Annotated in this window: 420 protein-coding genes and 1 riboswitch (1 of these 421 cut by a window edge); of the genes, 226 read left to right on the top strand and 194 right to left on the bottom strand. The window is 73.9% G+C overall.

All coding sequences use genetic code 11. The features are described from left to right. Positions 1-3 precede the first annotated feature (3 nt). The 3 genes from AMOR_RS07120 to AMOR_RS07110 form a co-directional block, all read right to left on the bottom strand. Positions 4-861 carry a class I SAM-dependent methyltransferase gene (locus AMOR_RS07120; RefSeq protein WP_248360060.1) on the bottom strand — a complete coding sequence of 286 codons (858 nt, stop codon included), beginning with the start codon at positions 859-861 and terminating at the stop codon, positions 4-6. Positions 862-997: 136 nt separating this feature from the next. Next, the gene (locus tag AMOR_RS07115; RefSeq protein ID WP_248360059.1) at positions 998-1771 is read right to left on the bottom strand and encodes a hypothetical protein; all 774 of its coding nucleotides are present in this window, start codon (positions 1769-1771) and stop codon (positions 998-1000) included. Positions 1772-2017: 246 nt separating this feature from the next. Continuing rightward, positions 2018-4000, bottom strand: coding sequence for a hypothetical protein (locus tag AMOR_RS07110; protein WP_248360058.1), 1983 nt, complete (start codon positions 3998-4000; stop codon positions 2018-2020). Between the two features lie 390 nt (positions 4001-4390). On the opposite strand from AMOR_RS07110, the gene AMOR_RS07105 reads away from it, so the two are divergent. Then, the gene (locus AMOR_RS07105) at positions 4391-5272 is read left to right on the top strand and encodes an NAD(P)-dependent oxidoreductase (RefSeq protein WP_248360057.1); all 882 of its coding nucleotides are present in this window, start codon (positions 4391-4393) and stop codon (positions 5270-5272) included. A 120-nt stretch (positions 5273-5392) separates the two neighbouring features. On the opposite strand, the gene AMOR_RS07100 is transcribed toward AMOR_RS07105, so the two are convergent. From AMOR_RS07100 to AMOR_RS07070, 7 genes are all read right to left on the bottom strand, one after another. Next, the gene (locus AMOR_RS07100; RefSeq protein ID WP_248360056.1) at positions 5393-5890 is read right to left on the bottom strand and encodes a Crp/Fnr family transcriptional regulator; all 498 of its coding nucleotides are present in this window, start codon (positions 5888-5890) and stop codon (positions 5393-5395) included. Between the two features lie 288 nt (positions 5891-6178). After that, positions 6179-7222, bottom strand: a complete 1044-nt coding sequence (locus tag AMOR_RS07095) for an alpha/beta fold hydrolase (protein ID WP_248360055.1) — start codon at positions 7220-7222, stop codon at positions 6179-6181. Between the two features lie 85 nt (positions 7223-7307). Beyond that, a complete protein-coding gene (locus AMOR_RS07090; RefSeq protein ID WP_248360054.1) occupies positions 7308-7775 on the bottom strand; it encodes a hemerythrin domain-containing protein in 468 nt (155 codons plus the stop codon). Positions 7776-7973: 198 nt separating this feature from the next. Continuing rightward, positions 7974-8654, bottom strand: coding sequence for a class I SAM-dependent methyltransferase (locus AMOR_RS07085; protein ID WP_248360053.1), 681 nt, complete (start codon positions 8652-8654; stop codon positions 7974-7976). 122 nt (positions 8655-8776) lie between these two features. Further along, the gene (msrA, locus tag AMOR_RS07080; RefSeq protein WP_248360052.1) at positions 8777-9433 is read right to left on the bottom strand and encodes a peptide-methionine (S)-S-oxide reductase MsrA; all 657 of its coding nucleotides are present in this window, start codon (positions 9431-9433) and stop codon (positions 8777-8779) included. Further along, complete coding sequence (gene msrB / locus AMOR_RS07075) at positions 9430-9903, bottom strand: peptide-methionine (R)-S-oxide reductase MsrB (RefSeq protein ID WP_248360051.1); 474 nt, start codon at positions 9901-9903, stop codon at positions 9430-9432. Before msrB ends, msrA begins: the two co-directional genes overlap by 4 nt. A 406-nt stretch (positions 9904-10309) precedes the next feature. Further along, positions 10310-10882, bottom strand: coding sequence for a flavodoxin family protein (locus AMOR_RS07070; protein ID WP_248360050.1), 573 nt, complete (start codon positions 10880-10882; stop codon positions 10310-10312). 208 nt (positions 10883-11090) lie between these two features. On the opposite strand from AMOR_RS07070, the gene AMOR_RS07065 reads away from it, so the two are divergent. The 3 genes from AMOR_RS07065 (at position 11091) to AMOR_RS07055 (ending at position 13527) form a co-directional block, all read left to right on the top strand. Then, positions 11091-11636 (top strand): hypothetical protein, encoded by a 546-nt coding sequence (locus AMOR_RS07065; protein ID WP_248360049.1) that lies wholly within the window; start codon positions 11091-11093, stop codon positions 11634-11636. Positions 11637-11916: 280 nt separating this feature from the next. Then, positions 11917-12480: an efflux RND transporter periplasmic adaptor subunit gene (locus AMOR_RS07060; protein WP_248360046.1), complete on the top strand. Its 564-nt coding sequence runs from the start codon at positions 11917-11919 to the stop codon at positions 12478-12480. A 723-nt stretch (positions 12481-13203) separates the two neighbouring features. After that, complete coding sequence (locus AMOR_RS07055) at positions 13204-13527, top strand: hypothetical protein (RefSeq protein ID WP_248360044.1); 324 nt, start codon at positions 13204-13206, stop codon at positions 13525-13527. A 104-nt stretch (positions 13528-13631) separates the two neighbouring features. Here the strand turns inward: AMOR_RS07055 and AMOR_RS07050 are convergent, their stop codons facing one another. Beyond that, positions 13632-13853, bottom strand: a complete 222-nt coding sequence (locus AMOR_RS07050; protein WP_248360042.1) for a hypothetical protein — start codon at positions 13851-13853, stop codon at positions 13632-13634. A 20-nt stretch (positions 13854-13873) separates the two neighbouring features. On the opposite strand from AMOR_RS07050, the gene AMOR_RS07045 reads away from it, so the two are divergent. From AMOR_RS07045 to AMOR_RS07020, 6 genes are all read left to right on the top strand, one after another. Beyond that, on the top strand, positions 13874-14236 hold the full coding sequence (locus AMOR_RS07045; protein WP_248360040.1) for a response regulator: 363 nt from the start codon (positions 13874-13876) through the stop codon (positions 14234-14236). Positions 14237-14251: 15 nt separating this feature from the next. Further along, on the top strand, positions 14252-14851 hold the full coding sequence (locus tag AMOR_RS07040; RefSeq protein ID WP_248360037.1) for a c-type cytochrome: 600 nt from the start codon (positions 14252-14254) through the stop codon (positions 14849-14851). A gap of 12 nt (positions 14852-14863) precedes the next feature. Beyond that, positions 14864-15163: a DUF5666 domain-containing protein gene (locus AMOR_RS07035; protein WP_248360036.1), complete on the top strand. Its 300-nt coding sequence runs from the start codon at positions 14864-14866 to the stop codon at positions 15161-15163. A 310-nt stretch (positions 15164-15473) separates the two neighbouring features. Next, positions 15474-17753 carry a copper-transporting P-type ATPase gene (locus tag AMOR_RS07030; protein ID WP_404800948.1) on the top strand — a complete coding sequence of 760 codons (2280 nt, stop codon included), beginning with the start codon at positions 15474-15476 and terminating at the stop codon, positions 17751-17753. After that, positions 17722-18057 carry a DUF2933 domain-containing protein gene (locus tag AMOR_RS07025; RefSeq protein WP_318653852.1) on the top strand — a complete coding sequence of 112 codons (336 nt, stop codon included), beginning with the start codon at positions 17722-17724 and terminating at the stop codon, positions 18055-18057. The genes AMOR_RS07030 and AMOR_RS07025 overlap by 32 nt, the downstream gene beginning before the upstream one ends. After that, positions 18054-18725 (top strand): methyltransferase family protein, encoded by a 672-nt coding sequence (locus AMOR_RS07020; protein WP_248360034.1) that lies wholly within the window; start codon positions 18054-18056, stop codon positions 18723-18725. The genes AMOR_RS07025 and AMOR_RS07020 overlap by 4 nt, the downstream gene beginning before the upstream one ends. A gap of 26 nt (positions 18726-18751) precedes the next feature. Here the strand turns inward: AMOR_RS07020 and AMOR_RS07015 are convergent, their stop codons facing one another. Then, entirely contained in the window at positions 18752-19192 is a 441-nt protein-coding gene (locus AMOR_RS07015) for a response regulator (protein WP_248360033.1), read from the bottom strand. A gap of 281 nt (positions 19193-19473) precedes the next feature. Between AMOR_RS07015 and AMOR_RS07010 the strand changes: the two genes are divergently transcribed. The 3 genes from AMOR_RS07010 (at position 19474) to AMOR_RS07000 (ending at position 21054) form a co-directional block, all read left to right on the top strand. Next, a complete protein-coding gene (locus tag AMOR_RS07010; protein ID WP_248360032.1) occupies positions 19474-20082 on the top strand; it encodes a hypothetical protein in 609 nt (202 codons plus the stop codon). A 24-nt stretch (positions 20083-20106) separates the two neighbouring features. Next, entirely contained in the window at positions 20107-20556 is a 450-nt protein-coding gene (locus tag AMOR_RS07005; protein ID WP_248360031.1) for a hypothetical protein, read from the top strand. A 174-nt stretch (positions 20557-20730) separates the two neighbouring features. After that, positions 20731-21054 carry a hypothetical protein gene (locus AMOR_RS07000; RefSeq protein ID WP_248360029.1) on the top strand — a complete coding sequence of 108 codons (324 nt, stop codon included), beginning with the start codon at positions 20731-20733 and terminating at the stop codon, positions 21052-21054. A gap of 255 nt (positions 21055-21309) precedes the next feature. Here the strand turns inward: AMOR_RS07000 and AMOR_RS06995 are convergent, their stop codons facing one another. From AMOR_RS06995 to AMOR_RS06985, 3 genes are read right to left on the bottom strand one after another with little or no spacing between them, the layout of a single operon-like run. Continuing rightward, on the bottom strand, positions 21310-23145 hold the full coding sequence (locus AMOR_RS06995) for a nitrite/sulfite reductase (protein WP_248360027.1): 1836 nt from the start codon (positions 23143-23145) through the stop codon (positions 21310-21312). A 43-nt stretch (positions 23146-23188) separates the two neighbouring features. Then, complete coding sequence (locus AMOR_RS06990) at positions 23189-23422, bottom strand: hypothetical protein (RefSeq protein ID WP_248360025.1); 234 nt, start codon at positions 23420-23422, stop codon at positions 23189-23191. Between the two features lie 7 nt (positions 23423-23429). After that, complete coding sequence (locus tag AMOR_RS06985) at positions 23430-24767, bottom strand: YeiH family protein (RefSeq protein ID WP_248360023.1); 1338 nt, start codon at positions 24765-24767, stop codon at positions 23430-23432. 427 nt (positions 24768-25194) lie between these two features. Between AMOR_RS06985 and AMOR_RS06980 the strand changes: the two genes are divergently transcribed. Next, positions 25195-26478, top strand: a complete 1284-nt coding sequence (locus tag AMOR_RS06980; RefSeq protein ID WP_248360021.1) for a trans-sulfuration enzyme family protein — start codon at positions 25195-25197, stop codon at positions 26476-26478. 94 nt (positions 26479-26572) lie between these two features. Here AMOR_RS06980 and AMOR_RS06975 read toward each other — a convergent pair whose 3' ends face one another. Next, entirely contained in the window at positions 26573-27826 is a 1254-nt protein-coding gene (locus tag AMOR_RS06975; protein WP_248360019.1) for an MFS transporter, read from the bottom strand. Between the two features lie 446 nt (positions 27827-28272). Here AMOR_RS06975 and AMOR_RS06970 point away from each other — a divergent pair, with 446 nt between their 5' ends. The 12 genes from AMOR_RS06970 to AMOR_RS06915 all read left to right on the top strand — a co-directional run bounded on the left by AMOR_RS06970 (position 28273) and on the right by AMOR_RS06915 (position 42326). Then, positions 28273-29772, top strand: coding sequence for an OprO/OprP family phosphate-selective porin (locus tag AMOR_RS06970; protein ID WP_248360017.1), 1500 nt, complete (start codon positions 28273-28275; stop codon positions 29770-29772). A gap of 40 nt (positions 29773-29812) precedes the next feature. After that, positions 29813-30904, top strand: coding sequence for an ABC transporter substrate-binding protein (locus AMOR_RS06965; protein ID WP_248360015.1), 1092 nt, complete (start codon positions 29813-29815; stop codon positions 30902-30904). A 194-nt stretch (positions 30905-31098) separates the two neighbouring features. Next, positions 31099-31863, top strand: coding sequence for an ABC transporter permease (locus AMOR_RS06960; RefSeq protein WP_248360013.1), 765 nt, complete (start codon positions 31099-31101; stop codon positions 31861-31863). A gap of 11 nt (positions 31864-31874) precedes the next feature. Beyond that, positions 31875-32672 (top strand): ABC transporter permease, encoded by a 798-nt coding sequence (locus AMOR_RS06955; RefSeq protein WP_248360011.1) that lies wholly within the window; start codon positions 31875-31877, stop codon positions 32670-32672. Between the two features lie 27 nt (positions 32673-32699). After that, complete coding sequence (locus AMOR_RS06950) at positions 32700-33518, top strand: ABC transporter ATP-binding protein (RefSeq protein ID WP_248360010.1); 819 nt, start codon at positions 32700-32702, stop codon at positions 33516-33518. A gap of 53 nt (positions 33519-33571) precedes the next feature. After that, positions 33572-34447, top strand: a complete 876-nt coding sequence (locus tag AMOR_RS06945; RefSeq protein ID WP_248360009.1) for a nucleotide-binding protein — start codon at positions 33572-33574, stop codon at positions 34445-34447. Positions 34448-34461: 14 nt separating this feature from the next. Then, the gene (locus AMOR_RS06940) at positions 34462-35868 is read left to right on the top strand and encodes a nitrogenase component 1 (RefSeq protein WP_248360008.1); all 1407 of its coding nucleotides are present in this window, start codon (positions 34462-34464) and stop codon (positions 35866-35868) included. Positions 35869-35870: 2 nt separating this feature from the next. Further along, positions 35871-37277: a nitrogenase component 1 gene (locus AMOR_RS06935; protein ID WP_248360007.1), complete on the top strand. Its 1407-nt coding sequence runs from the start codon at positions 35871-35873 to the stop codon at positions 37275-37277. Positions 37278-37289: 12 nt separating this feature from the next. Continuing rightward, a complete protein-coding gene (locus tag AMOR_RS06930; RefSeq protein ID WP_248360006.1) occupies positions 37290-38519 on the top strand; it encodes a radical SAM protein in 1230 nt (409 codons plus the stop codon). Next, entirely contained in the window at positions 38516-39304 is a 789-nt protein-coding gene (locus AMOR_RS06925; RefSeq protein ID WP_248360005.1) for an SDR family NAD(P)-dependent oxidoreductase, read from the top strand. The genes AMOR_RS06930 and AMOR_RS06925 overlap by 4 nt, the downstream gene beginning before the upstream one ends. Before the next feature lie 55 nt (positions 39305-39359). Then, positions 39360-41042, top strand: a complete 1683-nt coding sequence (locus AMOR_RS06920) for an MFS transporter (protein WP_248360004.1) — start codon at positions 39360-39362, stop codon at positions 41040-41042. Positions 41043-41078: 36 nt separating this feature from the next. Continuing rightward, positions 41079-42326, top strand: a complete 1248-nt coding sequence (locus AMOR_RS06915) for a radical SAM protein (RefSeq protein WP_248360002.1) — start codon at positions 41079-41081, stop codon at positions 42324-42326. A 67-nt stretch (positions 42327-42393) separates the two neighbouring features. Here the strand turns inward: AMOR_RS06915 and AMOR_RS06910 are convergent, their stop codons facing one another. Beyond that, positions 42394-44085, bottom strand: a complete 1692-nt coding sequence (locus AMOR_RS06910) for a sigma-54 interaction domain-containing protein (protein WP_248360001.1) — start codon at positions 44083-44085, stop codon at positions 42394-42396. Positions 44086-44269: 184 nt separating this feature from the next. On the opposite strand from AMOR_RS06910, the gene metK reads away from it, so the two are divergent. Both metK and AMOR_RS06900 read left to right on the top strand, forming a co-directional pair. After that, entirely contained in the window at positions 44270-45415 is a 1146-nt protein-coding gene (gene metK / locus AMOR_RS06905) for a methionine adenosyltransferase (RefSeq protein WP_248360000.1), read from the top strand. A 277-nt stretch (positions 45416-45692) separates the two neighbouring features. Then, on the top strand, positions 45693-46340 hold the full coding sequence (locus AMOR_RS06900; RefSeq protein ID WP_248359999.1) for a hypothetical protein: 648 nt from the start codon (positions 45693-45695) through the stop codon (positions 46338-46340). Positions 46341-46412: 72 nt separating this feature from the next. On the opposite strand, the gene AMOR_RS06895 is transcribed toward AMOR_RS06900, so the two are convergent. Together AMOR_RS06895 and AMOR_RS06890 are read right to left on the bottom strand one after the other, a co-directional pair. Then, entirely contained in the window at positions 46413-47282 is an 870-nt protein-coding gene (locus AMOR_RS06895) for an alpha/beta fold hydrolase (RefSeq protein WP_248359998.1), read from the bottom strand. 230 nt (positions 47283-47512) lie between these two features. After that, positions 47513-47926 (bottom strand): hypothetical protein, encoded by a 414-nt coding sequence (locus AMOR_RS06890; protein ID WP_248359997.1) that lies wholly within the window; start codon positions 47924-47926, stop codon positions 47513-47515. A gap of 325 nt (positions 47927-48251) precedes the next feature. On the opposite strand from AMOR_RS06890, the gene AMOR_RS06885 reads away from it, so the two are divergent. The 7 genes from AMOR_RS06885 to AMOR_RS06855 all read left to right on the top strand — a co-directional run bounded on the left by AMOR_RS06885 (position 48252) and on the right by AMOR_RS06855 (position 53368). After that, positions 48252-48857 carry an RNA polymerase sigma factor gene (locus tag AMOR_RS06885; protein ID WP_248359996.1) on the top strand — a complete coding sequence of 202 codons (606 nt, stop codon included), beginning with the start codon at positions 48252-48254 and terminating at the stop codon, positions 48855-48857. Positions 48858-48934: 77 nt separating this feature from the next. After that, positions 48935-50227: a DUF190 domain-containing protein gene (locus AMOR_RS06880; RefSeq protein WP_248359995.1), complete on the top strand. Its 1293-nt coding sequence runs from the start codon at positions 48935-48937 to the stop codon at positions 50225-50227. 283 nt (positions 50228-50510) lie between these two features. Further along, positions 50511-50930: a thioredoxin family protein gene (locus AMOR_RS06875; RefSeq protein ID WP_248359994.1), complete on the top strand. Its 420-nt coding sequence runs from the start codon at positions 50511-50513 to the stop codon at positions 50928-50930. 9 nt (positions 50931-50939) lie between these two features. Then, positions 50940-51641 (top strand): cytochrome c biogenesis protein CcdA, encoded by a 702-nt coding sequence (locus tag AMOR_RS06870; protein ID WP_248359993.1) that lies wholly within the window; start codon positions 50940-50942, stop codon positions 51639-51641. A gap of 17 nt (positions 51642-51658) precedes the next feature. Further along, complete coding sequence (locus tag AMOR_RS06865) at positions 51659-52753, top strand: permease (RefSeq protein WP_248359992.1); 1095 nt, start codon at positions 51659-51661, stop codon at positions 52751-52753. 18 nt (positions 52754-52771) lie between these two features. Next, positions 52772-53005 carry a thioredoxin family protein gene (locus AMOR_RS06860; RefSeq protein ID WP_248359991.1) on the top strand — a complete coding sequence of 78 codons (234 nt, stop codon included), beginning with the start codon at positions 52772-52774 and terminating at the stop codon, positions 53003-53005. A gap of 117 nt (positions 53006-53122) precedes the next feature. Next, positions 53123-53368 carry a hypothetical protein gene (locus AMOR_RS06855; RefSeq protein ID WP_248359990.1) on the top strand — a complete coding sequence of 82 codons (246 nt, stop codon included), beginning with the start codon at positions 53123-53125 and terminating at the stop codon, positions 53366-53368. Between the two features lie 17 nt (positions 53369-53385). Here AMOR_RS06855 and AMOR_RS06850 read toward each other — a convergent pair whose 3' ends face one another. The 3 genes from AMOR_RS06850 to AMOR_RS06840 all read right to left on the bottom strand — a co-directional run bounded on the left by AMOR_RS06850 (position 53386) and on the right by AMOR_RS06840 (position 57380). Next, positions 53386-54342 carry a YeiH family protein gene (locus AMOR_RS06850; protein ID WP_248359989.1) on the bottom strand — a complete coding sequence of 319 codons (957 nt, stop codon included), beginning with the start codon at positions 54340-54342 and terminating at the stop codon, positions 53386-53388. A gap of 82 nt (positions 54343-54424) precedes the next feature. Further along, positions 54425-55810 carry a sensor histidine kinase gene (locus tag AMOR_RS06845; RefSeq protein ID WP_248359988.1) on the bottom strand — a complete coding sequence of 462 codons (1386 nt, stop codon included), beginning with the start codon at positions 55808-55810 and terminating at the stop codon, positions 54425-54427. Between the two features lie 130 nt (positions 55811-55940). Then, on the bottom strand, positions 55941-57380 hold the full coding sequence (locus tag AMOR_RS06840; protein ID WP_248359987.1) for a sigma-54 interaction domain-containing protein: 1440 nt from the start codon (positions 57378-57380) through the stop codon (positions 55941-55943). A 178-nt stretch (positions 57381-57558) separates the two neighbouring features. On the opposite strand from AMOR_RS06840, the gene AMOR_RS06835 reads away from it, so the two are divergent. From AMOR_RS06835 to AMOR_RS06800, 8 genes are all read left to right on the top strand, one after another. Then, positions 57559-59001: a tetrathionate reductase family octaheme c-type cytochrome gene (locus AMOR_RS06835; protein WP_248359985.1), complete on the top strand. Its 1443-nt coding sequence runs from the start codon at positions 57559-57561 to the stop codon at positions 58999-59001. Then, entirely contained in the window at positions 58998-61256 is a 2259-nt protein-coding gene (locus AMOR_RS06830) for a cytochrome b/b6 domain-containing protein (protein ID WP_248359983.1), read from the top strand. Before AMOR_RS06835 ends, AMOR_RS06830 begins: the two co-directional genes overlap by 4 nt. An 11-nt stretch (positions 61257-61267) precedes the next feature. Next, positions 61268-61792: a YeeE/YedE thiosulfate transporter family protein gene (locus AMOR_RS06825; protein WP_248359981.1), complete on the top strand. Its 525-nt coding sequence runs from the start codon at positions 61268-61270 to the stop codon at positions 61790-61792. Between the two features lie 22 nt (positions 61793-61814). Beyond that, on the top strand, positions 61815-63131 hold the full coding sequence (locus AMOR_RS06820) for a YeeE/YedE thiosulfate transporter family protein (RefSeq protein ID WP_248359980.1): 1317 nt from the start codon (positions 61815-61817) through the stop codon (positions 63129-63131). 2 nt (positions 63132-63133) lie between these two features. After that, positions 63134-63544, top strand: a complete 411-nt coding sequence (locus AMOR_RS06815) for a hypothetical protein (RefSeq protein WP_248359979.1) — start codon at positions 63134-63136, stop codon at positions 63542-63544. 29 nt (positions 63545-63573) lie between these two features. Then, positions 63574-64131 (top strand): DUF6125 family protein, encoded by a 558-nt coding sequence (locus tag AMOR_RS06810; RefSeq protein ID WP_248359978.1) that lies wholly within the window; start codon positions 63574-63576, stop codon positions 64129-64131. A 21-nt stretch (positions 64132-64152) separates the two neighbouring features. Then, entirely contained in the window at positions 64153-64296 is a 144-nt protein-coding gene (locus AMOR_RS06805) for a hypothetical protein (protein WP_248359977.1), read from the top strand. Between the two features lie 112 nt (positions 64297-64408). Continuing rightward, complete coding sequence (locus tag AMOR_RS06800) at positions 64409-66331, top strand: PKD domain-containing protein (protein WP_248359976.1); 1923 nt, start codon at positions 64409-64411, stop codon at positions 66329-66331. A gap of 80 nt (positions 66332-66411) precedes the next feature. On the opposite strand, the gene AMOR_RS06795 is transcribed toward AMOR_RS06800, so the two are convergent. From AMOR_RS06795 to AMOR_RS06760, 8 genes are all read right to left on the bottom strand, one after another. Further along, on the bottom strand, positions 66412-67194 hold the full coding sequence (locus AMOR_RS06795; RefSeq protein ID WP_248359975.1) for a hypothetical protein: 783 nt from the start codon (positions 67192-67194) through the stop codon (positions 66412-66414). Continuing rightward, complete coding sequence (chrA, locus tag AMOR_RS06790; protein WP_248359974.1) at positions 67191-68369, bottom strand: chromate efflux transporter; 1179 nt, start codon at positions 68367-68369, stop codon at positions 67191-67193. Before chrA (AMOR_RS06790) ends, AMOR_RS06795 begins: the two co-directional genes overlap by 4 nt. A gap of 79 nt (positions 68370-68448) precedes the next feature. After that, the gene (locus AMOR_RS06785) at positions 68449-69402 is read right to left on the bottom strand and encodes a chromate resistance protein ChrB domain-containing protein (protein ID WP_248359971.1); all 954 of its coding nucleotides are present in this window, start codon (positions 69400-69402) and stop codon (positions 68449-68451) included. Between the two features lie 180 nt (positions 69403-69582). Next, on the bottom strand, positions 69583-70635 hold the full coding sequence (locus AMOR_RS06780) for a DMT family transporter (protein ID WP_248359969.1): 1053 nt from the start codon (positions 70633-70635) through the stop codon (positions 69583-69585). A gap of 89 nt (positions 70636-70724) precedes the next feature. Continuing rightward, positions 70725-73193 (bottom strand): arylsulfatase, encoded by a 2469-nt coding sequence (locus AMOR_RS06775; protein ID WP_248359967.1) that lies wholly within the window; start codon positions 73191-73193, stop codon positions 70725-70727. 122 nt (positions 73194-73315) lie between these two features. Continuing rightward, on the bottom strand, positions 73316-75682 hold the full coding sequence (locus AMOR_RS06770; protein ID WP_248359965.1) for a tetratricopeptide repeat protein: 2367 nt from the start codon (positions 75680-75682) through the stop codon (positions 73316-73318). Positions 75683-75688: 6 nt separating this feature from the next. Further along, positions 75689-76195: a QcrA and Rieske domain-containing protein gene (locus AMOR_RS06765; RefSeq protein WP_248359963.1), complete on the bottom strand. Its 507-nt coding sequence runs from the start codon at positions 76193-76195 to the stop codon at positions 75689-75691. 8 nt (positions 76196-76203) lie between these two features. Continuing rightward, the gene (locus AMOR_RS06760; protein ID WP_248359960.1) at positions 76204-77544 is read right to left on the bottom strand and encodes a cytochrome b N-terminal domain-containing protein; all 1341 of its coding nucleotides are present in this window, start codon (positions 77542-77544) and stop codon (positions 76204-76206) included. A gap of 197 nt (positions 77545-77741) precedes the next feature. Between AMOR_RS06760 and AMOR_RS06755 the strand changes: the two genes are divergently transcribed. The 7 genes from AMOR_RS06755 to AMOR_RS06725 all read left to right on the top strand — a co-directional run bounded on the left by AMOR_RS06755 (position 77742) and on the right by AMOR_RS06725 (position 84290). Then, positions 77742-78326 carry a hypothetical protein gene (locus tag AMOR_RS06755; protein ID WP_248359957.1) on the top strand — a complete coding sequence of 195 codons (585 nt, stop codon included), beginning with the start codon at positions 77742-77744 and terminating at the stop codon, positions 78324-78326. A 325-nt stretch (positions 78327-78651) separates the two neighbouring features. Next, a complete protein-coding gene (locus AMOR_RS06750; protein ID WP_248359955.1) occupies positions 78652-79728 on the top strand; it encodes an MlaE family ABC transporter permease in 1077 nt (358 codons plus the stop codon). A 2-nt stretch (positions 79729-79730) separates the two neighbouring features. Next, positions 79731-80483 carry an ABC transporter ATP-binding protein gene (locus AMOR_RS06745; protein WP_248359952.1) on the top strand — a complete coding sequence of 251 codons (753 nt, stop codon included), beginning with the start codon at positions 79731-79733 and terminating at the stop codon, positions 80481-80483. 10 nt (positions 80484-80493) lie between these two features. Continuing rightward, entirely contained in the window at positions 80494-81447 is a 954-nt protein-coding gene (locus AMOR_RS06740) for an MlaD family protein (RefSeq protein ID WP_248359950.1), read from the top strand. Continuing rightward, on the top strand, positions 81447-82061 hold the full coding sequence (locus AMOR_RS06735) for a PqiC family protein (RefSeq protein ID WP_248359947.1): 615 nt from the start codon (positions 81447-81449) through the stop codon (positions 82059-82061). Before AMOR_RS06740 ends, AMOR_RS06735 begins: the two co-directional genes overlap by 1 nt. Positions 82062-82379: 318 nt before the next feature. Beyond that, entirely contained in the window at positions 82380-83708 is a 1329-nt protein-coding gene (locus AMOR_RS06730; protein WP_248359944.1) for a hypothetical protein, read from the top strand. 18 nt (positions 83709-83726) lie between these two features. Further along, positions 83727-84290: a hypothetical protein gene (locus tag AMOR_RS06725; RefSeq protein WP_248359941.1), complete on the top strand. Its 564-nt coding sequence runs from the start codon at positions 83727-83729 to the stop codon at positions 84288-84290. An 81-nt stretch (positions 84291-84371) separates the two neighbouring features. Here AMOR_RS06725 and AMOR_RS06720 read toward each other — a convergent pair whose 3' ends face one another. Then, entirely contained in the window at positions 84372-85481 is a 1110-nt protein-coding gene (locus AMOR_RS06720) for a glucose 1-dehydrogenase (RefSeq protein ID WP_248359938.1), read from the bottom strand. A gap of 307 nt (positions 85482-85788) precedes the next feature. Here AMOR_RS06720 and gnd point away from each other — a divergent pair, with 307 nt between their 5' ends. From gnd to AMOR_RS06700, 4 genes are read left to right on the top strand one after another with little or no spacing between them, the layout of a single operon-like run. After that, on the top strand, positions 85789-86802 hold the full coding sequence (gene gnd, locus AMOR_RS06715; RefSeq protein ID WP_248359935.1) for a phosphogluconate dehydrogenase (NAD(+)-dependent, decarboxylating): 1014 nt from the start codon (positions 85789-85791) through the stop codon (positions 86800-86802). Beyond that, positions 86799-88166: a glucose-6-phosphate dehydrogenase gene (zwf, locus tag AMOR_RS06710; protein WP_248359932.1), complete on the top strand. Its 1368-nt coding sequence runs from the start codon at positions 86799-86801 to the stop codon at positions 88164-88166. The genes gnd and zwf overlap by 4 nt, the downstream gene beginning before the upstream one ends. After that, positions 88166-88867 (top strand): 6-phosphogluconolactonase, encoded by a 702-nt coding sequence (gene pgl, locus AMOR_RS06705; protein ID WP_248359929.1) that lies wholly within the window; start codon positions 88166-88168, stop codon positions 88865-88867. Before zwf ends, pgl begins: the two co-directional genes overlap by 1 nt. Positions 88868-88908: 41 nt before the next feature. Next, on the top strand, positions 88909-89892 hold the full coding sequence (locus AMOR_RS06700) for an aldo/keto reductase (RefSeq protein WP_248359927.1): 984 nt from the start codon (positions 88909-88911) through the stop codon (positions 89890-89892). 17 nt (positions 89893-89909) lie between these two features. On the opposite strand, the gene AMOR_RS06695 is transcribed toward AMOR_RS06700, so the two are convergent. The 7 genes from AMOR_RS06695 to AMOR_RS06665 all read right to left on the bottom strand — a co-directional run bounded on the left by AMOR_RS06695 (position 89910) and on the right by AMOR_RS06665 (position 104907). Then, positions 89910-91577 carry a c-type cytochrome gene (locus AMOR_RS06695; RefSeq protein ID WP_248359925.1) on the bottom strand — a complete coding sequence of 556 codons (1668 nt, stop codon included), beginning with the start codon at positions 91575-91577 and terminating at the stop codon, positions 89910-89912. Between the two features lie 11 nt (positions 91578-91588). Then, positions 91589-92224 carry an SCO family protein gene (locus tag AMOR_RS06690; protein ID WP_248359923.1) on the bottom strand — a complete coding sequence of 212 codons (636 nt, stop codon included), beginning with the start codon at positions 92222-92224 and terminating at the stop codon, positions 91589-91591. A 64-nt stretch (positions 92225-92288) separates the two neighbouring features. Next, positions 92289-93158, bottom strand: coding sequence for a LolA-like protein (locus tag AMOR_RS06685; RefSeq protein WP_248359921.1), 870 nt, complete (start codon positions 93156-93158; stop codon positions 92289-92291). Between the two features lie 52 nt (positions 93159-93210). Beyond that, the gene (locus tag AMOR_RS06680) at positions 93211-93720 is read right to left on the bottom strand and encodes a hypothetical protein (RefSeq protein WP_248359919.1); all 510 of its coding nucleotides are present in this window, start codon (positions 93718-93720) and stop codon (positions 93211-93213) included. Between the two features lie 10 nt (positions 93721-93730). Next, on the bottom strand, positions 93731-101929 hold the full coding sequence (locus AMOR_RS06675; protein WP_248359917.1) for an Ig-like domain-containing protein: 8199 nt from the start codon (positions 101927-101929) through the stop codon (positions 93731-93733). A gap of 27 nt (positions 101930-101956) precedes the next feature. Continuing rightward, positions 101957-103411: a multicopper oxidase domain-containing protein gene (locus AMOR_RS06670; RefSeq protein ID WP_248359915.1), complete on the bottom strand. Its 1455-nt coding sequence runs from the start codon at positions 103409-103411 to the stop codon at positions 101957-101959. An 11-nt stretch (positions 103412-103422) separates the two neighbouring features. Further along, entirely contained in the window at positions 103423-104907 is a 1485-nt protein-coding gene (locus AMOR_RS06665; RefSeq protein ID WP_248359912.1) for a multicopper oxidase domain-containing protein, read from the bottom strand. Between the two features lie 22 nt (positions 104908-104929). Between AMOR_RS06665 and AMOR_RS06660 the strand changes: the two genes are divergently transcribed. Then, entirely contained in the window at positions 104930-105076 is a 147-nt protein-coding gene (locus AMOR_RS06660) for a hypothetical protein (protein ID WP_248359910.1), read from the top strand. A 604-nt stretch (positions 105077-105680) separates the two neighbouring features. Here the strand turns inward: AMOR_RS06660 and AMOR_RS06655 are convergent. After that, positions 105681-106760, bottom strand: coding sequence for a sigma-54 interaction domain-containing protein (locus AMOR_RS06655; RefSeq protein WP_248362471.1), 1080 nt, complete (start codon positions 106758-106760; stop codon positions 105681-105683). A 271-nt stretch (positions 106761-107031) separates the two neighbouring features. On the opposite strand from AMOR_RS06655, the gene AMOR_RS06650 reads away from it, so the two are divergent. Beyond that, a complete protein-coding gene (locus AMOR_RS06650) occupies positions 107032-107673 on the top strand; it encodes an NADPH-dependent F420 reductase (RefSeq protein ID WP_248359907.1) in 642 nt (213 codons plus the stop codon). Positions 107674-107678: 5 nt separating this feature from the next. On the opposite strand, the gene AMOR_RS06645 is transcribed toward AMOR_RS06650, so the two are convergent. From AMOR_RS06645 to AMOR_RS06625, 5 genes are all read right to left on the bottom strand, one after another. Continuing rightward, a complete protein-coding gene (locus AMOR_RS06645) occupies positions 107679-108335 on the bottom strand; it encodes a hypothetical protein (RefSeq protein WP_248359904.1) in 657 nt (218 codons plus the stop codon). Between the two features lie 135 nt (positions 108336-108470). Next, positions 108471-109769, bottom strand: a complete 1299-nt coding sequence (gene chrA / locus AMOR_RS06640) for a chromate efflux transporter (RefSeq protein WP_248359901.1) — start codon at positions 109767-109769, stop codon at positions 108471-108473. A gap of 174 nt (positions 109770-109943) precedes the next feature. Then, the gene (locus tag AMOR_RS06635; RefSeq protein WP_248359898.1) at positions 109944-111413 is read right to left on the bottom strand and encodes a DegQ family serine endoprotease; all 1470 of its coding nucleotides are present in this window, start codon (positions 111411-111413) and stop codon (positions 109944-109946) included. Between the two features lie 72 nt (positions 111414-111485). Then, entirely contained in the window at positions 111486-112871 is a 1386-nt protein-coding gene (locus AMOR_RS06630) for an ATP-binding protein (protein ID WP_248359895.1), read from the bottom strand. Next, positions 112868-113530, bottom strand: a complete 663-nt coding sequence (locus tag AMOR_RS06625; protein WP_248359892.1) for a response regulator — start codon at positions 113528-113530, stop codon at positions 112868-112870. Before AMOR_RS06625 ends, AMOR_RS06630 begins: the two co-directional genes overlap by 4 nt. A gap of 203 nt (positions 113531-113733) precedes the next feature. Between AMOR_RS06625 and murJ the strand changes: the two genes are divergently transcribed. The 8 genes from murJ (at position 113734) to AMOR_RS06585 (ending at position 124512) form a co-directional block, all read left to right on the top strand. After that, positions 113734-115425 carry a murein biosynthesis integral membrane protein MurJ gene (murJ, locus tag AMOR_RS06620; protein WP_248359889.1) on the top strand — a complete coding sequence of 564 codons (1692 nt, stop codon included), beginning with the start codon at positions 113734-113736 and terminating at the stop codon, positions 115423-115425. 364 nt (positions 115426-115789) lie between these two features. Further along, positions 115790-116233, top strand: a complete 444-nt coding sequence (locus AMOR_RS06615; protein WP_248359886.1) for a cytochrome c — start codon at positions 115790-115792, stop codon at positions 116231-116233. Next, entirely contained in the window at positions 116230-119844 is a 3615-nt protein-coding gene (locus AMOR_RS06610; RefSeq protein WP_248359883.1) for a nitrate reductase subunit alpha, read from the top strand. The genes AMOR_RS06615 and AMOR_RS06610 overlap by 4 nt, the downstream gene beginning before the upstream one ends. 11 nt (positions 119845-119855) lie before the next feature. Next, positions 119856-121343, top strand: a complete 1488-nt coding sequence (narH, locus tag AMOR_RS06605) for a nitrate reductase subunit beta (protein WP_318653851.1) — start codon at positions 119856-119858, stop codon at positions 121341-121343. Between the two features lie 3 nt (positions 121344-121346). Next, the gene (gene narJ, locus AMOR_RS06600; RefSeq protein ID WP_248359880.1) at positions 121347-121871 is read left to right on the top strand and encodes a nitrate reductase molybdenum cofactor assembly chaperone; all 525 of its coding nucleotides are present in this window, start codon (positions 121347-121349) and stop codon (positions 121869-121871) included. Then, positions 121868-122560: a respiratory nitrate reductase subunit gamma gene (gene narI / locus AMOR_RS06595; protein ID WP_248359878.1), complete on the top strand. Its 693-nt coding sequence runs from the start codon at positions 121868-121870 to the stop codon at positions 122558-122560. Before narJ ends, narI begins: the two co-directional genes overlap by 4 nt. Beyond that, positions 122557-123066 carry a QcrA and Rieske domain-containing protein gene (locus tag AMOR_RS06590; RefSeq protein ID WP_248359876.1) on the top strand — a complete coding sequence of 170 codons (510 nt, stop codon included), beginning with the start codon at positions 122557-122559 and terminating at the stop codon, positions 123064-123066. The genes narI and AMOR_RS06590 overlap by 4 nt, the downstream gene beginning before the upstream one ends. 15 nt (positions 123067-123081) lie before the next feature. Continuing rightward, positions 123082-124512 carry a cytochrome b N-terminal domain-containing protein gene (locus tag AMOR_RS06585; RefSeq protein ID WP_248359874.1) on the top strand — a complete coding sequence of 477 codons (1431 nt, stop codon included), beginning with the start codon at positions 123082-123084 and terminating at the stop codon, positions 124510-124512. Between the two features lie 93 nt (positions 124513-124605). On the opposite strand, the gene AMOR_RS06580 is transcribed toward AMOR_RS06585, so the two are convergent. Further along, a complete protein-coding gene (locus AMOR_RS06580) occupies positions 124606-124947 on the bottom strand; it encodes a carboxymuconolactone decarboxylase family protein (protein ID WP_248359871.1) in 342 nt (113 codons plus the stop codon). Positions 124948-125302: 355 nt separating this feature from the next. On the opposite strand from AMOR_RS06580, the gene AMOR_RS06575 reads away from it, so the two are divergent. After that, positions 125303-125818, top strand: coding sequence for a MarR family winged helix-turn-helix transcriptional regulator (locus AMOR_RS06575; RefSeq protein WP_248359869.1), 516 nt, complete (start codon positions 125303-125305; stop codon positions 125816-125818). A gap of 34 nt (positions 125819-125852) precedes the next feature. Here AMOR_RS06575 and AMOR_RS06570 read toward each other — a convergent pair whose 3' ends face one another. Next, positions 125853-127751, bottom strand: coding sequence for a chloride channel protein (locus tag AMOR_RS06570; RefSeq protein WP_248359866.1), 1899 nt, complete (start codon positions 127749-127751; stop codon positions 125853-125855). Positions 127752-127854: 103 nt separating this feature from the next. Here AMOR_RS06570 and AMOR_RS06565 point away from each other — a divergent pair, with 103 nt between their 5' ends. The 5 genes from AMOR_RS06565 to AMOR_RS06545 all read left to right on the top strand — a co-directional run bounded on the left by AMOR_RS06565 (position 127855) and on the right by AMOR_RS06545 (position 133958). Then, positions 127855-130116 (top strand): alpha,alpha-trehalose-phosphate synthase (UDP-forming), encoded by a 2262-nt coding sequence (locus tag AMOR_RS06565; RefSeq protein WP_248359863.1) that lies wholly within the window; start codon positions 127855-127857, stop codon positions 130114-130116. Next, positions 130113-130916: a trehalose-phosphatase gene (otsB, locus tag AMOR_RS06560; RefSeq protein ID WP_248359860.1), complete on the top strand. Its 804-nt coding sequence runs from the start codon at positions 130113-130115 to the stop codon at positions 130914-130916. Before AMOR_RS06565 ends, otsB (AMOR_RS06560) begins: the two co-directional genes overlap by 4 nt. Beyond that, the gene (otsB, locus tag AMOR_RS06555; protein WP_248359857.1) at positions 130913-131704 is read left to right on the top strand and encodes a trehalose-phosphatase; all 792 of its coding nucleotides are present in this window, start codon (positions 130913-130915) and stop codon (positions 131702-131704) included. The genes otsB (AMOR_RS06560) and otsB (AMOR_RS06555) overlap by 4 nt, the downstream gene beginning before the upstream one ends. 149 nt (positions 131705-131853) lie before the next feature. Next, complete coding sequence (gene groL / locus AMOR_RS06550; RefSeq protein ID WP_248359854.1) at positions 131854-133464, top strand: chaperonin GroEL; 1611 nt, start codon at positions 131854-131856, stop codon at positions 133462-133464. A 47-nt stretch (positions 133465-133511) separates the two neighbouring features. Continuing rightward, positions 133512-133958, top strand: a complete 447-nt coding sequence (locus AMOR_RS06545; protein ID WP_248359852.1) for a CBS domain-containing protein — start codon at positions 133512-133514, stop codon at positions 133956-133958. Between the two features lie 4 nt (positions 133959-133962). Here AMOR_RS06545 and AMOR_RS06540 read toward each other — a convergent pair whose 3' ends face one another. Further along, complete coding sequence (locus AMOR_RS06540) at positions 133963-135093, bottom strand: SDR family oxidoreductase (protein ID WP_248359849.1); 1131 nt, start codon at positions 135091-135093, stop codon at positions 133963-133965. A 59-nt stretch (positions 135094-135152) separates the two neighbouring features. Between AMOR_RS06540 and AMOR_RS06535 the strand changes: the two genes are divergently transcribed. Genes AMOR_RS06535 through AMOR_RS06520 form a run of 4 tightly spaced genes read left to right on the top strand, consistent with a single transcriptional unit; the run spans position 135153 to position 140038 of the window. Beyond that, positions 135153-136466: a lipopolysaccharide biosynthesis protein gene (locus AMOR_RS06535; protein WP_248359846.1), complete on the top strand. Its 1314-nt coding sequence runs from the start codon at positions 135153-135155 to the stop codon at positions 136464-136466. Beyond that, positions 136463-137704 (top strand): O-antigen ligase family protein, encoded by a 1242-nt coding sequence (locus AMOR_RS06530; RefSeq protein ID WP_248359843.1) that lies wholly within the window; start codon positions 136463-136465, stop codon positions 137702-137704. Before AMOR_RS06535 ends, AMOR_RS06530 begins: the two co-directional genes overlap by 4 nt. 43 nt (positions 137705-137747) lie before the next feature. Continuing rightward, a complete protein-coding gene (locus tag AMOR_RS06525) occupies positions 137748-138905 on the top strand; it encodes a glycosyltransferase family 4 protein (RefSeq protein WP_248359841.1) in 1158 nt (385 codons plus the stop codon). Next, a complete protein-coding gene (locus AMOR_RS06520) occupies positions 138902-140038 on the top strand; it encodes a glycoside hydrolase family 55 protein (protein WP_248359839.1) in 1137 nt (378 codons plus the stop codon). Before AMOR_RS06525 ends, AMOR_RS06520 begins: the two co-directional genes overlap by 4 nt. Here AMOR_RS06520 and AMOR_RS06515 read toward each other — a convergent pair. The 9 genes from AMOR_RS06515 to AMOR_RS06475 all read right to left on the bottom strand — a co-directional run bounded on the left by AMOR_RS06515 (position 140013) and on the right by AMOR_RS06475 (position 151256). Beyond that, positions 140013-141233: a glycosyltransferase gene (locus AMOR_RS06515; protein WP_248359837.1), complete on the bottom strand. Its 1221-nt coding sequence runs from the start codon at positions 141231-141233 to the stop codon at positions 140013-140015. The genes AMOR_RS06520 and AMOR_RS06515 overlap by 26 nt on opposite strands. Positions 141234-141248: 15 nt before the next feature. Continuing rightward, positions 141249-142322 (bottom strand): polysaccharide export protein, encoded by a 1074-nt coding sequence (locus AMOR_RS06510; protein WP_248359835.1) that lies wholly within the window; start codon positions 142320-142322, stop codon positions 141249-141251. Further along, positions 142319-142771: a low molecular weight protein-tyrosine-phosphatase gene (locus AMOR_RS06505; protein WP_248359833.1), complete on the bottom strand. Its 453-nt coding sequence runs from the start codon at positions 142769-142771 to the stop codon at positions 142319-142321. The genes AMOR_RS06510 and AMOR_RS06505 overlap by 4 nt, the downstream gene beginning before the upstream one ends. 13 nt (positions 142772-142784) lie before the next feature. Continuing rightward, positions 142785-145055 (bottom strand): polysaccharide biosynthesis tyrosine autokinase, encoded by a 2271-nt coding sequence (locus AMOR_RS06500; RefSeq protein ID WP_248359831.1) that lies wholly within the window; start codon positions 145053-145055, stop codon positions 142785-142787. Beyond that, complete coding sequence (locus AMOR_RS06495; protein ID WP_248359829.1) at positions 145052-147043, bottom strand: polysaccharide biosynthesis protein; 1992 nt, start codon at positions 147041-147043, stop codon at positions 145052-145054. Before AMOR_RS06495 ends, AMOR_RS06500 begins: the two co-directional genes overlap by 4 nt. A gap of 231 nt (positions 147044-147274) precedes the next feature. Further along, entirely contained in the window at positions 147275-148483 is a 1209-nt protein-coding gene (locus tag AMOR_RS06490) for a DegT/DnrJ/EryC1/StrS family aminotransferase (protein WP_248359826.1), read from the bottom strand. 18 nt (positions 148484-148501) lie between these two features. Further along, a complete protein-coding gene (locus AMOR_RS06485; protein WP_248359823.1) occupies positions 148502-149563 on the bottom strand; it encodes a GNAT family N-acetyltransferase in 1062 nt (353 codons plus the stop codon). Positions 149564-149583: 20 nt separating this feature from the next. Continuing rightward, complete coding sequence (locus AMOR_RS06480) at positions 149584-150579, bottom strand: hypothetical protein (protein WP_248359820.1); 996 nt, start codon at positions 150577-150579, stop codon at positions 149584-149586. Next, entirely contained in the window at positions 150579-151256 is a 678-nt protein-coding gene (locus AMOR_RS06475; RefSeq protein WP_318653850.1) for a sugar transferase, read from the bottom strand. The genes AMOR_RS06480 and AMOR_RS06475 overlap by 1 nt, the downstream gene beginning before the upstream one ends. A gap of 239 nt (positions 151257-151495) precedes the next feature. Between AMOR_RS06475 and AMOR_RS06470 the strand changes: the two genes are divergently transcribed. The 4 genes from AMOR_RS06470 to AMOR_RS06455 all read left to right on the top strand — a co-directional run bounded on the left by AMOR_RS06470 (position 151496) and on the right by AMOR_RS06455 (position 159398). Continuing rightward, positions 151496-152812: a nucleotide sugar dehydrogenase gene (locus tag AMOR_RS06470; protein ID WP_248359818.1), complete on the top strand. Its 1317-nt coding sequence runs from the start codon at positions 151496-151498 to the stop codon at positions 152810-152812. A 70-nt stretch (positions 152813-152882) separates the two neighbouring features. Next, positions 152883-154076 (top strand): glycosyltransferase family 4 protein, encoded by a 1194-nt coding sequence (locus AMOR_RS06465; protein ID WP_248359815.1) that lies wholly within the window; start codon positions 152883-152885, stop codon positions 154074-154076. 249 nt (positions 154077-154325) lie between these two features. Further along, entirely contained in the window at positions 154326-156746 is a 2421-nt protein-coding gene (locus tag AMOR_RS06460) for a right-handed parallel beta-helix repeat-containing protein (protein ID WP_248359812.1), read from the top strand. 156 nt (positions 156747-156902) lie between these two features. Beyond that, positions 156903-159398: a hybrid sensor histidine kinase/response regulator gene (locus tag AMOR_RS06455; protein ID WP_248359809.1), complete on the top strand. Its 2496-nt coding sequence runs from the start codon at positions 156903-156905 to the stop codon at positions 159396-159398. 39 nt (positions 159399-159437) lie between these two features. Here AMOR_RS06455 and AMOR_RS06450 read toward each other — a convergent pair whose 3' ends face one another. Next, complete coding sequence (locus tag AMOR_RS06450; RefSeq protein WP_248359806.1) at positions 159438-159884, bottom strand: universal stress protein; 447 nt, start codon at positions 159882-159884, stop codon at positions 159438-159440. Positions 159885-159928: 44 nt separating this feature from the next. Further along, positions 159929-160519, bottom strand: a complete 591-nt coding sequence (locus tag AMOR_RS06445) for an HPF/RaiA family ribosome-associated protein (RefSeq protein WP_248359803.1) — start codon at positions 160517-160519, stop codon at positions 159929-159931. A 710-nt stretch (positions 160520-161229) separates the two neighbouring features. Between AMOR_RS06445 and AMOR_RS06440 the strand changes: the two genes are divergently transcribed. Together AMOR_RS06440 and AMOR_RS06435 are read left to right on the top strand one after the other, a co-directional pair. Next, positions 161230-161634 (top strand): archease, encoded by a 405-nt coding sequence (locus AMOR_RS06440; RefSeq protein WP_248359800.1) that lies wholly within the window; start codon positions 161230-161232, stop codon positions 161632-161634. A 103-nt stretch (positions 161635-161737) separates the two neighbouring features. After that, the gene (locus AMOR_RS06435) at positions 161738-161968 is read left to right on the top strand and encodes a hypothetical protein (protein ID WP_248359798.1); all 231 of its coding nucleotides are present in this window, start codon (positions 161738-161740) and stop codon (positions 161966-161968) included. On the opposite strand, the gene AMOR_RS06430 is transcribed toward AMOR_RS06435, so the two are convergent. Further along, positions 161952-163073 carry a site-2 protease family protein gene (locus AMOR_RS06430; RefSeq protein ID WP_248359796.1) on the bottom strand — a complete coding sequence of 374 codons (1122 nt, stop codon included), beginning with the start codon at positions 163071-163073 and terminating at the stop codon, positions 161952-161954. The genes AMOR_RS06435 and AMOR_RS06430 overlap by 17 nt on opposite strands. A gap of 167 nt (positions 163074-163240) precedes the next feature. Between AMOR_RS06430 and AMOR_RS06425 the strand changes: the two genes are divergently transcribed. Beyond that, positions 163241-164599 carry a nicotinate phosphoribosyltransferase gene (locus tag AMOR_RS06425; RefSeq protein WP_248359794.1) on the top strand — a complete coding sequence of 453 codons (1359 nt, stop codon included), beginning with the start codon at positions 163241-163243 and terminating at the stop codon, positions 164597-164599. Here the strand turns inward: AMOR_RS06425 and AMOR_RS06420 are convergent. Continuing rightward, entirely contained in the window at positions 164596-165135 is a 540-nt protein-coding gene (locus AMOR_RS06420) for a pyridoxamine 5'-phosphate oxidase family protein (RefSeq protein WP_248359792.1), read from the bottom strand. The two genes, AMOR_RS06425 and AMOR_RS06420, sit on opposite strands and share 4 nt — an antisense overlap. 354 nt (positions 165136-165489) lie before the next feature. On the opposite strand from AMOR_RS06420, the gene AMOR_RS06415 reads away from it, so the two are divergent. Then, complete coding sequence (locus tag AMOR_RS06415; protein ID WP_248359790.1) at positions 165490-166788, top strand: universal stress protein; 1299 nt, start codon at positions 165490-165492, stop codon at positions 166786-166788. Between the two features lie 16 nt (positions 166789-166804). Here AMOR_RS06415 and AMOR_RS06410 read toward each other — a convergent pair whose 3' ends face one another. The 6 genes from AMOR_RS06410 to ppsA form a co-directional block, all read right to left on the bottom strand. Then, positions 166805-168181, bottom strand: coding sequence for an alpha/beta family hydrolase (locus tag AMOR_RS06410; protein WP_248359788.1), 1377 nt, complete (start codon positions 168179-168181; stop codon positions 166805-166807). Positions 168182-168288: 107 nt separating this feature from the next. Beyond that, positions 168289-169782 (bottom strand): metallophosphoesterase family protein, encoded by a 1494-nt coding sequence (locus AMOR_RS06405; protein ID WP_248359784.1) that lies wholly within the window; start codon positions 169780-169782, stop codon positions 168289-168291. 35 nt (positions 169783-169817) lie between these two features. Further along, a complete protein-coding gene (locus AMOR_RS06400; protein ID WP_248359781.1) occupies positions 169818-170252 on the bottom strand; it encodes a universal stress protein in 435 nt (144 codons plus the stop codon). 95 nt (positions 170253-170347) lie between these two features. Next, positions 170348-172102: a DNA polymerase/3'-5' exonuclease PolX gene (gene polX, locus AMOR_RS06395; RefSeq protein ID WP_248359780.1), complete on the bottom strand. Its 1755-nt coding sequence runs from the start codon at positions 172100-172102 to the stop codon at positions 170348-170350. Positions 172103-172119: 17 nt separating this feature from the next. Continuing rightward, a complete protein-coding gene (locus AMOR_RS06390) occupies positions 172120-172830 on the bottom strand; it encodes a phosphoribosyltransferase family protein (protein ID WP_248359778.1) in 711 nt (236 codons plus the stop codon). Positions 172831-172860: 30 nt separating this feature from the next. Beyond that, on the bottom strand, positions 172861-175296 hold the full coding sequence (gene ppsA, locus AMOR_RS06385) for a phosphoenolpyruvate synthase (RefSeq protein ID WP_248359776.1): 2436 nt from the start codon (positions 175294-175296) through the stop codon (positions 172861-172863). 239 nt (positions 175297-175535) lie between these two features. Between ppsA and AMOR_RS06380 the strand changes: the two genes are divergently transcribed. From AMOR_RS06380 to AMOR_RS06370, 3 genes are all read left to right on the top strand, one after another. Continuing rightward, on the top strand, positions 175536-176474 hold the full coding sequence (locus AMOR_RS06380; protein ID WP_248359774.1) for a ribose-phosphate diphosphokinase: 939 nt from the start codon (positions 175536-175538) through the stop codon (positions 176472-176474). An 80-nt stretch (positions 176475-176554) separates the two neighbouring features. Beyond that, on the top strand, positions 176555-177250 hold the full coding sequence (locus AMOR_RS06375) for a metal ABC transporter ATP-binding protein (RefSeq protein WP_248359772.1): 696 nt from the start codon (positions 176555-176557) through the stop codon (positions 177248-177250). Then, positions 177240-178007 carry a metal ABC transporter permease gene (locus AMOR_RS06370; RefSeq protein ID WP_248359770.1) on the top strand — a complete coding sequence of 256 codons (768 nt, stop codon included), beginning with the start codon at positions 177240-177242 and terminating at the stop codon, positions 178005-178007. The genes AMOR_RS06375 and AMOR_RS06370 overlap by 11 nt, the downstream gene beginning before the upstream one ends. A 52-nt stretch (positions 178008-178059) precedes the next feature. On the opposite strand, the gene AMOR_RS06365 is transcribed toward AMOR_RS06370, so the two are convergent. Next, entirely contained in the window at positions 178060-178914 is an 855-nt protein-coding gene (locus AMOR_RS06365) for a hypothetical protein (protein ID WP_248359768.1), read from the bottom strand. 118 nt (positions 178915-179032) lie between these two features. Between AMOR_RS06365 and AMOR_RS06360 the strand changes: the two genes are divergently transcribed. Genes AMOR_RS06360 through AMOR_RS06345 form a run of 4 tightly spaced genes read left to right on the top strand, consistent with a single transcriptional unit; the run spans position 179033 to position 182353 of the window. Continuing rightward, positions 179033-179671: an RNA polymerase sigma factor gene (locus AMOR_RS06360; RefSeq protein ID WP_248359766.1), complete on the top strand. Its 639-nt coding sequence runs from the start codon at positions 179033-179035 to the stop codon at positions 179669-179671. Between the two features lie 8 nt (positions 179672-179679). Then, complete coding sequence (locus AMOR_RS06355) at positions 179680-180246, top strand: hypothetical protein (protein WP_248359763.1); 567 nt, start codon at positions 179680-179682, stop codon at positions 180244-180246. A gap of 2 nt (positions 180247-180248) precedes the next feature. Beyond that, complete coding sequence (locus AMOR_RS06350) at positions 180249-180707, top strand: hypothetical protein (protein ID WP_248359761.1); 459 nt, start codon at positions 180249-180251, stop codon at positions 180705-180707. Next, the gene (locus AMOR_RS06345; protein ID WP_248359759.1) at positions 180704-182353 is read left to right on the top strand and encodes a hypothetical protein; all 1650 of its coding nucleotides are present in this window, start codon (positions 180704-180706) and stop codon (positions 182351-182353) included. The genes AMOR_RS06350 and AMOR_RS06345 overlap by 4 nt, the downstream gene beginning before the upstream one ends. A gap of 30 nt (positions 182354-182383) precedes the next feature. Here AMOR_RS06345 and AMOR_RS06340 read toward each other — a convergent pair whose 3' ends face one another. Beyond that, positions 182384-183499: a helix-turn-helix transcriptional regulator gene (locus AMOR_RS06340; RefSeq protein ID WP_248359757.1), complete on the bottom strand. Its 1116-nt coding sequence runs from the start codon at positions 183497-183499 to the stop codon at positions 182384-182386. 214 nt (positions 183500-183713) lie between these two features. Between AMOR_RS06340 and AMOR_RS06335 the strand changes: the two genes are divergently transcribed. From AMOR_RS06335 to AMOR_RS06325, 3 genes are read left to right on the top strand one after another with little or no spacing between them, the layout of a single operon-like run. Next, on the top strand, positions 183714-184295 hold the full coding sequence (locus AMOR_RS06335; protein ID WP_248359755.1) for a hypothetical protein: 582 nt from the start codon (positions 183714-183716) through the stop codon (positions 184293-184295). A gap of 38 nt (positions 184296-184333) precedes the next feature. Further along, on the top strand, positions 184334-185050 hold the full coding sequence (locus AMOR_RS06330; RefSeq protein ID WP_248359753.1) for a response regulator transcription factor: 717 nt from the start codon (positions 184334-184336) through the stop codon (positions 185048-185050). Beyond that, positions 185047-186468 (top strand): sensor histidine kinase, encoded by a 1422-nt coding sequence (locus tag AMOR_RS06325; RefSeq protein WP_248359751.1) that lies wholly within the window; start codon positions 185047-185049, stop codon positions 186466-186468. The genes AMOR_RS06330 and AMOR_RS06325 overlap by 4 nt, the downstream gene beginning before the upstream one ends. A gap of 27 nt (positions 186469-186495) precedes the next feature. On the opposite strand, the gene AMOR_RS06320 is transcribed toward AMOR_RS06325, so the two are convergent. Further along, positions 186496-186720 carry a ChaB family protein gene (locus tag AMOR_RS06320; protein WP_248359749.1) on the bottom strand — a complete coding sequence of 75 codons (225 nt, stop codon included), beginning with the start codon at positions 186718-186720 and terminating at the stop codon, positions 186496-186498. A 277-nt stretch (positions 186721-186997) separates the two neighbouring features. Here AMOR_RS06320 and AMOR_RS06315 point away from each other — a divergent pair, with 277 nt between their 5' ends. Genes AMOR_RS06315 through fbp form a run of 7 tightly spaced genes read left to right on the top strand, consistent with a single transcriptional unit; the run spans position 186998 to position 194081 of the window. Continuing rightward, positions 186998-187657, top strand: coding sequence for a phosphoribosyltransferase (locus AMOR_RS06315; protein WP_248359746.1), 660 nt, complete (start codon positions 186998-187000; stop codon positions 187655-187657). Between the two features lie 39 nt (positions 187658-187696). Further along, a complete protein-coding gene (acsA, locus tag AMOR_RS06310) occupies positions 187697-189457 on the top strand; it encodes an acetate--CoA ligase (protein WP_248359743.1) in 1761 nt (586 codons plus the stop codon). After that, a complete protein-coding gene (gene pdhA, locus AMOR_RS06305) occupies positions 189454-190455 on the top strand; it encodes a pyruvate dehydrogenase (acetyl-transferring) E1 component subunit alpha (RefSeq protein WP_248359741.1) in 1002 nt (333 codons plus the stop codon). The genes acsA and pdhA overlap by 4 nt, the downstream gene beginning before the upstream one ends. Positions 190456-190459: 4 nt before the next feature. Further along, positions 190460-191440, top strand: coding sequence for an alpha-ketoacid dehydrogenase subunit beta (locus tag AMOR_RS06300; protein WP_248359739.1), 981 nt, complete (start codon positions 190460-190462; stop codon positions 191438-191440). Beyond that, entirely contained in the window at positions 191433-192638 is a 1206-nt protein-coding gene (locus AMOR_RS06295; RefSeq protein WP_248359737.1) for a dihydrolipoamide acetyltransferase family protein, read from the top strand. The genes AMOR_RS06300 and AMOR_RS06295 overlap by 8 nt, the downstream gene beginning before the upstream one ends. Then, positions 192635-192886, top strand: coding sequence for an acyl carrier protein (locus tag AMOR_RS06290; protein WP_248359735.1), 252 nt, complete (start codon positions 192635-192637; stop codon positions 192884-192886). Before AMOR_RS06295 ends, AMOR_RS06290 begins: the two co-directional genes overlap by 4 nt. Positions 192887-192938: 52 nt before the next feature. Then, a complete protein-coding gene (gene fbp / locus AMOR_RS06285; protein ID WP_248359733.1) occupies positions 192939-194081 on the top strand; it encodes a fructose-1,6-bisphosphate aldolase/phosphatase in 1143 nt (380 codons plus the stop codon). A gap of 3 nt (positions 194082-194084) precedes the next feature. Here fbp and AMOR_RS06280 read toward each other — a convergent pair whose 3' ends face one another. Then, positions 194085-195773 (bottom strand): AMP-binding protein, encoded by a 1689-nt coding sequence (locus tag AMOR_RS06280; RefSeq protein WP_318653849.1) that lies wholly within the window; start codon positions 195771-195773, stop codon positions 194085-194087. Positions 195774-196206: 433 nt separating this feature from the next. Here AMOR_RS06280 and AMOR_RS06275 point away from each other — a divergent pair, with 433 nt between their 5' ends. Then, positions 196207-197577: a sigma-54 interaction domain-containing protein gene (locus tag AMOR_RS06275; RefSeq protein ID WP_248359730.1), complete on the top strand. Its 1371-nt coding sequence runs from the start codon at positions 196207-196209 to the stop codon at positions 197575-197577. 198 nt (positions 197578-197775) lie between these two features. On the opposite strand, the gene AMOR_RS06270 is transcribed toward AMOR_RS06275, so the two are convergent. After that, positions 197776-198942, bottom strand: a complete 1167-nt coding sequence (locus AMOR_RS06270) for an NAD(P)/FAD-dependent oxidoreductase (protein WP_248359727.1) — start codon at positions 198940-198942, stop codon at positions 197776-197778. An 86-nt stretch (positions 198943-199028) separates the two neighbouring features. Between AMOR_RS06270 and AMOR_RS06265 the strand changes: the two genes are divergently transcribed. Further along, on the top strand, positions 199029-199304 hold the full coding sequence (locus AMOR_RS06265; RefSeq protein WP_248359725.1) for a DUF6132 family protein: 276 nt from the start codon (positions 199029-199031) through the stop codon (positions 199302-199304). Positions 199305-199311: 7 nt separating this feature from the next. Here AMOR_RS06265 and AMOR_RS06260 read toward each other — a convergent pair whose 3' ends face one another. From AMOR_RS06260 to AMOR_RS06230, 7 genes are all read right to left on the bottom strand, one after another. Further along, complete coding sequence (locus AMOR_RS06260) at positions 199312-200445, bottom strand: methyl-accepting chemotaxis protein (protein WP_248359722.1); 1134 nt, start codon at positions 200443-200445, stop codon at positions 199312-199314. 201 nt (positions 200446-200646) lie between these two features. After that, positions 200647-201567 carry a thioredoxin-disulfide reductase gene (gene trxB, locus AMOR_RS06255; protein WP_248359720.1) on the bottom strand — a complete coding sequence of 307 codons (921 nt, stop codon included), beginning with the start codon at positions 201565-201567 and terminating at the stop codon, positions 200647-200649. Between the two features lie 12 nt (positions 201568-201579). Then, positions 201580-201915 (bottom strand): thioredoxin family protein, encoded by a 336-nt coding sequence (locus AMOR_RS06250; RefSeq protein WP_248359718.1) that lies wholly within the window; start codon positions 201913-201915, stop codon positions 201580-201582. 206 nt (positions 201916-202121) lie between these two features. Beyond that, a complete protein-coding gene (locus AMOR_RS06245) occupies positions 202122-202307 on the bottom strand; it encodes a hypothetical protein (RefSeq protein WP_248359717.1) in 186 nt (61 codons plus the stop codon). A 144-nt stretch (positions 202308-202451) separates the two neighbouring features. Beyond that, a complete protein-coding gene (locus tag AMOR_RS06240) occupies positions 202452-203174 on the bottom strand; it encodes a DUF5714 domain-containing protein (protein ID WP_248359715.1) in 723 nt (240 codons plus the stop codon). Further along, a complete protein-coding gene (locus AMOR_RS06235; protein WP_248359713.1) occupies positions 203171-204523 on the bottom strand; it encodes a radical SAM/SPASM domain-containing protein in 1353 nt (450 codons plus the stop codon). Before AMOR_RS06235 ends, AMOR_RS06240 begins: the two co-directional genes overlap by 4 nt. A gap of 17 nt (positions 204524-204540) precedes the next feature. After that, positions 204541-205194, bottom strand: a complete 654-nt coding sequence (locus tag AMOR_RS06230; RefSeq protein ID WP_248359711.1) for a methyltransferase domain-containing protein — start codon at positions 205192-205194, stop codon at positions 204541-204543. 138 nt (positions 205195-205332) lie between these two features. Here AMOR_RS06230 and AMOR_RS06225 point away from each other — a divergent pair, with 138 nt between their 5' ends. Both AMOR_RS06225 and AMOR_RS06220 read left to right on the top strand, forming a co-directional pair. Next, positions 205333-205602 carry a rhodanese-like domain-containing protein gene (locus AMOR_RS06225; protein WP_248359709.1) on the top strand — a complete coding sequence of 90 codons (270 nt, stop codon included), beginning with the start codon at positions 205333-205335 and terminating at the stop codon, positions 205600-205602. A 238-nt stretch (positions 205603-205840) separates the two neighbouring features. Then, complete coding sequence (locus AMOR_RS06220; protein ID WP_248359704.1) at positions 205841-206053, top strand: zf-HC2 domain-containing protein; 213 nt, start codon at positions 205841-205843, stop codon at positions 206051-206053. Between the two features lie 23 nt (positions 206054-206076). Here AMOR_RS06220 and AMOR_RS06215 read toward each other — a convergent pair whose 3' ends face one another. Then, positions 206077-206913 (bottom strand): sigma-70 family RNA polymerase sigma factor, encoded by an 837-nt coding sequence (locus AMOR_RS06215; protein WP_248359701.1) that lies wholly within the window; start codon positions 206911-206913, stop codon positions 206077-206079. 181 nt (positions 206914-207094) lie between these two features. On the opposite strand from AMOR_RS06215, the gene AMOR_RS06210 reads away from it, so the two are divergent. From AMOR_RS06210 to AMOR_RS06180, 7 genes are all read left to right on the top strand, one after another. After that, the gene (locus AMOR_RS06210) at positions 207095-208435 is read left to right on the top strand and encodes a TolC family protein (RefSeq protein WP_248359698.1); all 1341 of its coding nucleotides are present in this window, start codon (positions 207095-207097) and stop codon (positions 208433-208435) included. Then, positions 208432-209442, top strand: coding sequence for an efflux RND transporter periplasmic adaptor subunit (locus AMOR_RS06205; RefSeq protein WP_248359695.1), 1011 nt, complete (start codon positions 208432-208434; stop codon positions 209440-209442). The genes AMOR_RS06210 and AMOR_RS06205 overlap by 4 nt, the downstream gene beginning before the upstream one ends. After that, positions 209439-212792, top strand: coding sequence for an efflux RND transporter permease subunit (locus AMOR_RS06200; protein ID WP_248359692.1), 3354 nt, complete (start codon positions 209439-209441; stop codon positions 212790-212792). Before AMOR_RS06205 ends, AMOR_RS06200 begins: the two co-directional genes overlap by 4 nt. Before the next feature lie 120 nt (positions 212793-212912). Continuing rightward, on the top strand, positions 212913-213167 hold the full coding sequence (locus AMOR_RS06195) for a YgaP family membrane protein (protein ID WP_248359689.1): 255 nt from the start codon (positions 212913-212915) through the stop codon (positions 213165-213167). A 266-nt stretch (positions 213168-213433) separates the two neighbouring features. After that, the gene (locus AMOR_RS06190; protein ID WP_248359684.1) at positions 213434-213643 is read left to right on the top strand and encodes a hypothetical protein; all 210 of its coding nucleotides are present in this window, start codon (positions 213434-213436) and stop codon (positions 213641-213643) included. A gap of 243 nt (positions 213644-213886) precedes the next feature. Then, positions 213887-214078, top strand: a complete 192-nt coding sequence (locus tag AMOR_RS06185) for a hypothetical protein (RefSeq protein WP_248359682.1) — start codon at positions 213887-213889, stop codon at positions 214076-214078. 119 nt (positions 214079-214197) lie between these two features. Then, positions 214198-214956 carry a class I SAM-dependent methyltransferase gene (locus tag AMOR_RS06180; RefSeq protein ID WP_248359679.1) on the top strand — a complete coding sequence of 253 codons (759 nt, stop codon included), beginning with the start codon at positions 214198-214200 and terminating at the stop codon, positions 214954-214956. Positions 214957-215029: 73 nt separating this feature from the next. On the opposite strand, the gene AMOR_RS06175 is transcribed toward AMOR_RS06180, so the two are convergent. Both AMOR_RS06175 and AMOR_RS06170 read right to left on the bottom strand, forming a co-directional pair. Next, entirely contained in the window at positions 215030-215857 is an 828-nt protein-coding gene (locus tag AMOR_RS06175) for a tetratricopeptide repeat protein (RefSeq protein ID WP_248359676.1), read from the bottom strand. Between the two features lie 5 nt (positions 215858-215862). After that, positions 215863-216702 carry a substrate-binding domain-containing protein gene (locus AMOR_RS06170; protein WP_248359674.1) on the bottom strand — a complete coding sequence of 280 codons (840 nt, stop codon included), beginning with the start codon at positions 216700-216702 and terminating at the stop codon, positions 215863-215865. A gap of 83 nt (positions 216703-216785) precedes the next feature. Between AMOR_RS06170 and AMOR_RS06165 the strand changes: the two genes are divergently transcribed. The 3 genes from AMOR_RS06165 (at position 216786) to AMOR_RS06155 (ending at position 222790) form a co-directional block, all read left to right on the top strand. Beyond that, positions 216786-219086 (top strand): efflux RND transporter permease subunit, encoded by a 2301-nt coding sequence (locus AMOR_RS06165; protein WP_263009837.1) that lies wholly within the window; start codon positions 216786-216788, stop codon positions 219084-219086. Positions 219087-219256: 170 nt separating this feature from the next. Beyond that, positions 219257-222298 carry a hypothetical protein gene (locus AMOR_RS06160; RefSeq protein ID WP_248359672.1) on the top strand — a complete coding sequence of 1014 codons (3042 nt, stop codon included), beginning with the start codon at positions 219257-219259 and terminating at the stop codon, positions 222296-222298. Between the two features lie 186 nt (positions 222299-222484). Then, complete coding sequence (locus AMOR_RS06155; RefSeq protein WP_248359670.1) at positions 222485-222790, top strand: hypothetical protein; 306 nt, start codon at positions 222485-222487, stop codon at positions 222788-222790. 45 nt (positions 222791-222835) lie between these two features. Here AMOR_RS06155 and hpnI read toward each other — a convergent pair whose 3' ends face one another. From hpnI to hpnJ, 13 genes are all read right to left on the bottom strand, one after another. After that, positions 222836-223999, bottom strand: coding sequence for a bacteriohopanetetrol glucosamine biosynthesis glycosyltransferase HpnI (hpnI, locus tag AMOR_RS06150; RefSeq protein WP_248359668.1), 1164 nt, complete (start codon positions 223997-223999; stop codon positions 222836-222838). After that, the gene (hpnK, locus tag AMOR_RS06145) at positions 223996-224877 is read right to left on the bottom strand and encodes a hopanoid biosynthesis-associated protein HpnK (protein WP_248359666.1); all 882 of its coding nucleotides are present in this window, start codon (positions 224875-224877) and stop codon (positions 223996-223998) included. Before hpnK ends, hpnI begins: the two co-directional genes overlap by 4 nt. Before the next feature lie 2 nt (positions 224878-224879). Beyond that, a complete protein-coding gene (locus AMOR_RS06140) occupies positions 224880-225644 on the bottom strand; it encodes a phosphorylase family protein (RefSeq protein WP_248359664.1) in 765 nt (254 codons plus the stop codon). Next, complete coding sequence (locus AMOR_RS06135) at positions 225641-226441, bottom strand: carotenoid biosynthesis protein (RefSeq protein WP_248359662.1); 801 nt, start codon at positions 226439-226441, stop codon at positions 225641-225643. The genes AMOR_RS06140 and AMOR_RS06135 overlap by 4 nt, the downstream gene beginning before the upstream one ends. A gap of 9 nt (positions 226442-226450) precedes the next feature. Then, complete coding sequence (gene shc / locus AMOR_RS06130) at positions 226451-228463, bottom strand: squalene--hopene cyclase (protein ID WP_248359660.1); 2013 nt, start codon at positions 228461-228463, stop codon at positions 226451-226453. Continuing rightward, positions 228460-229416, bottom strand: coding sequence for a phytoene/squalene synthase family protein (locus tag AMOR_RS06125; RefSeq protein ID WP_248359658.1), 957 nt, complete (start codon positions 229414-229416; stop codon positions 228460-228462). Before AMOR_RS06125 ends, shc begins: the two co-directional genes overlap by 4 nt. After that, positions 229413-231089, bottom strand: a complete 1677-nt coding sequence (locus AMOR_RS06120; protein WP_248359657.1) for a phytoene desaturase family protein — start codon at positions 231087-231089, stop codon at positions 229413-229415. The genes AMOR_RS06125 and AMOR_RS06120 overlap by 4 nt, the downstream gene beginning before the upstream one ends. Beyond that, a complete protein-coding gene (gene fni / locus AMOR_RS06115) occupies positions 231086-232153 on the bottom strand; it encodes a type 2 isopentenyl-diphosphate Delta-isomerase (protein ID WP_248359655.1) in 1068 nt (355 codons plus the stop codon). Before fni ends, AMOR_RS06120 begins: the two co-directional genes overlap by 4 nt. Next, positions 232150-233166 carry an adenosyl-hopene transferase HpnH gene (gene hpnH / locus AMOR_RS06110; RefSeq protein WP_248359652.1) on the bottom strand — a complete coding sequence of 339 codons (1017 nt, stop codon included), beginning with the start codon at positions 233164-233166 and terminating at the stop codon, positions 232150-232152. The genes fni and hpnH overlap by 4 nt, the downstream gene beginning before the upstream one ends. Continuing rightward, positions 233151-234176, bottom strand: coding sequence for a hopanoid-associated sugar epimerase (gene hpnA / locus AMOR_RS06105; protein WP_248359650.1), 1026 nt, complete (start codon positions 234174-234176; stop codon positions 233151-233153). The genes hpnH and hpnA overlap by 16 nt, the downstream gene beginning before the upstream one ends. Positions 234177-234180: 4 nt before the next feature. Beyond that, positions 234181-236127 carry a 1-deoxy-D-xylulose-5-phosphate synthase gene (dxs, locus tag AMOR_RS06100; protein WP_248359648.1) on the bottom strand — a complete coding sequence of 649 codons (1947 nt, stop codon included), beginning with the start codon at positions 236125-236127 and terminating at the stop codon, positions 234181-234183. Between the two features lie 145 nt (positions 236128-236272). Continuing rightward, positions 236273-237283 carry a lysylphosphatidylglycerol synthase domain-containing protein gene (locus AMOR_RS06095; RefSeq protein ID WP_248359646.1) on the bottom strand — a complete coding sequence of 337 codons (1011 nt, stop codon included), beginning with the start codon at positions 237281-237283 and terminating at the stop codon, positions 236273-236275. Beyond that, positions 237280-238728 (bottom strand): hopanoid biosynthesis associated radical SAM protein HpnJ, encoded by a 1449-nt coding sequence (gene hpnJ / locus AMOR_RS06090; protein WP_248359644.1) that lies wholly within the window; start codon positions 238726-238728, stop codon positions 237280-237282. The genes AMOR_RS06095 and hpnJ overlap by 4 nt, the downstream gene beginning before the upstream one ends. Positions 238729-238893: 165 nt before the next feature. Between hpnJ and AMOR_RS06085 the strand changes: the two genes are divergently transcribed. From AMOR_RS06085 to AMOR_RS06075, 3 genes are all read left to right on the top strand, one after another. Next, positions 238894-239643 (top strand): hypothetical protein, encoded by a 750-nt coding sequence (locus AMOR_RS06085; protein ID WP_248359643.1) that lies wholly within the window; start codon positions 238894-238896, stop codon positions 239641-239643. 14 nt (positions 239644-239657) lie between these two features. Further along, positions 239658-240674, top strand: a complete 1017-nt coding sequence (locus AMOR_RS06080) for a DUF3187 family protein (protein WP_248359641.1) — start codon at positions 239658-239660, stop codon at positions 240672-240674. A gap of 222 nt (positions 240675-240896) precedes the next feature. Then, complete coding sequence (locus tag AMOR_RS06075) at positions 240897-241244, top strand: response regulator (protein ID WP_248359638.1); 348 nt, start codon at positions 240897-240899, stop codon at positions 241242-241244. Between the two features lie 74 nt (positions 241245-241318). Here AMOR_RS06075 and AMOR_RS06070 read toward each other — a convergent pair whose 3' ends face one another. Continuing rightward, on the bottom strand, positions 241319-241603 hold the full coding sequence (locus AMOR_RS06070; protein WP_248359635.1) for a hypothetical protein: 285 nt from the start codon (positions 241601-241603) through the stop codon (positions 241319-241321). Positions 241604-241735: 132 nt separating this feature from the next. Further along, entirely contained in the window at positions 241736-242245 is a 510-nt protein-coding gene (locus tag AMOR_RS06065) for a ferritin-like domain-containing protein (RefSeq protein WP_248359632.1), read from the bottom strand. A gap of 176 nt (positions 242246-242421) precedes the next feature. Here AMOR_RS06065 and AMOR_RS06060 point away from each other — a divergent pair, with 176 nt between their 5' ends. Then, a complete protein-coding gene (locus AMOR_RS06060) occupies positions 242422-243345 on the top strand; it encodes an alpha/beta hydrolase (RefSeq protein ID WP_248359630.1) in 924 nt (307 codons plus the stop codon). On the opposite strand, the gene AMOR_RS06055 is transcribed toward AMOR_RS06060, so the two are convergent. Both AMOR_RS06055 and AMOR_RS06050 read right to left on the bottom strand, forming a co-directional pair. Continuing rightward, positions 243342-244544, bottom strand: a complete 1203-nt coding sequence (locus AMOR_RS06055; RefSeq protein WP_248359628.1) for an acyltransferase family protein — start codon at positions 244542-244544, stop codon at positions 243342-243344. The genes AMOR_RS06060 and AMOR_RS06055 overlap by 4 nt on opposite strands. 4 nt (positions 244545-244548) lie before the next feature. Next, the gene (locus tag AMOR_RS06050; protein WP_248359626.1) at positions 244549-245001 is read right to left on the bottom strand and encodes a universal stress protein; all 453 of its coding nucleotides are present in this window, start codon (positions 244999-245001) and stop codon (positions 244549-244551) included. Positions 245002-245347: 346 nt separating this feature from the next. Here AMOR_RS06050 and AMOR_RS06045 point away from each other — a divergent pair, with 346 nt between their 5' ends. Beyond that, entirely contained in the window at positions 245348-245806 is a 459-nt protein-coding gene (locus tag AMOR_RS06045; RefSeq protein ID WP_248359624.1) for a CBS domain-containing protein, read from the top strand. Between the two features lie 12 nt (positions 245807-245818). On the opposite strand, the gene AMOR_RS06040 is transcribed toward AMOR_RS06045, so the two are convergent. Beyond that, positions 245819-246553: a universal stress protein gene (locus AMOR_RS06040; RefSeq protein WP_248359622.1), complete on the bottom strand. Its 735-nt coding sequence runs from the start codon at positions 246551-246553 to the stop codon at positions 245819-245821. Then, complete coding sequence (locus AMOR_RS06035) at positions 246546-248984, bottom strand: Lon protease family protein (RefSeq protein ID WP_248359620.1); 2439 nt, start codon at positions 248982-248984, stop codon at positions 246546-246548. Before AMOR_RS06035 ends, AMOR_RS06040 begins: the two co-directional genes overlap by 8 nt. A gap of 165 nt (positions 248985-249149) precedes the next feature. Between AMOR_RS06035 and AMOR_RS06030 the strand changes: the two genes are divergently transcribed. Next, positions 249150-249530, top strand: coding sequence for a DUF1841 family protein (locus AMOR_RS06030; RefSeq protein WP_248359617.1), 381 nt, complete (start codon positions 249150-249152; stop codon positions 249528-249530). Between the two features lie 8 nt (positions 249531-249538). Here AMOR_RS06030 and AMOR_RS06025 read toward each other — a convergent pair whose 3' ends face one another. Further along, entirely contained in the window at positions 249539-250519 is a 981-nt protein-coding gene (locus AMOR_RS06025; protein WP_248359614.1) for a CBS domain-containing protein, read from the bottom strand. Positions 250520-250564: 45 nt separating this feature from the next. On the opposite strand from AMOR_RS06025, the gene crcB reads away from it, so the two are divergent. Genes crcB through AMOR_RS06010 form a run of 3 tightly spaced genes read left to right on the top strand, consistent with a single transcriptional unit; the run spans position 250565 to position 252977 of the window. After that, positions 250565-250945: a fluoride efflux transporter CrcB gene (crcB, locus tag AMOR_RS06020; RefSeq protein ID WP_248359612.1), complete on the top strand. Its 381-nt coding sequence runs from the start codon at positions 250565-250567 to the stop codon at positions 250943-250945. 33 nt (positions 250946-250978) lie between these two features. Further along, positions 250979-251905, top strand: a complete 927-nt coding sequence (locus tag AMOR_RS06015) for an ABC transporter ATP-binding protein (protein ID WP_248359609.1) — start codon at positions 250979-250981, stop codon at positions 251903-251905. Next, complete coding sequence (locus AMOR_RS06010; protein ID WP_248359606.1) at positions 251898-252977, top strand: ABC transporter permease; 1080 nt, start codon at positions 251898-251900, stop codon at positions 252975-252977. Before AMOR_RS06015 ends, AMOR_RS06010 begins: the two co-directional genes overlap by 8 nt. 44 nt (positions 252978-253021) lie before the next feature. Here the strand turns inward: AMOR_RS06010 and mobA are convergent, their stop codons facing one another. Continuing rightward, a complete protein-coding gene (gene mobA / locus AMOR_RS06005) occupies positions 253022-253627 on the bottom strand; it encodes a molybdenum cofactor guanylyltransferase (protein ID WP_248359603.1) in 606 nt (201 codons plus the stop codon). A gap of 75 nt (positions 253628-253702) precedes the next feature. Here mobA and AMOR_RS06000 point away from each other — a divergent pair, with 75 nt between their 5' ends. After that, the gene (locus tag AMOR_RS06000) at positions 253703-254041 is read left to right on the top strand and encodes a tetratricopeptide repeat protein (protein ID WP_248359600.1); all 339 of its coding nucleotides are present in this window, start codon (positions 253703-253705) and stop codon (positions 254039-254041) included. Further along, the gene (locus tag AMOR_RS05995) at positions 254038-254853 is read left to right on the top strand and encodes an enoyl-ACP reductase FabI (RefSeq protein ID WP_248359598.1); all 816 of its coding nucleotides are present in this window, start codon (positions 254038-254040) and stop codon (positions 254851-254853) included. Before AMOR_RS06000 ends, AMOR_RS05995 begins: the two co-directional genes overlap by 4 nt. Before the next feature lie 93 nt (positions 254854-254946). Here the strand turns inward: AMOR_RS05995 and AMOR_RS05990 are convergent, their stop codons facing one another. The 4 genes from AMOR_RS05990 to AMOR_RS05975 form a co-directional block, all read right to left on the bottom strand. Next, complete coding sequence (locus AMOR_RS05990) at positions 254947-255603, bottom strand: MBL fold metallo-hydrolase (protein ID WP_248359596.1); 657 nt, start codon at positions 255601-255603, stop codon at positions 254947-254949. 77 nt (positions 255604-255680) lie between these two features. Next, a complete protein-coding gene (gene erpA / locus AMOR_RS05985) occupies positions 255681-256013 on the bottom strand; it encodes an iron-sulfur cluster insertion protein ErpA (protein ID WP_248359593.1) in 333 nt (110 codons plus the stop codon). 159 nt (positions 256014-256172) lie between these two features. Further along, positions 256173-256883 carry an SDR family oxidoreductase gene (locus tag AMOR_RS05980; protein WP_248359590.1) on the bottom strand — a complete coding sequence of 237 codons (711 nt, stop codon included), beginning with the start codon at positions 256881-256883 and terminating at the stop codon, positions 256173-256175. 2 nt (positions 256884-256885) lie between these two features. Continuing rightward, positions 256886-257443: a cob(I)yrinic acid a,c-diamide adenosyltransferase gene (locus AMOR_RS05975; protein WP_248359586.1), complete on the bottom strand. Its 558-nt coding sequence runs from the start codon at positions 257441-257443 to the stop codon at positions 256886-256888. A gap of 79 nt (positions 257444-257522) precedes the next feature. Here AMOR_RS05975 and AMOR_RS05970 point away from each other — a divergent pair, with 79 nt between their 5' ends. The 3 genes from AMOR_RS05970 (at position 257523) to AMOR_RS05960 (ending at position 261057) form a co-directional block, all read left to right on the top strand. Further along, on the top strand, positions 257523-258863 hold the full coding sequence (locus AMOR_RS05970; RefSeq protein ID WP_248359584.1) for a hypothetical protein: 1341 nt from the start codon (positions 257523-257525) through the stop codon (positions 258861-258863). After that, on the top strand, positions 258860-259273 hold the full coding sequence (locus tag AMOR_RS05965) for a PCC domain-containing protein (RefSeq protein ID WP_248359582.1): 414 nt from the start codon (positions 258860-258862) through the stop codon (positions 259271-259273). The genes AMOR_RS05970 and AMOR_RS05965 overlap by 4 nt, the downstream gene beginning before the upstream one ends. Positions 259274-259968: 695 nt before the next feature. After that, positions 259969-261057, top strand: a complete 1089-nt coding sequence (locus AMOR_RS05960) for an HNH endonuclease (RefSeq protein WP_248359580.1) — start codon at positions 259969-259971, stop codon at positions 261055-261057. A gap of 27 nt (positions 261058-261084) precedes the next feature. Here AMOR_RS05960 and AMOR_RS05955 read toward each other — a convergent pair whose 3' ends face one another. After that, positions 261085-261855 carry an HAD family hydrolase gene (locus tag AMOR_RS05955; RefSeq protein WP_248359579.1) on the bottom strand — a complete coding sequence of 257 codons (771 nt, stop codon included), beginning with the start codon at positions 261853-261855 and terminating at the stop codon, positions 261085-261087. A 120-nt stretch (positions 261856-261975) separates the two neighbouring features. Between AMOR_RS05955 and AMOR_RS05950 the strand changes: the two genes are divergently transcribed. The 3 genes from AMOR_RS05950 to AMOR_RS05940 all read left to right on the top strand — a co-directional run bounded on the left by AMOR_RS05950 (position 261976) and on the right by AMOR_RS05940 (position 266205). Then, positions 261976-262959 (top strand): diguanylate cyclase, encoded by a 984-nt coding sequence (locus tag AMOR_RS05950; protein ID WP_248359576.1) that lies wholly within the window; start codon positions 261976-261978, stop codon positions 262957-262959. A 214-nt stretch (positions 262960-263173) separates the two neighbouring features. Next, positions 263174-264721, top strand: a complete 1548-nt coding sequence (locus AMOR_RS05945; RefSeq protein ID WP_248359574.1) for an ATP-binding protein — start codon at positions 263174-263176, stop codon at positions 264719-264721. Beyond that, positions 264718-266205, top strand: a complete 1488-nt coding sequence (locus AMOR_RS05940) for a sigma-54-dependent transcriptional regulator (RefSeq protein WP_248359571.1) — start codon at positions 264718-264720, stop codon at positions 266203-266205. Before AMOR_RS05945 ends, AMOR_RS05940 begins: the two co-directional genes overlap by 4 nt. 285 nt (positions 266206-266490) lie before the next feature. On the opposite strand, the gene AMOR_RS05935 is transcribed toward AMOR_RS05940, so the two are convergent. The 3 genes from AMOR_RS05935 to AMOR_RS05925 form a co-directional block, all read right to left on the bottom strand. Continuing rightward, entirely contained in the window at positions 266491-267252 is a 762-nt protein-coding gene (locus AMOR_RS05935; protein WP_248359567.1) for a hypothetical protein, read from the bottom strand. Next, the gene (gene galU, locus AMOR_RS05930; protein ID WP_248359564.1) at positions 267249-268118 is read right to left on the bottom strand and encodes a UTP--glucose-1-phosphate uridylyltransferase GalU; all 870 of its coding nucleotides are present in this window, start codon (positions 268116-268118) and stop codon (positions 267249-267251) included. The genes AMOR_RS05935 and galU overlap by 4 nt, the downstream gene beginning before the upstream one ends. Before the next feature lie 83 nt (positions 268119-268201). Next, positions 268202-268555, bottom strand: a complete 354-nt coding sequence (locus tag AMOR_RS05925) for a TraR/DksA family transcriptional regulator (protein WP_248359562.1) — start codon at positions 268553-268555, stop codon at positions 268202-268204. A gap of 97 nt (positions 268556-268652) precedes the next feature. Here AMOR_RS05925 and AMOR_RS05920 point away from each other — a divergent pair, with 97 nt between their 5' ends. Next, positions 268653-269543, top strand: coding sequence for a hypothetical protein (locus AMOR_RS05920; RefSeq protein WP_248359558.1), 891 nt, complete (start codon positions 268653-268655; stop codon positions 269541-269543). A gap of 52 nt (positions 269544-269595) precedes the next feature. Here AMOR_RS05920 and AMOR_RS05915 read toward each other — a convergent pair whose 3' ends face one another. The 9 genes from AMOR_RS05915 to AMOR_RS05875 form a co-directional block, all read right to left on the bottom strand. Continuing rightward, a complete protein-coding gene (locus AMOR_RS05915; RefSeq protein ID WP_248359555.1) occupies positions 269596-270411 on the bottom strand; it encodes an ABC transporter ATP-binding protein in 816 nt (271 codons plus the stop codon). Then, entirely contained in the window at positions 270408-271454 is a 1047-nt protein-coding gene (locus AMOR_RS05910) for a FecCD family ABC transporter permease (protein WP_248359552.1), read from the bottom strand. The genes AMOR_RS05915 and AMOR_RS05910 overlap by 4 nt, the downstream gene beginning before the upstream one ends. After that, positions 271451-272392, bottom strand: coding sequence for an ABC transporter substrate-binding protein (locus AMOR_RS05905; protein ID WP_248359549.1), 942 nt, complete (start codon positions 272390-272392; stop codon positions 271451-271453). Before AMOR_RS05905 ends, AMOR_RS05910 begins: the two co-directional genes overlap by 4 nt. Next, on the bottom strand, positions 272389-273960 hold the full coding sequence (locus AMOR_RS05900) for an MXAN_6577-like cysteine-rich protein (protein WP_248359546.1): 1572 nt from the start codon (positions 273958-273960) through the stop codon (positions 272389-272391). The genes AMOR_RS05905 and AMOR_RS05900 overlap by 4 nt, the downstream gene beginning before the upstream one ends. Continuing rightward, entirely contained in the window at positions 273957-275906 is a 1950-nt protein-coding gene (locus tag AMOR_RS05895) for a TonB-dependent receptor plug domain-containing protein (RefSeq protein ID WP_248359543.1), read from the bottom strand. The genes AMOR_RS05900 and AMOR_RS05895 overlap by 4 nt, the downstream gene beginning before the upstream one ends. Positions 275907-275971: 65 nt before the next feature. After that, positions 275972-276155, bottom strand: a riboswitch (cobalamin riboswitch). Positions 276156-276301: 146 nt separating this feature from the next. Then, positions 276302-276619: a ComEA family DNA-binding protein gene (locus AMOR_RS05890; protein WP_248359540.1), complete on the bottom strand. Its 318-nt coding sequence runs from the start codon at positions 276617-276619 to the stop codon at positions 276302-276304. Then, positions 276616-276867, bottom strand: a complete 252-nt coding sequence (locus AMOR_RS05885; RefSeq protein ID WP_248359538.1) for a hypothetical protein — start codon at positions 276865-276867, stop codon at positions 276616-276618. The genes AMOR_RS05890 and AMOR_RS05885 overlap by 4 nt, the downstream gene beginning before the upstream one ends. Before the next feature lie 174 nt (positions 276868-277041). After that, on the bottom strand, positions 277042-277857 hold the full coding sequence (locus tag AMOR_RS05880; protein ID WP_248359536.1) for an ABC transporter substrate-binding protein: 816 nt from the start codon (positions 277855-277857) through the stop codon (positions 277042-277044). Between the two features lie 8 nt (positions 277858-277865). Next, positions 277866-278177, bottom strand: coding sequence for a DUF3467 domain-containing protein (locus AMOR_RS05875; RefSeq protein ID WP_248359534.1), 312 nt, complete (start codon positions 278175-278177; stop codon positions 277866-277868). Positions 278178-278265: 88 nt separating this feature from the next. Here AMOR_RS05875 and AMOR_RS05870 point away from each other — a divergent pair, with 88 nt between their 5' ends. Genes AMOR_RS05870 through glpK form a run of 3 tightly spaced genes read left to right on the top strand, consistent with a single transcriptional unit; the run spans position 278266 to position 282066 of the window. After that, entirely contained in the window at positions 278266-279654 is a 1389-nt protein-coding gene (locus tag AMOR_RS05870; protein ID WP_248359532.1) for a GAF domain-containing sensor histidine kinase, read from the top strand. A gap of 31 nt (positions 279655-279685) precedes the next feature. Then, positions 279686-280567, top strand: a complete 882-nt coding sequence (locus tag AMOR_RS05865; protein WP_248359530.1) for an alpha/beta hydrolase — start codon at positions 279686-279688, stop codon at positions 280565-280567. 20 nt (positions 280568-280587) lie between these two features. Continuing rightward, positions 280588-282066, top strand: coding sequence for a glycerol kinase GlpK (gene glpK, locus AMOR_RS05860; protein ID WP_248359528.1), 1479 nt, complete (start codon positions 280588-280590; stop codon positions 282064-282066). A 47-nt stretch (positions 282067-282113) separates the two neighbouring features. On the opposite strand, the gene AMOR_RS05855 is transcribed toward glpK, so the two are convergent. From AMOR_RS05855 to radA, 3 genes are all read right to left on the bottom strand, one after another. Next, positions 282114-282389: a hypothetical protein gene (locus AMOR_RS05855; protein WP_248359526.1), complete on the bottom strand. Its 276-nt coding sequence runs from the start codon at positions 282387-282389 to the stop codon at positions 282114-282116. A gap of 122 nt (positions 282390-282511) precedes the next feature. Then, a complete protein-coding gene (locus tag AMOR_RS05850; RefSeq protein ID WP_248359523.1) occupies positions 282512-283339 on the bottom strand; it encodes a hypothetical protein in 828 nt (275 codons plus the stop codon). Positions 283340-283418: 79 nt separating this feature from the next. Further along, the gene (radA, locus tag AMOR_RS05845) at positions 283419-284807 is read right to left on the bottom strand and encodes a DNA repair protein RadA (protein ID WP_248359520.1); all 1389 of its coding nucleotides are present in this window, start codon (positions 284805-284807) and stop codon (positions 283419-283421) included. A gap of 181 nt (positions 284808-284988) precedes the next feature. Between radA and AMOR_RS05840 the strand changes: the two genes are divergently transcribed. Next, positions 284989-285918, top strand: a complete 930-nt coding sequence (locus AMOR_RS05840; protein ID WP_248359518.1) for a hypothetical protein — start codon at positions 284989-284991, stop codon at positions 285916-285918. Between the two features lie 33 nt (positions 285919-285951). On the opposite strand, the gene AMOR_RS05835 is transcribed toward AMOR_RS05840, so the two are convergent. Next, on the bottom strand, positions 285952-286104 hold the full coding sequence (locus AMOR_RS05835; protein ID WP_248359515.1) for a lmo0937 family membrane protein: 153 nt from the start codon (positions 286102-286104) through the stop codon (positions 285952-285954). A 202-nt stretch (positions 286105-286306) separates the two neighbouring features. Here AMOR_RS05835 and bioB point away from each other — a divergent pair, with 202 nt between their 5' ends. The 3 genes from bioB to AMOR_RS05820 are packed head-to-tail and all read left to right on the top strand — an operon-like array spanning position 286307 to position 288858. Continuing rightward, positions 286307-287386 carry a biotin synthase BioB gene (gene bioB / locus AMOR_RS05830; protein ID WP_248359511.1) on the top strand — a complete coding sequence of 360 codons (1080 nt, stop codon included), beginning with the start codon at positions 286307-286309 and terminating at the stop codon, positions 287384-287386. 2 nt (positions 287387-287388) lie between these two features. After that, on the top strand, positions 287389-288564 hold the full coding sequence (bioF, locus tag AMOR_RS05825) for an 8-amino-7-oxononanoate synthase (RefSeq protein WP_248359508.1): 1176 nt from the start codon (positions 287389-287391) through the stop codon (positions 288562-288564). A 54-nt stretch (positions 288565-288618) separates the two neighbouring features. Further along, positions 288619-288858, top strand: coding sequence for a DUF2905 domain-containing protein (locus AMOR_RS05820; protein ID WP_248359505.1), 240 nt, complete (start codon positions 288619-288621; stop codon positions 288856-288858). A gap of 16 nt (positions 288859-288874) precedes the next feature. Here AMOR_RS05820 and AMOR_RS05815 read toward each other — a convergent pair whose 3' ends face one another. The 7 genes from AMOR_RS05815 to AMOR_RS05785 form a co-directional block, all read right to left on the bottom strand. Continuing rightward, the gene (locus tag AMOR_RS05815; protein ID WP_248359503.1) at positions 288875-289246 is read right to left on the bottom strand and encodes a hypothetical protein; all 372 of its coding nucleotides are present in this window, start codon (positions 289244-289246) and stop codon (positions 288875-288877) included. A gap of 65 nt (positions 289247-289311) precedes the next feature. Then, positions 289312-289815, bottom strand: a complete 504-nt coding sequence (locus AMOR_RS05810) for a hypothetical protein (RefSeq protein WP_248359500.1) — start codon at positions 289813-289815, stop codon at positions 289312-289314. After that, positions 289812-293060 (bottom strand): serine/threonine-protein kinase, encoded by a 3249-nt coding sequence (locus tag AMOR_RS05805; RefSeq protein WP_248359498.1) that lies wholly within the window; start codon positions 293058-293060, stop codon positions 289812-289814. Before AMOR_RS05805 ends, AMOR_RS05810 begins: the two co-directional genes overlap by 4 nt. After that, positions 293057-293629 carry an RNA polymerase sigma factor gene (locus AMOR_RS05800; protein ID WP_248359495.1) on the bottom strand — a complete coding sequence of 191 codons (573 nt, stop codon included), beginning with the start codon at positions 293627-293629 and terminating at the stop codon, positions 293057-293059. Before AMOR_RS05800 ends, AMOR_RS05805 begins: the two co-directional genes overlap by 4 nt. A 195-nt stretch (positions 293630-293824) precedes the next feature. Beyond that, positions 293825-293989 (bottom strand): DUF1049 domain-containing protein, encoded by a 165-nt coding sequence (locus tag AMOR_RS05795; protein WP_248359492.1) that lies wholly within the window; start codon positions 293987-293989, stop codon positions 293825-293827. A 2-nt stretch (positions 293990-293991) separates the two neighbouring features. Next, positions 293992-295203, bottom strand: coding sequence for a threonine ammonia-lyase (locus AMOR_RS05790; protein ID WP_248359489.1), 1212 nt, complete (start codon positions 295201-295203; stop codon positions 293992-293994). A 109-nt stretch (positions 295204-295312) separates the two neighbouring features. Next, positions 295313-295840, bottom strand: a complete 528-nt coding sequence (locus tag AMOR_RS05785) for a helix-turn-helix transcriptional regulator (protein ID WP_248359486.1) — start codon at positions 295838-295840, stop codon at positions 295313-295315. Positions 295841-296321: 481 nt separating this feature from the next. On the opposite strand from AMOR_RS05785, the gene AMOR_RS05780 reads away from it, so the two are divergent. After that, entirely contained in the window at positions 296322-296696 is a 375-nt protein-coding gene (locus AMOR_RS05780; protein WP_248359484.1) for a hypothetical protein, read from the top strand. 53 nt (positions 296697-296749) lie between these two features. On the opposite strand, the gene AMOR_RS05775 is transcribed toward AMOR_RS05780, so the two are convergent. After that, the gene (locus AMOR_RS05775; protein ID WP_248359481.1) at positions 296750-297136 is read right to left on the bottom strand and encodes a tautomerase family protein; all 387 of its coding nucleotides are present in this window, start codon (positions 297134-297136) and stop codon (positions 296750-296752) included. 23 nt (positions 297137-297159) lie between these two features. Between AMOR_RS05775 and AMOR_RS05770 the strand changes: the two genes are divergently transcribed. Further along, positions 297160-297861 (top strand): DUF6920 family protein, encoded by a 702-nt coding sequence (locus AMOR_RS05770; protein ID WP_248359478.1) that lies wholly within the window; start codon positions 297160-297162, stop codon positions 297859-297861. A gap of 9 nt (positions 297862-297870) precedes the next feature. On the opposite strand, the gene AMOR_RS05765 is transcribed toward AMOR_RS05770, so the two are convergent. From AMOR_RS05765 to AMOR_RS05750, 4 genes are all read right to left on the bottom strand, one after another. Then, on the bottom strand, positions 297871-298152 hold the full coding sequence (locus tag AMOR_RS05765) for a YciI-like protein (RefSeq protein ID WP_248359475.1): 282 nt from the start codon (positions 298150-298152) through the stop codon (positions 297871-297873). Positions 298153-298188: 36 nt separating this feature from the next. Next, on the bottom strand, positions 298189-301824 hold the full coding sequence (gene dnaE, locus AMOR_RS05760) for a DNA polymerase III subunit alpha (protein ID WP_248359472.1): 3636 nt from the start codon (positions 301822-301824) through the stop codon (positions 298189-298191). Between the two features lie 80 nt (positions 301825-301904). After that, positions 301905-302216: a hypothetical protein gene (locus AMOR_RS05755; RefSeq protein WP_248359469.1), complete on the bottom strand. Its 312-nt coding sequence runs from the start codon at positions 302214-302216 to the stop codon at positions 301905-301907. A 149-nt stretch (positions 302217-302365) separates the two neighbouring features. Beyond that, entirely contained in the window at positions 302366-302797 is a 432-nt protein-coding gene (locus AMOR_RS05750; RefSeq protein WP_248359466.1) for a hypothetical protein, read from the bottom strand. Between the two features lie 208 nt (positions 302798-303005). On the opposite strand from AMOR_RS05750, the gene AMOR_RS05745 reads away from it, so the two are divergent. Both AMOR_RS05745 and AMOR_RS05740 read left to right on the top strand, forming a co-directional pair. Then, positions 303006-303500, top strand: a complete 495-nt coding sequence (locus AMOR_RS05745) for a phosphate-starvation-inducible PsiE family protein (protein ID WP_248359464.1) — start codon at positions 303006-303008, stop codon at positions 303498-303500. A 187-nt stretch (positions 303501-303687) separates the two neighbouring features. Beyond that, positions 303688-304191 (top strand): GNAT family N-acetyltransferase, encoded by a 504-nt coding sequence (locus tag AMOR_RS05740; RefSeq protein WP_248359461.1) that lies wholly within the window; start codon positions 303688-303690, stop codon positions 304189-304191. Between the two features lie 362 nt (positions 304192-304553). On the opposite strand, the gene AMOR_RS05735 is transcribed toward AMOR_RS05740, so the two are convergent. The 3 genes from AMOR_RS05735 to AMOR_RS05725 form a co-directional block, all read right to left on the bottom strand. Further along, positions 304554-305438 carry a hypothetical protein gene (locus tag AMOR_RS05735; protein WP_248359458.1) on the bottom strand — a complete coding sequence of 295 codons (885 nt, stop codon included), beginning with the start codon at positions 305436-305438 and terminating at the stop codon, positions 304554-304556. Between the two features lie 36 nt (positions 305439-305474). Next, complete coding sequence (locus AMOR_RS05730; RefSeq protein ID WP_248359455.1) at positions 305475-306356, bottom strand: alpha/beta fold hydrolase; 882 nt, start codon at positions 306354-306356, stop codon at positions 305475-305477. Positions 306357-306420: 64 nt separating this feature from the next. After that, the gene (locus tag AMOR_RS05725; protein WP_248359453.1) at positions 306421-306921 is read right to left on the bottom strand and encodes a hypothetical protein; all 501 of its coding nucleotides are present in this window, start codon (positions 306919-306921) and stop codon (positions 306421-306423) included. A gap of 322 nt (positions 306922-307243) precedes the next feature. Here AMOR_RS05725 and AMOR_RS05720 point away from each other — a divergent pair, with 322 nt between their 5' ends. Beyond that, entirely contained in the window at positions 307244-308185 is a 942-nt protein-coding gene (locus AMOR_RS05720; protein ID WP_248359451.1) for an NAD(P)-dependent alcohol dehydrogenase, read from the top strand. Positions 308186-308323: 138 nt separating this feature from the next. Then, on the top strand, positions 308324-309073 hold the full coding sequence (gene sfsA / locus AMOR_RS05715) for a DNA/RNA nuclease SfsA (RefSeq protein ID WP_248359448.1): 750 nt from the start codon (positions 308324-308326) through the stop codon (positions 309071-309073). Between the two features lie 35 nt (positions 309074-309108). Here the strand turns inward: sfsA and AMOR_RS05710 are convergent, their stop codons facing one another. The 5 genes from AMOR_RS05710 to AMOR_RS05690 all read right to left on the bottom strand — a co-directional run bounded on the left by AMOR_RS05710 (position 309109) and on the right by AMOR_RS05690 (position 312294). Next, on the bottom strand, positions 309109-309297 hold the full coding sequence (locus AMOR_RS05710; RefSeq protein WP_248359445.1) for a hypothetical protein: 189 nt from the start codon (positions 309295-309297) through the stop codon (positions 309109-309111). A gap of 149 nt (positions 309298-309446) precedes the next feature. Further along, entirely contained in the window at positions 309447-309848 is a 402-nt protein-coding gene (locus AMOR_RS05705) for a (2Fe-2S) ferredoxin domain-containing protein (protein WP_248359443.1), read from the bottom strand. Between the two features lie 104 nt (positions 309849-309952). Beyond that, positions 309953-310687 carry an oxygen-binding di-iron domain-containing protein gene (locus tag AMOR_RS05700; protein WP_248359440.1) on the bottom strand — a complete coding sequence of 245 codons (735 nt, stop codon included), beginning with the start codon at positions 310685-310687 and terminating at the stop codon, positions 309953-309955. A gap of 267 nt (positions 310688-310954) precedes the next feature. Continuing rightward, a complete protein-coding gene (locus AMOR_RS05695) occupies positions 310955-311557 on the bottom strand; it encodes an ACT domain-containing protein (RefSeq protein WP_248359438.1) in 603 nt (200 codons plus the stop codon). A 272-nt stretch (positions 311558-311829) separates the two neighbouring features. Continuing rightward, entirely contained in the window at positions 311830-312294 is a 465-nt protein-coding gene (locus tag AMOR_RS05690; protein ID WP_248359435.1) for a nuclear transport factor 2 family protein, read from the bottom strand. Between the two features lie 183 nt (positions 312295-312477). Between AMOR_RS05690 and AMOR_RS05685 the strand changes: the two genes are divergently transcribed. The 8 genes from AMOR_RS05685 to AMOR_RS05650 all read left to right on the top strand — a co-directional run bounded on the left by AMOR_RS05685 (position 312478) and on the right by AMOR_RS05650 (position 319945). Beyond that, positions 312478-313206 (top strand): DUF4253 domain-containing protein, encoded by a 729-nt coding sequence (locus AMOR_RS05685; protein ID WP_248359432.1) that lies wholly within the window; start codon positions 312478-312480, stop codon positions 313204-313206. An 87-nt stretch (positions 313207-313293) separates the two neighbouring features. Further along, positions 313294-315045: a hypothetical protein gene (locus AMOR_RS05680; RefSeq protein ID WP_248359429.1), complete on the top strand. Its 1752-nt coding sequence runs from the start codon at positions 313294-313296 to the stop codon at positions 315043-315045. Positions 315046-315172: 127 nt separating this feature from the next. Beyond that, positions 315173-315676, top strand: a complete 504-nt coding sequence (locus tag AMOR_RS05675) for a GreA/GreB family elongation factor (RefSeq protein ID WP_248359427.1) — start codon at positions 315173-315175, stop codon at positions 315674-315676. Beyond that, a complete protein-coding gene (locus AMOR_RS05670; RefSeq protein WP_248359425.1) occupies positions 315673-316203 on the top strand; it encodes a YceI family protein in 531 nt (176 codons plus the stop codon). The genes AMOR_RS05675 and AMOR_RS05670 overlap by 4 nt, the downstream gene beginning before the upstream one ends. 92 nt (positions 316204-316295) lie before the next feature. Continuing rightward, positions 316296-317732, top strand: a complete 1437-nt coding sequence (locus AMOR_RS05665; protein ID WP_248359423.1) for an MBL fold metallo-hydrolase — start codon at positions 316296-316298, stop codon at positions 317730-317732. A 61-nt stretch (positions 317733-317793) separates the two neighbouring features. Further along, a complete protein-coding gene (locus AMOR_RS05660) occupies positions 317794-318234 on the top strand; it encodes a hypothetical protein (protein ID WP_248359422.1) in 441 nt (146 codons plus the stop codon). Between the two features lie 211 nt (positions 318235-318445). Continuing rightward, positions 318446-319120: a hypothetical protein gene (locus AMOR_RS05655; protein WP_248359420.1), complete on the top strand. Its 675-nt coding sequence runs from the start codon at positions 318446-318448 to the stop codon at positions 319118-319120. Between the two features lie 78 nt (positions 319121-319198). Next, positions 319199-319945: a hypothetical protein gene (locus AMOR_RS05650; RefSeq protein WP_248359418.1), complete on the top strand. Its 747-nt coding sequence runs from the start codon at positions 319199-319201 to the stop codon at positions 319943-319945. A gap of 44 nt (positions 319946-319989) precedes the next feature. Here AMOR_RS05650 and AMOR_RS05645 read toward each other — a convergent pair whose 3' ends face one another. Both AMOR_RS05645 and AMOR_RS05640 read right to left on the bottom strand, forming a co-directional pair. Then, a complete protein-coding gene (locus AMOR_RS05645; protein WP_248359415.1) occupies positions 319990-320310 on the bottom strand; it encodes a hypothetical protein in 321 nt (106 codons plus the stop codon). Further along, positions 320303-320770, bottom strand: a complete 468-nt coding sequence (locus AMOR_RS05640; protein WP_248359413.1) for a carboxymuconolactone decarboxylase family protein — start codon at positions 320768-320770, stop codon at positions 320303-320305. Before AMOR_RS05640 ends, AMOR_RS05645 begins: the two co-directional genes overlap by 8 nt. 241 nt (positions 320771-321011) lie before the next feature. Between AMOR_RS05640 and AMOR_RS05635 the strand changes: the two genes are divergently transcribed. Further along, positions 321012-322946, top strand: coding sequence for an acetate--CoA ligase (locus AMOR_RS05635; RefSeq protein WP_248359410.1), 1935 nt, complete (start codon positions 321012-321014; stop codon positions 322944-322946). Between the two features lie 18 nt (positions 322947-322964). On the opposite strand, the gene AMOR_RS05630 is transcribed toward AMOR_RS05635, so the two are convergent. Beyond that, positions 322965-324248, bottom strand: coding sequence for a multidrug effflux MFS transporter (locus AMOR_RS05630; RefSeq protein WP_248359407.1), 1284 nt, complete (start codon positions 324246-324248; stop codon positions 322965-322967). A 44-nt stretch (positions 324249-324292) separates the two neighbouring features. Continuing rightward, on the bottom strand, positions 324293-324778 hold the full coding sequence (locus AMOR_RS05625; protein WP_248359403.1) for a DUF4126 family protein: 486 nt from the start codon (positions 324776-324778) through the stop codon (positions 324293-324295). 302 nt (positions 324779-325080) lie between these two features. Here AMOR_RS05625 and AMOR_RS05620 point away from each other — a divergent pair, with 302 nt between their 5' ends. From AMOR_RS05620 to AMOR_RS05610, 3 genes are all read left to right on the top strand, one after another. Then, positions 325081-326055, top strand: a complete 975-nt coding sequence (locus AMOR_RS05620; protein WP_248359400.1) for a histone deacetylase family protein — start codon at positions 325081-325083, stop codon at positions 326053-326055. A gap of 132 nt (positions 326056-326187) precedes the next feature. Then, positions 326188-326388, top strand: coding sequence for a hypothetical protein (locus AMOR_RS05615; RefSeq protein WP_248359398.1), 201 nt, complete (start codon positions 326188-326190; stop codon positions 326386-326388). A 14-nt stretch (positions 326389-326402) separates the two neighbouring features. Further along, positions 326403-326633: a hypothetical protein gene (locus tag AMOR_RS05610; protein WP_248359396.1), complete on the top strand. Its 231-nt coding sequence runs from the start codon at positions 326403-326405 to the stop codon at positions 326631-326633. Between the two features lie 15 nt (positions 326634-326648). On the opposite strand, the gene AMOR_RS05605 is transcribed toward AMOR_RS05610, so the two are convergent. The 3 genes from AMOR_RS05605 to AMOR_RS05595 all read right to left on the bottom strand — a co-directional run bounded on the left by AMOR_RS05605 (position 326649) and on the right by AMOR_RS05595 (position 328845). Further along, positions 326649-327386 carry a type IV pilin protein gene (locus AMOR_RS05605; protein WP_248359393.1) on the bottom strand — a complete coding sequence of 246 codons (738 nt, stop codon included), beginning with the start codon at positions 327384-327386 and terminating at the stop codon, positions 326649-326651. Positions 327387-327511: 125 nt separating this feature from the next. Beyond that, positions 327512-328282 (bottom strand): anti-sigma factor family protein, encoded by a 771-nt coding sequence (locus AMOR_RS05600; protein ID WP_248359390.1) that lies wholly within the window; start codon positions 328280-328282, stop codon positions 327512-327514. Continuing rightward, the gene (locus tag AMOR_RS05595; RefSeq protein ID WP_248359388.1) at positions 328279-328845 is read right to left on the bottom strand and encodes a sigma-70 family RNA polymerase sigma factor; all 567 of its coding nucleotides are present in this window, start codon (positions 328843-328845) and stop codon (positions 328279-328281) included. Before AMOR_RS05595 ends, AMOR_RS05600 begins: the two co-directional genes overlap by 4 nt. Positions 328846-329379: 534 nt before the next feature. Between AMOR_RS05595 and AMOR_RS05590 the strand changes: the two genes are divergently transcribed. The 3 genes from AMOR_RS05590 (at position 329380) to AMOR_RS05580 (ending at position 331193) form a co-directional block, all read left to right on the top strand. Further along, positions 329380-329850 (top strand): c-type cytochrome, encoded by a 471-nt coding sequence (locus tag AMOR_RS05590; RefSeq protein WP_248359386.1) that lies wholly within the window; start codon positions 329380-329382, stop codon positions 329848-329850. A gap of 147 nt (positions 329851-329997) precedes the next feature. Then, complete coding sequence (locus AMOR_RS05585) at positions 329998-330384, top strand: hypothetical protein (protein WP_248359384.1); 387 nt, start codon at positions 329998-330000, stop codon at positions 330382-330384. Between the two features lie 68 nt (positions 330385-330452). Further along, the gene (locus tag AMOR_RS05580; RefSeq protein ID WP_248359382.1) at positions 330453-331193 is read left to right on the top strand and encodes a PH domain-containing protein; all 741 of its coding nucleotides are present in this window, start codon (positions 330453-330455) and stop codon (positions 331191-331193) included. 33 nt (positions 331194-331226) lie between these two features. Here the strand turns inward: AMOR_RS05580 and AMOR_RS05575 are convergent, their stop codons facing one another. From AMOR_RS05575 to AMOR_RS05550, 6 genes are all read right to left on the bottom strand, one after another. After that, positions 331227-331397: a hypothetical protein gene (locus AMOR_RS05575; RefSeq protein WP_248359379.1), complete on the bottom strand. Its 171-nt coding sequence runs from the start codon at positions 331395-331397 to the stop codon at positions 331227-331229. 110 nt (positions 331398-331507) lie between these two features. Beyond that, positions 331508-331873: a VOC family protein gene (locus tag AMOR_RS05570; protein ID WP_248359376.1), complete on the bottom strand. Its 366-nt coding sequence runs from the start codon at positions 331871-331873 to the stop codon at positions 331508-331510. Between the two features lie 90 nt (positions 331874-331963). After that, positions 331964-333448 (bottom strand): amidase, encoded by a 1485-nt coding sequence (locus tag AMOR_RS05565; RefSeq protein WP_248359373.1) that lies wholly within the window; start codon positions 333446-333448, stop codon positions 331964-331966. A gap of 102 nt (positions 333449-333550) precedes the next feature. Beyond that, complete coding sequence (locus tag AMOR_RS05560) at positions 333551-333880, bottom strand: hypothetical protein (RefSeq protein WP_248359370.1); 330 nt, start codon at positions 333878-333880, stop codon at positions 333551-333553. Beyond that, complete coding sequence (locus tag AMOR_RS05555; RefSeq protein WP_248359367.1) at positions 333877-334404, bottom strand: RNA polymerase sigma factor; 528 nt, start codon at positions 334402-334404, stop codon at positions 333877-333879. Before AMOR_RS05555 ends, AMOR_RS05560 begins: the two co-directional genes overlap by 4 nt. Further along, complete coding sequence (locus tag AMOR_RS05550) at positions 334401-334865, bottom strand: DUF6249 domain-containing protein (protein WP_248359365.1); 465 nt, start codon at positions 334863-334865, stop codon at positions 334401-334403. The genes AMOR_RS05555 and AMOR_RS05550 overlap by 4 nt, the downstream gene beginning before the upstream one ends. Before the next feature lie 190 nt (positions 334866-335055). On the opposite strand from AMOR_RS05550, the gene AMOR_RS05545 reads away from it, so the two are divergent. Further along, a complete protein-coding gene (locus AMOR_RS05545; protein WP_248359362.1) occupies positions 335056-335739 on the top strand; it encodes a hypothetical protein in 684 nt (227 codons plus the stop codon). A 4-nt stretch (positions 335740-335743) separates the two neighbouring features. On the opposite strand, the gene srmL is transcribed toward AMOR_RS05545, so the two are convergent. After that, on the bottom strand, positions 335744-336883 hold the full coding sequence (srmL, locus tag AMOR_RS05540; protein ID WP_248359359.1) for a PheS-related mystery ligase SrmL: 1140 nt from the start codon (positions 336881-336883) through the stop codon (positions 335744-335746). Positions 336884-337225: 342 nt separating this feature from the next. On the opposite strand from srmL, the gene AMOR_RS05535 reads away from it, so the two are divergent. Next, on the top strand, positions 337226-337780 hold the full coding sequence (locus AMOR_RS05535; protein WP_248359356.1) for a DUF2059 domain-containing protein: 555 nt from the start codon (positions 337226-337228) through the stop codon (positions 337778-337780). A 7-nt stretch (positions 337781-337787) separates the two neighbouring features. Here the strand turns inward: AMOR_RS05535 and AMOR_RS05530 are convergent, their stop codons facing one another. Then, on the bottom strand, positions 337788-338213 hold the full coding sequence (locus AMOR_RS05530; RefSeq protein WP_248359353.1) for a DUF488 domain-containing protein: 426 nt from the start codon (positions 338211-338213) through the stop codon (positions 337788-337790). Positions 338214-338232: 19 nt separating this feature from the next. After that, on the bottom strand, positions 338233-338613 hold the full coding sequence (locus AMOR_RS05525; protein ID WP_248359351.1) for a hypothetical protein: 381 nt from the start codon (positions 338611-338613) through the stop codon (positions 338233-338235). Between the two features lie 27 nt (positions 338614-338640). Between AMOR_RS05525 and AMOR_RS05520 the strand changes: the two genes are divergently transcribed. Next, entirely contained in the window at positions 338641-339327 is a 687-nt protein-coding gene (locus tag AMOR_RS05520; protein WP_248359349.1) for a hypothetical protein, read from the top strand. Between the two features lie 113 nt (positions 339328-339440). Further along, on the top strand, positions 339441-339869 hold the full coding sequence (locus AMOR_RS05515; RefSeq protein WP_248359347.1) for a CBS domain-containing protein: 429 nt from the start codon (positions 339441-339443) through the stop codon (positions 339867-339869). Between the two features lie 64 nt (positions 339870-339933). Here the strand turns inward: AMOR_RS05515 and AMOR_RS05510 are convergent, their stop codons facing one another. The 3 genes from AMOR_RS05510 to AMOR_RS05500 form a co-directional block, all read right to left on the bottom strand. Beyond that, positions 339934-340356 (bottom strand): nitrate reductase cytochrome c-type subunit, encoded by a 423-nt coding sequence (locus AMOR_RS05510; protein WP_248359345.1) that lies wholly within the window; start codon positions 340354-340356, stop codon positions 339934-339936. Positions 340357-340367: 11 nt separating this feature from the next. Then, positions 340368-342998, bottom strand: a complete 2631-nt coding sequence (gene napA / locus AMOR_RS05505; RefSeq protein WP_248359342.1) for a nitrate reductase catalytic subunit NapA — start codon at positions 342996-342998, stop codon at positions 340368-340370. A 162-nt stretch (positions 342999-343160) separates the two neighbouring features. Beyond that, on the bottom strand, positions 343161-343646 hold the full coding sequence (locus tag AMOR_RS05500) for a MarR family winged helix-turn-helix transcriptional regulator (RefSeq protein ID WP_248359339.1): 486 nt from the start codon (positions 343644-343646) through the stop codon (positions 343161-343163). Between the two features lie 115 nt (positions 343647-343761). Between AMOR_RS05500 and AMOR_RS05495 the strand changes: the two genes are divergently transcribed. Then, on the top strand, positions 343762-344820 hold the full coding sequence (locus AMOR_RS05495) for a branched-chain amino acid aminotransferase (RefSeq protein WP_248359335.1): 1059 nt from the start codon (positions 343762-343764) through the stop codon (positions 344818-344820). A 22-nt stretch (positions 344821-344842) separates the two neighbouring features. Here the strand turns inward: AMOR_RS05495 and AMOR_RS05490 are convergent, their stop codons facing one another. Together AMOR_RS05490 and alr are read right to left on the bottom strand one after the other, a co-directional pair. After that, complete coding sequence (locus AMOR_RS05490; RefSeq protein WP_248359333.1) at positions 344843-345430, bottom strand: phosphatase PAP2 family protein; 588 nt, start codon at positions 345428-345430, stop codon at positions 344843-344845. Positions 345431-345583: 153 nt separating this feature from the next. After that, entirely contained in the window at positions 345584-346765 is a 1182-nt protein-coding gene (gene alr / locus AMOR_RS05485) for an alanine racemase (protein WP_248359331.1), read from the bottom strand. Positions 346766-346984: 219 nt separating this feature from the next. On the opposite strand from alr, the gene AMOR_RS05480 reads away from it, so the two are divergent. Then, positions 346985-347518, top strand: a complete 534-nt coding sequence (locus AMOR_RS05480) for a hypothetical protein (protein ID WP_248359328.1) — start codon at positions 346985-346987, stop codon at positions 347516-347518. A gap of 111 nt (positions 347519-347629) precedes the next feature. On the opposite strand, the gene AMOR_RS05475 is transcribed toward AMOR_RS05480, so the two are convergent. The 5 genes from AMOR_RS05475 to AMOR_RS05455 form a co-directional block, all read right to left on the bottom strand. Beyond that, positions 347630-347881 carry a hypothetical protein gene (locus tag AMOR_RS05475; RefSeq protein ID WP_248359325.1) on the bottom strand — a complete coding sequence of 84 codons (252 nt, stop codon included), beginning with the start codon at positions 347879-347881 and terminating at the stop codon, positions 347630-347632. Between the two features lie 300 nt (positions 347882-348181). Continuing rightward, complete coding sequence (gene glgX, locus AMOR_RS05470; protein WP_248359323.1) at positions 348182-350317, bottom strand: glycogen debranching protein GlgX; 2136 nt, start codon at positions 350315-350317, stop codon at positions 348182-348184. Positions 350318-350422: 105 nt separating this feature from the next. Further along, entirely contained in the window at positions 350423-351739 is a 1317-nt protein-coding gene (locus AMOR_RS05465) for a UDP-glucose dehydrogenase family protein (RefSeq protein ID WP_248359320.1), read from the bottom strand. Positions 351740-351764: 25 nt separating this feature from the next. Next, on the bottom strand, positions 351765-352895 hold the full coding sequence (locus AMOR_RS05460; RefSeq protein ID WP_248359317.1) for a CgeB family protein: 1131 nt from the start codon (positions 352893-352895) through the stop codon (positions 351765-351767). Next, positions 352892-354019 carry a CgeB family protein gene (locus AMOR_RS05455; RefSeq protein ID WP_248359314.1) on the bottom strand — a complete coding sequence of 376 codons (1128 nt, stop codon included), beginning with the start codon at positions 354017-354019 and terminating at the stop codon, positions 352892-352894. Before AMOR_RS05455 ends, AMOR_RS05460 begins: the two co-directional genes overlap by 4 nt. A 238-nt stretch (positions 354020-354257) precedes the next feature. On the opposite strand from AMOR_RS05455, the gene AMOR_RS05450 reads away from it, so the two are divergent. The 9 genes from AMOR_RS05450 (at position 354258) to AMOR_RS05410 (ending at position 366127) form a co-directional block, all read left to right on the top strand. Next, positions 354258-355376: an NAD-dependent epimerase/dehydratase family protein gene (locus AMOR_RS05450; RefSeq protein WP_248359312.1), complete on the top strand. Its 1119-nt coding sequence runs from the start codon at positions 354258-354260 to the stop codon at positions 355374-355376. After that, complete coding sequence (locus AMOR_RS05445) at positions 355373-356434, top strand: NAD-dependent epimerase/dehydratase family protein (RefSeq protein WP_248359310.1); 1062 nt, start codon at positions 355373-355375, stop codon at positions 356432-356434. Before AMOR_RS05450 ends, AMOR_RS05445 begins: the two co-directional genes overlap by 4 nt. Continuing rightward, the gene (locus AMOR_RS05440; protein WP_248359308.1) at positions 356435-357403 is read left to right on the top strand and encodes an MDR/zinc-dependent alcohol dehydrogenase-like family protein; all 969 of its coding nucleotides are present in this window, start codon (positions 356435-356437) and stop codon (positions 357401-357403) included. Further along, entirely contained in the window at positions 357400-358413 is a 1014-nt protein-coding gene (locus AMOR_RS05435) for a Gfo/Idh/MocA family oxidoreductase (protein WP_248359306.1), read from the top strand. The genes AMOR_RS05440 and AMOR_RS05435 overlap by 4 nt, the downstream gene beginning before the upstream one ends. A 4-nt stretch (positions 358414-358417) precedes the next feature. Continuing rightward, positions 358418-359752: a glycosyltransferase family 4 protein gene (locus AMOR_RS05430; RefSeq protein WP_248359305.1), complete on the top strand. Its 1335-nt coding sequence runs from the start codon at positions 358418-358420 to the stop codon at positions 359750-359752. Further along, positions 359749-360843, top strand: coding sequence for a CgeB family protein (locus AMOR_RS05425; RefSeq protein WP_248359303.1), 1095 nt, complete (start codon positions 359749-359751; stop codon positions 360841-360843). The genes AMOR_RS05430 and AMOR_RS05425 overlap by 4 nt, the downstream gene beginning before the upstream one ends. Before the next feature lie 3 nt (positions 360844-360846). Then, complete coding sequence (locus AMOR_RS05420) at positions 360847-361920, top strand: AI-2E family transporter (protein ID WP_248359300.1); 1074 nt, start codon at positions 360847-360849, stop codon at positions 361918-361920. Continuing rightward, complete coding sequence (locus tag AMOR_RS05415; RefSeq protein ID WP_248359298.1) at positions 361917-364043, top strand: sensor histidine kinase; 2127 nt, start codon at positions 361917-361919, stop codon at positions 364041-364043. Before AMOR_RS05420 ends, AMOR_RS05415 begins: the two co-directional genes overlap by 4 nt. A 278-nt stretch (positions 364044-364321) precedes the next feature. Further along, on the top strand, positions 364322-366127 hold the full coding sequence (locus AMOR_RS05410) for an ABC transporter ATP-binding protein (RefSeq protein ID WP_404800947.1): 1806 nt from the start codon (positions 364322-364324) through the stop codon (positions 366125-366127). Positions 366128-366186: 59 nt separating this feature from the next. Here AMOR_RS05410 and AMOR_RS05405 read toward each other — a convergent pair whose 3' ends face one another. Beyond that, positions 366187-367026: a metal-dependent hydrolase gene (locus AMOR_RS05405; RefSeq protein WP_248359295.1), complete on the bottom strand. Its 840-nt coding sequence runs from the start codon at positions 367024-367026 to the stop codon at positions 366187-366189. Between the two features lie 557 nt (positions 367027-367583). On the opposite strand from AMOR_RS05405, the gene AMOR_RS05400 reads away from it, so the two are divergent. Continuing rightward, the gene (locus AMOR_RS05400; RefSeq protein ID WP_248359294.1) at positions 367584-368492 is read left to right on the top strand and encodes an RNA polymerase factor sigma-32; all 909 of its coding nucleotides are present in this window, start codon (positions 367584-367586) and stop codon (positions 368490-368492) included. Positions 368493-368627: 135 nt separating this feature from the next. Here the strand turns inward: AMOR_RS05400 and AMOR_RS05395 are convergent, their stop codons facing one another. The 6 genes from AMOR_RS05395 to AMOR_RS05370 form a co-directional block, all read right to left on the bottom strand. Further along, entirely contained in the window at positions 368628-369392 is a 765-nt protein-coding gene (locus AMOR_RS05395) for an SDR family NAD(P)-dependent oxidoreductase (protein WP_248359292.1), read from the bottom strand. Positions 369393-369543: 151 nt separating this feature from the next. Further along, the gene (locus AMOR_RS05390; RefSeq protein ID WP_248359290.1) at positions 369544-369900 is read right to left on the bottom strand and encodes a hypothetical protein; all 357 of its coding nucleotides are present in this window, start codon (positions 369898-369900) and stop codon (positions 369544-369546) included. 87 nt (positions 369901-369987) lie between these two features. Next, positions 369988-371544, bottom strand: coding sequence for a sensor histidine kinase (locus AMOR_RS05385; protein ID WP_248359285.1), 1557 nt, complete (start codon positions 371542-371544; stop codon positions 369988-369990). Beyond that, the gene (locus tag AMOR_RS05380; RefSeq protein ID WP_248359282.1) at positions 371541-372215 is read right to left on the bottom strand and encodes a hypothetical protein; all 675 of its coding nucleotides are present in this window, start codon (positions 372213-372215) and stop codon (positions 371541-371543) included. The genes AMOR_RS05385 and AMOR_RS05380 overlap by 4 nt, the downstream gene beginning before the upstream one ends. Next, entirely contained in the window at positions 372212-373630 is a 1419-nt protein-coding gene (locus AMOR_RS05375) for a BamA/TamA family outer membrane protein (protein WP_248359279.1), read from the bottom strand. The genes AMOR_RS05380 and AMOR_RS05375 overlap by 4 nt, the downstream gene beginning before the upstream one ends. Positions 373631-373954: 324 nt before the next feature. Next, positions 373955-375925 (bottom strand): serine/threonine-protein kinase, encoded by a 1971-nt coding sequence (locus AMOR_RS05370; RefSeq protein WP_248359276.1) that lies wholly within the window; start codon positions 375923-375925, stop codon positions 373955-373957. Between the two features lie 161 nt (positions 375926-376086). Here AMOR_RS05370 and AMOR_RS05365 point away from each other — a divergent pair, with 161 nt between their 5' ends. The 12 genes from AMOR_RS05365 to ldhH all read left to right on the top strand — a co-directional run bounded on the left by AMOR_RS05365 (position 376087) and on the right by ldhH (position 391505). Beyond that, positions 376087-377322: a DUF4912 domain-containing protein gene (locus AMOR_RS05365; protein WP_248359273.1), complete on the top strand. Its 1236-nt coding sequence runs from the start codon at positions 376087-376089 to the stop codon at positions 377320-377322. Continuing rightward, entirely contained in the window at positions 377323-378921 is a 1599-nt protein-coding gene (locus tag AMOR_RS05360) for a glycoside hydrolase family 57 protein (protein WP_248359270.1), read from the top strand. A 115-nt stretch (positions 378922-379036) separates the two neighbouring features. Next, positions 379037-380719, top strand: a complete 1683-nt coding sequence (locus AMOR_RS05355; RefSeq protein WP_248359267.1) for a LytS/YhcK type 5TM receptor domain-containing protein — start codon at positions 379037-379039, stop codon at positions 380717-380719. After that, entirely contained in the window at positions 380716-381417 is a 702-nt protein-coding gene (gene btsR, locus AMOR_RS05350) for a two-component system response regulator BtsR (protein WP_248359264.1), read from the top strand. Before AMOR_RS05355 ends, btsR begins: the two co-directional genes overlap by 4 nt. 114 nt (positions 381418-381531) lie before the next feature. Further along, positions 381532-382416, top strand: a complete 885-nt coding sequence (locus AMOR_RS05345; protein WP_248359260.1) for a helix-turn-helix transcriptional regulator — start codon at positions 381532-381534, stop codon at positions 382414-382416. Positions 382417-382457: 41 nt separating this feature from the next. Continuing rightward, positions 382458-383318: a substrate-binding domain-containing protein gene (locus AMOR_RS05340; protein WP_248359257.1), complete on the top strand. Its 861-nt coding sequence runs from the start codon at positions 382458-382460 to the stop codon at positions 383316-383318. A 17-nt stretch (positions 383319-383335) separates the two neighbouring features. Continuing rightward, positions 383336-384034, top strand: coding sequence for an ABC transporter permease (locus AMOR_RS05335; RefSeq protein WP_248359254.1), 699 nt, complete (start codon positions 383336-383338; stop codon positions 384032-384034). Then, entirely contained in the window at positions 384031-385125 is a 1095-nt protein-coding gene (locus AMOR_RS05330) for an ABC transporter ATP-binding protein (protein ID WP_248359251.1), read from the top strand. The genes AMOR_RS05335 and AMOR_RS05330 overlap by 4 nt, the downstream gene beginning before the upstream one ends. Positions 385126-385350: 225 nt before the next feature. Next, positions 385351-386781 (top strand): FAD-binding oxidoreductase, encoded by a 1431-nt coding sequence (locus tag AMOR_RS05325; RefSeq protein WP_248359248.1) that lies wholly within the window; start codon positions 385351-385353, stop codon positions 386779-386781. Positions 386782-387036: 255 nt separating this feature from the next. Next, complete coding sequence (locus tag AMOR_RS05320; protein ID WP_248359245.1) at positions 387037-388701, top strand: L-lactate permease; 1665 nt, start codon at positions 387037-387039, stop codon at positions 388699-388701. 45 nt (positions 388702-388746) lie between these two features. Next, positions 388747-389298 carry a LutC/YkgG family protein gene (locus AMOR_RS05315; protein ID WP_248359243.1) on the top strand — a complete coding sequence of 184 codons (552 nt, stop codon included), beginning with the start codon at positions 388747-388749 and terminating at the stop codon, positions 389296-389298. After that, positions 389295-391505 (top strand): L-lactate dehydrogenase (quinone) large subunit LdhH, encoded by a 2211-nt coding sequence (ldhH, locus tag AMOR_RS05310; protein ID WP_248359241.1) that lies wholly within the window; start codon positions 389295-389297, stop codon positions 391503-391505. The genes AMOR_RS05315 and ldhH overlap by 4 nt, the downstream gene beginning before the upstream one ends. Positions 391506-391533: 28 nt before the next feature. Here ldhH and AMOR_RS05305 read toward each other — a convergent pair whose 3' ends face one another. Beyond that, positions 391534-391734: a hypothetical protein gene (locus AMOR_RS05305; protein ID WP_248359239.1), complete on the bottom strand. Its 201-nt coding sequence runs from the start codon at positions 391732-391734 to the stop codon at positions 391534-391536. Beyond that, a complete protein-coding gene (locus AMOR_RS05300; protein ID WP_248359237.1) occupies positions 391724-392191 on the bottom strand; it encodes a phosphate-starvation-inducible PsiE family protein in 468 nt (155 codons plus the stop codon). Before AMOR_RS05300 ends, AMOR_RS05305 begins: the two co-directional genes overlap by 11 nt. A 336-nt stretch (positions 392192-392527) precedes the next feature. On the opposite strand from AMOR_RS05300, the gene lysS reads away from it, so the two are divergent. The 11 genes from lysS to AMOR_RS05245 all read left to right on the top strand — a co-directional run bounded on the left by lysS (position 392528) and on the right by AMOR_RS05245 (position 404427). Continuing rightward, the gene (gene lysS / locus AMOR_RS05295; protein ID WP_248359235.1) at positions 392528-394069 is read left to right on the top strand and encodes a lysine--tRNA ligase; all 1542 of its coding nucleotides are present in this window, start codon (positions 392528-392530) and stop codon (positions 394067-394069) included. A gap of 27 nt (positions 394070-394096) precedes the next feature. Continuing rightward, entirely contained in the window at positions 394097-396058 is a 1962-nt protein-coding gene (locus AMOR_RS05290; RefSeq protein WP_248359233.1) for an ABC transporter permease, read from the top strand. Positions 396059-396061: 3 nt separating this feature from the next. Continuing rightward, positions 396062-396742: an ABC transporter ATP-binding protein gene (locus AMOR_RS05285; RefSeq protein ID WP_248359231.1), complete on the top strand. Its 681-nt coding sequence runs from the start codon at positions 396062-396064 to the stop codon at positions 396740-396742. Between the two features lie 98 nt (positions 396743-396840). Further along, the gene (gene bamA / locus AMOR_RS05280; protein ID WP_248359228.1) at positions 396841-399237 is read left to right on the top strand and encodes an outer membrane protein assembly factor BamA; all 2397 of its coding nucleotides are present in this window, start codon (positions 396841-396843) and stop codon (positions 399235-399237) included. 29 nt (positions 399238-399266) lie between these two features. Further along, positions 399267-399854, top strand: a complete 588-nt coding sequence (locus tag AMOR_RS05275; RefSeq protein WP_248359225.1) for an OmpH family outer membrane protein — start codon at positions 399267-399269, stop codon at positions 399852-399854. Positions 399855-399858: 4 nt separating this feature from the next. Next, a complete protein-coding gene (gene lpxD, locus AMOR_RS05270) occupies positions 399859-400917 on the top strand; it encodes a UDP-3-O-(3-hydroxymyristoyl)glucosamine N-acyltransferase (RefSeq protein WP_248359222.1) in 1059 nt (352 codons plus the stop codon). Continuing rightward, positions 400914-401384 (top strand): 3-hydroxyacyl-ACP dehydratase FabZ, encoded by a 471-nt coding sequence (fabZ, locus tag AMOR_RS05265; RefSeq protein ID WP_248359218.1) that lies wholly within the window; start codon positions 400914-400916, stop codon positions 401382-401384. Before lpxD ends, fabZ begins: the two co-directional genes overlap by 4 nt. A gap of 19 nt (positions 401385-401403) precedes the next feature. Beyond that, a complete protein-coding gene (gene lpxA / locus AMOR_RS05260) occupies positions 401404-402177 on the top strand; it encodes an acyl-ACP--UDP-N-acetylglucosamine O-acyltransferase (protein ID WP_248359216.1) in 774 nt (257 codons plus the stop codon). Positions 402178-402180: 3 nt separating this feature from the next. Further along, entirely contained in the window at positions 402181-402987 is an 807-nt protein-coding gene (locus AMOR_RS05255; RefSeq protein ID WP_248359213.1) for an LpxI family protein, read from the top strand. Then, entirely contained in the window at positions 402987-403274 is a 288-nt protein-coding gene (locus tag AMOR_RS05250) for a DUF167 domain-containing protein (RefSeq protein ID WP_248359210.1), read from the top strand. The genes AMOR_RS05255 and AMOR_RS05250 overlap by 1 nt, the downstream gene beginning before the upstream one ends. A 61-nt stretch (positions 403275-403335) precedes the next feature. Continuing rightward, positions 403336-404427, top strand: coding sequence for a radical SAM/SPASM domain-containing protein (locus AMOR_RS05245; protein WP_248359207.1), 1092 nt, complete (start codon positions 403336-403338; stop codon positions 404425-404427). Positions 404428-404503: 76 nt separating this feature from the next. On the opposite strand, the gene AMOR_RS05240 is transcribed toward AMOR_RS05245, so the two are convergent. After that, a complete protein-coding gene (locus tag AMOR_RS05240) occupies positions 404504-407023 on the bottom strand; it encodes an outer membrane protein (protein ID WP_248359205.1) in 2520 nt (839 codons plus the stop codon). 590 nt (positions 407024-407613) lie between these two features. Here AMOR_RS05240 and hemE point away from each other — a divergent pair. Genes hemE through hemH form a run of 3 tightly spaced genes read left to right on the top strand, consistent with a single transcriptional unit; the run spans position 407614 to position 411056 of the window. After that, entirely contained in the window at positions 407614-408654 is a 1041-nt protein-coding gene (gene hemE / locus AMOR_RS05235) for a uroporphyrinogen decarboxylase (RefSeq protein ID WP_248359202.1), read from the top strand. A gap of 10 nt (positions 408655-408664) precedes the next feature. Further along, positions 408665-410041, top strand: a complete 1377-nt coding sequence (gene hemN / locus AMOR_RS05230; RefSeq protein WP_248359199.1) for an oxygen-independent coproporphyrinogen III oxidase — start codon at positions 408665-408667, stop codon at positions 410039-410041. 22 nt (positions 410042-410063) lie between these two features. Further along, positions 410064-411056 (top strand): ferrochelatase, encoded by a 993-nt coding sequence (gene hemH / locus AMOR_RS05225; protein ID WP_248359197.1) that lies wholly within the window; start codon positions 410064-410066, stop codon positions 411054-411056. A 15-nt stretch (positions 411057-411071) separates the two neighbouring features. Here hemH and AMOR_RS05220 read toward each other — a convergent pair whose 3' ends face one another. Then, the gene (locus tag AMOR_RS05220) at positions 411072-412940 is read right to left on the bottom strand and encodes a DUF4388 domain-containing protein (RefSeq protein ID WP_248359194.1); all 1869 of its coding nucleotides are present in this window, start codon (positions 412938-412940) and stop codon (positions 411072-411074) included. Between the two features lie 96 nt (positions 412941-413036). On the opposite strand from AMOR_RS05220, the gene otsB (AMOR_RS05215) reads away from it, so the two are divergent. From otsB (AMOR_RS05215) to AMOR_RS05120, 20 genes are all read left to right on the top strand, one after another. Further along, entirely contained in the window at positions 413037-413828 is a 792-nt protein-coding gene (gene otsB / locus AMOR_RS05215) for a trehalose-phosphatase (RefSeq protein ID WP_248359190.1), read from the top strand. After that, positions 413825-415390 (top strand): exodeoxyribonuclease VII large subunit, encoded by a 1566-nt coding sequence (gene xseA, locus AMOR_RS05210; RefSeq protein WP_248359187.1) that lies wholly within the window; start codon positions 413825-413827, stop codon positions 415388-415390. Before otsB (AMOR_RS05215) ends, xseA begins: the two co-directional genes overlap by 4 nt. 21 nt (positions 415391-415411) lie before the next feature. Then, entirely contained in the window at positions 415412-415684 is a 273-nt protein-coding gene (xseB, locus tag AMOR_RS05205; protein WP_248359184.1) for an exodeoxyribonuclease VII small subunit, read from the top strand. Between the two features lie 23 nt (positions 415685-415707). After that, on the top strand, positions 415708-416106 hold the full coding sequence (locus AMOR_RS05200) for a response regulator transcription factor (protein WP_248359181.1): 399 nt from the start codon (positions 415708-415710) through the stop codon (positions 416104-416106). A 98-nt stretch (positions 416107-416204) separates the two neighbouring features. Further along, the gene (locus tag AMOR_RS05195; RefSeq protein WP_248359178.1) at positions 416205-417089 is read left to right on the top strand and encodes a polyprenyl synthetase family protein; all 885 of its coding nucleotides are present in this window, start codon (positions 416205-416207) and stop codon (positions 417087-417089) included. Positions 417090-417107: 18 nt separating this feature from the next. After that, positions 417108-419018 carry a 1-deoxy-D-xylulose-5-phosphate synthase gene (gene dxs / locus AMOR_RS05190; protein WP_248359175.1) on the top strand — a complete coding sequence of 637 codons (1911 nt, stop codon included), beginning with the start codon at positions 417108-417110 and terminating at the stop codon, positions 419016-419018. Further along, positions 419015-419770 carry a TlyA family RNA methyltransferase gene (locus AMOR_RS05185; RefSeq protein WP_248359172.1) on the top strand — a complete coding sequence of 252 codons (756 nt, stop codon included), beginning with the start codon at positions 419015-419017 and terminating at the stop codon, positions 419768-419770. Before dxs (AMOR_RS05190) ends, AMOR_RS05185 begins: the two co-directional genes overlap by 4 nt. Positions 419771-419928: 158 nt before the next feature. Then, positions 419929-420444 carry a ribosome maturation factor RimP gene (locus AMOR_RS05180; RefSeq protein ID WP_248359170.1) on the top strand — a complete coding sequence of 172 codons (516 nt, stop codon included), beginning with the start codon at positions 419929-419931 and terminating at the stop codon, positions 420442-420444. Positions 420445-420448: 4 nt separating this feature from the next. After that, positions 420449-422110, top strand: coding sequence for a transcription termination factor NusA (gene nusA, locus AMOR_RS05175; RefSeq protein ID WP_248359168.1), 1662 nt, complete (start codon positions 420449-420451; stop codon positions 422108-422110). A gap of 5 nt (positions 422111-422115) precedes the next feature. Further along, positions 422116-422382, top strand: a complete 267-nt coding sequence (locus AMOR_RS05170) for a YlxR family protein (RefSeq protein ID WP_248359165.1) — start codon at positions 422116-422118, stop codon at positions 422380-422382. An 11-nt stretch (positions 422383-422393) separates the two neighbouring features. Beyond that, on the top strand, positions 422394-425231 hold the full coding sequence (gene infB, locus AMOR_RS05165; protein ID WP_248359163.1) for a translation initiation factor IF-2: 2838 nt from the start codon (positions 422394-422396) through the stop codon (positions 425229-425231). A 65-nt stretch (positions 425232-425296) separates the two neighbouring features. Then, complete coding sequence (locus AMOR_RS05160; protein ID WP_248359161.1) at positions 425297-425749, top strand: DUF503 domain-containing protein; 453 nt, start codon at positions 425297-425299, stop codon at positions 425747-425749. Then, the gene (rbfA, locus tag AMOR_RS05155) at positions 425746-426153 is read left to right on the top strand and encodes a 30S ribosome-binding factor RbfA (RefSeq protein ID WP_248359159.1); all 408 of its coding nucleotides are present in this window, start codon (positions 425746-425748) and stop codon (positions 426151-426153) included. Before AMOR_RS05160 ends, rbfA begins: the two co-directional genes overlap by 4 nt. Positions 426154-426156: 3 nt before the next feature. Further along, positions 426157-427101, top strand: a complete 945-nt coding sequence (gene truB / locus AMOR_RS05150) for a tRNA pseudouridine(55) synthase TruB (protein WP_248359157.1) — start codon at positions 426157-426159, stop codon at positions 427099-427101. Positions 427102-427213: 112 nt separating this feature from the next. Further along, positions 427214-427483 (top strand): 30S ribosomal protein S15, encoded by a 270-nt coding sequence (gene rpsO, locus AMOR_RS05145; protein WP_248359155.1) that lies wholly within the window; start codon positions 427214-427216, stop codon positions 427481-427483. A 270-nt stretch (positions 427484-427753) separates the two neighbouring features. Then, positions 427754-429916, top strand: a complete 2163-nt coding sequence (gene pnp / locus AMOR_RS05140) for a polyribonucleotide nucleotidyltransferase (RefSeq protein ID WP_248359153.1) — start codon at positions 427754-427756, stop codon at positions 429914-429916. Between the two features lie 25 nt (positions 429917-429941). Continuing rightward, positions 429942-430391: a dUTP diphosphatase gene (dut, locus tag AMOR_RS05135; RefSeq protein ID WP_248359150.1), complete on the top strand. Its 450-nt coding sequence runs from the start codon at positions 429942-429944 to the stop codon at positions 430389-430391. An 18-nt stretch (positions 430392-430409) separates the two neighbouring features. Further along, complete coding sequence (purB, locus tag AMOR_RS05130) at positions 430410-431729, top strand: adenylosuccinate lyase (RefSeq protein ID WP_248359147.1); 1320 nt, start codon at positions 430410-430412, stop codon at positions 431727-431729. Between the two features lie 164 nt (positions 431730-431893). Next, positions 431894-433210 carry a sensor histidine kinase gene (locus AMOR_RS05125; protein WP_248359144.1) on the top strand — a complete coding sequence of 439 codons (1317 nt, stop codon included), beginning with the start codon at positions 431894-431896 and terminating at the stop codon, positions 433208-433210. Then, positions 433185-434597 carry a sigma-54-dependent transcriptional regulator gene (locus AMOR_RS05120; protein WP_248359141.1) on the top strand — a complete coding sequence of 471 codons (1413 nt, stop codon included), beginning with the start codon at positions 433185-433187 and terminating at the stop codon, positions 434595-434597. Before AMOR_RS05125 ends, AMOR_RS05120 begins: the two co-directional genes overlap by 26 nt. A 12-nt stretch (positions 434598-434609) precedes the next feature. Here AMOR_RS05120 and AMOR_RS05115 read toward each other — a convergent pair whose 3' ends face one another. Next, positions 434610-435704, bottom strand: coding sequence for a hypothetical protein (locus AMOR_RS05115; protein ID WP_248359138.1), 1095 nt, complete (start codon positions 435702-435704; stop codon positions 434610-434612). A gap of 198 nt (positions 435705-435902) precedes the next feature. Between AMOR_RS05115 and AMOR_RS05110 the strand changes: the two genes are divergently transcribed. Both AMOR_RS05110 and AMOR_RS05105 read left to right on the top strand, forming a co-directional pair. Next, entirely contained in the window at positions 435903-437450 is a 1548-nt protein-coding gene (locus tag AMOR_RS05110; protein WP_248359135.1) for a DUF3943 domain-containing protein, read from the top strand. Between the two features lie 59 nt (positions 437451-437509). After that, entirely contained in the window at positions 437510-438031 is a 522-nt protein-coding gene (locus AMOR_RS05105) for a hypothetical protein (RefSeq protein WP_248359132.1), read from the top strand. Between the two features lie 3 nt (positions 438032-438034). Here the strand turns inward: AMOR_RS05105 and AMOR_RS05100 are convergent, their stop codons facing one another. The 3 genes from AMOR_RS05100 to AMOR_RS05090 form a co-directional block, all read right to left on the bottom strand. Next, positions 438035-439858, bottom strand: coding sequence for a sensor histidine kinase (locus AMOR_RS05100; protein ID WP_248359130.1), 1824 nt, complete (start codon positions 439856-439858; stop codon positions 438035-438037). A gap of 109 nt (positions 439859-439967) precedes the next feature. Next, positions 439968-440699 (bottom strand): alpha/beta fold hydrolase, encoded by a 732-nt coding sequence (locus AMOR_RS05095; RefSeq protein WP_248359128.1) that lies wholly within the window; start codon positions 440697-440699, stop codon positions 439968-439970. 4 nt (positions 440700-440703) lie between these two features. Continuing rightward, entirely contained in the window at positions 440704-441672 is a 969-nt protein-coding gene (locus AMOR_RS05090) for a phosphoribosylaminoimidazolesuccinocarboxamide synthase (protein ID WP_248359127.1), read from the bottom strand. Between the two features lie 29 nt (positions 441673-441701). Here AMOR_RS05090 and AMOR_RS05085 point away from each other — a divergent pair, with 29 nt between their 5' ends. Next, positions 441702-442490: an RNA methyltransferase gene (locus AMOR_RS05085; RefSeq protein WP_248359125.1), complete on the top strand. Its 789-nt coding sequence runs from the start codon at positions 441702-441704 to the stop codon at positions 442488-442490. Here AMOR_RS05085 and AMOR_RS05080 read toward each other — a convergent pair. The 5 genes from AMOR_RS05080 to sigJ all read right to left on the bottom strand — a co-directional run bounded on the left by AMOR_RS05080 (position 442487) and on the right by sigJ (position 446601). Beyond that, the gene (locus AMOR_RS05080; protein ID WP_248359123.1) at positions 442487-442801 is read right to left on the bottom strand and encodes a hypothetical protein; all 315 of its coding nucleotides are present in this window, start codon (positions 442799-442801) and stop codon (positions 442487-442489) included. The genes AMOR_RS05085 and AMOR_RS05080 overlap by 4 nt on opposite strands. A 90-nt stretch (positions 442802-442891) precedes the next feature. Beyond that, positions 442892-444010 carry a S1C family serine protease gene (locus AMOR_RS05075; RefSeq protein WP_248359121.1) on the bottom strand — a complete coding sequence of 373 codons (1119 nt, stop codon included), beginning with the start codon at positions 444008-444010 and terminating at the stop codon, positions 442892-442894. 126 nt (positions 444011-444136) lie between these two features. Continuing rightward, complete coding sequence (locus tag AMOR_RS05070) at positions 444137-444463, bottom strand: hypothetical protein (protein WP_248359118.1); 327 nt, start codon at positions 444461-444463, stop codon at positions 444137-444139. Between the two features lie 481 nt (positions 444464-444944). Next, positions 444945-445514: a DoxX family protein gene (locus AMOR_RS05065; protein ID WP_248359115.1), complete on the bottom strand. Its 570-nt coding sequence runs from the start codon at positions 445512-445514 to the stop codon at positions 444945-444947. Positions 445515-445716: 202 nt separating this feature from the next. Continuing rightward, entirely contained in the window at positions 445717-446601 is an 885-nt protein-coding gene (gene sigJ / locus AMOR_RS05060; protein ID WP_248359111.1) for an RNA polymerase sigma factor SigJ, read from the bottom strand. Between the two features lie 130 nt (positions 446602-446731). On the opposite strand from sigJ, the gene AMOR_RS05055 reads away from it, so the two are divergent. Together AMOR_RS05055 and AMOR_RS05050 are read left to right on the top strand one after the other, a co-directional pair. After that, positions 446732-447034, top strand: a complete 303-nt coding sequence (locus AMOR_RS05055; protein ID WP_248359108.1) for a hypothetical protein — start codon at positions 446732-446734, stop codon at positions 447032-447034. Between the two features lie 184 nt (positions 447035-447218). Continuing rightward, positions 447219-447848 carry an HAD family hydrolase gene (locus tag AMOR_RS05050; RefSeq protein ID WP_248359105.1) on the top strand — a complete coding sequence of 210 codons (630 nt, stop codon included), beginning with the start codon at positions 447219-447221 and terminating at the stop codon, positions 447846-447848. A gap of 7 nt (positions 447849-447855) precedes the next feature. On the opposite strand, the gene AMOR_RS05045 is transcribed toward AMOR_RS05050, so the two are convergent. The 5 genes from AMOR_RS05045 to AMOR_RS05025 all read right to left on the bottom strand — a co-directional run. Next, positions 447856-449358 carry an OmpA family protein gene (locus AMOR_RS05045; RefSeq protein WP_248359102.1) on the bottom strand — a complete coding sequence of 501 codons (1503 nt, stop codon included), beginning with the start codon at positions 449356-449358 and terminating at the stop codon, positions 447856-447858. An 85-nt stretch (positions 449359-449443) separates the two neighbouring features. Beyond that, positions 449444-450388, bottom strand: a complete 945-nt coding sequence (locus AMOR_RS05040; protein ID WP_248359099.1) for an HD-GYP domain-containing protein — start codon at positions 450386-450388, stop codon at positions 449444-449446. Then, entirely contained in the window at positions 450385-450750 is a 366-nt protein-coding gene (locus tag AMOR_RS05035) for a response regulator transcription factor (protein ID WP_248359097.1), read from the bottom strand. The genes AMOR_RS05040 and AMOR_RS05035 overlap by 4 nt, the downstream gene beginning before the upstream one ends. Positions 450751-450788: 38 nt before the next feature. Further along, positions 450789-451442, bottom strand: a complete 654-nt coding sequence (moaD, locus tag AMOR_RS05030; protein ID WP_248359095.1) for a molybdopterin converting factor subunit 1 — start codon at positions 451440-451442, stop codon at positions 450789-450791. 72 nt (positions 451443-451514) lie between these two features. After that, positions 451515-451712, bottom strand: partial view of a thioredoxin family protein gene (locus AMOR_RS05025; protein WP_248359093.1) — the 3' end only. 222 nt of this gene lie beyond the right edge of the window; the window shows 198 of its 420 coding nt (coding positions 223-420); its start codon lies off the right edge, out of view; it ends in the stop codon at positions 451515-451517.

Here is a 451712-nt window from a genome sequence, read left to right as displayed (position 1 = left end):
CGACTACGTCGTCGCGACCAGCAGCTCCTCCGAGTTGTTCGGTGGACGAAGGCCATCCATCCTGCCCGCGAAGTAGCGCTGGGTCAGAGCAGCGGCCGACACGTGATGGACGTCTCGAAAGCCGGCTTCGCGGGCCAGCGCGAGCATCTCCGTCGGCCTGAAGAAGCTGATGAAGGGCGTGCCGTTTGCTCGCGCGCCCTCCGCAGCCCGCTGAAGCCCGGGACGAACTTCTGGGTCCGCGAGCTCCAACGGCAGCAAGAACGACATGGCGAGCGTGGAGCCCGGCGCGAGCGCCGCGACCTGGCGCAGCGTGGCCGCGATCGCGTCCTTGGTCAGGTACATGCTGACGCCGGTGGAGGCCACGACCGCCGGCCGTCCGGCATCGAAGCCCGACGTCGCCAGCCGCTCCCACCACGCGTCGCCGGCCTCGAAGTCGACCGGCACGAGCCGCAGAAACGACGGGATGCCGAAGCCGAGGTCGACGAGGCGCTGGCGCTTCCACGCCTGAGGACCGGGTCGATCGACCTCGAACACGCGCAATCGGGAGGCGAGGTCCGGTCGACGCTGGGCGAAGGTGTCCAGTCCCGCTCCGAGGATGACGTACTGCCCGACGCCGCGCGCAGCTTGTTCCGCGACGAGGTCTTCGATGAAGCGGCCACGGGCCACGATGGAGGCGCGGAAGGGCCTCGTGAACGGGCTCATGTCTGGACGGTTGCGCCATCCGTCTGGCGGAGCCGCTAGCTTCAGGCCGACCTCGTCTTCGAGCACGTGCGGCGGCGGATCGGCTTGGACGTGTAGGGCCCGCCACAAGGCCACCCGCACCGCCGTGCTGTCTGCTTCAGCGTCAGGCTTCTCAGGCATGGCGTTCCTTCCTCTATATCGTCGGTAGCGAGGGGCTCGCTCCCACGCTCGAAGAACGACTGGGAGCGCACGTCCGCGGGCGCGCTCCACTCGGCGAGGCGAGGGGCAGACGTCGACCCGGGAAGGCACGCTCCGCTCAGTTCGCGTTCGCGAAGGACTCGAGTACCCGCCGGAGCCTTCCGCCTTCCACTGCGTGAACCTCGGTCCCCACGCCGCCGCATTCCGTGCAAACGGCGACCGAAATGCTCAGGTAGCTGCGCCCGTCGAGCGTGAAGCCGCTGGGCACCTGCATCGTGAACGGCCCTGCCATCGCCCCCACTTCACCGTGCGAGACTGTCACCCAGGGGCCCCCCTCGGCGTCGCCATCGACCTTCAACCGGACCAGGATCGGTCCGCCGTCCAGCTCCGACCAGGAAAACGCCTCGAAGATGGACGGTTCGAATGAGCGTCCGTCGAGTGCGTCCTTCCACCGGCTCGATGCCATCTCGACGGCCCTGCCGGTCGAGATTGCCTGGCGGAGCCTGGCTCGGGTCGCTTCGTCCGTTATCGCGTGAGGCTCTACCTGCCGGTAAGCGCCCCGCGCTCCGATGACGCCGAGTGCGTAGGTCCCCTTGCAGCGCTCGGCTCCCACCAGGACGGTGCAATCACCGTTCCCCGTCCCCACCGCACCGACTCTTCCGGTCGTCACCGAGCAGGTCGTCGAGTCCTTCTCCGACAACAGAAGAACAGGGGTCGCGGCGGCGTAGCTGCCGAAGAGACACTGCTCACTCTCAACCGTCGCTGGATCACTCGCATTCGCCGGCTCGGCGTAGGTCAGCAGCTCGAACCGGTGGACCGGCTGAGAGGAAGGCTTCGCCGCGCACCCCGCGCCCGCGCCGAGCACGAGAACCACCACGAGCATCCTGGACAACGCGTCCCCCTGGAACCGCACCGTGCAGTCCGGCGCGTGCGCGCATTCTATGTCTCGTCCGGAGATCGTGGCGATCCGAACGCCACCGGTGGTGGACGCGATCGAATTGCGGGCGCGCGGCAGTTCGACGCCGCGCTGCTCCGCCGCGCCGGCGCCCGGCTCGATCCGGCGACTCCGGTGCGGGTGGAGCGGGGCGCGCTGCCGGTGGGGGGCCGCCGCCGTTCGCCTCGCGGGGTGCTTCCGGGCTCACCATGCGAGCCGCGCCGCCCGCAGCGACACGTCCGGCGGTGGCGCCCCGGGTCCCTGCCAGGTCTGGTCCCGCCAGACGATCACCGGCGGTCCGTCGTCGGGCGACAGGAGAATCGGGCAGTCGAGCACGTGGCCCTCCAGCGGCGCGCCGGTGACGTCGAGCCCGAAGCCCGAGGGCGGGATCTCGGGGCGCGCGTCGGCGCCGAGCGCGAAGGCGCGGATGCCTCCCCACCCGTAGTCTGGCGACCCATAGGGCGACGAGAGCTGGAACGCCGCGAGGTACCGGGTGCCGTCGAACGCGACCGCCGCCCCCGTTCGCGCGCCGTGGTCGGACCCGGAGATCGTGAACCCGTGCGCCGTCGCGGGGCCGTCCCGCAGCGCGCCGCTCGCGTCGATGCGGGCGCCGGCCAGGTCCGCGAATGGCGTGTCGAAGAACGGATCGTGGTGACCGAGCGACGCCTGCCACGCGACGAGCCATCCCGCGCCGTCGCTGGCGACGGCGGGGAGGGTCTGGCCGGCGTCGAGCGGGCTCGAGACGTCGATGGGCGCCGCGTCGAGCGGCGCGCCGTCGGGCCCGAGGCGCAGGGCGCGGATCGCGGGCGAGCTCCCGAGGACGGGTGTCCAGGCGAACGAGCTCTCCTCCCACGCGACGAGCGAGCCGCCCGGTCCCGCGGCGATCGCCGGGAACCGGATGAACTCGCCCTCGTACAGCAACCGAGGCGCCGAGACGGTACCGTCGCCGGCGACGTGCACGCCCCAGAGCGCCTGGTACGCGGTGCTCGTGCTCTGGACCAGCACGACCTGGAACCCGCCGCCGGACGCGCCTGCGGCGGCCACGTCGCCGAGGGAGCCGCCGCCCAGCGTGGCGGCATCGACGATCGGGAACCCGGCCGCGGCGTCCAGCCCGGCGCCCGACGTGTCGAAGCGCCGGCCGTAGACGGCGGTGGACCCGGTGTTCAGGTCCGCCACCGCGAGGAGGAACCGCGTGCCGTCGAAGGCGACCGCGGGGACCCCGAGCACGCGTTCGATCGCCGTCACGTCCGACAGCGTGCCGCCGTCCAGGGACATCATCACCGCGCGCAACGGCGGACTGGCGAGGTTCGCGTTCCAGAACGAGCCCAGGATCTTCCCGGCCGCGGCCGCGAGCGCCGGGCAGCGGGAGGACTGGCTTCCGCTCTCGCTGAAGAGGACATGCGCCTCGCCCAGCCCCCGGGACGCGCCGCCGACCGTGTAGCCGGCGAGGTCGATCACCGTCGGGGGCATTCCGGAGCCGTCGTCGATGGACGACTTGACCAGCCCGACCCCGGAGGCGAGCCAGTCCGTCTCGGCGACGGAGGCGGATCCCTGGCCGCCGCCCGACGCGTAGGCCGTGACCTCGACGCGCGTCAGGACCCGGACCGCCTGCGCGAAGCGGCCGGCCGGCACGGTGACGTCCTCGAAGCCGCCGACCTGGACCGTCTCGCGGACGTCGAAGGCGTCCGGCTGGCCGTCGTCGTCCACGTCGAGCCCCAGGTCGACGCGCGAGCAGGAGGCCACCTCGTACGAAGCGCCGACCGTCACCGGGAACCGGAGCACCGTCACCTCGCCGACGCCGGGCAGCTCGGACGAGGTCCCGATGCTCACCACGCCGCCGGGCGTGACGGCGAGGAGCGACCCCGCCTGCTCCGCCGCGGGATCGTCGGCGTCGCGCTCGAGCACGACCGCCGCCTCGCGCGCGCCGACCTGGCGCGTCCCGGCCACCCACCGGCGATGGCGGCGCGCAATGTCGCCGGGCACCGAGGACGAGCCGTCCGCCGGCACCAGCTGGTAGACCCACGCGTCGCCCGGGGCGAGCGGGAACAGGTTCGACACGTCGCCAGGGCCCGACGCCGGGGCGGGCTCCGCGCGGCACGCGCCGCTTCCGCCGCTGCTGCTCTTCGAGCATCCGAGGACGGCCGCGAGCACCACGGCCGCGAGCACCAACCTCGTCCGGGCGATCATGACCTTCCCCCTCGTCGATCGACTGGTTGATCGAACGCACGATCCCCATGCCGCTGCAATGCCCCGCACGCGTCCGGGTCTCCGCCGCTAGGCACCGTGCCGCACCCGTCGCGGGAGCGGCTTCGCGCCGCGGTAGAAGCGTCGAATGCGCCGAACAGGAATGGTCCGGGACGCGGCCGCTCGGATGGATCGGCGGAACTCTCGGTTCCGCAGCACGGACGCCATCCTGAGATTCTTCGATCGGAATGGTCCCGGACGCGGCCGCTCGGGCTGATCGGCGGAACTCTCGGTCGGAACCCTGGACCAGATCCAGTTTGGGAGAGCCCAGGCGAGCCAGGAGCCTTATCCTCTCCGCCGCCACACACGCCACGGAGGCATCGGGAGAAGACGATGAGCGAGCAGGGCACGACGGCAGCAGAGCAGGTGGCGTTCCTCGGCACCGGCCTCCTCGGCGGCAACTTCGTCCGCGCGTTGCGCCGGCGCGGCGTGCCGGTGCGGTGCTGGAACCGATCGCCGGAGAAGGCCCGCGCCCTCGCCTCCACCGGCGCGGTGGCCTGCGACGACCCGGCGGACGCGGTCCGCGGCGCGGCGCGCGTCCACCTCGCGCTCTCGGACGACGCCGCGGTGGACGACGTCCTGGACCGGATCTGCCCCGGCCTCGCGCCCGGGGCGATCCTCGTCGATCACACCACCACCTCGCCGGCGGGGACGATCGCACGCGCCGCGCGGTGGGAGGCCCTCGGCGTCCCCTTCCAGCACGCACCGGTGTTCATGGGGCCGCAGAACGCGCTCGAGGGCACGGGGCTCATGCTCGCGTCCGGGCCGCGCGCCCGCTTCGAGGCGCTCGCGCCGGCCCTCGCGCCCATGACCGGGCGGCTGGAGTGGCTGGGCCCGCAGGTCGATCGCGCGGCGGCGCTCAAGCTCGTCGGGAACTGCTTCCTCATGGCGATGTCGGCAGGACTCGTCGACGCGCTGGCCCTCGGGAAGTCGCTCGGCGTCCCGCCCGCCGAGGCGGGTGCGCTCTTCGAGCTCTTCAACCCGGGCACCACCGTCCCGGCGCGCGTGAAGCGGATCCTCGCGGCGCGCCACGACCGTCCCTCCTGGACCCTCGACATGGCGCGCAAGGACGCGCGGCTCATGACCGAGGCCGCCGGGCCCGGCGCGGCGGCCCTGATGTTGCTCCCCGTCATCGCCGCCGCGATGGACCGCGCGATCGGCGAGGGGCTGGGCGGGCAGGACTGGATGGTGATCAGCCGCGGCGTGACCGGGTAGCGCGCCTCCCCGTGAAGCGTCCGGCGATCGGGAAGCCATCCGCCGCTCGGCTCGGCGAGCCCGCGCGTCCGGATCAGGAGGTCGCGCGAGCGGCCTTTGGGGCCTTGGCCCAGGCCAACGTCAGGTATTCGTGAAGCCCGCCTCGGGTTCACCGCGGCTCCGCGGCTCCAGGTCGACGACGAACAAGCGCTCGTTGGCGATGCGCAGACGCCGGCTCAGCTCCCTCGCGATGTTCATCTGGATGAGCGCGAACTGCTCCAGATCGGCCTGGTAAACACGGAAGAGGTCCGCGTTCGTCAAGCGGATGGCCGAGCAGTCCTCGAGCGCAATCACCGACGCGCTGCGCGGGGACATGTCGATCAGCGCCATCTCGCCGAAGCAATCGCCGGCGTTCAGATCGCGGAGGTGGTGGTCGACTCCTTCCCAGCGCTTCACCACCGCCACTCGGCCCGACTCCAGGACGAACATCGCGTTCGCGGCCTCTCCCTCGTGGAAGAAATGAGCGCCGGCCGGAACCTCCACGTTCACGGTGCCCCCCAGGAGAACCTCCAGCGCCCGCGCCTGGATCGCGCCGAAGATGGGCGTGCACTGGAGCAGCTCGATGCGGCGATCGTCCATGACGGTCCTCGTCAGCCTCGACTAAGCGCTGTGGGCGTGGAGCGGGGGGCTTCGATGGGCCAGGCTCTCGCCGGAGGTCGTTGAACATCGACCGCGCGTCCTCGCCCGGGCCTTCCACCGAGCGGCGCAGAAGTGGCGCCCGGCCGGAACCTCGTGGAGGAGACGGGCACGCGACCTGCCGTCGGGCCCCTGGCCACGAGGGGGGCCGCGCCACCCGAACACGTGACCGGCCGCGGCGCTGCCACGGTTCGGCGCGCGGTCGTCGCGCGTCGAACCGGTGCGTCGAGATCAGGAGGCCGCGTGAGCGGCCTGCCCGGAGGGCACGGGCGGGCGCGGAATGCCGGCGAGGATTGGCCGCACCAGCTCCACCATCGCTGCATTGAATTTCGCCGGCTCGTCGACGAACGGCTCGTGCTTGGACGCCTCGAACCACACGAGTCCCTTGGAGGGCGCGGTCAGCGCCTCGAAGTAGGCGACGCTGGTCTCGGGTGGCACCCAGTGATCGTGGCGCCCGAGGAGAAAGAACACGGGCATCTGCAACGCGGGAGCCCGCTCCAGGAGGTTCAGCGCCGAGACCTCGGCCCACATGGCGTCGAGCGAGAAGCGGAAGCCTCGCACGAGGCCGGGCAGGTCGAGGATGGAGGATTCCGGCGCACCGAGGAGGACGCGACCGAACTTCCAGAGGGCCCTCGCGGTCAGGTCTCCCTCGACGCGCTGCAGCCACGTGCGCTGCGTCCACAGTCTCCTGGCGTCGTGAGGCGGCGGGCCGATCGCGCGGAGCGCCTTCAACGCCTTGCGGTCGTCGCGACGCTGCGCCTCCGCGAGCACGAACGCGTACGACAGCGCCTCGCCTGCCGCCCAGTCACCGATCTGTCCGCTCCCGGCGTAGGCGGCCACCTTCTCCGGGAAGCGTCCGGCGTAGAGCACGCCGAGCGCCGACCCCCAGGAATGCCCGAAGATGGCGACCCGCTCGTGCCCGACGCGGGCGCGCACGGCCTCGACCAGTTCGTCGAGGTCGCTGATGAACTGCTCAACCGTCATCGAGGACCTGGGGATCCCGCGGTCGAACGACTTCGCGGCGCCGCGCTGATCCCAGTAGACGACGGTGAAGGTCTTCTCGAGCGCCGCGTTGAAGTGGCGGAAGAGCGCCGTCTCGCTCAGGCCGGGCCCCCCATGCAGGAGGATCAGCGGCGGATTCGTGACGCTCTCGCCACGGATCATCACCCACTGATCGAGCCCGCCCAGGCGGAGGTAGCGGATCTCGGCGATGCTGCCCGGCACGGGCTGGCCCCGCGGGCCACGGAACGGCGCGGTCTCTCCAGGGCGTCTCATGCCATTCCTCCCGGTGCGGCCGTTGGCGAGTAGGCACCTTCCGCCGAAGGTTCGCTGGTGCACGACCGGGGAAGGACGGGCCCGCTCAGTGGGAGTGCGCGTGGATCTCGCCGCCAACCGCCCGCTCGAAGTCGTCGGCGGTCTCGTAGCGGCGCTCGAGGATCGGGAGCAGCACCGCCTCCTCTTCCTCGAAGTGCGCCTCGATGAGCCCGAACAGCCGGTCGGCGCTGCGCGCGAACCAGACCACATCGGGAGCGGTGGACCCGGCATTGACGGCGAGATCCTCGATCCAGCGGTCGATGATCGCGTGCTCGTGGCGCATGGTGGCGGTGAAGGGCGCGCGGCCGCCGACCATCGAGTCCAGCAGCGGATAGAACTTCACTTCCTCCCAGCTCGCGTGCGGCCTGATCTCCTCGTCGAGGAACAGCACCGCGCGATCCATCGTGACTCTCGCCGCCTCTCGAGACGCGCCATGCAGGCCTCCGACTCCGGCCTTGTGAATCTCGAGCTGCTTCCTCAGCGCCGCATGGCCGTCGAGGAAGCCCTGCGTCACCTTCGTGGTCTCGGGCATGGCCAGCCTCCGTTTCCCTGTCTTTCCTCGTTATCGTGCCGGGGCCGCCGCGCGACGGGAGAACGGCCAGCGACGACCTCGGTATCCAATCGGGATCGGGGCCCCGAGGGGCCGACGCCTCAGGCCGGGTCGCCCGACGAGGGATCATCGTTGCGCTCGGCGGCCTCGTGAGCCTGCGAGCTACCTGGGCGCGCCGAGCCGCGAGCCGGCTGGCCGCGCTCCAGGCGCGGTGAGCGTCCGAGGCGTCGCGGCGAGCGCCACGACGACGCCGCCGTACCGGCCGACCTCGCTGCACGTGAAGCCGGCCTCCTCGAGGAGCGCCGGGAGGCGGCCGCGCATGTTCTCCGCGACGTGCTCGAAGAGGCCGAGCGGCCAGAGAACGGCGCGCAGCATCGCGTTCCGCGGGGCGCCGAAGTCCACGAGGACGAGCGCGCCGCGGGGCGCGAGCGCGCGGCGCCATTCCCGGAGCGCCGCCCGCTTCGTCGGGCCGTCGAGGTGGTGGAACATGAGGCTCGACACGACGACATCGAAGGAGCCGTCCGGGAAAGGCAGCGCGTCCGCCGAGCCGCGCAGGAGCTCGGCCGTCACGCCCGCAGCCCGGAGCTTCGGTTCGGCCTGGGCGAGCATGGCCGGATCGGGATCGATTCCCACGAGGCGCGCCGGCTTCGCCTCACGGAGCTCGGCCAGCAGCGCGCCGGTTCCGCAGCCCACGTCGAGCACTCGCTTGCCGTCGAGCGCGCCGAGCGCGCGCAGCTCGAACGCGCGGAAGCGCTCGCCGAAGCCCATGAGGCGGCTCAGGCGATCGTACGACGGGGTGAGGAACCGGAACCTCGCGCCTGGGATGAAGTGATGGGACGGCATCTTTCGCTCCCGTTCCGGCAGCCGGGAAGACGTACACCGTCCGGAGGTCTCGTTCCCGACCGCGGTGGCCCTGAGCACCGAGCAGGGCTCAGGACCCCGGTCGCCACTGCTTCCACCACCGCTCACCTCGCGCGCGGGCGATGCGGAGCCGGGCAGGACCGGTACCCATGCCGCTCGTCCCACTGCTGGTGATAGCTCTCCGCGATCCAGAACGGGCCGGCTGGAGCGATCTCCGTCGTGATCCGGTCCGCGAGGCGGGCCTGTTCGGCGTCGCGGGAGGCGAGCGCCGCCGCCTGCTGCTCCGGCCCGAACGTGAAGATCGCGGAGCGGTACTGGTGCCCGCGATCCGGTCCCTGCCGGTCGCCCGACGTCGAGTCGTGCGTCTCCCAGAAGACCCGGAGCAGCTCGGCGTACGTCACCTGGGCCGGATCGAACTCGACGAGTACGGCCTCGGCGTGTCCGGTCCGGTGTGCGCTCACCGTCTCGTACGTCGGGTCCTTCTCTCTTCCGCCCGTGTAGCCCACCGCGGTCGCGACGACGCCCGGCACCCTCCGGAAGCGCTCCTCGACGCCCCAGAAGCAGCCCTGAGCGAAGACCGCGAGCTCGCGACCGGCCGACGGGACGAGCGGCGTGCCCTGGCCGACGTTGCCCGGTCGCGTCCCGACGCTCGGGTTTCCGATCACGTCGCCGCCCGCGCCCCCCGGTCTGGGCTGCGAGACGACCTTCACGATGGAAACGCCCGCGATCGCGAGGGCGGCGAGGAGCAGCGCCGGCTTCAAGGGTACGCCCTCCCATCCTGCGCGGTCGTCTGGAAGAGCTTCAGGTACTCGCCGTAGCCCTCCGCGGCGAGCCGCTCGACCGGGACGAACCTCAGGGCGGCCGAGTTGATGCAGTACCGCAGCCCGGTGGGCGGCGGCCCATCGTCGAACACGTGCCCGAGGTGCGAGTCCGCGACGCTGGAGCGGACCTCCGTGCGCGGGATGAACAGGAGGTGATCCTTGCGCGTCGTGATCGCAGAGGGAGCGATCGGTCGAGTGAAGCTCGGCCAGCCGGTGCCGGACTCGAACTTGTCGAGCGAGCTGAAGAGTGGCTCCCCCGAGACGACGTCCACGTAGATCCCGGTCCGGTGCTCGTCCCAGTACGCATTCCGGAACGGCGGCTCGGTGCCCTCGTGCTGCGTGACCTGGTACTGCTCCCGCGTGAGCCGCGTACGCAGCTCGTCGTCGGACGGCTTCTCGAAGGTCGGCATACGCGCCGTCTCCTGCGCTCCAGCCGAGCGCTCGCCGGGCTGGACCTCGGCGCCGCCCGCGTGAGCGATGCCCAGGAGGCAAGCCGCCCCGAGGACCACCCCACGCGCCCTACCCGAGTACCGCGCGCTCATGGCGTCACGTCTCGTAGATGCTCTGGATACGTGCCGCGCGCCAAGACAGTTGGGCGCGAGGGTCCTCGCAGCGCGCACGTGCGGACGAGGAGGCCCTGACGGAGGACAACGTGGCGGGCGACGCGGAGGCATTCGAGCGCCTGTTCCGTCAAAGCCGCGCTGCCTTACATGTCCGGTCGGGTCCTGGACTGGGTTGCGGTCCGCTGTGAAGCGGTTCTCGACGATCGCGAGGAAGGTGAGCGCCAACCACGCATGGAGCGGGGCCTGGCTCTCGTCAGCGGACCTTCTTCAGCAGCCACGCCATGTTCTCACCAAGCACCTTCATCGTCCGGAGCCCCTCCTCGTCCTTCTCCACGTCCCCCTTCTCGAGGCCCACGCCGACGTTCCAGTACGACGAGCCGGGCACGATCATCTGATTGATCGTGAAGAAGTGGTTCATCGTGTCGAAGGCGTGGATCGAGCCGGCGCGCCGGACCGCGACCACCGCGGCGCCGACCTTGCGGCGGAACAGGTCACCGTTCGACTTCGCGACGAAGCCGCAGCGGTCGATGAGCGCCTTCATCTCCGTGGTCACGTCGGAGAAGTAGGTCGGTGAGCCGAGCAGGATCCCGTCGGCCGCGCGCATCTTCTCGATGCACGCGTTGACGAGATCGTCGTCCCTCGAGCAGCGCCCGTCCTGCAGCGTCCGGCACCGGCGACAACCGGTGCAGCCGCGGAGCGGCTGGCCACCGATGTTCACCACCTCGGCGGCGATGTCCTCGCGCTCGAGCTCGTCGAGGACGCGGCGGAGCAGGATCGCGGTGTTGCCGTCCTTCCGGGAGCTGGCGTTGAATGCGACGACTCTCATGGGCCGCGCAGGAAAACACATCTCCGCGCCGGCGTCATGAGTCTTCCTTCGTGATGGACGGCGCGACGCCTCGTCATCGAATGCCTGGCGAAGGCCCGACCGCGACCAGCGTGCGAAACGCGGACGGGTCGTTCACCCTCTCGGGCAGCCGCGGGATGACGTCGCGAGCGCAGACTGCGCCTCTCACGCACGAAAGGACAGGCAACCCATGACTCGATCGCTCCTGGCCACCGTCGTCTTCGCGCTCACGGGCACCGCTTGCATGGCAGGGCACGCCGCGTCCGCGGCAACGCCCGAGCCCGCCGCGACCGCTCCGCCGTCCGCCGGCGCCGCGATGGGTGGCGGGATGGCAGGCATGTGCCCGATGAGCGTTCCTGGCACGAAGGTGTCGGCCGCGGACACCGCCACCGGCGAGGCGCTGACGTTCACGACGACGCCAGACCAGGCCGCCGCGCTCCGCGAGAGGGTGCACGCAATGGCGGACATGCACAATCGCCAGCACGCCTCCGGTGAGACCGGGCACGGTGGGATGATGGGCGGGATGATGGGAGGCGGCATGGGCGGGGAAGAGATGGGCGGCATGCCGCCGCCGTCGCGTGCGGCCGTCGAGGATCTCCCCGACGGCGCGAGGATCCAGGTGACGCCGAACGACCCCGCCGATCTGCAGAAGCTGCAGTCCGCCGTGCGCAGTTACGCGCAACACATGGAGCAGCAGGGATGCGGGATGATGGATCATCCGCAGCACGGATCGTGAAGATCGTCGGACCGGGGTGCGATTCCGGCTCGGTCCCGTTTGCGCGTCCAGACGGAGCGCACCCGAGCACGGACGAATGGACCGACCGCGCATGCGGTCGTGCGCCTCCCTGAGCCGCTGGATCGGGCTGACCTCTGACGCCCACGCCCGCCGCCGCCGCGCCCTCGAGGCGGCTCGTGCCGCGTCCGGCGAGGCGGGTGCACAACTCGCGCGTGCGCTCGCGACGCTCACCACCAGCGAGCGGCGTGGCTCCGCACCTGCTGCGATCGTCATCTCGCCAGTGCCCGGCCGCATCCTGCGGGTCGTTCGGGAGAGCGCAGGACCGGTCGCCGCGGGAACGCCCCTCGTCGAGGTGGGCGATGTGAGCCGGCTGGAGGTCGTCGCCGACCTGCTGTCGAGCGACGCCGCAAGGGTCCGCGTCGGCGCGACGGGGCGCGTCACCGGGTGGGGAGGCAAGCCGCTGGCGGTCCGCGTCCGAACCATCGAGCCGGCCGCCTTCACGAAGGTGTCCGCGCTCGGGCTCGAGGAACAACGGGTCCACGTCGTACTCGATCTCGCGGAGCAGCCTCCGCCGGAGCTCGGCCACGACTACCGCGTCGATGTCACGGTCGTCGTGCGAGAAGACAAGGACGTCCTGCGCGTTCCGGCAACCGCGCTGTTCCGGGATCGCGATCGATGGGCGCTGTTCAAGCTCGAAGGGGGACGTGCGCGCCTCGTGCCGGTCGAGATCGGAGCGTCGGACGGCGAGTGGACCGCGGTCACGAACGGTCTCGTCGAGGACGCCACGGTCATCACGCAGCCGGCCGATTCGATCGTGGACGGCGCGCGCGTGGCACCGCGGTAGCGGTGCTCGCGAGCCACCAGAGAGATGCCCGCTGCGCGGCGCGCTCAGGCTTCATCGGGGCGCTGTCGCCCGCGTGAAGGAGCCCGCAGCAGCGAGCGAGATCCTGCGTCGCCGAAGAGCTCGCGAGTTCGACGCCATCGGTGCGGCCGTGAGGAGCGGGAGGGCCGGAGATCGTAACGCGGGCCATCACACCGTGATCAAGCGTACCAGCCCGGATCGCGCAACCTGACGTAAAGCAGGGGAGGGACGCAAGGCACGGGGATTGCTCTTCGGCTTCGGGCCCGGCCCCCGCGTGACTCGGGTGAGTCTTGGAGCCGTTCCCCTCCTTGGAACGGCGGCGCGGAGGCCGGGTCTTCGCGCCGGAGGTCGAGCGGCAGGTGGATGCTCTTCTTCGGTCAGCTGCGCCTCAACCGGCACTGGACGGCCGGTGTGCGCGGCGCTCGCGGCCGCACCCACCGGAGTCCTGCGAGGACGTGGTCGCGACATCCGGTCCGCGCGCTCCAGGAAGGCTGACGAGGAACGCCGCCGTGCGCGCCGGTGCGCGCCTGCTCGGGGCGCGGAGCGTGACGAAGACGGTCACGATCTGATGGCCCCGGAATGTCCGATGAATGGCGGCCGCGAAGAAAACTCGCGCCGAATCCTTCGTCCGACGTCGCTGCCCGTGGTGGCACAGGCGCTGCAAATCGAGAGCGCAAACCAGAAGCACACTGGAGAGAGAAGATCATGAAATTCCGCCTCCCGATCTCGCTTGCCGCCGCCGTCCTCGCCCTCGGAACCAGCGTCGCCTACGCGAGTCCGACTCCCTCCAGCACGGACGAGGCTCGCGCCCTCGTGCGCACCACCCGCACGGCGGACGTGGAGGAGAACACCGCGAATGCGCAGCGGCACGCCGAGGAGATGATGAAGGGCAAGGACCACCAGGCCGCCTGGGACGCGACCCACTCATCCGCCAACGGCGAGAAGATGGCGCTGCGCGGCCGGAGGCACGTCGACGCGATGATGCAGGGCAAGGATCACGAGGCCGCGCGCGACGCGGCCAGCCGGTAAGCGCTGCGAGGAAACCCCCCGGTCCAGCAGCGCGCAGCCCGTCGTCGGTCGGCGCTGGCTCCCCTTCAGCCGCCCGAGGACGGGCTGCGATGTCCTCGCGGCGCTTACGCTCCCTTCACCATACGCCGATCCACTCGCGCATCCTCCGGATGCTCGACCTCGCCACGACGCAGGCGGCTGCGCTTCGCGGGCTGTTCGTCGTGGCGCCGGACGACCGTGAGGAGGAGGTGAGAGCGCAACGCGGCGCCGCCCATGCGCAGCAGTGGCCCTGCCGTCGCGAAGCCGGCGCCATGAACGACGCCGCGGCCCACCGCGAACGTCAGCACGACCGCCGCGAGGGTCTGAGATGGAACGGGCGCGCATCTTCGTCGTCGACGACAAGGAGAACATGCTGAAGCTGGAGTTCGACCTCGTCGTGACCGACCTCGGGATGCCAGGGGTGGACCGGTTCGAGGTGCCCAGGACGGTGAAGTCGAGGGCGCCCGACACGGAGGCCATCATGATGACGGCGTACGCGAGCGTGCAGGACGCCGTCGACGCGATGAAGCAGGGGGCCTACGACTACCTGCAGAAGCCGTTCGACCCCGACGACGCCTTGCTGGTCGTCGCGCGAGCGCTCGAGCGGCGGCGCCTCCGCGTGCAGACCAGGAGCTCCGGCGCGAGCTCTACGGGCTCCGCTCGGATGACTTCAAGGAGCGGTGACGGATGAGGCAGGAGCGCGGGAATGGCTAGGTTCCTGGCAGGGGTCGCGGCCGCTCTCGTGATCCTGGTGGGGGGCGGCGCGGTCTTGCTGCTCCGCGGCGGACTCTCCGCTCGGCCGCCGCCGTCCGGCTTCGAGGTCGCCCTCGCGCGAAAGGTGCGGCTTCTCGCGATGCCGTCGCGAGCGCGCGACCAGCGGAATCCGCTCGCCGCGAGCGAGCGGATCCTGACGGAGGGGCGCGCCCACTTCGCGGATCACTGCGCGAGCTGCCACGGAAACGACGGAAGCGGCCGGACCGATCTCGGGAAGAACCTGTATCCGCGCGCGCCCGACCTCAGGGCGCCCGCGACGCAGGACCTCACCGACGGGGAGCTGTTCTACGTGATCGAGAACGGAATCCGGTTCACCGGGATGCCAGCGTGGGGCGGCGCCGCCAAGCCGGAGGAGAGCTGGAAGCTCGTCCACTTCGTCCGGCACCTGCCTCGGCTCACCGACGCCGAGCGGGCCGACATGGAGCGACTGAATCCCAGATCCCCGGAGGAGTGGCGCGAGCTCGAGGACGAGGAGCAGTTCCTGCGCGGCGGCGAGCCTCCGCCGCGCGAGCAGGGCGGGCATCATCACTGAACGGAGACTGAGATGAAGAGGTGGTTGGAGGGAGCGCTCGTCGCGACGGCGCTCATCGGTGGCTCGGCGCTCGCCCACGAGGGCGGAGCGCACGTCCGTGGCGTCGTGAAGGAGATCAGCGCGGAGCGGCTCGTGGTCGACACGCCTTCCGGGGAGGCGGTCACGGTCGCGCTCACGCCGGAGACCCGGATCACCCGCGGCACGGTCACGATCCACGCAGCCGACGTCCACCCAGGCGACCGGGCGGTCGTCCATGCGAAGCGCGGCGCCGGACAGCTCCAGGCGACCGACGTGAAGCTGGGTACGCCGTAGTCGCGCGTCTACGTCACGCCGTGACGAAGGACGTCACGCTGCGCTTGCGCCGGCTCTCCCGCGCGAGAGCGTCCGCGAGAGACTCGAGAACCAGGAAGGTGTGATGCAGCGAGCCGACTCGCGCTCCCGGCTCCATGCCAGGACCGACGCGAGGCGGCGCCTCACCGTCCTCTTCCGGGCGTCGCGACGCGTTGGCAGGAACAGTGCACTGCCGGACCTCGGGAACCCTCATGCATGAGAGGGAGCGCACATGCACGAGCGCACGAACGATGAGCTCGACAGGGCGCCGCTTCACCGAGCGGCCGTCCGCATGACCGATCCGGGCGCGCAGGCGCCTCAACTCCCGCGGGCCAGCCAGACGACGGTCTACGTGTGCCCGATGCACCCGGACGTGAAGCAAGCCGGTCCGGGCACGTGCTCGAAGTGCGGGATGGCGCTCGAGCCGACCGTGCCCGCACCGAAGCCGCTTCCGACCGAGTGGGTGTGCCCGATGCACCCGGAGATCGTGCGAGCTGCCCCGGGCTCCTGTCCCATCTGCGGCATGGCGCTCGAGCCGAGGACCGCGACGGCCGAGGAAGAGAATCCAGAGCTGCGCGACATGTCTCGTCGGTTCTGGCTCGCGACGTTCTTCACCGTTCCGCTGCTCCTGATCGCGATGGGCATGTACATCCCCGCCGTCGAGCGGCTGCTTTCGTCGCTCATGGGGATGCGCACTCGAACCTTGCTCGAGCTCGCTCTCGCGACACCGGTCTGCTCGTGGTCGGCGTGGCCGTTCTACGTCCGCGCGGCGCGGTCGGTGAAGAACCGCAGCCTGAACATGTTCACCCTGATCGGGCTCGGCGTGCTCGTCGCCTATGCATACAGCGTCGTCGCCGCGCTTCTCCCCGGCATCTTCCCGGCGAGCTTCCGCGACGAGGCTGGCGAGGTCGCGGTCTACTTCGAGGCAGCCGGGGTGATCGTCACGCTCATCCTGCTCGGGCAGGTGCTCGAGCTGCGCGCTCGCAGCCAGACGAGCGCGGCCATCCAGAAGCTCCTGGGCATGGCGGCGAAGTCGGCCCGACGGATCCGCGACGACGGAAACGAGGAAGACGTGCCGCTCGACGACGTGCGCGTGGGCGATCGCCTGCGCGTGCGCCCCGGGGAGAAGGTCCCCGTGGACGGGCGCGTCCTCGAGGGGACGAGCTCGATCGACGAATCGATGGTCTCGGGCGAGCCGATCCCGGTCCAGAAGCAGCCGGGCGACAAGGTCGTGGGCGCGACCGTCAACGGCACCGGCTCGCTCGTCATGCGCGCAGAGAAGGTCGGGGCCGAGACCTTGCTCTCGCGCATCGTCGCGATGGTCGCGGAGGCGCAGCGAAGCCGCGCGCCGATCCAGAAGCTCGCCGACGTCGTCGCGGGGTACTTCGTTCCGACCGTCGTCGCCATCGCGGTCGTCACGTTCGCGATCTGGAGCGTCGTCGGGCCCGACCCGCGCATGGCCCACGCCCTCATCAACGCGGTCGCGGTGCTCATCATCGCCTGCCCGTGCGCGCTCGGGCTCGCCACGCCGATGTCCATCATGGTGGCGACCGGCAAGGGCGCGACGATGGGCGTGCTCTTCCGGAACGCCGAGGCGATCGAGGTCATGCGCAAGGTGGACACGCTCGTGGTGGACAAGACGGGCACGCTCACCGAGGGCAAGCCCAGGCTCGTCACGGTCCTGCCCGTCGCGGGCCTCGACGAGCGGACGCTGCTTCGCCTCGCGGCCACGCTGGAGCGCGGCAGCGAGCACCCGCTCGCGGCCGCCATCGTGAAGGGGAGCCAGGAGCGCGGGGTCGCGCCGGGAAACGTCTCGCGGTTCGAGGGCATCACCGGCAAGGGCGTGCGCGGAGCCGTGGAGGGCCGCACCGTGGCGCTGGGGAACCGCGCCCTGATGGCGGACCTCGGGATCGAGCTGGGCTCCTTCGCCGACGAGGCCGAGGCGCTCCGGACCGAGGGGCAGACGGTCGTGTTCGTCGCCGTCGAGGGCCAGCGGGCGGGGCTGCTCGGCGTCGCCGATCCGATCAAGGAGAGCACGCCGGAGGCGATCCGTGCCCTGCACGACGAGGGCATCCGCATCGTGATGCTCACCGGCGACAGCCGGACCACGGCAGCGGCGGTGGCGCGCACGCTCGGGCTCGACGACGTGGTGGCCGAGGTCTTGCCGGACCAGAAGGTCGACGTCGTCAAGCGGCTCCAGGGCGAAGGTCGGTTCGTCTCCATGGCCGGCGACGGGATCAACGACGCGCCCGCGCTCGCACAGGCGCAGGTCGGGATCGCGATGGGCACCGGCACCGACGTGGCCATGGAGAGCGCGCCGGTGACCCTCGTGAAGGGCGACCTGCGAGGCATCGTCCGGGCGCGGCGCCTGTCGCGGAGCACGATGCGCAACATCAAGCAGAACCTGTTCTTCGCGTTCGTCTACAACGCGGCCGGCGTGCCGATCGCGGCTGGCGTGCTCTACCCGTTCTTCGGCCTGCTGCTGTCCCCGATCATCGCGGCCGCTGCCATGAGCTTCAGCTCGGTGTCGGTCGTCAGCAATGCGCTGCGACTACGGCACGCCGCGGCGTGAAGGGGGAGAAGCCATGAGACGAGCCACTCCAGGCGTCGCGACCGCGGGTTCGACTGCGCGCCCGCGGCGCTCTCCCTTCCGGATCCCAGTCTGGCTGGGCTTCTGCCTGTTCCTTGCGATCGCGCTGTTCTTCCTCTGGGAGGAACACAGGGCGCACCTCCTCGGCGCGCTTCCGTTCGTCCTCCTCCTGCTCTGCCCGCTCATTCACCTCTTCGTGCACCGGGGACACGGCCACGCCGGCGGCGCCCATCTGGAGCACGGAGGCCGCGGGCAGAGTGAGCGAGGACTGGGGGGCATCCCATGAACCACGACGCGCCGGCGTACGGGCTGTGGTCACTGGTCATCATCAACTCGGCGATCTTCATCCTCTTCGCCTTCAGCTTCTTCAAGCCGAAGACGAAGCGCGACTGGCGCACGTTCGGCAGCTTCTCCGCGTTCATCGTGGCGCTCTTCGTCGAGATGTATGGCTTCCCGCTCACGATCTACCTGCTGTCGGGCTGGCTCACGCGGAGGTTCCCAGGCGTCGATCCGCTCGGCCACGACTTCGGGCACCTCTGGTACACGCTCCTCGGGTCCAGGGGTGACCCGCACTGGAACCCGATCCACATCGCGAGCAACGTGCTCATCGTCGCTGGGTTCTTCCTCCTGTCCGCGGCGTGGAGCGTGCTCTTCCGCTCGCAGCGGGAAGGCACGCTCGCGACGACGGGGCCGTATGCCTACGTGCGTCACCCGCAGTACGTCGGCTTCATCGTCATCATGATCGGCTTCCTCCTCCAGTGGCCCACGATCGTGACGCTGGTGATGTTCCCCTTCCTCGTGACCGTCTACGTGCGGCTCGCGCATCGAGAGGAGCGCGAGGTCCGCGAGGCGTTCGGCGGGGTGTGGGACGAGTACGCGTCGCACACTCCACGGTTCATCCCGCGGCCGCGCCGGCCGAGACCGGCCGGCGGGGAGTGGAGCGCGCATGGCTAAGCGGTCGCACGGACGCGCCCCGGCGATCATGCTTGCCAGGAACTCTGTCCATCGCGAGCGCGATGAAGCTCCTCGCGCAGCCGCTCGATCTCGGCGCGCAGGGCCTTACGGTCGATGGCGCGCTGCAGCGCCCGCGTCACACTATCGGGATCGAACGCGTCCGGGAGACACTCGAGAACGCCGCACGCTCGGAGGTCCTCGCACCGCTCACCTTCCCGAGCGCCCGCCACCAGGATGACCTCCGCGCCGGGCGAGGTCGCCTCGAGCGTCGCTGCGAATGGAGCCGCCCCTGAAGCCGCGACATGAACGTCGGAGAGGACGACGTCGAAGCGCTCGGCCGTGAGCCAGGAGAGCGCTTCGGCTTCGTCCTCGGCGAGCGACAGGTCGCAGGAGTCCTCGAGTACACGCGACAGGAAGCGGCGCGCCCAGCGATCTCCGTGAATGATGAGCACGCGAGGAACGGTCATCGGGGACCTCCGCTACTGAGTGCTGCAATCGCCGCGCCGCTCCTTCCCGGCGACCGGAGATCCGTCTCGCCTGATGCCCGCGGCGCAACGCACGCGCAGCGGCGCGCCCTTCTCGCGAGCTCGAAAGCAGTCGGCACATCGAGGACCAGGTCGCACGGTCGCTGCCGTTGGCAAGGAGACTGCATTTCACCATTGGGGGAAAGCCCATGAGTGAGAGAGCGCAGCCGGAACGCGCGAGTCACGACCCCGGCGAAGGGCCGCCTCGGTCGTGGGCCGGCACCATGCGGACGGGGGAGAACGGCCACGTCGACTGGTCCCTGCACCGGTCGCTTCGCGCACGCGGATTCGGCTGGGGCGCACTGGCCGGCGCGCTGCTCATCGGCGTCTACGCGGGGACGCTGGCCGTCGCCAACTCCCTCGAGCACCTCCTCGACGAGCTCGTGCGCCTCGAGTTCTGGATGGTGCCTCTCGTGCTCGGCTTCTCGCTGCAGGTGGGCCTCTTCGCCTATGCGCGGGGCGCGGCGCGAGCAGGGCACTCGACGGCGCACGCGCGCGGCGTCGTCGCGTCCGGTGGGGCAAGCACGCTCTCGATGGTCGCCTGCTGCGCCCACCATCTCGGCGATGTACTCTCGGTCATCGGAGTCGCCGGCGCGGTCACGCTGCTTGCGACGTACCAGACCGTGTTCCTCCTGGTCGGCGTGCTCTCGAACTTCGTGGGTCTCGTCTACGTGCTCGGCTTGCTACGGCGACACGGGCTGTTCCCCGGCCGGACATCACTGCTCTCCCTCGCGCTTCGCTGGCCCGTGGACAGAGCCCTGCTGCCGGCCATCGTCCTCGCCGCCGTCGTGCTCATCGCTGCGCTGTTCGCCGGATGGGCTGCTTCATCCTGATGCCCGTGGGCGGAGGAGGTAGACATGTCCATTCGAGGAGCGATCGGTGCTTCGCGAGCCGCTGCAGGCGCGGTCTTCGCGCTTGCAGTCGTCAGCGCCCACCCCCTGGCGAGCGGAGTCGCCCGTGCCTCGGCGGTCGAGTCGGACACCGCGAGCCAGATCATCGGTGTGACCAGGGAGAGCGCGGGCGCCGTCACGGTGACGGTGACGCCACGAAGGCACGCTGAAGGACGACTGTTCGTCGACATCGCGGTCACCACTCACACCGTCAATGATCTCGACAAGCACGACCTGATGAAGAGCGTATCTCTCGAGGTCGAAGGGAAGAGCATTGCACCGACGTCGGCTCCAGGCCTTCGAGGCCATCACAGTCGTGGTCAGCTCGTCTTCCCACTCGAGACATTGCCCCGCTCGTTCGCCATCACGATCCGCGGGCTGGATGAGCCGGCGGTGCGGGTCCTGTCGTGGCCGTGAAGCAGCTTGATGCCCGTGTGACGGAGACGGTCACGATGTGATGGCGCCGGAATGTCGGATGAACGGCGGCCGCGAGAAAGTCCGCGCGATCCCGCATCCGACGTCGCTGCCCGTGGTGGCACAGGCGCTGCACACCGAGAGCGCAAACCAGAAGCACACTGGAGAAAGAAGATCATGAAATTCCGCCTCCCGCTCTCGCTTGCCGCCGCCGCGCTCGCCCTCGGAACCGGCGTCGCCTACGCAAATCCGACCCCGTCCAGCACCGACGAGGCTCGCGCGCTCGCGCGTATCACCCGCACGGCGGCCGTGGAGGAGAACACCGCCACCGCGCAGCGGCACGCCGAGGAGATGATGAAGGGCAAGGACCACCAGTCCGCCTGGGATGCGACCCACTCGTCCGTCAACGGGGAGAAGATGGCGCTCCGCGGCCAGAAGCACGTCGATGCGATGATGCAGGGCAAGGATCACGAGGCCGCGCGCGACGCGGCCAGCCGGTGAGCGCTGCGAGCACACCCTCCACTCGCGCAGCGTGCAGCTCGTCGTCGGTCGGCGCTGGCTCCCCTTCTGCCGGCCGACGACGGGCTGTGTCGTCCATCCGGTCGAAGCTCCGCAACCTGACATCCACGAGAGCCAGGACAACCAGCACGCGTTCTCGGAGACGTGCTTCCGGCGCGGTTGAGGGCTACGCCTGTCTCGCGGCGAGCGGCGGATTCTTGCACGGAGCGGCTCGCTCGGCGCACCGCGACGGTGAGGCTACGCCGCGCACTCTCCGGCCTGGGACTCCGGACGGAACTCCTCCGAAGCGCCCGGCTCCACGAAGTCCTCCGGCCGAGCATCCTCGACCTGGAGGTCCTCCAACGCGGCGAGGACCTCCTTCGCCCGATCGAGCGCGCGCGCGAAGAACGGGCCTGCGCCCTCTCCGTCGCGGCGCTCCGAGACGTACAGCGCCGTGAGGCGCGTCACGACCTCCGGGATACGCCGCGCCGGCACCTTGCCCGCGAGCCGGCCGAAGGTCGCGCCGGAGTCGCCGACGTGGCCGCCGAGCAGGATGAAGTACTGCGGCACCGCGCGGCCGCCGAGTCGACGTGCGCTGCCCTGGAGCCCGATGGCCGCGAGGTGGTGCTGGCTGCAGCCGTTCGGGCAACCCGAGACGCTGAGGGGCAGCCTCACCGCGAGCACGTCCGGTGCGAGCGTGCGCCGGACCTCGCCTTCGACGAGCCGGGAGAGCGCGCGCGTGCGCGTGACGGCAAGCCGGCAGACGTCCGCTCCGGGGCAGGCGACCACGTCGGCGGCGCTGCCCGCGCCGTCCCGGCCGAGCCCGGCGGCAGCGAGGCGAAAGAACAGCTCTCCGATGTCGTCCGTCCGGATCCACCGCAGCAGGAGGTGGCCTCCGCTCGTGAACCGGGCCGAGCCGTCGCCGTACGCCTCTGCGAGGCCGGCGACCGCTTCCAGCTGCGCGGCGGTCGCGTCGCCCTGCGGCAGCGAGACGGTCACGACGGAGTATCCGGCCTGCCGCTGGGCGTGCACGTTCGTCCTGCGGAACGTCTCCAGGGCGTCTGGTGCGGGGGCGGTCATGACATCGACGGGCGGCGGCTCCCCGGGCCCCGCGAGCCGGGCGGCGCGGACGCGGTCCGCGATTTCGACGGGCGTCGAGGGCGCCGGCCGGGCAGGCCGGGGCATCGCCTCGGCGGGCGGATGATCCGCATCGAATGGCAGCGCCGGCGCACCCTCCGCGCGCACGCGCTCCAGCTCCGCCACGACGAGGCTCCGGAACGTCTCGAACCCGAGGGAACGGACGAGGAACTTGAGCCGGTTCCGCTGCTTGTTCACCCGGTCGCCGCGCGCGTGGAAGACGCGGACGACCGCCTCGCCGAGCGCCAGGATGTCGCCGGCTGGCAGGAACTCGAAGAGCGGGGTGCCCGTCGTGCAGAGCGACGACGTGCCGCCCGCGACGGTGACGAAGAAGCCGCGCGGCGCCGTTCCACCGCTGGTCCGGAGCCGCGCGCGGAACCCGAGGTCCTGGATCGCGGTCGCGACGTGGTCGTCCACGCACCCCTCGAACGCCACCTTGAACTTGCGGGGCAGTGCGTTCCCGAGCGGGTGACGGAGGAAGTGACGCGTGAACGCCTCGGCGTAAGGCGTCACGTCGAACACCTCGTCCGGGGAGACGCCCGCGCGCGGGCAGGCGACCACGTTGCGGACGGCGTTCCCGCCGGATCCAGAGGTCGTGATGCCGGCCTCGGCGAGACGCCGCATCGCCGGCTCGAGGTCTGCGGGCCGGACGAAGTTCAGCTGGAAGTTCTGGCGCGTCGTCACGTGCCCGAACCCGCGCGAGAATCGGGTCGCCACCTCGGCGAGGGCGCGGAGCTGGTCGGCGCCGACGGCGCCCTGGGGCAGCTTGATCCGCAGCATGTGGACACCGTCCTGCCGCTGCCCGTAGGCGCCCCGGGCGACCCGGTAGGCGCGCCACGCCTCCGCGTCGATCTCGCCACGCTCGAAGCGTCCCAGCGTCTCGACGAACGCCGCGATCTCGGCGTCGTCCGCGAAGGAGGCGCGGTCGCGCCCCTGCGGATGGATGGCTGCGGTCATGCGATCCCCTCGGGCGCGCGGCGCCCACCGAGCTGCGGCTCCGTCACAGGAACCCCCACTGCCGGACGTACTCGACGAAGATCCGGTACTCCCGGTCGGCGAACCCGAGCGCCCGAAGCTTCGCCTTCGCGTCTTGCGCCTCGATCGCGCTGGAGTCGGCGACGGTCCGACCGCGCTTGCAGCGAACCGAGAAGCCCAGGGCGGTCAGCGCTCGCGCCAGCTCGGACGCACGGCGGCCGACGGCATCGACGTCGACGTGCGTGACGTGATCGACCACGGTCCCCTCACTTCACTGCAAGCCAGTAGGCGTCGAACACGTGCGTCGAGAGCCAGTAGCCGAGCGGCACGTTCACGAGGACGCCGAGCGCGAACGCTGCGAACGGCCGCCACCCGAACCGGGTGAGCTCGCGGAAGCGGGTGGTGAAGCCGATGGACAGGAACGTCCAGGTGAACGCCCACCCGCGCAGGTTCTTGAGCGGCCCGATCGCGTCCTTCGAGAACCGGGTGCCGACGTTCGAGTCGAAGCTCGCGAGGATCACGGTCACGACGAGCGACGCGACGAGGAAGCCCAGGATGAACTTCGGGAACCGGCGCCAGATCTCGCCGAGGCCGACCTTCTCTGCCTCGCCTGCGCTCTTCCGGTCCCAGCGCGTCACGGCGAGGAACGCCACCACGATCGCCCAGATGCCGACGAACATGTCGCGGCCGACCACCTTCATGAGCGTGAACGTCTTCACCGCGCGCTCGTCCCCGATCGTCGCGGCCGCCGCGTACCCGGCCGCGTCGGCGAACTCGGACGTCCCGACCCACGCGCCCGCGACTCCGGGCGCGAGCCCGAGCGCCCGGCACGCGAAGGGGAGGGCGAAGATCATCGCCACCGCCCACAAGATCACCATCGAGATCGCGACGGAGACGTGGCTCTTCTCCGCGCGACACGCGCCCCCGATGGCGATCGCAGCGGACACGCCGCAGATGGAGCCGCCCGCGCCGAGCGTCGCGCCGAAGCGCGGGTCGAGCCCGAACAGGCGCGTCGCCGCGAGGTAGATCGCGACGAAGGTCGTCACGGCGACGATCGTCGCCTGCACGATCGCCAGCGGACCTGCCTGTACGATGATCGTGAAGGGCAGCGTCGCGCCCATGAGCACGATGCCGACCTTCACGTAGAACTCGGTGCGAAGCGCCGACTGGAACCAGCCGGGAAGGGTCACGAGGTTTCCGAGCACCATCCCGACGGCGAGCGCGAGCAGGGGGGTCTCGAGCTGCCACTGCTTCAGCAGCGCGTTCGACCCGAGCGCGGTCACCACGATCGAGAAGGCGAAGAGGAGTGCGAAGCCGGCCGCGTACTTCGCCACGTCCCACCCGATCACGAGCGACGCGACGGAGAACGCGGCGAGGAACACCGCGAAGAGCGCGAGCGGCCCGACCGGGTTCGCCCCGAGCGCGCCGAGGAGCTTGCCGCTCTCCGACCACGTCGGGAACGATAGTGCGGTCGTCGAGATGGCGTGCGCGGCGCCGAGGAAGAAGGCGAGCGTCACGCCGAGGACGAGCCCCAGCGCGATGATGATCGCCCAGGTGTCCTCGCGGCGGTGCCACGGGAGGACGGTCGTCGTTGCGTTTGACATGCAGCTCTCCTGCAGCGGCGCGCGTGCGCCGCACGGTGCGGTGTGGAGGGAACGCGACGGGCTCGGGCGCTGCGGTCGCCGGCGGCTCAGCCGCGCATTCGCGCGGGAGGCGCCGGCCGGCGACAGGTACACTTCACCCGTCGTGAGCGCGCGTCGTATCGCGGAGCAGCAGAGCGCATGATCGACTGCATCCTAGATGACGGACGGAGTTCCTGTCAAACGGAGAACGGATGAATGTCCGGTGTGGCGGACGGTCGGCGGTGCGTTCGAGGATTCGCCTCTACCAGGCTCGCGCCCGGACGTTCGGCGGCCTCCGCCATCGCGGCCGTGCGAGACGGCGCGCCCGTTTGTGTTCACCGCGGCGACCGGCTAGGTATGTCCGCTTTCGCGCGGCAGCCGCCGCATCGCATCGCGCCGAGGTCCTCACATGTCCGCCGAAGACGTCCACCTCGACTCCAACGTTCCGGGAAACCCGGCCTACCACTTCACGATCCTGCCCGCCGGGTCGCCGGCGAAGGTCGGCTGGACGAAGCGGGCACCGCTCGTCGCCGCCGCGCGGCTCGGGACGCAGTGCGTCCACGCGGGCGTTCAGCCCGATCCCGCGTACGGCGCGGTGATGCCGCCCATCTACCAGACGTCCACCTTCGCGTTCCGCGACGTCTGCACGAACGCGGGCTACGACTACACACGGAGCGGCAACCCGACCCGCGCGGCGCTGGAGGAGGCGATCGCGCTGCTCGAGGGCGGCAGCGGCGCGACCTGCACGAGCACCGGCATGAGCGCGGTGGTGGTGGCAGTGAACCTGCTGCCGCACGGCAGCCACCTCCTCTGCACGGTCGACTGCTACGGCGGGACCTTCCGCGCGCTCGAGCACGCGAAGGCGGCGTACGGGCTCGAGGTCACGTACCTCGAGCTCGCGGACCTCGCGGCGGTCGAGAAGGCGATGCGCCCGAACACGCGCATGGTCTGGATCGAGACGCCATCCAATCCGCTGCTGCGCCTCACCGACATCCGGGCGGTGAGCGCGATCGCGCGCGCCCACGGCGCGCTCACCGTGGTGGACAACACGTTCCTCTCGCCCGTGCTGCAGCAGCCCTTCCGGCATGGCGCCGACCTGGTGGTCCACTCGACCACGAAGTACCTGAACGGCCACAGCGACGTGGTCGGCGGCGCCGTCGTCGCGGCGCCAGGCCAGACGGCGCTGCTGCAGCGCATCCAGAGCATGAACAACCTGCTCGGCACGTCGCAGAGCCCGCACGACGCCTTCCTCGTCCTGCGCGGCCTCAAGACGCTGCTCCTCCGGATGAAGGCGCACGAGGCGGGCGCGCGCCTCGTCGCGGAGTACCTGGCGGCGCACCCGGCGGTCGCGAAGGTGTTCTACCCCGGGCTCCCGGGGCACCCACAGCACGCGCTCGCCTGCTCGCAGCAGGCGGGCTTCGGCGCGATGCTCAGCTTCGAGCTCCGGGACGGCCGGCCGGACCGGGTGGAGCACGTGCTCCGGACGCTCCGCTGGTTCACGCTCGCGGAGAGCCTCGGGGGCGTCGAGAGCCTCGTCGCGCACCCGGCGTCGATGACGCACGCCTCGATGACACCGGAGGCGCGGCTCCGCGCCGGGATCACCGACAGCGTGATCCGGCTCTCCATCGGCATCGAGGACCCCGCGGATCTCGTCGGGGACCTCGAGCAGTCGCTGGGAACGCTGCCGGGCTGACGGAGGCGGGGCATGACGCGGCGCCCGTCGCGTGGGGTGCCGGCGTCACGGATCCTACCGCCAGGAGAGGGCGCGTTCCCGCGCCGCCGCCGGATCAGCCATCGCGTGACACGGAGCCGCCGGCCAGCGAACAGGGCTGCACCTGCGCGGCACGCAGAGGCGCCGGCGCTGCCGTCGCGGAGCCTCGCCTCCCGGAGACGAAGGCCAGCGCGGCGACGATCGCGGCGAGCACGAGAAACACCGGCTGAAGGCCGATGAGATGGCCGAGCGCGCCGCCGACGGCGCTCCCGGTCAGGGCGCCGGCCGGCCCGAACAGCGCCTCGAGCCCCGCGGTGCGGCCGCGCCCCAGCCTCGTCCCGAGCGTCGCGAACCGGCTCAGGGTGGAGATCTGCAGGACGCCGAGGCCTGACCCGAGAAGAAGCCCGCCGGCGAGGAGCGTGCCGAGCGCTCGGCCGAGGCCGAGGACGAGCAGCCCGCACGCGATCCCGCCGAGACAGGTGCGGCGGAGGCGCGTGACGCCGACCCTGCTCACGAGCGCGCCGAGCAGGAACAGGGCGGCGATGAACGCGCCACCCTGCGCGACGAGGAGCTGGGTGGCCTCGCGCGGACCTGCGTGGAGCGCCTGGATCGCGATCACGACGATGAAGAACGTATAGAAGGCGTTCACCGCCTGGACGCAGAAGTCGTCGAGGCACGCGCCGCGGAGCTCCGGCTCGTCCCCGAGCAGCGCCAGCTGGCCCAGGACGTCTCGCAGCGAGACGCGACGCCGCGGATCTCCGCGGACCGCGTAGCGGTCGAGGATGACGGGCGCGGCGACGAGGCTCACGGCGAACAGCCCACCGATGATGCCGTAGGTCGCCGGATACCCGAGGACCTTCGCGGCGCCAGCGGCGAGCACCGGGCCGGCGAGCGCCATGCCGGTCATGTGCGTGCCACGGTACCAGCCCGCCTTCGCCTCGCCCACCGTGGCGAGCTGCTGCATGAACACCGCGTTGAGCGGCACGAACCGTGTCGGCATGCAGAAGCTCGCGACCGTCGTGCAGGCGAGGAGGAACCACGGCGACGGGACGAGCGGGACGGTGAGGTAGGTCACGCCCGCGACGATCGTCCCTGCCAGGAAGAGGGGCCTCGGGCCGAGCTGGTCCACGAGCGCGCCCGCGGGCAGGCTCATGAGGAGCAGCCCGATGGACTGCCCGCTGGCGATCAGCCCGAGGACGGTCTCGCTCGCCCCGAGCTCGAGCGCGTAGAGCGAGGTCGCGACCCGGGCCATCCCCACGCTGACGCCCATGACGGACGTGACGGCAGCGAAGAGGACGAGGAACCGATTCCGCTCCCACGAGGCGCGCACGCGGGCGGCCGGTGCACGCGCGGTACCAGCGAGAGACGAGACGCGTCGAAGGACCGTGGAGGCGACGATCCGTCCAGCTGGGGAAGCGCCTCGCGGGCTCGGGGGTGCGAACCTCGGCTCGTCTCGTGGCGTGGACGCGTGTCGCCCGGCCGTGACCGGTGCTGGGCGCCCGTGACGGCAGCTGGGATCACCCGTGACCCGCCCGAGGCCGACGGCGAGAGCTCCACGCGATGTCGGCGCGTCGAGCCCCCCGCGCGCCCGTGAGCGCAGCTCCGCAGGCTGGGGCGGCGAGCCCGTCTGTAATGGCGGACATGCGTCCCCCGCCTTCGGTCGTGACTGCCGGTAGGTGAAGCGTCGGCGTGCCGTACGCGAGCCCTGCGCACGCGCGTTGCAGAAGGGGCGAGGCGACGCGCAGGCAAACCTTCTCGACGCCGGGAGCACCGCACATGATTCGACGCGCCGCACTCACGCTCGCGACCTTCCTGCTGGTCGGGCGCGCCAGCGCCGAAGGCCCTTCCGCGCCCGCGTCTGCGCGTCCGGCGGTGGCGCAGGTGTCGACGACGCCGGCGGTCCTGACACCGCCCGAGCCCAGGCCGGCGGACCTGCGCTCCGAGCTCGACGCGCTCGAGAAGACCGTCGCGCTGCTCGAGGCGCGTCTCGACCCGGGCTCGGGTGAGACGCCCACGCGCGCCGACGTCCAGGGCGTCCAGGCCGACCTCGAGAACTTCAAGTACCAGGTCCAGCGGGACCGCGAGACGAAGAGCGCGCTCAGCAACCGGAACCTGACCATCTCCGGGACGGTCCAGGCCCGCACCTCGTACTACTCGCGGGACATCACCTCGCCGGTGCCGTCGAGCATCGCGAACACGTCCGTCAACAACCCGGCGCTGCTCGAGAACCGGAGGACGTCCTTCGACGTTCCCGCCGCGATCGTCGCCTTCAACGGCCTGCTCTACCGCGACTACGAGCAGGCGCGGAACCTCGGCTTCAGCGTGGGCGTGAACGCGGTCCCCTCCGCCGGCGCGAACACGAACTTCCTGTCGCTGCTCGACGCGAACGTCGCCTACCAGGCCCTGCCGACGATCGAGAACGACGGCGATCGGCTCTCGTTCACCCTCGGCCAGCAGCTGCTCCCCTTCGGCCTCGAGTCGAACACCACCGAGGAGCTGAAGCCGGTCATCAACAACGCGCTGTTCGTCGGCCAGACCGGCCTGGGCGCACGGCAGATCGGGCTCATCGCGCGCGCCGAGTTCTTCTCGCAGTACGACTTCGGCTACAACTACCGGCAGGCGGCCCTCGCGGTCGCGCTCGGGATCGTGAACGGCAACGGTCCCAACCGCGGGGACGAGAACGCGTTCAAGGACATCGTCGGGCGCGTCGCCTTCACGGTGCCCGCCGAGTACAACTCGTGGCTCCGCGAGCTGCGCGTGGGGGCGTCGGCGTACATCGGCCGCGCCACGCTGAACGACGGCTACAAGACGCCGGCGATCCTCGGAACGGGCGCCAAGAACCGCTTCGGCCTCGACGTCTACTACAGCCACTTCCCGTTCGGCCTGACGTACGAGTACGTCCGCGCCCGAGAGAAGGTCGTCACGCAGGCGAGGACGGATACCTCGGCCGCCCAGGTCGGGACCTTCGATCGCGCCGGCCACACCGTCACCGCCTTCTACAGCTTCGGCGAGCAATTCCTGCGGAGCATCAAGACGCAGGGCAAGTTCGACGACTGGTGGCCGAAGACCTTCCAGCCCTTCGTCCGGTACGACCGCTGGGAGGCCGACGACCGGACCCCCGGCTCCGCCAACGAGGTCTACACCGCCGGCCTGAACGTCTTCTTCGCGGAGACGACCAAGGCACAGCTCAACGTGAACCGGCGCATCCAGCACGTCGTCGCGGCCGAGAACGACAAGTCCGCGGAAGTGCTGCTCCAGCTCCAGTTCGGCTTCTAGCGCGACACCACCCCCCTCGCTCCGGAGGAACACCACACCCATGCGCACCAGCATCCTGGCTCTCGTCCTCACGCTCCTATCCATCGCCGCGCCCGACGTCGCGCCTGCCGCGGACCGGCCGACGGTCGTCCGGATCGGCGTCGCCGCGGTGGGAACCGGCGGCCGTCCCGTCTCGGGCTGGTCGTACTCCTCCGTCGTCGCAGCGAACGGCTCGCTCGAGAACGAGCTCAAGCCGGACGGCATCGAGGTGAGGTGGATCTACTTCTCCGGCGCCGGCCCGGCGGTGAACGAGGCGCTGGCGAACGGCCAGCTCGACTTTGCGTTCGAGGGTGACCTGCCGTCCCTCGTGGCCCGCGCCGGCGGCCTGCGCACGAAGGTGATCCTCGCGCACACGCGGTTCGAGCCGACCTACGTGGCGGTCCCCGCCGACTCGCCGGCCCGTACGCTCGAGGACCTCAAGGGGAAGCGGGTGGCGGTGTTCAAGGGGACGAACCTCCAGCTCGCGCTGTACCGGGTGCTCGAGAGCAAGTCGCTGAAGGACTCGGAGTTCAAGCTGATCAACATGTCCACGAACGACGGCAACGCGGCGCTGCTGTCGAAGGACATCGACGCCCAGGTCTCCGGGTCCGACGTCTTCCCGCTCGTGGAGCGCGGTGTCGCGCGCATCGTCTACTCGACGCAGGGCGACCCCAGGCTGGGCCGCGTGAGCCACCTCCTCGTCACCGAGGAGTTCGCGGCGCGCTACCCCGCCGTCGTGCAGCGGGTCGTGAACTCCGTCCTACGCGACGCTGCATGGCTCGCGGACGAGGCGAACCGCGCGCGGGCCTACCAGATCTGGACCAAGAGCGGGTTCGGCCTGCCGGCCTGGAAGGGCGACTGGGACTCCTTCGTGCTGCGCGACCGCGCGTCGCCGCTGCTCGACGAGTTCTTTCGTGTCCAGTACCGGCGCCTCCTCGACGCGGCGCGCGGGCTGCGGCTCGTCCGCAAGGACTTCGACGTCGACCAGTGGCTCGACGCGACGTACCTGAACCGCGGACTCGCGGAGCTGAACCTCGCGCGCGTCTGGCGCGAGCTGGACTCCGACGGCAAGCCGAAGGCGCCGCCCACGGGGGCGTCGGCGGCCGCCCGCTGAGCGCCGCCGACGCGCCGCACGCCCGGCCCTCCACCCTCCACGTCGACTCGAAGCCGGAAAAGGGAGCGATCATGTTCTCCGACCTCACCGCCAGCGCACTCCTCGATCGAGAGGTCACGCCATCCCGTGGCGAGGAGCCGCGCGCGCCGAGTGCGGGCGCCGGGCCTCACGCGCTCGCTACGGTCTTCAGGGCTGTGGCGCCGCGTGCCGTCGCGGTCGGGGCGGCGGCGGTGGTTCCCGCGATGTTGCTCGGGCTGTGGCAGCTCTCGGCGGATCGGGAGTGGGTCTCGACCCTCGTGCTGCCGCCGCCCGCGGTGGTCCTCGAGACGTTCCGCGGGCTGTGGGCGGACGGGACGATCCTGGCCAACCTGCATGTGAGCGCCGTCCGCGTCGCGAAGGGCTTCGCGATCGGCACCGCGAGCGGGCTCCTCGTCGGGGGCACGCTGGGCCTGTCGACGACGTTCCGGGCGTACGTGCGGCCCACCTTCATGTCCATGTACCAGGTGAACGTCCTCGCGTGGATCCCGCTGCTCATCCTGGTGTTCGGGATCGACGAGCCGCTCAAGACCGCGGTGATCACCTGGTCTACGGCGCTGCCGGTCACCATCAACACGATGCAGGGCATCGCCGGGATCCCCTGCAAGTGGTTCGAGCTCGCGCGCGTCTCCCAGCTCGGGCGCGGCGAGGTGGTGTCGCGGATCGTGATCCCGGCCGCGCTGCCGTCCTTGTTCACCGGGGTCCGGAGCGGCCTCGGCGCGGCCTGGATGTCCCTCGTCGTCGTCGAGCTCGTGGCGTCGAGCGAGGGGGTCGGGTTCATGGTGGTCTGGGGGCGCCAGCTCTTCCAGCTCGACGTGGTGCTCGCAGCCATCGTCGTCATCGGCCTCGTCGGGCTCTCCCTCGACCTCGTGCTGTCCGGCCTGGAGCGCCGCCTTCGCCGGTGGCACCGGGCGGCGTTCTGAGGAGACCGACCATGGCCACCGTATCCCGTGCCGTCGCGCTTCCCCTGCAGGACCGCCGAGCGCTGGCGCTGCCGCTCGTCGTCATCGCCGCGTGGTCCGTCGCGAGCAGCGCGCGCCTCGTGAACCCGGACCTCGTGCCCTCGCCCGCGCTCGTCGCGAGGACCGCATGGACGGAGCTCACGGTGCCGAACTTCTGGTCCGGCGTCGCCGCGAGCCTCGGCCGCACCGCGTGCGGCTTCACGCTCGCTGCGGCCGCAGGCGTGATCCTCGGGACGGTCCTCGGCGTGTCGCGCTGGGCCGATCGCCTCGTCGGCCCGAGCTTTCACGCGTACCGCCAGGTCGCGGTGTTCGCCTGGATCCCGCTCCTCTCCGCCTGGTTCGGCGGCGGCGAGTCCACCAAGATCGCCTTCGTCGCCGTGGCGGCGGTGACCCCCGTGGTGATCAACACCTTCGAGGGCGTGCATGCCCTGCCGCGCGAGCACGTCGAGCTCGCGCGTGTCCTGGAGCTCGGGCGCCTGAAGTTCGTCACCGGGCTCCTCCTTCCGTACGCTGCGCCGCAGATCCTCACCGGCCTGCACCTCGCCCTCGTCACCGCGTGGCTGGCGACGTTCGGGGCGGAGTTCTTCCTCCAGATCGCCCCCGGCGCGTCCCGCACCCTCATCGAAGGCCGCGCCCTCGGCCGGATGGACCTCGTGCTGGTGGGCATCGCGGTGAACGGGCTCATCGGCTTCGGCCTGACCACCGCGATCGGCGCGGTCGAGCGCCACGTCCTCCGCTGGCGCCCCGCGCGTCCGGCGACGAGCGCCTGAGGACGGCGCGCCCCAGGAGCCTGCCCCATGACCACCACGACCATCGCCCGCCGCGTTCTCCAATCCGCCGCCCCCGAGGCGCCACCCATCAAGGCCACCGGCATCGGGAAGAGCTTCAACGCGAACGGGAACGAGGTCGTCGCGCTGCGAGGCGTGGACGTCGACGTCCGGCCCGGTGAGTTCCTCTCGATCATCGGCGGCAGCGGCTGCGGCAAGAGCACTTTCCTCCGGATCGTGGCGGGGCTCGAGCGGAACGACGCCGGCACCGTCACCGTGGACGGCGCTCCGATCAGCGGACCCTCGCTGGAGCGGGGCATCATGTTCCAGGACAGCCGGCTCCTGCCGTGGCTCACGGTCGAGCGGAACGTCGGCTTCGCCCTCGGCCGGCTCCCGAAGGCGGAGGCACGCAGGCGGATCGCCGAGGCCATCGAGGTCGTCGGGCTCTCCGGGTTCGAGAAGGCCTACCCCCACCAGCTCTCGGGCGGCATGGCCCAGCGCGCCGCGATCGCCCGGGTGCTCGTGAACAAGCCCCGGGTCCTCCTGCTCGACGAGCCATTCGGCGCGCTCGACGCCCTCACCAGGATCCAGATGCAGCAGGAGCTGCTCCGGATCTGGGAGGTGGAGCGGTCCACCGTCGTCCTCGTCACCCATGACATCGACGAGGCGGTCTATCTCGGGGACCGGGTCGCCGTCATGTCGAACCGCCCCGGGACGATCCGCAAGCTCGTCCACGTCGATCTGCCGCGCCCGCGCGACCGCAGCTCCGGCGCGTTCGTCTCGGTCCGCAAGCGGATCTACGGCGAGTTCTTCACGGCCGCGGAGTCCGACATCGAGTTCGAGATCTGAGCCCGGATCCGGCCCGGACCCGACGCCCCTCCACCGCCAGGAAAGACGCGCAAATGACCGACCGACCGCAGCACATCGCCATCTACGGAAAGGGTGGCATCGGCAAGTCCACCACCACCTCCAACCTCGCGGCGGCGCTCGCCGACGCCGGGCGCCGCGTCATCCAGATCGGCTGCGATCCGAAGAGCGACTCCACGAGCACGCTGCGCGGAGGCACCTACCTGCCCACCGTGCTCGACGCGACGCGCGACGGCGGGAGGATCCAGCTGTCGGACGTCTCCCGCGTCGGCTTCGGCGGGGTCCTCTGCATCGAGGCGGGCGGTCCCGTGCCGGGCGTGGGCTGCGCGGGGCGGGGCATCAACGCGGCGATCGAGCTCCTCCGCGAGCTCCGCCTCTTCGAGGAGTTCAAGCCCGACGTCGTCCTCTACGACGTCCTCGGCGACGTCGTCTGCGGCGGTTTCGCGGTGCCCATCCGCGAGGGCCTGACGGACCGCGTGTACGTCGTGTCGTCGGCCGACTTCATGGCCATCTACGCCGCCAACAACCTCTTCCGCGCCATCGCCAAGTACGCGCCGTCGGGCGGGGCGAGGCTGGGCGGCATCATCGCCAACAGCATCTCCCAGCCGTACGCCCGATCGCTCATCGACGACTTCGCCGAGACGACGGGGACGCGGGCCGTCCAGTACGTCCCCCGATCCACCACCGTCGCGCAGGCCGAGCTGTGCGGCCAGACCGTCATCGAGGCGAGCCCGCGCTCGCCCCAGGCCGACGTCTATCGCCAGCTCGCGAGCAAGGTGCTCGCCGACACCACCGCGGTGATCCCGAGACCGCTCGCGGTGAACGACCTGCGCGCCTGGGCCCGCAAGTGGGGGAACGTCCTCCTCGAGAGCGAGCAGGGCATCGTCGCGGCGAAGGCCGCGGGGATCTGAGCGGAGAGGGCAACATGACCATCTCGATCCAGCAGCGCACCGCCCCCGTCCGCGAGAAGCGTACCGGCGACATCGGAGCCTTCGCCGGCGCGATCGGCGCCCTGGCGCGCGAGGGGGAGGCTGGGCTCGCCCAGCGTGTCCGCACCTTCGCCCAGGACCGCCCGAGCGATCTCCAGCGTGCCCTCGACCTCCTCCGCACCATCGAGGGCCTGGGCCTCGTGATCCACGGCCCGGCGGGCTGCGCAGCGACCCTGCACGCCGACGGGCCGGCGACCCCCTGGATCGTCACCGGGCTCACCCAGCGCGACTCGATCATGGGCGGCGACGCGAAGCTGCGCGACGCCATCCTCCGCCTGCGCCGGGAGCATGCGCCGCGGGCGATCGCCGTCCTCGCGACCCCCGTGGTGGCGATCAACAACGACGATCTGGAGTCCGTGGCGGCCGAGCTGCGCGAGGAGCTGAACGTCCCCATCGCGCCCGTGTACACGGACGGCTTCCGCTCGAAGCTCGGCAGCACCGGGCACGACGTGACGGTGCACGCCCTGGTGAAGCACCTGCTCCCGCACCGGCACGGCGGCGCCGGTGATCACGTGAACCTGATCGCGCTCGCCGAGGGCCAGGAGGAGCTGGCCCACCTCCGCGCGCTGATCGGCGAGGTCGGCGTGGCCGCCGGGTCGTTCCCGCGCCACGCGCCGGTGGCGAGCCTCGGCGAGGCGGTGCACGCGCGCCTGTCGGTCTCGATCGACCCCGACGAGTCGGAGTACGCCGGGGAGGCGCTCCGGCAGCTGCGCGGTGTCCCGTACCTCGAGTCGCCGCCGCCCGTCGGGATCTCGGGCACGACGCGGTGGCTGGCGCGGATCGGCGCGGCCACGGGCCAGGAGGCGCAGGCGGCGGCGGTCGCGGCGCGGCACGCCCGCGCGCTCGCGGGGGTGCGCGCGAGCCTGGCGCGTCACGCGGGCGCGCGGGTGTTCGTGAACCTGCCGGCGTCCGCCGCGCTCGCCGCGGCCGAGCTCCTGCGAGAGCTGGGGCTCTCGCTGTCCGGGCTCTCGGTCCCGTCCGTCGGGCCGCGCCACCTCTCGCGCCTGAAGGAGCTCGCGGCGGGCCAGCCCGACCTCCCGGTGCTGGTCGGGGAGGGGCAGGCCTTCGAGGAGGTGAACCTGCTGCGATCCCTGCGGCCGGCGCTCTGCATCACGCGTGGGAATGCCGCGGTTCACGCGCTCCGGCTCGGCATCCCCGTCCTCGATCTGCAGCGCGTGCCGCTCCTCGGCTACGCCGGCGTGGAGCGGGTCGCGGCGGCCATCGCACGACGGCTCGCGAATCCCGGCTTCGCGCGGTTCCTCGCCGACGGCGGGGAGGGGAGCTACGCCGCCGGCTGGCTCTCGAAGAGCACCCACTGGTTCATCAAGCACGAGGTGAAGTGACGATGCCCATTCACGAGGATCGCAGCGGCTGCGCGCTGCACGGTGCGCTGCGCCTGCTCGAGGCCGTCGCTGGCATCGTGCCCGTCCTGCACGCGAGCCCGGGGTGCGGCGTCGGGGCCCGGACGTCGACCGAGGCGTTCGCGGGCGGACACGGCGAGCTCTCGACGGGCACCCAGGAGCTCAGCGCCACCGTGCTGCAGGAGAAGCAGGTCGTCTTCGGCGGCACGGCGCGCCTGCGCGAGCAGATCAAGAACACCGTCAAGGTGCAGGACGGCGAGGTGTACGTCGTCGTCACCGGCTGCGTTCCCGAGATCGTCGGCGACGATGTTCCGGCCATGGTGAAGGAGGCGCGTGATCAGCGCTTCCCGGTGCTCGGCATCGCGACCCCCGGGTTCAAGGGGCACGGCTGGAGCGGCGCCGCCGCGGCGGCGCGATCGCTGCTGGACCAGCTGCCCGGGCTCTTCCCCGACGACGCCCGCGGGCCCGCTCCCGACGTGAACCTCCTCGGCGTGGTGCCGGGCCAGGATCCGACCTGGGACGGCGACCTCCTCGAGCTCGAGGCCGTCCTGGGCGAGCTCGGCCTGCAGACGAACCGCCTCGTCGGCCTGGACCAGGGGCTCACCGCGTGGCGGCAGGCGCCGCGGGCACGAGTGAACGTGGTGCTCTCGCCCTGGGGCCACGCGGCCGCCGAGCTCCTCGCGGATCGGAATGGCACGCCGGTGGTCGATCTCGGCTGGGTCCCGGTCGGCAGCCGGGACGCGGGTCTCCTCCTGGAGCGGATCGCCCAGGCGCTCGGGCTCGATCCCTCCGCCGTCGAGGCGGCGCGCGCGGGGCTCGACCGCAGGCTGCGCCACTTCCTGAGCCGGGCGAGCGCGAGCCTGCTCCTCGGCGACGTGCTGGAGCGCGTCGCGGTCGTGGGAGGCACCGCGGGCGCCGTGGGGCAGGCGCGGTTCCTCGCCGGCACCCTCGGGCAGCAGGTCGAGCGCGTGATCGTCACCGACGAGCCGCCCGCCGAGCGCCGCGCGTCGATCCTCGAGGCGGTGCAGGCCGTCGCCGGTCCCGGAGCCGCGGTCGCGTTCCTGGCGAGCCGGCGCGAGATCGAGGCCGAGCTGCGCGCCGCCGCGCCTGAGCTGGTGCTCGGCAGCGCCCTCGAGGCGGCGGTCGCCCGCGAGCTCGGCGCCGCGCACGTCGAGACCGCGGCGCCGCTGCGCGCCTCGGCGGTGCTCCGGCGGAGCCACGCCGGCGTCGACGGCGCCCTCCACCTCGTCGAGAGCATCCTGTCGGCCGTGCGGCGCGCCCGGAGCGAGCCCGGTGCGCGCGGCGCCCCGGCGGCCGCGCTGCACGAACCCGAACTGCACCGGCGGCACGGGCCGCCGGCGCTCGAAGTCGTCCACGTCCCCCACGCCTGAGGAGCAACGTCCATGTCCAGCCTGAAGGAAGCGCAGTACCGCGAGCTCGAGCTGAAGGCCCACGTCAGCCAGGAGGGCATCACCTTCGACCCCGCGATCTTCGACCACGCCGACGTGGGCGGAGAGCACCAGGAGCAGGTCCACTGCCTCTTCGAGTACGACACCGACACGCACGTCGGCCTCGAGCTGCCCCCGTACCTCGTCCTGCCGCACGGGCTCGTCGCGCTCTTCAACTACAACCGCCGGTCGCCGAACCGGCTCGAGCGCGACGGCAAGCGCTTCTTCCTCGTGCGCCGCGACGGCGAGGCCATTCCGGTCGAGTTCGCGAAGCGGCCCCGTTACTACCGCCAGGAGACCTCGGACGGCACGCAGATGCGGACCGTCGCGGTGCACAACACCGACGGCGTCGTGTTCGTCGCCTACAGCAACGAATGCTCGCTCAAGTCCACCGGCAAGGACTGCCTCTTCTGCAACATCAACGCGACCCGCGACACCTACGGCGACGCCGAAGGGGTCCGGTGGAAGTACCCGCGCCAGATCGGCGAGACGATCGCCGCGGCGTACGCCGAGGGCGCGCGCCACCTCACGATCAGCGGGGGCTTCGTCCCGGAGCGGCGCGAGGTGGACTACTACCTGGACGTCGCCGAGAGCATCAAGGAGCAGACCGGCCTCGAGGACTTCAACGGCACCGCCTGCATCGGCGCGCCGCAGGACCTCAGCATCATCGAGAAGTACAAGGAGGTCGGCTACCGCACCCTCGCGATCAACATCGAGGTCTGGAACGAGCACTTCTTCCGGGCGTACTGCCCCGGCAAGGAGCAGCTGTGCGGCGGCCAGAAGCACTGGATCGCGGCGCTCGAGCACGCCGTCGGCGTGTTCGGTCGCGGCCGGGTGCGCTCGAACATGGTGGGCGGGCTCGAGAGCAAGCAGTCGACGCTGGAAGGGATCGAGGCGCTGACGGCGAAGGGGATCATCGCGATCTCCCCGGCGTGGTTCCCGAACCCCGGCTCGGCGCTCGAGGGGCATCGGTCACCGGAGCCGGAGTGGCACCTCGACGTCGCGAGAAAGACCGTCGCCCTCTACCGGAAGGTCGGCTTCACCTGGGACCAGATCTACGACGCGAACGCGGCGCCGACCACCCTCGTCCACGACATCTACCGCATCGAGGAGGGGCGGCTCCCCGCACCACGAAAGGCCCAGGCGACCGGGACGGTGCGGCCGGCGACGGAGGTGCGCCCGTGACCGCGCGCACGTCCGGCCCGATCCTCGTGACGGGTGGCTCGAGCGGGATCGGCGCGGCCGTGGCGCGGCTGTCGGTGGCCCGGGGCTGGCCGGTCGTCATCACCTACCGGTCGCAGCAGGCGGCAGCCGCGGCGCTGGTCGCGGAGCTCCGGGACGCGGGCGGCGAGGCCCACGCGCTCGCCGCGGACGTGGCGAAGGAGGGGGACGTGGTCCGGCTGTTCGCCGAGGTGGACGCGCGCTTCCCGGGGCGGCCGCTCGCCGGCCTCGTGAACAGCGCCGGGATCGGGGGGCGGCACGGGCCGGTGGGCACCTTCACCGGCGAGGATCTGGCGGCGCTCTGGGCGACCAACGTCACCGGCACGATCATCGCCAGCCGCGAGGCGGTGGCCCGGTTCTCCCGGAGCGGTGCCGGCGCGATCGTGAACGTGTCCTCGATGGCGGCCACCATCGGCGGCCGGCCGGGCGCGTCCGCCTACGCCGCGTCGAAGGCGGCAGTGGACACCTTCACGGTCGGGCTCGCGAAGGAGGTGGCGGCGCGCGGCATCCGCGTGAACGCCGTCCGACCGGGCTTCACCGACACCGCGATGACCCGCCGCGTGACCGACGATCCGGCGGCGCTCGCCGCGATCGCCGCCACGATCCCGGCGAACCGGATCGCGACGGCCGAGGAGGTGGCGCGCCCCATCGTGTGGCTCCTCTCGGACGAGGCCTCGTTCGTCACCGGAGCCCGGCTCGACGTCTCGGGCGGCGGGTTCGTCATCGGCGGCCGACCCCTGGAGGCCTGAGCGAGGCGACCGCGGCCCGCTACCGCGGGAGCGCGAGGGCCTCCGCACGACGGTCATGGAACCCGATGCCCTGCCATTCCACCTCGAGGTCGACGCGCCGCTCGTCGCGGACGCGGCCCCCGAACGCGCGGCGCGCGGCACGCCGGTCGCCGCGGGGTTCGTCGTGCTGAACGTGCTCGCGGGCACGGCGTCGGGCGTGATGCAGCTCGCGGTCCCGCTGCACGCGGTGCGACTCGAGGCCACGAACGCGGAGATCGGCGCGCTCAGGGCGATCGCCGGACTCGGGATGCTCCTGCTCGTCCTGCCGGTGGGCTTCCTGGTGGATCGCTTCGGCCCGCGGAAGGTGTTCCGGGTGGGCGGCGTCGCCGGCGCCGCCGTCGCTGCCGCGATCGCGTTCGCCGACAAGCCGCTCGCGCTGATCCTGCTGATGGGGACGGAAGGGCTCCTCGGGCCGCTGCGCTTCACGGCGCTGAACGCGGCGTTCTTCTCGTGCCTGGGGACGATCGGGCGCGAGAAGGCGGGGTGGTTCAAGGGCTCGATGTCGATCGGCCTCACCTTCCTCGGGCCGCTGGTCGCCGGATTCCTCGCCCGGAGCGCGGGGTTCCGCGCGGTATTCGGCGTCGTCGTGGCCCTGCAGCTCCTCAGCGCGGTGGTCGTGTCGCTGCTCGTGCTCGACGACCGGGGCCCGCGCGCCGCGCCGCCGGCCCGAGGGTTCCGGGATCAGCTGGCCGAGCTCGCCTCGGTCCTGCGCGAGCGGTCCATCCGTCCCGTCGTCGCGGCCGAGATGCTGGGCGCGGCGTGCTTCTCGGCCTTCAGCGCGTTCGTCGTGGTCGTGGCCGTGCGCGAGCTCGGCGCCGGCCCGCTTGCCGCCTCGCAGATCCTCGTCATCGAGGGAGCGGCCTTCATCCTCACGTCCTTCCTCGCGGGCGGGCTGGCGGCCCGTCGGGTCGCGCTGCGGCGCCTGGCCGGGGCGATCGCCGCGGCCGGCGCGCTCGGGACCGCGCTTGCGCCCGGACCGGCCGCGCTCGCGGCCGCGGGCGCGGTCCTCGGCGTCGGCCTGGGGCTCGTGCACGTCCTCGTCTCCTCGCGCCTCGGCGAGCTGCGCGGGGCGCGGGGCAAGATCTCCAGCCTGTTCCAGGCGTCTGCCGGCCTGGGCATCACGGTCGGCCCCCTCGCCTGCGCGCTCGCGAGCCGAGCGGTCCCCGCGCACGCCGTCCTCGTGATCTTCGTACCCTTCTTCCTCGTCCTGGCCTTCACCCCCCACGAAGCAAGGAGCAGAACCATGGCGCTCGAGAAGAACCAGATCCCGCAATACCTGCACGAGACCCCTCTCATCGTCCTCTCGACGGTCGACGAGACGACCGGCCCGGCGACGCGCGTGCTCGCCTCGTTCGCCGCTGACGGCCTCACGGTCTACTTCTCCACGAGCCGGAGCTCCGAGAAGGTGCGGCACCTCGGCGTGAACCGGCACGTCGCCGTCCTCTTCCAGCACGACCGACAGGAGCTGCCGAGCTTCCGCAACGTGGAGATCCGCGGCGAGGCCGAGCCCGTGTCGGACGAACGCGAGCGCGCTCGCGCCATCCAGCTCATCGGAGCGCGGAACCCGCGCTTCAGGGAGCGGGCGGAGAAGGGCGAGCTCGGCGACAGCGCCCTGTTCCGCGTGACGCCGCGCTTGGTGAAGGTCGTGGATCTCTCCCAGGGGCGCGGGCCGTCCGCCGTGACCCGCTTCGCCGTCTGAACCGCTTCCCCCGGCCCCAGCCGCACAGGAGCAGACATGAGCGCCACTGCCAACCGCATCACGGAGCTGAAGGCGAAGCTCTGGAACGAGCTCGTCGTGAAGACCGACGTCGTCACCGACGGCGTGGCGGTCGAGCCGCAGGCGCTCCGCGCGCTCCGGCTCGGCTCCGACGTGAAGGAGCAGATCCAGTGCCTGTTCGTGATGGACTTCGAGCCACACGAGGGCGACCTCCCGGCCGAGTTCGTCACCCCGCACGGCCTCGACGTGCCCGTCCGCTGGAACCCGCGCTCCCGCTACCGGATCGCCCTGGACGGCAGCACGTTCATCCTCGCGGACGGCGAGCACGAGGTGTTCCCGATCTCCTTCCACCCGCGTCCGGGCTTCTACTCGCGGAAGACGTCGGACGGGAAGCCGATGTCCACCATCGCGATCGCCAGCCCGGACCAGCACGTCTTCGTCGTCTACAGCAACGAGTGCTCGTACAAGGACCGGGGCGAGGACTGCCTCTTCTGCAACATCAACTACACGAAGAGCGAGTTCGGGGAGCGGCAGGGGCTGAACCACTGGAAGACGCCACGCCAGATCGGCGAGACCATCGCCGCGGCCGCCGAGGAGGGGCTCTACCGGCACCTCACCGTGACGGGCGGCGTGATCCCCGAGCGGCGTGAGCTGGACTACTACCTCGACGTCGCGGAGGCGATCCGCGCCGCGACCGGCCAGGAGCGGTTCAACGGGACCGCCACCGTCGCCGCGCCCCTCGACCTCACGAACCTGGATCGCCTCGAGGAGGCCGGCTTCCGCACCACGGCCATGAACCTCGAGATCTGGGATCAGCGGATCTACGAGGTGATCTGCCCGGGCAAGGCTCGCGGCTCGGGAGGATGGGCGCACTGGGTCCGGGCGCTGGAGTACGCCGTCGGCGTCTTCGGGCATGGCCGCGTCCGCTCGAACTTCGTCGCCGGCATCGAGCCGAAGGCGCGGACGCTGGAGGGGCTCGAGGTGCTCGCCTCGAAGGGCGTGGTCGGCACCTTCACCGTGTGGTGCCCGAACCCGGGGTCGGAGCTGCGCGGTCACCGCGCGCCGGAGCCGGCCTGGTACCTCGACCTCGCGGAGAAGCTGGTCACGATCTGGAAGCGGAACGGCATCACCTACGAGCACGTGTACGACGCGAACGCGTCGTCCGTCGGGATCCAGCACGACCTGTACCGGATCCAGGACGAGCTGTTCCCGGTCTTCGAGGACGCGAGAAGGCGTCCGGCGACGAGCGGGGCGGGCCGCGGGTGAGCCAGGGCGGGCGCCGCGCGGCGCTCGCGGCAGCGGTCGCTCCGGCGCGGCGCCCCGGCCGGCGTGGTCACTCGCCGGTCGGGGCGGCGCCGCGGCGGAACCGCGTCCAGTCGATCCGGAGCTTCCGCATCCGCGCGCGGAGCGTGTGCGGGTTCACGCCGAGCAGCGCTGCGGCGCCCCCGGACCCCTCGATGCGCCCCGACGTCGCGAGGAGCGCGCGCTCGATGTGCTCGATCAGCACGGCCTCGAGCGGCCTCACGGCGTGGCCGACCGGGGCCGTCCCGGGCTCGGGCTGGACCCGCGCGTCCTGCGGGGCGGGGCGCACGGGAGCGCTCCCCTCGTGAGGCCGGCCCGCGACGCCGACGCCGACGCCGTCCGCCGCGGGCGGCGCGGCGAGCGCCTGTGCGACCTCGAGGCAGCGGCCACCGCCGAGCAGCGCGGCGCGCTCGATGACGGCCGCGAGCTCGCGCACGTTGCCCGGCCACGGGTGGTCCCGGAGCAGCGCGATGTCCTCCTCCGTCGGCACGGCCGGCGCGCCGAACAGCCGCTCCCCGGCGAGCGCCGCGAAGTGCGTCGCGAACAGGCCGATGTCGTCCCTGCGAGCGCGCAGCGGCGGCAGGTGGATGGGGAACACGTTCAGCCGGTACCAGAGGTCGCGGCGGAACTGTCCCGTGGCGACCATCTCCGAGAGGTCCCGGTGCGTCGCGGCGACGATCCGCACGTCGACCGATCGCGGCGTCTGACCTCCTACGCGCTCGAACGTCCCGTCCTGGAGCACGCGCAGCAGCCGCACCTGCGCCGCGAGCGGGAGCTCGCCGATCTCGTCGAGGAACAGCGTCCCTCCGTCGGCCCGCTCGAACCATCCCCTGCGCGTCGCGACCGCGCCCGTGAAGCTGCCCCGCTCGTGGCCGAAGAGCTCGGAGTCGACGAGCTCCGTCGGGATCGCGCCGCAGTTCACGCGCACGAGCGGACCGGACGCCCGCGCGGAGCGCTCGTGGATGGCGCGCGCGACGACCTCCTTCCCCGACCCGGTCTCGCCCATGATGAGGACGGGCACATCCGCCGGCGCGGCGCGGACCACGAGATCCATCACCGCGCGGAGCCCCTGCCGCTCGCCGACGATGGCGCCCTCCGCGGCGTCCGGCCGGAGGGCGCGCGGCGCGCCGGCAGGACCGGACGCGCGTGCACGGGCGACCCCCGACGGCCGGGGCGCGTCGCCCTCGCCGAGGCTGCGCTCGAGGAGGAACCCGAGCGGCTCGAGCAGGCGCTCCGCGATGGCGACGTGCTCCGGGGTGAACTCGGCCGTCGCCGTGCCCACGAAGGCCGCGGCGCCGATCGGCTCCCCCGCGGCCTCGAGCGCGCCGAGGAGGAACCGGCCCTGGAGCCCCGGGGGGAGGAGCGTGCCCGCGCCGGTGAGCCGGGCCGGGCGCCCGGACGCGACGCGCGCTTCCAGGAAGAGCCTCCGCGCGCGCTCGAACGGGATCGCCGGCTCGCCCTCGGCGGGAGGCCGCGCGCCCGGCGCCACCGCGACGCGCACGAGCGACTCGCCCTCGGCGCGCGCGATCAGGAGGGCGCGGATCGGGAGCACGCTGCCGGTGCGCGCGAGGATGCGCTCCAGGATCTCGGCGCGCGACGTCGATCGAGAGACGTCGCGCCAGAGCTCGAGGACGAGGGCGTCGTGCAGGTGGGATCCCCTCGGCTCCGGAGCGAGCCGGGGCGCGCCGGTCGCGCCCCGTGCACGGTCGGCGGTATGGGACATGGACGGATGGTAGTCCGTTATAACGGACAGCACAAACTCCATCGAACCTCCAGCGGGTGGTGATCGCCGTGGCTTCACCGAACGCATGAGGCCGTAATCCGTCATGCTTGACAGGTCATCCGTTTTTGCGGATAAGCGCCTCATCCGCACGCACCGTGCGCCCAACCACCTCGGAGGAAGATCGATGCCCAGGCGCCACCTGTTCACCAGCGAGTCCGTGTCCGAGGGCCACCCCGACAAGGTCGCGGACCGGATCTCCGACGAGATCCTCGACGCGCACCTTCGAGAGGGCGCGCGGGCGCGCGTGGCGATCGAGACGCTCGTCACGACGGACCGCTGCGTGGTGGCGGGTGAGGTGCGGGGGCCCTCGGTCGGCGTCGAGGAGATCGCGCGCCGCGCCGTCCGCGACATCGGGTACGAAGCGGAAGGGTTCTCGTGGCGGACGCTCCGGTTCGAGTCGCACGTCCACGCGCAATCGGCGGAGATCGCCCAGGGGGTGGACCGCGAGGATGGCGAGGAGGGCGCGGGCGACCAGGGCCTCATGTTCGGGTTCGCCTGCCGCGAGACCCCTGAGCTGATGCCGGCGCCGCTCCAGTACGCGCACCGGATCCTCGAGCGCTTCGCGGCCCGGCGGAAGGCGGGCGACGCCGATCTCGGCCCCGACGGCAAGTCCCAGCTCACCCTGGAGTACGAGGATGGAAGGCCGGTGCGCGTCCACACCGCCGTCGTCTCGCACCAGCACTCGAGGCGCCTCTCGAGCGCCGCGCTCCGAGACCTCGTCGACGGAGTGCTGCGGGAGGTGCTTCCCGGCGGATGGCTCGACGCGCAGACGCGCGTCCTCGTGAACCCCACCGGCTCCTTCGTCCACGGCGGACCTGCGGCCGATACGGGCCTCACGGGCCGCAAGATCATCGTGGACACCTACGGTGGCGCGGCGCCGCATGGTGGCGGCGCGTTCTCCGGGAAGGATCCGAGCAAGGTCGATCGGTCCGCCGCGTACGCCGCGCGGTACCTCGCGAAGAACGTGGTCGCGGCCGGCCTGGCGGACCGCTGCGTCATCCAGCTCGCCTATGCGATCGGCGTCGCGGAGCCGCTCGCGCTCTACGTCGACACCCAGGGTACCGGGACGGTCCCGGAGGACCGGATCGCGGCCGCGATCCGGACCGCCGTCTCGCTCACGCCGCGCGCGATCCGCGAGCGCCTCGGGCTTGCCCGCCCGATCTACGCGCGCACGTCGGCGTACGGCCACTTTGGTCGGACGCCGCAAGCCGACGGCGGGTTCTCGTGGGAGCGCGCGGATCTCGTCGAGGCGCTGCAGCGCGCGGCGTGACGAGGACGGCGGATGCGCTCGCCGGGGCGCGGCGGGACGGCCGTCGAGGCGAGAGCACGCGGGGCGGGCGGAGGGGGCGCCCGCGGCCGCACGACCCGCGGGACTAGGCGATCCCAAGATGGCGCTCCGCGGCCAGAGGCACGTCGACGCGATGATGCAGGGCAAGGATCACGAGGCCGCGCGCGACGCGGCCAGCCGGTGAGCGCTGCGAGCGCACCCTCCACTCGCGCAGCGCGCAGCCCGTCGTCGGTCGTGCTAGCCTCGCCGGGGGGCAAGCATGCGGACAACGTTGGCTACGCTTCGGCGCCGCGGGGATGCGGGCTCCGGGTCGCGACGGCTGAGAGCTGCGGCCGTCTTCGCGGCGTTGCTCCTTGCGGTAGCCGGCTGTGCGACCGGGACGCTCGATCAGAGCCGTCACCACCTCATCACCGCCGGCCTTGGATCCGCCTCGCTGGATGGGGGCCCGCTCGACCTGCATGGCAGCTGGGCCGTGCACGGCGCCTATGACTATCGGCTGACGGAACCAGATGGCTGGCTGGCGGTCTCCGCGCGGATGGTGACGTACGCCGTACTGGGGTCGAGCGTGACGGGTGAGGGGGTCACGCGCCCGTGCGATCTCTTCTGGGCGAGCGCCGGTCCCGCGATCGGCCTGCAGGTCCCGGCCAATTATCCGATTTCACTCGTGGGTGACGCGGGTGTCGCGCTCGCGCACGTATCGAGGAAAGGATGTTCCGATCCGGGACGGAACACCACGACCACCGCCGGCGTCCCACAGCTTGGATTCGGCCTGCTGATGGGAATGAGCCCACATGCGGCATGGAAGCTGGGCGGGCGCTACGTTCGGCTGCCGCTCGACGACGTCGGGGTGGGTTCGGAGCCGAGGTGGGCCAGCGCAGGCGAGCTCTCGCTCGTTCTCGCCTTCTGACGACGACAGCTTGGGTACCAGTCCTCCCTCTCCCCCCGGCGGAGCCGGGGGAAGAGGGCGCGTCTGCGCTGGCTAGTGCGTCAGCGGAGCGCCTTCGGACGGCACGGAGACGTACCGCTCGCCGGACTGGATGAACTGGAGCAGATCGGCGTTGAACTCATCGGCGCGCGTGGTGGCGAGGCCGTGCGGGGCGCCCGGGTAGATCTTCAGGGTCGCGTTCTTCACGATCTTCGACGAGAGGAGCGCCGACGCGACGATCGGAACGATCTGATCGTCGTCGCCGTGCGCGATCAGCGTCGGCACGTCGAACTTCTTCAGGTCCTCGGTGAAGTCCGTCTCGGAGAACTGCTTGATGCAGTCGTACTCGCCCTTGATCCCGCCCTGCATCGACTGGAGCCAGAACGCGTCGATGACGCCCTGCGAGGCCTTCGCGCCCTTGCGGTTGTAGCCGTAGAACTGCATCGGGAGATCCTTGAAGAACTGCGAGCGGTTCCCGAGGGTGGCCGCGCGGAGCTGATCGAAGGCCTCGCGCGGGAGGCCCTTCGGGTTCGCGGCCGTCTTGAGCATCAGCGGTGGGATCGCGCCCAGCAGCACGATCTTCGCGACGCGCTCCGTGCCGTGGCGGCCGATGTAGCGGGTGACCTCGCCGCCGCCGGTGGAGTGGCCGACCAGGACGATGTCTCGCAGGTCGAGCGCCTCGATGAGCTCCGCGAGATCGTCCGCGTACGTGTCCATGTCGTTGCCGGTCCACGGCTGGCTCGAGCGGCCGTGACCGCGGCGGTCGTGGGCGACGACGCGATGTCCACGCTCGCCCAGGAACATCATCTGCGCGTCCCAGGCGTCCGCGGTGAGCGGCCAGCCATGGGAGAACACCACCGGCTGTCCCGAGCCCCAGTCCTTGTAGAAGATCTCGGTCCCGTCCCTCGTCGTGATCGTGCTCATGGCCCCGGCTCCTGCTGCGGCTCCACGCCGCTGTCGAAGACGCGCTCCTCCCGTTCGACCGAGGAGCGCGTCGGGTGGTGCTGCCTGGTGCACGCGTGCGCCACCCGAGCTTGTGTGCGACGACCGTGCTGCGCCGCGGACTCCGCGCGACTTCTTGGGGCATCGGGCGGGCGGGCATCCGCTTCGCGTCGGCTCCGTCCGGCGGAAGGAAGCTCGAGCGAAGCGGATCTTCACGTGCACGAGCAAGGCGCGCTCGCGTCCGTCCCTCCGAGCTCGTCGAGGGTCTGCCGAGCCCTCGCGAGCGGCCCGCTCATGCGCTCGAGCACCTCCGGGGCGATCTTCGTCTGGAAGCACTCCCGCTCGCGCAGGTCCGCCACGATCGCGATGGTCCGCAGGACGTGGCGCCCCGCGCTCCCGGCCTCCACCGCGCGCCGCACCATCCGCTCGGCGCACGGCTCACAGCCGGCCGCGATGACGACTGCGATCGGGATCAGGTCCTCGAGCTTCGGTCGATCGACGTCCTTCTGCGGCTGCGCGCGGCGGTGCGGCGACTCGACGGTCGCGCAGCGCGCTCCGGCTCCCGTGGTGTCGCTCCGTGAAGAGTCCGTCGGGCAGCACCGGGTCTCGAGGGGGTCCGAGGTCATGGCTTCCTCCGTGGTCACGGGACCCGACCACCCGCGGCGTCCTCGCCGGAAGCGCTGGTCCCGTCCCCCGAGACGGATGCGCGGCGCGCGGAGATACATCTGCCCGCGACGCCGGACGTCGCCGCGGGCCTGTGTATCGTTTCGGGCCGCCGCCTCGTCGGAGGTGATGGGCCGATCGGGAGGAGGCGTCACGGTGTCGATCGCGTGTGGTGCGAGGAGCCGCCGGGCTTCCGTCTGCCAGGACGAGAAGGAGCCGCACCGTTGCCGGGGCGAACGGACCGGGGCCTCCGGTCGAGCCGCGGGCGGGGTGGTAGGATCGATCGGGATGAACGGACCGGATCGAGAATTCCGCGCCCTCTACGAGGAGCTCGCGCCGGGGATCCGACGCTACCTGTCGCGGCTCGTGGGCGCCGCCGAGGCGGAAGATCTCACGCAGGAGGTGTTCGCCCGGGCGCACCGCGCCCTGCCGACCCGCAGGGGCGATTCGCTGGTCTCGACGTGGCTCTACCGCATCGCCACGAACGCGGCGATCGATCGACTGCGCGCCGCATCGCGCCACGAGGTCCCCGTCGCCGCGACCGCGGAGTCGCCGGTCGAGGAGGAGCACGAGCTCGTCTCCGGGGGCGGCGCCTGCGAGGCGCAGGACGCGGACAGCCACGTCATCCGCAAGGAGATGCGCCACTGCATCCTCGATCTGGTGGATCGCCTCCCGCCTGCGTATCGCGAGGTGATCCTGCTCGGCGAGCTGCGAGACTCGAGGGACCAGGAGATCGCCGACGCCCTCGGGATCACGCTCGAGGCTGCGAAGATGCGGCTGCACCGTGCCCGGGCGGAGCTCAGGAAGCTCCTCGGGGCGAGCTGCGAGCTCTATCGCGACGAGCGGAACGAGCTCGCCTGCGACCGCAAGCCGCCGGGCGGATCCCGGCGGTGACCGTCCACGGCGGCCGTCCCGCCGGAGTCGTTCACCTGGTACGGGCGCCCGCGCGCGATCCCGCCTAGAGAAGGCGCATGGACACCCTCGGGAAAGCCAAGCGGGTCCGCATCTACGTCAGCGAGGACGACCGCGCGGACGGGAAGCCGCTGCACCTCGCCATCCTCGAGCTCCTGCGGCGCGAGAACGCGCAGGGCGCGACGGTCTTGAAGGGCGTCGAGGGCTTCGGCGCGACCGGGCGGATCCACGTGAGCAACCTCGCCGACGTCGCGTGGCAGCTGCCGGTCATCGTCGAGTGGATCGATCGCCCCGAGCAGGTGGAGCGCCTCGCGCCGCGCATCAAGACGCTCGTCCAGCACGGGCTCATCACGGTCGACGACACCGACGTGCTCCTGTTCGAGCCGCACCCGGTGCGCGACCTCGCGGCCACCGCCGTCGCCGGCGACGTGATGAGCCGCGAGGTGGCGTCGGTGACCCGCTCGACTCCGGTGCGCGAGGTCGTGGAGCTGACGGTCGGGAAGACCTACCGCGCCGTTCCGGTGGTGGAGAACGGCCGCCCGGTCGGCATCGTCACGAACGGCGATCTCGTCCACCGGGGCGGCCTCGGCGTCCGGCTCGACCTCCTCGCGAGCCTCGACAAACCCGAGGTGCACGACCTCCTCGAGCGGCTGTCGCAGCAGAACCGCACGGCAGGAGACGTGATGACGCCGGACCCGGTGACGGTGGCGGTCTCGGCGCCGCTGCCGGCCGTGGCCGAGCTGATGGTGCGGCGGCGGCTCAAGCGGCTCCCGGTGATCGACGCCCGCGGCGCGCTGGTCGGGATGGTGAGCCGCGTCGATCTCCTCCGGACCGCCGGCGTCGGCTTCGGACGAAAGGAGCCGGTCGCGCGCGAGCTGGGGCTCGACGGCGATCAGCCGCTGTCGCGCGTCATGCGTCGCGACGTGCCGACGGTCGATCCGGAGTCGCCGCTGCCCGAGGTGTTCCAGGCGGTGACCTCGACGCGCCTGAACCGCGCGCTGGTCGTGGACGCCGACCGCCGGCCGGTGGGTCTCGTCACCGACGCCGAGCTGCTCGAGCGTGTCACGCCCGCGCTCCGCCCCGGAGCGATCCGCTCGCTCATGCAGCGCCTGCCGTTCCGGCACGGAAAGGGCGAGGAGTCCGCCGCGGCGCACACCCGCGGCCGGACCGCCGCGGAGGTCATGACCCGCGAGGTCGCGACGGTCCGCGAGGACGTGCTGCTCTCCGAGGCGGTCGCGACGATGCTCCGCGGCGAGAACAAGGTGCTCGCGGTCACGGACGCGGACGGACGGGTCGTCGGGATCGTGGACCGGGCGGACCTGCTGCACGGGCTCATCCCGCAGGGCCGGTGAGGACCCCGGGCGCTGCGGGGCTCGCTGCCTCGGAGCGCGGTCGCTCGCGGTTCGACGGGCTCAGCACGTGTCTTCCGTCCACCCCTGAGGCTCGTCGAAGGGCGAGCGCGTCGCGCCGCAGGCGCGTTCGGGGTTCTACGATGGTCTGCCTGCGCGTGGAGCCCCGGATCCCTCTCCACGCGCCATGGTGGATCGCCGATCTGCGGCATTGCAGCGCACCGGGATGGGGTTGCTCGCTTATCGTCATCATGCGATAGAGCGCGAGTCCGGACGGGAGCGTGCGATGACTCGGGTGACCCAGGTCGTCTTCATCGGGGTGGTGGCCGCGGCGGTCGCCGTCGTGCTCGTCGCCAGGACGCGGGCGACGACATCGGCGACGACGTCGGCGGGGACCGAGGCGGCGTCCACCGTCACTCCCGCGCGACCGCTCGTTCGCCTCGTCGACCTCGGGGCCGGGAAGTGCGTCCCCTGCAAGGCGATGGCGCCCATCCTCGAGGAGCTGAAGGCCGAGTACGCCGGGCGCATGGACGTCCAGTTCGTCGACGTCTGGCAGGACCCCGACGCGGCCTCGCGCCACGGCGTACGGATGATCCCGACGCAGATCTTCTACGCCGCCGACGGGCGCGAGCTCGCCCGCCACGAGGGGTTCATGGCGAAGGCCGAGATCCTCGCGCAGTGGAAGGCCGTCGGCGTGCAGCTCTAGGTGACCGGCGTGGGCGCGCTCCTCGAGACCTTCGGCAGAGCCTTCGGCGGGACGGCCTGGCTCGCCGCGGTCGCGTCGCTGCTCTGGGGCGCCTTCTCGGTGTTCCTGAGCCCGTGTCACCTCTCGAGCATCCCGCTCGTCGTCGCGTACATGAACGGCGGGACCGAGCTGCCGGGGACGCGCCGCGCGGCGGTGCTCTCGGGCGCCTTCGCCGCCGGGAACGTCGTGAGCATCGCGCTGGTCGGGCTCGCCACCCTGCTGGCCGGCCGGATGGCGGGGGACCTCGGGAAGGTGGGCAGCTACGCGCTCGCCGCCGTGTTCTTCGCGCTCGGGCTGAACCTGCTCGGCGCCCTCCCGCTCCCGTCCTGGCCGGCGCGGTCGGGCGTGCGCCGCCGCGGCGCGTGGGGCGCGCTCGCCCTCGGGGCGGCGTTCGGGACGGCGCTGGGGCCCTGCACGTTCGCCTTCATGGCGCCGCTGCTCGGAGTCGCCTTCAGCGCCGGCCGGGACCACCCCGTCCTCGGCTCCTCGCTCGTCGCGCTCTACGCGGCCGGGCACGCCGGGGCCATCGTGATCGCCGGGGTCTCCGCCCAGAGCCTGCATCGGTGCCTCTCCTCGAGGGCCGGCGCGCGCGCGACGGGACTCCTCCGCGCCGCTGCCGCCGCCGCCGTCCTCGCGGGCGGCCTCTACTTCCTCTTCACCGCGCCCGCCTGAGTCGTGGAGCCGAGAGCATGACGACCGCTTCCCCTGCCAGCGCCCCGTGCTGCAGCCCCACTTCCCCCGCGAGACCGGGCGAGCCGCCCCGGCCCGGCGCGGGCAGGACCGCGATCTGGCTCGCCGCCGCGCTCGCCGCGTGGGCCGGCGCCTACGCAACGATCTCGCCGCTCTCGCGCTGGATCGCGTTCCAGGCGCTCGGGCTCGCGCCGGGCTCGCACCTGGGAGAGAGCGTCGCGTTCTTCCTCTACGACACGCCCAAGGTCCTGCTGCTCCTCGCCCTCATCGTGTTCCTGGTCGGCATCGTCCGCTCGTTCTTCACGGCCGAGCGAACCCGCGCGATCCTCGCGGGCAGGCGGGAGTCGGTCGGCAACGTCCTCGCGGCGCTGCTCGGGGTCGTGACCCCGTTCTGCTCGTGCTCCGCCGTGCCGCTCTTCCTCGGGTTCGTCGAGGTGGGCGTCCCGCTCGGCGTCACCTTCTCGTTCCTCATCTCCGCCCCGATGGTGAACGAGATCGCGCTCGTCCTGCTCTTCGGGCTGTTCGGCTGGAAGGTCGCCGCCCTCTACCTCGTCACTGGCCTCGTCATCGCCATCGCCTCCGGGTACGTGCTCGGTCGCATGAGGCTGGAGCGCCACGTCGAGGCCTGGGTATTCGAGTCCATGAGCGCCGGGCCACGCTTCGAGAGGGAGCGCCTCGGGTTCGGCGGTCGCGTCGAGAAGGGCACCGAGGCCGTTCGCGAGATCGTGAGCAAGGTCTGGCCGTGGGTCGTCGCCGGCATCGCGGTGGGCGCCGGCATCCACGGGTACGTGCCGGAGGGGCTCCTCGCCACCTTCATGGGCAAGTCCGCGTGGTGGTCGGTGCCGGCGGCCGTGGCCATCGGCGTTCCCATGTACTCGAACGCGGCGGGCATCATCCCGGTCGTCGAGGCGCTCCTCGGGAAGGGCGCGGCGCTCGGGACCGTGCTCGCCTTCATGATGTCGGTGATCGGGCTCTCGCTCCCCGAGATCGTGATCCTGCGGAAGGTGCTCCGGCCGCCCCTCATCGCCGCGTTCGTCGGCGTGGTGGCGAGCGGGATCCTGCTGGTCGGCTGGCTGTTCAACGCGGTCCTGTGAGGCGTGAGGAGAACGGACATGAGGATCCAGGTGCTCGGGACCGGCTGCGCCAGGTGCAAGCAGCTCACGGCGAACGCGGAGAAGGCGGTCGCCGAGCTCGGGCTCGGCGTCGCCGTCGAGAAGGTCGAGGACCTCCGGGAGATCATGAGGCTCGGCGTGATGACCACCCCGGCGCTCGCCGTGGACGGCGTCGTGAAGGCCGCCGGAAAGGTCCTCTCGCCGGACGCGGTGAAGGACCTGCTCAGGACCTGATGCGCGGCGGGGGATCGTCACTCCCGGAGCGTCGCGACGAGACGCTTCGGGTGCAGCAGCAGCCCGACCGGTCGCCCGATCGCCGGAATGGCCTGCGCGGACGCGCGTTCTCCAGGCATGAGCGACCGACCTCCCGTCGTCGTCCTCGTCGTGGGGCCCCGCACGACCCCGCGGCGGTCCGCGACCCTCACGCAGTGGCTGCGGTGGCTCCTTCCCGCCGCGCTCCTCGTCGTCTCGCAGGTGCCGCTCGGGACCCCCGAGTCGGAGGACGTGATCACGCTCGACGCCGACTCGATCGAGTCCGGCCCGCTCTCGCTCGCGGACGCGATCGGGAAGGCGCGGGGCGGAGGCGACGGCGCGTGACGTGCCGGCGCGGCGGGTCAGCCCGCGCGAACGCCGGAGACCACGGCGGCGAGCGAGCCCGCCGCCACGACGACCCACAGCACGACGCCGAGCAAGAGCGGCCGGACGCCCACCGCCCGGAGCGCCTCGCGCGACAGCCCGAGCCCGATGAGGAACAGCGTGAGGACGAGCGCGCGCTGTCCGACGAGGGCGACGACGGCGCCCGCCGGCCGCAGCGCCGGGACGAACGTGGTCAGCGCGGCGAGCGCGACGAAGCCGGCGATGAACCAGGGGAACGGCGCGCGCGCGGTCGGCGCGCCGGAGCTCTCGGTCTGCGCGGTCGCGCCGACACCCAGCGCGACCGGCACGATCCAGAGCGCGCGGGCGAGCTTGATGGTCGTCGCGATGGAGAGCGCGACCGGGCCGAACTGCAGCGCCGCGCCGACGACCGAGCTCGTGTCGTGGATGGCGAGCGCCGCCCACAGGCCGAAGGCGCGCTGGTCGAGCCCGGCGAGGTGGCCCATGGGCGGGAAGACGAGGAGGGCGATCGCGTTCAGGATGAAGACCGTCGCGAGCGACACCGAGAGCTGGCGGTCGTCGGCGCGGATCACCGGTGCGACGGCGGCGATGGCGCTGCCGCCGCAGATGGCCGTCCCGACGGTGACGAGGAGCCCCGTCGCGCGGTCCACGCGGAGCGCCCGCGCCAGCAGCGTGCCCACGACGAGGACCGCCGCGATGCTCACGGCGGTGAAGCCGATGCCCCGGGCGCCGGCGCGCAGGACCGCGACGAGGTTCATCCCGGCCCCCAGCGCGACGACGGAGATCGGCAGGAGCCGCTTGGCGGTGGCGCGCGTCAGCGCGGCCACGGGGTTGCCGACCGTGAGCGCCAGGGCGGCGCCCGCCGCGAGCGCGGCCGCCGAGGGAACCGAGGGGTGAAGCACGACCGCTCCGGCGGCGACGACGAGGAGCGTTCGGACCCGGGGAGGCGCGATCATCGCGCCGTGAGAGCCCGAGCAGGACCGAAGGGTTCGGAGGATCGTCCCCGAGTGCCGGTGCGCCGCGCGGACGGCACGACGTTCACGGTCCGGTCCCCATTCGTGGACCTCGCGCGCTCGGCGACTTCGTGACGGCCGTCCCGGCGGACCTCGCGGCTGGCAGCTCCACGCGCACCGTCGTGCCACGCCCGGGCGCCGAGGTGACCGTCACGGTCCCCCCGTGCCCCTCGACCAGCCGACGGACGGTCGCGAGGCCGATGCCGTATCCGCCCGGAGCGTCCGTTGCGCGGATGAAGGGCTCGAACACGTGCGGGAGCGCAGCCGGCGGGATCCCCGGCCCGTCGTCGCTCACCTCGACGCGCACCCGGCCCCCGCTCGTCGATGCCGCGATCGCGATGCGGACGCCTGCCGGCGACCCGCCGTGGTGGAGCGCGTTCGCGACGAGGTTGCGGAGGATCGTCCTGAGGTGATCGGGCGCGATCGTGGCGCTCACGTGCGCCGGCACGTCCACCTCGAGGCGAGCTCGCCTCTGCTCGATCTCGCGCGCCAGCTCGTCCTCGACGTCCGCGAGCGCCGCCCCGACGTCGCTCACCGCGTCTCCTGCGTGGGCGGTGCCGGCGCGCGAGAACTCCAGCAACGCGTCGATGGTCCGCTGCATCCGCTCGATGCCCCGCCGCATGCGCCCGGAGTTGTTCGGCGCCGTGGACGCGAGCGAGAGCGTGAGCGTCTGGAGCGGCGTGCGGAGCTCGTGCGCGACCCGGGATGCGAAGGCGTCCAGCTCCGCGTACCGCGCGCTCCACCTGGCCTGGAACGCGTCGAGCCCCCTGAGGGCGAACCGGAGCAGGACATAGGCGCCGACGGCGACGGCGATGGCGATGGCGATCAGCGCCGTCGTGAGCGTGCGCAGGGAACCCTGGATGCGCGCCGAGGAGTCTCGGACCTGCGCTGCATTGAACGCGGTGATCGCGTCCACCGCCTCGTTCGCGTCCGACGTCGCCTCCAGGAAGGCCCCGACCCGCTCCAGCGCTCCGTTCCGGTCCCCGCCCGCGAGGCGCTGCTCGATCGCGTCGGACGCGCTCGCGGCCCGGGCCAGCGCGGCGCGGAGCGCCTGGAGCCGTTGCCGCTCGAAGTCCGTGTCGCACGCCGGCTCGAGCTCGGTCGCGGCACCCTTGAGGGCCCCGTACCGCATCCCGTGGCTCGCGAGGCCCGCCGCGGGATCGATGCCCGAGACGTCGGCGACGAGCATCCGGCGCGCGACGGACATCGACGAGCGGAGGTTGGTGGCGACCTGCACCGCACGTGCGTGATCGTCGGCGATCGACCGCAGCGCGCGCAGCGGCGTGCCGATGGACACCGCGAGCGCGATGGCGACGCTCGCGAGCGCCGCGATCACGAGGCCGAACACGCCGCGGAGCAAGAGGCGCGTTCGCCCGGGCTGAGGAGTGGCTGCGGCGGCCGCGGCGGCCATGGGACACCGACTGTGGCTCGGACGCACGGTCAGATCAAGGCGTCGTCCCGCCGCGGGGGCTGCAGGCCTGGATCCAGGGGTATTCGCCGTCTCGATGGCAGCGAGCGCGGGAGCGGTCGCGCGCTCCCCGTCACTCCAGCCCGAGCGCACGCATCCGGCGCCAGAGCGTGCTGCGGCTCATCCCGAGCGCCCTCGCGGTCTCGATGCGGTTCCAGGCGTGCGCCTCGAGCGCTCGCACCACCGCCTCCCGCTCGGCGGGCGGGCCGTGCCGGGTCGTCCCCGGCGAACCGCGGGGGCGGGTGCCCGGTGGCGCCACGCCCGAGGCGGTCAGGGACGCCCGGTCCGGGTGGAGGATCGATCCACCGTCGAGGACCTCGGGAGGGAGGTCCTCGGGCTGGAGCGTCTGGCCCCGAGCGACGGTCGCGGCGAACTCGAGCGCGTTCTCGAGCTCGCGGACGTTCCCGGGCCACTCGTACGAGAGGAGGACGCGAACGGCCTCCGGGGAGAGCTGCAGCGCCCGTCCCGTGCGTGCGGAGGCGCGCGACAGGAGCAGCCGCGCGATGGGCTCGATGTCCTCGCGGCGAGCCCGGAGCGGCGGAACCTCGATCGGGAACACGCGGAGCCGGTAGTAGAGGTCCTCGCGGAAGGTCCCCTCCGCGACGGCGCGGCGCAGGTTCCTGTTGGTCGCCGCGATGATCCGGGCGGTCGTGAGACGGGACTCGCTGTCCCCGACGCGCTCGTACGTGTGCTCCTGGAGGACGCGGAGCAGCTTCACTTGCAGGTGCATCGGGACGTCGCCCACCTCGTCCAGGAAGAGGGTCCCGTCGTTCGCCGCCTCGAAGCGGCCGACGCGATCCCGGACCGCGCCGGTGAACGCGCCGCGCACGTGCCCGAACAGCTCGCTCTCGAGCAGATCGCCCGGGAGCGCCGCAGCGTTCACGGCGACGAACGGACCCGCCTTCCGCGGCGAGTGGGCGTGGATGATGCGGGCGGTGACCTCCTTGCCGGTGCCGCTCTCGCCCGTGATGAGGACGGTCGCCTCGCTGTGCTGGAGCGTGTCGATGAGCCGGAAGACGCGCGACATCGCCTGGGACCGGGCGATGAGCCCGAAGCCGCCGATGGGGCCGCTCGCCTCCTCGGTGGCCTCGTCCGCAGGGCGGAGGACCACGAGGTAGCGGGCCTCCGGATCGCAGACGCCGTAGCGATCCCGCTGGAGCGGCGCGGCCGAGACGGACATGAGGCGTGCGTCCGTGCCGTCCGAGTGGAGCACCGCGCGCCAGCCCTCGCGCTTCTCGCCGGCGAGCAGGGCATGCCGGAGCGGGCCCTCCGGGCCGAACATCTCGGCGCCGAGGACCGCCTCGACGGGGCTCCCGCGGAGCCGCGCCGCGGCGCCCGGGCCGAGGAGGGCGTCGAAGAGGTCCGAGGCGTAACGGACGCGGAAGGCCCCGTCGAGCGCGAGGCAGGCGCGCCCGAGCGAGCCGAACGCGGCGTTCACCGCCGAGAAGACGCGCTCCTGCTCGGGCCCGGACGGCGGGCACGACGGCGCGAGGGTCGATGTCTCGGCTCCCATGTTTCACCTCCTGACACGCGGTGAGACCCCGTGAAACGTGAAACGGTGCGACGTCGCAGCGACGCGGGGGCAAGTGCCCGGATTCCGGTGCTTCGGCCCGGCGGCACGGCGGACGCAAGCGGGGCCGAGCGAGAAACGAGCCGTCGCACGAATGCCGCGGCGGAAACGCGAGGACGAGATGGCAGAACGGCTGAGATTGCACCTCCACCGGCCCTGGATCATCGGGGCGGCGGTCGCGCTCGTGAGCGCCGCAGGCGTCGCCATGGCGCTGGCGTTCAAGGCTCCCGAGGAGCCCGCGAGACACGCGGCCGGCTACGCGAAGCGCGTCCGGCCGCACTTCGACCATGCGGCGGTCATCACCGAGAAGTTCGAGACCCCGCAGGCCGTGACGCGCGCCTGCCTCGGCTGCCACCCGGACGCGCGGAAGGTGATGAAGACCTCCCACTGGCTCTGGCTCGGCGACGAGGTCCAGATCCCGGGACGCACCGGGACGACGCGCATCGGCAAGCGGAACGTCCTCAACAACTTCTGCATCGCGACCCGCGGCAACGAGCGGTCGTGCATGAAGTGCCACGCCGGCTACGGCTGGGCGGACGACTCCTTCGACTTCTCGAAGGAGGAGAACGTCGACTGCCTCGTGTGCCACGAGCACACGAACGCGTACGTGAAGGGGACGTACGGGCTGCCGCAGCCCGGCACGGACCTGCTCGCGGCGGCGCGGTCCGTCGGGACTCCGCAGCGCGAGAACTGCCTCGGCTGCCATGCCTTCGGCGGCGGCGGCCAGGCGGTGAAGCACGGCGACCTCGACTCGTCGCTCGCGCACCCGTTCGAGGAAGAGGACGTCCACATCGGGCGCCACGGCTTCCTCTGCGTCGACTGCCACACCGCGCCGGACCACGCGATCCGCGGCCGCGCCTTCTCCGTGAGCGTCGAGGACTCGCACGGGGTCGCCTGCGCCGACTGCCACACGAAGCCCGAGCACCAGGACGCGCGGATCAACGCGCACCTCGCGACGCTCGCGTGCCAGACGTGCCACATCCCGACCTTCGCCGGGAAGCTGCCCACCAAGGCGTTCTGGGACTGGAGCAAGGCCGGCGACGCCACGCGCAAGGACGACGCGCACCACTACCTCAAGATCAAGGGCGAGTTCGTCTACGAGCAGGACGCCGTGCCCGAGTACCGGTGGTTCAACGGCACCGTCGGTCGATACCTGCTCGGCGACCGGATCGAGGATCCCGAGAAGCCGACGGTGCTGAACCCGCCGCGCGGGGGGATCGACGACAAGACCGCCCGCATCTGGCCGTTCAAGGTGCACCGCGGGAAGCAGCCGTACGACGCGGGGAACATGTACCTGTTTCCCCCCGTCACCGGCGGCAAGGATGGCTACTGGACGAACTTCGACTGGAACCAGGCGTTCACGCTCGGAGCGAAGGCATCGGGCATCGCCTACAGCGGCCGGGTCGGCTTCGCCCGGACGGACATGTACTGGCCGCTCTCTCACATGGTCGCCCCGAAGGAGAAGGCGCTGACGTGCTTCGACTGCCACGGCGAGCCGTCGCGGATGGACTGGAAGGCGCTCGGATACGCCGGCGACCCCATCAAGACCGGAGGCCGTCGATGAACCGCGCCATCTCGCTCCCGCTCCTCGCCCTCGCGGTCGCGTTCGCGCCCGCGGCCCGGGCGCAGCAGGCGGTGAACCCCATCCACCCGGTGTTCGTGCCGCGGGACGCCTCCGGCCGCGCGGTCCGCGACGGCAAGGAGCTCTCGACGGACAAGACCTGCGGCGCGTGCCACGACACCGCGTACATCGCGGGCCACAGCGGCCACGCGGCGCCGAAGGTCACGGCGACCTGCGTCCAGTGCCACGTCGACGGCGGGCGGCTCGAGATCCGGCCGGAGCAGCTCGAGGCCGACGGGCGGCTCCGCCGCGAGGCGATCCGGATCGGGGCGCCGCGGGCCGCGAACTGCGCCGCGTGTCACGGCCTCGTCTCGGACGGCGGGGCCCCGGTCGCGGTGCCCGCGGACTTCGAGGCCGCTCCGAAGAGCGACTCGGGGCGGACCTGGTCGCTCACCCAGGGCGAGGGCGCCATCGTCTCGCCCCAGCGCATGGCGGACTCCTTCCTGAACCTCGAGGCGAAGGCGACGCTCGCGGCGCCCTGGGACGTCCACGCGGCGAAGCTCGTCGACTGCGTCGCCTGCCACTACGCGAGCAACAACCCGGTCCGGACCGACGCGAAGCACGGCACGCTCCGGTACCTCTCCATGGATCCGCGGCGCCAGAGCACCGCGGAGTTCCTCGTCCGCCCCGACCACCGGCTCGCCGAGCAGGGCTGCCGCGGGTGCCACGATCCCATGAAGGCGCACGCGTTCCTGCCCTACCGGCAGCGGCACCTCACGGTGCTCGCGTGCCAGGGCTGCCACGCCGCCGGAGGAATGGGGCCCGCCGCCGAGATGGTGGACGCGACCGTCGTGACGCGCGCGGGCACGCCGGCGGTCCGGTACCGCAACGTCGAGCGCCGCCCCGGCGAGCCGCTCAACACCGCGACGATCCGCCCGTTCCGCCCGCTGCTCGTGGAGCGGGTGGAGGGCGACGGCGCGCGCCGCCTCGCCCCCGTGAACCCGGTGAGCCGCTGGCGCTGGGTCTCCGGCGCCGACCACGCGGAGGTGCCCTTCGAGCGCGTGGTCCAGGTGTACCTCGACGGCGCTGCGTACGCGCCGGCGGTCGTGGAGGCCTTCGACCTGAACCGCGACGGCCGGCTCGACGAGAACGAGCTGCGGCTCGACTCCAAGGCGAAGACGGACCTCATCGCGAACCGGCTCCGGGCGCTGGGCGTCGTGGAGCCGACCATCGAGGGCACCCTCGACGCGTACCCGCTCGCGCACGGCATCTCGACGCGCGATCGCGCGCTCCGCGACTGCGAGGCGTGCCACGCGAAGGACTCGCGGGTCTCGGACGCGTACCCGATCGCCGCCTACCTGCCCGGCGGGACGCCACCGCGGCCGCGGGAGAACCCGCGCGTCCGCCTCGCGGGCGTGCTCGCGACGGCGCCGGACGGCGGAGTCGTCCTGCAGTCCGGCGACGAGACCGCACGGGCAGGGCTCCACGTCCTCGGGCACTCGCGGCAGGGCCTCACGAACACGCTCGGGTTCGCGCTCTTCCTCGCGGTCTTCGCGGGCGTGACGCTCCACGGCCTCGCGCGCGTCCTCCTGCGCCGTCGTCGCGCGCACCTCGCGGGCGCGCACGCGTCCGGTGACCAGCAGTACGTGTTCGGCCGGTACGAGCGGCTCTGGCACTGGACCATGGCGCTGTCCGGCGTCGTCCTCATCGCGACGGGCCTGGCGGTGCACGGCGGCAGCAGCTTCCGCCCGCTCGACCTCACGACCGCGGTCGCCGTCCACAACGCGTTCGCGCTGATCCTGATGCTGAACGGGTTCCTGGCGCTCTTCTACCACCTCGCCACGAGCGCCATCCGCAACTTCATCCCGCACCCGCGCGGCTTCCTCGAGCGCGTCCTCGATCACATGAGCTACCAGGCGCGCGGCATCTTCTACGGTGAGTCGCACCCGCCGAACGCGCCGGGCCACAAGCTCAACCCGCTCCAGCAGATCACGTACCTCGCGCTCCTCAACGTCCTCTTCCCGCTGCAGTTCGTGACGGGCGCGCTGATCTGGGCCGTCGGCCGCTGGCCCGACGTGGCGGCCGCGCTGCACGGCCTCCAGGTCGTCGCGCCGCTGCACAACGCGGGCGCGTGGCTGTTCCTCTCCTTCTTCGTCCTGCACGTCTACCTCGTCACCACCGGCCGGACGCCCGGCGATCACCTCCGGTCGATGGTCACCGGCTACCAGCACCTCGAGCCCGAAGGGCCCACGCCGTGACGGAGCAACCGATGTCCACCTCGAGAGAACCTCGTCCGTACCTGAACCCCTACGTCGCCGGGACGCTGCTCGGCGTGGTGCTCTTCGCGAGCTTCTACGTGACCGGCGGCGGGATCGGCGCGTCCGCCGGGATGAGCCGGATCCAGACCGGCGTGCTCGACTGGTTCGCGCCCGCCCACGTCGACCGCGTGGCGTACTTCGCGGAGATGGCGGGCGGCACGCGCAGCGCGTGGAACCACTACGCCATCTTCATGATCGTCGGGACCGTGCTCGGCGGATTCGCCTCCGGGCTCTTCAACCGGCGCGTGAAGCTCGAGCTGCGCAAGGGCCCGCGCGTCACGACCGCGACGCGCGTCGTGACCGCGCTCGCCGGCGGCGTGCTGATGGGGTACGGCGCGCGCCTCGCGCGCGGCTGCACGTCCGGGCAGGCCCTCTCCGGCGGCGCGGTGCTCTCGGTCGGGAGCTGGGCGTTCGCGCTCGCCGTCTTCGCGGGCGCCTACGCGCTCGCGTGGTTCTTCCGCCGGCTCTGGACCTGATCGCGGATCCGAGGAGACACACATGGCACCCTTTCACCTCACCGCAGGTACGCTCGGATACGCGCTGACGTTCGGCGCCATCGGGTTCGGCTTCGGCGCCGTTCTCGAGATGGGCGGCTTCGGCGACACCCGGAAGCTCGCGGCCCAGTTCTACCTGCGCGACATGACCGTGCTGAAGGTCATGTTCACGGGGATCATCGTCGCCGCGGTGCTCATCGCGGGCGCCTCGACGCTCGGCCTGCTCGACATGAGCCGGGTGTGGGTCAACCCCACCTACCTCTGGCCCGGGATCGTGGGCGGGCTCGTGATGGGGGTCGGCTTCATCATCGGCGGCTTCTGCCCCGGGACGTCCGTCGTCGCGGCCTCGACGCTCAAGATCGACGGGATGGTCTTCCTCCTCGGCGCGCTCTTCGGCGTCTACCTCTTCGGCGAGACGGTCTCGAGCTTCGAGCCGTTCTTCCTCTCGTCGTACATGGGGCGGTTCACGCTCGACCAGTGGCTGGGCGTTCCGATGAACGTCGCGGTGCTCCTCGTCGTGGCGGCCGCGCTGCTCCTGTTCTGGGGCGCGGAGCTCCTCGAGCGGCACTTCGGGCGCGGCGAGCCGTGGTCGGCCATCGCGGCGAGGCCGCGGAGCGCGGGCAAGCTCGCCGGCGCCGCCGTCCTCGTCGCGGCGAGCCTCGTGCTCGTCGTCCGCGGCCAGCCCACCCCCTCGCAGCGCTGGGCCTGGACGCCGGCGGACGTGAAGCGCTCCGTGGACGACCGGAGCATGTTCGTGCACCCGGCGGAGGTCGTCGCGCTCCGGAAGGACATCAACGTCGCCACGGTCGTCCTCGACCTCCGCGACGAGCACGACTTCAACCTGTTCCACGTCGGCGGCGCGCGGCGCGTCGACCCCGAGGCGCTCCTCCGTCCGGAGCAGTACCAGCGCCTCCTGGATCAGCCGGCGAGCACCGTCACCTTCCTCGTCGGAAACGGCGAGGCCGCCGCGCTCGACGCCTGGAAGGCCCTCAAGGCCGTCGGCGTGGCGAACCTCTACGTCGTCGAGGGCGGGGTGAACCACTGGCTCGAGCTCTATCCGGTCCCGGATTGCGTGGCGGAGCGCACCGCGCCCGCCGCCGGCGACGCGCTCGCGTACCGGTTCGCGTACGCGACGGGCGACACCGAGCCCTCCGCCTGGCCCGAGCTCGAGAGCTCGCGGGGCTTCCGCCGGGCGTGCGACGCGGGCGTCTCGCGCGGCGAGGATGGGCACCACTCCGGCGAGAGCGCCTGGCCGGTCTACGCGTTCACGAAGCACGTGAAGCTCCAGACGAAGGCAGCCGTGAAGGGCGGGTGCGGGTAGCGATGGACGTGGAGAGCCAGGACGGGGTGTTCGTGGTGCGCTACGCCGAGGCGGCGGAGCTCGCGCCCGAGCGCCAGACCGACCTCGTCGCGGCGCTGCGGGAGGCCTCCCGCGGCGACCGCGTCGCGGTCGTGTTCGTCGTCCCGGCCGCGGTCAAGCTCGTCGGCCACGACGTCCCGCAGCACTGGATCCGCGTCACGGGCGACCGGGCGCTCGGGATCGCCGCGATCGCGGTCGTGACGCCGAACCCGGCGGTGTCCGTGGCGACCCGCGCGCTCGGCACGGCGAGCATCCTCAGGGATGGCCGGACGGCGGTGAAGCCGTTCGCCGACGAGCGGGAGGCGCTCGCGTGGGCGCGGGCCGAGCTGGCGCGCGCGAGAGGCCAGATGGACCTGGAGCGGCCGCCGCGGTAACACCGTGGTCTCCGTCGCGGGAGGAGCTCATGGCCGAGGCGCGCACCCCTGAAGACGCTGCCGCATTCCTCCGCTCCCTGGACAAGGAGGACCTGGTCCGGATCGTGATGGACGACGCCAAGAACTGGCTCGCCCACGACGGGCTCTGGTTCCAGGCGGTCGAGGCGGCGCACGGGATGGAGGCGGCCATCGCCGCCGACGCCGCCGCGTGGGAACGCTTCACGGTCCTCGAGGCGACGCGCATCATGGAGCGGCTCGGGATGAGGCCCGGAGGCGGCATCCCCGCGTTGCTCGAGGCGCTCGAGCACCGGCTCTACGCGCGCCTCAACACCCAGGAGCCCGCCGAGGTGAGCGCCACGCGGGCCGTCTTCGCGATGCGCGACTGCCGCGTTCAGTCGGCCCGCAGGCGGAAGGGGCTCCCGGACTTTCCGTGCAAGCGCGTCGGCCTCGTGGAGTACGCGCGGTTCGCCAGCACGATCGATCCGCGCATCCGGACGCGGTGCATCGTGTGCCCTCCGGATGATCACCCCGCCGACCGGTGGTGCGCCTGGGAGTTCACTATCGCGGACGAGGAGGAGGCGCCGTGACCTCCCGTACGAGCGACTTCGATGCGCGCGCGAAGGCTCCCTGCCCGGCTGGAGCGGAGCGGGTTCCGTGACGTGCGCTTCGAGACCGTCTTCGAGGTGAAGAAGGACACCGCCGCCGGCCCCCGGGTCTTTCCCGTGTTCCTCGCCCTGGCGGAGCGGGCGTGATGCGTGCGACAATCTGACGCACCCGATGGTGTGCATCCTGTCGCGCCCCATCGGGGAGGATGACCCGTCTTCTTCGATGGATCCGCGGGCATCCGCCCGCCGGAGGGGAGCCATGCGCACTCGTGGGCTGACGATCATCTCGTTCGCTGCAACTCTCGCGGTCGGTTGCTCGAGCGGAGCGGGCTCCAAGTCGCCGACCGAGACGAGCTCCTGCTCCACGGTGGTCGCGAGCGCGGGAGGAAACCAGAACGTCGCGAAGAACACGCTCGTGCAAGTGGACGCGCTGCAGAGCACGGCGACCAACTCCGCGCCGCTCCAGTTCGCCTGGCAGCTCTCGGCGAAACCCGCGGGGAGCCACGCCGCGCTCGTCACGGCGACCGGTCCCGTCACGTCCTTCCTCGCGGATGTCGAGGGGACGTACGTGGTGAAGGTGCTCGTGACGGGGACCTGCACGGCGCAGGCGTCGGCGCAGATCTTCGCGGTGAACACGGCGCCGGCGGCCTTTGCGTCCGCGCAGCCCTCCGGGACCGTCGCGATCCGTTCTCCCGTCGCGCTGGACGGCACGTCCAGCCGGGACCCCGACGGCGACCCGATCGCCTACTCATGGAGCCTGTCGAGACCGGCCGGCAGCGCGGCGGTGCTCGACGACGCCGCCGCTCCGGCGCCGCGCTTCACCCCCGACGTCCCGGGGCACTACGACGCCCGGCTCGTCGTCTCGGATGCGAGCGCGACGAGCGTGCCGGCCCACGTGGCCGTCGACGCCGTCGACCTCCCTCCGGTCGCGAGGCTTGCGTCGGCCGCGCTCGCCGCCAACACCGGAGACGTGATCGCGCTCGACGCGACCCAGAGCTCCGATCCCGACCACGACGTGGTCGCGTTCGGCTGGGAGATCCTCACGAAGCCCGACGGGAGCAGCGCTGCGCTCGCCGACGCGACGAGCGCGGTCGCACACCTCACGCCCGACGCCGAGGGGGTCTACACGGTCCAGGTGACCGTGGCGGATGGCGCGGCGAGCGCGACCGCCACCGCGACGGTCACGGTGTACCGCCGCATCGAGCTGCTCGCCTTCACCCCGGTCGATGCGGAGTACAGCCGGTCGCTCGACCGGATCGTGATGGTCTCCGCCTCTCCGAACGCGCTGCACGTCCACGACGCCGCCGGCGCGGCGGACGCGTCCGTCGCGTTGCCGCTCGCGCCGACGTGCGTGAGCGTCAGTCCGGATGGCAAGTTCGCCGTGGTCGGGCACTCCGCGTTCATCTCGTACGTGGACCTCGAGGCGCGCACTGTGATCAAGACCTGGCCGATCAGCGCGGACGCGGACGACGTGATCCTGAGCGATCCGATGACCGTCGCCGGAAGCCGCGTCACCAGGTTCGCGTACGTCTACCCGCTGCACGATCAGTGGTCGAACCTCCACGTGGTGGATCTGGGGACCGGGACCGAGACGCTCGGGACGGGCTCGGTCTATGCGGGCGGCCGCTTCAAGCTGCAGCCCGGGACGAACCACGTGTTCCTCGTGGAGCTCGGGTTGTCGCCGCAGCAGCTGTACCGGCATGACATCAACGCGACGACCGGCGCGATCTCCTACGCCGCCCAGTCGCCCTACTGGGGCGTCTACTCCATGGGAAGCGACTTCTGGATCTCGGACGACGGCGCGCAGATCCTGTTCTCCTCGGGCAATCGGTTCCGGACGAGCGACATGACGTACGCCGGGAGCCTCGGGATCCGGGTACGGGCGGCCTTCGCGCCGGCGTCGCCATCGGCCGCCGCGGGTGACTGGATCGTCCAGCCGGCGGGCGACCCCTACGCGTACCCGCCGGATAACACCTCGGACCAGTCCTTCCAGATCTTCGACTCGACCTACTTCGGGCAGCTGGAGCAGTTGGCTTATCCGAAGTACGCCCGCGCGGGAGTCGCGTATCCGGTCCACGGACAGTACGTGTTCTTCGACGCCGCCGGCACGAAGCGGCTGTCGGTCGTCAAGGTGGACTCCTCCGCCTCGCTCCTGAACAGCTTCGGCGTCGTCGTCTACTGAGGTGCGCCGTACCCCGGCGCGCCGCGGTCCGCCGCGGCGCACCGGGCGCGCTCCGGGTCAGCGGACCTCTCCGCCTCGCATCACCGCGGGAGCCCCACGCTGAACCCCCAGGTCAGGCCGACCCTGACCTCGGTCGTGCTCACACTGCCCGTCCGGGCGAGCCGCACGGCGGCGTCGAGCGAGAGCGCGTCCGACGGGCGCCAGATCGTCCCGACGAGCCCCGAGAGCGTCGACGGCAGATCGCGCTCGCCCTCCACGAGGATCTCGGCGACCGGCCGGACGGCCCACGCGTCGTGCCCCTCGAGGATCACGCCGCCGAACGCGCCGGGCGTGTGGGCCCGCGTCCACGCCGCGGCGCCGTTCACGTGGACGGTCAGATTGCGCCAGCGCTGCGAGACGATGAGCGCGCACTCCGCGCCGACCCCGGCCTCGCCGTTGATGGTGGGGAGCAAGGCGCCGAATTCCACCGCGACGCTGACGCCGCTCCTCTCCTGCAGGCTCCCCTCGCGCAGGACGCGCTTCAGCGAGAAGGCCGTGTCCTCGACCCGCAGCTGCGGCTCGCGGAGGTCGCCTCCGAGCGCGATGAAGTGCCGCCCCTCGAGCACCGCCTCCCACTGATCGGCGAAGCCCCAGTTCAGGACCAGGCTCGGCGCGACGAGCGCGCGGTCCGGACCCTGCACCAGGTAGCCGAGCGGCCCGAGCTCGAGCTCGACCTCGCCCCTCGCAGCGACGGCGGCGTCGGTCGAGTCGAACGGCCTGTAGGCGCTCGCGGCGAGCGGCCACGCCGCCATCACGGCGAGGACCGGACCGCGGCAGGCGAGGCGCGCGAGGAGCGATCGGTCTCCCGCGGACCGCTCGCTCACGCCAGCGCGCCGCCGAAGAGGGCCGGCGCGAACGCCCGGAGCAGGCCCAGGACGCCGCCGCCCGCGACCACCACCACGACGTTGAGCCGCCACTTCCAGAGCGTGAGCGCCGCGAACGCCGCGAGGCCGAGGACGACCGTGATCCAGTCGATCGAGCCGCCCGGCATGAAGGCGACCTTCGCGAGCGGGATCGAGATGGAGAAGATCAGGCCCACGACGCCCGAGGTGACCCCCTTCAGGAAGTCCTTCAGCCCGGGCCTCGACGTGAGCCAGTCCATGTATCGAGCCGCGGGGAGGACGAACAGGAACGACGGGAGGAAGAGCCAGAAGGTCGACAGCGTGGCCCCGAGCCACGGCGCGTGCGCGCCGTTCCCGGCGAGGAACCCGACGAAGATGCCGATGGAGATGAGAGGGCCCGGCGTGGTCTCGCCGAGCGCCAGCGCGTCGATCATCTGACGGTCGCTGATCCACCCGTAGGTCGTGACCGCCCCCGCGCGGATGTACGGCAGGACCGCGTACGCCCCGCCGAACGAGAAGAGCCCCACCTTGAGGAAGAACCACGAGATGTCGACGAGCCGTCGCGCGATCGGCTCGGCGGCGTCGGCGCGCCCGGCGAGGAGGAGCGAGGCGGCCGCCACGGCGACGCGAGGCCCCGGCTTCCGGTGGCGCCACGCGACGAACGAGAGCCCGCACCCCACGAGCACGACCACGAAGGGCAGCCGCCCGAGGTAGAACGCGACGAACGCGGCGATCGCGAGCACGACGGGGAAGATGCCCTTCAGCGCGGCGCGAGAGATCCGGACGAGCGCGGCGAGGAGCAGGGCGAGCCCGACCGGACGGAAGCCCCAAAGGACCCCCAGGACCTGGGGCGTCTTCCCGTAGTGGACGTAGATCCAGGCGAGCGCGGTCAGCGTGACGTAGCCGGGCAGGATGAAGAGCACGCCGGCGAGGATCGCCGCGCGGTAGCCCGCCTTCCTGTAGCCGATGTAGATCGCGAGCTGCAGAGCCTCCGGCCCGGGCAGGAGGTGGCAGAAGTTGAGCGCGCGGACGAACTCGTCCTCCGTGATCCACTTCCGGCGCTCGACCACCTCCAGGTGCATGAGGCCGATCTGGCCGATGGGGCCGCCGAACGCGAGCCAGCCGAGCTTCAGGAAGTACCAGAAGATCTCGGGCATCGAGACCTCCCGGGCTCCGGGGCACCGCGCTTCCGCCGTCGTCGGGGGCCCGTGATCCACGGTCGCCTCCACGGCGAGGTCAGTGCTTCGCCGGGCCGGAGTGCACCGCGTACAGGTCGTCGAACAGCGCCGCGCCGCGCGCGAGGCGCCCCTCGTCGTCGGCGTGCGCCGCCGCGATGCCGGCGACGAGCTGGCCGATGCCCGCCGCCTCCTCGCGCCCGTACTTCGCGTCCTTCACGTCGATGTCGTGGACGATCTCCGCGATCGCCCGGAGGGCGGGATCGCCGAGCCCGAAGCGCTGGACGAGCACCTCGAACGTGCAGAGGTCGCCCTCGTGCGTGAACTCCGCCTCGAACATGTCGAAGCGCAGCTCGCCGCGTTCCGGCCTGTATCCCTTCGCCGGCACGAACTTGAAGCGCGCCGCGGGGTCGATGAACTTCCGGATGAGCCAGGCGCTCGCCATCCGGTCCACCTTGATGCCGGTCCGCGTGACCCAGGTGCGCCCCCGGTGCTCCGCGACGTCCAGCGACGCCTTCGACGACTGCTCGGTTCCCTCGACGGTCCTCATGCGCGCCTCCATCCCGGACAGGAGCCCCTCGACGATCTCGCGCCCGGGCGCTCCGAAGAAGTCGATCGCGGCGAGCTCGATCGTGCGCTGCCGCAGCCGCGCGACCTGCCCCGCCAGCTCCGCGCGGTGACCGGGAGGGACGGGGCCGCGCCGCGGAAACCCCGCCTGGACTCCACGTGCCTGCTCGGCGAGCTCGCGGTAGTCCGCCTCCCGCGCCGCCTGGAAGAGCCCGGTGAGCTGCGCGTCCGAGAGGCCCTCGATGAACCGCGCCTCGACGATCGACGCGTCCCCGCCACCCTTCACGATCTCGCGGAGGACCCACTGGAAGTCCTCCTGCGTCTCGTCGTTCCGCGGGAGTGCGTACACCGAGTTCTTGATCGCGACGGCGCCGATGCGCGCCAGGTGGCGGCCGATCTTGACGCGCAGGTAGGCGGGCGTCGGGGGAATCTGGTGGATCAGCAACATCCAGCGCGGCTCGGAGAGGGCCGACGGGGCTTCGCGTCTCGGCTTGATCGCGGTCAACTGTGTCCGGGATGTAACAACTGAATCAACGCGCATCAACCCCCACCCCGACGGGACGCGCGGCGGCGGACGTGCCCTCGCGCGAGGGCAGCGTCGCCGGGCGGCAGCGCGTGCGCGCGCCGTTCAGTGCCCGTGCCGGTGGTGCAGGTCGGGCGCGTGCGGGTGATCGTGGAAGAGCTGCGCGTGCCGGTGCGGGTGCGAGTGGGGCTCGACCACCGGCTCCGCGTGGGCGTGAGCGTGATGCTCGTCGTGGACGTGCGCGTGCTCGTGCTCCTCGGCGTCGTGCGTGTGCGCGTGCGCGTGGCGCGTCCGGACGATGAGCGCGATCCCGAGCGCCATCAGCGCGCCGGCCGCGAGATGAGCGGGCGAGAGGCGGTCGTGGAGCAGCGGGATCGCGAGCAGCGCGCCGATGAACGGCGCGGTCGCGAAGTACGCCGCCTGCCTCGCCGCGCCGAGCGCGCGGACGGCGAGCAGGTGCAGCACGATGCTCAGGCCGTAGCCGAGCGCGCCGGTGAGCAGGGCGGCCGCGACGTGCGCGGCCGGAGGAAGCCGCTCCCCGAGCGCGAGCCCGAGCGCCACGTCGAACGCGCCCGCCGCGAGCGTCTTCGCGCGGGCGACGGCGACGGGGTCCCGGATCGAGAGGCGCTGGCTCAGGTTGTTGTCGACCGCCCACGCGGCGCACGCGCCGGCGATCGACGCCGCGCCGGCCGGGCTCGCCTGGAGCGCACCTGGCGCCCACGTCAGCGCGGCGGCGCCGAGGATCACCACGGCGGCGCCGAGCACCTCGCGCCGCGCCAGGTGCTCGCCGAGCATGACCACCGCGAGCGCGATGGTGAACGGCGCCTCCAGGTTCAGGAGCAGCGCGGCGGACGCGCCCGACAGCCGCGCGAGCCCCACGACGAGGAGGATCGGGCCGACCACCCCGCCCGCGACGACGACCAGCGCGAGGACGGGCAGGTCGGAGCGCTGGATGGGCGCCTCCGCGCCGCTGCGCCGGAGGGGCGCGGCAGCGAGCAGCCCGGCCGCCGCGCCGAGGTAGAGGAGGCCCGCGAGGGTGAGCGGACCCGTCCCCGGGACGAGCAGCTTCGCGAACGGCGTGCTGGCGCCGAAGAGGGCGGCGGCGGCGAGCCCGGTCATCGGACCGCGGGTCGGGGTGGAGCGGTCGGGCCGGCTCACGGGTGAAGCTTACGGCAGGCGGGGCGCCGTTGCTGGCGGGAAGGACGTGCCGTTGCGGCTCGAGCGTGACGAGTTCGACGGTGACCTGCCTACTGGGCCTCCGCGATCTTCCTGGCGGCTTCCCCGCCGGCCTCCAGGGCGGCGCCCTTCTCGCGCGCGCCCATCGGCTTCACCTCCACCACCACCTTGCGGATCGTGCCGGTGAACTTCGTGTCCTTCGGCTGGTAGTCCTCGACGACCGGCGTGCCCTCGTCCATGCCGACGTCGGCGGCGTCGTCGATGGAGAACACCATCGGCTGGGTGCGCTCGAGCCGCCCCTCGCCGACCTTCTTGCCGTTCACTTGGAGGGACACGAGGCCGCCCTTCGCGAGGCCGCCGCCGTCGTAGGCGAACTCCATCCGCACCGTCGCCCTGCCGGGCGCGACCGGCTGCTTCGCCGCGATGGTGGTCCGCTGCAGGCCGAGGAAGTTGTAGGTGTAGGCTGGCCTGCCGTTCTTCATGTGCAGGCTCCAGCCGCCGAACCGGCCGCCCTGCGCGAGGATGACGCCGCTGGCGCCGCCGGCCGGGATCTCCAGATCGGCCGTGATGGACACGGACCGGTTCTTCACGTTGAGGAAGGCGTTCTCGGAGAGTCCCGTCATCCCGGCGTGCAGCGTGAGCGACGTGCGATCGCCCATCAGGTCCGGCCGGCCGGCGAGCTTGGGGTTGAGTCGCTCGATGCCGCGGTCGTCGATGGGGAGGACCTTGTACTTGACCGCCTCCTTCAAGAAGAGCTCCTGCAGCTCCTTCAGTTTGGCCGGGTTCTGCGCGGCGAGGTCGCGGGCCAGGCTGAAGTCGGTGCGCGTGTCGTAGAGCTCCCATCTGTCGTCGAGGAGCGCGGCGCGGGGGTTCGGGTCCCACGGCGCCCTGTGAATGGTCCCGGCGAACCAGCCGTCCGCGTAGATCCCCCGGTTGCCGAACATCTCGAAGTACTGGACCCTGCGACGGCTCTCCGCCTTCGCGTCGTCGAAGGTGTAGATCATGCTGACGCCTTCGATGGGCGTCTGGACCGTGCCGTTGACGCTCCTCGGCTCGGGGAGGCCCGCCGCCTCGAGGATGGTCGGCGCCACGTCGATGACGTGGTGGAACTGCGATCGGACCTCGCCCTTCGCCTTGATCCGCCTGGGCCAGTGGACGACCATGCCGTTGCGCGTGCCGCCGAAGTTCGAGGCCACCTGCTTGGTCCAGGTGAAGGGCGTGTCGCCGGCGATCGCCCAGCCCGCCGCCATGTGCGGGTAGGACATCGGCCCGCCGAGCTCGTCGTAGTGCTTCAGGATGTCCTGGACCGACTCCTCCACGGCGTTGAAGTAGGTCATCTCGTTGAAGAGGCCGTTCATGCCGCCTTCGGCGCTCGTTCCGTTGTCGCCCACGATGTAGAAGACGAGCGTGTTGTCGTACTGGCCGGTGCCCTCGAGCGCCTCGACGAGCCGGCCGATCTCCGTGTCGGCGTACTCGCCGTACGCGGCGAAGATCTCCATCTGGCGGGCGAAGAGCCTCTTCTCGTCCGCGGAGAGCGTCGCCCAGTCCTTGATGGCCTCCGGCTTGGGCGCGAGCTTCGTGCCCGCAGGCACCACGCCGAGCCCGATCTGGCGGGCCAGCACCTCCTCCCGCATCGCGTCCCAGCCCTTGTCGAACTTCCCCTTGTACTTGGCGATCCACTCCTTCGGGACGTGGTGCGGCGCGTGCGTGGCACCCGGCGCGAAGTACATGAAGAAGGGCTTGTCGGGCGTGAGCGCCTTCTGGAACTGGACCCACGCGATGGCCCTGTTCGTCATGTCGTTCATGAAGTGGTACTTCGGGTCCTTCGGGACCTCGACCCGCGTCTGGTTGTGATAGACGAGCGGCGACCACTGGTTCGTCTCGCCGCCCATGAAGCCGTAGAACTCGTCGAAGCCGGAGCGATTCGGCCAGCGCGAGGTCGGGCCGGAGACGCTGATCTCCCACGCCGCCGTCTCGTGGTTCTTTCCGAAGAAGCTGGTGCTGTATCCGTTCAGGCGCAGCATCTCGGCGAGCGGCGCCACGCTGTCCGGACGCTGGCCGGTGTTGCCCGGGAACGCGGTGGCGGTCTCCGCGATCGAGCCCATGTTGTTGGTGTGGTGGTTACGGCCGCTGAGCAGGGCGGTGCGAGTCGGCGAGCAGAGCGCGGTCGTGTGGAACTGGTTGTAGCGGAGCCCCTCGCTGGCGAGCCTGTCCACGGTCGGCATGTGGATCGGTCCGCCGAACGCGCTCGACATGCCGAAGCCCATGTCGTCGAGGAGGATGATCACCACGTTGGGCGCGCCCTCGGGCGCCTTCACCTCGAAGCGCGGCGGCGGCGTGACGTTGCGCGCGTCCAGCTCGGTGATCGGCGGACGGACCGGCTCCGGGATCGGCAGCACGGTGCGGTCGAGCGTTCCGGCCGGCGCTGGTGTCGCCTGCGCGGCAGGCGCCGCCGGCGCGGCCAGCGCGCGAAGCGCGAGGGGAACGGCGAGCATCGCGAGCAGCAGCCCAGTCCCCCACCACGAGCTCGTCCGCCTCATGTCTGTTCCCCCGTCGAGATCCGAAACGCGTGCGAGAATAGGGCTTTTCGGCGCGCGCCAAATTGCGACCAAGGTCCAATTGCTCGAATGGACGCGCCCGTCGAGCCTAGGCCGAAGGCGTCCTATCGCGCCGGTGACGGCGGCCTGCGCCGCATCACCGCCTCCGCGTCGGCGCTCCTGCCCTGGCGCGCGTACACCTCGGCGAGCAGGGCGTAGGCATCGCGGTGCTCCGGGTGCGTCCGCAGGAGCGCCTCCAGCGTCTCCGCGGCGCCGCGGAGGTCCGTCGCGCGCGCCTGGAAGAACGCCAGCGTCCACGCGTAGCGCGGCTCGTCCGGACGCAGCGCTGCTGCCATCCGCGCCAACCGGACGGCCTCGGCTGGGCGCCGCTCGCCGATCAGCACCGCCAGGTTGAAGGCGGCGGGGGCCATCCGCGGGTCGGCAGCGAGCGAGGCGCGGAGCATCTTCTCCGCCTCGTCGCGCTTGCCCACCTCCGCCAGGAGGAGCCCGAGGTCGAAGGAGATGGCGGCACCGGTCGGGTGAAGGGCGTGGGCCTCGCGGAGCAGCTTCTCTGCCTCCTCGAGGCGGCCGCCGGCCGCGAGCAGCATCGCGAGGTTGGCCTTCGCCATGTAGAGCTGATCGTCGATCTCGAGGGCGCGGCGGTACTGCCGCTCGGCGTCCGCCGGACGCCCCAGCGCGGCGTAGAGGTTCCCGAGGTCGTACGGACCGGACGGCAGGTCCGACATGTACCGCTGGCCCTCGACGTACTCGTCGAGCGCCGCCGCCTGAGCCTTGCGCTGGGCCTCGGTGAGGCGCTGGGCCGGAGTGCCGGCGAGGCGGGCCGCGGCTTCGGCGCGCACCGCGCGGACCGGGTCCTGGAGGAGTGGACCGAGGAGGCGCGCGAGCGTCCCCGGATCCTCCACGTGCAACCGCCGGACCGCCGTCACCCGCAGCAGCGGCTCCGGATCGCCGAGCGCCCGCTCCACCGCAGCCCGGGCCCCCGGGCCCGGGTAGCTCGCGAGCAGGTCCACCGCGGTGGCCCGGGCCACGACCGGCCGGAGCTGGTCCTGGCCGAGCTGGATCAGGTCCGCCTCGGCCTCCGGCGCCAGCGCGCGGCCGGCCGCGAGGATCGTCCCGTAGTGCGGCTTCCGCTTCTTGCCGTACCAGCCGTCGTACTTCGCCTGCACCCAGGCGGCCGGCCTGTCCGCGTGGCACCCCGCGGCGCTGCACGCGTTCGGGACGCCGATGGCGGCGGTGAGGTCCGGGCGTGGCACGCGCATGGAGTGGTCGCGCCGGAAGTGCACCACCATGAAGCTCTGGCCGGGCATGTGGCACGAGACGCAGAGCACGCCGGCGCTCGGCTTCCCTCGCCACACCTGCTTGTGGAAATGATGCGAGGCCGCGTCGTAGGTGTCGCGGCGGTGGCAGCGCGTGCAGAGCTCGTTGCCCTCCTTCTGGTGCTTCCCCGAGTGGACGTCGTGGCAGTCGCTGCAGCGCACGCCATTCGCGTACATCTTGCTCTGCGTGAAGGCGTGCCACTCGAAGTCCTCGTCGAGGATCTGGCCGTCCGGGTGGAACACGCCGGGCGCGAGGAGCACCGGCAGGTAGCGGTCGAGGAGCTCTCCGCCCGGCACGCCCTGGTCGGCGAGCTGGGCCCGCCGGGCGTGACACGGCGCGCACAGCCCGACGAGCTCCGGCCCGGCGAGCCTCGCGGTGCGCGTGACGAGCGCGGCGTTCTCCACCTGCGGGCGCCCCATCGCCGGCTGCTCCGCCCAGGCGACGTGGCGCGACCCCGGGCCGTGGCACGCTTCGCAGCCGACCATGATCTCGGACCAGGTGGTCTGGTACTCGTCCTTCTCCGGGTCGTAGCGCTTCCGCACCGCCGTCGAGTGGCAGTCGGAGCACATCGCGTTCCAGCTCTGGCCGGGCCGGGTCCAGTGGAGCCAGTCGCCCGGCGGCGCAGCGGGCCCGGGGTTCACGTAGAACCAGCGCTTCGCCCTCGTGTCCCAGGCCATCGAGAGCGTCTGCAGGCGACCACCGGGGAACGCGATCAGGTACTGCTGCAGCGGCTCGAGGCCGAACGCGTAGGCCACCTCGTAGTCGTGCATCGCTCCGTCGGGACCCTCGGCGTGGACCATGAACCGCTCGCCCTGCCGGAAGAACCGCCAGGTCTTCCCGCGGTGCTGGAAGGTCGCGCCCCCGAAGTCCCCGAGCACCGTGTCGTCGCGGGCCGCCTGCATCGCCCTGGCGTGGTGCGAGCCCTTCCACAGGTCGTAGGGCTTCTGGTGGCAGGCCTTGCAGCGCTCGCTGCCGACGTACCGGGCCTCTGCAGGCGCGGTGGTGCGTGGGCCCCGCGACGCGCGGACCGCGAGGTGGAGCGGGACGGCCAGCACGATCACCGCCGTGGCGGCGACGCCCGCGACGCGCCACCGGCGGAGCGGGTCGGGCTTGCCGGTTCCGCGCGGATCCGAGGTCTGGAGGCCGTTCACCATCTGTGCCTACAGGTACGTCACCTGGCCCGGCTCGAACCGGGTCCGCTCGACGCGGCGGCCGGTGTCCACCTTGACGATGCCCGCCTCGATCACGACCGGGAAGAGGTCGAGCGCGCGCGGCGCCGGCGGCGAGAGCACCTCGCCGCGCAGGTCGAACACCGAGGCATGGCACGGGCACGGGAAGACCCTGTCCTTCTCGCTCCAGGGCACGGTGCAGCCGAGGTGCGTGCACCGGGAGGAGAGGGCGAGGAACCCACCGTCGGCGAGTCGCACGAGGTAGAACTTCCCCGCGGGAAACGGGCGCACGGACGCGGGCGTGAACTCCGCGACGGGGCCGGCGGTGATCACCGCGGCGCCGCGCGCGCCACCTTCCTTGCGCGGCGCGAGGTAGGCCGCGACGACCGCGACGAGCTCCGCGGCGGCCACGATCCCGAGCGCCTTCCAGACGCGGGCGAGGAACGTGCGCCGCCCGGGCGAGGCGGGCGCGTTCGCGGAGGCGGTCGGCGTGGTCACGAGGTCTCCTAGGAGCGCGGCGACCACGGCCAGGCGAGCGCCATGGCCTGGCCGCGGAAGAGCACGCCCGTCACCGTCAGGACGGCGAAGGCTGCGAGGACGAACGTGAACGCGGCCTGGACGGCCTCGAGGCGCGACGCGCCCCGGCGGCGGGCGAGGAGCGCGACGGCGGCGACGGCGGCCGCGGCCGCGAGGACGGGGAGGAGCCCGCCGCGGATCGCCGGGGCGAGCGCGGGGAGCCACGGCGGCGCCCTGCGCAGCGGCTCGTCCACGAGGATCGCGCCGGCCGCGAGCACCGCGCCCGCCACGGCCGCGCCGATCGCGCTCCGCGCGCCCCGCCGCGACTCGAACCACCGGCCGGTCGTCTTCGCGCCGCCGGCGAGGGAGGGCAGGGCGGCGAGCAGCGCCAGGGCCAGGGCCGGCACGATCACCGCCGCGAAGAGCGGGTGGAGGTGGACGAGGAGCTCCTGGACGCCCATGAAGTACCAGGGGGCCTTCGCCGGGTTCGGGCTCATCCCCGGGTTCGCCTCCGCCAGCAGCGGCGCGTCGGCGACCGCCGCGACGAGCAGCACGGTCGCCGTCACGACCAGCGCGGCGACCCCCTCGCGCTGGGTCAACGCCGGAGAGGTGGGCACGAGCGAGCCGCGCGGCGAGGCGGCGTCGCCGGCCCCGTCCGGCAAGACGACGCCGCCCACCTTGCGCACGAGCCAGAAGTGGAAGGCGAGCAGCAGCAGCATCGCGAGGGGCAGGATGGCCACGTGGAGCACGAAGAACCGTGCCAGCGTGGCTGGGCCGATGTCGGGCCCGCCGCGCGCGGCGCGGAGGAGCACACCGCCCGCGAGCGGCACGTACTGGAGCATCCCGGTGCTGATGGTGACGGCCCAGTACGCGAGCTGATCCCACGGCAGGAGGTAGCCGGTGAACGCGCTCGCGACCACGAGCAGCAGGAGCGCCAGCCCGACCAGCCAGTTGCCCCGCCTGGGCGGGAGGTGCCCGCCCCGGTAGAAGACGCGGAGCAGGTGGAGGAACACGACGAGGACGAGCCCGTTCGCCGCCCAGTGGTGCGCGTTGCGGACGAACGCGCCGAAGTGCACCTCGTCCACGAGGGCGGCGACCGTCCCGTACGCCCGCTCCGGCGACGGCTCGTACGAGACGAGCAGGAGCGCGCCGGTCGCGGCGAGGAGCAGGAAGAGCACCAGCGCCGCGCCGCCGAGCCCGAAGGTCCGCGACAGGCGGAGCGAGGCGGCCGGGACGACGCGGGGGTGGAGGTGGAGGACGAGGTTCGAGAAGCCCGAGGGCCTGCGCGCGCTCGACGCTGCTTCCCCGGCTCGCGGATCGAGGCCCCCCATGCGCTCCGTCCTGCGGGCGCGATGCGCCCGCTGCCGCTTTGGTGCAGGAGCATACCGCCCGATGCGCGAGGCGACCATTGCGGCCGAGCGCCCCGCTCCCGCGTAGGCCCAAGGTCCGCTTCCACGCAGGCCGCGCGCGCGGTATCGGGCCGAAAGCTCGCGAGCGCGGATGCCCCGCCGCTCGATCGGAGGCAATCATGGCGACGATTCGCGGTCATTGCGTGGCGGCTCTCCTGTGCACGCTCGCCCTCGGGACCGGCTGCGCGACCGGGTCGAAGGAGGCGGCAGGCCCGCAGCCGAAGTACCAGGACACGCGCACGACGGTGGCGACGGCGACCGTCACGGCGCTGGATCTCGGTACGCGGATGGTGACGATCAGGAGCGCGGACGGCGAGTCGTACACGTTCCGGGCGAGCGACGAGGTGCGCAACCTCGGACAGGTGCGGGTCGGCGATCAGGTCAAGGTCGAGTACACCGAGTCCATCGTGGTGGACGTGAGGAAGTCGGACGGCACCGCGCCGGATGCCGCGGTCGTCACCTCCGTGGATCGCGCGCCGGCCGGCGCGAAGCCGGCGGGGGTCGTGGGCCAGTCCACCACCGTCTCGGCGGCCATCGTCGCGATCGACCGGAGCACGAACCGCGTCACGCTGAAGGGGCCGTCCGGGAACCTGCGGGTCCTCCAGGTGAAGGATCCGAAGAAGCTCGAGGACGTCGCCGTCGGCGACATCGTCTACGTGACGTACACCGAGGCCCTCGCCATCTCGGTCGAAGAGTTGAAGTAGCCAAACGACGACCCCGCGCGAGACGGCGAGCACCGCGCCACCCCCGCGCGGAGGCGCGCCCTGCGGCAGCCTTGCGCACCAGAGCGCGGGAGGCCGCGCAGGTCGTCGTCCGGAGCACCCGCGTCGGTGCGAACGTCCGGGCGACGACCGGCTACCATGACGAAGAGTCGAAGCACGCCGCTCGTCCGGGGGGAGGGGCTCGATTCGCGAACGGGATCCAGCTCGGTCGACCGGCCTCGCGCGCCTTCGCCGGCTCTTCGGCCGCGGCCCTGTCGCGACGTCGCCTCGCGCGACGGTGGAGGCGCGCCGCCGCGACGACGCGTCGGTGCTCCTTCGTCTCGGTGGGACCTGGCGTCTCGCCGATGGGCTGCCGGGCGTCGACGAGGTCGAGCGCGAGGTGGACCGCGCGCGCCCCCCGAGCGTCACGATCGAAGGCAGCGGCCTCGGCGCGTGGGACAGCGCCCTCGTGGTGTTCGTCGACGCCGTCCTCGAAGGCTGTCGCGCACGAGCAATTCCGGTGGACGCGAGCGGCCTCCCGGCCGAGGTCCGCCGGCTCGTCGAGATGGCGCAGGCGAGCGCCGCTCCCGTCGAGCGCACGGTGCGGGCGCCGAGCGGCATCGAGCGCCTCGGCGTGCGGGCCCTGGAGCGGCACGGGCGGCTGGGGGCTGCCGTCGCGTTCATCGGCGAGACTGCGCTCGCGCTCGGAAGGTTCGCGAGCCGGCGCGCGCGCTTCCGCTCCCAGGACCTGTGGCTGCTCGTCCAGCAGTGCGGCGCCGAGGCGCTCCCGATCGTCGCGCTCGTGAACTTCCTCGTGGGGATCATCCTCGCGTTCGTCGGGATCACGCAGCTCCGGTACTTCGGCGCCGAGACCTACGTCGCGGACATCGTCGGGATCGCGGTCGTGCGCGACATGGCCGCGCTCATCACCGGGGTCACGCTTTCAGGGCGGAGCGGCGGTGCGTTCGCGGCCCAGATCGCCACGATGAACGTCACGCAGGAGGTCGACGCGCTGCGCACGTTCGGCATCTCGCCGGTCGAGTTCCTCGTCGTCCCCCGCGTCCTCGCCCTCGCGGCGATGGCGCCGTTCCTGACGCTCTTCGCCGACGCGACCGGCATCCTCGGAGGCGCCGTGGTCGGCACCACGATGCTGCACCAGCCGTTCGAAGGCTACGTGCGGCAGACGGCGCTCGCCGTCGCGGCGGGGGACGTCGTCGGCGGGCTCGTCAAGGGCGCGACCTACGGCCTCCTCATCGCGCTCACCGCCACGTTCCAGGGAATGCAGGCGGAGCGCACCGCCGCCCGCGTCGGGGACGCGGCGACGCAGGCGGTCGTGACCGGCATCGTCTCGATCATCGCGGCGTGCGGGGTGTACCAGTACGTGTTCTTCCTGTTCGGGTGGTGAGCGTGGGGGACGACGTCATCAGCGTGCGCGGGCTCACGATGGGGTTCGGGGACCGCGTGGTCATGCGCGATCTCGACTTCACCGTCCATCGCGGCGAGGTGTTCGTCGTGATGGGCGCGAGCGGCTGCGGGAAGACCACCCTGCTCCGCCACCTCCTCGGGCTGCAGGAGCCCACCGCCGGCGAGGTCCGCTACGACGACGAGAGCTTCACGAGCGCGCCCCGCGACGCGCGCGAGCGGATCCTCCGGCGCGTCGGCGTCCTCTTCCAGGGCAGCGCCCTCTGGACGTCCATGACGCTCGCGGAGAACGTCGCGCTGCCCCTCGAGCAGTTCACGCCGCTCCCCGCGTCGAGCATCCGCGCCGTCGTGCGGCTGAAGCTCTCGCTCGTCGGGTTGGGCGGCTTCGAGGACTACTACCCGTGGGAGCTGTCCGGAGGGATGCAGAAGCGCGCCGGGCTCGCCCGCGCGATCTCGCTCGACCCGGAGATCCTGCTCATCGACGAGCCGTCGGCGAGCCTCGACCCGCCGACGGCGCGGCGGCTCGACGCCCTCATCCTCCAGCTGCGCGACGCGCTCGGGACGACCGCCGTCGTCGTCACCCATGACATCGCGACGATCCTCGGGATCGGGACCCGCGCGCTGTTCCTCGACGGAGAGGCCCAGCGCGTCATCGCCGAAGGCGCGCCGGCGGAGCTGCGCAGCAGCGGACCGGCATCGGTGCGCGCGTTCCTCGGAGGAAGCGTCGCCCGTCCGTGAAGGAGGCCTCATGCCACGCAAGTTCGATCCGAAGCTGGTCGGCGCGTTCGTGGTCGCGGCCGTCGCGCTCGGCATCGTCGCGGCGGTCTACCTCGGCGCCGGCCGCGTCCTCCAGCACCGCGTCAAGTTCGTGGTGGTCTTCGCGGAGGACCTCGCAGGCCTGGAGGTGGACGCACCGGTGAAGTTCCGCGGCGTCCCGGTCGGGCGGGTGTCCAGCATCCATCTCTCGATGGGGGCCACGACGGAGCCCCTGCGCGAGCTCCGCATGCCCGTCGTGATCGAGCTCAACCAGACGCGGATCCGGGAGATGGGCGGGGAGATCGACCTCTCGGATCGACGCGTGGTCCGCACGCTCATCGACCACGGCCTGCGCGCGCGGCTCGCGCTCGAGAGCTTCCTCTCGAACCGCCGCTACGTGGACCTCGACATCCTGCCCCAGGCGCCACCGGCCCGGCCATCGCCGATCCCGCTCCCCTACCCGGAGATCCCGGTCTACGCGGAGCCGAGCTGGGCCGCGCTCCAGACGGACGTCTCGAAGCTCCTCACGAAGCTCCAGGCCCTGGATCTCGAGGGGCTCGTCGCCGATCTTCGCCGGGCGGCGCGCTCTCTCGACCGTGCCGCCGGCGGCGTCGACGCCGCCGTCGCGGCGTTGCCGGGCACGCTTCGGGCCGCGGACGCCGCGATCGCATCCGTCCGGAGCGCCGCACGCGCCATCGAGACGAGCGTGCCGCCGCTCACCGCGGACACCCGGGCCGCGGTCGTCCAGCTTCGCTCGACGCTCGACCGGGCCGAGGCCGCCATCCGGCACGTGGACGAGCTCGTCGATCCCGCCTCGCCGCTCGCGTGGCAGCTCACGATGACGCTCGGCGAGGTCCAGAGCACCAGCCGCGCGCTGCGCCACGTCGCGGAGGGGCTGGACCGCGACCCGAGCGCGCTCGTCCGCGGCCGCGCGGAGGAGCGGTGATGAGGCGGGCGGCCGTGCTCGGGGCACTGCTCGCGCTCGTCGCCGGGTGCCTGTCGCTCGGACCGCGACCCGACCGAACCCGCTACTACATCCTCGAGCCCGAGGCGGGCTCGGCGAGCCCGACCCGCCCGGCGGTGCCGGTGCTCGGCGTCGGCCCGGTGCGGCTGCCGGCCTACCTCGACCGGCGGGAGATCGTGACCCGCGCCGGACCCGCGCGACTCGAGCTGACGACGATCGATCGCTGGGCTGCGCCGCTCGACGTCCTCTTCACGAGCGTCCTCGGCGAGGATCTCCGCGCGGCCGCTCCGGCGCGCGAGGTGCTCGCGTGGCCCTGGACCGCGAGCGCCGCTCCGGAGTGGTCGGTGTCCGTGGACGTGCTGCGGTTCGACGGCGAGCCGGACGGGACGGCCGTCCTCGAGGCCCGGTGGATCCTGCGCCGGCATGGCGCGCTCGCGCACCAGGGAGTCACGATCGCGCGCGAGCGGCGCACGGCGCCCGAGCTCGCCGCGACCGTCGTGGCGCTGAGCAGGGCGATCGGCGCGCTGTCTCGCGACATCGCGGCGGCGATGGAGGCGAGCCAGGGGGAAGCGCCGCGCCCGGAGGCAAGCCGCTGAGCTCGGCGCGACGATCGTCCGCGGGAGCCGCGCGGGGGTCGGCGAGGCACCGTCGCGTTTGGGGGTAGCGCCACCCCGCTGGGGCGCGTCGATGCCGGCGCGCTCGCACCCCGACCGACGGTACGCGATCCGACGCAATGACGCGTGCGGCCGCGCTAGTCCACGGGCCCGCGGCTCGACGGTGTGAAGCGCCTGCCACACGTGTGCGCGGCGCGCTCCGAGCCCCCCCGGATTTCCCAAGGAGGCGCGCGCCCGCTTGCTGGCACGATCCTCGCGATAGCAGGCTGGTGAGCTTCGCAGGCTTCGCGGAGGAGTCAGATGATCCCCGTGCTCGTGGCAGCGCTGCTGGTGACCGCTTCGGCGACCGACACGGTGTACACGGTCGATGGTGGCCGGGTCGCGGGGACGGTCGTCGAGGAGAGCAAGACGTCGGGCGTGACGATCCAGCTACCCGACGGGTCGGTCAGGCGGATCGAGCCGAGCCAGGTGTCGCGGATCGAGTTCGCCGACGGCACCATCTCGACCTCTGGCCCACCGCCGGCTGCGTCGCCCCCGGTCGCCCCCGCTCCGCGCGCGCCGGCCGCGGAGGGTCCGGTCGACACCGTCTACTTCGCCGCCGGTGGCCGCGTGCGCGGCACCGTGATGGAGGAGGACGCCCGGACGGGCGTGAAGGTCCGCCTCCTCGACGCCTCGATCCACGCCTACCCGGCGCAGGACCTCGCACGGATCGTGTACGCGGACGGGACCGTGTCCACCCCGACCCCGGCGACGCTCCGGACCCCCGAGCCCGCTCCCCGCGCGAAGTCCCCGGAGGCGCCGTTCGACGTCGTCTACTTCCTGGGCGGCGGCCGCGTGCGCGGCACCGTCATCGAGGAGCACCCGAGGACGGGCGTCAGGGTCCGCCTGATGGACGGCTCGGTCGTGACCTACGCGCGAAACGACCTCGTGCGGATCGAGTACGCGGACGGGAGCGTCTCGCGCCGGAAGACGGTCGAGACGGCCGTGGTCGCGCAGGCGGCCCCGCCGCCCGCTGCGCCGCCGCCGCCGATCCGCACCGACATGGACCAGCTGCTCCCGCTCTATCTCACGCTCGGCGTCGGGGCGACCTTCCTCGGTGGAAGCGCCGACAGCGGCGTCTCGATGAGCAGCATCTTCGAGCCGGCACAGGCGCACCTCTCGAGCGAGCTGGCGCTGCGGTTCACCCCGTCCTTCGCCTTCGGTGTCTACGGTGACGTGGGCGCCGGCGATCCGGCCTCGTCCGTCCGGGACACGTGCCGGGTGCAGGGCATCGACTGCATCGCGACGACCGGTCGCGTCGGCTTCATGGTGCGGCACACCTGGTCCCCGCTCTCGAGGCGCCCGAAGTGGCTGTCGCTCGGCACCGGGTGGGAGTTCGGCGGCGTGACCGCCGACCACCGCAACGGCGGGGGCTACTCCGAACTCTTCAGCTACACGGGGCGGGAGTACCTGCGGCTCGGCGCGGGCGTGGACTTCCGGTCGAATCAGGTGCTCGGGTTCGGCCTGTACGGAAGCATCGCGGTCGGCGAGTACGACCGGTACAAGGTCCCGACCAGCGCCAGCGTCCCGCTCGACGGCCGTACCCACACGACGGGCCAGGTCGGCATCAGGCTGACCCTGTTCCCGTAAGCCCGCCCGGAGGAAGACATGCTGGAGCTCCTGCTCACCACCGTGCTGCTCGCGTTCTCTCCGCAGGGAGGCACCGTCTACACCGCCGAGGGTGGCCGCATCCGCGGCACGATCCTCGATGCGGGCACGGCCGGTGTGACGGTCCAGCTCGCCGACGGATCGACGAGGAAGGTCGAGGCGGCGCAGGTGTCGCGCGTCGACTTCGCGGACGGCACCTCCTGGAAGCCCACCCCGGCAACCGCGGCGCAGCCCACTGCCGCCGCAGCGCCGGCCGCGGCGACGACGGCCGCGGTCGCGCCCGCTGCCGCCGCAGGCCGGCCGACCGGCATGGTGATCCCACCCGAGAAGCTCGACACGGTCCATCTCGCGCGCGGTGGTCGGGTGCGGTGCCTCGTCGTCGAGGAGGGGCCGGAGGGCGTGGTGACGCGGCTCGTCGACGGGTCCGAGCGGCGGTACGCGCCGGGCCAGGTGAGCCGGATCGACTGGGCGGACGGGACGCGCTCGGACCTCGCGGTCCCGAAGCCCGACCTCTCCGTCCAGCCCGCCGCGACGGCCGCGACGGTTGCGCCGCCGGCTCGCTGAGGCACCGCCCGGAGCGAGCGCCGGAGCTCCTCCGGCCTCGCTCCGCAGCGCACCCGCGGCCGGGCGGCCGGGGCGCGGGCGCTAGCCGATCCGGACGACCGACTTCGTCCCGGTTGGCGGCTCCACGAGCGCTCGCGGAACCTCGTCGAGCGCGTGCCGGGTCGACACCACGCGCTCGATCGCGTGCGGCCATTGCTCGGCGAACACCCCGAGGTCCTCGACGGCCGCGCGGAACGCGTCCGGGCCGGCGTTGACCGTCCCGAGGAAGAGCTGGTTGCGGAGCACCAGGCTCTTCATGATCGTGGCGGCGTCGATCGGGATCGGTCCCTTCCGCCCGGGCACGCCCGTGAGGCAGAAGATCCCGTTCGGCCCGAGCAGCGGCATCGCCTGGAACGCCACCGGCGCGGCGCCCGTCGCCTCGAAGATGAGCCCGATGCGGCCGATCTCCAGCGCGAGGTCGGCGAGCGGCCTCCCGCTGGTGCTGCGGTAGCGGGCCCCGAACGACTCGACGAGGCTCGCCTGCGGGCCGCCCTCGGGCTCGAGGGACCACAGCCACACCTCGAACCCCCGCGCCCGGAGCGCCATCGCGCCGAGGAGACCGACCGCACCGGCGCCGATGACGACGGCCTTGACGCCGTGCTCGCGCCGCTGCACCGCTTCCGGGGCGAACCAGGGGAAGCGCCGGAGGGTCTCCAGGGCCTGGATGATCCCCTTCTCCGCGACCGTGAGCGGCTCGACCAGCACGCCGAGCTGCCTGAGCGTCCGCGGCACCCGGACGAACCAGCGGGCGTCGTCCACGATCCGCTCCGTCATGTAGCCGTGGAGCCGGTTGATGCCGCGCTCCTCGTACTCGCCGGTGAAGCAGAAGTCCGCCCGCCCGTGGCGGCAGGGCGTACACGTCGCCACCGGACAAGGGCGGCGCACCATGGGCACCGCCAGGTCCCCCGGCGCGAGCCCTCGCACCTCGGGGCCGACCTCGACCACCTCGGTCAGCGACTCGTGCCCGAGCACCAGGTGATCGTCGCCGGGCGGCGGCGCCCCGTACTCGAACCGGGCGATCTCGCGGTCGGTCCCGCAGATGCCGACCTCGAGCACCCGCGCCAGCACGTCGGAGCCCTGCGCCAGGCGCGGCTCGGGATGGTCGATGATCCGGACCTCGCGGCTCTGCGGGTAGACGGCGACGGCGCGCATGAGAGCCTCCGATTTCCGTGATCGAGAGGAGACGGTCCGGGCGAGCGAGTGGTCGCCGGGGAGGATAGCCGGCGCATGGACCCGTCGCGGCGGAGAGGCAGCCGCTCGGAGGGGTGTCAGCCTTTGGTCTACTCGCAGGTGCGTCCTGCTCGTGCCGGAATATGAGGTCTCGCAGCCCGCGCGTCGACGGGGCGCGACGTCGTCACGAGTGATTCGACGCGCGCGGCACCGCCTGGGGGCGATCATCGACACGCACGCTGCGTGTAGCAGCTCGGGTGAGCGCCGCGTCGGCGGAAGGAGCGAATCCATGCAGATGGGGATGATCGGTCTCGGCAGGATGGGCGCGAACATGGTCCGCCGGCTCGTCCGGGCGGGGCACGACTGCGTGGTGTTCGACGTGTCCGCCCGCGCGGTCGAGGCCCTGGAGCGCGACAAGGCCGTCGGCGCAGGGTCGCTGCAGGAGCTCGTCCGCGGGCTGCGGAAGCCCCGCGCGGTCTGGATCATGGTCCCGGCGGCGGTCGTCGACCGGACCATCGCCGAGCTGCTCCCCGACCTGGAGCGCGGCGACATCCTCGTCGACGGCGGCAACTCGTACTACGTCGACGATCTCCGCCGCGCGCGGGAGCTCGCACCGAAGGGGATCCACTACGTCGACGTGGGCACGAGCGGCGGCGTGTGGGGCGTGGACCGCGGCTACTGCCAGATGATCGGCGGCGAGGAGGCGGTGGTGAGTCACCTCGATCCCATCTTCGCGGCGCTCGCCCCCGACATCGCCTCGGCGCCGCGCACCCCTGGGCGGGAGGCGCGGGGAGGGACCGCGGAGCACGGCTACCTGCACTGCGGGCCGAGCGGCGCGGGCCACTTCGTGAAGATGGTCCACAACGGGATCGAGTACGGCCTCATGGCCGCGTACGCCGAGGGGCTCAACATCCTGCGCGGCGCGTCCGCCGGGAAGCGGCGGCGGGACGTGGACGCGGAGACCACGCCGCTTCGCGATCCGGAGCACTATCAGTACCAGTTCGACCTGGCCGACGTGGCGGAGCTGTGGCGCCGCGGGAGCGTCGTCGGCTCGTGGCTCCTAGACCTGACGGCGGGCGCGCTCCTCGAGGACCCCGAGCTGGAACGCTTCGGGGGCCGGGTCGCCGACTCGGGCGAGGGGCGCTGGACGATCCACGCCTCCGTCGACGAGGGCGTGCCCTCGCCCGTGCTCACCGCGGCCCTGTACCAGCGCTTCTCGTCGCGCGGCGAGGCCGACTTCGCCGACAAGGTGCTCTGCGCCTTGCGCCATGCGTTCGGCGGGCACGAGGAGAAGAAGCCGTGAGCGGCCGGGCGGACGCGCTCGTCTTCTACGGCGCGACCGGCGACCTCGCCTTCAAGAAGATCTTCCCATCGCTGCAGGCGATGATCCGCCGCGGCGTCCTCGACGTGCCGATCGTCGGCGTCGCGAAGGAGGGGAACGTCGAGCAGCTGAAGGCGCGGGCGAGGGAGAGCGTCGAGACGCACGGCGGCGTCGAGCCGGCGGCGTTCGCGCGGATGATGGAGCTCCTGCGCTACGTCGGCGGCGACTACGAGGATCCCGCCACCTTCGCGGCGCTGAAGCGCGCGCTGGGCGACGCCCGGCGCGCGGTGCACTACCTGGCGATCCCCCAGGGGCTGTTCGGGCTCGTGACGGAACAGCTCGCCCAGGCCGGCTGTGTCGAGGGGGCGCGGCTCGTCATCGAGAAGCCCTTCGGGAACGACCTCGCCTCGGCACAGGCGCTGAACCGCACCCTCCACCAGCACTTCGCGGAGCGGGACGTCTTCCGCATCGATCACTACCTGGGGAAGGGCACCGTCCAGAACCTCGTGTTCTTCCGGTTCGCCAACACCTTCCTCGAGCCGATCTGGAACCGCAACTACGTGGAGAGCGTCCAGATCACGATGGCGGAGGACTTCGGCGTCCAGGGGCGCGGCGCGTTCTACGACTGCGCCGGGACCATCCGCGACGTGGTCCAGAATCACCTGCTGCAGATCGTGTCCAACGTCGCCATGGAGCCGTTCCCCCGCAGCGCGGATCCGGAGACCGCGCGCGACGAGAAGGTGAAGGTGCTGAAGGGGATGCCGCCGATCGACCCGCGGGACGTCGTGCGCGGCCAGTTCCGCGGGTACCTGGAGGAGCCGGGCGTCGCGCCCGGCTCGACCACCGAGACGTTCGTGGCGCTGCACCTGTACGTGAACAGCTGGCGGTGGCAGGGCGTCCCCTTCTTCATCCGCGCCGGCAAGAACCTCCCGGTCACCCGGACGGAGGTGGTGGTCCGGCTCCGCCAGCCGCCCACGATCGTGGAAGGGCTGGTCTTCCCCGCCAACTACGTCCGGTTCCGGCTCAGCCCGGACTTCGTCATCGCGCTGGGCGCGATGGTCCGCGCGCCCGGCGAGAGGCTCGCGGGGCGCGAGGTGGAGCTGGAGCTCACCCACCTCCCGGGCAAGGATCGGGAGCCGTACGAGGAGCTGCTCGGCGACGCGCTCGCCGGCGACTCCTTCCGCTTCGCGCGGGAGGATTACGTCGAGGAGGCGTGGCGCATCGTCGATCCCGCGATCAAGACCGGTACGCCCGTCTACCCGTACGAGCCGGGCACCTGGGGGCCGAGGGAGGCCGAGGGTATGGTGCCGGGCGGCTGGTTCGCGGCGAGGGAGCAGGAGGCGTGATGGACATCGAGGTGCTCCCCGACGCCGGCGCCGTCGCGCGCCGCGCTGCGGCGCTCATCGCGGCCGAGGCCAGGGCCGCCGTGGCGGCCCGCGGGGGCTTCGTGTTCGCGGTCAGCGGCGGCAGCACTCCGTGGGTGATGCTGCGGGCCCTCGCCGCCGAGCAGGTCCCGTGGGAGTCGGTTCACCTGTTCCAGGTGGACGAGCGCGTCGCGCCGCCCGGGCACGACGACCGGAACCTCACGCACGTCCGGCAGAGCCTCGCCGGAGACCCGCGGCTCGCCCGGCTCGACGTCCGCGCCATGCCCGTCGAGGACGCCGACCTGGGCGCCGCGGCGGCGCGCTACGCGGAGGCGCTGCGGAGCGTGGCCGGCTCCCCGCCCACGCTCGACCTGATCCACCTCGGGCTCGGCGCGGACGGGCACACCGCCTCGCTCGTCCCGGGTGATCCCGTGCTGCAGGTCGCGGACGCCGACGTGGCGCTCGCCGGCCCGTACCAGGGCCGGCAACGCATGACGCTCACCTATCCCGTGCTGGACCGGGCCCGCCGGCTGCTCTGGGTCGTGACGGGGGCCGGGAAGGCGGCGGTCGTGCCGCGGCTCCTGGCCGGGGACGGCTCGATCCCCGCCGGCCGCGTCCGCGCCGATCGTGCGTTGCTGCTGGTGGATGCGGCGGCCGCGTCCGCGCTCGCCCCCCGCCCGTGACGGCGGCGGCGCGGGGCCGCTGCGGGCGCTAACGTCGACCCATGGACTACGTGAAGCTCGGACGAACGGGGCTCGAGGTCTCCCGCATCTGCCTCGGCTGCATGAGCTACGGCGTGCCCGAGCGTGGGCCGCACCCGTGGACGTTGCCCGAGGAGAAGGCGCGGCCGTTCATCGAGCGGGCGCTCGCCCTCGGGATCAACTTCTTCGACACGGCGAACGTCTACTCGGACGGGACGAGCGAGGAGATCGTCGGTCGCGCGCTCCGCGACCTCGCGCGCCGCGACGAGGTCGTCATCGCGACGAAGGTGCACGGACGGATGCGGCCCGGACCGAACGGGGCGGGGCTGTCCCGCAAGGCGATCCTCGCCGAGCTCGACGCGAGCCTCCGGCGCCTCGGGACCGACTTCGTGGACCTGTACCAGATCCATCGCTGGGACGACGGCACGCCGATCGAGGAGACGATGGAGGCGCTGCACGACGTCGTGAAGGCGGGGAAGGTGCGCTACGTCGGCGCGTCCTCGATGTACGCCTGGCAGTTCGCGAAGGCGCTCCACGTCGCGGACCGGAACGGCTGGACGCGGTTCGTCTCGATGCAGGACTACGTGAACCTGCTGTACCGCGAGGAGGAGCGCGAGATGCTGCCCCTCTGCCGCGCCGAGGGGATCGCGGTCCTGCCGTGGAGCCCGCTCGCGCGCGGCCGCCTCGCGCGCGACTGGGACGAGGCGAGCGCGCGGTCCGAGACGGACGAGTTCGGCAAGACGCTGTACCCCGCGGCGTCCGCCGAGGCCGACCGCAAGGTCCACGCGCGGCTCACCGAGGTCGCCGCGCGGCTCGGGGTGCCGCGGGCGCAGGTGGCGCTCGCCTGGGTGCTCCAGAAGGGTGGCGTGACGGCGCCGATCGTCGGCGCGACGAGGATGCAGCACCTCGACGACGCGGTCGCCGCGCTCTCGCTCCGGCTCGCACCGGAGGACGTCGCCGATCTCGAGGGCCCCTACGTGCCCCACGGCGTCGTCGGGTTCCGCTGAGGTCCGGCACGGCCGCGTCACGGCACCGTCCACTCCCCGTCCGCGATCACCTGGGTCCCGTCCGCCTGCGCGAACCGCACGACGTACCCGCCCTTCGAGGCGAACCGCTGGCCGGGTGCGAGGCCGAGCCTCGGGTAATAGCCGTTCACCTGACGGTGGCTCAGCAGCGCCTCGACCCGCTCCACCAGGTAGTCGCGCACGAAGCTGTCCAGCATGTGGCCGACGGTCTCCGAGAGGATGACGCAGGCGAGGTACGTGTCGGTCTGCACCCGCTCGTCGACGACGGGGATGTGCCGCACGGCGAACCATCCCAGCGGGAAGCTCATCCGCACCTTCCGCCGCTCGGGGAGATCGAACGGATACGTCAAGCGCGCCGTGCCGCGCCACGCCGGCGGGAGCGGCGCGTGCTCCAGGTCGCCCATCAGCCCGGACGCGTACACGGCGGTGACGCCGGCCGGCGGGGCGGGGAGCGCGGCCAGGTCATGGGGCCGGAGCCACAGGACGACGGCGTCGCCGGCGCGCGAGTCCCCGAGCGCCTCCGCGAGGCGCTGCCTCGCCGGGCCGGGCGACACGACGCGCGACGCCGCCTCGAGCCCCGCCGCAGCGGCCGCGGCCTGGAGCGCGCGGGCCGCCTCGGCCCCGACGTCCCCTTCGCGGAACAGCGACACCACCCGGCGGACGCCCAGGTCGTGCCGGCGCGCCTGGAGCTCCCGGGCGATCAGGTCCGCCTCGAGCAGCACGCCGCGGGAGAAGTAGACCGGGTAGAAGTCCCGCTCCGAGACCACCGGCGCCTCCACGTTCGGCAGCAGGCAGGGGAGGGCGGCGCGCTCGCAGAAGCGATGCACCGGGGCCCAGGTCCTTCCGCCGATCCCGGAGATCACGGCGAACACCGGCGTGGCGGCCAGGTGGTGGCTGAGCTGCTGCTCCCACCCCTCCGGCGGTCCGGAGAGCTCCCAGACGTGCAGCGTCCACTTCCGGTTCACCCGGTACATGACGCCGCGGCTCGACTGCAGGGGCGGGCTCTCGCCGCGGTAGCCGGCGTTCTTGTCCGCGAAGAACTGGTGCAGGACGTCGAGCATGCCCCGGCGCGCGATCGGATCGGCGTCGGGGGTGATCACGGTCGCGAAGTGCAGCGTGTCGCGCTCGACGCCGGGCACCGCGCCGGTCGTGAGGCCCCGGAGGTACGCGACGAGCGACGCCATCGTCGCGTCGTCGAGCCGGTACCGCGGCATCACGAAGCCGAGCGCCCGGCCCTGCGGGTCCTTGCCCTCGCGGATCGCCCTCGCCAGCGTCGCGTCCGTGTACGCGTCGCGCCGGGGAACGTAGCCCTGGACGTGCGGGAGCTCGGGGTCCTCGACGTTCCGCGCCCCGGGCCGGAACAGGTACCGGCCGATGATGGGCGGGATCACGAGCTGTCCTTCCCAGCTTCCGAGGCCGCTGCGGCGGTGGCACGTGGCGCACGCCGCGGCGGCCCCCTCGACGCCGACGCCCCCTTCGCGCTCGCCGCGCAGCGGCCGTCCCGAGGGCAGCACGCCCTCGCGGTAGAGCCGCTCGCCGGCGGCCGGCGAGGCGGGGGCCGCCCACGCGCCCGCCGCGGGGAGCACGAGGAGGGCGGCCAGCGCGAGCCGGCGAGGTCCCGGAAGTCGCGCCGCCGTGCGGGATCCGCTCGCGATCGCGTCGCGCATGCCCGTGCGCCTCAGCGGGCGGCGATCAGCTCGCGGACGGCGCTGGTCAGCTCGTCGGGCGACGCGAACCCGTCGATGCGCACCCAGGGACGCCCCGGCGCGGCGCGGAGGAACGCGACCGGCGTGTGATCCATCTTGTCGCCGCGGTACACGTCGAAGGCGCGCTGGGCCGCGACGCTCGCCTCGGCGGTGCCCGTGTAGAACCGCCATCCGGGACCTGCGCCGAAGCTCCTCGCGTACTCGGAGAGGCGCGCCGGCGTGTCCTGCTCCGGGTCGATGGAGATCGAGACCAGGTGCACCCTGTCGCGCTCGCTCCCGAGCCGCTCCTGGAGCTGGGCGAAGGTCCTGCTCATGACCGGGCAGATGGTCGCGCAGGTGGTGAAGACGAAGTTCAGCACCACCGGGCGTCCGTCGTCGAGCTCCGCGGGGAGCGAGACGGACTTCCCGTCGTCCCGGACGAGCGTGATCGGGGGGAGCGTGTAGCGGGCCGTCGAGCGCGTCGCCCTCTTCAGGGCGCCCATCGCGTCGTGGCAGTGGGCGTGCGGGTCGGGCCCGTCGGCCGCCCGCGCAGCGGACGGAACGGGGCCCAGCATCGCGCAGGCGGCGAGCGCCAGCGCGGCGAAGGGAGACCGGGTGAGGGAGCTCATGACGACCTCTTCGCGGAGTGCGGGTGAGGGGCGGTGAGGCTCGACGAGCGGCGGGGAGGCCGGCTCAGCCCGGGTTCGTGAACCGCGCATCGTCGAGCCTCGGGTTCAGGACCACGCGGTCCAGGACGATCTTCTCCGAGCCCTTGACGCCCTCGACGGCGGTCTCGAGGACGTGCGGGATGAGGAGCCCGGCGACGGTGCGGTAGTCGCGGAAGGAGGTCCACACGGACCGCGGCCGTCCGTCCACCCGCCGCGTCCCCTCGACCTTCACGTCGAGGAACGTCTGCGCGTCCACCCAGACGTGGCGGACCTGGCCGTCGCCGGCCGTGACCTTGAGCCGGTAGGCGTCACGGCCGTCCACCGGCTCCTCGCCCTCGAGCTCGACCTTGCCGCCGGTCGCGGCCGCGTCGAGGAGCGGGCCGTCGAGCTCCGACTGCTGCGACGCCACCCGCAGCTCCTCGGCGGTGAAGGGCTCCACCTCGCGCCGCCCGAGGAACGGCCGCAGCTTGCTCCCGCTGCGCCCGTCGTAGACCTGCACGGCGGTCTCGCCGCGGAACCGGACCTCCACGCGCGCCTTGTGGGGCCGCTTCAGCTCCATGACGAACGGCAGCTGCACGGGCTTCGGCGGCTCTGCCTCCCGCGCGCGCGCCAGCGCGATCCGGGCTTCCGCCCTGGTCTGCCGCGCCTGCCGGAGGTAGGCCATCGCCAGCTTGACCGGGTCCCGGGGCGTGCCGGCGTCCAGCGTCCCGGACACGGACATGGACTCGACGGCGCGCCACGCCTTCACGCCGCCGCGCGCCGCGGCGTTCTTCTCGAGGATGGGCTCGGCGGCGCGCTCGGCGGCGTTCCTCGAGTGGCAGCCGATGGCCGAGATCGCGAGGGCGAGGACGGTGGCCCGGAGTGCGGCGGAGAGCGACGGGGTGCGGCTGATCATGTTCACTCCTTCGAAGAAGAGCTCGGCCCGGCGTCGACGGCGCCGGGCGCGCCTAGTCGACCACCACGCCCTCTGCGCGGAGGTTGCCGACCACGATGGTCACGCGGCTGCCTCGCTTCACGAGCCGGCCCGGGTTCCCGAAGATCATGAAGTACGTGCGGTCCTGCTGCGGCGGCGCCATCTGGCGCAGCTCGCCGACGTTCTCCATCGCGGGGACCGCGAGCGCGGTGCGGGTCGCCTCGTCGATGAGGTACGGCCGCGCCTTGCGATCGGTCAGCGCCGCGGCCTTCTCCGGATCCACCACGCGGTAGTCGAACCGGAGCATGTAGCCGGACGACACCGGCCGGACGCCGACGATGTCGACGCCCCACGTGCGCTGGAAGTGGAGGCCGCGGCGGGCGTGCCAGCTCGCCGAGGTCTCCCGCTTCGCCGTCGCCGCCGGCCGCGCCCGGGCGGCGCCCGCGGCGGCGGGGGTTCCGGCCTGGGCCGGCGCCGGGGCGACGCCGGCGCCGAGCAGCGCCGCGACCAGCGCCGGGATCGCCGTGCTCGTTCTCGCGGTCACGGGCTCCTCCTCATCTCCGCGTGACGGCGGCGGTCGTGAGGCCGGTGCCCCACACCGGCGAGCCGAGCAACCCGGCGTTCACCGCTCCGGCCACGTGGCTCACGTCGATGCGCGCCCCTGGGCTGGTGACGCCCGTGCCCTTCGGGCCTGCGGAGGTCGGCGCGAACACGACGCTGAACGTGCAGGACGCGCCTGCGGCGAGGTGGGTGGTCGCGGTGCAGGTGTCTCCCGGACGGAAGGCGGCCAGGAACTGGGTCGCGAAGGTGCCGGTCGCGAGCGGGTTGCCGTTCAGCCACAGCTCGCCGCCGGCGGGGAGCGATCCCGTGTTGGTGATCGTGAACTGGAAGGGCGCGCTCTGCGTGCCGACCGGCTGGCTCCCGAAGCCGTGGCCGACCGTGGGCCCCGGCGCGATCCGGTAGGACTGGATCGCGCCGGTGCCGGTGAGCGCGACGCCGGCGCTCGCGGCGTTCGTCGCGTTCACGGTCAGCGTGGCGGTCTGCGGGCTCGGGGCGAGCGTGACGGGCGCGAAGGTCACGGAGATCGTGCACGACGCGCCCGACGCGAGGCCAGCGCCGCCGACCGGACAGGTCGACGTGAAGCCGTACCGGAGCGCGGCGTTGCCGCTCGCGATCGTCGGCGTGGCGAGGTTTGCCGTGGCGCCTCCGACGTTCGACACCGTGACGACCAGGGTCCGGGTGGTGTTGATGGACACCGCGCCGAAGGGGAGCGGGCTCGGGCTCACGGCCAGCATGGGCGTGGGGATGAAGAACTCGTCGGCGCCGATGTCGAAGCGGGCCCCCATCGGCCGCGGCTGGCCGTCGAAGTCGTGGTTCGGCGCCCCGGTCGGCGTGCCGGCGTTGAAGGCCGGAGACGTCGAGCCGATGACGGTGCCGGAGGCGTTCGTGACGGCGCCGCCGAGGTGGTAGTCGCCGAACGGCTTCCCGGTCGCCGGGTTGGTCGTGTACAGCGGCCCGTACCGGAGGTTCACGTAGTTGTTGCCCTCGTCGACGGTCGCGGCGACCTGGAGGTTCTTCACGCTCGCGGGGTCGATGACGCCGGGCAGCTCCGGCACGACGCGCGAGCCGTTGCAGTACGGATCGACGAGGGTCGGGTTCGCGTTCCCGTTGCCGCTGCCGGGGTAACCGGCGGTGATGATCGAGAAGCTCGGCGCGAGCGCGGCCGGGCCGGGCGTCGCGGCGGAGGTGTCGCCGAGCACGCCGAGGTCCCAGTACTTGGCGCCCGGGACGCACTGGCCGGTCGCCGTCTGATCGGGCAGGTGGGCGCACGCGGGCGTCACGTCGGCGAGGCTGTTCCCGACGCAGAGGCCGCCGTTGCCGTCGTAGAAGAACGACCGGTTCTGCCAGAGGACGTCGTTCACGAGGAGCGGGCTCGAGATCGCCCGCTGCGTGGCGGTCAGGCGGGAGCCGGGGCCGATGGCCGCCCGGAGCGCGCCGCTGGTGGGCTCGGAGGCGATGCCGGCGGGGCTCGGGCGGCCGACGCCGGCCTGGCCGGTCGTGGCCCCGGGGAGGGCGACGCCGCCCGCCAGCACCACGCCGGCGATGCCGACGCTGTCGTTGGACGAGACGGTGTCGTTCACGATCCGGCTGACCACCGCGTCGGCGAGCGAGATGCCGCCGCCCGCCCAGCCGGCCACGTTGTCGACCACCATGTTGTTCGTGAGGGAGACCGCGAACCACCGGCTCGGCACGTTCGGGTTCGCCGCCACGTCCGCGCCGTTCACCTGCTGCAGGCGGATGCCGCCGCCGCTCCCGCCCTCGGCGAGGTTCCCGCGGATGAGGTTCGCGTCGATGGTGAGGTCGCCGGTGCCGAGGGACAGGGTCCCGGCGATCGGCGGCTCGCCGCCGACGAAGATCCCGCCGCCGTGGGTCGTGGCGGTCTGCTGGAAGCTCTGGTTGAACAGGATCTGGTTGAACGCGATCGTGCCGCCCTGGCTGAACCCGAGGTGGCCGATCCCGCCGCCGTCGGAGCTGCTGTAGTTGCCGCAGATGAAGTTGTGGTCGACGCTGTACCCGTCGGTGCCGCTGCAGATCGAGACGCCGCCGCCCGCGCCGCCGTTCCCGATCGGCGCCTCGAGGCTGCCGTTCTTCGTGATGGCGTTGTGGTGGATCCGCACGCCGTCGTCGTAGCCGAGGCCGACTGCCTGGCCGCGCGCGATCGGAAGCTGCTCGAGCTCGAGGTACGGCACGCCGACCCGGATGCCGCCGTTGTAGGCGCCGGCGTTCCCGTACACGCGGTCGTTCGAGATCTCGAGCTGGTGGGCCCAGCCGTTGACGTAGATGCCGCCGCCGGCGTCACCCCCGGTGACGCTGAGGCCGTCGATGCGCGAGGGGGCGCACAGGAAGTTGCTCTCGTACCCCACCGCCGTCACGTCGAAGCACCGCGAGGCGGGGAGGTTCTTCGCGAGCACGGTGATGCCGGCGCCCTCCTCGGTGCCGAGCACCGTCGGCTCGAGCACGACCGTGCCGCCGGTGATCTCCTGGCCGGGGAGCGGGTCGACCTGCGACGGACCGACCTGGTTCCCGATGATCGGGTCGATGTTGAACAGCGCGTTGATCCGCGGCCGCCAGGCCTCGAGCTTGGACGTCGGGTACTTCGCCGCGTTGATGATGACCGACGCGGCGCCGACGCCCTGCAGCCGGACCGGCTTCCACATGATCACGAGCTCGCTGTAGGTCCCGGCGTCGATCAGGATGAGGTCGCCCGGGCTCGCGGTGTCGATGGCGCCCTGGATGGTGGAGACCCCCGGCGAGACGCGCGCCGGCGTCCTGTCCTCGAGGTTCACGGTGACGGTGTCGAGCGAGGTCTGGCCGGCGGCGGTGGTGATGGACAGCTCGCCGGTCGGCGTGCCGGCCGGGACGGCGACGACGATCGTGCCGTCGCTCCACCCCGTGACGCTGCCGGTGAGGTCGACGTTGCCGATCCGGACGCTGCCCCGCGCGCTGCCGAACCCGTAGTGGCGGGTGATCGTGAGCTGGCTCGTGAGGCCGCTCGCCGCGAACGGGCCGGCGTAGGCCGGGTTCTGCACCTGCTGATCGCCCTGCGCGGTGATCGTCAGCGTGCCGCCCGTGGTCGGCAGCCACGGGCCGAACCCGCCGCTCCCGTCCACCCGCTGGATGGCGGGCGTCGCGTCGGGGAGGGCGCAGTCGGCGGGGTTGTAGCCGGCCGCGAAGGCCGCGATGGGCAGGACCGGGGTGTCCAGGTACGTCGTCTGCCCCGGCATGTACGGGTTCGTGTAGCAGAAGTTGCTGTACGCGGGGTTGTAGGCCGGATCCGTGACGGGCGCGCCGGTGACGGGATCCGGGATCGGTCCCGGGTCGTTGATGCAGGTGACGAGCATGTTCGGCCCGTAGCCGGACGGCGTCGGCGGGTTCACGAGCCAGCTCGACGGCGTCATCATGTTGTACGCGCCCCACTGGTCGCTGTAGGTGCGGCCGATCTCGTTCCCGGTGAAGTCCTTGATCGACACCGGGACGAAGGGCACCGAGGCCTTCTCGCCGAAGTCCGGCGAGACCGCGTTGAACTCGGAGGAGGCGTCGTCGAGGATGATGCCCGTGTTGTTCGAGGCGACGGGCGTCTCGGTGAAGACGAAGAAGGTCGCGCTCGCCTGCATCTGATCGTTCAGCACCACCTTCTTGCGGTCGCACAGCGGCCGGTCCATGCCGGCGAACGGCGCGACCTGCTGCGCCTGCGGGTAGAGGCTCAGGAAGTCCGGCACGCGGTGCAGGTTGCCGACGCACTCGGGGAACGCCGTGCCGGTGGTGACGCCGTAGACGCCGAGGTTCGTGGTGGGATCGCTCTGGAAGCCGGGGTCGCCGGTGCCCGGGGCGTACGGGTTCGCGTTGTTCAGGGTCGCCTGGTCCGGGAGGATGAAGATGCTGGCGAGGGCGCCGAACTGCTGCGGCGCGGGCCCGGTGAACGCGTCGCCGATGAGGATGTTCTTGTCCTCCTCCTTCACGACCTCGTAGCCGGGCGGCGTGACCTCCTCGACCACGTACGTGCCCGGCGGGAGGCTGACCAGGGTCTGGCCGGCGGCCTTCTGCGCCCCCGTGAGCGGGTGCGCCGCGACGTAGGCCGCGCTCGGGAAGACGTAGCGGCCGTCGTACGGGGCGGCCTGCACCTGGTTCCAGTCGTGCCAGCCGTCGTAACAGCGCTGCCGGTCGGTCGCGCCGAGGGTGTAGCTCACGAAGGGATCGGCCGGGTCCTGCCCGGGGCACTGCAGGTTGACCTGCTTGCCGGCCGGGTACGCCGCGGCCGGGGCGAGCGCGCCGGTGGCGGGGACGCGGAGCCTGCCGTCCGAGGCCAGGAGGTACTGCGCGCCGTCGGCGCCGTACACCAGGTTCGCGTAGTCGTCGAAGCTGGAGGTCTGCGTCGTGTCGACGAGCGTGAGCGTGCCGGTGCCGTCGGCGAGCGTCTCCTTGCGGTAGAGGTTCACGGTGACGCGCGGGACGAGCGGCTCCCAGATCGTCTGCACGTTGAACCGCATGTCGTCGAAGGGGCGCGTGGACGAGTAGACGACCGTGCCGACGATGCCTCCGTTCTCGCCCTTCACGTAGGGCGTCCGCCCCCACTCCACGCGGTTTCGCTGGCTGATGAAGCTCTGCACGCCGTAGCTCAGCGCGCCGGGCTGCTCCACGCGCTCGGTGCTCCCGTCGGGCGCGTAGGCGTAGGTGGAGGTCCACAGGCTGGCGCCGGGGCCGGACGTGTCGGGCTTGCCGCCGCCGTCCACCCAGACGTGGACGCCGGTCTGCTTGTAGCGGGTGGTGTCCGCCTCGGCGACGTACCAGTTGAAGAGCGGGAACAGCTCGACGAGGATCCCGTTCCCGGTGCTGTCGGAGAGGGTGGCGTTGGACGGCGCGCCGTTCCGGTAGCGGACGGTGAGCGGCACGTTGGAGATGCCGGGCTCGCCGGGGTCGAGCTTCCCGTTGCCGTTCAGGTCCATGAAGATGTTCTGGTCGTACTGCGTGAACCAGCTCAGCACCGGGAGGTCGCCGAGGGCGACGGCCGGCGTGTTGGCCGGGACCGTCACCGCGACGTTCTGGATGATCTGGTCCAGCCACTGGTCGAAGATGGCGAGGTCGTAGCTGCCGGCCGGCACGCCGGTGAGCACGAAGTTGCCATCCGGATCGCACTCGGCGGCCGCGACCGCGGGCCCGTCACCCGCCTGCGAGTTCAGCACCACCTGGCAGGTGGTGGAGAACAGCATGCCGTACGAGCCCGAGTCCCACAGCGTGACGTCGGACGGGTGCGACATGTGCTGGTTCGTGATCTTGCCGGTGATCGTGCTCGTGCCCGTGAAGCCGCTGGCCGCCGCGTACGCGGCCACGTGTGCGGGGTTCACGAAGCCGATGGTCACGTGCGGGCCGGGCGGCCCGAACTCCTGGAAGTACGTCGGCTCGTTCACGCCGACGAACGCGTCCTGCGCGGCCGTGCCCTCGAGCGTCTCGGTCTGCCACCAGATCTCGCCCGCGCCCTCGCGCGCCGCGCCGGGATGGGCGATCACGTCGTAGCGGGCCGGCGTCAGGTTCTGGATGAGCGCGTGCCCCGCGAGCGCGTACCTCGCCGGATTCGCCGCCGGCGTCCCCTCGTTCGGATCGTTCGGGCACGTGTAGACCACGCCCACCAGGTTCCCCGCCGCCGCGGTCCCGGTGCCGTTCGTCGCCGTGTTCAGCTCGTCCGGGCAGCCCGGCCTGCCGAGCAGCGCGTTCGAGAGCGGCATGTTGAAGGCGTCGTAGCTCTGCTGCCCGGCGACGTCGCCGGTGCGGCCGGCCGGGTCCATGAGGATGATGTTGAAGCCGCCCAGGGGGCTCTCGGCCGGCTCGTCCTGGCCGTTCGTCGGCGAGTCGTCCTCGTAGACGTAGATGCTCATCTGCGCCGTCGGGAGCGGCGTCGCCTCGAGCTTGATCGTGAGCGGGGCCCACGCGGCGCCGGCCGCCTTGACCTGCCCGCCGCCCATGGTGTGGCCGGGCGGGCTGCCGTCGCCGGGCAGGATGGAGACGTAGTACCGCCGCGTCGGATCGAGCGCGACCTGGTCCGGCGTCGTCTGGTGCGCGAGCGCGTCGGCGTCGGTCACGACGACCCCGCGGACGGACTGCCCGCTGCCGCAGCTCACGGGGCCGACGCAGCCGGTGGCCACGACGGGCATGTGGCTCCGGTGGAAGCTCGTGCCCACCGTGCGCGTGGTGACGGGAGGCGTGGCGGTCGTGCCGTGCGCGAAGGTGAGGTCCTCCTGGAGCGTCCAGCGGTAGTCGGGGATCGCGGCCCCGGTGCTCGCGTCGACGACCGAGACCGCGAGGCCCGCGACGCTGCCGGCCGCGCCGAAGGTCACGGTGACGGTGGCGGGGGCGCTCGCGGTGCCCTGCGAGTTCGTCGCCACGTACGTGAACTGGCACGAGGGCGGGCTGCCCGTCACCGTGAACGAGCCGTCCGGCGCGAGCGCGACGGAGCCGCAGGTGCTGCCGGCGACCGAGCCGGCGGTGAGCGGGAACCGGTTCGGATCGGTGTCGTTCGCGAGGACGCCGGGGATCGGCGCGCTGAAGCTCGAGACGAGGCTGCTCGTGTACGCGTCGGGGTTCGCGACCGGCATGTTCGCGGGGCCGGTGAGCTGCGCGGCGACGTTCAGCGTCACGAGCGCCGTCACGGTGGGGTCGCCGTTCGCGACGTACGTGAACTGGTCCACGCCGCTGAACCCGGCCGAGGGCGTGTAGGTGAAGCTGCCGTCGGCGTTCAGTACGAGGGTGCCGTGGGCCGCGCCCGTCCCGAGCACCACGCTCGCGACGGCGACGTCGTTCGTGGTGACGTTCGCGCTGATCGCGGTGTCGAAGGGGACGGCGAACGTGTCGGGGTTTGCCGTGGGGGTCGCCGCGGCGGGCAGGTTCCCCGGCGCGCCCGCCACCGGGATCGTCGTGGCGACGCCGTTGATCGTCGTGGTGGTGGTCGCGGCGGCGGCGTGGTCCACGAGGAGGAAGGCCTGGAGGCCGCCGTCGGGGTGGTTGTCGGTGCTGAGGCTGAGGGACCGGTCGAACACCGTGAAGGTGCCCGGCGCGTAGGACGTGCCGCCGGTGCTCGCGGGCGGCCTCACCACCGCGTCGTAGGTCTTGCCCGCGGTGAGCAGCACCTCGTTCTGGAGCTTGGGGTTGCCCGGCGCTGGGTTGCCGTCCTCGGCGACGAGCGCCATGGGGAGGCCGACGATGGACGGGACGTGGGTGCGCGAGCCGGCGTTGAGGAGCCGGACCAGGATGTTGCCGGTGCCGTACGGCGCCGTGCTGCCCACCTCGACGACCGTGTTCTGCGGCGAGGTCCTGTCGAAGGGCTTCCCGTTCACGAGGAAGTACGTCGGCGCGTAGTTCACGGCGGCCGGGTAGCAGGGCTGCGTCGCCGTGCAGGCCGGGTCGTCGAAGCGCACGTTCACGTCCGTGCCGGCCAGCGCGGCCGCGTCCACGGCGGCGTTCTGCCGGGGGTCGATCTCGCTGAGCAGCAGCGCCGCGTCGTCGTCGTACGTCACGCCGGGGTAGGCGGTGCCCGGCGCGGACGTGACCACGAGCACGCCGTAGAGGCCCATCGGCACCTGGAGCGACGGGAGCGTGCCCGTCTCGTAGAGGTACGTCCCGGGCCGCAGGCTCGACCACGTCAGCGTGGTCGTCGTCGGCCCGGTGGTCGCGGTGGCCGCCGGGACCTCCGTGCCGAACGAGCGGACGCGCGGGCCCTGCGCGGGCGGCACGAACGGCGCCGGCGCGGGGGCGTTGCCCGGGAACGTCGTGAAGCTCTGCCCGGTGTGCGCCGGGCTGGGCATCTTCTGCGGCGCTCCGACCCCGCCGCCGAGCTGCCCGAGCACCACGAGGGAGGTCGGCGCGGGCAGGCCGTTCGTGAGGTTGATCTGCAGCGTGTCACCGGCCGTCGCGACGATCGTGGGACCCGGCGCCCACGCCGCCGTGCAGGAGCCGGTCACGCAGTAGCCCCACATCGGCAGGGCGGTGCCGTCGCGCAGCGTGGTGGTCATGCGCTGCGCCGTCAGGTTGATGGCGGTGCCGGGCACGTTCGTGATCCGAACCTGCAGCGGGCTCCGGGACGACGACGTCGCCGGCTTCGGGCTGGAGCGGCTGCTCGAGCTGCACGCGGCGCCGAGCGCCAGCAGCGCCAGGGCGCCGGCCGTCGTCGAGAGGCGCACGTTCACTGGGAGATGGGGTGCCATGGGATGCTCCTCGATCCTTCGTGCGCCTCAGAGGGTCTCGTCGATGAACCAGGACGGAGGGTCGATGAGCAGCATCGACATGATCCCGCCGGGGAAGACGTCGTTCGTCGTGATCTCGCGCTCGTTGTGCGAGTGCCACATGTACGCGTAGCCGGCCTGCGGGTTCTGGTTGAGCGTGCCCGGCGGCTCGTTGGTGCCGGTGAACGCGCCCGTGCTCTGGATCCCGAGGTAGGGCGTGCCGCCGTACCACTGGCCGATGGCGACGATGGTCGGATCGGGCGGCGCCACCGGGATCGGCTTCAGGTGGTCGGCGCACCACTCGCCGTAGTTCGGATCCGTCGGGACCGAGTGGTAGCCGGCCGCGTCCGGCGTGCAGGTGCTGCCGTCGCCGGCGTGGTGGTTGTAGACGTCCCAGTTCAGCCCCTTGCCGGTCCAGGTGAAGATCTGGTCCTGCGTCTGGCCGGAGACGGTGGGCGTCGTGAACAGGAGCGGGCCGGCGAGCGACACCTGGTCGATCGCGCTCACGAGGAGGTTGCCGTCGCGCGCGAGGACGCGCGCGTGGTTCCCGTGGAAGTGGAACGGGTGCTGCCACCGCCCCTGGCCGACGATCCGCATCAGGATCTTCTCGCCCGGGTGCATGTGCGGGTTGGCGTTGTAGGGCTGGTGCGCGTAGCCGGGCGCGTACGACGTGTCCATGTCGTCGGGCATCGACCGACCGTTCAGGAGGAAGTAGTTCGGGTGGTAGGGCTCCGTGACCGCGACGATCGCCGGACACGGGCCGACGGGGCAGGCCTGCACCTGCGCGAGCGCCGCGTCGTGGATGCGGGAGTCCATCTCGCTCAGCTGGAACATGTACTCGCGGTCGTAGCAGGTGGCGGCGTTGTCGAACGCCGCGGCGGCGAGCGAGAAGCGTCCCTTCACGCACCCCGCCGGCGGGCTCGCGGGCAGCACGACGATGGCGCCGAAGAGCCCCATCTCGATCTGCAGGTCGGCCTGCGTCCCGCTGTGGTAGGCGTGCGTCCCGGGCGAGGTCGCCGTGAAGCTGTACGTCACGGTGCCGCCGCCGCTGGCGGCCTCCTGCGTGAGCAGGCCCGCCACGCCGCCCGTCGTCGTGACCTGGAACCCCGGGAAGACGATGGAGGTGTTGCCCGCGGCGGGCGGGAGGCCGTTCCTGAGGGTGACCGTGACGAGCTGACCCTCGGTCACGATCAGCGTCGGCCCGGGCAGCTGCATCTGCGGGCAGGTGCCGGGGAACGGCGCGAAGGCCGGCGTCGTCGCCGGATCACAGCCGTAGCCCCACGAGTAGATGGCGGCCCCGTCGGGCTGGGTGGTGTAGTCGGCCGACGCGACCAGGCTGAAGGACGTGCCGGTGATGCCGGGCACGGCGGCGCGAGCCGGCCGGAGCGGCAGCAGTGCGAACGATGCGCAGACCGCGAGGATTCCCGCGCGCGACGCGCGGCGCTTCGACGTGAAGGGCGTCATGGGGGCGGCTCCTACTGGATGCGGATCTCGGTCATCATTCCGCCGAAGTTCTCGGCGTCGTTCGAGAGGTGATCCAGGTTGGTGCTGTAGAGGAAGAAGGTCTGGCCCGGCTGGTACCGAGGGTCGCCGACGTCGAGGATCACGTCGGTCGACTCGCCGCCGCCCATCGTGATCGAGTTCGTCAGGAAGGTCGTGTCGCCGCCGGCGAGGTCGCGGAGGAGCCGCGCGTTCTGCGCGATCACCCGCATCGGCAGCCCGATCGTCCCGACCGTCACGTGCTCGGTGACGCTGAGCATCGAGAGGCGCAGGAGAGCCCGCGTCTGGCCGGCGGTCTTGTCGATGGTGATGAGGCTGGGCAGCGGCTGCGCGGGCCGCGCCACGCCGTCGGCGGACACGGTCGTGATGGCGCCGGGGTTCACCGTGTCCGGGTACCCGCGCCCGTTCAGGAGCGGGTACTTGTCCTTCATCTCCGCGAAGGACTCGGGGTTGAACGTCATCCCGACGTAGTGGAAGTTGGGGTCGAACCCCATCATCTGGATCGGGTACTCGACGTCGTAGCGGGTCGAGCCGTCCCCGTCGTTGTAGGCGTACCTGGCGCCGCCGGTGACGCCGGTCGCGCCCGTGGTGGCGCTCGCGCCGACGGGCAGCGGCGTCTGTCCGGTGCAGAGGATGTCGCTGCACGAGCGGCCGGTCGCCGAGGGGTCCACGGCGGCCTTGCGGTTCGCGGCCAGCAGCGCGGCCCCGAGGTCGTCGGCCGGGCCGAGCCGGTCCTGGCGGGGGCGGACGTACAGCTGCCCGACCATGCCCATCTGCAGGTGCTCGGGCGGCGTGATGTGGCAGTGCCAGAAGTAGGTCCCGGCGTCGGGCGCCGTGTAGTAGTAGGTGAAGCTCCCGGCGATGTTGATGGCCACCGAGGCGTCCGGCACGCCGTCGAAGAACGACGAGGCGTTCGGGTACCCGTGGAAGTGGACCGTGTGCTGCTCGAACAGGTCCGGCCGCATGATCATCCCGGGGTTGCTGAGGGTGAGGAACAGCTCGTCGTCCTCGTCGATGGCCATGAGCGGCGCCGGCGCGTTCCCGGCGAGCACGCCCATGTCCATGATCCCGGCGGGCTCGGTGACCGCGCCGTTGCTGGGCGTCGCCGCGGCGTTGGCGGCGGCGGTCCCCAGCGCGGAGTAGTTCGGGCCGGAGTAGCCGCCGAGGAACGTGTCCGCGGTCTGCGTGCCCGGGAGCCCGGCCTCGATGTCCCGCAGGCCGGAGAGGGGGCTGAAGGCGAACAGGTAGATCTGGTGGCCGTCGCCCATCGTCGCGTACCCGTCTCCGCCGCCGACGTGCTGGCACTTCACGAGGCCGGGGTGGGCGGGATCGACGGTGCTGCCGTTGGGGTGCAGCGGGGTCGTCGCCGGGCACTGCACCCGGAACGACTGGGCGCCCGCGGGCAGGGCGGAGAGGGCGAGGCAGAGCGCGAGCAAAGCGTGGCGATTCATGACGCGCATGACGGAGAGACCTCCTCGATGGATGAGCGTCCCGGGCTACCGGGAGCGTGAGTGGGCGGAGCGGGCCGGCGCCGGCGAGCGGAACCCGCCGGCGTGGCGCCTCGCGACGTCGCGCGAGCCGTGCCCGGTCGAGCGCTGCGGCCATGCGCCGCCGTGGCGCACGCGGTGACCCGTGTGACCGGCCAGCGCGAGGTGCGGCCAGAGCGCGATCAGCGCCGCCGCCACCGCGGGCCAGAGGAACCGGACGAGACGCCTCGGTCGACTGCTCATTGCCGTGCTCCCCGATCTGAGACCCGGGCCTTCCCGCGCGCCCCCGCGCTCGACTGCCCCGGGTGATCCACCTGCTCGCGCTCGTCTGCATCGGACCTGCCACGCTGCCGCGCCGCGGCGCGGACCGGCGATTCCCCACGAAGCCCGCGGATCGCGGAGCGCGAGGCGACGGTCGCGATCCCGCGGCGCCCGCCGATCCCCGGCGCCGGCGCGTTCCAGGGTGGAGCGCGTGGAACACCGGCTCGGCGCGCGGTGGGCGCGCGCTGCGCGCCCGCGCGTGCGCCGGCGCCCGCTCGAGCGCGGGCACGCGGGATGCTCCGCTCCGCGTGAAAGGAGCGACCGATGCCCAACCGTCACTCACGTCACGGCCGGCCCTCGCGACGGGATCCCTGCGGCCGCGCCGCCTGCCGGGCGCCCGAAGAGCACGTCCCCGTGAGCCTCGACCGGCTGCGCGGCGAGCTGTACCGGCTCCTCGACCAGCTGCCGCGCGCGCCGGCCGGCGCCTACGCCGGCCTGGTGCTCGAGTTCGAGCGAGGCTGGGAGGAGTTCAAGGCCTCCGTGGCGGCGAGCTCGCCGAAGGCCCCGTAGCCCCACGCCCGCAGCTTGCGCCAGAGCGTGTTCCGGCCGATGCCGAGGATCCGGGCCGCGTCCGCCTGCACGCCGCCGCAGGCCTGGAGCACGGCGAGCACGTGGTCCCGCTCCACCTCCGCGAGCGTGCGGAGGTCGCACGCCGGCGCCGCAGCCGCGGGTGGGCGGACGATCTCCTCGGGGAGGTGCTGCGGCTCGATCACCGGCCCCTCCGCGAGCGCGGCGGAGCACCGGATCGCGTTGGACAGCTCGCGGATGTTCCCGGGCCAGCGGTAAGCGACGAGGAGCTCCTGCGCGGCCCGGGCGAGCTCGCGGGGGGGCTCGCGCTCGAGCGCCAGGAAATGGCGGGCCAGGGGGAGGATGTCCTCGCGGCGGTCGCGGAGCGCCGGCAGGCGCAGCGCGTGCACCTTGATCCGGTAGTACAGGTCCGAGCGGAAGTCGCCGAGCTCCACCAGCCGCTCCAGGTCCTTGTGGGTGGCGGCGATCACGCGGACGTCCACGGACAGCGCGCGGTTCGACCCCACCCGGCGCACCTCGCCGTCCTGCAGCACCCGGAGGAGCTTCACCTGGAGCAGGGGCGGGAGATCGGCCACCTCGTCGAGGAGGAGCGTGCCGCCGGAGGCGGCCTCGAAGAGCCCCGGCTTCTCCGCGACGGCGCCGCTGAAGGCGCCCCGCACGTGGCCGAAGAGCTCGCTCTCGAGCAGCTCGCCCGGGATGGCGCCGCAGTTCACCGGGACGAACGGCCCGCTCGCGCGCGGGCTGCCGTGGTGGAGCGCGCGCGCGAGCACCTCCTTCCCGGTCCCGGTCTCGCCCAGCAACACGACCGGGGCGCACGTGCGAGCGATGGCGTGCGCCCGGCGCAGGATCGCCTGCATGGCGGGGCTGCGCGCCTCGAGCCGGCGGCAGGTGCGGACGCCGGCGACCGTCCGTTGCTGGTCACACGAGTGGCACCGCGTGGTCCCGGCCCCGAACGGCTCCTTGCACCACTCCGGCACTGGCAAGCGACGCGCCTTTCCCACTTCCCCGTGCTGCTCGGTCGCCCGCCAAGGTGGGGTGTGCCGGGAGAGATGCCAGTCCAGCGGTCGAGGGACGATGTTTGGAGCGCAAAGCGTGTCGCCCGCCCCGTCCGGCCGCCTTCGGGATGGCTGCGCGCACGCCCCGGGCCGTCGTCGCTCGTGCCGCGCGGCGCGAGCCAAGCCCCGTCCGTGCCTCGCCCCGCGACGCCGCGCCGGCTATCCCCGCGCACGCACCCCAGGAGGTTCGGCGATGAAGGTCGGTGTCCTCGGTTCCGGCGTCGTCGGGCAGGTCCTCGCCGACGGGTTCCTGAAGCACGGCCACGAGGTGATGCGCGGCTCGCGCGACGCGGGGAAGCTCGCGGCGTGGAGGGCGGACGCGGGCCCGGAAGCGCGGACCGGCACGTTCGCCGAGGCGGCGCGGTTCGGGGACGTCGTCGTCCTCGCGGTGAAGGGGACGGCGGCGGCGGGCGTGGTGGACGCCTGCGGCGGCGCCCTCGACGGGAAGCCCGTCCTCGACACGACCAACCCGATCGCGGACGCACCCCCGGAGAAGGGCGTGCTCCGCTTCTTCACCGGGCCCAACGAGTCGCTCATGGAGGCGCTCCAGGCGAAGGCCCCGAGGGCGAGGTTCGTGAAGGCGTTCTCCTGCGTCGGGAACGCGCTGATGGTGAACCCTCGGCTCGCGGGCGGGAGGCCCACGATGTTCGTCTGCGGCGACGACGAGGGGGCGAAGCAGCAGGTCGCGTCGGTGCTCGACCAGTTCGGCTGGGAAACCGAGGACCTCGGCGCGGCCGCGGCCGCCCGCGCGATCGAGCCGCTCTGCATGCTGTGGTGCATCCCGGGGTTCCTCCGCAACGACTGGGAGCACGCCTTCAAGGTCCTGCGGAGGTGACGCGCTCAGCGCGCCGCGAACCCCGCGATCACCGGCTCGATCCGCCTCAGATCCGGGGAGGCGTACATGTTCCCCTTCTCCCACGACTCCACGATCAGGAAGCCGTAGAAGGCCCGGCGCGCCGGGTAATCCGGCGGGAAGTAGAGGAACAGCGCCGACTGGCCCTTCCTCGGCATCCACCCCGGTCCCGGCGTCTCCGTCTCGTAGCGCATCGTGTGAAGCCTCCGGCCGGCGATCGTCTCGACCCCCCTCGCCACCGTCCCGAGTCGATACAGCCCGCGGGCGACGCCCTGCTCCAGCATGATGCGGTGCTCCTGCTCGAGGAACGCGTCCGCCAGCGCGTCCTCGCCCAGCGTCGCGGCGTCCTCGGGGATCGGCACCTTGAAGACCCGGACCTCGGTCGTCGCGACGTCGCTGCCGGTCGGCGGCGCGGGGGTCGCCCTCCTGAACGACACGGCCTCCGCGGACGGATCGCGCGCGACGCCCCAGCCGCCACCCTCCGGGACGGGGACGGTGTAGCTCGTGAAGGTCACGAAGGCTCCGGCCGGCCCTTCGCCCGTGGGGGCGGTCGCGCAGGCCGCGACCAGGACGGTCATGATCCCGGCGCCGCGGAGTCGACGATGCGCTCGCCTCCACCCGTGGTGGATCGCGGTGACCGTCATGGCCGTCCCCCTCGAGCTGGCCGATCATCGGGACGGGGTTCCGGGCGGGGTGATCGGGATCTTGGGGCGCGACGAGCCGGCTTCGCGCCGGAATCGCGCACGCGTGGCAGCTCGTGGCCGGGATCGACGATCGCGCTACACGCCCGCGAGGGACAGCGCCCACCGGACCGTGCCGGCGATCACGAGGACCAGGGCCGGGCTCAGCCGGAACCGGGTCAGCGTGAGCGCCGTCGCCGCGGCGATCCCGACGTCCGGCGGCCCGCGCAGCGTGCCCCCGAGGGTGACCGCGGCGGCCGCGATGAGCCCCACGACCGCCGGCGTGAGGCCGCGCAGCGCGGCGCGGACCCAGCGCCGGGACCGCACCCGGAGCAGCCACGCGCCGAGCACCACCACGAGCAGGAAGGGTGCGGCGAAGATGGTGAACGTCGCGACGATCGCGCCGGGGAAGCCGCGGACGACGTAGCCGATGAACGTCGCCATGAGGAGCACCGGCCCCGGCGTGAGCTTCCCCACCGCGACGGCGTTCGCGAACTGCTGCTCGGTGATCCAGCCGGCGTCGACCGCCGTGGAGTGGAGGTGGGGCACGATGGCGAACCCGCCGCCATAGGCGCCGAGGCCGGTGCGGAAGAAGAGGAGCCCGAGCGCGAGGAGGGTGCCGGCCGAGGCCCCCGCGGCGAGCCCGAGCGGCGCCACGGCGAGGACCGGCCGGTGGTGCTCCGGGGCGCGGGTCGCGCTGAGCGGCTCGAGCGGCTGGCCCTCGTCCGGGAGCGCGACCGGCGGAGAGGGCTTCGGCGCAAAGCGCCTTCGCGGGGCACGGCGCATGCGCGCGAGGCGCGCGCGCTTCGCGAGGAGATCGAAGACGAGGCCGGCGGCGATCCCGAGGCCCGCGATCTCGCCGGAGGCGGCGCCGCCCGCCGTGCTGAGGAGCAGGGCGGCCCCGGCGACACCCATCTGCCACAGGCGCCCCACCGAGGAGCGGACCATCTGGATCGCGAGCGCCGCGACGAGACCCACCACGCCGGCGTTGAGGCCCGACAGCACCACCTCGGCGCGGGGGGCGATGCCGAACCGGACGTACGCCCAGGCGAGGGCCAGCGTGAGGAGCGCGCCGGGGAGGATGAAGGCGGTGTAGGCGGCGACCGCGCCGGGGAGCCCCTGGAGCCGCAGCCCGAGGTGCGCGAGCGCGTTGGACGCGGCGCCACCGGGGAGCATCTGCGCGACGGTCGCCGTGTTGGTGAACTCGCGCTCCGTGACCCACCTTCGCCGCTCGACGGCGAGGTGGCGGATGTTGCCGAGCACGCTCACCCCGCCGCCGAACCCGATCACGCCGAGCCACAGGGACGCGCGGAACAGATCCGTCAGCGACGGCGAGATGCGCGTCGCGCCGCGTGGAGCGCGCTGGGTCGGACGGGGCGTCAGGGTCTCCATCTCCATGCCGTGAGGTCGTTTACGCCAGATCCACTCCGGGCGCCAACGGGAACGGTCCGGCGCGCCCCGCGGCGGAACCGTGCGCGCCCGGGCGAGAGCGGCTCGCTCCCTGCCCGGGCGCCGTGCCCCTCCGGGAGGGGCACGCGAGGAGGCGGACCTCGCGCGGCTTCGCGCCGCGCGTCACCCGAGGTCGACGGGCACGAAGATGCGCGCGTCCCCGCGGTCGACGAGGAGCGCGAGGTGCTTGCCCGCCCGGTCCACGAGCGAGCGAAGCTGCTCGACGCTCTTCACGTGGGTGCCGTTCACCGCGAGCACGATGTCTCCCGGCTGGATGCCGGCGCGCGCGGCCGGGCCGTCGGCGCCCTCGACGACGACGCCGGCATCGACGCCCACCTGCCGGCGCTCGTCGGGGGAGAGGGGACGGACGGCGAGGCCGAGCTTGCCGTGGCTCGCGTCCGCTCCGCCGGCGGCGGTCGCGCCCGCGCTCTCCGCCTCGCCGACGCGCACCTCGACGTCGCGCCGGTGCCCGTCCCTAAAGACCTCGAGCTTCGCCTCGGTCCCGGGCCGGAGCGCCGCGACCGCCGGAGGAAGCTCGGAGGAGCCGGAGACCGGGCTGCCGTTCAGCGAGAGGATCACGTCGCCGGGCTGGATCCCGGCGCGCGCCGCCGGGCTGTCGGGCTGCACGGAGCTCACCAGCGCGCCGGTCGGGCCCGGCAGGCCGAACGAGTCGGCGAGCGACTGGTTCACGTCCTGGATCGTGACGCCGAGCTGCCCGCGCGTGACCTTGCCGTGCGCGAGCAGCTGCTGCTCGACGTTCATGGCGAGGTCGATCGGGATCGCGAAGGACAGGCCCATGTAGCCGCCGGACTGGGAGTAGATCTGGGAGTTGATCCCGATGACCTCGCCGCGGGAGTCGAAGAGCGGGCCGCCCGAGTTGCCCGGGTTCACCGCGACGTCCGTCTGCAGGAACGGGACGTACCCGCCGTCGGGCAGCGAGCGGCCGCGCGCGGAGAGGATCCCGGCGGTCGCGGTGTTCTCGAGGCCGAACGGCGAGCCGATCGCGAGGACCCACTCGCCCACCTTCGTCCGCGACGGATCCCCGAGCCTGACGGTCGGCAGGCCCTTCGCGTCGATCTTGAGGACCGCGACGTCGGAGGCCTTGTCGACCCCGACGACGCGCGCCGGGAACTCCCGCTTGTCGGTGAGCTTCACCTTCACCTCGTTCGCGCCGGCGACGACGTGCGCGTTCGTGAGGATGACGCCGTCCGCCGCGACGACGAAGCCGGACCCGAGGCCGCGGGTGATCGCGCGGCCCTGCTGCCCGGGCGCGCCGAACTGCCGGAAGAACGGGTAGAACGGATCGCTCGGGTCGAGCTGCCCGAAGGGCGAGCCGGCCGCGCTCTTCACGCTCCCGGTCGTGCTCACGTTCACCACGGCGGGACCGTAGCGCTGGACGATCGCGCTGAAGTCGGGGACCGCGGCCGTCGGCGCCGGTTTGGAGTCCGGCGCCGCGCGGGTGGGCGTCGAGGGCGCGTCCCTCGCGACGTCCGCGGGCGACGCGAGCGCCCGGCCGTGGGACAGGTACCCCGTCGCGACGGCGGCGACGAGGGCGGTCGCGACGGCGGCAGGCTTCTTCCACCTGGAGGTCATGGTTCGGTTCCTTTCTCTCGGCCCGCTGCTGCGGGCTCGCGAGGAACGTAGAGCGCGAACCTTAAGAGCCCCTTAAGGCCGGCGATCCTCGTCGGGTGTCGTCGGGACCGGGGCCGGGGCCGCCCGGTCGCTCTCCGGCGCGGCGGCGACCGCGGCCCGCGCCGGGAAGTCGATCCGCACCGTGAGCCCGCCGCCCGGGGCGTCCTGGAGCACGACGGCGGCGCCGTGGCGGTCCGCGATCGCCTTCACGATGGCGAGCCCGAGCCCGCTGCCCGGCTCCGCGCTCCCGCCCCGCCGGTAGAACCGATCGAACACGCGCCGGCGCTCGGGCGCGGGGATCCCGGGCCCCCGGTCCGCCACGGCGAGGTACGGGCGCCCGTCGCCGACGCCGGCGGAGACGTCGACGCGCGCGCCCGGCGCGTACCGGAGGGCGTTCTCCACGAGGTTCGCGAGCAGCGTCCGGAGCGCGGCGGCGTCTCCCGCGACGACCGCATCGCCCGCGAGCTCCGTCGCGCCGAGATCGACGCCGCGGGCCTCGGCGAGGCGGGCGTGGTCCGCCACGGCCTGGACGGCGAGCTCGGCGAGGTGCACCGGCTCGAGCACCGTCGCGGGGGCGGCGTCCGGCTCGGCGCGCGCGAGGGTCAGGAGCTGCTGCACGACGTGGGTGGTCCGGTCGAGGGCGGCGCGGACGTCCGCGAGGGCGGTCGCGCGCTCCCCCGGGTCGCGGGCCCGCTCGGCGAGCTGCACCTGCAGCGCGAGCGCCGCGAGCGGCGTGCGCAGCTCGTGCGCGGCGTCCGCCACGAACGCGCGCTGCGCCGCGAGCGCGGCCCCGAGGCGCGCGAGCAGCTCGTTCAGGGATCGGACCAGGGGCATCACCTCCGCCGGCGTCTCGGCCTCCGGGAGCAGCGCCAGCGCGGAGGGTGTTCGCGACGCGACGGCGCCTGCGAGCCGGTCGAGCGGCGCGAGGGCGCGGCCGACGCTGCGCCACACGAGCATCGCCAGCAGCGGGAGCATGAGCAGGACCGGGACGAGCGTGCGGGACGCGGCCGCGAAGGCGAGCCGCTGCCGGACGCGAAGCGGCTGCGCGACCTGCACGACGAGGCCGGACAGCTCGGTGGAGTACACGCGCCAGTCCCCGCCGCTCGGCGTCCGGACGGTCGTGAACCCGAGCTCCGCGTTCTCCGGCAGATCGGCGTCCGGGCGGGACAGGTACAGCCGCTCCCCGTCGATGTCCCAGATCTGGATCGCGTAGTCGAAGCCGTCGCCCGCGTCGCCGGCGGGCGCCCCGCGGCCGGCCACCTGGCTGCGGAAGGTGAGCGCGATCTGGCGCAGGTGGTAGTCGAAGATCGTGTCGATCTCCTGGCGCGCGAGCCGGTACACGAGGAACGCCGCCGCGAGGGTCACCGCGGCCACCGCCGCGAGCAGCGCCACGAGGAGCGTGCGCCGGATCGACGTCACGATCGCCTCGGCACCACGTAGCCGACCCCGCGGAGCGTCTTGATCCACTCGGCGCCGAGCTTCCGCCGCAGGGCGTGGACGTGGACCTCGACCGCGTTGCTCTCGACCTGCTCGCCCCAGCCGTACAGCCGCTCCTCGAGGCGGGCTCGCGAGACGGGCCGGCCGGGGTGCTCGAGGAGGACGTGCAGCAAGGCGAACTCGCGCGCGGAGAGGGGCACCGCGCGCCCGTCGAGCGTCACCTCGTGGGCGGCGGGGTCGAGCGTGAGCCCGCCGAGCTGCAGGACCGGATCCGCCCGGCCCTCGCGGCGGCGCTGGAGCGCCCGCACGCGCGCCCCGAGCTCGTCGAGGTCGAACGGCTTCGGCAGGTAGTCGTCGGCGCCGGCGTCGAGGCCGGCGACGCGGTCCGCGACCGCATCCTGCGCCGTGAGGATCAGCACCGGCACGCGGTCGCCCCGGCGGCGCAGATCGCGCAGCAGCGCCATGCCGCCCTTGCGTGGCAGCCCGAGGTCCAGCAGGACGACGTCGTACGGCTCCCCCGCGAGCGAGAGCTCCGCGGCCTCGCCGTCCTGCACCCAGTCCACGGCATGCCCCTGCTGGCGCAGCGCGCGCCGCAGGGCGTCTCCGAGCATGCGGTCGTCCTCGACCAGGAGGAGGCGCATTCAAAAACAATTTAACGGCGCGCGCGCCGGGAGCAGCACGCGGAACGGAGGCGCCACGGACGGGCGGCGGGCCACGCGGCACGGCAACGTCGCGCACCCCCGACGACATCACCTCCGCTCCACGGCGGGGATCCCCACGGACGCGGCGCCGCGCGCGCCGTTTCGCGTGCGTCGCCGCGGCGATCATGTTACGGGGCGCAGCCGTGCCTCCCGTGCCGCCCGCCGCGCCCGAGCCCGCCCCCGGAGTCGCCGTCCCCGCCGAGCCGCGCCGGGGCTCCGGCCGGCACGCGTTCCTGGTCGCCGCCGGCATCCTCCTGTCCCGCGTCGTGGGGCTCGTCCGGCAGCGGGTCTTCGCGCACGCGCTCGGGAGCGGCGTGGTCGCGGGCGTGTTCTCCGCGGCGCTGCGGATCCCCAACCTCCTGCAGAACATGCTCGGGGAGGGCATCCTCAGCTCGTCCTTCATCCCGGTGTACGCGCATCTCCTCGCGCGCGGGGAGCGCGAGGAGGCCGAGCACGTCGCGGGCGCCGTCGCGGGCCTGCTCACCGCGGTCACCGCCCTGCTCGTCGTCGCAGGGATCCTCGCCGCCCCCGCGCTCGTCCAGGTGATCACGCCGGGCCTGTCCGGCGCGGAGCAGGCGCTCGCGATCCGGTTCGTCCGGATCCTGTTCCCCGCGACCGCCACCCTCGTGCTCAGCGCGTGGTGCCTCGGGATCCTGAACAGCCATCACCGCTTCTTCCTGTCCTATGCCGCGCCCGTGGCGAACAACGTCGCGGTCATCGCGGTGCTCGTCGCCGGGGCGGGCCGCGTCGACGACGCGCGGCTCGGCGGATGGGTCGCGTGGGGCTACGTGGTGGGGGCGGTCCTGCAGGTCGGCGTGCAGGTCCCGAGCGTCCTCGCGCTCGTCGGGCGGCTTCGGCCGTCCATCTCCGTGGCGCGCCAGTCGGTCCGCACCGTGCTGGGGAACTTCGCCCCGGCGCTCGTCGGCCGCGGCGTCGTCCAGCTCTCGGCCTTCGTGGACACGATCTACGCGTCGTACGTCGGCACCCGCGGCCTCGCGACGCTCGGATACCAGCAGACCCTGTACCTGCTCCCCATCAGCCTGTTCGGCATGGCGATCTCCGCGAGCGAGCTGCCCGCGATGAGCGCGGCGGTGGGGACGCCCGCCGCGGTCGCCGCGGCCCTCCGCACCCGGCTCGACGCGGCGCTCCAGCGGCTCGCCTTCTTCGTCGTCCCCTCCGCCGCGGCGTTCGTCGCGATCGGCGACGTCCTCGCGGGAGCGCTCTTCCAGACCGGGAAGCAGACGGCGGCGGACACGCGCTACCTGTGGCTCGTGCTCATGGGCTCGGCGGTGGGGCTCGTCGCCGCCGCCAAGGGGCGCGTGTACGCGTCGTCCTTCTACGCGCTCCGGGACACGCGCACGCCGCTCCGCTTCGCGGTCGTGCGCCTCGCGCTCACGGCGTCCCTCGCCTGGTGGTCCGCGGTGAAGATGCCCGACCTGCTGGGTGTGCCCCGCGAGGCGGGGCTCGTCGGGATCACCGCCACCACCGGGCTCGCGGCCTGGGTGGAGTACGCGCTGCTCCGGCGCGCGCTCGCGCGCCGCATCGGTAAGACCGGCGTGCCGGGCCGCCGGATGGCGCTCCTCTGGGGCGCCGCCGCGGTCGCCGGAGGCGCCGCGCTCGCGACGAAGGTGGCGCTCGTCCGCTGGCGCGGAGCGATGCCGGGGCTCGCGTCCGACTGGGGCGGGGCGTTCCTGCCGCCGCCGCGGATGCATCCGGTCCTGGCCGCGCTCCCGATCGTCGGCGCGTTCGCCGTCGTGTACCTCGGGCTCGTGCTCGTGCTCACGCCGGGAGGCGCCGCGGCGCTCCCGGGGTTCCGGCGCCGCGTCCGGCGGTGAGCCGTACGCCGCGAGGGGCCCCACCGCGGAGGCGGGCATGCGGTGAGTGAGGGGCCGCTCTTCACCGAACGTCACCCGAGCCGCGCGTCGCGAGTGACGTTCGGCAATTCCACCGCGCTGACCGATCGCACGCCGACAGGGGCCACGTCCCGCTCGCCCGAACAACTCGGGCGATCCCCGAATGAGCCGGCGAGCGTCGTGACGCCTGTGCTTGGATTCGGGCGGTCCGACCGGTGGCCGCATGCCAGGGCTCCACTCCTCGTCCATTGGTGCCGCATGCGTCCGGCGCGGCTGTTGCGCTCTGGCCGGGATCCTTCTCGTCCTCGGGCAGTTGCCCTTCGGCGCCGCTGCCGGCGAAGGGGAGGTGGGCTCCGCCGACGCAGGGGCGCGGCTCTTCTCGGGCCAGACCCGCCTTGCGGGCGGCGGGCCTTCCTGCGCGGCCTGTCACGCCATCGCCGGGCTGCCGTTCCCTGGCGGCGGCACGATGGGCCCGGACCTCACCGGCGTCTACGCCAGGTACGGACCCGAGGCGCTCGGCACGGTGCTCGCGACGCTCTTCTTCCCCACCATGGATCCGGTCTTCGCCGGCAGGCTCCTCACCCCCGCCGAACGAGCTGACCTCCAGGCGTTCATGGCCGCGTCGGGGACGAGCCCGGCGCCCGCGGCGACAGGGCGCCTGCTCCTCTTCGGACTGCTACTCCTCGCGGCTGCGGCGGCGCTGATGGCGTGGCTGGGGCGCGCGCGGCTCTGCGGCGTGCGTGCTGCGCTGGTGGCGGATGCGCGTCGCGCGCGGGAAGGACGACCGTGACCTGGATCCGCGATCTGCTCGATCCGAAGGTGCGCCGCTGGGAGGAGATGTACCGCAACCGGTGGCAGCACGACTCCGAGACGCGGAGCACTCACGGCGTCAATTGCACCGGTGGGTGCTCGTGGATCGTGTACGTGAAGGAGGGGATCGTCACCTGGGAGATGCAGGCGACGGACTACCCGGCGCTCGAGGCGGGGCTCCCACGGCACGAGCCGCGCGGCTGCCAGCGGGGCATCTGCTTCTCCTGGCACGTCTACGCACCCACGCGCGTCAAGTACCCGTACCTGCGAGGCGTGCTCGCGGATCTCTGGGCGCGAGCGCGGGCCGAGCACGCGGATCCGGTCGAGGCCTGGGCCTCCATCGTCGAGGACGAGGTTTCGCGGAGCGCGTACCAGCAGGCGAGAGGGAAGGGCGGCCTGCGGCGGGCGACGTGGGAGGAGGCGCTCGACCTCGTGGCGGCGTCGCTGCTCTACACCGCCAAGCGGTACGGTCCGGATCGCGTGATCGGGTTCTCTCCCATCCCGGCCATGTCGATGGTGAGCTACGCCGCCGGGTCGCGCTTCCTGCAGCTGTTCGGCGGCGCTCTGCTCAGCTTCTACGACCTCTACGCCGACTTTCCGCCGGCCTCGCCGGAGACCTGGGGCGAGAAGACCGACGCCCCGGAGAGCGCCGACTGGTTCAACAGCAAGTACATCGTGGTGGCCGGGTCGAACCTCTCCATGACCCGCACGCCCGACGTGCACTTCGCCGCCGAGGCGCGCCACCACGGCGCGAAGCTGGTGGTCCTCTCGCCCGACTTCAGCCAGGTCTCGAAGTACGCCGACTGGTGGCTGCCGGTGACCGCCGGGATGGATGGGGCGCTCTTCCTCGCGGTGTCCCACGTGCTGCTGAAGGAGTTCCACGCCGAGCGCGATGTCCCCTACTTCACGGGTTACCTGCGGCGCTACTCGGACGCACCGTTCCTGGTCGTCCTCGAGCCGGGGCCGGCCGGGCACGTACCGGGGCGGATGCTCCGGGCGAGCGAGCTGGCGCGCTATCGGGGCGAGGAGCACGCCGAGTGGAAGCCGCTCGTCCTCGATCGCCTGAGCGGCGAGCCGCGCATGCCGCAGGGCTCGATCGGCTTCCGCTGGCAGAAGGAACCAGGACGCTGGAACCTCGAGCCCCGCGACGGCCAGGACGGCGCCGAGATCGATCCCGTGCTCACGTTCCTCGGGGAGCGGGACGCGGTCGAGCAGGTCACCTTCGCGGAGCCCGGCGCGAGCCGCACCCTCCTGCGCGGCGTCCCGGTCCGGCACCTCGAGACCGTCGGCGGCCAGGTGGCGGTCACCACCGTGCTCGACCTCCTCATGGCGCAGTTCGGCGTCGCTCGCGGCCTCGAGGGCGACTACCCGCAGGGCTACGACGACGCGGAGGCGCCGTACACCCCTGCCTGGCAGGAGCGGTACACCGGCATCGGTCGGAACACGGTGGTGCAGCTGGCGCGGGAATGGGCCGCCACCGCCGAGCGGACGAACGGGAAGTGCACCGTCATCATCGGCTCGGGCGTGAACCACTGGTACCACGCCAACCTGCACTATCGCGCCGCGATCACGCCGCTCGTCCTGTGCGGTTGCGTTGGGGTGAGCGGCGGCGGGCTCGCCCATTACACTGGCCAGGAGAAGCTCGCCCCGACCGCCTCGTGGTCGGCGCTCGCCATGGCGCTCGACTGGGGCGCTCCACCGCGGCTGCAGAACGGACCGTCCTTCCACTACGTCCACAGCGACCAGTGGCGGTACGAGCGCGAGGCGCCGGAGGCGCCGCCGGCCGCAGGCAAGTTCGCGAGGTCGCACACCCTCGATCATCAGGTGGACGCGGTGCGCCGCGGCTGGCTCCCCTTCTACCCGCAGTTCGACCGCAGCCCCATCGAGCTCCTCCGCGAGGCGGAGCGGGCCGGCGCGCGCTCCGAGCCGGAGGTCGTGCGGTGGGTGGCGGAGCAGCTCCGGACCCGGGCCCTGCGCTTCGCGGTGGAGGACCCCGACGCGCCGGAGAACTGGCCGCGGGTCTGGCTCATCTGGCGCGCCAACGCGCTCCTCTCCAGCGCCAAGGGGCACGAGTACTTCCTTCGGCACTACCTCGGGCTCGACGGGAACGCCGTGGCCGACGCCGACGCAGCGGAGGAGACGGTCCACGAGGCGGTCTTCCGGCACCCCGCGCCGCGCGGGAAGCTCGACCTCGTCGTCGACGTGAACTTCCGCATGGACACCTCGGCGCTCTACGCCGACGTCGTGCTGCCGGCAGCCACCTGGTACGAGAAGGACGATCTCAACACCACCGACCTCCACTCCTACATCCACCCGCTCGGCGCAGCCGTGCCGCCCTGCTGGGAGTCGAGGACCGACTGGGACACCTTCAAGGCCCTGGCCGAGCGGGTGAGCGCGCTCGCCCGAGACCACTTCCCGGAGCCCTTCCGCGAGGTCGTGGCGACGCCGCTCCTGCACGACACGCCGGACGAGCTCGCGCAGCCGGAGGTGCGGGACTGGGTCCGCGGAGAGTGCGATCCGATCCCGGGCCGAACCATGCCGCACCTCTCGGTGGTGGCGCGCGACTACCCGAACCTCCACCGCCGCTTCTGCGCCCTCGGCCCCAGGCTGCGCGAGGAGGGCGTAGAGGACCGCGGCGTCCACATCCCGGTGGGTGACCTCTACGACGCCTACGCGCGGAGCGCGCCCTCGACGGAGTGGAACGGCGTCCGCATGCCGTCGCTCGCCCGCGCCACCGAGGCGGCCAACGTGGTCCTGCACTTCGCTCCCGAGACGAACGGGGAGGTGGCCTGGCGCGGCTTCCAGGTGCAGGAGCGCCGGGTCGGGCTGCCGCTCGCCGATCTCGCCGAGCCGTACCGGGGCGTCTCCTACGACTTCCTCGCGGTCACGAAGCAGCCGCGCCGAATCCTCACCAGCCCGTGCTGGTCGGGCATCACCAACGGCGGCCGGGCTTACACTTCCTTCGCCATCAACGTGGAGCGGCTGGTCCCCTGGCGCACGCTCACCGGCCGCCAGCACCTCTACCTCGACCACGCGGCCTATCGCGCTTTCGGTGAGGCGCTGCCGGCGTTCAAGCCTCGCATCGACGCGGCGGGCGCGGGCGCGCTGCTGCGCTCGGGGAGCGTCCCCGGGATCACGCTCAACTGCGTGACGCCGCACGGCAAGTGGCACATGCACACGACGTATTACGACAACCTGCGCATGCTCACGCTCTCCCGCGGGGTCGAGCCGTTCTGGCTCAACGACGCCGACGCGGCGCAGATCGGGGTGGCGGACAACGACTGGGTCGAGGTCTTCAACGACAACGGCGTCGTCGTGACCCGCGCGGTGGTGACGGCGCGGGTGCCGCGCGGCCTCACCATTTTCTACCACGCGCCGGAGCGCACCATCTCGTTCCCCAAGTCGCCGCTGCGAAGGAATCGCCGCGGCGGGGGCCACAACAGCCTGACGCGGATGCGGCTCAAGCCGGTCCTGATGGTGGGCGGGTACGCCCAGCTCTGCTACCGCTTCAACGACTACGGCCCGCCCTCCTCCGACCGCGACACCTGGGTCGTGGTGCGCCGCCTCGAAGGTGCACCGCTCTTCTACTGAGGGTAAACGCCATGGATGTCCGGGCCCAGGTCTCGATGGTGTTCCACCTCGACAAGTGCATCGGGTGCCACACCTGCAGCATCGCCTGCAAGAACCTGTGGACCGACCGTCGCGGCGCCGAATACATGTGGTGGAACAACGTCGAGACGAAGCCCGGCACCGGCTACCCGACGCTGTACGAAGACCAGGAGAAGTACCGGGGAGGATGGGAGGCGGGCGCCGGTCGTCCGCGGCTCAAGCTGGGCGGACGGCTGGCCGAGCTGGCCAGGATCTTCCACAACCCCCGGCTCCCGGCGCTCGACGACTACTACGAGCCCTGGACCTACCGCTACGACCAGCTCATCGGCGCGCCGCCGTCCGACGACCAGCCGGTCGCGACGCCGGTGTCCCTGGTCACCGGCGAGGACATGAAGATCGAGGCGGGGCCGAACTGGGACGACGACCTCGGTGGCTCCTCCATCTACGCCGCAGCCGACCCGAACGTCGAGGCGCTCACCGATAGCGAGCGCGGGCAGCTCCTCGCATTCGAGCGGCTCGTCTTCTTCTACCTGCCGCGCATCTGCAACCACTGCCTCAACCCCGGCTGCCTCGCCGCCTGCCCGGCCGGCGCCATCTACAAGCGGGGGGAGGACGGCATCGTCCTGGTGAGCCAGCACAAGTGCCGCGGCTGGCGGATGTGCATCTCGGGCTGCCCCTACAAGAAGACCTATTTCAACTGGGCCAACGGCAAGGCGGAGAAGTGCATCCTCTGCTACCCCCGCCAGGAGACGCAGCAGGTCCCGGCCTGCATGCACTCGTGCGTGGGGCGCATCCGATACCTCGGCGTCCTCCTCTACGACGCGGAGCGGCTCGCCGCGACGGCCGCCCTGCCGGACGCGGAGCTCGTCGAGGCGCAGCGCGCGCTCATCCTCGACCCCTTCGACCCGGAGATCGCCGCCGCCGCCCGGGAGGCAGGCATGCCGGAGGCCATCCTGGAGGCCGCCCGTCGGTCGCCGGTCTTTCAATTCGTGAAGCGCTTCCGGCTGGCGCTGCCCCATCACCCCGAGTTCCGCACGCTGCCCATGCTCTTCTACGTCCCGCCGCTGCTCCCGGTCATGGCGACGGTCTCGGACGGCCACTACGAGGTGACTCCCGAGCTGCTCAGCTCGCTCGACGCGAGCCGGCTGCCGCTCCGTTACCTCGCGGCCATGTTCACCGCTGGAGAGGTCGCCCCCATCGTCGAGGTGTACCGGAAGCTCGTCGCCGCGCGGCTCTACCAGCGGGCGACGACGGTCGGCGACGTGCCGCGGGAGAGCGCCACCCACGCGCTCGAGGAGGCCGGTCTGAGCGCGCAGGACGCAGAGGAGATCTACCGGCTCACCGCGCTCGCCTCGTTCGAGGAGCGCTTCGTCGTCCCGCCCTTCTTCCGCGAGGGTGCGATCGAGTCCGTGGAGGACGTGCACGAGCACCAGGAGGAGGAGGGCGCGGGGTTCCTGCGGCCTCCCCGGCGCGGCTGGTGAGCCATGGGCGGCGAGCTCTACGAACGACTCTCCGAGCTCCTCGAGTACCCCGGGCCACGCGTCGGCGAGCGGGTGGCAGCGTGCATCGCGCGACTCGAGGCGCGCGCTCCGGCGGCGCGCGCGCTGCGCGAGTTCGAGCGCCTCCTGGAGGGCGTGCCGGTGGGCCAGCTTCAGGAGAGCTACACGGCCGCCTTCGACCTCGACCCGAGCTGCTCGCCGCACGTGGGGTACCGGCTGCTCGGGCCCGACTCGCGCCGGGGGACGTTCCTGGCCCGGCTGGCGGCGCGCTACCGGGCGCGCGGCTTCTCCGCCGGGCGGGAGCTCCCCGACCACCTCACCGTCCTGCTCAGGTTCCTGGCGCACGCGCCGGACGAGCCGGATCGAGGCGAGCTCGTCGGCGAGTGCCTCGTGCCGGCGCTCTCGAGCCTCGCGCGAGAGCTCCGGCGGCGGGAGCATCCGTACGCCCCGCTGGCAGAGGCGATCCAGCTCGTGCTCGAGGTGGATGCTCGGGGGGAGCGAGCCCGATGAACGCATTCTTCTTCGTCGCCTGGCCGTATGTCGCCTGGGTGCTCGCCATCGTGGCCGGGATCTACCGCTACTTCACCGCGCGCTACACCTACTCGAGCCTCTCGTCGGAGATGCTCGCGAGCCGGAGCCTGTTCTGGGGATCGGTCTCCTGGCACTACGGCATCATCCCCATCCTCCTCGCGCATCTGCTGGCGGGCGTCTTCCCCTCCGCCGCCGCTGCGGCGGTCTCGCGTCCGGGCGCGCTACTCGGCCTCGAGGTCGTCGGGCTCGCGCTCGCCTTCCTCTCCATCCTCGGGATCGCGACGCTCATCGGGAGGCGGCTCGGGACGCGTTCGCCGCTGCGGCGGGAGACGTCCGGGATGGACTGGGTTCTGCTCGCCGTCCTCGCCCTCCAGGTCGTCACCGGGGCGGGGATCGCGCTCTTCGTCCGGTGGGGATCCCGCTGGTACCCGTACACGGCCGCCCCGTGGTTCTGGTCCATCGTCCGGCTCGACCCGGACCCGGCGAAGGTCGCCGCGCTCCCGGGGTTCGTCCAGCTCCACTTCGTGAGCGGCTTCCTCCTCATTGCGCTCTTCCCGTTCACCCGCCTCGTGCACCTCGTCACGGTGCCGGTCACCTACCTCTGGCGGCCGTATCAGATCGTGAGCTGGCTGGGACGACGCGGCGCCGGGAGGTCGCCCATGCCGTGATCGCGCCGGTACGCCCTGCGCCGGCCGGGCCGGAGGACGGCGCGCGGCGCAGCTTCCTCGCGCGCCTGAGCATCGCCGCCGGGGCCGTCGCGGCGGCGCTCGTCGCCGTCCCGAGCGGCCTCTTCCTGCTCGGCCTGCGCCGCGCTCCCCGGGTGTGGAGGACGGTCGGACGCCTCGACGCGTTCGAGGTCGGGAAGACGGTGGAGGTCTCGTTCCTCGATCCTTCGCCGCTGCCGTGGACCGGCGTCACCGCGCGAACGGCGGCCTGGCTGCGCCGCGTCGACGACCAGGAGTTCATCGCCTTCTCGGTGCACTGCACGCACCTCGGCTGCCCGGTGCGCTGGCTTCAGGAGGCGGAGCTGTTCATGTGCCCCTGCCACGGAGGCGTCTTCTACGAGGATGGGCGAGTCGCGTCGGGGCCGCCGCCCCGCCCGCTGTCGCGCTACCCGGTCCGAGTTCGCGCCGGCGTGGTCGAGATCCTCACCAGTCCCATCCCCATCGCCTGAGCCGGAGGCGACCGCATGCGAGTGCAGCGCGCCTGGCAGTGGTTCGACGAGCTGACGGGGTTCTCGCGGACGCTCGGCTCCGTCCTGCGCCACCCCGTCCCGCCCGCCGGCCGGACCGCCTGGCTCTACGTCTTCGGGAGCGCCACGCTCCTCACCTTCGTGCTGCAGGTGATCACCGGGACGGCCCTGGCGAGCGCCTACGTGACCTCCACCGGCGACGCGTACGAGAGCCTTCGCTTCATCACGGAGGTGCCGCTCGGTCGCATCACCCGCGGCCTCCACGCCTTCGGCGCGTCGATGATGGTGATCCTGATCGGCGTCCACGTCATCCGCGTCTACCTCATGGGCGCCTACAAGTACCCGCGCCAGATGAACTGGCTCACGGGGGCGGTGCTGTTCCTCCTCACGCTCGGCATGGCCTTCACGGGACAGCTGCTGCGCTGGGACCAGACGGGGTTCTGGACGGCGGTGATCGCCGCCGAACAGGCCGGCCGCACCCCGCTCGTCGGCGGCTGGCTCGGGCACTTCCTCCTGGCGGGCGACACCGTCGGCGGTGCGACGCTCTCCCGCTTCTTCGCGACGCACGTGTTCTTCATCCCGGGCCTGATCTTCTTGCTCGTCGCGCTGCACCTCTACCTCGTCGTCTACAACGGCATCTCGGAGCCGCCGCGCGCGGGGCGTCCCGTCGACCCCGTCACCTACCGCGCCTGGTACCGCGCGCTCCTCGAGCGCCATGGGCAGCCGTTCTGGCCCGACGCCGCCTGGCGCGACGCGGTGTTCGGGCTACTCGTCATCGCGACGATCTTCACGCTGGCCGTCGCGGTCGGTCCACCAGAGCTGGGGCGCCCGCCCGATCCCAGCATCATCGAGGCCTCGCCGCGGCCGGACTGGTACTTCCTCTGGTACTTCGCCGTCCTGACGCTCATCCCGAGGTGGTCCGAGAACTACGTGATCATTCTCGGGCCGCTCTCCCTCATCGTGTTTCTCGTGGCGCTGCCGCTGGTCGCCGGGCGCGGCGAGCGCAGCCCGCTGCGCCGACCGTGGGCCATCGCGGGCGTGGCGGCGGTGGTGCTCATGATCTGGCACTACTCGGGCGTGGGTGCCCTCGCGCCCTGGTCGCCGCGCTTCGAGGCGAAGCCGCTCCCGGCGGAGGTGGTCGGCGCGACCAGCGGGCCGGTGGCGTCGGGCGCCAGGGTGTTCTACGACCGCGGCTGCGAGTACTGCCACCTCGTCGCCGGGCGCGGTGGCATCCGCGGCCCCGACCTCAGCGACGTCGGCGACCGCCTCACCCAGGAGCAGATGGCGACGAGGATTTTCAGCGGCGCCGCGAACATGCCCTCCTATGCGGGCAAGCTCCGCGCGGAGGAGCTGGCCGATCTGCTCGCGTTTCTCTCGTCGCGCAGCCGCGGCGCGGGACCCGCCACGGCGCCGCCGCGGCCGCCCTGAGTGAGGGCGCGGCGCGCTCGCGCACGGGTGGCGCGCCTTCACGACGCCGGACGGCCCGGTGGTCTCGGCGCAGGTCGCGGTACGTGGACCGCGTCACGGCTGCGAGGTCTTGTCCGCCATCGCCTCGAGCGCGATCGCCGCGTGCGCGAAGGCCGCGCCGGCTCGCATCTCGGCGGCGACCCATATCGCCTCCATGATCTCACGCTCACTCGCGCCGTCGCGGAGCGCGCCGAGCGTGTGGGCGCGAATGCAGTACGGGCACTGCGTCGTGTGAGCGACCGCCACGGCGATGAGTTGCTTCACCTTGCGCGGCAGCGCACCTTCCCCGAAGGCCGCCTTGCTGAACTCGTGGAACGCCCGGTCGATCTCCGGCGCCAGCTCGCGCCGGTGCTTTGTGAGCTCCGGGGTAGAAGCCGGGTAGATGTGATCGTGCATGCTCCCTCCAGGTGGATGATGGCCATGCCAGGCGAGGAGGGCCGGCAACCCCTGGGATCATCGCCATGAACGGCGTTCCGGAGATGATCCGGCGGAGGCGGCAGGGGCGGCGCGAATCGTTGGATATCAGACCATCAGCGCTCGTCCCGTGACCGCCCCGACCGACCGCTCCACGCGCCCGCCCGCCCGGGTAGGGGGCCTGGTTCGCGGCCGTCGCCCCTCCGGGGCGCCGGCTACGTCTCGACCGGCATCGTCGGCGACGAGACGATCTACCGCGCGGCGGCCCAGGCGCGCCCGCCTAGCCCCGCGCCACGGCCACCGCCCGGAGCGGCGATCGTTATGGTACGAGAGCAGGATGCGTCGGATCGTCGAGCCGATGAAGCCGAGCTCCCCTCGGCCGCAGCCGACCCGTGATTCGGGGATCGGGCCGCTGGCGCGCGGACGTCCGCTCGGGCCGGTGCTCGAGTTCATGCGCTCGCTCTGGGGCGTGAACCACGGCCTCGAGTCCACGTCGCGGCGCATGAAGGCGCGGTTCGGCGTCACCGGTCCGGAGCGGATGGTCGTCCGGCTCGTCGGCAGGTACCCCGGCGTGTCGGCGGGCGAGCTCGCCGCGCTCCTGCAGGTGCACCCGAGCACGGTGACGGGCGTGCTGAAGCGGCTCGTCCGTCGCGGGCTCCTGTCGCGCCGCGCGGACGTCTCCGACGCGCGCCGCGCGCTGTTCATGCTCACCTCGAAGGGCGCGTCGGTCGATGCCATCCAGCGCGGCACGGTGGAGGCCGCGATCAGCGCCGCGATCGCGTCGCTCCCCGCCGCGGACGTGCGGACCGCCGCCGCGGTCCTCGACGCGCTGAACCGCGCGCTCTCGGAGTGAGCGGCGGGATCGACTCCGGTCGTCGCCGGCGCCGTCAGGACGGGGGCGGTCGGGGCAGGATCGCCTGCCGGAGCTCCCGGTCGCCGATCCAGCCCAGGATCTCGCCGCCCCGGACCACCGGCACCTGCGAGATCCCGGACCGCTCGAGCACGAGCGCGACCTCGCCCCACGTCGCGTCGGCGGGCACCGCCGCGAACGGCACCATCGCGTCGCTCACCTTGAGCCACGCGAGCTCGGTCGCGGGGACCTGCAGGACCACCTCGAGCTCGACCAGCCCGCGCAACCCGCCGGCACCCGCGATGGCGACGACGCGCTGCCGCCCGGCGGTGCGGGCGGCGTCGACGAGCTCGGCGAGGGTGGCGTTCTCGCGGAACGGTGGCAGCTCCGCCGGGACGGCCGAACCCGACGGCGCCGGGGCGCCCAGCGGCTCGGAGACCAGGGCAGGCGCGCGGCCGGGGCGCTGCGTCGCCGAGCGGCTCGCGACCTGCGCGGGATAGAGCGAGTACCTCCGCAGCGCGACGTACGCGATCCCGATGGCGAGCATCATCGGGACGAGCAGGTCGTAGCTGCCGGCGAGCTCGGCGACGAGCACCAGGGCCGAGAGCGGCGCGTGCGCGAGCCCGCCGTAGAGCGTGCCCATCCCGACCAGCGCGAACGCGCCGGGGTCGATCGTCGGATCTCCGAGAGAAAGCCGCGCCGCGTGACCGAAGGCGCTGCCGACGAGCCCGCCGATGACCAGCGACGGGGCGAAGTCGCCTGCGGCGGCGCCGGAGCCGATGGTGAGGGCCGACGCGATCATCTTGAGGACGGCGACGAGGAGGAGGAGCCCGACGACGCTCGCGCCCGCGGGCAGCCAGTCCGCGCCGGTGATCGCCGCCTGCAGCACGCCGTAGCCGCCGCCGAAGACGCCGAAGCCGCGCGCCGCGTCTCCATGCGCGCGTGCCATCCACAGGGCGAGCGCCGTCCCCAGCACCCCCATGGCGAGCCCGCCCAGCGCCGGGCGAAGCCACACCGGGCCGGGGATCCGCCTCGCGACCCCCTGGACGGCGCGGAGCAGCCGGACGAAGGCGACCGCCGCGAGCGACACGGCGATGGCGACGGCTCCGTAGAGCGGCAGGTGGCCCGGCCGGAACCCGAACCGGGGCAGCTGGCCGAACAGCGTGGTCTCGCCGAAGAGCGCGATCACGATGGAGTACGAGACGACGCTCGCGAACACGGCGGGGACGAGCGCCTCGGACTCGAAGTCGTCGCGGTACAGCATCTCCGTCGCGAGGAGGGCGGCGCCGAGCGGGGTGCGGAACACCGCGGAGATGCCGGCCGCGATTCCCGCGACCAGGAGGACCCGGCGCTCCGCCCGGCTCGTCGGGAGGAGCCGACCGACGGCGGCGCCGACGGCGGCGCCGATCTGCATCGTCGGGCCCTCGCGGCCGCCGGAGCCGCCGCTCGACAGCGCGATGACCGCCGCGAGTCCCTTCACGGGGATGACCCGGCGCCTCATCACGCCGCCGTGGTGGTAGGCCTCGATGGCGGCATTGCCCCCGCCGCCGGACGCCTCCGGCGCGAAGCGCCACGTCAGCAGCCCGCTCGCGAGGCCGCCGATCGCAGGCAGCAGCGCGAGCAGCCAGGGCCGGAACGCCTCCGGCGCGAGCGGCGGGACGAAGGTCTCGCCGTGCGCGCGCACGGGCTCGAACCCCGCGACGCCGCCGAGCAGCGTGCGCTGGACCAGCTCGAGCGAGGCGAAGAACGCGGCGCCCATCGCGCCGGCGACCACGCCGACCGCGCCGGCCTGGAGGAGCGTCCGCCCGACGATCCTGAGATCGATCGGCGCCTCCTCTCCGAGGAGCGCCACGTTCCAGAGCGCCTGGATGCGCCTCGACGCAGGGCGACTCGCCGGGGCTCGGTCCTCGTCGCTGCGGGGCGGTGCAGTCGGCATGCCGTCATCGATGCCCCGGGACCGCCGTCTTGTCCAGCACCGCGTCGCGGGCGAATCCCGCGGACGGTTGCACATCAAAGCTTCGATCGCATAGCATCCGGGCGTGCGATCCCTGCTCCGCGTGGGTGTGCCTCTGCTGCTCGGGCTGGCGGTGCTCGCCTGGATGGCGACGATCGCCGTCGCCGAGACGACCCGGTCATGGTTCACGCGGGACGTGGAGCTCCGCGCGCGGCTGGCGGCGTCCGGGGCCCAGGAGGGGCTCGCGTCCCACCTCGCGGCGGGCGAGCAGCGGAAGGTCCTGAAGATCCTCGAGGGGCTCGCGCAGGACGAGCGGATCATGGCTGCCGAGGTCTGCACGGCGGCGTTCCTCACGGTGGCCCGCACGCAGAGAATCCCGGCTTCGTTCGGGTGCGAGGGGCTCGAGGCGAGACGCCATGGCGCAGGCGCACGCGACCTGCCCGGCGAGCTCGACGCGGAGCTCGACGGCGGCCCCGTCCACCTGAGCGTCCACGCCATCCGCGCGGACGGAGAGCTGCGCGGATACCTGGTGCTGTTCCAGGACATGAGCGTCGCGGCTCGGCGCGAGACCGCGGCGAAGCACTTCACGATCGCCGTCTTCGCGGTCGTCGCCGTGCTCGCCTCGATCCTGACGGCGCTCGTCCGGAGGGACTCGTGGCGGACGTGGACGCAGGAGTTCCGCCGCGTCCTCGCGCTGGCGCCGCGATCCCCCGGGCTGCCGTCGAACGGGCCGGCGGCGTTCAGCCCGGTGCTCCAGGACGTCCGGCAGCTCGTCGAGGATCTCGCGAAGGAGCGCGCGTCGGCGTCCGGCGGTCGCTGGTCGCCGGAGCGCCTCCAGCAGACGCTCCGGGACGCGCTCCACGGCGAGAGCGTCGTGATCCTGGGGAACCGCGAGCCGTACGTCCACGAGCGGGGGGCCGACGGTGCCGTTCGCGTGTTGCACCCGGCGAGCGGTCTCGTCACCGCGCTCGAGCCCGTGATGCGCGCGTGCTCGGGCACGTGGATCGCGCACGGCAGTGGCTCGGCGGATCGGGACACGGTCGACGCGTGCGACCGGGTCCGGGTGCCGCCGGGCGAGGAGTCGTACGCGATCCGGCGCGTCTGGCTGAGCAAGGAAGAGGAGCGCGGCTACTACTACGGCTTCTCGAACGAGGGGCTCTGGGCCCTGTGCCACATCGCCCACGCGCGCCCGGAGTTCCGGGCCTCGGACTGGCAGCAGTACGTGACCGTGAACGAGCGGTTCGCGAAGGCGGTGTGCGACGAGGTGAAGGGCCCCGACCCCGTCATCCTCGTCCAGGACTACCACTTCGCGCTCGTGCCGCGGATGATCCGGGAACGGCTTCCCCGGGCGACGATCATCACCTTCTGGCACATCCCCTGGCCTAACGCGGAGCGGCTCGGGATCTGCCCGTGGCGTCGCGAGGTGCTCGACGGCCTCCTCGGCAGCAGCGTGGTGGGCTTCCATACCCAGCAGCACTGCAACAACTTCGTCGAGGCGGTCGACCGGTATCTCGAGACGCGGATCGATCGCGAGCGGCAATCGGTCGTGCAGGGCGGCCGGGAGTGCCTGGTCCGCAACTATCCGATCTCCATCGAGTGGCCGAACCGGTGGGCCGCGGCGGCGCCCCCCGCGGCCGAGTGCCGGCACGCGGTCCTCGCGGAGCTCGGGCTGGACGCCGACGCGCTCCTCGGCGTCGGGGTCGATCGCCTCGACTACACGAAGGGCATCGAGGAACGGCTCCTCGCCGTCGAGCGCGCCCTGGAGCGATTCCCGCACCTCCGGGGCCGGTTCACCTTTGCGCAGCTCGCTGCACCGAGCCGGACGCTCATCCCCAGGTACGCGGCGCTCAACGACGCCGTCGAGGCGCTCGCGGCACGGATCAACCGCCGCTTCGCGTCCGGGACCTACCGGCCGATCGTGCTGCTCCGGGCGCACCACGAGCCACCGGCGATCTTCCGGTACCTCCGCGCCGCCGACGTCTGCTACGTGAGCAGCCTGCACGACGGCATGAACCTGGTCGCGAAGGAGTTCGTCGCGGCGCGGGACGACGAGCGCGGCGTCCTCGTCCTGAGCCAGTTCACCGGAGCGGCGCGGGAGCTCACCGAGGCGCTCGTGGTGAACCCCTACGATCTCGAGGAGGCGAGCGCCGCGCTCGCGACGGCGCTGCAGATGCCCGCCGCCGAGCAGGCGGAGCGCATGCGCGCCATGCGCGCGATGGTCTCGGAGCTCAACGTGTATCGCTGGGCCGGCCGGATGCTCGCCGACGCCGGGCGACTGCGGCAGCGCGGGCGGCTCTCGGATCGGCTCTCGCTCGGCCTGCGCGTGGTCGGCGGAGGGCGCTCTTGACCCCGATCCGCTCGCGGGAGGGCGTCGCCCTGGTGGAGGACGCGGCCCGGGATCGGGCGCTCCTCGCGTTCGACTTCGACGGGACGCTCGCGCCTCACGTCGAGGGCCGGCGCGCCGCGACGATGCGCGACTCGACCCGCGCGCTCCTGCGCATGGCCGGCATCCTGTACCCGTGCGCCGTCTTCTCGGGGGGAGATCGCGCCGACGTGCTCCCGCGCGTCGCGCGCGTGCCGCTCGTCGCGGTGTTCGGCAACCACGGCGCCGAGCCGGAGGAAGGGGCGCCGGATCCCCGGATCTCGCGCCAGGTCCAGGCGTGGGCGGCGGCGCTCAGGGCCGTGCTCGACGGAGCCGAGGGGGTCGACGTCGAGCAGAAGGCCGTCGGCATCTCGGTCCACTACCGGCGTACGCTCGGCCGAGCCGACGTCCAGAGACGGTTGCTCGAGGTCGCGTCGTCGCTGCCCGGCGCGAGGGTCTTCGGCGGCGAAGCCGTGCTGAATCTCGCCCCGTGCGATCTCCCGACCAAGGGGAACGCGCTCGAGGCGCTCGCGGCACGGCTCGGTCCACGGACGGTCGTCTTCGTGGGCGACGACGCGGACGAGGACGCCTTCCGCTCGTGCGCGGTGACGGCCGGCATCCGGCTCGGCCCGTCGACGGCCTCCGCGGCGCGCTTCTACCTGCGCGCGCAGTCCGACGTCGACGAGCTGCTGCGGGCCCTCGTCGCCGCGCGCTCACGCGCCGCCTGTCTCGGCGAGCGATGGCCACAGCGGTGCGGAGCACCGAAGAACGGAGGAGACGGATGACGCCCATTCTCTCGATGGCGGGCAGGGAAGCGGTCCTGGAGATCGCGCGCGGTCGCGCGCTCCTGGCCCTGGACTTCGACGGCACGCTCGCGCCCATCGTGCCGGACCGGAACGCCGCGCGCGTCCGGTCCGACACGGCCGGGCTGCTCCGGACGGCGGCGCTGATGTACCCGTGCGCCGTCGTCTCCGGCCGGTCTCGCGGCGACGTGGCGAGCCGGTTGCCACGGGTGCCGCTCGTCGCGGTGATCGGCAACCACGGCGCGGAGGCCGCGTTCGGCCCCCTCGACCGTGGCCTGGAGCGGCAGGTGGCGGCGTGGCACGGTCCGCTCTCGGACGCGCTCGCCGCGACGCAGGGCGTCGACGTCGAGGACAAGTACTTCAGCATCGCGGTCCACTACCGCGCCGCCCCGTCGTGGGACCTCGCGCGACGGCGAATCCTCGACGCGGCGGCACGGCTCGGGAACGTGCGGATCTTCGACGGGCACGCGGTCGTCAACCTCGTCCCGGCGGATGCTCCGACCAAGGCGGACGCCCTCGAGGACCTCTCCCGCCGCCTCGGCGCGCGCGCGGTCGCGTACGTGGGCGACGACGCGACCGACGAGGAGGCGTTCCGGTCGGGCGCGGTGACGTACCCCGTCCGCATCGGGCACGGCCGAGAGACGGCGGCCCGCTTCGCGCTCCCCGACCAGGCAGCGATCGACGACCTGTTGCGCGCGCTGATCGCCGCGCGCGCGCAACAGGACGGTCTCGGGGCGCGGTGGGAGGGGCTCGTTCGCGTGATGGGCTGACGCCGAGTCGCTCCCGTGCGCGGGCGCTCGGCGAGCGACCGGCCGTGCGCCCCGTTGCGGCGAGCGGTCTCGTGCCGCGCCCCATGTGCGCACGCCGTCTCCCCAAGGTCCTCCGCCGCCCTCTCGCCGGGGTTCCCTACGCTTGTTGCATGAGCAAGCAGCTGCAGTTCGACACGGCTGCGCGCGAGGGGGTCCTTCGTGGCGCCACGCTCCTCGCCAACGCAGTGCGCGTGACCCTGGGGCCGAAGTCGAAGTGCGTCCTCATCGACAAGCGATATGGGGAGCCGATCGTCTGCAACGACGGGGTGACGATCGCGAAGGAGCTGGCGGTCGACGACCCCACCGAGAACCTCGGCGTCCGGATGATCCGCGAGGCGGCGGAGCGCACCGCAGAGGCGGTGGGCGACGGCACCACCACCTCCACGCTCCTCGCGCACGCGATCTTCGCCGAGGGCGTGAAGAACGTGGCGGCGGGGGCGAGCGCGATCGAGCTGAAGCACGGCCTCGATCGCGGCCTGCGGGCGGCCATCGCGAGCCTGCGGGCGCTGTCGCGCCCGGTCCGCACCCGCAAGGAGAAGGCGCAGGTCGCGACGATCTCCGGGCACAACGACGCCGCCATGGGCGAGCTGGTGGCCGACGCGGTCGAGCGCGTCGGGGGCGAGGGCGTGATCTCGGTGGAGGAGGCGAAGGGGACCGAGACGAAGCTCGAGGTGGTCGAGGGGATGCAGTTCGATCGCGGGTACCTCTCGCCGTACTTCGTCACCGATCCCGAGCGGATGGAGGCGGTCCTCGAGAACCCGGTCATCCTGCTCACCGACCGGCGCGTCTCGGCGATGAAGGACGTCCTCCCGCTCCTGGAGGAGGTCGTGAAGGCCGGTCGCGCGCTCCTCGTCGTCGCCGAGGACGTGGACGGCGAGGCGCTGGCGACGCTCGTGGTGAACAGGATCCGGGGGACGCTCCTCGTCGCCGCGGTGAAGGCGCCGGGCTTCGGCGATCGCCGGAAGGCGCTCCTCGAGGACCTCGCCACGCTCGCCGGTGGCCGCGTCGCGTCCGAGGACCTCGGGGTGAAGCTCGAGCACCTCGCCTTCGCGGATCTCGGCAGCGCGCGGAGGGTCGTGGTCGCCCGGGAGACGACGACCGTCATCGGCGGCGCCGGCGATCGGAAGGGCATCGAGGACCGGATGGAGCGGCTGCGCCGGGAGATCCGGGAGTGCAAGAGCGACTACGACCGCGAGAAGCTCGAGGAGCGGCTCGGGAAGCTCTCGGGCGGCGTCGCCGTGATCCACGTCGGCGCCCCGACGGAGGCCGAGCTGAAGAGCCGCAAGGAGGCGTTCGAGGACGCCATCAGCGCGACGAAGGCCGCGGTGGCGGAGGGGGTGGTCCCCGGAGCGGGGCTCGCGCTGCTGCGCGCGGTGACCGCGGTCGAGGCGGAGGAGGCCGCGTGCGAGGGCGACGAGCGGACCGGGCTCGCGATCCTGAAGCACGCGCTCACGATCCCGACGCGCCAGATCGCGGTGAACTCCGGGGAGGACGGCGCGGTCGTCGTCGAGCGCATGCGCCTCGGGACGGGGAACCAGGGCTTCGACGCGGCGCGCGGCAGGTACGTCGACCTCGTCGAGGCGGGAATCGTGGATCCGACCAAGGTCGTCCGCCTCGCGCTCGAGAACGCCGTGTCCGTCGCGAGCGTCCTCCTGCTCACCGAGGCGACCCTCGTCGACGTGCCGGAGCGCAAGGCGGAGCCGGTCCCGGCGGAGCTGTGAGCCGGCTTCCCGGCGGAAGGGGTGACGCCATGCGGGTGAGGGATGCGATGACGTGGAGGGCCGAGACGATCGGCCCGGACGAGACGCTGCAGGCCGCGGCGCGCCGGATGCGGCAGCTCGACGTCGGAGCGCTGGTGGTGTGCGACGGCGATCAGGTCGTGGGGGTGCTCACGGATCGCGACATCGTCGTCCGGAGCATCGCCGAGGCGGTGGACCCCGCCGAGGCCGACGTCCGGAGCGCGATGACCTCGCAGGTGCTCGAGTGCTCCGAGGACGACGACCTCGAGGCCGCGGCGACGCGGATGGCGGCGGGCGCGGTCCGCCGGCTCGTGGTCCTGGACGTCTCGAAGCGGCCGGTCGGCGTGCTGAGCGTCGACGACGTCGCGCTCCACAGCCCTTCCCTCGCCGGCGAGATCGTCGAGCACGCCCGCGCGCCGGAGCGGCAAAGCCACCACCACGGCCCGTGGCCGTGGTGGGAGACGCCGGGGAGCTGATCGATCAGGGAGCCACGGAGCGGCTCGTCGACGCGAGCGGGGCGTGGCTCGTGGCGTACCAGCGCGCGGCCTCCCGCAAGCCCTCCTCGACGGAGTGCGTCGGCGCGTAGCCGAGCACGGTCCGGGCACGTGACACGTCCGCGAGCGAGTGGCGCACGTCTCCCGGGCGGAAGTCGCGGTACGCGGCGCGGGCATGGACCGCCTCCGGCCGGAGCCGCGCCACCTCCCTGCGGATCAGCTCGAAGAGCTCGTTGAGCGTCGTGCGGGCCCCGAACGCCACGTTGAAGACCTGCCCCGGCGCCGCCGGGTTCGTCGTCGTGGCCGCGAGCACGTTCGCCTGGACCACGTTCGCGACGTAGCAGAAGTCGCGGCTCGTCTCGCCGTCACCGTGGATCGCGATCTCGTCGCCGCGGAGCAGCGCCGCGAACCACCTCGGCACCACGGCGGCGTAAGGCCCTGCGGGATCCTGCCGCGGTCCGAACACGTTGAAGTAGCGGAGGCCGACGAGCTCCAGGGAGAAGCACCGCCCGAAGGCTGCCGCGTACGCCTCGTCGCAACGCTTCGAGGCCGCGTACGGCGACAGCGGACGGCCGACGGCGTCCTCGGTCTTCGGCAGCGCAGCGTGATCTCCGTAGACGGAGCTGGAGCTGGCGTACACGACGCGGCGGATCCCCGCGCCCCGGGCTGCCTCGAGCACGTTCAGGAAACCCGTGACGTTCACCTCATGGGTCGCGAGCGGGCGCTCGAGGGATCGTGGCACGGACCCGAGCGCGGCCTGGTGCAGCACCACGTCCACGCCGTCCATCGCGCGCCTGCACGCGCTCGCGTCGCGGATGTCCCCGGTCACGACCGCGAGCTGCCCTGCGTCCGGGCCGACGAGGCGCCGGACGTCCTCCAGGTTACCCGCATGGCCGGTGGAGAAGTCGTCCAGCACGACCACCTCCTGGCCGTTTCGCAGGAGTGCCTCCACGAGGTGGCTGCCGATGAAGCCCGCGCCGCCGGTGACCAGCCAGCGCCTCGGGCTCGAGCGCATCGCGGCGAGCGCTTGCGGGTACCTCGGTGCCGCTGGTGCGAGCCCCATCGCAGGGAACATGTGGATCGCTGGCGGCGGCGGCGCCGGGATCACATCGTCCATGGGGTCCAGCGCCGGGAGCGGACGTGAGCCTGCCGAGGTCCACAGCGAGCACGGCCGGTGTGCCGCCCCACGTCCGCACGGCGGCGCGCCCGTGGAGCGAGCGGCTCCTGCACCTCGTTCCCGACGGGGTGGCGCGCGACACGTCGCTGCTCTTCGCCGGCTTCTCCACGCGTGTGCTCGCGCAGGCGTTCGGGTTCGTGCTCCTCGCTCGCGCGCTCGGCCCCGCGGACCTGGGACGATTCTCGGCCGTCCTCGCCGTGACCGTGCTGCTCTCGCCGTTCGTGGAGCTCGGGGCGTACAACCTCGCCGTCCGGGACGTGACCGCCGGCGTGGAGGAACGGCGGGTCATCGGGAACACCCTCGCGCTCACCGCGTGCGCGCTCCCGCCAGCGCTGTTCGTGCTCCTCGCCGTCGGCCGCGTGGCGCTCCCCGGAACGCCCTGGACGGCGGTGGCCGCGGTCGGCGTCGGGAACCTCCTCGGCGCGCGCCTCACGAGCCTGTTCCGGGGGATCTTCGTCGGCCGGGGAGAGGTCCTGGGCGCCGCCCTCATCGAGGCGGTGACGGGGGTCGTCTACCTCGCGGGTGCCCTCGTGCTGGGCGCGACCTCGAAGGCGTTCTCCACCTGGACCTGGATCTACTGCGCGCAGTACGTCGCCGTGGGCGTCGGGGGCGTCGCCGTCCTGCTCGGTCGGTTCGGGGTTGCGCGCTGGTCGGGCGGCGCGGTGCGGGCGCGCGTGGCGGAGGGGGTGCACTTCGGGATCGGCGCGGTCGCGCAGAGCGCGAACGCCGAGCTCGACAAGGCCCTCCTCGCGCGCCTCGCGGCCCTGGAGAGCGCCGGCGTGTACGCCGCGTCCACGCGGGCGCTCGCCGTCGCCATCGCGCCCGCCATGGCGTTCTTCGGGGCGATCTACCGGCGGTTCTTCCGGGCCGGCGCCGCCGGCCTGCCCGCGTCGCGCCGCTTCGCGTTCCAGGTCGCCCCCGCGGCGCTGGCGTACGGCCTGCTCGCCTGGGCGACGATCGCGCTGGCCGCGCCCGTGCTCGCCCACCTGTTCGGGAAGGGGTTCGCCGAGACCGCCTCGACGCTGCGCTGGATCGCGCCGCTCGTCGCGATCGAGGTCCTGACCTACCCGTTCCTCGACGCGCTCACCGGCGCAGGGCTGCAGCCGCTCCGCACCGCCGCGCAGGTGTGCGCGCTCGGCGTCGGCGTGGTGCTGAACGTGCTCCTCGACCCGCGCCTCGGCTGGCGCGGCGCGGCGATCGCGAGCCTCGTCTCGCAGGGCGCCCTGCTGACGTTCGCGGTCGTCGCCGCCCCGTGGGCGGCGCGCGTGACCCGGATCGGCGGCGCCCGCGGGAAGGAGGTCACCGCGCCGTGACGCTCTTCCGGCCGGCTGCGCACGCGCTCGTGCTCGTGCTCGTCCCCGCCTCGCTGATCTGGTGGCCCATCGGCGTGATCCCCGGGCTCGGCACCATCACGATCAGCGACGCCATCCTGATCACGCTGTGGGCGCTGACGGCGCTCGGCGTCGGCGCTGCGCGGCACCTCGGCTGGCGCGCCCGCACCGCGATCGGCATCGCGCTCCTTCCGCTCGCGGTCGGCGGCCTCGGGGCGCTCGCGGCCTGGCTCTCGTCCGGGTCGCCGGGGGACGCCGCGCTGGAGCTGTCGCTGCACCTCAAGAAGTACGGGCTCGCGGCGGTCCTGCCGCTCGCCCTCGTGGTCTTCCCGGTGCGCCGCCTCGCTGCGGCGGTGCGCGTCGTGATCGTCTGCACGCTGCTCGCCAGCTCGCTCGCGGTGATCTTCCCGGAGCTCGCGGATCGCCTGCCGCTCGCCGCGCGCATCCAGGAGGACGATCCCGAGTTCGAGGAGGGGCGGTCCGTCGGGCTCGGGTCGAACCCCAACGACTTCGCGTACACGTCCATGGGCCTGGCGGTGCTCGACCTCGCCCTCGCCCGGCGGCGGCGCGGCGCCCTCGCGTGGGCGGGCGACGCGATCGTGCTCGCCTCGGCGGGCTTCAACGTGGTCGCGTCGGCGAGCCGGTCGGGCATGCTCGCGGCAGCCGCCGCGACCGCGTACCTGCTCGTCCGGTGGCGCGGCGCGCCGGTGGCGCGCATCGCGATCGCGGGGATGCTCGCGGTCGCGGTCGTGCTCGGCCTCCGGTACGACGATGCGTTCGCGGAGCGGACGGTGCGCTTCTTCCGGCAGGGGGCCGGGGAGGCGAACCTCGCCGGCCGCCTCGCCGCCCAGCGCTCCGCGCTCGCGACGGCCGTCGAGCACCCGCTTGGCGTCGGATCCCGCCACACGATCCCGGCGATGACGCCGCACCTCGCCGGCTACGGCAACTACCTCGGAACGACGGACAGCCTGTACATGGACACGCTGCTGGCGTCGGGGTTCCTCGGTCTCGTCGCGCTCCTGCTCCTCTTGCGGCGCGGCTGGCTCCTCATCTCCCGCTGCGACGACGGACGGCGGCGCGTGCTCCTTCAGGCCGGGTTCATCGCCTTCCTGACGGCCGGCCTGGCCAGCGTATCGCCGGCGTCCTTCTTCGTGGCGCCGACCTTCTTCCTCCTCGTCGCGGTCTCCACCCTTGAGCCCTCCGTCCCTCAGCTCTCCTAGCGCCGCGCCGCGCCGCGCGGCGGCGACCGCGGTGAGGCCGCGCGTGCTCGTGCCGTACCTGCTCGCGCTCCCGGGCGGCGTGCGCCGCGTCCTCGGCGACGGGCTGCCGCGCCTCGACCGCTGCGACGTGCGGTACGTCGAGCTCGGGCGCAACCAGGCCGACATGGACGAGATGGCCGCCGCGGGCGTCGCGGTCGACCGGACGATCGGGGTGCCCGGTCGCGGCATGCTCTCGGAGCGCGCCGGTGTGGGGCGCGTCGTGGACCTCGCCCGCGCGGCGCCCCGGCTGCTCGCGATGGTCCTCCGGCTCCGGCCGGCGCTGCGCGCGTCGGACGTCGCGTACGTGCACGGCTTCCGTGAGCTCCTGCTCGTCGTGCTCGCGCGGGCCGGGCTCGCCCCGCGACACCGCCCTGCGGTGGTGTGGCACTGCCACGGCGAGATCTCGCGGCGGAGGGCAGGCGTCGCGCGCCGGCTCGCGCGCGCGTGCCACAGCGTGATCGCGGTCTCGGATCACACGGCCCGGACGCTGGCGCGGCTCGGCATCCCGGAGGACAGGATCGTCCGGATCCACAACGCCGTCCCGCAGCGCGCCGGCGCCTCGTCGAGCGCGGGCGACTGGCTCCGCCCGGAGCGGCCGCTCCTCGTCGCGAGCGCCGCGCTCCGCGAGAAGAAGGGCGCGCACGTCGCCGTGGAGGCGCTCGCGGCGCTGCCGCAGGCCTACGTGCTCTGGGTGACCGGCGACGACGCCGACGCCTCGGCCCGGGCCTGTGCGGCGGACCTGCGGAGCAGGGCAGAGCGCCTCGGCGTCGCCCAGCGGCTCCGGTTCCTGGGGTACGTGCGCGACGTCCCCACGCTGATGCGCGACGTCTACGCGGTGCTGTGCCCGTCGGTGTGGGACGAGCCGTTCGGCCTCGTCGCCATCGAGCCGATGACCGTCGGGACGCCCGCGGTGGTCTCGGACCGTGGCGCGCTGCCGGAGGTCGTCGACGGCGGGCGGGCCGGGCTCGTGTTTCCGGCGGGAGACCCGGCCGCGCTCGCGCGCGAGGTGCTCCGCCTCGAGGACGGCGCGCTCCGGGCCGCGCTCGTCGCGCGGGCGCACGAGCACGTCCGCACGCGGTTCGGCTACGAGCGATGGGCGGACGAGGTGCAGGAGCTCCTGGAGCGCGCGGTGCCCGCGCGGGCTCGCGGGGGAGCGCCGTGACGCGGAACGGCGGGATCGCGCGCCAGGACGGGGGGCGGGGACTTCAGATCGTCCTGCTGCTCGCGCTGGTCGCGGCGGTGACGGTCCGGGCCGAGCGCCGGTCGACCGCGGGCGGTCCGCTGGACGCCGACAACGGACCGGCGCGTCCGGACCAGGCGCCGCCGTCGTCCCCCGAGCCGCCCCCCGGTCCCCCCGACCCGGTGGACGACGCCCCGGCGGTGAGCGTCGTCGCCTTCGGCGCCCGCGGCGACGGCGTCGCGGACGACACGGCGGCGTTCCAGCGCGCCGCGGCCACGGGGCAGCCGCTCGTCGTGCCCCGGCCGCCCGCGTTCTACCGCGTGACGGCGCGCATCGACCTGGCCAGCTCGGTGCGAGGGGAGGGCATGCCCGAGATCCGCATGGACGGCTCCGACGGGAGCGACGCGAAGACGCTGCTCCGCGTCGCGGGCTATCTCGGGTCCGGGATCGTCATCTCGGGGCTGCACCTGAACGGCGGCTGGGACGGGGCGGCGTCCGCGCAGGAGCACGCCCATGGCATCGCCATCGTGGGCTCGCGGAACGTCTTCGTGCAGGACGACGTCATCGAGGCCACGTACGGCGACTCCGTGTACGTCGGCGCCCTCGCGCACGCGAACAGCGCCGCCGTCGTCGTCCGGCGGAACACGCTCGTCGGCCCGCGGCGCTGCAACGTGGCGCTGGTCGCGGTCCGCGGCGCCCTCGTGCTCCGCAACGTCATCCGCAAGTCGAACGCGTACGTCGCCGCCGTGGACGTCGAGCCGAACCCGGACGACCTCACGGTCGTCGAGGACGTCGAGATCGCCGGGAACGACGCCGACGCGCCGGCGACGTCCTTCGTGAACCTGTTCTCGTTCCCGCCGCGCAAGGGCTACACGCGAACGGTGCGGAACGTGACGGTGGCGCGGAACACCATCCGGGCACGCGCCGGCGTCGAGAAGGCACCCGACACCGCGTCGTTCGACGGGATCCTGGTCCAGGGCAACGAGTTCTTCCCGGCGGACCGGACGTCTGTGTTCGTCCAGATCCGTCACGCCTCCGGCAACGGCGCCGCGACGACGAACGTCGTCGTGGAGGGCAACGCCGACCACGCTACTGCTGCGTCCGCGGTTCCGTGACGGAGGTGCGCGACGACGGGCGCCGGGGGACGGGTCCGCGCTGCCGCGCGAACGCCGCGAACCGCTCCAGGAACGCGGTCCGGCGCGCGTCGAGGACGTCCGGCGCGTACGCGCGCGCGGCGGCGAAGTTGCGGCGCGCCGCGTCCGCGCGCCGGAGCGGCTCCTCGAGGAGTCGTGCGACTCGCCGGGCCAGCCCGTGGTGATCGCGCGGCGGGTGGATCCATTCGTCGTCGAGGAGCTCGGGGATCCCTCCCACGCGCGCGCCGACGGCCGGCAGCCCGCGGCTCATCGCCTCGACGAGCGCGCGCGGCAGGCCCTCCTGCAGGCTCGGCGCCAGGTACAGGTCGAGGCCGTCCATCCATCGCTGGACGGGCGCACCCGCGGGGAGCGTTCCCGGGAACTCCACGCTCCCGGCGACGCCGAGCGCGGTGGCGGCTCGCCGCCATCGCGCGGGATCGCCGCCGCCCAGGCAGCGGAGCGTCGCGGCGCGTCCCTGCGCGTGGAGGAGGGCGAGCGCGCGCAGCGCCGTCGCGTGTCCCTTGTAGCTCACGTCGAGCGAGCCCACGATCCCGAGCGCCGGCACGCGCGCATCCAGGGTCCCGAGTCGAGCGAGCCGGCGCTCCAGGACCTCCGGGCGCGGAGGCTCGATCTGGACGTCGGAGCAGGCGATCGTCTCGCCGCGGCTGGGGTAACGCTGCTGCAGGAACTCGCGGCTCACGTAGAGCGCGAACGGCGCCTTCGCGATGTGGTGCCTGTTGAGACGGTCGAGGGGCCACGCCGCCGCCCGGCCGCGCCACGAGCCGTGGTGCCACAGCGCATCCCAGGCCGAGCCGACCACCTCTGCCATCCACGGCTTCCCGGTGCGCATCGCCTCGCGGCACGCGACGAGCCCCACCGAGCTCGGGAGGCGGACGATGGCGGCGTCCACGCGCGCCATGACGCGCCTCACGTGCTTGATCACCGTCGGCCCGAACAGGAGCCAGCTCCCGGCGTCTACGCACTCCAGCTCGATCCCGTCGCCGCTCGCGAGCGTGGGCGTCGAGGGTCCGGCCGGCTGCACGCGCCCGACGACCACGAGCCGGTCGAACGCCCGCAGGTACCTCGCCAGCACGGAATAGGGCAGGTTGCCGTTCGTGTAGTGGCGGCCCGACGCGTCGCGCCCGAACCGGTGATCGCTGAAGAAGGCGGCGCGCACGGTGCCCCTCGGCCGCTACCGCGTGATCCGGTTGACGAGGTCGTAGGTCTGCCAGATCCCCTGGATCGTCGGCAGGATCTGCAGGATGACGCGGTTGTAGCGGGTCAGGTTGTAGGTGGAGACGAACACGACGTCTCGCGGCCGTAGCGGGAACTGGGTCGCGAGCAGGAGCGCGTCGGGGGAGCTCGCGTCCAGCTGGAAGATGTGCGGCGACTCGTAGTCGCCGCGGATGACGAAGATCTGGGAGACGTTCGCGGCCGACGGGTCGAACCCCTGCGTCTGGTCGATGAGCGCCTCGGCCAGCGTCATGCGACCGCGCACCATGAGCTTCGACTGCGGCACGCGCACCTCCCCGAGGACGAACACCTTGTTGAGGCTCCGGTCGGGGACGTTGATGACGTCGCCGTCCTGCAGGAGCCAGTTCTGGGTGAGATCGCCGCTCTCGTACAGGGACTGGAGGTTCAGGACGTAGGTCTTGCCCGCTCGCGCGAGCGACACGCGCGAGAAGTCGGCCTCCGGCGTGAAGCCCTTCGCAGCGGCGAGCGCGTCCTGGACGTGCAGCGGGACGTCGGTGATCGGGACCGTGCTCGGCGCGGTCACCTCTCCGGTCACCGCCACCTTCTTGCCCCGGAACGCCGCCACGCGAACGTCCACCTGCGGGTTCGGGATGACGCGGGTGAGCCGGGTCGTGATGATGTTCCGCACCTCCGCGACCGTCTTGCCGGCGACGTCGAGGAGCCCGACGTGCGGATAGAACATGGTCCCGTCCTCCTCGACCGGGTTGCCGTTCTCCTCGGGCGAGCGGAACTGGCCCGTGGGCACGGTCAGCTCGGGGTGGTCCCACACGGTCACCTGGAGCACGTCGTGGGGCGCGATCGTGTAACGGTAGTGGGCGGACTCGTCGGCGAGCGGGTCTTTCAGCGGAGTCGGGGTGAAGTGCGCCGCGACGAGCCGCTGCACCGTGGCCTGCGTGATCCGCTCGATCGCGAGGGGCGGCCGGCCCCGCGCCGCATCCCGGTCCATCTGCATCCCGGGGGCGAGAGCGCACCCCGAGGCGAGGGTCAACGCTGCACAAGCCAGGAGCCTCATGGTCGTGCGCTCCAGAACGCCTTCTCGAGGCCCTCGAGGCCGCGCTCGATGAGCGCGAGGGAGCGCTCGAAGGCGGGGCGCTCCTGCTGGAACGGGTCGGGCACGTCGAAGTCGCCGAAGTGCCCGAGGCGGCGGATGCGGCCGCGGGTGTTCGGCGCAATGGCCTGGACGGCGCGCTCGTGCGCTCGCTCCATCACGAGGATGAGCTCGAAGGCGTCCCCCAGGTCCGCGGTGAGCTGACGGGCGACGTGCCGCGACAGGTCGAGGCCGCGCTCGCGCATGAGATCCTGGGCGATCCGCTCCGCGGGGTGGCCGACGAGCGCCCGGAGCCCGGCGGACTCCACCGTCGCGCCGGCGCGACGGCGCGCGAGCCGCTCCGCGAGGAGGACCTCCGCCATCGGGCTGCGGCAGACGTTCCCGACGCAGACGATGAGGATCCGGCTGAACACGACGGCGCGCTCCTCAGTCGGCCTTCAGCGAGCGGTACTCGTAGTGATAGTACCCGGCGTACGCGGCGTCCTTTCCTCGCGCCATGACGTCGTTCAGCACCGCGCCGTGCACCTTGATGCCGTTCTGCGCGAGTCGCTTGACCGTGAGGGCGATCTCTCGCAGCGGGTGGTGCCCCGCCCGGAGGACGAGCAGGATCACCGACGCGAGGCGCGCCTCGATGAGGCCATCGGTGACGGCGAGGATCGGGGGCGTGTCGAGCAGGACCACGTCGTACCGGCGCGACGCGTCGGCGAGGATCCGCTGGAACCGATCGCTCGCGAGCAGGTCCGCCGGGTTCGGCGGGATGTGCCCGGTCGAGAGCAGGTCGAGGCGCGGGTAGTCGGTCCCCCGGATCGCGAGCTCGGCGGAGATCGCCTGGCCCACCAGCTCGGAGACTCCTGGCTCCCGGGACAGCCCGAACGCTCGGTGGAGGCGGCCGCGGCGCAGGTCGCCGTCGACGAGCAGCACGCGCCGCTCCGCCGCCGCGAGCACGTGCGCGAGGTTCACCGCGACGAACGACTTCCCGAGCCCCGGCCCGGGGCCGCTGATCGCGACGACGTTCGTGGGCGCGTCGACGAGGGCGAAGTGGAGGCTGGTGCGGAGACTCCGGATGTTCTCGATCGCGAGGTCGCCCGGATCCGCTGCAGCGAGGAGCGGCGCCCTCGCTCCCCGGCGGTGACGCCGTCGGACCAGCCCCACCTGCCGCGGGCTGTGCGGCACGGTCGCGTACACGGGGACTCCGGTGGCGCGCTCGATCTCGTCGGGATCCGACGCGACGTCCTCGAGCGCATCGCGCGCGAACGCCGCGGCGACGCCCGCGCAGAGGCCGAGCAGCAGCGACACGGCCAGGACCGGAAGCGGGCGCGGGCTGGTCGGCTCGTGGGGGACGACCGCGTGGTCCACGATCCGGACGGTCCCGACGGTGCCCGACTTCACGACCCGGAGCTCCTGGACCTTGTTGAGGACCGTCATGTACATGTCGTTCGCGACCTTCACGTCGCGCGCGAGCCGAGTCGAGTCGAGCTCCTTCTCGGGCAGGTCCTTCATCCGCGCGTTGATCGCCGCGCGCTGCGACCGGAGGCGGTCCTCCTTCTCCTTCAACGCCATCATCGTCGGGTGCTGGTCCGTGAAGCGGTCGGAGAGCTCCGAGCGCTGGAGCTGGAGCTCCGAGAGCTGCCGCTCGACCTCCACGGTCCGGTCGAGCATCGCCTGCGCCTCGCGGGAGAGATCGACGGTGCCCTTCCGCTGCTGGTACGAGTTCACGGCGCTCTCCGCCGACGCGAGGCTGCCCTTGAGGCTCGGGAGCTGCGACTCGAGGAACGCGAGCGTCTTCGCCGCCTCCGCCGAGCGCCGCTCCACGTTCTGGCGCAGGTACGCCTGGGCGAGCGCGTCCACGATGGCGGCGACGCGCTCGGGATCCCGATCCTCGAGCTCCGCGACGAGGATGCCGGTCTTCTTGCCGCGCTCCGTCACGACGACGGCGCGCTGCAGCCGGTCCACCACGTCGGACCGCCGCCGCTTCGTGACCACGAACGACGTGCCCGGACGCGCGACGGCGTCCGAGACGTACATCTCCACCCGCGTCCGGTCGGAGTGGCCCTCCACCGGCGCGCCGACGCGGCCCCGCGCGAGGGGGCCGCGCGGCCCCTGCACCTCGAGCCGGCCGTCCACGCCGACGTCGACCCGGAGCGGCTCGTCGAGCAGGTCGTCGGAGACCTGCAGCCGCTTCACGACGATGCGCTCGCCTCCCCACGCGTACGCGTCGAGCCCGAGGGGCGCCGCGGCGAGGTCCGGCCCCTCGTGCAGCCGCGCGACGGCGGCCCCCACGACGGGGAAGGTGCGCGGCCGCGCCTCCACGTCGAGGCCGAGCTCGTCCACGACGGACTCGAGCAGGGTGCGCGAGCGCATGAGCTCCATCTCGGCGTCGGAGGGCGGCTTCTCGCCGAGCGCGGCCGAGAGCTCGTCGAGCCTCGTCACCGTCGTCGCGTGGTCCTCGACCTGCACGACCACGTTCGCCTCGTAGATGGGCGCCTTCAGGAAGAGGTACGCGCTCCCGAGCGCGACGAACACGGCGGCGAGCCCCATCACGAGCCACCGTCCTCCCCGGACGATCCGGACCAGCTCCGCGAGCGTCGGCTCCGCCTCGCCGGACCCTGATGGCGCGCGCCCGAACGCGCGGGCTCGCGGAGCGTCGGGCTCCGCGCCCGGGAGGCCGACGACGGTGCCGGACTCGTCGCGCGTCATGGGCTACCCTCCTTCAGGTGCGAGCCGCCGCGGGGACCGCCGGGCCGCAGATCGATCACCGGCGCGGGGAGCCTGTCGTCCTGCCGGTCGCGGTCAGGCACGTCCACGCCGGCTACGGTCCCTGCCTCGTTGCGCGTGACGGTGTAGGTCGGCACCAGCTCGCGGAGGAGCTCGAGGAGCCGATCGGAGTCACCCGCGCGCGCCGCGCGGCGGAGCTCGGCCAGCCGCTCCCGGAACCTGCGGGGCGGCGCGAGGCCGCGGGCCACGTGGATCCGGTCCCGGACCTGCTCCGTCCGTTCCTCCTCCTCGGTGAGGAGCTCCTCGTACAGCTTCTCGCCCGGGCGGAGCCCCGTGTAGACGATCGGGATCTCCTCGCCCGGCACCCGGCCCGCCATGGTGATGAGGCTCCGCGCGAGGTCGACGATGCGGATGGGCTCGCCCATGTCGAGCACGCAGAGGTCGCCTTCGCAGCGCAGCCCGGCGACGAGGACGAGGCCGACCGCCTCCGGGATCGTCATGAAGTACCGCGTGCACTCCGGGTGCGTGACGGTCACCGGACCGCCCTGCGCGATCTGGCGCTTGAAGATCGGCACCACGCTGCCGGCGGACCCGAGCACGTTGCCGAACCGGACCGAGGTCATGCGCGTCGCCGAGCGTCGTGCGACGTCGCGGACGACGAGCTCCGCCACGCGCTTCGACGCGCCCATGACGGAGGTCGGCCGGACCGCCTTGTCCGTCGAGATGAGGACGAAGCGCTCCGCGCCGCAGCGGCTCGCCATGCGCGCGACGTTGCGCGTGCCGAACACGTTGTTCTTGATCGCCTCCTCGGGCGCGTACTCCATGAGCGGCACGTGCTTGTGCGCCGCGGCGTGGAACACGTAGTGGGGCCGGTATCGCTCGCCGAGGCGGAGCAGGCGCCGCCACTCCCGGATGTCCGCGACCTCGCACCGGATGGTGACCCCCGGGTACAGCTCGCCGAGCCGGAGCGCCGTGAGGTACAGCTCGTTCTCGTTCAGGTCGACGAGGACGAGCGTGCGCGCGCCGTGCATCGCGAGCTGACGCGCGATCTCGGAGCCGATCGAGCCGCCGGCGCCGGTCACGAGGATGTTCCGATCCTGCACGCGATCCCGGATCTCGCGCGGGTCGAAGGCGACCGCGGCGCGCGGGAGCAGGTCCTCGGCGGAGAGGTCGTGCAGCATCGCCGCGGAGATCCGGTCGTCGAGGACGGTGAACGACGCGGGGATGATCTTGAAGCGCGCCTTCGAGGAGGCGCACGCGGCGAGCAGCTCGCGGATCCGCGCCGGGGGGAGCCGCGCGATGGCCAGGAGCACCCTGGAGGCGCGGTGGGCCTGGATCAGCCGGGGGAGGTCGCTGAGCTTCCCGAGGACGGGGCGCCCGGCCAGCTGCGTGCCGAGCTTCTCCGGGTCATCGTCCACGAAGCCGACCAGGTGGTACTTGCTGTCCGCGCTCCGCCGCAGGTCGTGGGCGAGGAGCTCGCCGGCCTCCCCTGCGCCGACGATGAGCGTGCGAGCCGTCGCGCCGCCGCGCAAGCGCGCCCAGCTCCGCCGGCGCTCCTCGAGCAGGGAGGGCAGGTAGCGGTAGCCGGTGATGAGCGCCGTCGAGACGAGGAACTCCAGCGGGTAGATCGAGCGGGGCACCGGGATTCCCAGCGCGGCGACGATCGCCACGAACGCGAGGCTCCCGGCGATCTGCACGGACAGAAGTCGGAGCCCCTCCGGGATTCCCGGCAGGTCGAACGACCATCGATGCAGTCCCGCCCCGACGAGCGCGACCGTGCGCGCGCACACCACGATGGCGATCGTCCACCGCCGCGGAGCGGCGAAAGATGGGGGGCACTCCTGGGTCTCGAAGCGGATGAGCCACGCGGCGCAGACGGCAAACGCGGTCGAGACCGCGTCGAACGTGACCATCAGCATGGCGCGGAGCGCGCGCGCGAGGACGCCAGAGCACCGGGACGTGCGGCTCATGCTCGGCGGACCCCGTGTTCGCTCCGTTAGAGACGACCCCCGACGGGCCGGCTGCGCTGCGACACTACCCGGCGCGTGTACCCGGCACGTTAGTAACGGTCCAGGGCCTGGACAGTAACCTTCACTGACCGCGTCGGGTGTCCGTCGAGAATTTCACCGGTAGGCGACCCACGCAGGGCCACCACCGGGCGCGAGACCCATCCGGCCGATGTTGTCTTGGGGCGCAAACGGTCACTGACGGTGATGAGGGACGTCTATCCGTGGCCCCGCGCCGTCCGCCGCCGGGGCGGCGCCTGGCGAGCGCCCGGGCCGGCGTGGTGCTCCCGCGACGTCTCGAACGACGTCGATGACCCGGCGCTGCGCCTCGAGGGAGAGGTTGCTCGAGCTGGGAAGACAGAGGCCGAGCTCGAAGAGCCGCTCCGCGACGTCGCCCCCGTAGCGATCGCAGTCCGCGTACAGCGGCTGGAGGTGCATGGGCTTCCACAGCGGGCGCGCCTCGACGTCCGCGGCGTCGAGGGCCGCGAGCAGATCGTCTCGCGTCGCGCCGAGGCGGTCCGGGTCCACGAGGAAGCAGGACAGCCAGTTCGTGTGGAGCCCGTACGGCGCCTGGGGCATGAGCGCCAGCCCGGGCAGATCCGCGAACGCGTCGCGGTACCGGAAGGCGACCGCTCGTCGCTGCCGCACCCGCTCGTCGAGGACCTCGAGCTGGCCGCGTCCGATGGCCGCCAGGACGTTGGACAGGCGGTAGTTGAATCCCATCTCGGAGTGGTGATACGCGACGCCGGGATCGCGGGCCTGCGTCGACCAGAAGCGCGCCCGCTCCACCCACTCCGGGCGGCGGGCGACCAGCATCCCGCCGCCCGAGCTGGTCACGATCTTGTTGCCGTTGAACGAGAACGCGGCGACCTCGCCCATCGAGCCGGCTGGCTGGCCCTTGTACGTCGCGCCCAGCGCCTCGGCGGCGTCCTCCAGGATCGGCACGCCGTGGCGCGCGCAGACCTCGCCGAGGGCGTCCATGTCCGCGCACTGTCCGTACAGATGGACGACGACCACGGCGCGCGGACGCCGCCCCCTGCGCCCGCGGTCCTCGAGCGCCTCCGCCAGCCGCTCCGGGCTCATCATCCAGGTCCCGGGATCGCTGTCCACGAGCACGGGGGTGGCCCCCAAGTAGCGGATGGGGTTCACGCTCGCGACGAACGTGAAGTCCGACGCCAGCACCTCGTCGCCGGGGCCGACGCCGAGCAGGCGCAGGCCGAGGTGAATCGCGGCGGTGCCGCTCGCCAGGGCGACCGCCGGACGCCCGATGCGGCTGGACAGCGCGCGCTCGAACGCGTCGAGCTGCGGCCCCACGGTGGACACCCAGTTCGACTCGAACGCTTCGTGAACGTAGCGAAGCTCCTGGCGGCCGAGGTGCGGAACCGAGAGGTGAATGCGGGACATGGCGATCGTTCCTCGCGTTCACGCTCGGTACTCGGGGAAGTATCCCTGGGAGGGCCGCGGTACGGCGTGTTCCGGGCCGGCCGCCGCGGCGCGCTCGTCGCACAGCTCCCGGTAGGCGCGCTCGTCGTGGACCAGGCGCGCGACCCGGAACGGGACGGCGCCCCGCGGCGCGAACCCGAGCTTGTGGCGGTAGAGGCCGTCGCCCGGGGTGTGGCTGCCGCCCAGCACGTAGTCCCGCTTGCCCGCCTCGATCGCCCACCCCGCGGCGCTGTGCTTCAGGAGGTAGTTCGTCCCGAGCCGGAGCGCGGTCTCGGCGGTCCCCACGAGGAAGTGGTACGCGTGGTCCGCCGAGGCGAGCGTCAGGTCCGAGCCCACCACCTCGCCCCGGAGCAGCGCGTGGTGGAACACGTAGTGGCCGGCGAGCCGCTCGAGGAGGCGCTCGTAGAACGTCCGCGGGAAGAAGTAGAACGGCGTCGCCTCGCGCCGTCGCATCGTCGACTCGTACAGCCTCACGAACGCGTCGAGGCGGGCGCCGGTCGCGTCGCGCTCGACGGTGAGCCCCGTCCGCTCGGTGCTGCGGATCCATCGGCGCACGTTCGGGACGTACCGGAGCCAGACCGCGTCGAGCCCGCCGTCGAGCGACACGACGACGTTCGAGCTGCAGACCTCGAGGCCGTCCGGCGGCGGGAGGATGCGCTCGCGGAAGAGCGACATCCGGAGGAACGTCGTGACGATCTGCGCGTCGCGCGCCCACTCGCGGTACGCGCGCCAGAAGGCGGCGCCGTCCGGTTCTCCGCGGACGGCGAACGCGCCCCCGTAGCCGTACGGCGAAGTGGCGTCCCAGCGGCGATCCTCCGGGCGCACCCAGGGCTCGGCGGACAGCGGGCGCACGACGAGGGGGAGCAGGACGGTGCCCCCGTCCGTCTCGCCCACGATGCCGAAGGCCCGGTCGCATGGGCGGGCGAACAGGCGAACGTACTCCGGGTGCGCCATCACCTCGCGGTGCGGCCACGCGTCCCAGAGCAGCGTCCAGGCGGTGAGGTCGTCCGCGTCTTCTGCATCGAGCACCTGGAATCGCACCGTGGAGCCCTCCTCCCGCATCACCGGGATCGCTGTGCGCCCCCGAGCACGTTGGCGACGCGCTCCAGGCCGTGGCTCCGCGGGCGCAGCCGCGCGAGCAACCGGGCCGCTCCCACGGTCCACCGGCTCGCCAGGATCGGCTCGAGGGCGGGGTGGAACCGGATCGCGAGGTCGCAGCCGATCAGCTCGAACCCGAGGTCGGTCTTGTAGCGGTGGAGCGTGTCCCCGCTGACGATCGGCGCGAACCCCGTCTCGACGCCGCGCAGGCTCGCGTCCCCCGCGGCCCGGCACAGCCTCCAGAAGTCGAGCGCCACGCCCGCGTCGGTCGCGAGATCCGCGGTCCGGCTCATCTTGTGGAGGAGGTGCAACCAGTCGCCGTCGCGGCAGACGACGTCGTAGGCGGACAGCCTCCCGCGGGTGAACGCGCCGCCGATCGACACCTCTGGACAGGTGCGGACCGCCGCGACGAACCGCCTCCAGCCCACCGCGTCCGCGAACTCCGGGTCGAAACGGCGCTGCCGATGCAAGGTGTCGAGGTTCAGCTCCAGCCCCAGCGCGAGCAGCTCGTCCGGGTCGAGCGTCCGGCACTCCGTCGCGTCGAGGCCCCGGCGGACCCGGCGCCGGCGCTTCGGGTGGACGCGCCCGATGCCATAGCCGGTGGGTGAAAGCGTGTACACGCCGCTCGGGCAGCCGGGCTGCGTCACCGACAGGTAGCGGACGGCGGGGATCCGGCGCGTACGCAGCGCGTGCCGGAGTGCCCCTGGGTCGAGGTCGACGCGCCGCTGGAACGGGAGGCTCGCGTAGAACGGGCGCCGGTACTCGGTCCAGAGCACGCCCATCGCGTCCACGACGCGACGTCCGCGGGCCGCGAAGAAGCGCGCCAGGGAGGCACCGTCCCGGGCCGGAGGCGCCGCGCGATCCGCGGCGGGTGCCGCCGTCGCCGCCGGGCGCGGCGCCGCGCGGAACGGGTCGCCGCGCGGCTCCGGCAGGCCGAAGGCGCCCGTGAACGCCCGCATCACTGGTCGCCTCTCGTCGCCGTGTCGGTCTCGCGGCGCCGCTTCGACTCTGCGGCGACGTCGGCGAGGGGGAAGCCGAGGGCGGAGTCGTCCTCGACCGCGGCGGCGTTCGCCCTCCGCAGGACCTGCCTCGCGGTGAGGAGGAGGATCCTCAGGTCCAGGGCGAGGCTCCAGTGGTCCACGTACCAGCAGTCGAGGCGGAGCCGCTCGCGGAAGGGGAGCGCGTTCCGCCCGTTCACGACCGCCCAGCCCGTCACGCCCGGCTGCACGTCGTGCCGGCGTCGCTCCTCCGGCGTGTAGATCTCGAGGTACTCCAGGAGGAGCGGGCGAGGACCCACCAGGCTCATGTCGCCGCGGAGGACGTTCCAGAGCTCGGGCAGCTCGTCGAGGCTGGTCGTCCGGAGGAACCGGCCGAGGCGCGACAGCCGCTGCTCGTCGGTCCGGTACCACACCTCGCCGGCGCGCGGCGGGCGCATCGTCCGGAACTTGTAGATGGTGAACGGCCGGCCGCGAAGGCCCGGGCGCACCTGCCGGAAGACGACCGGGCGCCCGTCCACCGCCCACACCGCCAGGGCCGTGGCCGCCAGCGCCGGCGAGAGCAGCAGCAGGCCGGCCGCGGCGCCCGCGACATCGATCAGGCGCTTGAGCGCGAGCCCAATCCCGGTGCGCCGCCGCAATGGACCTCCGACCGACCGTGAACGCGCCCCGCGACACGCCGGGCGCAAACAATGTAGGTCGCGCGCGACGTGCGGCAGCGGCCCCGCGGCCGTCGCCCCCCGCCCCGATCGCTCGCCCCGCTGGTCGCCCAGCGTCGATGGTGCGCGAGGCGCAGGGGCGCATCTCTCGCGACGGACAGTGACTACGTTGCAGGCGCCCGGAGCCGGACGCACGTGAGCTGCCGGCCCGGCGGCCCGCCATGACGATCGAGCTCCTCTCCCGCATCCGCTCCCGCGCCGCGCGCGTCGGGATCATCGGCCAGGGCTACGTCGGCCTTCCGCTCGCGCTCGTCTTCCACGACGCCGGCTTCCCGGTGCTGGGGCTGGACGTCGACGAGCGCAAGGTCGAGGCGCTCCGCCGCGGCGACTCGTACATCGGCCACATCGGCCGGGACCGCGTCGCGCGCGCGGTCGCGAGCGGCGGGTACGAGGCGACGACCGACTTCGACCGCCTCGCCGGCTGCGATGCCATCCTGATCTGCGTCCCGACGCCGCTCGGGACGCACCGCGAGCCGGACAACTCGTTCATCCACAAGACCGCGCGGGCGATCGCGCGCCGGCTGCGCCCGGGCCAGCTGGTGGTCCTCGAGTCGACCACGTACCCGGGGGCAACGGACGGGGAGGTGCTGCCCATCCTGCGCGAGAGCGGGCTCGCCTGCCCGGACGACTTCCTCCTCGCGTTCTCCCCCGAGCGCGAGGACCCCGGCAACGGCCGGTTCTCGACCCGCACCATCCCGAAGATCGTCGGCGGCGTGAACGGCCCGTCCACCGAGGCCGCGGCGGCGCTCTACCGCGCGGCGGTCGAGACCGTCGTCGAGGTCTCGTCGGCGCGGGTGGCGGAGTCCAGCAAGCTCCTCGAGAACGTCTTCCGCTCCGTGAACATCGCGCTCGTGAACGAGCTCAAGATGACGTTCGACCGGATGGGCATCGACGTCTGGGAGGTCATCGAGGCGGCGCGGACGAAGCCGTTCGGGTTCATGCCGTTCTACCCGGGGCCCGGCCTCGGCGGCCACTGCATCCCCCTCGATCCCTTCTACCTCGCCTGGAAGGCCGCCGAGCACGGCACCTGGGCCCGGTTCGTGGAGCTCGCCGGCGAGATCAACGCGGACATGCCGCGCTACGTGGTCGGCAAGGTGGCCGAGGCGCTCAACGACGAGAGCAAGTCCCTCCGCGGCTCGCGCGTGCTGGTCCTCGGCCTGGCCTACAAGCCGAACATCGACGACGATCGCGAGTCGCCCTCGTATGCGCTCATCGAGCTGCTCAGGGCGGCGGGGGCCTGGGTCGACTACTGCGATCCGTTCTTCCCGGCGGCGCGGAAGGGTCGCAGGCAGGGGCTCTCCCTCGCTTCCGTCCCGTGCACGCCCGAGATGTTCGCCCGGTACGACGTGCTGGTGGTCGCCACCGCCCACGACGCGTTCAAGGATCCCGCGCTCTACCGGGACGTCGGCCTGGTCGTGGATACGCGCAACCTCGTCTCGGCGCTCGGCGGGGGGCCCCGGCGCGTCGTGAAGGCGTGACGTGCCCGGGGCGCGGCGACACCGACGCGCGCGCCGCGTGGAGGCCGCACGCCCGGCGGTGGTCCACGTCATGACGGTGGCCGAGTCGCTCGGGTTCCTCTCCGGGCAGGCCGCCGTCGTGCGCGCCACCGGGCTCGAGGTCCACGCGATCTCGGCGCCCGGCCCGGAGCTCCGCTGCTTCGGCGAGGCGGAGGGCGTGGTCGTGCACGCGGTGCCGATGACCCGGCGGATCACGCCGGTGCAGGACCTCCGCTCCGTGTGGCGGACCTGGCGGACGTTGCGCGCCATCCGCCCGCAGATCGTCCACGCGCACACGCCGAAGGGCGGGCTCGTGGGGATGATCGCGGCGGCCCTCGCCGGCACGCCCGTCCGCATCTACCACATCCGCGGCCTGCCCCTCGTCACCGCCACGGGCCTCCGGCGACGCCTCCTCTGGCTCGCCGAGCGGCTCTCGTGCACGCTCGCGCACCGGGTGCTCGCGGTGAGCAACTCGATGCGAGCGCTCGCGATCGCGGAGGGGCTCTGCCCCCCGGAAAAGATCGCGGTGCTGCTGTCCGGGAGCGGGAACGGGGTGGACGCGCGCGGCCGGTTCCGCCCCGTCGACGTGGCCGCCCGGCGCGCCGTGCGGGAGCGGCACGGGATCCCCGCGGACGCCCTCGTCGTCGGGTTCCTGGGGCGGCTCGTCCGCGAGAAGGGGATCGTGGAGCTCTCGAACGCCTGGCGCGTGGTGCGCGAGCGAGAGCCGCGGGTCCGGCTGCTGCTCGTGGGGCAGGAGGACGCGACCGACCCGCTGCCGGCCGGCCTCGAGGCGGCGCTCCGGTCGGATCCCCGCGTTCACGTCGTCGGCGGCGTGCCATTTCCGGAGGTCCCCGCGGTGTACGGCGCCGTCGACGTGGTGGCCCTGCCGACCTATCGCGAGGGCTTCTCGAACGTCGCGCTCGAGGCCGCCGCCATGGGCGTGCCCATCGTCGCGAGCCGCGTCCCCGGCTGCACCGACGCGGTGAGGGACGGTGAGACGGGGACGCTCGTGCCGCCGCGCGACGCCGCCGCGCTCGCCGCCGCGCTCGCGCGTTACCTCGCGGATCCGGAGCTGCGCGCCCGGCACGGCGCGGCGGCGCGGCGCTGGGTGATGGCCGAGTTCCAGCCGGAGCCGCTCCGGCACGCGCTCGCAGCGGAGTACTGCCAGCTGCTCGCGGCGGCCCGCGCCGGCGGCCCTGCGGTGCCCGCCGCCGCTCCGTCGCGCGGCGTCCTCGACCGCACCTGACGAGCGCGGCGCCGTCCCGCATCGCCGCCTGAGCCTGAGCCTGCGCCGCCGTCGCCCGTCGAGGCGCGGCCGGACCGTCCGTCCGGTGTGCGCTCCTGACGGACCCTGATCCTTTCTTCCCCACTCCTCGCCGTGGTCGAGTCCGGGTGTCCCGCAACTCGGTGACACGTGTTCGCGGGTCAAGTGCGCGGGTCCGTCGGAATTGCTCCAGCGCAATCCCGGCCCCGCTCCTCCTCCGGAAAGGGTCGCATGCTCCACGTCCGCATCCGTCGTCTCGACGTCTTCACAGCCCTGGCGCTCGCGGTGCTCTCCGCCTGCGGCGCCGACCGGGCCACCAGTAACCAGGTCGATCCGGCCTCCACGTCCGTCGAGCCCGGCGACCGCGTGAAGTTCAACGCCTCCGCCGGCGCCGACGAGACCGTGTGGTCGGTGCGGGAGTCCGACGGCGGCACGATCAGCGCCGACGGCGAGTACACTGCGCCCGCGGTCGAGGGCACGTTCCACGTGCTCGCCACCCGCTCCGCGCTCGCCTCGACGCAGACCGCCGAGGTCCGCGTCCGGCGCAGGCACGTCCAGAGCGTCGCGGTCACGCCGCAGGCGGCGACGGTCTCGGCCGGGGGCTCGATCGTCTTCGACGCGATCGTGACCGGCGGCTGGGACACGTCCCTCACCTGGTCGATCGCCGAGGGCGCCGCGGGCGGATCCATCACCTCGGACGGCACCTACACGGCGCCGAGCGCGGCCGGGACGTACCACGTGGTCGCGACGAGCGTCTCCGATCCGAACCGGACCGACACCGCCACCGTGACCGTCACCGCCGCGGCGCCCGGGGACCCGGTCGCCGTCACCGTGGCGCCCGCGTCGGCGTCCGTCGTCGCCGGCGCGAACGCGCAGTTCACCGCCGCCGTCAACGGCACGACCAACGTCGGCGTGAGCTGGTCGGTCGTGGAGGGCGCCTCCGGAGGCTCGGTGAGCGGGACCGGGCTGTACAGCGCGCCCTCGGCCGCGGGCACCTACCACGTGCTCGTGACGAGCAACGCCGACGCCTCGAAGACCGCCACCGCCACCGTGACGGTCACGGCCCCGCCGCCGGCGCCGATCCTGATCGCGGTGAGCCCGGCCAGCACGACCGTCGCGTCCGGCGGCACCGTCCAGCTCTCGGCCGCGGTCACGGGATCGCCCGACGTCGCGGTCACCTGGTCCGTGCAGGAGGGCGCCGCCGGCGGCACCATCAGCGCCTCGGGCCTCTATACCGCGCCCGCCGCGGCGGGGACCTACCACGCGGTCGCCACGAGCCACGCGGACCCGTCGAAGACCGCCGTCTCCACGATCACCGTGACGGCGCCTGCGCCGGCCCCCGTCGCCGTCGCCGTCTCCCCGTCGACCGCCACGATCGCGGGCGGCGGCACGGTCCAGCTGAAGGCGACCGTCACCGGCTCGACGGACCTCGCCGTCACCTGGTCGGTCCAGGAGGGCGCCGCGGGCGGCACCGTGAACGCGAGCGGCCTCTACACCGCCCCGCTGACCGCCGGCACGTTCCACGCCGTCGCCACGAGCCACGCCGATCCGACCCGGAAGGCGACCGCGACGATCACCGTGACCGCCGCCGCGCCGACGCCCACCGGGGTGGACGTCCGGACCTACGGCGCCGTGGGAGACGGCGTGACCGACGACACCGCCGCGTTCACCAGCGCCGCGAACACGAAGAAGCCGCTGGTCGTGCCGGCCACGTCCGCGCACTACCGCCTCACCGGGCAGGTCCGGGTGTACGCGTCGGTCACGGGCGTGAACAACCCCGAGATCCGGATGTACGGCGCGGACGGCAGCGACGGGAAGACGATCTTCCTCGTCCAGGACTACACCGGCACGACGCCCATCGTGTTCTCCGGCCTGCACCTGAACGGTCAGTACGATGGCACCGGCACGGCGGGCGAGCACTCGCACCTCATCGCCATCCGCGGCTCGCAGAACGTCACCGTGGAGAACAACGTCCTCGAGCGCCCCTACGGCGACAACGTCTACGTCGGGGCCGGCCCCACCAACCACGCGCAGTCCTCGAACATCCTGATCCAGAAGAACCAGATGTCGGGGCCGCGCCGCTGCACCGTCGCGGTGATCTCGGTGAACGGCCTCGTCATCGACGGCAACACGATGGCGAAGTCGAACAACTACGTCGCCGCCATCGACCTCGAGCCGAACCCGAACGCGTACGACGTGGACCAGAACGTCCAGATCTCGAACAACCAGTTCGACGTGCCGATCGGGAACGCGATCATGCTCTACTCGACGACGGCGAACGTCGCGAGCGGCGGCGTGACGGTGACTGGGAACACCGCCAAGGCGAGCCGGTTCTTCCTCAAGCCGAACGGCACCGGGCCCTGGCAGGACGTCAGCATCACCAACAACACCTACCAGGGGAACGGCGGCGCCGTGGCTCTGAACGCCCTCGCGCAGATCACGAGCGCGAGCAACTTCACGATCGACGGGAACCGGATCTCGCCGAGCTCCGGGGCGAACGGCGGCGACCTCTTCTCGGGAGTGCAGGGTCTGAAGCTCACGAACAACGTCTGGAACGGCCCGTCCACGTACCCCGTGAAGGTGACCTCGTGCCCGAGCGCGATCATCAGCGGGAACACCTACAACGGCGTCACGAAGAGCCTGAACCCCTGACGCTTCGCCCGGCTCCGCCCGGGTCCCGCACCCCGGCCGCTCGCTCGGCCGGGGTGCTTTCGCGTCTGGGGGGCGCATGGGGCCTTTGGCCGCTCCGAGGTAGAATGCCCCGCAGGGGCGGGCGTCGGACCGGCTGCGCGACCTGTCCCGCGAACCATGGAAGACGTCTCACCCCGCCCCGAGCCGCAGAACAACGTCCCACCGCGTCGAGGGCTCGCCGGTGCCTGGCTCGGGCTGCCCCCCTGGGCGGGCCTGCTCCTCCTCGCGCTGGCGACCTTCGCGCTCGGCCGGGCTGGCCTCGCGCTGACACCCGGGCCCAGCCACGTCGCGCTCTTCTGGCCGGCGGCGGGGCTCCTCCTGGCGGCGCTCCTCCTGACGGAGCGCCGCCATTGGGTGGCGGTCCTGGTCGCCGCCGGCCTGCCGGCTGCGGCCTTCAACGTCGCGGTCGGCCAGGCGCCGCGCGTCGTGGCGGCGTTCGCCGCCTCGAACGTCGTCGCCGCCCTCGGCGGCGCGTGGCTCACCGAGCGGCTCTGCGGAGGTCGCCCGCGCCTCGTCAGCGCGGCCCATGTGCTGGCGTTCGTGGTGGCCGGGCCGCTCCTCGCGACCGGCTGCGCGGCGAGCCTTCCCGCGGTGGCGCTCTCCTCGCTCTACGGCGATCCGCTCCCCCGGATCTGGGCGAGCCTGTGGGCCGGCTCGGCGCTCGGCATGCTCACCGTCGGGTCCGTGCTGCTCGCGTGGTCCGAGGCCGAGAGCCCCCAGGTCGTGCGGGCCCGGGCCGGCACGCTCGAGCGGCTCGCCTTCACCGTCCTGTTCGCGATCGGGTCGGGCCTCGTCTTCGTCCTCCGCCCGGGCGGTGCGTTTCCGGACGAGTTCCTCCTGCCGCTGCTCGTGTGGGCGGCGCTGCGCTTCGGGATCCGGGACGCGACGGGCATCGGGCTGGTCATGACGCTCGTCGCGCTCTCCGCGACCGTCACCGGACGCGGCATCTTCGCGGACGCGCCGACTGCCACGCAGGGCGTCATCTCCGCGCAGCTGTTCTGCGCCATCGCCTTCCTGACCGAGCTCTTCATGGCGAGCGTCGTCGAGGACCGGCGGCGCGGGGAGGAGGCGCTGCGCCGGAGCGAGGAGAACTACCGGCTGCTCGTCGAGAACCAGACCGACCTCGTGGTGAAGGTCGACCTGGAGGGCCGGTTCATCTTCGTGAGCCCGAGCTACTGCCGGATCTTCGGCAAGACCGAGGCGGAGCTGCTCGGCAACACCTTCATGCCGCTCGTCCACGACGAGGATCGCGAGGCGACGGCGCGCGCGATGGAGGCGCTCTACCGCCCGCCACATGCGGCCTACATGGAGCAGCGCGCCCTCACGGCCCAGGGCTGGCGCTGGTTCGCGTGGGCGGACACGGCGGTCCTCGACGCGTCGGGGCGCGTCGTCGAGATCATCGGCGTCGGGCGCGACATCACGGAGCGGCGCAGCGTCGAGGAGCGGCTCAGGCACTCCGAGAAGCTCGAGGCCATCGGCCGACTCGCCGGGGGCGTCGCGCACGACTTCAACAACCAGCTCACGGGCATCCTGAGCGGCGCCGAGCACCTGCGCGACGCGCTGGCGCGCCAGCCGGCCCTGCGCGAGGTGGCCGAGAGCGTGCGCGACGCGTCCCTGCGCTCGGCCGGGCTCACGCGCCAGCTCCTCGCGTTCGGGCGGACCGAGCCGCCGAGCGCGGTGGTCCTCGACCTCGACGCCGTCGTGGACGACGTGGTGGCGCTGCTCTCGCGGAGCGTGGACAAGCGGATCGTGCTGTGCGTCGACCGGGCCGGCGTGCCGGCGATCGTGCGCGGCGATCCGGACCGCCTGCACTCGGCGCTCCTGAACGTCGCGCTGAACGCGTGCGACGCCATGCCCCGCGGCGGCACCCTCACGTTCCGGACGGGGCGGGCCGAGCTGGACGCGGCGGGCTGCGCGGCGCTCCCCTTCGACCTCGCGCCCGGGCCGCACGTGGAGCTCTGCGTCGAGGACACGGGCGTCGGCATGAGCTCCGAGGTCCGCGCGCACGTGTTCGAGCCGTTCTTCACGACGAAGGCGGTCGGGAAGGGCTCCGGGCTCGGGCTCGCCGAGGTGTACGGGACGATGAAGGCGCACCGCGGCGCCGTCACCATCGAGAGCACGCCGGGGCGCGGAACGGCCGTGACGCTGCTCGTGCCCGCGGCCGGTGGGGTCGCGATCTCCGCGGCGACGCCCGAGGTGCGGCCCGCCCCCGGCGCTCCGCTCGGCGGTCTCCGGGTGCTCCTCGCGGACGACGAGCCGAACGTGCGCCGCTCGCTGGGGCTGCTCCTCCGGACCGGCGGCCACGACGTGGTCGAGTGCGACGGCGGTCGAGAGGCCCTCGAGCGGTACCTCGCGAGGCCGGGCGACATCGACCTCGCCATCGTCGACATGATGATGCCGGACATGACCGGGCGGGAGCTCGTGGCGCGGCTCCGCGCGGTGACCCCGCGGCTCCCGATCATCGTCGCGTCGGGATTCAGCGCGGGCTCCGATCTCGAGGCGCTGCGCGCGGAGGCCGGCGTGAGCTTCCTGCAGAAGCCGTACACGGCCGACGAGCTGGAGCGGACGCTCTCGGCCGCGGTCCGGCCCGAGGCGCGCCGCGCACGCGCGTAGCCTCGCGGCCGGAGCCGGGACCCGCCGGAGCCTGCGGGGTCACGCCGCGCGATCGCGGACGACCACGACCGTGCACGGCGCCTCGCGCACCACGGCGGCCGCGACGGAGCCGAGGACCAGCCGGTCCCGATCCGAACGGGCGTGGGTACCGACGACGATCACGTCGACCGCGGACTGGCGAGCGAAGCGGACGATCTCCTGGGCGGGGTCCCCGGCGAGCAGCGCGGACTGGACCGCGGTCGAGGAGCGCCGCTCCGCGGCGTCCGCCCAGGCGGCGAGCTGCCGCTCGGTCTCGACGGGAGCGCCCTCGAGGACGTCGCGCGTCGCGAGCATCTCGGCCGCGTCCCCGCGGTCGCCGGGGTCGCGAACGTGCACCACGGCGAGACCTGCCTCGAACCTCCGGGCCAGGTCCGCCGCCGCCTCGAGCGCCGCGCGGGACTCCCGCGAGAAGTCGATCGGACAGCAGATCCGCTTCCAGGTCGTCATGATCCGTCCTTCCGCGCTCGCACCGCCGGGGCCGCCGGCGCTCGTCACGTGCCCGCCGCCCGGAGGCCGCCGCGCTGCAGGCGCCGCCGCACCGGGGAGACCGTGCTCGCCTGCGGACCCTCGTCGCCGAGCTCCTCCGCGAACCGGACGGCGCTCCCGACCTGCAGCCGGGCGAACCCGCCGTGGAGCACGCTCCGCGCGTTGAAGTAGATCTCGCGGCCGTCGGGCGTGCGGAGGAAGCCGTATCCCTCCGCCGCGAACAGCCGATCGACGACGGCGCGCGCTGCGGGCGCGTGCCTCTTCACGCGGCCGTCGATGCGGCGAACGTGGTCCTCGAGCTGCCGGAGCGCCTCCCGGAACGCGGTCTTGACGGCGGCGTACAGGTCCGCGTGCATCCGGCTCTTCGGCGGATCGCGTCCGACCACGACCTTCCCGTGCGGCAACGTCAGCTCGATGCGGACGCGGTACTGCGTCCCGCTGTGACGGTGGTGCACGCTCGGCGCCTCGAGCGTGACCGCGCACCCCGTGATCCGCGCGTGGAACCGCTCGATGCGCGCCATCTCCTTGCGGACCAGCGCCTCGACCGCTTCGGATGGGTCGACGTGGATCCAGGTGAGCTGCAGCGGAGTCTCCATGGTCACCTCCCGCGAGGAGATCGTAGCGTCGGGCGCGGGACGCTCCGCCGCGTCACCCGGGGAACTCCGGAGGGTGGTGCCCGGCCGAGAGCGCGTCCCGCGGCCGGGGCGGGCGCCCGCCCACGCGCTCGTCACCAGGCTCTCTCCCGGGGCCGCGCCAGCGCGCGCGGTCACGTGCTCGCTCGCCTCCGCCGGGGTACGTGGCCCGCGCGCTGGAGCGGCGCCGGGGCGGGGGCAAGGGCGGCAGCCTGCGCACGCCTTGCCGGCTCGACGCGCGACCGCGCAGGGTTCTCGCGACGGAGGGGGATGCAATGGCCGGGGAAGGCTCGAATCGTGGCGAACCTCCTCCCGGCGCGATCATTGCGTCAACCGGATGCTCGGAGGTGGTCGTGCGCGCGCTCGGTCCCGCTCCATTGTTCGAGCAACTCACGGAAGAGCGGGTCGAGGACCACCGGTTCCTGGGTTGTCGGCGTTACGACGCATGCCTGGCCCTCGCGGCGCGAGGCGACTGGACCAGCTGGACCTGCACGCAGTGCCTGCGGTTCCAGCGGCGGCGTCGCTGGGCGGACGCCAGGGCGTGGGCGCCTCGAGCCCCGGGCCCGGCGGCGGAGCCCGCGCCCCCGCCGGCGGTGACCGCCCCGGACGGACCGACCGACGACCGTCCTCGCCCCGACACGATCTCGCCGCCACGGCCGCGGCCCGAGCCGCGGGTGAGCCATTCGGTCGAGGAGACCCCCGGGCGCCGGCGCATCTCCGTGCTCGCCCCCTCGATCCCGGAGCTCTTCGTCGAGGCTGGCCGCGCTGCCGCGGAGGTCTTCGGGCGCGCGTCGGACGGCGCCGGCGCAGCCTGGAGCGAGGAGGTCGCGATCGCGGCGCCGGACCGCGAGGCGCTGCTCGGGGAGTGGGTACGGCAGCTGGTGCTCCGGTCGGAGCACGCCGGGGCCCGGATCTCCGAGCACGACATCGTCTACCTCTCCGAGGGTCGGATCGTCGCGAACGTGCGGGGTTCCCTCGTGACGCGCGCGCGAGAGCCGGTCGAGGCCATCACGTTCCGGGAGCCGTCCATCACGCCGCGTGACGGGACCGTCCGGGCGAGCGTGGTGCTGCAGGTCTGAACCGGGTCGCCGTGGAGGGGCGGCCCGCGCGCGCCCCGGGCGGCGTCGGGGCCACCCCGCCGTGGGCGACGCTCCCGTCGCCCCACGGGAGGACAATCCAGGCGTGCTCGCCGCGGCCTCGACCTTGAGCCGCATCCTCGCAGGCGCCATCGCCGTGTTCGTGGTGATCGCGTCCGCCGTCCTGCTGTGGGACGGGCTGGCCGGCAGCATGGCCGCTCACCGCCCGGCGGCGGGGCGGGAGCTCCGCGCCGTGCGCCTCCGCCTCGTGGTCGGCGTGATCGGCATCGCCGTGGCGCTCTGGATGGCGCTCGGCATGCTCACGCACGCCTGGTGAAGGGCGCATCGTGCGGGGCCGCTCCAGCGACCGGTGGAGGCTCGAGCTCGCGGAGCTCGATCGCCCGCTCGACGTCGAGCTGCGACAGCGTGCCGACCGGCCGCCCGCCGTCGACGACGACGACGAGCTCGGGTGCGCCGGGCCGTCCGAGGACGTGGAGCGCGTCCACGACCCTGTCGCTCGCGGCGGCGAGGGTCGCCTCCCGCGCGACCTCTCCCGCGAGGACGTCCCCGCGCCGCTCCGCGGGGACGCGCCTCACGGCGTGCGCGGTGACGATGCCCACGACGCGTCCTTCGCCGACGACCGGGTACGCCGTCCTCCGCTCGCGGCGCATGCGGTCGGCGACGGCGAGGAGCGTGTCGCCGGCCCCGAGCTCGCTCGTGAGCGGGCTCGCGACGTCGCCGACCCGCAGGTCGCCCAGCGCGGCGCGGAGCTCCACGTCGCGGGCCTCTCCTTCCGCCCCGGCGTAGACGACGAACGAGACGAGCAGGAGCAGGACGTTGGCCGTCAGGAAGCCGAGCATGGCGAACACGACGGCGAAGCCGCGGCCGAACCTCGCGGCGATGCGCGTGGCGCGGACCGGCCCCATCCTTCGCGTCAGCGCGCCCCGGAGCACCCGGCCGCCGTCCATCGGAAACGCGGGCAGGAGGTTGAACGCGCCCAGCCAGAGGTTGAGCTGCCCGAGGTAGAAGACGGCGAAGCTCACGTTCGGGAGCTCGCCCCGGAACAGCCGCGCGACGCCGATGAACGCGCCGCCGAGCGCCAGGCTCGTCGCCGGCCCGGCGAGCGCCATCAGCGCCTCGCTCCGCGGAGGTGCCGCGAGCTCCGAGACGCCGCCGATCATGAGCAGGGTGATGCCGCGGACCTTGCCGCCCCGGCGGACGGCGTAGAGGGAGTGGGCGAGCTCGTGGACCAGCACCGAGGCGAAGAGCGCCACCGCGAGCGCGAGGCCCCACGCCCACGGTGGACCGCCGAGGCGCTCCGGCGGGATGCCGGCGAGCCGCGCGGCGCCCACGAAGCTCTGGCCGAACGAGAACGCGAGGAACGGGAGGACGATGAGGAACGTCACGTGGATCCGGATCGGGATCCCGCCGATGGTCGCCACGCGGAAGGTCGTCCTCGAGCCCATCGCCTCGCACGCGGGCCCGGCCCGACGCCGCGCCCGACCCGAGCATCCGTCGAAGCCGCGGGGGATGCGCGCGGCGAACCGGGGCGCCCCCGGAGGGCGTCCAGCATCGCGCACGTCGCTCCGGGTGCGGCGGAGGAATGCGGATGACGGTCGCAGGCAGATGGGTGGACGACGGCAACGTCGCGCTGCTCACGGATCTTTACGAGCTCACGATGATCGACGCGTACCTGGCGGAGGGGCTCGAGGAGGAGGCGGTCTTCAGCCTGTTCGTCCGCCGGCTGCCGAGGCGGCGGAACTACCTCGTCGCGTGCGGGCTCGACGACGTGCTGTCCTTGCTGGAAGGCCTGCGCTTCACGCCGGAGGCGCTCGACTACCTCCGCTCCCTCCGGCTGTTCTCGCCGCGGCTGCTCGACTGGCTCGCCGCGTTCCGCTTCGCGGGTGACGTCCACGCCGTCCCCGAGGGGACGCCCGTCTTCGGCGGCGAGCCCCTCCTCGAGGTCGTGGCGCCGCTCCCGCACGCGCAGCTCGTCGAGACCGCGCTGATGAACCAGGTGCACGTCCAGACGGTCGCGGCGTCCAAGGCGGCGCGGATCGTGACCGCCGCGGCCGGGAGGACGGTGGTCGACTTCGGGGTCCGCCGCATGCCGGGCGCGGACGCGGGCATCAAGGTCGCGCGGGCGGCGTACGTCGCGGGGATCGACTCGACGTCGAACCTCCTCGCCGGCCTCCTCCACGGGATGCCGGTCGCCGGGACGATGGCGCACAGCTTCGTCCAGGTCCACGCGACGCAGCTCGAGGCGTTCCGGGCGTTCGCGCGCATCTACCCCCGGACGATCCTGCTGGTGGACACGTACGACACGCTCGGTGGCGTGCGGGACGTGGTGGCGCTCTCGCGCGAGCTCGGGCCGGCGTTCCAGGTCCGCGGCGTCCGGCTCGACTCCGGCGACCTGCTGGAGCTCTCCCGCGAGGCGCGCCGGGTCCTCGACGAGGCCGGCCTCCCCCATGTCGCGATCTTCGCGAGCGGCGGCCTCGACGAGGACGTCATCGCGCGGCTCGTTCGCGAGGGGGCGCCCATCGCCGCGTTCGGCGTGGGCACGGCGATGGGCGTGTCGGAGGACGCGCCGAGCCTGGACATGGCGTACAAGCTCGTGTCGTACGCGGGCCGCGGCCGGATCAAGCTCTCGACCGGCAAGGCGCTCCTGCCGGGCCGGAAGCAGGTCTTCCGGCGAGAGCGGGACGGCCGTGCCGAGGGTGACGTGATCGCGGTTCACGACGAGGCGCTGCCCGGCCGGCCACTGCTCTCGGTGGTGATGCGAGGCGGCACGCGCGTCGCGCCGCCGACGCGCCTCGACGCGGTGCGGGCGTACGCGCGCGCGGAGCGCGACCTCCTCCCCCCGCGGATCCGGGTGCTCGAGCCGGCGGATCCGGCCTATCCCGTGGAGGTGAGCGCGACCCTCGCCGCCTGGCGCGACGCGGTCGCCGCGGAGCTCCTCCGCCGTTAGCGTTCGGCGGTCACCCGGAGGCTGCCCCGGCCTCGGCCGTGCGGTGCTGCGGCGGCGGCGACCCGCACGCGGCGGCGCGGCGCTCTGCCGGCGCTCAGGTCGATGAGCTCCGAGTGCCCGAAGCCCTTCGTGTAGTCGATGAGGGAGATCACCTTCGGCGTGACCTTCACCACGGCGGAGGCTGCGAGCTCGGCCGCGGTGAGGGTGCTCATCGGCGGGAACTTGCGAGCCAGGAGCGCCAGGGCGCGCCGGCGCTCGGCTGGACCCGCGAGCTCCGCGTCCGCGCCCATCGAGAGCCCCTGGATGCGCTTCCAGTCCCGCTCCTCGCGGTTGATCGTGAGCGACACCTTCCCCGACCGCGCGAGGTTCCGGAGCTTCTGGCACCCCCGGTCGCACGCGAAGTACAGCGTGAGCCCGTCGTTCGCGTACGCGACGGTGGTCGCCTGCGGGTACCCGTCCGGCCGGATCGTCGCGAGCGTCATGACCTCGCCGGCCGCGAGCAGATCCAGCACGAGCCGCTTCGATTCCCGGTTCATCGGAACCTCCCCCGAGGTGGACGGCGCAGCGCCTCGCGGCGACCTGTCTCCCACGTCCGTCAGACGCTACCCCGGGTGGTGACGCGCTCGCCGCCGGCCAACCGGGGTGCGGCGTTCGTCGCACGGCGCGCCCGCGCGCACGACGGAGCTCCGGTGCCGGTCCGGTCGAGGAGGCGACCGCGCTGGCGCCCGTGCGATCCCGCGGTCGCCCCGCGAGGCGCGCCTTCCGGAGCGCCCCGCAATCCTCGGGGGAGAGCCGGGCGCCGCTGCGATCATGGAGCGTCTCGATCCGCGCGGCCCGGACCGCGGTACGCGCGCGGCCGGAGGTCGCAGCGATCGACGGCGGAGGGCGCCATGACCGTCATCTGCGGGACCGATCTCTCGGAGCGTTCGCGCCCCGGCATCGCCGCCGCCGCGGCGATCGCCGCCGCGACGCAGCGGCCGCTCTGGATCGCGCACGTCGTGGGCGAGTCGTTCGCGCTCCTCGACGCGCAGGCCCGGGAGCAGCTGGAGACCGCCGTCCGCGACCGCCTCGACCAGGAGACCGCGCCGGCGCCAGGCGGCGTCGTCGTGCGCCATGCCGTGCTCGAGGGGAGCCCGCACGACGCGCTCGCCTCGCTCGCCCGCGCCGAGCACGCGACGCTCATCGTGGTCTCGTCGAAGGGCCGCGGGGACTCGTCGAGGTTCCGCGTGGGCGGCACGTCCGAGCGGATCGCGTTCGAGGCGCCGGTGCCGGTCCTCGTCGTCCGCGACGCGGCGCCGTTCGAGGCCTGGGCGCGAGGGGAGCGGGCGCTGCGCGTCGTGGTCGGCGTGGACGAGAGCGTGAGCGCGGCCGCGGCGATCCGCTGGACGCGCTCCCTCGCCGCCGCGGGGCCGTGCGACGTCGTGTTCGCGCACGTCCACGACGAGCGCGCGTTGCTGGACCGGTACGGGCTCGAGGGCGCGCCGGAGCGCGACGTCCTGGAGGCGGAGCGCCTGCTCGCGCGGGACATGGGCACGCTCGTCGGTCCGTTCCCCGGGTTCGGGTCGCACACGATCCGGCTGCTGCCCGCGGGCGCGGGGCCCGTCGCCGACCCGCTCGTCGCGCTCGCGCGGCAGGAGCGCGCGGATCTCCTCGTTCTCGGGACGCACCACCGCCGCGGTCCGGCCCGGCTCTGGTCGGTGTCGACCGCGGTCCTCCGCCTGACGCCGACCGCCGTCGCCGTCGTCCCGACGCCCTCGGAGGGCATCGTGCCCGAGCGGACGGACCGGGTGCGCCGCGTGCTCGTCGCGACGGATCTGACGCCGGAGTCCGCCGTGGCCGTCCCGTTCGCGTTCGCGCTCCTGCCCCGCGGCGGCGTGGTGCACGTGCTGCACGTGCTGCCGCCGCGCGAGACCTCCGAGGCGCGCCTGCGCGATGACGCTGCCGTCGCGGAGCACCTGCGGAGCCTCGTGCCGCCCGACGCGGCCGACCGCGGGATCTCCGCGGAGGTGGAGGTCGTCCACGGCCAGGTGGTGACGGCCATCCGCGACCTCGCCGAGCGGCTCGGGGCCGAGGTCATCTGCGTGACCTCGCGTCACCAGGGGCTGGCGCGCCTCCGGGTCTCGACGGTGCTCGAGCTGCTGGCGGAGACCCGGAAGCCGGTGCTCGTGCTCCGTCCTCCGCCGGCGTGAGCCGGCACCCGCGAGGTCATGCGAGCGGCGCGGCGGCCGTCGCAGGGCGACCGCAGCAATGGCGCGCGAGCCAGCGCGCCGCCAGCTCCGCGACCGCGCCGAGCGCGCCGGGCTCCTCGAACAGGTGCGTCGCGCCCGGGACGACGACGAGCTCGGCCGCGCCGAGGTGCGGGACGACGCCGCGGTTGAGGCGCAGCACCTCCGGGTCGCGGCCGCCGACGACGAGCAGGACGGGCGCGCGGACCCTCCGGAGGGTCTCGACGTCCACGAGATCGGGACGGCCGCCGCGCGATACGACGGCGGCGACGCGCTCCGGGAGCGCCGCGGCGGCGGCGAGGGCGGCGGCCGCGCCGGTGCTCGCGCCGAAGAAGGCGAGCGGGAGGGCGGCGCGGGTGCGAGGCAGCTCGGAGACCCAGCGCGCAGCGGCGACGACCCGGGACGTGAGGAGCCGGATGTCGAAGCGGAGCTCGCGCGTGACCGCGTCCTCCGCCGCCTCGTCCGGCGTGAGCAGATCGAAGAGCACCGTCGCGAGCCCCGCCTCCTGGAGCGTGCGCGCCACGAACCGGTTCCGCGGGCTCTGCCGCGTCGAGCCGCTCCCGTGCACGAACAGCACGAGCCCCTTCGCGTCCTCCGGTACGACCAGGTCGGCGTCGAGCTCGCCCGGCCCGAGCCGGGAATCCTCGAAGGGGATCACCAGGGTCTCCTCCTCGGGATCCGGATCCGCATGGGCAGCCTCGGCCAGCTCGCCGGGGCCGACCTCGCCGCGGCCCCGCCGCAGGGCCGCGATCACCTCGTCGTCGGACACCTGGCCGAAGCGCTCGTACCACTGGCCGACGGCGAAGAACGCCTCCGGCCGCTCGACGGCGACGATGTCGTCGAACTCGGGGCGGAGCTCCGGCTCGGTCAACGCCGCGATGACCGGCGTCGCGAGCACGACGCGCGCCGCGCCGTTCAGCCGCGCGGCCCGGGCCGCCGCCCGCGCGGTGGCGCCCGTCGCGACGCCATCGTCCACCACGAGGACCGTGCGCCCGGAGAGGTCCACCAGCGGTCGGCCGCCCCGGTAGGCGCGGACGCGGCGCCCCAGCTCCATCGTCTCGCGCTCCGAGGCCGCCGCCACCCACTCGTCCCCGAGGCCGAGGTCCCTCAGCGCCTCGCCGCTCACGTAGACGGCCCCGCCCTCGGCGATGGCGCCGACGGCGTACTCCGGCTGCCCCGGCGCCCCGAGCTTCCGCACGACGAGCACGTCGAGCTCGGCGCCGAGCCGGCGGGCCACCTCCACGGCGACCGGCACCCCTCCGCGCGTGAGCCCCAGCACGACCGGTCGCGGCGTCCGCCACGGCTCGAGCGCGTCCGCGAGCAACCGCCCCGCCTGCGTCCTGTCCCGAAACATCATGATCCCTCCGATCGCCCACCCGACCGATCCAGCATCGGCGCCGGGTGCGCGGCGTTCCAACCGGGCTTCCGGAGAGCCGCGGACGAGGCAGGACGCGTGCCGGGCTCCTACCCGCCGTTCCCCTCGAGCAGCACCACCGGGATCGGGCGCCCCCGCCCCGGGCTCCACTGCAAGAGCTCGGCGTCCCGGCCGCTCACCCGGAGGAACGTGTACTGGACGCGCTCGCGCGGGAGCAGGAGATCGTCCGAGAAGAGCGCGATCCAGGTCCCGGTGTTGAAGTACCAGGCGTCGCCGCTCGCGCGGAGCCGGTCGACACCCTCGTCGTGGGTGTGTCCGAACACGACGAGCGGCACCTCGGCGATGTTCGCGATCCGCTCCGCCGCGGCCTCGAGGGACGGCGGGGGCTCCTCCGACTGCGTTCGCAGCGCGGCCGCGACCAGCGCCGCGACCCCGATCGCCCCGAAGACGACGTAGAGCGCCAGCGAGACGAGGGCCTTCCACCCGAAGCCCATGATCAGCGAGTCGACGGCCCGCCACGCGGCCGCCCAGACGAACATCGCGGCGAGCGTGACGAGCGCGCCGCCGGCGGCGAGCTTCATCGTCTGCCGGAGCATGCCGCTCGTGACCCGCGCCGCGTCGGCGCCCGACGACTTGAGCGCGTCGATCTCCTGGAGGCGCGTCCCGACGCCGGTGCGCGCCGCCAGCTCGGCCAGCTCCTCGGCATGACCTTGCTCGGCCTCGCGGTGCCAGCCGCTCGCGGGCGCGCGCGCGAGCCGCCGGAGCAGCTGCACCAGGAACGGCCCGTGGCTCCGGGCGACGGAGAAGAGCAGCCGGGGCCGGTTCGCGAGCAGGAAGCGGAAGTAGCGGTAGTTCGCGCGGCTCGACGGGACGATGAAGTTGATCGGGCCGAACCCGTTGTAGAGGTACTTCTGGAAGAAGTTGCCGAACGGCACGTCGCGCGCGATGAGCGCCTCCGCTCCGGGCGAGTCGCCGAGGCGGCGGCGCAGCGGGAACCGGAACGCCCCCTCCGGATCGTACTGGCAGCCGTGCTCGATCCAGATCCGGCCCGGCTCGTACAGGAACCAGGGCTCGAAGCCGAGGCGCGCCAGCGCGTCGGACGGTGCGCCGCGCGCGGCGAGTCGCTCCGCGATCGCGCCGCGCAGCGTGTCCTGCACCGGCGCCCACTGCACCTCGAGGTCGTGGTTCCCCGGGAGGAAGATCACCTCGTGCCCGGCCGCCAGCACCACCGCCAGCGCGTCCGCGAACGCGGGATGTCCGCCGAGGATGTCCCGCACCATCCGCGCGGCGACGGCGGGCGTGACGGTCGGGCCGAAGCGCCGCTCGAGCGCCCCGCCGCCGGGTGCGGGCTCGGGCTCGATCCGCAGGAGGTCGAGGGAGTCGCCGTTCAGGACCAGGGCGAAGCGCAGCCCGCGCGTGGCCGCGTCGCGGCAGAGCCACTCGCAGAACGCGTGGAAGTCGTCGTCGTAGAAGAACGCCTCGAGGCGGTACCAGCGCTTGAGCCGCGGGTTCTTGCCGCGCCCGAGGTGCAGGTCGGACACGACCACGAGGTCGCGCGGCCTCTCGCGTCCGGCACCGGTCACGTCGATCCTCTCCGCGTCGCGGCCGGCGGGCGACGTCACCGCAGGCGGGATCTCACCGTCAGCACCGGGACGGGCGACAGGCGGACGACGCGCTCGGCGACGCTCCCGATGATCGCATGCGCGAACCCGCGGCGGCCGTGGGTACCCATCACGATGAGGTCCGCGCCGCTCTCGGCCGCCGCCGCGAGGATCTGCTCCCAGGCCGCGCCGATCCGGACGGCGCTCCGCGCCGCCGGGCAGACGTCGCGGATCGAGTGCATCAGCTCGGCCAGTCGCTCCGACGCCGCATCGGCGAGCGGCGTGATGAGATCCATCGGCGCGGCCGTCTCCGGGTACGCCGGGATCTCGCACGTGTTCATCACGGTGAGCGCCACGCCCGGCTCCCGGGCGATCGCCACGGCGATCTCGAGCGCGCGGCCCGAGGCCTCGCTGAAGTCCGTGGCGGCCAGGACGTGCTTGAACGGGCCCATGGTTCCCCCTTCCTCTCAGACGACCCGATCGTGCTCCCATCCGCGGGCGAGGGCGGTCGACCAAACGGGTAGGCCGTCCGGACTGCGGCCGGGCATCACGGAGTGGTCGTCGCCGTCCGCGTCCGCGTCCGCGCGGTGCGGCGGCGGAGTCTCCGCTGCAGCTCGTCCGGCGGCAGCGTGTTCAGGACGTCCTTCGCCTCGAGCCAGCCGCGGCGCGCGACCCAGACGCCATGGCGAAGGTTCTCGAGCTGGCTCGCCTCGTGCGCGTCGGACGAGATGACCACCGGCACCCCGGCTGCCCGCGCGGCTCGGCAGCCGACGTCGCCGAGGTCGAGACGCTCGGGCATCGCGTTCACCTCGAGCGCGACGCCCTCCTCTCGCGCGACGGAGAGGACGCGGCCCAGGTCGAGCGCGGACGGGTCGCGAGACCCGAGCGCACGCCCCGTCGGGTGCGCGAGGACGTGGACGGCGCCGGAGCGGAGCGCGCGGACGATCCGTTCCGTCATCCGCGGCGCCGGATCCGCGAGGCGCGAGTGGACGGCGGCGACGACGCAGTCGAGACCCCGGAGCACGTCGAGCGGCAGATCGAGCTCGCCCGTGGGCAGCACGTCCACCTCCACGCCTGCGAGGAGGCGCGGGCGCCCCCCGAGCCGCGCGTCCAGCGCCCGGACCGCCGCGGCGTGCGCCTCGAGGTGGGGCCCGTCGAGCCCGAGGGGGCGCGCGCGCGAGTGGTCGGTCACCGCGAGGTAGCGCCGCCCGAGCGCGCGGCCACGCGCCGCGAGCTCCTCCAGCTCGGATCGTCCGTCGCTCGAGGCGCGCGAGTGCACGTGCAGGTCGCCGAGGAGGTCCGACTCCTCGACGAGCCTGGGGAGCGCGTTCGCCTCGGCCGCCTCGATCTCGCCCGCGCCCTCGCGCAGCTCCGGCGGGATGAAGGGGAGCCCGACGGCGCGGAAGACGTCCTCCTCGGCCGCCCCGCCCACGCGGCGCCCCGCGCGATCGAACACGCCGTACTCGGACACCTTGAGGCCGAGCTTCATCGCGCGGGTCCTGAGCGCGATGTTGTGCGTCTTGCTGCCCGTGAAGTAGTGGAGCGCGGCGCCGAACGACTCGGGCGGGAGCACGCGAAGGTCCACCTGGATCCCCGCGCGCAGGCGCACCGAAGCCTTCGTGGGACCCTCCGCGAGCGCGGCCGCCACGCCCGGGAGGCGCGTGAACGCCCGCACCACGGGCCCGGCGTCCGCGGACGCCACGAGCAGATCGATGTCGCCCACCGTCTCCTTCCGGCGCCGCAGGCTCCCCGCGGCCTCCGCGCGAGACACCCCCGGCACCTGCCGGAGGCGGGCCAGGATCGCGTCGGCGTGCTCGAGCGCGCGGTGGAGCGGCATGCGGCCGGCGCGGCCCCGGTGGCGCTCGATGGCGGCGAGGATCGCGGCGGCGCGGACCGCGCCGACCCGGGGCGCCTCGAGGACCCGGCCGGAGCGGCACGCGGCCTCGAGCCCTGCGAGGTCCGAAACCCCGAGGCCCTTCCAGACCGCCGCGACCGTCTTCGGCCCCACGCCCTCGAGCGACAGCATCTCCAGCACGCCCGGGGGAACCTGGGTCGCGAGGCGGGCGTGCTCGCGGCACTCGCCGGTGTCGACGAGCTCGCCGATCTTCTCCGCGATGTGCTCGCCGATCCCGGGCAGCTCCGCGAGACCGCCCGCGCGCCAGAGCGGCGCCACCGGCGACGGGTGGACGTCGATCACCTGGGCGGCGCGCCGGTAGGCGCGGACCTTGAACGGGTTTCCGCCCGTCAGCTCCAGGAGGTCCGCGATCTCCGAGAGGACCCGCGCGATCTCGGCGTTCTCCATGTCGCCTCCGCCGGGGCTCAGGCCCCGCCGCGCCGGCGCTCGGGCTCCTCGCGAGGCTCCGGACCGATCCACTCACCGTTCCAGAGCTCGCCCTCGAGCCCGGCCGGCGTGCGGGCGCGCAAGGCGCGGTCGAGGTACGACACGACGTCCTCGTCGGAGACGTGCTCGATGCGCTCGTACCACTCGCGGATCGAGGGGACGCCGGGGACGGAGTACAGACACGCGATCACGTCGGCGGCGGAGCCGACGACGCGCTCGGCGCCGCGCGCGATCACCGGGGCGGCGACGACGACCTTCGCGGCGCCGCGCTTCCGTGCGATCAGCGCGGCCGCGCGGACGCGCTCGCCGGTGGCGACGAGGTCGTCCACCAGGATCGCCGTGGCGCCCCGGAGCGCGGCCGTGGCCCGCCCGGCGCGGGCTTCCCGGAGCCGTCCCGCGAGCGCCGCCGGCTGCCGCTCGGCGAGCGCGCGCAGCGCGCACGCGTCCCGTCCGGTCTCGAGCTCCCGCTTGCCGAGGACGGCCCCCGGCGGCGGCCCTCCGATGCGCTCCACGGTCCCGTCCCTCCGCACGAGCAGCACCGCGAGGTCCGCCCCGAGCTCGATCGCGATCTCGCACGCGACGGGGACGCCGCCGGGCGGGAGCGCGAGCACGATGGGCCGCTCGCCCCGGAAGGCCTCGAGCTCCCTGGCGAGCAGGTGGCCGCCTTCCTCTCGATCGCGGAACCTCACGGCGACCTCCCTCCGAGCGACCGCGGTCGCTCACGCGTGCACGGCCTCGACGGCGCGCGGCGCGGAGGCCCGCTCCCGCTCGAGGAGCCGCACGGTGGTCTTCAGCACCGTGTCCGGGTTGAGCGAGATCGAGTCGATGCCCGCCGCGACCACGAAGTCCGCGAACTCCGGGTAGTCGCTCGGCGCCTGGCCGCAGATCCCGCTGTGACGCCCGTTCCGCCGCGCGCCCTCGATGACCCGCGCGACGAGCCACTTCACGCCGGGGTCGCGCTCGTCGAACACGTGCGCGACCAGGGCCGAGTCCCGATCCACGCCGAGCGTGAGCTGCGTGAGATCGTTGGAGCCGATGGAGAACCCGTCGAACAGCCGGCTGAACTCGTCGATGAGCACCGCGTTGTTCGGGATCTCCGCCATCACGTAGATCTGGAGGCCGTGCTCGCCGCGGCGGAGGCCGTTCCTCGCCATCTCCGCGAGCACCTTCTCGCCCTCGCCGACGGTCCGGCAGAACGGGACCATCGGGATCACGTTGCCGAGGCCCATGTCCTCGCGGACGCGGAGGAGCGCGCGGCACTCGAGGGCGAAGCCCTCGCGATAGCGGTCGTCGTAGTACCGGGAGGCGCCGCGGAACCCGATCATCGGGTTCTCCTCCGCCGGCTCGAACGCCTTGCCGCCCACGAGCCGCGCGTACTCGTTGGTCTTGAAGTCCGAGAGCCGGACCACCACCGGCTTCGGGTAGAAGGCGGCCGCGATCGTGCCGATCCCCTCGGACAGCCGCTCGACGAAGTACGCCTCGCCGTCGGCGTAGCCGAAGGTCAGCTCCTCGATCTGCCGCCGCTCGGCGTCGTCCGCCACGCGCTCGGGGTGGACGAGCGCCATGGGGTGCACCTTGATGTGGTTGCCGATGATGAACTCCATGCGCGCGAGCCCCACGCCGTCGTTCGGGATCCGGCACAGGGAGAAGGCCTCCTCGGGGTTGCCGAGGTTCATCATCACGTGCGTCCGAGGCCGCGCGAGGGCGCCGACGGCGATCCGCTCGACGCGGAACGGGATCGCCCCCGCGTAGATCTTCCCGATCTCCCCCTCGGCGCACGAGATCGTGATCGCCGGGGAGGCGCGGAGCCGCTCGGTGCCGTCCCCGGTGCCCACGACCGACGGGATCCCGAGCTCGCGGCTCACGATGGCCGCGTGACAGGTCCGGCCGCCGCGGTTCGTGACGATGCCGGCGGCCGTCTTCATGATCGGCTCCCAGTCCGGCGTCGTGGTGTCGGCGACGAGGATCTCGCCCGGCCGGAACTCCGACAGCCGGCTCACGTCGGTGATGACGCGCGCCGTGCCGCTCGCGATCTTCTCGCCCACGCTCGTGCCGCGCGCCAGCACGGGCCCGGTGCCCTCGAGCCGGTAGACCTCGAAGGATTCGACGCTCCGCTGCGACTGCACCGTCTCCGGCCGCGCCTGGACCACGAAGATCTCTCCGGTCACCCCGTCCTTCGCCCACTCGATGTCCATGGGCTGGTCCCGGCCCGCCCGCCGCGAGTAGTGCCGCTCGATGGCGACCGAGGCGCGCGCGAGCTCGAGCACCTCGTCGTCGCCGAGGCAGAAGCGCCGCCGATCCTGCTTCGGGACCTCGACGTTGCGCGTCAGGACCTTGCTCGTCCCGCTCCCGTAGATGAGCTTGATCTTCTTGTCGCCGAGCTTGCGTCGGATGATGGGCCGGCGCCCCGTGACGAGGGTCGGCTTGAAGACGTAGAACTCGTCGGGACCGACGGCGCCCTGCACGACGTTCTCGCCGAGGCCGTACGATCCGGTGATGAACACGACGTCGCGGAAGCCGGTCTCCGTGTCGAGCGTGAACACGACGCCGGCCGCCGCCAGGTCGGAGCGCACCATCTTCTGGACGGCGATCGAGAGCGACACGCGCAGGTGATCGAAGCCCTGATCGATCCGGTAGGAGATGGCGCGATCCGTGAACAGCGAGGCGAAGCAACGTCGGCAGGCGTCGAGCAGGTGGCCGACGCCGCGGACGTTCAGGTACGTCTCGTGCTGGCCCGCGAAGGAGACGCCGGGCAGGTCCTCCGCCGTCGCGCTGCTGCGCACGGCGACGTCCGTGTCCGCGCCGTACGTCGCGCAGAGCCGGCCGTACGCGGTCGTGATCTGCTCCGCGAGGTCGGGCGGCAGCGGCGTCTCGTAAACGAGCGCCCGCGCCCTCCGCCCACGCTCCGCGAAGTCCTGGAGGTCGTGCTTGTCCAGCCCCGCGAGCTCCTGCTGCAGGCGCGGGAGGAGCCCGCCCGCCTCGAGCACGTACCGGTACGCCGGCGCGGTGATCGCGAACCCGTTCGGCACGCGCACGCCCTCCTGCGTGAGCTCCCGGTACAGCTCGCCGAGCGAGGCCGTCTTCCCGCCCACGAGCGGGACGTCGTCGAGCCCGATCTCCTCGAACCACCGGATGAACCGCGCGTCGCCGGTCATGGATCCCTCCCGATCGGCCGGATCGTAGACCCCGCGCTCGACGCCCCGGCCGGCCACGCGGGGAGCTTCGGAGGATGGTCCCCGTCGGCGTCACCGCCGGGAGGCCGGGCCGCCGCCGCCTTGCCCGCGCGCGCCGGGGAGCAGACCCGGAGGCCTCGCCCCATCTGCTCCTGCGTCCGGTCGCCGCGACGGGCGTAGCCTCGGCTCGACCGTGCTTTCGAGTCGATCGGGGAGGCAGCATGAGGCCCGTCATCGTGTCCGGGTCCGCCCACCCGGCGCTCGCCGAGGACCTCGCGCGTGCGCTCGGCTGCGAGCTCGCGCCCTGCCACCGCGGGCGTTTCCCGGACGGTGAGCAGGAGGTCGAGGTCCAGGCCAACGTCCGGGGGCAGCCGGTCTTCGTCGTCCAGCCGCTCGGGCGCAGCGCCGGCGATCAGCTCCTGGAGCTGCTCCTCCTCGCCGACGCGTGCCATCGCGCGGGCGCGGCCTCCGTCGCCGCGGTCGTGCCGTACGTCGCGTTCGCGCGGCAGGACCGGGTGACGCGGGAGGGGCAGCCGCTCGGAGCCAAGGTCCTGGCCCGGGCGCTCGGGACGGCCGCGTTCTCGCTGGTGGTCGCCGTGGACCTCCACAGCGCGGTGATCGCCTCCTGCATCGACGCGCCCGTCGCGCACCTCACCGCCGAGCCGCTCGTCGCCGGCGCGCTGCGGCCCCACGTGCGCGCGGACTCGGTCGTCGTCGCGCCGGACCTCGGCGCCGTGAAGCTGGCGGAGGCCTACGCGCGACACCTCGGGCTCCCGCTCGCGCTCGTCTCGAAGTCGCGGGTCTCGGCGGCGCAGGTGAGCGTCCAGCGCGTGGTCGGCGACGTCGCCGGCAAGCGGCCGATCATCGTCGACGACATGATCTCGACCGGCGCGACGGTGCAGGCGGCCCTCGACGCGCTCGTCGCGCACGGCGCCCTGGGCGAGGCCGTCGTCGCCACGACGCACGGGCTCTTCTCGGGCGCGGGCCTGGAGCGGATCCTCCGGCCCGACGTGACGCGCGTCCTGGCGACGGACAGCCTGCCTCCCGCCGCGGGCGGCGCGCCGCAGGTGGAGATCGTCGGGCTCGCGCCGCTCCTCGCGGAGGCCATCCGGCGGATCGTCGGCGCGCGGGGGCTGAACGAGCTCCTCTCGCCACGCTAGGGCTCGCGCCGATGCGGCCGGCGGGCGCGGGCCCGTCTGCGCCGTTGTGGCGCATCGCCGCGGCGCCGTACCCTCGTGAGGTGGGCACCGTCGTCGAGGTCGCGCACGTCGGCGTGAGCTTCGGGAGGACCGAGGTCCTCCGGGACGTCGGGTTCGCCGTTGCCGAGGGGACCACGCTCGCGATCATCGGGCCGAACGGCTCCGGGAAGACGGTGCTCCTGCGCGCGCTCATCGGCGCGGTCCCCCACCGCGGCACCATCCGCTGGGCGCCGGGGACCCGGACCGGCTACGTCCCGCAGAAGCTCGACATCGAGCGCGACCTGCCGATCACCGGGGAGGACTTCCTGCGGGCGAAGGCGGCGGTGGCGCGGGCGCCGGCGCAGGACGTCACGCGGGCGCGCGAGCTCGTCGAGCTGGCCGCGGACGTCGCGCGCAAGCCGATCGGCGTCCTCTCCGGCGGCCAGTTCCAGCGGCTGCTCCTCGCGTTCGCGCTCGTCGGCCGGCCGACGGTCCTGCTCTTCGACGAGCCGACCGCCGGGGTCGACGAGCCCGGCCAGGAGCAGCTGTACGAGACGATCCACCGCGTCCAGGCGCGGGAGCGGCTCACGCTCATCCTCGTCTCGCACGAGCTCAGCCTCGTGTACCGGTACGCGACCGAGGTGCTCTGCCTGGGCCGTGGCCGTCCCTGCTTCGGCTCGCCGAAGGAGGTGCTGACGCCCGAGACCATCGCCGAGATGTACGGGACCCCGGTGAAGTTCCACCTCCATGACCGCTAGCCCCGAGGCCGTCGCGCTCTCCGTGAGCATGGCCGCGGCCGCCGGCCTCGTCGGCTGCTTCGCGGTCATGCGCCGGATGACGCTCGCCTCGGACGCGATCTCGCACGTGGCGCTCCCCGGCATCGGCGTCGCCATCGCGTTCCACGTCCACCCCGTGCTGGGCGGCGTCGCCATGCTGTTCCTCGGGACGCTGCTCGTCTGGGGGCTCGAGCACAAGACGCGGATGTCGACCGAGACGGTGATCGGCGTGGTGTTCTCGACGGCGCTCGCACTGGGCGCGCTGCTCGCGTCGGGCGAGGAGCTCATCGACGCCCTGCTCGGCTCGCCCGGGCAGCTCGGCGGCTGGGAGGTGGCCCTGGGGCTCCTGGGCGCGGCCGCGGTGATCGCGTTCGTCGTCCTGCAAAGGCACCGCCTCGTGCTCGCGCTCGTCTCCGCGGACATGGCCCGGACGGCGGGGATCGACGTGGCGCGCCTCGACCTCCTCTACCTGCTCGCGTTCGCGCTCACCGTGGGGCTCGGGCTGCGGTACCTCGGCGTGCTGCTCATGGGTTCCCTCATCATCATCCCCGCGGCGACCGCGAAGTACCTCGCGCGGCGGCTCCCGGAGATGCTCGGGATCGCGGTGGGGCTCGCCGTGGCGTCGACCGTCCTCGGCGACGCCCTCGCCGCTCGCCTCCATCGCCCGACCGGGCCGGTCATCATCACGGTCGCGGCGGCGTTCTTCTTCGTGAGCCTGCTGCGGCGCCGCGAGCCGTGACCGCGCTGCGCCGGCGGGAGCCCGAGGGCTCCGCGCCGGCGCGGAGCCGTCGCTACCGGGGGCCCATGCCGCCCATGCCCCCGCCGTCCATCATGCCGCCCGGGCCGGGCCCGCCGCCGCCCGGGCCGCAGGCGAAGCCGCCGCCGAGGCCCGCGCACGCGGGGACGCAGAGCGCATCACCGCCCGCGGCCGGCACGACGCAGGTCCCGGACATCATCCCGCGCATCCCCATGGTGCACGCAGCGCCGGCGGCGAGGCCGGCGCAGGCGGCCGTCGCGCCGGGCCGGAGCTCCTGCGCCGGAGCGCAGGCGAGCGGGCCGGTGCTGGCGGGGCCGAGGCTGCAGACGCCCGCGACGGTGCGGGCGCCGTCGAGCGAGGTGAACGTGCAGGCGTCGCCCACGGCGAGCGTCGCGCAGGCGTCGATCGCCGGCTGCGGGGGCACCATGGCGCGCCCGCAGACGACCGTGGTGCCGTCCCGGGCCGTCATGCAGACGCCGGTGCGGGTCTCGCCGTCGGGCGCGGAGACCTGGCACGACGCGCCGACCGCGCTCCCGCTGCACGCGTCGATCAGCTCCTGCGGCGGCCCGGGCGGGTTCGGCGCGCAGGCCGTGGTGGCGCCATCGACGGTCGTCCGGCAGGTGCCGGCCCGGGTGGTCACGCCGTCCGGCGCCGTGAGGGTGCACGCGGCGCCCGCGGCGAGGCCGCTGCACGCGTCGACCTGCGCCTGCGCCGGGGCGCAGAGCAGCGTGCCGGTCGAGGAGGTCGCGGACGCGATGGTGGCGGCGGCCGAGGTGGACTGGGTGGACGACGCGCCGCCGCTGCAGGCGGTCGCGAGCCCGAGCAGGAGCGCGGCCGACAGCGCCGCGACGGGGACTCCGGTTCGCTTCAGGTCGTGGTGCTCTTTCATCTCGATGCTCCGCGCGGCGCTCCGAGGCCGCATCCGGGCCGGCTCTGCCGGCGCTCACCCGGTGGGAAGAAGGGAGGCCGTCTCGTGTTCCCGTTCCATGCGCTATTCTCCCACGCGCGTGGATCGCGAGGAGCTCGATGCCCTGATCGCCAGGGCCCAGGACGGCGACCTCCGGGCGTTCGAGGCGCTCCTCGCGCAGCACCTCCCGAAGGTGCGACGGTTCGCGCGCGCGTTCGCGGCGTCGGAGCCCGACGCGGACGATCTCGCCCAGGAGGCGCTGCTGCGCGTGTACCGGAACCTCCGGCTCTACCGGTACCAGTCCGCCTTCTCGACCTGGCTGTACGCCCTGGTGCGCAACGTCTTCCTCGACTCTGCGAAGGGGCGTGCCGGCAGGATGCGCCGTCTCGAGGAGCCGCTCCGGGCGGACGACCTCGACCGCGACGGCGGGGCGAGGCCGGACGAGGCGGTGGAGGGCGAGCAGGAGCGGCGGCGGCTCTGGGCGGCGCTGCGGCAGGTCCCGGCCGAGTTCCGCACCGCGCTGGTGCTGTTCGACATCGAGGGCAACACGTACGACGAGGTCGCCGTCATCGAGGGCGTCGCGGTCGGGACCGTGAAGTCGAGGCTCCACCGCGGCCGCACGCACCTGCGCCGGCTGCTGGACGCGCAGGAGGCGTCGACGGGGGCAGCGGGCGGGGCGGACGCTCCGGCGGGAACACCGGAGGAGCCCACGTCGTCACACCTGGCGAGGGGAAGATGAGCCGCGGGATGGAGACCGAAGATCGCGAGCTTCGTGAGCGGCTGCGCCGGCTCCGCGTCGATCCGCCGGACGGCGGGTTCGACGCGATGCTGCGCCGGCGCCTGCTGGTCGAGGGCCCGCCGCCGCCGGCCTCGATCTGGGGCCGCGTCAGGCTCGCGCTCGAGCCGCGGGGACGCCTCCTCTGGCCCGCCGCCGGCGTCGCGGCGGGTCTCGCGGTCTTCCTGGCGCTGTCGCTCGTGCGAGGCCGCGCCGGTCCCGGCCCCGATCGCGCGGTCGCCGCGACGCGGCTGCCGGCCACGAAGATCGCCGTCGTCCGCCTGAACCTCAGCGCCGAGGCCGCAGTCGAGAGCGCGCACATCCGCGTGCGGCTCCCGCCGGAGCTCGCGTTCTGGGCGGACGGCGAGGAGCTGCCGGAGCGCACCTTCGAGTGGACCCAGCCGCTCCGCTCCGGAGACAACGAGATCCCGATCGCCGTGCGCGGTCAGCGCCCGGGCCGCTACCGCATCGCGGTCAGCGCCCGGATCGGCGACGAGCGAGTCGAGGACGAGGTGGTCCTCGAGGTGGTGGACGGATGATCTTGCGTAGAACGACCGCGGTCGCGGTGCTGGCGCTCACGCTCGCCGCTCCGGCGCGCGCCGACGAGGAGGCCGCCGGTGCGAGCGCCGCCGCGGCGGCGCCGAAGCCCGACGCCCCTCGCGACGCCCCGCCGGCGAAGGCGCCCGAGGCCGCCCGCGTCCGGGCCACGCACCGCGTGGACGTGATCGCGCCCGGAGAGAAGATCGACACGGTGATCGACCGGCTGCGCGCGTCCCGACCGCCGCCCGCCGGCGTGGCGCCCGGCGGCGGGCGTCCTCCGGCACGGGCGCCGGACGGCCGCCGCGACGACGCGAAGGGCGCCGGGGTCGAGGCCAGGTCGCCGCCGGACGGCGCGCGACCGCCGATGGACGGAGCGCGGGGACCACCCGGCATGGCACCGGCGGGCGGGTTCGGTCCAGGCCCAGGCCCCGGCCCCGGCCCCGATCGAATGCATCGATGATCGCAGCGCTGGTGCTCGTGGCGGTGGCGGCGGCGGCTCCGCCGGACCTGCTGGATCAGGCGCGAACCGCGTTCGCGCAGGCGGACTACGTCCGCGCGGAGCAGCTCGCGCTCGAGGCCGCGGCGGAGCCGCCCGACGACACCGCAGCCCTCTACCTCGCTGGCCTGGCGCGCTTCCGCGAGGGCCGCCCCGCGGAGGCGCTCGACGCCATCGACCGCGCGGGGAGCGGCGCGGACGCGCCCGCCGCGTTCCACCACAACCGCGCGGCCTGCCTCTACGAGCTCGCGCGCTACGCGGAGGCCGAGTCGGAGTACCTGCGCGCCGCGGACCTCGACCCGGCCCTCGCCTCCGTCGCGCTCGTGAACGCGGGATTCGCGGCGCTCGAGGCGGGGGCGGTCGACCGCGCGCGCGGCGACGCGGCCCGGGCGCGCGCGGTCGCGACGGGAGCCGCCCTCGACCTCGTCGCGGACCTGGAGAGGCAGCTCCCTGCCGCCGGCGGCGCGAGCACGGCGCCCGTCGCCGGGGACGCGATCCCCTCCGGCGCGGGCGCGACCCCCGCGCCCGGCGCCGCGATCGCGGCCGCGCCGCGCGCGCCGGACGACGCCTTTGGCGGGCACGTGCGTCTCGAGACCGGCTGGGACAGCAACGCGCTCCAGAGCGGCGCCTCCGGCATGGGGGAGCGCGCCGGCACGACCGCGAGCCCCACCGGGAGCGCGCTCGCGACGAGCGAGATCGGGCTGTCCGCGCGGCGTCGCCTCCGCGACGATCTCCGTGGCGAGCTCGGGTACGGGCTGCTGCAGCTCGCCTACGCCGCGCCGCTCGCGGCGGATCGGAGCGTGCAGCAGCACGGCCTCGCGGCCCGGCTCGAGCTCGACCTCGGCGAGCGGTGGCGGCTCGGCGCGTCCGTGGAGGGCCTGCTCGCGTTCACGGGACTGTCGGCGTTCCGTGGCATGCAGTCGGCCGTCGGCGTGCGGTTCTGGTCTGCGCTCGCCGAGAGCCACGCCGCGACGACTCGCCTCGAGCTCGGCTTCGCCCACCAGACGGGGCTCGCGAGCGAGTTCGCCTACCTCGGCGGCGAGCGGCTCGAGGCGACGCTCTCGCAGGAGCTTCGCTTGCACGCCGTCGCGCTCGGCGCCGGCGTCCGCGTGCTCCGCGACGGGCTCGGCGACGCCCGGCTCGGCGCGCAGCCGCTCCCGCCGAGCCCGACCTGCCCGATGGGCTGCACGGCCGAGCCCCTCGTCGCCTTCGGCCACGACTCGGCGACGGCGTGGCTCTCGGCCCGCGTCGTCCCGGTGAGGTGGTTCGCCCTCGAGCTGTCGGGAGGCGTCGAGTGGCGCAGGTACCTCGAGGCGGATCGACTCGACCTGACGCAGGCGGACGGGATTGGCTCCGTGGTCTACGGGGATCCTCGGACCATGCGCCGGTTCCTCGGGGGCGCGCTGGCGACGATCCGGCTCGCGCCGCGCCTCTCGGTGCTCGTCCGCGACGACGTTGTCCTGAGCCGGCCGGAGCTCGCCGCCGGCGCGGGACCGCAGCGGATGATGATGGGAAGCGGCAGTGGCGTCCCGGATCCGGCCACGTTCGCCCCGGACGGCCGAAGCTACGACAAGAACGTGTTCACCATCGGCACCTCGCTCGCGTGGTGACGCCGCACCCACCGCGCCGTCACGCCGCCGTCACGCCGCCGTCGCCCGCGCGCCCGGCTCGGCCGCGGCTCCGAGCAGCGCCACCAGCTCGCGGCGCGACCCGCACCGGAGCCGCGCCCGCGCGCTCGCGAGGTGGAGCACGACCGTGGCCTCGGCGATGTCGAGCCGGGCGCCGATGGCGTCGTTCGCCGCGCCGCGCACCGCCTGCGCGACGACCTCCAGCTCCATCCGCCTCAGCGCGGCGGGATCGCCCGCGTCCTCGCACCGGCGCGCGAGGAGGCGTAGCCGTCCACCGGTGCGCCAGTGGTCCAGGAGCGCGTAAGCGCCGTCGCCGAGCGCCGCCCAGCGCCGCGCCGCCGCAGCGGCGTCACACCAGGCGAGCGCGCCGTCGCGCTCGAGCCGCGCGACCGCGGCCTCCGCGAGGCTCCGCGCGCCCGGGCCGTCCTCCGGCGGGCCGCCGCGGGCCGCCCCGAGGCGCTCCCGGAGCCGTCGCGCCGTGTTGAGGTGCGCGGCCACGTGCCGGAGCACGCCCACGGTCCGCGACGGGGCCCGGATCCCGGGCGCGACGACCATCCCGAGCGCGATCGCGCAGCCGTCGAGCTCGCCCCCGAAGAGGAGCAGGGCGTCGGGCACGCCGCGCGCCGACAGGATGCCCGCGACGCGGCGCTCCACCGCCGCCGGGAGCGACCGCAGCCGGTGCGAGAGGAGCTGGACCGGCGGGTGCGGCCGGACGAGATCGCGGTAGCACTCGCGGCCGACCGCCTCGAGGATGGCCGCGGCGGCGTCGTCCCGGGCGGCCGCGGCGCCCGGCGACCCGGCCTCGTCGTCGCCGCCGTCGAGGCGATCGAGCCGCGCGAACCACCGCGCGCTCGGCGCGAGCGGCTCGAGCGCGCGGACGACCCCCGCGAGCCACGCCGCGTCCGTCGGCTCCGGCGCGTAGCACGCGTGGATGGCGCGGAGCGCGTCGAGGCGGTCACCGCACGCGCGGGTCACGGCGGGAGCCCCGCCCGGCGGCGCCGGCCGGTCGAGGACGAGGAGCTCGTCCGTCCCGAGCCGGACCGAACCGGCGCGCAGCCCCGCCGGCGCCTCGAAGGGGACGGCGCGGGACGGGGAGGGCTGGAGCGGGAGCGGTGCGATGACGGCCATGGACACACCTCGAGGGACGGGGGGGACCACGCGGCCGACCGTACGGCCAGGCGGTGGCTCACCGGTGACGGCCGCGTGACGGAACGTTCCGCGACGCGGCCCGCTGAAGGGTGGAACGGCGCGAGCGCCTGGCGCGTTCCCGGCCGCGCGCGCCCGTAACATTCCGACACGGAGCGGTGACACGCGCGTCGCGGTCGGGCTCCAGGGTTCCACCATGACCCGTCGCGCCGCGGTGCTCGCCGCCGTCGCCTGGGCGACGAGCGCGCTCGCCGCCCTGCCCCCGCCAGAGCTCCTCCCCCGATCCTCGATCGCCGCCGTCCTGGGACACCGGGGGGAGCTCGGCCTCACCGAGGCGGAGGTCGCTCGCCTGGAGGCGCTCGACGACGCGCTCGCGAACGAGCGGATCGAGCTCCGGAAGGCGGCGGGCCCGGCGGGCCGGGGCGGCGAAGCGGCTCCTGCGCGGGAGGCACGCGACGGCAAGCAGGCGGAGGACGGCGGCGGCGCCGGCTCCGAGCCGCGGATGGGCGGGCGCGGCGGGCCCGGCATGGGGGGGCGGCCGGGCGGCGGGATGGGCGGGCGCGGCGCGGCGCCGGGCGGCGGGCACCGTGCGGCGGAGCGAGGCGCCTCGGAGGACGCGCTGAGGTCGCGCCTCGACGACGCGGACACGCGCGCCTATCTCCGCGCCGAGGAGGTGCTCGCGCCGGGCCAGCGGGACCGCGCGCGGGAGATCGCGTCGGAGTACCGCGCGGCGCTCTACGACGCGCGCGACGGCCAGAAGCGCGGGGCGGCGCGGTGACCCGGGCGCTCGACCGCGAACCGTGCCAGGATCCGCTGGTGCCGGGCACGCAGGCCGACCGCTTCCGGATCCTGTTCGTCGAGGACGACGAGCGCCTCGCCGCGCTCACGACCCGCTACCTCGAGGGCCACGGGCACACCGTGACCTGGCTCGGCGACGGCCAGCAGGGGCTCGCCGAGGGGCTGAAGGGGCAGCACGACGTCGTGATCCTGGACCTCTTGCTCCCGCGGAAGAGCGGGCTCGAGGTCTGCCGCGAGCTCCGCGCGCGCCTCGCGGTCCCGATCATCATGCTGACCGCGCTCGGCGAGGAGGCCGACCGGGTGCTCGGGCTCGAGATGGGGGCGGACGACTACCTCACGAAGCCCTTCTCGTCGCGGGAGCTCCTCGCGCGCCTCCGGGCGCTGGTCCGGCGCGGTCGCGGCGCGCTCGGTCCGCCCCGCGATCGCATCCAGGTCGGCGCGCTCGAGCTCTCCCCGCGCGACTACGGCGCCACGCTCGCGGGGGTGCCCCTGAACCTCACCACGTCCGAGTTCCTGCTGCTCCGCGTCCTCGCGGAGCGCGCCGGACGCGTCCTCAGCCGCGAGCAGCTCCTCGACCTCACGAAGGGCAGCGCGGACGAGGCGTTCGATCGGTCCATCGACGCCCACGTGTCGCGGCTCCGGCACAAGCTCGGGGACGATCCGCGCCAGCCGCGGCTGCTCAAGACGATCCGCGGCGCGGGGTACATGCTCGCGATCGGCCCGGAGGACGAGTGACGCGTTCCCGGCTCGGCCCCTACCGCATCACGCTGCGGATCTACGTGGTGACCGCCGCGGCCGTGCTCGGGACCGGTGCCGCGCTCTTCCTCGCGCTGAGCCTCGCCCGCGAGCGCCGCGAGCCGCCGGCGAACCCGCTGTTCCGGGACGTCGCGCGCTACGCCGCCGGGCGCGTCGCCGCCGCCTGGCCGTCGGAGCCGGCGATCCGGGCGCAGCTCGCGGCCCTCGCGGCGGACCTCCCGTTCGACGCGACCGTCGACCGCTGGGACGGCGCGCTCGTCGCGGCCACCGGCGCGAGGCCGGCCGAGCCGCTCTCGCCCGCCGAGCGCGACGCGCTCGCCCGGGACGGCCTGCTCCAGCGCGGCGAGGGCTGCTCGCACCGCCGGCCCTGCCCGGTGGCGCTGCCGGTCGTCTCCGGCGGCGCGCCGGTGGGCTACCTCGTCCTCGAGGTCGATCCGCGGCGGCCGCCGGGCGGCGTTCGCCCGCCTCCGGAGCTGCTCGGGCTCGCCGTCCTCCTCGTCGCCCTCGGGATCGCGGCGGCGCTGCTCGGGAGCTCGATCGCGGCGCCGCTCGACCGGCTCGCGCGCACGGCGCACGCGCTGGGCTCGGGCGATCTGGGCGCGCGCACCGGGCTCCGGCGCCGGGACGAGCTGGGCGACGTGGCGCGGGCGTTCGACGAGATGGCCGACGGCATGGTCGGGCTCATCCGGTCGCAGACCGAGCTCATCGCGAACGTCGCCCACGAGCTGCGCACCCCGCTCGCGCGGATCCGTGTCGCGCTCGACCTCGCGGCCGACGGCGACGCCGCGGTGGCCCGCGAGTCGCTCGCCGAGATCGGCGAGGACCTCGCCGAGCTCGAGGGGCTCGTGAACGACGTGCTCGCCACCGCGCGGATGGATCTCGCCGCGAACACCGCGACCGGCGGCACGCCGCCCATGCGTCGGGCCGCCCTGGACGTCGCGGAGGTGGTCGGCGCCGCGACCGAGCGGCTCCGGCACCGGTACCCGGACCGGCGGGTCGAGGTGGAGCTCGAGCCCGGGCTGCCGGCGATCGACGGCGACGCGGTGCTCCTCCGGCGCGCGATCGACAACCTGCTCGACAACGCGCGGAAGTACTCGCCGCCCGGCTCGGAGCTCCGGGTCCGGGCGCTGCGCCGGGGCGAGGAGGTCGCGATCGAGGTCGTCGATCGCGGCGAGGGCATCGCGGCCGAGGACCTCGACCGGATCTTCACCCCCTTCTTCCGTGCGGATCGCAGCCGTGCGCGGGCGACCGGGGGCGTGGGCCTGGGCCTCCCCCTCGCGCGGCGCATCGCCGAGGCGCACGGGGGAACCCTCGTCGCGCGCAGCGCGCCAGGCGCAGGGACGACGATGACGGTCACGCTGCCGGCCGCTCCCTCCGCCTTGCACTCGTCCGGGTGACCCCCGGCGCCGCGCCGGCGCGGAGCGTCAGCGCGCTGGAGCCGCGCGACCGCCGCCCCGCGGCGCCCAGCCCCCGTCGACCTTCACGTACGACCGCTTCACGGCCGCCCACGCGACCCGGTGGGCGATGACCTCGTCGCCCCCGTAGCGGTCCCACGCGTGGTTGAACGCCTCGCGGTAGATGTCCTGCGCGTGCTCCGGCAGGTGATCGCGCACGGAGCGCGGAAGGTCGTCGTTGGCGGCGTACGGCATCGGTCACCCCCGAGCCGCAGTGTACGACCCCGGCGTGCACGAGGGCGCGCCCGGTCGAGGCGGCGCTCCCGCGCTCGGCCTCATGCCGCGGCGCGTGGCGGGTGGTGCATACGCGGAACGAGTCCCCTCGCCCGGGAGGTTGTGGCGCGCGCCCGTCGGTGGGACGCTCTCGATCGCCAGGCGCCGCGTCCGCTGGCGCCTTCCGAGGTGCGCTCCCCCCGCGGTCCGCAGCGCCCTCAGCGTGCCGGGCCGCGGCTGGCTGCACGGAGGGGATCCGATGCGGTTCCACGACAGAGGCCATGCGGGGCGGTTGCTCGCGGAGAGGCTCGAACACCTGGCCGCGGCGCACCCGGTCGTGCTCGGGTTGACGCGCGGTGGCATCCCGGTCGCGTTCGAGGTTGCGCGCGTGCTCGAGGCGCCGCTCGATCTCATCGTCGTCCGGAAGCTCGGTGCACTGGCGCCGTCCGCCGGCGCGATCGCGGAGGGCGGGGTCCTGTACCTGAACCCGACCTACCTGCGCGACGCGCGGCTCGACCCGGACGACGCGGCGTCGCTCGCGGACGCGGACGTCATCGAGCTCGCGAAGCGCGTGCGGCTCTACCGCGCCGAGTTCCCGGCGAGCCGCCTCGGCGGGCGCACGGCGATCGTGGTGGACGACTTCGTGGCCACCGGCACCACGGCCCGGGCCGCGGCGCGGGCGGCGCGGCGGCGGGGCGCCGCCCGGGTCGTGCTCGCCGTCCCGGTCCTCGCGGCCGGCGTCGAGCAGGAGCTCCGGGAGGACTTCGACGAGGTGATCGCGCTCGCGCTCCCGCCGCCCGGAGAGGCGACGAGCGCGTGGTACGAGCGGCTCGAGCCGGCGTCGGACGACGTCGCGATGGAGCTGCTGCGGCGGGCGCGCCTCGAGTGGCGGGCGGAGGCGCCCGCACCCGTCGGGTGAACGGCGAGCCGCGCCGTCGTCCCGCGGCGGGAGGGGATCATGCGCCGGGACACGATCGAGAAGGTCGGACCCTGGGCGGTGTCGCCCAACCTGCTCGACTACGGCCGCGCCTGCGCGGAGTTCTCGTGGGAGCGGGCCCGGGCGCTGCTCGACGGGCTCCCCGGCGGGCGCGGGCTGAATCTCGCGCACGAGGCGGTGGACCGGCACGCGCGCGGGCCGCGCCGCGACCAGCTCGCGCTGCGGTTCCTCTCGAAGGACGGCGGCAGGCGGGACTTCACGTACGGCGAGCTCGCCGAGGCGACGAGCCGGTTCGCGAACGTCCTGCGGTCGCTCGGCGTCGGGAAGGGCGACCGGGTCTTCGCGCTCCTCGGGCGCGTCCCGGAGCTCTACGTGGCGGCGCTCGGGACCCTCAAGAACGGGAGCGTCTTCTGCCCGCTGTTCTCCGCGTTCGGGCCCGAGCCGATCCGGGCGCGCCTCGAGATGGGGGCGGGGAAGGTCCTCGTCACGACCGAGGGGCTCTACCGGAAGAAGGTGGCGTCCGTCCGCGCCGCGCTGCCCTCCCTCGAGCACGTCGTGCTCGCGGGCGACGCCGCGCCGTCCGACATCCCCGGCGCCCACGCGCTCGCGCCGCTGCTCGCGAGGTCCGACCCGCGGTTCGAGATCCCGGCGACCGCCCCGGAGGACCTCGCGCTCCTCCACTTCACGAGCGGCACGACCGGGAGACCGAAGGGCGCGAAGCACGTCCACGAGGCGGTCGTCGCCCACCACGTGACGGGCCGCCTCGCGCTCGATCTCCACGACGGCGACGTGTTCTGGTGCACCGCGGATCCGGGCTGGGTGACGGGGACCTCCTACGGGATCGTCTCGCCGCTCACCTGCGGCGTCACGAGCATCGTCGACGAGGCCGAGTTCGACGCGGAGCGCTGGTACCGGATCCTGCAGGACGAGCGCGTGACGGTCTGGTACACGGCCCCGACCGCCATCCGGATGCTGATGAAGGCGGGCGTCGAGCTGGCGCGCCCGTACGATCTGTCCCGCGTCCGCTTCGTGGCGAGCGTCGGCGAGCCGCTCAACCCCGAGGGCGTCGTGTGGGGCGTCGAGGCGCTCGGCCGGCCCATCCACGACAACTGGTGGCAGACCGAGACGGGCGGGATCATGATCGCCAACTTCGCCGCGCTGCCCGTCCGGCCCGGCTCGATGGGACGCCCGCTCCCGGGCGTCACCGCGGCGATCGTCGGCCGCGGCGCCGACGGGGCGGTGAGCGAGATCCGCGAGCCGGGCGTCGAGGGGGAGCTCGCGCTGCGACCCGGCTGGCCCTCCATGTTCCGCGGCTACCTCGGCGACGAGGCCCGCTACGCGGCGTGCTTCGCGGACGGCTGGTATCTCACGGGCGACCTCGCCCGCCGCGACGCCGACGGGTACTTCTGGTTCGTCGGCCGAAAGGACGACGTCATCAAGTCGGCCGGCCACCTCATCGGCCCGTTCGAGGTGGAGAGCGCGCTCCTCGAGCACCCGGCGGTCGCGGAGGCGGCCGCCATCGGCAAGCCCGATCCGGTGGCGCTCGAGTACGTGAAGGCCTTCGTCGCGCTCAAGCCGCGGTACGCCGCCTCCGAGGAGCTGCGGCGGGAGCTGCTCGGCTTCGCCCGGACGCGCCTCGGGAAGGCGGTCGCGCCCAAGGAGATCGACTTCCTCCCGGCCCTGCCCCGCACGAGGAGCGGCAAGATCATGCGGCGGCTGCTGAAGGCGCGCGAGATGGGCCTCCCCGAGGGCGACGTGTCGACGCTGGAGGGCAGCTCATGACCGCGATCCCGGGCGAGCCGGCGCCGTCGCGCGAGCACGGGCTCGCGCTCCTGCGCGACATGATCCGCATCCGCCGCTTCGAGGAGCGGTGCGCCGAGCTGTACGGTCAGGGGAAGATCCGCGGGTTCCTCCACCTCTACATCGGCGAGGAGGCGGTGGCGGCCGGCGCGCTGCAGGCGCTCCGGCCGGAGGACGCCATCGTCGCGACCTACCGCGAGCACGGGCACGCGCTCGTGCGCGGCGTCCCCGCCACCGCGGTGATGGCCGAGATGTTCGGGAAGGCGACCGGCTGCAGCCGCGGCCGCGGCGGCTCGATGCACCTGTTCGACGCGAGGACCCGCTTCTACGGCGGGAACGCCATCGTCGCCGGTGGCCTGCCGATCGCCGTCGGGCTCGCGCTCGCGGACCGGCTCCGGGGAGAGCGCCGCGTGACCGCCTGCTTCTTCGGCGACGGCGCCCTCGCCGAGGGCGAGTTCCACGAGTCGCTGAACCTCGCCGCGCTCTGGCGGCTCCCGGTGCTGTTCCTCTGCGAGAACAACCTGTACGCGATGGGCACCGCCATCGAGCGGCACCAGGCCCAGCTCGACCTCGGGCTCAAGGCCCGCGGCTACGCCGTCGCGGCCGAGAGCGTGGACGGGATGGACGTGCTCGCGGTGGAGGCGGCGGCGCGCCGGGCGGCGGAGTACGTGCGCTCCGGCGAGGGCCCGTTCCTGCTCGAGGCGAGGACGTACCGCTTCCGCGCCCACTCCGCCTACGACCCCGAGCTGTACCGGTCGAAGGAGGAGGTGGAGCGCTGGAAGCAGCGCGACCCGATCCCGGCGTTCACGGCGCTCCTCCGCGACGCCGGCCTGCTCGCTCCCGAGGACGTCGCGCGGGTCGAGGCCGACGCGGCCCGGGAGGTCGAGGAGGCGGTGGCGTTCGCGGAGGCGTCACCGTGGGAGCCGGTCGAGGACCTGCTGCGCGACGTGTCCGCGGCGCCGGGGGCGACGAGGGGGTGACGCGATGAAGACCACCTACCGCGAGGCGCTCCGCGCCGCCCTCCGGGAGGCGCTCCGGAAGGACCCCCGCGTCTTCCTCATGGGAGAGGACGTCGGGCGCTACGGCGGGACGTACGCGGTGAGCAAGGGGCTCCTGGAAGAGTTCGGCCCGGAGCGCATCCGCGACACCCCGCTCTCGGAGTCCACCTTCGTCGGCGCCGGCATCGGCGCGGCGATGGCGGGGATGCGCCCCATCGTCGAGGTCATGACGGTCAACTTCAGCATGCTCTGCCTCGACCAGATCGTGAACAACGCCGCCACGCTCCGTCACATGTCCGGCGGCCAGGTCTCGGTCCCGCTCGTGATCCGGATGGCGACCGGCGCCGGCCGGCAGGTCGCGGCGCAGCACTCGCACAGCCTGGAGGGCTGGTACGCCCACGTGCCGGGCCTGAAGGTGGTCGCGCCGGCGACCCTCGAGGACGCGCGCGGCATGCTCTGGACCGCGCTCGAGGATCCCGACCCGGTGGTGATCTTCGAGCACGCCATGCTCTACGGCCTGGAGGGCGACCTCGCCGACGACGCGGGGCCGGTGGATCTCGCCCGCGCCGCGATCCGGCGGAGGGGCCGGGACGTGTCCCTCCTGGCGTACGGCGGGACGCTCGCGAAGGCCCTCGCGGCGGCCGACGCGCTCGAGCGGGTGGGGATCCTCGCCGAGGTGGTCGACCTCCGCGTGCTTCGTCCGCTCGACGAGGAGACGATCCTCGAGTCGGTCCGGCGGACGCGCCGCGCGGTGATCGCCGACGAGGGCTGGAGGACCGGGAGCCTCGCCGCCGAGGTCTCCGCCCGCATCATGGAGGGCGCGTTCTACGACCTCGATGCGCCGGTCGCCCGGGTGTGCACTGCCGAGGTCCCCATCCCGTATCCGCGACACCTGGAGGAGGCGGCGCTCCCCCAGCCCGCGGCGATCGCCGAGGCCGCGCGAAAGCTGGTGACGAGCCATGGGTGACTTCCGGATGCCGTCGCTGGGCGCCGACATGGAGGCCGGGACGCTCGTTGAGTGGAAGGTGAAGCCGGGCGACGCGGTGAGACGCGGCAACGTCGTCGCGGTCGTGGAGACCGACAAGGGGGCGATCGACGTCGAGATCTGGGAGGACGGGATCGTCGACGCGCTTCGGGTCGAGCCCGGGACGAAGGTGCCGGTGGGCACCGTCCTCGCCGTGGTGCGCGGGACGGGCGCCGCCGCCGCGCCTCCGGTGACCGCCGCTGCGCCCGCGCCTCCTGCCGCGCCCGAGCTCGCCAGGGCGCCGCAGCCGCCGCCAGCGCCGGCCGTCGCCGTCGCCCCCGCGCCGCACGGGCGCGTGCGCGCCTCTCCCGCGGCCCGCGCGCGGGCGCGGGAGCTGGGCGTCGACCCGGCGCTCGTCCGAGGCACCGGGCCGGACGGGGCGGTGACGGTCGCCGACGTCGAGGCCGCCGCCCGGGGAGCGGCACCGGCCCCGCCGGCGCCGCCGGTCGTGCCCGCACCCGCCGCGCCCGCGCCCGGTCCACCTCCGATCCGCCAGGCCATCGCCGCCGCGATGGCACGGTCGAAGCGCGAGATCCCGCACTACTACCTCGGCACCGAGATCGATCTGTCCCGCGCCCTCGGCTGGCTCGCGGCGGAGAACGCGCGGAGGCCGGTGACGGAGCGGCTCCTCCCGGTGGTGCTGCTCCTCAAGGCCATCGCGCGCGCCGTCCGCGAGGTCCCGGAGGTGAACGGGTTCTACGTCGACGGGGCGTTCCGGCCTGCGACCGCCGTGCACCTCGGCGTCGCGATCTCCCTCCGGCAGGGCGGCCTCATCGCGCCCGCCCTCCACGACGTGGACCAGAAGCCGCTCGGCGACCTCATGCGCGAGCTGAACGATCTCGTCGCCCGCACGCGCCGCGGCGGCCTGCGCAGCTCGGAGCTGGCGGACGCGACACTCACCGTCACGAGCCTCGGCGATCTGGGGGTCGGAACGGTCTACGGCGTCATCTACCCGCCGCAGGTGGCGCTGGTCGGGCTCGGCCGCGTCCAGCAGCGCCCCTGGGTCGTCGACGGCCGCGTCGAGCCGCGACCGGTCATGGTCGCGACGCTGTCCGGGGACCACCGGGTGAGCGACGGGATCCGCGGCGCCCAGTTCCTCGCCGCGCTCGAGCGGCTGCTGCAGGTCCCGGAGGAGCCATGACGCGCGACGAGATCGGAGCGGTGGTCCGCGGCATCCTGGGCGGCATCGCGCCGGAGGTGGATCTCGCGCACGTCCGGCCGGACGCGGACCTGCGCGACGAGCTGGACATCGACTCGATGGACTTCCTGCGGTTCGTGGTCGGGCTGCACGAGCGGCTCGGCGTCGACGTCCCCGAGGCGGACTATCCGCGGATCCGGACGCTCGACGGGTGCACCGCCTACCTCGTCGAGCGTGCGCGCGCGGCGTGAGGCGGCGGGACGGCAGGGGAAACGGCAGTACTCAGGGTGAAGGAGGCGGAACATGAACCTCACGATCACGGTCATCAAGGCGGACATCGGCTCGATCGGCGGGCACCTCGTGCCGTCGACCCCGCTCGTCACGGCGGTCGAGGAGCACGTGCGCGGCGCGGCCGCCGGGCTCCTGCTCGATTTTCACGTCGGCCACACCGGGGACGACGTCGCGATCCTGATGACGCACACGCGCGGCACCGGGGATCCCTACGTGCACCGGGTCGCCTGGGACGCGTTCCTCGCGGGCACGGCGGTCGCGAAAGGGGAGGGGCTGTACGGGGCGGGGCAGGATCTCCTGAAGGAGTCGTTCTCGGGGAACGTCCGCGGCATGGGGCCGGCGGTCGCCGAGATGACCGTCGCGGAGCGCGCGGCCGAGCCGTTCCTGCTGTTCGCGGCGGACAAGACGGATCCCGGGGCCTTCAACCTGCCGCTCTACCTCGCGTTCGCGGACCCGATGAACACGCCCGGCCTCCTCCTCGCGCCGAAGATGGCCAAGGGCTTCCGGTTCGTCGTGATGGACGTCGCGCACGTCGAGGGGGACCGGATCATCGAGCTCCAGACCCCCGAGGATCTGTACGACCTCGCCGCGCTCCTGCGCGATCCGGAGCGCTACGTGGTCGAGTCGGTGTGGTCCCGCGCCACGGGCGACCAGGCCGCGGTCGTCGCGACCTCGCGGCTCCACAACATCGCCGGCAAGTACACCGGGAAGGACGACCCGGTGATGCTGGTGCGCTGCCAGATGCAGTTCCCTGCGACCGGAGAGGTGCTCGCGCCGTTCCAGATCGGGCACTTCGTCGCCGGCGGGATGCGGGGCTCGCACAACATGCCGCTCATGCCGGTCACGCTGGGCTCGCCGGTGAGCTACTTCGACGGGCCGCCGATCGTCACCTGCGGCGCGTACTCGGTGAGGAACGGCGTCCTCACCGGCCCGGTCGATCCGTTCGCGCATCCGTTCTGGGACGCGGTGCGCACGCGGGTCGCGGAGAAGGCCGTGGAGATGCGGCGCCAGGGCTTCTTCGGGGCCGCGATGCTCCCGATGTCCGAGCTCGAGTACACGGGGATCATGGAGAAGCTCGCCGAGCTCGACCGCCGCTTCCGGCTCCGCCCGGAGGAGCGGCACCAGGAGCAGGCGTCCGTCGTGACGGCGCACTGACGCTCACGACAGCTCCGGGAAGTCCTCCTGCCAGTGCTCGTGCTCGGCGCGGCCGCCCTCCGCCCGCCGCGTCGCCTCGACGCCGCGGAGGGCGACACGCCGGATCTTGCCGGAGATCGTCTTCGGCAGGTCGCTGAACTCGAGCCGGCGGACGCGCTTGTACGGCGCGAGGCGCCCGCGCAGGAACCGGAAGAGGTCGAGCGCCAGCTCCCGGCCCGGCTCCGCGCCCGGGCGCAGCACCAGGAACGCCTTCGGGACCGTGCCACGCACGGGGTCCGGGCTCGGCACCACCGCCGCCTCGGCGACCGCCGCGTGCTCGACGAGCGCGCTCTCGAGCTCGAACGGGCTGATCCGGTAATCCGAGCTCTTGAAGAGGTCGTCGGCGCGGCCGACGTACGTCACGTACCCGCGGGCGTCGCGGGTCGCGACGTCGCCGGTCCGGTAGAAGCCGTCGCGCGTCGCGTGGCCGGTGAGCGCGGCGTCGCCCTCGTAACCGGCCATGAGCCCCGCGGGCCGCGGCGTGAGCGACACCGAGATCTCGCCCTCGTCGGCCTCGGCGCCCGCCGCGTCGAGGAGCGTGACGCGGAAGCCGGGCAGCGGCCGGCCCATGGACCCCGGCACGATCGGCTGCCCGGGGCTGTTGCCGACGAGCGCCGTCGTCTCCGTCTGGCCGTAGCCGTCGCGGATCGTGACGCCCCACGCCGCGCGGACCCGCTCGATGACCTCGGGGTTGAGCGGCTCGCCGGCGCTGAGGGCCTCCCGGACCTTCACGGGGTGCCGGGCGAGGTCCTCGAGGATGAGGAGCCGCCACACGGTCGGCGGCGCGCAGAGGGTCGTGATCTCGTGGCGGGCGAGCACCTCGAGCGTCGCGCGCGCCTGGAATCGCGCGTAGTCGTGCACGAACGCGGTCGCGCCGGCGGTGAACGGGACGAAGAAGCTCGACCACGCGTGCTTGCCCCACCCGGGCGAGCTCACGTTCATGTGGACGTCGCCCTCGCGCGCGCCGATCCAGTACAGGGTCGAGAGGTGGCCCGCCGAGTAGCTCTCCTGCGTGTGGACCACCAGCTTCGGCCGCGCCGTCGTGCCGGAGGTGAAGTAGAGCAGCGCGGGATCGGTGCCGCGCGTCGCGACGGGCCGGCCGAGATCGGCGCGCTCCGCGTACGCGTCCTCCCACCGGTGCCACCCCGCGACCGGCTCCCCGACCGCGATGCGCGTCACGGAGTCGCCGAGCCACCGGAGCTTGGCGGCGCCGTCCGCGTTCGTGACGACGTGCCGGACCGCGCCGCGCGCGAGCCGGTCGCGAAGGTCGTCCGGCGTGAGCAGCGTGCTCGCGGGGATGACCGCCGCGCCGAGCTTCATCGCCCCGAGCATGAGCTCCCAGATCGCGACGCAGTTCGGGAGCATCATCAGGACGCGGTCGCCGCGCCCGCACCCGTGACGCCGCAGGAACGCCGCCACCCGCGTCGAGCGCTCGGAGAGCTCCTCGTACGTGAGCTGCACGGATCGTCCGTCGTCGCCGACCAGGTGGAGCGCGAGCCGGCGGTTCCCCCGCGCGAGGCGGTCGAACCAGTCGATCGCGAAGTTGAACGCGTCGAGGGTCGGCCAGCGGAACTCGCGATAGGCGCGGTCGTAGTCGAGCCGGTGCTCGACGAGGAAGTCGCGCGCGCGTTGGAAGGCGTCGGTCGACTGCATCACGGTTCTCCCAGGGGCGGAGGGCCGGATGCTCTCACGCGCCGATGCGTGTATCACGCCGCCCGCGCGGAGCGTGCACGCCTGCCGCACGCGCCCTCGGGGCGCCGGGTGAAGATCGAGTCGCGTGGTCCAGGTGCATGAAGATCGAGCATCCCGGTGTTCCGATCCGAGCCACGCTCGCGCGAGGGTGAGGGATCCACCCGCACGATCCGTGCAGTTCGCCGTTCACGAGCGGCTCCGAGCATCGACCCGGCGGCGTGTCGACCCGAGAATCGACTCGGCGGCGTGGTCGACCCGAGAATCGACGAGGCGCACGTGACGTCGCGGTGGAACCGTTCCGCGACAACGTGTCGCGGAAAATCATGTACTTGGAGGGGAACCGGATCGCGTTCACCGGGCTCTCCCTGGACGTTCACCTGAACGAAGGGAACCCATGTCTTCCGAGCCGCCCGCCGCGCCCCTCCCGTTCCTCGGGCTCGGCAACGAGGACGCGCTGCACGCCCTCGCCGACGCCCTCCCGGACGGCCTCTTCACGACGGACGTCGCGGGCCGCATCACGTTCTGGAACCGCGCCGCGGAGCGGATCACGGGCTGGTCCCTGCACGAGGCGCTCGGCCGCGACTGCTCGCTCCTCGCCGGCGACGCCGTGAACGGCTGCTCGTGCGGCGCGGGGCCGATCCGGTGCGGGATGGTGGAGCGCGAGCGGACGTCGAAGACGTGCACGGTCCGCGCGAAGGACGGGCGCCTGCTCACGATCGTGAAGAACGCGGTCCCGCTGTTCGCGCCGGACGGCAGGGCGGTCGGTGCGCTCGAGTCGTTCACCGACGCCGGGATCGCGGACGCGCGGCCGCGACCGTCGCCGGCCGAGGGGGCGGGACAGGGGCTCCTCGGCGACCACCCGGCGATGGGCGAGCTCCGGCGCACGATCGCGCTCGTGGCGCGCTCCAGCGCCACGGTGATGATCCAGGGCGAGAGCGGCTCGGGGAAGGAGCGGGTCGCGGAGGCGATCCACGGGAGCAGTCCGCGCGCGGCCGGGCCGTTCGTGCGGGTGAACTGCTCGGCGCTCAACGAGAGCCTCCTCGAGAGCGAGCTGTTCGGCCACGTGAAGGGCGCCTTCACCGGGGCGATGCGCGACCGCCGCGGCCGGTTCCAGGAGGCGGACGGCGGCACGCTGCTCCTCGACGAGATCGGTGACGTCTCCCCGGTCGTGCAGGTGAAGCTCCTCCGCGTCATCGAGCAGCGCGAGATCGAGCGGGTGGGGGACTCCTCGCCGGTGCCGGTCGACGTGCGCCTCGTCTGCGCGACGCACCGCGACCTGAAGGCGCTCGTCGAGGCCGGGCGGTTCCGGGCGGATCTCTACTTCCGGCTCGCCGTCTTCCCGCTCCGCGTGCCGCCGCTCCGCGAGCACCTCGAGGATCTCCCCGTCATCGCCGACGCGTTCCTCGCGCGCCGCGCGCCGCGGGCGGACGGCAGCCCCCGGCGGCTGCTCCCGGCCGCGGTCGCGGCGCTGTCCGCGTGCACCTGGCCCGGGAACGTCCGCGAGCTGCAGAACGTCCTCGAGTTCGCCGCGCTCCAGGCCGGTGACGGCGACGTCGACGTCGCGCACCTCCCGCCGGAGCTGCGCGCGGTCGCGGCGCCGCCCGCTGCGCGGCGCCCGGGCGTGCCGTCCCCCGACGAGCTCCGCGCGGCGCTGGAAGGAACGGGCTGGAACCGCGCCGCCGCCGCGCGCCGGCTCGGGATCTCCCGGGTCACGCTCTGGAAGCACCTGAAGCGGCTCGGCCTCGACGGGCCGCCGCGCGCGTGACGCTCACCCGTCGAGCGCCGGGGCCTCCGGTTCGGCCCTAGCAGCCGCCCCGGTCCTGCCGGTCGACCTTCTCCGCGCCACCCGGGCGCGGTCGAGGCATGCCTCAGGTGGAGACGCCGAGCCTCGGCAGGATCACCGACTGCAGCAGGACCCAGCCGGCCAGGAACAGGATCATCGAGACGAGATCGGTCATGAAGCTCACATCCCCGGCAGGCGCGGAATGCGCCGCAGCTTCGACAGCTTGAAGTACGCGCCCCAGCCCTGCTTCAGCCAGTGCCCGACGACCGGCAGCGGGACGAGCTGCTGTCGCTCCGCGTCGCGGTGGACATACGCGGCGCCGTTCCCCATGTCGAGGAGGCAGGTGATCCCGATCTCCGGGAGGTAGCTGGCCCGCTCCGCACGGCCGGCCTCGACCGCGGCGATGTTCGTCGCCGCGACGCGCGCCATCACCTCGGCGAGGTGGCCCTGCTTCGCCCGCCACTCCGGGCCCTCGAGCGCCGCGGCGTCCCCGATCGCCCAGACGTTCTCGTGGCCGTGGACGGCGCAGCCGCCGTCGATCCGGACGAAGCCCGCCTCGTTCGTCGGCAGGTCGGAGGCCTTCACGACCGGGTGCCCGTCACCGGCCGGGAGGAAGACGACCAGGTCCGCGTCGAGGCGCGAGCCGTCCTCGAACGAGACGCCCTCCGGCGCGAACCCGGCGATCTTCTTGCCGGCGCGGAGCGCGATCCCGCGCCGGCCGAACATCTCCTGGATGGCGGCGACGGCCTTGTCGCCCATCCGCGCGCCGGGGCTCGCCATCGGCGCGAAGAACGTCAGCTCGAAGCGATCGCGGACCCCGCGCCGCCTGAGCAGCGTGTCCACGTTGAACATGAGCTCGAACACCGGACCGCCGCGGACCGCCGACGGATCCTTCGGGTTCCCGCCGAACCCCATCGCGATCCGGCCCGCGCCCTTCGCGATCAGCGCGTCGAGCGCGTCGTGCAGCCGGACCGCGTTCTCGGGCGCGCCGCCGAGCGAGTGCGTGTGCTCGACGCCCTTCGGGCGGAGCCGCTCGCCGCCGAGCGCGACGACCAGGTGATCGCCCGAGAGCGTCCGGCCCCCGACGACCGCCTCGCGGCGAGCGCCCGAGACCGCCTCGACCGCGCCCTCGACGAACGCGAACCCGTGGCGCCGGGCCACCTCCCCGAGGTCGAGGCAGACCTCCGGGAACGCCCGCTCGCCGGTCGCGACCCAGATCGAGGTCGGGTAGACGAACAGGTAGGGGCGATTCGAGACGAGGGTGACGTCGAGCCCGGCCTTCCGCAGCTGGATGGCGGACTCGAGGGCGGCGAAGCCGCCGCCGAGGACGAGGACGTGCCTGGCCATGCCCGTTGAGAGCCTCTGGCGGGCGGAAAGGGTCGCGAACCGTTCCGGCCCGGCCGTGCTCTCGTAAGATGGACCCGGAGGCCGGGATGAGCGTTCGAGCAGGCGAGGCGGCGGAGCAGGCGGGGACCCCGGTGGGGCAGCCGCGCCGGGGCGTTCCGCGGCTCCTCTGGACCGCGCTCGCGGCTCTCGCCGGCGCGGGAATCGGCGCGGCCTACGCCCACTTCGTGGGCTGCCGCACCGGGACCTGCCCCCTCACGTCGAACGTCTGGATCGCATCGCTCTACGGCGGCGGAGTCGGCGCGCTGATCGGCCTGCCGAGCCGGCGGGCCGTGCCGGGCCGAACCGGGCCGTCCGGCGGATGACGCACGGTCACGCCGCGGGCCGGACCTCGCGCCCCGCGCCAGGGCCCTGCACCGCGGCCGCGGCCCCGAGCGGACCCGGCGGACGCACGGAGCGGTCGAGCCGGTGCGCGAGGTCGTTCAGCGCGCGCGCGTCCGTCGCGATGCGCCGCGTCCCCACCATCGTCTCCTCCGTCGCGAGGTAGATCTCGTTCATCGCCTTCAGCACCTGGTCGATGCCGTGGTCCTGCTGCTGCGCCACGAGCGCGATGTCCTTCGCGGCCTTCGACGAGTCGCGCAGGGCGGCGGCGAGCCGGTGGATGGTCGCGCCGGTCATCGCCGCCACCTTCGCGCCCGCCTCGGCGCGGAGCGCGCCGTGCTCCGCCGCCGTGACCGCCGCGATCATCGCCGCGTCGACCTCGCCGAGGATGTGCTTCACCTGCCCGGCCGCGCGCTTGGCCTCGTCCGCGTGCTGCCGCATTGCCTCGACGATCTTCGCGAACCCCTGGACGGCGGGGTTCCGCTCCACCTCGGCGACCGCGCGCGCGGCGAGCCGCTGCGATTGGTCCGAGACGTAGTTCACCACCGAGGCCACGTCGAAGATGTCCCGCATCCGGGCGCTCAGCCCCCGGACGGCGGTCGAGAGCCCGCGGGTGACGTCCGCGAGGTCCACCATCTCCCCCGTCGCGCGCTCGACCGCGCGGAGCCCGTCGTCCGAGCACCGCTGCGAGGACTCGGCGAGGCCCACGACGGTCTCGGCCGTGAGCGCGGACTGGGCGGCCGTGTGGCCGAGCTGTCCCATGGTCGCGGTCGTCTCGCGGACGGAGGCGGCGGTCTCCGTGGTGAGGGAGCTGAACGACGAGACCGTCGCGAGCAGGTCCTGCGCGGCCGTGAAGAGCTCCTGGGCGGTCCGCGCGAACGCCACCTTCTTCGCGTCCTCCGCGGCGAGGAGCGCGTCCTGCCGCTTGCCGGCGAGGGCCGCGAAGAGCCCGAGGAAGACCGGCGCCGTATCGATGATCCACAGGAGCGGCATCGCCTGCGCCCGCGCCAGCCTCGCGCCGAAGCCGGGGGCGCTCACGTCGAAGGCGGCCTGGAGGAGGGTCCCGCCGAGCGGAAAGAACAGGCCGAACAGCAACCCGTAAAGCGCGTATCTCCTGCGGTTCATGACCGTCTCCCCGGGGCGCAGCGATCCGCGCTGTTGCGCAGGCGCCTCTCGACCGTGCGTTCTAGCGCGCGCGGCCTGGCTCGCGACACGAGTCCGCGAGCGGACGGCGATGTGTCGCAGGGACGGCGGCGGAGGTTCCGCCCGCGGTCGGGATCGGAACGCGGGCGTCAGCCCCCGGCGCGCGCCGGGGGCCGCTCGCCGTCAGCGCAGGTACTTCTGCGCCGCGAGCGCGGCGATCGTCCCGTCGGCGACGGCGGTCGTGATCTGCCGGAAGCGCTTCACCCGGATGTCGCCGGCGGCGTAGAGGCCCGGCACCTTCGTCTCCATCCCGTCCGTCGTCTCGACGTACCCGCCGGGCGCGAGCTCGACGTACCGCGCCAGCAGGTCGGTGCGGGGCACCATCCCGATGAAGACGAAGACGCCGTCCGTCCGGAGCTGCTTCCGCTCCTTCGTCCGGAGCTCCTCCACCTCGAGGCGCTCGAGGGCGGTCTCGCCGTGGAAGCCGCGCGGCTCGTGCCCGAAGAGGACGCGGATCTTCGGGTTCGAGAGCGCCTCCTGCGCCGACGAAGGCTCGGCCTGGAACTCGTGGAACTGGTGGACGATGGTCACGCTCCGCGCGAACTGCGTGAGGAACAGCGACTCCTCGACCGCGGAGTTCCCGCCGCCGATCACGTGGATGTCCTTCCCCTCGAAGTAAGCGCCGTCGCAGGTCGCGCAGTACGAGATCCCGCGACCCTTGAAGACGTCCTCGCCGGGCACGCCGAGCGGGCGCGGCTTCGCGCCGGTGGCGACGATGACGGCGCGCGCCTCGATCGTCTCCTCCTCGTCGAGCTCGAGGGTCTTCACCGGGCCGGCGAGGTCGTGCGCCGTGATCTCGACGGCGCGGCGGATCCTCGCGCCGAAGCGCTCGGCCTGGGCCGCGAACGCCGCCGCGAGCTCCGATCCCTTGATGTCCTCGGGGAACCCCGGATAGTTCGAGACCTTGTGCGTGGTCTTCACCTGCCCGCCGGGGATGCTCTCGTCGACGACCAGCGTGCGGAGCCGGGCGCGGGCGGCGTAGATGGCGGCGGTGAGGCCGGCGGGCCCCGCTCCGATGACGACGACGTCGTGACGTTCGGCCATGGGATCCCCCCGCTACGCGAGCAGCGACTCGACGGTGGCCTTCAGGGCGGAGCGCTTGATGTCCTCCCCGCTCATCCGCTGCGCCACCTCGCGGCCGCCGCGGAAGAACAGCAGGGTGGGGCTGCCGCTGACGCCGAGCCGGGTCGCGAGCTCGCGGTTCCCCTGCCGGAAGATCTTGAGGAAGCGCACCTTCCCGGCGAACTGCTCCGCGACGGCTTCGTACTTGGGCGCGAGCGCCTCGCACGGCGGGCACTCGGTGGAGAAGAAGTCGAGCACCACCGGCGTCTCGGCGCCGAGCACCTTGCGGTCGTAGTCGGTGGCGGCGATCTCCTCGACGAACGTGGACATCTGGACCTCCAGGTTCAGACCGCTCCGGGGCCGGGCGAGCCGGCCGGGAGCGGGAAAGGGTGGAGAGAGGCGGGGACGGAGCCCCGCGGTGCTTCAGTCGTGGCAGCCCGACACGAGCCGGGACGCCTTCGCACAGCACTGCGCCGCCTTCTCCGGTGCGCAGCACGTCTTCTTGAGCGTGGTGAGGAGCTTCATCGCGCTCTCCTTCATCGTTCGAGGTGGGACTCGAGCTTCTGCTTCAGGGCGCGCGCCGCATCGCAGTCCTCGCACGGTGCGTCGGGCTTCACCGCGTGGGTCTGGCAGGTCGCGAGGCAGTTGCCGAGCGACTGCACCAGGATCCGGACCTCCTTGGCGGACAGGTCCAGATGCATCGGTCCAGCGAGGGAAGTCATGGTCTCCTCCAGGAAGGTGCCGACGATCCTCGCGCCGTCCGGTACGAGCCGTCCGGGAGAGATCGGGTTCGCGGCACGGCGCCGCACCGGGCCACGAGGAGGCACCCAGGGGCCGATCGGGCGTCGGGACGCCGCGGCGAGGGCTCAGCGCGCCGGGCGCGGGTGGAACGGACACCGGTCCGCGAGGCACTCCGCGTTCAGGCCGCCGAACGTGCACGGCTCGCCGCGCCCGCCGAGCGCGACCCCGAGGTGCTCGCGCGCGAAGCGGACGAGGGCGAGGAGCACGAGCCAGGTGTCGCGCTTGCAGCAGCGGGGGCCGCCCACGCGGGAAACGACGTCGAGCGCCCGGGCCGTGGCGGCGTTGGCGAGGCGCCAGGGCTGCGTCGAGAGCGGCGTCGCGCCGGTCGCGAGGCTCACGGCGATGCCGGCGCCGATGGCCGCGCCGCACGCGCCCTGGAACCCGCAGAAGCCGCCCGCGACGGGATCCGAGCGCCGGCGTGCCTCGGCGACGAGGCGGGGCTTCTCGCCGGGCTCGCCGCGCGCGTTGGCGAGCGCCGCGAGGAAGGCGGCGGGGACGAGGAGGTGGTGCTCCGGCCCGTGCATCTTCAGCTTCGGGTGTCGCATCAGCTCGCGGGAGATCGCGAGCGGGTCGGTGCTCGCCGTCCCGGCGCAGGCCCGCTCGATCACGTCCTTCGCGGACGCGGAGTGGCAGGTGTCGCACACGAAGTGCCCGGCGCGGCAGCGCGCGGTGCTCAGGGCGGGCGCGCCGCAGCCCACGCACGCCATCGGCTCGGCGGCCGCGAGGTACTCGAGCGCCGCCCCGCACACGAGGCACCCGCTGCGATGCTCCGGCGCGAGGAGGCTCATGTGTCGAGGCCGTGGTACCGCGCGCCGATCCCGTACAGCTCCACGACGGGCCGGCAGTCCGGCGCGAGCGGCGTCGCGGCCTGATCCCAGGCGATGGCGCCGCACCCGCCGCCACAGACCGGCGCGAGAGCGCAGGCGCGGCAGCGCGGGATGGTGAGCGTGCTCCGGTTCCGCCACGCGCCGATCGCCGCCTTGTCGAGGACGATCTCCGGGTGGAAGCGGCCGAGCACGTGGGCGGGGTGGCCGACGGTCGCGGTGCAGCCGTAGACGCTCCCGTCCGGTCCGAACGCCCACTCCTTCTTCGTCGCGGGGCAGGCGTCGAAGTTCGGCGCCGGGAGCTCGCCCGTCTCGGCGAGGTGGCCGAGGCCGTGGAACCGCGGCCGGTGGAACCTCCGGAGGATGGGGTGCGCCTCGGCGAGCTCGAGGTACCGCGCCCACAGCTCGACGCGATCGAAGAGGTCCTCGCGGCGCTGCCGCGACGCGCAGCCGAACAGCTCGTAGTTGCGGCCGACCTGCGTCTTGAACCGGGAGGCCGGCAGCTCGAGCCACCCCTTCGCCGCGGCGAGCTCGGCGAGGGCGGGCAGCGCGGGGAGGTTCCGGCGATCGGCCACCACCCGGAGGTTCACCGGGATCCCCGCGGCCACGAGCCCCTCGATCCCGGCGACCACGCGGTCGAAGGTGCCGCCGCCGCTCGCGTGGGGGCGGCGGGCGTCGTGGACGGGCCGGGGGCCGTCGAGCGTGACCTGCACCTCCTTCACCGGTCCGGCGGCGAGCGCCGGGAGGAACGCCTCCAGATCGAAGCCGTTCGTCACGACGGCGATCTCGAGGCCGCGCCGCGCCGCGCCGTCGAGGTACCTCCCGATCCGGTCGTGGTGGGCCGGGGTGTCCCGGAGCGGCTCGCCGCCGAACAGCGTCACGTACGGCCGCGGCGCGTCGGCCGCGTGCCGCGCGTCGACGTACGCGAAGAACGCGTCGATCACCTCGGGCGCGACGAGCGCGCGGGCGGCCGGATCGAACGGCTCCTGGTAGCAGTAGGTGCAGGCGAGGTTGCAGCCGAAGCCCGGGACGACGACGAGCTGCGTGGGTGTCCGGGCCGCCTCCATCGCCCAGTCGGCCCGCGCCCGCGCCTCGAGCGCGCGGTCCTCGTCCTCCGAGTCGACGACGAACGCGGCCGCCCGCAGCGTCTCCTCCGGCAAGGCTGGCGGGAGCGCGCCGCCGCCGGCGAGCCCGGCGAGCGCGGCCGCGTCCTCGGCGGCGACGACCGCGGCCTGGCCCGAGAGCGGCTGGACGAGGAGCGCCCGGGCGGTCCCGGGGATCGGCGCGACGATGGTGGACCGCGAGAGCCGCATCGAGACCTCGGGAGCCGCTACGGGCGCATGCCCGCGACGGTGATGGAGAGGATGCGGACCCCGCCGCGCTCGTACGGCGCCGAGCGCCGGAGGACGGACACGTCCGCGAGGCCCGCGCCCGCGATCGCCGCGAGGTAGTCGGCCTCGGGGATCGCGCCGCCGTAGCACGCCGCCCAGGCGGCGGGATCGCCGCGGACCGCGTCAGGCAGGGGGCGCTCGGAGACGACGTCCGCGACGACGAACCGTCCACCGGGCCGGAGCAGGCGCCGGATCTCGCGGTACACCGCCGGCTTGTCCGGAGCGTGGTTGATGGCGCAGCTCGAGACCACGGCGTCGGCGGCCCCGTCGGGGAGGGGGACCGCGGCGAGATCCCCGAGCAGGAAGCGGATGCGGTGGCGGTCCGCTGAAGGCGCGCGCGCCGCGGCGATCATCGCGGGGCTCGAGTCGACGCCGATCGCGACGCCGCGGTCGCCGACCGCCGCCGCGGCGCGGAGCACGTCGCCCCCGCGCCCGCACCCGAGGTCGACGACGGTCTCGCCGTCCCGGAGCGCCGCGAGCTCGAGCACGCTGCCGCACGACAGCGACTGCGTCGTCGCCGCGAGGGCGCCGTAGCGCGTCTCGAGCGCGCGCTGGAGGTCCGCCGGAGGCGGGGGATCACCGGGAAGGGCCACGTGGAGGAGTCTCCCTCTCCAGGGAGCCACGAGGAAGCGGAAGGATTCGGCGCTGGCGCGGGGGCGCACGCGAACCTCGGCGACCCCGCCGGGCTCCCACCGTCGCGCCGCGCCGTCGCGCGGCCCGAGGAGGGACCCATGGTCCTGTCGACGACGATCGCGGTGCTGCTCGCGGCCGCGCCGGTGAACGCTCCGGCCGAGTTCAGGGTGGTGGACGCGCCCGAGGTGCACGCGCTGCTCGTCGGCGGGAGGGCCGTCGTCGTCGACGTGCGCTCGCCGCAGGAGTACGCGGAGGCCCACATCCCGGGCGCGCTCGGGATCCCCGCGGACCGGATCACGGCGCAGTCCGCGGCGCTGCCGCGCGACCGGGCGACGCCGGTCGTCTTCTACTGCCGCGGCATGGGTTGAAGCCTCTCCCGCTCGGCCGCGGTCGCGGCCGTCGCGCTCGGCTACCGCAACGTGCTCGTCTACCAGGCCGGCATGCCGGACTGGCTGAGCCGCGGGTATCCGGTCGTGAGGGGCTGACGGCGAGCGGCCGGCGCGCCTCGCGGCCCGCGGGCCGGCGCCGGCGGCCCCGCGGTGCCGAACCGGAGCGCGGCGCCCCGGCTCGCACCGGGCACACGTCCCACGTTGAGGGAGGTCCGCGATGCTCGCGTTCCAGCCTGCCGGCGCGTGCGAGGCCGTCCGCTCGCAGCTCTCGGAGTACCTCGACCGCGAGCTCGGCCCGGACGAGCGCGCGCACGTGACGCTCCACCTCGCGGCGTGCGCCGCGTGCGCCCGCGTCGCGCTGGAGCTGGCGCTCGTCGTCGGCGCCCTGCACCAGCTCTCCGCGCTGCGCAGCCCGAGCGGCCGCGCGTGAGGCGCGCGGCCGGGTGCGGCGCCTCAAGCCCGCTCGGACGCCAGGAAGCGCCGGAGCGCCTCGCGAACGGAGCGCTCCACCGGCGCGGGCACCGGGGCCGCGCCGAGCTGCCGGCACGTCGCGAGCGTCTGCCGCAGCGCCTCGCACCGACCGCGGCAGGCGTCGCACCGCTCGAGGTGCTCCTGGAGCTCGGCGCAGGCCGCCTCGTCGATCTCGCCCTCGAGCCGGCGCGAGAACATCGCGACCACGTCCCGGCACCCCTCGGGCGCCGGCGCGGGCGTCCCTGCCGCGTCCGTGGGCTCGAGGACCGGCGCGAGCTGCTCGCGCACGGCGACCCGCGCCCGGTGCAGCCGGCTCTTCACGGCCTCCACGCTGATCCCGAGCACCTCGGCGACCTCGGGGGCGGAGAGCCCCTCCACGTCGCGGAGCACCAGGACCTCGCGGTACATGGGCTCGAGCGCGCCGATCGCCGCGTCGAGCGCCTCGCGGAGCTGCCGGCCGGCGAAGGCCTCCTCCGGGCCGCGCCGCTGATCGCGCACCGCCGCGACCGCCTCGGGGTCCGCGTCGAGCGAGTGAACCTGCTCGGGGGCGAACTTGCTCGTGCGCCGCTTCTTGATGCAGAAGCTCCGGGCGATCGTGTAGAGCCACGTCGAGACCGAGGACGCGCCGCGAAACTCCGGCAGCGTCCGCGCAGCGGCGAGCAGCGTCTCCTGGAGGACGTCCTTCGCGTCCTCCTGCTCGCGGCACATCTTCATGCCGAAGCGGAACACGGCGCCCTCGTGGTTCCGGAGGAGCTTCTCCAGCGCTGCGCGGTCCCCATTCCGGGCCGCCGCGACCAGCTGCTGATCCGTCTCGCTCATACCTCATCCGTAACGCAGGTGGGGCGTACGCACCAGGGGGGCGAGGGGCTCCACCGGTCGCGGCGCGTCGTCGCACGACGGGCGCGACCGGGGCGAGAGCCCGCGTCGCGGAGATCGGTTCGGGCGCGGGCGCAGCGGGGCCGCACGGAAACGTTCCGGCTCGTCGCGGCTCGTATCGCCCGTGACCGACCGGACCGCCACCACCCGTCACCTCGCGCGCGCGGCGTTGCTCGCCGCGGCGCTCGCTCCCTCGCTCGTCCACGCCGCGCCCGTCACCATCGAGGAGGCGATCCGCGCCGCATGGAGCGGCAACCCCGCGCTCCGCGCCTCCGCCTCTCAGGTCGAGGCGGCGCGCGCCGACGCCGCCCGCGCCCGCGACGCCCGCCTGCCGACGCTGTCCCTCGCGGCGCGCGGCGTCAGGACCGACGAGCCCATGATGGCGTTCGGACTGAAGCTCGATCAGGGCCAGATCACGGCCGCGGACTTCGACCCGGCGCGCCTGAACGACCCCGCCGCGATCGGGGCGTGGGGCGCGGGCGCGACGCTGTCCGTGCCGGTGTACGCGGGAGGCCGCCTGGTCGCGGGGCAGCGGGCGGCCGGCGCGGCCGCGAACGCGGAGGCCGCGGATCATACGAGGCGCCGCATGGAGATGGCGGCGTCCGTCGTCGAGGCTTACTTCGGCGCGCAGGCAGCGGACGAGGGGCTCCGGTACGCCGACGATCTCCTCGCGCACGCGACCGAGACGGAGCGGTTCGTGCGCGAGCGGAACGCGCAGGGGCTCGCGCTCGACGCGGACCTGGCGCGCGCGTCCGCGTTCCGCGCGCAGGCGGAGGCGGAGCGTGCGGCCGCGGCGCAGCGCCGGGCCTCGGTCCGCTCCGCGCTCGCGCTGATCGCCGGCGACGACGTCGCCGCCGCGGAGCTGGCGACCCCCATCGAGGCGCTGCCGCCGCTGCCGCCGCGGGAGGAGACGAGCGTCGCGGCCCGGCCGGATCTCGAGGCGGCGCGGCTCCGACGGGACGCCGCGGAGTCGGGCGTCACCGCGGCGCGCGGCGCGCTCCTGCCCTCCGTGTTCCTGCAGGCGAGCGCCGAGGGGCTGCGCACGGGCGATCTCTCGCACGGGAACGCGTGGACCACGTTCGGGGTGATGGCGCGCTGGGACCTCTCGCTCGGCGACGCCGAGGGCACGCGCGCCGCGCGGGCGCGCGCCCGGGCCGCGGCGGACGCGCTCGTCTGGCGCGAGCGGGAGGCGGCGCGCGACGTCTCCGAGGCCTGGCTCGCCGTCGACACCGCCGCGGCGCGGGTCCGCGCCGCGCAGGAGGCGGTCGCGGCCTCCGAGTCCGCCCGGACGCTCCGCTCGGCGCGCCACCGCGAGGGCCTGCTGCCGCTCACCGACGTCCTGGACGCCGAGGCCGGCCTCGCCGGCGCCCGCGCGCTCCTCCTCGCGAGCCGGGTCGAGGCCCGCCTCGCGCGCGCGCGCCTCGCGCTCGCGCTCCACCACCCCATCGAAGGACTGATGCCATGACGAGCTCTCTCTCGACCCTCACCGCGCTCGCGCTCGTGCTCGCGGCCCCCCTCCAGGCGCGCGCCGAGGGCGCGGATCCGGTGCCGGCGCCGGCGCGGGTGCGGGCGGTCCGGCCCGGCGCCGCCGGGGGCGGCGCGCTCGTCCCCGCGAGCGTCGTCTCCGTCCGCCGCGCCACGCTCGCGACGCGCGTCGCCGCCACCGTGCGCGCCGTGAACGTCCGCGAGGGCGAGCGCGTCCGCGAGGGCCAGGTCCTCGTCTCGCTGTCCGACGACGACGTGCGCGGCGCGCTCGGCGCCGCCGAGAGCGCGCTCTTCGCCGCGTCGGCCCACGAGCGCCGGATCCGCACCCTCGCCGCGGCGCGGGCGGCGACCCCGTCGGAGCTCGAGCAGGCCGGCGCGCAGCGGTCCCAGGCCGAGGCGGCGGTCGCCTCGGCGCGGGCCACGCTGGCGTACACGCAGGTCCGCGCGCCGTTCGACGGCACGGTCCAGGCCCGCCGCGTGGAGCCCGGGGATCTCGTCGGCCCAGGCCAGCCCATGCTGGAGCTCGAGGGGAAGGCGCTCGAGCTCGTCGCGAGCCTCTCCGAGGCGGAGGCGCGCGGCGTCGCCGTGGGGAGCGCGCTACCGTTCCAGGCCGGCGCGGTGCGCGGCGAGGCGGTCGTCACCGCGCTCACGCCGGGCGGCGACCCGGTCTCGCACCGCCGGGGCCTGCGCGCGCAGGTCCGGAAGGCGGACGGCGAGCTGCGGTCCGGCGACTTCGCGCGGCTCGTGCTCCCGGTCGGCGAGGGCGGCGGCGCCGCGACCTGGCTGCCGCGGACCGCGCTCGTCGAGCGGGGCGATCTCACCGGCGTCTTCGTCGCGAGCGGCGGGCGCGCCGAGCTCCGGTGGATCTCCGTCGGCGAGCAGGCCGGGGACGCCGTCGCGGTCCGGGCCGGCCTCGCGCCGGGCGACGTCGTGGTCGACGCTCCCGGCGCGCTCCGGGACGGTCAGCCGGTGGAGGTGCTCCCATGACGCGCGAGGCGCCGCTCGGGATCGCGGGCCGCGTCGCGCGGCCGTTCCTCCGCTCCAAGCTCACCCCGGTCATCATCGTCGCGTCGATCCTCCTCGGCGTCCTGGCGGTCGTCCTCACGCCGCGCGAGGAGGAGCCGCAGATCGTCGTCCCGATGGTGGACGTGATCCTGCCCTACCCGGGCGCCACGCCGGGCGAGGTCGAGAGCCAGCTCGTGACGCCGCTGGAGCGGCGGCTCTGGGGCATCCCCGGCGTCGAGTACCTGTACAGCACGAGCCGGTCGGGGGTGGGGTTCATCACCGTCCGGTTCAAGGTGAACGAGCCGCTCGAGCCGAGCCTGGTGAAGGTCCACCAGGAGCTCGGCGCGCACCCGGAGCTCCGGCCCGCCGGCGCGCTGCCGCCGACCGTGCGCGCGCTCACGATCGACGACGTCCCCTTCCTCACCGTCACGCTGCACGCGGCGGAGCCGCTCCCCGCGGGCGCGCTCCGGACGCTCGCCGAGGAGGTGGCGCGCCAGCTCTCGGACGTCCCGCGCACCGCGCAGGTCGGCGTCGTCGGCGGCGCGCGGCGGGTGATCCGGGTGGAGCCGGATCCCGACCGGCTCCGGACGCTGGCGGTGTCGGTGCCGGAGCTCGACGGCGCGGTGCGATCGGCGCAGGCGCAGCTCCCGGCGGGCGACCTGGTGGCGGACGGCCGCCGCGTCGCGGTCGAGGCGCGCGGCTTCGCGCTCTCCGCCGCCGAGCTCGGCCGCGTCGTGGTGGCGGTCCGCGGCGGGCGGCCGATCTACGTCGAGGACGTCGCGCGCGTCGTCGACGGGCCGGAGGCGGAGCCGCCCGTGGTGCTCACCGCCTCGAAGGAGCGCCCCGCCTTCGAGCAGGCCGCGAGCATCGTCGTCGCGAAGCGGCCCGGGACCAACGCGACCGAGCTTGCGGACGCCGTGATCGCGAAGCTCGGGACGCTCCGCGGGCGGCTCATCCCCGCGTCGGTCGACGCGACCGTGACCCGGAACTACGGCGAGACGGCCGCGGAGAAGTCGAACGAGCTCATCGAGCACCTGCTCATCGCGACGCTCTCGGTCGTCGCCCTCATCCTGCTCGCGATGGGCTGGCGCTCGGCCCTGGTCGTGGCGGTGGCGGTGCCGGTGACGCTCGCGCTCACCCTGGTTCTCACGTACCTGAACGGCTACACGCTGAACCGGGTCACGCTGTTCGCGCTGATCTTCTCCATCGGCATCCTGGTGGACGACGCGATCGTCGTGGTCGAGAACATCCACCGGCACATGTACCTCCCCGGTCCGCGGCGGAGCTTCTCGCGGATCGTGCTCGACGCGGTGGACGAGGTCGGGAACCCGACGATCCTCGCGACCGTGGCGGTGATCGCCGCGATCCTGCCGATGGCGCTCGTCCGGGGGCTCATGGGGCCGTACATGCGCCCGATCCCCGTGGGCGCCAGCGTCGCGATGGTCTTCTCGCTCGTGATCGCGTTCGTGGTGAGCCCGTGGGCCGCGATCCGGATCTTCAAGCACGAGGCGCACCTCCCGGAGACCGACGCCACCGGCCTGCACCCCGGCGACCCGGAGCGCGACGGGCCGGAGCCGCTCCAGGACCTCCCCTCCGCGCACCCCGAGACCGCGCCCGATGGGCGCCTCGCCCGGGCGGACCGGCGCGTGATCCGGTGGCTGCTCGGCTCGGCGAAGGTGCGGCTCGGCTTCCTCGCCGCCGTGGGCGTCCTGCTCCTCGCGGCGGTCGCGCTGCTCGGGCTCGGCGTGGTGAAGGTGAAGATGCTCCCCTTCGACAACAAGCGGGAGTTCCAGGTGCAGCTCGATCTCCCCGCCGGCACGGCGCGGGAGGGCGCGCTCGCCCTCGGGCAGAAGGTCGCCCGGAGGCTGCTGCAGGAGCCCGAGGTCGAGAGCGTCCAGGTCCACTCGCGCGTCGCAGCGCCGTTCACGTTCGTCGGCATGGTCCGGCACAGCTTCATGCGCGACGCGCCCGAGCAGGTGGACCTCCAGGTCAACCTCGTCGCGAAGGGCGACCGGAAGGCGTCGAGCCACCAGCTCGCCGTTCGCGTCCGGCCCGAGATCGAGCGGCTCGCCGCGCCGGACCAGGCGCGGGTGAAGGTCGTCGAGATCCCGCCGGGCCCGCCCGTCCTCGCGACGCTCGTCGCGGAGATCTACGGCCCGAGCGCGGCGGAGCGCGACCGGATCGCCGGCCAGGTGAGGGACGCCTTCCGCGCCGTCGACGGCGTGGTGGACGTCGACTCGACCCTGAACCCCACGACGCCGCAGCTCCTGCTCGCCGTGGATCGGGAGAAGGCGGCGCTCCACGGGGTCCAGCCCGCGCACGTCGTGCAGACGCTCGGGGCGGCCGGCTACGGCGACACGGTGGGCACGTTCCACGGCGCTCGCGGCGCGGCGCAGGTGCCTGTCGTGCTCCAGCTCTCGACCGCGGCGCGGAGCCGGATCGAGACCCTCCTCGCGCTCACCGTGCCGGGCGCCCGTGGCCCGGTGCCGCTCTCGGAGCTCGTCCACGTCGAGGCGGCGCGCGAGGCGCCCGAGATCCAGCACAAGAACCTGATGCCGGTCGCCTACGTCACCGGGGACCTGGCCGGCGCCATCGAGAGCCCGCTGTACGCGCTCCTCGCCCTCGAGAAGAGAATGGCGGGGATCCGCTCCGACTCGGGCGAGGTCATCCCGCGCTTCGGCCTCCAGCACCCGTCCGACACGGAGCGGCCGGCGATCAAGTGGGACGGTGAGTGGCACATCACGCTCGAGGTCTTCCGCGACCTCGGCCTCGCCTTCGCGGCGGTGATGCTCCTCATCTACGTCCTGATGGTCGGGTGGTTCCAGAGCTTCACCCTGCCGGTCGTGATCCTCGCGCCCATCCCGCTGTCCCTGGTCGGCATCCTCCCGGCCCACGGGCTGCTCGGGACGTTCTTCACCGCGACCAGCATGATCGGGTTCATCGCGGGCGCCGGGATCGTGGTGCGGAACAGCATCATCCTCGTGGACTTCGCCGAGCTGAAGCTCCGCGAGGGCATGCCGCTCGCCGCGGCGGTCGAGGAGGCGGTGCTCGTGCGCTTCCGTCCGATGGCTCTCACCGCGCTCGCGGTCATCGTCGGGAGCGCCGTCATGCTCGCGGACCCCATCTTCCAGGGGCTCGCGGTCGCGCTCATGGCGGGCGCGGTCGCCGCGACCCTGCTGTCGCGGTACGCGGTGCCGGTGCTCTACTTCATGCTGGCGCGGCGCGGCCGGGCCGCCGAGCTGCAGCGGGAAGGCGCCCTCGCGCGCGCGGAGGCGGAGGCGGAGGCGAGCGCGCTGCGCGCGGTCGCGACGCTTCACACCAACGCGGGGTAGGGCAAGGTGGTCCGATCGCCCGGGCGAAGGGTGCGCAGCACGAACCCTTCGCCGCCCGGGCGGCTCTCATCGAGCGCACGACCGCGCAGTACGCGCTGGCGGCGCAAACCTCGAGGAGCCATGACCACCGAACGCATCGTCCGGATCTTCGCCGGAGCCTTCGTCCTCACCTCGCTCGCCCTCGGGGTCGACGCGAGCCCGCTGTTCGTCAGCCCCCGTTTCCTCTGGGTCACGGTCTTCGTCGGCGCGAACCTGCTCCAGAGCGGGTTCACGCGGTTCTGCCCGCTCGAGATCGTGCTCCGGAGGGCGGGCGTGCCCGCGACCGGCCAGGACCGGGCGAACGCGGCGGAGGACGTCGGCAGCCCTGCCGCCTGATCCCCGCGCGGACCGTTCGAAGGACGCGGCGATCCTTCCGCGAGGTCCCTGGCGGATCCACGGGCGCCGCGCTCCCGGCGTGCACGTGCATGCGCCACCCCAAGGTGGTTGCAGGCCGAGGCATGCACCCTGCGGTCGTCGGGTCGCACGCCCGAGCACGGTGCGAGCCGGGCCGTCAGGCGCCGGTCGGGGGCTCGTGTCAGATCCGCGCCGCTGCGCGGTCCATGAGTGGCGGGCGCCACGAACCGCCCGGGAGGAGACCCATCATGACCCCGACCACTTCCCTGCGCACCCCGGGCAGCCGTGAGGCGGAGGCCTCGCGCACGCGCTCCCGGTCGCGGATCCTGCGCGTGGTCACCGCGACGCTCGCGGTGCTCGTCGGCGCCGCGCTGCTCACCGACGCGGCGATGGCGCTCGGCAGCCGCATGAAGGTCGACTGGACGGGCGCGCCCGAGACCGCGACCTCGGGTAGCTGAAGCAGGCGAGCCATCGCCACCGCTCGACGGCGCGGGCCCCGCTCGACGGCGCGTGCCGCGCGGGTCCCGTCTCACGGGCACGACGCGTCGGCGCCGGATCCCCCCCCCCCCGGCGCCGACGTCGCCGCGTTCGCGCAGCGCGGATCGCAGCGGACGCGATCACCGTACGCCGCTCGTCAGATCCGCCTCCGGGCGCAGTCCACCCACCGGGCGCCACCGACGCGAGCGCCCGGGAGGAGACCGATGACCCCGAACCCCACGCTCCGGAGCCCAGCGCCGGCATCCACGGCGCGGACCGTCGCCAGCGCCGTCCTGGCGGCGCTGCTCGTGCTCGCCGGAACGGCGCTGCTCGCGGACGAGGTCGCCGCCGCCGGCAGGCGGACGGGCGTCACCTGGACGAGCGCGCTCGAGGTCGGCGTCGCTCCGGGCGGGTGACTCCGAAGGGAGGTCGTCCGTGCCGGGCGACGCTGGCCGCCCCACCGTCCGCGCCGGCTCGACGACGCGTGCCGCGTGGGGACCTTGACGCCGCAGCCCTCGCCCGCGAATACGGGCTCATGACGTTCGACGTCGCAGCGGAGTCCTACGACCGGTACATCGGCCGGTACTCGCGGGCGCTCGCGCCGCGCTTTCTCGCGTTCGCGGGCGTCTCCGCCGGCCCGGTCCTCGACGTCGGCTGCGGGCCGGGGAGCCTCACCGCCGTCCTCGCCGCACGCCTCGGCGCGTCGAGCGTCGCAGCCGTCGATCTCTCCGAGCCGTTCGTGGCGGCCTGCCGCGCGCGAGTCCCGGGAGCCGACGTCCGCCGCGCGTCTGCGGAGGCCCTCCCGTTCGCCGACGCGGTCTTCGGCGCCGCCCTCTCGCAGCTCGTGCTGTCGCTCGTGCCGGACGCGGGCCGCGTGGTCGCCGAGATGGCCCGTGTCGTCCGGCCCGGCGGCGTCGTCGCGGCGTGCACGTTCGAGGCGAGCGGGTTCGCGCTGGTCCGGACGTTCTGGGAGGCCGCGCTCCGGCTCGACCCGTCCGCGCCCGACGATGCGCGGCTGCCGCTCCGCCGGCTGCCGGAGCTCGCGGAGCGCTGGGCTCGCGCCGGACTGCGCGACCTCGCGACGGAGGTGATCGAGGTCGACGCCTCGTACGCGGACTTCGACGACTACTGGTCGCCGTTCGCGTTCGGGATCGGCCCGGCCGCGGGGTACCTCGCGGCACAGCCGGAGCGCCGTCGGGCAGCGATCCGCGACGCTTGCTTCGAGCTCCTCGGCCGGCCGGCGGGTACGTTCTCGCTCCGGGCGCGCGCGCTCGCGATCAGGGGCCTCGTCTGACGGGCGCCTCCTGCGCCGGTGGCGCCTACCCGGGCGCCAGGCACGGCTCTCGGTCGGGGCGCTGCTCCGCTGCTCACGGCGGCGGCGGCGCCACCTCCGCCTGCGCCGCCCGCGCGGCCAGCGCCTCTCCGTCCCGGATCCACTCCGGCGCGTCCGGATCACCGGTGCGGGCACGCGCGAGCGCGACCCCGCGCTCCGCGGCGGCGCGCCCCTCCGCCGGCGAACCCGTCGCGACGAGCGCCTCCGCGAGCGCGAGCGTGTTCGGCGGGTACGCCGGTGCGAGCGCCACGGCGCGCCGCGCGGCCTCCAGCCCGGCCTCCGGATCGCCGGGGCCGAGCGGCCACGCCGGCGCGCGGACGAGGACGATGGCGAGGACGCGTGCCGGTCCGGCGTCGTCGAGCGTCGGCTCGGCCGCCGCGGCGCGCCGGAGGTGCTCGACCATCTTCTTGAGCCCGTCGAGCGCGGTCCCGCGCCGTTCGCGCGCCTGCATCCCGAGCGCGAGCGCGAGCGCGTAGTCGCACCGCGCGCTCGCCGGCGCGCGCGCGACGCAGGCCTGGCCCGCGTCGAGCGCCGAGGCCGCGAGCGCGCCCCGGTCCGCGCCGCGCTCGTGGTCGATCCGCCAGATCCTCGTCTCGACGGCGCCGGCGAGGCCGTCGACGCCGGACGGGTCCGCCGCCGCGGCCGCGAGGAACAGCGCCTCCGCCTTCCGGACCTGCTCCACGTCGGGGCGGCGCGCGAACCTCGTCCGCGCCTCCTCGAGGAGCGCCGCCGCGCTCGGGGCCGCCTCGCCGCCCCGCGGCGCGGACGGCGCCGGCTCGGCGCCGGCGGGCGCGGGCGCCGCCTTGGGCGGCGCGCGGAGCGCCGGCGCGCAGGAGACGGCGATCGCGAGGACCAGCAGCATCCGCCTCACCGGGCCGCTCCCGACCCGAGGCTGCGGATCGCCTCGCGAGCCGCTGCGTCGAGCGGCGCGAGCCGCTCCATCCGGAGCCCCTGGAGCGCGGCCGCCCCCTCGGGCACGCCGGGCAGGGCGAGGAACGCCTTCTCGAGGGCGCGCCAGCGCGCGGCCGGGAGCCGGTCGCCCACCGTCACGACGACTCCGGAGGGGAGCGGCGCCGAGCGCGCGATCACCTCCAGGTCGTTCGCGAACGGCAGCGATGGGAGCGCCGCGGCCTGCGTCCCGTCGAGCAGCACGGCGATCGGCTCGCCGCTCGCGGCCTTGCGGAGCGCGGACAGGACCTGCGAGGACTCGACGATGCGCACGTCGTCGGGCAGGCGGCCCCAGCCGGCGAGCGCCGCCCGGACGAACGCGGGCGCGTATCCCGCGGTCGAGGTCACCGTGAACCCCGCCAGCGCCGGCGGCGTCGCGACGCGACCGCGCTTCGCCACGAGCGACCAGACCTCGACGGGCTCCCGCGCGCCCTGGGTCACGACCGCGAGCCGCGGCTCGAGCCGCAGCGCGGCCCCGTGCTTCACGAGGAACGGCAGCGGCACGAGCGCGACCGCGGCGTCCTTCTCGGCGAGCCGCGCGACCCCGTCGCGCTCGGTCGGCTCGTACACGGCCGCGAGGGCCTCCGCGGGCCAGCCGGCCGCTCGCGCCGCGGCGGCGGCGAGCGCGTCCATGTTGGGCTGCGCCTCGGCGGGCGTCCCGGGGTAGCCGGGCGCGCACGCGACCAGGGTGACGCGGGGCTGCGGCGCGCGCACCGGACCCGCGGCGAGCAGGAGTGCAACTGCGACCGCAGAGCGCATCGGGCGAGCTTAACCCCTCGCGCGGGGCCGGCAACCGCGAAGATCGGGTCGCGGCGCTCGACCGCTGGTAACCTTCCGTGACGATGCCTCGACCCTCCCGCGTGGTCGCCGTCTTCCGGCGGATCATCTCGCTGCGCGGCCCGATCCTGGCCGCCGCCGCGGTCGCGAGCTGCGCCGCCGCCGTTCTCGCCACGCGCATCCCGTCGGACGCCGCCATCGAGCGGCTGCTCGTGCCGTCGGATCCCGACTACGTCGCGACGCGCGCGTTCCACCAGGTGTTCCCGGAGGGGCAGGTCGTGCTGCTGCTCCTCGAGGCGGACGACCCGTACGCGCCGGCGGTCCTCGCCGAGGTCGGGCGGGTGGAGGAGGCGCTCCGGGCCGTGCCGGGCGTGACGCCGGTCTCCGCCCTCGACGTCTACCGACGCGCGCACGCGGCGTTCACGCCGGACGCCTCCGGCGCGGCCGCGTTCCGCCGGTTCGCGACGGGGGCCGACCTGTTCCGGCGGCAGGGGCTGGTCGGGGGTCGGTTCCTGGCGATCGCGGTCGCGTTCGACGCGGCCGGCCCCGCCGAGCGCGACGCCGCCCTCGACCGCATCGACGCCGCGGTGGCGCGGGCACGGACGGGGGCGGCACGCGCGATCCGCAAGGTCGGCGGCCCCTACGTCCAGTCCTGGATCGAGCGGCAGACGGGCGAGGCGTCCGTCCGTTATTTCCCGATCTTCGGGCTCCTCGTGGTCGGGATCGCGCTCTTCCTGTACCGCTCGTGGCGCTCGCTCCTCGCGCTCCTGCTCGCGCTCGGCGCGGCGGTCGCCCTCGCGGTCGGGGCCGGCAAGCTGCTCGGGTTCGCGTTCACCGTGGTGTCGGCGCTCGTGCCGCTCACGGTGATGGTGACGGCGCTCGCGTCGCTCGTGTACATCCACTCGCGCTTCGTCGACCAGCCGCCGGGCGTGGACGTCGACCAGCACCAGCTCGACGCCCTCGCGAACAAGTTCCTCCCGGTCACGGCCTCGACCGTGGCGGCGGTGCTCGGGTTCGCGGCGCTGGCGGTGTCGCCGATCCGTCCGGTGCGGGAGATGGGCATCTGGACGGCGGTCGGGCTCGCGCTGTCGTGGGTGGTGGCGTTCACCGTCTTCCCGGGCCTCCAGCGGGCGCTCCGGACGCCGACCGGCCGCACGGTGGCGGTGCGCGCGCGGGCGTACGACGCGCTCGCGGCGGCGGTCCCCGGGTTCACCTGGCGCTGGCGCCGGCCACTCCTCGTGGTCGCGCTCGCGCTCGCGGCGGGAGGGCTCGTCGCGCTCCTGGGAGTGCCCGGCCGGCTCGCACCGATGCGCGTGGGACTCGACGAGCTCGACTACGTCGATCCCGACCTCGCCATCCACAAGGACCTGGTCTTCTTCCAGAACAACGTCTCGGGCCTCGACGTCGCGCGCGTCTGGATCCGGACGGCGCCCGGCGCGGTGACCGATCCCGAGGTGCTCCGCGGGCTCGAGCGATTCACGAAGGCCATCGAGGCGCTCCCGCGGGTGAACGTCGTCGTCGGCCCGACGACCTTCCTCCGGATGCGCCGGTACCTCGCCGGCCAGGAGCCGGCGCTCCCGGACGATCCGGCCGCCTTCGCCCGCGCGGCGTCCGACGTCGAGCAGCTGCTGCTCACGGAGCCCGAGCTGCGCGGTTTCGTCGACGTGGGGACGCTGTCCAACGCGCAGCTCACGGTCACCTTCGACTCGGTGGACGAGGCGGGGTACCGCGCCCTCGCGGACCGGATCCGCGCTGCCTGGGCGCGCACCGTCGCCGGCGATCCGGCGTTCCGGGGCGCCTCGATGCAGGTGGTCGGCGAGGCGCTCCTCCAGGCGAAGGTGGGCGCGAGCCTGGTCCCGACGCTCACCCAGAGCTTCGCCCTCACCGCGGCGCTCATCGTGGTCGCCTTCCTGTTCGTGTTCCGGAGCGCCTCGGCCCGGCTGCTCGCGATGATCCCCTCCGTGTTCGCCATCCTCGTCACCTTCCTCGGGATGCGGCTGTTCGGCGGGACCCTGAACGTCGCGACGATCCTCATCGCGACGACGGTCCTCGGTACCACCGAGAACGATCAGATCCACTTCTTCCACCACCTGCACGAGGGGGAGGGGCCGGCGGGCCTCGACGGCGCGCTCCGCCACACGCTCCGGGTGTCGGGGCGGGCGATCGTGTTCGCGACGCTCATCAACGCCGCCGGCTTCCTCGGGCTCGCGCTCTCGCGCTTCCCCCCCATCCGGCAGTTCGGGGTCATCACGGCGAGCGCCTTCCTGCTCGCGATGGTCGCGGACTTCACCGCGCTGCCCGCAGCCCTCTGGATCCTCCGCCGGGAGCGGCCCCGCGGCCCGGGCGACGGTCCGGCCTCGCGCTGAGGTCCCGCAGGACGGACACGGGCGGGGACCGTCGTCCTCCCGGCGAGCCGCCACGCGTACGGTCAGTCAACACGCTCGACGGAGAGGCCGCCAGCTGCTCCTGGAGGGCTGCCCCGTTCACCGGCGCGGCGAGAGCCTAAGATCACGCCGTACCGGCGGGAGGGGGTCCCGTGGCCGTCGGAGTCGTCCTCGCGAAGGTGGCGCCGCCGAGCCTCGCGACGGTGGTGGTCCGGCCGCGTCTGTACAGGCGGCTCGACGCCGCCGCGCGCCGGCCGATCGTGTGGATCAGCGCCGCCGCGGGGAGCGGCAAGACCACGCTCGCAGCGAGCTACCTGGCCGCGCGGCGCCGCCCGTGCCTGTGGTACCAGGTCGACGCGCGCGACGCGGACCCGGCGACGTTCTTCTACTACCTGCGGGAGGGCGCGCGCCGGATGCGTCTTCGCGGTCACGCCGCGCCACCGCTGCCGCTGCTGACGCCGGAGTACGCGCGCGGGCCCGACGCGTACGCTCGGCACTTCTTCGAGCGGCTCGGGGCGCTGCTGCCGGACGGAGCGTGGCTCGTCCTCGACAACTACCAGGACGCGCCCGAGGACGCCGCGCTGCACCTGCTCCTGCCGGGCGCCCTCTCTGCGCTTCCGTCGCGGGTGCGCGTCCTCGTGCTGAGCCGCACCGCGCCGCCTCCTCCGTTCGCGCGGCTCGCGGCGCAGGGTGCGATCGCGATGATCGACCCGGCGGAGCTCGACCTCACGGTCGCCGAGACGCGCGCGCTCTCGCGGGCAGCCCGCCGCGAGCCCTGCGACGCGAGCTGCGCGAACGCGCTCCGGGAGAGGACCGGCGGGTGGGTCGCCGGGACCCTCCTCCTCCTCGACTCGCCGGTGCGCGGGATCCCGCCGGAGCGAGGCGCCGCGCCCAGGGGGCAGCAGCTCCTCTTCGACTACTTCGCCGCCGAGATCTTCGAGCGCGCTCCGGCCGAGGCGCAGGGGCTGCTGCTCGCGACCGCGGCGCTTCCGGAGGTGGAGCCCGCCTCCGCGGCGGCGCTCTCCGGCCGTCCGCGCGCCGGCGAGATCCTGGCGGACCTCGTCCGCAGGAACTACTTCACGTTCCGGCTCGCGGGCGCGCGCCCCCGGTACCGCCTCCACCCGCTCTTCCGCGAGTTCCTGCTCGATCGCGCCCGGCAGACCCTCGACGCGTCGACCCGCCGCGCGCAGTCGCTGCGCGCCGCGGAGATCCTCGTCCAGGAGGGCAGCCCGGACGCCGCCGCCGACCTGCTCGCCGCTCGCGGCGAGTGGGACGGGCTGGCCGCCCTCGTCCGCCAGCACGCGCCCGCGCTCGCGGCCCAGGGTCGGCTCGCGTCGATCGAGGGCTGGTTGCGCGCGCTCCCGGAGGCGACCGTCGACGCGGATCCGTGGTTGACGTACTGGCTCGGCGTCTGCGGGTTCGCGACCCCGGCGGCCGCGCGCGCGCGGTTCGAGCGGGCGTACCGCGCGTTCCGCGAGGCGGGCGACGTCTCCGGCACGCTCGCCTCCTGGGCGGGGTTCGTCGGGACCTTCTTCTACGTCTGGGACGACTTCCGCGAGCTGGACCCCTGGATCGCCGACATGGAGGCGCTGAGCGGCACGGTGCGCTTCCCGTCCCTCGAGCTGGAGGCGCAGGTCACGTTCGGCATGCTGGCGGCGCTGATGTGGCGGTACGGCGCGCACCCGCAGCTCGGCCGCTGGCGCGACCGCGCGACGGCGCTCCTGGACTCGGACGCGCCGCCGGACGTGCGGATGCGGCTCGCGGCGTATCTCGCGTTCTACTGGGTGAGCTGGCGCGGCGACCTCGCCGCGGCGAGGCGGCTCCTCGACGCGGTGAGGCCGCTCGTGGCCGCGCGGGACGTGACCCCCCGCACCGAGATGCTCTGGCACCTCATGGAGGCGCACTGCTGCGCGCGTGCGGGGGATGCGGCGGCGTGCTTCGCGGCGGTCGAGCGCGGGCTGGCGACGGCCGGCCGGACCGGGGTCCTCGGCCTGAACCACGTCGTCGCCGTCCAGGGCGCGTACGGGGGCCTCGTCTCCGGCGATCTCGACGCCGCCCGCCGCTACCACGCGCTGGTTCGACGGGACGTGGGCGGCGAGAAGGCGAACCGCGCGCACTACGAGCACCTCGGCGTGTGGATCAGCCTGTGCGCGGGGGACCTCCCGTCGGCAGAGGAGAGCGCGCGGCGGTTGCTGGAGGTGGCGCCGGCGGTCGGCGCCCCGATCGCCGAGGCCTGGATGGAGCACACGGTCGCGCACGTCCTCGTCGAGCGCGGGCAGCACGACGAGGCGGTCGCCCGGCTCGAGCGCAGCATCGCGTGGGCGCGCCGCGTCGGGGATCCCGCGGTGCTCCATCACGCGCTCCTCTCCATCGCGTACGCGCGCCTGGCGCAGGGCCGCGTCGCCGACGCGCTGCCGCCGCTCCGGGACGGGATGCGCGTCGGGCGCGAGCACGGTTACGTGAGGCACCCCTGGATCGGCTGGCGGCGGGACGTCATGGCGCGCGTCGCGGCGCTCGCCCTCGAGCACGAGGTGGAGCCGGACCACGTCCGTGCGCAGATCGCGGCGCTCGGCCTCGCGCCGCCGGACGGGGCGCCCGCGGTCGCCGCCTGGCCGTGGCCAGTCCGGATCCTCACGCTGGGCCGGTTCGAGCTGTGGCGCGGGGAGGAGCGGGTCCGGTTCACGCGGAAGATGCCGCTCAGGCCGATCCGGCTCCTCCAGGCGCTCGTCGCGCTGGGGGGGCGGGACGTGGGCGAGGACCGCATCGCCGACACGCTGTGGCCGGACGCCGAGGGCGACGCGGCCCGCCGGGACCTCGAGGTCACGCTCCACCGCGCACGCGCGCTGCTCGGCCGGACGGACGCGATTCTCCAGCGCGGCCGGCGGCTGAGCTTCGAGCCGCGCGTGTGCTTCGTCGACGCCACGGCGCTCGCGGAGGCGCTCGCCGTGGCCCGCGCACGGCCCGGGGGGACGCCGACCGAGGGCGACGTGGAGCGCGTGGCGCGGCTGTACCGCGGTCCGCTGCTGCCGGGCGTCGAGGACGACCTGCCGCTCGTGCCTGCGGCGCGCGAGCGCCTCCGCGAGGAGGTCTCGCGGTGCTTGCGCGCGCACGACCGCGGCGCCCCGGGCCCGGGCGAGCGGCCGCCGGACTGGCGCCAGCGGTGCGCGGAGGCCGACCCGGCGCTCGGGTCGTAGCCGGCCTCGCCCGACGCCGGCGGGGCGGGCGGCCCGTTCCCGCCGGTGCGCGCGCCAGCGAGACCCCGGGCTCCGCCCGGGCCCGCGATCCGTATGCGGTGCGTATGCGCCCAGGGCCCATCGTCCTCCCATCTGACGGAGCGCTGCGCTGGGCCACGTCCATCGCACGGCTCCAGGGAGGTCTTCATGGACACCGCGATCGCGTCGGGCGTGGGCGCGCTCTCTCCGGAGGTCCTGCCCCAGATCGTCCCGCGGCAACAGCTGCCGCGGCCCACGGCGCGCGCGCCAGCGGCGCCGAGCCGCGCACCGCGCTGCGGGCCGGCGTTCGAGGGGTTCGGGCGACGCCGGACGCACGACGGCCTCGTGCTCGGCGGGCTCTTCATGCTCGTCTCCGGGCTGATCGGGGTCGGGGCGTGGATGGCCGCCGAGGTCGGGCGGGGCGTCGCCATCGCGCAGGCCTGCGACGGCGCGTGTTCCGAGGCGAGGAGGTGAAGCGACCGCGTCGCGTGGTGGGGAGGGGCGCCGCCTGGGGCGCGCTCAGGCCTGCTCGGGCCCGGCGGTCCGCTCCGGCGGCACCGGCCGCAGCCGGCCGACCCGATCCACGTGGAAGACGTCCCCCCGCCACACCACCCGCCGCCCCATCGCCGCCGCCGCCCACACCGCCGCGGTGAGCCCGTCCCGCAGCGGCAGCAGCGGCAGTGCCTGCAGCGCCGCCAGGTCCCCGGTCGCGCGCGCGATGCCCGCCGCCGCCAGCCAGCGCACCGCGAGGGAGCCCGCGACCGCGGCCCAGCCGAGCGGCGCGAGCCCGGTCGCAAGGAGCGCGAGCACCGCGAGAGGAGTCGAGAACGTCATCGCGAAGCCGAAGTGCCCGAGCGGCTGGCTCGCGCGCGTGCAGCGCGCCCATCGCACCTCGCGCTCCCACCCGTCGCGGACGGTGGTCGGCCCCAGCACGGTCGTCACCACGTGCCGGGCCACGACGACGCGCCGCCCGAGCGCGGCGACGCGCGCGCCGAGCTGGTAGTCGTCGGCGAGGTAGTCGACCAGGGCCGCGAATCCGCCGAGGGCGCGGAGGTCGCGCCGCCGGAGCGCGAGGGTGGAGCCCATTCCGAACGGCATCCCGAGCAGATCGCCGGCCACGATCGCGGACGGGAGGAACGTGACCCCGACGTAGAGCGCCTCGAGCGACGCCGCGAGCGACCGGGGGTCGGCGGCGCGGTACGGGCAGGTGACGAGCCCGACGTCGGGCTCGAGCGTCGCGACGACGTCCCCGAGCCACGTGGGCTCGACGCGCATGTCGCTGTCGCTCGACACGAGCACATCGTGGCGAGCCGCGCGCGTCAGCGCCGCGAGGAGGCTCGCCTTGCGGTTCGGTCCCGGCGCCGGCGCGACGACCACCTGGACGGCGACGCCGGGGTGCGCCGCGCGCAGCTCCGCGAGGAGCGGCAGGACCGGATCGGAAGGATCGGCGACGCCGAAGACGAGCTCGAAGGTGGGGTAGTCCTGGCGAAGGAAGCTCTCGAAGCACGCGCGCGCGTCGGCGTCGACGCCGCGGACGGGCTTCAGGATCGACACCGGCGGGAGCGGTGCGGCCGGAACGGGGACCCTGGCCCGGACGTGGCGGCGCACCGCGAGCAGCGCGAGGGCCCAGTACACCCAGCTCGCAGCGGTGAGGGCGAGGAGCGCGCGCGAGGCGAGGATCATGGCCGCTCCAGCGCCGCGTAGGTGGCGAGCGCGAGGCCGCGAGCCTCGAGCGCGGCGCGGACCGCAGGGTCGAGGAGGGCCGCGAGGTCGCGCGGGTTCGGACCGCGGGCGTCGCCCGGCGCGGTGGAGGGGTGGAGGAAGAGCTCGGTGGCGCCTCCGCCGAGGCGCGGCACGAGCGCGAGCAGGTACGCCGCATCCATCGCGCCGCTCCGGACGATGCCGTGCACCCGGTCGGCGAACCGGAGCCCGAGGCGCCGCGCGGCGCCGCGCCAGCCCCGGGCGAGCGCACCGAGCACGGCCGCATCGATGGCGGCGCGACGGGGGCGAGCCTCGGGGAGCGCCGCGAGCCCCTCCCACGGGAGCCGGATCCCGCGGGCGCCGGCGCGGGCGGCGCGCTCGGCGACGACCGGGAACACGGCGGGGTGGAGGTGGAGATGGTGGTGCCCGTCCACGTGCGAGAGCGGGAGGCCCGTCGCGACGAAGCGGTCGACCTGCGCCGCGATCTCCCGCGCCGCCTCGCGCCGCGCGGCCGCGCTCGACGCGAGCCGGAGGAAGACGCGCGCGGGATCCTGGAGGAGCCGGCCGTCGGCGCCGACGAGGTGCGGCACCTCCCGGGACGGGAGGACCGGCCGCGCGTCCGCGAGCGCGAGGTGGAGCCCGACCGCGAGGCCCGGCGTCGCCCGCGCCAGCGCGACCGCCTCGTCCAGCGCGTCGCCCGCGACGAGCAGGCTCGCGCCGGTCAGGACCCCGTCGCGGTGCGCGCGCGCCACCGCCGCGTTGACCTCGGTCGAGGCGCCGAGGTCGTCGGCGGTGACCAGCACGTGGCCGAGCGGTGGCCGCGCCGTGGCCTGCGCCCGGGCCGCTGGATCCGCGCGCATCGTCACCTCCGCGCCGCGGCGCCGGCGCTCGGGCCGTCCGGCGCCGCGGCGGAAGTGCCCGCGCCGGCGGCGACGGCGGCCGCCGGCGCCTCCGCGAGGCCGCGCGTGCCGCGGACCAGCCACGCCCGGCGGAGCGCCGCGGCGGCCGCCAGGCTCGAGCGGACGAACGCACCCGCCCGGACCGGCTCGCGGGCGATCTCCGCAGCGGCGCGCGCCGCGGCCGAGAGCCGGGCCCCGGCTCCGTCCGCCGCGAGCGCCTCGCCGAGCGCGCGCACGAACCGCGGGAACGGCGCGTCCGGCGTGTCGGTGACGAGCCGGAGGACCGCGATCGGGACGCCGGCAGCGGCCGCGACCTCGGCGAGCGCGACCGACTCCATGTCCACCGCGGCGGGCGCGGCGAGCAGCGGCGGCGCGCCGGTCACCACCGCGTCGGCCGCCGCGACGCGGCAGGCGAGGGCGTCCGGCGCGAGCCGGAGCGCGCCGGCCGGTAGCGGCAGGGGGGCCGCGCGGCGCGCGTCGAGCCGGTGGAGGCTGGCCGCCGTCACGAGCGTGTGGAGCGGCACGCCGGCCGTGAGCGCGCCGGCGAACCCGGAGGAGACGACCAGCGCGGGGCGGGGCCCGGCGGCGAGGCGCGCGCGGAGCGCCGCCGCGGCGCGCGCCGGGCCGACTCCGGTCCGGAGCACCTCCACGTCCCGGGCGCCGGCGCCGGCGAGCCCGCGCCGGCACGCGTTCGCCTCGGTGCGGGTCGGGGCGCAGACGAGGATCACGCGCCCGGCTCCGCGAGGAGCGCCCGGGCGGGCCGGAGCGCCCGCGCGAGCGGCACGAGCGTCGCCGCGCTGACCGCCGCGCTCACCGCGGCGAGCCGGAGGTCGCCGATGGCGACGGTGACCGCGAGCATGAACCCGAGCACGCCCGCGTACGTGCCGAGCACCGCCCAGGCGAAGACGGGCGGCAGGCGCCGCCAGGGATCCCGGCACCACGGCAGGCGCAGGAGGGCCTGCTGGAACACCCACTGGGTCGCCGCGCCGACCGCGAACCACCCGGCGAAGTTCGCGGCGGTGACCCCGAACCAGAACCCGTCGCCCGGGTAGGCGTAGATCCGGCCGAGGAACCACTTCTCGCCCTGGAGCGTCACCGGATCGATCACCACGTCGAGGAGCATCATCAGCAGGCCGCCGAGGAGCGGGGTCGAGGGCGCGAGGAGGGCGGGCCAGGGCGCCTCCGCGCGCGCCGCGCGCGGAGTGCGGACCGCCGCCGCGAGCGCGAGGCTGAAGTAGGAGAGGAACACGAACGAAAGCGAGTCCCAGAACGGCACGTTCGCGATCCAGAGCTCCCGCGTGCGAGTCCCGTCGAAGTAGGCGTACGGCCCGAAGGGGAACCCGTTGCGGGTCGAGCTGTACTCGGCGGCGAACGCGATCGCCCACGCCGGGAGGGCGAAGGTGAGGGTGCGCTTCCAGCCGAGCTGCCAGAGCGCGAAGGCGAGGAAGCACGCGAGGAACACGTAGACGTAAGGGCGGTAGACGACCGTGCCCCAGAGCAGCCGGAGGACCTCGCCCGCCGCCACGATCGCCTCCTACGCGCCCGCCGCGGCGCAGAAGCGCCCGAGCGCCATCAGGGGGAAGTAGTGCCGGTAGAGGTGGTAACGGAGGTAGAAGTGGCGCGGGAAGCCCGTCCCGGTGAACTCCTCCTCGTGCCAGGAGCCCGCGGCGGGTCCCCCGTCGAGCTGTCGCGAGACGAGCCACGCGACGCCGCGCGTCACCGCGGGGTCCGAGGCCGGCCGGTAGGCGAGGAGCCCCATCACCCCCCACGCGGTCTGGGACGCGGTCGACGGCCCCTTCCCCATCCGCGTCCGGTCCGCGTACGACTCGAGCCCCTCGCCGAAGCCGCCGTCCGGGTTCTGCACGGCCTCGAGCCAGCGGAGCGCGCGCACGACCATCCCGTCGGACGCGGGGACGCCCACGCGCGCGAGGCCGTTCAGCACGTTCGACGTGCCGTACACGTAGTTGACGCCCCAGCGGCCGTAGAAGCTCCCCTCGGGCTCCTGGGCGCGCCGCAGGTAGGCCAGCGCGCGGTCCACGGCGGGGCCGCGCCGCTCGCCGGCGATCCCGAGCGCCTCGAGCACTCGCCCGGTGACGTCGGGGCTCGACGGGTCGCAGAGCGAGTCCATGTCGGAGAACGGGATCTCGTTCAGGAAGAGGCGGTCGTTCTCGACGTCGAACGCGGCCCAGCCGCCGTCGCTGTTCTGCATGCCGCGCATCCACGCCAGCGCCCGCGCGACCACCGCGCCGCAGGCCGACGCGGGGTTCTGCTTCACGAGGCCGACCACGATCGCGGCGGTGTCGTCGACGTCCGGGTACCAGGTGTTCGCGTACTCGAAGGACCAGCCGCCCGGCGGGATCTCCGGCGCGTAGACCTTCCAGTCCCCCCAGTCGTTCACGAGCTGCTTCGCCTCGATCCAGCGGCGCGTCGCGACGAGGCGCGGATCGGCGGGGTCGGCGCTCGAGTCGACGAGGCCGATCAGCGCGAGGATCGAGTCCCACACGGGCGACTGGCAGGCCTCGATGCGGAAGCCCTCGGCGTCCGAGATGGAGAAGGCCTCGATGGCCTCGAGGGCCCTCCGCACCGGGTCCGAATCGAGCGCGTGCCCCTGCAGGCGCAGCGCGAGCGCGCCGTTCAGCATCGGCGGGAAGATCCCGCCCCAGTCGCCGGTCGCCTCCTCGTGCTCGAGCACCCAGGCCTCGCAGGCCCGGAGCGCCCGGGCGCGAAGCGCCCGCAGCGGCGCGCTCCCGCGGAACCGGTCGTGCACTCGCAGCACCGCGTCGCCGGCGTTGAAGAAGGCCTTCCACCCCGGGCCGTGCCGGCGGAGCGTCTCGAGCACGGAGGAGCGGTACGGGATCCTCTTGTGCGCGGGGTCGAGCCAGAGCCGGTCGAGGAACGTGCTCTCCGGGGAGCGGCCGCCCGGGAGCGCGAAGACGGGGCGGTGGTGGAACACGATGAAGAGCGGCACCATCGTGGACCGCGCCCAGCTCGCGAGCCGGTACACGTTGATGGGCGCCCACGATGGAAGGAAGATGACCTCCGGCGGGACCACCGGCACCGCGTCCCACGGGAACAGGCCGAAGAGCGCGAGGTTGATGCGGGTGAACACCCGGACGCGCTCGACGCCGCCGGCCGCCCGGACGAACCGCTCCGCCGCCGCGAGCCGCGGGTCGTCCTCCCCGAGGCCGAGGAGCCGGAGCGCGAGGTAGGTCTCGACGGTCGTCGAGACGTCGCCGGGCAGGTTCCAGGCGATCCCCCAGCTCCCGTCCGCCTTCTGGCGGCCGCAGAGGTACCGGATGGTCGCGTCCCGGCGGCACCCGAGGTCGAGCCCCAGGGCCTGCCGGAGCAGGACGTACTCGGCGGTGATCGTCGCGTTCGACTCGAGCTCGCCGCACCAGTGATCGCCGCGCCGCACGCGCCAGAGGAAGTCCTGGGCCGCCCGCGCGGCGCGCCGCGCGGCGGAGGCCAGCCCGATCGCGGGCGCGGGGGCAGGTGCGGCGGCGGCCGCCGCCGGAGGATCGCAGACGAGCACCTCGCCCGCGCTCATGGCGCGTGCGGGCGCCCGTTCCCCGCTGGCCCCTCGTGGCGGCCCGCCAGGCCCGCACGCCACGCGCGCCAGGTGGAGACCGGGATCATCGAGAGCTTCTCCGAGACGGTCAGCGACGCCCGCCGCGAGAACACGTCGAACCCGTTCGCGCGGATCTTGTCGAGGATGGCGCCGTAGGCGTCGGCGGCGAACTGGAACGCGGCGCGTCCGCGGGCGGTGGTCATGAGCGGGATGAGGGCGAGCCCCTCGTCGTAGAGGCGGCGCGCCCGCGCGATCTCGAACTCCATGAGGGCCCGGAACGACGGGTCGTTCGCCTGGCGCGGGAGGTCGCCGGCGCAGAGCCCGAACCGGCCGAGGTCCTCCTCCGGCAGGTAGATCATGCCGCGGGCGTGATCCTCGCCCACGTCGCGCAGGATGTTCGTGAGCTGCATGGCCGTGCCGAGCGTCTTCGCGTGCTCGAGGGCCGCCGTCCCCTCCCGGTAGCCGGCGACGGGCGTGATCATGAGCCCGATGGTGCCGGCGACGCGGTAGCAGTAGTGCTCGAGGTCCGCGAACGTGCCGTAGCGGAGGCCGTCGAGATCCATCTCGAGCCCGGCCACGAGGTGGTCGAACGGCTCGAGCGGGATCCCGTACTTGCGGATGGTCTCGCCGAGGACGAGGTACCGCGCGTTCGGCGCGTCGCCCGCGACCGCGCGGCGGAGGTCCGCGAGCATCTGGTGCAGCTCGGCCCGGATCGCCTCCGGGCGCGCGTCCGGGGGGCGCTCGTCGACGAGGTCGTCGGCGATCCGGGCGAAGCCGTACAGCGCGGCGATCGCGTCCCCTCGCTCGGGCCCGAGCAGCTTCGCCATCACGTGGAACGTCTTCCCGTGCTCCCGCAGGATCGCCCAGCACTCGGCGTATCCCCGGGCCCGGTCGCTCCCGCTCGCGGGCGCGGCGGTGGTCAGCGTCGTCATGCGGCCCCCCTTCCTGGTTCTGCAGCGAGATCCTCTGCCGCGCCACCCGGCGCCGGCGCGACGGGGCGTGGGCGGGGCCTGCGGGCCCGCAGGCGCGCGTCGGCGCGGCGGGCGGCGATCTTCCCGGAGAGGGCGGCGGTGGGCACCGCGCCCGGCCAGACGGTGAAGTGGCCGGCGGCGTGGAGGTTCGCGAGCGGCGTCGCGGCGTTGCCGAGCGGGAGCGCGAACGGGAAGTTGCGCCAGTCGAGGGCGAACCCGCAGCTCCCGCCGAACGCGTTCCGGGTGAAGCGCACCGTGGAGGGCGGTGCGCCGACGTCGAGGAACTCGACCCTCGACGACGCGCCCGGGACGAGCCGCTCGAAGGTCGCGAGGAGGTCGTCGGCGACGCGGCGCTTCAGGGCCCGGTACGCGGGCGGGCGCGGCGTGCCGCGCTCCTCGCGCGCGGTGTCGCCGGTGAGCCCGGTGCCCCAGCCGTCCTGCCAGTCGTGCCGGGTGAACGCCTGGAGCACGACGGCGGTCTTCCCCGGCGGCGCGAGGGTCGGATCGAACAGCCCGTGCGCGGTCACCTCGAGGAACGCCTTCCGGTGCGCGCCGGCGTCGGCGTCGAGCGCGGTCCGGCAGCCCGGGTCCGGGAAGTAGAAGACGTGGGCGGTCCGGAGCCGCTCGCGGAGCGCCTCCGGCGCGAGGTCGAGCCCCAGGTAGACGGAGACGAGCGCGTCGGAGTGGCGCGTCCGCTCGAGGCGCGCCGCGCGCGCCGGCGGGAACCGCTCGCGGCCGACGAGGCGGAGCGCCTGTCGGGGATCGCCGGTGTAGACCACCTCGTCCGCGGCGAGCCGCTCGCCGTGGTGGGTGACCGCCGCCTCGACGCGCCCGCCGCGCACCTCGAGCGCGGTCACCGTGCGCTTGAACATGAAGCGGACGCCGCGCGCCTCGAGCCGCGCCACCCACCGCTCGAAGAACGCCTGCAGCCCGCCCTCCGGGTACCAGTAGTCGTCCGCCCAGAGATGCCAGAACGCCGAGGCGACGAAGACGTTCATGCCGGTGTACCCGCACCGCGAGAGGAGGTCGCGCGCGGAGGACGGCGGGAGCTCCCGCGCGTACCAGCGCTCGAAGTCCTCGAGCATCCAGGTGCGGAGGTCGCGGACGCGCCGGACGAGCGCGGCGGGCGAGGAGCCGCCGAGGGCCCCGAGCACCCAGCGCGCCAGCGAGGCGCCGCCGCCATCCACCACGTGGGGGATGCGCTCCGGCACGAAGAGCGCGCGGATGAGCTCGGAGGTGCGCGCGTGGAGGTCGAAGACGCGCCCGAACGCGGCGGCGGAGTCCGGGAACGCCCGCTGGAACGCCGCCCGGACCTGCGGGATCGACTCGACGTCCACGTCGAGCCCCGGCATCGCGAGCCGATAGCGCGCGCGCCGGAAGGTGGCGAGGTCCGAGAGGCCGTAGGCGTCGAGGAGCGGGAAGACGATGCCCATGTCCTCGAACGACTGGCAGCCGACGTCGAAGTGGAACCCGCGCCGGCGCATCCCGGCCATGAGGCCGCCCGCCTGGTGGTCGTGCTCCACCACGAGGACCCGGTGTCCCCTCGCGGCCAGATCCGTCGCGGCGACCAGGCCGGAGATCCCGGCCCCGATCACGAGGGCGTCGACGCGCCCGTCGCCGCCCACGCCCGTCATCGCGCGTCCCCTCGCGGCCCCGCTGCCAGGTCGCGCATCGGGACGAGCCGCCGCGTGCGCAGGTCCGCCACCGTGCGCGCGCCGGTGAGGAACATCGCGGTCCGGAGCTCGGCCACGATCCGGAGGACGACCGCCACCGCGTCCTCGACCGAGCGCTCCGCGGCGCGGAGGATGGGGAGGGCGACGGCGGCCGCGTCCGCGCCGAGCGCGATCGCCTTCGCGACCTCGAGGCCGTCGCGGATCCCGCCGGAGGCCACGACGATCCGGTCCGGGAGGACGCGGCGGCAGGTCGCGACGCTCTCCGCGGTCGGGATCCCCCACCGCGTGAACCGCTCGCCGACCGCCCGCTTCACCGGGTCCGCCGTCCGCAGGCTCTCGATCCAGGACCACGACGTGCCGCCCACGCCGGCCGTCTCGACGCCCGCCACCGGGAGGTCCCGGATCTTGAGCGCCGTCGTCTCGGAGATCCCGGAGCCGACCTCCTTCAGGAGCACGGGAACGCCGACGTCCGGCGCGAGGGCGCGGATCTTCGGGACGAGCGACGAGAACCGCGTGTCGCCCCCGGGCTGGATCGCCTCCTGGAGCGGGTTCAGGTGCAGGTTCAGCGCGTCGGCTCCCACGTCGGCGACGAGGCGCCGGAGCTCTGGCAGGCCGACGCCGTAGTTGAGCTGGACCGCCCCGACGTTCCCGAAGACGAGCGGCAGGTCCGGCGCGGCCTCCCGAACGGCGTACGTGGCGCGCGTGGACGGGTCGGCGAGCATCTTCCGCTGCGACCCGAGCGCGAAGCCGACCCCGCACCGGGCCGCGGCGAGCGCCAGCCGCCGGTTCATCTCCCCCGCGCGCGGCGTGCCGCCCGTCATCGCGCCCACGACGAGCGGCGCCGCGAGCCGCTTCCCGAGGAGCGTCGTCCCGGTGTCGACCTCGTCGAGGTCCAGCTCGGGCAGCGCGTCGTGGTCGAGCCGGAGCGCTCCGAAGCCGGTCGGGTCGCCGTCCGGGAACTCGACGCCGCGCTCGAGGGCGAGGGCGAGGTGGCTGTCCTTGCGATCGGGCGGCGGCGTCGTCACCGGGCTCCTCCGAAGACCGAGCGGACCGAGCGGACGACGCTCCCGACGGATGCCATGCTGTCCTCCACGGCGGTCGGCTCGTATCCGCAGTGCATCATGCAGTCCGCGCACTTCGGGTGGCGGCCGGTCCCGTACCGGTCCCAGTCCGTCGTCTCCATGAGCTCCCGGAACGTGGAGGCATAGCCCTCGGAGAACAGGTAGCACGGGCGCTGCCACCCGAAGATCCCGTAGTTCGGGCTGCCCCAGGGCGTGCACTGGTAGTCGACCTTGCCCTGGAGGAAGTCGAGGTAGAGCGGCGAGTGGTTGAAGGCCCAGCCGTGCTCGGCGGTGGGCCGGAACACCTCGCGGAAGAGGGCGCGGGTCTGCTCGCGGACGAGGAAGTGCGCCTGGTCCGGCGCGCGCTCGTAGGCGTACCCGGGAGACGTCATGATCCCGTCCACCCCGAGGGCCGTCACCTCGTCGAAGAAGCGGTGGAGGTCCTCGGGCGCGTGGCCGAGGAAGATGGTGCAGTTGATGGTCACGCGGAAGCCGCGCGCCTTCGCCGCCCGGATCGCCTGCACCGCGGTGCGGTACACGCCCGGGCGCTGCACCGAGGCGTCGTGGTGGCGCTCGTCGCCATCGAGGTGGACGTTGAGGGAGAGGCCCGCGTCGGGGCGGAGCAGGTCGAGCTTCTTCTCGAGGAGGATGGCGTTCGTGCACAGGTAGACGATCTTCCCGCGCGCGAGCAGCCCCTCGACGATCTCGCCGATCTTCGGGTGGATGAGCGGCTCCCCGCCCGCGATGCTCACGACGGGCGCGCCGCACTCCTCCGCCGCCGCGAAGCACTGGTCCGGCGTGAGCATCCGCCGCAGCGTCTCCTCCGGGTGCTGGATCTTCCCGCAGCCCGCGCACTCGAGGTTGCAGCGGTAGAGCGGCTCGAGCATCAGCACGAGCGGGTACCGCCGCCGGCCGCGCAGGCGCTGGGCCACGATGTACTTCCCGACGGCGACGGCCTGCTTCAGCGGGATGCCCATGCGACGATCCTCGGATCCGGTTGTGCCACGTAACCGCGCTCGAAGAACCAGCGGAGCGCGTCCTGGAAGGCGACGCGGACGGGCGTCTGCGGGAGCCCCAGGTCCCGGACCGCCTTGCCCGCGTCGACGAACATCCGCCGCCGCGACATGCGGACCGCCTCGAGGGGGAACGCGGGGGGCCGGTGCGTCACCTCTGCCAGCGCGGTGGTGACCGCGCCGGCGGTCCACGCGACCGCGTACGGCAGGCGGACGCGCGGAGGGCGGCGGCCGAGCAGCTCCGCGAGCGTCCCGAGGATCTCGCGCAGCGTGAGGTTCTGGTGGCCGAGGATGTAGCGCTCGCCGGGGACGCCGCGCTCGGCCGCGAGCCGGTGCCCCTCCGCGACGTCGCGCACGTGGACGACGTTGAGCCCCGTGTCCACGTACGCCGGGATCCGGCCGCGCGCGAAGTCCACCAGGATCCGGCCGGTCGGGGTGGGCTTCACGTCCCAGGGGCCGACCGGCGCGGTGGGGTTCACCACGACCACCGGCAGCCCGACCGCGACGTAGGAGAGCGCGGCGCGCTCGGCCTCGAGCTTGGAGCGCTTGTAGTGGCTCGTGAGCTGGCCCGGCGCGAGCGGGGTGGCCTCGTCGCAGGGGCGGGGCAGGCCGGAGAGGCCGATCGTGCCCACGGTGGAGGTGTGGACGACGCGCTCCACGCCGTGCGCGAGGCACGCGTCGAGGACGTTCACCGTGCCGCGCACGTTCGACTCGTACAGCTCCTGCGGATCGCGCGCCCAGAACCGGTAGTCGGCGGCGACGTGGAACACGCGGACGCAGCCCCTGACCGCGCGTCGCACCGCGTCGGCGTCGCGGAGGTCTCCCTCGACGACCTCCACGGGCAGATCCGCGACGTTGCTCCGGTCGGAGGCGGCCCGGACGAGGGCGCGGACCTCGTCGCCGTGCTCGAGCAGCACGCGGGCGACGTTCGCGCCGATGAACCCGCTCGCGCCGGTGACGAGGACCCTGGCCATCCGCCTATCCCGTCGCCCGGCCCAGGTCGGCGCGCGCGGTGAGGCGGTCGCCGGCCGGTCTCTCCGCCCCGAGGAGCTCGCGGACGGACCGCGCGATCCCGGCCGCGTCGAGCCCGAGCGCCGCGAGCTGCCGGCCCGCGTCGCCGTGCCCCACGAAGGCGTCCGGGAGCCCGAGCCGCGCGACCGCGACGCCGTCGGCGAGGACGCCGCGGGCCGCGAGCGCCTCCAGACAGGCAGCGCCGAAGCCGCCGGCGAGGCAGCCCTCTTCGACGGTGACGAGCCGCCGCGGACCCGTGACCGCGTCGCAGAGCGCCTCCTCGTCGAGCGGCTTCACGAACCGGGCGTCGAGGACGGCGGCGTCGATCCCCTCGGCCCCGAGCGCCGCGGCGGCGGAGAGCGCGGCGAGGGCCGGCGCCCCGGCGGCGGCGATCACGACGTCCGGCCGCGGGCCGCCGGCGCGGAGCCAGCGGGCCCGGCCGACCGGCAGCGCTCGCGGCTCCTCGGCCGGGACCCCGGCCGCTGCGCGCCGCGGGAACCGGAACGCGGCGGGCCCCGGGAGCTCGAGCGCAGTGCGCAGCATGTGCCGGAGCTCGTTCTCGTCGGACGGCGCCATCAACACGAGGCCGGGCACGCACCGGAGGTAGGCGAGGTCGAACGCGCCCTGGTGGGTCTTCCCGTCGGCGCCGACGAGCCCGGCGCGGTCGAGCGCGAAGGTGACCGGCAGCCGCTGCAGCGCGACGTCGTGGATGATCTGGTCGAGCGCGCGCTGCAGGAAGGTCGAGTAGATCGCCACCACGGGCCGGACGCCCTCGCACGCGAGGCCGGCCGCGAACGTGACCGCGTGCTGCTCGGCGATGCCGACGTCCCACGTCCGGTCCGGGAACCGGCGCTGGCAGCGGCGCAGCCCGGTCCCCTCGAGCATCGCGGCCGTGATCGCCACCACCCGTCCGTCGCGGGCCATCTCGTCGCAGAGCGCCTGCGCGAAGACGTCCGTGTACGGCGGCGGCCCCGAGCTCCGGGTCGCCGGCCGGCCGGTGCGGGGGTCGAAGAACGACAGCGCGTGCCCGCGGGTCGCGGCGTCGGCCTCCGCAGGCGCGTAGCCCTTTCCCTTGGCCGTGAGCGCGTGCAGCAGCACGGGCCCCTCGAGGCGGGCGAGGCCGGCGAGCGTCTCGACGAGGGCGCCGACGTCGTGCCCGTCCACCGGCCCGACGTACCGGAACCCGAGCGCCTCGAAGAGCATGCCCGGCGTGACGAGGGCCTTCGCGGCCTCGACCGCCCGGTGAAGCACGTCGATGGTCCGGGCGCCGTGCGGCGCATCCTGGAGGACGGCCTTCACGAGCCGCTCGACGCGCTCCGCGGAGGGCGAGGCGAGCCGCTTCGAGAGCCACTCCGACACGGCGCCGACGTTCGGCGAGATCGACATCTCGTTGTCGTTCAGGACGACGAGCAGATCGCGGCGCAGGTACCCGGCCTGGTTCAGCCCCTCGAAGGCGACACCCCCCGTGAGCGCACCGTCCCCGACGAGCGCGACCACCTTGCCGCGGCCGCCCGCGATCCGCCGGGCCTCGACCATGCCGAGCGCGGCGCTGATGGCGGTCGACGCGTGCCCCACTCCGAACGCGTCGTGCTCCGACTCGGCGCGCTCGGGGAAGCCGGCCAGGCCGCCCTCGGTCCGGAGCGTCGCGAAGCGATCGCGGCGGCCGGTGACGAGCTTGTGAGCGTAGGCCTGGTGGCCGACGTCGAACACGAGGCGATCGATCGGGGAGTCGAAGACGTAGTGGAGCGCGACATTCAGCTCCACTGCGCCCAGCGACGATCCGAGGTGACCGCCGGTGCGCGCGCACACGGCGACGATCTCGCCGCGGATCTCCTCGCACAGCCGGGGGAGATCGGTGACCGGGAGCGCCTTGAGGTGCCCCGGAGAGTCTATGCGATCGAGGAGTCGCTGCATCACGCGCTCGCGCGGAGAACCGAGGAATGACGGCGGCGCAGCGCGCGCCGGACGACCCGACTCGACTATCCGTTTTGGTGAGCATCCGCCCGGGCGACTGTCCGTGCAATCTCCCGTGTGGGCACTTTCTGCCATTAGACGAAAGTCAGGACAGCGCATCCCCTGCGCGGGGATGCCGCCCCCCTAGCACTACGCGTGCCTCGCGCCACTGCCAGATCGCGAGCACGGGCGCGAAGACGAGGAGATCCCGGGCGCGGCGGGCAAGCGCGAGCGCGAGCGCGGCATCAGGCGGGAGGCCGACCGCGCCCCCGACCGCCACGAATGCGCCCTCTTGCACGCCGAGTGCACCCGGCACGACGAACGCCGCGCTCGAGAGCGCCTGGACGATCGCCTCGACGGCGAGCGCATCGGGGACGGTGAGGGGGTGACCGGCGAACGCGAGGAACGCCCAGATCTCCGCGCCGCCCGCTGCCCACCCGGCGAGCTGCCACGCCGCGCAGCGCGCGACCCGCCCCGGGCGCCGGTACACGGCCGTGGTCGCGCGATCGATCCTGCGTCCGCTTCCCACGAGTGCGGCGAGCCGCCGCCCTGCGACGGCACGCGCGAGGCGGGCGGTGGTCTCGAACGCGCCGGCGCGCTGAAGGAGCGTGAGCGCGACGACGATCGGCGCCGCAGCGGCGAGGGCGATCCAGGACGTCCGGACGACCGGTCCGCCCGGCGCGCGGGAGGCGAGGGCGGCGATGCCCCCGAGCGTGAACACGAGCTGGCTCGCGAGACTCGCCGTCATGTCGACGACGAGGCTGGCGGCCGCCTGCGGGCCGGGCACGCCGCGGCGGACCAGGAGCCGCGCCGTCGCGAGCTCCCCGCCGATGCGCGCGACGGGCAGGAGCCCGTTCACCGCCTCCCGCACCCACACGAGCCAGAAGAAGAACGGCAGCGACCGGCGCCGCCGCGGCCCAGGGGAGCCCCGGCCGACGAGGAGCTGCCACGCCCGCGCGTTGAGCGCCATGGGGAGGACGTGCACGAGGCTCGCCCAGACCACGCCCAGCCCGGCGGTCGCGAACGCCGCGAGCACCGTCCCGAACCCGGCGTGCACGACCAGCGCGGTCGCGACGGCGAGGCCGGCGAGGGCCAGGAGGAGCGCGGCGCGGCTCACGTCGTCGCGCCCACGCCGCGCGCGTGCTCCCGGCGCGCGCGCAGGTACTGGAAGAACTCGACGCCCTCGCGGAGGCGGCGGCGGAGCATCTGCGGGCTCCTGACCATCTCGCCCACGATCTCCGCGATCTTGCTCGGCCGGAAGTAGAACTCACGGTAGAAGCGCTCGACGGCGGCGTGCATGTCCTCGTGGTCGAGGTGCGGGTAGTGCAGCGGCGCGAGCTGCACGCCGTGCTCGTCGACCAGGTCCGCGTGCGCGGCGTCGAGCCAGCCGTGCTCGACGGCCTGCCGGTACAGCTCGGTGCCGGGGTAGGGCGCCGCGAGCGACACCTGGATCGTGTGCGGGTCGAGCTCGCAGGCGAACCGGATCGTCTCCTCGATGGTCTCGCGCGTCTCCCCGGGCAGCCCGATGATGAACGTACCGTGGATGGTGATGCCGAGGTCGTTGCAGTCCTCGGTGAACCGGCGGGCGATGTCCAGGCGGACCCCCTTCTTCACGTTGTTGAGGATGCCCTGGTTCCCCGACTCGTACCCGACGAGCAGGACATGGACCCCGTTGTCGCGCATCACCTCGAGCGTCCGCCGCGGGACGTTCGCCTTCGCGTTGCACGACCAGGTGACGCCGATCCGGCTCATCTCCCGCGCGATTCCCTCGGTGCGCGGGAGGTCGTCGGTGAGGGTGTCGTCGTCGAAGAAGAACTCCTTCACCTGGGGCAGCGCCTGCTTCGCCCAGGCGATCTCCTCCGCCACGCTCCGGACGCTCCGGGACCGGTAGCGGTGCCCGCCCACGGTCTGCGGCCACAGGCAGAAGGTGCACTTGCTGCGGCAGCCCCGCCCCGTGTAGAGCGACAGGTACGGGTGCCGCAGGTATCCGTTGAAGTAGTCCTCGATGCGCAGGTCGCGGGCGTAGACGGGGGTCACCCACGGCAGCGCGTCCAGGTCTTCCAGCGGCGGGCGCTCCGGGTTGTTCACCACCGCGCCGGACGGATCGCGCCAGGAGAGGCCGGCGATCCCCGCGAGCGGGCGCCCCTCCGCGACCTCCAGGATCGTGTAATCGAACTCGTTCCCGCAGACGAAGTCCACGGCGGGCGCGCGCGAGAGGCTGCCGGCGCGATCCACGGCGACGCGCGCGCCCACGAGCCCGACGAGGAGGCGCGGGTTCTCCTCCTTGAGCGCCTGCGCGACCCGGATGTCGGACGCGAAGGACGGCGTGGACGTGTGCATCACGACGAGCTCGTAGTCCCTCGCCAGCGGCAGGACGTCGGCGAGCGTGAGCCCGGCGGGCGGCGCGTCGACGAGCCTGCTCCCGGGCACCAGCGCGGCGGGCTGACCGAGCCAGGTCGGGAACCAGAACGATCGGACCTCGCGGTGCGCCTGGTACCGCGACCCGGCTCCACCGTCGAATCCGTCGAACGAGGGAGGCTGGAGGAAGAGGGTGGCGAGCATGCGGGCTCCACGTATGGAGAAGGGGCGCGTCCCTGCTCCTTGTAGCGGGTGAGCGACGCGCCGACACCGCGCGCTTCGGGGTGCGCGCGGTGACCGCTCGGGTGCGGAGGGGGCGTCCCGCGAGGCGCGTTCCCTTGTACGCCCCCGCGGCGGTAAGCACTCCGCGTGGATCACGAGCCCCGGGACGGCGCCCCGCGCAGGCGTCCGGCGGGCGTGCGGTGCCACCTCGGCGCCGCGGCGGTCGCCCTGCTCCTCTTCCCCGCCGCGGTCCGCGCGGGCTGCGCCGGCGACGCCGCGGGTTCGCGGCTCGCGGCGATCCCCGCGCCGACGCGCGTCGCGTTCCTGCGGCAGCGCCTCGAGGCCGCGCGCGGTCCCGCGGAGACGTGGACCGCCACGTGGGGGTTCGTCGACGGCGCGCTGGCGATCGGTCAGCTCGCCGCGCTGCCGTTCGCGTCGACCCGCGACGGCCGTATCGTCCTCGCGGCGGGCGCGGCGAGCGCCGCGCTCGGCGACGCGCAGATGATCCTCCTGCCGATCACGCCGCCGCCGGCGCCGCCCGCGGGTGGGGATGTCTGCGCCGAGCTCGCGCTCCTCGAGGCGGCGCTCGAGCGGGGCGCGCGGAACCAGGCGGTCGGCACCGGCCTGGCGGCGCACGCGAGCAACCTGTTCCTGAACGCGGCGCTCGGCGTGCTCGCAGCCCTGGCGGGGAGCCAGTGGCGAACCGGCGCCCTCACCGCGGGAGTGGGGTTCGCGCTCGGCGAGGTGCAGATCCTGACGCAGCCCACCGGCCTCGTGGGCGAGCTCGCCCGCTACCGCGCCGGCGACCTCTCGCCGGCGGAGCCCGGCGCGGCGTCGGCGCGGGTGCGCGTGCTCCCGCGCGGGGGCGCCGTGGTGTCGCTCGTAGTGTCGTTCTGAGGAGCAAGGAGACCATGCGGCCGTCGAGATGCCCGTCCGTCCTTCATGCCCTCGCCCTGGCGGCGCTCGCGGTCGCGCCCGCCGCGACGCTCGCCGACGGGACGCCGGAGGCGCCCGCGCCGCCGCGGTTCGTCTCCTGGCAGGACCCCGCTCCGCTGGCGCGCCCGTTCCTGCAGCTCCCGTTCGACGTGCCCGAGCCGCTGTCGAGGGGCGGGACGGAGATCGCGCTCCGGACGCTCTACTCGAACACCATCATCCGGGCCCAGACGAGCGCGCTCTCGGTGAACGTCTCGGTGGAGAGCGCGCAGCCCATGGTGGTGGTGCGCCAGGGGCTCCGCGACGGCCTCGAGCTCGAGCTCGAGATCCCGGGCGTCATCGACTACCCCGGCTTCCTCGCGCGGCCCATCAAGTTCGTCGACGCGTTCGTCGGCCATCCGAACCCGCTCCGCGCCGGGCCGATACCGAAGGCGCGGGTGAACATCGTGCGCGAGGGTGGCGCGGGGATCGACTGGTCGGGGACCGGGGGCGGCGCGGGCGACGTCTGGGCGGGCCTGAAGGGGCGGATCACCGCCGGGCACGGGTGGACGCCCGCGCTGTCCTGGCGGGCGGCGGTCAAGGTCCCGACCGCGGCCCTGCCGTTCGGCAGCGGCGCGGTGGACGTCGGGGGAGGCGTCCTCTGCGGGTGGACGTTCGAGAAGACCGCGCTCCACCTGACCGCCGACGTCGTGGTTCCCGGCGGCACGTTCACGCCCGCCAGGCTGGAGACCCGCCCGCACGCGGCGCTGCAGATCGGCGCGTCGCGCCGGTTCGCCACGTGGCTCTCGGCCACGCTCCAGGGGAGCGTCCACGGTTCGGCGATCACCGGCACCGGCATGGACGCGGTGGACGGCGCCAGCTGGTACGTGCTCGCCGGCGTCGCCGCCGAGGTGACCCGCCGGACCGCCGTCACCTTCGCCCTCGTCGAGAACGTGCTCCACGCGTCGCACGGGGCGGACATCACCGGCGTGCTCGAGCTCACCTGGCGGCGATAGCGCGGCGGGAGCGGGCCGCGCGGAGCTCGAGGAGCGAGCCCTCGGACTTGCGCTCGACCCCCCGGACGGGGCGCGGCCGGCGGTGCATTCACCAATCGTGCGTACTCGGCCCGCGTCTTTGCGGGGCCCGCGGGCCGGAGCATATGATGGAAGCGGGCCGGGACCGGGCGCGCCGAGCGCCGGCGCGGACCGGGACGTCGGAAGGATCGGGGGCGGGCGTCCATGCGCGCGTTCGTGGTGGAAGACGATCCGGATCAGCGCGATCTCGTGTGCCACGAGCTCGAGCGGGCGGGATGGTCCGTGGAGGTCGCGGAGGACGGCATCGCCGCGCTCGGCACCATCCGCCGCGTGATCCCCGACGTCATCGTGCTCGACCTGCGCATGCCGAACCTCGACGGCGTACAGGTCCTGAAGCTGCTCCGGTCGACGGACGTCGGGCGGCGGATCCGCGTGATCGTCACCACCGGTGGCGAGGTGGACGAGGCCGTCCGCGCCCTCGCGACGGCGGTCCTCATCAAGCCATTCAAGATCGCGGACCTGCTCCGTGCCGTGGAGCCTCCGACGACGTAGGGCCGGGGCTCATGGTGACCCGGCGCCGCTCCGCCCCGTGGCTCGACAGGCTCACCGGGAACGGGCTCCTGGCTTCACGCGGGTGGCGGCCGCAACGCCCGCAGGGTCAGGAGCTCCCGCCGCTCCGGCCACACCTCGCGCCGCAGCAGCTCGAACGCGCCGCGGCCGGCCACGTACAGCAGCATCTCGACGTGCACCGTGAGCCGGCCCTGCGCGACCTGGAGCGTGAGGACGTCGCCCCGGCTCGAGACCAGGTGCGCCCGGAGGTCGGGCTCGCTGAGCCGGTCGCGCGCGATCTCCGCGACGGACGCGACGTCGAACCCTCGGGGGAACTCCCAGACGTCGACGAGCTGATCCATGCGAAGTCCGGCGCGCCGCGGCCGGCGCGGCGCGCGGGATGCAAACAAGGTTCGGCTTCCCGCCCTTCGCGCCCACTACCTTTCGGGACGACGGGGTCACGGGGGCGCGCCGGACGGGGCGGGTCCGCGCCGCTACCCGGGCGCCTCCGGCAGATCCCCGACCGTCCGCTCGAACGCGTCGTGCCGATCGGAGAGCCAGCGCATGTGCCGCTCCTCGTCGGCGCGGAACCCCTCGAGCAGCTGCTCCTCGTCCTCGTCCCAGTCGTACGCGAGCGCGTCTTCGTAGCTCAGGTTCGTGAGCTGCTCGTCGGCGAGGATCGCGAGGACGAGGGACTCCGGCCCGAGGGGCGCCGCGAGCCGCGCGAGCCCCGCGAGCATCGGCGCCACCGTGTCCTCGGACGGCGCCAGCTCCGCGGCGCCCTCGCGCTCGAGGACGCTCGCGAGGCCGTCGACGTGCCGGCGGTGGTCCTCGCCGAAGCGCCGGAGCTGGGCCGCGAGCTCGCCGTCCTCCGCGACCTCCGCGGCGGCCTCGTAGGCGAGCGCGGCCTCGAGGTCGAGCCGCGCGAGGGACGCGAGCACCTCGACGTCGCTCAGCAGCGGCTCCTCCTGGCCCTCCTCCTGCCGGTCGTTCTCGTCAGCCATGGCGGCACCTCCGGGCTGGAATGTGCGATGCGCCCGTCCTGGCGGCAGCGGCGCAGCGGAGGCGAGCCGTCGCCCGCCCGCGGTTGCCGCCTCGGGACGATTGAGACGGGCCGCGCGCGTCGCTACATCTACCCGGCGTCGGCCGCATCCGGCGGACCGCCCGCGCCCGCTCTCCGATGCCGCTCCCGTCCGTCTCCACGACATCCCGCTCGCCCCTCGCCCGCCCCGCGGTGCTCGCCGTGATCCTCGGGTTCCTCCTCGTCCAGTGCGCGACGGCGGGCGTTCCAGGAGGCTCGCTCGCCCTCCCACCCCCCGACCTGAGGGCGAGCGCGGTGTCCCTGCGGAGCGGGTCGGGCAGCACGATCGACGGGTGGTTCTCGCGCGGACGCGCGGGCGCGGGCGCGGTGCTGCTGCTGCACGGCATCGGCGCGAGCCGGCTCGACATGGTCGGGCGGGCGAGGTTCCTCGAGGCGGCGGGCTACTCCGTCCTCCTCATCGACTTCCGCGGCCACGGGGAGAGCGGCGACGCGCAGCCGACGTACGGCGCGCTGGAGAGCCGCGACGCCCGCGCCGCGCTCGCCTTCCTCCGGACCGTCCTCCCGGACGAGCGGATCGGCGTGATCGGCGTCTCGATGGGCGGCGCCGCGGCCCTGCTCGGCCCCGCGCCGCTCGCCGTCGACGCGCTCGTGCTCGAGTCGGTCTACCCGACCATCCGCGACGCGGTCCGCGACCGGCTCCGGGCGTGGCTCGGTCCGCTCGGCGGCGCGCTCGTGCCCGGGGCGATGGCGTGGCTGTTCCCGCGGAGCGGCGTGACGCCCGAGCAGCTCCGCCCCATCGACCGGATCGCGCAGGAGACCGCGCCGGTGTTCGTCCTCGCCGGGACGGCCGATCGGTACACGACCCTCGACGAGTCGCGCGCGCTGTTCGACGCGGCGCCGGAGCCGAAGGCGTTCTGGGCGGTGGAGGGCGCCGCCCATGTCGACCTCCACGCGTTCACGCCCGCGGAGTACGAGGCGCGCGTGGGCGCGTTCCTCGCCGACCACCTCCGCCGCGGCCGCGAGGGCCTCGCGCGCGACGAGGCGCGCGGGGCGCCCCGCTAGCGCTTCGCCCGCCGGCCGAGCCCGAAGAGCACGCGGAGGGGCCCGCTCGCGTCGACCACGGCGCACAGCGCGACCGTGACGACGAGCGAGACGCCCCACACCGCGGCGAACGAGGCCGGGAGCCGCGGGCCGCGCACGACGACGGCGACGGCGGCGGCGACGATCACGGGGTGGTGGAGGACGTAGAACGGGTAGACGAGCGCGCTCGTCCGGACGAGCGCGGGCGTCCGCGCGCCGGCGAGGTGGCGGCGCGCGCCGCCCCGGAGCGCGACGAGCCAGCACCACGCGGCGGCGGCGTAGCCGCCCCAGAGCAGCGTGCCCGCGAGCGAGCGGGGCGCCGGGAGCCGGTCGAGGACGTGCCCCGGCCACGCCCACACCCCGAGCGCCGCCGACGACGCGAGCGCGAGCGAGAGCGCGGTCCGCCACTGCCGATCCACGGCCTCCCGGAGCGCGGGCTCGCCCGCGAGCGCGAAGCCCGCGATGAAGGCGGGGAGGAGCAGCCCGCGACTGGACCAGTCGTAGGCGATGGGCGCGAACCCCGCGAGCACGAGCTCGAGGGCGAGCCTCACGGCGACCGCCGGCAGGACGATCCAGGCGAGCCCGGCGGGGCCGGTGCACGGCGCCGCGAGCCGCGCCATCGTTCGCCGCCCTTCCGGCGTCCGGAGCCACAGGAACAATGGCAGCGTCACGAGCGCGAACGCGAGGAGGAAGACGAGGAACCAGAGGTGGTGCCAGGAGAAGTTGCCCTGCGGGTAGATGCCCTCGAAGAAGTGCGGGTAGAACGCGAGGAACGAGCCGTCGAACTGTCCCCGGAGGCGCCGCTCCAGCCAGACCTGCGGCGGGACGAGGACGAGGATCCCGGCCACGAGCGGCAGCCCGAGCCGCAGGATCCGCTCGCGCACGTACGTGCGCGCCGTGCGCCGCTCCAGCGCGTACCAGGCGCTCTCGCCCGCGAGGAGCATGAAGAGCGGCATGATCCAGGGCGCGAGGAAGAACGCCAGCTCGCCGAGCCACTTGCTCTGGACCGGGCTCACCACGTGCCACGCGTCCCACGGGTTGAACGGCTCGGCCGCATGGAGCGTGAAGACGAGCAGGATACCGAGGATCCGCAGCCACTCGACGTCGGCGCGCCTCGCCGGCATGGGCGGCGCCGACGTCGTCGCGGCGCGCGCCTCCGGGACGGCAGCGGCGCGCGCCACGTGGTCAGTCTCCGTGGTCAGGCGGCGAGCGCGCGACGAGCACCGGGCAGGGCGCGTCCCGCACGATGCGCTCCGCGACGGAGCCGAGCAGCAGCCGGCCGAGGCCGTGCCGCGCGTTCGTTCCCGTGACGAGGAGGTCGAATCGACCGGATCGTGCGACGTGCACGATCACCTCCGCAGGAGCGCCGCTCTCCACGATGGCACGGACCGGCGCGCCGGTGCGCCGCTCCGCCTCGGCGCGCCACGCGTCCAGCTTGCGCCGCACCTCGTCCGCCTCCTGCTGCACCTGCTCCGGCTGGACCTGGACGCGCGCGCCGGGTGCCCGCGGCACGTCGTGCACGTGCACGAGCGTGAGCCGGGCGCCGACCTTGCGGGCCAGGTCGGCGGCGGTCTCCAGCGCGTCTCGCGCGCTCCGGGAGAAGTCCACCGCGCACAGGATCTCGACCCAGTTCATCATGGTCCCCGCCTCCGCCGGCGCGACGCCGGCGGCGGCGCCTCCCGGCTGCCGTCGCCGGCGGGGTGCCTGCACCTTCCTTGTACCGCCGGGACGCTGGAGGAACGACGGGGTCCGACGGGTGCTCCGGACGGAGGTCCCCGCAGGAGGGCCGCGCGCGCGGACGCGCCAGGTGCCGGACCTCCTCGGCCGGGCTGCGGCAGGGAGGCCGGCGGGCGCTCGCGAGCGCCAGGCATCCGGCGCGAACCTTGCGACCCCCACGACCGCTCGACCCGGCGCGCCGCGGGTGGTGACATCGCGGGTAGCGGGGCGGGCCGCGCCGGCGCGCCCGGCCGACGGGGGGGACGCCATGAGAGTCGACGAGATCATGTCACGTGCGGTGAGGACCGCGACCGCGGGCGAGAGCGCGGAACTCGCGTACGAGCGCATGCGGGCGGGCGGGATCCGGCACCTCGTGGTCGTGGAGGGCGGGAGGGTGGTGGGGATCGTGTCGGAGCGCGATCTCGGCGGCGCGCGCGGGGCGGCGATCCGGTCGGGGCGCACCGTCGGCGAGCTGATGACGGAGGGCGTCGCGACGGCCACGCCGGCCACCACGCTGCGGCAGGCGGCGAACCTGCTCCGCGGCCGCACGATCGGGTGCCTGCCGGTGCTCGACGAGACGCGTCTCGTCGGGATCGTGACGGTCACCGACCTGCTCGAGGTGGTCGGGGACGTCGCACGGAAGGCCTCGACGGACGCGCGGTGGAAGCCGGTCCGGCGGATGGGCCGGTGGCCGCGGGTGTCGGAGGATCGCCGGGCGCGGCGCTGATCCGCCGCCGGCTCACCGGACGACGAGCACGGCCGCGCCGAGCGCGAGGAGCCGGTCGAGATCGTCGGTCGCGGAGGCGGGAAGGACGGCGACGGCCGGCGCGAGGCGGGCGAGGGCGGCCGCCGTCGCGCCGGGCCGGCCGGCGGCGCGGACGATCGCGGGCGGGTGGTCCTCGCCGGCGAGCCGGCGCGCCACCGCGACGGCACGAGCCGCCGCCGGGCTGCCATCATCCACCACGGCGGCCCGCTCGCCGAGGCGCGCGCCGCGGGCGAGGAGCAGCACCGGCCCGCGCGCGGACGCTGCCGCCGCCCGCGCCGTCGCGCCGACCGACGCGCGGGGGCCGCGGGCGTGACCGGCCGCGCCGAGCACGAGGAGGTCCCCCTCGCCGGCCGCCGCGAGGACCTCCGCGGTGACGCGCCCGCGCACGATGCGGAACGACGCCCCGATGCCCGACCGCGCCGCGGCTCCGTCCACCGCCGCGCGCGCCTCCGCCGCGAGGGCGCGCAGCGCGGCCTCCATCGCGGCGAGGTCGAGCGGCTGCAGCGCGCCGCTGGCCGCGCGCACGAGCGCCGCGAACGGGAGCTCCGCGAGCCGGAGCAGCTCCTCGTCCTCGACGAACACCCCCGCGAGCGGAGCGCCGAGCCGGGCCGCGAGGCGCGCCGCCGCCGCGAGCGCGTCGAGGCTCGCCGGCGAGGCGTCGAGCGCCACGACGATGCGGCGCGGCGCGAACGCGCGGTCCTCAGCCATCGCCGCGCCCCCCGCCCTCCGCGACCGGCGCGACCGGCGCGATCATGAACCGGCGCGCCTGCTCCGAGAGCGCCTCCAGCCGCGCCGCGACGCGCCCGTTCACGGTCCCGGCCGGGAAGCGGCCCGCGTCGTCCGGTGCGCCCGCGGGCAGCCCGGTGAGGAGCTCCAGGCCCTCGTCGATCGTCTCGACGGGCCAGATCCGGAACGTCCCCTCCTGCAGCGCCGCGAGCACGTCCTCCCGCAGCACGAGGTGGGGGACGTTCGCCGCGGGCAAGAGCACGCCCTGCGTGCCGTCGAGGCCGCGGGCGCGGCAGACGTCGAAGAAGCCCTCGACCTTCTCGGTGACCGCGCCGACGGCCTGGACGCGTCCGAGCTGATCCACCGAGCCGGTCACCGCGAGGCCCTGCCGGACCGGCACGCCGGCGATGGCGGAGAGGAGCGCGTACAGCTCCGCCGACGACGCGCTGTCGCCCTCGACGCCGGAGTACGACTGCTCGAAGACGATGGACGCCGCGAGGGTGAGCGGGCGGTCGGCGCTGTAGCGGCCTCCGAGGAACCCCGCGAGGATGAGGACGCCCTTCGAGTGGATCGGGCCGCCGAGCGCGACCTCGCGCTCGATGTCCACCACCTCGCCGCGGCCGAGCCGGACGCGCGCGGTGATCCGGCTCGGGCGCCCGAACCAGCGCCCGCCGATCCCGACGACCGAGAGCCCGTTCACCTGCCCGACGCGCGCGCCCGACGTCTCGACGACGAGCGTCCCGCGGCGGATCTCCTCCTGCAGCTCGTCCCGGAGCCGGCCGGCACGCCGCTCCCTCGCGGCGAGCGCGGCGGTCACGTCGCGCGCGGCCACGACGCTCCGGCCCGCCGCGTCCGCCTCGTGGTCGGCCTCGACGACGACGTCCGAGACGGAGGCGACGTCCGCGGTGAGCCGGGTCGCGTCGCCCGCGAGGCGCGAGGCCTCCTGCAGCACCCGCTCCACCGCCTCCCGGGCGAGGGGCCGGAGCCGCGCGCGGCGCGCGATCGTCGCGACGAGGCGCGCGAAGTCGAGGTCGTTCGCGGCGGTGCGCGGGATCGCGTCCTCGAGGTCGGCGACGACCTTGAACAGCTCCGGGAACTCGGGATCGAGCACGGAGAGCAGGTGGTGCAGGAACCGGTCGCCGACGAGCACGACCTGCACCTCGAGGGGGATCGGCTGGGGCTCGAGGGACGACGTCCCGCCGATGCCGAGGAGCCGCTCGGGCGGCTCGATCCGGAGCTCGCGCGAGCGGAGGGCGCGCTTCAGCTCGTCCCAGGCGAACGGCTGGGCGAGCACCTTGCGCGCGTCGAGGACGAGCCACCCGCCGCGCGCGCGGTGGAGCGCGCCGGGGCGGATGAGCGTGAAGTCCGTGACGAGCGCGCCGAAGTGGGCGTGGTGCTCGATGCGGCCGGCGAGGTTCGCGAGGGTCGGCAGATCCTCCTGGACCACCGGCGCTCCGGTATGGCCGGAGTGGTCGATCATCACGTTCACGCCGTAGCGCTGGAGCGCCGGCGTGTCCGCGAGGAGCTTCCGCAGCTGCGCGGGGAGATCGCTGTCGCCGTCGGCGCCCGCGAGGAACTCGTGGACGTTCTCGAGCACGTCCAGCTGGACGGCGTCGAGGTGCGCGAGGACCGCCGGCAGGTCGGCGTAGCGCCGCTGCAGCTCGTCGAGGAGGTGGCCGGCCGCGTGGAGCGCGACCTCGCGGTTCGCCTCCTTCACCTTCTCCCGGTGGCGGCGCTCCAGGTCCGGCATCGACCGGAGCGTCCGCTGGAGGTCCGCCTGCAGCTGGGTGATGTCGCGCTTGACGCGCTCCTGGACCTCCTCCGGCAGCTCGTGGAACGCGTCCGGCTCGATCACCTCGCCGTCCTTCACCGGGGCGAACCCGAAGCCGATCGGCGTGCGCAGGAGCGCGATCCCCCGCGCGTTCGCCCGCTGCCGGACCTCGTCCACCGCGCGCTCGCGCGCCTCCTCCAGCTCGTGATCGAGGAGCTGCAGGCGGGCCCGGTGATCGGCGCTCTCGAAGGCCGCCGGGATCGCGACGCGGAGCTCCGCCACGAGCCGGTCCATGTCGGCGCGGAGCGCCAGCGCGCGGCCCGGGGGCAGCTCGACGGCGCGCGGGCGCCGGGGTTCCGCGAAGTCGTTCAGGTAGCAGCAGTCGGACGGCGTCTCGGCTTCGGCCGCGGCGCGCTCCAGCATCCGGAGGACGAGGGCGTGCCTCCCCGAGCCGGGCGGGCCCATCACGTACGCCCCCCAGCCAGGCCCCGGCATCGCGATGGCGAACCGCAGGGCCGCGACCGCGCGGTCCTGGCCGAGCGGGCCTTCGAGGTCCGGGAGGTCGTCGGTGGTCTCGAAGGCGGCGTCGGGCGAGAGGCCCGGGCGGCGGAGCATCCCCGGCGAGAGCGGCGCGACGGCCATCGGACACCTCCCGCGCGGGCGGCGACCACCGGCGCCCCACCGCGCGAGACCAGGGTACGCCCGACAGAGGAGACCGGACCGGACCGCTCGGGACCGCGCCCGGCCGCGCTCCCCCGGCTGGCGCGGCGCTCGCCGCGCCGCTAGTCTCCGCCCCGGAGGACCCCATTGCCCTACGACGCCGATCAGGCTCCGGAGCCGACCGCGTGGCTCGCCGAGGACGAGCGCGACCGCCTGGAGGCGGTCGAGGCGCACCACCGCGGGCTCGCCTCGCACGCCCGGACGCCTCGGCCGCGGCTCCACGCGGCGCTCCACCTGGTGGTCGAGAACCAGCTCGCGGCGGGTGACCCGCCCGAGGTGCGGCGCGCGCTCGAGCGGCTGCTCGCCGGAGGCCTGCCGCGGCACGAGGCGATCCACGCCATCGGCCTCGTCGTCGCGGACGCGACGAGCGCGGCGATGGACGGCCGCGCCTTCGATCCGCGCGTGTACGGCCGCGAGCTGGACGCGCTCACCGTCGAGCGCTGGCGGGCGCTCTCGCGCCCGGAGTAGCCGAAGACCTAGGGATTCGCGGGCAGGAGGCCGCGCAGCAGCGCCGCCCGATCCAGCGCGCCCACGAGCCGCCCCTCGGCGTCGACGACCGCAAGGAGCTTGTGGGCGCCGGGCAGCACGAGCGCGATCGCCTCGTGCAGTGGCAGGTCCGGCGCCGCGGTCGCCACCGGCCCGAGCACGTCGGCCGCGGTCCGCGCGACCGCGCGCCGCTCGGCGCGCTCCCGCTCGAGGTGGCCGAACGGCAACCCGTGGAGCGAGGCGGAGAAGACGCCGCGCCGGACCGGCGGCGCGAGCCGCTCGAGGAGCGCCGCGTCGGACACCGCGCCGAGCACGCGCCGGTCCGCGTCGACGACGAGGGCGTGATCGAGGCCGGAGGCGGCGACCAGCGGCAGCACGTCCTCGAGCGGCGTCTCGGGCCGGACCGCCGGCGGGTCCGGGCGCATGACGTCCCCGAGCGGCGCGCCGGCGTCGAGTCCGCCGCCGCCCACGGCGTCGTTCGCCTCCCATCCGCCGCCCGCGACGGCGCGGAGCACGTCGACGCGCGAGAGCACGCCCGCGAGCCGCCCCGCCGCGTCCACCACCGGCAGGCGCTTCAGGCGGCGCCGCGCCATCAGCTCGGCCGCCTCGCGGAGCGGCATCGCGACGCCCACCGTCACGGGCTCCGGCGTCATCACGTCCCGCGCGACCCGGCCGGACCGCGCGATGCGCTCGACGAGGTGCTCGGCGTCGCCGGGGCCGAGGGCGGCCTCGCCGGGCTCCACCGCCGCGCCGGTGCCGCGCGCGACGACGTCGCTCTGCGTGACGATGCCGACGACGAAGCCGCGCATGACGACCGGGAGCGCCCGCCGCCGCGCGGCCGCCATCCGCACCACGACCTCGACGAGCGGCGTCGCGGGCTCGACCGAGATCGCGGGCCGGGTCATGACGTCGCCGGCGGCGAGGTCGGCGAGGATCGCTCGCCGCGGGGCGAGGGGGTCCTTCCCGGGCATGAGCCGCATGTTGCCCGGCCGGGGCGGGCGAGGTAAAGGGCACGGGTGGACAAGCTCCTCCTCGTCTGCGTCGGAGGCGCGCTCGGCAGCGGGGCGCGGTACCTCGTCGGCACCTGGTCGCTCGCGGCGTTCGGGCCCGGGTTCCCGCGCGGCACCCTCGCCATCAACGTCATCGGCTCGTTCCTGCTCGCCGTGATCATGACCGCGTCGATCACGACGGAGTCGGTCTCCCCGCACCTCCGGCTGTTCCTCGCGACCGGCGTGATGGGCGGCTTCACCACGTACTCGTCCTTCAACTGGGAGACGATCACGCTCGCGCAGGAGGGCCGGTTCCTGGCCGCGGGTCTCTACCTCGCCGCGACGCTCCTCGGCTGCCTCGCCGGCGGCCTCGCCGGCACGATCCTCGTCCACCGGGTCGTCGGCTGACGCCCTCGCCGCGGCGCGCTATCTCTCTCGCCCGTGTCCGACCTCGCCATCCGCTGCCGCGGTCTCGTGAAGCGCTACCCGCCGGACGTCGTCGCGGTGGACGGGCTCGACCTGGAGGTGCGCCGCGGCGAGTGCTTCGGGCTGCTCGGGCCGAACGGCGCGGGCAAGACGACGACCGTCGAGATCCTGGAGGGCCTGCTGCCGCCCACCGCCGGGGACGTCGAGATCCTCGGCGCGCGCTGGGAGCGCGACGCGGCGCACCTCCGCGCGCGGGTCGGGATCACGCTCCAGGAGACGCACCTGCCCGAGCGGCTCACCGTCGAGGAGGTGGTTCGCCTCTTCCGGTCGTTCTACCCGCGGGGCCGGAGCGAGGACGAGGTGATCGGCCTCGTGTCGCTGGAGGAGAAGCGCCGCGCCCGCTACGACCGGCTCTCCGGGGGCCAGAAGCAGCGGCTCGCGGTGGCGTGCGCGCTGGTCGGCGAGCCGGAGCTGCTGTTCCTCGACGAGCCCACGACGGGCCTGGACCCGCAGTCGCGCCGGCAGCTCTGGGATGTCGTGTCGGACGTGAAGCGGCAGGGGCGGTCGGTGCTCCTCACCACGCACTACATGGACGAGGCCGAGCGGCTCTGCGACCGCGTGGCCATCGTCGACCGCGGGAAGGTCATCGCGCTCGGCACGCCGCGCGAGCTGATCCAGCGGGTGGTGGGCCACGAGGTGGTCGAGTTCGAGGCCCCCGCGGACGGCGTCTCCGAGCCGGAGCTGCGCGCGCTCCCCGGCGTCCAGGCGGTCCGGCGCGGCGCCGCGGGCTGGGCGCTCACCGTCGACCGGCTCCACCTCGCGCTCCCGGCGCTCCTCGACCGGCTCGACGGGCGCGGCGTCGCGCTCTCGGCGCTGTCCACCCACCGCGCGACGCTCGAGGACGTGTTCGTCGCCCTGACGGGCCGGAGGCTCCGTGACTGACCTCGCCGCTCCGGTGGCGCGCCGCCGCGCGCCGCGCCTCCTCGACCGGTCCCCGCTCGCCCAGCTGGTGCTCGTCCGGATCCGTGCGTTCTTCCGGGAGCCGTCGACCGTGTTCTGGAGCTTCGGGTTCCCGATCCTCCTCACGATCGCGCTCGGGATCGCGTTCCGGTCGCGGCCGCCCGAGCCCGTGCGCGCCGCGGTGATCGAGGGCCCCGGCGCCGAGGCCGTGCGCGCGGCGCTCGCCGCCGACCCGGGCGTCGCCGCCGAGATCCTCCCCGAGCCGGCGGCCCGCACGGCGCTCCGCACCGGGCGCGCCGCGCTGGTGGTCGTCCCGGGCGACCCGCCGACCTACCGGACCGACCCGACGCGGCCCGAGAGCCGCCTCGCGCGCGCCTCCGTCGACGACCTGCTCCAGCGGGCCGCGGGCCGCGCCGACGTCTTCCGCCCCGCCGACGCGCGCGTCACCGAGCCCGGCGCGCGCTACGTCGACTTCCTCGTCCCGGGGCTCCTCGGGATGAACGTCATGTCCGCGGGGATGTGGGGCATCGGCTGGGTCATCGTCGAGGACCGGCAGAAGAAGCTCCTGAAGCGCATGGTCGCGACGCCGATGCGACGGAGCGAGTGGCTGCTCGCGTTCGTGATCGTCCGGCTCTTCTTCCTCGTGGTCGAGGTGCCGGTGCTGGTCGGCTTCGCGATGCTCGCGTTCGACGTGCCGATGCGCGGCTCGTGGCTCGCGCTGGGCGGCGTCGCCGTTCTCGGGGCGCTGGCGTTCTCCGGCCTCGGGCTCCTCGTCGCGAGCCGCGCGCGGAACACGCAGACGGTCGGGGGCCTCATCAACCTCGTGATGATGCCGATGTTCATCCTCTCCGGCGTGTTCTTCTCGTCGGACAACTTCCCGCGCGCGATGCAGCCCGCGATCCGGGCGCTCCCGCTCACCGCGCTCAACGACGCGCTGCGCGCCGTGATGAACGAGGGCGCCGGGCTCGCCGGCGTCTGGGCGCAGGCCGCGCTCCTCGCCGCCGTGGCTGCGCTCGCGTTCGGCCTCGCGCTCCGCTTCTTCCGCTGGTCGTAGCCGGCGGGCGAGGGCGCCCCGGACCGCGGGCGCGTCGACCTGGGCTACGGCTGGTGGAGGCCGAGCCGCGCCGCGTCCTCGGGCGTGTTGACGTTCTCGAACGCTCGGCCCGCCGGGTCCACGGTCCGCCACTCCGCCTCCTCGATCACGCGGGCGCCCACCGCGGCGGCGACGGCGCGGAGCGACGGGTCGCCCGCGCGGAGCAGGCCGTCGAGCACCGGCAGGCACGCCCGAGACCAGCAGGCGTGGAGCGGCTCGAGGCGTCCGCCGAACCGCACCAGCACCGCCGCCGCGCCGCCGCGCCGCTCCGCGAGCCACCGGATCGGCCGCTCGTCCAGGAAGGGCAGGTCGCACGCCGCGGCGAAGACCCAGTCCGTGCTCGCGGCGGAGAGCGCCGCGTGCACGCCGCCCGGGGCGCCCTTGCCCGGTACGACGTCGGGAACGATCCGCGCGCCGAGCGCGGCGTACGGCGCGGGGTCGTTCGCGACCACGAGCACGTCGTCGAAGAGCCGGCGGAAGAGCCGCAGCGCGCGGGCGGCGATGGGCTCGCCGTCCAGGACGAGCAGCCCCTTGGGGACGCCGCCCATCCGCGTCGCGCGTCCGCCGGCGACGAGCACGCCCGTGCAGCCAGGGATGAGAGCGGGTCCCATGGGCGGGGAGTGTAGCGCGGCGGGGGCGGTCGGCACTGGAGTGGAGCCGTCGTTCCGGGGTACAACGGGCGGCCCATGACCCCGGAGCAGCGGCTCGAGGCCTTCCGGAAGTTCGTCGAGAAGAGCCCGGACGATCCCTTCGCGCGGTACTCGCTCGCCATGGCCCTCCGCTCGGCGGGCCGGGTGGACGACGCCGTCGCGGAGTTCCGGGAGATCGCGCGCCGCAAGCCGGACTACGTGCCGACCTATCTGATGCTCGGGCAGGCGCTCGAGTCGGCCGGGAAGGACGCCGAGGCGGCGCAGGCCTACGAGGACGGGATCGCCCAGGCGGCCCGCAAGCAGGACGGACACGCGCAGAGCGAGCTCGGGAGCGCGCTCGAGGCGGTCCGCGCCAGAGGAGCAGGAGCACGATGACCGAGAACCAGGACTCCCCGCTGTCGCTCGGCGGGCTCATGAAGGGCAAGCGCGCCATCATCACCGGCGTCGCCAACGAGCGGTCGATCGCGTGGGCGATCGCCCAGGCGTTCCACCGCGAGGGGGCCGAGCTCGTCTTCACGTACCCGGGCGAGGCGATGGGCGCGCGCGTCCGGCCGCTCGCCGAGGGCCTGGGCGCGAAGGCGATCCTCGACTGCGACGTCTCGAAGGACGCCGACATCGAGCGGACCGTCGCGGACGTGAAGAAGGTGTGGGACCGCGTCGACGTCGTCGTCCACGCGATCGGGTACGCACCCCGCAGCGCGCTCGACGGGCGCTTCACCGACGCGACCACCCGCGAGATCTGGCAGATCACGATGGACGTGTCGGCGTACTCGCTCATCGCGCTGGCGCGCGCGTTCAAGCCGATGATGCCGCCGGGCTCGTCGATCGTGTCGCTGACGTACTACGGCGCCGAGAAGGTGGTCTCGAACTACAACGTGATGGGCGTCGCGAAGGCGGCGCTCGAGGCGTCCACCCGATACCTCGCGGAGGACCTCGGCAAGGACGGCATCCGGGTGAACGCGATCAGCGCGGGCCCGATCAAGACGCTCGCCGCGGCCGGCATCAAGGGGATGCGCGCGATGCTCTCCGAGAACGCGGAGCGGACGCCGCTGCGCCGCAACGTGGATCAGGAGGACTGCGCCCGCGCCGCCCTCTACCTGTGCTCCGACCTCGCCGCGAACGTCACCGGCGAGATCCTGCACGTCGACGCCGGGCAGAACATCGTCGGCGTGGTGTCGATGGGCTGACGCAGGGCCGCTCCGCCGGTTGCACCTGCCGCCGCGTCCGGTGTCACGGACGCGGCGGTTCTCTTCCCGGCGCGCCCTTCGGCTCCGCGCGACCTAGACGAACCTTCCCCGCCGCGGGTTCTGCCCGACGAACGGGTTCGACGCCCGCTCCTCGCCGATCGTGCCGCCCGGGCCGTGGCCGGGCAGGAACCGCACCTCGTCCGGGAGCGCGAACAGCTTCGTCTGTATCGACTGGAACAGCGCGTCGAAGTCGCCGCCGGGGAGGTCCGTCCGGCCCACCGAGCCGGCGAAGAGCGTGTCGCCGGTGAAGACGATCTTCTCCTCCGGGAAGAGGAGGCAGGCCGAGCCCAGGCTGTGGCCGGGCGTGTGGAGGACCTTCGCCTCGCACGCGCCGAGGCGGAAGGTCTCGCCGTCCACGGGCGACGCGTCGACGACCGGCACCTCGACCGGATCGAACCCGAACATCTCGGCCTGGCGGGGCAGCGCCTCGAGCCAGGGGAGATCGGCGGCATGCAGCGCGAGCGGCGCGCCGGTCTTGCGCCTCGTCTCGGCGGCGCCCGCGACGTGGTCGATGTGTCCGTGGGTGCAGAAGATCCGGACGACCCGGTAGCCGCCCGGGTCGGCGAGCGCGAGGACGCGCGCGACGTCGCCGCCGGGGTCGACGACGACGGCCTCGCCGGTGCGGTCGCAGGCGGCGAGCCAGGCGTTCGCCGCGAACGGGCCGACCACCGCGTGGCGCACGACGAGCATCCCGCCTCCTCGAAAAGAAGAGGGGCCGAAGGGTGACCCCCTCCGGCCCGGTCAACCGCTCCGCCCAGCGGCAGTGGCTAGTACGAGAACGACGACCCGCACCCGCAGGTGGTCCGCGCGTTCGGGTTGTTGAACTTGAACCCGGCGCCCTGGAGGCCGACCACGTAGTCGATGGTCACGCCCTGCAGGTACATCGAGCTCATCGGGTCGACGAAGAGCTTGAGGCCGTCCTGCTCCATCGAGAGGTCCCCGTCCTTCGGGTCCTTCTCGAAGTCCATCGAGTACTGGAACCCGGCGCAGCCGCCGCCCATGACGCCGACGCGAATGCCGTAGCCCTGGAGGCCCTCGCGTTCGATGGCGTCCTTCACCATCTCGATCGCCTTGGCGGTGAGGGAGACGGGGTTCGACATCCCGAGGTCCACAGGGGCGGCGGTCGAGGGGGCAACCGTGGTCGTCGCATCCATTTGTTCGAAATCTCCGTGCGGGCGCGCGAGATCGCACCCGATTTGATGTGGCGCAAGGAGTCTAACAGCCGGGCTGCGGCCGTTCAACGCGACCTGGCCTGCAGCTCACCCGACCCGGCCGGCGAGGTGCCGGCCGCCATCGACCGGCAGGATCGCGCCGGTCACGAATGGGGCCTCCGCGAGGTACCGGACCGCGTCCGCCACGTCCTGCGGCGTCCCCGCCCGGCCGAGCGGGATGCGCCGGGCGAGTTCGCGCCGGCGGCCGGCGGGATACGACTCCGGCCACAGCACGGTCCCGGGCGCGACCGCGTTCACCCGGACCTGCGGCGCGAGCTCGAGCGCGAGGCACTCGGTCAGCCGGACGAGCGCCGCCTTGGACGCCGAGTAGGCGGCGTAGCCCTTCCACGGCACGAGGCCACCCCCCACGTCGGCGACGTTCACGACGGAGCCGCGGGACCGCGCAAGGAGGGGGGCGAGCGCGCGGACGAGGAGCAGCGGCCCGCGGGCGTTCAGGTCCATCTGCTCGTCGAAGACGGCGGCGTCCGTGTCCGCGAGCGGCACGGGCTCGAAGCCGGCGGCGCTGTTCACGAGGAGATCCAGCCGGCGGAACCGCGCGCGGAAGTCGGCGGCGAGGCGCGCCGGGCCGTCCGCGGACGCGAGGTCCGCCTGGAGCGCGGCGGCGAACCCGCGGGGCCGGTGCGAGCGGTGGTGCGCCGCCACGGTCCAGCCGTGGCGCGCGAGGTCGCGCGCGATCGCCTCGCCGACGCGGACGCCGGCGCCGGTCACGAGCGCCACCCGGATCGGCGCGCGGGCCACCGTCACCGCTCCCGCCGCGGATCCCAGGCGGTCTCCGCCCGGCCCGCCCGGAAGTTCGCGATCCGCGCCGCGACGAAGAGGAGGTCCGAGAGCCGGTTCAGGTACGCGAGCGTGACGGGCGCCACCTCGACCTCGGCGGCGAGCGCCACGACGCGCCGCTCCGCGCGCCGGCAGACGCACCGCGCGAGGTGGAGCGCGGCGGCGGTGCGCGTGCCGCCCGGCAGCACGAACTCCCGCAGGGCCGGCAGCTCCGTCTCCCACGCGTCGATGGCGGACTCGAGCCGCTCGATCCACCGCGGCTCGACGGGCGGGATCGCGGAGCGCGCCTTGGCGCCGTGCGGCGTCGCGAGCTCGGCGCCGACGCAGAACAGCTCGTCCTGGATCCGGGCGAGGTGCCGCTCCAGCTCGGGATCCTCCACCTGCGCCCGCACGACGCCGAGGGCGGCGTTCAGCTCGTCGACCTCGCCGTAGGCGTCGACGCGGTGATCGCTCTTCCTCACGCGCGGCCCCCCGAACAGGCCCGTTTCGCCCGCGTCGCCCGTCTTCGTGTAGATCTTCACCCGGCCGTGCCTATCAGAGGGAGCGGGGGCCGGCAACGCCCGCGCGAGCAGCGCGCGGGCCCCCCGCGCCGGGAGCCGGATGACGGATCTGTTCGAGGGAGAGGCGCTCGAGGCGGTGGGCCGCGCGGCGGCGGAGCGGGCGTGGGCCGAGGGTCTCACGGTCCGGCGGCCGGACGGGACCGTGGTGCCGATCCCCCTCGTCGCGGAGCCGGAGATCCTGTCGCGCGAGGCGCTCGCGGACGCCGCCGCGGAGGCGGAGCGGATCCTGTCGGGCGCGGTGAAGCTCGCCCGCGCCCTGCTCGTCTCGGGCGACGCCCGCGACCGCGCCGCGCTCGAGGAGCCCTTCTCCGGCCTCGAGGCGGAGGCGATGGCGCGGCTCTTCGACGAGGCGCCGCTCCCGGTGACGATGGCCCGCGTCGACTTCCTCGTGCCGGAGGGCGGTGGCCCGCCCCGCGCCCTCGAGCTGAACGCCACCATCCCCGCGATGTCGGGCTACGCAGACCTCGCCGCGTTCTCCTGGATCCGCGCCGCGGCGCGGGCGCGGGGGAAGACGCCGCGCGAGGAGAACGCGCTCGTCGCCGCGTGCGGGAGCCACATGGAGCGGCTGCGGGAGGCGCTCGTCGGGACCTATCGCGCGCGCGGCGGCACCCGCGCCCGCCCGTCCATCGCGGTCGTCGCGCGGCCCGGCGACGCCCAGATCGGCGAGCTCCGCCGGCTCGCGGCGCACCTCCGGCAGATGGGCCACCGGGCGGAGAACCTCGTCCCGCAGGACTGCGTGCCGGAGGACTGGGACGTCCTCTACCGCCACGTGTGGGCGAGCCGGGTGGATCCCGCGGCGCCGTTCGCCCGCGCGCTCCGCGCGCCCGGGAGGTACGTCGTCGCGAACCCCGTGAACGGGCTCCTCGAGGCGAAGGCGCTCTTCGCGCGGCTCTCCGAGTGCGCCGAGGACGCGGCCCTCGCGGCGCGCGCCGGCCTCGACGAGGCGGAGCGGGCCGCCGCGGGGCGCCTCCCGGTCACGCGCCGCCTCGAGCCAGCGATGGCGGCGCGCGTCGTCGCGGAGCGGGAGCGCTGGGTCCTGAAGCGGAGCTGGGACTACGGCGGGAAGAGCGTCCACCTCGGCGCGGAGCTCGCGCCGGACGCCTGGGCGCGCGTCGTCGAGGAGGCGCTCGCGGACCGGCGCGGCGGCGGGTTCGTGGCGCAGGAGCGGATCTTCGCGTCGCGCCGCCCGGCCACCCGCGTGACGCCGGAGGGCACGACGCGCGCGGTCCTCCATCGTGACCTCTCCACCTACTGCGGCCTCGGGCCGTCGCGGCCGTCCGGCTCGGTCGTCCGCGCCGCGGCGTCACCCATCGTCAACATCCTCGGCGGTGGCGGGCTCGCGCCGGTGATCCCCGAGGACATCCACGAGGCGCTCCGGTGAACTACCGCCAGGCGCGGATCGAGCGCGCGCTGCTCGCGCGGGTGGAGCGCGGCGAGGACCTTCTCTGGGCCCTCGGGGAGCTCGCGCGGTGGGAGAAGCTCGACGCCGCGCTCGTGCGCGGGAGCGGCACCCTGGCCGCGGCCGACCTGGCGGCGGCCGGCGGCGCGGTGGAGCGGCTCGAGGGACCGCTCGCGCTCGCCACGCTCGCCGGGACGCTCGCGCTCCGCGACGGGCGCCTGGAGATCGCGCTGCATGCGGTCGTGGTCGGGGCGGACGGGAGGGAGGCGCGCGCCGGGCGCCTCCTCGCCGCGATTGCGGACGGGGTCGACCTCGTGGTGGACGTGCTCGACGACGCCGGGCTGGAGTGGCGGGTGGACCCGGAGAGCGGCGGGGTCGCGCGGCGGCGGTGAGCGGCGCGGGGGGGATGGGGGGAGGGGCGTGTCGGCCGAGGCGAGTCGGCGGGCGTCGTCGTCGTGGCCCGCGGGGCGTCGGCAAGCGTCTTCGTCGTGGCCCGCGGGGTCTCGGCAAGCGTCTTCGTCGTGGCCCGCGGGGTCTCGGCAAGCGTCTTCGTCGAGATGATGCGTGACCGATGGGTGAGCGGGGAAGGGCTCGAGAAGAGGGGGACGGCCGGGGCGGGGCCGCGTGGACGGGGCGTCGCGGTGGGGATCGGCTCCGAAGAAGCCTGTGTCGTGGCGCTAGATCCGTCGAGAGGGCCCGCGGGGCGCGCGGGGGGACGTTCCGTGGGACCGGGCTTCGATGTTCGAACGATGCGACGAGGGCTCGTGCGTCGCCGAGCCGTGGGCGGGCGGGCAGCAGTTCGCCAGGCGAACTCACTATAAGTGAATCATCTGCAAGGCCGCCGGCACAGCGCGGATGAATCTCGGCCGCACCCAAGTGGAACGCCATGGCACGCTTGACGCGGGGGCGGCGAAAAGCGGCGCTCGCGCTCGGGCTCACGCGAGAACGGCGCTGGGGAGCGTCGGCTCGGCGGCGAGCAGCGCTTGAAGTTGCCGAGGGGTCCGCGCGGCGCCCCTCCGCGTTCGCGCCTCAGCGACCGTTCCCGTGCGTTTCAGGAGGCCTCGAAAACGCGTGCGAGAGTGGCGTCATGAACACCGCACGCGCCCTCTCCGCGAACCTCGCCTCCCTCCTCCGCCGCGAGCATTCCGCCCTCGGCGCGTTCCTCGTGGCGCTCGCCGACTTCGATCGGCGCCGGGCGTGGATGACGCTCGGGCACGCCTCGCTCTTCGCGTACCTCCACCGCGAGCTGCGGCTCTCCAAGGCGGCGGCCCAGTACCGCAAGGTCGCGGCGGAGCTAATTGAAGAGGTGCCCGCGGTGGGCGAGGCGCTCGGCGAGGGTCGGCTCTGCCTGACCTCCATCGTCGAGGCCGCGAGGGTGGTCACCGCCCAGAACTGGGAGACCGTGCTGCCCCGGTTCTTCGGGCTCTCCCGGCGAGAGGCGATGGAGGTCGTCGCGGAGCTCCAGCCGCATCCCGCTCCGCCGACCCGGACCATCGTCTCTCCGATGCGGACCGCGCCCTCCAAGGTCGCCGCCGGCCCCGCCTCCGCGCTCCCGACCCTTCCGCTCGAGGTCGGGGCCGCCGGGCCGGCGGAGGAGAACTGCACGCCCGGTTCGTCAGGCGAACTCACTATGCGTGAAGGCAGGCGTCCCGCCGCGCCCGCCGCCGCCCCGCGGCCCGCCGAGGTCGTCCCCCTCACCGCGGACCTGCGCCGGTTCCACCTCACCGTCTCCGATCGCTTCCTCCGCAAGCTCCAGGCGGCGAAGGATGCGCTCTCCCACGCGCGTCCGGGGGCGACGGAGGAGGAGCTCCTCGAGGCCGGCCTCGACCTCCTCCTCGAGAAGGCCGCGAAGCGGAAGGGCCTCGTCGCGAAGCCGCGGAAGACTCCGAGGCCGGCGAAGTCCGACCACATCCCGGCGCACGTGAAGCGGGCGGTGATGGAACGGGACGGCGGCCGCTGCCAGTTTCGGCTCCCCTCCGGCGAGATCTGCGGCTCCACGCACCAGCTGGAGTTCGATCACATCGAGCCGGTCGCGCTCGGCGGCGCGTCGACCGTCGACAACGTCCGGATCGCCTGCAGGCGGCACAACATCATCTCGGCGCGGAGGGTCTTCGGAGACGACTGGATGGATCGGTACGCTCCGGGCAAGGCCTCGCTCCCGGCCGAGACCGGCTGAAGTAGTTGCTGAACGCGAGAGCGCGCCTCACGGCCCCGGCGCCCGCGCTCCGCCCGCCCGCACGTCCGCGGGCTCCAGCCGGAAGTCCCGGATCGACGGCACCGCCTCGAGCACGGCGACCTCGCGCGCCGAGTGATCGGTGTCGAGGTGCACGCACCGCGCGCCGGGCCAGGCCCGCGCGTACGCGTTCACGTGCGCCGGCTCGTTGTCGAACGCCGCGACCACCGGCCCGAGCGCGTCGACCGCCTCGCGCGCGAGCGCCTTCCAGGCGTCGTCGGTCATCGCGTCGTCCGGCTTCATGAGGAGGTGGACGCGCGCCCCGTCCGGCGGCGGGAAGCCGAAGCGCCGGAGCACCTCGGTCGTCCCCGGCTCCATCGGGGCCGGCCGCCCCGTCACGTACGCGATCGGCGCGCCGCGCGCGGCGACGGCGCGGGCGTACTCGGGCGCGCCGGGGAGGGGCACGTCGAGGCGGCAGTAGGCGCTCGTGAAGAACCGCGCGAGCCAGAAGAGCCGGGCCGGGCCGCGGTGGGCGGCGACCTCCGCCGGCGAGAGGCCCGCGTTCGCGAGGGCGCGGTCGAGGCTCCAGCCCTCCCAGTGCTCGGGGCGGGCGGCGAGGAGGGCGGGCACGCCGGCGGCGCGGCCGTAGTCCTGGAGGATCCGGGCCTGGCGCGGCCGATTGTCGAGGAGCGTCGAGTCGAGGTCGAACACCACGACCCCGCGCGGCGCGGCCGCGGCGGCGCGCGCGAGCACGTCGACCAGGATCGCCGCCTGCTCCTCCCATCGGGCGCGCCCCTCCACGGGGCGAACCTAGCCGCGCCGTCCGCCGCCGCGAAACGCTCCGGATGTGTGTGGCGGGCGCGCACCGCGTCGACGGGGAGGGGTTGGGCAAGCGGCGTCCTCGTCGGGTACAGTCGCGCCGTGCCCGGACACCGCGCCCGGATCCTCGTCGTCGACGATTCCCGAACGCAGCTCGAGTGGCTCGTGAAGGTCCTCGACCGCGAGGGCTACCTCGTGGCCACCGCCGCCGACGGCAAGGAGGCGATCCGGAAGGTCCGGGGCGAGCCGCCGGATCTCGTCCTGCTCGACATGGTCCTCCCGGACATGGACGGCCTCGAGGTCCTCCGGATCGTGAAGGCGCGCCCCGAGGACCGGTTCATCCCGGTCATCATCCTGTCGGTGAAGGCCGATCTCGACTCGAAGGTGACCGGCCTCCGGATTGGCGCGGACGACTTCCTGGCGAAGCCGTTCGCCGAGGCGGAGATCCTGGCGCGCTGCGCGGCGATGCTGCGCATCAAGAGCCTGCAGGATCAGCTCCGGGAGACGCAGCGCAAGCTCGCCGAGCAGGCGATCACGGACGAGCTCACCGGCCTCAAGAACCGGCGCGCGTTCGACGAGCGGCTCCAGGAGGAGTTCCGCCGCGCCCAGCGCTACTCCGACCCGGTGTCGCTCATCATGATCGACCTCGATCACTTCAAGCAGGTGAACGACCGGTTCGGTCACCCCTTCGGCGACGTCGTGCTCCGGGGCGCCGCCGAGCAGCTTTGCGCCTCGACGCGGGATCCGGACATCTGCGCCCGCTACGGCGGCGAGGAGTTCGCGGTCATCCTCCCGAAGACGCACCTCCAGGGCGCGCTCTCCGTCGCGGAGCGGATCTGGAAGGAGCTGGGCGGGCGCCGGTATCCGGTGCCGCCCGGAACCCCGGCGACGGGCCTCGGGGCCGACGGTGCGCTGCACGTCACGGCGTCGATGGGCCTCGCGTTCTACCCGTCGAAGGACATCGGCTCGCCGGAGCTGCTCCTCCGCTACGCGGACGAGGCGCTCTACCAGGCGAAGCGTTCGGGCCGGAACACGATCTGCCTCTACCAGGCGCAGTCGTACCGCTACGACGCCGGCGGTCGCTGAACGCTGATCGGCGAGAACCGCTGATCCAGGTCATGGGTCGGGCCGACCCTGATCCCGTTCACTGATGGGTATGGTATGACCCCGGGCAGTGCCTCACCCGGACGGTGCTCCGGGCAACTGCCCGACAACAGGGCGCGGTCGGTCCGGTGACAATGGACCACACCATGCAGGCCCTGGTCGGGACGCCATGGAGTCAGCGGTTCACCAGAGGGGAGTGGGCCTGCGCCCGGACTCGGCCCCCGAGTCCACGCTCCTCATCGTCGACGACGACGAGCACGTCCGCCGCGCGCTGCGGCGGGTGCTCCGTCGCGCGCGGTGCCGCGTGCTCGACGTCCCGGACGCGCCGGGAGCGCTGCGGATCCTCGAGGCGGAGCCGGTGCAGGTGGTGGTCTCCGACTACCGCATGCCGGGCATGTCCGGGGTGGAGCTGCTCCGCGAGGTGAAGGAGCGCTGGCCGCGCGTGCAGCGCGTCCTCCTCACGGGCCAGGCCGACTCGACGGCGATCGAGGAGGCGGTGAACCAGTCCGAGATCTACCGGTTCATCTGGAAGCCGTGGGACGACGGGCACCTCCTCATCACCATCCAGAGCGCGGTCGACCAGTACTGGATCGTCGAGGAGAACGCGCGCCTGCAGAAGCTCGTCGCGCAGCGCAACGCGGAGCTCGAGCGCCTGAACCGCGACCTCGACGGCCAGCTCGCCGCGCGCTCGCAGGCCCTCGTGCGCGCCGCCCAGGAGTGGCGCGCCTGCTTCGACGCGATCGGCGATCCGCTCGCGATCATGCGCGACGGCGGCTGCGAGGTCGTCCGGGCGAACGCGGCGTTCGCGCGCGCCGCGGGCGTGCAGATCAACCTCCTGAACGGCCTGCGGTGCGCCGAGCACGGCTTCGGCGCGCTCCCGTGCCCTTCGCGCTGCGCCCTCCCCCGGGGCGGCGCGGCGGAGCGCGAGGCGAGGTTCGGCGAGCGCACCTGGCTCGTGCGGTCGTTCCCCTTCGAGGCCGAGAGCGTCACGGTCGTCGTCTACAAGGACGTGACCGACGAGCGCGAGGTCACGCGGCGCCTGTTCCACGCGGAGAAGATGTCCGCGGTCGGCCAGCTCGCGGGCGGCGTCGCCCACGAGATCAACAACCCCCTCGGCGGCATCCTCGCCTTCGCGCAGCTCATGAGCCGCGAGGAGCGCTCCGCCGACGACATCGAGAACCTCCGGCTCATCCAGGACGCGGCGAACCGCGCGAAGCGCATCGTCGAGTCGCTGCTCCGCTTCTCGCGCCGCCCGCGCGAGGAGGAGAAGGGGCCGGTGGAGCTGTCGCAGGTGTTCGAGGACGCGCTGTTCCTGCTCTCGTCGCAGCTCAAGGGCGGCCGCTTCGAGGTGGTCCGCCGGTACGAGCCCGCGGTCGCCCTCGCGAACGCGAACCAGCTCCAGCAGATCGCGGTGAACCTCCTCGTGAACGCGCTGCAGGCGATGGGCGGCGAGGGGCGGGTCGTCCTCACGACCGGCGCGTCCGACCCCGGCCGCGTCCGGCTGTCGGTCACCGACTCCGGGCCGGGCATCCGGCCGGAGATCGCCAAGCGGATCTTCGAGCCATTCTTCACCACCAAGCCGGAGGGGCAGGGCACCGGGCTCGGCCTCTCCATCTGCTACCAGATCGCCGAGGAGCACGGCGGCTCGATCCGCGCCGAGTCGGGCCCGGACCAGGGCGCCTGCTTCGTCGTCGAGCTGCCAGCGGCGCACCAGCGGAAGGACAGGGAGGACATCACGTCATGATCACCGAGGCCGTCGAGCAGAAACCCGTGCGCGTGCTCGTCGTCGACGACGAGCCGACGCTGCTCCGCGCGCTGGAGGCGCTGCTGCGCAAGAAGGGCTACGACGTGCTGGGGCTCGACTCGCCCATCACGGCGACGCAGAAGCTCGCGCAGGAGGACTTCGACGTCGCGCTGCTCGACATCAAGATGCCCCAGCTCTCGGGCCTCGAGCTCCTGAACGCCGTGAAGCACCGCCGTCCGGAGGTGGAGGTCATCATGATGACCGGCCACGCCACGGTGGAGACGGCGCTCGCCGCCGTCCGGTCCGGTGCGTACGACTACCTCACGAAGCCGTTCGACGACGTGGAGCTCGTCGCCCGCGCCGTGGCGAAGGCCGCCGAGCGGAAGATGCTGTTCGACCGGAACCGGCAGCTGGAGTCGGCGCTCCGCGAGCGCGCCAGCGGCCCGCAGGGCGACGGCATCGTCGGCAACTCCGCGCCGATCCGCGAGGTCGCGCGGATGATCGACGCCGTGGCCTACAGCGCCACGACCGTGCTCGTCACCGGCGAGAGCGGCACGGGGAAGGAGCTCGTCGCCCGCGCGCTGCACGCGAAGAGCCCGCGGCGCGGCCACCCGTTCGTCGCCCTGAACTGCGGCGCGCTCACCGAGACGCTGCTCGAGTCCGAGCTCTTCGGCCACGTGAAGGGGGCCTTCACCGGCGCGCAGCGCGACCAGAAGGGCCTCTTCGACGCCGCGGACGGCGGCACGATCTTCCTCGACGAGATCGGCGACATCCCGCCCGCGACGCAGGTGCGGCTCCTCCGCGTGCTGCAGGAGGGCGAGCTGAAGCGCGTCGGCTCGGCGGACTCCGTGAAGGTCGACGTCCGCGTGATCGCGGCCACGCACCGGGATCTCCCGAAGCTCGTCAAGGGCGGCAAGTTCCGCGAGGACCTCTTCTACCGGCTGAACGTCATCAACGTGCCGCTCCCCGCGCTCCGCGAGCGCGTCGAGGACATCCCGCTCCTCGCCCATCACTTCCTCCGCCGGTACGCGGAGCGCCTCGGGAAGAAGGTCCGCACGGTCGCGCCGGAGGCCATCGAGCTGCTCTGTGGCTATCGCTGGCCGGGCAACGTCCGCGAGCTCGAGAACGCCATCGAGCGGGCCGTCGTCCTCTGCCGCGGCGAGGCGATCGGCCCGACCGATCTCCCGCCGGCCGTCACGGGTCGCACCGCGCCGCTCGTCCGCGAGGCGCCCGCGAACGGCGACGAGAGCGCGTGGCTCACGCTGTCCTACGCCGCCGCGAAGGAGCAGGCGCTCCGGCGCTTCGAGAAGAGCTACGTCGAGGCGCTCATGCGGGCGTGCGACAACAACATCTCCGCCGCCGCGCGGAAGGCCGGGATGGACCGCTCGAACTTCAAGCGCGTGCTCCGGAAGTACCGGAGCGACGTCGAGCCGGACTCGGGCGACGAGGGCGGGAGCGGAGACGGGGAGCTGGCGACGGCGTAGGGGACGGGACGATGAAAGGTGACGTCATCCCGTGACCGTCGCCGTGACCGTGATCGTGCCCGCCACCCGTTCCCGTGAGCCGGGTCCCGTGGCCCGTGGGCCGTGGGCCCTGCCCCGGGCCGGTGCCCGCCGGCGCCCACATCGTTTCCGTGCCGTACCGTTCGGCGCTCGTGCCGGGTCCGGTCACGTGGGACGGGCCAGGGGCCACGGGAGGCGGGAATCGGGCCCGGGATCGGGCACGTGTACGGTCACGGGAACGGGCGCCGCTCCACGGCGCCGCCGCCCCTAGAACATCCCGTCCGCGATCTTCGGGTTCGCCTGCGCGTGGTCGGTCGTGAAGCGGAGCCTCAGGGCTCCGCCCTCCAGGACCTCCACCGCGCGCGGGAACCAGTCGCCGCCGACGTTCGAGCCCCAGCCGAGGAGCCGCACGTCCTGGAGCGCCCCGCCCTCGGGCGAGACCAGCCGGAGCGGCTGGAAGCCGTCCTTGTCCACGAACAGCAGCGGCTTCGCGTCCCGCTCGCGCCCGCCGATGACGTAGGCGATCCGGCCGTCGAACCGGCCCAGGCTCGCGTCGGTGAGGGCGACGCCGCGGCGGGCGAGGACGCTCGCGTACACGTCCGTCGCGTCGCCCTGCGTCGACTGGCCGATGAGGGCGCAGGTCGAGCGGACGAGCGCGACCGCCGCCGGCACCGCGTCGAGGCCGCCGCGGCCGGTGACCGCGCCGTCCCGGACCGCGACGAAGGGGCGAGCCGCCTCCGCGACCTCGGGCAGCGCGAGCTCGAGCCGGCAGCGGCCCGGGATCTTCATGAGGAAGCGCGCCGGCGCGGAGAGCTCGCCGCCGGGGGGCCGCGGGACGCCCACCGACGCGAGCCGGTCGGCGGCGGGCCCGAGGAGCTGGACCGTGCCCGTGACCTCGAGGGCCGACAGCTCGAGCGCGGCGCGGCGCTCGCCGAGCCGGCGCAGGATCGCGGCGGGGGGGAGAACGTACGCGAGCGCCGGGAGGGCCGCCGCGAGCGCGAGCGCGGCGACCGCGCGGCGGGCGGTCACTTCTCGATCTCCTCGAGCAGCGCCCGCAGCGGCTCGGCGAGCTCGGGCCGCTTCAGCGCGTACATGATGTTCGCCTTCAGGTAGCCGAAGCGGTCGCCGGCGTCGTAGCGCTCGCCCTCGAACCGGTAGCCGAGGAGCCCCTGCTCGCGGGCGAGGACGGCGAGCGCGTCGGTGAGCTGGATCTCGCCGCCCACGCCCGGGCGCACGCCCTCCAGGATCTCGAAGATGCGCGGGGGCAGCACGTACCGGCCGATGACGGCGAGCGTCGACGGCGGGTCCTGCTTCGGCTTCTCGACGAGCCGGTCGATCCGGATCGTGCGGTCGTCGATCTTCTGGCCGGCCGCGATGCCGTACATGTGCGTCTCGTCGCGCGGCACGTCCATGAGCGCGATGGTGCCGAGCCCGTGCCGCTCCCAGCAGTCCGCGAGCTGCTTCGTGCCCGGGACCTTCGCGTCGATGATGTCGTCGCCGAGCATCACCACGAACGGCTCGTCGCCCACGAGGTCCTTCGCGCAGAGCACGGCGTGACCGAGGCCGAGCGGCTCCTGCTGCCGGACGGTGACGATGTTCGCCATGTGGGCGATGTCCCGCATCTGCTTCCTGAGCTCGTGCTTCCCCGCGCGCTCGAGGTGCGCCTCGAGCTCGCCCGCGATGTCGAAGTGATCGACGATCGAGTCCTTCCCGCGCGCGCAGATCAGGATGACGTCGCGCACGCCAGCCGCGACCGCCTCCGCGACGATGTACTGGATCGTGGGGGTATCCACGATCGGGAGCAGCTCCTTGGGGACGGCCTTCGTCGCGGGCAGGAACCGCGTCCCGAGCCCCGCCGCGGGGATGACGGCCTTGCGGATCTTCTTCGTCGCCATGGTCCGGGCAATCTAGCCCGGGGGGCGCCGGTGAACCAGCGGGTCGAGCGGTCCGGCCGAGCCGCCCCGGAGCGTCGGGGCGGCTATCTCTCCACCTGTTCCGCCTCGGTCTTGCAGTCGATGCAGAGATCGGTCACCGGCCGCGCGCGCAGCCGCGCAGGGGCGATGACGCGACCGCACGCGGTGCACTTGCCGAACGTGCCCGACTCGAGCCGCTCGAGCGCCTGGTGGATCTTGCCGATGAGCTTGCGATCGCGATCGCGGAGCCGGAGCGACCAGTTCCGGTTCTCCTCGGCGGTCGCGCGATCGTTCGGGTCGGGGATCTCGCCGCCACCGGTGCCCACCATGTCGTGGACGGCCTTCTCGCCCTGCCCCACCAGCGACGCAAGCTGCGTCTCGAGCAGGCTCCTGTACCGGTCCGTCTCGCGCTTGCGCATGGGGACCTCCGCGCCGGGTGAGATCGACCCTAGCGCGATCGTGAAAGGTGCGACAAGCGTCCTTGCCGGGGGAGCGACCGGCCCGTATCCTCGGCGGGTGCGTATCGGAACGACGGTCCTCGCCGCGCTGATCCTTCTCGCCGCAGGCGCGGCCTCCGCGGCGGAGCCGCCGCCGCCGGGTGGCATCCCAGATCTCGTCGGCGCCCGTACGCTCGGCCTCTCGTCGGGGATCGGCGTCGCGCAGGGGAACGACGGCATCTACGTGAACCCCGCGGCGCTCGCGGCGCGCAAGCGCTACTCCGTCGACGGGTCGGTCCTGTTCGATCGCCGCGGTGCGACGACGGTGGATCAGTTCTTCGGGGGCTCCGTGGTCGACTCGACGTCCGGCCCGATGACGGCGGCGGTCGCCTACGCGCGGTCGGGGGAGGGGCTCTACCAGGGAAACCTCTGGACCTCCGCCATCGCAGGGCCCCTCGTCGAGAAGTTCCTGGTGGGCGTCGCCGGCAAGTACTACTCGCTCCACGGCCCGCAGCCCGTGAACGCGGCGACGCTCGACGCCGGCATCTTCTGGCAGGCGGCCGATTACGTGTCGATCGGCGCCACCGGCTACAACCTCATCCCGATCGCGAAGGACCTCGTCGCGCCGATGGGCGTCGGCGCCGGGCTCGCCATCGGGAGCGAGCAGCTGTTCCAGGTCACCGCGGACTGGCGCGCCGACTTCGACCGCGGTCAGGTCGCGTCCGGAGGGACCGGGAAGGGCGGGACGAAGAACCGCTACGGCTTCGGCGCGGAGCTGCTGCTCGGGAGCCTCGTGCCGGTCCGGGGCGGGTTCCTCATCGACGAGGTGCTCGACACGAAGTGGTGGTCGGTCGGTACGGGGCTCGTCTCGCGGAGCGGCATCGCGCTGGACGTCGGCTACCGGCAGAGCGTCGACTCGAAGTCGGCCCGGCAGATCGCGGCGTCGCTGCGGATCTTCCTGTTCCAGTAGCGACGGGGGCCTGCGCCCTCCCGCCCGCTGCGCCCCCCCCACCTGCCGACCGTCAGCGATCCCTGGGCAGCGCCGGCAGCACGACGGGCGCGCCCGTGACGCCGTTCTCGCCGCGCCACACCGGCACGTCCCAGACCTCGCGGACGCGCTCCGCGGTGAGCACGTCGGCGGGCGGACCCTCCGCGACGACGCGCCCGCGCGACAGCACGACGAGGCGATCGCACGCCGCCGCGGCGAGGTTCAGGTCGTGCAGTACGGCGACGACGCAGAGCCCGCCGCGCGCGGCGACCTCCGCCATCCGCATCACCATGACCTGGTGACCGAGGTCGAGGAACGCGGTCGGCTCGTCGAGGAGGAGCACGCGCGGCTCCTGCGCGAGCGCTCGCGCGAAGAAGACCCGCCGGCGCTCGCCGCCCGAGAGCGCGTCCAGGCGGCGATCGGCGAGGTGGACGAGATCGCAGGCCGCGAGCGCGCCCTGGACCGCGCCGTGGTCGAACCGGGTCGGCAGCGCGAGCAGCCCCTGGCGCGGCGCGCGCCCCATCATCACCGCCTCGCGCACGGTGAACGGCCAGCCGATCCGTGGCTCCTGGGGGACGAGCGCGCAGACCTGGGCCACGGCCCGCCGCGGTGCGTGCGCGGGATCGAGCCCCGCGAGCCGCACCGAGCCGGCCGAGGGCGCGGCGAGCCCGGCCACGAGCCGGACGAGCGTCGACTTCCCCGCGCCGTTCGGACCGAGGAGACCGACGAACTCCCCGGCGCGCGCGGTGAAGGAGACGTTCTCCAGGGCGCCCCGGGCGCCGTAGCGGAACGAGACGCCGCGGACGTCGACGATGGGCTCGGCGGTCGGGGGCGGGGGCGCGCCGATCACGACGACACCTCCGGCGCGGGGCGCGCGGTGCGCCGGAGGAGCCACAGGAAGAAGGGGCCGCCGAGGAACGCGGTCACCGCGCCCACCGGCGGCTCCGTGCCGAGCGGCAGGAACGCGAGGCGCGCGCCCACGTCGGCGAAGACGAGGAACGCGGCGCCGAAGAGCGCGGACGCCGGCAGGAGCAGCCGGTGGTCCGGGCCCACCACGCGCCGGACGAGGTGCGGGACGATGAGGCCGACGAACCCGACCATCCCGGCGAGGGCGACCGCCGCCCCGGTCGCCGCGCTCGCGGCGAAGAAGACCCACGCGCGCGCCCGGCGCACGTCGAGGCCCAGCGAGGCGGCCTCCTCGTCGCCGAGCGTGAGGAGGTTCAGCTTCGCCGAGAGCGCCACCAGGACGCCGACCGAGGCCAGGACGAGCGCCGCGCCGAGCGCGATCGTCGACGGCGACTCGTAGCCGACCGCGCCGAGCAGCCAGTACATGAGGCGGCTCGCCTGCTCCGGCGGGACGAGCATCTTCATGAGCGTGATGATGCCGGCGACGAACGCGTTGAAGACGATGCCGACGAGGAGCGCCGCCTCGGGCACGAGGCGGCCGGCGATCCGGCCGAGACCGAACACGAGCAGCGTGGACGCCGCGGCGCCGAGGACGGCGCCCAGCGCGACCGGCGGCGCCGCCCCGAGCAGCGCACCGGCGGTGCCCGCGAGGCGCGAGAGGCCGGCGGCCGCGACGAGGACGATGGAGCCGCCGAGGGCGGCGCCGCCCGACACGCCGAGCACGAACGGCTCCGCGAGCGGGTTCCGGAGCAGCGCCTGGAGCGCGGTGCCCGCGGCGGCGAGGGCGCAGCCCACGATGGCGGCGAGGACCGCGCGCGGCAGGCGGAGGCCGAAGAGGATCGCCGCGTCGGGATCGACGCCCGCCCAGGCGGCGCGCAGCGACACCGGCTGGGCGCCGAACAGGCACGACGCGGCGACCGCGAGCGCCACCGCGGCGACGCCGGCCCCCAGGGCGAGCGCGAGGCGAGCGCGGCGCGAGAGGCTCACCCGCGCGCCTCCGGGTGCACCGCACGGAAGAACGCCTCGAGCCCGCGGATCATCCGGGGCCCGGGGCGGAGCAGGTCGTCCTTCGAGAGCCGGACCACCGCGCCGCGCCGGACCGCGGGGATCGCGGCGAGCCGCCGGATCCCATCCGCCGGCTCGCGCGCCGCCCCGTCCACGACGAGGTCCGGATTCGCCGCGACCGCCTTCTCGAGCGGGTAGACCGGCCACGGCCGCTCGCCGCCCACGACGTTCTCGCAGCCGGCGATGGCGAGCAGCTCGTCCGGGAAGCTGCCCGGACCGGCGACGACGAGCGGCTCGCGCCCGACGACGAAGAGGACCCTGCGCCGCGGGAGGCCGGCCGCGCGCCGCCGGATGCTCTCCACCTCCGCCGCGAGCTCCTCGGACAGCCGGGCGCCGCGGTCGGGCATCCCCAGCGCGTCGCCGACCACCCGCGGCGTGGCGAGCACGTCGGCGACGCTCACGACGTCGAGCGCGACGATGGGGAACGGCCGCGACGACGCCGCGGACAGCTCGGCGAGCCGGCGGACCGCCGCGAGGGCGCCGCCGTCGGTGACCCAGAGCACGAGGTCCGGCCGGAGGGCGAGGATCGCCTCCGGGTTCGGGTCGATGAACCCGCCGACCCGCGGGACGTCCTTCACCCCCGGATCGTCGTCGACGGTGGTGACGCCGACGAGCCGATCGCCCGCGCCGAGCGCGAGCACCACGTCGGTGAGGTTCGGCGCGAGCACGACCACCCGCCGCGGGGGTGCGGCCGGGCGCGGGCCGATCCAGACCGGCCCGCCCTCGGCGAGGTGCTTCCCGGGGCGGAGCGCGTCGGCGGTCGCCGCCGCGCCCCCGCCCGGCCCAGCGCCCACGGGCGGCGCCGCGATCGCGAGCGCGATCGCGAGGAGCGCGCCCGCGGCGCGGGGGCGCGCGGTCACGGGCACGCGACGTCGGACGCGAGCGCGAAGAAGACGGTCGGGCACACGGTCACCGGGGCGTCCGCCGCGCCGGTGACCGGGTTGAACCGGAGCACCGCGCCCGACGCCTGGTCCGTGACGTATCCCAGGTCTCCGCAGAAGGCGAGGTTCCCGGGGACGATCGCGGAGGCGTCGATGGCGGCCCCGACCCGCGGCGTGCCCGAGACGTCCACCGGGACGACGACGCCCGGCGCGTCCTGCCGGAAGGAGAACGACCCGCAGGCGACCCACACGGTGCTGCCGCGCACCTCGAGGTCGCCGGGGTTCTGACAGCCCGCGCCGAGGTCCACGATCGAGACCGCGTCGTTCGCGGCGGTGTCGATCACCGCGAGCTTGCCGTGGCCGGCGGGCTTGAAGTAGCCGGCGAAGCCGCCGCCGAAGTCCGCGAACGCGAGGTTCGCGAGGGTGACGTAGACCTTCGTGCCGGCGGTCGCGACCCGGCTCGGGAAGGGGTAGCCGCCCGCGTCGGCGGCGCCGGCGACGCCGAGGAGGTCGATGGCGCCCGTCACCGTTCCGCAGCGGACGCGGCACAGCCCGTCGCGGCACTCCCGGCCGGCGGCGCAGGCGTTCCCGGCGCCGCACGCGGGCGGGGCCGTGTCCGCCGCGCAGGCGGCGAGCTGGGAGAGATCGACCTTCGCGATCTGCTGGCCGACCGCCGTCGCGTGCTGGGCCGAGGGGCCGTCGCCGTAGAGCGCGACGTACGCGGTGGTCCCGAGCACCGCCGAGCCGTGCGGGTTCGGGGCGTCGCCGGGGAGGACGACCTCGTCGAGCACCGCGCCGGCCGCATCGAGGACGACGAACGTGCCGACGCCGGCGTTCGACACGAGCACCGCGCCGCCGTGGGCCGTCACGCCCTCGACGTCGTTCCCGGGGAGCACGGTGAGCGACGTCGGGAGCCGGTCGTCGAGCGGGATGACGCCGATTCCGGCGGGGAAGCCGTTGCCGGAGTACACGGTCCCTCCTGCGGCGGCGATCACGGTCGGCCCGCCCTCGGCCGGGCGCGGCGCGCCGGCGGGCTGGAGGTCCGCGTCGACCGGGCGGATGTCCGCCGAGGCGTAGCAGGCGATCGCGACCGCGGCGCCGCAGGTCCCGGCGCGGCAGGTCTCGCCCGCGGCGCAGGCGTGGCCGCAGGCCCCGCAGTTCCGCGGATCCGTCTGCGGGTCGACGCAGGCGCCGCCGCAGGCGGAGTACCCGGTCGCGCACGTCGCGGTGCAGGCGGTCGCGCCGTCCTTCGTCTGGCAGAGGTCACCGCCGGTGCAGGCGGTGTCGCAGCCGCCGCAGTGAGCGGCGTCGCGCGCGAGGTCGGTGCAGGCGCCGCCGCAGGTGGCGATGCCTGGCGCGCAGCCGCAGGCGCCCGCGCTGCAGGTCTCGAGCGCGCCGCAGGTCGTGCCGCACGCGCCGCAGTTCGCGGCGTCCGAGAGGAGCGACACGCAGCGGCCGCCGCAGGCGGCCTCGCCCGTCGGGCAGACGAGCTCCTTGTGGCAGGCGACGCCGAGGGCGAGGAGGAGGAGGGGGAGGAGCTTTCTCATGGTGTTCCTTCCGTGGCGCCGCCGGTGCGCAGGCTGACCATCAGCGTGCGGCCGGGGAGCGGGTAGCCGAACCCGTCCGTGAGGGAGCGGTCTCCGGCGAGGTTGTCGAGCTCGACGTGCAGCGAGAGACGGGGCGAGCGGAGCAGGCGGACCGAGGCGCCTGCGGAGAAGACCGTCTGGTCCGGGATCGGGGCGTAGTTCCGGCGATCCTCGAACTGGTGCCGGAGGACGCGTGCCTCCACGTGCGCGCCGAACGGGCCCGGCGCGATCCCGGCGCGCGCGTACAGCCGGTGCCGGGGACGGCGGGGCAGATCGTTCCCGAGGATGCCGGGCGGACCCCGGAGCACCTCGGTGTGGAGGAGCGTGTACGCGGCGGAGACGGAGAGCCCGGCCAGGCGCGGCGCGGGAACGGTCGCGGCCTCCGCCTCGAGTCCCGCCGCGAGGGCGCGGCCCGTGTTGAACGGCTTGAAGCGGCCGAGGCTCGCCGGCTCGTAGGTGATGAGGTCGTCGTACCGCGTCGCGTGCCCGCCGATCGAGGCGACGCCGAGGGGGCCGTCGTAGGCGATCGCCGCGTCGGCGCCGAGGCCCACCTCGGCCGAGAGCTCCGGGTTCGGCTCGAGGAGGCCCTGCTGCAGCCACGTCTCGGCGAAGCTCGGGACCCGGTACGTCCGGCCAGCGCTGGCGCGCACCGTGAGGTCGTGCGCGACGCGGAGCGCGACGCCCACGCGCGCCGACACGCCCGCGTACGGCCCGGTGCGCTCGACCCGCAGCGCCGGCCCGAGCCGGAGCCGGCCGCCCGCGAGGAGGACCTCCTCCTGGATCGAGGCGGACAGGCCGGGCCGGACGCGCGCGCCCCCGAGCGCGGGGCTCGTGTACCCCTCGAGCTCGGCGGCGGCGGCGACGGTGAGGAGGCCCGGGCCGTGAGCGAGCGTCGCGGTGAAGGTCGCGCCGCCGGCCCCGCCGCGCTGGCGCGTCGGCTCGGGGCCGAGCGCGGCGAGGCGGGTGTCGAGGAGATCGGCGCGCCCGTGGAGCCGGAGCGAGAGGCCCAGCGTCGGTGACGGCCGGCCGGCGAAGCGCACCATGGCGAGGGCCCGGCCGTCATCGGACCAGTCGCCGGTCGTCGTGTCGGTCGGGTTCGGCTGCCCGGGCAGCTCGCGGTGGCCGCCCGACACCTCCGCGAGCCCGTCCACGTCGAGCGCGCCGAGCGGACCGCCGAGCTTGAGGATCAGGCCGGCGCGGCGAGCCCCGTCGTTCAGGCGCGTCCGCTCCACGAGCGGGTTCCCGGACAGCGACGGCCGGTCGTCGTACAGGTACGTGAAGTCGCCGCTCGCCCGCTCCGCGGTCGCGCCGACGAAGTAGGTGAGGGCGCCGGCGCGGCCGGACCGGTCGGCGGCGAGCGACCAGGTCCCGAAGGAGCCGCCAGTCAGCTCCGCCGACGTCTCCGGCTCCCCGCCGCCGCGTGTGACGACGTTCACCGCGCCGCCCATCGCGCCCGCGCCGAGCTCGGCGCCGACGGGCCCGCGGATCACCTCGACCCGGGAGATCCACGCGCGCGGGATGGTGGCGAGGTCCACGCCGCCGCCCGCGCCGCCGAGCGGCAGCCCGTCGACGAGGACCTTCACCGCGTCCGCGGCGACCCCGCGGACGGACACCGTCGCGAGCTGGCCCGCGATCCCGTAACGCGTCACCTCCACGCCCGGCGACGCCGCGAGCAGCTCGGCGACGCCCTTCGCCTCGCCCTCGTACCGGCGCGCCTCGACGATCGTGGCGGCGGCGGTGGGATCGGCCGCGGCGGTGGAGGAGGCCGGCGGCACGCGGACGACCTGCTCCGGCAGCTCGACCGGCGCGGGCGAGTCCGGGGCCGGCGCGTCCTGCGCGCCGGCCACGGTGGCGAAAGCGAGCCCGAGCGCGAGCGCGCCCGGAGTGAGGAGATCCCTCGGGAACAAGCCATCGGGTCTCCTTCGGACCCGCGGACTTCACGCCGCGACCCATTCGCGGCGGACCCGGAGGGAGGTCTCCTGGCTTCCGGGGTCGCGGGCGTGCTGCTCCGCTCGCCGCCCTCCACCTTCCCACCGCGAGACGGCCGCGGCAGTGGTGACAGCGCTGAGGGCGACTTCACCCCGGCTACAGTGGCGGGACCGCGCCGGACTTGGACCGGCTTCCCTGTTCCTCCGAGCCGAAAAGCGTTCCGGGGAGTAGCGAACGCGCGGCCACGCTGTCAAGCAGCCATTCCGGCGCGACCCGTCCCGACGCCTCGAATCGGCCGTGCTGGCGCACGGATGCGGCGGCGCGCCTCGCCCGGGCGGACCCGGGCCGAGGCTGCACCTTCGACGCGCGCGGATCACCTCCGCGCCGGCACCGGCGCCGCGGCGGGCGCCGCGCCGACGGCGACGTTCGCCCGGACCTTCGCGAGCCACGCGGGCCCGATCCCCTTCACCACGAGGACGTCCTCGGGCTTCCGGAACGGCTGCTTCCCGCGGGCCGCGACGATCGCCTGCGCCCGCTTCTCCCCGACGCCGGGGAGCCGCATCAGCTCCGTGACGCCAGCGCGGTTCAGGTCGATCCGCTCGCCCGCGCCAAGCGGCTTCTTCGCGGCGAGCGCGGGGACCGCGGCGACGAGCAGCGCGGCGGCGACGAGGGATCTCGCGAGCGCGCTCACGGCCGCACCTCCACCACCTCGAGGTCGCGCCGGACGGCGCCGTTCCCGTTCCGCGCCTCCACGGGCGGGAACGCCTCCCGCATCTGCAGCTTGTTCGTGCCGAGGGGCAGCGCGTCCAGGAGGAGCGAGAAGCTCCCGTCCCGGTTCGCGAACGCGACCCCGATCTTCGGCCAGAACTTCTTCTCGCCGTCCTTCGACTCCGGCACGGCGTACACCGCGAGGCGCCGCGCTCCGTTCGTGTCGCTCATGTGGCTCTCTCCCGTTCGCCGGTCGCGCGACGTGCGCGCCGGATGGGAGGCGGAGGAGCAGCGCCCGTGCCTGGGGCAACCCCGCGAGATCGCGGGGATCGCGCTTGAACGGGCGTTCAGGCCGCGGACGATCGTCCGCGGCGCGTCCGTCGGCGGAGACCCGGACGCCGAGGGTCAGGCCGCGCCGGCGAGCGCGGCCCGGAGCCAGCGCGCGGTCTCGACGAACGAGGGCCCGTCGTGGATGAGGTTCCTTCCGACCTCGACCGTCGACAGCACGACGCGGTCGCCCACCATCCGCTCCCAGCCGCGCTCGCGCACGAGCACGGCCGGGTCGACCGGGAACTCCGGCTCCTGGAAGACGACGAGCCACTCCGGTGCGCGCCGCGCGGCGTCCGCGACATCGAGGGGCGCGTACGCGAACGGCTCGTCCGCGAGGACGTGCTCCGCCCCGGCGAGCTCCAGCAGGTCGTGGACGAAGGAGCGACCGCCGGGGCGCCGCGGGTGCCGTCCGAACCAGAGCTCCGCGTACACCCGCGGTCGGCGCGGCGGCGCGGAGGCGGCGAGCTCGGCGCAGGCATGCTCGAGGCGCCCCGCGAGCGCGCGGGCCTCGTGGAGTCGGCCGGTGAGCGCGCCGACGGCGACGAGGTTCTCGAGGATGCCGAACCGGCTCTGCGGGACCGGCAGGAGGTACGTGGGGAGGCCCGCGTCGGCGAGCCGGCGCGCGAGCGGGAGCTGAACCCCGTCCGTCACGAGCACCAGGTCCGGGCGGACGGCGCGGATCGCTTCGGGGTCCGCGTGCACGTAGTCGCCCACCACGGGCGCGGTGAGCCCGGGCACGTACCGCGCGCAGTACGGCGAGACGCCCGCGACGAGGTCGCCCGCGCCGATCGCGGCGAGCACCTCCGTGGCCGAGGAGACGAGGCTCACCACGCGAGCCGGCGCCGCGGCGAGCTCGAGGACGTTGCCGAGGACCGGGCTCTGGACGCGCACGTCCCGCCCTAGTTCACGATCCCGCCCTGCGGGAACGCAGGCGCGTCGCCGAGGTCGATGGTGCCGAAGCGCGCCTCGTAGCGGGCGAGGTTCTCCTGGATCGCGAGGAGGAGTCGCTTCATGTGCTTCGGCGTGGTGATCGCGCGGGCGCGGACGGTCGCCTTCGGCTGCTGCGGCTGGACGTAGATGAGGTCGAGCGTGAACTCGGTCTCCGTGTGGTTCACGAGCGCCATGTTCACGAACGCGCCGTTCGCGGTGGCAGGATCGAGCTCGATCTGGATCTGCAGCTGCGCGGGAGGCGTGGCGGGCTTTTCGGACATGAGCGATGCCCTTAGCAGGAAGGGCCGACCCTCGCAGGGAGATTCGGAGGCGGAGGTGCGCGCCTATGCTCCTGCGCCGGGGCGAGTCATGTCTGTGGAGTGGCCGGAAGCGCCGGCGGAACCCTGGGCGATCGGGGAACCCGCCAGGGCGGTCGAGGAGTTCCGGCGCCGCGGCGACGCGGCCGCCGCGGCGGAGCGCGGGATCGCAGATCGCTTCGCGCGCCTGCACGCGACGACGGCGGCGCTCTCCGCCGCGGTCACGCCTGGCGACGTCGCGGCCGTGATCGCGATCCGCGGGCACGCGCTCCCCGGGGCCACGGCGTGCTGGGTCGGGCTGCTCGCCGAGGGCGGCCGGGACGTGCACGTCGCGGGGCACCGCGGCGCGCTGGAGCAGGCGAGCGGCCGTGCGCTCGTGCCGGTGACCGCCGATCTCCCGGTGGCGGCCGCCGTTCGTGAGCGCCGCGCGATCTTCCTGCAGGGCGGTCCGGGCGCGCTCGCCGCGCAGGCGCGCGTCTGCGGCTTCCCGGCCGGCGTGGTGCGGTCCCTCGCGGCGCTCCCGCTCGCGGCCGGCGAGCGGATCCTCGGCGCGATCGCGGTCGCGTTCGGCGCGCCCCAGCCGTTCGACGAGGAGGAGCGCGCGTTCCTGGAGGCGTTCGCTCACCAGTGCGGGCAGGCGCTGGATCGCGCCCGCCTGTACGAGGCCGAGCGGGCGTCGCGGCTCGAGGCGCAGCGTGCGGAGGAGGCGGCGCGCCGCGCGGTGGAGCTGCAGGAGCGCCTCGTCGGCGTCGTCGGGCACGACCTCCGCACGCCGCTCGCCGCGATCCGCATGGCGGCCGGGCTCCTCGGGCGCCGCGGCGGCCTCAGCGAGGAGCAGGCGCGGACGCTCTCCCGTCTCGGGGCGAGCGCCGACCGGATGACGCGCATCATCCGCGACCTCCTCGACTTCACGCGGATCCGGAGCGAGGGCGCGATCCCCCTCGAGCCGCGTGAGATGGACCTCGCCGAGGTCGCCCGGCGCGCCGTGGCGGAGCTCCAGGAGGTCCACCCCGATCGCGAGATCGCGCTCGACCTGCCCGCGTCGGCGCCCGCCTCGGGAGATCCGGAGCGGCTCGCGCAGGTGATCTCGAACCTGGTCGGCAACGCCATCCAGCACAGCCCGCCGGGGGCACCGGTCCGCGTCGCGCTGTGGGGGGAAGGCGCCGCGCACGTGGTGGCGGTCCACAACCGCGGGCCGCCGATCCCGCGGGAGCTCACGCCGGAGATCTTCGAGGCGTTCCGGCGTGGCCCGCACGACATGCACGACGCGAGCGGGAGCGTGGGGCTCGGGCTCTTCATCGTGCGCGAGCTGGTGCGGGCCCACGGCGGGGCGGTCGAGGTGGACTCGTCCGAGGAGGACGGGACGACGTTCACCGTCCGTCTCCCCGTGCACGTCCCGGGCTGGCGGGTCCCGACGGGGCCTCCCGCACCGGAACGTTGAAGGCCGTCCCCCCGGGGGGTACGTTCATCGCGTGATCCGGAGGGCGATCGGCCACGGCGCGGAGTTCGACCTTCCCGGCGGGCCGGATGCGGTCCTGCTCCTGCACGGGCTCACCGGCTCCACCTTCGAGATCCACCCCGTCGCCGAGCGGCTGCACGACGCGGGCCTGCGGTGCCTCGCGCCGCTCATGGCGGGGCACGGCGGAGGGCCGCGCGAGCTCGTGGGGATCCCCTGGACGGAGTGGGTCGCGAAGGCGAGCCGCGATCTCGCGCGGCTCGAGGGCGCTCGCCGCACGTTCGTCGTGGGGTGCTCGATGGGCGCGCTCGTCGCCTGTGCGCTCGCCCACGACCACCCGGAGCGCGTGGACGGGCTCGTCCTCCTCGCGCCCGCGCTCGAGCTGCACCTCCAGGGGAAGCTCGGCGCGCTGCTCGGCCGGATCCCTGCGCTCCGGGACGTGGTGTTCCCGAAGGGCGCCGGCTCCGACGTCCGCGACGACGAGATGCGGAAGCGGAACCCCTGCATGGACGGCGTGCCGCTCGCGGCCGTCGCGGAGCTCGCGGACCTGGAGGAGCACGTCGATCGCCAGCTGCCCGGCGTCGCGGCGCCCGCCCTCGTCGTCGCGGGCGGTCACGATCACACGGTGACGCTGGCCGGCGCGAAGCGGCTCGCGCGCCGGATCGGCAGCGGCCCCGCCGAGCTCGTCGTGCTGCCCGAGAGCTGGCACCTCGTGGGGATCGACGTGGAGCGCGAGCGCTGCGCGGACGAGGCGCGCCGGTTCCTCGAGGGCTTGCCGATCCCGGGCCGGCGGACCGTGCCCGCGCGGCGGGGCGCGGCGGCGCGCCCGAACCGGCGTCCGCTTCGCGGCGGCGGGGGCGGGAAACGCGGCAAGCGGCGGACGCCGACGCGCCGCTAGACGAACTCCAGGGAGGGACCGTGACCTCGCACGTCCTCGCGATCGATCAGGGAACGACCGGCACGACCGTCCTCGTCCTCGACAGCCGCCTCGCGCTCCGCGCCAAGGTGAACCAGGAGTTCCGGCAGATCTTCCCGCGCCCGGGATGGGTGGAGCACGATCTCGAGGACATCTGGGGCTCGACGGTGTCGACGATCCAGCGTGCGCTCCGCGAGGCCGGCGTGAGCGGCCGGGACGTCGCCGCCATCGGGATCACCAACCAGCGCGAGACCACCGCGCTGTGGGACCGGCGCTCGGGCCGGCCGCTGCACCACGCCATCGTCTGGCAGGACCGCCGGACGACGGACGCGTGCGCCGCGCTCAAGGCGGCGGGCCATGAGCCGGCGGTCCGCGAGAAGACCGGGCTCGTCATCGACCCGTACTTCTCGGCGACGAAGCTCCGCTGGCTCCTCGAGAACGTGCGCGGCGCGCGCGAGCGGGCCGAGGCGGGCGAGGCGGCGTTCGGCACGATCGACTCCTTCCTCGTCTGGCGGCTCACCGCCGGCGCCGCCCACGTGACCGACACCTCGAACGCGAGCCGCACGCTCCTCATGGATCTGCGCGCGCGGCGGTGGGACCGCGAGCTCCTGGACCTCTTCGGCGTGCCGCCGAACGTCCTCCCCGAGATCCGCGCCTCGTCGGAGGTGTACGGCACCACCAAGAACGTGAAGGGGCTCCCCGACGGGATCCCGGTGGCGGGGATCGCCGGCGACCAGCAGGCGGCGCTCTTCGGGCAGGCCTGCTTCCGGCCGGGCGAGGCGAAGTGCACCTACGGGACGGGCGCGTTCCTGCTCCAGAACGTCGGGACGGAGCCGGTCCAGTCGTCGCGCGGCCTCCTCGCCACCGTGGCCTGGACCATCGGCGGCGAGACGACGTACGCCCTCGAGGGCTCTTCCTTCATCGCCGGCGCGGCGGTGCAGTGGCTGCGCGACGGCCTCGGGATCATCAAGAGCGCGTCGGACGTGGAGACCCTCGCGCGCGAGGTGAGGTCCTCCGAGGACGTGGTGTTCGTGCCGGCGCTCGCCGGGCTCGGCGCCCCGCACTGGCGCCCGGAGGCGCGTGGCGTCATCCGCGGCATCGACCGCGGGACCACGGCGGCGCACCTCGCGCGGGCGACGCTCGAGGGCGTCGCGTTCCTCATCTTCGATCTCGCCGAGGCGATGCGGGCGGAGGCCGGGCGGCCGTTCCCCGTCTTCCGCGTCGACGGCGGCGCCTGCCAGAACGATCTCCTCATGCAGTTCCAGGCGGACCTGCTCGACGTCGCGGTGGAGCGGCCGCGCATGATCGAGACCACCGCGCTCGGCGCGGCGTTCCTCGCGGGGCTCGCGACCGGCGTGTGGAAGGACCGCGAGGAGATCCGCCGGTCGTTCAAGGTGCAGAAGCGGTTCGAGCCGAAGATGAAGCCCGTCGAGCGCGAGCAGCACCTCGCGAAGTGGCGCAAGGCCGTCCAGGCCGCGTAGCCGGGCAGGAGGACCGCGAGACGCGCCCCGCGCCCTCGAGGGCGCCGTCACCGCGCGCGCGCGCGGGCGAGCACGACGATCTGGGCCGGCGGCCGGCGATGGTCGAGCAGGTCGCGGCACGTCATGCAGAGCTCGCCGCTCAGTGCCGCCGCGATCACGGCCGCGAGGAGCGTGGGCGGGATCGCGGTGGACACGAACAGCGCGCACGCGAACAGGAGGACCGTGAAGGCGCCGAGGTACCAGCCGGGACGCTCGAGCCGCTCATCGATCGGCCGGAGCTCCGTGATGCCGTCCGCGCGACGCCTCCTGACGACGTTCCGCATCACCGGAGATGCTGGCGTCGGCAGGGCGGCGGCGCAAGCGCCAGTGAGGTGCTGCCGTCGCAGGACGACGCGGTGCCACCGGTGCCCACCCCGGCTCCGGGGTAGGTACCGCCGCGCCCGCGTCAGGGCGCCTCGAGCGCGAGCCCGGGCGTCGCCGCCTCGAGCTGCTCGAGCGCCTCCGCGCCCACGCGGCTCGCGGCGAGGCGCAGGAGCACGGGCTGCATCTCGGGTGCCGCGTGGACGAGCTGCGTGCGGAAGATCCGGGCGAGCGGGACCGCGTCGAGCCGCTCGAGGCCGGGGAGCGCGGTGGCGAGGACGAGCGGATCGGGCTCCGCCTCGAAGGCGCGGACGAGCGCGTCGTCGTGGAGCGCGACGCGCTCCGGGGGCAGCGCGGCGACGAGCTCCGCCCCGAGGAGGCGGACGACGAGCGGATCGGCTGGATCGAATGCGCGGAGCGCGAGCTCCAACACGTCCTCGTCGTCGGGCGGGCGCGCGGCCGCCGCGACCAGCGCGAGCGCCCGCTCGCGCAGCCCGCCCCGCAGGAGCGCCCGCAGCTCCGCCGCGCCGGGCGGGAACAGGGCCAGGTCCCCGCGGATCGCCTCGGCCCGCGCCTCGGCGAAGGCGCCGGCCCGCCGCCCGGTCGCGAGCGCCTCGAGTGCGTCGAGGACGTACCACGCGTCCTCTTCCCATCCGGACGCCGGCGCGGGAGACGGCGCGGGGAGCGCCGCGCGGGGCGCCTCGGTCGTCGCGCTCGCCCCCTCGGCTGCGCCGGACGGCGCCGACGGCGCGCGCTCGACGGGCGGCGCTGCGCGCTCCGGCGCCTCCGGCCGGGGCAGCAGCACCGGCGCGAGGAGGAGCGCGGCGAGCAAGACGGCCGCGGCGGCGGCGGGCGTGGTCAACACCCGGCGCGGCGGCGGCCCACCCCCGGAGGGCAGAGTGCGGGACGCCATGGCGGCGAGAACTTAGCACCGCCGCGCGCCGCCGGCCGTGCGCCGCCGCGCGGCATGGGGCCGCGCGCGTGCGGGGGCGTCAGGCGATCCGATCGAGCGCCTCGGCGACCGTCGCCACGCCGACGACCTCGATCCCGGCGGGCACCTCGGCGTGCCGTGCGTTCGCCGCCGGGACGATCGCGCGCTCGAAGCCGAGCCGCGCGGCCTCGGCGAGCCGGATCTCCGGCTGCGAGACCGCGCGGACCTCGCCCGCGAGCCCGACCTCGCCGAGCACGAGCGTCCGCGGCGGGAGCGGGCGGTCACGGAAGCTCGACGCGAGCGCCGCGACGGCCGCGAGATCGGCGGCGGGATCGTCGAGCGAGAGCCCTCCGGCGACGTTCACGAAGAGATCGCAGGAGAGGATCTCCATCCCGACCTTCTTCTCGAGCACCGCCGCGAGCAGGGCGACGCGGTTCGAGTCGATCCCGAGCGCGGTCCGTCGCGGGGTGCCGTACCCGGTCGGCGCGACCAGCGCCTGGATCTCCACGAGCACGGTCCGCGTCCCGTTCAGCACCGCCGCGACCGCGCTCCCCGGCGCGTCCTCCGGCCGCTCGGCGAGGAACAGCGCGGACGGGTTCGCGACCTCGGCGAGGCCGCCGGCCTTCATCTCGAACACGCCGATCTCGCTCGCGGAACCGAACCGGTTCTTGTGCGCGCGGAGCACGCGGTACGGGTGCGCGCCGCCTCCCTCGAAGTAGAGGACGGTGTCCACCATGTGCTCGAGGACGCGCGGGCCGGCGATGGCCCCGTCCTTGGTCACGTGGCCGACGAGGAACACCGGCGTCTCGGTCGTCTTCGCGAAGGCCATGAACCGCGCCGCCACCTCGCGGATCTGCGTGACGGTCCCCGGCGCGCTGGGCAGCTCGGGCAGGTACTGCGTCTGGATCGAGTCCACCGCGAGCGCGGTGGGCCGGAGCGCCTCCGCGGCGTGGAGGACCTTCTGGGCGTCGGTCTCCGCGAGCACGGAGAGGTTGCCGGCGGTCACCTTCAGGCGATCCGCGCGGAGCTTCACCTGGCGCGCCGACTCCTCGCCCGAGACGTACAGGACGGTCCCGTCCGGGCGCGCGGCCGCGAGCCGGTCGAGCGCGGCGAGGAGCAGGGTGGACTTGCCGATGCCGGGATCGCCGCCGAGGAGCACCAGCGCGCCCGGCACGACGCCGCCCCCGAGCACGCGATCCAGCTCGCCGATCCCGGTCCGCTGGCGCTCCTCGTCGCGCGCCTCGACCTCGCGGAGCGGGAGCGGCCGCGCCGCGCCCGGGACGCCCCAACCGCGAGGCGCGCCCGCGCCCTTCGGCTCGGGCGCGGCGACCTCCTCGGCGAGGGTGTTCCACTGGCGACAGGCAGGGCACTGGCCGAGCCATTTCGGGCTCTGATGGCCGCACTCGGCGCAGGCGTAGACGGTCCTCGGCTTTCCGGCGGCGCGGGCCATGTCGGTCCCGCGTACCACGGCGATCCGACAGGCGGTCTACCGCGTCGAGCCCGCGCGCGCCCCTCGCGCGCCGGGGCATCCGCCTGCCCCCCCGTCTCTTGTAAGAGCGCCCCGGGATCGCGAGACTCCGCCCGCTCGCGCTCGCTCGCCTGGTCGCACATCAGGGGCGTGGCACCCACCGATGCCGATGCCGTCTCACCCGATCCTGCGCCCGCTCGCCCTCCTGCTGCTCGTCGCCCTCGCGGCGCCCGCCACCGCGCGCGCGGTGGATCGTGACGGCGACGGGATCGACGACGCCCTCGAGGACGCGCTGCTCGAGCGCCACGCGCCGGTGGTCCTCCTCGCTCCGACGGAGGAGGCGCTCCCCGCGAGCGCCGAGTGGCTGCTCGCCCGCGCGGAGATCGAGACGGCGCCCGGGCGGCCGCCGCGCATCATGGAGGCCTCGGTGCTCGGCGCGGTCGGCGCCCTCGTCGCGCGGGCGGTGCCCGGGCTCGACGAGCCGGGCGCGCGCCTCCGCGTCGAGCGGGCCGCGCGCGCGGGCAGCCCGGATCCCGCGGTCTGGACGGTCTACGGGCACGCGTACCGCGCGGCGGGCGGCGGGATCCTGCTCCAGTACTGGTTCTTCTACGCGTTCAACGACGCCTTCTGGGCGTTCGATCACGAGGGCGACTGGGAGCACGTGACCGTGCGCCTCGACGCGGCGGCGCGGCCGGTCGGGGCGTGGTACGCGCGGCACGAGGACTCGGCGCCGGGCGAGTGGTTCGAGTGGGAGTCGCTGGCGCGCGAGGACGGGCACCCCGTCGTGCTCGCCGGCCGCGGCACGCACGCGAGCTACGCGCTCGCCGGCGAGGCCCCGGCCTGGGAGCGCCTCTGCCCGGAGCGCGACCCCGCGCGCGCGGCGGCCGCGGGCTGCCGGGTCTGGAGGACCGACGAGGGCGGCGGGATCGTCAACGTGGGCGAGCGCGGCGCGCCGCGCGCGGCGTTCCTGTCGTGGCCCGGGAGGTGGGGGACCACCGGTGCGTTCGGGCTCGAGCGGCACGCGGGCTCGCCGCCCGGGCCCGCGTTCCAGCGCGGGTGGTGCAGCGCGGGCGCGCCGGGCGCGTGTCCCTGAGTGAACGGGGACCGCCTCCCGACGCGCCCGTCGTCAGACGGTGGCCGAGCCGCGCCGGATCACCGCGAAGATGAGCGAGATCACCGCCAGGACCAGCAGCAGGTGAACCCACCATCCGAGCGTCGAGCCGGATACGAGCCCGATCGCCCACAGCACCAGCAGGATGATCGTGATCGTCCAGAGCATGAGCCCCTCCCGATCGAAAGCTACACATCGCGGCGCCGGGGGAAGGGGCTCGCCCTGACCCGTGCAGGGGGTGGGCTAGATCTCCCGTAGCGACCGGGATCCCCAGCGACGTCGCGAGGTTCGGCCCGTTGGGGGGCCCTCGTCAACCGGACCGGCGCCACCGGGTTGACGAGGCGATCCCGTCTGGTAGGGTCGCCGTCCCATGTGTGAGACCGCTGCCAGGCCGCTGCCCGCCGGGATCGAGCCCATCTCCGCCGACGAGGCTCGCCGGCTCATCCACCACACCTCCGGTGCCGCGCTCGAGGCGCTGCTCGTTCGCGCCGACGCCGTGCGCCGCGCCGTGCACGGGGACGAGATCGCGCTCTGCGGGATCACGAACGCGAAGAGCGGGCGCTGCGCCGAGGACTGCGGCTTCTGCTCCCAGTCGGCGCACTTCCCCGACGCGGACGCGCCGGTCTATCCCCTCGTCGGCGCCGACGAGATCGTGGCGCAGGCGAAGGCCGCGGAGCGCGCCGGCGCGCGCGAGTTCTCCATCGTGACGAGCGGGACGCGCGTCGCGAAGGAGGCCGAGCTCGCCACGATCGAGCAGGCCGTCCAGAAGCTCCGCGCCGAGACCGCGGTGGAGCCGTGCGCCTCGCTCGGCCTCATGAAGGAGCCCGAGCTCGCGCGCCTCAAGGCGGCCGGGCTCATGCACTACCACCACAACCTCGAGACCGCGCCGAGCTTCTTCTCGAACGTCTGCACGACGCACACGTTCGAGGAGCAGCTCGAGACGATCCGCGCCGCGAAGAAGCTCGGCTTCAAGCTCTGCTCGGGCGGCATCCTCGGGATGGGCGAGACGGCGGAGCAGCGGGTCGAGCTCGCCGAGACGATCCGCGAGCTCGGCATCGACTGCGTGCCGGTGAACTTCCTGAACCCGCGCCCGGGCACGCCCATGGCGCACGTGAAGGCGATCACCGCGGAGGAGTGCCTCGCGGCGCTCGCGGTGTTCCGGCTCATGATGCCGGCCGCCCACATCTTCGTGATGGGCGGGCGCGAGGTGAACCTCGGGGATCGTCAGGACCAGATCTTCCGCGCGGGCGCCAACGGGACGATGGTCGGCAACTACCTCACGAGCGCGGGCCGCTCCCCCGAGCTGACCGTGAACATGGTCGAGGCGCAGGGCCTCCGCCTCCGCGCTCCGGACACGGAGCGCCCCTGGGCCTTCGACGGGTGCGCGCCGCACGACGCCGACTGGAACGAGCGGGCGCTCGAGAAGCGCCGCCTCCCGGTCGTGCGCTAGCGATGGCCCGCTCCGCCCTCGACTGGATCCCGGGCGAGCTCGACGCCCTCGCGGCGAAGGGCCTCCGGCGCGCGCTCGAGACGATCGCGCCGGTGCAGGGCCCGGTGGTCGAGGTCGCCGGGCGGCGGCTCGTGAACCTCTGCTCGAACGACTACCTCGGCCTCGCCGCGGACCCGCGGCTCCGCCGGGCGGCGTCGGACGCGGCGGAGCAGGAGGGCGCCGGGGCCGGCGCCTCGCGCCTGGTCGCCGGCGACCTGCCCGTCCACCGCGCCCTCGAGGCCCGGCTCGCGGCGTGGAAGGGGACGCAGGCGGCGCTCCTCTTCAACTCCGGGTACCACGCGAACGCCGGGGTCCCGGCCGCGCTCGTCGGGCGCGACGACGCGATCTTCTGCGACGTCCTGAACCACGCGTCGATCGTCGACGGCTGCCTCCTCTCGCGCGCGGAGCTGGTTCGGTACCGGCACCGCGACGTCGACGAGCTCGCCGGCCTGCTCGCGCGCACGCGAGCGCGCCGGAAGCTCGTCGTCACGGACGCGGTGTTCTCCATGGACGGGGACGCTGCGCCGCTCCGCGAGCTCGCGGAGCTCTGCGACCGGCACGGCGCGATGCTCTACGTGGACGAGGCGCACTCGGCCGGGATCCTCGGACCGACGGGGGCCGGCCTGGCGGAGGCGCTGGGGGTCTCGGACCGGGTCGACGTGCACATGGGCACCCTCGGGAAGGCGCTCGGCGCGTTCGGCGCGTACGTCGCCGGGACGCAGCCCCTCGCGGAGCTGCTCGTCTCGCGCGCGCGGACGTTCGTCTTCACCACCGCGCTCCCGCCGGCGGCGTGCGGCGCGGCCCTCGCCGCCCTCGACGTGGTCGCGTCCGAGCCGGCGCGCCGCGCCCACGTCCTCGCGCTGACCGAGCGGGCGAAGGCGGGGCTCGCGCGCCTCGGCTTCGACGTGGCGAGCGTCGTCGCGCCCATCCTGCCGGTCGTGCTCGGCAGCGAGGCGCGCGCCCTCGCCGCCTCGTCGGCGCTGCGCGAGCGCGGCTGGTTCGTGCGCGCGATCCGGCCCCCGACCGTGCCGCGCGGGACCAGCCGGCTCCGCGTCGCGCTCTCGGCGGCTCACGAGGAGGCGCAGGTGGACGGGTTCCTCGCGGCGCTCGCGGAGGTCCTGCCGGGGCTTCCGCCGTGAGGCGGCGCGAACGTCCGGCCGGCGCCCCGGGCGCGGCGCGTTATGATGGCGGTCATGCCCGGCGGCCCCGCGTCCCTCGGCCGGATGCTCCTCGTCCTCGGCGGGGTCCTCGTCGCCATCGGGCTCGTGCTCGTCCTCGCGGAGCGGTTCCCGGGGCTCCGGATCGGGAAGCTCCCCGGGGATCTCTCCGTCGAGCGCCCGGGCTTCCGCTTCTACTTCCCGCTCGGGACCTCGATCCTCGTCTCGGTGATCCTCTCGCTCGTGCTGTGGCTCGTGGGCCGGCGCGGCCGCTGACGGCCGCGCCCGGCGGCTACTGCGCGCTCCGGCAGCCGAGCGGTGCCGCGAGGACGCCCGCCGCGGAGTCGGTCGTCTCGAGCACGGACGCGCGCGCGGGCGTGCGGGCCTGGACCGCGGGGTGGCCGGTGCGCGCGACCCGCGCCGGCGCGTGCGAGCCGGACGCGGCGAGCAGCGCCCGCTGGCGCGCGGCCGCGGCGCGCACGTAGAAGTCGCGCTGCGCCTCGAGCTCGTAGAAGCGATCCTCCGGCGAGCGGAGCGGCGCCACCTCGACCACGAACGCGACGGCGAGCCCGAGCCAGAGGGCCACGAGCGGCAGCGCGGCGAGGCCCCGCCGGCGCGGCAGGCTCGAGAAGAGGGGGCGGCGGTTCTCGTTCGGGCTCGACATGGCTCGCTCCTTCCAGGACGCGGTGCTTCGACCTCTCGCGCCCTGTCTACGGGAGGAGGAGCTCGTTATTTCGTGACCCGCACCACGTGCCCGAGCAGGGTCTGCAGCTCGTACGGGCTCCCGCCCTTCGGCGCGCCGGCCGCGCACGACGTGACGGTCCCCGAGCCCGAGAGCGACGCGTATGCGCCGGTGCCCGACGCGAGCGTCCACCGGCCGAAGATCGGCGGGAAGCCGCCGCTCTTCGAGCTGCCCTGGATCCGCAGCGTGATCGTCCCCTTCGACCCCTCGAGGACGCGCTCCACGACGCCGGTGCCCATGGCGAAGCCGCCGAGGTCGCGCGCGACGCCCTCGTCCCGGATCGTCCCCGCGGCGGTCTCGATCCGGAACGTCCCGGAGTATTCCCAGGGGGGGAACCGGACGTGGATCTCCACGCGCTCCGAGCCCGGCGGCGGCTCGTGCGCGGAGGGCGGCGGCTCGCGGTTGCGGACGGGCTCGCCGGCGCGCGCGAGCGTCGGCGCCGCGACGAGGGCGGCGACGAGCGCGAGCGCGTGGCGACGGCGCGAGGTCATCCCTTGCTCCCGGTGGCGGCCGGCGCGAGCTCCGCGGAGGGCGGGGCGACGGCGGGCGCGGGCGCCGCGGCGGGGGCGCGGCCGTGCGCGCGCTGGCACTCCGCGAACCTCGCCTCGGCCTCCTCGGCGGACTCGCCGAGCACCTGGACCCGGTGCGACACCGGGAGGCACGCGGTGGTCGACGCGCGCAGCTCGGCGCGGAGCCGTCCCCAGTCGACGGTGAAGACGCGCGCCGTGCCGTCCCACGACGCGGTGGCGAGCTCCGTGCCGTCGGGGCTGAACGCGGCGTGGCCGACCGGGCCGACGTGGCCGCGCAGCACGAGCGGCTCGCCCCCGCCGTCGGCGTCGTAGACGCGGACCGTGCCGTCGGAGGACCCGAGCGCGATGCGCCGGCCGTCGGGGCTCGGCACCGCGGTGAAGAGCTCCTCCTGCAGGGCCGGGAACGGCCGCTCCGTCCCGTCGGGCCGGATCACGTGGAGCGGCCCGCCCTCCTCCGCGACGACGAGCGTGCCGTCCGGGAGCGGCGTCGCCCGGAACACGGCACGCTCGAACTTCAGCACGCGCGGCGCGCCCCCGTCGAGCGGCCACACCCGCACCGTCGCGTCGAGCTGCGACGACGAGACCACGCCCCTGCCGTCGGGCAGCCAGGCCACGGAGGTGATGCCGCCCTCGCTCCCGCGCAGCACGCGGGGGGCGCCCTCGCCGTCGGCGGGCCAGATCCGGACCGTCCGGTCGAGCGACACGCTCGCGATGCGCGTGCCGTCCGGGCTGAAGAACGCGGCGAGCACCGGCCCCTCGTGGCCGCGGAGCTCGCGGACGAGGGCGCCGGACGCCGCGTCCCAGAGCCGGACGGTCCCGTCCTCGGACGCGGTCACGATCCGCCGCTCGGTGGGATCGAGGTCGGCGGAGTGGATGCCGCCGCCCGGATCGCGGATGACGAGGCCGTCGCCGCCGTGCACCGGCCAGAACCGCGCCGTGCCGTCGTGCCCGGCGGTGAGGAGGCGGCGGCCGTCGCGCGTCCACTTCACGGTGTCCACGAGCTGGTCGTGGGCGCGGAACACGGCCCGCTCGTTCGGCGGCGCCGCGCGCCACACGCGGATCGCGCCCTCCTTCCCCTTCGTGAAGACGAGCGCGCCGTCCGGCGAGCCGGCCATCGAGACCGCGTGCTGGCCGCGGAGCACGATGGGCGGGCTCTCGCCGTCGGCGGACCAGAGCCGGACCGTCCCGTCCGCGCCCACCGTCCCGACGCCCCGGCCGTCCGCCGCGAACGCGGCCTGCACCACGGGCCCGCGGTGACCCCGGAGCCGGATCTCCGCGGCCGGCGCGCCGACCCGGTGGATGCGGGCGGTGCCGTCCATCGAGGCGACCACGACGCGGCCGCCGGTCGGATCGAAGCGGATCGAGAGGGCCGGCTGGCCCGGCGCTCCGTACGACTCGAGCACCGCGCCCTGCGGCGAGAGCAGGCGCGCCACGCCGTCCTCCGACGCGACGGCGACGGCGCGGCCGTCCGGCGACCACGCGAGATCGAAGATGGCGCCGCCGGGGAGCGGCGCGCGGGCGAGGAGGCCCCCGTCGCGGGAGAACACCCGGAGGAACCCGTCCGCGGCGCCCGTCGCGACGCGCGCGCCGTCCGGCGTCCAGGCGAGCGCCAGCACGGCGCCATCGTGCAGCAGGGCGACGGGCGGGCGCGAGCCGTCGAGCGCGACGAGCCAGAGCCGGCCGTCGAGCGCGCCGGCGGCGGCGATCCGTCCTTCCGGATCGAGCCGGAGGCGGGCGAGCGGGGAGGCGCCGGCGTGCTGCGTGAGCGGCGCGCCCTCGCCGCCCAGCCGGAAGACGTGGACGTCGCCGTCGTGTCCCGCGGTGACGAGCCGGGTCCCGTCACGGGTGAACGCCAGCGCGTTCGTGCGGCGGCCGCCGCCGGAGAGCACGCGCGGCGCGCCCGTCCCATCGGTCCGCTGGACGACCGCGCCCCCGTCCGGCGTGCCGGTCGCGACGAGGGTTCCGTCGGGGCTCACCTCGAGGCCGAAGCCGGCCTCCACGCGATCGAGCACGGCGATCGGGATCGGCTCCCCGAGGATCCGCTGCGCCACCTCGACGGCGCGCGCCGGCGGGTCGCCGCCGATCTCCGCCATGAGCAGCGCGGCGGCGAGGGGATCGGAGGCGCCCTCCGCGGCGCTGGCGATGCGGCTCGCCCGGAGCGCCCGCTCGGCGCGCGCGCCGGCGCGGAGCGCGAGCACCGCCGCGAACGAGGCGGCGGCGAGGGCGACGACCGAGGTCGTCGCGGCGGCGCGGCGGAGCCGCCGGCGGCGCGCGGCGCGGACCTCCTCGGCGGCGCGGTCCGCGTACGCGCGCTCGACGCCCTCGAGCGCCTCGCGGAGCGCGGCGGCGCTCTGGGGCCGGCCCGCCGGATCCTTCGACAGGGCGCCCGCGAGGAGCGCGGCGAGCTCCGGCGGCGCGTCCTCGAGCGGCAGGGACGGCGGGGGGCCGGGGTCGAGGACCGTGGTCCGCCCGTCGACGACGGGGAAGGGCAGCCGGCCCGCGAGCGTCTGGAAGAGGACGACGGCGGCGCCGAACACGTCGGCGCGCGCGTCGCCGGGCTCGCCGCGGAGCTGCTCCGGCGCCATGTAGGCGGGGGTGCCGCCGGCGAGGCTCGCGCGATCGAGGAGGCGGGCGAGCCCGAAGTCGAGCAGCTTCACGCCGCCCGAATCGGTGAGGAACACGTTGCCCGGCTTGAGGTCGCGGTGGAGCACGCCCTGCGCGTGGGCGTGCTCGAGGCCGCGGGCGACCGCCAGCGCGATGCGGATCGCCTCGCCGGGCGGCAGGACGACCTCGCGGAGGAGGCGCTGCTGGAGCGTCTCGCCCCGCAGGAGCTCGAGGATGAGGTACGGCGTGCTGTCGTGGATCCCGAAGTCGTGCAGCGTCACGACGTTCGGGTGATTGAGCCGCGCCGCCGCCTCGGCCTCCTCCCGGAGCGGCTTCTCGAGCGCGTCCGCCCGGGCGCGCGACGGGCGCATCGCCTTGAACGCCACGAGGCGGCCGAGCTCGCGATCGCGCGCCTCGAAGACGACGCCGAAGCCGCCGCGCCCGACCTCGCGCACGAGCTCGAAGCGGCCCACGACGTCCCCGGGCGCGAGCGGCACGACGAGCTGGGCGGGATCGCGCTCCGGGGCGCTGGCGAGCGCCATGAGGAGGTCGGACAGCGCCTCGCTCTCGCCCTCGAGCTCTTCGGGGCGGCGCGCCGTCATTCCAGCAGCCCCTCCTCGCGCGCCATCCGCGCGAGCTTGTCCTTGAGCCGCTCGAAGCGCTTGCGGAGCGCCGGCTCGTCCGCGGGCGCGCCGTCCTCCGCGAGGACCGTCGCGACCTCGCGCCAGGTGAGATCGCGATCGAGCCGCAGGACGAGGAGCGTCTGCTCGTCCGGCGCGAGCCGCGACCGGAGCCGGTCGATGCCACGCTGGCGCGCCTCCTTCCGCCCGAGGAGGAGCGAGGAGCGGACCTCCTCGGCGATCCGGGACAGCTCGGTGGTCTCGAGGCGGCGCCCGCGGGCACGGTACGGGTCCCGGAGGTGCCGCGCGGCGGCGTGCCAGGCGAGGCGGTACGCCCAGATGCGGACGGGGCACTCGCGCCGGAAGCCGGGGAGCCCGCGCCAGAGGTCCTCGGTGAACTGCGAGAAGACGTCGGCCGCGTCGCCGTCGTTCCGCAGGACGGAGACGAGGTAGCCGAGGATCTGCGGGCCGTAGTCGCGGACGATGGCCTCCGCGGCGGCGCGGTGGTCGCCCGCCTCGAGGAGGGCGGTCGCGCGATCGTCGGAGGTCATCGCCTGGCGTCCGGGCGCCGCCCCGGCCGGGCGCTGCACGGGCGGGGCGGACGCGGCCCGACGATAACGGAGCGGGTGGATCGCTGCAATGCGCCAGGCGCCCACGAGGAGGCCTCCGGGCGGCCCTCGACCGCCTCTCGGTGGGGAGGCGCGGCGCGGCGGTTCGTGACGGGGCGCGACGCGCCGCGGAGACGGCTACCGCGACAGCTCGTGGAGCTTGCCCCGGAGCGTCTCGGCGGCGTCGTGCGCCCGGGACTCCACCGTGGGCTCGGTCCAGACCCGGGCGAACCAGCCCGCGGCGAACCCGATGAGGGCGGCGGCGACGGAGGCGGCGAGGAGGGCGCGCTGGGAGGGCGTCATGGTCAGATTCCGAGCTGCTGGACCTGGTAGCCGCGCTCGCGCAGGGCCTTCAGGATCTCGTCGACGTGCTCGTGGCCGCGCGTCTCGAGGGTGAGCTGCAGGGTGGTGTCGCCGAACCGCGTGGCGAACGCCCGGGTGTGGTGCACCTCGATGACGTTCGCCCGGTGATGCGCGATGATCCCGGACACCTTCGCGAGCTGGCCCGGCTTGTCCATGAGGGCGACGCTCACGCGGACGAGGCGCCCGTCCTTCACCAGGCCGCGCTCGATGATCCGCGCGACGAGGTTCACGTCGATGTTGCCGCCGGAGACGATGGCGACGACGCGCTTCCCCTCGAGGCCGCGGATGCGGCGCTGCATGAGCGCCGCGACGCCGACGGCGCCGGCGCCCTCCGCCACCGTCTTCTCCCTCTCGAGGAGGTAGAGGATGGCGCTCGCGATCTCCTCCTCGGACACCGTGACGATCTCGTCGACGAGCGCGCGGACGTGCTCGAAGGTGAGGTCGCCGGCGCGCTTCACGGCGATCCCGTCCGCGACCGTGGTCGCGGGCTCGAGCGTGACGGGCTTCCCCGCCTCGATCGCCGCGAGCATGCAGGGCAGGACCTCCGCCTCGACCCCCACGACCTTCACCGACGGCCGCAGGGCCTTTGCCGCCGCGGCGATGCCCGACACGAGGCCGCCGCCGCCGATCGGGACCACGATCGCGTCCACGTCCGGCACCTGCTCCAGGATCTCGAGGCCGATGGTGCCCTGGCCGGCGATGATGGCGGGGTCGTCGAACGGGTGGACGAACGTGAGCCCCTCCACCTGCTCGAGGCGCCGCGCCTCCGCGTACGCCTCGTCGTAGGACGAGCCGTGGAGGACGATCCGGGCGCCATGCGCCCGGGTGTTCGCCACCTTCATGATCGGGGTCGTCTCGGGCATCACGATGGTCGCGGAGACGCCCAGCCGTCCCGCGTGGTACGCGACGCCCTGCGCGTGGTTCCCGGCGCTCGCCGCGATGAGCCCGCGGGAGCGCTCCTCGGGAGCGAGCAGGAGCAGCTTGTTGAGCGCGCCGCGCTCCTTGAACGCGCCCGTCATCTGGAGGTTCTCCAGCTTGAGGTACGCGCTCGTGCCGGTGAGCTTCGAGAACGTCTCGCTCCGGGCGCACGGGGACAGGTAGATGCGATCGCGGATGCGGCCGAGGGCGGCCTGCACGTCGGGGAGCGTCACCATGTGAGCGGCGACGGTAGCCGCGGGGCGCGCGGGTCGCAAGCGGGCCAAGCCGACGGCGGGGGCCCGCCGCGGACCGGCGGGCCAGGGTTTCTGCCGGGGACGACGCGCCTCAGTGCTGGACGAGGCGGCGCGCCAGCTCGACGCGGTTGCGGACGCCGAGCTTGTCGAAGATCGTCTTGAGGTGGCTCTTGACGGTCTGCGACGCGATCCCGAGCCGCTCCGCGACCTCGCGGGAGCGCAGGCCGTCCGCGACGAGCAGGGCGACCTCGCGTTCACGCTGCGTGAGCCCATCGGCCGGCGCGGCGGTGGTGGCCTCCGGTCCGAGCTGCAGCGGCTCCGGCAGCGGCTCCCGCCACAGGTGCAGCTGCGTCTTCCCCTTGCCGACGGCCGTCACCTCGATCCGCAGGCGCTCGCCGTGCCCCTCCATCAGCAGCGTACGGCGGATCCCGGGTGGCCCGCTCTGGGCACCCTCGGTGAGCCCCCGGAGCTCGGCGGGAACGACTGCTCCCTCCGAGGCATCGGAGAAGAAGACCTTCAGCATCTCCTCGGCCTGGCGATCACACCGGAGCAGGCCATCAGTATCGCAATGAGCGGCGGCGCCCCTAGGTGCCGGGACGCGGACGTTCGCGCGCATCATGACTGCACCCCCTGTCAACAACAGTCATTCAACGGTGTGTAGACAGGACCCACATACTACAGACCTTCCATCAGGTGGTCACCGTACCCCCCTTACTCGTCCGGACTCTTTTGGGGTTGCGGCGGGTTACGACCCCTCAGGCTCCGGAGGGGGCGCCGCTTCCGGCTCCACCCGGCCGGGTGAGATCCCCCTGACCACCCACGCTGCGAAATCAGAGGGATGGACGGGCCGACCGGCGGCGCGAACGAACCGATACGCTGGGCAGGTGCCGTAGGGGCCGCGGCAGAACGCGGTCATCACGTCCCTCGGGACGGGCGCCGCGGCTCCGGACACGGCGCGACAGCGGGGAGGCTGGGAGCGTCGGAGAAGCGGGCAGGCCATCTCGTCGATCACGCGTACGGTTCGGCGTGAACGTAGGCACGCATGTCCCGCGCTGCGGCGAGCGGGGGCTCGCTCGGCAGCTTCGCGCTACCATCCCAGCATGTGCTCCCGATCCGCCGCGCTCGCGGTCGCCGCGCTCGCCGCCGTCACCGCCTGCTGCGCCCCCGCCCGCGAGTCCCCGGACGCGGCGGCGCCGCCCGACCGCGCCGCGGCGACGACCTCCCGCGGCTCCGCGCCCGTCGGCCTTCACGGAACGTGTCCGGAGACGGGGTGCCCCGCGGGCCAGCGCTGCATCGAGTGGTGCGGCGTCGCCGGCTGCCGCCCGGGCCTCGTGTTCCGGACCTGCGAGATCCCGTGCAAGACCGACGCGCAGTGCCCCGCCGGCCTCGCCTGCGCGACGATCGCCGACGGACCGGGGCAGGTCTGCGACGGCGGCGGGGCGGCGGCGCCGCGGCAAGACGGGCCCAGGGAGTGATGCGCGGCAGGCCCTGCGCCCACGGGGCGGCGGTGCCTGCTCATCCTGCTGGCTCAGACGTCGACCTTGAAGCCGATCGCGACGTCGCTCGCGATCTTCCCGCCGCGGATCCCCCAGCACTCGAGCGGCGGCTCGTGGAGCACGATCATCACCGCCGACGGCGGGATCCCGGGCGCGTGCTCGAGGTTTCGCACGATGCCTTCGTAGAGCCTGCGCTTCGCGTCGGCGCTCCGGCCCGGGAAGACCGTGAGCTCGACGAGCGTGTACTCGGGCCCCTTCGGCGACTCCAGGTGCTCCGGGGCGTGCTCGTGCAGGATCTGGTTGCGGTCGGACTCGGGCACCCGGAAGGCGTCGACGAGCGCGGCGTGGACCCCGTCGAGGATCGCCTTCCGCTGCGCGGCGGGCCGCCCTGCGCGAATGTGGACGTGGACGATGGGCATGCGCGGGATTCTACTCGGCGCCCATGACCGCCGACCCCTCCGCCGCCGCCTCCGGGCTGCGGGACCGCTTCCGTGCCTTCGCCCTGCCGCGGGGGCCCGACGTCGTGGCGAGCGCCCGCGGCGTGCGGCTCTCGCAGCGCGGGGAGCTGGTCCTGTCGCCCGGCGCACGCCCGATCCGCTTCACCGCCGAGCAGACCATCGACGCCCTGCGGAGCGCGTTCCGCTGGGTCGCGACCGTGCGGCTCGGCCCGCTGACGCTCATGACCGCGACGGACGCATACGAGGACGGCCGCGGCTCGCTCGTCGTCCGCGCCCTCGGCCTGGTCCCGGTGATGAAGGGAGCGGGCGCGGACTTCGATCGCGGCGAGCTGCAGCGCTACCTCGGGGAGGTCCCGTGCTGCCCGCCGGCGCTCGTGCTGCACCCGACCCTCGAGTGGTCCGCCATCGGCGCCGACACGGCGCGGCTCCGGGACCGGGCCGACCCCGGCGGCGCGACGGTGGACCTCGCGCTCGACGAGGCGCGCGGCGCGGTCACGTGCCGGGCCGACCGGCCGCGCGCGGTGGGGAAGGGGACGGTGACGACGCCGTGGGAGGCGGTGAGCGACGTGCCGCACGAGTGGAGCGGAATGCGGGTGCCGACGCGGATCGAGGTCGCGTGGCAGCTCCCGGAGGGACGCTTCACGTACTTCCGGGCCGAGATCACCGCGCTCGAGGTCGTGCGGTAGCCGGAGCGGCTAGGACTGCCCGCCCACGACCACGTTCCAGGGCTTCACGCGCCAGCCGCTCACGACCCCGTTCTTCACGTAGGGATCGCTCTTCGCGAACGCCTCGACGTCGGAGGCGGAGTCCGCCTTGAACAGGAAGAGCGCGCCGTCGGTGGGCGGATCGAAGGCTCCGGCCATGACGAGGCGGCCGGCGTCGTGGGCGGCGCCGGCGTAGGCGAGGTGCTCCGGGCGGTGCGGCTTGCGGCGCTCGAGGACGTCGGGGACGTAGTCGTAGAAGAGGGCGAAGTACATGCCCCCGTGCTAGCCGAAACCGCGGCCCGGCGCCAGCTAGCGCAGCTCGACCTCGAACCCGAGCCGGCGCGCCGCCTCGAGCAGCTCGTCGGCGGGCTGGACCTTCACGGGGACGGCGATGGTCGTCTCGCTCTCCTCGGGGATCACCGCGCGGACCGTCACGGCGCACGCACCGGAGAAGCGGCCGAGGAGCGTCCGGAGCTCGCCGGCGCGCTCCTTCGTGAGCCGGTCGGCGTCGATGCGGAGCGCGATCTCGCTCGTCTTCTGGTTCCGCACCGCGGCGAGCGGCTCGATCTCCATCGCGGTGATCTCCGCCCGCGGGTTCTCCTCCTCGCGGTTGTTGATCCGGACCTCGCCGTGGACGAGCACCGGCTCGTCGCCCTTCACGAAGTGCTCCCAGTCCGCCCAGCCCTTCTGCGCGGGCCTCCCGTTCTGGGCCGGACGCGACGCCCAGCAGATCACCTCGGTCGTCCCGGTGAGGTCCTCGAGCGTGAGGAAGCCGAAGCGCGTGCCCTTCTCCTTGTTCATCCGCTCGCGGACCGCGGCGACGACCCCGACCACCGTCACCTTGTCGCCGTGCCGCTTCTGCGCGACGGCCGCGCAGGTGGACGAGGCGTAGCGCTTCACCTCGCGCTCGTAGCCCTTCAGCGGGTGGCCGGTCAGGTAGAACCCGAGCGCCTCCTTCTCGAAGGCGAGCCGGACGCGCTCCGGCCACTCCTCGACGGTGAGCTCGCCCACCACGTCGCCCGGCTTCGGGTAGCGGGGCTTCTGCTCGACCTGCGCGGCGGGGAGCGCGCCGAACAGCGAGTGCTGCCCGCTCGCCCGATCCGCCTGCGCGGAGGCGCCGGCGGCGAAGGCCGCCTCGATGCCGGCGTAGAGCTGCCACCGCGGGACGCGCTCGAAGTCGAACGCGCCGGACTTCACGAGCGCCTCGACCACCTTCTTGTTGATCTTCTTCGAGTCGACGCGGGACGCGAAGTCGAAGAGCGACTTGAACGGCCCGCCGTCCGCGCGCGCCAGGAGGATCGCCTCGACGGCGGACTCGCCGACGCCGCGGACCGCGCCGAGGCCGAACCGGATGCGCCCCTTCGATCCCTTCGGCGACGTCTCGCCCGGCGGGAACGCCCCGAAGTCCTTCAGCGACTCGTTCACGTCCGGCGGCAGCACCTCGATGCCGTCGGCGCGCGCCTCCGAGATGTGCAGCACCACCTTGTCGGTGTTCGAGGCCTCGCTCGAGATGAGCGCGGCCATGAACTCGACGGGGTAGTGGGCCTTGAGCCAGGCGGTCTGGACGGTGAGGAGGCCGTACGCGGCGGAGTGCGACTTGTTGAAGCCGTACGCCGCGAACTTCTCCATGAGGTCGAAGACGCCGCTCGCGATCTTCTCGTCGACGCCCTGCTCGGTGGAGCCCTTCATGAAGATGGCGCGCTGCTTCGCCATCTCCTCGGCCTTCTTCTTCCCCATCGCGCGCCGGAGCAGGTCGGCGCCGCCGAGGGAGTAGCCGCCCAGGACCTGGGCGATCTGCATCACCTGCTCCTGGTAGACGATGACGCCGTACGTCGGCTCGAGGACCGGCTCGAGGGTCGGGTGCGGGTAGACGACCTTGTCCCGGCCGTGCTTGCGGTCGATGTAGACGTCGACCATCGTCCGGCCGTCCTCGAGCTTCTGGTCGAGGGGGCCGGGGCGGTAGAGGGCGCCCGCCGCGATGACGTCCTCGAACCGCGAGGGCTTCATCTTGACGACCATCTCGGTGAAGCCCGACGACTCCATCTGGAACACGCCCGCGGTGTCGCCGCGGCTGATGAGCTCGTAGACCGCCGGATCGTCGATGGGGATGTCCGACGCCTGGAAGTCCTTCCGCTCCGGGTGGTTCTGCTTCACCAGCCGGAGGGCGTCGTCGATGACGGTGAGGGTCTTGAGGCCGAGGAAGTCGAACTTCACGAGGCCGGCTGCCTCGACCTCCTCCTTCGCGAACTGCGACACCAGCATCTCGGACTTGTCGTCCTTGTACGCCGGCACGTAGTCCCAGAGCGGCTTGTCGGCGATGACGACGCCGGCGGCGTGCAGGCCCGCCTGGCGGTTCAGGCCCTCGAGCGACATCGCGATGTCGAGGAGGTCCTTCGTCGTCACCACGTGCTGGACGCCCTTGTCATCGGTCCAGCGCGAGATCTCGGTGGGCTTCTTGTACAGCTCCTCGAGGCGCGGCTCGGCCGGACCCTTCTCGCTGCCGAAGACGAGCTCCTTGAGCGGCGGCGTCTTGCCCTGCACCGGGTCCGGGACGAGCTTCGCGATCTTGTCGCCCTCGGCGAACGGCAGACCCATCACCCGCACGACGTCGCGGATGACCGAGCGCGCCTTGAGCGAGCCGAAGGTGATGATCTGGCCGACGTTGTCCTGGCCGTACTTGCCGCGGACGTACTGGATGACCTCGTCGCGCCGGTTCTGGCAGAAGTCGACGTCGAAGTCCGGCATCGACACGCGCTCGGGGTTGAGGAAGCGCTCGAAGAGGAGCTGCCACCGGAGCGGGTCGAGATCGGTGATCCGGAGGGACCAGGCGACGATCGACCCGGCGCCGGAGCCGCGGCCGGGGCCGACGGGGACGTGGTGCTCCTTCGCCCAGTTGATGAAGTCCTGGACGATGAGGAAGTACCCGCTGAACCCCATCTTCTTGATGACGCCGAGCTCCATCTCGAGCCGGGCGCGGTAGGCGTCGCGATCGTGCGGATACTTGCCGTCGACCTCGCGGAAGCGGCGGTCGAGGCCCTCCAGCGCGAGCTTCGTGATGAAGTCGTCCTCGCTCATCCCGTCCGGGAGCTGGAACCGGGGCAGGAAGGACTTCCCGAGCTTGAGCTCGACGTTGCACATCTCCGCGATGCGCACGGTGTTGTCGATCGCCTCCCGGTACTCGGGGAGCGCGGCCGCCATCTCGTCGGGCGACTGGATGAAGAGCGCGTCGGTGTCGTGGCGGAGGCGCTTCGGGTCCTGGAACGTCTTGTTGGACGCGATGCACATGAGGACCTCGTGCGCCTTCGCGTCCTCCCGCTTCACGTAGTGCGCGTCCGCCGTGGCGACGAGCGGGATGTCCTCGTCGCGCGCGAGCTGGGCGAGCTTCGCGTTCACCTCGAGCTGCTCCCGCATCCCGTTCGACTGCACCTCGAGGAAGAACGAGCCCGGCTCGAAGATGTCCCTGTACTCGCGGGCGACGCGGCGGGCGCCGTCGAGGTCGCCCTGGCGGATGAGCCGCGGCACCTCGCCGGCGAGGCAGGCGGTCAGGCCGACGAGGCCCTTCGAGTGCTCGCGGAGCAGCTGCTTGTCGATGCGAGGGTCGTAGTAGAAGCCCTCGGTGAACGCCTTCGAGGAGAGGTAGCGGAGGTTCGCCCAGCCCTCGGCGTTCTTCGCGAGCAGCACGAGGTGGCGGCCGATGCGCTCGCTGCGGTCGAGGCGCCCCTTCTCGCCGGCGACGTACGCCTCCATCCCGAGGATGGGCTTCACGCCGGCTTCCTTGGCCTTCTTGTAGAAGTCGACGGCGCCGAACAGGTTGCCGTGATCGGTGACCGCGACCGTCTTCATCCCCTTGGCCTGGACGGTCTTGAGGAGGTCCTTGATGCGGATCGCGCCGTCGAGGAGCGAGTAGAGGGTGTGGAGGTGCAGGTGGACGAAGTCGGCGGCCATCGTGGGCCGGAGTCTTAGCAGGGTCGTCTGACTTGCGCCCAGAGGACAAAATCTGCGTGGGTCGGCAGGTTTTCGGCCAGCTACCCCGCGCCTTCCACGGCGGCGTCCGCCTCCCGGTCGGCGGTGCGGGCGAAGTCGAGCCCGAGGTACCGCAGCACGCGCACGTGATGGCGCGACAGGCCGCTGAGCTCGATCCGGCGCCCCGTGGCGGCGAGGCCGTAGGCGAGGATCGCGAGCTCGTGATCCTGGACGTCGAAGGCGACCGAGAGATCCACGGCGACGGCGACGTCGGGGGCGAGCCGCTCGACCGCGCGCACGATCGCCACCGCGGTCGACACCTCGAACGCTCCCGCCGGCCGGAACACCTGCACCATCTGCTCCTGCTCTCGCATCGCTCCACCCCGCTCGAAGCCCGGGGCGACATCTAGCGCCGGCCGCGTGGCCGACCCTCAGATAGTTTCGTCGGAACCGTGAGGTTCCACCTCAGCATTCCGGGCCGCACGTCGCCGCGTCGCTCGTGCGCCTCGGACGCGCCGCCGCATCAGGGGGACGCCGCGTGCCCCTCTCCCTCGAACGCGTGCTCCAGGTCGGCCCAGGATCGCTCGTACTCCTCGTTCGCCTGGACCCAGGAGGGGTTGTCGAGGTCCGCGCGATCGTGGAGGAGGCGGGCGGTCGTGTGGAGGTGCTTCCGGAGCGCCTCCAGCTCGGCGCGGTGGAGCGCCGTGTGCTGCTGCGGAACGTCGTAGTCCCCCCTGAGGTCCTCGAGCGCGGAACGGATGCGCGCGAGGTCCTCGTGCGTGGTGTCGGCGACGGCGCGCCGTGCCTGCGCGAGCTCGTGGCGGACCGCCTCGAGGCGCGCGTGGCGATCCCGCGCGCCGCCTTCGTCTCCCCCGCGCTGACGCAGCCACGCGGCCACCCGGGAGAGTCGCTCCTCCAGCCGCTTCAGGAAGCTCTCGGTCTCGCGCTCGGCCATGATCTCCTCCTCGCCCGAGGAGCGCCTCCCCGCCGCCGCCGCGACGCGCCTCGGCAGCGAGGTGATAACGGACGCGCGACGGCGCCGCCGGCCCGGCCGGGCGCTCGCGAGCGGCGGGGCGCGATCCGCCGCGCCCCGTGAGGTTCCATCGGGCGGGGCGTCGGTCGCGCGTCGGCCTGCGTTATCAGGACGCGCGGAGGAAGCGTCGATGGCGGAGGAGCGCAGCGCGCCGGGCCGAGCTCGCAGGGGCGTGTCGACCGCGTTCAGCCACGTCCAGGACGTGGTCTACGTCGCGCTCGGCGCCCTGCTCGCGGTGAGCGCCACCGCGATCCTCGTCCAGGGCGCGCTCGATCTGTTCAAGGCGGTGACGAGCGGCGTGGACGTCCGCGCGGTCGTGACGCTGCTCGACCGGATCCTGCTCGCGCTGATGATCGTGGAGCTGCTCTACACGGTGCAGGTCTCGTTCCGGGAGCACACGCTCGTCCCGGAGCCGTTCCTGCTCGTCGCCCTCATCGCCGGCGTCCGCCGGATCCTCGTCATCACCGCGGAGTTCGGCGCGCAGCCCAGGATGCCCGACGAGGAGTTCCGCCACGTGATGGCCGAGCTCGCCCTCCTGACGGTGCTGATCGTCGTGCTGGTCGCGTCGATCGTGATCCTGAAGCGGCACGGGCCGGAGGAGGGGCCGCGGTCGCACGCGGGGTGAGGATCACGGCGCCGGCGGTACCGCGAGACCGTGCGGCGCCGGCGCTCCGGAGCGCTCGGCACCGCGAAGGCGTTCCGCATTGCAGCCAGCTGATCCGCGCGCGCATCGATGAAGTCTGGATCGCCTTGCTGTGTCGGCCGCGGCGCCGCCGACGTAACGGCGTCGCCCCGAGTGAGACGGGAGACGCGTGCCCGTCCTCGACACCCCCCGGCTGACCCTCCGCCCCCTCACGCTCGGCGACGTCGGCGCCCTCCGGGCGCTGCTCATCGACCCGGACGTCCGCCGCTGGATGTGCGACGGGCTGGTGCTTCCGGAGGCGACGGTCCGCGGCATGATCCAGGAGAGCCTCGCCGGTTTCCGCCGGTGCGGCGCGGGGCTGTACGCGCTTCACCGAAAGGAGGACGGCGCGTTCGTCGGCTACGCGGGGCTGAAGCCCGCCCGGATCCGCGGCCTGGAGCTCGCGGCGGCCGTGTGGCCGCGGTACTGGCGGCAGGGGGTCGCGCGCGAGGCCGGCGAGGCCGTGATCCGGCACGCCTTCGACGGGCTCGAGCTCCCCCGCGTGCTCGCCTGCACCGACGCGCCAAACTTCCGCTCCCTCGGTGCCATCGTGCGGCTCGGCTTCCGGCCGCTCGTGAACACGCCGGGCGCGTTCGGCGTCATCCGGTGGTTCGTGCGGGATCGGCCGCGCTGACGGGCTGGCGCCTCACGGGCACGCCTCCACCTGGTACCACCTCGCCCCGAGCCTCCCCGGCCACAGCAGGGCGCAGACCGCGTCGCCGACCTCCACCTGCTGGTACAGCGCGCGGCCGACGTCCGGACGCCCAGACCGAGAGTGACGCCCAGACCGAGAGTAATGGACGCCCAGACCGAGAGTAATGGACGTCGGACTGAGAGCAGCAGGCGCTCAGGGCGAGGTGTGGCGGGTGCGAATGCGCTCCCCGGTGGTGCAATCCGGGATGCGGACGCAGGCCGACGTGACTCGCTCGAGAGCGAGCGAGGAATCCAGCGCGCGTCGTCGGAGGGGGAGGGCCGGGGGGAGTTCGTGAGCGCCCGCTATCCGGAGCTCGCGCACGGGACCCCGTGGTGCACGCGGAGCAAGTAGGTGCCGCACGGGAAGATCGCGCTGGTGTATCCCGCGCACCTGGCCGCCCAGGCCGCGCGGTACGAGCGCAGGAACTCGACCAGCCGGCCGAGCGCTTCGATGCGCTTCCACTTGTCTCGCGCGGCGACGCGCGGGTTGAGCCCCCGCCGCGGCTCGCCGGGCCGCGGCCGACCTGTCGGCTTCTGCGAGAGCACGCGCGCGGCGCCCAGGAAGCCGGCGCGGGCGTCTCTCACAGCGTCCTCCTCCCGTTCGGCGAGGGCCGCCGCGAGCCGCTCCCGGAACTCCTCGGCCGTGAAGCTCGGAGGCGGTTCGAGCTGGAGGATCGCCTTTTCGGGAAGGGAGCCCTTCGGGTCGAAGAAGTGCTTCGGCCGCGAGATCTCGAAGGCGTCGCCTCCGATCCGCTCGGGGGCGGACCAGAGCCCAGGCCATAGCCGGCCGGAGCGCACGAGGCCTGCCGCGGTCGGGTTCGCGAGGACGTAGGCGGCCTTGTCGAGGATGTCGCTCGGCGAGACAAGAGTTACGGCGCTGTAACTGTTCGGCGCCCAGAAGGTCTCCCATCGGCCGATCGAGGCGTTCACGGCTCGAGCGACCAGCGCGTCGAGGAATTGATGGAACGCCGGGAGCCGGGCGTGCAGGTCGGTCAGCACGAGGTGAAAGTGGTTCGAGAGCACGCAAAAGGCATGGACGCGGATCTCGAATCGCTGCGCCGCGACGGCGAGCAGGTAGAGGAAGATTTCGTTCGTGGCCCTGGACGGGCGCAGGAGAAATTGGCGCTGCGCGCAGCGCCGCGTGACGAGATAGGTGGCTCCAGGCAAAACCTGGCGGGGAGCAGTCATGCGTGCGGGCATGACAAGGACCGTGCCCGCGCTCGGTCACGTTTCCGCGTCGGTTTCTCTGCCGTCGGTAGTCCGCGCCGCGGTCACCCGGTCCGAAGCCCGGAACTCTCGGTCTGGATCCCCCGGAACTCTCGGTCTGGATCCCTCGGTAGTCCGCGCCGCGGTCACCCGGTCCGAAGCCCGGAACTCTCGGTCTGGATCCCTTCGGTAGTCCGCGCCGCGGTCACCCGGTCCGAAGCCCGGAACTCTCGGTCTGGATCCCCGGATCCCCGCCGCGGTCACCCGGTCCGAAGCCCGGAACTCTCGGTCTGGATCCCCCGCCGCCAAATGCGCGCGGATCTCCGCCGCGACCTCGTCCGGCCGCTCGTTCGCGAACACGTGCGATCCGCCCGGCACCGTCACGAGCCGGGAACCCGCGATCCGCTCGGCGAGGACGCGGCCCACCGCGAGCGGGCTCACCGGATCCGCGTCGCTCCAGAGGAGCAGCGTCGGCGCCCGGATCGCGCCGAGGCGATCCCCGAGGTCGGTCCGGTCCTCGACGAACCAGGCGGGCACGTCCGGCAGCGCGGCCCGGTACTCGGGCCGCCAGTCGCAGGCGCCGAGCGCGGCGACTTCGAGGCCACCCGAGGTGGCGACGAGCACCAGCCGCGCGACGCGCTCCGGGTGCTCGATCGCGAGCCGCGCGGCGAGCACGCCACCCATCGACTGCGCGACGACGTGGCTCGCGCCGGCGGGGAGCCGGTCCAGGAGCCACCGGTACAGGCCGTCGAGCGACGAGATCCCCGGGTCGAGTGGGACGTCGCCGAACCCGGGCCAGCCCAGGAGGCGCGCCGGGCCGAGGTCGGCGAGCCGGTCCGCGACGGGGCGCCAGAACGCGGCGCTGCCGCCGGCTCCGGGGAGGAAGACGAGCGGTGTCATCTCGCTGAGCGTAACGGGCACATCCGCCGGTGTCGACCGGCGCCCCGCCTGCTCGGTGCGCCCCTCAATCCCAGTCGTGGTGATGGCTGCCGACGGCCCCGGTTCCGTTCGGATCGAGGTAGAGCTTCAGGTACGTCCCGACCTCGTGCAGGTTCCGCTCGCGACCGAGCACATACGTGTACGTGTAGAACGGCATCACGTACCAGCCCGCCCATGGGGTGACGCTCAGGCCCACGTGGACGCCGCCGGGATCGAGCACCAGCGCGGGCCCGGCCTCGACGCCGATGAACGGCCCCGCGACCTCGCCGCCCACCCGGAGCTTGAGGAGGTCGCGCCAGTTCGTCGACACGTCGATCGCGAGGCCGCGGCCGTAGGGGCGCTGCCTGAAGCCGTCCAGCGTCTCGGGCCAGCGGACCCAGCTCACCTCGAGCCCCCAGGTGAACCCGTGACCGAACGTGTACGAGACGGTGACCCCCGGGTTCACCGTCGTGAAGTCCGCGCGGACGGCGCCCGGGGCGAGCAGCGCGGCGGCGAGCACGGCGGCGATCCCGGCGCGCCGGAGCAACGCTGGAATGGGCGTCGACGTCAGGCATGAGCGGAGCAAGGTCACCTCGGGAAGGGAAGTCGACCATCGTACCCCGAACGCATCAAGGACATGAGCCCGTGCGCGTGGCGGTCGGACCCGGATATGCACTGATGGTCAGTGCCCCCCTTCCCCCTCGGTCCTGCGCGCCGGACCTGCTAGGGGATCCGGTCGAGGCCGTCCGCGGCGGACGGAGAGGAGGGCGCATGCCGAGGCCACCGCGCGCCTGGAAGGCGCTGCCCCACGGGGCTCCCGCGGGCGCGCCGCGCGCCATCGCGGCGAGGCCTCTGACCCGGGAGCGCCCGTGAAGATCGTCGAGTACGACGCCTACGGCCCACCCGACGTCCTCCGGATCCGCGACGTCGCGCGGCCGCGCCCCGGCCGCGGCGCGCTCCTCGTCCGCGTCCGCGCCGCGGCGCTGAACCCGAAGGACGTGCTCGTCCGCTCCGGAAGGTTCCGGCTCCTCACCGGCCGCCGGTTCCCGAAGCGCGTGGGGTTCGACTGGGCCGGCGAGATCGCCGGGGTCGGCGCGGGCGTCGCCGGCATCGCCGAGGGCGCGTCGTACTACGGCATGCTCGACGGGTATCAGGGCGGCGCGTGCGCCGAGTACCTCGTCGCCTCGCCGCGCGACTGCGCCCCGATGCCCGCCGGCCTCGACTTCGTCCGCGCCGCCGCGATCCCGCTCGCCGCCTCCACGGCGTTGCAGGCGCTCCGCGACGTCGCGCGGCTCGTGCCCGGCGCCCGGGTCCTCGTGAACGGCGCCTCCGGCGGCGTCGGCTCCTTCGCGATCCAGGTCGCGCGCATCCTCGGCGCCCACGTGACCGCGACCGCCAGCGCGCCGAACCTCGACCTCTGCCGCCGCCTCGGCGCGCACGAGGCGATCGACTACGGCGCCGCCGACGCGCTCGCCGCGCCAGCGCGCTACGACGTCGTCCTCGACGTGTTCGGGAATCGCAGCCTCGCCGCCGCGCGACGCGCCCTCGGGCGAAGCGGCGTCTACGTCACGACGGTCCCGAAGCTCCGCACCTTCGTCGACACGGCGCTCACGCTGGTCCGCTCGCCGCGGGCCCGCACCGTCGTGGTCCGGCCGCGGGCGCGCGACCTCGTCTGGCTCGCGGAGCGCGTCGCCGAGGGGCGGCTCGTCCCCGTCGTCGAGCAGGAATACCCGCTCGAGCGGATCGCGGAGGCCGAGGCGCACGCGGGGAGCAAGCACGTGCGGGGGAAGATCGTCGTCCGGATCGACTGATCCGCCGTCGCTCGGGGGGAGCGCACCACGGGCCGCGCGGCCGGTCGCGCTTCGACGAGGCTCGGGGCGACCGGGTGCCGCCACGAGGCGCCCCGCGGTGGCTGGCGCGTCGCGTCCTCCCGCGGTACGAGACGGACCGTGCCCACCGCCCCCCGGCGCGCCGCTCCTCCCTCCATCCCGCCCCCCTCCGTTCCGCTCCGCGACCACCCGCTCGCGCGGCTCCGGGCGCGGCCGCTCCGCGCGACGTTCCTGGGCCGCCCGAACCGGTTCGTCGCGGAGGTGCGGCTCGCGACCGGTGAGCTCGTGGCGGCGCACCTCCCGAACTCCGGCCGGCTCACCGGGACGCTCGCGCCCGGGCGGGTGGTCCTCCTCGACGGCCCCTGCGACGGGCGCCGGTGCCCGTACACGGTCGTCGCCGCGCGCGAGGGCCGGACCTGGGTCGGGACGGTGACGACCTACGCCAACCGGGTCTTCCCGGCGCTCTGGCGCGGCGGGCTCTTTCCGGAGCTCGCCGGGAGCGACCTCGCCGCCGAGGTGGCGCACGGCCGCTCCCGGTTCGACTTCACCGTGGACGGCGCGTTCGTCGAGGTGAAGTCGGTGACGCTCGTCGCGGGTCGCGTGGCGCGCTTCCCCGACGCCGTGACCGCGCGCGGCGCGCGCCACTGCGACGAGCTGGGCCGGCTCGCGCTGCGCGGCGTACCGGTCGCCATCGTGTTCGTCGCGCAGCGCGGGGACGTTGACGCGGTCGAGCCCGAGGACGAGGTGGACCCGGCGTTCGGCGCCGCGCTCCGCCGGGCCGCGCGCCGCGGCGCGCGGGTGCTCGCGTGCGCGCTCGCGGTCACGCCGGGCGGCGCGGTCGGGGCGCGGCGGGTGCCGGTGCGGCTGTAGGGGCCCCGTCGCCCGCCCGCCGGCGCGTTCCGCGCCTACCGGTCGTGCTTCGCCGGATCGTGCCCCTTGCCCTTGTCGTGGCAGGTGCCGTCGCTCCACTGATGGCCGGGCGGGCACTTCTGCGCGGAGACGGGCGCGCTGGTGTGCGCGACGCCGGGGACGTGGATCATGCAGCCCGTGGAGAGGAGGGCGGCGGCGGCGAGGCCGGCGAGCAGGGTCTTCATGGAGCGCTCCGTGAACCCGCGCCGCCGACGCGGCGAACGGGCGGTTGGCGGCGCGGGAGGGTCGCACCGTCGGTGCGCGCTCGCAAGTGGGTGCGGGTGCGGGAAGTCGCGCGCAGGTGCGACGCGCGACCTCGCGCACGCGCGGTCGCTCAGCTCGACCTGGCCTTCTGCTGCGCCGCGAGCGCAGCCATCGCCGCCATCGCCTTCGCGCGGTTCTCGGTGATCTCCTTCTTCAGGGCGCCGGCGTCGCGGTTCGCGAGGCGCTCGACGACCCGCCCGTTCTGGAAGTGCTCGCGGACGATCTCCGCGACGTCGGCGACCTGGACGCCGGAATACCAGACGCCGTCGGGGTACACGACCATGTTCGGCCCGCGCTCGCACATGCCGAGCGAGCCGCAGGTCGTGACCTGGACGACGTCCACGAGCTGCTTCGCGGCGAGCTCCTTGCGGAGGGCGTCCAGCACGGCGGCGGAGCCGCGACCGCTGCAGCAAGGCGCGGCCCCCGGCTTCTCCTGCTGGCAGGCGTAGACGTGGTAGCGGAACGGTTCCATGGATGGCCTCGTCGGCATGGGGTGAAGAGGACGGGCCATCATCGGGCAGGGCGAGCCGGCGGACAACCGACGCTCGGGACGGACCGCCGACTCGCGCCGCGCCGTCACCGGTCGAGCGCCTCGCCCAGCGCGCGAAGGATCGCCGCGCCGTCGCCCGCCCACGCGCTCCCGTGCATGCACGCGAGGGTCCGCGGCGCGGTCGCGGCGAGCCGTTCGACCTGCGCGCGCGCGTTCCGCGCGTGGGAGAAGTAGTCCATCGGCGCGCGGAACGCCTCGCTCGGCCCGAGGATGTCCGCCTCGGTGAGCGGCGGCGGCGTCGCGCCGCCCTGCGTGAAGAGATCGCCGCAGAGCAGGGTCCGCGTCGTCTCCTCGAAGAGGTAGCCGCACTCCCATCCGTGCGGCAGGTGCGGCGTGTCGAACCAGCGAACGCGGTGCGTGCCGAGCGACAGCGTCTCGCCGTCCCGGAGCACGCGCGGTGGCCGCGTGGCCTGGTCCTGGATCGACGTGAGCGCCGCCACGAACGAGCACACCGGCGTCGCCTCCGGCGCGGCGCCGAGCAGGTCGTTCAGCGCGCCGCACTCGTCCGCCTCGTAGTGCGAGAGGCCGACGAGCCGGAGCCGCTCCACTGGCAGCACGGCCGCGATCGCCTCGCGCGTGAGCTGGAACATCCGGCGCGGGCCGGTGTGGAACAGCAGCGGCTGCTCGTCGACGACGAGGTACTGGTTGAAGGAGAAGCCGGTCGGCGGACCTCCGGCGGTCGGCGGCAGCGGGGTGCTGATGCGGAAGATGCCGGACGCGATCTCGTCGACGCGCGTCCCGGACTGCGTGTTCGTGATCATGTGCCCTCCAGCTCCGCGCGGAGGCGGCCGGCGGAGCCCGCGAGCCATAACGCGGCGGGCGCGGCGCGGAGGCGATCCGCCCCGGATTCGATGCCGCGCGCCGCCGGGCCGGTCGGTCGCCGGCCCGGGGGGCGCCGCAGACGATCTTCCGGAGCCGGATGCTCCCGACGAACAGCGCGCCGGTTCGCGGATCCGCGGCGATCCCCGCCGCGACGAGCCCGCGCTCCGGTACCGTGATCGCGACGGACGCGTGCGCGGTCGCCGGGATCAGCGCGCTGCGAGGCGCTCGAGCCGCGCCCGGAGCGCCGTGACGATCCCCTCCGGCGGGACCTCTCCGGCCGCGCTCTGCAGCCGGAACACGTCGCGGATCTCGGATCCGAGCGTCTCCACCCGCATCTCGTGCGGGTAAAGCCCGAGGTCCGCGAACTCGTGCAGGATCCGGCCGAGGAAGCCCACCGCGTCGACGGCGCGGAGCTCGACGAGCACGTCCCGCCGCGTGCGGGCTACGCGGTGGCTCGAGAGCGCGACGCCGCCGGGCGGCATCGGCGCGGGCGCGTGGTCGTTGATGAGCGCGAGGAAGTCGATGGCCGACGGCTCGACCTCGGGGTCCAGGACGTCGAACGCGATCTCGGCGATCCACCGCGTCGGCGTCCGCCGGGCGGTCGCCCGCACCACGCTGATCTGGTGCGCTGCGAGGCCGGCCGCGAGCCGGCCCGCCCAGCCCGGGTCCAGCGAGCCGGAGAGGTGCAGCGTCTGCCGCCGGGCTCCGCTCCGGACGATCCGGGACGTGAAGGTGCGCTCCCCGCGAGGGGCGCCGGGCGGGAGCGAGACGTCATCGGCTGGGAGCGCGTAGCCGTCGATCGAGTCCATGCGCCGTTGCACAGCAACTCCCTTGCCATGTTGATCCCCGCCCACGGCACGGCCGCGCCGGACGGCGGAAACGCGGCGGGCCATGCCGAGCGCTGCAGCCGGTGCCCGTGCGGCGAGCACGACCTGCTCGCCTCCGCTGCGCGTGCCGCCCGGGCGAGCAGGCCGCCGCCGAGCGCCCGATCCGGCGTGCATCGCTCGGCGCCTGGCCTCGCCCGCTCGTCCGTGGCGCTGTCCGCTGGCACGCCCTGATGCCAGGCCAGCTCCACGGGCGCCTAGGGCAGCTCGACGCGACGGATGAGGCCGCCCTCGACCTCGTAACGTACCCACCCCACGTCCCACGGGTCGGGGTGCTCCGGAGATCGTCCGGTGATGATCTCGTGATCCAGCACGACACGGTCCCCCTCGACCCGCCGCTCGACGACGCGGCAGCGGTTCCTCGGGAACCGCTGGAACATCGTTCCGTACCGTTGCCGCAGCGCCTCCTTGCCGGACGCGAGCGTCTGGCCGGTGCTCGCGCTCGTGATCACGACGTCGTCCGCGTACGTCGCGACGAAGGCGTCGAGGTCCTGGGCGTTGTACGCCTCGAGCTGCCGCTGCACGACCGCGACGGAGGCGGGCACGGCCGGCCCGGCACGGTCCCCGTCGGGCTGCGCTGGCGGCGCAGCGACGCGGGGAGCGGCGCAGGCGAGCCCGGCTGCGACCAGGAGCAACGTGACGAGACCGCGAGATCGGCGCATCGCGCCTCCGGGGATGTGGGACATCGACGCTACCGAGCGGGGAGCGATGCCTCAAGGCCGCGCCAGTGCTGGCGCCGCTGCGGTGCGTCGATGCCGTCCCGTGGTCGAGGCACGTGGAATCGACTCCCGGTATTTGGGCAACGACGAATTGCCGCATACGATGGCTCCCGGAGGGAGCCCCGTATGTCGCACTCGAACAGTCTGCGGTCGATCGTCGCTCGATCCGTCGCACATGCCGTCCAGACCGGGCGCCGCACTGCCTTCGTCCTCGCCCTCGCGAGCGCGCCGCTCGTCGCTCGCGCCGGTCCGGCGCTGGTCGCCGCACCCGCGGCCGGGGCGGACGACGCCATCGTGCTGCCGGCGCCGAAGGACTTCGCTGCGGCCATCGCCGCGGTCGAGGCGGCGACCGGGACGGAGGGCGAGGTCATCGAGACCGAGGCCGGCATCAAGATCCCCCTGTCCGCGGGCCGCGCGTTCGCGCTCGAGCCCCACGTCGCGTCGCGGCTCCTGGCCGGGAGCCACGGACCGTTCCGCAAGGCCGGCATCTACCTGTTCCGCTACGAGCGCGCGTACGGGCTCCCGGGCGAGAAGGACCGCATCGGCCTCATGCCGACATCCGACCCGGACCTCGTGATCCGCCGGATGGGCACCTCGGGTCACCGTCACGGCGTGACGACGGAGCAGATCATCCAGTGGCTCCACGCGCTCGAGCGCGACGAGGCGTTCGAGCTGCTCGAGATCGGGAGCGACTTCGTCGCCGGGCGCTTCGAGCGCGAGCCGAAGGACCCCGTCGCCCTCGCGCACCGCGCGGCGAAGTTCGCGCCGGACCTCGTGTCCGGCCACTCCGATCCGACGGCCGGCCTCGCCGACCTCATCGGGCGGAAGCGGACGCTGTTCCTCATCTGGGACTGACCGGGTACCCAGCGCCACGCGCGGGGGCGCCGTCGCCGGCGGGCCACCCGCGCGGCGCCCCGCCGACGTGGACGCTATGAGGCGGCGGTGCGCTCCCGCCTCGCGCTCGTACTCGTCGTCGCCGGCGTCGCGTGCCACACCAGCCGCCGCGGGGCGCCCACGCCGGAGCTCCAGTGCGCGGGCGCCGCGGAGTGGCCCCAGTGGTCGCTCGGCCCCGGGCACGGGGGCACCACCTGCGCCCGCGGGGCGCCGCTCTCGAGGATCCTCCTGACGGCGCAGGTCGACGACTCGGTGGAGGCCGAGAAGGCGGAGTCCGGCGGGGATCTCCTCGTTCACTACCAGACGCCGCTCGTCGCGGGCGACGACGTGATCGTCGAGCACAAGTCCGGCCCGTACGTCGCATGCACGCCGCCCGGCACGCCGGGCCCGGCCTGCGGCCCCGCCGCGTGGGCGACGCAGACCTGGGGCGAGCGCGGCTGGCGGTGGCAGGGCGGGGCGCTCGGGGCAGTCTGGGCCTTCGAGTCCGACTGGAAGCCGCCGCCGGACGGCCCGACGCTCGCGGGCTGGGAGCCGGTGTTCCACGCCGCGCTGGTCGGGACCGCCGGCTCGCTCGTGGCGGTCCCCGGAGCGCGGGGCACGCTGCACCTCGTGGACCGCGCGAGCGGCGAGCTCGTCCGCACGGTGGCGCCGCTCGGGGACGATCCCGACACCTACGTGGCGGGCCCGGTGACGGCCGACGCCGCGGGCAACGCCTGGTACACCGGGATCCGGCTCGACCCCGTGGACCCGTGGGGCGACTCGGGGCGCGACGCCGATGGCTTCCTCTGCGAGGTCCGCCCGGACGGCACGTTCCGCGTCGCCCGCTTCGCGGACCTGGTCCCGGGCGCGCCGACCCCGGGCGACACGTGCGAGACCGCCTACGCCTCGAGCGCTCCGCCCCCGTGGCCGCCGGTCGACGCGACCGGCGCGCCGCTGCCCACCCGGACCATCCGGTGCGGCGCGCAGCGGCCGCAGGTGAACGCCGCCCCGGCGATCGGCGCGGACGGGACGGTGTTCGTGATCTCGCGCGCGCACCGGGCCGCGCGCACGGCGTTCGTGGTGGCGGTGACGCCCGAGCTCGCCCCGCGGTGGGCGACGTCCCTCGCGCACCGGCTCGCGGACGGATGCGGCGTCCGCGTCCCCTACGGCACCGGACCGGACGCGTGCCGCCCCGGCACGGCGCAGGGCGTCGATCCGGAGACGAACGCGGCGCCGTCCGGCCTCGCGCTCGACCAGTCCACGAGCTCGCCCGTCGCGCTCCCCGACGGCGGCGTCCTCTACGGTGCGTACACGGCGTACAACGGCGAGCGCGGGCACCTGTTCCGGCTCGGCGCGGACGGCGCGCCGCTCGGGACGTACGACTTCGGCTGGGACATCACCCCGGCGGTGTTCGCGCACGGCGGGACCTTCTCGATCGTGCTCAAGGACAACGACTATCCCGGCGGCCCGTACCGGATCACGCAGCTCGACGCGGCGCTCGCGCCGGAGTGGCGGTTCACGAGCACGGAGACGCGCGCGTGCAGCCGGAGCGCGGACGGCTCGGTGCCGTGCGCGGACGACGGCCAGCACCCGCGCGGCTTCGAGTGGTGCGTGAACGCGGTCGCGGTGGACCGGGACGGCGTGGTGTACGCGAACAGCGAGGACGGGAACCTGTACGCGATCCGTCCCGGCGGCGCGGTGCGGGACCGCATCTTCCTCCAGCAGGCGCTCGGCGCGGCGTACACGCCGGTGAGCCTCGACGCGGCCGGCCGCGTGTACGCCCAGAACGACGGCCGGCTGTTCGTGGTCGGCGGGCCGTGAGGGCAGCGCCCGCTCGCGGTGAGCCCGTCGAACCACGGACGCGCCCGGCGATTCGCCCTCGACAGGCGCGGGGCGAGCGGCAGCGCACGCCGGAGCGCCGCGGCCCTGGAGGCGCTACGATCCGTTCGTGTCGAAGGCGTTCACGAGCGAGGAGACCCCGGACCTCGCGCCGCCGGCGCGGCCCGGGCCGCGGCTCGCGCCGGGCGAGGTCCGCTACGTCACGCCCGAGGGGCACGCGGCGCTCCGGGCCGAGCTCTCCCGGCTGGCGGGCGAGCGTGCGGCGGCCGCGGCGCTCCCCGCGACGGAGCGGCCGGCGCGGGTCGCCGACCTGGACCGGCGCGCCGCCCTCGTCGAGGCGACCCTCGCGGCCGTGACCGTGCTCGCGCCCGACGCGGCGCCGGAGGGGACCGTCGCGTTCGGGACGTGGGTCACGGTCGAGGACGAGGCGGGCGCGACCTCGACGTGGCGCATCGTCGGCCCGGACGAGGTCGATCCGCGCCGCGGCCTCGTGAGCGTGCACGCGCCGGTCGCCCGCGCGCTGCTCGGGCGCACGCGCGGCGACGAGGTCGAGGTCGAGCGGCCCGGCGGCACGCGGACGCTCACGGTCGTCGACGTCCGGCGGACGCCGTGATCGTCCTCGGGCCCGACCGCGCGACCGTCGAGGTGCTCGTGTTCCGCGAGGGCCTCCTCTCCGCCGTGGGGCACGACCTCGTGCTGCGCGTGACCGCGTTCGAGCTCGCCATCGATCCGGCGGCGCCGTCGGTCGTGGCGCGGCTCGATCCGGCGTCGCTGCGCGTCGCCAGCGCGGTCCGCGACGGCCGGCCGCTGCCGGGGGCGCTCCGGCCGCGGGACGTCGCGGAGATCGAGGACGCGATCGCCTCCGCCGTGCTGCGGGTCCGCCGGTTCCCGGAGCTCCGGTTCGAGTCGACGGCCGTCGCGCCGCGGGAAGGCGGGTGGGACGTCCGCGGCGCGCTGGCGCTCGCCGGCGTCACGCGACCGCTCATGGTCCCGGTGCGCCGCGCGGGCGAGCGGGTCCTCGCGGCGGCGCGGCTCCACCAGCCCGACTTCGGCATCGCGCCGTACCGCGCGATGCTCGGCGCGCTCCGCGTGAAGCCCGACGTCGAGGTCAGGCTCTCGGCTCCGGCCGAGGGGCTCTGACCGCCCCCGCCCCGGACCGCCCGCACGGACGGTCCCACCAAGAGCCGTTGCGTGGGAGCCGGGCACACACGACCGTCCTCCGGGGGGAAGACATGCTCACGCGCTTCGTGGGGCACGCGTGCCTCGAGACGGAGGTCCGGGGCATCCGGATCGTCAGCGATCCCTGGTGGGCGGGGCCGGCGTACACCGATCAGTGGCACCCCTGGCCGACGCCGGCTCCCGACGGGCTCGCCGCGAGGCGGATCGAGGTCCTGTACCTGTCGCACGGCCACGAGGATCACCTGCACGCCCCGACGCTCGCCGGGATCCGGCGCGACGCAATGGTCCTCGTGCCCGCGTTCGTCTCGGGGGGCATGGACGCGTACGTCGCGTCGCTCGGGTTCGAGCGCGTCGTCGCGATGCGCCACGGCCAGCGGATCGCGCTCGCGGACGGGGTCACCGCCACCTGCTACGTGAACGCGACCGACTCGATGCTCGTCGTCGAGGACGGCGAGCAGGTGCTCGTGAACGCGAACGACGCGCTGCACGCCGCGCCGGCGGTCGTGGCGGAGCACTTCTGCAACCTCCTCCGCCGGAACCACCCGCGGATCGACGCGCTGTTCGTCGGGTTCGGCGGCGCGTCGTGGTTCCCGAACTGCCTGCGGCTGCCGGGCAAGGACGATCGCGCCGCGGCGGCCCGGCGCGAGGAGCTCCTCGCGGAGCGGTTCGCCGACATCGTGCGCCGCCTCTCGCCCCGGCTCGCCTGCGCCTTCGCGGCGTCGTTCGTGCTGCTGGAGCCGCACCTCCGGTGGGTGAACGAGGTGAAGCTCGAGGCGCCCGGACCGGACGCGATCTTCGCGCGCCGCGCGGGCCCCGCGCGCGCGAGCGCCTGCCGCCTGCTCGCGCCGGGGGACGTGGTCGACGGCGCGACGGTGCACCCGGGCGGGCGGTCGCGTCCGACGCGCGAGGAGCTCGAGCGCGCCTGCGCGGAGGGGGAGCTGCGCGACGCGGCCGGTCGCGTCGCGACCCTGGCACCCCTCTCGGCGGGCGCGCTCGGCGAGCTGGCCGCGCGGGTCGAGGAACGGCTCGCGGCGAGCGGCGGCGCGCGGGCGCGGCCGCTCGACCTCGACCTGCGGCTCCGGGACGCGCCCGGCGCCGCGATCCGGATCCGGGCGGGTTCGGGCAGCGCGAGCGCCCGGGTCCGCGCGCCGCGCGAGGGCTCGGGCGCCCTCGAGCTCCGGGCGCAGATCCTCCGGGCTGTGCTCGACGAGCCCTACGGGACGGAGTCGATCACCATCGGTTGCGGGGCGGTGGCGCACCTGCGCCACCCGGACGAGCTCCGGGACGTGCTCGGGCTGCTCCGCCTGCTGAGCCCGCGCACCGCCGCGTCGTGGCGCGGCGTCGCGGCGGAGCTCTGGAGGAAGCCCTGGACGGTGTCGCGCGGGATCGTCGCCCAGCGGTGGCCGCTCGCGCTGCACGCCGCGGCGCGGGCGGGCCTCGTGCTGTCGCTCCAGAGCGCCGCCGCGATCGCGCCCGACGGCGCGTGCTGATCGTCGAGGCCTCGCGGCGGTCCCGGCTGCGCGCCGGGCCGCGGTGCGGTAGGACTGTCCGGTGACCCTCTTCTCCCGCCGCTTGCCGCACGTCCTCCCGCGCAAGGACCTCGTGCTCCTCCTCGCGCCCACCTACGCCGCCGCGCGCGGCGTCGACCACGACGAGGCCACCGAGCGGCTCGCCGGCGCGCTCGAGCTCCCCGCCGCGCTCGAGGACGTCTACGGCGGGATCTCGGCGGCGCTCCGCGACGCGCAGGGGCCCCGGACGACCGAGGACGCCCTGATGGACAAGCTGTCGGCGGGCGTCGTCGCCCGGCGCGCGAAGGCGAAGGCGGCGGACGCGACCCCGGCGGTCTCGGCGGCCCTCGTCCGGCTCGACCTCGAGATCGGCGTCGCGCCGGAGCAGATGCGGGCCACGCTCGCGAGCGATCGCGGCCGGGCGCTGGTGGAGCAGGGGTTCCGCGCGCTCGGGGCGCACGTGGTCAAGGACCTGCTGAAGTGAAGTAGGGATCTCCCGAGCGGGCCGGCGCGGCGCGCGTTGACAAAGTGGCGACGGCGGCGCGGTGCACGCCGCGCGTTTGCCAGATTGTCCGCGCTGCCGCCGCCGAGCGACCGGAGCCGGCCCCGATGGTCGCGTCTCCACGCCGGTTTCCGGTGAGTGAACGCCTGGCGCTTCGGTTGCATCCGGCCGGCGCAAGGGAGGAACACACACCATGCGTCTACTCGTCGCTCTCGCCGTCCTCATCTGCGCGCCGCTCACCACCCTCGCCCAGGAGCCACCGACCCCCGTCGCCGCCGCGCCGCGCGCCGACTGGAACCTCGGCGGCGGGCTGGGGTCCGGCCTGTTCGTGAGCTACTTCTCCTCGATCCCGGTCCCGAGCCTCGTCACGGAGCTCCTGCCAGTCGTCACGGCGTCGCTGGAGCGGAGGCTCTCCGGACGAACGTGGCTCGCCTTCGGGGTCTCCGGCGCCTTCTCGCAACGGCGCGACGACGTGCCGGCCGGGGCCACCGGGCCGACGCGCGCGGACGTGCAGCAGCTGTTCGTGACGGCTGGGCTGCGCGGGGTCGTCACCGGCAGCACGGCCCCGGTCGACGTCTCGATCCTCGTCCTCGCGGAGGGCGGGTCCATCCACATGGACGATCGCGGGTTGATCTCCGGCACCGAGACCGAGCAGAAGACGACGGGCTGGCTCGCCGGGGCGGAGCTCGGGATCGCGGTGGACCGCGAGCTCACCTCCGGCCTCTCCCTGCGCGTCGCGACGCCGCTCATCGCGGCCACGTACTCGGAGGGGCGCGTAGAGACCGTGGGAGAGCCCGCGCGCTCGGGCACGAACTTCGTCGCCCGCGCGCTCATCGCGCCGCGCCTCGAGCTGCGAATGGCGTTCTAGGGAACCGGCACGCCGCCCTCGAGGCGCCCGCCCGGCCGCCCGGTGTGACGGGCCACGCCTGGATCCATCTTCCTGCAGATGGCCGAGGTCCTCGAGCGCGGCGAGCTCCACTTCTTCTACCGGCCGCGGGTGGAGCGGAACGCGCCGCGCGGCGACGCCGACGTCCAGCGCTTCATGGTCGTGCTCGCGCCGGACGGTCGCCGCATCTGGCGCCTCGTCTTCGTCGGCGCCAAGCGGATGCCGGAGCTCGCCCGCCGGGGGCGGGAGCGGAACTGGGCCTGGGTGGCGAAGGTGGCCGGCGACCCCGGCGACATCGAGATGGAGCTGCGCGGATACCGCTACCGGACGAAGACGCGGGGCGAGCGCGACCAGCCCTCGGCGCGGCCGGCGGGCGACGGCGAGTACGTCCTCGCCCGGCACGGCGACCACACCCACCTCGCGTACGCGCTCGCCCGGCCGGACCCGCCCGGCGACGTACAGCGCGGGCTCGGCATCGCGACGCAGGCGAGCTACGTGGTGGCGGTGAAGAACCCGGAGTGGCCCTCGCCGCGGCCCGACGCGGGGCTCGGGGAGGAGCAGACCGCGTTCTACCCGCGGGCGCTCCAGGAGAAGTTCCGGAACCGCCGCTGGGGCGAGGTCGAGCCGGCGCACCTCGATCGCGATGGGGCGGAGCTGCTCCTCGTCGGCGCGACCGAGGATCCCGAGGGCGAGCTCGGGATCCACCTCGATCCCGCGGAGCGCGGCGCCCCGGACGCGTTCCGCGCGCTCGGGCTCGACCGCCGCGACCACCCGGTCGCCCCGCTCTTCACCGGCGAGTGGGCGTGACGCGCCGCCCGGGCCGGAGCCCGGGGCGGCGCGTTCGTCCTCGCTCACCGCGGCGCCGGGTCGGTTTCCGCGGGATCCGCGGTCGGCGGATCCGCGAGCGCCGGGCGCCCGGGGGCGACCTCCTCGAGCGGGAGGATCGCCTCGACCAGGCCCGCGAGCTCGTCGTCGCTCGCGTCGCCGTAGACCTCGAGGAGGGCGGCGGCCACCGGGAGCCGCAGGTCCCGCCACGGCGCGCCGGCCTGGTAGAGCCGGACCGCCGCGCGCGCCATCGCCCCCTGCCAGCGGCGCGTGGTCCGGGGGCCGCCCGGACCGGTGTGGACGAGGCCGTCCGCCTCGAGCCGGGCGAGCGGGTCGAGGTCAGGCATGGGCCGTCGTGTCGACGTTCGGGCGCGGGGTCGTCCCGGCCTGCCCTTGCTGCTGCTGGCGCGCGTAGGCGATCGCCTGCAGCGTCTCGTTGCGGAACTGCTCGTAGTCGACCTGCTGTGCGTTCAGGAACGTGCTCGCGCCCATCGTGTGCGCGGCCATCATGCTCGCCTCGGCGATCTCGTCGTCGGTGGCGCCGAAGAGCCGCGCCGCCTCGGTGTGGAACAACGTGCAGTACCGGCACCGCGTCGCGCCGGAGACCGCGAGCCCGATGAGCTCCTTGTACTTGTTCGGGATGCGCGTCTCCGCGAGCTGGAAGTCGCGCATGAGCGACCAGAACCCGCCGAGCGCCGAGTCGGGCATCTCGTTCACCCAGGTCGGCACGAGCCCGAACAGCTCCTTCACCTCCTGCTTGATGGCCTTCACGTCGGTCTTCTGGGTCGCCTTCACGTCCGTCGCCATCTCGCACCTCTTCGCCCCCCGGCCGCCGCACGCCGAGCGACCACGACGTCCGCCGAGCTGCGCTCCCGTCGTGCGGCCCGCCACCGGAGGATTGCCCGACGAGATGGCGACGGCGCGCTGCGCGCGAAAGTCCCGGAGCGAGATGCGGTCCGTCCGTGCGCGTGGGCGAGCGGTCCCTGGCGAGGCGTACGGCGGCGTCCCCTGCGCGCCGCGCCCATCGTTTCGGCGAGGAGGATGCACCATGGATCTCGTCAACCCGATCGTCCGCCGGTGGCTCGCGGAAGCGGAGGAGGACCCGGACGCCTTCTGGGCGCGCGCGGCGGAGGAGCTGCACTGGTTCCGTCCGTGGAAACGGGTTTTCCAGCACGAGTTCCCGAGCTTTCGCTGGTTCGTCGGCGGCGAGACGAACCTCGCCTACGGGGCGCTCGACCGGCACGTCGCGGCGGGCCGCAGCGGCCACACCGCGCTCGTCTACGCGAACGAGAGGGGGGAGCGGCGCGCCCTCACCTACGCGCAGCTCCTCCACGAGGTCGAGCGCACGTCCGCGGCCCTGCGGGGGCTGGGGGTGGAGAAGGGGGACCGCATCACCCTGTACATGCCGACCTGCCCGGAGGCGATCGTCCTCATGCTCGCGGCGGCCCGGATCGGCGCGATCCACCTGGTCGTCTTCGCGGGGTTCGGCGCGGGCGCGCTCTCGAGCCGCGTCGTCGCGAGCGGCTCGCGCGTCGTGTTCACCGCCGACGTCACGTGGCGCAAGGGGAAGGAGACGCGGCTCAAGGAGATCGTGGACGACGCGCTCGCGATCGACCGCGGCGCCGTCGAGCACGTGGTCGTCCTCCGGCGCGGGGCGACCCCGCCGCCCTGGACCGGCGCGCGCGACGTCGCCTGGCCGGAGTTCCTCGCGCTCGGCGGCGGCCACTCCGGCGCGTGCGAGCCGATGGAGGCGAACGAGCCGGCGTTCATCCTCGCGACGTCCGGCACCACCGCGCGGCCGAAGCTCGCCATCCACGTGCACGGCGGGTACGGCGTCCACGTCCACGCCATGGGCCGGTGGTGCTTCGGCCTCCGGCCCTCGGACGTCTGGTGGTCCACGTCCGACATCGGCTGGATCGTCGGGCACAGCTACATCGTCTACGCGCCGCTCCTCACCGGCTGCACCACCGTGGCGTACGAGGGCGCCCTCGACCACCCCGGGCCGGAGACGCTCTGGAAGATCGTCGAGGAGCTGCGCGTCACCGGGCTCTTCACGTCGCCGACCGCCGTGCGGCTCCTCATGAAGTACGGCGCCGCGCCGGCGCGCGGCTTCGATCACCGCTCGCTCGAGCGCGTGTTCTGCGCCGGGGAGGTGCTGAACCCGCCCGCGTGGGAGTGGCTGCAGCGCGAGGTCCTCCGGGATCGCGTGCCGGTCATCGATCACATGTGGCAGACCGAGACCGGCGGCCCGGTGTTCGGGAATCCCTACGGCCTCGCGATGCTGCCCATCAAGCCGGGCTCGGCCGGGCTGCCGCTCCCGGGCATCGAGGCGACGGTGGTGAGCGCGCAGGACGGCCGGCCGGTGCCGCCGGGCGAGAAGGGGATCATGGTCCTGACGCGCCCGTTCCCGGGCCTCACGCCGACGCTGTGGGGCGAGCCGGAGCGCTACGCGTCCGACTACTGGCAGCGGATCCCGGGGGTCTACTACACCGGCGACTCGGCGCACGTGGACGAGGACGGGTACGTGTTCTTCGCGGGCCGTGCCGACGAGATCATCAAGATCGCCGGTCACAAGCTCGGGACGATCGAGGTCGAGACCGCGTTCCTCACCCATCCGGCGGTCGCCGAGGCCGGCGTGACCGGGCGGCCGGACCCGGTGCGCGGCGAGGTGGTGTCGGCGTTCGTGGCGCTGCGCCAGGGCCACGAGCCGTCCGCGGCGCTCCGGCGCGAGCTCGTCGAGGCGGTGCGCCGCGAGCTCGGACCGGTCGCGGTCATCGGCGAGGTGAACTTCGTCCGGACGCTCCCGAAGACGCGGAGCGGGAAGATCATGCGCCGGGTCTTCAAGGCGGTGATCCTCGACCGCGACCCGGGCGACATCACGACGATCGAGGACGAGGGCTCGGTGGACGAGGCGCGCCGCGCCTGGGCGGAGATGCGCGCCGAGCTCGCCGCGCAGCGGCCGGAGGCCGGTGCGGAGCCCTGAGAGAATCTCCGGCGGGGCTCAGGCCTCGTCGCGTGGGCCGGGCCGCACCAGGGCGGCGCAGGCGGCGAGGCAGGCGAGGCCGGAGAGGGCGATCGCGACGGTCATCGGCCGCGCCGTCCCGTCGAGGAAGCGCGACACGGCGATGGCGTACGCCGCCGAGCCCGCCATCTGGAAGAAGCCGAGCACCGCCGAGGCGAGCCCGGCGATCCCCGCGAACGGCCCGATGGCGCCGGCCATGGCGCTCGGCATCACGAGCCCGCCCGCCACGGCGTAGAGGTACATGGGCAGGAGCAGCGACGGGAGCCGCGTCACGCCGAGGAGGACGGGCGCGGCGAGCGCGACGCCGGACACGGCCGCGAGCAGCGCGCCCGCGCGGACGACGCGCCGGACGCCGAGCCGGCCCGTCACGCGCGCCGTGACGAAGCTGCCGGTCATGAGCCCGAAGGCGACCAGGCCGAAGCAGTACCCGTACGCGTCCGGCGAGACCTTCAGGAGCCCGATGAACACGAACGCAGAGCCGGAGATGAACGCGAACTGGCCGCTGAAGACGAGCATCACCGCGAGGACGTACCCGACGAAGGTCCGGTCGTGCATCAGCGTCCCGGCGTTCCGGAGGAGGGTCCGCGGGTGCAGCACGCCCGGCTCGACACCGGGGACGGTCTCCGCGACGAGCGCCCACGCGGCGGCGAGGAACGCCGTCCCGAGCACGACGAGGATGACGAACACCGCGCGCCACCCGGACCACACCTGGACGTAGCCGCCGAGGATCGGCGCGAGGATCGGCGTCAGCGCCTGGGCTGTCGCCATGAGCGCGAGCACCCGGGCGCCGTGCTCCCGCGGGTACACGTCGCGCACGATGGCGCGGCCGACCACCGGGCCGCTGCCGGCCCCGAGCCCCTGGACGACGCGCGCGACGACCAGCACCTGGATGGTCGGCGCGAGCGCGCAGCCGATCGCGCCGACCACGTAGAGCAGGAGCCCGCCGAGCAGCGTGCGCCGCCTCCCGAAGCGATCCGAGAGCGGTCCGAAGACGAGCTGCGTCGCCGCGAAGCTCAGGAGGAACAGCGTGACGGTGAGCTGCGCGGTCGCGTCGGCGGTCCGGAACTCGCGGACGATCTGCGGGAGCGACGGTAGGTACGTGTCGATCGACAGCGCGCCGATGCCGACGATGCCGGTGAGGAGGGCGCCGACGCGCAGCGACGCCATCGGGTGGCGGAGCGCGCCGGCGCCCGGCGCGGGCTCCGCGCCCGGCACGTCCGAGGCGGGGAGGGGCATCGGGCTGGAGCGCTCGGCGGCCGGCATGGCCGGCGGATGCTACACCCGGGCGGGCCCCTCGCGGGAGCCGCTCAGAGCGTCGCGACCGCGGTCCCGAGGCCCGCCGCGAGGACGTCCTCGGCGTACCCGAGCGTCTGCTCCGACGCGCCGGTCCGGCGGCTCGCAGCGCGCCGGAGCCAGAGGTTCGCGTAGCTCGAGAGCACCGCGAAGCAGGCGCCGAGGGCGGCGGCGCCGAGCATCTCTCGCGTGCGGGCGCGCCGCAGCCGCCGCCCGCCGGCGATCGCGGCCGCCGTGAGCGCGCCGGACGTGGCGCGGGCCGCGAGCGAGGGCGCCGCGGTCCGGTCCCCGATCCCGGGGCGCTTGTCCGCCGCCATCTCGCCGAGCGCGAGCACCGGCAGGACCCACCGGGCCGCGGGCGGCGCGAGGAGCCGCGCGGCGCCGACGGGCGGCGCGACGCGGCGGCGGAGCCGGAACGCCGCCGCCGCAGGCGCGGTCATGCTGCGCATCCCGGCGAGCCAGCCGGCGCCGGCCGAGAGCAGGAACGAGGTGCCGTCCATGGTCCGTCCTCCATGCGGGCGGGCGGCGCCGTCGCGGCGTCGCGCCCGCGGAAAGGTGGCCACGCCGGCGCGGCCCGGGGCGCGGCCGGAGGACCAGCGCCGGTCCCGGAACCGGTCGAGCCAGGCGCGAAGAGCCTCGGCGCCGGCCGGGCTCGCCTGGTCGCGGCGGCGGCGCCGGGCGCGTTCCGGAAGGGGGGCGCGCGCCCGCCCGCGCGTCCGGGGCCCGGTCCAGCGGCGAGCGAGGGCACGCTCCCACGCCCTCGCGCCACGCGGACCGCCTCCTGCTATGTTCCGCGCGCACCATGTCGCCCCGGCTCCTGCTCGTCACGCACCCCGACTGCCTCGGTCACGACACCGGCCACGATCACCCCGAGAGCGTGGCCCGCCTCGCCGCGATCGAGGACGCGCTCGCGCGAGATCCGGACCTGCGCGGGGAGGGCATCCGGCGCGAGGAGGCCCCCCCCGCCTCGCTCGAGGACCTCCTCCGCGTGCACACGCCCGCCCTCGTGGACCGGCTGCGAGCGCTGTCGGACGCGGCGGCCGAGTCCGGCGTCCACACCTTCGTCGAGCCGGAGACGCCCGTCTCCGGCGCCTCCTTTCGCGCGGCGGTGGCGGCGGCCGGCTGCGCGATCCTCGCCGCCGAGCGGGTGGCACGAGGCGAGGCCCGCGCCGCCTTCGCGCTGGCGCGGCCCCCCGGCCACCACGCCGCCGCGGATCGCGCCGGCGGCTACTGCCTCCTCAACAACGTGGCGATCGCCGCGCGCTCGCTGCAGGCGCACGGGCTCGCGCGCCGGATCCTCGTGGTGGACTGGGACGTCCACCACGGCGACGGCACCCAGGCGATCTTCTGGGAAGACCCGACCGTCCACCTCCTCTCGCTGCACCTGTTCCCGCACTACCCGCACACCGGGGCCGAGGACGAGCGCGGCGCCGGCTCCGGCCTCGGCGCGACGCGGAACGTGCCCGTGCCGCCCGGGACGGCCGCCGTCGAGTATCGCCGGCGCTTCGCCGAGGCGCTCGACGCGACGCTCCGCGAGGCGCGGCCGGACGTCGTGCTCGTGTCCGCGGGGTTCGATCTCCTCGCCGGCGACCCGCAGGGCGGCCTCGCCCTCGAGCCCGCCGATCTGCACGCGCTGACGACCGTGCTCCTCTCCCGCGCCGCGGCGGCCGGGTGCACGCGCGTCGCCGCGGTGCTCGAGGGCGGTTACGTCCCGGCGCGCGTCGCGGCCGGCGTGCTCGCCGTCGCGCGCGCCCTCGCCGGCTTGCCGGTGGCGTAGCGCTCGGGCGCGCCCCGCTCGCCGCCTCGCCCCCCGTGCGCCGTCCGTCCTCCCCGTCGAGCCGGCGGGCGTGCGGGCGCGCTCGGCGCGCGAGGCGCAGGATGCGATCGTTCCCTCGGGAGGGAGACGCGCATGGCGCAGCACGACGATCGCAGGGAGGGCGAGGTCCGGTGGGAGAAGCGGCCCGCGCCGGGCACGCCCGGGAAGCAGGCCGATCCGTTCCCCGAGGGGCCGGGCAGCGCCTCGAAGCCCGGCGATCCGCCGGTCGAGTCGCCGCAGGCGCGAGAAGCCGAGTCCGACGGCGGCCCCGGCGACCCGGGTAGCGAGCGGTGAGGAGGGGACGGCTCGTGCGCGCCGGGCGGAGGGGCCGGCGCGCGCGGACCGCGCTCGGTGCCGGCGCGCCGGGCGCGCTCGCCATCGGCGCGGCGAGCCTCGGCGTCCTCGCGCTCGGCGCGGTCGCCGTCGCGGCGCTCGCGATCCGGTCCCTCGCCCTCGCCGTCGGCGAGGCGCGCATGGGCCGGCTCGAGGTCGACGAGCTGCACGTCCGGTCGGCGCGGGGGCTCCCGCCGCCGCCGTGACGCGGCCCGGAGGGTTCAGAACACGTCGTGGGGCGAGATCCGGATCGGCTGGTCGGCCGGATCGTCCTCGGTCATGTCCAGCGAGCGCCCCGGCTTCACCACCGCACCCTCGCACGGCGCGAGCGGGGGCGCGAGCACGGCGCCGCCGACGGTCGTGCCCGGGTGGAACCAGACGATCGCGGCGGCGTTGCCGTCGCCGTCGAGGTCGCTTTCGGCGCAGACCGAGAAGGACTGGTTTCCGGCGGCGTCGGTGATCACCGCGACGTCGTACCGACCGTACGTCGACCGCGGCGCGCTCCACCCGATCGCCGCCGCCGCGGCGCGATCGGCGTCGGACAGCGCGACCTTCCGCGCGCCGGGCGCGTCCGCGGGGACGGGGTCCGGGAACGCGGAGTACGGGCGCCCCCGCGCGTGGAGCCCCTGCTCCGCGAGCGCGATCGAGACGAGCTCGGACTGGACCCCGGCCTGCTTCGCGCGGAGCTGGTACCGGAGGAAGTTCGGGATCGCGATGGCGGCCAGGATCCCGAGGATCACGACGCCGCCGAACAGGCACGCGATGACGACGGCCACGATGGTCGCCGCGCTGGAGCCGCCGCTCCGGGGCGGCGCGAGCGGGGGCGGACCGGAGAGCGCCGGCGGGCCCTGCGGCACGCCGCAGCGCCCGCAGAACGCGGCGTGGGCGTCGAGCACGTGCGCGCACGCGGTGCAGTACTTGAAGTTCGGGCCGAGCTGCATGGCCGGCTGGTTCGCCATCGTTCCCCCTCGGGCGGGCCTGCGCGGCGCGCCGGGCTGGAACGGTACCCGAGGCCCGGCTCCGGCCCGCTGATCGGCGTCATGACGGGGCCCGCCGGCCGCCCCGGCCGCGTGCGCTCCGGGCTTCACGAGCCGGCCGCGAGCTTCACGGCCACCGCGCGCAGCTCCGACGCGTCGAGGTCGGACACGAGCGCGTGCCCGAGCCCGCCGGCGCGCCACAGCACGACGTGGAAGCCGCGCTGCGTCGTCTCGCGCAGGTCGCGCTCCCGCGTCCCGGCGGGCCAGGCGAGCCCGTCGTCGCGGAAGACGAGCAGCGTCAGGCGGTGCTTGCGGAGCGTGTACTGCACCACGGCGGCCCGGCGGTCGAGGAACCAGCCGACCGCTCCGCCCTGCAGCTCGAGACCGGACCCCTCGGGGACGGGGACCGCGGGGGCGAAGTCGAGCCGACCGGCGAACCACGGCTTCACCTGGTGCGGACCGCCGCTCTCGACGTCGAACGGGCGGTCGCGGACGAGCACGCGCAGGTGATCGCCGATCGCCTCGCCTGCGAGCGCGGCGAGCGCATCGCTCCGCGTGGCGCGGCCCGCGAGCATCCCGCCCGCGAACAGCACCACGCCCGCCGCGAGCGCCGGCGCCGCGACCCGGAGCCACGCCGCGCGGCGCGCCGGCGGCCGCGCGCGAGAGCCGAGGAGCGTGAGCCGCTTCTTGAGCGCGGGCGGGGCGGCGTAGCGCGGCAGCCTCCGCGCGAGCAGCTCGTCGAGCGTCGCCTCCCCGGCGAGGGCGCGCGTGCAGGCGTCGCAGTCGCGCAGGTGGGACCGCACCTCCGCGTCGGCCGCCGCGTCGAGCCGGCCGCGGCGCTGGTCGAGCAGGCGGGGGCGCACGTCTTCACAGGTCATGACCGACTCCCCAGGGCGTGAGCGTAATCGCCGAGCCGCGCGCGCAGCGCGGCTCGGGCGCGGGCCAGGCGCGACTTCACGGTCCCGACGGCGCACCCGAGCACGTGCGCCACCTCGGTCTCGGTGAAGCCCTCGACGTCCAGCAGCACCACCGTGCGCGCGTCCTCCGACAGCGTCGCCAGCGCCGCCTCGATCTCCTCGGCGACCAGGCCGCGCATGCGCTCCAGCTCGAGGTCGTTGCGGAGCCAGGCATCGTCCCCGGGCGCCGCGTCGGGCGCGTCGGCCGGGTCGCCCTCGGCGTCGAGCGGGCTCCGCCGATCGCGCCTCCAGCGATCGAGCCAGGCGTTGCGCAGGATCCGGAAGAGCCAGGCGGCGAGGCTCGCCTCCCCATCGCGCCCGTCCCACCCCCGCACCGCGCGCGCGTAGGTCTCCTGGACCAGGTCCTCCGCATCGTCCGCGTTGCGCGTGAGGTGGCGCGCCAGGTTGTAGAGCGCGTCCGCGTGCGCGAGCGCGTCCTCGAAGCGCGGCGAGGTACCCCTGTCGGGCGATGGCCTGCGTGACATCGCGATCACCGTTCGCTCCTCTTGCTAGCGGCGCAGGCGCGGCGCGCACGCGGTCCCGCCGGGTAGACGCACGAGCCACCCGGACCGTTCCGTCGCGCGAGAGCGGAACGACCTCGGCCCGCCGGTGAGCGCTCGGGCACGCACTCGGCTCGTCGGGGCCGCAAGGCCCCGGCCGGGGCTGCGGCTGCGCCTCAAACCCGGCACGCATGGACGACGGCGAGGAAGGTGCTGGGCCTCCGGCTCAGCGCAGCGCGCAGGCACCGCAGATACGTCGGAAGTCCCCAGAGCCGGACGATGGTGAACGCGTGGAGGACGACGTCTCTACCGGTGATGAGGCCTCTCATGGCGCGGGCTCCGCTTCACGTCGGGTTCACCCTGCCGGACGCCTCGATGCGCGGGATCGTTCCGTGGTCGCGAGCGGACCGTCTCCTCCGGCACTCCGATCCGGCGCCATGGAACCAGTCGGCTCGCGCCATCGTCGGGTCCGGTGAGCCGGGCGCCAGCTCTCGCGTCGGCGACCGAATGGAGACGGCCATGATGATCTCGACACGCCTCACGCTGGGTCTCGCGCTCGCCCTCGCCGCATGCAAGGCGACCCCTCCGAGCCGCTTCGAGCGAGCCGTCGCCGCGCAGGTGAAGCGGCACGTGACGGTGGGGGGGAAGTCGGACCGGAACCCGTTCCCCGCCACGGAACAGAACGTGAGCCGCGGTCGGAAGGCGTTCTCAGCGTACTGCATGGCCTGCCACGGCCTCGACGGCCAGAACACCGGCGTCCCGTTCGCCGAGGCCATGTCGCCACCGGTGCCGCGACTGACGGCCCCGGAGGTCCAGCTGTACACCGACGGTCAGCTCCACTGGATCATCGAGAACGGCCTCTTCCCTTCGGGCATGCCTGCCGCCCGTGGCATCCTGGACGACGAGCAGATGTGGCGGATCGTGCTGTTCATCCGCCACCTGCCGCCCGCGGGCAGCCTCGGCGAGCAGGCGACGCGCGGCGCCCGATAGCCCGAGGTCGCGGAGCGCGCGGTGGTCCCGTGAATGATCCATCGCCTCGGCCGGCTCGACGATGGAACGGTTCGAGCGGCGCGAGCGTCGTTGGAGGGCGAACGCGCGGTGCCGATCCCGGCGCCACGCGGAAACAGGAGACGACAGATGCGTGCAACGCTGTGGATCGCGGCTTCGGGCTTCCTCCTCGCCTCGGCGTCGGCGTACGCCGGGCCGGGGATCCCTCATGACGACACCACCTACCCCGACGACCTCCTCGAGCAGGCGACGCCTCGCAGGGTCGACGTCACCATCACCGATCACGGCCCGCAGCCCAGGGACATCCAGGTCGACGGGACCGAGAAGCTCGAGCTGGTCCTGAAGCGCGAGAGCCCGAACGCCTGCCGCTGGGACGTGCTCGTCCCCGGGTACGACGTGCGGACGCCGGTGCCGGCCGGGCACCCGGTCGCGGTCACGCTGCTCACGCACGGGCGCGGGCAGCTCCATCTCCGCTGTCCGGCCGAGGACGTCGTCGGCGCCGAGGACGTGCACTAGCGATGGGGGAGGGAGGTGATCGGCGTCGGGGCCGGCGGCCATCCGCGCCGCTCCTTATGCTGGGTGCGATGGCCGTCCCCGCGCGCGCCCGACGCCGGCGATTCCCGCCGTGGTCCGAGAACCGGCGCGTCGCCGCGGTGTTCGCGATCGCCCTCGCCGCCGCGGTCGCCCTCCCGCTGTCCGGGCTCCTCCACCCGGACGGCCGGCCGGATCCGGGCGCCGCGCTCCGCCTCGGCGGGCTCGCCGCCTGGGCGGCCGCGGTGATGATCGTGGCCCGTTGGCCGCCCCGCGCCCGCGCGCGGCGCGAGGACTTGGTCCCGGTGCTGCGCCGGTCCGCGGTGCGGCGCTTCTCGGGCGTCGCGTTCGCGGGGCCGCTCGCCGCGCTCGTCGCGCTCCGGGACGACGGCGCGCTCGGCCCGGCCGCTAAGGCGTTCGCGGTGGCGGTCCTGGTCGGGCTCGCCGCGCTCGACCTCGTGGCCCGCCCGCGCGCGTTCCGGCTCCTGCCGGAGGGGATCGAGGTGCTGCGCGCCGGGTCGGCCGCGGGGCTCCTGCGGTGGGACGCGATCCGCGCGGTGCACGTCGAGGAGGGGCGGCGCTACGCGGGCGTGGTGCTCCACGGCGATCGCGGCGCGGTCGCGGTGAGCGCGTGGCTCGACGGCTCGGCGGAGCTCGCGGCGGTGCTCCTCGCCCGCGCACCGCCGCGGGCGCTCGCCGGCCCCGGGGTCCGGGACGGGCTCGAGGCGCTCGCCGCGGACCCGCGCCTCCGTCCCCGCGGCGGAGCGAGCCCGGAGGCGTCCCGTTCGTCGTGAGCGGAGGTCCGCGCCGGACCGGGCGCGCGGGCGTCACCCGCGCCGAGCCCGGAGCGCGGGGCCGGCGCACGCGACCGAGAGGAACGTGCACGGCGTCCGGGAGGCGAGGGCCCGCAGGCACCGGAGGTAGCAGGCCGGCCCGTACCAGCGGAGGATCGTGAACCCGTGGCGGAGGACGTCCTTTCCGGTGATGAGCCCGCGCATCTCGCCGCCTCCGCAGTGACCCGTCGCTGGTTGAGACACGCCGGCGCCGGCCGGCGTGGCACGCCACCGTTGGGTCCCGCGGGGACGGAGAAGGGGGATCTTCGCGCCGGTCACTCCGGCCGGTGGCAGACCGCCTCGACGTTGTGGCCGTCGTCGTCGAGCACGAACGCGCCGTAGTACGTGGGGTGGTACTGCGGGCGGAGCCCCGGGGCGCCGTTGTCCTTGCCGCCGGCCGCGAGCGCCGCGCGGTGGAACGCGTCCACCGCCGCCCGGTTGCGCGCCACGAACGCGAAGTGCATCGGCCGCGTGTTCTCCGGATCCTGCACGATCCAAAGATCCGGCTTCTTCTCCGCGCCGAGGCCGTAGGAGCCCTCGAACTCCATCAGCACCTCGTAGCCGAGCGGCGCGAGCGCCGCGGCGTAGAACGCCCTCGCCTTCGCGCCGTCCCGGACCTTGAGCGTGAAGTGGTCGATCATCGTCGCCTCCGGTGTGTGCGCCTCCCGTAGCGCGCCCGGGCCGCGCGGGGAAGCTCCCGCGGAGGGCGCGGCGCCGGAGCGCGCGGTCGCTCAGAGCCCCGGCGGCAGCCGCTCCGCCCACGGACGCGCTGCCTCGAGCTGGGCCGCGAGCCGGAACAGGGTCGCCTCGTCGCCGAACCGGCCGGCGACCTGCACGCCGAGCGGCAGCCCCGCCGCGGTGACGTGGAGCGGCACGCTCATCGCGGGCTGGCCGGTCTGGTTGAAGAGCATCGTGTTCCCCGTCGCCTCGAACGAGCGCGAGCCGACGGCGGCGAAGAGCTTCTCGAGGACGGTGCGCGACGGCACGCGCGCCACCGCCCGCATCGCGAGCCGCTCGTGCGCGCGGGCTGCGAGCTGGCCGATGCGGAGCGCGGGCTGGGCGGTGGTCGCGGTGACGAGCACGTCGTGAGCCGCGAGGAACGCGGCCATCGTGCGGCCGGCGCGGTGCATCTCCTCCTCCGCCTGCACGAGGTCGGCCGCGGAGAGCACCCGGCCCGCCGCGTCGAGCGCGGCGGTCTCCGGCTCGAGGTCGTCCGGGCGCCGCTTGCGCCCGGCGATGCGGGCGGCGTTCGCCACGTCCACCGCGACCTGCGCCGCGAGCACGACGAGGTACGCGTGCACGAGCGCGTCGCGGGGGATGATGGGCGCGACCTCGATCACGTCGTGCCCGAGCTCCGCGAGGAGCCGTGCCGCGCCCTCCACCGCGGCGGTCGCCTCCGGGTGCGTCTCGCGCGCGAACAGGGAGCGCCGCATGTAGGCGACGCGGAGCCGTCCCGGCGCGGCGCCGACCTCGTCGACGAACGGCCGCGCCCGGGCCGGCGCGGCGTAGGGATCCCCCGGCGCGCCGCCCGCGAGCAGGTCGAGGAGCGCCGCCGAGTCCCGCACGGACCGGGTGAGGACCCCCTCCGTCGCGAGGCCGGACATCGCCTCGCCCGCGCCCGGGCCCATCGAGATCCGGCCTCGCGTGGGCTTCATGGCGAACAGGCCGCACGCGGACGCGGGGATGCGCAGCGACCCGCCGCCGTCGTTCCCGTGCGCGGCGGGGACGACCCGCGCCGCCACCGCCGCGGCGGACCCGCCGGAGGAGCCGCCCGGGGTGAACGCGGGGTTCCACGGGTTGCGGGCGGGCCCGCGGAACGCCGACTCCGTGATCGCCATGACCCCGAGCTCGGGGGTGTTGGTCTGCCCGAAGAGGACGACCCCGGCGCGGAGCAGGCGCGTCACCACGTCGGAGTCCCGCGCCGCGACCCGGCGCGCGGAGAGCCGGGTCGATCCCGTGAGCGGGTGACCGCTCCACTCCGTGTAGAGATCCTTGATGAGGAACGGGACGCCGGAGAGCGGGCCCGGCGGAAGCGGCCCCTTCGCCCGCGTCCGCGCCTCGTCGTCGTAGCGGGCGACGATCGCGTTCAGCCGCGGATTCCGGGCGTCCGCGCGCTCGATCGCCGCCTCGAGGGCGTCGGCCGCGGTGAGCTCGCCGCGGCGGATCCGCTCGGCGAGGGCGAGGGCGTCGAGGCGATCGTACTCGGGGAGGCGCACCGGCTCGTCATAACCCGGCCAGCGGCGGGAGGGGAGAGAAGCGTGGGGTGTCCCGGCGACCGACGGTGAACGCCGCCTTGCGCCGTGTTCGACGGCGGTCCCTCAGCCGGGGTCCGCCCGCCCGGCGGCGGTCACGCCTGCGACGACCAGCGCGCCGGCCGCCGCCGCGAGCACGAGCGCCGGGATCGCCCAGCCGGCCGGCCTCGCCGCGGCCGCCGCGAGGGCGGCGCCGATCACCGCGACCGCGCGCGGGAGGACGACCGCGGCCAGCGCGACGGCGGCCGCCACGAACGGCACGAGCACCGCGGCGCGCCGGCGCGGCCGCGGCGGCGGGAGGGCGTCGAGCACGCGCGCGGTGAAGCCGCAGTCGTCGAGGTGCGCGGCGCGGTGGAGCGCGTCTTCCACGGGGTCGTCGGGTCGGGGCCCGGTCATGACGCCTCCGCCGCGGCGAAGAAGCGGCGCAGCTTCTCCTTGCCGCGCGCGACGTGGGACTTCAAGGTGCCGAGCGGCCACTCCAGGATCGCCGCCGCCTCCTCGTGCGAGAGGTCCTCGCCGAAGGCGAGCGCGAGCGCGGCGCGCTCCTCGTCGCGGAGCACGGCGAACGCGCGCTCCAGGTCGAGCCTCGCGTCCGCGCGCGCCGAGGGTCCAGGCGAGGGCGGCGGCGGCTCGGGTTGCGGCGCGGGGCGGCGCCGGGCGTCGGTGGCCCAGGCGCGCCACGCGATCTGGTGGAGCCAGGTCGAGAACCGCGCGTCGCCGCGCCAGGTGGCGAGCTTCCGGTAGGCGCGGAGGAACGTCTCCTGCGCGAGGTCGTCCGCGCGCGCCGCGTCGCCGACGCAGAGGCGCCGGAGCAGCGTTCGGATCGCGGACTGGTGGCGGCGCACCAGCTCGGCGAACGCGCGGCGGTCGTCGTCCGCGAGGACGCGGGCGACGAGCGCGGCGTCGGACGGCCCGGTCACGCGTCCGTGCCCGGCGCCCCCGCGCGGCCGGCGCCGGCGCGCCCCGTCACGAGCCAGGTCACGAGGAAGCCCGCCCCGAGCAGCCCGGGGACGAGCCCGACGCCGGCGGCCTGCCGCGCGTCGGGCAGCGAGAAGAGGAACAGCCCGAGGCCGGCGCCGAGGCCGAGGAGGATGAGCCCCCAGCGCAGGTCGCGGGTCGGGTCGGGCTCGCGCCGCGGCGCCGCCAGCAGCTCGGGCGGAAGCGGCTGGCCCTTCTCGAGCGCGAGCCGGATCGTCTCGTGCCGCAGGTGCGCCGTCCGGTTCCGCGCGAAGAGCACGATCGCGACGATGAGCGCGGCGCCGCCGAACGTGGCCGCCGTGGCGAGGACGGGGGCGAGCTCGGCGGCGATCTTCGAGTCCTCGCCGGCGCGGGCGAGGGCGGGGGCGAGCACGGCGAGCAGCGGGGCGAGGCGGCGGATCATCGGCGGGTCTCCTCGGTGTGGGTTCTACCGCGTTCACCTCTTGGACGCGGGCCGGGGCGCCGCCGGATGCACGCGCCCGGCGTTCGGGCGGGCCGGCGCCGCGAAGCCCCCGGATCCACGGCGCGTTCCGCCGCTTCCGGTCCCGAGCGGGACGTGCGCCCCGGCGGACCGCGTGCCAGGATGCACCGCCATGTTCCTGGGCCACTACGCCGTCGCGCTCGGCGCGAAGCGCGTCGCGCCGGAGACGTCGCTCGGCACGCTCGTCCTCGCCGCGCAGCTCGCGGACCTCGTCTGGCCGATCCTGGTCCTCGCGGGCGTCGAGCGCGTCCGCGTGGAACCGGGGATCACCGCGTTCTCGCCGCTCGACTTCGAGCACTACCCGCTCACGCACTCGGCCGCGCTCGTCCTAGTCTGGGCGGCGCTCCTCGCCGGGATCTACCTCGCGCGGACGGGGTACCGCGCCGGGGCGATCGCCTGCGGCGTCGCCGTCGCGAGCCACTGGGTGCTCGACCTCGTGGTCCACCGCCCGGACCTGCCGATCTGGCCCGGCGGCCCGAAGGTCGGGCTCGGGGTCTGGCGCTCGGTCCCGGCGACGCTCGCCGTCGAGCTGCTCCTGTTCGCCGCGGGCGTCGCGATCTACCTCTCGAGCACGCGCGCCCGCGACCGCGCCGGCACGATCGGGATCGGGTCGCTGCTCGCGTTCCTGTTGATCGTCTACGCGGCGAGCGCGCTCGGGCCGCCGCCGCCCTCCAGCCAGGCGATCGGCGGCGCGGGCCTCGCGCTCTGGCTCCTCGTCCCGTGGGCGGCGTGGGCGGACCGTCACCGCGCGCCGCGGGGCGCCGCGCGCGGTCCGTCGGCGGCCCTCCAGCCCTGAGCGCCTAGCGCGCGGGCGCGCCCGCGGCGCCGGCCGCCCACTCGTGGGCGGCCCCCTCGTGGACCGCCGCGTACACCGCGTCGCGCAGCGCGTTCGCCTCCGGGTCCGTGAGGGTCCGTCCGAGCGCCCGGAGGACGACGCGGAGCAGCACGTTCTTCTGCCCTGCCGAGATCCCGAGCCGCGCCCGCGCGGCCGCGGAGAGCGCGCCGGCGGGCGTCTCCGAGAGCACCTCGACCGCCTCCACGTCCGCGGCGCGGTCCCCGAGCGCCTCGCGGACGCGATCGCCCAGCGCCTCCGCCGTGGCGTCGTCCTTCACCGCCACCGACAGATCGCGCCGCACCGGCGGGTGGCGGGACACCGGCCGCCAGGGTGCGAGGTCGAGCATCTGCGAGGCGATGCGCGGATCCTCGGCGCGGAGGAGGCGGATGTCGTCGAGCCCCTTCGCGATCATGACGAGCCGGTCGAGCCCGAGGCCCATCGCGAGGCCGCTCGCGTCGGCCGGGAGCCCGGCCGCGGCGAGCACCTCCGGCGCGGCGAGGCCGCACTCGCCGATCTCGAGCCACGCGCCGCGGATGCGGACGTCGATCTGCCGCCCTTCGCGCGTGTACGGGTGGGGCGAGGACGTCACCGACACGGTGAGCCCCGGCGCGACGGCGCCCGCGACGCAGGCGATCATCTCCGCGAGGTCCGCGACCCGGAGCGGCGGGCCGCGGCGGATGCGCCAGAGGTCCACCTGGTGCGGCTCGCCCACGTGGAGCCGGTCGATCGCGTCGCGGCGGTAGACCACGCCCGGGCAGACCAGCAGGGCGTCCCGCGGCGGATCCGCGGCGAGCCGGCGGAGGAGCGGCGGGATCATCGCGGACGTCTGGCTGCGGAGCAGGTGGGTCTCCGAGACGTAGCGCGTGTGGCGCGCGTCGCGGGCGGCGCCGCCGGCCGGGTAGCCGAGCCGGTCGTAGTTGTCGGCGACCGAGACGATGGGGCTCGCGCGCTCGACGATCGCCGGGCAGCCCCACGCGGCGACGAGGGCGTTCGCGGCGGCACCGAGGACGCGCTGGATCGCGTGGGGACCCTGGGCGGGGTCGCTGAGATCGCGGACGGCGAGGGCGCGCGCGAGCGCGCCGGGGGTGAGGACGGGGTGCGGCATTCGAGACCTCCGGGTCGGAGAGGGGCCGCCGCCGGCGCGCGCGAGCGCGGCGGGAGGCGGCGAAGGGGGCGGGAGAGGACGCGGTCCCCCCCGTCACGGCCCGGGCGATGTCGCTGGTGCGGAGCGGCTCCTCGTCGAGATCAGCGCGCGCGAGTGCCCACCCTGCGCCCGGTCCGGGGCGGGGGGCTGCTAAATCGACGCGTCACGATCGACGAGGCCACGAACGGAGGATACCGGCGCTCGCGCGCGAGCGCAACGCGCCGCGGCGAGCACGCGGCCGGGCGCCCGGCCCGGCCGTGCTAGGCTTCACGGACCGTCTCGAATCCCCGGAGGGTCCACCGCATGAAGCACCTTCTCGCCGTCCTCGTCCCGGCCCTGCTCCTCGCCTCCGCGCCGCGCGCCCGCGCCGCCGATCCCGCGCAGCCCACGCCGGTCGCGGTCGAGCTCGCCCGCTACGTCCTGCCCGAGGAGAACTGGAACCGGACGCTCACCGGGATCTCGCAGCAGACCGTCCAGTACCTCTCGCAGATGGCGCAGCAGCAGGGCGGGTCGACGCAGCCGGAGCTATTCGAGAAGCTGATGAAGCAGATCATGTCGATCTACTCGTACCAGGAGATCGTCGACCTCCAGGCGAGCGTCCTCGCGAAGCACTACACGGAGGCGGAGCTGCGCGAGCTGCTCGCGTTCTACAAGACGCCGATCGGGCAGAAGACGATCCGGGTCATGCCGGACGTCGCGCAGGACGTGAACGGCCAGATGATGGCGGTGATGCAGCAGCGGCTCCCGGCCGTGCTCGAGAAGCTGAAGCCGGAGTTCGAGAAGGCGGCCGCGGAGCACCAGGCGAGTGGCGGCGCCACGGCCGCCCCGGCGTCGGAGAAGCCGGCGCGGAAGAAGTGACGGCGCGCTACAGGTGGACGATCCGCAGGTCCGGATCGTCCGCCACGAGCGCCGCCGCGAGGACCGACCGGTGGCAGCGCGCCGGGTTCGCCTCCGCGCAGAGCAGGGCGGTCCTCTCCCCGCGGGCCGCCTCGCGCACCGCCCGCACGATCTCCGGGTGGGCCTCGAGGTGCGCGCGGTACCGCTCGAGGACGCCCGCGAGATCCGCCTCGGCCTCGGCGAAGAACGGGTTCCCGGCCTCGGGCAGGTGGGCGTAGGCGAGCCCCGCGGCGCCGAGCGCCTTCGCAAGGGGGCCCTTCGAGAACCCGGGCCGCGCCGAGCGCGCGCTGGCGCGGACGTCCAGGACGCGCGCGACCTGCGCCTCGTGGAGGCGCGTCGCGAGCGCCTTCGCGCTGCGCCCCTCGTATCCGACGGTGAAGAGGAGCTCTGCCACGGCCCGCGGCCGCCCGCCGCTACTGCTTCAGCTGCGGCCGATGGCCGCCCTCCTCGTCGAAGCCGTGGGCGAGGACGAAGTGGTACACCGCGTACGGCTCGTCTCCGCCACCGACCAGCTCGAAGAGGAACTGCCCCGCCTCGTCCGGATCCGGCAGCTGCTGCACGAACAGGACGTCGCGGACCTCGATCACCACCTCGCCGAGGATCTGCTTGCCCCGCACGAGCTGCACGGTGGGAACGCGGTCGTCGTCCTCCTCGAGGTGCCAGTGCAGATCCTCGTGGTCGTACAGGAAGCAGTCGGGGGTCCCCGCGCGGAGGATGCAGTTCGAGTGGCGCTTCAGCCAGCGCCAGAAACGATCGAAGGTGAGGGTCGAGCCGGTCTCGACGGTGACGGGCATGGATGGAATATACCGTCACGGGGGGGCGTGCGCGTGATGCTCGACGGCTTTCGCCGCGCGTGTGCCGGCGCGACGGTGCTCGCCGCCGCCGCCGTCGTCGCCGCCGCCGCGGGCTGCGCCAGCGCGCCTCTCGCTGACGGTCCGTCCGGCCCGCCTCCGTTCCGGAACCTCCGCCGGGTCGTGCTGGTCCGCGCCATCGATCACGCGGAGCCGCACCGCGCGAAGGACCCGCTCGACGCGGTCCGCGAGAGCCTCGAGGCGAAGGGGCGGACGACCCGTACCGTCGAGGTCGGAGCGCGGCTCCCGCCCGAGCTCGCGGGCCTCTCGCGCCTGTACTCGGACGTGGAGGTCCGGATCGACGACGGCTTCGGACCCGACTTCCGCACCCGGCGCACGGACCGGCTCGGGAAGGACGTCGGACCGCTCCTCGGAGGCCTGGAGGCCGACGGCGCCGTCCTGTACTACCGCTTCGGCGCGCGGCCCCTCCCGCCGGCCGCGCTCTCGAGCCCGTTCGGGCGCGACCCGGAGCTCCGGCTCGCCCGGCCGCTCGGCGCCCTCGCCGTCGTCGACCGGGACGGGAACCTGCTCTGGTTCGACTGGGGGGCGCCCGATACCGCGGATCGCGATCCGGCGGCGCCGTCCACCGCCGCGGAGGCGGTCGACGCGCTGCTCCGCGTCATCGACGGCGACGGGGACGAGGCGCCGGGCGCCTGAGGGACGGCGCACCGCGGCACCGCCGTGCCCCACGCGGGCCGTCGCTCGCGGTGCGAGGGCGCGACATGGAAATCGAGACGCGCTCGATCGGACGCCGCGCGAGGAGGTGCCCCATGCTGTGCCAGGACCTCATGAAGAGCGAGGTGGAGACGTTCCGGGAGCACGACACCATCCAGCAGATCGCCCGCCGCATGCGCGAGGTGAACATCGGGTTCGTGCCGATCTGCGCGCCGGACGGCCGGCCCGTCGGCACTCTCACCGATCGTGACATCGCGCTGCGGGTGTGCGGCGAGGACCTGCGCTCGAGCGCGACGGTCGCCGCGGACGTGATGACGCGGGAGACCATCACCTGCCGCGAGACCGATCCCATCGAGCGCGCCGAGCAGCTCATGGCGCGGCACCACAAGGGCCGGATGATGGTGGTCGACGACGAGGGCCACCTCGTCGGCGTCATCAGCCTCTCGGACATCGTGGACGAGGAGGACGACGACCGTGCCGCCGAGACGGCGCGCCTCGTCTCCGACCGCGAGGTCCGCGCCTGAACGACGGCTCGCGCTTCGCGATCACCTCCGGTGTCGCGAAGCGCGCGCCAGGGTCTCCGGCGGGTCAGCGCCCGAAGGTGCTGCCGGCGAGCGGCGCGGCGTCCGATCGCGTCGCGTGGCACGCGGTGCAGACGTGCCGCGCGCCGGCGATCCGGCCCCGCGGCGCGCCAGGCGCGCGCCGCAGATCGCGGTAGTGGCTCGCCGGGATGGGCGTGGCCTCGCCCGGCTTCTTCTCCTTCACGGCGTGGCAGTCGAGGCAGAGGTTCTGTGTCCGGGTGATGGGCAGGAAGTCGGCGATCCCGTGCGGGATGGCCGGCGGCGCGCCGGGGTAGGCGCGGGGCGGCGCCGGCTTCTCGCCCGGGCTCGAGTCCTCGGCGCGGACGGCGGGCGGAGCGGGGACGTCGAAGACGCCGGTCTTCGAGAGGCCGAGGGACGCGTCCGGCGTCGACGTCGCGGCGAGCAGCAGGAGGGCAGCGGTGGCGATCATGGTCGTCGTCCTCAGGCGGTCTCGCCGCGGCTCACCTTCACCGCACACTTCTTGAAGTCGGTCTGCTTCGAGATGGGGCAGGTCGCGTCCAGCGTCAGCGCGTTCACGAGCACGCCCTCGTCGAACCAGGGCACGTACACGAGGCCGCGCGGCACCTTGTTCCGCCCCCCGATCTCGACCCGCGCGCGGATCTTCCCGCGGCGCGACGCGATCCAGGCGAGGTCGCCGTGGGCGAGCCCGCGCGCCTCCGCGTCCTTCGGGTGCATCGCGAGCGTCGCCTCCGGGACCGCGGAGTGGAGCTGCGGCACGCGGCGGGTCATGGTCCCCGAGTGCCAGTGCTCGAGCACGCGGCCGGTGCAGAGCCACAGGTCGAACTCGGCGTCGGGCGCCTCGGGGGGCGGCTGCCAGGGGCGGAAGAAGATCTTCGCCTTCCCGGGGAGCGGCACCGGCGCCGGATCCGTCACGTCCTCGAGGTCGCCCCGGGGGAGCTTCTTCGCGAACGGGCCGTAGAAGTCGAACCGCGCCCCGCGGCGGACGTAAGGGTCGTGCTCGCCGTTGAAGCGCCAGGGCGTCTCCTTCCCCGCGACCACCGGCCAGCGGAGGCCGCGGACGTCGTCGCGGTGGTACACGTCGAACGGCGCGAGGTCGTGGCCGTGGCCGCGGCCGAACCGGGCGTACTCCTCGAACAGCGCCTTCTCCGGGAACCAGTCGAGCTTCGCGTGGACGACGGTGTGGTTCGCCTTCTTCCGCGCGACGGGATCCGGCCACCGCACCTTCCGGTTGGCGGGCGTCGCGAAGAGGACGTCGTGCAGCGTCGCGTCCGGGCCGTGGCCGAGCGCCCGCGCGGCGCCCGTCACGTCGGGCAGGAAGCCCTTCTCGAACCCGTCCGCCTCGAGGCCGGGGACGGGCTGCTTCCCCCAGACCTCCGCGACCTTGAAGCGCTTCGAGAACTCCATGAGCTGCCAGAGGTCGCTCCGGGCCTCGCCGGGCGGCGCGACGAGCTCGCGCCAGAGCTGGGTGCGGCGCTCGGCGTTCCCGTACCCGCCCCACTTCTCGAAGATCATCGCCGACGGCAGGATGAGGTCCGCGCACTTCGCGGAGAACGACGGGTACACGTCGGAGACGACGATGAAGCAGTCCTTCTCCCGCGCGGCGTGGGTCCAGTGGTTCGCGTTGGCGCTGGACTGGAACGGGTTCGTGACCTGCACCCAGACCCAGCGGAGCTTCCCGTCCTCGAGATCCCGGAGCATCTGGACGATGTGCGCGCCCGGCTTCGGGTTGAGCGTGCCGTGCGGGAGGCTCCAGAGCTCCTCCGCGTGGGCGCGGTGCGCCGCGTCGTCGACGAGCATGTCCGCGGGCAGCCGGTGCGAGAACACGCCGACCTCGCGGGCCGTGCCGCACGCGGACGGCTGGCCGGTCAGCGAGAACGCGCCGGTTCCCGGCCGCGCCTGCTTCCCGGTGAGCAGGTGGACCATGTACGCCTGCTCGTTCACCCACGTGCCGCGCGTGTGCTGGTTGAAGCCCATCGTCCAGAACGACACGACCTTCCGCGCCCGGTCGACGTACACGTCGGCGAGGGCGGCGAGCTTCTTCTGGAAGGCCTCGAGCGGCTCGTCCGGATCGCCGCGCGCGAGCTCGGCGGTGTGCTCGAGCGTGTACGGCTCGAGCGCCTTCTCGAACGCGGCGCGATCGACGAGCCAGTGCCTCGCGGCGGCGGCGGCGAGCTTCTCCTCGCCGCGGCGGCCGTAGCCGATGTCGGTGGGGCCGGCGGCGAAGACGCAGTGCTCCTTCACGAACGCCTCGTCGACGGCGCCCCGCCGGATCACCTCGCGCGCGATGAAGTTCCAGATGGCGAGATCGGACTGCGGCTTGATGACGATCTCCACGTCCGCGGCTTCCGAGGACCGGTTCGCGTACGTGGTGAGGTTCACCACCTGGTACCCGGGCCGCCGGAGCCGCTCGTCGACGACGCGCGCCCAGAGCATGGGATGCATCTCCGCCATGTTCGCGCCCCAGAGCACGACGGTGTCGGCGAGCTCGATGTCGTCGTAGCAGCCCGACGGCTCGTCGATGCCGAACGTCTGCATGAAGCCCTGGACCGCGGAGGCCATGCAGTGGCGCGCGTTCGGGTCGATGTTGTTCGTCCGCCAGCCCGCCTTCGCGAGCTTCACCGCGGCGTAGCCCTCCATGATCGTGTACTGGCCCGAGCCCATGATCCCGACGCCGGTCGGGCCGAGCGCGCCGTACGCCCGGCGCCACTCCCGCGCCATCACGTCGAGCGCCTCGTCCCAGGAGACCGGCTCGAACTCGCCCCGCTTGTCGAAGGCGCCGTTCCGCTTCCGGAGCAGCGGCCGCGTGAGCCGGTCGTCGCCGTAGAGGATCTGCGCGTTCGCGTAGCCCTTCGCGCAGAGCAGGCCGCGGTTCACCGGGTGATCGGGGTCGCCCTTCACCGCGACCACCTTGCCGCCCTTCGTCGCGACCTGGATCCCGCAGCCCGTGCCGCAGAACCGGCACACGCCCTTGTCCCAGGTCCAGTCCCCGTGATCCGCCGGCAGCACCTTCAAGGGGACGCCGGCGACCCCCACCGCCGCCGTCGTGAGGCCGGCCTGGAGCAGCTCGCGTCGGGTCAGCTTCCACGTCATCGTCGTCCTCCGTCGGGTTCGGCCGGAGGACGTGAGCAACGGGCGGGCCACGAGGGAAACTCCCCGGATCCCGCGGGTGGCCGCGCGGGCGCGCTCCGGGCGCACCGAAGGCACGTTCCGGCGCCACCCATCCTTCGGTGGAACCCGCCCGGCGCGCAGGGCTCAGGCGCGTTCGCGCCTGCGCGGTGCGGGCGCCGCGGCCGCGGCGGGATCGGTCCGGCGGGCGCCGAGGATCGCCATCACCGCGCGCCAGCCCTCGGACGCGCTCGCCCCGGCCGCGCCGAACGCGCCGGCGAACCGGCGCCGCTGCGAGCCCGAGAGCCGGCGCTCGAGCCGTGCGCCGGCGGGGGTCAGCCGGAGCGCCTTCCGGCGGCGGTTCTCGGGGACCGGCGCCGCCGCGACGAGCCCCTGCTCGACCAGGTCCTTCAGCGGACGCGCGAGCGCCTGCTTCGAGACGCGGAGGATCCGGATCAGCTCGCCCGGGCCGAGGCCGGGGTTCCGGCGGACGAAGTACAGGATGCGATGGTGCACCCGCGACAGCCGCCTGTCCGCCAGGACCCGGTCCGGCTCGGCGGTGAGATCCCGGAACGCGAAGAACAGCAGCTCCAGGGCCTCGTCGAGGGCGTCGCGGGTCTTCTGGTCAATCATGTTGACGCTTCCGGCGCGGCCCGCTGTAATGGACAACACACTTGACCTACCCGAACGCGTCGCGCGGCCTCACCGTAGCACGGGAGCCCGCGCGCGCGAGCGACGAGGAGGAGCGATGGCGATCCCCGTGGAGCGGACCCGGAGCCCCAAGGCGCGGCCCGCCGAGGCCGAGCTCGGGTTCGGGAAGTACTTCACCGATCACATGTTCCGCGTCGACTGGGCGGAGGGCAGGGGCTGGCACGCGCCGCGGGTCGTGCCGTACGGCCCCATCTCGCTCGATCCGGCCGCGTCGGCGCTCCACTACGGCCAGGCGATCTTCGAGGGGCTGAAGGCGTTCCGCCATCCGGGCGGGATGCGGCTCTTCCGGCCCGGCGCGCACCTCGCCCGGCTCACCCGCAGCGCCGAGCGGCTCTGCATCCCCCCCGTCGACGAGGCGCTGCTCCTCGACGGCGTGAAGACGCTGCTGCGCACCGACGCGGACTGGCTGCCGGGCGGTCCGGGCACGTCGCTCTACGTCCGGCCGGTGGTGTTCGCGACGGAGGCGTTCCTCGGCGTCCGCCCCGCGAAGGCGTACACCCTCCTCGCGTTCCTCTCGCCGGTGGCGGGCTACTTCTCCGGGCCGCCGCGGCCGCTGCGGATCTGGGTGGAGCGCGAGCGCGCCCGCGCGGCGCGGGGCGGCATCGGGGGCGCGAAGGCGGCGGCCAACTACGTCGCGAGCCTCCTCGCCGCCGAGGAGGCGAAGGCGCGCGGCTTCGACCAGGTGCTGTGGCTCGACGGCGCGGAGCACCGTGACCTCGAGGAGATCGGCACGATGAACGTCTTCGCGGCGATCGGCGGCACGGTCGTGACGCCCTCCCTGGAGGGGACGATCCTCGCCGGCGTGACGCGCGACTCGGTCCTCCAGGTGCTGCGGGGCTGGGGCGTCCCGGTGGAGGAGCGGCGGATCGAGCTCGACGAGCTCGCGACGGCGCACCGCGCGGGCCGGCTCGCGGAGGTGTTCGGCACGGGCACGGCGTCGGTCGTCGCGCCGATCGGCGAGGTCGCGTGGCCCGGCGAGGCGCTCCGGCTCGCCGCGCCGGGCGCGGAGTCGCTCGGCGAGCGGCTGCGGGCGGAGATCTCCGGGATCCAGCGCGGGGAGCGCCCGGATCGGCTGGGCTGGCTCGAGCCGGTCTGAGGAGCGGCGGGCCCGGCGCGGGTCAGGGCGTCGCGCGCGCCGGCAGCGCGGTCGCGCGCGCGGCGTCGAGGCGTGCGATCACGGCGCGCGCGGCGGCCGCCGCCGCGAGCCCGAAGAGGATCCCGAGGCACCAGCCCGCCACGACGTCGAGCGCCCAGTGCGCGCCGACGTAGACGCGCGAGAGCCCGCCCGCGATCGCGAGGAGGCAGGCGGCCGCGCCGGCCCGGCGCGTGCGCCGCACCGCGTACGCCGCGAGCACGGCGGCGGCGCTCGCGTGACCGCTCGGCATCGAGTGCGCGCGGAGCGGCTCGAGGAGCACGCGGACGTGCGCGGCGCCGAGCACCGCGAGCGGGCGAGGCAGGTCGACGAGCCGCTTCAGCACCTCCACGGTCGCGCCGTCCAGCGCCAGGGCGGCGAGCACCGTCCCCGCCGCGATCGCCGCGCGCGCTCCCCAGCGCTCGCCGGTGAGCGCGACCGCGAGCGCGCACAGCGCGATCGCCCAGCCCTCGCACGCGCGGGAGCACGCGATCATCACGGGATCGAGCCACCCGGCGGCGAGCGTGTGCTGCAGGAACGGGAACGGGTCGTGCGCGTACGCGGCCGGTACCATCGGCGTCGCCTCCGCCTCCCCTGCACGGAACGTGCACGCGGGGGCGGAGTCGGGACACGGCCAGCATGGGCGCGGGACCACGCGGGACGCCGCGGCGACCCACCGCACGCGGGGCGGGACACATTCACCTACCGTGCGGAATGCGGCGCGCCGTCAGCGCCCCGGCGCCGGCACCCGGTCGTTCAGGGTCGTGACCGACTCGACGGCGCCGCCGCGCAGGTACAGGCGAGGGACGCGGGCGCTGATCCCGGCCAGGATCTCCCAGGAGATCGTGTCCGCGAGCGTGGCGAGCTCGTCGGCGTCGACGCGCTCCTCGCCGTCGCGGCCGATGAGCGTCACGACGTCGCCGACCGCGACGCCGGTGACGGCGGTCACGTCGACCATGCACATGTCCATCGCGACGCGGCCGACGACCGGGGCGCGGCGACCGCGCACGAGCACGTGGGCGCGGTTGCCGAAGCTACGCCGGTACCCGTCGGCGTACCCGCACATGACGAGCGCGACGCGGGTGGGGCGCGCCGCGGCCCACATGCGCCCGTACCCGACCGTGGCGCCCCGCTCGAGCTCCGAGACGCGCGCGACGCGCGCGCGGAGGGACAGGGCCGGCACGAGGTCGGCGTCCGTCCCGCACCAGGGCGCGGGCCGGTAGCCGTACATGGACAGGCCCGTCCGGACCGCCTCGAGCGCCATCTCGCGATCGACGAGGACGCTCGCCGACGCCGAGCAGTGCCGCTCGGGGATCCATGGCACGCGCCGGGACGTCTCGCGCAGGATCTCGAGCTGCCGGCGGGTGAAGCGCTGGTCGCCCTCCTCGGCGGCGGCGAAGTGGGTGAAGAGCCCCTCGACGCGGATGCCGGGCAGCTGCCGCGCGCGCTCGGCGAGGGCGACGAGCGCGTCGGGCGCGAGCCCGTGGCGGTTCAGGCCCGTCTCGAGCTCGAGGTGGATCGGCACCGGCTCGGGGCGCGCCCGGGCGGCGGCCGACAGGGCCTCCACGAGGTCCATCGAGCCCACCGTCGGGCGGAGGCCGAGGGACGCGACGCGCGCCGCGTCGCTCGGCGGCGTGTGCCCGACCACGAGGACGGGCGCCTCGATGCCCGCCCGCCGGAGCTCCTCGCCCTCGTCCACGCAGACCACCGCGAGGCCGTGCGCGCCGGCCTCGAGCGCCGCCCGCCCGACCGCGACCGCGCCATGTCCGTAAGCGTTCGCCTTCACGACGGCGTAGAGCCGCGCCGGCGTGGCCCGGCCTGCGAGCAGGCGCACGTTCGACGCGATCGCGTCCAGGTCGATCTCGGCCCAGACCGGCCGGCCGCCCCACTCCGGAGGGAGGTTCGACATGGCGCGCATGATAGCGGCACCCGGCTTTCTGCGCAGGGGCGGGCGGACGCCCGGCCGGCCGCCGCCGCGATGCCCGGCCGGCCCGCGTCGCCGGGAGGGACGTTCAGGACCGCCGCGGCACGCGGGCCGGTCCCGCGCGGCGCGGGCGTGCTATGGTCCGCGCGTCTCGGACGGGCGCTCGCCCGCGACCCCCGCGCGACGCTCGAGTGGGAGGACCCGATGAGCAACCGATACCAGGAGCTCTGCCAGTCGCTCGAGGCCGCGCGTGGCCGGTTCGCCGCGTACCGCTCCGAGTGCGTCCTGTTCGCGGCGACCCTGTCCCGCGGCCTCATGGAGTACGCGAGCTGGCCGCGGGAGCTGCTCTCGTACGAGCTGCTCTCCGGCGGCAGCGCGGGCGCGCCGACCGAGAAGATCGAGGACGCGATGCACCTCGACGAGGACGCGTTCTGGCACGTCGGGCTGCGGCTCGCGCTCGAGGTGCCGAAGGGGCGCGACTCGATCCTGCTCCGCGTCCGGTTCAAGAAGCTCGAGACCCGCTACATCATCTCGCTGTTCGGGTTCGAGGACTTCGAGGTCGCGGCGCCGACCCCCGAGGCGCTCCAGCCGATCTACGAGTCGATCCTGAACGCGGTGAAGCGCCACTACGACTACGGCCTCCGGCTCTTCCTCGAGAACGGCGGGCGCGGGCTCAAGATCCAGATCTCGCAGCAGCGGCTGCACGAGATGGCGAAGGGCGCGGGCGGGGCGGGGTAGGGCGAGCGCGGAAGCGCGCGCGCGAGGGGCTTCCCCGACCGAAGGGCGGGGCGCCTTCGTTTGGCGGCGAGGCAACCCGCACGGGGGTGCCATCGAGCCGTCGTGGAGGAGCTACTTCGCGCACGCCATATCGTGCTCCGTGAGCACGTCTCCCGTTCTCTGGGAGATGAAGACGTTCGCGACCTCGCCCGGCTTGCTGCCGATGTAGGTGATCAGCGCGCACGAGTGCGTGCCGCCGAACTTGAGAAACGTGCTGTCGCCGGACGGCGCTGCCTTCACGGTGAACGCGTTGTACTCGGGGTTTCGCGGGTCGAGGACCAGCACGAGCGTCATCCCCTCGAACGAGTACGTGCACTCGATCACGGTCGAAGTGCCCTGCGAGCACTGCCGGCTCTCGCTGATCCGAGCGGCGACCCGGTCCGTGAAACCGTCGCCGGCTCGCGCGACCGTTGCGAGAGCAGTCAGGAGAGCCGCGATCGAGATGCGAGGCATGGGTGTGCCCTCTCGGGAGTCTTGCGCCACTGTCGGACTGGGCACGGTACTATAGCGGTCTGTCACGGACCGTGACAACCGCCGAGAGGGAGACGCTCGAGATCGCCCCCGGAGGCGCAGTCGCGGCCGGCGAACGCCGTCGATTCCCCGGACGCCGCCGACGTGTCGGCCTCACCGCTCTGCCGGCCGGGACAGGATCACGATCGACCGCGCCTCGGCCCGCACCGTCCCGCGCGCCTCGATGAGGTCGCGCTTCTCGTCCGAGGCGCCGGCGGTGTCGGCGAGGATCTCCCACGCGCGGCCCCACTCCACCTCGGGCAGCCGGTACGTGACCGCCTCGTGGTCGGCGTTCAGGAGGACGAGGAGCGTGTCGCCGCAGATCCGCTCCCCGTGCTCGTCCGGCGAGACCAGCGCGTCGCCGCCGAGGAGGAACGCGACGGACCGCGCGAAGGGCTTCTCCCAGTCCTCGGCCTTCATCTCGGTGCCGTCCGGCCGGAACCAGGCGAGGTCCTTGAGCGACGAGTCGGAGAGGTGGCGGCCGCGGAAGAAGCGGCGCCGTTGCAGCACCGGTTGCGAGAGGCGCAGCCGGATCATGCGGCGCGTGAACCCGAGGAGCGCGCGACGCCGGTCGTCGAGCTCCCAGTCCAGCCACGAGATCTCGTCGTCCTGGCAGTACGCGTTGTTGTTCCCGCCCTGCGTCTTCCCCATCTCGTCGCCGGCGGTGATCATCGGCACGCCCTGCGAGACGAGGAGCGTCGCGAGCATGTTCCGGACCTGCCGGTCGCGGAGCGCGAGGATCGCCGGATCGTCGGTCTCGCCCTCTGCGCCGCAGTTCCACGAGTAGTTCGCGTCGGTGCCGTCCCGGTTGTCCTCGAGGTTCGCCTCGTTGTGCTTCTCGTTGTAGGAGACGAGATCCCGGAGCGTGAAGCCGTCGTGCGCCGTGACGAAGTTCACGCTCGCGAAGATCTTCCGGCCGGCGGGCTCGTAGAGGTCCGCGGACCCGGTGAGCCGGTACCCCATCTCGCTGGCCTGGTCCTCGTCGCCCTTCCAGAACCGGCGCACGACGTCGCGGTACTTCCCGTTCCACTCCGACCAGTTCACCGGGAAGGCGCCGACCTTGTAGCCGTCCGGCCCGACGTCCCAGGGCTCCGCGATGAGCTTCACCTTCTCGAGCACCGGATCCTGGTAGACCGCCACGAGGAAGCGCGAGGCCTCGTCGAAGTAGTCGGGGTCGCGGGCGAGGGTGACGGCGAGATCGAACCGGAAGCCGTCGACGTGCATCTCCTCCACCCAGTAGCGGAGCGAGTCCATGACGAGCCGGAGCGCCGGCGGGCTCGTCGTGTCGAGGGAGTTCCCGGTCCCGGTGTAGTCCATGTAGTAGCGGGGAGACTCCGGGGAGAGCCGGTAGTAGCTGCGGTTGTCGAGCCCCTTGAGCGACAGCGTCGGGCCGAGGTGGTTCCCCTCGCAGGTGTGGTTGTAGACGACGTCGAGGATCACCTCGATGCCGGCCCGGTGCAGCGCCTTGACCATCCCCCGGAACTCGGCGACCTGCTCGCCGCGCGAGCCCCTCGTGCAGTAGCGCTGCTCGGGGGCGAAGAAGCCGAGGGTCGAGTACCCCCAGTAGTTCCGGAGCCCCTTGCCCTGGAGGAACGCCTCGTCGGTGTACTCGTGGACCGGGAGCAGCTCGACGGCGGTCACGCCGAGGCGGACCAGGTGCTCGATCGCCGGCGGCGAGGCGAAGCCCGCGTACGAGCCGCGCAGCTCCGGCGGGACCTCCGGGTGACGCATCGTGAACCCGCGGACGTGCACCTCGTAGATCACGGAGCGGTGCCACGGCGTGCGCGGCGGGCGATCCCCCTCCCAGTCGTAGTGGTTGCCGACCACGACGCTCTTCGGGATCGCCGCGGCGGAGTCCGTGTCGTCGTAGGCGAGATCGCCCTCGGGCGCGCCGAGCCGGTACGCGTGCACCGGGCCCTGCAGGTCCGTGTCGCCCGAGATGGCGAGGGCGTACGGGTCCACGAGGAGCTTGGACGGGTTGAACCGGTGCCCGTTCTCCGGCTCGTACGGACCGTGCGCCCGGTAGCCGTAGAGGGTGCCCGGACCGACGCCGGGCAGGTAGGCGTGCCAGACGTGTCCGGTGCGCTCGGACAGCCGGACGCGTCGGAGCTCCTTGACGGCGTCGTCGGCGAAGAGGCAGAGCTCGATGCCCTCGGCGTCCCGCGAGTACACGGCGAAGTTCGTGCCCTCTCCATCGAACCTGGCGCCGAGAGGATACGGCCTCCCCGGCCAGATGCGCTCGCCATCCATCGCCGCTGCCTCTCTCCGAAGGGCCTGCTCCTCGAACTTGGGGCGGGGGGCGGGCCGTCGCCAGCGGCGCCTCGCCGCGGGCGGCGGGTGGCGCCGTGCGGTCGCTCACTTCGCAGGCCCCGGTGGCGCGCGGCCGATGGCGTGGTGCACGAACCCGAGCTCCTCCATCTCGGCGGGGTCGAACACGTTCCGGCCGTCGAACACGACCGGCGATCGCATCAACGTCTTCACGCGCTCGAGGTCGGGCGTCCGGAACTCGCTCCACTCGGTCACGACGAACAGCGCGTCCGCGCCCTCGACGGCCTCGTACGGCCCGGGCGCGAACGTGACGCGCTCCCCGAGGAGCCGGCGCGCGCGCTCCATCGCCACCGGGTCGTAGACCTGGACGCGACCGCCCTTGCCGAGCAGGCCCTCGATCACCTCGAGCGACGGCGCCTCGCGCAGGTCGTCCGTCTTCGGCTTGAACGCGAGCCCCCACACGCCGAACGTCCGGCCGTCGAGCGCCCCGAAGTGCTTCACCGCGCGGACCAGGAGCTGCCGCTTCTGCCGCTCGTTCGTCTTCTCCACCGCCCGGAGCAGGTCGAGGTCGATGCCGTGCCGCCGCCCGGTCGCGAGCAGCGCCTTCACGTCCTTCGGGAAGCAGGAGCCGCCGTACCCGATCCCCGGGAACAGGAACGGGTAGCCGATGCGGGTGTCCGCGCCCATCCCCTTGCGGACGTGCTCGGCGTCGGCGCCGACGCGCTCGCAGAGCACCGCGATGTCGTTCATGAACGAGATGCGGGTCGCGAGCATCGCGTTGGAGGCGTACTTCACCATCTCCGCGGAGCGCGGATCCATGAGGAGGATCGGTCGCTCGGTGCGCACGAACGGCGCGTACAGCTCGCGCATGATGCGGCGGGCGCGGTCCGTCCTCGCCCCGACCACCACGCGGTCCGGCCGCTGGAAGTCCTCGAGCGCCGCGCCCTCCTTCAGGAACTCGGGGTTCGAGACGACGTCCACCTCCGCCTTCGCGCGCCGTTCCATGATCTCCTGGATCCGATCCGCGGTCCCGACCGGGACCGTGCTCTTCGTCGCGACGACGGTGTAGTGCTTCACCGACCGGGCGATCTCCTCCGCGGCCTCGAGCACGTGGCGAAGCTCGGCGTCGCCGTCCTCGCCCTCCGGCGTGCCCACCGCGAGGAAGACCACCTTGGCGCGGCCCGCCGCCTGCGCGAGATCGGTCGAGAACCGGAGCCGGCCCTCCTTCGCGTTGCGATGGACGAGCTCCTCGAGCCCGGGCTCGTAGATCGGGATCGACCCCGCCTGCAGGGCCTCGATCTTCGCGTCGTCCTTGTCGACGCAGGCGACGTCGTTGCCCGACTCCGCGAGGCACGTCCCGGTGACGAGCCCCACGTACCCCGCTCCCACCACCGCCACCCTCATCTCATTCCCCCCCCGGGGACTGCCCCTAGCCCCGCTCCCCCTGGGCGATCTCCTTCCGCACCCGTGCACGGCGCCGCGCGTTCCGCTCGCGCGCCTCCCGGACGAACCCCACGAGCGCCTCGGCGCGATGCGTCGCGGTGTGCTCCGCGAGCACCCGGCGCCGCGCCCGCTCCCCGATCGCGTGGCGCTCCTGGTCGGGCAGCCGGTCGAGGATCGCGAGCGCCTCGGTCGTCGAGGCCGCGAGCAGGATCTCGCGGCCCGGCGCGAAGAAGGCATCGATCCCCGGCCAGCGGTCCGACAGCACCGGCGTCCCGCACGCCGCGGCCTCGAAGAGCCGCACCGACGGGGACCAGCCCGCGCGGACCATGTCCGCCCGCGTCACGTTCAGCGTGTAGCGCTGTGCGGCGTAGAACGCCGCGTGCGCGGTCGGCGGGAGGTGCTCGATCCGGTCGACGTTGCCCGGCCAGCGCACGTCCGCGGGGTACTGCGGGCCGGCCACCGCGAACCGCGCCCCGCCGCGGCGCCGGGCCGGTTCGAGGAGGAGCCGCTCGAGGGCGGGCTGGCGGTCGGCGCTGTACGTCCCGACGTAGCCGAGATCCCACCGCGGCGGGTGCGGCGCCGGTCGGTGTACCTCGGGATCCGCGCTGCAGTAGAGCGCGCGCGCGGCGCGCGCGCCGAGCTCCCGCTCGATGCGGCGCAGCATGGGGCCGCCGGTGAACGACAGGTACAGGTCGAACCCGGGCACGAGCTCCGCCGCGAGGTACGCGCAGTCGCCGCGCGCGAGCGCCGCCATGGTGACGGGCGTGTCGATGTCGTAGAAGGCCGTGATCCCGCGCGCGAGCTCCTGGACGAGCCGCGCCACCTCGCGCCCGTCCGGCACGTAGGAGCCGACGACGGCGAGGTCCGCGGCGCGGAGCCGGTCCCCGAAGCGCTCGCGCAGCTCGGCGACCCCGCCGTAGAGCTGGACGTCGCACCACGGCGGCGCGGCGAGGTCGCGGTTCTCCGCGTACCAGGGGACGTCGCGCTCGAGGAAGAGGACGCGGTGCCCGGCGGCGGCCAGCGCCCGCGCGAGCGCGCGGTACGTGGTCGCGTGACCATTCCCCCACGACGACGTGATCGAGAGCCCCAGGAAGACCACGTCGAGGGACCCGCTCATTCCGCGACCCTCTCCGCGGCGAGGGGCTGGCGTTCCGCTCGCCCGGCCCCGAGGCCGAGCGCGGCCTCGACCCGCTCCGCCCGGCGATCGTAGGTGTGCTCCGCGAGCACGCGCGCCCGGGCCGCCTCGCCGATGCGCCGCGCCCGGGCCTCGTCGAGCCCCCCGAGCGCAGCGGCGACCTCCGCCCCGTCGCGCGCGGCGAGGACCTCCCGGCCAGGCTCGAGGAACAGCTCCAGCCCCTCCCAGGCGTCCGTCACGATGCACGCGCCCGCGCCCGCCGCCTCGAACACGCGCGTCGCGGGGGAGAAGCCGTTCCGGGCCATGCTGTCGCGCGACACGTTCAGGACCGCGAGAGGCGTGCAGTTCCAGGCGTTGTGGTCGGCCGTCCCCACGTGGCCGAGCCGCCGGACGTTGGCGGGCAGCGTCTTCGAGTCCCAGCCCGCGCCGCCGAGGAGGAACCTCCGCCCCGGGAGCGCCGCCGCGGGCCGGAGGAAGAACTCGTCGACGCGCGCCTCGCGATCCGGCAGACGGTTGCCGAGGAAGGCGAGGTCCGCCTCGAAGCGGGTGTCGCGCGGCACCGGGTGGTGCGTCGTGGGATCGAGCGCGTTGTAGATCGGCACGCACGCGCGGGCGCCGAAGCGGCGGTACGCGGCCACCACGGGGTCGCCGCCACCGTACGTGAAGACGAGATCGTAGCGCGGCACGAGCGCCCGGAAGGGATCGCCGGGATCGCTCCCGAGCCGCTCGAGCGTCGCGGGCGCGTCCACGTCCCAGAACGCGACCCGGTTCCCGGGCCGGCGCAGCTCGAGCACGCGCGCTTCGAGGAGCTCGTCGTGCACGCCGACGCCGCTCGCCTTCACGACGAGGTCCGCGCGCCACGCGGCCGCGAGGCAGCGGTCGAGCGTGGAGGGATCGTTTGGATCCCAGACGACCACCCGGGCGTAGGGCGGGTCGGGGATGTCCCGGTGCGCCTGCCGGTCGTACGCGTCGGGCTCGTAGAAGGTGAGCCGGTGCCCCCGGGCGTGGAGCGCCCGCGCGAGCCCGCGATAGTAGGTGGCGGCCCCGTTCCAGTACGAGGAGACGAGGCTCGATGCGAAGAATGCGATCTCGAGTCGTTCGGGCATCGGAGGTGCGTGGCTCCCTGCCGGGTCCGCGCGAAAATGTATGCCCTCGCTTTTCGACCCGCAGGAGGCCTGCACGCGGTGAGGTCACGCCGCCTGCGGAGTCCGTGGACCGGGAGTGGATCCCGGGCTCCGGGAGTGGCCCGGACGTTGCCTGGCCGCGGACGTGATCCCACGTTTCCCGAGGAGGGGCGCCCTTCACGCCGGGAGAACTGGGCGGGCTCGCGCCCCGGGACTACCCATGAACGGACGGCGGATCCTCATCACGGGGGGGGCGGGGTTCATCGGCTCGCACCTCGCGGACCACCTGCTCGCCTGCGGGCACGCGGTGCGAGCCCTCGACAACCTGTCACCGCAGGTGCACGGCCCGGACGCAGGCCGACCGGCCTACCTCGATCGCCAGGTCGAGCTCGTGGTCGCCGACGTGCGCGACCCGGAGGCCGTGCGGCGGGCGCTCCGCGGGGTGGACGCGGTGGTGCACCTCGCCGCCGCGGTCGGCGTCGGCCAGAGCATGTACGAGGTCGATCGCTACGTCGGCGTGAACGACCTCGGCACGGCGGTCCTCCTCCAGGCGCTCATCGAGCGGCCGGTGGAGCGGCTCGTGGTCGCCTCCTCGATGAGCCTCTACGGCGAGGGGCTCTACCGGGATCGCCGCGGGCGGCTGGTCTCCGCGGAGCGGACGCGCGCGCAGCTCCTCGGGCGGCGATGGGAGCCGCTCGGCGAGGCCGGCGATCCGCTCGAGCCGGTGCCGACGCCGGAGTCCAAGGCGCCGGCGCTCGCGTCGATCTACGCGCTCTCGAAGTTCGACCAGGAGCGGATGTGCCTGCTCGTCGGCGAGGCGTACGGCATTTCCACGGTCGCGCTGCGCTTCTTCAACGTCTACGGCACGCGCCAGGCGCTCTCGAACCCGTACACCGGCGTGCTCGCCATCTTCGCGTCCCGTTACCTCAACGGGCGGCCTCCGCTCGTGAACGAGGACGGGCTGCAGCGGCGCGACTTCGTCGCGGTCCAGGACGTGGCGGAGGCCTGCCGCCTCGCGCTCACGGTGCCCGCGGCCGCGGGGCAGGTCTTCAACGTCGGGAGCGGCCGGAGCTTCACCGTGCTGGAGGTGGCCGAGCGGCTCGGCGAGGCGATCGGCCGGGAGGACGTGCGCCCGGAGGTGACGCAGAAGTACCGCGTCGGCGACATCCGGCACTGCTTCGCGGACATCGCGAAGGCGCGGCGCCTCCTCGGCTACGCACCGAGGGTGGCGTTCGACGAGGGCCTCGAGGAGCTGGCGGGCTGGCTCGAGGGGCAGATCGCGCATGACCACGTCGGCGAGGCGAGCGCCGAGCTCACGTCGCGGGGGCTCTCGCTGTGAGCGGCGAGCGCGTCCTCGTGGTGGGCGGCGCCGGCTTCATCGGCGCGAACCTCTCCCACCGCCTCCTGTCCAGCGGGACGCGCGTCCGCGTCCTCGACAGCCTCGCCCGGCCCGGCGTCGAGCGGAACCTCGACTGGCTCCAGGGCGCCCACGGCGATCGGCTCGAGACGATCCTCGCCGACGTCCGCGATCCCGTCGCGGTCGCGCGCGCGGTGAGGGGCGCCTCCGCGGTCTTCCACCTCGCGGCGCAGGTGGCGGTGACCACGTCGCTCGTCGACCCGATCCACGACTTCGAGGTGAACGCCCGAGGCACGCTCAACGTCCTCGAGGCGGTGCGGCGCGAGGACCCGCCGCCCTTCGTCCTCTTCACGTCCACGAACAAGGTCTACGGGGCCCTCGACGACGTCTCGCTCGCGGACGTCGGCACGCGGTACGTTCCGGTCGATCCGGGGCTGCGCCGCGGCATCTCCGAGGAACGCGCGCTCGCCTTTCACTCACCGTACGGGTGCTCGAAGGGCGCGGCCGAGCAGTACGTTCTCGACTGGGCCCGCACCTACGGCGTGCCGGCCACCGTGTTCCGGATGAGCTGCATCTACGGCCCGCGCCAGTTCGGGACCGAGGATCAGGGGTGGGTGGCGCACTTCCTCATCCAGGCCATGCAGGGGCGGCCCATCACGCTCTACGGCGACGGGAAGCAGGTCCGCGACGTCCTCTTCGTCGAGGATCTCCTAGACGGGTTCCTCGCGGCGCGCGAGCGGCCGCGCGAGGTCGCCGGCCGCGCGTTCAACGTGGGCGGCGGCGCGGACAACACCGTGAGCCTCCTCGAGCTGCTCGACCTGATCGCCGAGCTCGAGGGCGCGCGGCCGGCGGTGCGCTTCGAGGAGTGGCGGCTCGCGGACCAGCGCTGGTACGTGTCGGATCCGTCCGCCCTCGCGGCCGTCTCGGGCTGGTCTCCGCGGACGGGCGTGCGCGAGGGCGTCGCCCGCCTCCACGCCTGGCTCCGGGACGCCGCCCGGCCCGGCCGGACTTTGCCGGTGCAGCAGGAGGCGGCGACCTAGATGCCAGGGGCGGCCCGCATGCGCGCCGCGGTCCTCGCCGGACCGCGGCGGTTCGAGATCGTCGAGGTCGACCGGCCGGCGCCGGGCCCGGGCGAGGTGCTCGTGCGCCTCGAGGGCTGCGGCGTGTGCGGGTCGAGCCTGGTGCCGTGGCAGGGGCGCGAGTGGTTCCGGTACCCGTTCCCGCCGGGCGCTCCCGGGCACGAGGGTTGGGGGCGCGTCGCGGCGGTCGGGCAGGACGTCTCCGGCCTCGCCCCGGGCGACCGCGTCGCCCTGCTCTCCGGCGCCGCTTTCGCCGAGTACGACGTCGCGCCGGTGGGCCGCGTCGTCCGCGTGCCCGACGCGATCCGCGGCCCCTTCCCGGCCGAGGCGCTCGGCTGCGGCGCCAACGTCTTCCGGCGGAGCGGGATCCGCGCCGGCGACCAGGTCGCGCTGGTCGGGGCGGGCTTCATCGGGCTCGTGGCGCTCCGGCTCGCCGTCCTCTCCGGCGCGCGGGTCGTGGCGCTCTCGCGCCGGGAGACCGCGCTCGCCCTCGCGCGGCGGTACGGGGCCGCCGAGACGCTCGCGACCGGCGCCGATCGCGGTGCGGACGTCGCGCGCGCGACGGCGCTCGCCGGCGGGCGGCTCTTCGACGTGGTCGTCGAGGCGGTCGGGAACCAGGCGTCGCTCGATCTGTCGTCGGAGCTCGTCCGGGAGGGCGGGCGGCTCGTCGTCGCGGGTTACCACCAGGACGGTCCGCGGACGGTGAACATGTGGCTGTGGAACTGGCGCGGGATCGACGTCGTGAACGCCCACGAGCGCGATCCCCGCGTGCAGCGGGAGGGGATCCTCGCGGCCGCAGGCGCGGTGGCGGAGGGGCGGCTCGATCCGGAGCCGCTCTACACCGCCTTCCCGCTCGTTGGCGTCGGCGCCGCGTTCCAGGCGATGGAGGAGCGGCCGGAGGGCTTCCTCAAGGCGGTCTTGACGACATGATCGCGGTCCCCTCGCAAGCCCCGCGCCGCCCGCGCCTCGGGTTCCTCGGCGTCGGCTGGATCGGGCGCCACCGGATGCGGGCGATCCTGGAGAGCGGCGTCGCGGACGCGGCCGCCGTCGCCGACGCCGCGGGTCCGGCGGCGGCCGCCGCCGCGGACGCGGTGGACGGGTGCCGGGTGGTGTCCTCGCTCGACGCGCTGCTCGAGCTCGACCTCGACGGCGTGGTCGTCGCGACGCCGTCGGCGCTCCACGCCGATCAGGCGGCGAAGGCGCTCGAGCGTGGCGTGGCCGTGTTCTGCCAGAAGCCGCTCGGGCGCTCCGCCGCGGAGGCCCGCCGCGTGGTCGAGGCGGCCCGCGCCGCCGACCGGCTCCTCGGCGTCGACCTCTCGTACCGCCACGTCGCGGGGATGGACCGGGTCCGCGAGCTCGTCCTGGGCGGCGCGCTCGGCCGCGTGTACGCGGCGAGCCTCGTCTTCCACAACGCGTATGGGCCCGACAAGCCGTGGTTCTACGACGCCCGGCTCTCGGGCGGCGGGTGCCTCGTCGACCTGGGGATCCACCTCGTCGATCTCGCGCTCTGGGTGCTCGGGTTCCCCGAGGTGGACGAGATCGCCGCGACCCTCCGCGCCGGCGGAGACCGGCTCCGAGGCCGTGCGGATGGCAAGGTGGAGGACTGGGCGGCGGCGCAGCTCGAGCTCCGCGGCGGCACGGCGGTCCAGCTCGCGTGCTCGTGGCGCCTCGCCGCCGGCCAGGACTGCCTCATGGAGGCGGCCTTCTACGGGACGCAGGGCGGCGCCGCCCTCAGGAACGTGTCGGGCTCGTTCTACGACTTCCTCGTGGAGCGCTTCCACGGCACGAGCCGCGAGGTCCTCGCCGGGCCGCCGGACGCGTGGGGCGGCCGGGCGGCCGTCGCGTGGGCCCAGGCGCTCGCGCGCGGCGCCCGCTACGACCCTGCCGTCGAGTCGATCCTGGAGGTCCAGGCCACGCTCGACCGGATCTACGACGCGTGAGCGCATGAAGGTCCTCCTCCACTCCGACGCGGTGGGCGGCGTGTTCACCTACGCCGTCGAGCTGGCGCGCGCGCTCGCGGCGCGCGGCGTCCGGATCGTCCTCGCGACGGAGGGCGCGCGCCTCCGGCCCGACCAGCGCGCGGCGGTCTCCGCCATCCCGGGCGTGGTCCTCGCCGAGGGAGCCTTCCGCCTCGAGTGGATGCCGGAACCATGGGACGACGTGGCGCGCGCCGGCGCGTGGCTGCTCGAGCTGGAGCGCCGCGAGCGGCCCGACGTCGTCCACCTGAACGCGTTCGCGCACGGCGCGCTCCCGTTCCGGGCGCCGAAGCTCGTGGTGGGCCACTCCTGCGTGCTCTCGTGGTTCGAGGCGGTGAAGGGGACGCCGGCGCCGGCCGGGTGGGACCGGTACCGGCGGGCCGTCCGCGCGGGGCTCCGGGGCGCCGGCGCGGTCGCGGCGCCGAGCCGCGCGATGGCCGACGCGCTGGTCCGGCACCACGGTCCGATCCCGGCGCCGTTCGTGGTGCCGAACGGCCGCGACCCCGCGCGGTTCCAGCCGGGGCGCAAGGAGCCGATCGTCCTCGGCGCGGGGCGCCTGTGGGACGAGGCGAAGGACGCGGCGGCGCTCGTCGCGGTGGCGCCGCAGCTGCCGTGGGCGGTGTACATCGCGGGGGCGGAGCGGGTCGATGGCGGCGAGACGCCCCCGTCGCCGAGGGAGGGACGTGGCGGCGAGGACGCGGCGGTCGCGATGCGGTCGCGCCCCCTCACCCCGGCCCTCTCCCCCGCGCAGGAAGCGCGCGGGGGAGAGGGAGTACTGACAAAGGAAGCGAGTTCGTACGCGCGGGGGAGAGGGAGTACGAACGAAGGAAGCGAGATCGTGGCCCTCACCCCGGCCCTCTCCCCCGCGCAGGAAGCGCGCGGGGGAGAGCAGGCACGGGCGAGGGGAGCGAGATCGTACGCCACGCTCCTCGGCCGCCTGTCCGAGGCGGACCTCGCCGGCTGGCTGGCGCGCGCCTCGATCTTCGCGCACCCGGCGCGCTACGAGCCCTTCGGGCTCGCCGTCCTCGAGGCCGCGCTCGCCGGGTGCGCTCTCGTCCTCGCGGACCTTCCGAGCCTGCGGGAGACCTGGGACGACGCGGCCGTGTTCGTCCCGCCGGGCGACCGCGCCGCGCTCGCCCGTGCGCTCCGGACGCTCGCCGAGGACGACGGACGTCGCGCGGCGTACGCCGGCGCGGCGCGCACGCGCGCCCTCGCCTTCGGGCCGGACCGGCTCGCGGACGGGACGCTCGCCCTCTACCGTCACCTGCTCGCGCACCGCGCCGGAGCGTCCGCCCCCCCATGAACGTCGCCCTCTTCGTCCACTCCCTCCGCTCCGACTGGAACCACGGCAACGCGCACTTCCTCCGCGGCGTCGCCTCCGAGCTCGTCCACCGCGGCCACTCCGTCACGGTCCTCGAGCCCCTCGACGGCTGGAGCGCCGAGAACCTCGCGCGCGATCACGGTCCGGCGGCGCTCGACGCGTGGCGCGAGGCCTACCCGGAGATCCCGGTCCGCGCCTACGACCTCGCGACGCTGGATCTCGGCGAGGCGCTCGACGGCGTGGATCTCGCCCTCGTGCACGAGTGGAGCGATCCCGGGCTCGTCGCGCGCCTCGGGGCGGAGCGCGCGCACCGGCCGGCGCTGCGCCTCCTCTTCCACGACACGCACCACCGCGCGGTCACGCGGCCGGAGGAGATGGCGCGCTACGATCTGTCCCGCTACGACGGGGTCCTCGCGTTCGGGAAGGTGCTCGCGGAGCTGTACCGCGCCCGCGGCTGGGGGCCGCGCGCGTTCGTCTGGCACGAGGCGGCGGACGTCCGCCGCTTCCGGCCGCTCCCCGCGGAGAAGGAGGGCGACCTCGTGTTCGTCGGGAACTGGGGTGACGAGGAGCGCACCGCGGAGCTCCGTGCGTTCCTCCTCGAGCCGGTGCGCGAGCTGGGCCTCTCCGCGTCGGCTCACGGCGTCCGCTACCCGGAGTCCGCCCGGCGGGCGCTCGCCGCCGCCGGGGTCGCCTACCGGGGTTGGCTCCCGAACCACCGCGCGCCGGAGGTGCTCGCGCGGCACAGGGTCACCGTCCACGTACCGCGGCGCCCGTACGCGGAGGCGCTCCCCGGGATCCCGACGATCCGGCCGTTCGAGGCGCTCGCCTGCGGGATCCCCCTCGTGTGTGCGCCGTGGGACGACGTGGAGGGGCTGTTCCGGCCGGGGCGGGACTACCTCGTCGCGCGCGACGGAGCGGAGATGCAGCGCCACCTCCGCGCGATCCTCTCCGAGCCCGGTCTCGGCCGTGCGCTCGCGGCGAGCGGCCTCGAGACGATCCGCGCGCGCCACACCTGCGGTCACCGCGTCGACGAGCTGCTCGCGCTCGCCGCCGCGCTCGGCGCGGGGGGGTGACCCGTGCGCCTCCCGCACGCGCCCGCGCCCGCGCGCGACTGGCCCGGCCCGGGCCGGGCGCTCGTGCTCCTCGCCATCGGCGCGGGGATCGCCTTCCTGTGGCTCGCGCGCGAGCTGCTCGTGCCCGCGGTGCTCGGCGTCGTGCTCGCGCTCTCGGTCCACCCCCTCGTCGCGTTCCTCGAGCGGCGCAAGGTGCCGCGCTCGGTCGCGGCCATCGCCGGCACGCTCCTCGCCACCGCCGTCGTGGTCGGGATCGGGATCCTGCTGTACGACCGGATCTCCTCGTTCGTCGACGAGCTGCCTGGCTACGAGGGCCGCCTCCGCGCGCTCGCCACGGGCATCCGCCGGCACCTCGGCCACCTCCAGGCGCAGGGAGAGCAGATCGTGCAGGCCCCGCGGCAGCCGGGGAAGGTGCAGGTGCAGGAGGGCGTGCCGTGGACGGCCCTCCTCCTCGGCACGGCGCAGGGCGCGCTCGCGATCGCGGCGGAGGCGACCGTCGCGGTGTTCGTCCTGTACTTCTCCCTCGCGGAGGGGCCGCGCTACCGCGAGAAGTTCCTCTCCCACGCCGGCAGGACGCCGATCGGACGCGCGCGTGCGCGGGCCGCGCTCGCTGAGCTCCACCGGGACGTGGAGCAGTACATGCTGAACCGCGTGGCGCTGAACGCGGTGCTCGGCGTGGTGATGTGGATCGTGTACGGGCTGTACGGGCTCGAGCACGCCGCGATCTGGGGCATCACCACGGCGCTCCTCCACTTCGTGCCGTACGTCGGGCCGGCGATCGGGTTCGTGCTGCCGACCGCGATGGCGGTGCTCCAGTACGGTCGGCCGCGGGACGTGCTCCTCGTCGGGGGCATCTACCTCGCCCTGGTCTCGATCCAGGGGAACGTCGTCGACCCGATCTTCCTCGGGAAGCAGCTCCGGCTCAGCGCGCTCGCGGTCTTCCTCGGCTCGCTGTTCTGGTTCTGGCTGTGGGGACCGCTCGGGCTGTTCCTCGCGGTACCGCTGCTCTCGACCACTCGGATCGTCTGCAAGTACCTCCCGCGCTTCCGGACGATCGCCGACTTCCTGGCCGAATGACGACCCGGCAGGCGGGCCCATGCCCCGCCGGGCGCCGGTCGATCGTGAACCCGCACCTTAGGTTCTCCGTCGTGGACCGCGGGGCGACGCAGTGGCCAGCGATGGTGAGCGCGATCCGGGATCGCGCGGGGGAGGTGCTCGCCCGGTGGGAGGCGGCGCTCCGGGTGGAAGCCGGGCCGGGGCGGTCGCTCCCGCGCCCGCTGCTCGTCGATCACGTCCCGGAGCTGCTGCAGGCGATCGCGACGGCGCTGTCGGGCGGACCGTCGCCACGCTGGCAGGCCATGTTGCACGCGGACGACCGCGTCCCCGACGGCTATGGGATCGAGGACGTGCTCGCCGAGCTGGCGGTCCTGCGCGACGCCGTGACCGCGGTGCGCGAGGAGCAGGGGCCCCTCGCGCCGGGAGAGGCGACGGCGCTCGCCCGGGTCTTCGACGCCGTGGTGGTGGCGACGGTCGAGCGGCTCGGGCAGGCGCTCCGCGAGGCGATGGGCGCGCGGGAGGACGCGAGCGCGCGCCTAGAGGCGCTGTTCCAGTCCGCGCCCGTCGGCCTCGCGTTCTGGGACCGGGACCTCCGGTTCGTGCGGCTCAACCGCTGGCTCGCCGAGGTGAACGGGCTGCCGGTCGAGGCGCACCTCGGGCACACGCCTGCGGAGCTGTTCCCTGCGCTCGAGGGGATCGACGCCATCCAGCGGAAATGGCGCGAGATGCTCGAGGGCGGGGAGCCGTGGATCGGCGCGGAGATCTCCGGCGAGACGCCGGCGGCGCCCGGCGTGCGCCGCAACTGGCGAGAGGACTTCTTCCCGGTCCGGCGCGGCGGCGAGATCGTCGGGATCGGCGCCGTCGTGGTCGAGACGACCGAGGCCCACCGCGCGGTGGAGCGCCTCGCGTTCCTCGCGCGCGCCAGCGCCGAGCTCGCCGAGGCCGTGACGGACGAGGCGGTGCTCGCCCGGATCGCGCGCCTCGCCGTCCCGGACATCGCGGATCTCTGCGCCGTCGCGCGCGTCGCCGGCGGCCGGGTGACGGGCAAGGTCGTGGCGGAGACCGCCGACGAGGACCTCGCCGCCGCCTGGCGCGCCCTCGTCGAGGGCGGCGCCCCCGCGAAGGAGCGGCAGCTGTTCGGGCGCGTCCTGCGCAACGGCCAGCCGGAGGTGATTCCGCGCGTCCGCGACGCGCGGCGCGGGCCGGGCAACGGGCAGCCCCGGGAGCTCCTCGAGCGGCTCGGGCTGCGGTCCTTCCTCGCCGTCCCGCTCCAGCTGCACGGGCGCGTCGTCGGCGCGCTCGCGCTCGCCACGGCGCGCTCGCGGCGCGACCTCGACGCGGAGGATCTCGAGTTCGTCCAGGAGCTCGGGCGCCGGTGCGCCGTGGCGCTCGACAACGCGCGCCTCCTGCACGACGCGCGCGCCGAGGCCGAGCTGAGGGACCGCGTGCTCGCGTTCGTGTCGCACGACCTCCGCAACCCGCTGTCCACGGTGCTCCTCGGCGCAGGCCGCCTCGCCACGCTGGACGTGCCCGGCCGGGACGGCGAGCGCGTGCGCTCGGCCGCGGACCAGATCCGGCGCGCCGTGGACCGGATGCGCAGGCTCATCGGGGACCTCCTCGACGCGACCGCGGTGGAGTCCGGCCAGCTCTCGGTGCTGCCGAGGCCGGAGGCGCCGGCGCGACTCGCGGCGGACGCGGTGGAGGCGTTCGGGGCCTCCGCGCGCGAGAAGGGGCTCGTGCTGTCCGCGGAGGCCGCGCAGGGGCTGCCGCCGGTCCGCGCCGATCACGACCGGATCCTCCAGGTGCTCGGGAACCTCGTCTCGAACGCCATCAAGGTGAGCGCGCCCGGGCGGAGCGTCCGCGTGTCCGCGAGCCTTGATGGCGAGGCGGTCGTGTTCCGGGTCGCGGACGAGGGCCCCGGGATCGCGGAGGAGGACCGGCCGCACCTGTTCCAGCCGTACCGCCGCGGCGCGACCGCCGGGTACCGTGGCACCGGCCTCGGGCTCGCCATCGCGCGCGGGATCGTCGAGGCGCACGGCGGGCGGATCTGGGTGGAGTCGGCGCCGGGGAGCGGCGCGACCTTCTCGTTCACGCTCCCCCTCGCGGGCGAGGGTGACGACGAGGTGCCGGCCGTGACGCACTGACCGCGAGGCCCCGGCGCGGGCGGAAGTCGTGTCCGAGCGCGATTCAGCGGGGTGGACCTCGCCGACGGCGGGGTGCTCCCACGTGCCGAGGAGGCGGACGGTCGGTCGTGCACCTGCCGTCGGCCGGATGCCCTTCCCTCGACCCAGGGAGTGGAGCGCGAGCGCCACGTGCCGACGAGCGACCGGCCGGTGGGGCCCTCCGGTCGGAAGCGAGGGAGAGGGCCAGGGTGAGGGGGCTCGTCGCGAGCGCCGACGCCCATCCGCCCACCCCAGGGGGAATGACCCGCCGCGGGTGGCGCGTTCCCGCACGCGTGACCACCGCCGCCTCCACCGCCCCCGCCCGCCGCGTCGGCCTCCGCCGCGCGGCGGAGTTCCTCGTGCCGTATCGCGGCGCGATCGCGGGCATCCTCGCCGTCTCGATGGCGCTCGCTGCCGTGAACGCGGCCGAGCCGCTGGCCATGAAGCGGATCTTCGACGGCTTCGGCGCGGGCGCCGGCGCCCGCGGCCTCGCGGAGGGCGTCATCGCCCTCGTCGTGCTCGGCCTCGTGCGCGAGGCGCTCACCGCGGGCTCGAACTGGCTCACCTGGCGGACCCGCATCGGCATCCAGTTCGGGCTCACCGAGGCCTGCGTCTCCCGGCTGCACCGGCTCCCGCTCTCGTTCCACCGGGGCGAGGGCGTGGGCGCGACGATGACGCGGCTCGACCGCTCGATCCAGGGGCTCGTGGGCGCGCTCTCCGACATCGCCTTCAACGTGGTGCCGGCGGTGATGTACCTCGTGCTGTCGGTCCTCGTGATGCTCCGCCTGGAGTCGCGGCTCGCGGTGCTCGTGCTCGTGTTCGCGCCCCTGCCCGCCCTCATCGCCCGCTTCGCGGCGCCCATGCAGACGCGGCGCGAGCGGGTCCTGCTCGAGCGGTGGGTGCACATCTACTCGCGCTTCAACGAGGTGCTCTCCGGCATCGTCACGGTGAAGAGCTTCGCCATGGAGGACGCCGAGAAGAAGCGGTTCCTCGACGAGGTGAACTCCGCGAACGACGTCGTGATCCGCGGCGTCGGCGTGGATGCGGGCGTCGGCGCCGCACAGAACCTCGTCCAGATCGGCGCCCGGATCGCGGCGCTCGCCGTCGGCGGCGCGCTCGTGCTCCGCGGCCACATCACCGCCGGCACGCTGGTCGCGTTCGTGGGCTACGTCGGCGGCCTCTTCGGCCCCGTGCTCGGGCTCTCCGGCGTCTACAAGACGCTCCGCACCGCGCAGGTGTCGGTCGAGGAGGTGTACGGGATCCTCGACGCCCAGGACGCGCTCGGCGACGCGCCCGACGCCCGCGAGGTGCTCGGGCTCCGCGGCGACATCCGCTGGGACGGGATCCGGTTCTCCTATCCGGGCGGCGCCCCGCTCCTCGACGGCATCGACCTGCACGTGCACGAGGGCGAGCGGCTCGCCATCGTCGGCCCGTCGGGGTCGGGGAAGTCGACCCTCGTCGCGCTGGTGCAGCGGTTCTACGACCCGACGGACGGCGTGGTCCGCGTGGACGGCATCGACGTCCGCAAGCTCAAGCAGATCGCGCTCCGCCGGCAGGTCGGCGTCGTGTTCCAGGACTCGCTCCTCTTCAACGAGTCGATCCGCGCGAACATCGCGTACGGCCGGCCCGGCGCCACGCGCGCCGAGATCGAGGCGGCCGCCCGCGCCGCGAACGCCCACGACTTCGTCTCGCGGCTGCCGGACGGCTACGACACCGTCGTCGGCGAGCGCGGCAGCCGCCTCTCCGTCGGCGAGCGGCAGCGCATCTCCATCGCCCGGACGCTGCTCAAGGACCCCGCCATCCTGATCCTCGACGAGCCCACCTCGGCGCTCGACGCGGAGTCGGAGGCGCTCGTGCAGGAGGCGCTCGCGCGCGTCTCCCGCCGGCGGACGACGCTCATCATCGCGCACCGTCTCTCCACGGTCGTCGACGCGGACCGCATCGTCGTCCTCAAGCAGGGCCGGATCGTGGAGCAGGGGAAGCACCAGGAGCTCATCGGGCGCGGCGGGTACTACGCGAGCCTGGTGGAGAAGCAGACGCGCGGGCTCTTCCCGATGGCGGCGTAGGGTTCGGCGGACCTGACCCAGGGTGATGCGTGGGCCCTCGGTCCGGGCGCCCACGCGGACTACAGCGTCTCCATCTTCCCCGGCTCCATCACGTGGACCTTCGTCGGCGCCTTCACGGCGGCCTGGAGCTCCCTGGGCGTCCCGGTGAGCACCGGGAACGTGCCGAAGTGCATCGGCACGATCGTCTTCGCCTTCACGTACGACGCCGCGAGGGCCGCGCCCTTGGGGTCCATCGTGAAGTGGCCGCCGATGCACGCGAGCATCACGTCGACGGGGCCGTAGCGCTCGGGGATGAGCTTCATGTCCATCGTCACGTCGGTGTCGCCCGTGTGGTAGATGGTCGGCCCGCCCTTCACCTTGATCACGAAGCCCATCGGGTTTCCGCCCGGGTGCTGGCCCTTGTCGTCGCCGAACCCGGAGGAGTGCAGCGCCGGCACCATGATCACCGTGGCGTCGCCGGCCTGGATCACGCCGCCCAAGTTGCCGACCGTCTCGAACCCGGCGGCGTCCTTCGGGTAGCCCGCGCCGACGAGCTCCTGCGCGAGCTCGAAGTTCGTGACGAGCTTCGCGCCGGTCCGCTTCCCGATCGCGACCGCGTCGCCGACGTGATCGAAGTGGCCGTGGCTCACGAGGATGTAGTCGACCTTCTCGAGCTTGTCCGCGAGCCCCTGCTCCGGCGCCTTCGGGTTCGAGAGCCACGGATCGATGGCGATCACCGTCCCGCCGGGCGTCTTCACGACGAAGGCGGCGTGGCCGTACCAGGTGATCTCGGTCTTCCCCTTCGCCTGGGTCGCGGCGCCGCCCTTCGACGGCTGCGCGCGCGCGGGACCGCCCTGCGCGAGGCCGACGAGCGGCAGTACCGCGAGGGCGGCGATCGTGAGGCGAGCGGACGGACGCATCGGGTTCTCCTGGGTGTGAGCACGGCGCGCGCCGGCCCGAAGGCCGGGCGCAGCGGCGAGCGATCTAGCGGGCGGCGTCGGGCTCGGTGAGGCCCGGACGGGTCGTCCGCGTCACGGACCGTGTAACGAGCGCGCCTGGCGCTTATCGTCGGCACACCAATGAACCGGGAGCGGCGGCCACGTGGGCAGCACGAGGACGCGACGGCGATCGCACGGCCCGGGGCGGAGGCGCTCGGCGATCGCCGGCACTCCACGCCGTTCGGCCGGCGCGCCGCCCGGTCTCCGCTCGCACGCTCGCGCATGCCCCCCGCGCTGGTCACGGCGCCGCTCGCGAGGGCCGGCGCGGACGCGCTCGCGTGGGGACTGCTCGCAAGCCCGACGAAGGGGCCCCCGGAGCGGCGCTCCTGTCGCGATTACCGGATCCCGCGCGTCGTTCTTACAGACGTGAGTACTTGCAGCGCCGAGGCCGCGCCGAAACCGCCCAGAAGCGCATCTCGCAATCTGGGCACGGTCGTTGCTCACGGGGAAGCGGGTTCGCATCGCACCTTGGAGGAGAGATGAACCGCACGACCACCCCGAGCAGCACCCTCGACCAGTACCTCCGCGAGATCAACAAGGTCCCGCTCCTCACCGTCGACGAGGAGCGGAGGCTCGCGCGGCAGTTCAGGGACGAGGGGAACAAGCGGGCGGGCCACCGGCTCGTCGAGGCGAACCTTCGCTTCGTCGTGAAGGTCGCGTTCGAGTACCGCTCCTACGGCCTGCGGATGGCCGACCTCATCCAGGAAGGGAACATCGGCCTCATGAAGGCCGTGCAGAAGTTCGATCCCGACAAGGAGATCCGCCTCATCTCCTACGCGGTCTGGTGGATCCGCGCGTACATCCAGAACCACATCCTGAAGTCCTGGTCGCTCGTGAAGATCGGGACCACGCAGGCGCAGCGGAAGCTGTTCTTCTCGCTCGCCCGCACCCGCCACGAGATCGAGCGGATCACGCCCGGCGCCGGCCTGCAGGAGGAGGGGATCGACGTCGCGCTCGTGGCGAAGAAGCTCCGCGTCCGGCCGAGCGACGTCGTCGAGATGACCCAGCGCATGGAGGGTCGCGATCTCTCGCTCGACGCGCCGGTCGCCGACGGGACGAGCACGCACCTCGAGTTCACGCCGTCCGAGGGCGACCCGCAGGACGAGGAGCTCGCCCGGGCGCAGGAAGACGCCCTGCTCGCACGTCGCGTGAACGAGGCGATGGGCCGGCTCGATCCGCGCGAGCGCCACATCGTCGAGGCGCGGATCATGGGCGAGGGCAAGGAGACGCTTCGGGACCTCGGCCACCACTTCGGCTTCTCGCGCGAGCGCGCCCGGCAGCTGGAGATCCGCGCGCTCGAGAAGCTGCGCCGCGACCTCGAGCCCACCGCCGAGGAGGTCGGCTGGCCGGTGTCGCCGGGCGGCCTCGACGCCGGCGAGGAGCGGTAGCCGAGGCGCTACCCGTCGCGCGCCCCTCTCACGGCGAGCCGTGAGGGGGCGGGCCGCCCCTCGACTCCGCGCCCGCTTCGCGAGCCAGGCACGGGGCGAGCGGACCGGGCGCGCGCGTTCCGGGCGCGACCCCTCTCACCCGCGCTTCACCGTGAACGGCGAGAACGCCTGCGCGACGGGCATGAGCTCGATCGCGTTCACGTTCACGTGCGGCGGGCGGGTGACGCACCAGAGGATCGTGTCCGCCACGTCCGCCGGGGTGAGCGGCTGCATGCCGTCGTACACCTTCTTCGCCCGCTCGGCGTCTCCGCCGAAGCGGACCACCGAGAACTCGGTCTCCGCCATGCCGGGCTCGATGACGGTCGCGCGGACCGGCGTGCCGAGCAGGTCCGCCTTGAGGTTCAGGGTGAACTGGCGCACGAACGCCTTGGTGGCTCCGTAGACGTTGCCGCCCGGGTACGGGTACGTCGCGGCGACCGAGCCGATGTTCACCACGTGGCCGCGCCCCCGCGCGATCATCCCGGGCAGGAGCGCCCGGGTGACCGTCACCAGCCCGGCGCAGTTCGTCTCGATCATCTGCTCCCACTCGTCGACGGACGCGCGCTGGGCGGGCTCGAGGCCGAGCGCGAGCCCGGCGGAGTTCACGAGCACGTCCACCTCCGCGAACCCCGGCGGCAGGGCGGCGAGGCTCCGCTCCACCGCGGTCCGATCGCGCACGTCGAGCGGGAGCACGTGGACCCGGCCGGGGTGGCGGCCGGCGACGTCGGCGAGGCGGTCGGCGCGGCGGCCGGCGGCCACGACGCGCGCGCCGGCCGCGACGAAGGCGTCGACGCAGGCGGCGCCGAAGCCGGAGCTGGCGCCGGTGACGAGGGCGATGCGGTTCTCGAGATCGCGGGACATGGCGACGGATTAAAGCCGCGCGCCGGTGCGCCCGCAACCGCGTTCGGAACGCGTCCCCGTCGCGGCTCGCGCCGTCGAGGGGGCGGCCACGCGGCCCGCGGGCGGCGATCTCGTGCCCCGCGAGCGGCGTCCGGTCCAGGGGCGGAGGTGGTCAGCCGCGACGGTCCGTCTCGTCGGTCCAGTGGAACCGGTGGAGCAGCCGGTGCACGACCGGCGCGGACACGATACCTGCCGCGGCGAGGAACACGATCCCGCAGTAGAGCGCGTACACGCCGGCGAACACCTTGCCGGCATCGGACCGGGGCGGATCGACCGGGCCCATCCCGCCGAGCAGCATCGCTGCGTTCAGGAAGGCGTCGCGCCACCTCAGCCGCTCCAGCGACATGTAGCCGGCCATGCCTGCTCCCAGCGACACGGCGACGAGCGCGAGCGCGACGGCGGCGTGCGCCGCGAGGCGGCGCAGGAAGCGGCGCATCGGGATGGGGCGGGTGCCGCGGTGCTCGTACATGGCGCGAGCATGACACGGCGCGCGCGGGCGCGCCCCGTGTTCGGGGCGAGCAGACGGCGCGCGCGGCCCTCCGGCCGCCCCGGCCGCTCACGGCGCGCGCGGCCCCGCGGCGTCCCGCGGCGCGGGGGCAGCGTCGCGGAGCGGCAGCGCGATCGTGAAGGAGGCGCCGCCCCCGGGACGCTCCCCCGCCTCGATCTCGCCGCCGTGCTGGAGCACGATCTTCTTCACGATGGCGAGCCCCAGACCCGTGCCCGAGCCCTTCGTCGTGAAGTAGGGATCGAAGATCCGGTCCCGCACCGCGCGGTCCACCCCGGGCCCCTCGTCGGCGACGGTGAGCACCGCGCGCTCCCGCGTCCGCGCCACGCCGATGTGGATCCGCGCCCGCTTCGGCCGGGAGGCCTCGATGGCGTTCGCGGCGAGGTTGGTGAGGACGCGGCGCATGAGCGCCTTGTCGAGCGCCACCGGGCACGCGGGGCTCGCGCGCACGAGCTCCACGTCCGCCACGTCGCGCACCTGCGGGCTCGTGCGGAGGAACTCGTCGGCGAACTCGCCGAGGTCGGCGGGCTCGGGCCGGACCTCGGGGAGCTTCGCGAACCCCGAGAACTCGTCGACGAGGCGCTGCAGCGTCCCGATCTCCTCGCGGACGATCTCGCCCGCGTCGGAGAGGAGCTTCCCGAACTCCGCGTCGCCGGGCCGGGCGGGAGAGGTCTTCCACCGCGCCTCGAGCTGCTGGAACGCGAGCTTCATCGGCGTGAGCGGGTTCTTGATCTCGTGGGCCAGCCGGCGCGCCACCTCCTGCCACCCGGAGATCTTCTCGAGGTAGACGATCCGGTCACGGCTCTCCCGGACCTCCCGCACCATGGCGTTGAAGGCCCGGGCGAGCCCGGCCACCTCGTCGCTGCTGCGCCCCGGGTCCACCTGCACCGCGAGATCGCCCGCCGCGAGCCGCCGGACGGCGAGCACGAGCGCCGACAGCCGCCGCGTCGTCCGGCGCGCGAGCCAGATGCCCACCGCCGCGGCGCCCGCCGCCCACGCGACGAGGAGCACCCCGAAGGCGCGGACGTAGCTGCGCCGGATCTCCGAGCGGAGCGCCGACACGCCCTGCACCAGCTCGGCGAGCTCCCGCGCCTCGTTCACCTCGGCGAAGTAGTGCGCCTCGATGGCGAACACGCACTCGAGGCGGCCGCCGCGCGGGAGCGCGACGCGGGCCGGCGCCTCGCGCCACTCACCCTCGGGGTTCGGCGTCTGCGTCTCCGCCTCGGCGACGACGCGCCCGCCGGGTCCGTACCACGTCACGCGGCGGAGGCGCGGCGTGCGGTCGAGCGCGCTCGCGAGGTACGCGCTCGCCGTGGCGCGGTCGCCGGGGAGCCCGCGCGCGAGCGCCTTCGCCTGCTCCGCGTAGAGCTGCTTCCGGGCCTGGAACAGGTCGCCGTACAGGGACGGGATGGACTCGAGCCGCTCGACGACGCGCGGGTCGAGCCCGAGCGAGAGGTTCTCCTCGGCGACGCGGCCGGCGAGGAACAGCGCGCCGAAGAGCGGGAGCGTCGCCGCGACGACCAGCGCCAGCGCGATCTTGAGCTCGAACTGCGAGAACCGCAGCGCGCCCGCGAGGCGGCGGGCGACCCGCCCGAGCCGGGCCCTCATCGCGCCGCCACCTCGGAGCGGGCGAACGGCCGCGAGCGCAACCGGTGCACGTCGGTGCCGGGATCCGGCTCGCGCAGCAGGAAGCTCGCCACGGCGCCGAGCACGCTCCGCGACGCGCCGCCGCCCGGCCGCGCCCCCGCCGGTGGGTTCGCGATGTACTCCCGCGTCCGCTGGAGCTGCTCCTTGGAGACCGGGTTCACCTCCACGCGCGCCTCGATGACGAAGCGGCCCGTCGGCAGGTCGGAGACGAGCCCGAGGTCGATGTCGTGTACGTTGGACAGGAACGCCCGGAGCGCGGCGAAGTCCCGGAGGACCACCCGGATCCCAGCGGGCGCGCGGGCGTCCTTCACCACCACCGTGTAGGTCTCCTCCCAGACGTCGAAGAGGATCTCGATCACCCGGCCGTACAGCGCCTCCGCCTCCCCCCCGGACTCCGGCAGCACCGCGACCCAGAGGGCGATGACGTTCGTGAGCCCGTTCCCGAGCTGATGCTCCATCGACGGGACGAACACCGAGGAGAGATCGAGCGTGGCGAGCAGCACGTCGCCGCGGGTCGCGAGCCGTACGGGGAGCGGCGCGGGCGCGGCCGCGCGCGCGGCGGGCGCCGTCAGGGCCGCGACTCCGATCGCGAAGGCGGCCGCCAGGCCGCGCGCGTGGCGGCCGAGGCTCACAGGAAGTTGTCCACCGCGTACCCAAGGGACGCGTTGAAGGTGCCGACCGGCGTGTCGAGGCGGAGCGCGACGTCCGCCGAGAACGGGATCTTCGAGTACGTGGTGCGCCCGCCGCCGAGCGTCTGCGACGACCAGACGCCCCGCACGCCGAACGCGACGTAGCCTCGCTGGAAGAAGCCACCCCGCGACCAGAGCGGCACGCCGTACTCGAGCCCGCCCATGGCGAGGAACGCGTCGTAGCGGGAGTCGGTCGAGAAGTTCAGCTCGAGCGCGCGGCCGAGCGCGGGGCCGACCGCGAAGTACGAGAAGTCCGCCGCGTAGAACCGATCGAAGAACGGCGCGTCGCCCTGGGCCACGCCGAGCGCGCTCTGGAACCTGAGCCGCTGCCCGAACAGCGCGTACGCGGTCTCGAGCTGGAGGAGGTACCGGCTGTACTCGTAGTCGCTGCCCAGCAGCTTCGAGCCGAGCGTCACCTGGGCGAGGCCGCGGACGCCCTCGGTCGGGAAGAAGAAGTCGTCCCGGGTGTCGATCTCGTACGAGAGGGTGAGCGCCGAGTCGTTCGACCAGCCCGGCAGCACCGGCGGCGCCGCGCCCGGGACGCCCAGGGCGAGGTCGACGCCGGTCGCGTGCACGCGCTCGTACCGGTACGTCCCGGACACCCGCTCGAACGGGCCGGGCCGGAACCCGAGGGTCAGGTCGCCGCCGGTGCGCTGGTAGCGGATCCGCGGCGCCCCCGCGTAGTGGTCGGCGGAGAACGCGTCGCACGCGGGGTCGCCGCAGGCGAGCTCCTCGCCGCGCAGGAACACCCCCGAGAACCCGAACACGAGCGGCGGGAGCCGGCCCACGGCCACGTCGGGGGCGAAGAACCCGCCCCGCAGCGCGAACCGGGAGGGATCGTCGGGACGGCCGAGCGGGGCGCCCCCGTAGACGAACGCGCCGGAGAGGCCGAGCCCGCGGCCGAGGAAGTTCTGCTGCGAGAGCCCGAGGCCGCCGTAGAAGGGCTGCGGCCCGGTGGTGCCGAAGACGAGATCGGTGACGACGAGCGTGTTCCGCTCGACGACGTCGAACACGAGGACGACGAGCCCGCGCTCGGAGCCGCGCGCGACGCGCGCCTCCACCCGCGAGAACCACCCGAGCTGCAGGAGCCGGAGCCGCGACAGCAGCACGCGGTCCTGGTCGAGGATGTCCCCCTCGGCGACGAGGACGTGCCGGCGCACCTCGTCCGCACGCGTGTGCACGAGCCCGCGGAACTCGACGCGCTCGACGCGGTAGCGCCGGACCGCGGTGAGGTCGCCGTTCCCCGCGTGGGAGACGACCCCGGGCGTGACCTCGGGCGGCGACGCGGCGTCGGGCGCCGGCGAGGGCGCCTGCTGCAGGAGCGCGAGCGCAAGGAGCGCGGGCGGGAGCGCGAGCATCGGTGGGCCCGAGTCTACCCCGGGGGACGGCCCGGAGCGGCGGAGCATTCACCGCGCTCACGCCGGAGGCGGGGCTTGGGCCCAAGTCCCGTGCCGTTACCGTGCCGTTACCGTTACCGTTACCGTTACCGTTACCGTTACCGTTACCGTTACCGCACCCGTGACCGTGAACCGACTCCCGTGGCCCGTGGCCCGTCTTTCCGGGCGAGCGGAGAACGGAACAGGGGACACGGGACTCGGGTCACGGAGGGCGGAGAAGCCGGTAACGGAAACGGAAACGGAAACGGAAACGGTGAAGGAGGCCGGTCGTGGGCCGAGGCCGCCTCAGCCCACGAACGCCTCGTACTCCTCGCGCGCGACCCGGTCGAGCGGATCGGCGGTGAGGGCGGCCTCGTACGCGGCGCGGGCGGGGCCGTGGTTCCCGAGCTTCCGCGCGACGCGGGCGCGCGCGAGCTGGCGCTGCGCCTCCGCCGCGCGCGCCGGCTCCGCGGCGAGCAGCTCGCGCCGACGCGCGTCGGCGAGCGCCTCCGGGACTCCCGCGGCGAGGCAGCGCGCCACGCCGCGCCAGTTGCCGGTCCGCGCGTCGTGCGCGAGGCGAGGGGCGGGGGCGCCGACCGCCGCCAGCGCGTCGTCGAGCCGGGCGAGCGCCGCCTGCGCGCACGCCGGCTGGTCGGCGGATCGCGGGGCGGCGCGGACGGCCTCGAGCGCCTCCCGGAGCGCGCGCCCGGCGCGGCGGACCTCGGCCAGCTCCGCGTCGGGGGGGACGCCGAGGAGGGCGTAAGGGCCGGCGCCCGCCCGGGCGAGGACGGCGTCGAGGAGCGCGGCGGGGTCGCGGAGCGGTGCCGCCGCGCTGCGCGGCCGGGCGGCGTCGGCGAGCGCCGACATCGCGGCGCGCGCCTCGGGGGATGCCTCGATGAGCTGGACCGCGAAGCCCGCCGGCATCCCGGCCGCCGCCGCGTCCTCCGGCGACACGCGCCGGACGACCTCCCCGGTCACGCGGAGCGGTCGCGCGAGCGACGGGTGCGCGACCGCGAGCGAGACGCGGGCGCGCACCGGCGGCAGCTCGCGATCCGCGCGCAGGAAGAGCCCGGCGCGGGTGAGCTCGACGACCGCGAGCGGGCGCGCCGCCGCCCCGGGCGCGAGGAGCTCCGCGGTGAGGTCCGGGAGGTCGCGGGCGTCCGGGCGCGCGGGCGGGGGTGGAGGCGGGACGAGGACGGCGGGCGCGCCCTTCGACTCCGCTTGCCGTGAGCGCAGGCGCGAAGCGCCGGAGTCGAAGGGCTCGGGGCGAACGGATGGAGAGGTCGAGGTCGCGCTGATCGCCTCGCCCGCTGCGCGCAGCGCGTCCGCGAACGACCCCATGTCCTGGAACCGGTCCGGGGGCGCCTTCTCGAGCGCGCGCAGGATGGCGGTCTCGAGCGCCGGGTGGACCGGCGCGAGGTCCGACGGGCGCGGCGGCGGCTTCTGGAGGTGCGCGAGGAGGAGCTGCGTCACGGAGCGGCCCTCGAACGGGAGGCGCCCGGTCGCGAGCTCGAAGGCGATGACGCCGAGCGCGTACACGTCGGTGCGGGCGTCGACCGGCGCGTCGTCGCACTGCTCCGGGGCCATGTACTCCGGGGTGCCGACGAGGAGCCCGGCCTGCGTCCGCCCGCCGGCCGCGCCGCGCAGCTTCGCGATGCCGAAGTCGAGCAGCTTCACGAAGTGCGTCTTCCCGCGCCGCGGGACGAGGAAGACGTTCTCCGGCTTGAGATCGCGGTGCACCACGCCCCGCTCGTGCGCGCACTGGAGCGCGTCGCAGAGCTGCAGGAGGACGTCGAGGGCGACGTCCGGCGCGACCCGGCCCCGGCGGAGGCGGGCCGCGAGCGACTCGCCCTCGAGGAGCTCCATCACGAAGTAGTGGCGGTTCGGCGGGAGGAGGCTCAGGTCGTAGATCGCGACGATGTTCTCGTGACCGATGAGGTTCACCGCGCGCGCCTCGTCGAAGAAACGCGTCACCGCCTGGGCGTCGGACGCCATCGACTCGTGCAGGAACTTGATCGCGACCTTGCTCCCGATGGCGGGGTGCTCGCCGAGGTACACCGTCCCCATCCCGCCGCGGCCGAGCAGCCGGACGATCTCGAAGCTCCCGACGCGCGTCCCGAGCAGCGGATCGGTCGCCCCGGCCGGCGGCGCCCCGGCGCCGAAGAACAGCGTCCGGGCGGGGGAGGTCGCGGCGGGGTCAGGGCCGGCCGCCGCGGCGTCCGGGCGCGGCGCGCCGGGGTCGGGCGTAGGGTCGTCGCCAGCTCCTCGGTCCTGCACGTTTCCCCCGTCGTTGCGACCATGAGCGTAGCAAACGGCTTCCGCCGATCCGACCCCGCGCAGGAGGGACAGCGCGCGCTCGCGGTCGCGGCACCGCGCGGAAAAGCCCCGTCAAACCCCTTGACGCTCCTCGTGGAACCCCGATCCTACGGCCGCACGCCATGCCCGATTTCAAGAAGATGACCGTCCAGAGCCTGCGCGAGCTCGCGCGGAAGGTGATCGGTCCGGGTCACACCCGGCTCAAGACGAAGAGCGAGCTCGTGAGCGCCCTGGAGCAGGCCGGGGCGTCGCCCGCGAAGGAGGCGCCCGCGTCCCGCGTGCGTGCAGCCGCGACGCGTGCCGCGGAGGCGACGGGCAAGGCGGTGCGCGCCGCGAAGGCGGCCGCGGGAAGGGCCGCCGAGCAGGCGGGCAAGGCGACGGCCGGGCGGGCGGCGAAGGTCGCCGCGGCGGGCGTCGCGGCGGCGGGCGCGGTCGCCGGCGCCAGGGCGGCGGCGCGGACGCGCGCGAAGAAGAGCACGGTCGCGAAGGCGGCCGCGGCGGTCGCGACCGCCGCGGTGGGCGCCGCCGCCGGCGCGGCGGCAGGGCTCCGGCGGAAGAGCAAGGCGGCCGCGGCGGCGAAGTCCGCGGGAGCGGCGCGCCGCGGCTCCGAGCGCGGTCCGGATCCGGAGGGCTACTTCGTCGCGCGCGTCCGCGGCGAGAACGCCGTCCGCGACGCGCCGCACCCGATGCGCGAGGACGCGGAGGACACCGCGTTCGAGGAGGGCGGGGAGGCCCCGACGCGGTTCGACGAGGGGCTCGGGGATCTGCCCTGGGGCTACGGCGACGACGCGTTCGTGGCGCTCCCGCGCGATCCGCGGACGATCTACTTCTACTGGGATCACTCCAGCGAGACCGTGAACGGCGGGTTCGGCGGCCTCGAGCACGCGCGCGCGCAGCTGTGGGTGTTCGCGCGCTCCGGCGCCGGCTGGGACCGGATCCGGGTCCTCGAGTTCGCGCTCGAGTCCCGCGGCTACTACGTCCACGACCTCGAGCCGGGCCGCGTGTACCGCGCCGAGATCCACGCGGTGGACCGCCAGGGGCGCGAGCGGCTCGTGGGGCGCCCCTCGAACGAGATCGGGCTGCCGCCGCTCGGCCCGTCCTCGGTCATCGACGACCGGTTCATCCGCATCCCGTGGGAGGTGCCCCTCGGGCGGCTCCTCGGCCCCGGCCACGCCGGCGGCCCCTTCTCCGACGAGGCGCGCTCGATGCTGGCGCGCCTCTCCGACTGGTCGCGCTTCACGAGCAAGGCCGTGTGGGGCGGCAGCGCCGGCGCCCCCGGGGAGCGACCGTCGTCGCCGACGTCCGCGCCGTCGTCGCCGACGTCGCCGGCCGGGCCTCACGGGTCGGGAGATCGGTAGATGAGCCAGGACGTCCTGGGATACGTCTCGCTCCAGCTGCACGCCCACCTCCCGTTCGTGCGTCACCCCGAGTACGAGGACTTCCTGGAGGAGGACTGGCTCTACGAGGCCATCAGCGAGACGTACCTGCCGCTCCTCAAGAGCTTCGACCGGCTCACCGACGAGGGCGTCCCGTTCCGCATCTCGATGACGATGACGCCCCCGCTCGTCGCGATGCTGCGCGACGAGCTGCTCATGACGCGGTACGCGCGGCGCCTCGACAGCCTCTGCGAGCTCGCGGACAAGGAGGTCCACCGCACCCGTCACGACGGCGCGTTCCACGGCCTCGCGCTCCACTACCAGCAGGAGTTCCGCGAGCTCCGCGCGCTCTTCACGGATCGCTACCGCCGGGATCTCGTGGGCGCGTTCCGCCGGCTCGAGGACGCCGGCCGGCTCGAGATCGTCACCTGCGGCGCGACGCACGGGTTCCTGCCGCTCATGCAGCAGTACCCCGAGGCGGTCCGGGCGCAGATCCAGGTCGCCGTCACGCACCACCGCCGCCACTTCGGGCGCGACCCGGCCGGCATCTGGCTCCCCGAGTGCGGCTACTACCCGGGCCTCGACGCGTTCCTCGCCGAGGCGAACATCCGCTACTTCTTCGTCGACACGCACGGCATCACCGACGCGACGCCGCGGCCGCGCTACGGCGTGTACGCGCCGATCTACACGCCGACGGGGCCGGCCGCGTTCGGCCGCGATCCCGAGTCGTCGATGCAGGTCTGGAGCGCCGAGTCCGGCTATCCGGGCGATCCCGACTACCGCGAGTTCTACCGGGACGTGGGCTGGGACCTCGACTACGAGTACGTGAAGCCGTACATCCAGTCGACCGGGCAGCGGAAGAACGTCGGCATCAAGTACTTCCGGATCACCGGCAAGACCGCGCACAAGGAGCCGTACGATCCCGCGCGGGCGCGCGAGCGCGCGGCGACGCACGCGGGGAACTTCATGTTCAACCGCGAGCGTCAGGTCGAGCACCTCTCGTCGCGGATGGGCGGCGTCCGGCCCATCGTCGTGTCGCCCTACGACGCCGAGCTGTACGGTCACTGGTGGTACGAGGGGCCGATGTTCATCGACTACCTCGTCCGGAAGGTCGCCTTCGACCAGCGCATCTTCCGGCTCGCCACGCCCGGCGACTACCTCAGGGAGAACCCCGAGCAGCAGCTCGCGGTCCCGCCCCTCAGCTCGTGGGGCGCGGGCGGCTACGCGGGCGTCTGGCTCGACGGCTCCAACGACTGGGTCTATCCCCACCTCCACAAGGCGGCGGAGCGGATGATCGCGCTCGCGCGCGACTACGTGCAGCCGACCGAGCTCGAGCGCCGCGCGCTCAACCAGGCCGCCCGCGAGCTCCTGCTCGCGCAGTCGTCCGACTGGGCCTTCATCATGAAGACCGGGACGATGGTGGACTACGCGATCCGGCGGACCAAGGAGCACGTCCTCCGGTTCACGCGGCTCCACGACCAGCTCCGCTCCGGCCAGATCGATCCGGAGTGGCTCGGCCACGTCGAGGAGAAGGACAACATCTTCCCCGAGATCGACTACGCGGTGTACAGGCCGCGGTAGCCCGGGCCCGGGCCGCCGTCCGCGGCGCCCGCTCCCCCGTCCGCTCGCGACCGTCGCGCGTTCCGGGCGATAATGCCGCCGCGCCGCGGCGGCGCCGCGCCTCCTGGAGCCCGCGATGAAGCAGGTGCTGATCCAGTTCATCGAGGCGCTCTGCGTCTTCCTCGTCATCTTCTACGTCTACTGCCGGTCGCCGGCGTTCCGGCCGCTCCGCTCCGAGTGGCCGCGGCCGCGCGGCAAGGTCCGGCTGTACCTCGTCTTCTCCGCGATCGCGATCCTCGGGAACTACCTCGGCATCCCGGTGGTGAACGGGGAGGCGATCGCCAACACGCGCGCGGTCGGGACGGTGCTGGCGGGCCTGCTCGGCGGCCCGGTGCTCGGCTTGCTCGTCGGCATCACCGCCGGCGTGCACCGCGTGACGGCCATGGGCGGCTCCGCCGCGCTCGCGGGCGCGGTGGCGACCACGCTCGAGGGCCTCCTCGGCGGGCTCGTGCACGTCGCGCTCCGGGACCGGCCCGAGCGCCTCATGACCCGCCGCGTCGCGTTCCTGACGACGCTGGTCGGCGAGACGGTGCACATGGGCATCGTCCTGTGGCTCGCGCGCCCGTTCCCGCAGGCGCTCGAGATCGTCCGGCTCATCGGCGTGCCGATGATGGTCGCGAACCCGATCGGCGCGGCGCTGTTCATGACGGTGGTGCTCGAGCGCCAGAAGGAGCACGACCGCGTCGCCGCCGCGTCCTCCGAGCGCGCCATGAAGGTCGCGGAGCGGACCCTCGGCCTCATGGGGAAGGGCGATCTCGAGGCGATCGCCGCGGACCTGGCCGCCATCGTCCGGCAGGAGACCGGCGTCGGCGCCGTGGGGATCACGGACACGGCGCGGATCCTCGCGTGGTCGGGGCTCGGCGCCGATCACCACGTCCCGGGCACGCCGATCATGTCGCCGTACACGCGCCAGTCGGTCGGGCAGAACGAGGTCGTGTTCGCGGACGGCGTGCGGCAGACCTACGACTGCCGCGTCTCGCCGGAATGCACCCTGAACTCCGTCGTCATCGCGCCGCTGTGCGTCGACGGCGTGGTGGTCGGGTCGGTGCAGCTGTTCGAGGCGCGGGATCGCCGCTTCCTCAACATGAACAAGTCCCTCGGCGAGGGGCTCGCGGCGCTCCTCTCGAGCCAGCTCCTCATCGCCCGCTACCAGGAGCAGAAGAACCTGCTCGTCGTGTCGGAGCTGAAGCTGCTCCAGGCGCAGGTGAACCCGCACTTCCTGTTCAACGCCCTCAACACCATCATCGCGGTGCTCCGGCGCGACGGCGACCGGGCGCGCGAGCTGCTCATCCAGCTCTCGCACCTGTTCCGGAAGAACCTGAAGCGCTCGGCGGAGCTCTCGACGCTCGAGGAGGAGCTCGAGCACGTCGGGGCCTACCTCGAGATCGAGAAGGCGCGCTTCGAGGGACGGATCGTGGTCGAGACGGACGTCGACCCCACGCTGCTCGGGCTGCGGATCCCGACGTTCACGCTCCAGCCCCTCGTCGAGAACGCGTTCAAGCACGGCCTCGCGACGGCGCTCGCGGGCGGCCGGGCGACCATCCGCGCGTATCGCCGGGACGGGGTCGCGTACGTCGACATCGAGGACAGCGCCGGCGCCTTCACGGAGTCCACGCCGCGCGCCGGCCTCGGGATGCAGATCGTGGACAAGCGCGTGAAGAACCTGTACGGCGAGGGCTACGGCCTCACGGTGACGTGCGTCCCGCACGAGCTGACCCGCGTGACGATCCGGCTCCCCGCCAAGGCGATCGCGGCATGATGCGCGCCCTCATCGTCGACGACGAGCTGCACGCGCGCGAGGAGCTCGAGGCGCTCCTCGTCGAGACCGGCGCGTTCGAGATCGTCGGCCGGTGCGCGAACGCCGTCGAGGCGATGCAGGCGCTCCGGCGCGAGAAGCCGGACGTCCTCTTCCTGGACATCCAGATGCCCGCGATCTCCGGGCTCGAGCTGCTCTCGATGCTCGACGACGCGGAGCTCCCGAGCGTCGTCTTCGTCACCGCGCACGACGAGTTCGCGCTCCGCGCCTTCGAGGCGAGCGCCGTCGACTACCTCCTGAAGCCGGTCCAGGCGGAGCGGCTCGCGAAGACGGTCGAGAAGCTCCGCCGGCTCCCGGGGCCGCTCGACCGCGCGAGCCTCCCGCCCTCGCCGATCGTGCGGATCCCCTGCCTCGCGGGGCGCGCCATCAAGCTCCTCGACCTGTCCGAGGTCGAGGTCGCGCGCTCGAGCGAGGCGGGGGTGTACGTCCTCGGACCGCGCGGCGAGCTCTTCACCGAGCTCACGCTCAAGGTCCTCGAGGAGCGGGCCGGGCTCCTGCGCTGCCACAAGCAGTACCTCGTGAACGTCGACGCGGTGGACGAGATCCACCTCGAGGAGGGCACCATCCGCACGCGGTCCGGGAAGGACGTCCCCGTGAGCCGCAGGTTCCTGCCGAAGCTTCGGGAACGGCTGGGGATCTGAGCGGCGTCGTTCGGGTTGCAGGGCGCCGCCGGACCGGCGCCAGATCCGCCGGCCGGGCGGAGGCGTTGTCAGTCTCGGTCACTTCTGGTTATTCTTCGGCCGCGCGATTGCCACATGGCCGAGTACCTCTCCACGTCCGAGGTCGCCCGCTACCTCAAGCTGAACCAGAAGAAGGTCTACGCGCTCATTGCGTCGGGCCAGCTCCCGGCCGCGCGCATCTCCGGCAAGTGGCTGTTTCCGAAGGAGCTCGTCGACCGCTGGGTGGAGGAGCACACCGTCTACCCGGCGGGCGGGCTGATGGCGACGCTGCTCGATCAGCTCGTGGTGGTCCAGGGGAGCGACGACTGGCTCCTCGCGAAGGTCTTCGATCGTTTCCGTTCGCGGTTCGGCACGCCGATCGCCGCCGCGGCGGTCGGCAGCGCGGCGGGGATTTCGGCCCTCGAGGCCGGGACCGCGCACGTGGCGAGCTGCCACCTCGATGCGTCCGCCGTTCGCAATGGTACGAAGCACCCGGTGTACCTGTTCGGCCTGTACGCGCGCGAGCAGGGCATCCTCTTCGACCGCGGGCGCCAGACGGGCATCGAAGGGCTGCGGGCGCTCTGCCGGGAGGGCATCCGGTTCGCGCGGCGGCAGGAGCAGTCGGGGACGTTCCAGCTCGTCGAGCGCCTCCTCGGGGCGGAGAAGCTCGAGCCGCGCTGGACGCCGATCGGACCGTTCAGCTCGCACCTCGAGGTTGCGCTCGACGTGCGAAACGGCCACGCCGACGCCGGCGTCGGAATCCGGATGGCCGCGCACGTGGCCGGCCTCGACTTCGTTCCGCTCGCACGCGAGCCGTTCTACCTGGTGATCCCGGCGAGCCTCATGTCTCACCGGCGGCTCGGCCAGCTCCTCGAGTTCCTCGTCGAGGAGCTGACGGCGGAGGCGCGGCGGCAGCCGGCCGGTTACTCGTTCGAGGCGCTCGGCCGCGTCCAGCCGCTCGCCCCGAGATCGGCAGAGTGAATCGGATGGCCGAGCTCTCCCGCCCACGACGGAGGCACGGCATGCGGCCCGGAAGCTCCCTCGCGCTCGCGGTGCTCGCGCTCGGCGCCGCCCTCGGCGCTCCCCCGGCGCTCGCCGCGGACCCGGCGAAGGCCGTCATCCTCGCGACCACCACGAGCACGCAGGACTCCGGCCTGCTCGACGTCCTGATCCCGGCGTTCGAGAAGCGGACCGGCTACTTCGTGAAGACGATCTCCGTCGGCTCCGGGCAGGCGCTGGCGATGGGGAGGAAGGGCGAGGCGGACGTCCTGCTCGTCCACTCGCCCGCGGACGAGGAGAAGCTCATGCAGGACGGCTTCGGCGTGAACCGGCAGCTGGTCATGCACAACGACTTCGTCATCGTCGGCCCGCCGGAGGATCCCGCCGGGATCCGCGCAGCGAGGACGGCGAGGGAGGCCTTCGCCAGGATCGCCGCGGCGCGCGCGCTGTTCCTGTCGCGCGGAGACAGCTCCGGCACGCACGCCAAGGAGAAGGGGCTCTGGAAGGCCGCCGCGATCGATCCCGAGGCGCAGAGCTGGTACCAGCAGACGGGCCTCGGCATGGGCGACACGCTGAACGTGGCGGCGGAGAAGGGGGGCTACACGCTCGCGGACCGGGGGACGTTCCTCGCGCGGAACAAGGCGAGCCCGTTGCGGCTCGCGATCCTCCTGCAGGGCGAGGCGAAGCTCCTGAACGTGTACCACGTCATCGAGGTGAACCCGGCGCGGTGGCCCAGGGTGAACGCCGCCGGGGCCAGGGCGTTCGCCGAGTTCGTCGTCTCGGCGGCGGCGCAGGAGCTCATCGGGCGGTTCGGCGTGGACAGGGTGGGCTCGCCGCTGTTCTTCCCCGACGCGGGGAAGAGGCCGGATTCGCTGGGTCTCTGAGGCAGGGCAGGCCACGGATGGACGTGATCACGGAGGGAATCGCGCAGGCGTTCCGGCTGCTGCTCGCCGGCGACCGCGAGGTGCTCGGGATCACGCTCCTCTCCTTCGCGGTGTCCGGGGCGGCGACCGTCATCAGCCTCGTCCTCGGCATCTCGATGGGAACGGCCATCGCGCTCAACGCGTTCCCCGGCAAGAAGGTGGTGGTCAGCCTCGTGAACACCGGCATGGGGCTGCCCCCGGTGGTCGTCGGGCTCTGGGTGTCCATCCTGCTCTGGCGAAACGGCCCGCTCGGCTTCCTGGGGCTCCTCTATACGCCGACGGCGATGGTCATCGCGCAGGCGATCATCGCGACACCGATCGTCACCGGGATCACCGTCGGCGCCATCCAGGGCCTGCCGCCCGCGCTGAGGATCCAGATCCTCGCCCTCGGCGCCACGCGCCCGCAGATGATCTGGCTGCTCCTCAAGGAGGCGCGGCTGCCCGTGATGGCCGGGGTGATGGCCGGGTTCGGCGGCGTCATCTCCGAGGTCGGCGCCTCGATCATGGTCGGTGGCAACATCAAGGGGTACACCCGCGTCCTCACCACCGCCACCGTCATGGAGACGGGGAAGGGCAACTTCGACGTCGCCATCGCGCTGTCGGTGATCCTCCTCGTCGCGTCGCTCGCGATCAACTACCTGCTCACGCTCGTCCAGCAGCGCGAGAGGCCGCGGTGACGCCGCCGGCGTGCGTCGTCGAGCTCCGCGGGGTCAAGGTGGAGCGCGGCGGGGTCGGGGTGCTCGACGTCCCGTCGTTCCAGCTGCGCGAGCGGGAGTTCGTCTCCCTCATCGGCCCGAACGGCTCGGGCAAGACCACGCTGCTGCTGTCGATGCTGGCGCTGCTCGACCGCGCCGCCGGACAGGTCCTCTACCGGGGCGCGGAGATCGGCGCGGGGCGGGACGCGGTCGAGGCGCGGCGGAGGATGGCGATGGTCCTCCAGGAGCCGCTCCTGTTCGACACGACCGTCCAGGACAACGTGGCGTCGGGGCTCAGGCTGCGCGGGCTCGGGCGCCGCGAGACGCGCCGGAGGGTGGCGGAGTACCTCGAGCGCTTCCGGCTCTCGGACCTGGCACAGCGCTCCGCGCGCAAGCTCTCGGGGGGAGAGGCCCGCCGCGTCAACCTCGCGCGTGCGCTGGCGGTCGAGCCGGAGGTGGTCTTCCTCGACGAGCCCTTCACCAGCCTCGATCTGCCGACGCGGCAGTCCATCACCGGAGACCTGGAGCGCACCATCCGCGACGCCGGGATGGCGGCCATCCTGGTGACGCACGACCAGACCGAGGCGCTCAGGCTGTCGGACCGGATCCTCGTCATGGACGGCGGCCGCATCGTGCAGTCGGACGTGCCGTCGGTGGTGATGAACGACCCCGTGAACGCGTTCGTGGCGAGCTGTCTCGGGATGGAGACCATCGTCGAGGGAGTGGTCCGCCGGCGCGACGGGTGGGAGATGGGGATCGCGGTCGGCGCCCAGGAGATCGTCGCCGTGGGCGAGGGCTCGCTCGGCGATCGCGTCTACTGCTGCATCCGGCCGGAGAACGTGATCATCGACGTCGCGGACCCGCGCCTGACGAGCAGCGTCCGGAACGCCTTCCCGGCGCGGATCGTGGGCGTGGTCTCGATGGGCCCTCACCTCGAGGTGAAGCTGGACTGCGGCTTCCCCCTCGTGGCGCACGTCACGCGGGAGTCCCTCGCCGCGCTCGCGCTCGCCGAGGGGAAGGACGTGTTCGCCTCGTTCAAGGCCACCGCGATCCACGTCATCCGCAAGGGATGACGCGCGAGCGCCCCGCGGAGACGCCGCGCGACGAGATCTCGACGTGAGTCGCCGACGACTCCTCGTCGTCGCCGAGACCTCGTCGGGACCCGGGCGGGTGGCATCGCCTCGGAAATCTCGCTGGAGCCGCGGGGTCGCGGCGCGGGCCGGCGGTGGCACGCCGCCTGCGAAGCCACGGGTTGCCCGACACGACCGATCCCCGGTCCCGGGCGAATGGAGCACGACATGGAGACGAACCTCGACCTCGAGGGCAGCGACGGAGCGACGTGGGCGCCCGCTCCCGACGTCCTCGAATCCTTGCGCGGCCAGCTGCGCGGCGCGCTCTGCCTCCCCGGAGAGCCGGGCTACGAGCAGGCGCGCACGATCTGGAACGCGATGATCGACCGGCGCCCCGCCGCGGTCATCCGCGCCGCCGGGACCGCCGACGTGATGCGCGCCGTCAACCTCGCGCGCGAGCACCGCCTCGTGCTCTCCGTCCGCGGCGGCGGCCACAACATCGCGGGGAACGCCGTCAGCGACGGTGGCCTCATGCTCGACCTCTCCCCGATGAAGTCGGTGCGCATCGATCCGTCCAGCCGGACGGCGCGCGTGGAGCCCGGCGTGACCCTGGCCGAGTTCGACAGGGAGGCGCAGGCCTTCGGGCTCGCCACGCCCCTCGGGATCAACTCCACGACCGGCGTGGCCGGGCTCACCCTCGGCGGCGGGTTCGGGTGGCTGAGCCGGAAGCTCGGCCTCACCGTCGACAACCTCCTCTCCGCCGACGTCGTCCTCGCGAGCGGCGCGCTCGTGCACGCGAGCGCGGACGAGAACGAGGGTCTGTTCTGGGCGATCCGGGGCGGCGGCGGAAACTTCGGCGTCGTCACCTCGTTCGAGTTCCGCCTGCACCCCGTCGGACCGGAGGTGCTCGCCGGGCTCATCGTCCACCCGTTCTCGAACGCGAAGCAGGTCCTGCAGGGCTACCGCCGCGCGGTGGCGAGCGCGCCGGACGACCTCAGCTGCTGGGTCGTGATGCGCAAGGCACCGCCGCTCCCCTTCCTGCCGGCGGAGGTCCACGGCAAGGAGGTCCTCGTGCTCGCGATGTGCTGGGCGGGCGAGCCGGAGGAGGGGCAGCGCGCGATCGCGCCGTTCCGGGCGCTCGGCGAGCCGATCGCGGACGTGGTCGGGCCGGCGCCGTTCGTCGGCTGGCAGCAGGCGCTCGACCCGCTGCTCACGCCGGGACGGCGCAACTACTGGAAGTCCCATGACCTGGTCGAGCTCGGCGACGCCGCGATCGATCTCCTGATCGCCACCGTCGCCCGGCTGCCGACGCCCGAGTGCGAGATCTTCATCGCGCACCTCGGCGGCGTCGTGAACCGGGTGCCGGCCACCTCGACGGCGTACCCGCACCGCGACGTGAACTTCGTGGTGAACGTGCACACGCGGTGGGGCGAGGCCTCCCAGGACCAGGCGTGCATCGCCTGGGCGCGGGAGTTCTTCGGCCGGATGGCGCCACATGCCACCGGCGGCGTGTACGTCAACTTCATGCCCGAGGACGAGGAGCAGCGCGTGAGCCGCGGCGCGTACGGGCCCAACTACGAGCGGCTCGCGAGGCTGAAGGCCCGGTACGACCCGGGGAACCTGTTCCGGCGGAACCAGAACATCAAGCCCGCGGGGTAGGAGGGGACGCTCTCCCCCCGACCAGCTTCGCGAGGGGCGGGGACCGAGGCGTCTAAAGGAGCCGCCCGCTCCCGGACCGGGATTCCGGCCCGGCCCCGCCGCCGCTCGCCCGCCCCGGATGACCGGTCGCCGCCCGCCCGCGACCGGTCGCCGGGATGGATCGACGGGCGCCGCCCGTGCCGCGCTTCAATCCGCCCGTCCCGCCACGACGGCGGGGAGGAGCGGGCGGAAGCGAGCCCGAACCCCGGAGGATCCATGGCCTGGACGCAGACGTACACGCCCCTCGGAAACCTGTACCTCTCCGCCGCCGTCGCGGCGCTGCCCGTCGTGGTGCTGCTCGGCGCGCTCGCCTTCTTCCACGTGAAGGCGCACCTCGCCGCGCTCCTCGGGCTCGGCCTCGCCCTCGCGATCGCGATCTTCGTCTACGGCATGCCGGCGAGGATGGCGCTCGGCGCGGCGGGCTACGGCGCCGCGTTCGGCCTCCTGCCCATCGGCTGGATCGTGCTGAACGCGATCTTCGTCTACGACCTCACCGTCAAGACCGGGAAGTTCGAGGTCGTGAAGGAGACCATCGCCGGTCTCGCGGGCGACCGGCGGATCCAGGTGCTCCTCATCGCGTACGCGTTCGGCGCGTTCATCGAGGGCGCCGCGGGGTTCGGTACGCCCGTCGCGATCAGCGCGGCGATGCTCATCGGCCTCGGCTTCCGGCCGCTCCAGGCCGCCGGGCTCGCGCTCATCGGCAACACCGCACCGGTCGCGTACGGCGCGCTCGGCACGCCCATCATCACGCTCGCCAAGGTGACGGGCCTGAACGAGATGGCCCTGTCGGCGATGGCCGGCCGCCAGCTCCCGCTCTTCTCGCTCATCGTGCCGTTCTGGCTGGTCTGGGCGATGTCCGGCTTCCAGGGCATGCTCGGCGTGTGGCCGGCGTGCCTCGTCGCCGGCCTCGCCTTCGCGATCCCGCAGTTCGTCGTCTCGAACTTCTTCGGCCCGTCGCTCGTGGACATCGTCGCCGCGGGCTCCTGCATCGTCGCGACCTACCTGTTCCTCAAGGTGTGGCAGCCGAAGGCCGTCTGGCGGTTCCCCGAGGAGCGCGAGGAGGGCGTCATGCCCGCCCCCGGCCTCCGCCGCTCCGTCGGAGCCGCGGCGCGCCGCCCGACGGCGGGCGAGGCGTGGCTCGCGTGGATGCCCTGGATCGTCCTCTCGGTGTGCGTGTTCGCGTGGGGCCTCCCCGCCGTGAAGGGCTGGATGAACGGCCTCTTCAACCCGACGTTCGACGTGCCGTTCCTCCACAACCTCGTCCAGCGGGCGCCGCCGGTCGTGAAGGCGCTCTCGCCCGAGGCCGCGAAGTTCAGCCTGAACCTCCTCTCCGCGACCGGCACCGGCCTCCTCCTCGCCGGGATCGTCGCCGGCCTCTGGCTGGGCGTGAAGCCGGCCGAGCTCCTCCGCACCTACGGCGGCACCCTCAGGCGCGTGCGGTTCTCGCTCCTCACCATCGCCGCGATGCTCGCGCTCGGGTTCACCACCCGCTACTCCGGGTCGGACTCGACGATGGGCCTCGCCTTCGCCTCCACCGGCAGCCTGTTCCCGTTCTTCTCGCCGCTCCTCGGCTGGCTCGGCGTCGCGCTCACCGGCTCGGACACGTCGTCGAACGTGCTCTTCGGGAACCTCCAGGTGGTCTCGGCGCAGCAGGTCGGGATGCCGCCCATCCTCGCGGCCGCGGCGAACAGCTCGGGGGGCGTGATGGGCAAGATGATCGACGCCCAGTCCATCGTCGTCGCGTCGGTCGCGACGGACCAGCACGGGCAGGAGGGCAAGATCCTCCGGTACGTGTTCTGGCACTCCCTCGCCCTCGCGGCGCTGGTCGGCGTCGTGACGTTCGTCCAGACGTACTGGCTGTCGGGCATGGTCCCGCGGTAGCCGCGGAGAGGGCGCGTCGCGCGCGGCCCTCGAGGAGGTGACGCCGTGTTCGAGCTCTTCAAGGCGAGGGCGGAGGCGGTCGGCGCGGAGGTGCACCGCGTCCCCGCCGCCGCCGTCCTCGGGAAGGTCGTCGAGATCGTCGGTCGCGAGCGCACGAGCGACGAGCCGGGCGGGCGCGCCGTGTGGTGCCAGGGGAGGATAGGCCAGGGGCTCCCCGACCCCGGCGCGCTCGCCTGGAGCATCCCTGGGCTGTCGTTCGAGGTGACCCGCGAGCGCGCGGCGGCGAGCCGCGTGGGGATCACCGAGTTCGACTGGGCGCTCGCCGAGACCGGCACCCTCGCCCAGGACGCGACCGACCCGCGGCTGCGGCTCGCCTCCACCCTGCCGGAGACGCACGTGGCCCTGGTCCGGACCTCGACGATCCTCCCCGACCTCGAGTGCCTCCTCGTCCGGATCGACCCCCGGCGCCTCCGTTACCTCGCCCTCGTGACGGGGCCGAGCCGGACCGCCGACATCGAGCGCGTGCTCACCATCGGCGTGCACGGCCCGAGGAAGCTCGTGGTCGTCGCCGTGGACGACCCGGAGGAGACCCCGTGAGCCCGTCCGACTTCCGCCGTCGCCTCGACGCCGCCCTCGCGGACGGCCAGCTCGGCGACGCCCTCGGACGCTTCGCCGACGCCTACCTCGCCTCGCGCGCCCGGGCCTACGAGGGGCTCGAGTTCGAGGCGGTCCGGGATCGCGTCGTCGCGGTGAAGTCGCGGGCCGCCGCGAAGCTCGACGCCCTCGCCGACCGGTTCGAGGAGGAGGCGACCCGCGCCGGCGCGAAGGTCCTCCGCGCGTCCGACCCGGACGCGATCCGCGAGCACGTGCTCCGGCTCTGCCGCGAGCGCGGGGTCTCGCGCGTCGTGAAGTCCAAGTCGATGGCGACGGAGGAGCTGCACCTCAACGCCGCGCTGTCGGCGGCGGGCGTCCGCGTCCGGGAGACCGACCTCGGCGAGTGGATCGTGCAGCTCGCCGGGCAGCGCCCCTCGCACATGGTGATGCCCGCCATCCACATGTCGAAGGAGCAGGTCGCCGAGGTGTTCTCGAAGGAGGTGGACGAGCGGCTCGCGGCGGACATCCCGAGCCTCGTGGCCGTCGCGCGGCGCGAGCTGCGGGAGGAGTTCCTCCGCGCCGACATGGGCATCACCGGCGCGAACGTCGCGGTGGCCGAGACCGGCTCCCTCGTGCTGCTCACGAACGAGGGGAACGCCCGGCTCGTCACGACGCTGCCGCGGATCCACCTGGCGGTGGTCGGCGTCGAGAAGCTCGTCGAGCGGCTCTCCGACGTCGAGCCGATCGTCCGCGCGCTGCCGCGGAGCGCGACGGGCCAGCTCCTCACGAGCTACCTCTCGATGATCACCGGCCCGGCGCCGGGCCCGGACGGCGCCCCGAAGGAGCTCCACGTCGTCCTGATGGACCACCGCCGCACGGAGATGGCGCGGGATCCGCGGTTCGCGCAGGCGCTCCGGTGCATCCGCTGCGCGTCGTGCGTGAACGTGTGCCCGGTGTACCGCCTCGTCGGCGGCCACGTGTTCGGCGGGGTGTACACCGGTGGCATCGGCACCATCCTCGCGGCGTGGTTCGACGGGCTCCGCGCGTCCTCGGACATCCAGGCGCTCTGCGTCGGGTGCCGGCGGTGCACGGAGGTCTGCCCGGCCCGGATCGACATCCCGGAGCTCGTCGTCGAGCTCCGGCGCCGGATCGTCCGCGAGGACGGGCAGCCGCTGGCGCAGCGTGCCGCGCTCGGCCTCGTGAGCAACCGGCGCGCCTTCCACGCCGCGCTCCGGGCCGCGTCGGTGGCGCAGAGGCCGTTCGCGAAGGGCGGGCTGATCCGGCACCTGCCGCTCTTCCTCGGCGGGCTCACCGAGCACCGCGCGCTCCCCGCGATCGCCACCGTGCCGCTCCGCGACCGGCTCGCGGCGCGACGGCGCCCGCCGGAGGCCCCGCCGGAGCCGCCCCGCGCCCCCGCGGAGGCGCCTGCGCCGGACGGCCGCCGGGGGGAGCGCGTCGCGCTGTTCTCCGGGTGCCTCGTCGACTTCGCCTACCCGGAGATCGGCGAGGCGGTCGTGAAGGTGCTCGAGCGTGCGGGGCTCGAGGTGGTCTTCCCGGAGGGGCAGACCTGCTGCGGCGTGCCGGCCCGGCAGGCGGGCGCGACGGGGGTCGCGGCGCGGAACGCGAAGGACAACGTCGTGGCCTTCGAGGACGCCGGCGCGGATCACGTCGTCTCGGCGTGCCCGACCTGCACCGCGGCGCTCCGGCGGGAGATGGCGGAGACGCTCCGGGCGGAGGGCGAGCCGGAGTGGGCGGCGCGGGCCGAGTCGCTCGGGCGGCGCGTCCGGGACTTCTCGACGCTGGTGCGCCAGCTCGTGGACGAGGGGCGGCTCGCGCTCGAGCCGGGCGCGGACCTCCCCGCGGTCACGTACCACGACTCCTGCCACATGAAGCGGACGCTGGGCGTCCGGGACGCGCCGCGCGAGCTGCTCCGCGCCGCCGGGCACGCCGTCGCCGAGATGGCGGAGAGCGACGCGTGCTGCGGGATGGGCGGGAGCTACACGCTCAAGTTCCCGGAGATCAGCCGGCCCATCCTCGCGCGGAAGCTCGAGCGCATCCGCGAGACCGGCGCGGCGACCGTGGCGATGGACTGCCCGGGCTGCCTCCTCCAGATCCGCGGCGGCCTCGCCCGCGCCGGCGACCCCGTCGCGGCGCGCCACACGGCCGAGCTCGTCGCCGCGCGGCTCGGCGATCCCGCCGGAGGGGCGTGAACCGCCGGCCGCGAGGCGCAGCGCCGCGCTACCGCCAGTGCAGGATCATCGCCGCGACGCCGGCGAGGAGCGCGGCGCCGACCACGGCGTCGGGCCGCCGCCGCGCGAGCTGGATCGCACGCTCGACCGCGGGGACCGCGCGCGCCCGGGCGGCGAGGCGGGCCGCGACCGCGCGGGCGGAGGCGCCGAGGCGCGCCGCCGCCTCCCGGAGGTTCCGATCAGGGCGCAAGGGTCACCTTCCGCTCCGGCGAGAACCGCACCGCGGCGATGCGGAACGCGCCCATGACGAGGAGGAGCCCGGCGAGCGCCGCCAGCTCCGCGGCGTGCAGCTCGTGCTTGTAGAGCCCGATCATCACCTCTCGCAGGACGAAGACGACCGCCGCGTCGAGGATGAAGGTGATCTTGATGCGGTGGATCTCGAAGTACTCGACGATGCTCTTCAGGAGCTCGATCACCACGAACATGGTGAGGAGGTCCGTCACGAGCAGATCGAAGCCCGCCGCGATGCTCGGGCTCCGCCAGATGCCCGCGAGGTCGATGAACACGCGCGCGATCCCCATCATCAGCGCGACGATCGCGAGCGGCATGAGCAGCTTCACGATCCAGTCCACCGCCGTCCTGAACCACCGGTTCGCCGCACCGTCCAGCGCGACGCCCGCGTCCCGCACGCCTTCCAGCATGTTCATCAGCCACCTCCTTCGTGTCGGGGGATGCCGACCGGACCGGTCGGCGGGGGAGGGAACGACCGGTCCCCCGGTCGCATTCCCGCGTCCCGCCGCCGGCCGCACGTGCCCCCGCCGGGCAGCGCGGGGAGGCTCGCCGCCCCGGGTGTCGTGCGCCCGACCATCGCGTGAGGACCTCGTGAAGATCGTCGGCTGCGACCGGCCGGACGCCCGGAGCCATGCCGGGGAAGCGGCACCTCGCGCCGCGCGTTCTCGCGTTGACGGCCCAGCCGCGGACGACTAGCCTCCCGCGACGTTTCCCCCGGAGATCCTTCGAGGATCCGAGAGCTCGCGCACCCGATGGCCGAAGACCTTGGAACGACCGAGCGCGAGATCATCGCGCAGCGCATGAAGAAGGCCGAGGCCCTGCGGGCGCTCGGCGTGAACCCGTTCGGGAACGGCTGGCAGCCGGCCCACCTCGCGGCCGACATCGTCGCGCGCTACGGCGACGCGCCGGCCGAGGAGATCGCGAAGGATCCCGGCGCCTGGTCGCTCGCGGGGCGGGTGCTCGCGGTGCGCTCCTTCGGGAAGGCCGCGTTCCTGCGCCTGCGGGATCGGTCCGCCGAGCTCCAGGTATGGGTGAAGAAGGACAAGGTGGGCGAGCGGGCGTTCGAGGTCTTCAAGCTCCTGGACATCGGCGACATCGTCGCCGCCGAGGGCCCGGCCACGCGCACGAAGACCGGCGAGCTCACCGTGGAGGCGACCACCTTCACGATCCTCACCAAGGCGCTCCGGCCGCTCCCCGAGAAGTGGCACGGGCTCACGGACGTCGAGCAGCGCTACCGGCAGCGGTACGTGGATCTCGTCGTCACGCCCGGCGTGCGCGACGTCTTCGTGAAGCGCGCGCGGATCGTGTCCACGATCCGGCGATTCCTCGACGAGCGCGGCTACCTCGAGGTCGAGACCCCGAGCCTGCACAAGCCCGAGGAGGCCGGCGGCGCCGCCGCGCGGCCCTTCGAGACGCACCACAACGCGCTCGACCTCGACCTGAAGCTCCGCATCGCGACCGAGCTGCACCTGAAGCGCCTCGTCGTCGGCGGGCTCGACCGCGTCTACGAGATCGGCCGGATCTGGCGGAACGAGGGGATCGATCGCCGCCACAACCCCGAGTTCACCTCCATCGAGTTCTACCAGGCGTACGCCACGCAGGACGACCTGATGAAGCTCACCGAGGAGCTGTTCCACCAGCTCGCGGTGGCGGTCACCGGCTCGGCGAGGATCGCGTTCCAGGGGCAGGAGCTCGACCTCACGCCGCCGTACCCGCGCGTCTCGATGCTCGAGGTCGGCGCGCGCGCCCTCGGCCTGGCGCCGGACGACGCGCTCGCCGGCCGCGGCCTCGCCGAGGCGCTCGGCCGGGCCGCGGCGCGCGAGAACGACTCCGAGGGCTCCTGGAAGCTCGAGCAGGCCGCGAAGAAGTCCCCCGGCGAGGCGATCGCGCTCGCGTTCGAGATCTTCGGCGAGCCGCAGCTCCCGAAGGACCGCCCCGCGTTCGTCGTCGACTTCCCGCTCGAGACGAGCCCGCTCTCCCGCCGCCGCGACGCCGACCCCCGCCTCGTCGACCGGTTCGAGCTGTTCGTCGCCGGGATGGAGGTGGCGAACGCCTTCTCCGAGCTGAACGACCCCACCGATCAGCGCGCCCGGTTCGAGGCGCAGATGAAGGCGAAGGCCGCCGGCGACGAGGAGGCGATGCCTTACGACGAGGACTTCGTCCGCGCGCTCGAGCATGGGATGCCGCCCACCGCGGGCGAGGGCATCGGCATCGATCGCGTCACGATGCTCCTCACCGACTCGCCGTCCATCCGCGACGTGATCCTGTTCCCCCTCCTGAAGACCCGCGAGTAGGCGGCCGCCCAAGGCCGCCGGCCCATCGTGCCAGGCACCCCCTCCGAGACGACCTCCCCCCCGGCCCCGGCCACCGCGCCGCCGGCCGCCGGCGCCACGCCCGCGCCGCACGGCGCCGGCCACCCCGCGCCGCCGGTCTTCTCCGTGCCGGCGTTCCTGCTCGCGGTGACCGGCATCTTCGGCGCGGCGGTGATCGCGCCGCTCGTCCACGTCCTGTTCGCGGATCGGCTCGCGCTCCCCGCCGGGCTCGCCACCGGCCTCGCCGCCCTGGTCGCGGTCGGGTTCGCCGCGACGGTCGGCGGGACCGCCGCCTGGCTCTCGCGCCGCCTGGCCTTCTACGAGATCGCCGTCGCGAGCCTGCTCTGGACGGGCGTCGTCGCCCTCGTCGTGGCGCTCCCGCGCCTCCGCGGCGGCGTCGCCGCGATCCAGGCGCTCGAGGCGCAGGGGACGCTCGTGGTCGTGCTGGGCCTGCTGGGCGCGGGCGCCCTCGCGGCGACGGCGGTGTTCGCCGGCGCGTCGGTGGCGTACCTGCTCGCCGGCTCGGGACGCCTGGACGCGTCGCTGTCGTACGAGCTCTTCGTGGCGCGGAGCCACCTCCGCCTCTCGCCGCGCACCCTCGCGGCGCTGTTCGCGATGGTCGTGACCGGGCTCGTCCCCGGCCTCCTCCTCGCGCTGGTCTGGTCGCTCGTGCGCGACGTGAAGGAGCGGCGCGCCTACCGCCGCGGGGAGCTGTGGAGCCGGCCGCGGATGCCGGCGACGCTCCTCATGACGCTCATCTCCATCGGCGGCGTCGCCATCGGGGTGTGGGCGCTCACGGTGGTGCTGTCGGTGATGAGCGGGTTCGAGGCCGATCTGAAGCACAAGATCCTCGGCCACACCGCCCACGGGATGGTGCTCACCTACGGCCAGGACGAGTTCGGCGACTGGAAGGCCGCGCGCGAGAAGGCGCTCCGGGTGAAGGACGTCGTCGGGGCGACGCCGTTCCTCTACAACGAGGTGATGCTCTCGACCGGCCAGAACCTGACCGGCGCGATCCTGAAGGGCGTGGACGTCGCGACGATCGGCACGGTCACGGACCTCCCCGGGAGCATCCAGGACGGGAGCCTCGATCTCCTCGTCCACCCGGACAGGATCCCGTCGCCGGCGACGCGCCCGCCGGACGAGCCGGGCGCGGAGCGCCCGCGGCCCGGGCGCGTCCTGCCCGGCATCGTCATCGGCCGCGAGCTGGCCCACTCGCTCCGGGTGTTCGTGGGCGACGAGGTGAACGTCGTCTCGCCGTTCGGCGACCTCGGGCCGGCGGGGCCTCAGCCGAAGGCTCGCCCGTTCCGCGTGGCGGGCATCTTCTACAGCGGCATGTACGAGTACGACGCGAAGTTCGCGTACCTCGACCTCGCCGAGGCGCAGCGGTTCTTCGGCGTCGGCGACACCGTCACCGGGCTCGAGATCAAGGTCCGGGACGTGGACGCGGCGAAGCCGGTGCTGGCGCGGATCGTCTACGCGCTGGGAGGCTGGCCGTTCCGGGCGAAGGACTGGGGCGAGCTGAACCGGAGCCTCTTCTCCGCGCTGCAGATGGAGAAGGTGGTGATGGCGGTGATCCTCGGGTTCATCGTGCTCGTCGCGAGCTTCATCATCATCGCGACGCTCATCATGCAGGTGCTCGAGAAGCGGCGGGAGATCGCGGTCCTCAAGTCGATGGGGGCCGGGGTGCCGAGCGTGATGAAGATCTTCGTCGCCGAGGGCCTGGTGATCGGCGCGGTCGGCACGCTCTTCGGCCTCATCCTCGGGCTCGGGACCTGCCTCCTCGTGGACAAGGTCGGGATCCCGCTCGACCCCGAGGTCTACTACATCTCGAACCTGCCGGTGGTCATCGACCCCGCCCAGTTCGCGCTCGTGGCGCTCGCCGCCCTCGTCCTCTCGTACCTCGCGACCCTCTACCCGGCCACGAAGGCCGCGCGCCTCCACCCCGTGGACGGCCTCCGGAGCGAGTAGCCCATGACGACCGCGCCGCCGCTCGTCCGCATCGAGGGGCTCGGGAAGACCTTCCTCATGGGCGACAAGCGCCTCGAGGTGCTCCGGGGGATCGACCTCGAGATCGCCCGCGGCGACCTCGTGGCGCTCACCGGCCCCTCCGGCGCCGGGAAGAGCACCTTCCTCCACCTCCTCGGCACCCTCGACGTCCCGACCCAGGGGCGCATCCTGTTCGACGGCGAGGACGTGTTCGACCGCGGCGAGGACGCGCTCGCGGAGTTCCGGAACGACACCATCGGCTTCGTCTTCCAGAGCCACCACCTCCTGCCCGAGTTCAGCGCCGTCGAGAACGCGATGATGCCGGCGCTCATCCGCCGGGTCTCCCGCGCGGACGCGCGCCGCCGCGCGACGGACATGCTCGCCCTGGTCGGCCTCGCGGATCGCATGGACCACAAGCCCGGAGAGCTGTCGGGCGGGGAGCAGCAGCGCGTCGCGCTCGCCCGCGCGCTCTGCCTCGAGCCGAAGCTCCTCCTCGCCGACGAGCCGACCGGCAACCTCGACCCGCAGACCGCCGAGGGAATCCACGCGCTGCTCGCCGATCTGAACGCGCGCATGGGCGTCACCGCCGTCGTCGTGACGCACAACGAGCGGCTCGCGGCGGCGCTGCCGCGCCGGCTCCGGCTCGTGCAGGGGCGCCTGGCGTGATCGGCGCCGGCGCGTCCCCGGCACGCGCGTCGGTGGGGCGAGGTGGGTCACGAGAGTGTTTGAGGTTTTCGGTCCCCCGGTCTAGATTCGCCGGCTCCGTGACCGGCTCCGTGACGCGTGCCCGCGCCTTCCTCGCCCTGAGCGTCCTCGCGGCGCTCGCCCTCGCCGTGGCGCCGCCGGCCCGCGCCGACGAGCCCCTCGTCCAGGAGGTCCGGATCGAGGGCAACCGCCGCGTCGAGGTCGACGCGATCCGCGCCGCCATCTCGCAGAAGAAGGGCGAGCCGCTCGACCCGAACAAGATCGACAAGGACATCCGGGCGATCATGAAGCTCGGGTTCTTCTCGGACGTCGTCGTCGAGGTCGAGAACGTCGAGACGGCTCCGGTGCTCGTCTACCGGGTCACGGAGCGCCCCACCGTCCGGGACGTGAAGATCGTCGGGAACGAGGAGCTGTCGAAGGACGACCTCAAGGAGGCCGTCGAGCTGAAGCCGTTCTCGATCCTGGATCTCACCCAGGTCCGCAAGGACGTGAAGAAGATCCAGGAGAAGTACGTCGAGAAAGGCTTCTATCTCGCCGAGGTGAAGTACCGGCTGAGCGAGCTCCCCGACAACCAGGTCGACGTCTTCTACGACGTGGCCGAGAAGGCGAAGGTGCAGGTGAAGGAGGTGCGCTTCATCGGGAACGCGCACATCCCCAAGGAAGAGATCACGCCCTTCATGCAGACGCAGGAGGGCGGCCTCCTCTCGTTCATCTCGGCGCAGGGCACGTACAAGGAGGACGCGTTCCAGCACGACCTCCAGGCGGTCCAGTTCGTCTACATGGATCGCGGGTACGTGAACGCGAAGGTCGGCAAGCCCTCCGTCGCGCTCTCCCCGGACCGGCGGTACCTCTTCATCACCATCCCGGTGGAGGAGGGCGAGAAGTACGACATCGGGAAGATCAAGTTCTCCGGCCAGCTCCTCGACCAGGAGCCGGTCCTCCGGAGCATCCTCCGCTCGAAGGAGGGCGAGCTCTTCCAGCGCTCGAAGATCGGCGCGGACCTCTTCGCGATCGGCGACGTCTACAAGGACCTCGGGTACGCGTACGCGAACGTCATCCCGGTCACGAACACCGATCCGAAGGCCCGGATCCTCGACGTCGACTTCGAGGTGGAGCCCGGGCCGAAGGTCACGTTCGAGCGCATCGACGTCGTCGGCAACGACAAGACGCGCGACAAGGTGATCCGCCGGGAGCTGCGCATCGCGGAGGGCGACCTGTACAGCGGCACCGGCATCAAGGTGTCGAAGCAGCGCGTCAACGCCCTCGGCTTCTTCGAGACGGTCGAGATCACGACGAAGAAGGGGAGCGCGGACGACAAGATCGTCGCCGTCGTCGAAGTGAAGGAGCGCGCCACCGGCACGTTCCAGATCGGGGCGGGCTTCTCGTCATACGAGAACTTCATCCTCACCGGCCAGATCAGCCAGAACAACTTCTTCGGCTGGGGCCAGACGCTCTCGCTGCAGGTGCAGTGGTCGTCGATCCGGCAGCTCGGGCAGATCCAGTTCGTGGAGCCGTACTTCCTCGACACGCGGTGGACCTTCGCGTTCGACCTGTACGCGACCGAGGGCCTGTACACGACCTTCACGCGGCGCGCGGTGGGCGGCTCGATGACCTGGGGCTACGAGCTCTCCGGCCTCGCGCCGTGGTGGAGCTTCGCGCGGCGCCTCGAGGACATGCGCCTCTTCGCGACGTACACGAACGAGCGCGTGAACGTGTCCTCCTCGAACTCGGCCTTCCTCCTCGCGAACCAGTTCAAGTCCGGGACCACGAGCTCGGTCCGCCTCTCGCTCCAGTGGGACCGGCGCGACAACCGCCTCTTCCCGTCGAACGGGTGGTTCACGTCCGCCAGCGCCGAGTTCGCGCCTCCGGCGCTCGCGCCCTCGTTCATCTTCGGCGACGAGGTGAACCTCTTCACCCGCTACGCGGTCGACGCCCGCTACTACCGGCCGATCTTCCTCGGCCTCATCTTCCGCTCGAAGCTCACGCTCGGCTGGATCAAGGAGTGGGACAAGGACCACCCGGTCCCCATCTCCGAGAAGTTCTACGTGGGCGGCATCAACTCCGTGCGCGGCTACCGGTTCCTCTCCCTCTCGCCGGTGCAGGAGGTGGGCTGCAACTCGAACAACCCCGCCAGCGGCGGCTGCGACATCGCCGTGGGCGGCGACAAGCAGGCGATCCTGAACCTCGAGCTCGAGTTCCCCATCTTCGACAAGGTGGGCGTGCGGGGCGTCCTCTTCGCGGACGCCGGGAACTCCTTCCCGCAGGGAAAGTTCTCGGATCCCGCCGTGCCGCTCTCGCTCTACAAGTCGGTGGGGTTCGGGGTGCGCTGGCTCAGCCCCATCGGCCCGCTCCGCTTCGAGTGGGGCGTCCCGCTCGATCGGCGGCGCGACAAGCAGACGAACGCCTACATCGACCAGCCGCTCGACTTCCAGTTCACGATCGGCAACTTCTTCTGATTCTGATCGCAGCAGACCCGGAGCACGCCATGCGCAAGATCCTCCGACTCGCCGTCCTCGCGCTCGCCCTCGCCGCACCCGCCGCCCGGGCCGACACGAAGATCGGCTTCGTCGACCTCCAGCGGGCGATCCGCGAGGTGGACGAGGGCAAGGCCGCCGTCGCCGTCCTGAAGCGGGACTTCGACGAGAAGCAGCGGCAGCTCGACGCCAGGCGGACCGACTTCGAGAAGTCGAAGGCCGACTTCGAGAAGCAGGCCTCGCTGATGAACGACCAGGCGCGCAAGGACCGGGCCGCCGAGCTCGACAAGAAGGCGGCCGACCTGCAGCAGCTGTTCGTCCAGCTCCAGAAGGACCTGTCCGGCCGCGAGCAGGAGGTGATGCGCGGGATCATCGACAAGATGACGTCGGTGGTCCGCGAGATCGCCGAGGCGGATGGCTTCACGATGGTCCTCGAGCGCGGCGACGCCGGCATCGTGTACGCCCAGCCGGCGCTCGACCTCACGAACGAGCTCGTCCGCAAGTACAACGCGCGCCACCCCGGCGGCGCCGCGCCGGCGCCCGCCGCCGCCGCCAAGAAGTCCGACGCGAAGCCCGCCCCAACCGCCGGGAAGAAGTGACGCCGTGACGTTCACGCTCGCGGAGCTGGCCTCCCGCGTCGGCGGCGAGGTGCACGGAGACGGCGGCCTCCGGATCGAGGGCGTGGCGCCCCTCGAGGACGCGACGGGCGCGCAGCTCTCGTTCTTCTCGAACAGGAAGTACCGCCGCGCGTTCGAGGCGACCCGCGCCGGCGCCGTGGTGGTCGGGACGGCGGAGGCCGTCCCGCCGGGCAAGACCGTGCTCCGGTCCGCGAACCCGTACCTCGCCTTCGCGAAGATCTCGACGCTCTTCCACCCGCCCATCGAGCCCGTCCCCGAGGTCGCGCCGGAGGCGGTGGTCCACCCGGGCGCGAAGATCCACCCGAGCGCGCAGGTGATGCCGCTCGCCACGGTGGCCGCCGGCGCCGAGATCGGTGCGCGGACGATCCTCTTCCCCGGCGTCCACGTGGGCGAGCACGCGCGGATCGGCGAGGACTGCCTCGTCTACCCGAACGTCGTCATCCGCGAGCGGTGCGTCGTCGGGAACCGCGTCATCCTGCAGCCGGGCTGCGTCATCGGCTCGGACGGCTTCGGCTTCGCCCTCGACATGGAGGGGGAGGGGCAGGGGCCGCGCCACTACAAGTTCCCGCAGGTGGGGATCGTCGTCGTCGAGGACGACGTCGAGCTCGGCGCGAACACCTGCGTCGACCGCGCGACGCTGGGCGTGACGCGGATCGGCCGCGGCGCCAAGATCGACAACCTCGTGCAGATCGCCCACAACGTGCAGATCGGGCCGCTCTCGATCCTCGCCTCGCAGGTCGGCATCTCCGGCTCGACCAAGCTCGGCATGGGGGTGGTCGCGTGGGGGCAGGTCGGCGTGGTCGGCCACCTAACCATCGGCGACCGGGCGGAGCTGAAGGCGCAGGCCGGCGTCGCCCAGGACGTCGAGGCCGGCGCGCGCGTCGCGGGCACGCCCGCGAAGCCCGACGTGCAGTGGGCGCGCAACGCCGCCGTGTACGATCGCCTCACCGAGATGCGCCGCGAGCTCCGCGAGCTCAAGAAGGAAGTCGAGCGGCTCCGCGCCGAGAAGAAGGACGGGACATGAGCACCGAGACGCCCCCGAAGCCGGTCCTCGACGTCGAGGGCATCCAGAAGCTGCTGCCGCACCGCCCGCCGTTCCTCCTCGTCGATCGCGTCGTCTCGTTCGAGAAGGACGCCCGCCTCGTGGCGCTGAAGGGCGTCACGATGAACGAGCCCTTCTTCCAGGGCCACTTCCCCGGCGCGCCGGTGATGCCCGGCGTCCTCATCCTCGAGGCGCTCGCGCAGGCGGCGGCGCTCCTCGCGTGCCTCTCGCTCACGCCCGAGGAGACGAACCAGAAGATCACCTACCTCATGGGCATCGACGGCGCGCGGTTCCGGAAGCCCGTCGTCCCGGGCGACCGGCTCGAGCTCGAGGTCGTGGTGACGAAGCACAAGGCCGCGGTCTGGAAGCAGCAGGGCACCGCGCGGGTCGACGGCCAGGTCGTCGCCGAGGCGGAGTTCATGGCGATGCTCGCGGACCGCGAGTCCTAGGAACCGGAGGGCACCGATCGTGGCGATCCACCCCACCGCCGTCGTCGAGCCGGGCGCGCTGGTCGATCCGACCTGCGAGATCGGCGCGTTCGCGTTCGTCGGCGCCCACGTGAAGATGGGCCCCGGGAACGTCGTCTCGCCGCACGCGGTCGTGACCGGCCGCACCACCGTCGGCGCGAGCAACCGCTTCTTCTCGCACTGCGTGATCGGCGGCGTCCCGCAGGACCTCAAGTACCGGGGCGAGCCGACCACCCTCGAGATCGGCGACCGGAACACGTTCCGCGAGTTCGCGACGGTGAACCTCGGCACCGTGGGCGGCGGCGGCGTCACCCGGATCGGCTCCGGCTGCCTCCTCATGGCGAACAGCCACATCGGCCACGACAGCAACGTGGGCGACGGCGCGATCATCGCGAACTCGGTCGCGATCGCCGGGCACGTGCTGATCGAGGATCACGTCCACTTCGGCGGCCTCTCCGCCTCGCACCAGTTCTGCCGGATCGGGCGCCTCGCCTTCGTCGGCGGGATGACCGGCGTCGCGATGGACATCGCGCCCTACTGCACCGTCGCGGGGAGCCGCGCCGAGCTCGCGGGCCTGAACACCATCGGCATGCAGCGCGCCGGGATGAACGAGGAGCAGATCGGCCGGGTGAAGCAGGCCTACAAGATCGTGTTCCGCTCGAACCTCGGCCTCGCCGAGGCGATCGCGCAGCTCGAGGCGGAGCTCGCCGGCCACCCCGAGACCGATCACTTCATCGCCTTCCTGAAGGGCTCCCAGCGCGGCATCACGCGGTAGGGCATGTCGACGATCGGCCTCATCGCCGGCGGCGGCCGGTTCCCGCTCCTCTTCGCCGAGAGCGCCCGCCGCGCCGGGCACCGCGTCGTGGCGGTCGCGCACCGGAACGAGACGGATCCGGCCCTCGCCGAGGCGGTGGACGCGATCACCTGGGTGAAGCTCGGGCAGATCGGGCACCTCCTCGAGGGGCTCAAGGCCGGCGGCGCCACGCAGAGCGTCATGCTCGGCGCCATCACCAAGCGGCGCTTCTTCGCCGACGCGATGCTCGACGCGACCGGCATCCGCGTGCTCGCGCGCGTGGCCATCCGCTCCGACGACAACCTGCTCCGCGCCATGGCCCGCTTCCTCGAGGAGGAGGGCGTCCCGATCACCGATCCGACGCCGTACCTGCAGGATCGCCTCGCGACCGCCGGCGTCATGGGCCGGCACCAGCCGACGGCGGAGGAGCTCGAGGACGCGCGCTACGGGCTCGAGCTCGCCCGCGGCATCGGGCGGCTCGACCTCGGGCAGACCGTCGTCGTGAAGGACCGGGTCGCGCTCGCGGTCGAGGCGCTCGAGGGCACCGACGCGTGCATTCGCCGCGGCGGCGAGCTCGCGCGCTCCGGCGGGTTCGTGGTCGCGAAGGCGGTGAAGCCCGGCCAGGACCGGCGCTTCGACCTGCCGGCGGTCGGCCCGGACACGGTCGACACGATCCGCGAGGCGAAGGGGCGGGTGCTCGCCGTCGAGGCGGGCGCGACGCTCGTGATGGATCTCCCGGTCATGGTCGAGAAGGCCGACCGGGCGAAGATCGTCCTCCTCGGTCTCTCGTGATGGCGTGGGCGCGCGACGAGGCGGGCGGGGTGGTGCTCGAGGTGCTCGTCCAGCCGCGCGCGTCGCGCACCAAGGTCGTCGGCGAGCACGACGGCCGCCTCAAGATCCAGCTCGCGGCGCCGCCGGTGGACGGCGAGGCCAACGCCGCGCTCGTGGAGTTCCTGGCGGACGCGCTCGGGGTCCGGAAGGCAGACGTCGTGATCGCCCGCGGGGACACGGGGCGGAGGAAGACCGTCCGGGTCGCCGGCGTGAGCGCGGCGGCTGCGTCGGCTGCGCTGGGCGGGTGAGGGCGCGCGATCCGTGGGCTCCCCTTGTCCGGATCGTCGCCTCGTGAAAGGCTATCGAGACATGTCGCGTCAGCAAGAGTTCGTGCCGAAGTGGATCGCGTGGGAGATCACGCGCCGCTGCAACCTCCGCTGCGTCCACTGCCGCTCGTCGTCCGAGCTGTCGTCCGCCGCGGGCGGCTTCGACACCGCCGCGGCGCTGAAGTTCCTCGACGAGCTCGCCGCCTACGCCAAGCCCGTCCTCGTGCTCTCCGGCGGCGAGCCGCTCCTTCGCCCCGACCTGTGGCAGATCGCGAAGCACGGCACCGGCCTCGGCCTCCGCATGTGCATCGCGACGAACGGCCTCCTCGTCGACGACGCCGCCTGCGAGCGCATGAAGGAGTCCGGCATCCGCATGGTGTCGCTGTCGCTGGACGGCGCCACCGCCAGGACCCACGACGACTTCAGGCAGGCGCCGGGCGCGTTCGACGCCACGATCCGGGCCTCGCAGCGGCTGCGGGCGCACGGCATCCCGTTCCTCGTGAACTCGTCGTTCACCAAGCGCAACCAGGACGAGGTCCCGAGGGTCTACGCGCTCGCGAAGGAGCTCGGGGCCAGGGCCTGGTACATGTTCATGATCGTGCCCACGGGCCGCGGGGCCGACATCATGAACGAGCTCGTGTCGACCGAGGACTACAACAAGCTCCTCGACTGGCACTACGAGACCGAGAAGGAAGAGCCGGAGCTGCTGATGCGGCCCACGTGCGCGCCGCACTACTACCGGGTCGTCCTGCAGAAGAACAAGGCCAGGCCGAAGGACGAGCGGCTCGAGCGACGCTCGCTCTCGTTCTCGACCGGCGGCGGCAAGGGCTGCATCGCCGCCCAGACCATCTGCCTCGTGAACTGCTTCGGCGACGTGCAGGCGTGCTCGTACATGGCGGCGAGCGCCGGCAACGTCCGCGAGAAGCCCTTCAAGGAGATCTGGGAGACGTCGCCGCTGTTCCAGCAGCTGCGCGACTTCGAGAGCTACAAGGGGCGCTGCGGCTCCTGCGAGTACCTCAACGTCTGCGGCGGCTGTCGGGCCCGCGCCGAGGCGGTGCACGGCGACCGGCTCGCAGAGGAGCCGTTCTGCGACTACGTGCCGCTTCGGTACGGCGAGAAGGGCGCGGAGAGCTGACCGCGCAGATCGCGCGGAGTGCACGGAGGGGGAGCGCGCGCCCGGGGGCCGCGGCGATCGAGGTCGCGCCCCGCCGTCAGAAGCTCAGGACCAGGGCGAGGTCCACGTTCGGCCGGGTGACCGACGCGTCGGCGACGAGCCCGAGCCGGGCGTTGTCGTGGAGCGCGAGGCCCAGCGAGTGCGTGAACACGTTGCTCTCGAGCTTGAGGCCGATGCCGACGCCCGTGAACGGCGCCTCCGTCTCGGTGAGGTTCGCCTCGATCCCGATGCCGTAATGGAAGGTGTTGGGCCAGAAGGACGGCCTGTGCAGGAACGGCGAGCTGGGCGGATCGATCTTCTGGCCGTCGACCGTCACGCCCTGCAGCCGATACCAGCTGTACCCGTAGCCTGCCTTGAGGAACGGCTGGATCCGCCCGGTGAGGAGGTTGAAGCGGACGCTCCCCGCGTACTCGTACATCTGCAGCGATCCGCTGAGGGTCGCCGCGCCGCTCGCGCTGGTCGGGAGGACCGCGACGTCGATCGTGTTGCGGGAGTAGCGGAAGGTGTTCTGCGAGACGAGGCGAGGGGTGAGATAGAACTGCACCTGGAACGACGGGTAGGGCGCGGTGTCGGCCGTGGTGGAGGTGGTCACCGGGCCGCTGATCCCAGCGGCCGCCAGGTGCCGGTCGATGTCCGGTAGCTGCGCGGAGTTGACGAACGCCGCGCCGACGGAGCTCGGCAGCGCGTTCACGAAGACGCCGACGGAGATCCCCACGATGCGACGCTGGACGGGGGCGGCCGGGAGGAAGACCGGCGACGGCGCCGGCCCAATCAGCGCGCGCAGCGGCCGCCACACCAGCCGGTAGAGGAGGTCGAAGGGAGGCAGGACCGTGAAGACGACCACGGGCGCGTTGAGGAACCCGAAGTCGTTCTGGAACGCGTCGACCGGGGAGAGCGGGAAGAGCGAGGAGTAACGGTTGGGATCGTAGCGCTCGAAGCCGCCCGCGGCGCCGGTGCGGTTCCAGCCACCGTTGTACGCGGGTCCCGGCGGCGACAGGTTCCCGGTCTCGGCGTGACCCACGACGCCCGCCAGCGGCGACGGGACGGCGGGATAGCCCCAGCGGATGGGCAGGAAGAGCCAGCTCCATTCGCGGCGGACGTCGGGGTCGGATCTCGCGAGGTCGCGGACGCGCTCCCAGTCCGGGATGATCTCCAGGCTCGCCGGATCGTCGAACCGCTCGACGTTCGCAGGCCACGGCAGGGCGCCCTTTCCCGTGTGGCGCCAGAGGTCGAACGTGGAGGGGATGTCCTCCGTCGCGCCGCCGGGGCCGACCTCCGTGTACGTTCCGTGGAACGGGTACGTGGCGTGGGAGTCCCGGTTCCGGGCTCCGGGGCCGGCCAGGAGCAGCTCGGGCCCCTTGCTGTCCGCGCCGATGAACGCGATGGGGTGCGTGTTCACCACCCGCTCCTCGCGGTCCGCATAGGCGCGGGCGCGAACGTCGCGGAGGAGCTCGCGCTCCCCGAGCCGATCGGGCGGATGGCTGGCGATCTGCGCCTCCCACGCCGCCCGCGGCGAATAGACGTTCGGCGCCGTGAAGTCGAGGACGAAGACCTTCCCGTGGAGGAAGTTCTCGATCCGCGCGATCACCAGCGGATCGTCGCCGTCGAGCCCGTGCGGATCGCGGGAGAGGATGGCGCCGAGGTCCGCCGCGGAGAGCGGTTGTCCCACGCGCGAGCGGGGGCTCACCACCACGTTGACGTGCTCCCAGTCCCCCTCGTGCTTGTTGGCGCCGTCGTTGAATGGATAGAAGAGCCAGTACTGGAGGACGAGCTCGAGGCCGCCCCGCGCGGCCGCGACGACGAAGGGGTGCACGTAGGCCTTCTTGAACCCCTGGTACTCGCGCCGCAGCTGGCCACCGAAGTCGGCCTCGTACTCCGCCTTCCAGCTCTCGGGATCGTCGCCCGGGAAGTCGAGGTACAGCACCGTGAAGGGCGAGCGTCGCGCTCCGTCGGCGAGGGTGCGCGCGCGCTCGTCCCGGGGCGCGTCCGGATCGAGCTCTTGCAGCAGCCTCACGAGGGCGCAGTCGTCGAGGAGCGGGGCCGCGTCGGGATCGGACCTCGGGCACGGTCGGGCCCGGAGCGCGTCGAGATCGATCTGCTCCCGCCGGACGAGCTGCTCGGGGGACGTCGACAGCTCCCAGCGGTCGACGTGGAGCGGGAAGCTCCTCGTCCGCGTGGCGAACCGCTTCCAGTCCATGGGGATCGAGGTGGTGTTGCGGACGAGGTACGGCGAGAACCGGACCGCGAGGGCGAGGAGCAGCTTCCCCCGCGCATCGTCGATGCCGTCCTTCGGCGTCTCGTCGACGTAGGCGGGGGACGCGCGGTCGCCGTAGAGCTGCACGAGCTCGGACTCGGCCGTCGCCCGCACCACGCGGAGGGACTCGAGCGGCACGTACGCCAGGTAACCCGCGGGGGGAATGCGATGGCCCCCCGGCGCGAGGGGCTCGTCCGCACCGGCGCGCTGCACGGGGACGACCGCCAGCGCCAGCAGCGCGGCGCAGGCGCTCGCCGCGCGCGCACGCAGGGCGCGAGGGGGACGCGACTCCGGAGCACCCACGCTTCGCCTCCGGCCCGGGGATCTGGCCTCCGCCGCCCGGGCCGTCGATGGCGAGATGGGTCGAGCTGCGCCAGTCTACCCACAACCGCCAGCAGCCCGGTCGCCCACTGGAGCGGAGACAGCCGGGATGGGCCTTCGCGCCGGAGCGCAGGGACCGGGCGTTTCGTACGGAACGGCCCGCAGTACGTCAGCCGGCCTGTCACGGATCGTGACAGCCGCCGAGCGGCATCGCCACCGCCGCCGCCGTCGATGCTGTCGCGGCTGGCACGAGCGGACGTGCGCCGGCCCCGCGCGCACGGACCCGTTCGGTCATCGACACCGCCAAAGTCCCGCGTCCCGAGCACCGCCGCGAAGGACCGGCCCGGCCCACGGAGCGGGCCGCCCACTCAGGCGGGGACGGCCGCCCATCTTGGAGTCCCGGGCGCGTCATGCCGTTTCGCCTCGGGGGGAGAGGGAGATCCCATCCGGTGGCCGAGAAGGCTCGAAAGCGGACCGCCCGCCGACGGGCGGCCCGCCCGCCCGGTCGCGACCCCCTGTCCTCCCTAATGGAGTGTTTACGTCCGCGAGCTGTTCTAAGATGCGGACCCCCTATGACCCACCGGTTCATCGCCGCCTGCCGCCGCGAGCCCGTCGACCGCATCCCCGTCTGGATGATGCGCCAGGCCGGTCGCTACCAGCCCTCGTACCGCGCCGTCCGCGCGAACGTCAGCTTCCTCGAGCTCTGCCGCTCGCCGGAGCTGATCGCGCAGGTGACGCTCGCGCCCATCGACGAGTTCGGGTTCGACGCCGCGATCCTCTTCTCCGACATCCTCGTCCACCTGCCGGCGATGGGGCTCGACCTGTCGTTCGAGAAGGGCGAGAAGGGGAAGGGCGACGGCGGGCCGAAGATCGCGAACCCGGTGCGGACCCGCGCCGACGTCGACGCGCTGAAGATCCCGGATCCGCAGAAGGACCTGCCCTACGTCCTCGATGGCGTCCGGGCGATCCGGAAGGGCCTCGCCGGCCGCGTGCCGCTCATCGGCTTCGTCGGCGGGCCGTTCACGGTCGCGAGCTACGTCGTCGAGGGCGGGAGCCAGGGCTTCACGCGGCTCAAGACGATGCTCTGGGCCGACCCGAAGGCCGCCCACGCGCTCTTCGAGAAGCTCACGCAGGCCGCCATCGTCCAGATCCAGGCGCAGATCGCCGCCGGCGCGGAGGCCGCGCAGATCTTCGAGAGCTGGCTCGGCGAGCTGGCGCGCGAGGACCTCGAGGAGTTCGCGTTCCCGCACCTCGCGCGGATCGCCGAGGCGGTGAAGAAGACCGGCGTCCCGTCGATCTTCTTCTCGACCGGCACGACGAGCCACCTCGAGCGGATCGCGAAGCTCGGGTACGACGTGATCTCCGTCGACTGGCGGATCCCGATCGAGGACGCGCGCGCGCGGGTGCCCGGCGTCGCGATCCAGGGCAACTACGACTCGACGCTCCTGCTCGGCCCGAAGGACAACGCGGTCGCTCGCGCCCAGGCGATGCTCCGGGCGGCAGGCCCGAGGCCCGGTTACATCTTCAACCTGGGCCACGGGATCCAGGTCGGCACGCCGACGGAGACCGTGAAGGCCGTCGTGGACGCGGTGCACGCGTTCACCTGGAAGTGAGGCGAGGCGCGTGATCCAGATCCCCTCCTGGGAGCTCATCAAGAAGTACGACCGGCCCGGGCCCCGCTACACGAGCTACCCGACCGCGCCGGAGTGGACCGACGCCTTCAAGGCGCCGCAGTACGAGGCCCACCTCGCCCGCGCCGACCAGGAGAAGGGGCCGCTCTCGATCTACGTGCACCTCCCGTTCTGCCGGGAGATGTGCCGGTTCTGCGGCTGCAACGTCATCGCGACGCACGACCGGAGCCGCGCCGACGGCTACCTCGACGTCCTCGAGAAGGAGGTCGCCCTCGTCGCCGAGCGCCTGAAGGACCGGCGCACGGCGAGCCAGCTCCACTGGGGCGGCGGCACGCCGACCTTCCTCGACGAGAAGCAGCTCGTCCGCTGCCACGACATCCTCGCGCGCCACTTCACGTTCACGAAGGACGCGGAGAAGGCCATCGAGATCGACCCCGCCATCACGCGGAAGTCGCAGATCGAGGTCCTCGCGAAGCTCGGCTTCAACCGGATCTCGATGGGGGTCCAGGACTTCGACGCGAAGGTGCAGGAGGTGGTGGGCCGGATCCAGGGCGAGAAGGAGACCGCCGACCTCGTCCAGGCCGCCCGCGACAACGGCTTCAAGGGCGTGAACCTCGACCTCATCTACGGCCTGCCCTACCAGACGCCCGACACCTGGAAGAGCACCCTCGAGCGGATCCTCGCGATCCACCCGGACCGCATGGCGGTGTTCGGGTTCGCGTACGTGCCCTGGTCGAAGCCGCACCAGCGGCTCCTGCCGCAGGAGGCGCTGCCCAAGACCGAGCAGCGGGTCGAGCTGTTCCTCGGCGCCGTCGAGGCGTTCACGAAGGCGGGGTACCGCCTCATCGGCCTCGACCACTTCGCGCTCGAGTCGGACGAGCTCGCGGTCGCGCAGACCGGCGGCTACCTGTACCGCAACTTCCAGGGGTACACGGTCCGTCCGGCCGACGACACCGTCGCGTTCGGGATGACGTCGATCTCGGACATCGGCGGCGCGTACGCCCAGAACGCCCACAAGCTCAAGGACTGGGAGGCGCACGTCCTCGCCGGGAAGGTGCCGGTGGAGCGCGGCGCGTCGATGTCGCAGGACGACGTGATGCGCCGGTTCGCCATCAACCGCGTGATGTGCCTGCTCCGCCTCGACCTCCGCGAGATCGGGCAGAAGTTCGGTTCCGAGGCGCGCGCCGCGCTCGAGTCGGACCTGAAGAGCGGCGTGCAGGAGCTGCAGGACGACGGGCTCGTCACGTTCGACGGCGACGTGCTGAAGGTGACGCCGCTCGGTCAGCTCCTCGTCCGCAACGTCGCGATGCTGTTCGACGCGTACCTCAAGAAGGCGGACGGCAAGAAGCAGTTCTCGCGGACCGTCTAGCGCGCCTGCACGCGGGGGACGCATGGCCCACACCGCCGTCTTTCTGATGAACCTCGGCGGTCCGAGGAACCTCGACGAGGTGGAGCCGTACCTCTACGAGCTGTTCTCTGATCCGCTCGTCATCTCCGCGCCTTTCGGGCCGCTGCGGCCGCTCCTCGCGAAGCTGATCTCGAAGACGCGGGCGCCGTCGTCCGCGGAGAAGTACGCCCTCATCGGCGGGAAGTCGCCGCTCGTGGAGGGGACGGAGGCCCAGGCGCGGGCCCTCGCCGGGGCGCTCGGCCCCGGCTACTCCTGCCACCTCGCCATGCGCTGCGGGCACCCGAACACCGAGGAGGGCGTCCGCGATGCCCTCGCCGCCGGGGCGACGCGGGCCGTCGCGCTCCCGCTCTACCCCCAGTACGCGAACGCGACCACGTGGTCCTCGCTCGTCGAGCTGCGCCGGCTCTGGCCGAAGGACCGGCCGCTCGCGGAGATCTGCACGTGGCACGATCACGCGGGCTACCTCGACGCGTCCGCGGCGGCGGTGCGGGAGACCGTCGCGCAGGTCCCGGCGGAGCTGCGCGATCGCGTGCTCGTGGTGTTCAGCGCCCACGGCCTGCCCATGAGCCAGGTGCGGAAGGGCGACCCGTACCCGCAGTACATCGAGCTCTCGTCCCGCGAGACGGCGCGGCGCGCCGGCGTCGCGCGCTGGCAGGTCACGTACCAGAGCCGCGTCGGCCCGACGAAGTGGCTCGGCCCGGACACCGTCGAGTGGCTCGCGGCGAACGCGAGGGATCGGGTGATCGTCACGGTCCCGATCGCCTTCGTGTCCGAGCACCTCGAGACGCTCTACGACATGGACATCCTCGCGAAGGAGTCCGCCGAGAAGGGCGGCGCGCGCCTCTACCGGCGCGTGCCCGCGCTCGGGACGCGGCCCGACTTCATCGCCGCGCTCGCGGACGTCGTGCGCAAGGGCGAGGCGGGGCAGGCGGCGATGGCCGGCGCGACGCGCGCTGCCGCCGAGCTCCGCCCCTGAGGCCGGAGGCCTGCCTCACCCGACCCGGTTCAGCCGGTGCAGCACCTGCTTCAGGAGCTCGCTCCCGGGGTGGGCCTTGAGCGCGGCCAGCACCAGCCGGCGCGCCTCGGCCGCGTCGCCACCCTGCTCCTCGGCGAGGGCCAGCACCGCGGTGGCCCGCGGGTGATCCGGCGCGAGGGAGAGCGCGCGGCGCGCCTGCCGCCGCGCCTCGGCGATCCGCTCCGACCGCGGGAGCACCGGGTCGAACAGCTCCGCGAAGCCGAGCATCGCCGCGTATTCGGGCTCCTTGGCGTTCCGCTCCACCGCCTGCCGGAGCGCCTGGACCGCCTCGGCGTTCCGCCGGGCCGCGAGCGCGCGCTCGCCGCGCTTCAGGGCGATCTCGGCGTCGACGTCGATCCCCGGCCGGCGCACGCCGGTGAGCTCGAACCGGAGCAGCAGGAACGACAGGTACGCGCGCCGCCTCTCGTCGTTCGAGAGGACGCGGTACGCGGCGGTGACCTTGTCCTGCACCGCCGCGAGCAGGTCCTCGAGGTCGCCGACGTCGTACTCCGCGAAGCCGTCCGGGTGGAACCGGCTCGCGACGGCCTGGTACGCGCGCTCCGCCTCGGCCGCGTCCACCGCGACGTCCACCCCGAGCGCGTGGAAGTAGGTCCCGGGCAGGATCTGCAGCGCCGCCTGGCGGACTGCCTCCGCGCGGTCGGCGGGGAGGGGCTTCCGCCGCCGCGGCGGCGCCCGGCCGTAGCCGTCGTCCGCCTCCGGAGCCTCGTGGAAGGCGACGGCGCCGACCATCGACAGGAACCAGAGCAGCGAGAGCGCGTCCTTCATCTCGCCCCGGCGCGCCTCGAGCCATTCCCGCGTCCGGGTCCGCCCGTCGAGCCCGAGCGCGAGGCGGAGGTCGGCGCTGCCGAGCCCGGCCGCGGGGAGGACCTGCTGGAAGTCGCCGCTCCGGACCGGGTAGGCGTCCGTGACGGCCCGGAGCGCGTCCGCGAAGTGCTTCGCGGCGATGCCGGCCCGGGCGCCCTCCAGGATGGGCTGGAGCGGCAGCAGCTCGACGGGCTGCACCTCCGGCGCGAACTCCGCGCCCGCGTGGAAGCGCCAGCGGCCCTCCTTCTGGGCCACGACGCGGACCACCGCCGCCTTGAGGTGCGCGCGCACCGTGGCCTGGAGCGGCTCGCCGGGCTCGAGCACGCCGGCGGCGATGAGCGCGGCGCCCGCGGAGAGGCCGCCGGCCATCGCCTCGAGGGCCGCCTGCCGGGCGGCCTCGTCCAGGCGCCCGCCGTCGAAGAGCCACTGCACGAGCGACTCGGCGGGATCGTCCGACTCGCAGGCCACCGGCACGCCGCGGAGGAAGAAGACGCGCCGCTCCGCGCCGCCGTCCTCGAGGGCGAGGACGCCCTCGGAGAGCGAGCGCCAGATCTGGTGCAGGAGTCGCGCGACGACGCCCGGCTTCACCTCGCCGCGGGCCGACGGCTCGCGGGCGAGCAGCGCCGCGACCCCGCGGGACCGCGGGCGGGCGGCCCCGGAGGCCCGGGAGAGGAGGCCCTGGAGCTTCTCGACCAGCTCGCGCCGGGTCGGGTCGGCGACGTACGCGTTCGCCTTGAGCGGGAGCATCGCCTGGAGACCGCGCGCCCTCCCGAGGTGCTCCTGGTCGGCCGCGACGAGCACGACGCGCGGGTCCGTCGCGCGGAGCCGCTCCGCGAGCGCCGTGCCACCGTCCGCGATGGACGCGCCGACCACCACCGCGTCCGGCCGGCGGGCGGCGTACAGCTCGTACGCGCGCTGCGGGTCGTCGGCGACGAGGACCTCGAAGCCGGCGTCGGAGAGGCTCCGGGCGACGAACTCGCGCGTGGGCGGGTGACCCTCGGCGAGCAGGATGCGTGGCACGGCGCGATTCTACGTTCGTTCTCCGGCGAAGACGACAACACGGCGAGCGGCGCCGGCGGTGCGGGTGTAGACTCCGGCCTCTCGCGCGAGGCCCCGATGAAGGATCTGCTACATCCCCGCCATCGCTCCGCGCTCGCCCGGTTCGTCGGCGAAGGGGCGCCGGAGAAGGTGCTCCTCGCCTTCGACTACGATGGTGTCCTCGCGCCCCTCGTGAAGGATCCCGCGGGCGCCACGATGCGCGAGGCGACCCGCGCGCTCCTCGCGCGCGTCGCGGAGCGGTACCCCGTCGCGGTCGTCTCCGGGCGCGCATGGCGGGACACGAACCGGTTCGTGGGCGGGCTCGTCCCGCACGTCGTCGGGAACCACGGGTTCGAGCTCGGCCACCCGGTGCCCGTGCCGCCGGCCGTGCTCCGGAAGGTGCGCGGCTGGCGGCGGCAGCTCGAGTCCACCCTCGCGGGGGTCCCCGGTGTTCACTTCGAGGACAAGCGTTCCACCCTCGCCGTCCATTACGGATTATCTCGCGCCTGGAAATCGTCCGGGCGCGCCGTCTACGAGGCCGCCAACCAGCTCCAGGGCACGCGGCTCATCCCGGGCAAGAAGGTGCTGAACGTCCTCCCGCACGACTTCCCGTCCAAGGGCGACGCGGTCCGCGCGCTCGTGGCGCGCCTCGGGCTCGAGTCGGCGCTCTACGCGGGCGACGACGTGACGGACGAGGACGTGTTCGCGGTCGGACCGCCGCTCGTGTTCGGGGTGCACGTCGGGAAGGGTCCGACCCTCGCCGAGTGGCGGCTGCGCCGGCAGGAGGACGTGGACGAGCTGCTCCGGGTCCTCGCCGAGGCGCGGGAGCCGCAGCGCGTGGCCGCGCACGCGGGGGGGCGACGGCGGTGAGCCGCGCCGCGAAGCCGCCCGCGGGCACCACGGGCGACCTCTTCGAGCGCGCCCAGGCCGAGCGCGCGCAGGCCGAGCGCGCGCGGCCGGCCTCCGTCCGCCCGGCGGCGGCGACGGCCACCGCCGAGCCGCCCCCGGGGCGGAGCATGGCGCGGCCGCTCTCGGTCGGCGAGCTGACCCGCGCGCTCCGGAACGCCGTCGAGCCGAAGTTCCGCGACGTCTGGGTCGCGGGCGAGGTCGCGAACCTGCGCCGGCAGTCGAGCGGTCACGTGTACTTCTCCCTCAAGGACGACGACGCCGTCATCGGGGCGGTGCTCTGGGCGTCGCAGGCGCGGCGCCTCGTCTTCGAGCTCGAGGAGGGACAGCAGGTCCTCGCCCGCGGGTTCGTCGAGATCTACCCGCCGCACGGCAAGTACCAGCTGGTCGTGCAGGAGGTCGAGCCGCGCGGCGCCGGCGCCGCTGCGGTGCTCCTGCAGCAGGTCAAGGAGCGACTCCAGGCGGACGGCCTCCTCGATCCCGCGCGGAAGCGGCCGCTGCCGTTCCTGCCCCGCCGCGTCGGCGTCGCGACGAGCCCCACCGGCGCCGCGCTCCGCGACTTCCTCCGTGTCCTCCACGGCCGGTTCCCGGGGCTGCCGGTGCTCGTGGCTCCCTGCCGCGTCCAGGGCGAGGGGGCGGCGATGACGGTCGTGTCGGCGGTCCGTGGCCTCTGCCGGGCCGGCGTCGACGTGATCGTGGTGACGCGCGGCGGAGGCTCGCAGGAGGAGCTCTGGGCGTTCAACGACGAGCGGCTCGCGCGCGAAATCGCGGGGTGCCCCGTGCCGGTCGTCTCGGCGGTGGGCCACGAGACCGACGTGTCCGTCGCCGATCTCGTCGCCGACGTCCGCGCCGCCACGCCGACCCACGCCGCCCAGCTCGTGGCGCCGGTCCGGGACGAGCTCGTCGCCCGAGGCGCGCAGCTCCGTGCGCGCCTAGACCGCGCTCTCGCCGCGGCCGTCGACGCGCGCCGCCGCACGCTCCGCGCGCTCCGGGCCGAGCTCGCGGACCCGGCCCACCTCCTCTCCCGCGAGCGGCACCGCCTCGACGACCTCCTCCACCGCGGCGAGGCCGCCGTGCGCGGCCCGCGCCGCCGCGAGCGCGCGGCGCTGGACGCCCTCCGCGCCCGTCTCGCCCGGCGCGAGCCCCGTGCCCAGCTCCGGACGCTGCGCGCCCGGATGGAGGCCGCGGTGGTCCGCCTCGGCCGGTGGCAGGCGGCGTATTTCCGGCGCGAGGGGCTGCGGGTCGAGCGGCTGGCGGCGCGCCTCGAGCCCGCCAACGTCGCCAAGCTCCTCGCGCGCGGGTTCGCCCTGGTGCTCCGCGAGGGGCACCTGGTGACGTCGAGCGCGGCGGTCCAGCAAGGCGACGCGCTCCGGATCGCGCTCGGCGAGGGGTGGGTCGACGCACGCGCCGAGGGGGTGCGGACGGGCGACGACCCGCTGCCCGGACGGTCGGGTGGGCCCGCGAGGGACGCCGGCTCGACCGGCTCGGGCGGGGCGCCCGTTGACCCCCATTCGCGGCGCCGTTAATGACATGAGTTCGGAGGTCGCGTGGCGAGCGAGCGAGAGACCGAGATCCGGGCCCAGGCGGCGCGAGAGGAGGCGTACGACGCGCTCGTGGCGCGGCTGGAGCACGTCGTCGGCGAGCTGGAGTCGGGGCAGCTCAACCTGGAGCAGTCGATCGAGAAGTTCGCCGAGGGCGTGAGGCTCGCGAAGGAAGCCTCGCGGAAGCTGGACGACGCGGAGCGCCGGGTGGAGCTCCTCGTCCGCAGCGCCGACGGCGAGGACGAGACGGTGCCGCTCGACGCCGGCCGGAGCTCGTGAACGCGATGCCGGCCGACGAGCGCATGAAGAAGCCGAAGGTCATCATCGTCGACGACGACCGCGACACGCGCGAGATGCTCACGCTCGCGCTCGAGCTCGAGGGGTTCGACGTGGGCCAGGCGGCGAACGGGCTGCGGCTCATCTCCGCGATGCACGTGGATCGCCCGGACGTGATCCTGCTCGACGTGATGATGAGCTGGATCGACGGGTTCGAGCTGTGCCGGGCGATCAAGAAGAACCCCACGTTCGGGGACATCCCGGTCATCTTCATCTCTGCGCGCAAGAGCGTCGAGGACGAGCGCGCCGGCATCGAGGCCGGCGCGGTCGACTACTTCCCGAAGCCGCTCGACATGGACCGGCTCGTCTCCCGGATCCGCGAGATCCTCGACCAGCGCGCCGGGGCGGTGCCGGCGCCGGCGTGACGGTCCGGCGAACCCCGCGGCCCCCCTGAGGCCTGTGGCCTCGCCGCTTCAGGGCATCTCCAGCCCCCCGGCCGCCTTGTGATAGAAGGTCTCCCACCTTGTCCGACGCGTTCTCCATCGAGACCTTCCTCCGGTCGGTGGCCGAGCGGCTCGAGCCCCGCCTCGCGGCCCTCGCGGACGCCCACCCCGGCCATCCCCGGCTCGCCGCCGCCATCAAGTACGCGCTGCTCGGCGGCGGGAAGCGGCTCCGCCCAGCCCTCGTCCTCGCCGCCTGCGAGGCGTGGGGCGGCGACCCCGCGGACCCGCTCGCGCTCCGGTTCGCCGTGGCGCTCGAGTCGATCCACACCTACTCGCTCGTCCACGACGACCTGCCCGCCATGGACGACGACGACCTCCGCCGCGGCCGGCCGACGGTCCACAAGGCCTTCGACGAGGCGACGGCGATCCTCGTCGGCGACGGCCTGCAGTCGCTCGCCTTCGCGCACCTGCTCGCGTCCGACGATCCGCGGGCTCCGCAGCTCGCGCGGATCCTCGCGGAGGACGCTTTCCGGATGGTCGAGGGCCAGGCCCGGGACATGGACGGCGAGCACGCCCAGCTGGACGAGCCGGCGGTGATGGAGCTCATGCGGACGAAGACGGGCGCGCTCCTGTCGGCGTCCGTCGTGGGCGGGGCCCTCTGCGCCGGCGTGCCGCTCGCGGCGGTGACCGACCGGGTTCGCCCGATCGGGCTCGCGCTCGGCCTGGCGTTCCAGATCGCCGACGATCTCCTCGACCTGACCGCGGACACCGCCACGCTGGGGAAGCGGGCCGGGAAGGACGCCGTCGCGGGAAAGTCGACGCTCCCCGCGATCGTGGGAATCCCGGAGGCGCGCCGGCGCGCGGAGGCGCTCCTCGCGGAGGCCCTCGAGGCGCTCGCGCCCCTCGGGCCCCGCGCCGAACCGCTCCGTGCCCTGGCGCGCTTCGTGCTCTCGCGCAAGAAGTAGGGACGAAAGGAAGGACGCATGGGCCGCCTGCTCGAGACGATCGCCTCGCCCGCCGACCTGAAGAAGCTCCCGGTCGAGGAGCTGCCCGCGCTGTGCGAGGAGATCCGGGCCGAGATCATCCAGACCTGCGCGAACAACGGCGGCCACCTCGGCTCGTCGCTCGGCGCGGTGGAGATCAACGTCGCGCTGCACTACGTGTACGCGTCGCCGCAGGACAAGCTCGTCTTCGACGTGGGCCACCAGGCCTACGCCCACAAGCTCCTCACCGGGCGCCGCGAGCGGTTCCGTACGATCCGCACCGAGGGCGGCCTCGCCGGGTTCCCGGAGCGGCACGAGTCCGAGTACGACGCCTTCGGCGTCGGCCATGCGTCCACCGCGATCAGCGCCGCCCTCGGCATGATCGAGGCGAAGCGGATGACGGGCGCGCCGGGCAAGGTCGTCGCCCTCGTCGGCGACGGCGCGATGACCGGCGGGGTCGCGTTCGAGGGCCTGAACCAGGCCGGCTATCTCAAGCGCGACCTGCTCGTCGTCCTGAACGACAACGAGATGTCCATCTCGCCCAACGTCGGCGCGATGAGCGAGTGGCTGTCGAAGAAGTTCGCCTCCCGCACGTACAACCGGTGGCGGAAGTCGGTGAAGGAGTTCCTCGCGAGCGTCCCGAAGGGCCCCCAGGCCATCGAGATGATCCGCCACGGCATCAACGCCACCAAGGCGCTCGTCACCCCCGGCATCCTCTTCGAGGGGCTCGGGTTCCACTACGTCGGGCCGGTCGACGGACACGACGTGAAGGGGCTCGTCGAGAGCTTCCAGAAGCTCGCCACGTTCGACGGGCCGGTCCTCCTCCACGCGATCACCACGAAGGGCAAGGGGTACCAGCCCGCCGAGGCGGACAAGGCGACCCGAGGCCACGGCCTCTCGTTCTTCGACGTCGCCACCGGGAAGCCGGTGAAGAAGCCGTCCACGGTGAAGGCGTACACGGACCTCTTCGCCGACGCGCTCTGCGACGAGATGGAGCGGAACCCGCGCGTCGTCGCCATCACCGCGGCGATGCTCGAGGGCACCGGGCTCATCAAGGCGAAGCAGCGCTTCCCGGACCGCACCTACGACGTCGGCATCGCCGAGCAGCACGCCGTCACGTTCGCCGCGGGCCTCGCCTGCGACGGCGTCCGGCCGGTGGTCGCGATCTACTCGACCTTCCTCCAGCGCGCGTACGACCAGATCATCCACGACGTCGCGCTGCAGAAGCTGCCGGTGACGTTCGCGCTGGACCGCGGCGGCCTCGTCGGCGCCGACGGCAAGACGCACCAGGGCGCGTTCGACCTCGCGTACCTGCGCTGCGTCCCGAACCTCCTCGTGATGGCGCCCTCGGACGAGAACGAGATGCGCCACATGCTCCACACCTCGCTCCAGCACGAGGGCGCGGCGGCGTTCCGTTACCCGCGCGGCTCCGGCGAGGGCGTCGCGCTCGAGCCGCCCCGGGTCCTGGAGATCGGGAAGGGGCGCCTCGCCCGCAACGTCGCCGGCAAGCCCGACGTCTGCGTCGTGTCCATCGGCACGACCCTCAAGGCCGCACTCGTCGCGGCGGAGGCGCTCGCGAAGGACGGCATGGCCGTCACCGTCGTCGACGCGCGGTTCGTGAAGCCGATCGACGAGGAGCTCGTCTGCACCGAGGCGGCCCGCGCGAAGCGCGTCGTCACGGTCGAGGAGGGCTGCCTCCCCGGCGGCTTCGGGGCGGCGTGCCTCGAGGCCTTCGAGCGGCGGGGCCTCGTCGCCGGCGGCCTCGCGGTGCGGCGGCTCGGCATCCCCGACGAGTTCATCACGCACGCGGAGCAGGCGAAGCAGCGCGCCTGGGTCGGCATCGACGCCGACGCGATCGCCGCCGCCTGCCGGGCGCTCGTGGGCGACCGCAAGGAGCGCGGCGCCGCGTGAGCCGGGCTCCGCGGCAGCGGATCGACGTCGTCCTCGTCGAGAAGGGCCTCGCGGAGTCCCGCACCAAGGCCCAGGCGCTCGTGATGGCCGGCGCCGTGGTCGTCGGCGAGGCGCGCGTGGACAAGCCGGGCGCGCTCGTCGATCCCGGCGCGCCCATCCGCCTGAAGGACGACGCCGCGCCGCAGAGGTACGTGTCGCGGGGCGCGCTCAAGCTCGAGAAGGCGCTCGAGGTCTTCCCCGTCGACCCGCGCGGGAAGGTCTGCGCCGATCTCGGCGCGTCCACGGGCGGGTTCACCGACCTGCTCCTCCAGCGCGGCGCCGCGAGGGTGTTCGCGGTCGACGTCGGCTACGGCCAGCTCCACGCGAAGCTGCGCGGCGACCCGCGCGTGGTCGTCCGGGAGCGCGAGAACGCGCGCGCCCTCGACGCGGCCGCCCTCGGGGAGCGCGTGGACCTCGTGGTCGGCGACCTCTCCTTCATCTCCCTGCGCCTCGTGCTCCCCGCGGTGAAGGCGATCCTCCGGCCCGGCGGCGACGCCATCCTCCTCGTGAAGCCGCAGTTCGAGGTCGGGAAGGGCGAGGTCGGCAAGGGGGGCGTGGTGCGCGACGAGGCGAAGCGCCGCGCCGCGCTGGACGGGATCGCGCAGGCGGCCCGCGACCTCGGGTTCGAGGTGCTCGGGCACGCCGAGTCGCCCATCGAGGGGCCGGCGGGGAACCGGGAGTGGCTGCTCGGGCTGCGGTTGCCCCCGGCCTGACGGGACCCGGGCAGGGGCGACCGTCCGGGCGCCCGCCGGCCCGACTTCCTTGACCGGACTGCGTCCTTCTGTTACCTACACGCCGACATTTTCGCCCCCGGGTTTCACCGGGTTACGAAAGTGGGCCGCGTCGCCCACTTTTTCGTTTTTTGGGGTCCATGACGGGAATCGGAGAACAGTCCATCGCGGAGCAGGCGCGGAGCCTCCTCGAGCCCATCCTGGCTCGCGACGGCTTCGAGCTCGTCGAGGTGGAGTGGCTCCGCCTCGCGGGGCGCTGGACGCTCCGGGTGTTCATCGACAAGCCCGGCGGCGTGGTCATCGACGACTGCCAGTCGGTGTCGCGCACCATCGAGCCGATCCTCGACGTCGAGGACTTCATCGAGCCGGCGTACGACCTCGAGGTCTCGTCGCCCGGCCTCGACCGGCCGCTCCGGAAGCCGCAGGACTTCGACCGTTACGCCGGACAGCGCGCGCACGTGAAGTCGTACGGGCCCGTCGCCGGCACCGCGCCCGGCTCGCCGGGCCGCAAGCACTGGACCGGTGTCCTGAAGGGCTTCAGGGACGGCGCCGTCGAGATCGACGTCGACGGCGTCCTGCACCGCGTCCCGCACGATCAGATCGCGAAGGCCCACCTCGAGTACGACGCCGAGGCGGATCTCCGGAGGAAGGACTGAGCCCATGCAGCAGAACGTGAACCTGAACCTCATCCTCGACCAGGTCGCCAAGGACAAGGGGCTCGACCGGCCGCGCCTCGTGGAGATCCTCGAGGAGGCCATCACGAACGCGGGCAAGCGCCACTTCGGGCTCGAGCGGAACATCAAGGCCCGGTACGACGAGGAGAAGGGGCAGGTCGATCTCTTCCAGGTCCTCACGATCGTCGCGGATCCCACCGAGGAGAACCCGCTCCCCGACCCGGTGAACATGATCCCGGTGACCGTCGCCCACGCGAAGGGGATCGAGGTCGAGCCCGGCGACGAGCTGGACTTCCCCATCTACTACCGGCCCGAGGACGAGGCCGAGGCGCGCGCCCAGGACGAGCAGTGGGGCGACCTCCTGAAGCTCAAGACCTACCGCCGGTCGTTCGGCCGCATCGCCGCGCAGACCGCGAAGCAGGTCATGATCCAGGGCACGCGCAACGCCGAGCGCGAGAACGTCTACAACGAGTACAAGGACCGCAAGGGCGAGGTCATCACCGGCATCGTCCGCCGGTTCGAGCGCGGCAACGTGATCGTCGACCTCGGCCGGGCCGAGGCGGTGCTCCCCGTGCGCGAGCAGGTGCCGCGCGAGAGCTACCGCGCCGGCGACCGGATCCAGGCGTTCGTGATGGACGTGCTCCGCGAGTCGAAGGGGCCGCAGATCATCCTGTCCCGCGCCTCGGTCGAGCTCCTGAAGAAGCTGTTCGAGATGGAGGTCCCGGAGATCGCCGAGGGCGTCGTCGTCATCGAGGCGGCGGCTCGCGAGCCGGGCGGCCGCGCGAAGATCGCGGTCAGCTCCCGCGACTCGGACGTGGATCCGGTGGGCGCCTGCGTCGGCATGAAGGGCAGCCGCGTCCAGGCCGTCGTCCAGGAGCTCCGCGGCGAGAAGATCGACATCGTGCCCTGGGACGAGGATCCGGCGCGGTTCGTCTGCAACGCGCTCGCGCCGGCCGAGGTGTCCCGCGTCCTCCTCGACGACCAGAACCGGGCGATGGAGATCATCGTGCCCGACGACCAGCTCTCGCTGGCCATCGGCCGCCGCGGCCAGAACGTGCGGCTCGCGTCCCAGCTCACCGGCTGGAAGCTCGACATCAACTCCGAGTCGCGCGTGAAGGAGATGCACGAGTTCGCCATCGAGAGCTTCACGGCGCTCGGCATCCCCGAGTCCACCCAGGAGATGCTGTACGCGCACGGCTTCCGGAAGGCGCAGGACGTCGCGAACGCGGCGCCCGAGATGCTGACGCAGTTCCCCGGCTTCACCATGGACATGATCCCCGACCTGCAGAAGCAGGCGCGCGAGCAGTCCATCGTCGACGCGGAGAAGGAGATGCGCCTCGAGCAGGAGCGCGAGGCGGCCCGCATCGCCGAGGCCCGCCGGCACCCGGACGGCCTCACGCAGGAGGAGCGGTTCGCGCGCGTGCGCGGCGTCGGCGAGAAGACCATCGAGCAGCTCAAGCTCGCCGGGTACCCGACCGTCGAGGCCGTCCACAACGAGGCGGACATGATGAAGCTCGCCGACTCGAGCGGCCTCGGGATCAAGAAGGCCCGGCAGATCAAGCACGCGGTCGGCGTCTACCTCGAGGAGGAGGCGAAGCTGCGCGCGGAGCTCGACGCCGAGAAGGCGAAGCAGGGGACGGGGGCCTAGCAGGAATGACGTCCGCCCCGATCCGCACCTGCGTCGGCTGCGGCGGCAAGGCCGCCCAGGCGGAGCTCGTCCGCGTGGTGGCGGCCGGCTCGCGCGTGGTCGTGGATCGGGCGCGGAGCGGCGGCCGGGGGGCCTGGCTACACGCAGCCGCGCCCTGCATCGAGCGAGCGGTGAAGCGTCGCGCCTTCGGGCGCGCCCTCCGGGTGGATGGCGTGCAGCCGGACGCCGCCGCGCTGCGGGTCGAGTTGACGGGAAATCCCCGTAAGGATTAGGAGTCAGCACAATGTCCAAGAAGCGGGTCCATGAGCTCGCCAAGCAGCTGAAGGAGCAGGGGATCGAGCTCTCCAACCAGGAGCTCGTCGACAAGCTCCACGCGCTCGGCTACCACGAGGTCAAGAGCCACTCGTCCTCCCTCGAGGACGATCAGGCTCACGCCGCGTACGAGAAGATCGTCGCCGAGCGGAAGCCGAAGCCCGCGCCCGTGCGCGCGACCGGCCCCGGGTTCGTCGTGCGGAAGCGTGCGCACGTCGAGCCGCCGACCGTCATCTCTCCGCCGCCCGCGCCCGAGCCGCAGCCCGTGTACGAGGCCGAGCCGGCGCCCGCGGATCTCGCCGCAGAGGCGGCGCCCGCCGAGGCCGGCGCGCCCGAGCCGGCGCCGGCGCCCTCCGTCGAGCAGCCCGCCGCGCCCGCCGAGGCCCCCGCACTCGCCGCGCAGGCGCCGGCGTCGCCCGGCGCTCCGGCGGCGCCCGCCGCTCCCGCGACGACCGGCGAGCCCGCGCCGGCGCCCGTCTCCGCGCCCGCGACCGCCGCGCCCGTGACCGCGCCGACCGCGCCGGTCCCGGCCGCCGCGCAGCCGCCGCGTCCCGGCATGCCGCTGCCCTCCGCGCCGCGGCCCGGTGCGCCCGCGGCGGGTCCCGCGCGCCCCGGCGCGCCGATGGCCGCCGCGCCGCACGCCCCGACGGCGCCGGCGCAGCCCGCCGTCGATCCCCGCACGCTCCGTCCGACGTCCACGCAGGCGGTCGTCATCTCCCGCCCGACCGTCCCGGTCCGGCGCGTGACCCCGCCCACGACGTCGCGCTCCGCGTACCCGGCCGCGCCGGGCCCGCGCGCGCTCGGCCCGGTTCGCGAGCTGAAGGTCGTCCCCGGCTCCCTCGGTCGCGAGCGCGAGTTCATCGACGTCTCGCGCGACAAGAACAAGCGCGGCCGCAGCACGGGCCGCCCGGTCTCGGAGGAGGCCGCCAAGAACCTCAGCGGCAAGGAGCTCCTCCAGGCCGCGATCAGCGATCGCGCCTACATCCCGATCCGCGGCAAGAAGAAGAAGCCCACGAAGAAGGGAGCCAAGACGCAGATCACCGAGAAGGCCGAGCACAAGAAGGTCATCCGGGTCGAGGAGTCCATCTCCGTCTCGGAGCTGTCCCAGGCGATGGGCGTGAAGGCGTCCGACCTCATCCGCAAGCTGATGCAGGCCGGGAAGATGGCGACGATCAACGCTCAGATCGACGCGGACACCGCCGCGTTCCTGGCGACCGACTTCGGCTACACGGTCGAGAAGAAGGGCTTCGAGGTCGAGGAGTTCATCCCGGAGGTGGCGGAGGACGAGTCGAAGCTCGTGCTCCGGCCGCCGGTCGTCACCGTGATGGGCCACGTCGACCACGGCAAGACGTCGCTGCTCGACGCGATCCGCCAGGCGGACGTCGCGGCCGGCGAGGCGGGCGGCATCACCCAGCACATCGGCGCGTACAACGTGCAGACGCAGCACGGGCCGATCACCTTCCTCGACACCCCCGGCCACGAGGCCTTCACCGCGATGCGCCAGCGCGGCGCCCAGGTGACCGACCTCGTCGTCCTCGTGGTGGCCGCCGACGACGGCGTGATGCCGCAGACCGTGGAGTCCATCAAGGCCGCCAAGGCCGCGGGCGTCACGATCCTCGTCGCCATCAACAAGATCGACAAGCCGGGCGCCACGCCCGAGCGCGTGATGCAGCAGCTCACCGAGTACGAGCTCGTCGCCGAGCAGTGGGGCGGCACGACCATCATGCTGCCGGTCTCCGCCCGGACGAAGCAGGGCATCCCCGAGCTGCTCGAGTACATCTCGCTGCAGTCGGAGGTCCTCGAGCTCAAGGCCAACCCGGAGAAGCTCGCCGCCGGCCGCGTCATCGAGGCGAAGCTCGAGAAGGGCCGCGGCCCGGTCGCGACCGTGCTCGTCGAGGAGGGAACGCTCCGCGTCGGCGACGCGCTCGTCACCGGCATCCACTACGGCCGCGTGCGCGCCATGATGAACGAGCGCGGCGAGCACGTGAACGACGTCCCGCCGGGCTACCCGGTGGAGGTGCTCGGCCTGTCCGGCGTGCCGGTCGCGGGCGACGAGTTCAACGTCGTCGAGGACGAGAAGTCGGCCAAGGAGGTCGCCCAGCACCGCGCCGAGAAGGCCCGCCAGAAGGAGCTCGGCAGCGTCAAGAAGGCGACGCTCGAGGACCTCTTCGCGAAGGCGAAGAGCGGCGGCGGCAAGGTGCTGAACATCGTCGTGAAGGCGGACGTGCAGGGCTCGGCCGAGGCCGTGACCCAGGCGCTCCAGAAGGCGGCGACGAAGAAGGTCGGGGTGAAGGTCCTCGACTCCGGCGTCGGCGCCATCACCGAGTCCGACGTCCTCACCGCGGCGGCCGGCAACGGCATCATCGTCGGCTTCAACACGAAGCCCGAGACGAAGGTCGACAACATCGCGAGCCAGCAGGGCGTGAAGATCCTGCTCTTCGACATCATCTACGAGGCCGTCGACAAGATCCGCGAGGAGATGGCGGCGCTGCTCGAGCCCATCATCAAGGAGAAGCCGCTCGGGAAGGCCGAGGTCCGCCAGGTCTTCAACATCCCGCGCGTCGGCACCATCGCCGGCTCCGCCGTGACCGAGGGCATCGTGAAGCGCACCGGCCACGTCCGCGTGCTCCGCGACCGCAAGGTGGTCTTCAACGGCAAGATCGGCTCGCTCAAGCGCATCAAGGACGACGTGCGCGAGGTCGCCCAGGGGTTCGAGTGCGGCATCGGCGTCGAGAACTTCAGCGACGTGAAGCCGGGCGACATCCTCGAGGTGTACGAGCTGGAGGAGATCCGCCAGTCTCTCGACTAGATCATCCTCCCTCTCCCCCCGCGCGAAGCGCCGGGGGAGAGGGCCTGGGGTGAGGGGGCACGATCATGTTCGTCGGAGTGCTCCGCCTCACCGTCCACCTCCCGGAACCCGGGTCGCTCAAGTCGAAGCGGCACCTCCTCCGCTCGGCGATCGACCGCGTGAAGGCCAAGTTCAACGTCTCGATCGCCGAGGTCGCCGAGAACGACCTCTGGCAGAAGAGCGTGGTCGGCGTCGCCGCGGTCGGGAACGATCACGCGTTCGTGAACGAGGTCCTCGACAAGGTCGCGGACTTCGTCTCGTCGATGCACGGCGGCCAGATCCTCGTCACCGCCCGCGACATCGAGATCGTGCCGTACGGCGACGGCATCGGCGAGGGCTCGATGCGGACGCTCGCGGAGGCGGAGGGCGCCGCGCCCTGGGAGGACCGGGACGAGGTGGGCGAGCCGCCGGTGGCGCCCGCGATCCCGCGGCCGAGGCCGCGGCCGCGCTGGACCGACGACGAAGGGAACGAAACGTGAGCACCCACAACAGGCCCGCCCGCGTCGCCGAGGAGTTCCGGCACGCGCTCTCCGAGCTCCTCGCCCGCGGCCTCAAGGATCCGCGGATCACCGGGTTCATCACGGTGACCGGCGCGAAGATGTCGCCCGACCTCAAGGAGGTCACGGTGTACGTCTCGATCCACGGCGAGGAGAAGGAGCGCGAGCAGACGCTCGAGGGGCTCCGCGCCGCGGCGACGTACCTGCAGCGCGAGGCCTCGCGGCACCTGAAGCTCCGGCACACGCCGCACCTGCGGTTCGTCTACGACGAGTCCGTCGCGCGCGGCGACCGCATCGACCGGCTGCTGCGCGAGGCGAAGGCGCAGGACGCGGAGCGGGCGGCCGCGCCCGCGCCCGCCGGCGGCTCCGGCGACGATCGGAGCTGACCCTTGTCGGGAACCTCCGGGGTGCTGGTCGTCGACAAGCCGGCCGGCCCGACGAGCTTCGAGGTCGTGAAGCGCGTGAAGCGCGCGCTCGGCGTCGCCACCGCCGGGCACGCGGGCACGCTCGATCCCGCCGCGACGGGCGTCCTCGCCGTCTGCGCCGGCGACGCGGTGAAGCTGCAGCAGTTCCTCGTCGATGGGGACAAGGCGTACGAGGCGACCGTGGCGCTCGGCGCGGCGACCGCCACCGAGGATCAGGAGGGCGAGGTGATCGCCCGCGGCGACCCGTCCGGCGTCACGCTGAACGCGCTCCGGGCCGCGGCCGCGACCCTCGTCGGCTGGATCGACCAGGTCCCTCCGATGTACTCGGCGGTCCGCGTCGGCGGCCGCCGCCTGCACGTGGCCGCGCGGGCGGGCGAGGCCGTCGAGCGTGCCCCGCGGCGGGTGAGGGTGGACGCGCTCGAGGTGGTGGACCTCGCGCCGCCGATCGACGGGATCGCCCTCGCGCGGCTGCGCGTGCGCTGCGGGAAGGGCACCTACGTCCGGACGCTCGCGGCGGACCTCGGGCGCGCCGTCGGCGTGCCGGCCCACCTCGCCGCGCTCCGGCGCACGATGGCGAGCGGCTTCGGTCTCGAGCAGGCGATCCCGCTCGAGGCCGCGGAGGCGCTGGCGCGCGCCGAGGGCGCGGACGCGCTCCGGGCGCGCCTCGTCCCGCTCGCGGCGGCGCTCGGGTTCCTGCCCGCGACCGCCCTCACCGCGCGCGACGCATGGGACCTGGTCCACGGGCGGCCCGTCGCGCGCCCGCCCGGCCCGCCCGGGACGACCCGCGCGCTGGGGCCGGACGGCCGCCTCGTGGCGGTCTGCGGACCGGGCGAGGGCCGGCTCCGCCCGCTGCGCGTCTTCCTCGGTCCGTCCGACCTCCGGCCGCCGAGCGCCGGCCAGGATCGTTGACTCCTCCCGTCGGATGGCTTAAGACCCCGCTTTCACGAGAGGCTCCCTGCGGCCCGAGGCGCGCGCCTTCGCCCCCGCTGTGGTGAGCCCGAACCCCGAAAGGAAGCACGCTATGGCGCTGGTCCAGGAGAAGAAGCAGGAGCTCGTCTCGAAGTACAAGCGGCACGACAAGGACACCGGGTCTCCCGAGGTCCAGGTGGCGCTGCTCAGCGAGCGGATCGCGTACCTCACCGAGCACTTCAAGACGCACAAGAAGGACCACCACAGCCGCCGGGGCCTGCTGAAGCTCGTCGGCCAGCGGCGCCGCCTCCTCGACTACCTGAAGACGGCGGATCAGGGTCGCTACAAGACCCTCATCGATCAGCTCGGCATCCGCAAGTAGGCGGGGTCGGGAACGGCGCCTCGGCCACACCGGCCGGGGCGCTCGCGCTTTCCGGTGACGGAGGCGCGAATGAAGTTGGAGTGAACGCGCCCGCCGGACCGGGCCGCGCGAGGGACCGAGCAGACGCTTCCGTTTCCGACTGGGCCGCCTCTCCTCGACGGAGAGGCGGCGGAGTGAGGAACAGAGGCGCCTCCTGGATCCCGAGGGCGTGAACCGGCCGCCGCGGGACCACGTGCCGTGCGCCATCGCGCGCCGGCCAGGAAGGTGCACATGACCCCCATCCAGAAGTCCGCCACCGTCGGCGGGAAGGAAATCACCCTCGAGACGGGCAAGATCGCGAAGCAGGCGCACGGCGCGATCTGGATCCGCCAGGGCGATTCGATCGTCCTCGTCACGGCGGTCTCCGCGGCCGAGAAGAAGGAAGGCATCGACTTCTTCCCGCTCACGGTGGACTACCAGGAGAAGCTCTTCGCCGCCGGCCGCGTGCCGGGCAGCTACTTCCGCCGCGAGGGCCGTCCGACCGAGAAGGAGACGCTGACCTCCCGCATCGTCGACCGCTCCTGCCGGCCGCTGTTCGCCGAGGGCTACTCGAACGAGACGCAGATCATCGCGACCGTCGTCTCGTTCGATCAGGAGAACGACACCGACGTCCTCGCCCTCACCGGCGCGTCGGCGGCGCTCCACATCTCCGACATCCCGTTCAACGGCCCCATCGCCGGCGTTCGCGTCGGCCGCCTGAACGGCCAGTTCGTCGCGAACCCCACGCTCGCGCAGCGCGCGGAGTGCGACCTCGACGTGATCATGGCCGCGTCCCGCGACGCGATCGTGATGGTCGAGGGCGGCGCCCACGAGGTGAGCGAGGCCGTGATGGTCGACGCGCTCCTCTTCGGCCAGGCCGAGGTGAAGGGGCTCCTCGACGCACAGGACGCGCTCCGCGCCGCGACCGGCGACAAGCCGCGCCGCGCCTTCGACCCGCCGAAGAACGACGTCGAGCTCAAGGCGAAGGTGAAGGCCCTCACCTGGGAGAAGGTGAAGGAGGCCTACGGCCGGAACGAGAAGCACGACCGCTACGGCCGGCTCTCGGAGATCAAGAAGGAGCTGATGGCCGCCCTCAAGGAGGAGGCCGCAGGCGACCCGCTCAAGCTCGCGAACGTCGCCGTCCGCGAGAAGGAGATCAAGGGTTACTACGAGGACGTGAAGTACGAGTACATGCGCAAGATGATCACCGACGAGGGTCGGCGGATCGGCGGCCGCGGGATGGCCGACATCCGGAAGATCACCTGCGAGGTGAGCCTCCTCCCCCGCGTGCACGGCTCGGCGCTCTTCACCCGCGGCGAGACCCAGGCGCTCGTCGCGACCACCCTCGGCACCGCCGAGGACGAGCAGCGCGTCGAGATGCTCACCGGCATGACGTTCAAGAAGTTCATGCTGCACTACAACTTCCCGCCGTTCTCCGTCGGCGAGGTGAAGTTCCTCCGGTCCCCCGGCCGCCGCGAGATCGGCCACGGCGCCCTCGCCGAGCGCGCGCTCCGGCAGGTGATGCCGACCGAGGACAAGTTCCCGTACACGGTCCGGATCGTCTCCGACATCATGGAGTCGAACGGCTCCTCGTCGATGGCGTCGGTGTGCGGCGGGTGCCTCTCGCTCATGGACGCGGGCGTGCCGATCAAGGCGCCGGTGGCCGGCATCGCGATGGGCCTCATCAAGGAGGGCGAGAAGATCGCCATCCTCTCCGACATCCTCGGGGACGAGGACCACCTCGGCGACATGGACTTCAAGGTCTGCGGCACGGCCGACGGCATCACGTCGATCCAGATGGACATCAAGATCGGCGGCGTGACCCGCGAGATCCTCGAGAAGGCGCTCTCGCAGGCCGCGCAGGGTCGCAAGCACATCCTCGGCGAGATGGCGAAGTCGATCCAGGCGCCGCGCGCCTCGATCAGCGCCTACGCGCCGCGCATCACGACCATCAAGATCCGGCCGGAGCGCATCAAGGACATCATCGGCCCCGGCGGAAAGACCATCAAGGACATCACCGCCCGCACCGGCACCTCGATCAACATCGAGGACGACGGCTCGGTCTCGATCGCCAGCCCGAACAACGAGAAGGTCGAGGAAGCGATCAAGATGATCCGCAACCTCACCCAGGAGGCCGAGGTCGGGAAGACCTACCTCGGCACGGTCCGGAAGATCGCCGAGTTCGGCGCCTTCGTGGAGATCTTCCCGGGCACCGACGGCCTCATCCACATCTCCGAGCTCTCGGACAAGCGGGTGAAGAGCGTCTCCGACGTCCTCAGCGAGGGCGAGGAGGTGCTCGTGAAGGTCATCTCCGTGGACCGCTCCGGGAAGATCCGCCTCAGCCGCAAGGAGGCGCTCGCGGAGGCCGCCGGCAAGAAGGCCGAGGGCGCCCCCGCGGAGCCGGCGAAGTCCTAGGACGACGAGGGGCCGCGGACCCAAGATGGCGCCTGTGATTCTCCGGTTCCGCCACGTCGGCAACCGCGGCCCCGCGCTCGACGTCCCGAAGTACGAGACCCCGGGCGCGGCGGGGATGGATCTCCGCGCCGACGAGGCCGTCACGCTCGCCCCCGGCGAGCGGCGGCTCGTCCCCACCGGCCTCGCCGTCGAGATCCCGCCGGGCTTCGAGGGGCAGGTGCGGCCGCGCTCCGGCCTCGCCCTGCGCCACGGCGTGGGCATGGTGAACGCACCGGGCACCATCGACTCGGACTACCGCGGCGAGGTCGGCGTCCTGCTCGTGAACCACGGGCAGGCGCCGGTCGCGTTCGCCCGCGGCGACCGCATCGCCCAGCTCGTGATCGCCCCCGTCGTCCGCGCCGAGATCGCCCTCGCCGACGCGCTCTCCGACAGCGGCCGCGGTGGCGGCGGGTTCGGCTCGACCGGACACCAGTAGCCTTCACCGGAGGAGAACATGATCCCCCGCTACACCCGCCCCGACATGGGCCGCGTCTGGTCGCCGGAGCACCGGCTCGGCATCGCCCTGAAGGTCGAGCTGCTCGCCTGCGAGGCGATGGTCCGCCTCGGCGAGGTGCCCGCGGAGGACTTCGCGACGCTGCAGAAGGCGTTCGAGAGCTTCCAGTTCTCGGCCGCCGACGTCGCCCGCATCGACGAGATCGAGAAGACCGTCAAGCACGACGTCATCGCCTTCCTCACCTTCCTCGAGGAGAAGGGCGGCCCCGCCGTCCGGCACCTCCACAAGGGGATGACCTCGAACGACGTGAACGACACGGCGTTCGCCGTGCAGCTCGAGGACGCGACCGCGATCCTCCTCGCCGGCGTGGACCGGGTGATGGCGGCGGTGCGGAAGCGCGCGTTCGAGCACAAGCGCACGCCGATGATGGGCCGCAGCCACGGCATCCACGCCGAGCCCGTCACCTTCGGCCTGAAGCTCGCCGGCTGGTACGACGCGTGGTCGCGCCGCCGCGCCGCGCTCGCCCGGGCCGGGAAGACCGTCGCGGTCGGCAAGATCTCCGGCGCGGTCGGGACGTTCGCGAACGTGGACCCCCGCGTCGAGGCCTTCGTGATGGAGCAGCTCGGGCTCGAGGGCGGGGAGGGCGCCGCGACGCAGATCGTGAATCGCGATCGCCACGCCGAGTTCTTCACCGCCCTCGCCCTCGCCGGCGCGACGCTCGAGCAGCACGCCACGGAGATCCGCCACCTCCAGCGCACCGAGGTGCGCGAGGCGGAGGAGCCGTTCACCGCCGGGCAGAAGGGCAGCTCGGCGATGCCGCACAAGCGGAACCCCATCCTCTCCGAGAACCTGACCGGCATCGCCCGGCTGCTGCGCGGCTACGCGCTCGCGGCGCTCGAGGACGTGGCGCTCTGGCACGAGCGCGACATCAGCCACTCCTCCGTGGAGCGGGTGATCGGGCCGGACGCCACCATCGCCCTCGACTTCGCGCTGCACCGCTTCGCCGGGATGATCGAGAACCTCCGCGTCTACCCCGAGCGCATGCAGGAGAACCTCGACCTGACCGGCGGCCTCTACGAGGCGCAGCGGGTGCTCCTCGCCCTCGTGGGGAAGGGCGTCGGCCGGCAGGAGGGCTACGTCTTCGTCCAGCGGAACGCGATGAAGGTCTGGGAGGAGAAGGTCGACTTCCGGACCGCGCTGAAGCGCGACGCCGACGTGAAGAAGGTCCTCACGGACGCCGAGATCGACGCCTGCTTCGCGCTCGACTACCACCTGAAGCACGTGGACACGATCTTCCGGCGGGTGTTCGGAGAGGGGTAGGTGCGCCTCGGGTGACGGCGCCGGGCGTTCAGGATCCGGACGGATTGCTCGGTCCGCCGACACCGGCCGGCGTGCCGACCGCCCCTCCCGCGCGCGATACCGGCCCTGGTCGTGGGCGCCCGAGCGACGGCGCCGCCGGCCCGGAAGTTGCGTTCCCGGGTGAGGTGGTCCCCTGCCGCGACTGGGCGCCCTGCGCCGCCGTGTACCCCGCGCGCCGCTTCGTCCTCTCGAAGCTCGCGTACGGCGCCGTCATGTGGGGCGTCGTCGCGGCCCTGGCGGTCGCGGGGCACCCGCGCTGGCGCCTCGCGGTGCTGGCCGGCTGCTACCTCGTCCAGACCGCCTTCGAGCTGCTGCTGTTCCGCCGCCTGCCACGCACCGCCGACGGCATCGTCGGGTGGGAGCGCCGCGGGCCGCGCCCTGCGGCGCTCGCGCACCTGTCCGCGTTCGCCCTCACCGGCGGCGTCCAGCTCGCGATGACGGGCGGCCTGGCGAGCCCGCTCGTCGCGATCCACGTCGTGCCGTTCCTCGCGGGGCTGGCGGTGCTCGGTCCGTCGCGGCGCTCCGCGGTCCTGGGCGTCGTCACGTTCGGCGTGGCGCTCGCGCTCGCCGCGTTTCCGGCGTCCTGGGTCGGGCCGCGGGTGCCGTCGCCCACCTACGAGCTCATCGTCCTCGCGGGCCTGTTCGTGGCGGTGGTCGTGGTCGGCACGAACGTCTCCCTCACGGCCCACGCGCTCCGGCGCGCGCAGGACGCGTTCCTGCGCTCGCGCGAGGACGCGGCCCGCGCCGCCCTCGAGCGGGCGCGCAACCTCGAGGAGGTCGGGGCGACCGTCGCGCACGAGCTCAAGAACCCGCTCACCGCGGTGAAGGCGCTCGTGCAGCTCGGGGCGCGGAACCCGGCGGAGGCCGCGAGCCGGGCACGGCTGGAGACCGTCGAGCACGAGATCACCCGGATGCAGGACATCCTCCAGGACTACCTGTCCTTCTCCCGGCCGCTCCGGCCGCTCGAGCCCGAGGCGCTCGAGCTCGGCGCGGTGGCCGAGGGCGTGCTCGCGGCGGTCTCCGCGCGCGCCGAGCAGGGCGGGGTCGCGCTCGGGCTCTCCGGGAGCGCCGTCGTGGACGCGGATCCGCGGCGCGTCGAGGAGGCGCTCCTGAACCTGGTGGCGAACGCGGTGGAGGCCACGCCGCGGGGGGGCCGGGTGGAGGTCGAGGTGGCGCACGTGGAAGGCGCCGCGGCGATCCGCGTGCGCGACACGGGCCGCGGCATGGCGCCCGAGGTGCTCGCGCGCGTCGGGACGCCGTTCTTCACCACGCGCGACGGGGGCACCGGGCTCGGCGTCGTCCTCGCGCGCGCCGCGTTCGTGCAGCACGGCGGGACCCTCCGCTACGAGAGCGCGCCGGGCCGGGGCACGACCGCGTTCGCGACGCTGCCGGTCCGCTGCGCGGGAGGGAGGGCCGATGGCGCGCGTGCTGCTCGTGGATGACGACGGCGCGGTCCTCGCCGCGCTCGCCGAGCTCGTCCGGGCGCAGGGTCACGAGGCGATCCCGGTCTCGTCCGGCGCGGAGGCGCTCCCGAGGCTCGACGGCGCCGACGTGGTGGTCACGGACCTCGCGATGCCCGGGATGGACGGGCTCGAGCTGCTCCGGGCGATCCGCGAGCGGGACGAGGCGCTCCCGGTGGTGCTCCTCACCGCCCATGGCTCCGAGCGCGTCGCGGTCCGGGCCATGAAGGCCGGCGCGTACGAGTACGTCTCGAAGCCGTTCGACGTGGACGAGATGGCCGTCGTGATCGACCGCGCGGCGGAGGCGCGCGCGCTCCGGGCGCAGAGCCGCCGCCTCCGCGCGGAGCAGGCCATCGGGCGGCGGATCATCGGCGGCTCGGCCCCGATGCGGCGGCTGCTCGAGGCGGTGGGGCGGGTCGCGCCGAAGGACGTGACCGTCCTGGTCCGCGGCGAGACCGGCGTCGGGAAGGAGCTGGTCGGCGCGCTGCTGCACGCGGAGAGCCCGCGGGCGGCGGGACCGCTCGTCCGCTTCAACTGCGCCGCGATCCCGCCGGAGCTGGCGGAGGCGGAGCTGTTCGGCCACGTGCGCGGCGCCTTCACCGGCGCGATCCAGGGACGCTCCGGCTTCTTCGCGCAGGCTCACGGGGGCACGCTCGTGCTCGACGAGGTCGGCGAGCTTCCCGCCGGCGTCCAGGCGAAGCTCCTGCGCGCCCTCCAGGACGGCGAGATCCAGCCGGTCGGAGCCGGGCGCCTCGAGAAGGTGGACGTCCGGATCGTGGCCTGCACGAACCGCGATCTCGAGGCGGAGGCGCGGGCGGGCCGCTTCCGCGCGGACCTCTACTACCGCCTCGCCGTCGTCGAGCTCGTCGTGCCGCCGCTCCGGGAGCGGCGCGAGGACGTCCCCGAGCTCGCGCGCGAGCTCCTGCGCCGGTGCGCGGAGCGGTTCGGCGTCGAGGACGCCCGCCTCGCGCCGGCCCTGGTCGACCGGCTCGCCGCCTCCGACTGGCCCGGCAACGTGCGCCAGCTCGAGAACACCATCGCGCGCCTCGTGGCGCTGTCGACCGGCGGCGAGATCGGTCCGGATGCCCTCGACCCCACGCCGGGCCTCGCCCCGCCCGCGCCGCCGCCGGGCGCGCCGCCGGCGGTCGACGCCGGAGTGGAGGGGGACTCGCCGGGCGAGCCGGATCGCCCCCTCACGCTCCGCGAGCAGCTCGACGCCGTGGAGCGCGGGATCATCGCCCGGGCGATGACCGCCGCGGGCGGCAACCAGTCCGAGGCTGCGCGGCGGCTCGGCGTGTCGCGCGGGACGCTCATCGACCGGCTGAAGCGGTTCGGGCTCGCTCCGGACTACGGCGGCGCGCGGCGGTGAGCCGCCGCGGCCTCACGGCCGCGGCGGGTCGAGCGCGTCGGGCGGCGCGGGGTCGACGACGAGCCCGAACGTCCAGGCGTCGAGCCGCTCCTCGAAGTGGATGTTGAGGTAATCCGGCCCCTGGTGGCGCCGGAGGAAGAGCCCCATGTCGAGCCCACCCCTCGTCGCCCGCATCACCGCCACCTCCGCCGAGAAGTCGCTCCAGGGACCGCGCCCGGACGTCCCGAGGTGGACGGCGCCCTCGGCGCCCGCGCGGACCCGGATGCCGCGCGTCGCCGGGAAGAGGCGCGCCGCCGGCACCGGGAGCTCCGCCTCGAGCGACCACGCCGCGCGCACCGCGCCGTAGCGGGCCCGCATCTCGGCCGGCATGCACGCGCCGAGGTCGCAGGGCACGTTCCACTCGACGCCGCCGGCCGCGGTGAACGCGCTGCCGTCCGGGAGCGCGCCGCCGCGGGCCGGGAGCCACCGGAGGGCCGCGCCGGCCCCCGCATAGTTGGTGGTGAAGGAGCCGTCGCGGACGTTGAGGCGGTCCGAGGGAGGGTCCGTCGTCGCCGTGCAGGCGAAGTCCGACTTCCCGTCGCGCACGTGATCGGCGAGGGCGCAGCCCTCCTCGCCGTTGGAGCGGTGCCCGACGTCGAACGAGAGCGCGGCGACGAGCCGGTGCGCCTCGAGCGCGTCGGACGGCTCGCCCGGAGCCGCGCCGAGCCGCGCCACCCGGAACAGCTGGAGGCGCGCGCGAGGCTCGTACGTGGGCGTCCGGACCGGCGTCGAGGCGTCGCGCCAGATGCGGAAGTCGCCGAGGAACGACAGCGACAGGACCGCGGCGGTCCCGCCCCCGTCGAGGAGCTCCGGGGCATCCAGCCCGTTCCAGAGCAGGACGTGCAGCGCCGGGTGCGCCTCGAACGCCTGGCGGCGGTCGGAGGAGACCGCGACCGTGCTCCGTTCGAGGAATGCGACCGGCTCGTCGTTCCTTGGGAGGTGCGCGGCGCAGCCTGCGCTGAGGAGCGCGGTCGCCGCCAGGGAGAGGGGGATCCGCCGGTGTGCGCCCGCGGGGCGAATCGCCCGTCCGCCCGGCGCTCCGGGGTCCCCCTGTAGTCGTTGGGCCACGGCCGTATCCGAGGTGCACCGCGCGTGCCTGTCGCAGGCTCGCGCCGGTGCGGGGGAGGTTGGCGTATTGGCCTCGCAGATTGTCGGGAAAGGCGACCGCTCGTTCAGAAGTCCAACACCGCGCGGGAAGGATCCGTGCGGAATTCGCACCCTGGTGGGCGCTCGCGGGGCGGCGAGGCATTTGCAACAAGGAGGGACGTGTTCTCTGTCCGTTTCGGTGCACGCGCGCTCGTGGCGGCGGCGCTGGCCGTCGTCAGCGCCCCGGTGCGCGCGGTCGACTCGTCCGGCGCGGCCGGGGGCGCGGAGACGAGCGCAGCCGAGGGCCGCGCGAGCGAGGTCTCGAAGCCTCTGCCGCCGCGCGAGGGCAAGGTGCCGGCCACGGCGGATGGAGGAACCGGCTCGCTCGTCACCTCGGTCCTCCCGCCTCGCCCCGAGATCCCCGGCGTGGACATCCCGGTCCCCGGGGCCACCGTCACGAGGGACGCCATGCAGCTCCCGCGCGTTCCGTCGGAGGAGCGCCGCCTCGCCGTCGCGATCTCGGAGGCGGCCGCGGTGCAGGTCTCGATGATGGCCTGGAACCGCTGGGTCGGTGCGGCTCCGTGGGCGAAGATCTCCGGGGACTCGATCCGGAACAACCTGCGCAGCGCGTGGGTGCTCGACGGCGACACGTTCTGGGTGAACCAGTTCGGCCACGCGTACCAGGGGACCTGGACGTACGGGGCGGCGCGCTCGGCCGGCCTCGGGTTCTGGACGTCCGCCGCGTTCCCGGTGGTGCAGAGCGCGATCTGGGAGCTCACGGGGGAGACGACGCCGCCGAGCGTGAACGATCAGATCACGACCTCCGTCTCCGGCGTCGTGCTCGGCGAGGCGCTCTGGCGGTTCGCGGAGGCGCTGCGCGCCGACGGCGGGACGGTGAACGAGGTGCTCGCGGGCGTCCTCTCGCCCATGAGCGCGATCAACGCGCACGTGCTCGGGCGAACCGACCGACCCCCGCCCTCGGCGCGGTGGGTCCTCGAGCTCGGCGGCATCGCCGGCGACGCGCCGCGCGCGAACTGGCCCACCTCCAACCCGCCCCGTGCGTACGCCGGCATCGACTTCACGTGGGGCCTGCCCGGGGATCCCGACCTCACGCTGGACGAGCCGTTCGATCACTTCGTGCTGGAGGCGTCGTACGGCGCCGCCGCGGATCCCGTCGCGACGATCCGCGCGCGCGGGCTCCTCGTGGGCGAGCGCCTCGAACCGCAGCAGGACGTCCGCGGGCTCTGGGGGCTGTTCCTCTCGTACGACTTCGACACGACGGGTCCGTACCGCATCTCGACGGCCGCGGTCGGCGTCGGCACGAGCGGGCGCGCCGAGCTCGCACCCCACCTCGCGCTCGAGGCGACCGGGATCGCCTCGGCCGTGCTGATGGGGGCCGCGGGCCACGTCCCGAGCTTGCCGGAGGGGCGGGACTACCGGTTCGGTCCCGGCGAGCAGCTGCTCCTCGACGTTCGCCTCCGGGCCGACCCGCGCGTCTCCGGCGGCGTGACGTTCCGGCAGTACCTCCTCGTCGGCGACGGGCCGGGCAACGGGACCGAGCTCGTGCTCGAGGCGACCGCGGGGATCCTGTTCCGCATCGCGGGTCCGCACGCGATCGGTGCGGAGGCCACCCGCTACCACCACCGCGGGCAAGACGGCGCCGGCCCCATGGCGACCGACGGCGGCACCGCGCTCCGCGTCTACTACGCCATCGCGAGCGGCGGCTGAACGCTGCGGCGGCGCTTGCGAAGCGCGCCGGGCCGTGGCACCAGATCGGGATGGTCCGGATGAGCGAGCGCGGCGACGCCCTCACGGTGGTCACCCGTCTCGCGCGCCCGCACGTCCTGGCGGTCCTCGCCGCGGTGCTGCTCGTGCCGGCCGGGTTCGCCGCTGCGGGGCGCCGGCCGGTCCTCGCGGCCGCGCTCGCAGGGGCGGCGGTCGCGCTCGTCGGCCTCGGCGGGCGCTCCACGCGGGCCTGGCTCGGGGCCGGCCGGGTGACGGTGGAGCCGGCCTCGCCGTTCGAGCGGCGAGCGTCGCGGGCGCTCGACGAGTTCGTGAAAGCGACCGTGGAGACCGTCGGCGAGGCGCGGGTGCGCAGCGCCGAAGCGCGCGCTCGCTCGTTCGAGGCGCGGAGCGGCGCGTCCCTGCCGGAGTGGGCCCGGGCGTCCGCCGGCCCGGGCACGAACGATCACCTGCGCCGGATCGTGCTCGTGCCGCGCGCGGGCGAGCCGCTGCCCGTCACCGCGTGGCTCGCGCCGGAGGACGATCTCGAGCCGGCGCGGCGCGCCGTGGAGGCGCGGCTCCGCTGACGGTCACGCTCGCGGCAGGGTGAAGGTGAAGGTGCTCCCCGCGCCGAGCTGGCTCTCGACGTGGATGCGGCCGCCGTGCGCCTCCACGATCCCGCGCGCGATCGAGAGGCCGAGCCCGGTGCCGCGCCGCGAGCCGCGGCCCCGCCAGTAGCGATCGAACAGGCGCGGGAGCTCCTCGGGCGCGATGCCGGGCCCGTCGTCGGACACCGCGACGCGCGCGCGGCCCGCGTCCATGACGAGGCGCACGGTCACGTGCCCGCCGGGCGGGGTGAACTGCAGCGCGTTCCCGATGAGGTTGGAGAGGACCTGCAGGATCCGCTCGCGGTCGCAGCGGATCTCCTCCGGCACGCCGCCTTCGACGGCGAGCGCGATCCCCCGCTCGACCGCGAGCGGCGCGAGCAGGGCGAGGGCGTCGTCGACGATGGCGCCGAGGCGCTCGGGCCTCGGCACGACCCGGAAGCGTCCGGCGTCCATGCTCGAGACGTCGAGCAGGTCGCGGATGAGCCGGTCCATGCGCCGGACGGAACGATCGATCGTCTCGGCGTACCGCGGCACGCGGGCGGGGTCGGGCTTGCGCAGGAGGAGGGCGGCCGAGAGCGCCACCGCCTCGAGCGGGTTCTTGAGGTCGTGCGACACGAGCGCGAGGACGTCGTCGCGGGCGCGCACCGCCCGCTGCGCCTCGTCGAAGAGGCGGGCGTTGTCGAGCGCGAGCCCGGCGCGGCGGCCGAGCTCCTGCGCCATCGCGAAGTCCTCCGGGCCGTAGTGGGCGCCGGGGTGCGCGAGGACGAACGTGACGGCGCCGAGCGTCCGGCCGCGGGCGGAGAGCGGCACCACCATCGCCGAGGTCATCCCGAGCGCGCGGGCGACCCGCAGGTGCTCCGCGTCGACCGCCGCGGCCACGAGCAGCTCGTCCGGCACGCTCTCGTGCAGCTCCGGGCGGCCGGTCCGGATCACGGCGGGCGCGCCGCTCCCGGCCTCGGGGTCGGGCGGCCACCGGCGGCGCCACGCGCGCGCCAGCTCGAGCCTGGCGGGATCCGCGTGGACGAGCACGACCGGCTCCCCGCCCGGAGCGAGGCTCTCGGGCAGCTCGATGGAGCACCAGTCGGCGACCGCGGGCACGGCGAGCCGCGCCACCGACGCGAGCGTCTCCGACCATTCGAGCGTGGAGGCGAGGACGGCGCTCGCGTCGGCGAGGAACGCCGCCCGCCGCCGCGCCGCCTCGGCCTCCGCCCGCGCGCGCCGCTCCGACTCGAGCACCTGCGCGCGCGCGAGCGCCTGCGCCGCGAGCCGCGCCAGCACGGCGAGCAGCGTCCGCTCCTCGTCGTCGAGCCGCCGGCTGACGTGGAAGGTGAGCGCCGCGGCGCCGATGGTGCGCCCCTCGACCTCGAGCGGGAGGCACGCGAACGCGAGCTCGGCGCGCGCGATCGTCTCCGTGTCCTCCTCGATGACCGGGTACCGGGAGAGCGCCGCGTCGCGTGACTCGACGAACACCGGCTCGCCGTGGACGATCGCGTCCGCGAGCGGACCGAGCGGCTCGCCGGCGAGCGCCACCCGCTCGTAGCGTGCTCGCACGGCGGGCGAGTAGCCCGTGTCATAGCGCAGCACCGCGGCGGTCGCGTCGGGCTCGACGAGCCAGAGCCCGCCCTGGTCCGCGCCGAACGCCTCGCGCGTGCGCTCCACCAGCTCGCGCGCCACGTCCTCCGGCGTGACGGCGCGGGAGAGCGCCGCGGTGATTCGCTGGAGGAGCGCGACGGTTCCACCGTTGCGGGCCGGCACGGTGGCGAGGCGCGGGAGCGGCTCGAGGGCGGCGCCGGGTCGGCTTGCCATCGCGAATCCGGATAGCCGCTGGGCGGACGCCGTGCGCGACGGACCGCGCGGGCCATTCGGGTGCCGCCGAGGGGGCCGCCGGCCAGGCGGGCAGGGGACGAGCGGGCTGCTAGGCGAGCGCGCCCGAGCTCGTGCCCGAGCGGGCGAGGAAGGCCTCGATGCGATCGAGGCAGGCGTGCGGGCAGCGCTGGAGGATCATGTGCGGGGCGTCGAGGAGCGCGACCTCCGCGTCTGGCCGGATGGACAGGATCTCGTCCGCGACGTCGGTCCGGATGAGGCGGTCGCGGGTCGGCGCGAGGTACAGGAGCGGCGCGTCCACGCGGGCGAGCGTCTCCCGCACGTCCACCTCGAGCGCCTCGCGCGAGCGGTGCGCGACGACCTCCGGCGACACCGCGGCCATCGCCTGCCGCACCTCGTCCACGATCGCGTTCGGGGCGTCCGGGCCGGCCAGAAAGTGGCGGACCGCGGCCCCGGGCATCGGCAGCCCGAACATCCGCGCGCCGACCAGCGCCCGGAGCGGGTGGAGGATGGGATTCAGCGGCCGGTGCAGGAACGTGGCGGCGAGGACGAGGGCGACGAGGCCGCGGGGCCGCTCCGCGGCGAGCCGGATCGCGAGTGGCCCCGAGAACGACTCGGCGAGCAGCACGAACCGGCCGCGCGCGGGCAGCGCGGCGCGCGCGAGCGGGAGGAGGTCGTCGTAGCCGAGCGGCTGGTCCGGAGGGAAGGAGACCAGCCTGACCCCGAGGCCCCGCGGCGCGGCGGCGACGAGCGGCCCGTACATCCGGCCGCTCCCGTCGAGCCCCGGCAGGAGGATCGCCGGCGTCGCGCCGCGCGCGGGCAAGACGCTAGCCCCGGGCGAGGTAGCCCTTCGCCGCGAGGTTGCGCTTGATGCGCTCCTCGACGGACCCGACCGCCGACACGAAGCGCTCCCCCGTGAGCCGCTCGAAGACCTCGATGTACTTCCGCGCGAGCATCACGCGGACGTCGTCGGTGAGCGGCGGCGGCTTCCCGTGCCCGGAGAACCCGTGCTCCTTGATGAGCCACTGCCGGATGTTCTCCTTGTCGAGCATCTCCTGCTCCGCGCCCTTCGCGAAGCGCTCCTCGTAGCCGTCCGCGATCCAGTAGCGCGAGCTGTCCGGCGTGTGGATCTCGTCGATGACCACGAGCTTCCCCTCGGCCACCCCCATCTCGTACTTCGTGTCGACGAGGATGAGCCCGCGGGACAGCGCCCACTCCTGCCCGCGCTGGAACAGCCGGTGGGCGACGGTGGTCGCCTCCTTCCAGAGCTCGGGGGAGACGAGGCCCTGCTTCAGGATCTCCGCCTCGCTGATCGGCTCGTCGTGCTTGCCGTACTCGGCCTTCGTCGACGGCGTGATGATGGGCCGGTCGAACTTCTGGTCCTTCCGGAGCCCGACGGGCCACTGGATCCCGTACGCGCCGGCCTTGCCGGCCTGGTAGTCGCGCCAGAGCGACCCCGTGACGTAGCCGCGGATGACGATCTCGATGGGCAGCGCCTTCGCCCGCTTAACGACCATGACGCTCGGATCGGGCAGGTCGAGGACGTGCGTCGGCGCGAGGTCCTTCACCTTCTCGAACCAGAACGCGGTGAGGCGGGAGAGGACCTCGCCCTTGAACGGGATCGTGCCGAGGACGTGGTCGAACGCGGAGATGCGATCGGTCGTGATCATCACGATCCGATCGCCGCGGCTGTAGTTGTCGCGGACCTTCCCGCGGTACAGGTCGCCGACTCCCTGGAGATCGATCTTCTCGAGCGTGTGCGGCAGCTGCGCGCGCAGCATGTCGTCGGTCATCATGGCGGCGATGTTATACGTCCCGAACGCACATGGAACCTCGAAAAATCAAGGTCGTGCTGCACCGGCCCCAGAGCGCCGAGAACGTCGGGGCGGTCGCCCGCGCCCTCAAGAACTTCGGGCTCTCGCGGCTCTCGATCGTCGCCCCGGCCGCCTGGGCGGGGCCGCCCCGGAGCGGGGGACCGGGCACGGCGGGCGAGGACGTGATGGCGCGCGCACGGCGCACCGCCCGGAAGGCGGCGGAGCTCCTCGACGCGGCGGAGCTCCACGGCGACCTGCGCGCGGCGCTCGGCGCGGCCACGTGGACGTGCGGGACCACCTCGCGGGAGGTCGAGGGGCGCCCGCGGCTCGACCCCCGGGCCCTCGCGGCGGAGGTCGTCCGGCGCTCGGCGGCGGGGGAGGTGGCGCTGGTGTTCGGGGAGGAGCGGCGGGGCCTGTCGGACGCCGAGCTCGAGCTCTGCCAGGCGGTCTGCACCATCCCGACCACGGCGGCGTACGACTCGATGAACCTCGCGCAGGCGGTGGCGGTCGTCGCGTACGAGCTGCGGATGGCGGATCCCCGCGCCGCGCTCTCCGCTGGACCGGCGGAGGAGCCGGCCCGGCACGCGACCGTGGAGGCCCTCTGGGCGCGCGCGAGCGCGCTCCTCGGGCACGCGGGCTACCTGAACCCGCAGAACCCGGAGCACATCCTCGCCGACTTCAGGCGGCTCCTCGCGCGCGCGGATCCCACGCAGCGCGAGGTGGAGCTGCTGGTCGCCGCGATCCGCGCGCTGGAGCGGCAGCTCCGGCTGGGCGCGGATCGCGACGGCGGAACGAGCTAGGCCGCGGGAGCAGCCGGGGCAGCCTCGGCAGCGGCGCCCTGGTTCTTCTTCCGGGCCTTCTTCCAGGCCTGGAAGTGCTCCTCGCAGAGGCCGTGCGCCACGACCTTCTTCTTGCAGTCGGGCTTGGAGCACGTGTCGTAGCGCGCCGGCTTCGACTCGAGCTCGCCGCGGCGGAACTTCTTGTAGTGGAAGAAGCAGAGGCCCTTCGCCCGGTACGCGCGCTTGCAGCCGGCGACGGTACAGGCCTTCTTGCCGCCGCCCTTGGCGACGGGGGCCTTCTTCTTGGTCTTCGTGGTCGTGGTCTCGGCCATGGAGGGCGCTCGATACCAGACCCGCGCCGCGATGGCAATACCGAACCTCCCGGCGGCACGCCGGATTTCCCGCGGGGACGGGAGCGCACCCTATTCGCCGAGGAGCTCGCGCGCCTGCGCCCGCGCCTGCTCCTGGGCGGGCACCTCCGCGAGCGGCACCTTGACGACGTGCTCCTCGACGTCCCCGCCGCGCTTGAGCCGGAGCTCCACCTCGTGCCCGACGCCGGCGGTCGACACGTACCAGCGCAGCCGGGCGGGCGAGCGGATCTCGTGCCCCTGCACGGACGTGATCACGTCGCCGACCTTGAGCCCGGCGCTCGCCGCCGGCCCGTTGGGCGCGAGCTCCGTGATCTGGACGCCCGACGTGGGGATGCCCGGATCCGTCGGCGCCTCCTTCACCGACACGCCGAGCCAGCTCCGGACCACGCGCCCGCGCTCCTTGAGCTGCCCGACGATCTCCTTCGCCATGTTGATCGGGATCGCGAACCCGATCCCCTGGCCCGTCGCGTTCACCGCCGTCGCGATCCCGATGACCTCGCCGCGGAGGTTGAGCAGCGGGCCGCCCGAGTTGCCGGGGTTGATGGACGCGTCGGTCTGGATGAAGTCGTAGGTCCCCGGCCGGCCGACGGGCGAGATGTCCGAGCGCCCGGTGTGGCTCACGATGCCGAGCGTGACCGAGTGATCGAGGCCGAACGGGCTGCCGATCACCATCACCCACTCCGCGACGACGATCCGGTCGGAGTCGCCGAGCGGCACGATCGGGAGGGGCCGCGGCGGGTTCACCTTCAGCAGGGCCACGTCGGACTCGCCGTCCATCCCCACGACGCGGGCCGGGAGCTTCGCCCCGCCGCCGAGGTCCACCTCCACGCCGTCGGCACCCTCCACGACGTGCGCGTTCGTGAGGATCCACCCGTCGCGGTGGATGATGAACCCGCTGCCGATCCCCTTGCGCGGCCCGTCGTGCAGCTTGTCGAAGAGATCCTTGAGCGAGTCGTCCGTGCCCTGCGGCGCCGTCTGCGACGTGAGCACGCCCACCACCGCCGGGATCGCCGCCTCCGCGAGCCTCGAGAGCTCGGGGAGCCCGGACCCGGCGGACGCGGGCGCCTCGGGCGGGGCTCGCACCTCGCTGTAGAGCGGTCGCGGCGCGACCGCGGGTGCTGCGCCCAGCTGGACCGCGAGAAGGATCGCCCACCCTGGCCCTGCTGGCATGCCCGCCCCTCCCGCCCGCCGCCCGTCGCGGGTCCCGGAGGGAAGGTGCGAACCCTGCGCGGCGCCGCGCAAGAAGGCGCACCCGCCAAGCGGCGGCGGTGCGGGCGGGCGTGGCGCGCCCGGGGCTCAGCGCGGCTCGGAGAGGTGCTCGGTGACGATGCGATCCACCGCGCGGCGGTCCGCGTCGGTGTGACCCTCGCTCGGCCGATCGCCCGTGCGGTCCCGGGCGGCCGGACCCTGCGCGCGCGCCTGCGAGCGGGCGGGCGGGCGGGCCTTCGCCGCGGGCTTCTCCGGGACGCCCTTCATCTCGGCCCAGGTCCGCTCCACGAACTCCGACGGCGACCGGGACGCCCTCCACCGATCCGCCAGCGTCCGCCCGCCGAACGGCACGAACGCGAAGATCGCCCACAGCGCGGCGGCCGCGAGGAGGAGCTTCAGGACGAGGCGCAGCATGGACGCAGGTAAGCACGCGGGGGCGGGGGGATCGAGTTTTCGGCGACGGGCCGACGGGGAGCCGAACGAGACCGCGATTCCGTGCCCGTGCCGGTGCCCGTGAACGTGCCCGTCCCCGTGCCCGCCTCCCGCTTCCCGTGGACCGTGGACCGTGGACCGTGGCCCGACGCCGACTCCGATCACGTCTCCGCTCTGAATCTCGACTTGGAGTTGCACCCTCCCGTCTTGAGTTGAGGCGCGGCGCACCTCGTTGGCGGACGCCCTCCAGCCCCACAGAGCCTGGCGCGGGCATCGCAGCAACGTTGCCTCGCTCGCGTGTAGCGTCACGCGGGAGATGGCGTTCCCGTTGAGGGCGGCCGACAGCTCCTGGCGGACGTCCCCGCCGGAATCCGCTCCGGAGGGCGTGCATGGAGGAGACCGGCCCGCGAGGCAGGGGAGCCCCACGGCCCGGGCGCAGTCACCCGCCACTGGCGGTGGCGGCTCAGGGGGGCGGCGGTCCCGCGGGGAGCGTCATCAGCGACACGACCACGAGCGCCGCGAACAGGCCGATGGAGACGACCCAGGTCGCCCGCGGCGGCGGCGGCGGCGCGGCGCCGGTGGCGAGCCGCCGCTCGGGCGGCCGGAGCGACCACGACGTGACGGTGAAGGCGGCGAACACGAGCGGCGCGACCCACTTGCCGACACGATCTCCGACGAGGATGTGGGACGCGGCGGCGCCTGCGTAGTTGAGCAGGGCGCCCGTGTACGCCCACTCCTTGACGCGCAGGAACCGCGGGAGGAGGAGCACGGCGCCGCAGGGGATCTTCCAGACGCCGATGATGAGCAGCACGTAGAGGGGATACCCGAGGTGCTCCATCACGACGCGGACGTACTCGATGCGGAGGAGGTCCCAGAACCCCCCGGCGATCATCTCGTAGGCGACGATCAGCGTGGACGTCCAGTAGAGGGCGCGAGCGGCCCAAGCCGCGGCGCCGAGCCGGTGGCCGGTGGGGACGGCGGGGGATGACGCCGCGGGATCCCGTGGATGCGGGTTCGAGTCGTGGGCGAGCATGGGTGAGCTTTCGGTGTGTGCGAGATCGACGATCTCGACCGGTGGGTTCGTCGCAACGATGACGAGCGAGCCGAAGGAAACGTGACGGACGCGCCCGGCGTGCGCGCTCGGTCGCCCTCGGCACGACGGGGACTCGGCGCGCGAGCGGCGCCGCGCGCCGCGGACCCATGGTCCGGACGCGGCTGGCGCCGTCGTCGTCGCGTCACTCGGGGATCTTCAAGTCGAGCGCGCGGAGCCGCTCGGGATCGGCGAGCACGTCGATCTCGACGATCTTCCCGTGCGCGACCGTGAACCCCAGGACCGAGAAGGGCTGCCCTTCCTCATCGAACGAGACGAGGCCCGCAGCGCCGTTCACGAGCGCGGCCCGGGTCTCGCTGGCGGCCCGGGCGGCGTGGATCGACTGGTGGGCCGCCGCCCGCGCGCCGCGGATCACGATCGTCCCGCCCGGCGCGGCGGGGCCGCGGTCCGCCCTGAGGACGACGTCCGGATCCAGGATCCGGAGCAGCGCGTCGAAGTCTCCTCCGCGCGCCGCGGCGAGGAACGCATCGACGATCTCCCGCTGCCGGGAGAGATCGGGGTCGGGGCTCGGCGCGGCGCCACGGACCCGGCGGCGCGCCCGGCTCGCGAGCTGCCGGGCCGCCTCCGGTGAACGGCCGACCACCCGCGCGATTTCCTGGAACGGGACGCCGAACATGTCATGGAGCACGAAAGCGAGCCGCTCCGCGGGCGCGAGGGAGTCGAGCACCACGAGGAGCGCGAGCCCGACCGAGCCCGCCAGCAGCGCCTCGGTCTCGGGATCGGGGCCGCCCGCATCGCTCACGATCGGCTCGGGCAGGCGGACGCCGACCAGCTCCTCCCGCCGGGATCGGCGCGACCTGAGCATGTCGAGGCATACGCGGGCGACCGCGGTGGTGAGCCACCCGCGGAGGTTGCTCACGCCGTTCGTGTCGGCGCCGGAGAAGCGGATCCAGACTTCCTGGACGGCGTCCTCGGCCTCGTTCAGCGATCCGAGCATCCGGTAAGCCACCGCGCGGAGGTGCGCGCGGTGGGCCTCGAACCACCCGGCCAGAGCCTCGTCTTCTTTCATCGGTCACGTTCCTTGGTCCCGTTCCGTCTTCTGCGTGACGAACGAGGCGAGCCCGGTGTGACGAGGAACGACCGCGGAGGCCGCCTCGGCGAGACCAACCCGCATCTAGCGACACGAGGAGACCTCTTCCATGAAGATCCTGATGGTGCGTTCGAGGGTGAAGCCGGAGCACGTGGTGGACGTGGAGGCCACGGTCCAGCGGCTGTTCGCGGCCATCGAGCGCGCGCGGCCGGCCAACGTCCGGTATGCCTCGTCGATGCTTCCCGACGGGGAGACGTTCCTGGCCCTGCTGCAGGTTGAGGAGGGAACCGAGAACCCCCTCCCGGCGCTGCCGGCATTCAGGGAGTTCCAGGAGCGCTTGAAGGCCTGGGTCGCGAGCCCGCCCGTCGCCGAGCAGCTCACGGTGGTCGGGTCGTACCGGCTCTTCGGGTAGCTCGCAGACCGACGTGCGGAGATCGGACGCCGCCGCACGGCGGGGCGTCCGCAGCACGCGCGGACGTGGCACCCGATCCACGTCGGCAGATCCTGGTGCAGCAGCCCGGGCACGTTGACGGGCACGGGCACGAGGGGGAGCGGGCGCCCACGGAAGCGTCGTCCCGGTTACACTCCCCCCTCCCATGCCCCGCCTCGCCATCCTCGATCTCGACGGAACGCTCGTCGACTCGGTCGACGACCTCGCCACCTCGGTGAACCACGCGCTCCGCGCCGTGGGCCTGCCGGAGCGCGGCATCCCGGAGATCCGGTCGTTCGTGGGCGAGGGCGCGCGCGTCCTGCTCGAGCGCTCGGTCGCGCCGCACGCGGGCCGGCTCGAGCCTGCGCTTGCCGCCTGGTGGAAGCACTACGAGGATCACTGCCTCGACAGGACGCGGCTCTATCCCGGGATCTCCGCGTTGCTCGACGGGGCCGGCCGCGTGCTCGCGGTCCACACGAACAAGCCGGGCGCGCTCGCCCGGAAGATCCTCGCCGGGCTCGGCGTCCTGGAGCGGTTCACGGTGGTCGTGGGCGGGGACGAGGCGCCGCGAAAGCCGGACCCCGCGGGCGTGCACGCGATCCGCGCCCGGGTGGGGGCGTCGCCCGCGGAGACCGTGTTCGTCGGCGACAGCGCGGTGGACGTCGCGACGGCGCGGGCGGCGGGCGTCTCCGTCGTCGCGGTGACGTGGGGCCTCGGCGCGCGCGAGGCGCTCGTGCGGGCCGGCGCGGCCGTCCTGGTGGACGACGCGGCCGGCCTCGCGCCGTGGCTCGCGTGAGCGCCGGCTACTGCTCGGACAGGATCGTGAACTCGACCCGCCGGTTCTTCGCCCGGCCGAGCGCGGTGCCGTTGTCGGCGATGGGCTTCTCGAAGCCGTAGCCGCGCGCCCCGAGCCGCTCCTTGGTCACGCTGCGCTGGACGAGCGCCCGGACGACCGACTGGGCGCGGCGCTGCGAGAGGTCCTGGTTGTAGGTCCTGGCGCCGACGTTGTCGGTGTGGCCCTCGACCTGGATCCGCTTCAGCTCGGGGTGCTGGTTCAGGAGCGCCGCGATGGCGTCGAGGATCCGGCTCGACTCCGGCTTGATCGTGTCGAGGCCCGTGTCGAAGTGGATCGAGTCCTTGAGCGACAGGTGCTCCGTCTGGATCTCGACGAGCGGCTCGTCGTCCTTCACCGGGCACCCGTTGTTCTCTGCCGGGCCGGGCTCGTCCGGACACTTGTCCTGCGGATCCGGGATCCCGTCGCCGTCGCGGTCCTGGCAGCCGTCCAGCTCGGGGGTGCCGGGCTGCCGCGGGCAGAGGTCCTGCGCGTTCGGCACGCCGTCCCGGTCCCAGTCCGCGTCCGGCGGCCCGACCACCTCGCCCTCGGACCAGCGGACGCCCGCGAAGACGCGCCAGGACTCGCGGCCGTAGCCCGCGTCGCCGATGCCGGTCCCGCCGCCCGCCTCGACGGCGAGCCCGCGCCACAGCCACGCGCGGACGCCGCCCAGCGCCGAGAGCGGCGCGCGATAGCGCTCCGTCTGCGCGTTGTCGCCCCGCGGCAACCCGCCGGAGAGCTCGAGGATCGCCTTCCAGCGCTTCACCGCGGACAGGGGAGGCAGCTCGACGGACGCGCCGACGCCGTAGACGAGGCCGTCGTGCACGACGAGCTGCGCGTACTGGCCGGGGGCGCGGATCGCATAGCCGAGCTGCCCGTCCAGCCGCCACGCGCCGAGGTGCCGCGTCGCGACGACGCCAGGGACGGCCATCGCGCCGTCGGAGGTGAAGGCCTGCTTGTCGCCGGTCGGCGCGCGGAGCTCGAGGAGCGCGGCCAGCCCGACGGGCATCGGCCCCTCCTCGAGCAGCGGGAGCTTCGCGCCGACGCGGAGGTCGCCCAGCGCGGTCGCGGCGACGGGATCCGCGAGCGGCCCCGTGACGCCCTGGCGGGTGAGGAGCGAGAGGTCGGAGCCCTGGTGCATCGCGATGGGGAGGTGCACGCCCACCTCGAGCCGCCCGAACGACCAGGACGCGAGGACGTTCGCGGTGAGACGGGACTGGACGAGCTGATCGGTCTCGCTGCCGAGGCGGAGCGCGAGCAGCCCCTCCGCATAGTCGAGCACGAGGGCGGCGCCCTTCGAGCCCTCCGGCGCGGCCGCCGCGGTCTCGACGACGAACCCGCCGTCGACCGACAGCGCGAGCCGCGCCGGATCCGGATCGAACCCGCGGGCGGCGGGACTGTCCGCCCGGGCGATCCCCGCGGCGAGGGCGCTCGCGAGCGCGAGCGTCCGGAGCTTGCCGACCCCCTTGACCATGTGCGGGAGTGTCGTTCCAAACGGGGCGCCTGGCAAGGGGCCGAACGCCCACACGGGCCCCCTCTGGCCGGTGCGGCCCGAGGGCTCAGGCGGCGGTCGTCGCCGCCCGGAGGAGCCCGCGCCGCTCGAGGACCGCGAGGAGCGCGTCGTGCACGGACGGATCGAGCTGGGTGCCGCGCAGGGTCCCGACCACCGCCGCGGCGTCGGCGGGGCCGAGCGCCTTCTGGTACGGCCGGTCGGAGGTGCACGCGTCCCAGACGTCGGCGGCGCTCACGATCCGCGCGACGAGCGGGATCGCCTCGCCCGCGAGCTGGTCCGGATACCCGGCGCCGTCCCACCGCTCGTGGTGGCTGCGGATCGCGGGGACCGCGGCGGCGAGGAACGCGACCCCGCCCACGATCTCGGCGCCGATCCGCGGGTGGCCGCGCACGAGGGCCATCTCGTCCGAGGAGAGCGGCGTCTTCTTCGCGAGGATCGCGTCGGGGATCCCGATCTTGCCCACGTCGTGGAGGATCCCGGCGTACTCGAGCGCGGAGAGCGCCTCGGCGGGGAGCCCCAGCTCGCGCCCGATCTCCACGGCGAGCGCGGCGACGCGGTCGGCGTGGCCGCGCGTGTACGGGTCCTTCGCGTCGATGGCGGACGCGAGGCTGCGGATCGTCTCGAGGTAGCCGCGCTCCAGCGCGGCGATGAGCCGGTGGTTCTCGGCGTCGTAGCTCTCGAGCTGCCGCGACATGTGATTGAAGGTGTAGGCGAGGTCGCCGATCTCGTTCCGCGCGAACACCCGGACCTGGTGGCCGAAGCGCCCGCGCGCGATCTCGAGGGCGCCGCGCACGCACTCCGCGATGGGCCGGGTGATGCGCCGGGCCGCGATCGCCGAGAGGCCCGCGGCGAGGGCGGCCGAGGCCAGCGCGGCGGCGATCACCGGCGCATCGACGCCGCCGCGATCGCGGACGACGAGGACGCCGAGGAGGACCGTGGGCGCCGCGCTCGCGACGAGCACGACGGCGAGGAGCGTGCGCCAGACCCTCATCGCGCCCGCGCCGCCCTGGACAGCGCCCGCTCCAGCGACCGCCGCGTCACCGGCTTCTCGAGGAGGATCTCGACGGCGTCCGCGCCCTCCACCGCGCGGAGGCTCCCGTCGCTGATGGCGGTGAGGAGCACCGCCGGCGCGGTCACGCCCGCGGCGCGCACCTGCCGGAGCGCGTCCAGGCCGGAGAGCCGCGGCATCAGGAAGTCGAGGATGAGGACGTCCGGCGCCTCGCGGGCCGCGAGCTCCACCGCCTCGACCCCGTTCGCGGCGGCGACGACGGCGTGTCCGAGCTCGCCGAGCAGGTCGGCGACCATCGTGCGCACGAGGCGGTCGTCGTCTGCGATGAGGACCTTCACGCCCATACCCCCGGAGGAGCGCGAGGATACCACGCGCGCGGGCGCTACGGCCCCAGCCCCACCCACTCCGTCCCGTCCTCGAAGACCTCCCGCTTCCAGATCGGCACGTCCTTCTTGAGCTGCTCGATGCACGCCTCGCAGGCGCGGAACGCGGGCGTCCGGTGCGGCGCTGCACAGGCGATGACGACCGCGGCCTCTCCGGGCGCGAGGACGCCGACCCGGTGGACGATGGCGACGCGCGCGCCGTGCTCGCGCCCGACCGCCTCGCCGATCTCGGCGAGCTTCTTCTCCGCCATCGGTCGGTAAGCCTCGTACTCGAGCCGCAGCACGCGGCGGCCGCGCGTGTCGGAGCGCACCGTCCCGGTGAACGTCACGATGCCGCCGAGCCCTGGCCCGGAGACGGCCTCGATCACCTCCGCGAGCACGAGCGGCCGGTCCACGACGGAGAAGAGCGGCGCGCCGCCGGCGACCGGCGGCACGAGCGCGACCTCCGCGCCGTCGCGGAGCGGGGCCGAGTCGTCGGCGAACTCCTCGTCGACCGCGATGCGGCAGCGCGGCAGGACGCGAGCGAGGCCGGGGTGGCGCTCGACGAGGGCGCGGCGGAGCTCGGCGACGGTGGCCGGCACGGCGTCGAGCGTCTCGCGGCTCGTGCCGGCCGCGTCGCGGGCCGCAGCGAAGTACAGGATCTGGACGGGCATCGGACGGATTCTAACCATGATGGGAAGGGGGCTGCGCCCCTCCCCGCCGAGCACGGCTCGTCGGGAGCCCCGCTACCGCGCGACGGACGCCTGCTCGACCCAGGTCCGCATGTCGATCGGGCCGGGGACGTCGCACCGCCGCGCGACCTCGCTGCCGTCCTGGAACAGGACGAGCGTGGGCGTGACGCGGATCGCGTACGCCTGCGCGGCGGCCGGCTCCTCGCCGGGATCCACGCGCAGCACGACGAGCTCCCCGGCGCGGGCGCGCGC

Source organism: Anaeromyxobacter oryzae (assembly GCF_023169945.1).
Lineage (GTDB): Bacteria > Myxococcota > Myxococcia > Myxococcales > Anaeromyxobacteraceae > Anaeromyxobacter > Anaeromyxobacter oryzae.
This window is presented reverse-complemented; position numbering and strand designations above follow the sequence as displayed.

Excerpts from the sequence above, each read along its gene's own strand:
- AMOR_RS07120 (WP_248360060.1), bottom strand. The coding sequence starts at position 861 with ATGCCTGAGAAGCCTGACGCTGAAGCAGACAGCACGGCGGTGCGGGTG.
- AMOR_RS07110 (WP_248360058.1), bottom strand. The coding sequence starts at position 4,000 with ATGATCGCCCGGACGAGGTTGGTGCTCGCGGCCGTGGTGCTCGCGGCC.
- AMOR_RS07105 (WP_248360057.1), top strand. The coding sequence starts at position 4,391 with ATGAGCGAGCAGGGCACGACGGCAGCAGAGCAGGTGGCGTTCCTCGGC.
- AMOR_RS07100 (WP_248360056.1), bottom strand. The coding sequence starts at position 5,890 with ATGGACGATCGCCGCATCGAGCTGCTCCAGTGCACGCCCATCTTCGGC.
- AMOR_RS07095 (WP_248360055.1), bottom strand. The coding sequence starts at position 7,222 with ATGAGACGCCCTGGAGAGACCGCGCCGTTCCGTGGCCCGCGGGGCCAG.
- AMOR_RS07085 (WP_248360053.1), bottom strand. The coding sequence starts at position 8,654 with ATGCCGTCCCATCACTTCATCCCAGGCGCGAGGTTCCGGTTCCTCACC.
- msrB (WP_248360051.1), bottom strand. The coding sequence starts at position 9,903 with ATGCCGACCTTCGAGAAGCCGTCCGACGACGAGCTGCGTACGCGGCTC.
- AMOR_RS07070 (WP_248360050.1), bottom strand. The coding sequence starts at position 10,882 with ATGAGAGTCGTCGCATTCAACGCCAGCTCCCGGAAGGACGGCAACACC.
- AMOR_RS07065 (WP_248360049.1), top strand. The coding sequence starts at position 11,091 with ATGACTCGATCGCTCCTGGCCACCGTCGTCTTCGCGCTCACGGGCACC.
- AMOR_RS07055 (WP_248360044.1), top strand. The coding sequence starts at position 13,204 with ATGAAATTCCGCCTCCCGATCTCGCTTGCCGCCGCCGTCCTCGCCCTC.
- AMOR_RS07045 (WP_248360040.1), top strand. The coding sequence starts at position 13,874 with ATGGAACGGGCGCGCATCTTCGTCGTCGACGACAAGGAGAACATGCTG.
- AMOR_RS07040 (WP_248360037.1), top strand. The coding sequence starts at position 14,252 with ATGGCTAGGTTCCTGGCAGGGGTCGCGGCCGCTCTCGTGATCCTGGTG.
- AMOR_RS07035 (WP_248360036.1), top strand. The coding sequence starts at position 14,864 with ATGAAGAGGTGGTTGGAGGGAGCGCTCGTCGCGACGGCGCTCATCGGT.
- AMOR_RS07030 (WP_404800948.1), top strand. The coding sequence starts at position 15,474 with ATGACCGATCCGGGCGCGCAGGCGCCTCAACTCCCGCGGGCCAGCCAG.
- AMOR_RS07025 (WP_318653852.1), top strand. The coding sequence starts at position 17,722 with ATGCGCTGCGACTACGGCACGCCGCGGCGTGAAGGGGGAGAAGCCATG.
- AMOR_RS07020 (WP_248360034.1), top strand. The coding sequence starts at position 18,054 with ATGAACCACGACGCGCCGGCGTACGGGCTGTGGTCACTGGTCATCATC.
- AMOR_RS07015 (WP_248360033.1), bottom strand. The coding sequence starts at position 19,192 with ATGACCGTTCCTCGCGTGCTCATCATTCACGGAGATCGCTGGGCGCGC.
- AMOR_RS07010 (WP_248360032.1), top strand. The coding sequence starts at position 19,474 with ATGCGGACGGGGGAGAACGGCCACGTCGACTGGTCCCTGCACCGGTCG.
- AMOR_RS07005 (WP_248360031.1), top strand. The coding sequence starts at position 20,107 with ATGTCCATTCGAGGAGCGATCGGTGCTTCGCGAGCCGCTGCAGGCGCG.
- AMOR_RS07000 (WP_248360029.1), top strand. The coding sequence starts at position 20,731 with ATGAAATTCCGCCTCCCGCTCTCGCTTGCCGCCGCCGCGCTCGCCCTC.
- AMOR_RS06995 (WP_248360027.1), bottom strand. The coding sequence starts at position 23,145 with ATGACCGCAGCCATCCATCCGCAGGGGCGCGACCGCGCCTCCTTCGCG.
- AMOR_RS06985 (WP_248360023.1), bottom strand. The coding sequence starts at position 24,767 with ATGTCAAACGCAACGACGACCGTCCTCCCGTGGCACCGCCGCGAGGAC.
- AMOR_RS06980 (WP_248360021.1), top strand. The coding sequence starts at position 25,195 with ATGTCCGCCGAAGACGTCCACCTCGACTCCAACGTTCCGGGAAACCCG.
- AMOR_RS06970 (WP_248360017.1), top strand. The coding sequence starts at position 28,273 with ATGATTCGACGCGCCGCACTCACGCTCGCGACCTTCCTGCTGGTCGGG.
- AMOR_RS06965 (WP_248360015.1), top strand. The coding sequence starts at position 29,813 with ATGCGCACCAGCATCCTGGCTCTCGTCCTCACGCTCCTATCCATCGCC.
- AMOR_RS06955 (WP_248360011.1), top strand. The coding sequence starts at position 31,875 with ATGGCCACCGTATCCCGTGCCGTCGCGCTTCCCCTGCAGGACCGCCGA.
- AMOR_RS06950 (WP_248360010.1), top strand. The coding sequence starts at position 32,700 with ATGACCACCACGACCATCGCCCGCCGCGTTCTCCAATCCGCCGCCCCC.
- AMOR_RS06945 (WP_248360009.1), top strand. The coding sequence starts at position 33,572 with ATGACCGACCGACCGCAGCACATCGCCATCTACGGAAAGGGTGGCATC.
- AMOR_RS06940 (WP_248360008.1), top strand. The coding sequence starts at position 34,462 with ATGACCATCTCGATCCAGCAGCGCACCGCCCCCGTCCGCGAGAAGCGT.
- AMOR_RS06935 (WP_248360007.1), top strand. The coding sequence starts at position 35,871 with ATGCCCATTCACGAGGATCGCAGCGGCTGCGCGCTGCACGGTGCGCTG.
- AMOR_RS06930 (WP_248360006.1), top strand. The coding sequence starts at position 37,290 with ATGTCCAGCCTGAAGGAAGCGCAGTACCGCGAGCTCGAGCTGAAGGCC.
- AMOR_RS06920 (WP_248360004.1), top strand. The coding sequence starts at position 39,360 with ATGGAACCCGATGCCCTGCCATTCCACCTCGAGGTCGACGCGCCGCTC.
- AMOR_RS06915 (WP_248360002.1), top strand. The coding sequence starts at position 41,079 with ATGAGCGCCACTGCCAACCGCATCACGGAGCTGAAGGCGAAGCTCTGG.
- AMOR_RS06910 (WP_248360001.1), bottom strand. The coding sequence starts at position 44,085 with ATGTCCCATACCGCCGACCGTGCACGGGGCGCGACCGGCGCGCCCCGG.
- metK (WP_248360000.1), top strand. The coding sequence starts at position 44,270 with ATGCCCAGGCGCCACCTGTTCACCAGCGAGTCCGTGTCCGAGGGCCAC.
- AMOR_RS06900 (WP_248359999.1), top strand. The coding sequence starts at position 45,693 with ATGCGGACAACGTTGGCTACGCTTCGGCGCCGCGGGGATGCGGGCTCC.
- AMOR_RS06895 (WP_248359998.1), bottom strand. The coding sequence starts at position 47,282 with ATGAGCACGATCACGACGAGGGACGGGACCGAGATCTTCTACAAGGAC.
- AMOR_RS06890 (WP_248359997.1), bottom strand. The coding sequence starts at position 47,926 with ATGACCTCGGACCCCCTCGAGACCCGGTGCTGCCCGACGGACTCTTCA.
- AMOR_RS06885 (WP_248359996.1), top strand. The coding sequence starts at position 48,252 with ATGAACGGACCGGATCGAGAATTCCGCGCCCTCTACGAGGAGCTCGCG.
- AMOR_RS06880 (WP_248359995.1), top strand. The coding sequence starts at position 48,935 with ATGGACACCCTCGGGAAAGCCAAGCGGGTCCGCATCTACGTCAGCGAG.
- AMOR_RS06875 (WP_248359994.1), top strand. The coding sequence starts at position 50,511 with ATGACTCGGGTGACCCAGGTCGTCTTCATCGGGGTGGTGGCCGCGGCG.
- AMOR_RS06865 (WP_248359992.1), top strand. The coding sequence starts at position 51,659 with ATGACGACCGCTTCCCCTGCCAGCGCCCCGTGCTGCAGCCCCACTTCC.
- AMOR_RS06860 (WP_248359991.1), top strand. The coding sequence starts at position 52,772 with ATGAGGATCCAGGTGCTCGGGACCGGCTGCGCCAGGTGCAAGCAGCTC.
- AMOR_RS06855 (WP_248359990.1), top strand. The coding sequence starts at position 53,123 with ATGAGCGACCGACCTCCCGTCGTCGTCCTCGTCGTGGGGCCCCGCACG.
- AMOR_RS06850 (WP_248359989.1), bottom strand. The coding sequence starts at position 54,342 with ATGATCGCGCCTCCCCGGGTCCGAACGCTCCTCGTCGTCGCCGCCGGA.
- AMOR_RS06845 (WP_248359988.1), bottom strand. The coding sequence starts at position 55,810 with ATGGCCGCCGCGGCCGCCGCAGCCACTCCTCAGCCCGGGCGAACGCGC.
- AMOR_RS06840 (WP_248359987.1), bottom strand. The coding sequence starts at position 57,380 with ATGGGAGCCGAGACATCGACCCTCGCGCCGTCGTGCCCGCCGTCCGGG.
- AMOR_RS06835 (WP_248359985.1), top strand. The coding sequence starts at position 57,559 with ATGGCAGAACGGCTGAGATTGCACCTCCACCGGCCCTGGATCATCGGG.
- AMOR_RS06830 (WP_248359983.1), top strand. The coding sequence starts at position 58,998 with ATGAACCGCGCCATCTCGCTCCCGCTCCTCGCCCTCGCGGTCGCGTTC.
- AMOR_RS06825 (WP_248359981.1), top strand. The coding sequence starts at position 61,268 with ATGTCCACCTCGAGAGAACCTCGTCCGTACCTGAACCCCTACGTCGCC.
- AMOR_RS06820 (WP_248359980.1), top strand. The coding sequence starts at position 61,815 with ATGGCACCCTTTCACCTCACCGCAGGTACGCTCGGATACGCGCTGACG.
- AMOR_RS06815 (WP_248359979.1), top strand. The coding sequence starts at position 63,134 with ATGGACGTGGAGAGCCAGGACGGGGTGTTCGTGGTGCGCTACGCCGAG.
- AMOR_RS06810 (WP_248359978.1), top strand. The coding sequence starts at position 63,574 with ATGGCCGAGGCGCGCACCCCTGAAGACGCTGCCGCATTCCTCCGCTCC.
- AMOR_RS06805 (WP_248359977.1), top strand. The coding sequence starts at position 64,153 with ATGCGCGCGCGAAGGCTCCCTGCCCGGCTGGAGCGGAGCGGGTTCCGT.
- AMOR_RS06800 (WP_248359976.1), top strand. The coding sequence starts at position 64,409 with ATGCGCACTCGTGGGCTGACGATCATCTCGTTCGCTGCAACTCTCGCG.
- chrA (WP_248359974.1), bottom strand. The coding sequence starts at position 68,369 with ATGCCCGAGATCTTCTGGTACTTCCTGAAGCTCGGCTGGCTCGCGTTC.
- AMOR_RS06785 (WP_248359971.1), bottom strand. The coding sequence starts at position 69,402 with ATGTTGCTGATCCACCAGATTCCCCCGACGCCCGCCTACCTGCGCGTC.
- AMOR_RS06775 (WP_248359967.1), bottom strand. The coding sequence starts at position 73,193 with ATGAGGCGGACGAGCTCGTGGTGGGGGACTGGGCTGCTGCTCGCGATG.
- AMOR_RS06770 (WP_248359965.1), bottom strand. The coding sequence starts at position 75,682 with ATGGTGAACGGCCTCCAGACCTCGGATCCGCGCGGAACCGGCAAGCCC.
- AMOR_RS06760 (WP_248359960.1), bottom strand. The coding sequence starts at position 77,544 with ATGGGGGGCCTCGATCCGCGAGCCGGGGAAGCAGCGTCGAGCGCGCGC.
- AMOR_RS06755 (WP_248359957.1), top strand. The coding sequence starts at position 77,742 with ATGGCGACGATTCGCGGTCATTGCGTGGCGGCTCTCCTGTGCACGCTC.
- AMOR_RS06740 (WP_248359950.1), top strand. The coding sequence starts at position 80,494 with ATGCCACGCAAGTTCGATCCGAAGCTGGTCGGCGCGTTCGTGGTCGCG.
- AMOR_RS06735 (WP_248359947.1), top strand. The coding sequence starts at position 81,447 with ATGAGGCGGGCGGCCGTGCTCGGGGCACTGCTCGCGCTCGTCGCCGGG.
- AMOR_RS06730 (WP_248359944.1), top strand. The coding sequence starts at position 82,380 with ATGATCCCCGTGCTCGTGGCAGCGCTGCTGGTGACCGCTTCGGCGACC.
- AMOR_RS06725 (WP_248359941.1), top strand. The coding sequence starts at position 83,727 with ATGCTGGAGCTCCTGCTCACCACCGTGCTGCTCGCGTTCTCTCCGCAG.
- AMOR_RS06720 (WP_248359938.1), bottom strand. The coding sequence starts at position 85,481 with ATGCGCGCCGTCGCCGTCTACCCGCAGAGCCGCGAGGTCCGGATCATC.
- gnd (WP_248359935.1), top strand. The coding sequence starts at position 85,789 with ATGCAGATGGGGATGATCGGTCTCGGCAGGATGGGCGCGAACATGGTC.
- pgl (WP_248359929.1), top strand. The coding sequence starts at position 88,166 with ATGGACATCGAGGTGCTCCCCGACGCCGGCGCCGTCGCGCGCCGCGCT.
- AMOR_RS06700 (WP_248359927.1), top strand. The coding sequence starts at position 88,909 with ATGGACTACGTGAAGCTCGGACGAACGGGGCTCGAGGTCTCCCGCATC.
- AMOR_RS06695 (WP_248359925.1), bottom strand. The coding sequence starts at position 91,577 with ATGCGCGACGCGATCGCGAGCGGATCCCGCACGGCGGCGCGACTTCCG.
- AMOR_RS06690 (WP_248359923.1), bottom strand. The coding sequence starts at position 92,224 with ATGAGCTCCCTCACCCGGTCTCCCTTCGCCGCGCTGGCGCTCGCCGCC.
- AMOR_RS06685 (WP_248359921.1), bottom strand. The coding sequence starts at position 93,158 with ATGATCAGCCGCACCCCGTCGCTCTCCGCCGCACTCCGGGCCACCGTC.
- AMOR_RS06675 (WP_248359917.1), bottom strand. The coding sequence starts at position 101,929 with ATGGCACCCCATCTCCCAGTGAACGTGCGCCTCTCGACGACGGCCGGC.
- AMOR_RS06670 (WP_248359915.1), bottom strand. The coding sequence starts at position 103,411 with ATGACGCCCTTCACGTCGAAGCGCCGCGCGTCGCGCGCGGGAATCCTC.
- AMOR_RS06665 (WP_248359912.1), bottom strand. The coding sequence starts at position 104,907 with ATGCGCGTCATGAATCGCCACGCTTTGCTCGCGCTCTGCCTCGCCCTC.
- AMOR_RS06660 (WP_248359910.1), top strand. The coding sequence starts at position 104,930 with ATGAGCGTCCCGGGCTACCGGGAGCGTGAGTGGGCGGAGCGGGCCGGC.
- AMOR_RS06650 (WP_248359907.1), top strand. The coding sequence starts at position 107,032 with ATGAAGGTCGGTGTCCTCGGTTCCGGCGTCGTCGGGCAGGTCCTCGCC.
- AMOR_RS06645 (WP_248359904.1), bottom strand. The coding sequence starts at position 108,335 with ATGACGGTCACCGCGATCCACCACGGGTGGAGGCGAGCGCATCGTCGA.
- chrA (WP_248359901.1), bottom strand. The coding sequence starts at position 109,769 with ATGGAGATGGAGACCCTGACGCCCCGTCCGACCCAGCGCGCTCCACGC.
- AMOR_RS06635 (WP_248359898.1), bottom strand. The coding sequence starts at position 111,413 with ATGACCTCCAGGTGGAAGAAGCCTGCCGCCGTCGCGACCGCCCTCGTC.
- AMOR_RS06625 (WP_248359892.1), bottom strand. The coding sequence starts at position 113,530 with ATGCGCCTCCTCCTGGTCGAGGACGACCGCATGCTCGGAGACGCCCTG.
- narH (WP_318653851.1), top strand. The coding sequence starts at position 119,856 with ATGGATGTCCGGGCCCAGGTCTCGATGGTGTTCCACCTCGACAAGTGC.
- narJ (WP_248359880.1), top strand. The coding sequence starts at position 121,347 with ATGGGCGGCGAGCTCTACGAACGACTCTCCGAGCTCCTCGAGTACCCC.
- narI (WP_248359878.1), top strand. The coding sequence starts at position 121,868 with ATGAACGCATTCTTCTTCGTCGCCTGGCCGTATGTCGCCTGGGTGCTC.
- AMOR_RS06585 (WP_248359874.1), top strand. The coding sequence starts at position 123,082 with ATGCGAGTGCAGCGCGCCTGGCAGTGGTTCGACGAGCTGACGGGGTTC.
- AMOR_RS06580 (WP_248359871.1), bottom strand. The coding sequence starts at position 124,947 with ATGCACGATCACATCTACCCGGCTTCTACCCCGGAGCTCACAAAGCAC.
- AMOR_RS06575 (WP_248359869.1), top strand. The coding sequence starts at position 125,303 with ATGCGTCGGATCGTCGAGCCGATGAAGCCGAGCTCCCCTCGGCCGCAG.
- AMOR_RS06570 (WP_248359866.1), bottom strand. The coding sequence starts at position 127,751 with ATGCCGACTGCACCGCCCCGCAGCGACGAGGACCGAGCCCCGGCGAGT.
- otsB (WP_248359857.1), top strand. The coding sequence starts at position 130,913 with ATGACGCCCATTCTCTCGATGGCGGGCAGGGAAGCGGTCCTGGAGATC.
- groL (WP_248359854.1), top strand. The coding sequence starts at position 131,854 with ATGAGCAAGCAGCTGCAGTTCGACACGGCTGCGCGCGAGGGGGTCCTT.
- AMOR_RS06545 (WP_248359852.1), top strand. The coding sequence starts at position 133,512 with ATGACGTGGAGGGCCGAGACGATCGGCCCGGACGAGACGCTGCAGGCC.
- AMOR_RS06540 (WP_248359849.1), bottom strand. The coding sequence starts at position 135,093 with ATGGACGATGTGATCCCGGCGCCGCCGCCGCCAGCGATCCACATGTTC.
- AMOR_RS06510 (WP_248359835.1), bottom strand. The coding sequence starts at position 142,322 with ATGAGGCTCCTGGCTTGTGCAGCGTTGACCCTCGCCTCGGGGTGCGCT.
- AMOR_RS06500 (WP_248359831.1), bottom strand. The coding sequence starts at position 145,055 with ATGACGCGCGACGAGTCCGGCACCGTCGTCGGCCTCCCGGGCGCGGAG.
- AMOR_RS06495 (WP_248359829.1), bottom strand. The coding sequence starts at position 147,043 with ATGAGCCGCACGTCCCGGTGCTCTGGCGTCCTCGCGCGCGCGCTCCGC.
- AMOR_RS06490 (WP_248359826.1), bottom strand. The coding sequence starts at position 148,483 with ATGTCCCGCATTCACCTCTCGGTTCCGCACCTCGGCCGCCAGGAGCTT.
- AMOR_RS06480 (WP_248359820.1), bottom strand. The coding sequence starts at position 150,579 with ATGCGGGCGTTCACGGGCGCCTTCGGCCTGCCGGAGCCGCGCGGCGAC.
- AMOR_RS06470 (WP_248359818.1), top strand. The coding sequence starts at position 151,496 with ATGACGATCGAGCTCCTCTCCCGCATCCGCTCCCGCGCCGCGCGCGTC.
- AMOR_RS06465 (WP_248359815.1), top strand. The coding sequence starts at position 152,883 with ATGACGGTGGCCGAGTCGCTCGGGTTCCTCTCCGGGCAGGCCGCCGTC.
- AMOR_RS06460 (WP_248359812.1), top strand. The coding sequence starts at position 154,326 with ATGCTCCACGTCCGCATCCGTCGTCTCGACGTCTTCACAGCCCTGGCG.
- AMOR_RS06455 (WP_248359809.1), top strand. The coding sequence starts at position 156,903 with ATGGAAGACGTCTCACCCCGCCCCGAGCCGCAGAACAACGTCCCACCG.
- AMOR_RS06450 (WP_248359806.1), bottom strand. The coding sequence starts at position 159,884 with ATGACGACCTGGAAGCGGATCTGCTGTCCGATCGACTTCTCGCGGGAG.
- AMOR_RS06445 (WP_248359803.1), bottom strand. The coding sequence starts at position 160,519 with ATGGAGACTCCGCTGCAGCTCACCTGGATCCACGTCGACCCATCCGAA.
- AMOR_RS06425 (WP_248359794.1), top strand. The coding sequence starts at position 163,241 with ATGACGGTCGCAGGCAGATGGGTGGACGACGGCAACGTCGCGCTGCTC.
- AMOR_RS06420 (WP_248359792.1), bottom strand. The coding sequence starts at position 165,135 with ATGAACCGGGAATCGAAGCGGCTCGTGCTGGATCTGCTCGCGGCCGGC.
- AMOR_RS06415 (WP_248359790.1), top strand. The coding sequence starts at position 165,490 with ATGACCGTCATCTGCGGGACCGATCTCTCGGAGCGTTCGCGCCCCGGC.
- AMOR_RS06410 (WP_248359788.1), bottom strand. The coding sequence starts at position 168,181 with ATGATGTTTCGGGACAGGACGCAGGCGGGGCGGTTGCTCGCGGACGCG.
- AMOR_RS06400 (WP_248359781.1), bottom strand. The coding sequence starts at position 170,252 with ATGGGCCCGTTCAAGCACGTCCTGGCCGCCACGGACTTCAGCGAGGCC.
- polX (WP_248359780.1), bottom strand. The coding sequence starts at position 172,102 with ATGGAGAACGCCGAGATCGCGCGGGTCCTCTCGGAGATCGCGGACCTC.
- ppsA (WP_248359776.1), bottom strand. The coding sequence starts at position 175,296 with ATGACCGGCGACGCGCGGTTCATCCGGTGGTTCGAGGAGATCGGGCTC.
- AMOR_RS06380 (WP_248359774.1), top strand. The coding sequence starts at position 175,536 with ATGAGGCCCGTCATCGTGTCCGGGTCCGCCCACCCGGCGCTCGCCGAG.
- AMOR_RS06370 (WP_248359770.1), top strand. The coding sequence starts at position 177,240 with ATGACCGCTAGCCCCGAGGCCGTCGCGCTCTCCGTGAGCATGGCCGCG.
- AMOR_RS06365 (WP_248359768.1), bottom strand. The coding sequence starts at position 178,914 with ATGAAAGAGCACCACGACCTGAAGCGAACCGGAGTCCCCGTCGCGGCG.
- AMOR_RS06355 (WP_248359763.1), top strand. The coding sequence starts at position 179,680 with ATGGAGACCGAAGATCGCGAGCTTCGTGAGCGGCTGCGCCGGCTCCGC.
- AMOR_RS06345 (WP_248359759.1), top strand. The coding sequence starts at position 180,704 with ATGATCGCAGCGCTGGTGCTCGTGGCGGTGGCGGCGGCGGCTCCGCCG.
- AMOR_RS06340 (WP_248359757.1), bottom strand. The coding sequence starts at position 183,499 with ATGGCCGTCATCGCACCGCTCCCGCTCCAGCCCTCCCCGTCCCGCGCC.
- AMOR_RS06335 (WP_248359755.1), top strand. The coding sequence starts at position 183,714 with ATGACCCGTCGCGCCGCGGTGCTCGCCGCCGTCGCCTGGGCGACGAGC.
- AMOR_RS06320 (WP_248359749.1), bottom strand. The coding sequence starts at position 186,720 with ATGCCGTACGCCGCCAACGACGACCTTCCGCGCTCCGTGCGCGATCAC.
- AMOR_RS06315 (WP_248359746.1), top strand. The coding sequence starts at position 186,998 with ATGCGGTTCCACGACAGAGGCCATGCGGGGCGGTTGCTCGCGGAGAGG.
- acsA (WP_248359743.1), top strand. The coding sequence starts at position 187,697 with ATGCGCCGGGACACGATCGAGAAGGTCGGACCCTGGGCGGTGTCGCCC.
- pdhA (WP_248359741.1), top strand. The coding sequence starts at position 189,454 with ATGACCGCGATCCCGGGCGAGCCGGCGCCGTCGCGCGAGCACGGGCTC.
- AMOR_RS06300 (WP_248359739.1), top strand. The coding sequence starts at position 190,460 with ATGAAGACCACCTACCGCGAGGCGCTCCGCGCCGCCCTCCGGGAGGCG.
- AMOR_RS06295 (WP_248359737.1), top strand. The coding sequence starts at position 191,433 with ATGGGTGACTTCCGGATGCCGTCGCTGGGCGCCGACATGGAGGCCGGG.
- AMOR_RS06290 (WP_248359735.1), top strand. The coding sequence starts at position 192,635 with ATGACGCGCGACGAGATCGGAGCGGTGGTCCGCGGCATCCTGGGCGGC.
- fbp (WP_248359733.1), top strand. The coding sequence starts at position 192,939 with ATGAACCTCACGATCACGGTCATCAAGGCGGACATCGGCTCGATCGGC.
- AMOR_RS06280 (WP_318653849.1), bottom strand. The coding sequence starts at position 195,773 with ATGCAGTCGACCGACGCCTTCCAACGCGCGCGCGACTTCCTCGTCGAG.
- AMOR_RS06275 (WP_248359730.1), top strand. The coding sequence starts at position 196,207 with ATGTCTTCCGAGCCGCCCGCCGCGCCCCTCCCGTTCCTCGGGCTCGGC.
- AMOR_RS06270 (WP_248359727.1), bottom strand. The coding sequence starts at position 198,942 with ATGGCCAGGCACGTCCTCGTCCTCGGCGGCGGCTTCGCCGCCCTCGAG.
- AMOR_RS06265 (WP_248359725.1), top strand. The coding sequence starts at position 199,029 with ATGAGCGTTCGAGCAGGCGAGGCGGCGGAGCAGGCGGGGACCCCGGTG.
- AMOR_RS06260 (WP_248359722.1), bottom strand. The coding sequence starts at position 200,445 with ATGAACCGCAGGAGATACGCGCTTTACGGGTTGCTGTTCGGCCTGTTC.
- trxB (WP_248359720.1), bottom strand. The coding sequence starts at position 201,567 with ATGGCCGAACGTCACGACGTCGTCGTCATCGGAGCGGGGCCCGCCGGC.
- AMOR_RS06250 (WP_248359718.1), bottom strand. The coding sequence starts at position 201,915 with ATGTCCACGTTCGTCGAGGAGATCGCCGCCACCGACTACGACCGCAAG.
- AMOR_RS06245 (WP_248359717.1), bottom strand. The coding sequence starts at position 202,307 with ATGACTTCCCTCGCTGGACCGATGCATCTGGACCTGTCCGCCAAGGAG.
- AMOR_RS06240 (WP_248359715.1), bottom strand. The coding sequence starts at position 203,174 with ATGAGCCTCCTCGCGCCGGAGCATCGCAGCGGGTGCCTCGTGTGCGGG.
- AMOR_RS06235 (WP_248359713.1), bottom strand. The coding sequence starts at position 204,523 with ATGCGGCTCTCGCGGTCCACCATCGTCGCGCCGATCCCCGGGACCGCC.
- AMOR_RS06225 (WP_248359709.1), top strand. The coding sequence starts at position 205,333 with ATGGTCCTGTCGACGACGATCGCGGTGCTGCTCGCGGCCGCGCCGGTG.
- AMOR_RS06220 (WP_248359704.1), top strand. The coding sequence starts at position 205,841 with ATGCTCGCGTTCCAGCCTGCCGGCGCGTGCGAGGCCGTCCGCTCGCAG.
- AMOR_RS06215 (WP_248359701.1), bottom strand. The coding sequence starts at position 206,913 with ATGAGCGAGACGGATCAGCAGCTGGTCGCGGCGGCCCGGAATGGGGAC.
- AMOR_RS06205 (WP_248359695.1), top strand. The coding sequence starts at position 208,432 with ATGACGAGCTCTCTCTCGACCCTCACCGCGCTCGCGCTCGTGCTCGCG.
- AMOR_RS06200 (WP_248359692.1), top strand. The coding sequence starts at position 209,439 with ATGACGCGCGAGGCGCCGCTCGGGATCGCGGGCCGCGTCGCGCGGCCG.
- AMOR_RS06195 (WP_248359689.1), top strand. The coding sequence starts at position 212,913 with ATGACCACCGAACGCATCGTCCGGATCTTCGCCGGAGCCTTCGTCCTC.
- AMOR_RS06190 (WP_248359684.1), top strand. The coding sequence starts at position 213,434 with ATGACCCCGACCACTTCCCTGCGCACCCCGGGCAGCCGTGAGGCGGAG.
- AMOR_RS06185 (WP_248359682.1), top strand. The coding sequence starts at position 213,887 with ATGACCCCGAACCCCACGCTCCGGAGCCCAGCGCCGGCATCCACGGCG.
- AMOR_RS06180 (WP_248359679.1), top strand. The coding sequence starts at position 214,198 with ATGACGTTCGACGTCGCAGCGGAGTCCTACGACCGGTACATCGGCCGG.
- AMOR_RS06175 (WP_248359676.1), bottom strand. The coding sequence starts at position 215,857 with ATGCTGCTGGTCCTCGCGATCGCCGTCTCCTGCGCGCCGGCGCTCCGC.
- AMOR_RS06170 (WP_248359674.1), bottom strand. The coding sequence starts at position 216,702 with ATGCGCTCTGCGGTCGCAGTTGCACTCCTGCTCGCCGCGGGTCCGGTG.
- AMOR_RS06165 (WP_263009837.1), top strand. The coding sequence starts at position 216,786 with ATGCCTCGACCCTCCCGCGTGGTCGCCGTCTTCCGGCGGATCATCTCG.
- AMOR_RS06155 (WP_248359670.1), top strand. The coding sequence starts at position 222,485 with ATGGACACCGCGATCGCGTCGGGCGTGGGCGCGCTCTCTCCGGAGGTC.
- hpnI (WP_248359668.1), bottom strand. The coding sequence starts at position 223,999 with ATGATCCTCGCCTCGCGCGCGCTCCTCGCCCTCACCGCTGCGAGCTGG.
- hpnK (WP_248359666.1), bottom strand. The coding sequence starts at position 224,877 with ATGCGCGCGGATCCAGCGGCCCGGGCGCAGGCCACGGCGCGGCCACCG.
- shc (WP_248359660.1), bottom strand. The coding sequence starts at position 228,463 with ATGAGCGCGGGCGAGGTGCTCGTCTGCGATCCTCCGGCGGCGGCCGCC.
- AMOR_RS06125 (WP_248359658.1), bottom strand. The coding sequence starts at position 229,416 with ATGACGACGCTGACCACCGCCGCGCCCGCGAGCGGGAGCGACCGGGCC.
- AMOR_RS06120 (WP_248359657.1), bottom strand. The coding sequence starts at position 231,089 with ATGACGGGCGTGGGCGGCGACGGGCGCGTCGACGCCCTCGTGATCGGG.
- hpnH (WP_248359652.1), bottom strand. The coding sequence starts at position 233,166 with ATGGGCATCCCGCTGAAGCAGGCCGTCGCCGTCGGGAAGTACATCGTG.
- hpnA (WP_248359650.1), bottom strand. The coding sequence starts at position 234,176 with ATGGCCAGGGTCCTCGTCACCGGCGCGAGCGGGTTCATCGGCGCGAAC.
- dxs (WP_248359648.1), bottom strand. The coding sequence starts at position 236,127 with ATGCAGCGACTCCTCGATCGCATAGACTCTCCGGGGCACCTCAAGGCG.
- hpnJ (WP_248359644.1), bottom strand. The coding sequence starts at position 238,728 with ATGCTCGCCACCCTCTTCCTCCAGCCTCCCTCGTTCGACGGATTCGAC.
- AMOR_RS06080 (WP_248359641.1), top strand. The coding sequence starts at position 239,658 with ATGCGGCCGTCGAGATGCCCGTCCGTCCTTCATGCCCTCGCCCTGGCG.
- AMOR_RS06075 (WP_248359638.1), top strand. The coding sequence starts at position 240,897 with ATGCGCGCGTTCGTGGTGGAAGACGATCCGGATCAGCGCGATCTCGTG.
- AMOR_RS06070 (WP_248359635.1), bottom strand. The coding sequence starts at position 241,603 with ATGGATCAGCTCGTCGACGTCTGGGAGTTCCCCCGAGGGTTCGACGTC.
- AMOR_RS06065 (WP_248359632.1), bottom strand. The coding sequence starts at position 242,245 with ATGGCTGACGAGAACGACCGGCAGGAGGAGGGCCAGGAGGAGCCGCTG.
- AMOR_RS06060 (WP_248359630.1), top strand. The coding sequence starts at position 242,422 with ATGCCGCTCCCGTCCGTCTCCACGACATCCCGCTCGCCCCTCGCCCGC.
- AMOR_RS06050 (WP_248359626.1), bottom strand. The coding sequence starts at position 245,001 with ATGATGAACTGGGTCGAGATCCTGTGCGCGGTGGACTTCTCCCGGAGC.
- AMOR_RS06045 (WP_248359624.1), top strand. The coding sequence starts at position 245,348 with ATGAGAGTCGACGAGATCATGTCACGTGCGGTGAGGACCGCGACCGCG.
- AMOR_RS06040 (WP_248359622.1), bottom strand. The coding sequence starts at position 246,553 with ATGGCTGAGGACCGCGCGTTCGCGCCGCGCCGCATCGTCGTGGCGCTC.
- AMOR_RS06035 (WP_248359620.1), bottom strand. The coding sequence starts at position 248,984 with ATGGCCGTCGCGCCGCTCTCGCCGGGGATGCTCCGCCGCCCGGGCCTC.
- AMOR_RS06025 (WP_248359614.1), bottom strand. The coding sequence starts at position 250,519 with ATGCCCGGGAAGGACCCCCTCGCCCCGCGGCGAGCGATCCTCGCCGAC.
- mobA (WP_248359603.1), bottom strand. The coding sequence starts at position 253,627 with ATGGGACCCGCTCTCATCCCTGGCTGCACGGGCGTGCTCGTCGCCGGC.
- AMOR_RS06000 (WP_248359600.1), top strand. The coding sequence starts at position 253,703 with ATGACCCCGGAGCAGCGGCTCGAGGCCTTCCGGAAGTTCGTCGAGAAG.
- AMOR_RS05995 (WP_248359598.1), top strand. The coding sequence starts at position 254,038 with ATGACCGAGAACCAGGACTCCCCGCTGTCGCTCGGCGGGCTCATGAAG.
- AMOR_RS05990 (WP_248359596.1), bottom strand. The coding sequence starts at position 255,603 with ATGCTCGTCGTGCGCCACGCGGTGGTCGGCCCGTTCGCGGCGAACGCC.
- erpA (WP_248359593.1), bottom strand. The coding sequence starts at position 256,013 with ATGTCGAACCCCGTCTCCCTCACCGCCAAGGCGATCGAGATGGTGAAG.
- AMOR_RS05970 (WP_248359584.1), top strand. The coding sequence starts at position 257,523 with ATGACGGATCTGTTCGAGGGAGAGGCGCTCGAGGCGGTGGGCCGCGCG.
- AMOR_RS05960 (WP_248359580.1), top strand. The coding sequence starts at position 259,969 with ATGAACACCGCACGCGCCCTCTCCGCGAACCTCGCCTCCCTCCTCCGC.
- AMOR_RS05940 (WP_248359571.1), top strand. The coding sequence starts at position 264,718 with ATGATCACCGAGGCCGTCGAGCAGAAACCCGTGCGCGTGCTCGTCGTC.
- galU (WP_248359564.1), bottom strand. The coding sequence starts at position 268,118 with ATGGCGACGAAGAAGATCCGCAAGGCCGTCATCCCCGCGGCGGGGCTC.
- AMOR_RS05925 (WP_248359562.1), bottom strand. The coding sequence starts at position 268,555 with ATGCGCAAGCGCGAGACGGACCGGTACAGGAGCCTGCTCGAGACGCAG.
- AMOR_RS05900 (WP_248359546.1), bottom strand. The coding sequence starts at position 273,960 with ATGAGAAAGCTCCTCCCCCTCCTCCTCCTCGCCCTCGGCGTCGCCTGC.
- AMOR_RS05885 (WP_248359538.1), bottom strand. The coding sequence starts at position 276,867 with ATGAGCGACACGAACGGAGCGCGGCGCCTCGCGGTGTACGCCGTGCCG.
- AMOR_RS05875 (WP_248359534.1), bottom strand. The coding sequence starts at position 278,177 with ATGTCCGAAAAGCCCGCCACGCCTCCCGCGCAGCTGCAGATCCAGATC.
- AMOR_RS05870 (WP_248359532.1), top strand. The coding sequence starts at position 278,266 with ATGTCTGTGGAGTGGCCGGAAGCGCCGGCGGAACCCTGGGCGATCGGG.
- AMOR_RS05855 (WP_248359526.1), bottom strand. The coding sequence starts at position 282,389 with ATGCGGAACGTCGTCAGGAGGCGTCGCGCGGACGGCATCACGGAGCTC.
- AMOR_RS05850 (WP_248359523.1), bottom strand. The coding sequence starts at position 283,339 with ATGGCGTCCCGCACTCTGCCCTCCGGGGGTGGGCCGCCGCCGCGCCGG.
- radA (WP_248359520.1), bottom strand. The coding sequence starts at position 284,807 with ATGGCCCGCGCCGCCGGAAAGCCGAGGACCGTCTACGCCTGCGCCGAG.
- AMOR_RS05840 (WP_248359518.1), top strand. The coding sequence starts at position 284,989 with ATGCCGATGCCGTCTCACCCGATCCTGCGCCCGCTCGCCCTCCTGCTG.
- AMOR_RS05835 (WP_248359515.1), bottom strand. The coding sequence starts at position 286,104 with ATGCTCTGGACGATCACGATCATCCTGCTGGTGCTGTGGGCGATCGGG.
- bioB (WP_248359511.1), top strand. The coding sequence starts at position 286,307 with ATGTGTGAGACCGCTGCCAGGCCGCTGCCCGCCGGGATCGAGCCCATC.
- bioF (WP_248359508.1), top strand. The coding sequence starts at position 287,389 with ATGGCCCGCTCCGCCCTCGACTGGATCCCGGGCGAGCTCGACGCCCTC.
- AMOR_RS05820 (WP_248359505.1), top strand. The coding sequence starts at position 288,619 with ATGCCCGGCGGCCCCGCGTCCCTCGGCCGGATGCTCCTCGTCCTCGGC.
- AMOR_RS05815 (WP_248359503.1), bottom strand. The coding sequence starts at position 289,246 with ATGTCGAGCCCGAACGAGAACCGCCGCCCCCTCTTCTCGAGCCTGCCG.
- AMOR_RS05810 (WP_248359500.1), bottom strand. The coding sequence starts at position 289,815 with ATGACCTCGCGCCGTCGCCACGCGCTCGCGCTCGTCGCCGCCCTCGTC.
- AMOR_RS05805 (WP_248359498.1), bottom strand. The coding sequence starts at position 293,060 with ATGACGGCGCGCCGCCCCGAAGAGCTCGAGGGCGAGAGCGAGGCGCTG.
- AMOR_RS05800 (WP_248359495.1), bottom strand. The coding sequence starts at position 293,629 with ATGACCTCCGACGATCGCGCGACCGCCCTCCTCGAGGCGGGCGACCAC.
- AMOR_RS05795 (WP_248359492.1), bottom strand. The coding sequence starts at position 293,989 with ATGACGCCCTCCCAGCGCGCCCTCCTCGCCGCCTCCGTCGCCGCCGCC.
- AMOR_RS05790 (WP_248359489.1), bottom strand. The coding sequence starts at position 295,203 with ATGGTGACGCTCCCCGACGTGCAGGCCGCCCTCGGCCGCATCCGCGAT.
- AMOR_RS05785 (WP_248359486.1), bottom strand. The coding sequence starts at position 295,840 with ATGATGCGCGCGAACGTCCGCGTCCCGGCACCTAGGGGCGCCGCCGCT.
- AMOR_RS05780 (WP_248359484.1), top strand. The coding sequence starts at position 296,322 with ATGTGCTCCCGATCCGCCGCGCTCGCGGTCGCCGCGCTCGCCGCCGTC.
- AMOR_RS05775 (WP_248359481.1), bottom strand. The coding sequence starts at position 297,136 with ATGCCCATCGTCCACGTCCACATTCGCGCAGGGCGGCCCGCCGCGCAG.
- AMOR_RS05770 (WP_248359478.1), top strand. The coding sequence starts at position 297,160 with ATGACCGCCGACCCCTCCGCCGCCGCCTCCGGGCTGCGGGACCGCTTC.
- AMOR_RS05765 (WP_248359475.1), bottom strand. The coding sequence starts at position 298,152 with ATGTACTTCGCCCTCTTCTACGACTACGTCCCCGACGTCCTCGAGCGC.
- dnaE (WP_248359472.1), bottom strand. The coding sequence starts at position 301,824 with ATGGCCGCCGACTTCGTCCACCTGCACCTCCACACCCTCTACTCGCTC.
- AMOR_RS05755 (WP_248359469.1), bottom strand. The coding sequence starts at position 302,216 with ATGCGAGAGCAGGAGCAGATGGTGCAGGTGTTCCGGCCGGCGGGAGCG.
- AMOR_RS05750 (WP_248359466.1), bottom strand. The coding sequence starts at position 302,797 with ATGGCCGAGCGCGAGACCGAGAGCTTCCTGAAGCGGCTGGAGGAGCGA.
- AMOR_RS05745 (WP_248359464.1), top strand. The coding sequence starts at position 303,006 with ATGGCGGAGGAGCGCAGCGCGCCGGGCCGAGCTCGCAGGGGCGTGTCG.
- AMOR_RS05735 (WP_248359458.1), bottom strand. The coding sequence starts at position 305,438 with ATGACTGCTCCCCGCCAGGTTTTGCCTGGAGCCACCTATCTCGTCACG.
- AMOR_RS05730 (WP_248359455.1), bottom strand. The coding sequence starts at position 306,356 with ATGACACCGCTCGTCTTCCTCCCCGGAGCCGGCGGCAGCGCCGCGTTC.
- AMOR_RS05710 (WP_248359445.1), bottom strand. The coding sequence starts at position 309,297 with ATGAAGACCCTGCTCGCCGGCCTCGCCGCCGCCGCCCTCCTCTCCACG.
- AMOR_RS05705 (WP_248359443.1), bottom strand. The coding sequence starts at position 309,848 with ATGGAACCGTTCCGCTACCACGTCTACGCCTGCCAGCAGGAGAAGCCG.
- AMOR_RS05700 (WP_248359440.1), bottom strand. The coding sequence starts at position 310,687 with ATGATCACGAACACGCAGTCCGGGACGCGCGTCGACGAGATCGCGTCC.
- AMOR_RS05695 (WP_248359438.1), bottom strand. The coding sequence starts at position 311,557 with ATGGACTCGATCGACGGCTACGCGCTCCCAGCCGATGACGTCTCGCTC.
- AMOR_RS05690 (WP_248359435.1), bottom strand. The coding sequence starts at position 312,294 with ATGCGCCGATCTCGCGGTCTCGTCACGTTGCTCCTGGTCGCAGCCGGG.
- AMOR_RS05685 (WP_248359432.1), top strand. The coding sequence starts at position 312,478 with ATGTCGCACTCGAACAGTCTGCGGTCGATCGTCGCTCGATCCGTCGCA.
- AMOR_RS05665 (WP_248359423.1), top strand. The coding sequence starts at position 316,296 with ATGCTCACGCGCTTCGTGGGGCACGCGTGCCTCGAGACGGAGGTCCGG.
- AMOR_RS05655 (WP_248359420.1), top strand. The coding sequence starts at position 318,446 with ATGCGTCTACTCGTCGCTCTCGCCGTCCTCATCTGCGCGCCGCTCACC.
- AMOR_RS05650 (WP_248359418.1), top strand. The coding sequence starts at position 319,199 with ATGGCCGAGGTCCTCGAGCGCGGCGAGCTCCACTTCTTCTACCGGCCG.
- AMOR_RS05645 (WP_248359415.1), bottom strand. The coding sequence starts at position 320,310 with ATGCCTGACCTCGACCCGCTCGCCCGGCTCGAGGCGGACGGCCTCGTC.
- AMOR_RS05640 (WP_248359413.1), bottom strand. The coding sequence starts at position 320,770 with ATGGCGACGGACGTGAAGGCGACCCAGAAGACCGACGTGAAGGCCATC.
- AMOR_RS05635 (WP_248359410.1), top strand. The coding sequence starts at position 321,012 with ATGGATCTCGTCAACCCGATCGTCCGCCGGTGGCTCGCGGAAGCGGAG.
- AMOR_RS05630 (WP_248359407.1), bottom strand. The coding sequence starts at position 324,248 with ATGCCGGCCGCCGAGCGCTCCAGCCCGATGCCCCTCCCCGCCTCGGAC.
- AMOR_RS05625 (WP_248359403.1), bottom strand. The coding sequence starts at position 324,778 with ATGGACGGCACCTCGTTCCTGCTCTCGGCCGGCGCCGGCTGGCTCGCC.
- AMOR_RS05620 (WP_248359400.1), top strand. The coding sequence starts at position 325,081 with ATGTCGCCCCGGCTCCTGCTCGTCACGCACCCCGACTGCCTCGGTCAC.
- AMOR_RS05615 (WP_248359398.1), top strand. The coding sequence starts at position 326,188 with ATGGCGCAGCACGACGATCGCAGGGAGGGCGAGGTCCGGTGGGAGAAG.
- AMOR_RS05605 (WP_248359393.1), bottom strand. The coding sequence starts at position 327,386 with ATGGCGAACCAGCCGGCCATGCAGCTCGGCCCGAACTTCAAGTACTGC.
- AMOR_RS05600 (WP_248359390.1), bottom strand. The coding sequence starts at position 328,282 with ATGACCTGTGAAGACGTGCGCCCCCGCCTGCTCGACCAGCGCCGCGGC.
- AMOR_RS05595 (WP_248359388.1), bottom strand. The coding sequence starts at position 328,845 with ATGTCACGCAGGCCATCGCCCGACAGGGGTACCTCGCCGCGCTTCGAG.
- AMOR_RS05590 (WP_248359386.1), top strand. The coding sequence starts at position 329,380 with ATGATGATCTCGACACGCCTCACGCTGGGTCTCGCGCTCGCCCTCGCC.
- AMOR_RS05585 (WP_248359384.1), top strand. The coding sequence starts at position 329,998 with ATGCGTGCAACGCTGTGGATCGCGGCTTCGGGCTTCCTCCTCGCCTCG.
- AMOR_RS05580 (WP_248359382.1), top strand. The coding sequence starts at position 330,453 with ATGGCCGTCCCCGCGCGCGCCCGACGCCGGCGATTCCCGCCGTGGTCC.
- AMOR_RS05575 (WP_248359379.1), bottom strand. The coding sequence starts at position 331,397 with ATGCGCGGGCTCATCACCGGAAAGGACGTCCTCCGCCACGGGTTCACG.
- AMOR_RS05570 (WP_248359376.1), bottom strand. The coding sequence starts at position 331,873 with ATGATCGACCACTTCACGCTCAAGGTCCGGGACGGCGCGAAGGCGAGG.
- AMOR_RS05560 (WP_248359370.1), bottom strand. The coding sequence starts at position 333,880 with ATGACCGGGCCCCGACCCGACGACCCCGTGGAAGACGCGCTCCACCGC.
- AMOR_RS05550 (WP_248359365.1), bottom strand. The coding sequence starts at position 334,865 with ATGATCCGCCGCCTCGCCCCGCTGCTCGCCGTGCTCGCCCCCGCCCTC.
- AMOR_RS05545 (WP_248359362.1), top strand. The coding sequence starts at position 335,056 with ATGTTCCTGGGCCACTACGCCGTCGCGCTCGGCGCGAAGCGCGTCGCG.
- srmL (WP_248359359.1), bottom strand. The coding sequence starts at position 336,883 with ATGCCGCACCCCGTCCTCACCCCCGGCGCGCTCGCGCGCGCCCTCGCC.
- AMOR_RS05535 (WP_248359356.1), top strand. The coding sequence starts at position 337,226 with ATGAAGCACCTTCTCGCCGTCCTCGTCCCGGCCCTGCTCCTCGCCTCC.
- AMOR_RS05525 (WP_248359351.1), bottom strand. The coding sequence starts at position 338,613 with ATGCCCGTCACCGTCGAGACCGGCTCGACCCTCACCTTCGATCGTTTC.
- AMOR_RS05515 (WP_248359347.1), top strand. The coding sequence starts at position 339,441 with ATGCTGTGCCAGGACCTCATGAAGAGCGAGGTGGAGACGTTCCGGGAG.
- AMOR_RS05510 (WP_248359345.1), bottom strand. The coding sequence starts at position 340,356 with ATGATCGCCACCGCTGCCCTCCTGCTGCTCGCCGCGACGTCGACGCCG.
- napA (WP_248359342.1), bottom strand. The coding sequence starts at position 342,998 with ATGACGTGGAAGCTGACCCGACGCGAGCTGCTCCAGGCCGGCCTCACG.
- AMOR_RS05500 (WP_248359339.1), bottom strand. The coding sequence starts at position 343,646 with ATGATTGACCAGAAGACCCGCGACGCCCTCGACGAGGCCCTGGAGCTG.
- AMOR_RS05495 (WP_248359335.1), top strand. The coding sequence starts at position 343,762 with ATGGCGATCCCCGTGGAGCGGACCCGGAGCCCCAAGGCGCGGCCCGCC.
- AMOR_RS05490 (WP_248359333.1), bottom strand. The coding sequence starts at position 345,430 with ATGGTACCGGCCGCGTACGCGCACGACCCGTTCCCGTTCCTGCAGCAC.
- alr (WP_248359331.1), bottom strand. The coding sequence starts at position 346,765 with ATGTCGAACCTCCCTCCGGAGTGGGGCGGCCGGCCGGTCTGGGCCGAG.
- AMOR_RS05480 (WP_248359328.1), top strand. The coding sequence starts at position 346,985 with ATGAGCAACCGATACCAGGAGCTCTGCCAGTCGCTCGAGGCCGCGCGT.
- glgX (WP_248359323.1), bottom strand. The coding sequence starts at position 350,317 with ATGGATGGCGAGCGCATCTGGCCGGGGAGGCCGTATCCTCTCGGCGCC.
- AMOR_RS05465 (WP_248359320.1), bottom strand. The coding sequence starts at position 351,739 with ATGAGGGTGGCGGTGGTGGGAGCGGGGTACGTGGGGCTCGTCACCGGG.
- AMOR_RS05460 (WP_248359317.1), bottom strand. The coding sequence starts at position 352,895 with ATGAGCGGGTCCCTCGACGTGGTCTTCCTGGGGCTCTCGATCACGTCG.
- AMOR_RS05455 (WP_248359314.1), bottom strand. The coding sequence starts at position 354,019 with ATGCCCGAACGACTCGAGATCGCATTCTTCGCATCGAGCCTCGTCTCC.
- AMOR_RS05450 (WP_248359312.1), top strand. The coding sequence starts at position 354,258 with ATGAACGGACGGCGGATCCTCATCACGGGGGGGGCGGGGTTCATCGGC.
- AMOR_RS05440 (WP_248359308.1), top strand. The coding sequence starts at position 356,435 with ATGCCAGGGGCGGCCCGCATGCGCGCCGCGGTCCTCGCCGGACCGCGG.
- AMOR_RS05435 (WP_248359306.1), top strand. The coding sequence starts at position 357,400 with ATGATCGCGGTCCCCTCGCAAGCCCCGCGCCGCCCGCGCCTCGGGTTC.
- AMOR_RS05430 (WP_248359305.1), top strand. The coding sequence starts at position 358,418 with ATGAAGGTCCTCCTCCACTCCGACGCGGTGGGCGGCGTGTTCACCTAC.
- AMOR_RS05425 (WP_248359303.1), top strand. The coding sequence starts at position 359,749 with ATGAACGTCGCCCTCTTCGTCCACTCCCTCCGCTCCGACTGGAACCAC.
- AMOR_RS05415 (WP_248359298.1), top strand. The coding sequence starts at position 361,917 with ATGACGACCCGGCAGGCGGGCCCATGCCCCGCCGGGCGCCGGTCGATC.
- AMOR_RS05410 (WP_404800947.1), top strand. The coding sequence starts at position 364,322 with ATGACCCGCCGCGGGTGGCGCGTTCCCGCACGCGTGACCACCGCCGCC.
- AMOR_RS05405 (WP_248359295.1), bottom strand. The coding sequence starts at position 367,026 with ATGCGTCCGTCCGCTCGCCTCACGATCGCCGCCCTCGCGGTACTGCCG.
- AMOR_RS05400 (WP_248359294.1), top strand. The coding sequence starts at position 367,584 with ATGAACCGCACGACCACCCCGAGCAGCACCCTCGACCAGTACCTCCGC.
- AMOR_RS05395 (WP_248359292.1), bottom strand. The coding sequence starts at position 369,392 with ATGTCCCGCGATCTCGAGAACCGCATCGCCCTCGTCACCGGCGCCAGC.
- AMOR_RS05390 (WP_248359290.1), bottom strand. The coding sequence starts at position 369,900 with ATGTACGAGCACCGCGGCACCCGCCCCATCCCGATGCGCCGCTTCCTG.
- AMOR_RS05385 (WP_248359285.1), bottom strand. The coding sequence starts at position 371,544 with ATGAGGGCCCGGCTCGGGCGGGTCGCCCGCCGCCTCGCGGGCGCGCTG.
- AMOR_RS05375 (WP_248359279.1), bottom strand. The coding sequence starts at position 373,630 with ATGCTCGCGCTCCCGCCCGCGCTCCTTGCGCTCGCGCTCCTGCAGCAG.
- AMOR_RS05365 (WP_248359273.1), top strand. The coding sequence starts at position 376,087 with ATGCCCGATTTCAAGAAGATGACCGTCCAGAGCCTGCGCGAGCTCGCG.
- AMOR_RS05360 (WP_248359270.1), top strand. The coding sequence starts at position 377,323 with ATGAGCCAGGACGTCCTGGGATACGTCTCGCTCCAGCTGCACGCCCAC.
- AMOR_RS05355 (WP_248359267.1), top strand. The coding sequence starts at position 379,037 with ATGAAGCAGGTGCTGATCCAGTTCATCGAGGCGCTCTGCGTCTTCCTC.
- btsR (WP_248359264.1), top strand. The coding sequence starts at position 380,716 with ATGATGCGCGCCCTCATCGTCGACGACGAGCTGCACGCGCGCGAGGAG.
- AMOR_RS05345 (WP_248359260.1), top strand. The coding sequence starts at position 381,532 with ATGGCCGAGTACCTCTCCACGTCCGAGGTCGCCCGCTACCTCAAGCTG.
- AMOR_RS05340 (WP_248359257.1), top strand. The coding sequence starts at position 382,458 with ATGCGGCCCGGAAGCTCCCTCGCGCTCGCGGTGCTCGCGCTCGGCGCC.
- AMOR_RS05335 (WP_248359254.1), top strand. The coding sequence starts at position 383,336 with ATGGACGTGATCACGGAGGGAATCGCGCAGGCGTTCCGGCTGCTGCTC.
- AMOR_RS05325 (WP_248359248.1), top strand. The coding sequence starts at position 385,351 with ATGGAGACGAACCTCGACCTCGAGGGCAGCGACGGAGCGACGTGGGCG.
- AMOR_RS05320 (WP_248359245.1), top strand. The coding sequence starts at position 387,037 with ATGGCCTGGACGCAGACGTACACGCCCCTCGGAAACCTGTACCTCTCC.
- AMOR_RS05300 (WP_248359237.1), bottom strand. The coding sequence starts at position 392,191 with ATGAACATGCTGGAAGGCGTGCGGGACGCGGGCGTCGCGCTGGACGGT.
- lysS (WP_248359235.1), top strand. The coding sequence starts at position 392,528 with ATGGCCGAAGACCTTGGAACGACCGAGCGCGAGATCATCGCGCAGCGC.
- AMOR_RS05285 (WP_248359231.1), top strand. The coding sequence starts at position 396,062 with ATGACGACCGCGCCGCCGCTCGTCCGCATCGAGGGGCTCGGGAAGACC.
- AMOR_RS05275 (WP_248359225.1), top strand. The coding sequence starts at position 399,267 with ATGCGCAAGATCCTCCGACTCGCCGTCCTCGCGCTCGCCCTCGCCGCA.
- fabZ (WP_248359218.1), top strand. The coding sequence starts at position 400,914 with ATGAGCACCGAGACGCCCCCGAAGCCGGTCCTCGACGTCGAGGGCATC.
- AMOR_RS05255 (WP_248359213.1), top strand. The coding sequence starts at position 402,181 with ATGTCGACGATCGGCCTCATCGCCGGCGGCGGCCGGTTCCCGCTCCTC.
- AMOR_RS05250 (WP_248359210.1), top strand. The coding sequence starts at position 402,987 with ATGGCGTGGGCGCGCGACGAGGCGGGCGGGGTGGTGCTCGAGGTGCTC.
- AMOR_RS05245 (WP_248359207.1), top strand. The coding sequence starts at position 403,336 with ATGTCGCGTCAGCAAGAGTTCGTGCCGAAGTGGATCGCGTGGGAGATC.
- hemE (WP_248359202.1), top strand. The coding sequence starts at position 407,614 with ATGACCCACCGGTTCATCGCCGCCTGCCGCCGCGAGCCCGTCGACCGC.
- hemH (WP_248359197.1), top strand. The coding sequence starts at position 410,064 with ATGGCCCACACCGCCGTCTTTCTGATGAACCTCGGCGGTCCGAGGAAC.
- otsB (WP_248359190.1), top strand. The coding sequence starts at position 413,037 with ATGAAGGATCTGCTACATCCCCGCCATCGCTCCGCGCTCGCCCGGTTC.
- AMOR_RS05200 (WP_248359181.1), top strand. The coding sequence starts at position 415,708 with ATGAAGAAGCCGAAGGTCATCATCGTCGACGACGACCGCGACACGCGC.
- dxs (WP_248359175.1), top strand. The coding sequence starts at position 417,108 with ATGGGCCGCCTGCTCGAGACGATCGCCTCGCCCGCCGACCTGAAGAAG.
- AMOR_RS05180 (WP_248359170.1), top strand. The coding sequence starts at position 419,929 with ATGACGGGAATCGGAGAACAGTCCATCGCGGAGCAGGCGCGGAGCCTC.
- nusA (WP_248359168.1), top strand. The coding sequence starts at position 420,449 with ATGCAGCAGAACGTGAACCTGAACCTCATCCTCGACCAGGTCGCCAAG.
- AMOR_RS05170 (WP_248359165.1), top strand. The coding sequence starts at position 422,116 with ATGACGTCCGCCCCGATCCGCACCTGCGTCGGCTGCGGCGGCAAGGCC.
- infB (WP_248359163.1), top strand. The coding sequence starts at position 422,394 with ATGTCCAAGAAGCGGGTCCATGAGCTCGCCAAGCAGCTGAAGGAGCAG.
- AMOR_RS05160 (WP_248359161.1), top strand. The coding sequence starts at position 425,297 with ATGTTCGTCGGAGTGCTCCGCCTCACCGTCCACCTCCCGGAACCCGGG.
- rpsO (WP_248359155.1), top strand. The coding sequence starts at position 427,214 with ATGGCGCTGGTCCAGGAGAAGAAGCAGGAGCTCGTCTCGAAGTACAAG.
- pnp (WP_248359153.1), top strand. The coding sequence starts at position 427,754 with ATGACCCCCATCCAGAAGTCCGCCACCGTCGGCGGGAAGGAAATCACC.
- dut (WP_248359150.1), top strand. The coding sequence starts at position 429,942 with ATGGCGCCTGTGATTCTCCGGTTCCGCCACGTCGGCAACCGCGGCCCC.
- purB (WP_248359147.1), top strand. The coding sequence starts at position 430,410 with ATGATCCCCCGCTACACCCGCCCCGACATGGGCCGCGTCTGGTCGCCG.
- AMOR_RS05120 (WP_248359141.1), top strand. The coding sequence starts at position 433,185 with ATGGCGCGCGTGCTGCTCGTGGATGACGACGGCGCGGTCCTCGCCGCG.
- AMOR_RS05105 (WP_248359132.1), top strand. The coding sequence starts at position 437,510 with ATGAGCGAGCGCGGCGACGCCCTCACGGTGGTCACCCGTCTCGCGCGC.
- AMOR_RS05100 (WP_248359130.1), bottom strand. The coding sequence starts at position 439,858 with ATGGCAAGCCGACCCGGCGCCGCCCTCGAGCCGCTCCCGCGCCTCGCC.
- AMOR_RS05090 (WP_248359127.1), bottom strand. The coding sequence starts at position 441,672 with ATGATGACCGACGACATGCTGCGCGCGCAGCTGCCGCACACGCTCGAG.
- AMOR_RS05085 (WP_248359125.1), top strand. The coding sequence starts at position 441,702 with ATGGAACCTCGAAAAATCAAGGTCGTGCTGCACCGGCCCCAGAGCGCC.
- AMOR_RS05080 (WP_248359123.1), bottom strand. The coding sequence starts at position 442,801 with ATGGCCGAGACCACGACCACGAAGACCAAGAAGAAGGCCCCCGTCGCC.
- AMOR_RS05075 (WP_248359121.1), bottom strand. The coding sequence starts at position 444,010 with ATGCCAGCAGGGCCAGGGTGGGCGATCCTTCTCGCGGTCCAGCTGGGC.
- AMOR_RS05070 (WP_248359118.1), bottom strand. The coding sequence starts at position 444,463 with ATGCTGCGCCTCGTCCTGAAGCTCCTCCTCGCGGCCGCCGCGCTGTGG.
- AMOR_RS05065 (WP_248359115.1), bottom strand. The coding sequence starts at position 445,514 with ATGCTCGCCCACGACTCGAACCCGCATCCACGGGATCCCGCGGCGTCA.
- sigJ (WP_248359111.1), bottom strand. The coding sequence starts at position 446,601 with ATGAAAGAAGACGAGGCTCTGGCCGGGTGGTTCGAGGCCCACCGCGCG.
- AMOR_RS05055 (WP_248359108.1), top strand. The coding sequence starts at position 446,732 with ATGAAGATCCTGATGGTGCGTTCGAGGGTGAAGCCGGAGCACGTGGTG.
- AMOR_RS05050 (WP_248359105.1), top strand. The coding sequence starts at position 447,219 with ATGCCCCGCCTCGCCATCCTCGATCTCGACGGAACGCTCGTCGACTCG.
- AMOR_RS05045 (WP_248359102.1), bottom strand. The coding sequence starts at position 449,358 with ATGGTCAAGGGGGTCGGCAAGCTCCGGACGCTCGCGCTCGCGAGCGCC.
- AMOR_RS05040 (WP_248359099.1), bottom strand. The coding sequence starts at position 450,388 with ATGAGGGTCTGGCGCACGCTCCTCGCCGTCGTGCTCGTCGCGAGCGCG.
- AMOR_RS05035 (WP_248359097.1), bottom strand. The coding sequence starts at position 450,750 with ATGGGCGTGAAGGTCCTCATCGCAGACGACGACCGCCTCGTGCGCACG.
- moaD (WP_248359095.1), bottom strand. The coding sequence starts at position 451,442 with ATGCCCGTCCAGATCCTGTACTTCGCTGCGGCCCGCGACGCGGCCGGC.